This window comes from Flavobacterium chilense (genome assembly GCF_001602525.1).
GTDB classification, from domain to species: domain Bacteria; phylum Bacteroidota; class Bacteroidia; order Flavobacteriales; family Flavobacteriaceae; genus Flavobacterium; species Flavobacterium chilense.
Map to the genome: position 1 here is coordinate 1 of NZ_LSYT01000004.1, position 410,881 is coordinate 410,881.

Sequence of the window (410,881 nt, forward strand, 5' to 3'; positions counted from 1 at the left end):
AAAGTGATCACATTGCTAAAACTTAGTCCTTCTTCTCTGTGCATTCTCACTAATTCTTCATAGACTTTTATAGGAGAAGAACCTGTTGCTAAACCTAATACACAAGTTTTGTTTTTTTCTTGTTTAGATCTAATTAATTGCGCGATTTCCTGCGCTACAATTATAGAAGCATCTGCTGAATTTCTGAAGATTTCATTGTGGATTTTCTCAAATCTGGTTTCTTCAAACTTTCCCGCACTTTTATAGCTGATATCAGGTTTTATTTCTAAAGCACTTTTCATTTCTTTTCTTTTTTTGTATTTACAATTTTGGTTTTTGAAATGGTATAAGCAATTTGCATTGCCTATACCATTTACTAACCAAACTTAAATTCTTTTTATTCTTTTTGCATTTATTAGAATTTGTTCACTCCGGTATCCCACCAAAGTCTTGTTGCTCCGGTATCAACTCCTCCTAAAAGGCTAACACCTTGTGCATATCCGGTTGGATTAGAAGTTTTTTCATTTACATAGAAATTCAGTCTTCTAACGAATGTACCATTTGGAATTTTTCCTCCTGAGAAGTTATTTGCAGGCAAGAATAATTTTGGATATCCTGTTCTTCTGGTTTCAGCCCACGCTTCTTGTCCGTCAGGGAAACCTGCGATCCATTTTTGTGTGATGATTTTTTGCAGCTTAACTTCGTTAGATACGGCATCAGACCATTTTACTGTTACTAAATTTTGTGCAGCAATATTATTAGAAGCATTTAATGGATCTGTAAAATTTGCCGGCATTGAAGTATCGTCACTAATATAAGCAGAAGCACTACCTACTGATAATTGTGCAAAAGAAGTTGCAATTCCTGCTTCATAAAATGATTGTGCAGATCCACCAACGTTCCATCCTTTTAATGCACCTTCAGCTTTTAGGAAATATGACTCAGACGCATTGAACCAAGGAATCATGTTATTTTCTACAATAGGTCCAACTTTAGAGAATAAGTCTGCTTTAGCTGTTCTGTAATTAGCATCAACAATGCTTCCCATTCTGATACCCTGATAAACACCTCCGGTAGCAGTGTGAAAGAAAGCTGCTCTTCTTGGGTCATTGTAACCATTCATGATAGAGGCAATTGCACCACCAACATTGATATCTGCCCAAGGACCTGTGTACGTTTTAACAGGATGTTCTGCCAGATAAGCCATGTTATCAGCATTAGAAGTAATTACTCCTAATCCAGCCAATGCAGCTTCTCCTTCAGCTTTTGCTTTTACAGGATCGATATTAGAAATACGGATTGCTAAACGTAATCTTAAAGAGTTCGCAAATTTTACCCATTTTTGTATATTACCTGCTGCTGTAGTTCCGTCTGTTGCATCTCCTGAAGGGAAAAAGGTAGCAGAAGCATCTGCAGCTTTTGGAGTTAAGATATCAATAGCCGTTTTTAACTCTGCAAAAAACTGATCATAAACTGCTTTTTGAGAATCGTAAGGAGTTGTTCCGTCTGCATTTCCAAAACCTGAATATACGATTGGTCCATAATAATCCGTGGTTTTGTGCATAGCATATACTTTTAGGATCAGAGACCATGCATAAAACTGAGGGTATTTGTCTTTAGTTAATTTCTCCAGATTATAAGCACTAACCATTTCTTTTTGGTACTTCTGAACCCATTCAGCACCATTCCAGCCATCTAAAAGTGCGTAGGTTGAATTGTTTGCATTACCTTCAAAATCATGAGGAGTTCCCATATATCCTGAAAAGATATCTGCACTTAAATTAAACTGAATATCTCCTTGCCAGTCATCTGCAACCAGGATATACATCCCTCTTTGCATTGTTTTAATAGGTGCTTTTACCTGATTAAAGTCTTGTTCTAATTGAGTGTTACTAAAACCAGCCTCATTGGTATTTATATCCTCAAAGTTACTTGTACAGCTACCTAATGAAAGGGCTAAAACTGAACCTAATATTAATAATTTATTTTTCATTTGTGAATTTTTATGGTTAATTAAAATCATTTTTATTGATTTATAAGTCTACCCGTTTAGGGTTTAATTGTTTGTTGTTTTTCGTTATTCTACATTCATCAACAAACAAAATGTCTTACAACAACCAAAAGGTTTTGTCCTTTTATTATATTATTTAGAAAGTTAAATTTAAATTAACACCTATACTTCTTGTTGAAGGCATTCCAAAAATATCAACACCTTGCAATCCTTCTCCTGAACTTAATGTTACGTTTGGATCAAACGGAGCATCTTTGTAGAAAAAGAATAAGTTTTTACCAACAAGGGATACATTCACTGTTTTGAAGATTGTTTCTTTACTGAAATCAAAAGTATATCCTAATGATAGTTCTCCTAATTTAACATTTGTTGCTTTGTACATATATTCTCCTGTAGCACCTGCTCTGTCTCCTACCTGGCTGTAATAATCCTGAGCTTTCATTGACGTTACAGCATTTCCGTTAGTATCTACTGCATTGATTTTAACACCTCCGGCATCTCTTGCATCTCCACTTGCTTTAGACACACCATAAGAATCTAACATTGCTTCAGTCATACTCATTACATTACCACCAAATCTACCGTCAATAAGTACATTTAAGAATATTTTTTTGTATTTGAATGAGTTTGAGAAACCTAACATAAAATCAGGATTTGAACTACCTAAATCAACCCAATCCGTTTTTTGAATACGTCCGGCAGCATCTAATAAAATTTGTCCCTGAGCATTGCGTACAATGTTTTTACCCTGAATTTCACCAAATGGTTTTCCTACTTCTAATATATATCTGTAGCTGTTTGGATCTCCGTTAGTTAAGATCACTTTATTAACATCTCCATTTGCACCTGTACCTAAATCAAGTACTGTATTTTTGTTTGAAGCAAAATTCAACCCAAGATCCCAAGAGAAATTATCATTAGCAATTGCTTTTCCTGATACTGTGATCTCAAAACCTTTATTTTCGATACTACCTGCATTAAATGCATAATTAGTAAATCCTGTAGTATTTGGAATTGGAGCCGGAGCTGTAATTAATTGGTTTTTAGTTTCATTTCTATAGTAAGTAAAATCAAATCCAATTCTGTTATTTAAGAATCTCCATTCTGTTCCAAATTCATAAGAATTTTGCATTTCAGGTTTCAATGAAGTTCCCGGTTTTGGTCCAACAATTGGAGCTGTAACGATACCACCAACAAGTGTGTTTACCGGTGAAGTTAAAAAAGCATTAACATCATTACCTACTTGTGCATAAGAAGCTCTTACTTTTGCATAGCTAATAGCTTCCGGCATTGTTACCATTTGGCTTAAGATAGCTGATAAACCTACAGAAGGATAGAAGAAACTGATGTTGTCTGTGTTTACTAAAGTTGATGACCAGTCATTTCTTCCTGTTACATCAAGATAAACCATGTCTTTGTATCCAAAAGTTGCACTTGCAAAAACGGACTGAACTTCTTTTTTACCACCAATGGTGTGAGCATTTCTTTCTGCAGAAACAAAGTTTCCTGTGTTAAACCAGTTAGCATTAACTAACCCGTTTTTTTGACCTGAATCGCTTACATAAGCATCATTGATTGTAGATTTAGTAACACTTGTACCAATGTTAGCACTGAATGAAAAATCTTCAGTGAATTTTGTATTGATTGTAGCGATTAAATCACCATATAACTGAGAGCTTTCGCTATCAGAGTAGATGTATCTACCTGTAGCCGGAGCCAGTGTTTCATTTGTACCAGCATACATTTTTTTATCAAATGTATTGTACAATCTGTTATAACCTCCTCTTGCTTTAACACTTAACCAGTTATTAGCTTTGTAAGTAACAGCTGCAGAAGTAATTAATGATTGATTTTTGTCGATAGAAGCGTTTCTGTTTAAGATCCATCCCGGGTTTTGAATAATATCTGCTGTAGCTGATGGCCATCTTTGTGTCATCAGGTTTCTTGCAGCATCAAATTGTTCGAAATTAGTATAGTAATCATTAAAATCATTACCTCTTGGAAACAAATAAACTCCTGTTAATGGATTGAAATACAATCCATTTGTTGGTTTATTTGTAATTTTTTGTTCAGCATAAGACAACGAAGCGTCAATAGTTATCTTATCGTCAAATAGTTTAGCACTTTGGCGAAGTGCAATATTGTTTTTCTTAAACTCGTTTGTTGGTATTATTCCATCAACATTAGTATTTGCATACGTAAGACTTGTTGACATTTTCTCATTACCTCCATTTACAGCAATAGAGTTGATCATAGTTACACCTGTATTGTAAAAACCTTTAACGTGATCAGGAGATTGTTTTGCAGCTCCCCAGGATTTATCAGATGCAGGATCTGCTCCATAACTTGTTTGAAATTTAGGTAATGAAACAACATTGTCTACAAATACACTTGCATTATAAGTTGCTGTTACTTTTCCTTCTTTACCTTTTTTAGTTGTTATTAAGATAACACCATTTGCTCCCTGAGAACCGTACAAAGCAGCAGCAGATGCTCCTTTAAGAACTGTCATAGATTCGATATCGTCAGGGTTCATCATAGAAATTGCATCTCCACCATCTCTGTTACCTCCTGCTGTATCACCAAAAACCTGATTCGCCTGAGCTGAATTAGAGTTCAATAACGGGATACCGTCAACAACATATAATGGTTGGTTGTTTGTAGCAGATGAGTTACCACGAATAGTTACTTTTACAGCACCACCAGCTCCTGCGGAACTTTTACCAACAATAAGACCTGCAACTTTACCAGATAAACTGTTCATTAAGTTGGCGTCTTTAACTCTTGTTACCTCTTCTCCTTTTACTTCTTGTGCAGCATAAGTAAGAGTCTTTTTTGATCTTTTAAGTCCTAATGAAGTTACCACTACTTCGCTTAATGCATTTGATGCTGCTGTAACCATTTTTACATTAATTGTAGCAGCATCTCCTACAACTATTTTTTGTGTTTCAAGACCTACATAAGTAAAAACTAGAGTCTGTCCTTTTTGTGCTTCAATTGAGTACAAACCGTCAAAATCGGTAGTAGAACCTTTTTGACCTCCTTGTACTGCAACAGATGCCCCTGGCAATGGCATCCCATCAGAATCTGTAATCACACCCTTGATATTTTTTACCTGAGCAAGAGAAACCTGCGCCGTAAAAACAATCATAAAGATTAAGAAAATTTTTTTCATGTTAATTTATTTTGTTAGTTATGGTGTAAATTTATTCTTAAGGGATTGTTAAAAAAAATAATTTATACAAACGGCTTTAAATTTTAAACGAACGACATAAAACAATCAACAATACGCTACACGAAAACGTTTTCAAATTAACGTATTTACTGTATTTTACTTATTTAACTGTGTTTTACTTAGTTATTTTAATAATTTAATAAATTTTTCTCACAACCAACAATACACTAATTATCTGATACTTATGAAAATATTACGCATAAAACCACTAATAAGGTTAAAGAAACAACAACTAAATACTTGTTAATTTAACAATGTATTATGTTTTAAATCAAACACACATAGAGTCTTTTTATTCATTGCCACACAAGCTGGTAGTTTTCACTTTTAGGGCTGTATATTTTTTATGAATAACATCTAATAAAGAATATTCTCCAAATGAATCTTGTGCCAATTCCCATATCATAATTCCTCCTGTATTTTGAGAAGCATATGCTACTTTTTGAGCAATTGTTGGTCTTCCGTTATAAAAGATTTTCCCTAATTCATCCTGATCTGCAAATTGATTTCCTACTTCTGTAATTTGACTAAAGGTGGAACTTGTTACTGTCGGATAAGTAAAATTGTAACCGTAAAAAGGAACACCAAGAGTAAGCTTATCAGCTGGAACATTTTGAAGTTTATGCCAAAAATCAACACCTTGCCTGGCAAATTCAAAACTACTATGCTGCTCTGCTTTATTAGGACTCCATGGACCTGTGCTGTCATATGCCATGATATTTATAAAATCGAAAGCATTTAAGGCTGCCGAATTTATATTTTCAAATCGGGAATTATTGGGTAATGCCGCAGTTAATATTTTTTTTCTTTCGGTAAGACTTTTTTTTAATTCAATAACAAAACCGCTGTATCCGGTAGTTACGGCATCCCATTCGAGATCTACATCTACTCCGTCTAAATGATGCAATTCGACAAAATTTATTATGTTTTGAATTAAAGCGGGTCTGTTTTCAGGTTTATCAATTAGAAAAGACCAATTTGTGGCTTGTTCTGCAGATAATACCCCTCCTCCCAGGGAAATACTAATGACAATATTAGAATTAACAGATTTAGCATAATTAATAAGTCTGTCAATATCTCCGCTAAAGATTAGATTTCCATTTTTATCAGGATTTGCAAAAGCAATATTAAGATGTGTTAATTTGCAAAACTGAATTGAACTCATCTTATCGAAATTATCCGAAGACAAATAACCAACTACTCTTGCTGTTTTGATTTTTGAGTGTTCCGGATCAGTTTCTTTTTGAGTTGAACAGCTATAGGCTGAAAAAAGGGAACTTATAAAAAAAAGGATGCCTAATAAGGCTTTATTTTTTATCATAATTTTGAAATTAAACTTGTTGTTTTTTAATCTTTAATTAGAATGAAAATAACACCTTATCAGGCATAACTTTATTTGGGGCTATTTTTTAGTTTTTATCCCACCAAACTTTATTTAACCAGTCATTTTTGCCGCCCATTCTTGATAAAGCTTCTAAATAGTTGGCTTCGTTTTTCTGCATTTCATCATTTGGATAATATAAACGAGTTGGTGTAATTCCTCCGGTTTCAGAATCCGGATTTGTTATCGGAATTAATTTTGGAAATCCTGTTCTTCTCCAGTTCGAGTATGCTTCTATACTATTGAAGATATAGGTAATCCAAAGTTGTGTTCCAATTTGCTCTTTTTCCTGCCCTGCAACGAGTGGTTTAGCATTTAAATAAGCATCTATACTTGCCTGAGTTGCTGGTAAAGCACCATAAATCTCTAATTGTTTTATACCTGCTTCTACTCCTTTTTTGTAATAATCTGCAGCAGACCCCGAAACCCATCCTCTAAAAGCTGCTTCGGCGAGCAATAATTGAGTTTCAGAATAACTTACATGTAAATAAGGGGTTGTTTTTTTCTTAAAGTAAGATTGTATTCCTGAAGTCGAGCTTGCTCCCATTGGCACTTCCCATTGAAAAAGTCCAGGTTTTACACCTTCATACAAATTTTCACCTGGTTGAATTGGTCCGCCATATGCCAGACCGCTGGTTGTTTTTGGTGTTGCATACATGGTTAACCTTGGATCTCCGTTATCTCTTAAATAGTTTATCACTAATGTACTAAAGTGATCACCGTTTTCATTCCCTACAAAAGCATAAGCAAGACCGTTTCCTCTAAAATCTATAGAAGCCGGATCATCATTAAAAGTAGCATCCAGATGGTGCATGATACAGTTATCATCATTGCTTGCAAAAACACCAGCCTGCAAAGCTGCTTTTACCTGCTTTTCTGCTTCGGCAGGTTTTACTTCAGAAAGTCTCATTCCTAAACGCAAACGTAATGTATTTGCAAGTTTTTTCCATTTTAGAATATCTCCGTTATAAAACAGATCACCTTTTACAGTTCCTCCTCCAACATTTAATTGATTGTGCGCTTCTTCTAAATCCTTAAAAAATGAAGTATAAATATCTTCCTGTTTATCATATTTAGGCGTTACAATACCTTTTGAGAAACCTAATCCGGCTTCAGAATAAGGAATATCTCCGTAAATATCTGTTAGACGCTGTGCTACCATTACCTTCATAATTTTAGCTACAGCATTCATATTTACCGCTTTTGGGTCAGCGCTTGTTTTCTCCAGAATGTCTACTACATTTTTTAATTCGTTAGCATATACATTTCTCCACAAAGCAGTTGCATATCCATCATCTTTTTTGAATTTGCTTCCAAATTCAGTTACATTCCAGGCACCTGCATAATGCTGCACAAAACCTCCTGAATAAATTAAATTTGCTCTCCACTGATAAAATCCATCACCAGACATACACAATTGTGTAAACGTAAGTTGTCCTGCCGGATTTGCAGTCAATGCAACCGGATCTTTTTCCAGTTCGTCAAAATTTTCGGTACAGCCAACTGCTGTAAACAATGCGAGTATGGCTATTATTATTTGTTTAAATTTCATAATTTCTTTTTTTAGAATGCAACTTTAATATTAAAACCATACGATCTTCTAAACGGTAATGAACCATATTCAAATCCTTGTCCGTTTCCTGAAGTATACATTGATTCCGGATCAACATTAGGAAGATCTTTATTAAAGGTCAATAGGTTTCTGGCAAATGCCGAAATGTAAATTGAATTTATTTTTGCTCCTCCAAATACACTTTTGGGTATGGTGTAACCTAAACTAACTTCTCTTAATTTTACATAAGAAGCATCATAAATAAATGGTGCTGGTGTATTATTAAATACTGTATTCCAGTAATCCTGAGGATTAACAGGCGTGGTATTTTTTACATATACCGGGTTAGCTGCTGTTCCTGTATTTACCACTCCTTCTGCAATATATCCTGCTGTAGGAACCCAGGTAGCCTGACTAAAGTTAGGATCATTGGCAACTGCCTGTGCTCTTGCATGATTGTAAGCATCTCTGCCTTCTGTAGTAACATCTAAAAGTCCTTTTGTTGCAGCAACTGAATTGGTCATAGAATACACATCCATACCAAATTTCATATCAATTAAGAACTGAAGTGTAATTCCTTTATAGCTAAATCTATTGGTTAAACCCGCAGCCCAATCCGGAAGTCCTTTTCCTAATGCTACTTTTTCATCTGTAAATAATGGCAAACCATTTGCTCCCACTACTTTTTCTCCTGCTGCATTTCTTAGGAAATCTCTACCCATGATGGTTCCGTACTGACCGCCAACCTGTGCCACAATCGCGGCTCCTGCCCAACGTGCTTCAGAAATTGTATAGGTATTAATATCCGGATGCAATGTGATAATCGAGTTTTTGTTTTTTGAGAAGTTCAGATCAATTCCCCATTCGAAATTTTTATTTTTAATAGGTGAACCTGATAAAAACACCTCAATACCTTCGTTACGTAATTTTCCGGCATTTACAGAGATATATTCATAACCTGATGTTGCAGATGAAGGTAAATCAAGTGTCTGATCAGAAGTATCTTCACGATATACGGTAATATCAGCTTTTAAACGGTTTTTAAAGAAAGCGGTTTCAAGACCAAATTCAGTTCCTGTTTTAGACTGATAGGTTAAATCCGGATTTGGTGCAGCACTATTTTTGATATTTACCACACTCTGACCGTTGTATGAAGCAAAAGTGGTATAGTTTAAGGAATTTTTGTAAGCTCCCGGTGCATTTGAAACACGTGCTATAGAAGCTCTGAATTTTCCATAAGAAAAAGAATCGTTTTGTATACCAAATGCATCCGAGAATACAAAACCTAATGAAGCTCCCGGATAAAAAGCATCTTTGTTGATTACACTAAACCAGTCATTTCTTCCGGTAAACTCAGCATACAAATAGCCTTTGTAATCAAACTTTGCAGAGCCATATAGTGAATTCGTTCTTGTTTTGGTTTCAATTGGCGCATTTTCTGTCTGATTTACAAAGTTGCTGATATATTCTGTTCCTGGTTCAATAATTTTAGTACCAAATCTTGAATTTTGCTCTCTTCTAAAATCTCTTCTGCTCGCTCCCAGAATTCCTGAAAAAGTTAAATCAGTTGCTAATTTTATTTCACTAAAAGTGGCAATTAAATCTGTGTTCATTTCTGACACATTAATATTATTCAATCCCAGATACCCTTCGTCTCTTCCCGGCCATGTACTTCCGGCTGCCATAAAATCTTTAGCACTAAAAGCATACGTATCTATACCTGTTCTAAAGGTTAAGGCTACCCATTTTTCTAATCTGTAAGTTCCGGCAACATTTCCAATAAAACGATTTTTCTTAGAAGAGTTGTGATTATCATTAACTACAAAATAAGGGTTTAACTGATACACATTGTTATTCCATGGGTAAATAACACCTGTTTCGTCATTTTTGTAATTTTTCAGCCATGCCTGATCTATATTTGGCGCTAAATTGCTTAATGAATATCCTATATTATTAGGCGAATCTCCTAATCCTGGTCTGTTGTTAGTCGTTTCAGCAATATAATTAACATTGGCATCCAAAGTAAATTTATCTGATTTTAAAGTAGCATTTAAGCTGGCATCGTTTCTTTCAAGACCCGTATTTGGAATTACGTCATCGTTTTTCAGATTATTATATCCAAAACGAACAAAAGCATTTTCGGCTCCTCCTGATACTGCTACTCCATTTGTAGTGGTGAATCCTGTTCTGAAAAAATCCTGAATATTATTTTTAACTCTTTCATAAGGTTTTGTTGAACCATCAAATATCTTTATTTGTTGCCCTACAGTTTCAGAAAATTTAGGTCCCCATGCATTTGTAGTATTGCTGTAAATTTCTGTAGGCGATTTAGAAGGATCAGGCAATAAACCATTTGATCCGGTTCCATACTCTGTTTGAAAATCTTTATACTTAGCATTTACACGATCAAAACTCACACCGCTGGTTAATTCGACCTGAAGTTTTCCTTTGCTACCTTTTTTGGTTGTAATTAAAATTACTCCATTTAATGCTCTTGAACCATACAAAGCTGCTGCCGCCGCTCCTTTTAGTACTGTTAAGCTTTCGATGTTATTAGGATTGATTCCTGAAATCCCGTCTCCGTTATCGCGTCCGTCAAACCATTTGCTTGTTGCAGCATTATCGTTAGACAAACCTCCGTTATCAATAGGGATACCATCTACAATATATAGCGGCTGGTTACTCTCGCCAATACTGGATATACCTCTAATAATAACTCTTGTACTTCCTGCAACTCCTGTTGCTGGTATCGAAACATCGACTCCGGCAACTCTACCCGAAAGCGCAGTAGTTACATTTGTTGTGATCACTTTGTTTAACTGTTCTCCTTTAACATCCTGAACAGCATAACCCAGTTCTTTCTTCTGTCTCTTAATCCCTAATGCTGTAACAACAACTTCATTCAGGTTTTGAGCATCTTCTGTTAGCACAACATTTATTGTTGGCGAAGATCCTACTGTTACAGCTTTAGTTTTAATTCCGATATACGAAAAAACAAGTACATCCCCTGTCGATGCCTGTATCGTATAAATTCCGTCATAATCAGATTGCGTTGCTGTTTTTCCGCCTTGAATAATAACAGTTACTCCCGGCAACGGCAATCCGTTTTGATCACTCACTAAACCTTTGATTGTTTTTACCTGCGCAAGCGAGACCTGCACTGTAAAGACAGTCAAAAAGATTAACATAATTTGTTTCATTTTTATCATGGTTTTGCTGGTTAAGCAGTAAATCTATTGTTAAAATTAACATAAATAAAACATTTTATACAAACAACACAAAACCTTAAACGAACGACACAAAACATTCAATAATACGCTGTACGAAAACGATATACCATTTAAATAACACAATAATTCTCTTTTTTTACAAAATTTTATTTAAAAGAATTGCGTTTTATCAACTAATTGTCTAAAGTTGCATAATATTAAAATGAAGCCCAAATCACCGAAAAATCTTAAAAATTTAAGTTGAACGAAATTCGAAAATTAAAATTTGACATTAAACTTCAAAACCATATTTGGTTTTGGGCCAGTTATTTTACTCTTAATTTTTTAAGATGGGGAGCTTACTTTAATGATTATCCTTATTCGTTCAAATCAAACCTGATCGAATTCTCCTTGCACATTCCTTTAGTATATTTTAATCTTTTTGTTTTAGTACCGCGCTATGTACTGAAACAAAAATATATCACCTACACCTTTTTATTAATCGTAAGTTTGTTTTGCATTTACTTATTAAAAACAGCTCTTACCTATTATATCATATCAGAAAATATCTGGCCCGAAGCCAATAGAGAATATCACCCGTTTGATATCAATCATATTTTAGCAGTTTGTATTGGTGAATTGTATGTTCTTGCCATGGCTTCATCAGTTTATTTAACCTTAACCTGGCTAAGAGAACGCGAAAGAAACAGATCATTAAGAGAAAACCAGTTCAAGATTAAACTTAAATATCTCGAAAATCAGATTCAGCCTCATTTCTTTTTCAATACTTTAAATAATTTGTATGCTTTATCTTTAGAATCATCCGATAAGGTTCCGGATGTTATTATAAAACTGTCAAATTTGATGGAATATGTTTTGTATGATGTAAAAGGAACCAAATTCGTTCCCTTAATAAAAGAAATAGATTACATACAAAACTATATTGAAATCGAGAAGTTACGCTTTGAGAATGTAGAAGTTACCATTAATCTGGAGTCTAATATTGAAGATATTGTAGTACCACCGCTAATATTTATTTCCTTGGTTGAAAACGCCTTTAAACATGGCGGCTTAAACAACAATAACTTAAAAATTAAGATTAATTGTAAAGTTATTAATAATAAAATGTTAGACTTTGAAATCTTAAATAATTTTGTAATTTCACAAAATCTTAATTCAAAAGGCGGAATTGGTTTAGTCAATACTAAAAAGAGACTAAAATTAATTTACAAGAATAATTTCAGTCTAAAAGACAAAACTAAATTAAATTACTATATAATCCGTTTGCAAATACCTATTGATAATGAAGATTAAATGCGTGTTGATTGACGATGAGCCTTTAGCCATCAAAGTCCTGCAAAATTATTTCAACAATTTTACAGATTTTGAAGTAATTGGCACCTTCAATAATTCTTTAGAAGCACTTGATTTTATAAACAGTACAACTGTCGATGCCGTATTTTTAGACATCAATATGCCTATGATGACGGGCTTTGAGTTAATTAGCCTTATTGAAAACAAAACCAAAGTTATCATCACCACTGCTTTTAGAGAATTTGCAGCTGAAAGTTATGACCTCGATGTGCTGGATTATCTGGTAAAACCAATTCCGTTACCCCGATTTATAAAATGTATCAATAAAATAACAACCGAATACAATTTAAAGAACAATATTAAAATCGAAACCACTAAAGGCGATTCTCATATTTTTATTAAAGTAGATAAAAAGATGATGAAAATTAATATTGAAGAAATCTTATTTGTAGAAGGAATGAAGGAATACATCAAAGTTGTAACTCCCGACAAAACCTATATTACACACAAATCACTGACCTCATTATCTGAAGAATTACCCGCAGATCGCTTTTTACGAATCCATAAATCATATGTAATTGCACTAAATAAGGTTAAATCTATTGAAGGAAACCGCATTCAGATCCAATCTTACACCATTCCTATTGGAAGAAATTACAGCAAAGAGGTCAAAAACAAAATTTTAGAATAAAAACACCTCTATAAATCCATTTTCTAACTCGGTAAAAATTAACACTTTGTTGAAAAAATAGTGCCGTTGGTATAATTTTAACATTATTTGTGTCTTTTTATTTTTTTTTGAAACGCTTAACAAATATATTTACGGTCTTCAAAAAACAATAAAATTAAAAAATTAACCTTATTACAATTATGAGTTCAGAAAATGTTCAAACCAAGTGGGGACAGTTCATCCCTCTTGTCATCGTATTCTTCTTTTGGGGATTCGTCGCTGCCAGCAATGATATCTTAATTCCTGTTTTCAAGACAGCTTTCAATTTATCCCAAGGAGAAAGTCAGTTAGTATCATTGGCATTTTATATTGCCTATACAGTAGGATCACTAATTTACATGGGAATTTCTCTTTTAATAAAAGAAGATTTGGTGAACAAAATAGGCTACAAAAATGGTCTTTCACTAGGTTTACTTATTTCTGCACTAGGAACATTATTATTCTATCCTGCTGCAAATACAGGATCATTTCCTTTAATGTTATCAGGATTATTTATTGTTGCCTTAGGTTTCTCATTACAACAAACCGTAGCAAACCCTCTTGCAATTGCTTTAGGACCTATTACAACAGGATCTCAGCGTTTAACTTTAGCAGGTGGAATCAACAACTTAGGAACCACTATTGGACCGCTTATTGTAACTTTTGCTATTTTTGGATCAAGCACAGGAGCTTCAACTCTAAGTATTGAAAGCGTAAAAATCCCTTATTTAATATTAGGTCTAGCATTTTTATTGGTAGCTATTTTATTGAAATTCTCTTCTTTACCAGACAGACCTGCTTTGATCGAAGAAGAAATTGCAGCAGAAGGTAACACAGCAAAAAAATCAGCATTGCAATACCCACAATTGGTTATGGGTATGATCGCAATCTTCCTTTATGTTGGTGTTGAAGTGTCTACAGCAAGTAACTTACCTGCTTACATGGAATCTCTTATAAATACAAAAACAGGTGTTCTTTATACCTTACAGGAAATATCTCCATACATATCTCTTTATTGGGCAAGTTTAATGATTGGTCGTTGGACAGGAGCTATTGAAGCTTTTACAGATAAAGCGAGTTTACAGCAAATATTACGTTTTGTTGCACCTTATTTAGCATTTGGAGTATTCTTAGCTGTAAATGCAATTGCAAAACACGATTTAACACCATTTTACATCTACGGATTAATCATCTTAGTTTTAATTTTTGCAGATATTGCCAGTAAAGGAAATCCTGCCAGAATGTTGCTTATATTCTCAACATTAGGAATCGTTGCTTTAGCTATCGGAATGTCGACTAAAGGTATCGTAAGTATCTATGCTTTCACAAGTGTTGGTTTATTCTGTAGTACACTTTGGCCATGTATCTTTACATTAGCAGTAAGCGGATTAGGAAAAAATACAAGCCAGGGAAGCAGCTTCCTGATCATGATGATCATGGGTGGTGGAGTTATCAGCTGGTTACAAGGTTTTGTATCTGAGTTTATTGGTATCCACAGCAGTTATTTAGTTGGTGTTTTATGTTTTGCTTACCTTGCGTTTTATGCATGGACTGTAAGCGGAATTCTTAAAAAACAAGGAATCAACTTTGACAAAAAACTTTCTGGTGGTCACTAGAAATTAAAATACAACAAATAATAAAGTCCCGTTTTTAATATAAAAACGGGACTTTATATTTTTATAAAACACAATTATTTTGTTTTATTTAGCTGTTATGATGGCATTCAGATTCTTTTTAAAAACAGCCTTATTTGTCGCTGATAAATCATAAACCACATCTTTGTCCGCATGAACAATAACTTTATCAATATTAGCTTCTAATAGCGCTTTAGGGTCTTTAATTTTAATTGTACAGGCTCCATCAAAAAAACCATCATCTTCAATAATCTTTTTAGCCTGCAAAATGGTTCCGTCACTTAATACTGCCGAAATGGTCATCGTATTATTTAATGTTTTCGAATAAAACCCATCCATGACCAACATTAATCGGTATGAATTTTTCATTTCAGGCCCTTTAAACTCATGACGGGTAATATTATATCGCAATCCCTTGGCCAATGTTGGAAATTTAACCGAACAATCCAACTCAAAACTCGCCACATCTCCGGCATCATTAACTCCTTTTATAACATTGACCGTTTGCGCCTGTACCGCTATACCAATCATAAAAAACACTAAAATCAGGATACTTTTTTTCATATGTATTTCTTTTTGAGACACATAAAAGTAAAAAAAATCGCTGTCTTTCTGATGAAAAACAGCGATTTTTAATTTATAAGTAGCTAAGTATTACTTGTTTCCTTTTTCAAAATCAGCCACAAACTGAGCTAAACCAATGTCTGTTAACGGGTGTTTCAATAATCCGTAAATTGCAGAAAGAGGCCCTGTCATAACATCTGCACCAATTTTAGCACAATTTACAATATGCATGGTATGACGTACAGAAGCAGCCAGGATTTGAGTCTCGTAACCGTAGTTATCATAAACCAGTCTAATTTCTTCGATCAGGTTTAATCCGTCAGTAGAAACATCATCCAAACGACCAATAAATGGAGAAACATAGGTAGCTCCTGCTTTTGCAGCCAAAATAGCCTGTCCAACAGAAAACACAAGTGTAACGTTAGTTTTAATTCCTTTATCCGAAAAATATTTTGCAGCCATCACACCTTCTTTAGTCATTGGCAATTTCACCACGATTTGCTCATGTAATTCTGCCAACTCCTCACCTTCTTTAATCATCCCATCATAATCCAGCGCATTTACTTCGGCACTTACATCTCCATCAACAAGATTGCAAATGTCAACATAATGCTTTAAAATGTTATTTTTTCCGGTGATTCCTTCTTTTGCCATCAAAGACGGATTAGTTGTTACACCATCTAAAACACCTAAAGCCTGTGCTTCTTTAATCTGAGCTAAATTAGCTGTGTCTATAAAAAATTTCATAATCTATTTATATTTAATTGTGTTGATTATTCTTTTAGCGTGTTCACCGCGGCAAACGGGCTTTCGGCTTTATCTTTTGTTCCGTTTCTCTTCACAAAAGAATACTACCTTTATCCCTCACGCAAATCCTGTGCAAAATTACAACTTAAAATTACGTAGAAGAATTCTTTTTATTTAATTCTTTCTATTCAACTCTAATTTATTCAGTAACGCTCGTATTCACGTTACAAAACTGCATTCATCTTTCTTATTTATAGCTTATAATGATTCATTAACATCTTTTCATACACTTTATCCGGAAGAGCGCGTTTTAAAACAATAGAAAACTTTTGCATAAAAGCTCCTACTTTGTAATGTACATTTGGCCTTTTTTGCTGCATGATTTTATAAACAGCCTCTGCCATTTCGTTTGGATTACTTCCGGCATCTACATGTTCATTCATCGTTGCAAGTGTTTCTCCATATACTTTTTCATATGCTGAACCTTTTAAAACCGGAGCATGATAACGCCCCGAAGCAATATTGGTAGCAAAATCTCCAGGTGCTACATTTGTGATTTCGATTCCAAATGATTTTACCTCCATACGCAAAGCCTCTGTAATCAATTCTAAAGCTCCTTTTGAAGCTGAATAAACACTTCTGTAAGGCAATCCCATATATCCGGCAATAGAAGTAATATTGATAATCAAACCTGATTTTTGTTCACGCATTTGTGGCAAAACAGCTTTCATTACTTCAATAGGACCAAAAAAATTGGTTTCGAAATTATTTTTAATTTCTTCCATTGGAATTTCCTCCAAAGGTCCGGTAATTCCAACACCGGCATTATTAATCACCACATCTAATCGTCCTGAATTTGCAATAATTTTAGCCACAGCCGACTTTATTGATTCGGCATTGCGAACATCTAAAGCCACCAAAGGAAAAACTGAATTCAAGACTTTCTCAGGATTTCTACTCGTTCCGTAAACGACGAAACCTTTTTTTTGTAAAAATTCTCCAATTGATTTTCCAATCCCTGAGGATCCTCCGGTAATTAAAACGACTTTATTCATTTTTTTGGGGTTAGATGTTAAATGTTATAAGTTAATTGACATAAGCCGAAATTTAATGCAAAAATTAAAAGGCATCTAACTTTTCACATACAACTTCTCACTTCAGAAAGGTCCAAAAATAAAAAAATCCCCCCGAAGGAAGACTACTTTTATATAAATTCTAAAAAATAAAAAATGGCAAGCGACCTACATCGCACCGCTCAACCACGTACCCTTGCTATGTTCCCATCCTGGGGGAGTCTGCAGGAGCTGGTCGTGTAGGACTTGCCGGTGCAAATATACAATCTTTTTATATTTTTGCAAGAGCTTTGTTGCTATAAAAATATCGTCGTATATTGGCTTATTCAAATTTTAAACTATGAAAAAATATAACTTCCTAACTGTCATTTTATTAGGAATCACATTAATTGGATGTGGAGATACAAAAAAAGGTGAAAATTCTTTGTTTAACATCGATGATTCTGCTTTTCCTGCCCATTTTTTACCACAAGAGTCAGTTTCAATAGCGATTTTGAACCCAAATTCGAAAGAAATTGACAGCGTTGCTTACTTTATTAACGACAAAAGAGTAGGAACAACTAAAGGTGCTGAAAAATTTAAATTTGAACTAAAAGATCAAAAATTAGGGTATCAGTATTTAAAAGCTGTAGTACATTTTGGAAGCGATTCTTCTAATGCAACTAAAAGAATTGAATTGGTATCGAACATTGAACCAAAATTATTAAAATACAAAGTCGTGAATACTTACCCTCACGACAAGAAATCTTTTACTGAAGGTTTGGAGTTTCACAATGATACTTTATACGAAAGCACAGGACAGGAAGGTGCCTCTTACCTAAGAAAATACGATTATAAGACAGGAAAAATTTTCAAACAAATTGATCTTGACAAAAAATATTTTGGAGAAGGAATTACTTTTATCAACGGAAAATTATTTCAATTAACCTGGCAAAACAAAACCGGTTTTATCTATGATGCCAAAACTTTAAAACTGGAAAAAACCTTTACTTACGATAAAGATATCGAAGGATGGGGAATGACAAATGACGGCAAATACATTTATCAGACTGATAAAACAGAAAAAATCTGGAAAATGGACCCTGCAACGCAAAAGATGATAGATTACATCAACGTTTATTCCGGAACTTCAAAAATTAAAGCCATAAACGAATTGGAATGGATTAACGGAAAAATCTATACGAATGTATGGTTTAAAGATGCTATTGCTGTTGTAAACCCTACATCTGGAGCTGTTGAAGGAATTTTAAACATGTCTGATTTGCGTAAATCGATGAATGATATTACTTCTGACGATGTTTTAAACGGAATTGCTTACAATCCTAAAACCAAAACCATTTTTGTAACAGGTAAAAACTGGAGCAAAATGTTTGAAATAACGGTTTCAGAATAAATAAAACAGATTTAAACACGAATTACACAGATTTCACGGATTAGATTAGTTCGTGAAATTTGTATTTTTACAATACCCTAAAACAAATGATTACTTTAATTACAAACATACAAGAGCTGCTTCAGGTTCGCGAAACTTCTGTTTCTAAAGTTTCTGGTGCAGAAATGGCGATTCTTCCCACTATTAAAAATGCCTTTTTACTTCTAAAAGACGATCTTATTAGTGATTTTGGTTCTATGGAGAATCTTCCTGAAATTAATGCTGATCATATTATAGATGCAACCGGAAAAGTAGTTCTTCCGTCCTGGTGTGACAGCCACACTCATATTGTGTATGCCGGCAATCGGGAGCAGGAATTTGTTGACCGAATTAACGGATTTTCATATGAAGAGATTGCAAATCGTGGAGGCGGAATTTTAAATTCGGCTAAAAAACTCAATGAGACTTCTGAAGACGAAATTTACGAACAATCAAAACTCCGTCTGGAAGAAGTTATGCATTTAGGAACCGGAGCAGTCGAAATTAAATCCGGTTACGGACTTACTATAGAAGGCGAATTGAAAATGCTTCGTGTTATTAAAAAACTGGCTGCTCATTATCCAGTTACCATAAAAGCGACTTTTCTGGGAGCTCATGCATTTCCGCTTCATTACAAAGAAAACAAAAGCGGATACATCAATGAAATCATCACTAAAATGATTCCCGAAATTGCTCAGGATAAACTAGCGGATTATATTGATGTATTTTGTGAAACAGGTTATTTTTCTGTAGAAGAAACAGAGCAAATCATGCAGGCAGGTATTCAATTTGGTTTAATACCAAAAATTCATGTCAACCAGTTTAATTCTATTGGAGGTTTACAGGCTGCCGTTAAATTTAAAGCGCTTTCTGTCGATCACCTTGAAATTATGAATCCTGAAGACATTGAAGCTTTAAAAAACACCGAAACAATGCCTGTTGCACTACCATCATGTTCTTACTTTTTAAGTATTCCTTACACTCCGGCCCGCGAAATGATAAAAGCAGGTTTACCACTTGCACTGGCAACTGATTTCAATCCCGGCTCTACTCCATCCGGAAACATGAATTTTGTAGTCGCTACGGCTTGTATCAAGATGAAAATGACTCCGGAAGAAGCTATCAATGCCGCAACCATTAACGGTGCTTATGCAATGGGAATTTCTGAAACACACGGAAGCATTACCAAAGGCAAAAAAGCCAACTTAATTATCACAAAACCAATTTCATCTTATTATCAGATTCCGTATGCCTTTGGGAGCAATCTGATCGAAAATGTTTTGGTAAACGGTAAAATCCTATAAGATTACTTTCGAGATTTATTTAATTCCTTAAAAACGAAAGTAAATAAAACAAAAGTAATTTCAATCCATAAAAAAAGGTCTGTGAAAAAATCACAGACCTTTAATATTTTAGTGGTATTTGTCCTAATCGACTTAGATTATCTTAAGCTGAAGCTTGTTTTAGAAACCAATTCATCATTATCAAAAACATTGATAAAGTAAGTTCCTTTAGCGAAATCTTTTCCTGGTAAATCTTCTGTAACATTTACTGTTTTGTTTTCATACTTAACAGTAGTTTTGAAACTGTAAGTTAAAGAATTATCTCCAAAGCTTTCTGTTTTTTTCTCGCCTAAAACATTGTTTTTAGAATCGATAACTTGTACATAATATGTTTTATCACCAGATTTTGCAATTTGGTTTTCAGCGATAGTAAAACTAATTTTTAAGATATCTGCACGACTTGCTTTATCTGTTTCAATTTGTTTACCTGAACTTCTTAATTTGTAAGCAGAAGTTTTAGTATTTAAAATAGACAATTTAGCTCCTTTTTCTACAGTTTTAGCTAATTCTTCGTTTTGACCAACTAATACCTCATTGTATTTTTTAGATTCACCTAATACGACAATAGTACTGTCTCTTTGAGTAGTTAAAACACCATTTTGTTTTTTCAACTCATCATTCTCAGCAACCAAAGTTTTCATTTTACCTTGCATAGCCTGAACTTGTGCTCTGTATTTAGATACATCTCCTTTAGATTTATTTAAATCGTCCATCAAAGCTACTACTTTGTCTCTTTCCTGAATTAACTCATCAGACATTGAAGTATTTTCAGCAATTGCAGCATCATAAGTTGCTTTTAATTCCTGTAAATCTTTCATAACAGATTCTTTTTCTGTCATTGTCGTTGTAAGTTCAGTTTTAACTACATCTGTATCAGATGATAATTTAAAAATATACACTAAGCTACCAATTAGTAGGACTGCTAAAACTGCGATTACCGCCTTTAGACTTGAGTTGTTGTTCTTTGGGTTTTCCATATTTAAAATAATTTTCTTTAAAACAAATTTAAGAATTAATATAAAGGTAATAACGTAAGTTGTTACAATTATATTATTTTTGGAAAATATTTTTTTTCAATGGAGAAACTAATTCCTTTTACTGTTAACGATCTGGCAAAAGTCACTAATCATCGTAGTGGTGAAATAAAATTCGGAGAAAAAATGGTTGTTATCCCTAAAGGAGTTGACACAATCAGTTTTTTAAAAGAGTCTGAGGCTAAGTATGTACTTTTTGGTATTCCGGAAGATATTGGCGTTCGTGCCAATTATGGAAGACCAGGAGCAGCGTCAGCATGGGAAAGTGCCATAAAAAGTATTGCCAATATCCAGCACAATCGTTTTTCTAAAGGCAGCCAGATTATTGTTTTAGGACAATTAAACGTTGCAGAGGAAATGCGTGACGTAGAAAACCTTGACTTTAATGATATTGACGACCGTTCTAAACTAAGTCAGCTTGTTGAAAAAATTGACAAAGAGGTTTCGCATATTATTTTTACGATTATAAAAGCAGGAAAAACTCCTATTATTATTGGCGGTGGACACAATAATGCTTATGGAAATATTAAAGGTTCGGCTTTAGCCAAAGGGAAACCCATAAACGCTATTAACTTTGATGCCCATTCTGATTTTAGAATTCTGGAAGGGCGTCATAGCGGAAATAGTTTCTCGTATGCCTATGAAGAAGGTTTCCTGAAAAAATATTTTATTTTTGGCCTGCACGAAAACTATACTTCAAAAAGCGTTTTAGATATTATCAAAAAACTCGAAGACAGAGTCCGTTACAATACTTATGACAGCGTAAACATTCGTAAAGAAAAAGATTTTGAACGTGAAATGGCCTTGGCTTTAGAATTCATAAAAACTGATTCTTTTGGAATCGAAATCGATCTGGATGCTATTCCTAACATTGCCAGCAGCGCTATGACTATCAGTGGTTTTTCTGTAGAAGAGTTACGCCAGTTTATTTCTTTTTTCGGGCAACATAAAAATGCTACTTATTTACACATTTGCGAAGGAGCACCGGATCTCGCTGATTCTCCAAACAACAATTTAATTGGTAAACTAATTGGATATCTTATCACGGATTTTATAAAAGCCAATAACGAAAAAGAAAAAATCAACTGAAGGCCAACTGGCTTAAAACCACACATTTCCCAAATAATCCAAGAATCAAATCAACGATTAACCGAATAAACCTATCTTTGCACAGCATTTTAGTACTTAAAACTAAAATCCTAACACTTAAGATATGTTATTCGAAGATTTATCACTTTCAAAAAGTATACAAAAAGCCGTATTTGAAGAAGGCTATCTAAACCCTACCCCTATTCAGGAACAATCTATTCCGATTATTCTGGCTGGGAGGGATTTAATAGGTTGCGCACAAACCGGTACGGGAAAAACCGCTGCATTTGCAATTCCAATCATACATCAGTTACACCGAATTGTAGGTTCATCTAAAAAAGCCAAGCAAATTCGTGCTCTAATAGTTACTCCAACCCGTGAATTAGCGGTTCAGATTGGACAAAGTTTTGACACTTATGCCAAATATACCAACCTGACCCAGTTAACCATTTTTGGCGGAGTTTCGCAGAATCCACAGGTTGATACTCTAAAAAACGGAGTAGATATTTTGGTGGCTACACCGGGACGTTTGCTTGATCTGCACAAACAAGGTTTTCTTGATTTAGATCATTTACACACGCTGGTTTTGGATGAGGCTGATCAAATGCTGGATATGGGTTTTATAAACGATGTAAAAAAGATCGTAAAACTAACTCCAAAAAACAGACAAACTTTATTGTTTTCTGCCACAATGCCAATTGCTATTCGTGAGCTGGCTGAAATGTTTTTGAAGGATCCTGAAAAAGTAGAAGTTTCTCCTGTTTCATCAACCTCAGAAAATGTAGAACAACGCATTTATTTTGTTGAAAAAACAGAAAAAAGAAATTTATTATATCATTTAATCAAAAACGAAAATTTGTCGAATGTATTGGTTTTTTCAAGAACCAAACACGGGGCAGATAATGTTGTAAAAGCATTGCGCAAAAAAGATATTCCTGCTGAAGCAATTCACGGTGATAAATCGCAAAATGCCAGACAACGTGTTCTGGATGCTTTTAAAAACAAAGAAGTTGGTGTTCTTGTAGCAACAGATATTGCTGCACGAGGAATAGATATTGATCAGTTGCCTTATGTAATCAATTTTGATTTACCGAACATCCCTGAAACTTATGTTCACCGAATTGGACGTACGGGTCGTGCCGGAAACGGAGGAATCGCGATTTCATTTTGCGGTAAAGACGAACAGCCTTACTGGAAAGACATTCAGAAATTAATAAAAGTGGATGTAAAAACGATTACAGATCATCCGTACCAATGGCATTCCGGAAGTCCGGACGCAACGGCAGAAAAACCTAAAAACTCCAACCGAAGCGGTGGTGCTCACAAATCGAGAAAATCAAATGCTTCTAAACAAAATAAAAAACGCTGGTATTAATATCCAGCGTTTTTTGCTTCATTTATTAAATAGCTTATAATTTTAAAAAGTCGTACAGGTTCAAAAGGCTTAATGATAATATCATTGATTCCTGAAGAGATTGCCTCATCTGTTATTTCATCTTTATCAAATGCTGTCAGAGCCACTACAGGTGTTTTTATGTTCTTTAAACGAATTCTTTTAGTCGTTTCGAACCCATTCATCAAAGGCATATTGATATCCATTAAAATAAGATCAAAATCTTCTTTTTCTAAAATAGCCAAAGCAGCAAAACCATCATCAACAACTTTACAGATGTAATTATTCTTTTCGATGATTTTTTTGGTCACCAACTGATTGATCACATTATCTTCTACTATTAAAATCTTGTACGTATCATTTGAAGTTAAGTCTACTTCTATTTCGTCAATAATACGCTTGGTCTTTTTAGGATCATGTTCAAAAGGAATCATAAACGTAAATGAAGTACCAATACCAATATTACTCTCTAAAGTAATGGTGCTTCCAAAAAGCCCTAACAATCTTTTTACAATGCTCAATCCTAAGCCTGTTCCCTGATAATCTTCGTCCTTTCGTCCAACCTGAACAAACTTTTCAAAAATTTTACCCTGATCGACAGTAGCGATTCCAACGCCGTTATCCTTTATAAGAAAATCCAGGAAATATATTTTACCTTCGACTTTACTTAATTTAACCACAATTTCAACTACACCATTTTTAGTAAATTTCAAGGCATTACTCACCAGATTCATCAGGATCTGAGCCAGTCTTAACTTATCGCCAATTAAATATTCCGGAATACAGGGATCGATTGAAACGGAGATTTTGTTATTATTTTTTTGAGACAGAAAAGAAAGCGAATTTTTAATCATTGTAATCTCATCAGAAATATTGAAAGTGAGATTTTCTAAAACAACTTTATTTTCTTCAATTTTATTGATCTGAAGAATATCATTTACAAGAGACAGTAAATATCGTGCAGAGAATTTTAAGGCGCTTAAATGTTTGCTTTGAGCCAGTTCTTTATGCTCTTCGAGTAACATATTTGTTATTCCTACCACACCATATAACGGAGTACGCAATTCGTGGCTTATAGTCGAAATAAATTGTGTTTTGAGTAGAGAAGCTTCTTCGGCAACTTCTTTTGCCTTTAAAAGCTCTAAATTGTGCTTTTTCTTGAATCTGATATTTTTTATAAGGGTAATAATCAGAATAAAAAGAATTAAGGAAACAAGGACAAATAAGATAACAATAATCCTTGATTTTTTAAGACTCTGGTATTGTGAATCTTTTTCACTTTCAATTTTATCAATTTGTCTTTTATATTCATCGAGCTCAAGATTAAATCCGGCTATAGATGCTTTTTTGAGTTTCTCCTGATTGTATAACTCTTCTGTGATTTTATTGTATGCTGTAAGCTCCTGATAAGCTTCTTTGTATTTTTGGTTTTTAGTCAAAAACTTTGAGTATTCCAGATGCGCAAAAGACAGATCTGATTTCTCTTCAGCTTTTTTCCCTGCATTGACTGCTTTTATAAAATAATCATTTGCCGCTTCGTATTGATTCCGGTAACTTGAATACATACCATTAAGCATATTTACGATAGTCTCTGTAGACTGATTCCCGTATTTATTTTTATTGCTGTTGACAAATTTTAAAAAAGGATAACCTTCATCAAATTTTTTAATATCAAAATAAGCCCATGCGATATTTACGTTTGTAAAATATATCTGGCTCATATTGCTAATCTTTAAGCCATATGCAATTGACTTTTTATAATACTGAATCCCTTTATTAAATTGTTTCTTCTCAAAACAATATACATTTCCAAGATTATTATAGAGGTTGTATTTTATCGAATCGTTATCAGTTCTGTTGGCGTAATACAAACTTTTATTATAAAAAAACAAAGCTTTATCAATCTCTGCCAGCTCGTTGTAGTTTGCTGCAATAATATTATAAGAACGCGAAATTAAACGGTCGTTTTTGGCACTTGTAGCAGCGTTTAATGCAATTCTGGAGATAATGAGCGACTTCTCGAAGTTTGATTCTCTATAATTAGCCAGTGCTTCTTTTACAAGCTCATTTATCTTTGCTTCTGAGGAAGGTTCAGGTTGCGCAAACACTGAACTGGTAAGACAGTTCAACAATAAGAGCAATAAAAAAATCCGTTTTTGGGGCATAAATCGGCTAATTTCATCAAATATACATTTAAAAATAAAAAAAAGCCGTATTTCACAGGAAAATACGGCTTTCATTCTTATTTATTTTGTGTTAATTTTTCATCTTAACCCAGATAAAAATCAAACAATTATTAGTCTTCAGAAACAATATCAGATTCTTTATCATCTTCCCATTTTCCAACAACAGATGTTGCCAGAGCATTTCCAAGTACGTTTGTCGCACTTCTGAACATATCGCAAAAGTGGTCAATTGGCAGGATTAACGCAATTCCTTCTACCGGAATTTTAAACATTCCACAAGTAGCCGCCACGACAACTAAACTTGCTCTTGGCACACCTGCAATACCCTTACTGGTCAGCATTAAAACTAAAAGCATGACCATTTGCGTTCCTAAATCTAAATGTACTCCATAAAACTGAGCGATAAAGATACTTGCAAAAGTCATGTACATCATACTTCCGTCCAGATTAAACGAATATCCAAGCGGCAACATAAAAGATACAATCTTGTCTTTTACACCAAAATCCTCTAATTCTTCAGTTAATTTTGGAAAAACAGCCTCACTGCTCGTTGTTCCAAAAGCAATTGCCAATGGCCCAACAATACGTCTTAATAGCTCAGTCATTCTTCCTTTCAGGAAAATATAACCAACTAATATCAATACAAACCACAAAGTACTAATTCCCACTAAAAACGATCCGAAGAATTTAAAATACGTAATAATCAATTCCTCTGCATCTCTAATAGCAAATACTCCTGCAATAGCTCCAAAAACTCCTATTGGAGCAAAGTTCATTACATAGTTTACCATTTTTAAAACAATGTGTGATACTTTATCTAAGGCATTTATTACCGGTTTTACTGTACTTCCTAATGAAGCGGCCGCTAAACCAAAAAAGATCGAGAATATTACAATTTGTAAAATTTCATTGGTTGCCATGGCTTCAAAAATACTTTTAGGAACAATGTGTTCAATAAAGTTTTCAAAAGACAGAGTCGTTGTTTTTGCTGTTACTTCAGTTGCTGCGCTCATATCAACATGATCCAGCTTTAAACCTACACCCGGCTCTAAAACATTTACATAAAACAATCCAATTAGCAACGATATAAACGAAGCTGTAAAAAACCAACCCAACGCTTTTCCACCTACTCTTCCTACGGTTTTTATATCTCCTAACTTAGCAATTCCAACTACCAGAGTAGTAAATACCAAAGGAGAGATAATCATTTGCACCAATCGGATAAAAACAGTCGCCAGCATTTTAATTTTAGTACTGAACGATTGTGCTGCTTCAGGCGAAATCGAGTTGTGCAATATAATTCCTAAAGTTGCACCAAGAACCATTGCAATTATAATTTGCCCTGTTAATCCTGAAAGAAATGATTTTTTTTTAGTTTCTGTAACTTGCATTAATTTGTTTTTTTAGATTAAAATATTAAGACCCTCACTGCCTTAACTTTAATTAATATGTCTTGTTGATTAAATAAAAATCAGCCAAAACAATTGCAGCCATTGCCTCAACAATTGGCACTGCACGAGGTACTACACACGGATCATGACGGCCTTTACCGGTCATAGGTGTAATATTTCCTTTATTATCAAGAGAATCCTGTGTTTGCATGATTGTCGCAACAGGTTTAAAAGCAACTCTGAAATAAATATCCATTCCGTTACTTATTCCTCCCTGAATTCCTCCTGAAAGATTTGTTTTCGTTGTTCCGTCAGGATTGTATAAATCGTTATGTTCACTTCCTTTCATTTCAGAACCGGAGAAACCGCTTCCGTATTCAAAACCTTTTACCGCATTTATAGAAAGCATTGCTTTTCCTAATTCAGCATGTAATTTGTCAAAAACAGGTTCACCTAAACCAACCGGAACATTTTGAATAACACACGAAACAACGCCACCAACAGTATCTCCCTGTTTGCGGATATCACGAATATATTCTTCCATAATTACTGCCGATTTTTCATCAGGACAACGAACAGGGTTACTTTCTATTTTCGAAAAATCCAAATCCTGATAAGGTGTATCTAAATGAATTGGCCCAACCGAAGAAACATATGCATTAATTTTAATTTCAGGCAACATTTGCTTTGCAATTGCACCGGCTACTACCCTGCTTGCTGTTTCTCTGGCAGAACTTCTTCCGCCTCCGCGATAATCACGAAAACCATATTTCTGATCATACACATAATCTGCATGACTAGGTCTGTAATTGTCTTTTATATGTGAATAATCATCTGATTTCTGATTGGTATTCGGAATGATAAACCCGATAGGGGTTCCTGTAGTTTTACCTTCAAATATTCCGGATAAAAACTGAACTGCATCCGGTTCTTTACGTTGCGTTACAATTGCTGATTGTCCTGGTTTTCTTCGGGACATTTCCACTTCAATTGCTTCCAGATCAAGTTCGATTCCTGATGGACAACCATCTATAATTCCGCCTAAAGCCTCACCATGAGATTCTCCAAATGTTGTAACTTTATATAGGGTGCCGTAGCTATTTCCTGCCATTGTAATTTGTTTTGAGCAAATGTAAGTTTTATGAATTAAATTAAAAAATTTAAAATTAGTATTGTTAAGTAAAGGTTGCGGTCATTAAAAATCATAATTTATTAAAATTGTACCCAAATTGATAACCTTTTGATAAAACAAATCCCACGTAAGATTCTTTTATTTGTTAAACTTCAAAAAAAGAAAAATTGAAAAAGAGAAATGTCGAATTGGTCATTCTTTCAGATGTCCATTTAGGAACTTACGGCAGTCACGCAAAAGAACTAAATAACTACCTGTCAAGCATTAAACCCAAAACACTTGTTTTAAACGGTGATATTATTGACGCCTGGCAATTTAGAAAATCCTACTTTCCAAAATCGCATTTAAGAGTCATTCAAAGAATAATCGGAATGGCTTCTAAAGGCACAAAAGTGTATTATATCACTGGTAATCACGATGAGATTCTGAGAAAGTTTAGTGATATGAACATGGGTAATTTTTCTTTGGTAGACAAATTAGTTCTGGAACTGGACGATAAAAGAGCATGGATTTTTCATGGAGATGTTTTTGATGCCTCAGTTCAGCATTCTAAATGGATCGCAAAACTGGGCGGATTAGGTTATGATTATTTAATCCTGACGAATCGTTTTGCAAACTGGTGCCTGGCAAAATTAGGCCGAGAACCTTATTCCTTTTCAAAAAAAATAAAAGCCAGCGTTAAAAAAGCTGTTAAATTTATATCTGATTTTGAAACCACTGCTACAGATTTGGCTATCGAAAAAAAATACGATTATGTAATCTGCGGACATATTCACGAACCAAAAATCATTACTAAAGAGAACAAATACGGTTCTACCCTATATTTGAATTCCGGTGATTGGGTAGAGAATTTAACCGCATTGGAGTATCATAAAAAACGCTGGAAATTATACTCTTACGCTGAAAGCAATTTTACCGAAGAAGAAAATCTTTTTGAAATGGAAGATATTCTGAGCTCGCAATTAATCTCTTCCATCATTTTGAATAAATAAAATACAACCACCTTAAACCCCATTTTATAAGGCAAAACTCTACTTAAAATAAATTCCGGTTATTGATAAAATGTGAATTATATAACAATTTTCAAAAATAATATACGTTTGAAGATTGTACGCAACATTACATTTGAAAAAAATTAATAACCCCTTTTATGAAAAAAATCATTTTATCTGCCATCATGCTATTAGGATTAGCATTTACGGCACAATCTCAAGAAATTGCTAAAAATGCGCTTGGTATACGTTTAGGCGACAATAACGGTTTTGGTGGAGAAGTATCTTACCAAAGAGGATTAAATCAAAAAAACAGACTTGAATTTGATTTAGGATGGAGAAACAGCAGCAATATAGATGCCATAAAAGCAGTTGCACTTTATCAATGGGTTTGGAACATTGATGGTGGTTTTAACTGGTATGCCGGTGTTGGTGGTGGTATCGCCGCATGGGATCACGATTATTATGCAAACAACAATAGATATAAGGATAGCGGAACTTATGTATTCGCAGCCGGAGATATCGGAATAGAATATGCTTTTAAAGAAGTGCCTATTACACTTTCATTAGATGCAAGACCAGAAATTGGTTCTGGATACTATGACGATGACAATTTTGGATTTGACGTAGGTTTAGGAGTTAAATTCAGATTCTAAGATTAAAGTAAAAAATAATTGTAAAAGAAATCCTGTCGTTGAAAAGCGACAGGATTTTTTTATGATTAAAATTGACAACTATTGTCACCCTGAGCGGAGTCGAAGGGCGTTTGCATTGCGAGGGCTTCGACTCCGCTCAGCCTGACATCTGACTAATAACGAATGACTAATAACTTTTCACTAATCACTAATTACTTAATAATAATTTCTTTTTTAGAATGCACCTTTACTACGGTATAAGGGTACGTAATAGCTTGTGTTACCATAGCATCCGGAGCAGGATTATTTTCTTTAACCGTAATGATAATGTTTTTATCCGTTTCTTCTACTTTTTCGATTCCAATAGAATAACCTCCGGTATTTTTTTCTCCCATATTCAGGATCACATAATTCGAATTTCCAATATCATCATGTTTCATTTTATCCTTTAATAACGGATCGTTTTCTAACATTTTGATTTCGTTTGGTTCTGTGAGAATTTCAAAAAATTTAATATTTCCGCCACCATCAGATTGCTCTGTCAGCACTTCATACAAAACTTTCGATCCTGATTCTGTAGTTTTTTTTGCTCCACAGGAAATCAAAACCAAAACGATTAAAACCGAAATTACTTTTTTCATTTACGTTTATTTTAAAAATTAATCCCTTTATTCTTTATAATCATCGATTGCTTTTTGATACAAAGCTTCATATTTAGGCAGGATATTCTTTATATCAAATTTCTTCGCCACTTCAAGAGCATTCTTTTTAAACTCTTTCAGCGTTTCATCATCCTTCAAAATTTTAATTGCATTTGCAGCCATTTCATCCACATTTCCAACATTGCTCAAATAACCTGAAACGCCATCAAAATTAACTTCAGGCAAACCACCCGAATTACTAGAAATCACCGGAACCCCAAGAGCCATCGCTTCTAAAGCAGCTAAACCAAAGCTTTCCGTTTCTGAAGGAAGTAAAAACAAATCAGTCATGCATAAAATTTTATCAATCTCGTTACTGTTTCCAAAGAAAATTACTTTATCGTAAATTCCTAATTCCATGCACAGAACCTCGGCTTTTTCCTTTTCAGGACCATCACCTACCATCATCAATTTAGCTGGCATTTCTTTCTGAATATTATAGAAAATCTTAATAATATCCGGAATTCGTTTCACCTTTCTAAAGTTACTGATATGCGTCACAATACGCTCATTTTCTTTTGCCATCACATAACGATGACAAGGTGCATCTGGATCTTTTACCACTTTATCCAACTCGATAAAATTCGGAATCACCTTAATTTTATTCTTGATTTTGAATAATTTCAAGGTATCATCTTTCAAACTCTGGGAAACCGAAGTCACATAATCCGATTTGTTGATACTAAAAGTCACCGCAGGTTTATAAAAAGGATGATTTCCAACCAAAGTAATATCAGTACCGTGAAGCGTTGTAATCATTGGAAGATTGATTCCTTCATTCTTCAGCATTTGTTTTGCCATATAACCTGCATAAGCATGAGGAATAGCATAATGCACGTGTAAAACTTCAATCTTATATAATTTCACCATATCAACCAATTTGCTTGACAAAGCCAACTCATAAGGCTGATAATGAAATAATGGATACTCCGGAACATTTACTTCATGGTAATGAACATTCGGATTTAAAAGTGCCAACCTCACGGGCTGACTGTATGTTATAAAATGTATTTCGTGTCCTCTTCTGGCTAATTCGAGTCCTAACTCCGTGGCTACTACACCACTACCTCCAAAAGTAGGATAACAAACAATTGCTATTTTCATGGATTAAATTTAATTCTACGAAAATACTCAAAAATAGCGTTTAATTGAGGTTTTGAAGTGTTAGATTTTCGACAAAATTAGATTAATTCTAGTTGATAAATATTTCCGGAAGCATGACAATATCCGCAAAAAAGACCAGTTGTCCCGCTGTCCGCTATATCTTTTTCTGTCTAAAAAAGCCAGAAAAAGGATGCCGCTTCCATCGGGGCTAGATTAGACGTTTTTATTTTCATAAGCGATTCGTAGCGGTAATTTTGACAAAATTTAAAACTTTGACAAAGTTATATCCCGCTAAGTTTTTCATTCCGAGGTACGAGGAATCTCCGCAAGAAACTCCGTAGCGTATATTACCAATCTTTGTAGAACTACTTCTGGAGATTCCTCGTACCTCGGAATGAAAAACTTTGGCGAAACCTGAAACTTTAAACCTGAAACAATTAAAACAAAAAAAGGCACAAAATCTAAATTTCATGCCTTTTCTAATATTATAAATTTCTCTTAGAAAAATCTACTATGCCAGCTATCGGCAGCAGGAACTTCCCAGGATTCGTTAAATTCTTCGATATTGTTTACCAGATTATTGAAAACAATTGTATTCTCAGAAACTGATTTATCTTTCACCATTTTCTTGAAATCAATCAATGGTTTGTGTGCAATATGTTCGCCCAGTTTAAAAGTAACGTTCATTTTATCTAACAAATCAACATTGTACTTTTTCTCTAAACCCTGAATAAATTCTACAGAACTATCAATAGAACAGCCAGTCGCTGCCTGTACATCCTGATTTACAGCTAATATGATAAAACGATTGTATTTTAGTAAAAACGAAGCTTCAAGACTCGTTCCGTGTGCAGCCCATTGTTCTACAAAAGCTTTCAAATCTGTTTCTATTTCAGAAAACTCTTCCTCAGAAAATTTTCTGTTCGATTGGTAAATCCAGACTCTTGATTCACCAGGTAAATTTTCAAAAGGTATATACATTTTTTTTTATTTTTTGTTTGTCTTGTTTCAAGTTAAAAGTTAAAAAACTTACAACCTAAGCACCTTATTATCTCAGCACCTCTTTTTAAAGATCTTGTGCATTTGCTATCAACTCAGCGATATCCATTACTTTAACCTGTCCTTCTTTTTCCTGATGTTTGATACCATCTGTTAGCATCGTATTGCAGAACGGACAACCCGCTGCAATAATATCCGGTTTTACTTCCAGAGCATCTTCTGTACGCAATACGTTGACTTCTTTGTTTCCGGGTTCAGCATCTTTAAACATTTGTGCCCCACCGGCTCCACAACATAATCCGTTTGCTTTTGAACGTTTCATTTCGACCAATTCAACATCCAGCTTCTGAATTAAATCTCTTGGCGCTTCGTATACTTTATTTGCCCTTCCTAAATAGCAAGGATCATGAAAAGTAATTTTCTTTCCTTTAAATTGTCCACCTTCAACAGTTAATCTTCCATCATCAATTAATGACTTTAAAAACTCTGTATGATGAATTACCTCATAATTACCTCCTAACTCAGGATATTCATTTTTTAGCGTATTAAAACAATGCGGACAAGCGGTAACGATTTTTTTTGCTTCATAAGCATTCAGAACCTCGATATTCATCATAGCCTGCATTTGAAACAAAAACTCATTTCCGGCACGTTTTGCAGGATCTCCGGTACAACTTTCTTCAGTACCCAGAACTGCAAAAGACACATTAGTACGATTTAAGATTCGTACAAATGCTTTTGTTATTTTTTTTGCTCTATCATCAAAACTTCCTGCACAACCCACCCAAAATAAAACTTCTGGCTGAGTTCCCTGGGCTAGCATTTCAGCCATTGTTGGCACTACTAAACTTTCTGACATCTTATTCTTTTGTTAAATCGGTTAATCGTTTATTTGTTTAATCGCCCTTTAAGCGATGAACAAAAACTAAAACCGAAATTATTTTAAAATCGATTAAACGGTTAAACAATTAACCGATTAAACAATAAATCTTAATTTTCGTTCTTCCAATTCAGCCTGTCTTGCTGGCTGTATTGCCATGGCGCACCATTATTTTCGATATTGGTCATCATAGCATTTAGTGACATTGGAGCAGCACTTTGTTCCATCACTAAATAACGACGCATATCCATAATAATAGACAACGGACTAATATTTACCGGACATTCTTCTACACAAGCATTACAAGAGGTACATGCCCACAATTCTTCTGGTGTAATATAATCGTTTAATAAGGTTTTGTTATCCGGAACAAAAACACCTTTGTTAGCATCAATATTTTTTCCTACTTCCTGCAAACGATCTCTTGTATCCATCATAATTTTACGAGGAGACAATTTTTTTCCTGTTTGATTTGCAGGACATGATGATGTACAACGACCACACTCTGTACAAGTATAAGCATTTAATAACTGTACCCAGTTTAAATCCTGAACATCACTTGCTCCAAATTTAGCCGGAGCTGCATTTTCATCTACCGGAGCAGCTGCAAACGGATCTGCATTTGGATCCATCATTAACTTTACCTCTTTGGTTACTGATTCTAAATTGTCAAATTGTCCTTCCGGATTCAAATTAGCAAAATAAGTATTTGGGAAAGCCAAAAGGATATGTAAATGTTTTGAGAAGTACAAATAGTTCATAAAAACTAAAATACCCACAATATGCAACCACCAAAAAGCTTCAAACAATAACCCAACTAATTCGTTCGACATTCCGTTAAACATTGGTGCGATAAACTGGCTTACAGGAAAGCTTCCTGCTTTATGAAAATGAGAAAATCCTCCGGGAACATTTTGCAAATGCAAATCAGAAGCATTCATTAACAAGAACAAAATCATCAGAACGGTTTCGAAATACAAAATATAATTTGCATCGCTTCGTGGAAATCCATTTAAATCAGGATTTATAAAACGTTTTAATTTGATGACATTTCTTCTGATCCAAAAAACGGTTACAGCAAAAATGACAAGTATTGCTAATATTTCAAATGATGCAATTAAAACATCATAGACTACTCCTAAATAAGGTGCAAAAATTCTATGTGTTCCAAATAACCCATCAATGATAATTTCGAGTAATTCGATATTAATAATTATAAAACCTACATATACAAAAATATGCAATATTCCGGCTACAGGGCGTCTCACCATTTTTGACTGCCCAAGAGCAATCATTGCCATGTTTTTCCATCGAGCTTTAGAATTATCTTTTCGATTTACATCTACTCCTAAATTAATATTTCGGATGATTTTTTTTACGCTCGCTGCAAAAAAACCGAAACCAATTATAAGAAGTATAGCGAATAAAATATTATCTAAATAACCCATTCTAATTATTTTTTAGTCGTTGAATTAGTATCTTCTGTAGGCGCTACATAAGGTTTGTTTTTCTTTCCAAAAAGAGAAACATTTACATAACGTGTTGGGTAAAGACGAACATCCTGTAATAACAACTCTAACTCTTTTGAAGTTTTAGCCAGATTATTATACAAAGCATCATCATTTAACAGTTTACCTGCTGTACCTTTTCCTGAGTTCAAGTTACTCATTATACCATCAACTTTAGCCAAAGTCTGATTCAGGTTTCTAACTGTTTTTCCTAAATCGGCTTTGTTTAAAGAATCAGAAATTTTATTAAAGTTGCTTGACATTTTATTAAAGTTCGTCACAACTCCGTTAATCTGACCTTTGTTGGTATCTAAAATAGAGTTAAGGCTTCCTGAAGCTCTATGAAATTGCTCCATGGTCTGACTTAGTTCTGATAATGATTTTTTAAGATCTTCCTGCCCTTTTTTGTCTAAAACATTATTTAAACCGGTAACCAGCGTATTAATATTGACAAGCATTTGATCTAATTTTTGCTGGATAGGCTCGATTTTATTCCCTAAAGATTCTGTTAATCCCAGCTTTACATCAGACTGGAGTGTCTGACCATCCTCAGCAGGATCTTTATCTGCTAAATTAGCAATAATAGCAATTTGCTTTCCTCCAATTAAACTGGCTGAATATAAAGATGCCTTACTTGATTTAGAAATAGGAAAATCTGTTTTTAACTGAAGTTCAACTAATAATTTACCAGTTACTTCATTAATTGTAATCTTATTTACCTTACCAACTACAAGTCCGTTTATGGTAACAGGTGCTGATTGTGCCAGTTCTTCAACATTATCGTATTCTACATATAATGTTTTATAATTTGTAAAAAGGTCTTTGCCTTTTAAAAAACTATAACCCCAAATAAATAATAAGATTGACGCGATGACTAATATAGCCGTTTTAATTTCTCTTGTTAGTTTCAAAATTCTTAGTGTTTGTACAAAATTAATATAAATATTCGAACTAGAAGCTATTATTTAATGGCGTCTTGAATACTGATCTTTTCTCCGTCTTTAGTTGCAACTAAATAAGCAGCTCCATATCCTTTATCTTTAGCTTCTTCCAAATATTTTTTGGCAGTGTCGTAACTTGAAGTTTCCTGATAAAAATATTTATAAATATTATTTTCGTACAGCATTGTAACATTTTTTAGTCCTTTAAAGTTTTTTGGCTCTAATGGTGTTTTTTTAATGCTGGCAATTAATTGTACTTTGAAGAAAACTCCTTTTGGAGCATTTTTAGCCACTGCAGCCGTTTCGACTACTTTAGTTTTTTTGGGTGTTGAAGTATCTTTTGCCGGTTTTGCTTCTATTATTTCAGAAGCTCCTGAACCAAAATATTCGTTCTTGTAGCTTAAAATTGCTTCTGCTATGGCTTTTGCAATATCGTTTTGCCCTTCTTCAGAATTTAGAATATTTCCTTCTGTAGGATTCGAAACAAAGCCTGTTTCTACTAATACTCTTGGCATGTAAGCTTTATGAAGTACCATAAAAGGAGCTTGTTTTACCCCTCCATGACGAAGCTTTTTTCCAAGTTTATCAAAATTGTCTTCGATTTTGCTGGCCAATGAAATACTGTTATCTAAATATTCTTCCTGCATTAAGATCATCCCCGTCATTGATTCCGGCGAATTAGGATCGAAACCTTCATATTTACGTTTATAATCTTTTTCTAACGTAATTACAGAGTTCTCTTTTTTCGCAGCTTCAAGATTTGATGCTACTTTACTTAAACCCATTACATAAGTTTCTGTTCCGTCTGCAGCAGTGTTTTTGTTGGCATTACAGTGTATAGACACAAAAATATTAGAATTTGCTCTGTTGGCAATGTTAGCTCTTTCTACTAAATCAATAAAAACATCCGTTTTACGGGTATAAATTACATTAACATTTGGACTCGCTTCTAAAATTTTACCCACTTTTAGAACAATAGCCAAAGCAATATTTTTTTCAATTCGTCCACTATAAACGGCGCCAAAGTCATGATCTCCATGTCCTGCATCAAGTGTTACCTTAAAAACATTTGCCTGACTATAACCACAAAATGACAATATCGTTAGAAAAAAAGTAAATATTACTTTAATTTTGTTAAATCTATTCATAAATCTAAAAGTTAATTTTAATAAAACGCAACAGCTATAATTTTCACAATTGATTATTTTTGACAAAAAATTATATGTAAGTTTGACATGTCAAAAAACAAGCCATAATTTTACAAAAATAGCATTTAAACCTTTGCATACAAACTTATTTAATATCGTTTTATTATCATTTTTCCTAACTTTAGGATGTGGTAATTTATATTCGCAGGAGATAAAAAACAAAAAAAAGCCCTTACCAACTGTAAAACAAACAGATAAATCAAAATCTGCTACAGAGAAAGCCCCAGCTACAGTAACTGACACTATAAAATTAGACACAGTTAAGGCAAAAAAGAATTTTCTTGATGCTGTTACCAAATATAAAGCTAAAGATTACGCAAAATACGACAAGAAGGCCAAAACGCTTACTTTATATAATGAAGCGGAACTATATTATAAAGATGTTGAATTAAAATCCGGTATCATTGTTTTAAATCTTGAAAAAGATGAAGTTTACGCCGGAAGAATAAAAGATTCAGCAGGAGTTTTAATTCAGTACCCGAATTTTAAACAGGGAGCCAGTGAAGTTCAGCCGGATTCGATTCGTTTTAATTTCAAAACAAAAAAAGCCTTAATCTACAATTCCAGAACTGAACAAGGCGAATTTAAAATAAAAGCAGCCGTGACCAAAAAAGAAAACGATTCTGTTTACTTTTTAAAAGGCGCGCGTTTCACCACAGCAAAAGATATTGATGATCCGGAATACTATTTCCGAACGAACAAGGTAAAATTTGTTCCTAATAAAAAAGTTGTAGTTGGAATTACTCAAATGGTAATTGCAGATGTACCTACTCCTTTGGCATTGCCTTTTGCTTTTTTTCCTATGACTCAGGAAAAAAGTGTTTCAGGTATTATTATCCCTAGTTACAATGACTCTAATACGAGAGGATTCTCTTTACAAAACGGAGGTTATTATTTTGCTTTAAGCGACAATTATGACTTAACTGTTTTAGGGGATTATTACACAAATGGTAGTTATGCCATGCGTTTTGAATCGGCATATGCAACACGATATAAATATCGGGGAAATATTAATGTACGTTTCGAAAACCTGATTAGCAGCGAAAGAGGATATCCGGACTATTCTAAACAGAGTATCTATAATATTCAATGGTCACATTCTAAAGACACTAAATCAAACCCGAATTCGACTTTTTCTGCTTCGGTGAACATGGGTAGCAGTAAATACTTTAAGCGATCGATTAACCAGGCCAATATAGGATCGAACCTGAACAATACTTTGAGTTCATCGATTTCTTATAATAAAACGTTTAATACGATTCCGCAGGCACGTATTTCCTTAACAGCTACACACCAGCAAAACACCCAAACTGAGGACATCCAGATGACCTTACCATCTTTGCAGGGTAGTATTGATCGTGTTTACCCTTTTGTTGGAAAAGACGGTGTTAAAAAAGGTTTTATAAAAAACATCAACTTACAATATAACGTAAGCGGTAAAAACAGCTTTTCTACAAAAGACTCATTGTTTTTTAAACCGCAAATGTTCAAAGATGCTCAAATAGGTATGCAACATAGTATTCCTATTAGTACCAACTTTAAAATATTTAAATATTTTAGTGCCGGGGCCTCAACAAATTATCAGGAAACATGGGTAACTAAAACCATCGATAAAAATTACGATCCATCACAGGGCAAAATTGTAGACAAGACAGTAAATGGTTTTGACGCTTACAGAACATACAATTTCAGCACAAATTTAGGAACCACAATTTATGGTACTTTTAACTTTGGTGATGATAAAAGAATCCAGTCTATTCGCCACGTGATGCGTCCAACTATTACTTATTCGTATACACCAAGTTTTGATCAGTATTACAACAACTACACAGTTGATGCTTCTGGTAAAATCTCTACATATTCAAGATTTGAAGGAGGTATTTTTGGTGCACCCGGAAAAAGTAATTCTAATATTGTATCATTTGCTTTAAGCAATACTTTTGAAGCCAAAGTAAGAGACAGGGACAGCACAAAAACAGAGCCTAAAAAGATTATGCTGTTAAACAACTTAAACTTTAGTACGAGCTATAATTTTGATGCAGACGGAAAACAAACTTTAGCATGGCAACCAGTACTTGTAAGTGGCGGAACACAACTTTTTGACAATAAAATGAATGTGAATTTTGGTGCTACATTAGATCCTTATGCAATTGATAATGGCGGAACCAGAATTAACACTTATAACATTGATAACGGTGGAAGTTTATTTAGAATGACAAGTGCGAATGTTACTTTAAACTACTCGTTTTCGAATAAAGGCGGCAAGGAACAGGAAAACAAACAAAGTGAGCGGAACGGTGGTCGTAAAGATGATTTATTCGGAACAAATACCGACTTAAACGATAGTAGAAATAGTCAGTTTGCAAATGAAAAAGATGATGATAAAGACGTCATAACTGAATTCTTCAATTCTAAACTTCCGTGGGATATGACATTAGCTTATTCCCTAACCTATTCTAATGTAAACAGAGAAAATAAGATTAGTAACAACTCTATTATGATTTCTGCCAATATGGATATTACACCAAAATGGAAAGGCGGAGTTTCGACAGGATATGACTTTGTACAAAAAGGGGTTACTTTTACACAATTTCGTTTTGAAAGAGATCTGTTAAGCTGGAGAATGGCTTTTAACTGGACTCCGATTGGGGTAAACTCTAACTGGAATTTCTTTATTGGAATCAAATCAGGAATGCTTAGTGATATTAAATGGAACAAACGCAGCACATCAAACAGATAATCGACGTTCAAAAAATTTCACCATAATTACTGGCTCCTAAAACCAAATATTATTTTAGATATGAAAAAAATCATCTTTACAGAAAAAGCACCGGCACCAATTGGCCCTTATAATCAGGCCGTATTATCAGGCAATACACTTTATGCTTCTGGCCAGATTGCTATTAATCCGGCTTCGGGAGAATTAATTACTGACAACATCAATGACGAAACTACTCAGGTAATGCAGAATATTTCTGCCATTTTAGAAGCAGCAGGTATGACTTTTGAAAACGTTGTTAAAGCCACTATTTTTATTATGGATATGAATAATTTTGGTGCTATAAATACTATTTACGGTTCTTATTTTGACGAAAAAACTGCTCCTGCACGTGAAACTGTACAAGTAGCATGTTTACCTAAAAATGTAAATGTTGAGATTTCTGTAATTGCAGTGCAATAAAGGAATTGTTTCAAGTTTCAAAGTTTCAGGTTTATCTCTTTGAGTTAAACACATGAACTTGAACTAAAATCATAACACAAAAAAGCCGTTACAAATATATTGCAACGGCTTTTTTTATATCTAAAAATGGCTTTTCTATAACTGCAAAGCGATAGCATTTAATAATAATTGCGATGAAGCTTCATTTGTTGCCAATGGCAAATTATGAACATCACAAACACGAATTAGCATATTAATATCAACTTCGTGAGCGTGGCTGGCAAGCGGATCTTTAAAGAAAAAAACCATTTGCGTTTTTCCTTCTGCTACTCTTGCCGCAATTTGTGCATCACCTCCAAGAGGTCCTGAAAGCATTTTTTTTACCTTAAATCCAGCATTTTCGGCTTTCCCTCCTGTTGTTCCTGTTGCAATTAGTTTAATGTTTTCCTTAAGAAGAAGGCTTTTGTTTTTGTTTAAAAACTGAACCATATCTGCCTTTTTTCCATCGTGAGCTATTATAGCTATTTCCATCTCTTAATTTTATTTATTGATTGGCAACGTGATAAGCAATTAATCCGTCAATAGGTCTTCTTAAAACGTTTCCTAATTGAAGTTCATACTTATTAAATGTTTCCTGTAATTCATCTTTTAGATAAAAAGCAATAGAACCTACAAAATGTACCGGAACTTCTTTACAATTATCAAATTGCTTAATGTAGTTCTTTACAAAAGATTTCATTCCTTTAAAAATGATTTTTCTACAAAATTCTGTGTCTTTATGTTTGATCAGGAATTTTGCAAAAGTTGCCAAATAAGCATTTGGATTTGGCTCTTTGTATAATTTGTTTTTAATAAAATCAGGGTCAACGTCGTATTCTTTTTCAAATTCAACTGCTAATTCCTTCGGCATTTTATTGAAATAATATTTTCTGATTAATTCTTTTCCGAAAACATTTCCGCTACAATCATCCATTACGATATATCCTAATGACTGTACTTTTTGATGCAATGCTTTTCCATCAAAATAACTGCAGTTAGAACCTGTTCCTAAAATAGATACAATTGCCTCTTCGCCTTTTGGAGTTGTAGCATAAACCGCAGCATATGTATCTTCCTGAACATCTACAATTGCGTTTGTAAAATACTCCTGAAAAATTCGTTTTAACTCTTCTTTCATTCGGTCAGTTCCACAACCTGCTCCGTAAAAGAACAAATGAGTCGCATTTTTTTTATTTTGTAAAATATCAAAACGATCGTTTAATCGTACAACAATTTCCGGCTCGTCAAGAATTTCAGGATTTAATCCTAAAGTTTGTGTGGTGAATAATACCTTTCCATTATCATCAATTGCAATCCAATCGGCTTTAGTAGATCCACTATCAACTATTAATTTCATTTTATTTAGTTTTTGGATTAGTTTTTCTCTAACCAGTTAAAAGTGTTATTTTTACACTAATTAAAGACATAACAAAATAAGAAAATCCCGTTATTTTTAGATAACGGGATTTTGCAAAAATATATAATATTATTTTAAACCTGCAATATGCACAGACAAATCAATTAATTTGCTTGAATATCCGTACTCATTGTCATACCAGGAAACTAATTTAAAGAAAGTAGAATTTAAACCAATACCTGCACCAGCATCTACGATTGAAGTTCTTTTGTCAGAAATAAAATCCTGAGATACAACAGCATCTTCAGTATATCCTAGGATACCTTTCATTTCGTTTTCTGAAGCTTTTTTCAATACAGCCAAGATTTCTTCGTAAGTAGTTTCTTTAGCAACTTTTACAGTTAAATCTACTACAGAAACGTCAGCAGTAGGTACACGGAAAGACATTCCTGTTAATTTTCCATTCAAAGAAGGAATAACTTTTCCAACCGCTTTTGCAGCACCTGTTGAAGAAGGAATGATGTTTATTGCAGCTGCACGTCCACCTCTCCAGTCTTTTCTAGAAGGTCCGTCAGCAGTCATTTGAGTTGAAGTAGTTGCGTGAACAGTAGTCATTAAACCTTCAACAATTTCGAAATTATCGTGAATAACTTTAGCTAATGGAGCTAAACAGTTTGTAGTACAAGATGCATTAGAAACAACTAAATCAGAAGCTTTTGCAGTTTCGTGGTTCACACCCATTACAAACATTGGAGCATCAGCAGACGGAGCAGAAATAATTACTTTTTTAGCTCCTCCTTTTAAGTGCTCGCTTGCAGTTTCGATAGTGGTAAAAATACCAGTACATTCTGCTACAACATCAACATCAACTTCGTTCCATTTTAAGTCAGCTGGATTTCTTTCTGCAGTGATACGGATGTTTCTTCCGTTTACATAAAGCTTTCCTTCTTTTACTTCTACAGTTCCGTTGAAACGACCGTGAACTGAATCATATTTTAATAAGTAAGCTAAGTGATCTACGTCTAATAAATCGTTGATTGCTACAACTTCTACATTATCTCTATTGAAAGACTCTCTAAAAACGATTCTTCCGATACGTCCAAATCCGTTTATTCCTAATTTTACTTTTGACATTTTACTTAATTTTTGCTTTTGTTTTTATTACACTATTTTAAAGTCTAATTTCCTCACAATAAACTTCATTTCTTTTTAAACTTTTATCTTATGTCGACATGATGTCAGATACTCTCAACAATTCTCTATCTATTTCAGATTTTCCTTTGATTGCTTGTTCAAGAGGAGTCAGCGCTACTTTATCAGCTTGTAAACCTACCATGTAGTTTGACTTTCCTTCGATTAATGACTCTACTGCTTTAACACCTAAACGGCTTGCTAAAACACGGTCAAAACAAGATGGAGATCCACCACGCTGCATGTGTCCTAAAACAGATACTCTTACGTCGTATTCAGGCAGATTAGCCTCAACGTAATCTTTTAATTCAAATACGTTTTTACCAATTTTATCTCCCTCGGCAATAACCACTATACTTGATGATTTTCCTGACGCTTTACTTTTTTGAAGTGAGTCTAGCAATCTGTCTAAACCTAAATCTTCTTCAGGAATAAGGATTTCTTCGGCACCAGCCCCAATTCCGGCATTAAGAGCAATATGCCCTGCATCTCTACCCATAACCTCTACAAAAAACAAGCGGTTATGTGAACTTGCAGTATCTCTGATTTTATCGATACAATCTACTACTGTATTTAAAGCCGTATCATATCCTAAAGTATGACTGGTTCCATAAATATCATTATCAATTGTACCCGGGATTCCCATTACCGGGAAATTATATTCTGAATTAAAAATCAATCCACCGGTAAAACTTCCGTCTCCTCCAATAACAACAAGAGCATCAACTCCTGCTTTTAAAAGATTCTCGTGAGCCTTTTTTCTACCTTCCGGGGTTCTAAACTCAACTGAACGAGCTGATTTCAGGATCGTTCCACCTTTGTTTACAATATTATTTACGCTTCGGGGTCCCATTTCTTTGAAGTCGCCTTCAATCATTCCCTGATACCCTCTATAAATTCCGATGCATTCTATATTATGAAAAGCGCATGTTCGAACTACTGATCGTATTGCGGCATTCATTCCTGGTGAGTCTCCTCCCGATGTTAGAACACCAACTTTTTTTATTGTTTTTGGCATTATTTAAGTATTAAAGTGTAAAATTAGCAAACATTCACCACTTTACGGGTTATGTTTATAATAAATTAATAAAATGTGTTAAATTCAAACGTTTTCGTTAATAAGTTTTTTGATAGCAAAAAATTCATTTAAAATAATAAAAGGTGCTTTTTTTAATTAATTATTTAAAATTAACAATACATAACTGAAGTGTTACAAAATTTCAAAGTCTGGTTGTTCCTCAAAAAACAAAAAGGATCTTAAATTTAGCATAAAAAAAACCATTCGTCGCAACGAATGGTTTTTATAAGCATATTTTAACAGTTCCTCTAGAAATCATTGTCAGGAATTAATCCTTCATTATTGTTTTGAGGTGGTGGATTTTTCTTCTCTTCGTCTTTTTTATCTGTTTTCTTTTTATTCTTTTCGGCATCCTTTTTATTAGAGAAATTAATAAGTTCCGGATTTAGATAAGAATCCTGTAAATCATCAGACGATTTTATCGCTTTTTCGAGTTTGTGGTTTTTAAACAATTTATTGACTAACTCACTAAAAGTATCAAAATCTACTTCGTACGAAATACCCACACCTTGCGTATACCCAATTCCCTGTCCTATATAATTGATATCATTTTCTTTATTAAACAAACGAAGGTTCATTGATCCGTCTTCATTTACACGATACAGAATTTCAATATCTCCAACAATTGCTGATTCGTTTACTCCGCCAATTGGAACTCCTAATTTTCCGTTTATTGTAATTCTCTCGTTTACCTGAGAACTAATATTTGCTACAAACTGACCATCAGCCTCCTGCCCTAGTCTTTTATCAGCAGAAATATAATTTAAATCAATATTTACTTTTTCATTACCTGATTTGATGATTGAACCCAACAAACTCGAAGCTGTTTCTGCAAATGTTCCGGACAAGTCACCCTGGCTAAATCCGTCTGTACTCATAAACGAACCTGTAGACAAAAGATAAAGAGCCTGTGTCTGACGAATATCTTTATCATCCAGCTTATATTGTATCTCAGATTTTAAAACATTACTAACGGATGGAAACTGTATATCAAAATTAGGTTCCGGACTGGCTAAATCCCCTCTTAAACCTATGACAACTTCTACCGGTACCTTTTTATTAAATGAAGAGGTATTATCCAGCAACACAGCCGGATTTGCTGATGTTTTATAAACTGCTTCAAGATTTAACTGAGCTTTCATCGGGTTACCTTCCCAAATAATAGAACCTCCTTTTTTAACCGAGAATTTTTTATCGATCAAACCTCCATATTTAAAATTATAAGTTCCTTCATATGCCTGGAAATCTCCCCACATATTAAACTTACCTAATGTATTAATTTTAAACAATAAAGATCCATATCCTTTTCCTTTCATACCATGACCTGAATTTCGATCCAGAATTACTTCTACTTCTGCATCAGGGGTAATGTCAAAATCAAATTCGAGTTCCAGACCATTATAGTTTCTGGTTTTCTCTACAATACCGTTTGCCAGGTTGTATTTTTCTTTTGGTGTCACAAAATGAATCCAGCTGCTTTCTCCAACACTTTGTGTGTTATTGATAGGAATCTTGACTTCGGTACCTTTTTCTGATTTCGCATCTACTTTTATAAACAAGCTTTCTGTAGGACCTTTGATACTTGCAGTACCATTTATAAAGGCTGTACCAAAATAAGCCGCATCTTCACTGTCTTTGGTGTCAAGGGCGAGTAAACGCTTAGAAGTAATGGTTAAATCCAGTTTCCAGTCTCCAAAATTATGATGTTCTATACTTCCGTTTAGCAAACCTTTTGTTCCGTATTTCGTATCGGTAAGCTGATTGTTTCTAAACAAGAACTTTTCATCAGTTAAATCAATCACAGTACGATCTGCTAACTCATAATCCGTATTTAGGTATGGAATAGTCATTCCTGCTTTTTCTACATACAAACGTCCGTTAATTTCAGGTTTTTTAAGATTACCAATAACAGCTGCATTTCCGGAAACAGATCCCCGGACATTAGACAAAACATCTCCTCCGACTGTTCCTAAAGTTGCAAGATTAAATCCTTCCAGTTTTAGGTTTAGATCCAGAAAGGTCTCTTTGTTTTCAATAGCAAAAGTTCCATTAGCTTTAAATGATTCCGAAAATCCATTTTGAATAGACGAATTTATCGTGAATTTTTTAAAGTTTTCATCGCCGGCAATATCAAAGTTTAAGGTTCCCAGATCTGTCTTATTCAGATTAAGATGATCTATAACAATAGATGCCGTGGGCTGGTACACATTCTTATTCTGCTTATAATTGATATTTCCGTTTAAATTACCATTAAAAACAAACTTCGAATTTAATGGCGTAATTTTATTAATATCAACGTCCTCAAAATTCAGGACGAGATCTTTATAATCATTTCCTTTGATGACTCCGTTTAAATCAATTTTCTGATTTTCATGAGATAAAATGATATTATTAATCGTGAAATTTTTAAAATACTGATCAAAAACAATCTGATTGTCTTTTTCCTCATGTTCGTTTAAATACCATAAATAGTCTTTAAACTTCATTTCAGATTTCTTAATCCCTACAATATTATTTTTGTTTTTATCAATGGTATGAAATAAATCCAGGTTATAATAATCTTCGCCTTTTTCTCCTCCTTTAAACTCAGAACGCACAAACAAAGTATCTTTTGCTGTTACATTAATTAAATTAAAATCGCGTATTTTATAATAAGGTGTCTTAATACTATCTAATTCAACAAACGCATTATAAAGTGCATTTTTATTGTCAATATTAATTCTGATGTTATCAAAAGTATTTTTTGCTGCCGTAATTTTCTGTGAATTAAACCTGAATTTAAATTCCTGTAAATCAGAATCAATTTTTCCGCGAACTACAGTGGTAGAATCGATATTAATTTCAGGATAAAGCATTTCTACTACTTTATCATAAACATGGAAATTGAAACGTAAAAACTGCCCCTTCTTGACTTTATAGGGTTTATAATTGGTATAAAGACTTCCAACAGAATTCATAACCAGTTTATCTAATTGTCCAAACTGAAATTTACCTACGATTTCACCATTTACAACATCTTTAGAATTAATGGTTATAGTACGTAATTTATCTGCATCAAAATTCGAGTTTATCGTAATCTCATCAAAAGCATAAGTAGCTTTAGGATTTTGATAAACAGCATCTTTAATAAAAATATTTCCCTGAAGATTTTCTATAGAGTTCCCGCTCACCTGAACAACAGCATCTCCTGTAAACTGAGAAATAGAATCATCAATAAATTTAAGTTTCTGCAAATTGGCATTTTCGACATTAATATGAAAATCATATCTGCTTTCTCGTTTACTTAAATCCAGTAAACCATCAAAGGTTAAACTTAAATTAGGATCATTTACAGAAACCTGTCCTTTATAATAAGGCAGTTTAAAGTTTCCGTTTACTACAATATTATTATAGGTATATTTATTATAATCCAGTTTTGAGATATCTCCTTTTAAAATCGTATTAAGGTATTTTTCTGTAAAACCAACTCCGTCAACATCCAGATTTAAAGTAGTTTTCCCAATGTCTTTTCGCTTCAGTAAAGCTCCAATATTAAAATTATCCAAAATGATATTTCCAGAATAAGATGCCTTATCAATAAAATCCATATTATTGATATGCAAATCAGCCTGACCGTTCCCCAGATCGGTAATCATTTTAAAATTGGTTTCCAGATCTGTAGTCGAAACTTTAGCCTTACCAACAATATTAAACGTCCCAATTCTCTGAAGTTCTTTTGGAAGTTTTTTTCCTAAAATACCAGGCAATAAAACCACCAGATTATCATAACTTGAAGCCAGCTTATCAAACTTTCCGTCCATTGAAAACTTTTGTTCTTTGGTTCCCAGAAGGTTTTTGAAGTTAATCGTACCAAAAATTTTCGAACCGTTTGTATCAGTTAGTTTAAGGTGTCTTAAATTAAGATCGTTCAGCGTTCCTTTTATTTTGGTTTTAATTTTAAAATGCTGGTTTTTACCCAATCCGTCATAAAAATAACGAATATCATTAGACGCAATTGAAGCAGAATCTAATGCTACATCAAACTGCACTTTATCTGTAAAGTGAAGAAAATCTTCTACTTTATAATTTAAAATCGCTTTTCCGTAAATCGATGATCTTTTGGTTTTTATTGCCAGATTTTCGACTTTGATCTGTTTCTTGGTATAACTAAATTTCCCGGCAAAATTTGACACATACAATCCACGATGATCTAAAAAAGAAAACCTGTGAATGATCGTATTTACATCGGGACCATATAATTTGAAATCACTTATATAAGCGTTTAACTTTTTAAAATCGAGAAATTTTGGTGTATTTTTATTTTCATCAACTACCGAAAATGCACCTTGCGAAATGTAGGCGTTTCTGGCTGTCAGCAAAAAGTGCTTATTAGATTTGGGAGTCTTTTTACCTGTCTCAAACAATTTAATAAATTTATTAATATTGTTTTCGTCTTCGTTTTTATAGGTCTTCAAATTAAAAATCATCCCTGTAAGCCGGATATCCCCAAAAAGCAAATCACCATCTAACAATCTTTTGATACTTAAAATGTCAGTGGTAATGATATCGGAGTAAATCAGGGTTTTCTTGTGATGGTCTAAAATTAAAACCTTCTTGAGTTTTACGCCGCCAAATATATTTATAGCGACTTTGTCTACACTAATATTGGTTTTAAAATCAGTGTTTAAAGATTCTGTAATATATTTTGCGATTTTTGTCTGAACGACAGGCAGAGCCAGTATGATAACGAGTGCTAACAAAAGTAAAATTAACCCAATTAGGGTTCTGGATATTATTTTCTTTACTTTTTTGATAGCTGCTTTTATTTTAGTTTTCTTTTAAATTTACTTTGAACAGACAAAGAACGACTGTTTTTGATAAAAATTCTTTAATTTTGGCTTCTCCTTATCATAAAAGAAAATCAAAATATTTGACTTGTCAAATATAATTCAAAATTCGTGCCTTTATATGCAAAATTCAGAGGTTTTTATTCTTGCCATCGAAAGTTCATGCGATGATACTGCTGCCGCGGTTTTACATAACGATAAAGTACTCTCAAATGTTGTGGCCAATCAGTTAATTCACAATCAATATGGTGGTGTTGTTCCTGAATTAGCTTCAAGAGCACACCAGCAAAATATTGTTCCTGTAATTGATGCCGCTCTTAAAAAAGCAAATGTACAAAAAGATCAATTAACTGCCATTGCCTTTACACAAGGTCCCGGTTTAATGGGCTCTTTGCTCGTAGGAAGTTCTTTTAGTAAATCATTATCCTTAGCATTAAAAATTCCGCTTATTGCGGTTAATCATATGCATGCCCATATCCTGGCCCATTTTATAGACGAAGAAGGCTTTGATAAACCGGAATTTCCGTTTTTAGCCTTAACTATTAGTGGCGGACATACCCAAATTGTAAAAGTTAACGGCTTTTTTGATATGGAAATTATTGGAGAAACAACAGATGATGCTGTGGGAGAAGCTTTTGATAAGAGTGCCAAAATTCTGGGATTGCCTTATCCCGGCGGACCTTTGATTGATAAATATGCCAAAGAAGGAAATCCAAAAGCTTTTACCTTTACAAAACCGAAAGTTCCGGGATTAGATTTTAGTTTCTCCGGACTTAAAACAGCTATTCTTTATTTTATTCAGAAGAATAAACTGGAAAATCCAAATTTTATCGAAGAAAACTTAAATGATATCTGTGCTTCTATCCAATATACGATTATCGAAATTTTAATGGATAAATTAAAATTAGCGGTAAAAGAAACCGGAATCAAACAAGTGGCAATTGGCGGAGGTGTTTCTGCTAATTCAGGAATCAGAGCCCGATTGAAAGAAAGTGAAAGCAAATACGGCTGGAAAACTTTTATTCCAAAATTCGAATACACAACAGATAATGCCGCAATGATTGGAATTGTAGGGTATCAAAAATATTTATCAAACCGTTTCGAAACTTCAGCAGTAGTTTCTAAAGCCCGAATTCAGTTTTAACCATGCAATTATTTTACAATCCTGATATTGACGAAACCACTGAAAGTTTTTCTTTTGACAAAGAGGAAAGCCGACATATTATAAAAGTTTTACGCAAGAAAGATTCAGATATTCTACATGTTACCAATGGACATGGCTTATTGTTTGAAACCGAAATTACGCTGGCATCTGATAATAAATGTATTGTTGATGTCTTATCTATAAAAAAAGCACCGGAGCCTAAATTTCGTTTGCATTTAGCAGTTGCCCCTACCAAAATGAACGATCGTTTTGAATGGTTCCTTGAAAAAGCAACCGAAATTGGAATTCAGGAAATTACCCCTGTTTTTTGCGACCGGTCTGAACGAAAAGTAATTAATCCGGAACGTTTTGAAAAAATTATTCTTTCGGCAATGAAACAATCTAATGAGACTTATTTGCCAAAATTAAATGAAGCTATTTCATTTAAGGAATTCATTAAACAAAAAAATGAGGGTTTACAATTGATTGCTCATTGCGAAGAAACCGATAAAAAATCATTGAAAGAAGTTTTAAAACCAAATGAAAATGTAACTTTATTAATTGGTCCTGAAGGTGATTTTTCTGAAAAAGAAATTGCATTGGGAATCGAAAATAATTATCAGCCCGTAACTTTAGGAAATACCCGCTTACGTACAGAAACTGCTGCTGTTGTAGCCTGCCATAGTGTTGTATTTTTTAATGAAACTCCCAATTAACTGATACCGGAATAAGTATGAAAAAATTATTGCTTTTGTTTTTACTGGTTACTGTTTCTTCATTTTCGCAGGAAATTGCTTTATTAAAATACAGCGGTGGCGGCGATTGGTATGCAAATCCAACTTCTCTGCCTAATTTAATTAAGTTTTGTAATGCTAATATTAATACCCGAATAAAAGCAAAACCATCAACTGTAGAACCAAGCAATCCGGATTTACTTTCGTATCCTTTTGTTCATATGACGGGGCACGGAAATGTCGTTTTTAGCGATGCTGATGTAAGCAATCTTAGAAATTATTTAAATGGTGGCGGTTTTTTACATATTGATGATAATTACGGAATGGATCAATACATTCGAAAAGAAATAAAAAAAATATTTCCTAACAATAATCTAGTGGAAATTCCGGCAAATCATCCCATATTTCAAAAACCATTTCCTTTCCCGAACGGATTACCAAAAATTCACGAACATGACGGAACCCGTGCACAGGCTTTTGGAATATTTGTCGAAAATAAACTTGTTTTGTTATATACCTATGAATGTGATTTAGGTGATGGCTGGGAAGATGCCGAAGTTCACAATGATCCTTTGGCCGTAAGAGAAAAAGCCTTAAAAATGGGTGCCAATATCATCAATTATATTTTTACAAATTAGTAAATAGTAATTAGTAAATAGTAATTAGTGATTGGTAATTAGCTATTCATCAAATAAAAAACAACAATACCCCGATTTACCACTTTTCACATTTCATTTTTCACATTTCACATTTTACATTTTACATTTCACATTTTACAAAAAAAAAATGCAGCTTACCCACGAAGAAAATCAATTTGAAAGAAAAACATTTCCAATAACATTGGTTTGTGATCATATTTATTTTCAACAAAACATTGGCTCATTATTTAGAATCAGTGAAGCGTTTGGTGTTGAAAATATTATCTTTTTAGGTAAGGATATTCCGCTGACTCCAAGAAAAATTAACAAGACTTCAAGAAGCACTCATCTTCATGTACCTCACATTATCATTGAGGAGACAAACGATCTTGTTGATTATTTACTCCAAAATAACTTTGAAATTATTGCCTTAGAAATCGCAAGCAATAGTAAACCTCTAAGAGAAGTTATAATCCCTGAAAATCAAAAAATTGCCCTTCTGATTGGAAGTGAAATTAACGGAATCTCAAATGAACTTTTGAAAATTTCGAACCAAATTGTACACATAAATATGTTCGGAAAAAACTCAAGTATGAATGTTGTGCAAGCTGCAAGTATAGCATTGTACGAATTTACATCATAATAATTTAAGTCAAATTTTTGTAAGAACTAGACTATACAAGGGTTTTGTAATTTTCTGACAAAAAATATATTGTAAATGTTTTGCTACAATATTTTTTTGTTATAAAATTGCTGAATGAATAACAAATTTTAATTTTTTATAACAAAAACCCCAATTATTATGAAAAAAGTTTTTATTTCCGCATTCGCAGCGCTAGTGCTGTTCTCATGTCAAAATGACCAAACAGGATCTTCAGATTCAAATGTTAGCGCTGTTGCCCGTCGCGGATGTGCAACTCAGGAAGTTTTAGAAGCTCAATTAAAAGCTGATCCAACATTAGCGATCAGAATGAACGAAATTGAAGCCTTTACAAACAAAAGTATTTTAACTAATCGTCTGGTAAACGGTAAAATTGAAATTCCGGTTGTAGTTAATGTTCTGTACAGAACAACTGCAGAAAACATTTCTGATGCACAAATTCAAACGCAAATCGATGTTCTAAACAAAGATTTTAACGCGTTAAACTCAGATTACAACAGTGTACCAGCACTATTTTCTGGTGTAAAAGCAAATGTTGGTATTACGTTTGTTTTAGATCAGGTTATCAGAAAATCTACTACCAAAACTTCATGGGGTACCAGTGATGCCATGAAAAAAACGGCTCAGGGAGGTTTAGCACCAACTTCGCCAACAACCAAACTTAACTTATGGGCTTGCACAATTGGTGGCGGAATTTTAGGTTATGCACAATTTCCTGGAGGAGCTTCAGCTACTGACGGAGTTGTAATTGACTCTAAATATTTCGGTTTATCAGGTGCTGCAAATGCTCCTTACAACTTAGGAAGAACAGCAACTCACGAAGTGGGACACTGGATGAATTTACGCCACATTTGGGGAGATGCAACTTGCGGAAGCGATTTAGTAGCTGATACTCCTACGCACAACACTGCAAATTATGGTGTACCAGCTTATCCTCACTATAGTACTTGTTCAGGAACTCCTGTTGAAATGACAATGAACTATATGGATTATGTTGATGACAATGCAATGTATATGTTCTCTAACGGACAAAAAAGCAGAATGGCTGCAATATTTGTTAGTGGAGGTCCAAGAGCTGCTTTTGGAATCTAAAACATATCCAATTAATAAATTGAAAAGCGAGATGATATCATCTCGCTTTTTTTGCTTTAATCCAAAATTTTAAAAGCTTTTTCCTATATTTATCCTCTAAACTTTAATTATGATAACCTCAAAAATTATATCTAACGGAATCTTAAGAGCTTTAACCACAATCTTAGTTATTGCAGCCATTTTATATTTTCTGTATGCCATACAAACCGTAATTGTTTACTTGTGTATTTCCTTATTATTGTGCTTAATTGCCAATCCGTTAGTACAATTTTTAAAAAACAAATTAAAGTTCAGTAACTCACTCGCTGCTTCAACAGCACTAATTATTTTTATCCTTTCAATAGTGGGTTTCATACTGTTGTTTGTTCCTTTGATTATTTCGCAGGCCAATAACTTATCCTTATTAGACACCCAAAATCTTCAACAACAGTTTACAGAAACAGAGCATACTCTTGAGACATATTTTAATATTCAGCATCTGGATTTAAATAAAGTTTTAAAAGATTCTAAAATTACATCGATCATCGATTTTAGCTATTTTACCGGTTTTATCAACACGATTTTAAATTTTATGGCTGATATGGGAATGGGACTTGTTTCTGTATTCTTTATTACCTTTTTCTTTATAAAGGATCAGGACGCCTTTAAAGTAAGTGCCCGTAAAATTCTTCCTGATACAAATGAGGATAAAATCTTAAATTCGATTACTAAAATAAATCACTTTCTAACCCGCTATTTTATTGGATTGTTATTGCAATTAACGGTTGTTTTTATTTTGTATCTGATTGTTTTAATGATTTTTGGAAATCAAAATGCTTTTGTAATTGCTTTTTTATGTGCTATCCTGAATGTTATACCTTATATAGGACCAATAATTGGAACCATATTAGCTGCACTTTTAACAATGATTAGTATGATTGGAAGTGATTTTCAATCTGAAATTCTGCCAAGAACAATTTATGTAGTCATAGGTTTCTTATTGGTTCAGGCAATTGATAACAACGTTAGTCAGCCCATAATTTCATCAAAAAGTGTAAATTCGCATCCGCTGGAAATATTTCTGATTACTTTAATAAGCGGAATTACTTTTGGAATTGTCGGAATGATTATTGCCATTCCTGTTTTTACAATGGTAAAGGTAATTTTGAAAGAATTTTTTCCTGATAACAAAATTGTCTCTGTATTAACCGAAAGAATTTAAAATTGAACACTTCTATTTTGCACCAAAATATTCAGGAATTTATAACTCAAAATAGTGGTGTCCCGATTGCAAAACTTGCGCTTCAGAAAAATCCGTTTCCTGAAATCGACTGGATTTTAATTTTAAACCAAATTGAAGCGAAGTCTAAAGCAAAAGATAAGTTGCCTACCTGGTTTTCAACCAAGGATATTATTTATCCAGGTAAAATTTCGGTTGAGCAAACCTCTTCAGAAAAAACTGCTGCTTACAAGGCTTCTTTAATTTCCGGAGAAACTTTAATCGATCTTACAGGAGGTTTTGGCGTTGATGATTATTACTTTGCTAAAAACTTTAAAAGCATTGCACATTGCGAAATAAACGAAGAGTTATCTGCCATTGTAAAACATAATTACGAACAATTAGGCGTTACAAATTGTAGTTTTTATGCAGGTGATTCTACAAATGTTCTAAATAAAGTAAATCAAAAATGGGATTGGATTTACATTGATCCTTCACGCAGAAATGATGCAAAAGGCAAAGTTTTTATGCTTAAAGACTGTTTGCCAAATGTACCTGATTTATTGGATTTTTATTTTGAGAAAACTGATTCGGTTTTAATAAAAACGGCTCCTTTATTGGATCTTTCTGCAGGTTTATCTGAATTAAAATTCGTTAAAAATATACATATTATTGCACTCGAAAATGAAGTCAAAGAGTTGCTTTTTGAAATTCACAATCAATACACAGGTAAAATAACGATTAAGACCGCTAATATCGTTAAAGATAAAACGGAGACTTTTGAGTTTATTCTGGGTGATGAAACCGTGTTTGCCTCTTTTCATTTACCGCAAAAATATGTTTATGAGCCTAATGCAGCTATTATGAAATCCGGAGGGTTTGATGAAGTGAGTGCTGTTTTTAATCTCAACAAGCTCCATAAACACTCGCATTTATACACTTCTGAAGACTTAATCGATTTTCCCGGTAGACGTTTTGAAATCGAAAAAGTGATTCCGTACAGCAAAAACGAAATGAAAATGACACTTGCCAATCAGCAGGCAAATATCACAACGCGAAACTTTCCGGACACTGTAGAAAACATTCGAAAAAAATGGAAAATAAAAAATGGAGGAAATTTGTATTGTTTTTTTACAACTGATACAAATGATAACAAAATAGTTTTAATTTGCAGAAAAATAACTTAGAAATGAAACAACTAATTACACTAACTCTTTTTTTATTAACGTTTACTGCTTTTGCACAAAAACCATGTGAATACAGTGCAAATGTCAAAGATTCTATTGGTACTTACAAGGTAACGAATGAATATATGGTGAGCGAAAAATATTTTGGAGGAACCTTCAACTATATTTTCTTCTCGCTGGCACAAACTGATGGTTTACCAACCTTAAACCTGCAATTGATTCAAAAAAGTAAAGATTTTATAAAAGCGAACTGCTTTGATAAAAGCTCTAAAATATTTTTACAATTAGAAAACGGAAAAATCGTAACCTTAATGCATATCGATCGTGAAAGCTGCGGAACGCTTATTCATGATGATAAAGGTTTTGACAATCGTATCAATACCGGAATTTTTATGTTTGTGAAAGACAATTATGAGGAACTGAAAAAGTCCCCTATTTCGATCATGAGAATAAAATATTTAACCGATACTGAAGACTTTATTGTTAAAAGTGATTTAACATCAGAACTAAACGGTAAAGTGTATCATCCGAATACTTATTTCATGGACAACATTAGGTGTGTGGAGTAATTAATTGCATTTCCATTTTTGATTGGAAACATTATCCTTTAAACCAGCTTTTAAATTGTAATGCCACCATTCTGAATCAAACGAATTAAAGCCATTTTTGATCATTATTTTCTTAAGGTATTTTCTATTTGATTTTACCTGATTAGAAAGCATGGTATAATTGTGACTGGCTCTTATCCCAAAAAAATCAAAAGGAGTTCCCATATCAACTTCTTTTCCATTAATATCAACCAGCGAAATATCAACGGCTCCTCCTCTATTATGGATGGAGCCTTTTTTTGGATCTGCCACATATTCAGGATTTGACACAATCTCCCACATTTTTTTCTGAATTGATAACGGTCGGTAACAATCGTATAATTTGATTTTATATCCTTTTTTATTAAAATCATTATTGGCTGCAATTAGTGCTTTTACTGTTTTAAGGCGCAATAAACATTCGGCACAATCATATACTTTCGCTTTCAAAAAATTATCTTCGGTAGCATATTTCATATCGTAAATAAAATCATTGCTATAATCTCTTAAATTTACAAAAGTAGTATCGCTAACTTCCTGTGTTCCTTCACTTGAATAAGCTTCATGCTGCGCTGTAGAAGTCGCTATCCAAAAGAAAGAAATCAGAAAAAATAAAGGTTTGATAAATGGTGTCATGAGCTTTAAAATTTGAAAAATGAAATTAGTCAAAAAATGCTCAATCTCCTATTTAATCATTCGTATTTAAAACCAATCCTGTATTTCTAAGGCAAAAAACATGCTGTTACATACAAATATTAAAACTTCTCCTGCTTTTTTTAGAACAATCTTTCCTGTTTTTTCTTTAAATTAGCTAAATAGTGATTTATAAATCAATTAGTTAATTAAAAACAAAATGCTATGAGCAAAAAAACAAAGCAATTATTGGTATTTGTATTAAGCGGTTTTACATTAATTTCCTGTAAAAAAGAAACTATCAAAAATGTCCCTACAACAGATTCTACTTCTGTAAAAATCGATGCTTTAAAATCAGATTCAGCTATCATTAATCCAACAGATACTTTAAAAAATCTGGTAGATAAAAGTGTTATCGGATCAGGTATTTTAACAAAAAGCAGTATTACACCAAGATTAAAAAGTCTTTTAGGAAATGATTATGATGAAATGGTAAAACTCTGGAATACAGAAACTCCATTTACGTTAGAAGGCGATATTTTGCATGCCAGCGGATGCAAACAACACGATTGCAACAGCTATTCTTATGATCTTTATATTGATGTAAAAAACAATAAAATTAATGTCTATAAATTTAGCAAATCAAAACTGGATGTATTTGCCGAAGACCATTATCGCATTCAGCTGAAAGATTCATTATTACAGGAATTAAACACTAAAAAGCTTAATGCCAATATTGTAAAAGACAAATAAGCTTTTTCAATCTGTTTTTATCCTAAATCTCTCCGGTCATCAGAATGTTTTCTGTTATGCCTTTATTTTTTAACATCCTAAAATGAGACCGAACAGCGTGGTAAAATGGATATGATGTATACGGTAAATCATATTCCTGAGCATAACGCATGATAATTGGAGTGATATAAGGGTAATAAGTATGACCAACTCCAGGAAAAAGATGATGTGCCACATGATGTGTAAAACCTCCATATAGAAAATTTGCCAATTTACTATTGGTACTAAAATCCTTTGTTACAATCATTTGATGTACTGCCCAGGTTGCAGAGAGATTTCCGTCTTGATCTGTTCCCGGAAAATGGGCATCTTCATCGACATGTGTCGAAACGAGTGCTATAACTCCCAAAGCACTGCCGCATAAATGCATGGTAAACCAGGCTCCTAAAACCAAATACCAGGGCTGGTTTAAAAAAAACATGGGAATAAAAAGCAGGTAAATCAGGTTTACAATCTTAGCCGCAAATAATATAAAAATCTGTTTTGGCGGAATTTTGTCTACTACTTTTTTTACATAATTGTTTTTCTTTCCAAAAAAGTCTTTAAAATCCCGAATATAAATCCAGTTCAGACTGTAAAGCGGATAAATAAACCACATATAAATGTGCTGATATTTGTGATATTTAAACAAAGGACTATTTGGAAAAATGCGAATAATATCACTCTGTTTAATATCAATATCCCAATCGGGAACATTAGGATATGCATGGTGTAAATTGATATGTCTGCGCATCCAGAGCCAGTGATTGCCTCCAAAAAGCTCTAAAACATACAAAAACCACTCGTTGTGTTTTGCTTTTTTAAATAAAGCTCCATGAGCGGCGTCATGAAAAGCATTTATAAAAAGTACAATCATGGTAAAACCACATAAAATATAAAAAAGAAAAAGTAAAGGTGTAGTGTTACCAAAAAACAAAATACAGCCATAAAACAAAAAAAACAGAACCAAAAGACCTAAAGACTTTATAACGTTTAAGAGGTACAATGATGCGTTTTGCAAAATAGTTTCGTTTACTTCTACACGCATCTTCTTAAAAAAATCATCAGTACCAGCTTTGAGATAAACCGGGCGTTTTAATTTTTCCATAAAAATAGGTATTGCTAGAAATTGTCCTATCAAATTTAATAAAAAAAGTTAAAACACACGATAACAAACTCTTACAAGTATAAATAAAATTAACTTAAAAAATTTAGAGCCAGAGTTGAACAGAAAAAATCCTGACTGATATGATTACCTTATCGAAATTTAATAACTTTACTTCAGTCCAAAAAATACAATTTATTCGGTTTAATTAACCGCCTTAAACTTTCAAATTTTCTGAAAATGAAAAAAAGAGAAAAACTTCAAATCATCCAAAAATACTATCCTAATGCCTTAACTACGATAGATTTTATAAACAAAATTATTGATTATATCGAGGAGAAACTGGATCTGGAGCCGGCACAAATAATGTTTGCCGACAGTATTTGCAGTGATGATGTAAACAGTATTCAATATCCGGTAAGAGCAAATGAATTTTTAGGACCGTTTAAAATGGGAGGATTGGACGGGTTTCCTTTTACAGGATTAACAGGTATGCAGGCATTTGCAAGCCATGTTCCGGATGAAGGAGCTGTTTTTATCTATTATGGACCGCATATTGGGATTTCGAAAGAAGGAAAGATTGGAGAAATCAATCGCTTTGGACAAAATAAACCTTCCAGTTGTTGTGGTGCTGCTAATGGTGCTTTGAATAAATTAACCGATAATGCTATAGAATCCGGACATATAACGGAAATAGATTATCAGATGAATACGATTGAACAAATCCTTTTAAGCCAGAAAGAAAGTATCTTAAAAGCCGAAATACCACTTTATGAGGCTACAGAAATCATTTATGAATCGATCGACAAACGAATTCAGGAACTCATTGCCGCCACCAAATACAATTGCAAGTATATTATTATTGTTGGCGCTATTCTGATTAATAGTGACAGCGACGTAGGTTCATTTTCATCAACCAAAAGATTTGATGTTATAGACCTGAAAACAGGAGTTAGAGAGAATTTGTTGCCAACTATAAATTTGACTTTATAATCAGAACAAAAAACGTATTTAACTGGAAATTCTTTTGTGTGTTGATTCTTAGTTCTGATTGATAAAATACAGCGGTTGCTCATAATTGGCAATTGCCATCAAAGCATTATAAATATATTTTGTGACCAAACCTCCGCCATCACTGTTAATTAAATCAATATCATCTTCGGGAGTATGGTATTGTGGATGTCCTCCGGTATGAAATCCAATGCAGGAAATCGAAGCTTTGTAGAATGAAACATGATCAGATCCGCCTACTTCTCCGGCATGAATAACCGGGTTTAGTCCGCTGTTTTCTCCTAGTTTTTTCATCAGTTCTACACCATCCGGAAAGGTTCCGGCACCACCCATGTAAATTTGTTTTTCTGTATTTAATCTGCCCACCATATCCATGTTGAGCATTACTTTTACAGCTTCTTTTTTAACCGGTAAATGATTAACGAAGTATTTAAAAATTATTCAAATATTTTTGACAAAACATAAACATCTATCAATCAAAAAGATAAAATCTTTCTTATAAAAAAAATAAAATGTAAAAGACTTTATGTTAAAAAAAGACTAATATTGTTCTAAAATCCAAAGTTATTTAGAATGATTATAAACAATTTTCAATTAATTATCCGCCCTTATTTAAAAGCAATATTATTTATTTTGCTTTTCAGTTTTAACAATGTAAGTGCTCAAGCCCCAAAATCTCCTGAAGTAGCTAATTTATATAAAGTATTAACGGCAGAAATAGACCAAAGCACAGGTTTATCAAATACTTCAATTCCCTTGCATAATTTAAAAGTTGATGAAATTAATGTTCCAATAACCTTAAAATATGATTCAAAAGGGGTTAAATTAGAAAACGAATCAAGTAATATTGGAACTTCATGGTCTTTGAGTATGGGTGGTATTATTATACGAAACCAGGAAGGCCTACCTGACGAATACACCCAAACCTATCAAATGTATCCTACTTTTGATACGCAGGGTAACCCTTCATGTACACAATTTGTAATTCAAAATAATGTTTCATATGCTGAGCATGCTGACATAAGTAATAATGCCGCTGATTACTTTTCAACGAATGGCAATTTTAACAATTATTCAGGCCCAATTTATGCCAGTTCTTTAGATAAAAGCCCAGCACCGGACATCTTTCAATACATGCTGCCAGATGGTCGTAATGGTTCGTTTATTATTAAAAATTTTAGTTTAAATACTGTTATTTCCTCTACAAGTGACAAGATCTCAGTTTATCTTGACATTAAAGGAAATATTTCAAGTTTTACCGTTATCGACGATAAGGGAAATTCATATTTTTTTAATGATATTGAACAAAATAACGCTAATTTATGGGATAGTACATTATTTGGATCAATTTCAAGAGACACTCCGCTCCTACAAGCTTCTACGACAAGCATCAAATCAGACGTGTGGTCATTTAATTACTGTACAGAAGGTAAAAATGCCGGATACAGTGAACCCGGAGCTTTTGCATTAGCAAATAGACCAACTAATAGTTCTTGGTTTCTCTCTAAAATTGTTTCTGCAAACAAAAATGAAATTAATTTCACTTACGAAAATGAGAGACATTCAAAATTATCTAATACAGCACTCGCATACAATCAGGGACATGTAAAGATAGTTGTAAATATGGCCACATTCGGCAATTATTTCGAAAATGGTAATAATTACAATCAATTTGTCACTAAACGGTTAAAAGAAATAAAATCACCATCTGGATCCATTGTGTTTCAATACGACGCAAAAAAAAGAGAAGATGTTAAAGATTCTTATAATGAAACTAGTGGTTTGTTTAATTCTGCCAATAACTTTTCAGAAGTAAGAGCAATAAAACAAATTAACATTCTCAATAGTCAAAATCAAATAGTTAAAAAAATTGACTTTTATAATAGCTATAAAATTTCAAGTGGTATTGAAAATGTTGAAGAAAGTAATAAATATCTATACAAGCGATTATGGCTTGATAAAATTGTTGTTAACGACACTGAAGAATATAGATTTAATTATATATCAGGAAATCTGCCTTATAAATTTTCATACGAACAAGACTATTGGGGGGGATATAACGATAATAAAGCAGATTTGAATAAAAAAACTATGCTCCCTGATTTATGGTTTTACCCAAATGATCCAAGAAGTTTCACCAGGAGAACTAATTTCTCTATTTACAAGAGAAAAAACTTTATTGGACCAGAGTATAAATTATCTACTTCTCCGGATTTCAATTCTGCAATTGGAAACTATGTATCAAATCGCGATATCAACGAAACATCTCAACAAATTGGAATGCTTAAAAAAATAACTTTTCCTTCTGGAGGTTACTTAAAATTCACTTACGAGTCAAATGATTTTCTCTTAGATAATGAATTAAAAAAAGGATTTGGATTAAGAGTTAAAAAAGTTGAAACCTATGACAATGATGTATTAGCTTCTACCACAGATTATAAGTATGTAAATAAAGATGGGACTTCATCAGGAATAATTACATCTTTAAATCTGTATGGAAAAATTTCTGCTAAAGATCCAAGAACAGAAAAAATATTATTTTTAATCTCTTCTAATTCTTTATTAATGAATACAGACGTATATTATAAAAGAATAGAAAAGATCATTCCAAACAATGGAAAAATAGTCTCTGAATATTTAATTCCTTACGATATTAATACTGAGAATGCGCTTTATATGGCAAATTCAAATGTACCATTATATAAAAACAGCCTGAATCTTGCTAAATTTAGGATTTCTTGTGGAATATCTTTAACTTGTAGGGTAAACGGGGTAACTAAATTTATAAAGAATACTTTCGAATATCCTTCATTTGATTTAAATAAAAATTATCAAAATCTTTTTGGACGAAAGTTAAGGGATTCGATATACGACAAAAATGGACTTATTGTAAAAACAATAGAAAACTCATATACTTTAAGTGGCTTTTCAAAAAATCAAAAATGCTTTTTTGGTGAAACAAATAATCAGACTGCCGACCAAGAATTAGGTGTAGGAGATCAGTACATCAGAACGTATGCATTTTGTGACTATGTTTTAGAATCTTCAAAAACTACAGATTTTTTTGGTACAAAAAGCGTTTCAGATTTAGTTGAATACAAATATTTTTCGAACAATGTTTTTCATCATAATCCAATAAGTATCAAACAAACATCGAGTAAGGGAGAACAATTGACCACATACTATAAGTATCCTAATGATTATAATTTTAACGTAACATTTCCTCCTATTTTATCTGGATTTTCTGAAGTGTTGTTGGCAATGGTTAAGAGAAATATATTAGTTCCAATCGAAACAAAACAAACATTGAATGCAAATGGAATCGAAAAAGTACTCAATTCTTCTTTAACTGAATATAGATATGATAATACTAACCTTGTAAAATCAAGCATATATAATTTAAAACGATCTAATACAGCTTTTGTAGACTCTTATTTACAATCTAATTCTCCGTATTTAAATTTCACAAAATCAGAAAATTATTTTGAAGATACTGTTTTTCAAAATTATTATTTAAATGGAAATATAAAAGAGGTTACAAAAAAAGATGGTACTCACACTGTGTATATCTGGGGTTATAATCAAACGCAGGTTGTTGCTGAAATTAAAAACGCAACATCTAGCGAAGTGGAGCAGTACATAACAAATATACAGGATATTTCTAATGGAGATAATGAGCAATTATTAATTACTGAGCTTAATAAATTGAGAACTAATTTAGTAAAAGCCATGGTAACCACCTATACACACAAGCCATTAATAGGTGTAAGTACAATAACTGATCCTAAAGGCAATCTAACGAGTTATCATTATGATAATTCTGGAAGATTAGAATTTGTAAAAGACAAAGATGTCAATCTTCTTCAGGAATATGTTTACAACTATAAAACCCCGCAAGTTGAATACGAAAGTATTGCAAGAAACGGATCCTTTGTAAAGACTAACTGTGCTCAGGGTGGTGTTTCAGGCGCTAGCATACCTTTTAGTCAGTTAGAAGGAGCTTATGTGTCGAAAATCTCTCAGGCAGATGCTGATGCCAAAGGACTAGAGTTATTTAATAAAAACGGTGAGGCAAATGCAAATGTAAATGGAACTTGTACTTTTAGCAGTATTGCGCTGAGCGGCTCATTTGAAAGAGATGATTGTTGGTCATTTGGAGCTGTTGGTGAAAGCGTAGTATACAGTCAGGCAGCTGGTGTTGAAACATCAACAATTTCACAGGAAGATGCTGATTCAAAAGGGCTTGCCAGATTTAATAAAAATGGTCGTGCTTATGCAAGAATAAAAGCTAAATGCATATATAGTAGTATTGCCAGAAGCGGTTCGTTTTTTAAAAATAATTGTCTTGAAGGCGAAGAAGGTTCAAAAGTTGATTACAGTCAGGCAGCTGGAGCAGTAACCTCTACCGTTTCTCAAGCTGCGGCAGATGATGATGGGCTATTGTTATTTAATAAGTCAGGTCAGGCAAATGCAAATGCAAATGGAACTTGTACCAAATTTATTACTTATGTACCTAGATGGAATGCTGTTAATAAAACCTTAGCTCTTTTAGCTATTGCTTCTTCTTCAAATCATAATGGGGTAACGCTTAGATTTAATATCAATTACGAGAATAATGGTAGCAATTCACAGCCTGCAACAATTTTTATTCCTGCTGGTCAAACCTCAAAAGGGGTAAATATTATATTACCTTCTCAATACACACCAACTGTACAATTGATCGCAATAGAAAGAAATTAAAAAATTTTATGCCTGTTAAAATGAATATATTCATAATGAAAAAATATCTGTCCTTATTAATTTTATTATTAATTGCAAGTCCGCATATAATAGCCCAGACAGCAACGAATATTACTAAACCTGAAGCTCCAAATACAGAGTATAATGTAACAGGAAGTGAAACCCTTACAGCTACACAGAGTATTACATTAAAGCCAGATACCTGGATAAAAAACGGAAGTACATTTATTGCCAAAATAAGCTCTGATGCATATATTAATGCAACATTCAGCGATGAAAATTATGTATTTACCCGATTATATCAAAATCCCCTAAAAAAAAATTCTGAAATAGCTTCAAACAAAGATGTTTCAGAAAAAATTACTTATTATGACGGATTAGGAAGACCAATGCAAAGTATTGCTATAAAAGCTTCACCTACTTACAAAGACATTGTTATTCCTATCGAATATGATAACTTTGGCAGACAAGATAAAGATTATCTCCCTTATATGGATAGTAATGGTGCTAATGCATCCTTTAGAAATACTGCTGATGCTATTGCAAGAGATATTAACTATTATAAATCTTATTATCCACTTGAGATTAATAATGACAAGCCTAATCCTTTTTCGCAAAAAAAACTGGAAGACTCTCCTTTAAACAGAGTATTTCAACAAGCAAGTCCAGGTTCTGATTGGGCTTTAGGGAATGGCCACGAAATAAAACTTGATTATCAAACTAATACAAATGGAGAGGTGAAAATGTATGTTGTAAGTTTAGAACTCCAAAACAATATATACAAACCTACTCTTGCTTTAAGTATTACTAATAGTGGGAATTACCCAGAAGGGGTATTATTTAAGAATGTCGTTAAGGATGAAAATAATAATATTACCGAGCAGTTCAAAGACAAACAAGGTAATTTAATACTAAAAAAAGTATATGGTGTTTCTATCGTAAATGGTATATCCACAAATACAGCACATGAAACATATTATATTTATGATGATTATGGAAATTTAACTTATGTATTGCCCCCAAAAACAAATAATGAATTCACAGATTCAATATTAGAGAGTTTAAGTTATCAATACAGATATGATGCTAAAAATAGATTAGCAGAAAAAAAACTACCAGGGAAAGGCTGGGAATATATAATTTATGATAAATTAGACAGACCTGTTTTAACTCAGGATGCTAACTTGAGGGCTGAAAATAAATGGTTATTTACCAAATATGATAATTTTAACAGACCTGTTTATACTGGTGAGTACTTAAATACGGTAGAAACTACAAGAGTACTAGTGCAAAATCTGGCAGACAGTAGTGTTTTATTTGAAAACAGAACAACAACCGCTTTAACTATTAATGGATCAGACGTTAATTACACCAATGTTGCATTTCCTAAAGATGATATAAATTTATTAACCATTAATTATTACGATGATTATCTAAATTTTAATTCGGACGATTCTGATATGCCTAATCCAGCAAATGTTGTTTCTTATGGCATCACTCCAATTTCAAATGCAAAGGGATTAATCACATGTACTAAAGTTCGGGTTTTAGATAATCCTACCTGGATCAAAACGGTAAATTATTATGATGTTAATGGTAGAATTATCTATAATTATAGTAAAAATAATTTTTTAGAAATTGTCAGCACTACTAAAAGCCAGTTTGATTTTGTTGGAAAATTGCTAGAGTCTACAGCTACACACCAAAGATCGGGAACAACCATAACCATTGTAGATACTTTTACTTACGATCACACTGGAAGAATACTAACGCAAAAACAAAAAATCAATAATCAGGATCAAGAAGTAATTGCTTCAAATAGCTATGACAATCTTGGTAAATTGATGACTAAAGAGGTCGGAGGCAAAATAAATCAATCACGTTTACAGACAGTTAATTATCTTTACAATATAAGAGGATGGCTTAAAAATATTAACGATATAAATGCAATTGGAAGCGATTTGTTTGCTTTTCAGATTAATTATAATGATATCACTGATAATAGCAAAAAGTTATATAATGGGAATATCAGCCAAACTTTCTGGAAAACTGCTAATCTAGATAAGAATCTAAAAAGTTATACTTATACCTATGACGGATTAAATCGTTTAACCTTTGCGGCAGATAATCTTGACCGATTTAACGAGAACCTAACTTATGATAAAAATGGAAATATCCTACAGCTGTTTAGAAATGGAAACACCATTCCCGGAACAGCTAATTTTGGGCCTATTGATAGTTTGATTTATTCCTATAATGGCAATAAACTTACCAAAGTAAAAGACAACGTAGCAAGTAATACAGAAGGATTTATCGATGGTTCTGATATACTGGAAGAATATAGCTATGATGCCAATGGTAATATGAAAACAGATACTAACAAAGGTATTATAACTCCTGTTTCTTATAATTTTTTAAACTTACCGAACACAATAACTTTGCCAGGTGGAGTTATAAAATACATTTACGATGCAACTGGAGTAAAACAAAGAAAAGTAGTAAACGGGATTACTACTGATTATGCTAATGGTTTTCAGTATGAAAAGAATGAATTAAAGTTTTTTCCACATACTGAAGGATATGTTTCTAATAATGGAGGGATTTATAATTATATTTACAACTATAAAGATCATTTAGGAAACATACGTCTTAGTTTTGGAGATGAAAATAATAATGGTAGTATTGAAAACTCTGAAATTCTCCAGGAAGATAACTATTACCCTTTTGGCTTAAAGCATAGTGGTTATAATAATGCAATATCTTTAGGAAAAGGAAATGCAACGGCCCAAAAATATTTGTACAATGGAAAAGAATTCCAAAATGAAGATGTCGCAGGTCTAAAGTTAAATTTTTATGATTTTGGAGCGAGAAATTATGACCCTGCTATAGGAAGATGGATGAATGTTGATCCTTTGACTGAGCATTCTCCTAACAAAACACCTTATCATTATTGTTCAAATAACCCAATAAATAGAATAGATCCAACAGGAATGTGTGATTCTCCTAATTGTTCTCATGGAGCAATTAGAAGAGGATGGGATTCAATAGGTAGAGGTTTAGGTTTATGGGGATATAGCGACGCAAATAATAAACAAAATGGGGTTCAAGCAGGACCAATTCAAGAAATAGATCCTCAATCTCCTGAAGAACAAGCAAAATATCAACAAGATATACAAAATTTAAATTCTAATTTTGGAGGCCTCATTGAAGGAATGATACATTTTATTACTTTAACTTCTGGAGGAGCAATAGGAGAGGGAAAAATTGCTGCAGAGGAAAGTCTTATTTTAGCTGAAGAAAGTGCTGCTGCAGAATCTGTAAGCTTGATTTCTGCAAAAAGTTCTGCGCCACAGATTGGCGAATCTTTTGGAAGCTTAAGTTCAACTATTAATGAAGGTAAAATTTCAATTGGAGGAAGATCAATTACGAATGGTAAATTTGATTTTGTTGTAACAGCTAATGGAGAATTAAAAGTAGGCAGTGGACATTACAATATGTCTGGTGAGGCACAAGGTGTACAAGCAGTGGGGCAGATAAAACTCACTAACGGAGAATTAACCGAAATAAACAATGTTTCTGGGCATTATCAACCTTCAGCATTTGAAGCTCGAAAGTTTCCATCAATATTTGAGAATCTAGGAGTGAATGTTTCAAAAACAAAACTTAGAACATATGAATAAGACCAATAAAAAAATTATTGTAGAAGAAAAAACTAAAGATTTAATTAATAAACTATCATCTCATTCTTTAAAAAGTGTTGAACATTATTTTCCAATTGATAGATTTTTTATTGAAGAACATCATTATTTAGAAAAAATACAAAAAACTGACAAATTAGAATTTATATTTTATAATTTGGAAAATAATAGTACAACCTATACGATACAGTTATTTATATGCTTACCTGAATTATGGGAAAAAATTGAATATGAAGATTTATTGTTGTTGATGGAAAATTTCACAAACTCTTTTTCTTTTTATTCATTGATTGGTTTTACTTATAAATATCTTGAAATAGATCTATTAAATGAATTTTTATTAAATAAGAATATTGATACGAAGTTTAAAAAAGATTGTTTGAATTATTTTTCAAAAATTCTTGCAACTTTTTATATGGATGAAAATGATTTATTAGATTTCGATAACAATGTATTTGGAATTGAACGAAAAAAATGGGATTTAGTAAGGAAAAAAATTCATGATAACAATAAATTTACGAAAAGCTTATCTATATCAGAATTAAGTCTTAAACTAACAGAATTTGAGATAAGTTAGAATATAAGATGTGATAGTGATCAATAATTCTACCTAACATTTCCAAATAGTTAGAGATTTATAGTAATATCGTATAAAAATTAAAACAATCCTCGGTTTGTTCAAAATCAAAAAAGTCACTTCATTATGCAATGCCCCCAAAAAAGTTAGACACTATTTGGGGGCATTTTTATAGAAAGAAAAGTCAAATATGATTATGATTTTGAAGAAAATTTAGGATTTGGATTAGGAGACAAATATGCTTTAAACTACAGTTTCCTACACCCTTTAAAAATTAAAAAAAATGATTATAAAAATTGGTTTTTCATTATTCTTTCTATTGCTTAATTTTATTATTTATCTAAAAATTAATAACAAGGCAATCAGCAAAAATTATTTAAGTTTATTACTATTTGGATTGATACTCATTGTGTCAAATTATTATTTTCAAGTTTTATCTAATAGATTATTTTTCTTCTTACTGATTTTTTCTTTTGGAATTTTTATTATGAAGTACTTTTCAACATTTATAAATGCTTTAAAAAAAAGTGAATTAACTGATGATGAGAAAGTTGTTACTTTTAAAGAGATGATATTAAAAAAAGTATTTCCTGTATTAATAACGATTTTCCAAATAGTTACAATTTGGTTTGACAAAGATTTCAACTAATAAGAAGGATGTTGAATCGTATCCATAAATTAATAATCAAAATATTAAAGCAATAAAATTTGAATAATATAATATTCAATTTAAATATTTTTAGAAATTTTCACTTCTCTCTTTGCTTTCATAATTAACCAAGTGACTCTAATAATTTATTAAAAATTACTTATCTAATCCTGTTTAATAAAATATATAATCTGCTCATAATTGGCAATTGCCATCAAAGCATTATAAATATATTTTGTGACCAAAGCTCCGCCATCACTGTTAATTAAATCAATATCATCTTCGGGAGTATGGTATTGCGGATGTCCTCCGGTATGAAATCCAATGCAGGAAATCGAAGCTTTGTAGAACGAAACATGATCAGATCCGCCTACTTCTCCGGCATGAATAACCGGGTTTAGTCCGCTGTTTTCTCCTAGTTTTTTCATCAGTTCTACACCATCCGGAAAAGTTCCGGCACCGCCCATATAAATTTGTTTTTCTGCATTTAATCTGCCTACCATATCCATGTTGAGCATTACTTTTACAGCTTCTTTTTTAACCGGTAAATGATTAACAAAGTATTTCGATCCTAATAATCCTTCTTCTTCTCCACTAAAACCAATAAAAATAATACTTCGTTTGGGTTTTATTTTAGATTTTACTGTTTCCTGTAAAATACATAACAAAGCGGCAACACCAGAAGCATTATCATCGGCTCCGTTGTGAATTGCAAGGGTGTCTTTCTTTTTACTTCCTGAACCTTTTCCGCCCCAGCCCCAATGATCGTAATGTGCTCCTATCACGATAAATTCATTTTTAAGATCCGGATCTGAACCTTCAAGATACCCCAAAACATTTTGTGTTGATACACTGTCTGATTTCATTTTGTTGATTCCTTCTTTGACAAACAGTTTAAAAGGCTGATCATAATTGTTACCAAATGGTTTTAACCCATATTTTGTGAAATGTTTTTTAATATAAACTGCTGCATCGTTATTGCCTTTTGTTCCCGGAAAACGACCTTCGAGCTTATCCGAAGAAAGATATTTATCGTGTTTATAAAAGGTTTGAGCCATGGCATTTTTTTGTGCTTTTACAGCAATGCAAAAAAATAATAAGCAGATAAAAACGGTCTTAGTTTTTAAGTTTTGAAAAAAAATCATAATGAGTTTATAGCAGAATTTTATATTTTATTTCAGTTCGAAGATTTTCTCCATCAAAATCCATTTTTCTCCGGATTTTGCCTGTGGAAGTGCTTTTTGGAATTTCCACATCAAGGTTTCCCATTCCTGAACTTTTGGGTTTGAGACGTCGAGTTTTGCTTTTTCTTCGAATGAAAAATCAGAACCGGCTTCGATGATCATAAACAAACGATCTCCAATATGGTAAATTTCCAGATTTTGAATTCCGGAATCTTGGAGGCTTTTTTGTATTTCCGGCCAGACATTTTTATGAAAATCAACATATTCGGCAATCAAATCCCGATCATCAATTAAGTCTAAAGCGAGACAATATCTTTGCATAATTTCTATTTTTAATGGTTGCAATTCATTTTAACACTTACAAACACAGATTCTATATTCTGGAAAAAGGCATTTTACTTCATTGTAAAACACAAAGCTTTCTATCGGAAAGAAATCTGTTTCTTTTTATATTTTTTTACACATACAATCTATGTTTCTATGTGTTTGATATTATTTTCTGAAATTGCATATAATCATTACAATTATTTCAAATCGAATATGGTATGCCTGATAAACTTTCGATTATAGGTATACAAAATATGTACTTTTTGATCAGAAGTCTGAATGATAGCCGGATAACTGAATTCGCCTTCTGGCTGGTTTTCCAAATCTAATATTTTTTTCCAATGTACGCCATCTTTTGAAGATTCAACATCTAAAATATTTCTTCCGTTAAACCAATCTTTTCCCATCTTAAGCGGATTATTGACCAATAAAAATGATTGATTTGACAAGGTTACTGCGTCAACTCCTGAATTTGAATTTACGACATTAATACTGTCTGTTCGCTGCCAGGTTTTTCCGTTATCCTCAGACCAGCTCGAGATTAATTTATTGTGCCTGCTTCTGGATAAAATCTGAATTTCTTTATGAGAATGAACTAAAAATGTGGGCTGAATAATATCAAATTCTTTTTGATCATCAATAGCTATTTTTTCCCATGTATCGTTGTTTTCTGTATATCTTTCTAAATGAACCCGCCATTTATTATCATCGATACTTTCGGTACTGCTTCCGCATAAAATAATTCCGGGAGTTGTTTCGATTGGTTTATTACGAATAGGTCCTAATATTCCTTTTGGAAGGTATTTAGGATTACTCCAGCTGTTTCCGTTGTCTTTTGAAACAATCATGGCACCAAACCATTCTCTCGGATTTTTTCCCACTTTATAAAACAAATACAAATTCTGGCTTTTGCTTTTAAATAAAACGGGATTCCAGCAAGGCAATGTATCTCCATTTTTTACCAAAGGTTCAATAAGCTTTTTGGGTGCGGACCATTTTTTTTCTTTGTATGATGAAACATAAATACTCACATCTTTGGCTCCTTCATATTTTCCGCCAAACCAGGCTGCCAAAAGTGTATTAGGTTTCAGTTCTACCAATGTCGAGGCGTGACTTGCAGCTGTAACAGGATTATCTGTAATGTAATTTTGAATGATATTAACTGCTTTGGGTTCTTTTTTTAATGATGCACAAGAAAGAGAAAACAAAATCAATACTATAAACGGGCAATAGATTTTTAAATTCATAAGCTGATTTTTATATATAGCAAAAGAAGAGTTTCCTCTCCTTTTGCATTTTTAAGCAAAGACCATTAACATCCTTACTAACCAAATTAATTATTTTGTATCCCACCAAAGTTTTGTTCCTCCGGTATCAGGACCTCCTAGTTTTGAAATACCATCTGTAACTGCTGCTTTATTAGAAGAATATTCGTTTGTGGTATAAATAATTCTCTTCATTAAAGATTTTCCAACTCCTGCATCATTATTATCTGTATAAAGTGGTGGATAAATAACTTTTGCATCGCTTCTGCGTAAGTCTGCCCACGCTTCCCATGATTCCGGAAAAATCGCCAAATATTTCTGAACTGCAATTTGTGTACGTTGATTGGCAACAGTTGCTGACCATGCTACAGGCAGTTTTACTGGTATATCCTGTAGATCTAAAGTTGGGTAAACCGTCAAAACATTTGGTAATGTTGGCAATGTAGATCCTGCGATATAAGCATTCACTGCTGTAGCATCTGTGATTCCCCATTGTGCCAGAGACAATCTAATACCTGTTTCATACAAAGTTTTAGCATCTCCACCCATGTTCCATCCATTTAAAGCTCCTTCTGCTCTGCTTAAATAATTTTCAGAAGCCATAAATATTTCAATATTTTTAGATTCGCTAAGGTTTCCTGCAGCACCATTACCCATAACATCATTGTTAAAAGCAGAGAATTTAGTGGTTCCAAACTGATCCTGTAAACCTCCAATAGGCTGACCTCTGTAAACTCCGCTGTCAATTGGGGCAAACCATTTTGCTAAACGCGGATCTTTGTATCCAACCAAAATACTTTCCATAGAAGCGGTCATTACATAACCCCAGCTATTTACAATCATATTTAAGTTGTTTGGCGTAATATTACTGGCTTTAAAGAAAGCACTTTGATCGTTGGTCTGCATTACTCCTGCAGCTACAGCAGCTTCGGCTTCTGTTTTTGCTTTTGCAGCATCTTTGTCTGAAATTCTTAAGGCTAAACGAAGTCTTAAACTGTTTCCAAAAACTCTCCATTTGTCTACACTTCCTGCATAAACTCTGTCATTTGGCTGAAGAGAAGCCACCGTTGTAGCTGAGGAACCGGATAATGTTGCATTTGCCTCACTCAACAATTTAAAGAAATCTGTATAGATAAATTCTACACTGTCGTAAGCTACTTTTTCTTTACCATTTCCAGCTTCAGTGTACGGAATTGGCCCGTAAGCATCTACCATTTGGTTGTACATAAAAACTTTCCAGATTTTAAGAACTGCCAAAGCTTCGGCATTTCCCTGAGATGCTTTTACAGCATTGTTTAAAGCCGGAACAGCAACGGTGTAAAATCTTGTCCATCCACGTCCTTCATAACCATTTACAAAGGCATTTCTTTCAGTACCATATCTACAATCTAAATACTGAATGAAAGTAGAAGACAGAATTCCTGTAGCGATACCCCATGTTCCCTGGTCATCAACTCCCGGAGAGGAGTAAGACCCATTGTGGATACCTGCATAAAGTGCAGAGGCAAATGAAGGTCCTGCAAGGGTAGCATCTAACTGATCTTCTGTAAGAGAATTAGGGTCTGTGTTTATTTCATTAAAATCCCCGGTACAGCCTGATAAAATAGAAACTGCCATTAATGCAATTCCTAATTTTTTTATTTTAAAACTATATTTCATGATATCTCTTTTTTTAATTAAAATCCAAATTTGACATTTACCCCATAATCTCTCGTTGAAGGAATATTGAAAGATTCTATACCCTGTAAGTTTCCTGTACCTGCACCCGCTTCCGGATCAAAATATTTCGCTTTGTTTACAAAGAAGAATAAATTTCTTCCTACTAATGAGAAATCAATACTTGTAAATCCTGAAGTGCCTAACATACGTTTTGGTAATGAATAACCAAAAACAAGCTCTCTCAATCTGATGTTTGTCGCATCATAAATAAATGGTTCTGCAATAGGTGTTCTTTGTCCAATCGCTGTCCAGTATTGTTCTGCTGTAATACTTGTTGTATTTGGAGAATAAGTTCCATTTCCGTTAGAAACAACACCATCAACAACAATACCGCCTGCTCTTCCTGCCAAAGTAACATCACTAACTCCTAAACCAGCTTGTCTTGCCTGAGTGTATGAGATAACTTCACCACCAATTCTAAAATCAATAAGGAAGCTTAAAGAGAAATCTTTGTATTTAAAATTATTTTTGAAACCTGCTGTCCAGTCCGGGTTAAAGTTACCGGCACGAACATCAAAACTGTTTGTTGCTAACGGAATACCGGCGCTGCTTACAATAATGTTTCCGCTTGGATCTCTTTGAAAACCTTTAATGTATAAGTCTCCGTATTCTCCTCCTACCACTACTTTGCTTCTTACTAAACGTCCTTCACCTAAAACTAATTCTTCTCTTCCGTCTGCAATAGATTTTACTTTTGATTTGTAAGAGGCATAATTCGCTGTAATGTCCCAGCTAAAGTTTTCTGTTTGAACAGGAGTTGCCGTAAGTGTAAGCTCGATACCTTTGTTCTGAATATCTCCACCATTTACGATAGCTCTCGAATATCCTGAAGACTCCGGAGTATTGATATAGAAAATCTGGTTATTTGTTAAGGAATTGAAATAAGTAAAATCTAAACCTAAACGGTTATTAAAGAATCTCACATCTGCACCAAACTCTGTAGATGAAGATATCTCTGGTTTAAGATTTGGATTTGCCGCAGTTGTTTGTCCGTACAACATACCACCGTTTCCTCCAATATATGAGAATCTTTGTTGTGTTTGATAAGGATCAGTATCATTACCCACTTGTGCATAAGAAGCTCTAACTTTTGCAAAACTAATAACTTCCGGTAATTTTGCCATATCTGAAATAACAGCTGAAAGACCAACAGATGGATAAAAATAGTCATTAGGTATAGTAGACGACCAGTCATTTCTGGCTGTTAAATCTAAGAACAAGTAGTTTCTAAAACCAATTTGACCAAATCCGTAAACAGAGTTAATTCTTTTTTCTGAAGCTGTAGAAGTAGATTGAATGGTAGAAACATTACTTAGGGCAAAAAAGTTTCTTTTACTCAAAACACCTCCCGAAGTCAACGCTGAACTGTTTTGTTGCAGTGAACTTGCTCCGGCATTAAGTCCGATAGAGAAATCTCCAAATTTTTCATTATAAGAAAGTAAAGCATCTGTATTAAACTCACTTACTGTCTCGTAAGTTTCACTGTATGACCCCAGATTGTTGTTGAATGCAACTGTAGCATATCTGTTTCTAACATTCTTGTTTGTCATTTGATCTAAACCGGCTCTTACCTGTAAACTTAACGTTTTTGTAAATTCATATTTTAAAGACGCCAAACCAATAAATCTGTTTCTTTTATCAGAACGTGCATCATCTCTCAAAGCAGACCAAAATGGGTTTCCGCCTGGAGCTCCTGTTTCGTCAAGGAAATAATTTACTTGTCTTTGTCCTGCGGCATCAAAATACTCGAAGTTTTTGTAATCATTGTATGCAATACTACGAGGCAATAAATAAGCCGATGTTCCAATAGATTCTTCTCCTGTTCTCAATAAATTATCAATATCCTGAACGATATAATTTGTTTTAGCATCTAATGTTAATTTATCAGAAATTTTACTTGTCAGTCTTAAATTTAAATTGTGTCTGTCTAATTTATTACCGCCCACAATACCTTCAGCTTTTGTATTGGTATAAGAAAAATAACCCTGTGCTTTTTCGTTACCGGCAGTCACTGTTAAGGTATTCGCCAAATTGTAACCCATTTTGTAAAAATCAATAACGTTATTAGGCTGTGGAGAATAGCTTTGTGTAGCCGGGCCTGCATAACCCGGGTTACGGACCAACTGCCAGTTCGAAACTTGGCTTCCGTCTAATTTACCTCCCCAGCTTGAACTTGAAGTTGGATTGTAAACACCATTTGTTCCCTGTCCGTATTCATTTTGCAAATTCATCAGATTATACGCTGATGATGCCATAAAATTAGACGATAATGAAACCGATGTTTTTCCTGCTTTACCGGATTTCGTCGTAATTACGATAACACCATTCGAAGCTCTTGATCCGTAAAGTGCTGCCGCAGATGGCCCTTTAAGAACCGTCATCGAAGCAATATCTTCCGGATTAATGTTTGAAATACCGTCCGGCTGAGTTGTACCTCCTGTATCAATGTCCGGGTTTGTAGTGGTTGTACCATTACTAATTGGCACACCATCTACAACATACAATGGCTGATTGTTCCCGTTAAGAGACCTGTTTCCTCTTAATGTAATTCTTGAAGACGAACCTACACCATTTGAAGTTGTAGAGAAGTTAAGACCGGCAACTTTACCTGAAAGTGAGTTGGCAACGTTTAATGATCTTGCTTCAGAAAGTTCGTCTACTGAAACGTTTTGAGCAGAATAGGTAATCGCTTTTTTCTCTCTTTTTATACCAAGAGCTGTCACCACGACTTCACCCAACTGCTGGGTGGCTGCACCTAATGCTACATCTACTGTGCTTCGATTTCCTACCGCTACTTCTTTTGGAGCTGAGCCCACATAAGTAAAAATCAAAATAGCAGATTGATTTGGAACTGAAATACTGTACTTACCATCAAAATCTGATGATGCACTCGTTTTTGTTCCTTTAACCACAACATTTGCCCCAGGGATCGGAATTCCGCTTTGAGCATCTGTTATCGTTCCTTTTACTGTTGTTTGTGCCTGCAGACCCTGAAATCCGAATAAGCAAATTACAAACAGTAATTTTAGTACGTCCTTAATCATGTTTAGTTGTTTTTGAGTTAATAACATGTTAAACTTAGGAATACATTTTGTTAAGAAAATATAATTTCGACAAATGACAATTTTGAAAAGGTGTAGGTAATACATTTGTAATTTCAGGTTACGAAAACGTTATAATTTGTAATCAAAATCCTCTTTAATTCTAAATTGCATTTCGAATTAATCTAACCTATTTACCCTTTTTTCAATGGCATTCTTTTATTAACATCCTAATCGTTAAACATTTCACTCAATTTTCCGGATTTAGTCTAAAACTTTGAAATTTGTTTTTAATAGATCGACTGAATTTCCTCCTACGAGAACTTCAAAATCGCCGGGTTCCACAACTTTTTTCATTTCACGATTCCATATAGACAGTTCATCTCGTGTAAGAGTAAATTCAACTGTCGCAGTCTCGCCTTTTTTGATGTTTATTCTTTTAAATCCTTTTAGCGTTTTTTCAGGAGTAGTTACACTACTGTAGATATCATGAAGGTATAATTGTACAACCTCATCTCCGTCCAGATTTCCTGTGTTTTTAACCTCTACACTTACTTTCAATTCGCCATTGGCTTTAATAGTTGGAGAACTAATTTTAAGATTTGAGTATTCAAACTTCGTATAACTCAATCCGAAACCAAATCTGTATAATGGATGTTCGCTCTCTGCTACATACCTGTGAATCGCTGATGGTTTCTGATTATAATATATAGGTAACTGCCCAACTGATTTTGGAACTGTAATTGGTAATCTTCCGCCCGGATTGTAATCTCCAAATAAAACATCGACTACAGCCTTTCCTCCTAACTCACCCGGAAACCATGCTTCGACCACTGCCGGAATGTTTTCGCTAATCCAGTTTGTAGAAAGCGGACGTCCGTTTAGCAATACACAAACTACAGGAGTTCCCGTTTTTTGAATGGCTTCGATCAATTCCTGCTGCATTCCGAATAAATCCAGTGAAGCAACATCTCTGTTTTCTTCCACCAGTTCGTTTGATTCTCCTAAAACTACAATCGCAACATCGGCTTTTTTAGCCGCTTCAATTGCAGGCTGTAAGTTTACTTTTTCCAGATTCCAACGCAAGTGCGCTCTGGCTCCCCAGCCACCTTCCCACATTTCGATGCGGACTTTGTATTTTTTACCTGCTTCGATGTTTTTTGGAGTCGTCACCATGCTTGTCGCTCCTTTTGTCCAGTTGTCGATCACCAGTTGATCATCAATCCACATTCTGATTCCGTCATCAGAACTTAAACCTAACCAGCCATCAAATGACTTGTCTGATTTGATATAACCTGTCCAGCGAATAGAGAAATCATCATCTGTAACACCGTCACCGGGAGACCACGGCCAGTCAAATTCTAATTGATTGTCGATACGTGTTAATGCCGGAGTTCCTTCTACATTTCTGTTATTGAAATATTCTCCTTTTAATCCGTTTTGAGATTCATCCGGCGTAAATAAATATTTCGACGGAATAATTTGTCCTTTTACAATTAAAGGAACACCTTCTTCATACAGAACATTTGCTGTTTTTCCCACCACTTCCTGAACACCTTCTAAAACCGTTGTTCCAATTTTGTTCTTTACTGCATATCCTCCTAATCTTGAAGCATTTGCATTAGGGCCTATAACTGCAATGGTTTTAATATCTTTTTTTAAAGGCAGCATATTGTTTTCGTTCTTTAACAAAACGATCGATTTATGCGCCGCTTCTAAGGCAACATCCTGATTTTCTTTGGTATGAAAGCGTTCTTTGATCAGGTTTTTATCCGTATATGGATTTTCGAATAGTCCTAATAAGAACTTTAGTCTTAAAACTCCTCCGGCAGCACGATCTATTTGTTCCATTGTGAGTTTCTTTTCGTTGACCAATTCTATAATGCTGGTTTGCCAAAATTCATTGGTAAAATCATAAAACTGCATATCTACTCCTGCCGAAACTGCTTCTCTGATACTTTCTTTTGGAGAACTTGCCACATAATGGGTCACCTGCAAATATTTAATAGCGCCTAAATCTGAAACAACAATTCCTTTAAAACCCCATTCTTTTCTTAAAACATCTGTCAGTAACCAATGGTTTGCTGCACAAGGAATTCCGTCAAGTTCAGAATATGCACACATGGTTCCTAATGCACCGCCTTTTTTGAACGCTTTTTCAAATGAAGGTAAAAAGTCCTGACGTGCTGCACGTTCTCCAATTAAAACCGGAGAAGAATTTGCTCCGCCTTCCGGAACACCGTGAACAGCAAAATGCTTAGGTTCTGCAATGATAGAACGATCAGATCTTAAGTCATCGCCCTGCATTCCTTTAATCATTGCGGTTCCCATTTCGCCAACCAAATAGACATCTTCACCAAACGTTTCGGCAACTCTTCCCCAACGCGGTTCACGACCAACGTCAAGATTTGGTCCTAAGCCAAAATGAACTCCATGCGCTCTGGCTTCGGTACCAATTACACCTCCAACTCTACCCATTAAAGCAGTATCCCAGGTGGCTCCTAAACCAATGTTCATTGGAAAAGCCGTACTTCCGTCGTCTAAATAACCATGAAGCATCTCACACATAATCAATGCAGGAATTCCCCATTTGTTCTTTTTAATAATCTCACTTTGCAGATCATTAATCATTTTTGCCGAACGCGGATAAATGTCATGGATTGCTCCAATACCCAGATTTCCAATTTTAGCATCTGATTTTGATTTCGAGAAATCTTCTTTTTCTTTAAAGAATTCGCCTTTGTACATATCCATCTGGCGTACCTTTTCTTCCAGGCTCATTCGGTTTAACAAGTCTTTTACCCTGTCTTCAACAGGCAGTTTTGCATCCTGATAGGGATATTTTACCTGGGCACAGGCCGGGCTGAAAAAACCTGCAGCCATTACAAAAATAATGGCTGCCTTTTTGATTTTAAGTTGTAACATAATTGTATGTGTTTTAATTTTGAATCACTTTTAGCTTTGTTCCGTTCACAAAATCTTCATGCGAAATAAAAAAGCTATTAAGTGGTTTTCCGTTTATCTCAATCGAATTGATTTTTCCCTCATTATTCTCTTGCCTTTCAATTACAATGCTTTCTTTTTTATAATATGCCGGATCTAATTTGATCGTCACTCTATGAAACATTGGTGTTGTAATGGTATAAATTGGGTCTCCGGGCGATATTGGATAAATTCCCATCATGGAATAAACCAACCAGGCCGACATGGTTCCGGTATCATCATTACCCGGTAATCCTTTTGGTTTGTTCTGGAAATATTCTTTTACCAGTTTTTTTACCAGTTCCTGACTTTTCCATTCTTCGCCTTTTACATAATTGAATAAATAAGGATAGGCAATATCCGGCTCATTTGCCATATCAAATTGTTTGAGGTCGAAGACTTTTTGCAATTGATCGGAGAATGCTTTATCACCTCCCATTAATTTTATTAATCCTTTCATATCATGTGGTACCATAAAAGCATATTGCCACGCATTTCCTTCTATAAAACCTACATTTGCCTGAAAATTAGCCCCTGCTTCGGGATCAAAAGGTTCATACCATTTTCCGTTAGCAGTTCTTGGCCGAAGTAATTTTAAATCTTTATCATATAATTTTTGATAAGACAGTGAACGTTTCGTAAAACGTTTATAATCTTCTTTTTTACCTAAAGCTTTCGCTAAAAGTGAAATCGCATAATCTGATGTATTATATTCCAGTGTTGTAGAAACAGGACCGGCATAATTAGTCGATAAATATCCTTTTTCGATATATTCTTTAAGTCCGGGACGTAACGGATTATCTTCGATTTGATCTGCACCTTTTAACATGGCATAGTATGCTTTGTAAAAATCAAAATCCTGAATTCCCTTTAAACAGGCATCGACGATGACTATGCTAGCCGGATCTCCTACCATGGTAAATGTTTCTGTTGAATTTAATTCCCATTTTGGCAGCCAGCCGTTTTCATCATACATTTCCAGCATACTTTTGATCATATCAGATTGTTGCTTTGGATAAATTAAAGAGGTTAGCGGATGCATGTTTCGATAGGTATCCCATAAAGAAAATACGGTATATCGTGTACCTTCGGTTTTACCAATTTTGCTTCTTTTAATCTTCGGATATTCTCCGTTAATGTCATTTAAAGTATTGGGATGAATCAATGTATGATACAAAGCGGTGTAAAAAATGGTTTGATCGTCTTTTGAACCGCCTTCAACCAGAACTTTCGAAAGTTCTTCGTTCCATTCGTTGTACGTTTCTTCGTAAACGGCATCAAAAGATTTGTTTCCGGTTTCTCTTTCTAAGTTTTCACGGGCATTGTCGATACTCACGTACGAAATTCCAATTTTAACTTCAACGGTTTCTTCTTTGTCGAATTTATAAGTAAAATAACTCCCAATACTATCTCCAACAACGGTTTTAATGGTATTTTCCATTATTCTGGTTTTGCCATTGTATCCCATCCATTGTGCTTCGACTCCATTGTATTTGGCAGGTTTTTTCCAGACTCCAAAGTTATGGGCAGGTTTAGAAAATTTCGCTACAAAATAAACGGGATAAGCATCTTCAGGACTGTTGTAACAAAAGGAGCCAACAGTACGCATTCCTTCTATTTCTGTAGACGAAACGACTTTAATCATGGCGCCTTCTTCATTGGTCAATCCTAATCCGAGGTTTAATAAAATATTCGATTTTCCTTTCGGGAAAGTGAATCGGCTTACGCCTACTCTTTTTGAGGCTGTAAATTCTCCTTTAATTTTGTACTTATCAAGATTTACGCTGTAGTACGCTGCTTTTGCAACTTCATTAGAATAGGTCGATCCGTATTTTAAATGATCGGTTTCGACTTCGCCTGTTGTGGGCATTAGCAAAATAACTCCCAAATCAGGACAGCCAACTCCGCTTAAATTTACCTGACTGAATCCGGTTAAAAAAGTATTTTCGTTTACGTAGGGATTAGACAACCACTGACTGTCTTTCTCCATTGGCGTATTTTTTACTCCGGCAACATTAAACGGGCTTATACTTGCCATTCCTCTTGGAGCAATTGGTCCCGGAAAAGCGGCTCCAAAATTAGAAGTTCCTATAAACGGATTGACAAGATCAACCGGTTTTTGTGCAAAAATAGCAATGCTAAAAAACAGCATGTAAAAGCTACATGCTATTTGTGATATTATTTTGGGTATTGAAAACATATTCTTATCTGTTAATAGCTTCAACTTTTAAAGTCCAGGCTTCTTTTGCCGGTAAATTATTTCTAAGGCTTTCCGGAATTACTACTTTAAATCCATTTCCTTCTTTTGTCCATTTAAGAGACGTTTTAGAACCTAACATGGTAATTTTTGTTCCTTTTTTAGGGCTGATTGATTTTACGGTAACGGTTGCCGGAATTTTATCTTCTCCGTCTTTTGCTAAATAAAAGGCGAATACATTTCCGGCTTTATTTTGTGTAAAGCAAATGTTCTCTTCTTTAAAAGGCTCGATTGGTTTTGTATCGTAAATTGCTGTGCTGTTTACTTTCATCCAGTCTGCATAAGCTGCCAATAAATCGTATGCTCCTTTTTGCCATTCTCCTTCAGGACTTGGTGCAATATTCAATAATAAGTTTCCGCCTTTTGCGACTACATCAACCAACATATGAATTCCTTGTCTTCCTGTTAAATAGGTAGCATCCGGAGTATAGGACCATCCACCGCCAGAAGTAATACAAGATTCCCAAGGGTAAGGCAATGTTTTTTCAGGAACTCTGTTTTCAGGCGTTAAATAGTTTTGGTTTTTACCGTGAACCGCTCTGTCAACTACGATCAATCCCGGTTGTTTTTGACGTGCTTTTACAACCAGTTCGTCCATTTTAGGATCTTGTTCTACAATTCTGTGTTTGATGAAACCGTTTTTAGATTCGTTTTCGGCAAATTTCTCTTCGTAGTTTTCTTTGATGTTTTGCTGATCTCTTTTTCTAACCCATCCTCCATCTAACCATAAAATGTCAACTTTACCGTAATTGGTAAGAATTTCTAAAATCTGATTGTGTGTAAAATCAACATATTTCTGCCATTTTTCAGGGTATAATGTCGGGTCATAGTTTACATTTCTGTCGAAAGGAGGAAAATAAGGATCCCAATAGTTTTCGTTATGCCAGTCCGGTTTAGAAAAATATGCTCCGGTTGAGATATTTTCGGCTCTAAAAGCATTGAATACTTCTTTCAAAATATCTGCTTTCGGATTTGTACTAAACGGACAAGCTGCATCTGTTACTTTATAATCAGAATATTTGGTGTCGTACATATTAAATCCGTCATGGTGTTTGGTGGTAAAAACCATGTATTTCATTCCTGCTGCTTTGGCTGCTTTTGCCCACTTTGCAGGATCAAATTTGGTTGGGTTGAATGATTTTTTTAATCCTTCGTACTCTTTTACATATTCAGTATAATTGCCTGGATGGGTTCCTTTTTTACGTTCGCACCATCCATAATCTTCCGGGCAAATAGACCAGGATTCTACAATTCCCCATTGGCTGTAAGTTCCCCAGTGCATTAACAATCCAAACTTTTTGCCTTGCCATTGTTCTAAATTTTTCAACACTAACGGGTCCGTTTCCGGTACATAGCGCTCATCTTCATAAATGGCCTGCGAAAACAGCTGGACTGAAAATAATATTGCAATTATGAATATTCCTCTTTTCATCTTTATTCTATTTTATGGTTTTGTTTTTTTGTTCTTTGTTAGTTATTTTTTTAACACATAGAGACATCGTTTTCATAGCGTATAAGAGCGTTTCATATGTGTTTAAAATCAGCGTGATCTAAAGCGGTACTTTTAATTCACTAAAATTTCATCGACAAACAGCCATGAAGATTCTCCTTTTGGGCTTTTCTTCAGGTTTGATCCGATTACTTTAATAAATCTGGCATTTGTTTTTTCAAAACTGATTTTGAAGTCTTTTAATTCCGAAGTTACATTTGCTGCATACGGACGCGAAATTTTACCGACTTCTTTATACTGAATACCGTCGTTTGATACCAGAACTTTTAGTTGTGTTGGAAAGAAAACACCGGAACCCTGACTTTCTAAAGTTCCAATTGTTACCTGTTGTACACTTTCAGGTTTTTCAAGATCAATAACTACTTCCATATCATTGACTAACCAGGCTTGCCATTGTCCGTCATGGAAATTTTTAGATCCGCGAATGGTATTGACCAACGTAAAAGGTCCGTCGCCTTTGTAATTATCGTTATAGGGCGTTAAATATTTCACTTTGTGCGCTACGGCTTTATGAAATATAATCGTATCAGTAAAGGTTTTTCCAACGGGTTTATCGTTTTGAAACAAAGAGGCTTTTAAAACTGTTGTTTCGTTAACCTGAATTGGATTTGTATATTTTACAGCATTCTGATCGATGGTTTTATTGCCCAAAACATAACGAATATCCGGATTTGGAAATTCATTTTTTAAAGACAGATTGATTTGTTTTTTAGTTAAATCTGCGCTTGAGGAAACTGTAACCAAATAAGCACTTTTGGCATAATTGATTCCCAAATACTCGTAACGTTTTAACATTGGCATTAATCTCGCGGTGAAATCATTCCAGTTTTTATTTTCTTTTGAGCTCCATAAAACTTCCGATAAAGCAGCTAATCTTGGAAAAATCATGTATTCGGAGTCTTTTGGTCCCGGAAGATATTCTGCCCATAAATTCGCCTGTCCGCCCAAAACATGATTCGCTTCAATAGACGACATTGTTGGCACAACCGGATCAAACTCGTACACTTTACTCAATGGCGTATAACCATCAAAAGCTAAAGGTTCTTCGTTTTGAGGTCCCTGATAGAAATTAAAATAACAATGCGATTCAGGAGTCATAATTACATCATGTCCCTGGTCTGCCGCTTCAATGCCGCCTTTTGTTCCTCTCCAACTCATTACCGTTGCTTCCGGAGCTAATCCGCCTTCTAATATTTCATCCCAGCCAATTACTTTTTTACCTTTAGAATTGATGTATTTTTCAATTCGTTTTACAAAATAACTCTGTAATTCATCTGTATTTTTTAATCCTTGTTCCTTGATTCTTTTTTGACAGTGCGGACATTTTATCCAGTTGGTTTTCGTGGCTTCGTCTCCGCCAATATGAATGTATTTTGAAGGAAAAATAGCCATTACTTCGTCCAGTACATTTTCTAAAAACTCAAATGTATTTTCTTTTCCGGCACAATAAATATCGGTAAGTGGCCAGACTCCGCCTGACGGAACTCCAATACGCTGATCAAAACAAGACAGTTCCGGGTAAGCTGCAATAGCACTGCTTACGTGTGCTGGCATTTCGATTTCCGGAATTACTTCGATATTTTTTGTTGCAGCATATTTTACGATTTCTTTTAATTCTTCCTGAGTTAAAAATCCGCCGTAAGTTCCTTTTTCATCCGGATTTGTGGTGAGTCTTGCATTCCAGGCTACATTTTCCTGATCTACTCTCCAGGCACCCATTTCGGTTAGTTTGGGATATTTTTTTATTTCGATTCTCCAGCCCTGGTCGTCTACCAAATGCAAATGCAAAACGTTCATTTTATGCATTGCCAAACGATCGATGGTTGCCATAATATAATTTTTGTCAAAGAAATGACGTGATAAATCGAGCATTAAACCTCTCCATTGAAAACGAGGTTCATCTGTAATCGTTACATTTGGAATCTGCCATTTCTGACCGGCAATCATATGTTTGCTTTCTATCGCAACCGGCAGCAATTGTCTGATGGTTTCTAATGCGTAGATAAAACCCGCATTTCCTTTGGCTGTAATCGTAATGTTGTTGTTATTGACTTCTAATTTATAGGCTTCTTTATGAAGATTCTGATCCACTTTAAACTGGATAAAATTACTTTGCGGTGCTTTTGCTCCCAAAACCGGACGCCATCCTGCGGCAGCTCCAAATTTATTAATCAAAGTATTCGAAATATCTTTTTGAAAATCTGTACTGGCAACGAAAACAGTATTTTTTGAAAACTCAAAAGTACCCGGCTGTATTACCAACTGATTGGGTTTTGGAATGATCTGAATGTCTTTTTCCGTGATGATTTTTTGACTATAACCCGAACTTAAAACGGCTAAGAAGATTAAGATGTAAATTGTTTTTAATGTTCTCATAATTGTTATTTTAAAGATGGTATTATTTTAAACTGATACGCATAGGTTTTATCTCTAAGCAGATATTTTTCCATTGGCCAGGCTTGCCAGCTGTCTATACCGCCTACTCCCATTTGTTTGTAATCAATTTTTAAACTCGTTAAGTCTCTTTCTTTCAATTCGGCGGCGTGTCTTTGGTCCTTTTGCAATCCGTCGTCTAAATCTTCATTTAAAAAATGTAAAGCCGTTATGGCTAATAATTCGTCAGATGTTATGGTTAATTTCAGTTTATCTCCTGATAATTCCAGAAAACGAACATCGGTTTTGTTTCCTGTTTCCTGCGGACGGATATAAGGATAATATTGCTCAGAAACCGTTTGGGTATACAATCCCACTTTTGAACTGTAATTTCTGTCGATATAATTTTCATGCGGGCCTCTTCCGTAATAAGTCATATTGCTAAAATCTTTCGGAACAATTACTTCCATACCAAATCTTGGTAAAATAGGCTGCTCTTTGGTTTTATCTATATTTAAAACTTCTTTTACAACTAATTCGCCGTTACTGTTTAGCTCATAATTCAATTCTAAAGTCGAAGAAACCTGCGGTAAACTATACGTTGCTTTTACCAAAATTTTATTGTCTTTTGTTGCAGAGAATATCCAGTTTACCAAAGTTGGATTTTCTGTAGCGTCTTTCCAGGCTTTTAAGTTTATCTGAAAATTAGCGCCAAAATCATTGTCGTTTGGTGCTCTCCAAAAATTAGGACGCAATTGATATCCGTCTTTTATAATAGCAAGATTATTAAAGGAGTAACCGTTGATAAATCCTGTTTTTTTGTCGAAAGTAATCTCTGCTTTATCGCTTTTGAAAACGGTATTATTTACATTTTTCTCCACTGTAATTTTTCCTGATCCTTCAATTTTTATATCATTTTTCCAGTTTCCTTTATACGCCAGTTGTTCTGTTGCAATTTCGAAACCTTTTGGTAAAAACGGTTCGTCTTGTTTTAACTGATAACTTATGTTTATAAAAGCTTCCTGAAATTTTTTATCACCTAATTTAATTGGTAATGTATACGTTTTAGATTGTTTGGGATCAATGGCTAAATAATCGATAACGCCTGTTCCCTCTTTAACTCCATCTAAAATTAATGTCCAGTGTAAAGTTACATTACTCAAATCTTTAAATGAGAATTCATTATACACTTTAATTGTTGAAGTTTCTTTATTTTCCCATGATGTGAGAATGTTTTGATATACATTTCGCATTTCTAAAGCATGCGGATTTGGTTTTCTGTCAACCGTAAATACGCCGTTATTCACAAAATTATTATCGCTTTTTACATCTTTTGGTCCAAAATCTCCTCCGTAAGCCAGAATTGTAATTCCGTCAGCCAGTTTTTTATAAACGGACTGATCGATCATATCCCAGATAAATCCGCCCTGAAAGTTTGGATATTTACGAATCACATCCCAATAATCCTTGAAATTTCCCATTGAGTTTCCCATCGCATGCGCATATTCGCACTGAATGTAAGGTCTTGACGGATTTGGGTTTGCCAGAATATATTCTTCCATTTTATTGGGAGAACTGTACATTGGATCAATAATATCTGAATCCCATTCGAACTTTAAATCTTTTCCGTCCCAGGCTCCTGCAGTGGCTCTTTCGTACTGAATTGGTCTTGATTTATCACGGTTTTTAATCCACAAATATCCTCTGTAAAAGTTGTAACCGTTTCCGGCTTCGTTGCCCATACTCCAGATAATAATCGAGGTATGATTTTTATCTCTTTCGATCATACGCTGCATACGCTGCAAATGCGCCAGTTCCCAGTCAGGTTTATTCCCCAGAGTTTTGGTGATATCGTAGCCCATTCCGTGTGATTCTATATTGGCTTCATCCACTACATAAATTCCGTACTTATCGCACAGTTCATAGAAATATTCATCGTTTGGATAATGTGACATTCTTACCGCATTGATATTAAATTCTTTCATCAGTTTAATATCTTGTTCCATACGTTCTCTCGAAATGGTTTGTCCTGTAACCGGATCAACTTCATGACGGTTTACGCCTTTTATATAAATGGCTTTTCCGTTTACCAAAAGCTGTCCGCCTTTGATTTCTACTTTTCTAAAACCAACATTCTGGTGGATTACCTCTACAATAGTTCCTTTTTTATCTTTTAAAAGAAAACAGATTTGGTATAAATTCGGAATTTCGGCACTCCATTTTTTAGGATTGTTTACTGTAAAATCAAAGGTTTGTTTTTCGCTTAAAGCGGAAATTACTTTTGAAGCTATAATTTTATCTTCTTCTTTTAACTGAACCTCTAAAGTGTAACTGTCTTTTTTATCTAAATCAGAGAATTGTGTTGAAATTTTTAAGCTTCCGTTTACATAATTTGCATCCAGATCGGGAATAATTTCATAGTCTTTTAAATGGGCTTTATTTCTGGCAACTAAATAAGAATCACGCGTAATTCCGCTCATTCTCCACATGTCCTGACATTCTAAATACGAACCGTCATTCCATTTCATCACTTGCAAAACAAGGGTGTTTTTACCTGTTTTTACATATTTGTTCAGATTGAATTCTGATGGTAATTTTCCATCTTCTCCATATCCTACATAAACGCCGTTTACCCAAACAGTAAGGTTTGACTTTGCGGTTCCTATGTGAAGAAAAATGTCTTTTCCTTCCCACGATTTATCGATTGTAATTTCTTTTCTGTAAACTCCTGTCGGGTTGTATTTTGTGGGTACAAACGGCGGATTTGGCGCCATTAAATAATCAAAATCATAAGTGGTATTTACATAAACCGGATATCCATAACCATTTACATCCCAGCTTGCGGGAATTCTAAAGTTATCCCAGCTTTTATCATTAAAATTTGTTTTCTCAAAATCTTTAGGCAGATCATTTGGACTGTCTGCATATTTAAATTTCCAGGCTCCATTAATATCGAGGTAATTTTTAGATTGTCTCCATTCGTTTTTAACAGCTAATGCTTCATTCTCAAAAACATAATAAGCTGCATGCATGGGTTCACGATGTTCTTCGTTGATTTTTTCATTCTGCCAAAACGGAACTTTTTCCTGCGCATTAACCGTTACTATTGAAGTAATTAGTAATGATACTATGGATATTATTTTGTTCATTCTTTGTTTTTTTATTCTTGCCTGCTATTTTTATTCTGAACGCATAGAAACATAGATTTTAAAGTTAAAAAAAAGACATTTAAATTGTATCATTTCACAGAGCAATGTGAATAATTCTGTCGATAATTTTAATCTTGTGAGAAAAAAAATCTATGTTTCTATGTGTTTAAAAATAATCTGCTATTTTAGACCTGCTTTTGTTGCTGCGATGGTTTTCAGGTTACTTTCTGTCAATGCATTTCCGTCAAAGAAAGAAACTCCTGCTGCTCCGTTTTCTTTTGCGAGTAAAATCGCTTCTTTAAGTTCTTTATCGTTTTTTAATCCCGGAATATAAATTCCTGTGTTGATTTTTGTTTTCTTGTCTTCTAAATCAGCAACACCTTGTTTGGTGGCATAACCAACCCAGTCAATTTCTTCATTATAAAAACTATGGTAAATCATAGGATATACTTCGTCGATATTCCATTTGTCCCAACGCTGGCGCACCATATGATCTGCCATTTCAGGATACGGAAACACTGCTGCGGTTAGTTTTTTATTGTGTTTGTGTGCAATGGTATAAGCATCATTTACAACTGCTTGTATGGCATTTAACCTGAAGTTTTTCCACTCCATATCAATCGAAGTGTTATGACTTTCTTTTGGATTTTTATGATGGATTTTTTCGAATGCCCTGATACATTCATCGCAATAGCAAAAATCAAACTGAGGTAATTCTGTATCCTGAACCAAGTTGTATTTTGGCAATAAACTGATTGGTAAAAAAATGTCCGGAAAACGAATATAATCTAAGTGAACGCTTTCGATCCCGTCAACTTTTGCTAATTCTTCTACTAAATGTAAAACATGTTCTCTTGATTCTTTTCTGGTTGGACACAACCATTGGTAATAATCTACATAAGGGCGATTGTCAAAACAGGATTTTCCTTCTTTACTTACCATATACCAATCCGGATGTTGTAATGCCAGAGAATCTCCGGGCCTGTTCATCGCCATAATCCAGGCATGCACTTTTAAGCCTTCTTTGGTGGCAAGAGGCACTAATCTTTTTAAGAGTTTTGGATCTGTTGTGGTATTAATTAATACCTCATCGATTCCGCCCTCTTTGTATTTTTTAAATTCTTTCGAATAATCAGCATCTGATTTTTTGGCATCTGCGGTGGTCCAGACTCCAAATTTAAAAGTGGTTTGTTCTTCTTTCTTAGCACAGGAAAAAATCGTTAGTGCCAATATAAAAAGTAATAGTTTTGGTAGTTTCATAGTGGTTTATTTTTGTATTATTTTACCATCCTGCCTGATTATAAAGGTTTGATTAGAAAATGGACTTTTTACTGCAATATTAAATCCGGATGCATGATTTTCTACTACCGGTTTTAAAATTTTATGATCAATACTGATGGTTTCTTTTGTAAGGCTGGCAATCGATTTTGCCCATACTTTATTTTTCTGATAATACTCTTTTTGGGCTCTGTATAAATTATAAAGTTCCCATTTTACTTTTTCATCCTGCGGAATGGTAAAGTTATCTTTTCCTTCTTTGGAAGAAAAATAAACATAGCCCCATTTTTCTGGTTCATGCATATTGATGACACCCATTGGCGACCAAACCCAATTGTACTCCGGCAAAAATTTTCCGTCGGCATCTTTTTTTCGTTCGTATTTGCCATCAACAAGGGAATGCTGCCAGTTAACTCTTGAAAAATTGACTCTCCAGAATTTATCTACAGGTACGTTCTGATCAAAATAAGAGGTTTTGTAAGCTGCCCACGGAATTGCCATTTCTAAAGTCCATCCCTGATCAATATCATTGGGATTATTTAATGTTCCATGAATTTTAACTGCTGATTTAAGTCCGGGAATATTCCAGTCGTTTAAAACAACATTATCATTTTCACGATACGGTTTTGATAAAAATAGATCCCAAGCGGTATTTAAGGCGTTTATTTCTAATTCATAATAGTTAAAAGTGTCGCTATCGGGATCTATAAAGACTTCAAAATCATTGTTATAAAAAATAATGGTATCGCGTTGTTTTAAATTTGCCCAAACATGCGGTTCTTCCATTTTTGCTACAATATAGAAATTGGTTTCATCCCAGAGCATTTTTACTTTTGTAGCATACTTTGGTTTTATACCATTCTCAATATCTTCAAAAAGTTCTGTCCAGTCTGCTTTACTCCAGGCGGCATCAGTTTCATCACCATCGATCACAATTGGAGTTGTTGTTTTTACTGCTACATAGGTTTTAGGAATAATGGTATTTTTCTTTGACTGTGAAAAACCCACAACCGAAAGAAAACCTATAACCACTGTTAACCATTGAAATTTTAAACGCATGCTTTTTTTATAAACTGTTATCTTTTGTAAACTGAATTACTTCGCTTAATTTACCAAATGCAATAGCTACAACTGTATCTGCTGCTCCATAATATACGGCCAGTTTATCTTCTTCTGTATCGTGTAAAGCAGCACATGGGAAAACTACATTTGGTACATCGCCTACTTGTTCGTAAAGTTCTGCTGGTCCTAATAAATAAGGCTGTGTTCTATATTTTACCTGATCCGGTGCATCAACATCTAAAAGTGCTGAACCCATTGCATAACGAAAACCGTTGCAGGTATTGATAACTCCGTGATAGATCATAAGCCAGCCTTCGTTGGTTAAAATAGGAATTGGTCCTGCTCCAATTTTGGTACATTGCCACGCACTGTCTTCAAAAGGAGTTGGTTTCATGACCAAACGATGTTCTCCCCAATATTTCATATCCGGACTGTAACTGATCCAGATATCTCCAAAAGGTGTATGTCCGTTATCACTTGGACGGCTTAACATGGCATATTTTCCGTTTATTTTTTGCGGGAATAAAACACCGTTTCTGTTGAATGGCAAAAAGGCATTTTCGCATTGAAAAAACTCTTTAAAATCAAACGTATATCCAATACCAATTGTTGGTCCGTTGTAACCGTTACACCAGGTAATCCAGTAACGATCTTCGATGAAAACCACACGTGGATCGTACTTATAAGCCGATTCGATCATGTCTGTGTTACCAGACTGCATTACGATGGGTTCGTGGTTGATATCCCAATCGATTCCGTTTTTACTAAATCCGGCAAAAATATTCATTTGAACCGCTTTGTTATCACATCTGAAAACACCCGCAAAACCATCTCCAAAAGGTACAACAGCACTATTAAAAACACTGTTTGATGATGGAATTGCATACCTGTCGATAATTGGATTTTCAGAATATCTCCACATTACATCGTTACTGTTTTCGGGTCTGTCTTGCCAGGGAATACTGCTCATTTTTTTGTTTTTTATTTATTGTTTCTATTCTATCACTTTTGTCATTTATTTAAACACATAGGAACATAGTTTTTGAAAACCGCTTAAAGGCGTTTCACTTGCATTAACAAATCCCGAAGCCTCGGGACTATGTGTTAGAAACTAGTTTCTTTTGTATTCTTTTTATACACACTTAAACCTATGTTTCTATGTGTTTAAAAATATTTCCAAAGCTTTGTCAAAGTTTTAAACTTTGACAAAGCTCTTGCTTCTTGCTTCTTTTATCTTAATCTTCGATTTTTCTAACTTTATCCAGCCATGTAAATTTTAATATCGTGGTTGTTACTAAAAACACCAGTAATGCTGTAATGGCTTTTGGATAATCTCTGATAATAAAAAATATAGGAAGCAGGATCATACTCGACTGCCATACAATCCCGATGGCACAGTTTAGCATATCTTTCCAGAAATCATTATTTTTTTCGAAAGTCTGATCTTCTGCTCTTAATAATTTATAAACCGGTTTCCACCAACCCCAGGGTCTTACATTGGTATAAAAAGATTTTAGCACTTCGATATCTGTTGGTTTACTCAGGAATGTTCCTAAAAGACAACCCAGAATCGAGAAACCAAATATTAGCGGGAATAAATAAATCGCCTGTACTTGCGCTAAATCGTACAAAAATGATCCTTCGGTTAAACTTCCTTTGGCCTGACCTAAAGCAAATTGCAAAGAAGCTACCACTAATCCGGCGAACATTCCCCAGAAATAACCCCAGCCATTAAAACGCCACCAAATCCATTTTAAGAAATTGGCTGCGACATAACCTCCGTACAAAGCACTTGTAATCCAAAGTGTTAAGGAATTGATGGAGTCTGCAAAAAATCCCATAAAAACGCCCAGCCCTACTACCAGAAAAGAAGAAATCTGACTTACTTTGATATAATGCGCATTTGAGGCAACAGGCTTGAAATATTTTTTATAAATATCGTTGACTATGTAAGCAGGTCCTGCGTTTACAAATGCTGAAAATCCGGACATGAAAGCGGCTAATAAACCGGCTAGCAAAATTCCTTTGATTCCAACAGGAATGTATAAATTAACGACTTTTGGCATTAATAATTCTAAATCGGCTCCGGTTAAACCTGTATTGGCATTTAATTCCGGTGCTAAATTTACCAACGCAATTACTACAATTCCGGTGATTAATAAATATCTCGGAATGAATAAAATCAAATTGGTAAAACCGCTCATATACGCTGCTTCTTTTACGGATTTGGTAGAAAGTATTCTTTGCAAATCATAACTTGGCGTTGGTCCGGCTACACTGGCAAAGAAACCTTTGAACAAAGTCATTCCGATAAAAGCACCGAACATTTTATATCCTTCTGAATCTATTAAATTATTGAAGGTTTGAAATTTATCACTCCATTGGGTTTCAAATTGCCAACCAAAGAAAACATTTTTCCACTCTTCTGTAATGACCGAATTGATCTGAATATCAGTATAATTGATAAATGCATAACCGGCAATCAGGACACCAGCGGTAATCATGATTAAATATTGTACCACTTCGGTAGCAACTACAGAAAACATTCCGCCTTTTACGGTGTAAACTGTAGTAAGAAATATAATAATCAGCGCATAAGAACGCTCAGAAGTCAGTATAATTAAATCGCCATAATGAAGCGTTAAATCCCACGGAAGAATAATGGTTACAAATTTACCGATACCTTCAAAAAAATAAGCGATAAAACCAATGGTAGAAATTATAGCAAAAATGGCGACGATAATATGAGATGCTTTTCCGGCCCTGTCACTTCCAAAACGGGTTAGAATCCATTCAGAACCAGTCATTACTTTTGATTTTCTAATCCAGACGGCAAGGAACATCATCACAAAAATCTGGTTCCAGATTGGCCAGAGCCACATAAACATAAAACTTTTTACACCATATAAAAACAATACTCCAATCATCCAGGAAGTTCCTGAAACATCAAACATTCCTGATCCGTTGCTTAGGCCTAAAAAATACCATTTGATTGTTTTTCCGCCAAGGAAGTAATCGTCGAGTCCTTTTGATGCTTTTCTTGAAATCCAAATTCCTATTCCTACCGAGAGCAGAATATAGGCTACAATGATTGATACGTCAATTATATCCATTAATTTATGTTTATTTATTAGTTATGTGGTTGGTTATAGTTTTACTCCCCAGTTTTTATTGGGTTGGGATCCCATTACAAAATGCAAAGTCCCGCCCTGCAATATTTGCTGATGTGTAATAGCTGTTTTATTGAACGGAACACCATTGAGTGTTGCCGACTGGATATAAAAGTTTTTATCTGAAACGTTTTCTGCTTCGATTACAAAAGATTTTCCGTTTTCAAGATTGATTTTTGCTTTTTCGAAAATCGGGCTTCCTATTTCATATTCTCCCGAAGCCGGATTCATTGGATATAATCCCATGGAACTAAAAACATACCAAGCCGACATTTGTCCGCAGTCTTCGTTACCACTTAAACCGTTTGGGGTTGTATTGTATTGAGTATCTAAAATATGACGTACCCAATATTGTGTTCTCCAGGGCTGTCCGGCATGATTGAACATATAAGCAATGTGATGACTTGGCTCGTTTCCGTGTGCATACTGACCAATTAATCCTGAAATATCTGCTGAAACATTGCTTCCTGTAATTTCTGAACTTTCTGTAAATAATTGTTCTAAACGTTTTACGAAAATCTCATTACTTCCGTGCAGTGAAATAAAATCTTCTACATTTTGAGGAACAAACCAGCTGTGTTGCCAGGCATTTCCTTCGGTATAATCTGTATGTTCTCTGTGGTTGGAATGTTTTGGATCAAAAGGTTCGTTCCATGATTTTCCATCATCCGATTTTCCTCTCATGAATCCTGTTTTAGGATCAAATAAATGTTGGTAGGCTTTGGAACGGTTCAGGAAAAATTGATAATCTTCGTTTTTCCCTAAGGCTTTTGCCATTTGTGCCACACACCAATCATCATAAGCATATTCTAAAGTAATCGTAACTGATTCATCCAGTAAGTTAAACGGAATATAACCGTATTTTTTATAGTAATTCAATCCTCGCTCATCCTGCATCATAGTCGCTTTCATGGCTTGATAAGCTTTTTCTGCATCAAAACCTTTAATTCCTTTTAGATAAGCATCTGCAATTACAGGGATTGAATGATAGCCTGTCATGGTATTGGTTTCGTTGGCATATAACGTCCAGACCGGTAATATTTTTTTTGTATCGTAATAGGCTAACATTGAGTTTACAATGTCTGAAGTTTTGTTCGGAGCCAATAAAGTCAGTAATGGATTTTCGGCTCTAAAAGTATCCCATAGTGATAAGGTCGAGTAAGCGGTATAATCTTTTGCCGTAGCAATTTGATCATCCTCTTTTCTAAACTGACCGTTTTTATCACTATAGGTTACAGGGGCAACTTGGGCGTGGAACATCGCGGTATAGAAAATGGTCTTTAATGAATCTGTTGGGGTTTCAACTTCGATTTTGCTCAAAGCAGTATTCCATATAGTAGCTGCTTTAGATTTTGTGGTATCAAAAGTTGACTTTTCATCGTCCAGATTGTCTTTGGCATTAGCCACACTTACCGAAGATAAAGCTACTTTAACCCATAACTGATCTGATTTTTTCGGGTCAAAAAACAGTTGTGCCGATGTGTTTTCTGCGTCGGCTTTTTTGGAATTAATGATTTGCTTGTCAGCAATTAAAACTGATTCTGTAATAGGTTTCGAAAATTTGGCGACAAAAAATACTTTCTGATTTTTTGCCCAGCCTGTACTATAGCGATATCCGCTTATCGTGTATTGGTCTTCAATTGTGATTCCGGTTTTTACCGTTTTGTCCCAATTAATCGCAAATCCTAAATCGATAACTACAGATTGTGTATCGTTTTTTGCAAAGGTGTATTTATGAAATGCTGTGCGTTGTGAAGAGGTTAATTCTACATTGATCTTAGGATCCTCAAGAAAAACCTGGTAAGAACCCGGTGTTGCTTTTTCGTTAACATGACTGTATTTTGATTTATATGGTAATTGATCTCGTGAAGTTGTTTTTGTAGTTAAATCAAGTTTTTTATTGGTCGGCATGAAAAGAATATCTGCCAGATCGCCAATTCCGGTTCCGCTTAAATGCAAATGGCTAAAACCCGCTACAATAGAATCTGAGTAATGATATCCGGAACACCAGTCCCAACTTGAGATTCCGTTGTCAGGACTTACCTGAAGCATTCCAAAAGGAACCGTTGCTCCCGGATAAGTATGTCCGTGACCTCCTGTACCAATAAAAGGATCTACATGATTAACAAAAAGTATTTTTTGCTCGCTATTTTTATTTACATTTATTTTGCAACTTGCAGTCAAAATGACCAATAAGCCCAGCAGGGTAAAATTCTTCATATAAAACAATCTTAATTTAACTTTAAATTTAAATAAATTAGAATTTTATTAAAACTAATTTAGACGGACGACAGTTTAACTAAGATAAACACCAAAAAAAGTCACAAAAAATACCAGTATTATGAATTTCAGTTCCGGCAAACTTTATCGCATACCATTGCATTATCACATCTTTTTTTGGCTTACTTACTTTTTATTTAACACATTTCGATGGGGAAGCTATTTTAATGACTATCTCTATTCGTTCAAAACAAACTTATTGGGATTTCCTATTCACATGACTTTGTGTTATCTGAATATTTTGGTGTTTATGCCGTATCTGGTCTATCGAAAAAAGTACCTTTTGTATATACTGGCCATTTTATCTTCTCTATTTTTAATGGTTATCGTAAAATTTAACCTTACATATCTATTAATAAACCATAACGTTTGGCCTGAAGGCCCGGAATTTATAGATGAGTTAACCCTCAACTATACTATAGATATGATGATGGGTGAACTGTATGTGATCACTTTTGTTACGGCTATTAAGATTACATTAGATTTTTTGAAGGAACAAAAAAGGGTTACGGATCTGGAAAAATCTCAATTAGAAACGGAATTGCTTTTCCTGAAATCTCAAATTTCTCCGCACTTTTTCTTTAATACACTCAATAACATTTATTCTTTATCTGTCGAAAAATCAAACAAAACACCAAAAATTGTCCTGAAACTTTCTGAGCTAATGCGCTATATGCTGTACGATACAAGAAGCAAAAGACAGACTCTGGAAAATGAAATACTTTGCATTCAGAATTATCTTGATCTGGAGAGAATCCGAAATGATGACCGATTAGAGGTAAATATGTCTATATCCGGTGATATTCATGACAAAGAGATTTCTCCTATCATATTATTAACTTTTATTGAAAATGCTTTTAAACACGGTGTAAACAAAAATACCGGCAAAGTGGTGATCAATATAAATTTTAAGATAAAAGGCGATTACCTGCATTTTACTATTTCTAATCCAACGCCAGAAATTACACAACATGAGGACAATTTTAACAAGTCAAGTGGCATAGGTATTGAGAATGTAAAAAAAAGATTGGAGTTAGGTTATAATAAAAATGACTATAAGCTTTCATTTAAAAATAAAAAAGATATTTTTGTCGTAAAACTTGTGATTAAAGTAACCTAGACACAACTTTTCTTCGTATATAAATTTACCTGCTAAATTATTTCGCTCAAATAACTAAGATTATAGAAATGAAAATAAATTGTTTGATTATTGACGATGAGCCTTTGGCGATTAATGTTATTAAAAATTATTTAGAGCCGATTGAAAATTTTGAGGTAATAAATACTTTCAGCAATCCAATTGAAGGTTTAAATTTCCTGAAAAATAACACCGTTGATGTTATCTTTCTCGATATCAACATGCCTGTTCTTGATGGTATTAATTTTATAAAGAGCCTTGAAAATCCACCAATTCTTATTATCACGAGTGCCTATAGTCAGTTTGCAATTGAAACTTACGAACTGGATGTTTTAGATTATCTGGTAAAACCAATCGAGTTTCCGAGGTTAATGAAAACCTTAAATAAGATTAGTAAAAGACTCGAAAATAAAACTAATATTCCGCAGGAAAGCAGTGCCGACAGCCCTTTTATATTCGTAAAAATCGACAAGAAAAGAATGAAAAAGATTTTCTTTAATGAAATTCTGGTTATCGAAAGCTTAAAAGATTATTTAAAAATAAACACTCTAACAGGTAAATATATAATTCACAGCACACTGTCTGATTTTACAGATTTGCTTCCGGAGAGAAATTTTTTAAGAATACACAGATCCTATACAATTGCTATTGATAAAATTGATGCCGTTGAAGGAAACAGCATCGAAATTGAAGGTTTACGATATGTAATTGGCAGATCGTATATCGATCATGTAAAACAAAGAATTTTGAATTCTTCGATTTGATTTTGTGAGAAGTTAATAAGTAAAATGTTAGATGTTTAACGTATTGAAACCTTAATCAATGTTTAAAAACATTGATTAAAGTTTTTTTGTTTTAGCGCCCTTCGACTTCGCTCAGGGTGACAAAACTGAGAGAAAAAGTTTGCGGTAAAACCCCACAAAACAAAAAAATGCAGCCAACCACGGCTGCATTTTCAAAACTGGTAACTAACCAATAAACCACATGAAATAGCTTATTACGTTTTTAAAACAAAATTTCTCTAAAAGAAATATCGTTTAAATGCTTCGATGGCAGAATAGTCTGCTAATCCTAAAGCATGATATTTTTCTGCCGTTAATCTGTTTCGGTCTTCTACCCTTACCCAGAATTCGCGGCTGTCATCGCCCTGAAACATTACCCCGTCTTTTTGTGACTGATGGTAAAAAATAGCATGACGTTTTTTAAGTACCTGATCCGGACTCATTGGAACCGCCATTTCGATTTGGTACGATTCCCATTCATGCCAGGCTCCTCTATACAGCCAAACCCAGCAATCATCCATAAAGCTTTTGTGTTTTAATCGCTTTAAAGCTTCAAACAAACTATCAAGGCACACTTTGTGCGTTCCGTGTGGATCTGCCAAATCTCCTGCTGCATAAATCTGATGTGGTTTTATCCTTTCGATAATATCACACATAATTTGTATATCAGCCTCTCCAAGGTTATTTTTCTTAACTGTTCCAGTTTCATAAAATGGTAAATCTAAAAAGTTAACATTTGAATCCGGTACACCTAAATATCTGGTTGCTGCAACTGATTCACTTCTTCTAATCAATCCTTTTAATCTTCTCACTTCTAATGAGTCAATATCATTTGCTTTTTTATTCTTTAAAAAGTTGATGATATTTTCAGCTTCTTCAGAGTTTTTATTTAATGCCATCGAAATTTCGGCAAACTTTAAAGCCTCTTCATTCGAAACTGCTATATTTCCTGAGGTTTGATACGCAATATGAACATCATGTCCCTGCTCTACCAATCGGTCAAAAGTTCCTCCCATCGAAATAACATCATCATCCGGATGCGGACTAAATATGATGATTCTTTTTCTTTCGGGAGTTGCACGTTCCGGTCTGTTGGTATCATCAGCATTAGGTTTTCCACCCGGCCATCCTGTGATGGTTTGCTGCATTTTATTGAACATTTTAATATTCAAATGGTAAGCAGTTCCTTCTTCTGCCAAAACGCTCGACATTCCGTTATCGTTATAATCTTTGTCCGTTAGTTTCAGGAAAGGTTTTTTGGTCAATTCACTTAACCACGCAACGGCTTTTAGTTTTAACTCTTCTGTCCAGATTACCGATTTTACCAGCCAGGGGGTTTTTACTCTCGTTAGTTCTGATGATGCTTCTGTATCTAACACAAATGTTGTATTGTTGTGCTGTTGTAAATACGTAGCCGGAACTCTCGATGAAATTTCTCCTTCGATTGTTTTCTTTATTATTTCTGCTTTACTGATTCCCCATCCGAGAAGCACAATTCGCTTGGCATTTTTTACAGTACCAATTCCCATTGTGATGGCTTTTCTCGGCACATTATCCACTCCCAAAAAGGAAGATGCAGCATCCTGACGTGTTAAATGATCGAGTGTAATACTTCGTGTTGCTGAATTAACATGCGATCCCGGTTCATTAAATCCAATATGCCCCGTTCTCCCGATTCCTAACAACTGAAAATCTAATCCTCCGTAGGATTTAATCTTCATTTCGTAATCGATACAATATTGCTGCAGGTCTTCATTACTGATATTTCCGTCAGGAATATTGATGTTTTGAGGTAAAATATTAACATGATTAAAAAGATGTTCATGCATGAAATACCAGTAACTCTGAATATCGTTTTTATCCATTGGATAATATTCATCTAAATTGAAAGTCACGACGTTTGCAAAACTCAAACCTTCTTCTTTATGAAGTCTTACCAGCTCTTCGTATACTTTTACAGGTGAAGATCCTGTCGCAAGTCCTAAAATACATGGCTCGTTTAATTCTTCTTTTCTTTGAATGATATTGGCTATTTCCTGAGCGACTAAAATCGAAGCTTCCTGAGATGAATCGAAAATCACATTATGAATTTTCTCGAAGCGGGTTTCTTCGAACTTTCCTGCTTCTTTGAAATTTATACTTTCTTTAATCATTTGCCTGTTGTTCTAATTATTTAATATAAAATTAAATATTAGACCATGGAAATAATCAAAAATTCGACTAATAACGTGTAAACTTCGCTAGAAAACACAATTTAAAACTTTAAGAAAAAAGATCACAAACCGAAACCAGCTTACAAGGTTTCAATTACATTTATTTCTGCAATCGAAACTGTCGATCCCTTAGAAACTGCCGACTTTGCTACAAAACGAAGATATCTTGCTTTACTTTTTTTAAATGTTTTTACCTGTTCGATCGGATTGTTTTTTATATTCGAAAATTCCCCTTCAGACTGCAAAGTCCATTTTACATTATCCAGACTGGTGTAAAATTCATAGTTAGAGATTAGATTGAGATTATTTCCAACTTGTTGTGGCATATAAGTAAACCCGTTTATGTTTAAAATACTTCCCATATCGATTGTTATTTCCTGTGGAAGTTTATTAGTATCATTACCAAAACTCCAGTCTGTATCAGGATTTCCATCGATAATTCGGTTTGCCATTGTTAAATCTCCACTGGAAGCAGTAACTATTTTCCAGTTTTCTTTTGATGCACCATACTTTGCCGTTTTTATGGCGCTGCTGATATTTTCGTTTGTATTAATAGCAATCGCTTTTATCTGAACGGCTTTATTGTATTTGAATACTCCTTTATATAAAGTACTTTTTTTCGTTGGATTTTTTCCGTCAAGCGAATAATAAACCGGATTTCCATCTTCAGATTTTATTGTTATATCGCCGTTTTTATCTCGCTGAATTTCCGGCATACGCACAAAAACAGGCGCATTATATGCCTGAATATTTGAAATTACAATGCTCGCTTTTGAATCTGTAATGTTGATTCTTAATGCAGACGCTTTAACCCTGTCAATTCTTAGAATTCGTTTGTACCCAATAGTAGTTTCTGCGGCAACAGTTTTCCAGATTCTATCTGTTTTAACCTCAACATTAAAAGTTTTAACACGTTGTCCCAGTGGAATATATTCCTGAAGCAATACACGGTTTATATCAGTTGGTTTATCAAATTCAAAAGTTATCGAAGCTGTTTTAATATTATCATCGGTTGCCCAATACGAATTTTTATTTCCGTCAGTTACATTTTTTGCCCCAAACTCATTACTATTTCCTCTAACATTATTAGCAGAGATTTTTGTTCGGGATAATAATTCTGTTTTAAAATCGGCTTTTATAGTAGCGACTAATTCTTTTAGTCTTGTCTCATCATTTTCATGAACCAAACCTCTTTTATCCACCGGAAGATTTAGTAGCAAAGTTGCATTTCGCCCAACCGATTCATAATAAATGTCGACCATTTCATCCAGCGAACGTACTTTATCATCTTCAACAGCATGGTAAAACCATCCTGGTCTTATTGAAACATCGGCTTCGCCCGGAACCCATTTTTCGCCATCTTCATGTCCCGACATGAATTCAGTATAATGAACTTTCCCTGCCAGCTCATCCTTTTGACGTAAAAGAGACCAGTTTGTTTTTCCGGCACGACCTTCTTCATTTCCAATCCATCGGGCTTCTGAAGGTCCAACTCCCCAAACTAGTGTTTTTGGTGCTATTTTATAAATCAACTTATAAGTTTCATCCCAATTGTAATATTCAAGGGTATTAATTTTTCGGGTTTCGTTGGCACCGCCATAATAACCGTCTCCACCATTGGCTCCGTCAAACCACATTTCGAAAACATCTCCATAATTGGTCAATAATTCTTTTAACTGATTTCTGAAATAAGTAACATATTCGGGTTTACCATAATCTGCACGATTTCTGTCCCAGGGCGAAAGATATAATCCGAGTTTCAGTCCGTATTCCTTGCAGGCTACCGCTAATTCTTTTACCAAATCACCTTTACCATTTTTCCATGGGGAATTTTTTACAGAACGTTCTGTATATGCCGATGGCCACAAACAAAATCCATCATGATGTTTGGCTACCAAAATAATTCCTTTCATTCCGGCAGCTTTTACAATACGCGCCCATTGACGAACATCTAAATTCGTTGGATTAAAAAGTTGCGGAGATTCATCTCCATAACCCCATTCTTTATTGGTAAAAGTGTTTAATGAAAAATGTACAAAGCCATAAAATTCCATTTCCTGCCAGTCAATTTGTTTTTGTGTTGGCAACGGACCAAATGGCGCAGGAGTTTTTACCAATTCCTGAGAGCAAATTGATGTGATGAAGGAAAAAAAACTCAGTATTAAAAAAATATTTTTCATTTATACTCCGGATACTATTTTGACTGAAAGTGAATTAAAATCTAAATTTAAATCAAATCCATATTTTATTCACTACTATTTCGACCAACAACATTTTTAAAAGAGTATACGGAGACTACAAAGTCATAAAACCAAAAAAGCGACCCCATCGAATCGCTCTTTACTCTTTACTCTTTACTCTTTACTCTTTACTCTTTACTCTTTACTCTTTACTCTTTACTCTTTACTCTTTACTCTTTACTCTTTACTCTTTACTCTGCAAACTGATCCAGCATATCAAAAGTAGGAACAAAGAAAAGAGTTCCGGTTTTCGCTGTACTAAAATCTAAAATACGATCATAATTACCTATTGGAGAACCAACAAACATATTGGTCAGCATTTTTTGTATGGTACTGAATGTACTGGCATAAGCAATAAAATAAGTTCCCATTTCATTAGAAGATACATTACCAAATGGCATATTATCACGTACAATTTTTAAATCGTCTCCCACATTGGCAAGTGCCGAATGTGAATTGGAAGGTTTCTCTTCATCAGACATTTCGATATCATCGGCTTTTGATCTGCCAATTACTTTTTCCTGTTCCTGAACAGACAGAGATTTCCAGGCATTGAGATCGTGAATGTATTTTTGAACAAATAAATAACTCCCGCCTTTATACAAAGAATCCTCGTCGCCAATTATTCCAAAATATTCCCGATCACTACCGTGTGGATTTTCTGTACCATCTACAAATCCCAAAATACTTCGGCTATCCCAATATCTAAAACCATGAATTTCTTCGATACTTTCTCCAATTTCTGATAAAACATCTGAAATAGCTGATGCTGCATCGATACAAAAACTAAACTCTGTAGATCGTATATGAAAATGTAAATCTCCGCTGGTGGCAACTGCCGTGTGTTTAGATCCTACGATGGGTTCAAATGGCACTAATTCTTTTGGAAGCGGTTTAGGTAAGTTTAATAATAGCCACGCTTCATAACCAATTCCCATAACGATACTCGCCTTACAATCCGGAAAACGGGTATTCGCAGAATTATTAAGGTTGATAATTAAGGAACAGAGCTTTTTAAAAGTATCATCAGGAGAAGTATTTTTTTTCAAATTCCAAACCATAAAAATGGTGTTGTTATTCGCATAATCTAATACATTTTGAGAGTTAATGCTCATAAATAAAATTTTCAATAATTAGACGTAGAGATCATTTTAGAATCAAAACTTAAAAACATTTTAATTTTCAATTTTTAAAATCATTATCGTACTAAAGGTACAAAAAATGGGATGTAAATTTTAAGTAGCGTTTTTAAATGACTTTAAATTTTACCTCTAAAAGGTAAATTTAATTTCAGGATTTTCAATCTTCTTCATTACATTTTACACACTCTAATGAAACAGAAACCATTAGAAATTTAATTTGTATTTTCGTTTAACCTAAAATACTTTAAACTTCTATTACCACTAAAGATGAAGTAAAGTTTTATAACGCCAAAACAAAACCATATGAAACAACTGAAAATATTTACCGGATTGCTTACAATATCAATTCTTGTTTCGTCATGTTCAACTGTTTTAAAAAGCACAAAAATTGATTATCTGACCACCAATTTTTGTCAGCCCACCATATCATATGATTATTCTCAAATCGAAATTCCTAAAACCAACACACACAAACAAGACAGTATTTTAAATGCTAACTTATCGAAACATGACATCCTGATCAGTAAAGCAATTGGTATTGAAATTTATTTAGCAGAGTATCTTCAGACTAAAAAAGATACTTTGAAACGGTTAGTCCTAAAACAAAAAATTACTGATCGCTTACTACTTACCAATATAGAGATCAATGCATTGGCATCAGAATTAGATTGTAATGGTGAGCGCATCAATAAACTAGCCGACTTTGTAGACGATCTTAATAACAAAAAAACCAAAAATCTTACAGTCGCTTCTGTTACTTTAGGTGCGCTGACAACTGTTGCAACTGTTTTAATAAAAAACAACAATGCCAGTAATTTAGTTGGTGTAAGTGGCGGATTGCTTAGCGCCGGATTGGGAGCTTTGACTATTTCACCAAAAGGAAAAAAAATTGACCTTAAACTTGAAAGAAACCTGTTGCGAAATATTTGGTACAATGACAATTCTAATCAAACGTATCCAAATTCGATCTGGACTATTCTTAACGAGAAACAATTTAGTAATTCCGGAGAAAACGACTTGCAGGAAAGCATAAAAAACCGATGGCTGCAATATAATTTTGATGGAAAGATAGATCCTAAAACTCAAAAACTTTTCTTTGACGAAGGCGGAATTTATACAGCAGACAATTTACATTCCAGAGCTAACATGCTTAATGAGCTACAGTCTACGATTCGTTCTCTTGAACAGGATTTAAAAAGTTTAGCCATAAGACTTAATAGTTTTTAATACCTAAAATTCACACAGCTCCTATTTCAGTCAATTTAAAAAATCCCCATATTTTCGGGTTTGATCGTAAATCCTATACGCACCATGCTTTTGTGTTCCTGATAATCAATTAAACTTTCTGTGTAACCTACAAACCACTGCAATGTGAGATAATAATTTTCGCTTTTATAAGGTCTCCAGTTTACCTGTGTCTGTAAGGATCCATAATTGATAAGACCACTTCCTTTTCTAAAAAGAATGTCTGCGCTCCATCGTCCGGGTTGTATCTGATAAGTTGCACTCGCTTCGCCATATCCTACATATTTGGTAAGTCCGGGATTATCTTCTTTATCAACAAGCGGAATCCATCCTCTTAAGCCAACAATCCACCTTGGAGAAACTTGCGATTTTAATGAAAAAGCAAGCATGTTCCAGGTTCTGGAATAAATAGAATCCCTGCCATTGGATTCATGCTCAAAAGAGATTGATCCGTAGGTTAGCCTTCCGCCTTTTAAATAAAACGGACGAACAAGGGCAACACCTGGATTAAAATTAATTTCTGAAAACGGTTTTGAGCTTGCATAAATATCCCAAAAAGCTTTTTGAGTGTACATTAAATACGGAAAAAATCCACCCCATAAAGGCTTTGAGTTTAATCGCAACTTAAAACTAACCTGATATTTTACATCAGCAGTGTTTCGTGTAATAGCGGTATTAACAGGAACTCCGGTTAAGAAATAATTGTCTTTGTGAACAGAAAAGCTAGGTTCTTTTAACAGCGAATCTGCTGCACGGAAGTTTTTTTTAGTTTCTAAAATTTGTGAATTTGATGTGATTGTAAACAAAATCAAACACAGGAATAGGTATTTTAAGTACATTCTGATAGTTTAAATTGAGGCTTCTTTTTGAGCTTTTGGCTTTTTACTATAAATATACATCATTTACACCAATCGCATTAACGCAATAAAAACAAGAGTTAACGCAATAAAATAACTTCAGCTATTTCAAAATTGAAATTCTAATTTTAAAGGGCTATCATTAAAACTGGTAAGATACAAAAACAAAAAAGCCACTCGATTGAGTGGCTTTTTGTGAACGCAGAAGGATTCGAACCTTCGACCGCCTGCTTAGAAGGCAGGTGCTCTATCCAGCTGAGCTATGCGTCCATTAATTTTAAAACTTTATCGCTTAAAGTTTTAGTCGGGGTGGCAGGATTCGAACCTGCGGCCTCCTGCTCCCAAAGCAGGCGCGATAACCGGGCTACGCTACACCCCGAGGCAAAATTTAAGCGGAGAGACAGGGACTCGAACCCTGGCGACGGTTACCCGTCGACAGATTAGCAATCTGCTCCATTACCGCTCTGGCACCTCTCCAAGCTCAAGAAACGTGTTCTGTTTTGCGGTTGCAAAGGTATGACAACATTACATTTCTCACAACTATTTTGGAGCTTTTTTTTATTTTTTTTTGCATTTTTTTTTAAAACACTTAACAATCAAACAAATAGAATTAACGAAAATTTCATCTTAAATTTAAAATTCAATCGAATTGATCCAAAATTTGAATTTATTCAAATAAACAGTAAATTTGCTTGATTAACTAATATTAACAGAAAATGAACAAAAGAGTTGTTATCGTTTCTGCCGTTAGAACACCTATCGGAAGTTTCATGGGAGGTTTATCTACCGTACCCGCACCAAAATTAGGTGCTGCCGCTATAAAAGGAGCACTTCAAAAAATTAACCTTGACCCAAAATTAGTTGATGAAGTTTTCATGGGGAATGTTGTACAAGCCGGAGTTGGACAAGCGCCAGCACGTCAGGCAGCACTTTTTGCAGGTTTATCTGAAGAAGTTGCCGCAACAACAGTAAACAAAGTTTGTGCCTCCGGAATGAAAGCTGTTATGTTTGGCGCCCAGGCAATTGCTTGCGGAGATGCTGAAATTGTTGTCGCTGGTGGAATGGAAAACATGAGTTTGATTCCACATTATGTACAAATGCGCAACGGAAACAAATTTGGTCCGGCAACGATGCTTGACGGAATGCAAAAAGATGGTTTGACAGATGCTTACGATAACAACGCAATGGGAGTTTGCGCTGATTTATGTGCGTCTGAATACAACATCAGCCGTGAAGAACAGGATAATTTTGCTATTCAGTCTTATGAAAGAAGTGCAAAAGCCTGGGATGCCGGAAAATTTGACAACGAAATTGTTCCTGTAGAAGTTCCGCAAAGGCGTGGTGAACCTGTTATCGTTTCTAAAGACGAAGAATACACCAATGTAAAACTCGATAAAATTCCTTCGTTAAGTGCTGTTTTCACAAAAGACGGAACTGTTACAGCTGCAAATGCCTCTACAATAAACGATGGTGCTGCTGCTTTAGTTTTAATGTCTGAAGAAAAAGCAAACGAATTAGGTTTAAAACCTTTAGCCTACATAAAAGGATATGCAGATGCTGCACAAGAACCAAAATGGTTTACTACAAGTCCGGCAAAAGCATTACCAAAAGCATTAAACAAAGCCGGAATTGCAATAGATAATGTTGATTATTTTGAATTCAACGAAGCATTTGCAGTTGTTGGTTTGGCCAATGCAAAAATCCTAAATCTGGATAACAATAAAGTAAATGTAAACGGTGGAGCTGTTTCGTTAGGACACCCTCTTGGATGTTCAGGAGCCAGAATCATTGTAACTTTACTAAATGTTTTAGAACAAAATAATGCTAAAACCGGAGCCGCAGCAATCTGCAATGGCGGAGGTGGTGCATCGGCAATTGTTATCGAAAGAGCTTAAATAATATTAAATTAGGAGTTATTAATTTCTATAACTCCTAATTTTCAAACTAATACATTACCTAAATGTTCGGAATTTGCAATTTAGCCATAGTACCCGTTCGATCTGAGCCAAGCGACAGAAGTGAAATTGTTACACAACTTTTGTTTGGTGAACATATCGAAATTTTAGAACGTCAAAACCAATGGGCGCGAATAAAAATTCAATATGATGACTACGAAGGCTGGGTAGATTCTAAACAATATCAGGTAATTTCTGAAGAACACTACAATCAGTTAAGCAAAGAAGCCATTATTTTAAATGCTGATTTAATTGATTATATCACCGCTCCGGATAATTTATTACTACCTATTCCGCTTGGTGCTTCCCTGACATTTTTAAACAACAACGAAATCAATATATCAAATTTTGATTTTGAAGGAACCAAAACCAGTGGTATCAAACCCAAAAGTGCGCTTATAAGTACTGCTTTTATGTATCTGAACGCACCTTATTTGTGGGGAGGAAAAACACCTTTTGGTATTGATTGTTCCGGTTTTACACAAATGGTTTACAAACTAAACGGCTATAAAATTCACCGTGATGCCTCGCAACAGGCACTAGACGGAGAACCGTTGAGTTTTATCGAAGAAAGTGAAGCTGGCGATTTAGCCTTTTTTGATAACGATGAAGGAAACATCATTCACGTTGGCATCATTATGGAAAACAATTACATCATTCACGCCAGTGGAAAAGTACGTATTGACCGTTTAGATCATTTAGGAATTTACAATCCTGAAATCAACAAGCACACCCACAAACTTCGTGTGATCAAAAAAATCATTTAACTCCTCTATAATTCTTAAAGAATCAGACTTTGACAAAGCTTTCATTATCTAAAACAGACTTTACCATTAACGATGTTTCCATTCAGTTTCCAATTGATATAGATAATTTAAAAAAGGCTTTGGGAGAATGCCGATACACAAAGAAACAGTATAATCATATTTATACCTGGGATGAGCTTGGTATTCTGGCGTTTTCTAAAGAAGGAATACAAGCAGAGCATTTGATGCTTGAACTTGTAACAAACCAATACGATTATTGTTCTCAAAACCCTTTTAAAGGGCAATTTCTTTTTGATGGCAACGATATATTCGATTTCTGTAAATCGAACAAAAATCAGCTTGTAAAACTTTTTAAAGGAGACAAAACAGGAGCTTTAATCCTTAACGGAATGAGCATATGGTTTGACAAAGAAGATGGCGAAATTACTGTTTTGGATATTTCAGCTTACGAAGAAAAAGAAAAGCAAAAAACAGAAAAAACACCACTTGATCCGGAATTTGCACAATTCGAAACTTTATGGCAGGAATGGATTTCTGAAATCAATAAAATTGTCGAAACAGATCATGATTATTACAACTTAACAGACGGTATCACTTTAGAAACCATTACAAAACATGCTGTATTAGAAGACGAAATAACAATTCCGCCGGCACTTTTAAACTTTTACAAAGTTCAAAATGTAGAGTATGATGCTGTAACCTCTGCTTTTCAGTTTTTAACACACAATTGGAGTTACGATTTAATTCCGTTTGCAGACATTCCTGAAGAATGGAATTCGATACAAGATTTACAATTTGACGAAGACGATCTTCCAGAACAGGAAATAGATTTCGAAAAACTTCAAACCAACAATTACACCAACCCAAAATGGATTCCGTTCGCCACAGGAAGAAACGGAGATTATTTACTATACGATACAGATCCTGCCGAAAAAGGAAAATTTGGTCAGATTATAGAACTTCAAAACGAATCCTGGCAGCGAAATATAGTCGCAGAATCTCTCGAAGAACTCTTAAATAACGAAATCAATAATTTAAAAACCGGTAACCATCAGCACTTTGATTTTATTATTAGCAAAAAAGGTTTTGAATAAAAAGAAATAAGTCCTGGTTTTCAACTAAAATATTCTCAAGCTTTTTTAATGTATTTAATTTTGCCTTCCTTGTCTATAAAATCCAAAGAAGTAGCATTAACAGCTCCAAATTTTTCAAAATTTAATTTTGCTTCTTTCAAGGTCATATGATTCGGACCGTCTCCCCCATTTTCCCAAAAGCAAACAGAACAAATATCCCATAAACCATCTTCTCCATATCCAATTGAATAATATTCACAGCAAGGGCATAAACCAGCTTTTTCTACTTCGCCAGTTACTTTATCATCAAAATTTAAACCTGTATTATTCAATTTAAGTTCCAAATAAGAATTGCTTACAAACGACAATTCTCTTTTTAGATAATCTAATAATAATACTTCTGATTCTTCATTAAGAATTGGATTTGGAGTATTATTAATTAATTCTATAAAACTGTATGAAATTTTAGGATAACATCCGTTCTCTATAGCATTAACAATACCTTCTTTATCGCCAAAAAACCAATAATTATTTTCTAAAATCTCAAGCTTATCCTGATCAGATAAACTCTTCAATTCACATGCTGCAATAGCTTTTTTCGCTTCTTCTCTATCCATCTGTTTAAATTCGTCTCATCCGCGTGCCAACATCACGCACTAATACGAATCGTTTTTCTAAACTCCGAAGGACTATTCCCTCTTTGTTTCTTAAAGAATTTATTAAAGTGACTTTCATCCGTAAAGCCAAATTCATACGCAATTTCGTTAATACGTTTATCACTAAATTGCAAACGATGCTCAATTAGTTTCGTTTTATAATTACTGATATATTGCTGCATCGTTTCGCTGGCATGTTTTTTAAAATATCGTCCTAAATACGTATTCGAAATTCCAAAATAATCACTTATAGATTCCGCTTTAATCTTCTCCGGATAATAAATATTAGTCTGGATATATTGCAGAATATCCATTGCTTTAGCCTCACAACCAATATTTACCTGTTCCGGCAAATACTTCGCAATATTCCTTGCTACAATAATAATCAGCGTATTGACCAATTGCTGAATCAATTCCTGATTGTAAACATCTTTATCCTGATGTTCACGGCAAATAGCTTCAATCATTACTTTTACCAAACATTTATCCGCATCATTTTTTAAAATACAACCCGGCTGATGATTCGCATTTTGCAGAATATACTCTAAACGCTGAATATTCTCGTTTTGTAAACTGGAATTCTTTAAATAAATATCATTAAACCTCAAAAAGAAAAATTTTGTTTTTGTTTCGATCGTAAAATTATGACAATCCTCAGGCGTTAATAAAAACATATGTCCGGCATCATATTCAAAAATATTTTTGTTGATGCATTGGGTTCCGGTTCCGCTCAGAATATAAACCAATTCAAAGAAATTATGACGATCTCCAACATCCGGATATTCATCCAGTGTTTCAAAAGATACAGTAAACGGTTCATATAAATTTTCTTTTTTCATGAGTTGCAAATTATTTGAAGTTGCAAATTTACATAAAAAAGGCAAATATATACAAGTTAACACTCTTAAAAATGGTATAATTTTGCCAAGTAAAATTTAAGATTTAAAATACAACATCATGGAATATAGAAAATTAGGCAACTCAGAACTTGAATTATCAACTATAACTTACGGTGCATTTGCTATTGGCGGGAACATGTGGGGCGGAAACGAAAAGAAAGATTCTATCGATTCTATCCACGCCTCAATCGATCACGGTGTAACTACAATCGACACCGCTCCTTTTTACGGATTTGGTTTAAGTGAAGAAATGATTGGAGAAGCTTTAAAATCTCAAGACCGTTCAAAAGTACAATTGCTAACCAAATTTGGTTTGGTTTGGGACGGAAGCAACAACGGAAAAGGCGATTTCTTTTTTGATGCCGACGACAACGGAAAAAAAATACCAGTCTACAAATATTCGTCAAAAGAAAGCGTAATAAAAGAAGTCGAAGAAAGCCTGAAACGTCTTCAAACAGATTATATCGACTTATTACAAATTCACTGGCCAGACACAACAACACCAATTTCTGAAACGATGCAAGCCGTTGAAACATTACTTCAGCAAGGAAAAATCAGAGCATTTGGCGTAAGCAATTACAGCATTCCGCAAATTCAGGAAGCGCAAAAAACAGTTCAGATTGCATCAAATCAGGTTGCTTTCAGTATGCTGAACCGCAAAATTGAAACCGATTTAATTCCGTTCACCGTTTCAGAAAACATCGGAATCATTGCTTACAGTCCAATGGAAAGAGGTTTGTTAACCGGAAAATATTTCACCGACAGCAAGTTAAAAGAAAACGATCACAGAAATGGTTATTTCGGTCAGTTTGATCTTCAAAAAGTAAAAACTTTAGTTGAAGAATTGAGTTCATTGGCACATTCAAAACACATTTCAATTTCGCAATTAGTATTACGCTGGACGACTTTACAAAAAGGAATTGCAATTGTTTTAGCCGGAGCAAGAAACGCAGAACAAGCCATTTCTAATGCCAAAACAATGGATTTCGATTTATCTGTTTCAGAATTAGATTTCATTAATCAGGCTATTTCAAAATTAAAATAATATTTTAAACACATAGAAAAATAGTTTTACTTTCTCTATAAAGGCGTTTCACTTATTTAAAATGTACATAGTATTCGCAATCTGGTCATTCCGGGAAACGAGAAAGAACTAACTTTAAGAACTATGCTTTAAAAACTAGTTTCTTTCCATTCTCTTTTCCAGATAGAAAAACCTATGTTTCTATGTGTTTAAAAACAATCTCAAAAATTAAATAACTAGAATTTGGGCGTGTCCCAAGCGCCGGGCTATCCGTTGCAATCTTTTATGCCGAACCCCGGCACAAAAGGATTTCCACTACTATCCCTCACGCATCCATTTTCAAAAGAACATAAAGTAAAAATGAAAAAAATATTTATTATCAACGGAAGTCAAAATTTTGCCCATTCAGGTGGAAAATTCAACGAAACCGTTACCGATTGGACAATTGAGTTTTTAAAAAGCAAAAACTACGAAATAAAAACAACTGATATTAAACAAGATATCGATCTTGACGAAGAAGTAGAAAAATTCGTCTGGGCAGATATTGTAGTGTATCATACACCTGTTTGGTGGTTTCAGGTCCCTAATCTTTTCAAAAAATACATCGACGATGTTTTCACTGCCGGACACAACAAAGGAATTTATAAAAGTGACGGCAGAACAAGAACAAATCCGGACATTAATTACGGTACCGGCGGACAATTACACGGACGTAAATACATGCTTACCACAAGCTGGAATGCGCCTGCAACGGCCTTTACTCTTCCGGGAGAATTCTTCGAAGAAACATCTGTAGATGACGGAGTTATGTTTGGTTTCCATAAAATGAATAAATTTGTAGGAATGCAAAAACTGGACGGGTTTCATTTTCACGATGTTGAGAAAGGCGCAACAGCTGAAAACATTGAAATCTTTAAAGAAAACTATACCAAACATTTAGAACAAACCTTTAAAACTCTATAACTATGATTTCAATTACAGCAATTTTAAAAAGCAAACCGGAAACTACAGAACAAATACGAAGCATGTTAAATCATTTGGTTACCGAAACCAGAAAAGAAGCTGCCTGCGTACGTTACGACCTTCATGCTGTCGATCATGTTTTTATTATTTGGGAAGAATGGAAAGATCAGCCAGGTCTTGACATTCATAACAATCAGCCCTATTTAGTTGATTTTATTGCTCAAAGCGAAAGTTTGGTTGCCTCGCCTATTCAGGTTTACAAAACAACACAAATACTATAATCTAAAAACGATGAAAGCACTATTGACCAATACTTACGAATCTGAATTTGTAAGCACCGAAATTGATAAACCAACTCCTAAAAAAGGAGAAGTGTTAGTCAAAATACACGCAAGCGGCGTAAATCCAATCGATAACAAAATCAGAATTGGAGTTTCTCCTTATGCATCACCTGTATTACCTGCCGTTCTAGGAACTGATCTTGCCGGCGTTATTGAACAAATTGGCGAAGGCGTTACGCAATTTAAAGTGGGAGATGAAGTTTACGGACTTGCCGGAGGCGTTTTAGGTCTTCAGGGAACTTTAGCAGAATATACTGCTGTAGATGCTGATTTATTGGCCATAAAACCAAAAAATCTAACCATGAAAGAAGCAGCAGGAATTCCGCTTGTATTGCTTACTGCCTGGGAAGGTTTGATTGACAGAGCCCAGGTAAAAAAAGGGGATAAAGTTTTAGTTCATGCCGGAGCCGGTGGCGTTGGACATATGGTTGTTCAATTGGCTAAAATTTTTGGTGCAGAGGTTTATGCAACTGTTTCTTCTCAAAAAGCAGACACTGTAAAATCATTTGGAGCTACAGCAATTGATAAAAATACTCCTGTAGAAGATTATGTAAATCAATACACTGACGGAAAAGGTTTTGATATTGTTTATGACACCCTTGGTGGTCAGTCACTTGACAACTCTTTTAAGGCCATTCGTCATTATGGTCAAATTAGCAGTTGCGCTGCTTTTGGCACTCATACGCTGGCAACAAGTTCACTTCGTTCAGGTAGCATTCATGGTGTTTTTGTTTTGCACCCAATGATTAGCGGCGACGGAAGAAAACATCATGGTGATATCCTGACAGAAGTAACCAGACTAATCGAAGAAGGAAAATTAAAACCAATCATCGATCCAAGAAAATTCACCTTAGATAATGCTATAGAAGCGCACAAAGCGGTAAGTGACGGCTCTTCTTTTGGTAAAATTGTTATTGATGTAATTTAATTTTTAGAATAAAATTAATCATTTTAAGCCTGACTTTTATTGCAGAATCAAGCTATTACATACAAAAAGAGACTATCTCACGATAGTCTCTTTTTTTTATATTCTGTAACTTACTTCTTTATTATTTTTTGTGTATACGACTTCTTAGCAGACGAAGTCACATTAAGAAAATATATTCCCTTGGTTTTACCTGATAAATTAATAGCTTTATCAGTACTGCTACCACCAGAGAAAGTTTCTGTATAAATTAGTTTTCCTTCCGGGCTATGAACTGTAACAGTATAATTATCTGCTGTAGGCGGCGTAGCCAGATAAAACACATTACTTGACGGATTAGGATATACCTGAACTCCTTTTAAATTATTTATTTCTTTTGGATTAGTTACAGCCAGATTAGATGCGTTATCTATTTTTAAATTATCAAACCAAATTCTGGTTCCGTATCCTGAAGTATTTTTTATTTTAAGTAAAACATTTTTCTGTTGCTGTACGATACTTAAATCAACTTTTTCAGTTCTCCAGTCAGAATCTTTAGTCGGAATCCAATCGTTTGTTTCATTTGATCCTGTTGTTGCCGGATCATCCTGAATGGGCGGCGAAACAGTCTGCAACTGCAATTGGTTTTTAGAATATACTTTTGTCCAGGTCACACCACAATCTGACGATACTTCTATATCAATCTGATCAGGAGCCGGAGTTGGATCATAAGCATTTAAATATTGCGTATAAGCCAGATCAAAGTGCAAATATGGTGTTGTAACAGCAGAAAAATCTAACGATTTTAAAATCAACTCATCGATCTTACCCGTAGGATTATCAGCATTATTAATTACCAGACAAGACAAATCACCTTTGCCTGCATCAGAACGTTTTTCCCATGTTATCGCGTCCTGATCAGGATTAATGATTTCCCAGTCCTCAATAGGAAAACTTCCTTCAAAATTTTCTGAAAAAGGAATACTGTTTTTGCTTTTCACTACCACTACACCTGTTTTTGATTGTAGAGTTCCTGTTCCATAGGCATTAGAAGCAGTTAAAGTTACATTATATTTTCCCGGACTATTATAAATAACCGCCGGGGTTTTACTTGTAGAAGTAGCCGGTGTACCGCCCGGAAATGACCACGACCATGCGGTAGGTTCTCCTGTTGAATTGTCTTTGAACGTAATAGGAAGATCACTGCATAATCTTTGATTTTCGATTACAAATTCTGAAACCGGTGTTTCTTTACTGTCAAAAGTAAATTTTAGATTATCAATCCATATCCTTGAACCATATCCCGAAGTATTTTTAAATTTAAATAAAACATTCGATTGTCCTTTAAAATTTGACAATAACACCCTTTCTGTCCTCCAGTCAGAATCTGAGGCCGGAATCCAGTTGTTCGGATCATTACTCACTGCGGTTTCCAATTCAGTATGTGTTTTTAAATAAACACTTTCCCAGGTAAGACCACAATCTTTTGAAGCCAGAATTTCAAGAACATCCGGACTTGCAGTATCAAATTTAGCATAAGCAATATCAAATGAAAAATCCGTTACTCCAACCGATAAATCAGTCGGTTTGAGGATAATTTCATCTACCTCGCCTACTTTACTATTGTCTGCATTATTCATCATCATACACGACGCTGAATTATGTCCTACTCCTGTATGTTTTTCCCAGGTTAGTTTTGTATCCGGATTGATGATTTCCCATTCAGCAGGAGGAAAAGAACCTTCAAAACCTTCAGTAAAAGAAGTTCTATAAGGATCAACAACGTTTATAAAATTATTTTTAGTCATAGTTGTTCCTGTACCATTTGCATTTTTAGTTGTAAGTGTTACAGCATATGAACCAGGCGAATTATAATGAACTACCGGATTTTGATCTGTAGACGTTGCAGGTGTTCCTCCAGGGAAAGTCCAGTTCCAGGAAGTAGGATTTCCTGTTGAAGCATCTATAAAAGGAGCCGTAACACTATTGCATCGGGTACCTCTCACTGCAGAAGCAAAATCAGAGACAGGAGTAGCCGCCTGAGTTATCGCTACATTTACATTATCAATCCAGATTCTTGTTCCGTAACCCGACACATTTACAAACCGAATAGAAACATTGTTATTTCCTATATAAGCACTAAGATCTACAATTTCTTTTCTCCAGTTGGCATCTGAAACTGGTATCCAGTTATTAGCCAGAGCCGTAGGGACAGCCGTGGTTTCTAAATCAGTATGCATTTTCGAATATACATCGTTCCAGTTTAGACCACAATCTGTAGAAACCTGAACTTTTAAAATATCCGGACTTGAATCATCAAACTTTGTATAAGCGACATCAAAAAACAGCTGACTGTTTTGTCCAGAAGTAAAATCAAAATAAGGTAATCTGATATAATCTAAAGCACCTACCACAGCATTATCGGCATTGTTCATGATCATGCACGAACTATCATTATGCCCCACATCTTTACGTTTTTCCCAGCCTAATCCTTTATCGGGATTTGTAATTTCCCAACCCGCAGGAGGAAAACTTCCGGCAAAAGTCTCTGTTAAATTTACAGTTGATTTTTGATCTACTTCAATGTAATTTGCTATTTCTTTTGTATTTGTTCCCAAGGAATTGGTTACCTGCAAAGTCACTTTATACCTTCCGGATGCATTATAAGTCACTACCGGATTTTTAGCTGTAGAAGTAGCAGGAACACCACCTTCAAAAGTCCACACTCTCGAAGTAGGCAATCCAAAAGAAGCATCATTAAAAGCAATTGTTTTTCCGGAGCAAATAGCTGTTGTACTGCTGCTGAAATTGGCAACCGGAGCAGTTTCGATCACCCCAACAGAACCAAGATTGCTTTCCTGCCATAACAATCCTCTCGGATATTTGGCCACAGTCTTATCTTCTAACCAAAACGTCATTGCATTCGTCTGATCTCTGGTGTACATGTTCTGGCAATCTGTATTATAATCCATGTGGTTTTCTGCATTTGCATATACGCCACAGCTATTTAACACGTTTCTGGTACAGCCCTCAGCAACTTTAGTTGGCGGAGTATCAGCCATACCATCATTTACAGGATCACAATCATCCTGAAAAGTATGTTTTAATCCAAAATAATGACCAAACTCATGTGTCATTACTTTTGCGAAAGTAGCACTTGCATTTGAGCCACAAGTACTTCCTATATATCGGTGATTGTAAGCAACACGCGGAATGGCATCCTGAATAGGCAAAAATGCATGTCCGGAACCAACAGATCCCTGACCCGTATTGGGCTCATCAACCACGAGAACATCCAGATAATAACGGTTATTTTTACCATACCAGATATAATCATAAATTTTAGCATCGTATCCGTCTACAACATGTGCTTCCGGATGCCAGTCTAAACCGGGAATTTCCAAAGGATTTCCGTCAGGATCAACAGTTGCCAGAACAAACTGAATATTCATTTTACTTTTAACAGCATCAAAACGGGGATCCGTCATGTTATATTCCGGAAACAAACCGTTAAAATCCTTATTTACCGTAAGCAATGCATCATCAATTCTGCATTTCATATCAGCTTTGGTAAAGACATTGTTAATATTTGTTCCATCAGTCAAAATGTGAAATACCACCGGAATGATATAAGGAACATTTGCTGTTTTTTTCGTATTTCCCTTTTTCCAGGTTTTAATTTTAGATAAGGATTTCTGAAATACAGCCTCCTCTTTTTGAGATAATTGAGTTCCGCATCCAATTGGGTTTTGGTTTTGCCCAAAGGTAATGCAGCATTGAAGCAGAAAAACTGCAGCAATAAAGTAGTTTTTTTTCAAGGTAGTCGTTTTTTTGTTAGTTATACTCAAATACAGGATTATCAAAAGATCAGTTAAAAAGGTCAGTTTTAAATGTTCCTCTTTTTCAATTCCTGAATCTGAACTTGTTTTTTGATAAAAATATTTATTTCACTAACAAACAATCGATATTATCTTATCGTAAAACAATTGTATATTATCTGCTTTTCATCTCTTATTAAATTTTTAAAACCTGAAAATCTATAAAGCATTTATATCTGTAAAACAGAAATAATCCCTTATTTAATCCCTCCAAAAGCACCAAAGCACATATTCTTGTGCAAAATCTCTACGCTTTTAAAACCTGTTTTTTTCATTAAATCCAATTGATAATTCATTGATCTTGGCGTATCTTCTTTGGCAATATAATCAAACACGTTTTTACGATATTCAGCTCCGCCAATTCCTTCTAAATATTCGCCATATCGTTGCCAGGTATATTCATTCAATAAATCAGTATCCTGCGTAATCAAGTCCGAAATCATAAAACAGCCACCCGGCTTTAATAATCTGAAAATCTTAGCAAAAGTTGTTTCCCAGTCCTGATCATCACGTAAATGATGCAAAACTGCTCCTGCCAAAATAATATCAAAAGAGTTTTCTTCTAAATCTACTTCCCTGATATCTCCTTGCTTAATTTCGACATTCCCGTTTGTTTCTGCCGACACTCTTTCATAAGCTTTATCCAGCATTGGCAAACTCAAATCGACCAATGTGCAGTTTAAGTCCGGTACTTTCGACAACATCATTAAAGTATAATTTCCTGCTCCACAACCAATATCCAAAACCGTTTTGGCATTAGGCACAATTCTTTTAGAAGCTTCTGTAATAAGTTCTAAAGAAATTTTAGCATCAATTGTAGACAATTGTCCGGTTTCTAAATTTGAAAATCGTTCGACATCATTATCGAATCTTTCTTTGATTTCTGTAATAGTTGATTTTTCCATGGTTTTTTTTAGTTTTTTCATTAGATGTTAGACGTAAGATGTTATGAGTTATTTACCAACAATCCATTTTTCGCGTTTAGCTTCTAACACCTAACATTTAACAAACCAAAATTATTGTTTTAATATATACTCTAAAAATACTTATTTTAGCAATTATTAATACTTAATAGGTATTTATGGAATTACGTCATCTTAAATATTTTTTGGCTGTAGCCGAAGAACTCAGCTTTACCAAAGCATCTGAAAAACTTTTTATTTCACAACCACCGTTAAGTCGGCAGATTATGGAATTAGAAGAAGAACTTCAGGCAAAACTTTTTATCCGGAACAATAAAAAAGTGGAACTTACCGAAGCCGGAAAGTATTTTGAAAAAGAAGTAACAGCACTTTTTCAGCATTTGGAACGCATTTCATTAAAGACAAAGAAAATTGCAGAGAACGTTTCCGGAGAATTCAGAATCGCTTATATCAGTTCGATTTATTCCTCAGTTATTTCAGAATTAATCAAACATTTAAAAACACAATTTCCGTATGTCAATTTCAAGCTTTTTGAAGTTTCTACCACAAAACAAATCACAGCTTTAGAACAAGGAAAGATTGAAATGGGAATTATTCGTTCTCCTGTAAAATCACCCAAAATAAAAGCCCAATTGTGGTTTCAGGATGGTTTTTCACTGGTTTACAATAAACAGTTCATTCAAATTAATTCAGAAAAAGAAATTCCGAATCTAAAAGAAGAAACCTTTGTGTTTTTCAATAAAGACTATGCCCCGCATTATCATGAAGTATTGTTAGAACTCTGTGCTTTTTATGGCTTTACGCCAAAAGTGGTTCACGAATCAAACAATATCAATTCGATTGTACAATTGGTAAAAAACGGCTTGGGAATTTCGATCGTTCCATCAAATATTGCCCAAAACAATCCGGATCCTGACATTGGTTTTATCGAGTTAAAAAAAGTAAATCTGCGCACTGATGTTTCGATCATAACCTCAAAAGAAGACGATTCTGAAATTACGAGATCTGCTGTTGAATTTTTGTTAAAAAAAGAATAGCCACGAATTCACGAATTTCTTTTTTAGTTTGCGCATAGATTTTAAAAATGAAAATCCGTGACTCTAGCCGCAGCAAACAAGCAAAAAAATTATAGCTATAACAAAAATTCGTTACAATTTATTACAGTAATCCACATTATAAAAAGCGAACTTTTAAATACCTTAGCAAATTATAATTCTACTAAAAAAACTCAATAAAAATGGCTGAACAATCATCAATTCAGTGCCCAAATTGCGGAACAACTATCGATGTCAATGATATTTTAAAACATCAGCTGGAAGATAGCATCCGTAAAGAATTTCAACAAAAAGCAACTCTCCAAAACAAAGAGTTAGAGCTTAAAAACGAGCAATTCGAAAAAGCCAAAGCTGAATTTGAAGCCAAGAAAAAACAGGAAAATGAACTTTTTGCCGAGCGTTTGGAGCGTGAGAAAAAGACAGCCGAAAAAGAAATCTCTGAAAGATTAAAAGTCAAACTTGAAGAAGAAAATAAAGATCGTTTGCTTTTGATGGAAAAAGAACTCTCTGAAAAATCAGAAAAAATCAGGGAATTGAATAAAATGGAAGGTGAAATTGCGAAACTCCAACGCGAAAAACTGGAAATGAAAGAAGCCATTCAGGCTGAAGCCGAAAAGCAACTCAACGCCACTTTAGTACTTGAACGTGATAAAATCCGTAAACAGGAAGAAGAAAAAAACGAGCTAAAAATAAAAGAATACCAAAAGCAATCTGACGATCAAAAAAAGCTGATCGAAGAAATGAAACGCAAGCAGGAACAAGGTTCTATGCAATTGCAAGGTGAAGTAATGGAATTGGCTATCGAAGAATGGCTGGCAAACAATTTTCCGCTGGACACGATTGATGAAATTAAAAAGGGTGCAAATGGTGCAGATTGTCTTCAGATTGTAAATACCCGAGAACTGCAAAATTGTGGTTCTATTTATTACGAAAGTAAGCGCACCAAAGCTTTTCAACCGGCATGGATTGAGAAATTTAAAAATGATATTAGAACCAAAAGAGCCAATATTGGTGTTCTGGTTACCGAAGTAATGCCCGCCGGAATGGATAGAATGGGAATGCGTGACGGCATCTGGATTTGTACTTATGAAGAATTTAAAGGTTTAAGTGCTGTTTTACGTCAATCTCTAATTCAGATTAGTCATGCGGTGCAGGCACAGGAAAACAAAGGCGATAAAATGTCGATGTTGTATGATTTCTTAACCAGCAACGAATTCCGCTTGCAAATTGAAGGAATTGTCGAAGGCTTTACGCAAATGCAAAATGATCTTGATTCTGAAAAAAGAGCCATGCAAAGAATCTGGAAACAACGCGAAAAACAAATCGAAAAAGTAGTACATAACACTTTAGGAATGTACGGTTCTATTCGTGGTATTGCCGGAAATGCAGTACAAGCCGTAAGAGCTCTGGAACTGGATTTTATCGAAGGTGATGATGAAGATCCTAAAGAATTAGAATAAGCTTTTGGGCTTCGCTCAGAATGACAAACCAAATAATCAGACTGAGCGAAGCCGAAGCTTTTATAACAATCAATCTACTTTTCTGAAAATTAAAAGTTTTCCTGAAGGATTGGATAAAGTTAATCTGTTATCTCCTATAGAATAAGTTGTAGTACTTTGAAGTGCTTTAATAAAATCTCCTTCTTTATTTCCCGGAGGACAAGCCATCAAAGTCGAAATAACTTTTGAAAATCTCAGTAAATCTTTTTCATAAAATATAGAACCGCTCATCGAATTACATCCGCCATATCCCATAAATCTATTCTCTGCAGAATTGATTTCGATTCTTGGTAATTCTCTTTGAAAATCAGTCGGAAAAACTTTAAATCCGTTTAATTCTTCCAGAACCCAAATATCATGCAGGCGATAATCGGTTATGTATTTTCCGCAGCCATCCAGCTTTTTTGCCTGCAATTCTGAATTGTTTTTAATTTCAACCGAAACTTTGTACGGAGAAATTTCACCAGACATGGAGTTCTGACAATCTAATTGCTGAATGGTAATGGTTGCACCTGATGTTTCATTACTAATCCTGTACATTTTAACATTGGCATCCATCGCTTTTATGGCTTCAGCCGAAGGAAAAACAAGCTTTTCTTTTCCCGGAATTAAAGAGGTAAAAACAATATTATCGTTTCCCATTTTTAATCCCCAAAAAGGTTCATTTCCGGTTGCTTTAAAATAAAAGTTCATATCATCTTCCTGAACGTTTGCTGAAGTTGTTTCTTTTGTATCTGAATTTTTGCCTGCTGTAGTTTTACAACTTACTATCAAAGAAAGTATTAGCAATAAAGAGAATATTTTTTTCATAGGATTTTATATTAAAGAATGTTTTTCTAAATACATAAAATTCCTATGAATTTACGACAATTTTTTAAAACCTGATATTTCAATTTCAAAATAATTGCAACAGAAAAAATCTTCTTAAGCCTGATTAGAACAGAATTTCAATCTAAAAAAGCATAAATCACATATAATTTACCTTTCTGCATCTTCAAAAAAACATCTCAAAGACTTAATTTGTATATTTGAAATCTGTTATCCCATTAAAAAAATGAACACACCTTTTCAAAAAGCAAGCGAGTGGATTGATGCTGAAAATGCTCAGGATCCAAACATTGAAACCGATCAGAATACATCATATCCAAAAGAATTATTATATTCTGACAGAATGTATAAAAAGCTGATGCAGTTTGAGCCCGAAGCTTCAGAGGAGGTTCAGATCGCATCAAAAGCACAGCACATTTGCAGATGGAAAGTAGCACGCGAATCTTATCCAATGGATCGTGTAGGGTATTTGAAATGGAGAGAAGAACTTAAAAAATTTCATGCCAAAACCACTGCCGAAATTTTACACAGAGCAGAATACAACCAAACTTTTATTGATCGCGTTTCATTTTTAATTGAGAAAAAATTACTGAAAAAAGACAGTGAAACCCAATTATTAGAAGATGTTATCTGTCTGGTATTTTTAGAATATTACCTGGAACCATTTGTTCATAAGCATGACGAGGAAAAACTAAAAAACATCATCAAAAAAACCTGGGATAAAATGTCTGAAAAAGGACATCAGGAAGCCTTAAAAATCAATTATTCCGAAGAAAATTTGAATCTGATAAAAGCTTCTTTAGGATTATAATCTAAATAAAACTCCATTTTTTAACTCCTCTCTTTGTCAGTTCAAACAAAACTTAGACAAAGCAATAGGCTTATTTCCTATCCTAAAAAAACACAGCTACAAGTATTGGTAAGTTATTAAACCAAAATTGATGTTACATTGATATTGACATTGATATTGATATTGACATTGCCATTGATATTGTCATTGATATTCTTCCCTCTGTTTATAATTTTTTAATGAAATTTTAATGTTATGTTTAATATTAGGATTATGGTTCTTAAAGAATCACGTATATTAGCATCTTCTTTATAGATAAATATACGTAAAAAATCAGGATCAAAATTAAGTAGTTTATGAATACTATCATTCGTGTTGTACTGGCAGATGACCATGTTTTTGTTAGAGACGGAATTAAATCTTTACTCGAAAACGAAGGAAACATCGAGGTTTTAGGTGAAGCTATGGATGGTTTTGAAGCATTTGAAGTCGTTACAGCTACCAAACCTGATTTACTGATAACAGATATTCGTATGCCAAATTTAAACGGCATAGAACTGCTGGAAAAACTCAGAAGTGAAAATATTGATGTAAAAATCATTATGCTTACTATGCACGAATCTGAAGAATATGTATTAAAATCACTAAAAGCTGGTGCCGATGGTTATTTGCTAAAAGGTTCCGGCAAAGAAGAATTCCTAAAAGCATTATATACTGTAGCTTCCGGCGGGAAATTTTTCTGTGGAGACGTTTCTGCCATCTTAATAAATCAATTGACCAATTCATCAACATCAGAACCTAAACAAAATTTAGGCGAACAAATGATGATTACCAAAAGAGAAAAAGAAATCCTCACACTTTTATTATCAGGAAAAGGCAACAAAGAAGTTGCTGAATCACTTGCCATCAGTAAACGAACTGCCGAAGTACATCGTTTTAACTTAATGAAAAAATTAAAAGTAAAAAACCTGATGGAACTTTCGAATAAAGCATCTGAGTATGCTTTGATGTAATAATTACGTATAAATACGTAATTATTACAAATTAAAAAAACTCCTCATCGTTCTTAATTACGTTTTTTCTGGTTTTGAAAAAGGGCTATTTTTTGACTCGTCACCCCATATTATGTGCTTCTATTTGGGTATATTTGATTGATCAAAATTCAGGTTTGTATAGCATTACAAACCTTTATCATTCCTTAATTTAAATAACAAAAATGAACAACTGGACCCAAAGATGGGACGACCGTTACAGCAACGAAGAGTTTGCATACGGCACAGCCCCCAACAATTACTTAAAAGAGCAAATCGAAAAATTACAACCCGGATCGATTTTATTTCCTGCCGAAGGAGAAGGCCGAAATGCTGTTTTTGCAGCCACATTAGGATGGCAGGTTTCTGCTTTTGATATTAGTGCCGAAGGAAAAAATAAAGCATTGAAACTTGCTGAAGACAATACTGTCGAAATTGATTATCAGGTTGGAGAACTGGACACTTTAAATTATCAACCAGAACAATTTGACGCTATTGCCTTGATTTATGCCCATTTTCCGGCAGAAATAAAATCGGCAATTCATAAAGCACTGGATAAATATCTACGTAAAGGCGGTACTATTATTTTTGAGGCTTTTAGCAAAAAACATCTTGAATATCTGGCTGTAAACGATAAAGTTGGCGGACCAAAAGATATTGAATCTTTATTCTCTATAGAAGAAATACAAGCAGATTTTCCAAATTATGAGATTGTAACCTTAGAAGAAAAAGAAATAGAACTTAATGAAGGTCTTTTTCATAACGGAAAAGGTTCTGTAATTCGTTTTATTGGTACAAAAAAATAACAGCATCCGTCGCAGAGATGCACTGAGGTGTGTCTCTGCAAAATGAAATTCACTTCCCTTCTGTCCCATTTGACTATTGTTTGCCCATAACCTTTTGGCTTTCATGACAATGGTTTTTCCTTCACTTTGCGATATTTCCTGGTAAAATTGTTAAGAGATTTTATGTTTTCAATTTGACGAAAAACATAAAAATCTAACATTCAATATGTTAATTTTAAAATTTATTGAAAAACTTAACATTGGCGAGTTTGTTTTATGATTATATTTACTTAACTCAAAGTTAACAATTTGGTTACATTAGTAGTATTATCCTCATCTAAAAGCGCATTAAATATGGAAAACAAACCCGCAGAAACCAATCCGGAAAAAATTGATTCACCAACTCCTGAAAACAGTCAGCCAGTTGCAGAAAACATAAAAACTGAAAGTCCGGCACCTGTAAAAGCTCCGGTTCGCAGAACCACAACAGCTAAAGCAACAACTGCCACAATTAAACCAGCAGCAGCAAAACCAGCTGCTACGGCAACAAAACCGGCTGCATCTGCCACTGTAAAACCTGCAGCTACAAAAGCTCCGGTAAAAACTGTTACCAAAACACCAGCAGCTACAACTCCTAAACCAGCCGTGAGAAGAGCTCCTGCTAAAAAAGTTACTGCTACAGCAGTAAAACCTGCAGTAACTAAAACTCCTGCTGTAGAAACAAAAGAAGAAGAAAAACCAGCTGACATAGTTGCAAACGAAGAGAGTAAAAAAGATAATTCAACAGATAAAAAGAAGAAAAAGGTGAAAGACAAAGACAAAGACAAAGACAAGGAAAAAGAGAAAAAGAAATTAGCTAAGAAAAAAGAGAAAGCTAAAAAAGACAAAAAGAAAGAAAAAGCTAAAAAAGCAAAACTAAAAGCTGCAGCTAAGAAAAAAGAAAAAGCCAAAAAAGCCAAAGACAAAGCCAAAGCAAAAAAAATAGCCAAAAAGAAAGCTAAAGCTCAGAAAAAAGCAAAAGCTAAAAAGAAAAAATAATTTCAAAAAAAGGTTTAACTTCAAATAAGTTAAGCCTTTTTTTATGGTTCTGTTGATCCCAAATCATTATCATTAATAAACTAAACTACTACAACAATCCGTCATTAAAATGTTCCTGAAAATAAGTATTCAGCTGTGATGTATTTTTTACCACTTCACCAATAACAATAATTGCAGGCGAAGAAAGTTTATGCTCTGCTACCAGTTTTACAATTGTACGGATCGTTCCAACCACTTTTTGCTCTGTATCTTTAGTTCCGTTTTGGATGATAGCAATGGGCAAATCATCTGCTCTGTTTTGTTTGTAAATGGTAACAATTTCTTCCAGTTTATGCATTCCCATTAAAATAACAACTGTCGCATTCGATTTTGAAGCAAGATGAACATCTTTGGATAATTCATGATTGGATGTTGTTCCTGTAATGACCCAAAAACTATCTGCCACCAAACGCTCTGTCAGACTAATTCCAACTGAAGAAGGCACACCTAAAGCAGAGGATATTCCGGGAACAATTTCGGTCTTTAAACCAAACTTTTCTACATATTCGATTTCTTCACTTCCGCGTCCAAAAACAAACGGATCACCACCTTTTAAACGTACCACATGACCATAACGATTTGCCATTGAAACAATAAGGTCATTAATCTGATCCTGGGTATAAGCGTGACATCCGGATCGTTTTCCAACAAAAATAATTTCGGCTTTTGGCGCGTATTGCAATAATTCTTCGTTAACCAAAGCATCATACAAAACAACATCGGCAGTTTTTAAGGCTTTAATGGCTTTTAATGTAATTAACTCTGCATCTCCCGGACCAGCACCTACGATAGTTAATTTTGGTGTTTTTAAACTTTGCATAATCTTTAACTCAAATTGATATTCAGGTCGTCTAATTCGTCGGCTGAATTGATATTGTTCAGATGAAAACTCTCGCTTTCTTCTATTTTTATAATTTGATGCGGAATTGTTGCTAATAAATTCATCATCTTTAAATCGTCATTGTCAATTGCCTTCTTAATAACAGGTAATACATTTTTAGAATAAATTCCAATTAAAGGATGCATTCTCGTTTCTGAAGCAAAAACAGTAATTTCAGCTTCCTGATTGTGTTTTGAAATTAATTCCAATAATAATTCGGTTGAAATTAACGGAATATCACAACTCAAAATTAAATTAAATTCGGTTTCAGTATTGGTCAGCGCTGTATAAATACCGCCTAAAGGTCCTTTATCAGTAATAATATCCGGTATTTTTGGATACGGCAGATAATCATATTCTCTGGATGTTGTAATCAGTTTTATTTGATCAGTGATAGGTAAAATTGCCTGAATGATGTGCTCTATAAAAGGTTTGTGCTGAAACAAAACCAAGCCTTTCTCAGATTGCATTCGGGAACTTTCGCCTCCGCACAAAATAAATACTGTTAGTGTTTCCATGATCACATTGTTTACAAATTATTTTTTTCAGACCTAAAAGACTATTTCATTCCAATCCATCTATAACATTCTTAATCCCTATAAAATTACTCTAATTTATTCAAAATCAACTTTAAAAACAATGCTAGTTTTTTTCTTTAAGAATCTCTTTTCAACTTAAATAAATCATTTCCAGACGTTTTTTAGCTTTTTCAGGAATATGTTAAGGAATTAAAAATTAGAAAATTAAGTATAAAATACTACATTTTAGAAGTATCAGAAAAAATATTTTTAACACTTTAGCAAATTTAAAAACAACATATAAATTACTGATTAACAATGTTTTAAATAAAAATCAACACCCTTAAAACTTTCCTTTTTGAGACGATAATTAAAAAAGTTAAACATTTTTTTGGTTTTTATTAGATAAAAATTAACTTTGTCTATAGAATTAGTAGAGTTTAAAATAATATTTGAAACCAAAAAAACTATATTTTGAAAACAACCGAAAGCATATCGTATTACATTCTTCCTAAAAAATATACTTATAACACTTTTTGTTATATGTGCTTCTGTTGCTAAATCCTGGCAATTTTTCGTTTTACATACGATTCTTCTTTTATATCGAATCGATTTAAAAACGAGTTACAAAATAACCACACACTTTCTTATTGAAAATTCCAAAATTCTCTTTGATACATTGTTTTGTATGAAAAGGATTCTTGAAACTATACCTATACATTAAAAAGAAAAAATGACTAATAACTAAAAAAAACTGAAATGAAGAAGATGCAAAATTGTTGCTGTAAATAAAAAAAGCCATTTCTGCGGCAACAGAAATGGCGAGGCTTAAAGAACATTTATCACTAAATCAAGAATACCTGTAGAGAGTTGAAAAATCAACTTTCAAGGCGCCTTGTTAATTACTTAAAACCAGTACAAAGAAATGAAAAAAAAATTAAAAATATACTCATTCCTGTTTCTCTTGCTCCTGTCGGCAGGAATTCATGCCCAAAATACAACTCCTCTTATACAATCTAAACTAGACGGAACTGTTGTAGACGATATAACCAATCAACCCGTTATTGGCGCATCTGTTGTCATAAAAGGTACAACTCACGGAGTTCAGACTGATGCTGAGGGGAAATTCTATTTTCAAACCGGTCAAAAATTTCCTTATACTTTAATCGTAACCTATATTGGATATAAAAAAGCAGAAATTGTAGTAGATAAAAATCCGGTCACTATACACTTAAAAGAAGAACGTCAGGAATTAGACGAATTAGTGGTTGTAGGTTATGGTTCTCAAAAGAGAAAAGACATTACAGGATCTGTAGCTTCTGTACCAAAAGCAAATTTATCACAGGTAACCTCATCGGCAGACAACCTATTAAGAGGAGCAATTCCGGGTGTGGTAGTTACACAAAGTTCAGGACGTCCGGGAGCTTCATCAAGCGTTCGTATTAGAGGCGGAAACTCTATCACTGCCGGTAATGAGCCGCTATATGTTGTTGACGGAATATTAATTTACAACGATAACAACAATAGTACAGCCGGAGTTACCAACGCTGGTGCTACAGTCAACGTATTATCAACCATTAATCCGGCTGATATCGAGTCTATCGAAGTTTTAAAAGACGCTTCTGCAACGGCAATTTACGGATCACGTGGTGCCAATGGTGTTGTTATTATTACAACTAAAAAAGGAATTAAAGGACAGGATAATATTTCATACCAGGGTTATTTTGGGTTTCAGAATGTTTCAAAGAAATTAAACCTGATGGATGCCAGCCAATGGGCAAGTTTGCGTAATGATGTTCAGGCAAGTATTGGTCAGGCACCTTCTTTTTCTGCAGATCAGATTGAAGCGTTTAAAACATCCGGAAGTTACAACTGGCAGGATGCGCTTTTTAGAACTGCGGCTCCAATACAAAATCATCAATTATCATTTTCAGGCGGAGACGAACGTTCACGCTACGCCATATCTGCAGGATATTTTCAGCAGGACGGAATTATAATTGCATCTGACTTTAAAAGAATTTCACTTCGTGCGAATTACGAAAGAAATTATTCTCCCAATTTTAAATTTGGTGTAAATGCAAATTATAGCAATTCAGTATCAAACGGTATAGGAACAAATGGCGGTGCTACTGCCGGAAGATCACCAAATCCGATAGTTGTGGCTTTGTATCAGCCACCTGTAGTACCTATTAAAAATGCAGACGGCAGTTATAATTTAACCAACAATCCTTATGCAACAGCCACAAACGGTATCATTCCAAATCCAATTAATGATTTGGTAAGTACAACCAATGAAACTAAGATTAACCGAATCCTGACGAGTTTATTTGGTGAATACAAAATCACTAAAAAGCTTACGGCAAAAGTAGCTGTAAGCGGCGATGTAATTAACACCAAGCAAAACTATTATGCTCCGGCAACCACAACTACAGGTGCAGGAACAAAAGGACTGGCTTCGGTTGGAGATCGTCAGGTAAGTTCTGTTTTAAACGAAAATACCCTGAATTACAATACAACATTTGGCGAAAGCCACAAATTCTCTGCTTTAGCAGGATATACACTTCAATACACGCAAGGTGAAGTAGTCAATGCAGGAGCGCAAACATTTGTAAACGACGCCAATACTTACAACGCTTTACAGGATGGTGTTCCGGTAAAACCGTATAGCGATGCATTCGAAAGTGTATTAAAATCATGGTTAGCCAGAGTAAACTATTCGTATAAAGGAAAATATAATTTTACGCTTTCCGGACGTGCAGATGGTTCTTCAAGATTTGGTTCTAAATCGCTTTGGGGCTACTTTCCATCGGCAGGATTTTCATGGAATATTACCGATGAAGATTTCGCCAAAAACATTAAAGGTGTAACCGAAGCCAAACTAAGAATTACAGCAGGAACAACCGGAAACCAGGAAATTGGCAACTACCTTTCTCTGGCTCAAATGGGTTCTGTTAACTATTCTTTCGGAGGTACATTATACACAGGTTTGGCTCCTACTCGACTGGCAAATCCGGATTTGAAATGGGAAAAAACAAATCAATACAACGTAGGTTTAGATTTATCCTTATTAGACCGAAAAATCAATTTTGTGTTTGATGTGTATTACAAAAAAACAAACGATTTATTAATCAGTGTGCCTGTTCCATTGACTTCAGGTTATGCGAGTGTGCTTCAAAATATTGGTGGAGTTGAAAATAAAGGAATTGAAATTGGTTTAACTACCGAAAACGTAAAAACAGAAAATTTCTCCTGGAATTCAAATGTGGTTTTCTCTGCCAACAGAAACAAAGTAGTTTCGATAGGAAACGGTGTAGATCAGTTTTTTCCTGTAGTACCAAACGGTTCTTTATTACAACAACAGCCTGTAACCGTAAAAGTAGGTTTGCCTTTGGGAACTTTCTGGGGATACAGAACCAACGGAATTTTCCAGACTCAGGAAGAGGTGAATACACAACCTAAAATAAACAGTTTAGCCAACACTAAAGTTGGTGACAGAAAATATGTAGATACCAACGGAGATGGTGTGATTACAGCACTTGACAAAGGAAACCTTGGAAGCTCTCAGCCTAAATTTGTTGGAAGTTTCAGTAACACTGTTTCTTTTCATGATTTTGATCTTAACTTCTCTTTTCAGGGATCTTACGGAGGTAAAATCTTCAATGCTTTAAACCAGCAATTAGAGATTTCTACTTTGGGAACCAATGCCAATGTTACGCTTGTAGATCGTTGGACACCAACAAATCCAAGCAATGAAATTCCAAGAGCAACAAGTTCTCCACTTGGTATTGTTTCAGAACGTTATGTAGAAGATGCTTCATTCCTGAGATTAAAATTAATTACACTGGGATATACTTTACCTAAAAGCCTTTCTCAAAGACTCGGAGCCAAAAGCGTTAAATTCTATGTATCTGCAGAGAACTTAATCACATGGACTAAATACACCGGGTTTGATCCCGAAGTAAGTTCATACGAACAAAATAACTTATATCCGGGAATTGATTTTGGATCGTATCCAAACTCCAAAACATTCATTTCCGGTCTGAACGTAACTTTCTAAGTAAAAATATATACACCATGAAAAAAATTATAATTCTATTAATAGCAAGTGCCGGTTTGTTTGCATCGTGCACAGACCTGGAGGTAACACCAACCTCATTTGTTACCGAAGAAAATTACTTTAAAACCCAGGACGACGCTATTGCAAGTGTAACTGCTGTTTATGCTTCATTAAGTTTAGATCCGGGTGAACAAAGCTTATTTGGCAGAAACCTCTATTTCTTAACGGATATGGGTTCTGATTATACCGCCGCAGGAGTTTCTGCGACCAATCCTCAGGTAAGAGCCATGAGCAGCTTAACTCATGATGCTACCAATGACCGCGTTCAGGTTGCCTGGCGACAAATTTATAATGGGATTAACAGGGCCAATGTTTCTATAGACAATATTCCTAAAGTAGCCGGAACTGATGCTGTAAAGACAAGGCTGATTAATGAAGCAAAATTTATCAGGGCATTATTGTATTTTCAGGCAGTTCGTCTTTGGGGCGGAGTTCCAATTGTGTTGCACGAACCAACCTCAATTCAGTTAGAAAGCCTGAAATCAAAAAGAGCAACGGTTGACGAAGTATATACTCAGATTATTACCGATTTGAAAGATGCCGAAAACTTACCATCGACTTATCCTTCAACAGATGTTGGACGTGCCACTTCGGGTGCTGCAAAAGCCATTTTAGCCAAAGTTTACTTAACAAGAAAAGATTATCCAAACGCTATTTTAAAAGCCCGAGAAGTAATTAATGGCGGTTATGGATATGCTCTTTTTGAAAGTTTTGCCGATATTTTTAATAAAGCCAAAAAGAACGGAAAAGAACATATTTTCTCTGTACAGTTTGAACCAAATCAGGCAGGAAACGGATCCAGCGGAAGTACTTTTCAATCGACATCCTTTACCGGATTTACAGCAACAGAACCGGCAGATATTATTTCAGATGTAGCTTTGTTTTATGATATTTATGCAGCCGGAGATACCAGAAGAGATGTAAGTTATGCCAAAACATTACCTATTCCCGGTACTGCAAACATTTATACTTTCCCGAAACCTATCTTCAAAAAGTATCTGGATTTAACCAATCTGGCAACGCCTGGTAACGTAGCTATTAATTTTCCTATAATTCGTTATGCTGATATTTTATTATCTCTGGCAGAAGCCATAAACGAGCAGGGAGCACCAACTGCCGAAGCTTATGAACTGATCAATCAGGTAAGAAGAAGAGCTTTTGGAAAACCAATTACCACACCGGATGCCACAGTAGATTTATCAGGATTAAACCAAACCACTTTCAGGGCAGCCATTCAGGAAGAACGCAAAAAAGAATTCGTTCAGGAAGGACAACGCTGGTTTGACCTTGTTCGTTGGGGAACTCTGGTTACCGAAGTCAAAAAAGTAACGGCTAAAAATTCTGTTTCAGAACGAAATAACCTCTATCCTATTCCTCAAAGCGAAAGAAATATCGATCCGGTAGGTTTACCACAAAATCCAGGCTATTAATAAAAGACTTACATACGAGTAACTAAAATGATTAAAAAACTGCTCCTTCTTGCCCTATTGGTTGTTGCGCAATTTCAGCTTTTTGCACAGAAAAAGCAACCTAACATCATCGTCATTCTGGCGGATGATTTAGGTTTCTCAGATATTGGTGCTTTTGGCTCAGAAATTAACACCAAAAACTTGAATAAGCTCGCTAAAAACGGGCTTGTTTTAAAGCAGTTTTATAATGCTGGACGTTGCTGCCCCTCGCGGGCTTCACTACTCACAGGTTTATATCCGCATCAGGCAGGTGTTGGGGACATGGTTCAGGACAAAGGGGTTCCTGCGTATCAGGGATATTTAAATGAGCATTGTATCACGATTGGGCAAGCACTCAAACAGGCAGGGTACAACACTATTGTTTCCGGAAAATGGCACGTTGGTCTGGTACCATCAGCCTGGGCAGTTAATAGAGGGTTTGATGATTCTTTTACTTTACAAAACAATGGAAGCAGTTATTTTAACTCAGAACCTTTGTACAACGACGGAAGAAAAATAACTTTTTTGAAAGGAGATAAAGAAATTATTCGCACGGATGCTTCTACTTATCTGACTCAGGAGATTACCAATTTTGCTATTAATTCTTTAGAAAAACAGCGAAACCAGAAACATCCTTTTTTTCTTTATGTTGCTTATAATGCTCCACACTGGCCCATTCAGGCATTGCCGGAAGATATTGCAAAATACAAAGGCAAATACATCGAAGGCTGGGATAAATTAAGAGCAAGACGTTTTAAAAAATTAAAAGAACAAGGAATCATTGATAAAGATTGGGACTTATCCAATCGTTTTGAAAAAGTACCGGATTGGGAAAAACTAAGTACAGAAGAAAAAGACAAATGGGATACCCGAATGGCAATTTATGCCGCGATGATCGACAGGATGGACGCCGGAATTGGAGAAATCCTGCAGAAAGTCAAGTCTTTGGGAGAAGAAGACAATACCCTCGTTCTTTTTCTTTCGGATAATGGCGGAAGTGCCGATGATGTAAAAAACTGGAATTATGTTACACAAAAAAATGGAAAACCGGGTTCGGTTGCCTCGATTGACAGTTACGAAAGTCCGTGGGGAAATGTGAGCAACACTCCTTTTCAATTATTCAAAAAGAACACTCACGAAGGTGGTATTGCTTCTCCTTTTATCGCTTATTATCCAAAGCATATTAAATCAGGTACACAAAGTAACAGAGTAAGTCATTTGATTGATATTTTGCCAACTTGTCTGGAATATGCTGGCTCCCAATATCCTGCTTCTTTTCAGGGAAAAAATCTCCTGCCCCTGGAAGGAATTAGCTTAAAAAAAGAATTTGAAGGACAACAATCTGATGCACATGAGGCTTTGTTTTGGGAACATGAAGGCAGTAAAGCCATAAGAAAAGGGGAATGGAAAGCAGTAGCCGAAAACAATCAGCCATGGGAATTGTACAATCTTGCCAAAGACCGGACAGAGACAAAAAACCTGGCAAAATCACAACCAAAACTGCTTCAAAGCCTGATCGAATTACATCAACAATGGTCCCTAAAAGTAGGTGTCGAAGATTGGAACAAAATAAAATAGTATCGTAAGATACGACTAATGATAATAAATATAAAAAATACATAAAATGAAAAAAATTAAAAATAATGTAGTAAGCTTCAAAAGCCCTAAAAAAGGGCTTTTGATTACGGCATTGCTGGTTGCACAACTAGGTCTTGCCCAAACTAATCCAAATGCCGATTTTAAAGGTGTTATTGGTAAAACATTAGCCGATTCTAAAGAGTATTGGCCAGAACCCGTAAAAGCTCCCGCAGGTGCACCCAATGTGATCTGGATTTTACTTGATGATGTAGGATTTGGAGCTTCAAACGCTTTTGGAGGTTTAATACAAACCCCAACTTTTGATGCTCTGGCTAATAATGGTTTACGTTACACCAACTTTCATACAACAGCTATTTGTGCGCCAACACGTGCGGCATTATTGACCGGAAGAAATTCAGGAAGAGTGCACGTAAGCGGATTTTCACATACCATCCTTTCAGCAGGATTTCCGGGTTGGGATGGCAGAATTCCAGCCGACAAAGGAACTATTGCCGAAATTTTACGTGAAAACGGCTACAATACTTTTGCCGTTGGTAAATACGGTGTAACTCCGGATGAAGATGCAACAGATGCGGGACCATTTGACAGATGGCCAACCGGAAAAGGTTTCGATCATTTCTACGGATTCCTGGGGTCGCAAACCGATCAGTACAATCCTGATTTAGTAGAAGATCAGGTTCATATAAAACCAGACGGACGCCACTTAAGCGAATTGATTACAGACAAAGCTATCAGTTATATCCAGAAGCAGCAAAAAGCAGCACCGGGAAAACCATTCTTCCTGTATTATGCACCGGGAGCAGCACATGCACCGCATCAGGTGGCTACAAAATGGAGCGATCCGTACAAAGGAAAATTTGATGATGGCTGGGATGCTTACCGCGAAAAAGTAATTGCCAACCAAAAGAAATTAGGCGTAATTCCTGCCAATGCCGTTTTGCCGGAACGTAACCCGTTAATTACAGACTGGAAAAAACTAACTCCGGATCAAAAGAAAGTCTATGCCCGTTTTATGGAAGTTTACGCCGGATTCCTGACTTACACTGATTATGAAGTGGGAAGGGTTGTGAATTATCTAAAAGAAACGAATCAGCTAGACAATACCGTAATTTTTGTAGCGATTGGGGATAATGGAGCCAGTAAAGAAGGAACTACAGAAGGAACAATCAACCAGAGTTTATTTTCTCAGGGGACATCTGATGAGGAAAACCTGAAGAAAAACTTAGCGAATATTGACGAAATTGGTACGCCAAAAGGTTTAAATACTAATTATCCTTTAGGATGGGCACAAGCCACAAACGTTCCGTTTAAAAACTGGAAACAAGACGCACAATCAGAAGGAGGCACACACAATCCGTTAATTGTTTTTTATCCAAAGGGAATTAAAGACAAAGGCGGAATCAGAAATCAATACAGCCATGTAACTGACTTATTGCCGACAACATTGGATATTACCGGAATCAAAGCACCGGAATACATCAAAAATGTAAAACAGGATATTATTCAGGGATCGTCTTTATATGCTTCTTTAAATGATGCTAAAGCAGAATCATTACATAAAATTCAGTATTACTACATTTTTGGAAACAGAGCCATTTATAAAGATGGCTGGAAAGCCGGAGCAGCACATTTACCGGATTCTTTTGCTGTTAAAAAAGCGTTGGGCAAAAGCGAAAAACCTGCCGAAAGTAATTTTGATGCCGATGTTTGGGAATTATACAACCTAAACGAAGATTTTAACGAGCGTAACAACCTTGCTAAAAAATATCCTGAAAAACTGGCTGAGCTTCAAAAACTGTTTGACGAACAAGCCAAAGAAAATAATGTTTATCCGTTAATCGACTGGCAGGATGTATACAACAGAAGAATACATAACACCGGAGCTGATAAAGGTAAAACGCTTCAGGATTTGGTAAAACAAGTTACCAAACCCGGAAGTGCCGGAAGCAGTAATTAAGACGTGTTAACATAAAACCTGCAGGGTTTTCAAAACCTTGCAGGTTATCTATAATCAATAAAAATCAAGTACATTATGGCAGCAACAAAACCACTAGTCAAAAAAGGCATTTTTGCCTTGATTCTTGTAGTAATTGCAGTAAGCTTTTACTACCTCACCATTTGGGTAACTCCGTATTATGTGCAGCATAAATTTGCCGAAAAAAGTCTGGGCGTTATCAATACACCTCAATTTAGAAATCAGCCCAATGCCGAAAACAGCCGCGTAATTCCGTTACCAAATCCTGACTTTTTATATTCTACCATCAATTATGATTTGAAGGAAAATGTATTGAAAATTTCAGGAATTGTTCCGGATTCTACGTATTGGTCCATCTCTGCATATCAGGAAAATACCACCAATTATTTTGTAGAAAACGAAGAAAAAGTAAAAGCCAGATTCGAATATTATTTAGCTCCTGAAGGAAGTACAACCGAAGTATTGAAAAACATTCCGAAAGAGAAAATCATTTACAGCCCAACAACCAAAGGATTGATTCTGTTTCGTTACTTAGTTTCGAAAGCCTATCCGGTAAAAACATTAGCTGAATTGCAGCACGGTGTTACGGTAGAAAAATTAGGGAAGTAACTACAATCTTTGTCCTCCTGAGCGAAGCCGAAATACGCAATCGTTTATTGTTAAAGATTCTCGACATTGTTTACGGAGTTCGTATGTGAAAAGCATATAAGTAATTCGACAAAGAATGGCCTAGCCCCGATAGAAGTGGAAATCCTTTTGTTCCAGGGTTCGGAACAAAAGATTGAAACGGATAGCGGGATTAGCTCCTGAAAAAATAAAATGTTCAACTTAAAATCAACCAAAAATGGCTTTAAATCAAAAAATAAAAAAGATAGGTCTTGGAGTGGCGCTGATCATTCTGGCGATCATATTTGGAAGTGCCGTTGGTGTTTACAACATCAAATCAGGCAAAAGCGATTCGCAACGCATTATTGGCAACTGGCAAACTGTTGATAAAGAGAAAGACCTCAACTCAGCCGATTTACTAACAATTGCTCAAGTCGCAGTTTATGGCCCTTATGCCTTAACAAAAAAAGAAGTAATCTACTTAAGTACCCATACAGACAGCGAAGGAAACGAATTAGATCCTAAAGCAGATTATATAATCAGCGGGAAAAAATTAGATGCCAAATACTGGAGTATTACAGCCTATGACGAAAATGGATTTTTAATTAAAAACCCTATCAATACTTACAGCTATAATATTGAAACTGTAAAATATGATGCAGACAGTACTTCGTATAAAATCAATCTTTCAGGATCCGAGAAAAAAGAAAACTGGCTGCCAATAAATAATGTTCAAAAAGCAAGTCTGATCATTCGTTTGTATTTGCCATCAGATAAACTTAGGGATAATTTGTCGGTTGAAACACTTCCAACCATTCAAAAAATAAAATAACAACATCAATACGTATTATAACAAATTTTGAAAAATCTAATAAATAAAATTCTACTAAATCTATAGAATTATAATAGTATTTAATTTATTTTTACATTTCATAAAACACACTGATTTTCAATAGCGTTGTATACCTAAAAATTAAAAATCATGAAGAGAGTAGACTTTGAGATAATAGGAAAAAAAATCATCGTAGGACTGATCGTTTTTCTGGTTCCACTTTTTATACTGGCGGGAGGTTTAGCACTAATTAGTAACTTTTTAAAATAAAAAATCATGGCGATAATAAATCACAATTCAAGAAACAGACTCATCAGAGATTTAAGTATTAGTTTCGTAATATATTCACTGCCTGTAGTGGCAATTTTTCTTTATTTTAAACTAACAAATGGCTTTGTTGCTGAGTCGCATCTTACATTGCCATCGTTCTTAGAATTTTCGAAACCCGCTTTTGAACACATTCGTACCTGGGGATTAACTGCTTTTATGTTAGTTTTGGGAGTTATTGAATTTACAGCAGGTTTATACGATGACGACTGGACTGGTGAAGAACGCAAGGTAGACATTGTTTGTTTTCTGGCGCCAAAACTACTTTTACCACCTGTAATTGCTTTTTTCAGTTTAACTGCCTTACCTTATTTAATTCCAAATTTAGCCAACTCGCTTTCGTGGGTTCCGTTTTGGGGAGGTTTTTTCCTGATTGCAATTGCCGATGATTTAACACAATACTGGTACCATCGTTTACACCATCAGGTTCCGTTTTTATGGCGTTTTCACAGAACACATCATTCTGCACCTTACATGGGAATGGCAATGGCATCCAGACAAAACTTTATTTATACTATTTTATTTTCTCAAATCTATCTAACGGCTACTTTAACGTATTTAGGCTTAGGATTACCAGCATTATTTGTTTTGGTCATTAAAAGTTTTATCACACTTGGTGCCCATTCAAGTATTAAATGGGATAAGCCTTTTTACAAATACAAAGTATTGCATCCAATTGCATGGGTTTTAGAACGTGTTATTTCGACTCCTGCAACACATCATGCGCATCATGCAGATACGAGCGGTGATGGTGTTGGGCATTTTAAAGGCAATTTTGGAAACATGTTTTTTATCTGGGACATTATTTTTGGAACTGCATTAATTACGCGTAAATACCCAAAATCATACGGAATGAAATCATACAAACAAGAAGAATGGTACGCACAGTTTTTATGGCCAATATTCAAATCTAAAAAAGAAGGAAGCGCCCTGGCAGAAGGAGTCCTGGCAGTTCCGATAAGAGCAAAAGCAGAAAACGTTACAGCCGGCCCGGTTTTATATGAGCAAGCTCAGTCTTAAAAAAATTAAAGTTTTATAACACAGTGTATTCATCTCTAAATTTTGAATACACTGTTCATCTTATAAATGTAATTATCATGAAAAAGAAAACATTAAAAAACAGTTTCGTAATCGTATGCCTGTTTTTGACAACCCTTATTTTTTCACAAGCCAAAAGTTCAAATACGGTATCATTAGACGTTTTTTACAGTAAAATTCAAGCCGAAAAAAATCCGCAAATAATTGATGCGAGGGGTCCTGAAGAATTTGCTTTAAACCATATAAACGGTGCCGTAAATTTTAATCTGGAATCTAAAGATTACGAAAAACGCATTGCGGCTTTAGACAAATCAAAACCTGTTTTTACCTATTCTATCGGAGCAGGAAGAAGTGTTTGGTTAGCAGATGATTTACTAAAAAAAGGTTTTAAAGAAGCTTATAGTTTAGAAGGCGGAATTGCCAACTGGATTGGAAACGGAAAACCTTTTTACGCCAATTCTAAAAGCAAATTAACCCTGTCCGAATACAAAAAAATCATTGCAGAAAACAAAGATGTTTTAGTCGATATTGGTTCGGTTTATTGTGGTGCGTGCAAAAAAGTAAAACCTGTTTTAGAAACCATCAAAGCACAATACGGCAGCAATCTAAAAGTTGTAGAAATAGATTTAGAAGACAGTCCGCAAGTAATCGCAGATCTAAAAACAGTAAAAGTTTTCCCTACTTTGATTTTATACAAAAACGGAAAAATTGTGTTTAAAAAAGAAGGTTTAGGCGATTTAAAAAACGATGTTGACTTGGCCTTGGCTTCTAAATAAAAATAAAAACCATGGCATTATCCAAAGCAAAAAAAATTATTTTCTCAATAGTCATTGTACTTTTTATTCTGGCAGTATTTTTATTCTGGCCCATCAATACTGATGGTACATTAATACAACCGGATAAAAAACTACTAAACGGAAAAACAGCATTTCTGGCTGAAAAAATCTCTGCAGACCCTTCTTTCAAAAAACCAAACATCATTATAATTCTGGCCGATGATTTAGGCAAATATGATATTTCGCTGTATGGAGGAAAATCAACACCAACACCTCAAATTGATTCGCTTGCCGCTTCAGGAGTAACTTTTCAGGACGGTTATGTTTCGGCTTCAATTTGTTCGCCATCGCGTGCGGGACTTTTAACGGGACGTTATCAGGAACGTTTTGGACATGAATTTCAGCCCGGAGATCGTTATCCAAAAAACAATCTGGAATATTATGGTTTTAAATATCTGATCAATACCAATAACTGGAGATTAAACCCTAAAATCAATTATCCAAACGAAGCTTCGATTGCGACACAAGGTTTGCCACAATCTGAAATTACCTTTGCTGATTTAGCCAAAAGACAAGGCTACAGCACTGCAATTATAGGAAAATGGCATTTGGGACATAACAAAGGATTTTTTCCTTTAGACAGAGGTTTCGATTATCATTATGGTTTTTATCAGGCATTTTCGCTTTATACGCCCGAAGATGACAATCCGGATATTATCAACCATCATCATAAAGATTTTACCGATAAAATGATTTGGGGAAATGGCCGCGTTGGCATTGGACAAATTCGTCGTGATACTACCATTATTCACAACAAAGCTTATTTAACCGAAACATTCGCTGATGAAGCTGAAGCGTTTATTGATAAAAATAAAACAAAACCTTTCCTGCTTTACGTTCCGTTTAATGCACCGCACACGCCATTTCAGGTTCGCAAAAAATATTACGATCGTTTTCCGAATGTAAAAGATGAAAACAAACGGGTTTATTTTGCCATGATAAGCGCCTTAGACGATGCTGTGGGAAGAATCAGGGCAAAAGTCAAAAAAGAAGGTCTTGAGGAGAATACACTAATCTTTTTTGCCAGCGACAACGGTGGTGCCGATTATACTTTTGCTACCACAAACGCACCTTTAAAAGCCGGAAAGTTTTCTCATTTTGAAGGTGGCGTAAATGTTCCTTTTGCGCTTTCGTGGAAGGGAAAAATCAAACCGCATACAATCTATAAAACTCCGGTAAGTACATTGGATATTTTTAGTAAGATTGCTGCTGCAATACATTCTGATCTGCCAAAAGATCGTGTTTATGATGGTGTTGACCTTGTAAGTACAGTTAATGAAAACAAAGAAGCACATAAAACTTTATACTGGCGTTCCGGCGATGCAAAAGCGATCAGAAGCGGTGACTGGAAATTAATCATCAGCGGAAAAACGCACGAAGAATGGCTTTATAATCTGGCAAAAGACAAATCTGAAACAACAGATCTGGCTCAGAAAAATCCGGAAAAAGTAAAAGAATTACATGTTGCTTTACAAAACTGGGAAAAAGATCTGGTAAAACCTTTATGGCCGAATCTAACGCATTATGAATTTGATTTTGGCAAACAAAAATATTTTGTTGATTTATAGTCAGCGTCATACAAACCCGACAGGTTTTAAAAACCCATTGGGTTTAACTCAGCATATCCTTTTTTACATCGATTCTATGAATTACCTCCAGCTTTAGCTGGAGTTTAAAAATGAAGATATTCAAAGGCTTTAGCCAAATAAAAAGTTCGGCCAAAGCCAATTTTCATTGAAATAACAATAATCTCCGGCTAAAGCTGGAGTCTATTCAAAAAAATTAAAACCATTAAACAATACAATGTCAACCCCAACCCAATCATCTCACCTTCACGAAGACTGGACCGTCGTAATTCTCGGATTTATAATCATCGGGATTTCTCTCTTTGTTTTTCTCCCTGAAGTTCCCGTTTTTAAATGGACGACCGGAACCGATTTATTACATGACGTATTCGATTTCGAAAACCTGAAAATCCTCGGATTGCAATTTTTATACCTTCTTTCAATTGGAACTTTAGGTGCTTTTTTAATCGGAAAATCGGTAAAATACTTTTTACTCGGTTTTCCTGTAGTTTATATTTTAACGATTATTGCCTTGATTATTGCCGGAAATACTGGCGTAAAAGGATTGAATCTCGAAGCTGTAATTTTTAGTTTGATTATTGGTTTAGCGATTGGTAATTTCTTCCAGCTTCCGGACTGGTTTCGATCAGCACTTTCTACAGAAGTCTTTGTCAAAATTGGATTGGTTTTGTTAGGTACCAGTGTGATCTTTTCAGACATTCTAAAAGCAGGCTCTTTAGGATTAATTCAGGCTTTGGTTGTCGTTTTGTCCGTTTGGTATTTTGCTTTTTGGTTGTGCAAAAAACTAAAAGTTGATGACGAATTAACGATGATGATTTCGAGTGCTGTTTCTATCTGTGGTGTTTCTGCCGCCATTGCTACTTCGGGAGCCATCAAAGGAGATTCTAAAAAGTTATCTTATGTCATTTCGATTGTATTGGTCACCGCAATTCCAATGATGATTTTCATGCCCATAATTGCCAGATATTTTAACTTTCCTGAAGAAGTGACAGGAGCCTGGCTGGGCGGAAGCATTGATACCTCTGGTGCTGTTGTTGCTTCGGGTTCTTTGGTTGGCGAAACCGCATTGAAGATTAGCACAATTGTAAAATTCTCTCAAAATGTATTGTTAGGAATCGCCGCTTTTGCTATATCGGTTTATTGGACATATACCCACAATAAATCGGCAGAAGCCATAGAATCAAAACCAACTTTAGGTGTTATCTGGGAACGTTTTCCTAAATTCGTTATTGGTTTTATTGCCGCTTCGATATTGTTTTCTTTTCTGCTTACTTCTGAAACCAGAGATGGCGTAAAAGACAGTCTGAAAAATTTGCAGGGAATTTGGTTTGCACTGGCTTTTACAAGCATTGGTCTTGAAACCAACTTTAAAGATTTACTAAGCAATAATAGCCGAAAACCTCTATACGCCTTTTTAATTGCTCAATTGTTTAATGTGATTATTACGCTGATTATTGCGTTTTTGTTGTTTAGTAAGTAAGCTTTTTTTAACCCATAGAAACATATCTTTTAGAAATATTCAAAAAAAGTCGTTTCACTCAAAATAAAATGCATACCGAAAAGTAAAAAATAATCATAAGCCTTGTCATCCCTTGTTTCTCGGGGCGACAAACCAGACGAAAATATTATTATGAAAATAATTGGCCTAGCCCCGATAGAAGTGGAAATCCTTTTGTTCCGGGGTTCGGAACAAAAGATTGAAACGGATAGCGGGATTAGCTCCTAAAAAAATTTGGTTTTATCATAGAAATCGGAATGGCAGCAATGTAAAAAATGGACTAAAAACTATCTCTACAACATGAATAAATTAAAATATCAACTATAATGAAAAAAACAATTATTACGTTAAACCTTCTGTTATCAGTCGTTTTAGTTTCGGCACAAAATAAAACAACTGCTGAAAAACCCAATATCATTTTAATCATGGTTGATGATATGGGGTATTCTGATTTAGGAAATTATGGTTCCGAAATTAAAACACCAAACTTAGACAAACTAGCCAGTGAAGGTTTACGTTTACGAGAATTTTACAATAACTCGATTTGTGCGCCAACAAGAGCTTCTCTCCTAACTGGACAATATCAGCATAAAGCCGGAGTTGGTTTCTTTGATGTCAATTTAGGATTACCGGCATATCAGGGTTATTTAAACAAAGAATCTCTGACTTTGGGCGAAGTTTTTCGTTCCGGAGGTTACAGTACTTTACTTTCAGGAAAATGGCATGTAGGTTCTGAAGATCAGGCGCAATGGCCCAATCAGCGAGGTTTTGATAAGTTTTATGGCATCTTAAAAGGCGCTTCGAACTATTTCGACACGAAACCTTTGCCTTTTGGAAAAACACCTTATCCCGTAAAACTAATTCGTAATAATGAAGAACTGCACCCAAAGGACGATTCGTATTATTTTACAGATGAAATCGGGAATAATGCCGTGACATTCTTAGACGAACAAAATAAAGAAAACAAACCGTTTTTCTTGTATTTAGCATTTACAGCCCCGCATTGGCCGTTACAGGCAAAACCGGTTGATATTGCCAAATACAGAGGGAAATTTGATGAAGGCTGGGATGTTTTAAGAGAAAAAAGAATTGCAAAACTAAAAGCAAACGGAATTTTATCTGCCGATCAAACGGTTTCACCAAGAGATCCTGAAGTTCCGGAATGGAGTAAATTAACCTATGATGAAAAACAATTCTGGAAAGCCAAAATGGAAGTTTACGCTGCCATGGTCGATAATATGGATCAGAATGTGGGAAAAGTTCTCGGGAAACTAAAAGCTTTGAAGAAAGATAAAAACACGCTGATCATCTTTATCTCAGACAATGGTGCGCAGGGTGGTTTCAATACCTATAATCCGTTAGGGAGAGGTTTGGTTAGAAATGACGGACCTATTGGAACCTCAGGATCATTTGATTATCAGGAACAAAACTGGGCGTATTTATCAAACACTCCACTTCAGCAATATAAAAACAATATGCACGAAGGTGGGTTTAGTTCGCCATTTATAGCGTGGTTTCCGTCAAAAATAAAAGCAGGCAGAATCGATAAAGGAACTGGACATATTATTGACCTTGCCCCTACTTTTTATGAACTGGCAGGAATCGAATATCCAAAAGAATACAATGGTGTAAACTCTAATCCGTTGCCGGGAAAAAGTTTAATACCTGTTTTATTCGATAATGTTTCTGAAGTAAACAGAGGTGCCCCTTTATTTTGGGAAAGAGCCGGAAACAGAGCCGTAAGAGATGGCAAATGGAAACTGGTTTCCATCTACCCTTCATACGAATGGGAACTTTACAATATTGAAACCGATCGTGGAGAAACTACAAATGTTGCTCAACAAAACCCGGGAATCGTAAACAAACTTTCGGCTGCTTATTTTGATTGGGCAGATAAAACCGGAGTTGTAGAATACAGTAAATTCAAATTAAAAACAGAAGTTATGCCGGGTGGCGCAGCATTAAAAAAATAGATTACTTAGAAATAGTTTGTTTTTTATAACCTGTTTGTCCGGAGTATCATACCAAACTATAATTCAACAAATTGCATTTTATTTCACAGTAAATTAAACTGCTTTTATTTCGCTCTTTTTCATTTTTAATATAAATTTACTTATAAGCATTTTTAACCAAAAATAATTAATCCTAAAACCACTAAGCCATGGCTGAATCAAAACAACAACAGACAGCATTAGGAGATGTTGCAGCAAGACAATTAGCAATTGCAACACGTACGGTCCCTCAAATTGGAACAATTTCACCACGCTGGTTAACGCATCTTTTACATTGGGTACCAGTAGAGTCAGGTGTGTTTCGTTTGAATAAAGTAAAAGACGGAAGCCATATCGAAGTCGATTGTTCGGCACGTGACGAAAGAGTTTTACCCAATACTTTTGTCGATTATATCGATAATCCAAGAGAATACAATCTGGCAGCGGTTCAGACTATTGTAGATGTACATACGAGAGTTTCTGACTTATACAGCAAACCTTACAATCAGATTTCTGAACAGCTGCGTTTAGCAATTGAAACCATCAAAGAACGTCAGGAAAGCGAATTAATCAATAATAAGGATTATGGTTTGTTAAGCAATGTGGCAAAATCGCAGATTATTAAAACCAGAACCGGTGCACCAACGCCTGACGATTTAGACGAATTATTGACAAAAGTCTGGAAAGAACCGGGATTTTTCTTGCTGCATCCTTTAGCCATTGCCGCTTTTGGACGTGAATGTACACGTCGCGGAGTTCCGCCTCCTACTACTTCTTTATTTGGATCTCAGTTTTTAACCTGGAGAGGAATTCCGCTTATTCCATCAGATAAATTACCAATCGTAAACGGAAAATCAAAAATCATCTTATTACGTACAGGCGAAAGCCGTCAGGGAGTTATCGGATTAATTCAGCCGGGACTACAAGGCGAACAATCACCAGGATTATCAGTTCGTTTTATGGGAATCAATGAAAAAGCCATTGCCTCCTATTTAGTATCCCTTTATTGTTCACTGGCAATTTTAGTAGATGATGCAATTGCAGTTCTGGAAGATGTAGAAATAGGAAAGTACCATGAGTATAAATATTAACAACGACGGTTTACCTAACATTGATGATTTGCAGCTTTTGGCTAACGAATTGTTCAAGGCGTTACCAAATGAATTTCCAAAAGAAATTTCATTAAGTCCTGATCGCAATGAACATCCGCGTGCTGTAAAAATTGCAGAAACCTTGTTGAATACGGGAAATTCAGGCGGAGGCAACATCACCTCTGTTCCGTCACAAAACATAGCAAATGTACCTGCTGCCCCATCTGCTTTTAGCGGTTTTGGAGCATCTCCATCAGTTGCTAATTATGGTTCAGGAGCTTCAGCTTTATACCCTAATGCCGGAGCCGGATTTGATCCTCAAAACAGCATTTCTCCATCAGGAATTCCACACGGAAATAATGTCAATGTCAACAATCCGCAAACGGGTTTTCATGATGCTAATTTCAGGAATGGAGAAACAGCTCAGTTAAACGAAGAAACGTTTTTTTCGAAATTGCTTTTAAACAATGATTATCTGCCTTTTCAAACCGAAAGTTCTTCTTTTGAAACCGAACTAAAAGCAGCATTATCTTTTGTAGATACGCAATTTACAAAGCGTATAGATTTTCCGTTAAACGGAAATGAAAGTACCAATTCATATTATTTTTTAGACCAAAATCCGTTTGCTTTTGATCAGAGAAATACCAATTTGATTGTTGGAAATATTTTCGAAAAACAAGATTTTGGCAATATAAGCAGTTCTCATTTTGATGCCAGTCTGGTTAAGAAAGATTTTCCAATTTTAAGAGAAACCGTAAATGGTAAACCTCTGGTTTGGTTTGATAATGCGGCTACAACCCAAAAACCACAATCGGTTATTGATCGTATTGCCTATTTCTACGAACACGAAAATTCCAATATTCATCGTGCGGCGCATGAACTTGCAGCCCGTGCATCTGATGCTTACGAAGCGGCCCGTGAAAAAGTAAAAGTGTTTTTAAACGCTTCTTCGGTAAACGAAATTGTATTTGTTCGCGGCGCTACAGAAGGAATCAATTTAGTCGCTCAAAGTTGGGGTGATCAAAATCTGGCTGCCGGAGACGAAATCATTGTAAGCAATCTGGAACATCATGCGAACATCGTTCCATGGAAAAGGTTAGCCGATAAAAAAGGGCTGAAACTTCGTGTAATTCCTGTTGACGACGACGGACAAATTTTGCTGGATGAATATGCAAAACTGCTCAATTCAAAAACACGTTTGGTGGCGTTTACACAAGTTTCTAATGCACTTGGAACAGTAACTCCTGCTAAAAGAATTGTTGAAATGGCGCATGCTGCCGGAGCAAAAGTTTTAATCGACGGAGCACAATCAGTTTCTCATATGAAAGTGGATGTTCAGGATTTAAATCCTGATTGGCTGGTTTTTTCCGGACACAAACTTTTTGGTCCAACCGGAATTGGCGCTTTGTATGGAAAAGAAGATTTACTAAACGAAATGCAGCCTTATCAATCCGGAGGAAATATGATTCAGGATGTTACTTTTGAGGAAATAAAATACCACAAAGCACCCAATCGTTTTGAAGCCGGAACAGGAAATATTGCCGATGCCATTGGTCTTGGAGCTGCGATTGATTATGTTACCAAACTAGGAATCGAGGCTATCGGACATTATGAACACCAATTACTGGAATACGCAACAAGGCTGTTAAAAGAAATTCCAGGAGTCCGGTTAATAGGAACAGCAGCTGATAAAGCCAGTGTACTTTCTTTTAATTTACAGGGCTACACTAACGATCAGGTAGGTCAGGCTTTAAACAAAGAAGGTGTTGCCGTACGAACCGGACATCATTGTGCACAGCCTATTTTACGACGAATGGGAGTCGAAACTACTGTTCGCCCGTCTTTGGCTTTTTACAATACCACTCAGGACGTTGATACTTTTATTAAAACGTTATGGGAACTTAAAAAAGTTAGGTTTTAAAGCATAGTTACTTTTTTTGATATTTTAAGTAATTATACCCAAAAGCGATTGTTTTAGGACAATCGCTTTTTTATTGAAGTATTATTATCTCAAAACAAAAATAATAACAATAGATATATATTTTTCACTAAATCACTATATAAAAAGCAGTTAAACAAATAAAAGAATTACATAATAGACAATAAAAAATATTTATTTTTAGAAATAGCGGTATATTTCCATATAAAAGTTACACATAACACAAAAACAACATAAATTGTGATATTTTATGTTAATAAAGCAAGGATCATTAACATTTATTTAAGATATTTGGAATAACTAATCCAAAACTTTTTAAAAATGAAAATTAACTTAAAGCATTTTTTGTGGCTTTTATTGGTATTATCCGTACAAATAGCCACAGCACAAGGAGGATCTATTTCAGGAAAAGTTACTGACGCGAAGCGAGTACCTATTCCGGGAGTAAATATTGTACTTAAAGGCACTGATATCAGTACTCAGACTGATTTTGACGGGAATTTTAAAATAGCAGCAAAAAAAGGAGATATTTTAGTTGTAAGCTATGTAAGCTTTGCAACAGTTCATGTACCAGCCTCTAATTTAATGACAGTAGAATTGGTTGAAACCCAGAATGAACTTGAAGCTGTTATGGTGGTAGGTTACGGAACACAAACCAAGAGAAACTCAACAGACAATATTGCCCGTGTAACGGCCAAAGATATTCAGCAAATACCGGTTTCAAACCTGCAAAATGCTTTGGTTGGTAAATTAGCCGGAGTACAAATTACGCAGACAAACGGTAAAGTTGAAGGCGGAATAAACATCAGAGTGCGTGGAGCTGCCAGTATTAGTGCCGGAACTCAGCCATTGTATGTTTTAGACGGAATTCCTTTAATTAATGATGACGAATCCAGCAACGGAGCACCAACCAATCCGTTGTTGACTTTAAGCACCAACGAAATTGAATCTATAGATGTTTTAAAAGACGCTTCGTCTGCAGCTATTTATGGAGCACGTGGAGCAAACGGAGTTGTAATTATTACCACTAAGAAAGGAAAAGAAGGAAAAGGCAATTTTTCTATCAATTTCTCACAAGGTGTTAGCGAGGCTACTCATAAAAAGAAATGGCTGAACGCAAAACAATATGTAGAATTATTGCAGGAAGCCGGTAGAAATGTTGGTGATTTAGAATCTGTAGAAGACGAACTGGAATTTTTATCACAGGGAACAGACTGGAGAAATGGCGCAGTAGATACCAACTGGCAAAACATAGCCTTAAAAACAGGTTATACAACTGATGCTGATTTTTCGGTTTCAGGAGGTGATGACAAGACCAAATACTTTTTTGCCGGTTCTTACAACAAAACTATCGGAATTGTAGACAGCAATAGTTTAGAAAGATTGACTGCCAGAAGCAACTTGTCACACAAAGTAACAGATCGTTTTACTGCCGGAATGAATATTGGATTTTCAAGATCGTTAATCGACCGGGTGCAGGATGATAACTCCTTCTCTACTCCTTTGCAGTCTGTGGCACAAGCCCCGATTTCGCAAGCCAGATTAGCAGATGGAACTGCAAACCCTAACACTGAATATTCTAATTATCTTTTGGCTAAAGACAATACGTTCTGGAAAACAATCATGAGAAGAGTAACCGGAAAAATATTTGCCGAACTTAAAATATTGAACTCTTTAAAATTCAATTCTGATTTCTCTTATGATTTCTTAAGTCAGACCGAAGATTACTGGCAAGGAAAAAATGCGCCTTTTATGGCTACAGACGGAGCTGTATTTGCAACCTCAGTAAATACTGAAAATTATGTTTTTAGTAACTATTTTACTTACGACAAAACTTTTGCCGAAAAACACACTTTAAATCTGGTTGCCGGTATGGAATTTAATAAATACCACAGAAGGTATCAGGATGTAAATAGTATTTATTTCCCTAACGATAATTTCCAGACGGTTGATGGCGGAGCCGAAGTAAATGAAGGCCACGGCAGCGAAACCGATTATGCCTTTGTTTCTCAGTTTGGAAGGTTAAACTACAGCTACGACGGTAAATATCTTTTTAAAGCAAGTGTGCGTCGTGATGGTTCTTCCCGTTTTGGAAAAAACAATAAATTCGGGATTTTCCCTGCCTTTTCTGCTGGTTGGGTTATCTCTCAGGAAGAATTCTTAAAAGACAATCCCGTTTTAAGTTATTTAAAGATAAAAGGAAGCTGGGGTAAATTAGGAAATGCCGAGATTGGAAATTTTGCTTCACGCCAATTGTACAGACCAAATCCGTATAACCTGAAATCAGGTCTTACTTTTGATCAGGCAGGAAATAATGATCTGACCTGGGAAAAATCAACACAAACAGATGTTGGTTTCGAAATTGGATTCTTAAACAAAATTTCGCTTGAAGCAGATTACTATCAAAAAGATACAGACGGATTACTTTTTGAAGTACCATTACCTTTAAGTTCAGGGGAATCATCCATTAACAAGAACATCGGAAAAATCAGAAGCAACGGTTTTGAGTTTACTTTAAACACGAAAAATATTGAAACAGAAGAGTTCAAATGGAATACCAGTTTCAATCTAACCACCAACCAGTCTAAAGTAAAATCATTACCAAATAATAATACTGACATCATTACCAGTTACAACATCAATAGAGTTGGTGAATACATTTCAGCATTTTATCTGGTAGAATATGCAGGAGTTGATCCGGCAAACGGAGATGCTCTTTTTGTAAAAAACACTAAAAATGCTGACGGAAGTGTTGACAGAAGCACGACAAATGATTATAGTGAAGCAAAAAGAATTGTTGCAGGAAATCCGTTTCCAACTTTAATGTCCGGTTTAACCAATACAATCACTTACAAAGGTGTTGATTTTACCTTTACTTTTCAGGGAGAATGGGGCGCCAGTATTTATAATTCAGCCGGAAGATACCAATCGACTGCAGCAGATTATTTTGATAATCAAACAGCAGATCAGTTAAACCGCTGGCAAAAACCAGGCGATATTACCAATGTTCCTCAGGCCAGATTTGAAGGTTCAAACGGAACTCAGGAATCTACCCGTTATTTGGGCAAATCTGATTTTGTTCGTTTAAGAAATACAACATTGGGGTATTCTTTACCAAAAGCAACTGTAAAAGATATGGGAATGAGCAATCTGAGAGTATATATTACGGCTGTTAACCTTTTAACTTTTACCAGTTATAAAGGCAATGATCCAGAAGCAAGAAGAGATGATACCGGTATTGGAGAAGATTTCTACTCAGCTCCGCCAGCCAGAACAATCGCCATGGGAGTAAATATTAATTTTTAAAACGAACAAAATGAAAGCAAATAAAATAATATTATATCTATTTTTCGCAGCGCTTTTTGCAAGTTGCGAAAATGAACTAAACATTGATCCTAAACAACGAGAAGATGCATCGGTTACACTAAGCACAGAAGGCGGGATAACCAATGTACTTACCGGAACCTATACTCTGGCAGCAAACGGAAATGCTTATGGTGGACGTATTTTACTCTATGCTGATTTATTAGGCGTGAGCGGTGCTCTAAATACAACCGATTTCAGATGGCGCGGAAGTTATGGTGAATTGAGACAAATGTACATTAAAGCCATGTTGTCAGACAATGCGATTATCGAAGGAACGTATTCCAGATGTTACGAAATAATCAATGCGGCAAACACAGTAATCGAAAACATTGATAAAGTAAAAGATCCTGCAAAACAAACCAGAATGATTGGTGAAGCCAGTTTTTTAAGATCTCTTGCTTATTTTGATCTTGTTCGCTTTTTTGCCAAACCTTATGTGAGTGGCCAGGCGAATACACAATTGGGAGTTGTCATCAGACCTAACGCGATTTACAATTTCAATGTGGATCTTTCAAAAGAAAGAAGTACTGTTGACGAAGTGTACAAAGTAATCATAGACGGTTTAAATGTTGCCTACACTAATCTGCCTGCTGAAAACAGTTTTTATGCCGATAAATATGCTGCAAAAGCGTTATTAGCCAGAGTATATCTGCAACAAGGCAATTATACTCAGGCAAGAGATGCTGCTAATGATGTAATTCAAAATAGCGGACACGGATTATCTCTAACTTATGCAGCTGCATTTAATCATGATACCGATCAGACCGAAGATGTATTTGCGATACAAATTACCAAACAAACCGGATTAAATGATCTGAATACTTTTTATGAGTCTGAAGATAATGGCGGACGTGGCGGAGATTTTTCAATCAGAGATCATTACCTGGAAAAATTTAGCGATCCTGATGACAGAGCAACGTTTAATTATGAAAATGCAGCAAACGGCAGAATATTAACTTCTAAATTTACAGATCAGTTTGCTGATGTAGCCGTTATTCGCTTAGCCGAAATGTATTTAATAAGAGCCGAAGCGAATCTAAGACTGGGAACAACAGTTGGAAAAACACCACTGGACGATATTAATACGATTCGATCAAGAGCAAAAGCAGATCCTTTGTTAACCGTTACTGTTGATGATATTTTACTGGAACGCGAATTAGAATTAGGAATGGAAGGTTTCTTAATTCACGATATCAAAAGAACCAAGCGCTCAATCGATATTAGTGAAAACGGAGATGGTTCCAGTTTAATACTTTATGATGCCAATAATCTCGTATTCCCTATTCCGTTAAAAGAAACTGATGCCAACAAAAAAATCACTCAAAATCCGGGATATAACAATTAATAGAAATAGAAAAAAACATTTTAACCTTGATAATCTGTAACAAAAAATTTGGGCAATTCGAGTAATTCGTGCCTAAAATGCTGCACGCAGATTAAGCAGATTTAAAAGTCATTTCAGTCTTTTTAATCTGTATAAAAAACAAAAAACCATTCCGCTTTCGTGGAATGGTTTTTTAAATTTCAATAGAATTTATGATAATGCTGGAACAGCTGACGACACTACTTGTGAAGAAGTAATAGATAAAGTACGTGAATCTGAATAGCCTAAGAAAAAAGTATCAATGATTTCCTTAAAAACAGGATGAGCACCTTCAACCTGAGAAAACAGAGTCATAGACGAACATAATTTACGGGCACCCAAATCTCCTAAAATCGAATCAATTGATTTTCTTTTAAAAGTTAACAGAAGCTCTGAAATTCCTATCAGATGTTTGGATAAAATAGGATGATTTAAAAATGCTTCGGCTTCTTTAAGATCAGAAATGGCATAATATTTTGAAACATTACTCGTACCCAATCCTTTTATTTGCGGAAATATAAACCACATCCAGTGCGTTTCTTTTTTTCCTTTTCTAATTTCAGAAAAAGCAGTGAGATAAAGTTTATTCTGTGCATCTAAAAAACGCGTCAGGTCATTATTTGAGTAAGCCATTTGTAGATTTTATAAAAGTTAATAAATCAATTCCTGTTTTGGTTTCCTGTAGTTAAAAACAAAATCAGGATTACTGTATTTTATTTCCTTTTTCAGGACATTCAAAACTACTCATCCTCTCCTCCAAAATAATTATACAATTCATCCGGATCGTTATATAATTTTCGGATTGACTTAAAAACAAAAAAAAGTTGCAAAAACATCGTTCCTGCAACTTTTCTATTTTATAATTAAAAAGAAACTTTTAGTCTCTAAAATCGTTTAATGATTTCTCGATAATTTCAAGACATTCTTTAATTTGATCTTCTGTCATTACCAATGGTGGCGCCAATCTGATTTTATTTCCGTGAGTTGGTTTTGCCAATAATCCGTTATCTCTGAATTTCAGGCAAATTTCCCAGGCCAGATCAGAATCTTCACCGCAATTAATTACAATCGCATTCAGTAAACCTTTACCGCGAACCAGCGTGATCAGACTATTTCTTTCGGCAATTTCATTCAAACCTTTTCTTAAAATAATTCCAAGACGTTCCGCATTTTCAGCCAGATTTTCTTCTTTAATTACCTCAAGTGCCGCAATCGCGACAGCAGCAGCAACAGGGTTTCCTCCAAAAGTCGATCCGTGTTGTCCCGGTTTAATCACATTCATAATTTCATTATTTGCCAAAACTGCCGAAACCGGATACACTCCGCCTGAAATAGCTTTCCCTAAAATTAAAATATCAGGCTGAACATTTTCATGATGAACCGCTAATAATTTTCCGGTACGCGCAATTCCCGTCTGAACCTCATCAGCAATAAACAGAACATTATGTTTCTCACACAAAGCTTTTGCTTTTGCTAAATATCCTTCAGAAGGCACATAAACCCCTGCTTCACCCTGTATAGGTTCAACTAGAAATCCTGCTATATTTTTTGATGAATCTAAAGCTTTTTCAAGAGCTTCAAGATTATCGTATTCAATTTTTATAAATCCGTCTGTAAAAGGTCCAAAGTTTTTACGGGCAGTTTCATCATTAGAAAACGAAATGATGGTAGTTGTTCTTCCGTGAAAGTTATTTTCACAAACAATAACCTGTGCCTGATTTTCAGGAATTCCTTTTACTTCATAAGCCCATTTTCTACATACTTTAAGTGCCGTTTCAACAGCCTCAGCACCGGTATTCATTGGCAGCACTTTATCAAAACCAAAATACTGGGTAACAAATTCTTCATAATTTCCCAGTTTGTCATTATAAAAAGCACGGGAAGTCAAAGTCAGTTTTTGTGCCTGATCAACCATTGCTTTTACAATTTTCGGATGACAATGCCCCTGATTTACCGCAGAATAGGCAGATAAAAAGTCATAATATTTTTTTCCGTCTACATCCCAAACATATACACCTTCTCCTCTTTCCAGTACCACCGGAAGCGGATGATAATTATGAGCTCCGTATTTATTTTCTTTTTCAATCAAAACTTCTGATTTTGACGAAAGTGATTTTTCAGTATGTATCATGATCTATTTCTTTTAAAGTGCAAAAGTATTAAAATTTATTCATTAACAAGCTAAAAAATATCAATTTTGACTTTAAAAACGATTATTTTAAGTCAAAAATAACTTTTACTGCATTATAAAAAGTAAATACACTTATTTTCTAATTCAGTTTTATTAAGCGTTTATTAAAAAAAATAGTTACTTTTATGAATTAGAAAAACAAATTACAACCCAATTTAAAATAATGGATATATTAGACGAATTTGATATTAGCATACTTAAAGAATTAGAAAAAGATGGCAGAATGGCGTTTTCTGCAATTGCCACTAATTTGAAAATATCAAACACTATGGTGCATCAACGTATTAACCGAATGATCGAGCAAGGCATTATTGGCGGTATAAAACCTATTATTCAGGAAAAGAAAATGGGTTATGACTGGGCTTCCTTTACGGGAATTACCTTAAATAAAGATTCAGATTCTGACCGAATTATCGAAGAAATGAAAAAAATTCCTGAAATTACAGAATGCTATTATGTTACAGGGTCATTCACGCTTTACATCAAAATTATTGCAAAGAATCATGAACATATGCGTAAAATTCTCTATGAAAAAATCGACAGTATTCCCGGTATTGCCAAAACCGATTCGATTATTGAATTAGGCTGTGCTTTCAAACGAAATATTACTTTATAAGCTAAAAAAATGCGTTTACGAATTCTCCTTTTATTTACTCTGCTTTGTTGTAAATCATTGTTGTTTTCGCAGACTGCAGTTTCAAATCCGTCCAAAAGTGATTTTTCCGGAACACTCTCTTTTTTAGCTTCCAACTGGATGGAAGGCCGCGGAGCCACACAAAAAGGAGGTCTTATGGCATCTGAATATATTGCATCGATGATGGGATTGTACCAATTGGTTCCTTATAGTACTGAATCAGGATATTATCAGGATTTCAATATCATCGAACATACTGTAAAAAAAGCTTCTTTCGAAATCAGAAAAAAGGACAAAGAAGCTTTTGTACTTTCTTCTTCAACTGATTTTCAGGTTACACCAATAGCACAATCTTTACAAAAAAAAGCGCAACTGTTTTTTGCAGGTTACGGATTGGATTTGGCAAAGGAAAATTACGATGATTATAAAAATCAAAATGTAAAAGATAAAATTGTCGTTGTACTCAAAGGATTCCCCGGATATAAGGACAGTACTTCTGTAACCTATCGAAAATTCAAGAAAATATTTCCCGAAGAAAATAATCTCGAAGAAATCAAACTGCAAACTGCTATTCACAAAGGAGCAATTGCTTTGGTTATAATTGAAGAAAAAGAAAATTTTAAATCCCAAAATTCGGGTGAAAATGCCGTTTTTCATTCTTTGGTAAATCCGGTAATATCTTCAATTCCAATTTTCAGACTGAGTAAATCTGCTGCTCAGAAACTTTTTGCAGGAACTCCTGTTTCATTAGAAACAATAGAGAAAAAAGCGGCTCAAAAACCAATTCCAGTTGCTACTCTTTTAAAAGATACCGAAGTTAATTTCTCTATCGAATTGCAATCTCAAAGTTTTCCGGTTCGCAATGTTTTAGGCATGATTCCCGGAAAAGACACTACCAAAACTATTATTGTAGGCGCACATTATGACCATTTGGGTATTATAAAAGATTCTGTATATAATGGTGCCGACGATAATGCTTCGGGAGCTTCAGGAATGCTGGCACTGGCAAAAAAATGGTCTGAGTCTAAAACAAAACCTCCTTATAACATGCTTTTTGCTTCGTGGACAGCCGAAGAAATGGGACTTTTAGGAAGTGAATATTTTGTTCAGAATTTTGATTTCAGTAAACAGAAAATACTTTTGGCAATCAATATGGATATGATTTCCCGAAATGCACCAGAAGATAAAAACCGTAGAATTTTAAGCATTGGCACTGAAAAAAAAGATGAAACTCTACGAATAATGTCCACCGAAATCAATTCAAAACTTCAAACCCCTTTTGCACTTGATCTTTGGGAAACCAACGGACATACTGGAAGTGATTACGCATCGTTTACCGCAAAAGGAATTCCGATTATGACTTTTTTCAGCGGTTTTCACAACGATTATCACACGACTCGCGATACTGCCGAAAAAGTAGATTTAGACAAGATCAAAGATGTACTTTTTATTGTCAATACATCTCTTTTAAAGTTTATAGAAAATCAGCATTAACCCAACCAAAATAACGCCATGAAAAACCAGTTTCTATTCCAGTTTTCGTTTCTAAAACCTTTGTTGGTTTTATTTCTCTTTACAGGTTATGTTCTGCAAGCCCAGACACCAAAAGGAAAGCTTTTCATTATTGGCGGAGGCGACCGGTCTGATGTGTTGATGAAACAAGTTTTAAGCGTTGCTGATCTTTCCAAAAAAGATTATATCGTTGTTTTACCCATGTCCAGCGAAGAGCCGGACAGTTCGTTTATCTTCTTTAAGAATCAAATGGTTAAACTAACCTCAAATCCAATTGTGATGCTGAATTTTAATGCAGCAACTGCTCAAAATAAAACCTTAACCGATTCTCTTCAAAAAGCAAAACTAATTTTTATCAGCGGTGGCGATCAGGTTCGTTTTATGAATGTGGTTCAAAATACTCCCATAAAAACGGCAATACAAAAAGCCTACGAAAACGGAAGTACGATTTCAGGAACCAGTGCCGGAGCAGCCGTAATGTCTGAGAAAATGATCACAGGTAATCAAAAATTACAAAAAGAATACTCCGGAACTTTTGACAATATACGATATGACAATCTCGAAACAGCTGAAGGGTTGGGATTATTAAAAACGGCTGTAATCGATCAGCATTTTTTAAAACGAAACCGATACAACCGTCTACTTTCGGCTTTAGCTGAATTTCCTGCTTTAACCGGAATAGGAATTGATGAAAGTACGGCAATTATCGTTCGAAACAATCAAATTGAAGTAGCCGGAGAAAGCGAAGTTATTGTAGTCAGAAACCCGAAAGGAATTGCAAAAGCAAAACAAAATAACCTTATTTCTATCGAAAGTCTTCAAATGAGTATTTATACTGCCGGACAAAAATTTAATATCAAATAATCATGTTTCATTATACCAAAATAGTACGACTAACTTTTATCTTTTGTTTTATTAGCTTCCAGATTGCAGCACAAAAAATCAATCCAAAAGAAATTAGTCGGCTGGAAAAATTAGCACAACAGGTTTCTGTTATCAGAGATCAATGGGGAATTCCGCATGTTTACGGAAAAACAGATGCCGATGCTGTTTTTGGTTTGCTTTATGCGCAATGCGAAGACGATTTTAAACGAATTGAAATGAATTATATTGAAAAACTGGGACGCCTTGCTGAACTAAAAGGACAATCGGTTTTATACAATGATTTAGAAATTCGCCTTTTAATTGATGCTCAAGAAGCCAAATCTGATTATAAAAAAGCACCTGTCTGGCTTAAAAAATTACTGAACAATTATGCTGATGCGATTAATTTTTATTTATACAAGCATCCCGAAGTTAAGCCGGCACTTTTAACGCATTTCGAACCCTGGTTTCCTTTGCTTTGGACAGACGGAAGTATTGGCGCCATAAGTACTGCTGATCTTACAACAGGAGAATTAAAAGCTTTTTATTCCGGTAATAATGATAAAGTCGCTTATGTAGAAAGAGAGAAAAACGTACAAACGGGCTCTAATGGATTTGCTTTCTCGCCTTCTAAAACTGACGACGGAAATGCTATTTTATACATCAATCCGCACACCACTTTTTACTTTAGACCCGAAGTTCAAATCGCAAGTGAAGAAGGTTTAAATGTTTACGGAGCCGTAACCTGGGGACAATTTTTTATTTATCAGGGTTTTAATGAGAATTGCGGCTGGATGCATACTTCATCAAATGTTGATGTTGCCGATATGTATGCTGAAAAAATCATCAACAAAAACAACAAACTATTCTATGAATTCGACAAAAAGCTTTTGCCTGTTATAGAAAAAGAGATTACAATCAATTATACCGAAAACGGAAAGCTAATTCCTAAAAAGTTCAAAACCTATTTTACCAACAATGGTCCAATAATGGCGAAACGCGACGGAAAATGGATTAGTTTAAAATCGAATAATCGTTCGATGACCAGTCTGATTCAGAGTTGGGTCAGAACCAAATCCAAAAGTTTCGAAGAGTATAAAAAAGCGATGGATCTAAAAGCCAATACATCCAACAATACAGTTTACGCAGACAGTAAAGGAAATATCGCTTACTGGCATGGAAACTTTATCCCAATACGAGATAAAAACCTTAATTGGTCCAAAGTGGTTGACGGATCAACCTCGGCAACACAATGGAAAGGTTTGCATGAAGTCAATGAAACTGTTCACATCTATAATCCGGTAAATGGCTGGTTACAAAATTGTAATTCGACACCTTATACTGTTGCCGGAGAAAATAGTCCGAAAAGAGAAAACTACCTGCCTTATATGGCGCCGGATGGTGAAAACTTTAGAGGAATAAATGCAGTTCGAATTTTCAGCAAAGGAGATCATTATACTTTAGACAAAGTTATTGCAGACGGATACGATACAAAGTTATCAATTTTTGAAATTCTGATTCCGAGTTTAATTACCGTTTTCGAGAAAAATATCAAACCTTCAGATCCTGAATACTCAGAATTGATTGAACCGGTTACAATGTTGAAAAACTGGGATTATTATGCCAAAGAAAATTCGGTAGCTACTACATTGGCAGTTGAATGGGCTTATAAATTAGATCCTATTATCTTAAAAGCCTATATTGACGAAGGCGAATTGGATCAGGTTCAGAATACCAAAAAATTTGCAGCAACAGCAACTGTTAAACAATTAATTCCTCAGTTGCAGGAAGTCGTAAAAGATCTCCAATCAAAATGGGGAACCTGGCAAGTCGCCTGGGGAGAAATCAACCGTTTCCAGCGTTCCAGCGGAGATATTGATCTAAAATATGATGATACCAAACCTAGTTTACCTATTGCTTTTGGTCCTGGTTCGTGGGGAAGCTTACCTTCTTTTAAAAGCAGTTATCAAAATGGTACTAAAAAACGATACGGTTACAACGGAAACAGTTTTGTTTGTGCAGTAGAATTTGGCAAAAAAATTAAAGCAAAATCATTATTAGCAGGTGGAAACAGCAGCGATCCAGACTCTAAACATTTTAGCGATCAGTCTGAAATGTATCAAAAAGGACAATTTAAAGAAGTCTTATTTTATAAAGAAGATGTACTCAAAAATGCTGAGAAAACATACCATCCCGGCGAATGATTTTAATCTTATAAATTAACGCAGAAACCTCGGAAGAAATACCTTTCGAGGTTTTTTTGTAACATAATATTTCTGATATTTGTTAAAAATTGTAAAACTATGAAAAATTCAGCCCTACTATTATTTGCCACTATATTGTTTTCTAACACTATAAATGCACAATTAAAAGCTGTAAAATATACAGATGGTAATCAGGCATTAAACGGATTGTTTGCAAAATCTGCTAAAAAAAGCGCTCAAAATCCGGGTATTTTACTTTTACCGGCATGGCTGGGAATTGATAAAGCTTCAAAAGATATTGCTGAAAATTTAGCAAAATTAGGTTATAATGTTTTCATCGCTGATATTTATGGAGAAGGAAATTATCCTGCCAATACAGCTGAAGCCGGAAAACAAGCGGGTTATTACAAAAAAAATTATGAAGTGTATCAAAAACGTATCAATGCCGCTTTGCAGGAATTAATTAAATCCGGAGCAAATGCGGATAACATTGTAGCTATTGGATATTGTTTTGGAGGAACAGGAGTTCTTGAAGCCGCCCGCGGACATTTAAATCTAAAAGGTGTTGCTTCGTTTCACGGAGGTTTAGGTAAAGATGCTACGCGACCTGCTACGGCTATCACTACAAAAGTTCTGGTTTGTCATGGTGCTGATGATCCGTTTGAATCTGCAGCAGAAATTACCGCTTTTCAACAGGAAATGCGTGATGCTAAAGCCGACTGGCAAATGATTTACTATGCAAATGCAGTTCACTCTTTCACGAATCCTGAAGCCGGAAACGACAACTCAAAAGGTGCAGCATACAATGCCGTTGCCGCAAAAAGATCATTTGAGCATTTACAACTTTTTTTAAACGAAGTACTAAAAAAATAATCTGCTAAAAAAGCAAAAAAACTTTACCAATAAATCAAATAACCCAAAACCAAATCAACAGAATAACCAATGTCACATAGTCCGATTAGAAAAGATAAAACCTGCTTAAACTGCAGGCACGTTGTGGAACAGAATTTTTGCCCAAATTGCGGACAGGAAAATACCGATAGCCGAAAAACCTTTCACCATTTATTCATTCACTTCTTTGAGGATCTGACGCATTATGAAAATGCTTTCTGGAAAACCATTCGTAATTTACTTTTTAAACCATCTACATTAACCAAAGAATATCTTTCCGGAAAAAGATTATCCTACCTTGCTCCTGTTCGTCTTTATATTTTTATAAGTTTTATTACGTTTTTAATGATCGCATTATTTCCGGGTCATGACACTGAAATTGTAACTTCAGACAAGAATAATAAAACAGAAAAAGAAGTTCCTAAAAATATTTTGACCGGAACTTTAAATGATCTTGAACCCGGAGACGATTTTGATGATTTTACCAAAAAAGTAGATTCGATACAAAAATTTGGACCTGAAGAAAAAAAGGCAGATGAGTTTACCTACTGGGCAATCAAAAAGATTCAGTATGTAAAAGAACACAATACCAAAAAAGATATTATTAATAAATTTACGGAATCCTTTATTCACAACATTCCCAAAGTACTCTTTATTATAATGCCATTTTTTGCTTTCTTTTTATGGCTTTTTCACAACAAAAAGAAATGGTATTATTTTGATCATGGAATATTTACACTGCATTATTTTTCATTTCTACTTTTAATATTTCTGATTTTATTTATCATTAGAAGAGTGATTGGATTATTTGGAGAAGACAATCCACTAACTTTCATATCATATATAACTGATTTTCTAGGCTTTACATGGATGTGTTATTATTTTTATCCGGCGCACCATCGTTTTTATGGAGAAAGCAGATTTGTTTCATTTGTTAAAAGTGTCTTATTGTTCTGTATTAACTTCTTTTTTATCCTATTTTTACTAATATTTTATGTTTTCTACACCTTTGTAAACTTACATTAAAACCAATATGAAAAAATTTATAATTCTATTATTAATTGCTACTACCTTCTCCTGCAAGAATGCACAGTCTGTGGTATCAAAAGACAATTCGGATCCGAGTAAATATATAAAAGCCATTTCTGAAAAAGATCTAAAAACCATGTTATACACTGTAGCTTCTGACGAAATGGAAGGACGTGAAACAGGATCTAAAGGACAGAAAAAAGCTGGTCTTTATATGATTGAACAATACAAAAAAAGCGGTATTTCGTTTCCTAAAGGAGCAACGGACTATTACCAGCATATTCCGGCAGCTTTTTTGAATGCAAAACGCAATGAAAACTTACCGGATTCAGAAAACATCTGGGCATATATTGAAGGCTCTGAAAAACCGGATGAAGTTTTGGTCATTTCTGCACACTATGACCACGTAGGAATAAAAAATGGCGAGGTTTACAATGGAGCTGATGATGATGGTTCCGGAACGGTAGCGGTAATAGAAATGGCAAAAGCTTTTGCAAAAGCCAAAAAAGAAGGACACGGACCTAAACGTTCTATTTTATTTCTTCACGTAACCGGTGAAGAACATGGTTTACACGGATCACGTTATTATTCTGAAAATCCGTTATTCCCAATCGCAAACACTATCACTGATATTAATATTGATATGATTGGTCGTCGTGATGTAGAACATGCTAAAACCAATAATTATGTTTATATAATTGGCGCTGACCGACTTTCAACAGATTTACACAATATTGTAGTCGCTCAAAACGAGAAATACACCAAATTAGACTTAGATTTTAAATTTAATGATCCCAAAGATCCAAATCATTTTTATGAGCGTTCTGATCATTACAACTTTGCAAAACATGGTATTCCGTCAGTATTTTTCTTTAATGGAGTTCACGAAGATTACCACCAAAAAGGAGATGAACCTCAAAAAATCGAATACGATGCTTTGACTAAAAGAACACAATTAGCATTCTCGATTGCCTGGGATTTAGCAAATAGAGAAAACAGACCGGTAGTTGATAAACCTATTAAATAGGTTCAAAGACTCAAAGAGGCAAAGGTTCAGAGTTTTTTTGAGACTTTAAAATAATAAAAAAAGGATAAGCTTAGCTTATCCTTTTTTATTTATATCTATTTTATTAATTCAAGATTCTCAAGCAAAACCTTTGCCACTTTGAACCTCAGAACCTTTGTACCTTTTTTTAGTCATTCATAGAAATCAAAAATTCCTCATTATTTTTTGTTTTCTTGAAACGATCGTTTACAAAATCCATAGATTCTACCGGGTTCATATCAGATAGATATTTACGCATAATCCACATTCTTTGTAATGTTTTCTCGTCTAATAATAAATCATCACGACGTGTACTTGACGAAGTAAGATCAATTGCAGGGAAAATACGTTTGTTGGCAATTTTACGATCCAACTGAAGCTCCATATTACCAGTTCCTTTAAATTCTTCAAAGATTACCTCATCCATTTTAGAACCTGTTTCTGTCAGTGCAGTTGCAATGATACTCAACGAACCTCCGTTTTCTACATTTCTTGCAGCTCCAAAGAAACGTTTTGGTTTTTGTAATGCATTAGCATCAACACCACCACTTAATACTTTTCCGGATGCAGGCTGAACGGTATTATAAGCTCTTGCCAAACGTGTAATCGAATCTAATAAGATTACTACATCATGACCACATTCTACCAAACGTTTTGCTTTTTCAAGAACAATATTGGCAATTTTCACGTGCTCTTGCGGCTCTCTGTCAAATGTCGAAGCAATTACTTCTCCTCGCACACTACGCTGCATATCTGTAACCTCTTCAGGACGCTCGTCAATTAAAAGAACAATAAGATAAACTTCCGGATGGTTTGCTGCAATTGCGTTTGCAATGTCTTTTAACAACATTGTTTTACCCGTTTTTGGCTGGGCAACGATCATACCACGTTGTCCTTTTCCTATAGGAGAAAATAAATCAATAATACGGGTTGAAATAGAACTGCCTTTTTCGGCCAATTTAAATTTTTCTGAAGGAAAAACGGGTGTCAGGTGTTCAAAAGAAACTCTGTCGCGAACTACCTGCGGATCGTGACCATTGATTTTAAGTACACGAACTAAAGGGAAAAACTTCTCGCCTTCTTTAGGAGGACGAACCACTCCTTTTACTGTATCTCCGGTTTTAAGACCGAATAATCTGATTTGTGAAGTTGATAAATAAATATCATCCGGAGAGGCTAAATAATTATAATCCGATGAACGTAAAAATCCGTATCCGTCCGGCATCATTTCAAGAACACCTTCACTTTCTATGATTCCGTCAAATTCAAAATCTGAATCTCTGAAATTGTTCTTTTTATTTTTATGGTTTTGATTTTGATTTCCGTTATTCCCATTTCCGTTACCGTTACCATTTTGATTTGGATTTGGATTTTGGTTTTGAACCTGATTCGGATTCTGGTTTTGGTTTGGATTTTGATTTTTATTCTGGTTCGGATTGATCTTTTTTACAGGAGCATTTCCTTCTGTTTTTTCAGCTGCCGGAGCTATAACTTCTGCAACTTCTTCTGTACTTACCTCTTTTACAGTTTCTTTCTCTTTTTGAAGAGCTACCTTTTTCTCGTAAGCGGCTTTATTAAATTTTACAATTTTCGGGCCTTTCTTTTCTTCAGCTACCGGCTGCTCATCAACAGTTTCCTGATTTTCTGCCGGTTGTTTTTTAACAGGCTGAATTTTTGGTGCTGCCTGATTTTTTGGTGTCGGCTGATTTTTTGCATTTGGTTTTGAAACAATTGGAGTTTCTTTTTTCTCCGGAGTTTCCTCAACCTGATCAAATTCAAGAACTGGTGCATTTTTAGAAACAGCAGGCTTTTTAGCAGGTGCAATTCTCGCTCTTTTCGGTTTGTCATCTCCTGCTTCCTTTTCTGCAACAGCAGAAACGGGCGGCAATGCTGCAGTCGCTTCCTGATGCGCTAAAATCTGACTGATTAAAGTGTCTTTTTTAACGCCATTAAACTTTATATTTTTAGCTAACTTAGCTATTTCTTGAAGCTCAGCAAGCTTCATTTCTTTTAATGCAGAAATATCAAACATGAATATTCTATGAATTTAATTATTTTAAAGGAAATACTGTAAAAAGAATAGGTAGATAATTGTTTTCAATTGACCGCAGTATGAAGTGCTTACGGTATTTTGATGCAATAATACGAATAAAATTTAATCATACAATAGTATTTTAAAAAAAGAAAATATATTTTTGTAAAACAATTTCAGATCATGATACAACGAATTCAGACCGTATATTTAATTCTTACCTTCCTAATTACAGGAGTTCTTATGTTTTTTGTTCCGCTTTGGACATTAAATAATGGTAAGGCATTTTATTTTATGCAAGATCAGTTTTACACTATTTTATTAGGTCTGAGTACCATGCTTTCTATCATCAGCATTATTTCATACAAAAAAAGACAAAATCAGTTTGTAATGGGCAGACTGAACATAATATTGAATTTAATTTTATTAGGATTGTTTGTATATCGTTCTCTAAATTTATCTGGAGATACTACTACTATTGTATCAGAGAAAGGTATTGGGATGTTTCTACCTATTGTTGCTATCGTGTTATTAGTTTTAGCTAATAAGGCCATCAAAAAGGATGAGGATCTTGTAAAATCTGTAGACCGTTTGAGGTAAACCTATAAACTTAAGTTTTTTGTGCGAAGAGAACCCGAATTTTATAATTCGGGTTTTTTTGTGCCTATTTTTTTTGTAATTAAAACAAGAGCGTTAAAACAAATTTAAAAAACAACCTTGTAAGATATTTTTTTCATAGTTTTGTTTCATAGTTTCCAAAAATATTATGAAATATAAAATAAGGATACATCTTGCCGATGATCATCAGGTACTTATTGACGGGCTAACCAATTTATTGCAGACGGTAAGTAATTTTGAAGTTGTGGGTAATTCAAAAGATGGTACTACTATTTATGACGATGTTGCTCAAAACAATGCTGACATTTTAGTTTTGGATATCAGTATGCCTAAAAAAGACGGAATTGAGGTTCTAAAAGAATTTAGTCAAAAAGGCTTTCCCTGCAAAGTTATTATCCTATCCAGCTATGATGATCTAAAAATCATTAAAGAGGTAATGAAATTAGGTGCTAAAGGCTACCTTACAAAAAAATGCGCAGGAGAAAATATCATCGAAGCTATTGAAGCCGTTTACCAGGGACAGGAATATTTTTGTGACGCCGTGAGAGAGAAAATCTTTAACAGCTTTACCCATAATAATCCAAAACTCAATAAAAACCTGAATGTAGACAATCCTATTTTAAGTGCCCGTGAAATCGAAATCATCACTCTGATTTCATTAGAATATAGCGGTAAAGAGATTAGTGAACAGCTTTTCATCAGTGTCAATACCGTTGAGACACACCGAAAAAACATCATGAAAAAATTAAAAACAAAAAGCACTATTGGCCTTGTAAAATATGCTTTAAAAAACAACCTGATCAATCCTTAACAGCTTATAAAGTTTTAATCTTTATATAATTTGTATTCTTTATGTCAATTTTTAGAACTTTTATATCATTTCTCTTATTTCTTTTCCTGAACGGAAACATGGCCTTTAGTCAGGAAAAAGAAGTTTTAAAAGACACCACAGTTGTTTCTGCCCAGAGTTCAAAAGAAAAAAACACCATATTTAAACTTCAGAATACTGAGAAAGCAAAGAGCAAAAGAATAGTCAGCCTTACTATTGTTCTTGTTGTCATACTATTCTTTTTGTTTTATTTCTTTTATCAAAACAATAAACTGAAACAAAAGATTAAAAGAAAAGATACCAAACAAAAAATATTACTCAATGTTATTAATGCGGGAATCGACACTCAGGAAATTGAGCGTAAACGTGTTGCCTCATTTTTGCACGACAATATAAACTCTTTACTTTCATCCGTAGGTTTACATTTGAACGCTTTTACCTCTCAAAACAACATCAAATCTGAAGAAATCCAAAAAGCAAAAGCTATACTGGAAGAAGCCCATGACTTACTGCGGGACATGTCGCACGACTTAGTTCCTACATTATTGGTTCGCTTTGGACTGATTTATGCTTTGGAAGATTTATGCGAAAAAAACTCCAACTCTACAATTACTTTTGATTTTTCAAGCACCGTTTCAACAGAAAAAAGATATAATGAAAAATTTGAAATGAAAATTTATTTTATTGTTTCTGAATTATTCAACAATGTGATCAAACACAGTAATGCAAAAAATGCACAGCTTTCACTGGCAGAAGATCGTGATAATTTTGTAGTCATTATTCAGGATAACGGAAAAGGCTTTAAGGCAAAAAAGCTACATGAAGTTGAAGGCTTTGGCTTAAATCGTATCAGAGCCCGAATAAAAAAATACAAAGGAAATATTTCGATTATTTCTAAACCAAACGAAGGAACACTGATTCAGATTCAGGTTCCACTACCTTAATCAAAATTACTTTTTCCCTATCTCAACAATTTCGAGATCTTTGATTTTATCATCGTCTATTACAAACCTTAACATTGTTCGAACCTGATGAAATCCGCTTTTTCCGGCTGCACCGGGATTCATATGCAATAAGTTATTGTTTTTATCGAACATTACTTTTAAGATGTGCGAATGTCCGCAAATAAATAATTTAGGAGGATTTGATGCCATTTCTTCTCTTATAGCCGGATTATATTTGCCCGGATATCCCCCAATATGCGTAATCCAAACCGAAACATTTTCACATAAAAATCTATTGTTCAAAGGAAATTCTAATCTTGCCTGAGCATCATCAATATTCCCGTAAACACAACGTAAAGGTTTCAGCTTTTTTATAGTATCGGTAACACTCAAATCTCCAATATCTCCCGCATGCCAAACCTCATCTGCCTGATTAACATATTTTAAAATCGTATCATCAATATGACTGTGAGTATCGGAAAGGAGAAGGATTTTTTTCATTCTTTTTTAAGAGGCAAAGGTTAAGAGGCGCAAAGGTACAAAGGTTTTTTTTAAAGATGCTAAGATTCTGAGGTGCTAAGGTTCTGAGGTACTAAGTTGCTAAGCTTTTTAATAAAAAATCCGATTTGCTTACGCAAATCGGATTTCAAACTTTGTGTTAGATGCACTGCTGTTTGTGTCTACATTATACGATGTATTTTACATTCCACATCTAACATTTTACAAAAATTACTGTTTCTTAGGATTTTTTAGATCTTTAGTATCTTTAGCCTCTTTAGTATCCATCATTTCCATTAGTTTTAATCCTAATAAACCACTTATAGATCCATCAGAACCAGCATTTCCTGAAATTAACACGTCAGGAATTACTTTGATGTTTCCTTTACCAATTTCCTCTGTGACTTTATATCTGGTAAAATTATCACCGCCCATTGCACTAACCTGAAGTTGGTAGGATTCAGCAGTCGATTTACCAATTGCCATGATTTTTTCGGCTTCGGCCAAACCTGTTTTTGAGATTCTCTCTGCTTCGGCACTTGCATTCAGTTTTGTTGCTTCTGCCTGTGCTCCTGCTCTTGCTTTTGTCGCTTCGGCTTCTGCATTGGCACGCATTTTTGTTGCTTCCGCTTCAGCATTAACATTCAGTTTTAAACTGGTTGCATCTCCTTCTGCTTTTTTTACAGTTGCATCGGCAGTACGTTGTGCAATTTCAACACTTTGTGACGCACGAACGATCTCTTTTTGCATATCGGCAATTGCCGTTTCTTTTTCCATTCCCTGACGTTGTTCCTGCGCCATTCTTTGGGTTTGATATGTTTTTTGTTCTTCTTCGGCTAGTTTTCTGTCTGTTAAAGTTTTCATCAGTGAATCCGGCGGAACGATATCTCCAATCAAAGTATCAACTGCATTTACATTGTATTCGTCTAATACTAGTTTGATATGATTTTTAGCTGATTCCTGACGCTCTTTTCTCGTTGACAAGAACGAAATTACATCGCTATCCTGAGCCGAGTTTCTGAAATAGTTACCAATTGTAGGTTCTAAAACCTGAGAAACCAGATTATTCATACTTCCAAAACGTGCAATAACTTTTGGTGCTTCAGCAGCCGGAACGTGAATAATTTGTGCAACATCCAGATTAAACGGGAAACCATCTTTTGAACGAACGGTAATTGTAGATAGGTTTTTATCTAAATCATGCGATTCACTTCGTGCATTTGCCCAGTTCAGCACCAGATTGGTTGTTGGAACAGCTTCAAGCTTGGTTGTATACTTATTTAAGGCATATTTTCCTGGTCCAAAAGGCTCCATCCATACACCACGTTGTCCTTTTGAAACAATATTTCCGTGTTTAAAAGTATCTCCGGTAACATCCTGTCCGTCTTCTCCAATATATGAAATCACAACACCAACATATCCAATAGGCACATCGGTCATTGGGTTTTGTTCGATTAAAATTCCCCAGGTATTAATATAATAAGATCCTGCCAGCATAACCTGAGGTTGTAAACCACGGTTTCCGCCATGTTCCAGAAATTTATCAAAATCCTGAAAGTTATTATGGTCTTCGACAAATTTACCTGCAATTTGTCCCTGCGGAATTGGTTCTCCGTCAAGTGCCGTTACGATACCAATCATATTTTCATAAATCTTGATCTGATCTGCAATAACAATTTCAAATAAGAATGTATTAATACGATATGAACCTGTGGTAATAAAAGCAGTCTGACGTCCTTTTTGTCCGCCATTATTTAAGAAAGCTGTAGCATCCTGAAAGTTGTCACTTTCTACTCTTCTGGCTAAGATTCTACCGGTTGGAATTTCTTTTCCATCCTTACTTAAAACCAGTCCAATTTTTCCTTCCGGAATTAGCGTAAAACTGGTCATATCTATCGAATATTGCCAGATCCACATTCCCCAGTATAAACCTGGAGCAAGTGTTTGTGCCTGATAACCTGCCTCTCCTTTTGTCGCTATAATACGACCATCAGGAAGTGATTTGTCAGCCCCAAACAAAACGAATTTCTTGGTTACTAAACCAATTTTATCCTCCGGAACCATTACCATTCCGAAGAAAACGCGCAAAATAAATTTGTGAAAAAGAATGGAGAATAATATTAAAATTATCCACCAGTAAGAAGTAATTTCATTCATGATTTTTTGATATTTAGACTACAAACATAAGAGAAATATTTCCTGTTAAAATGAATTATTTGTAAAATTAACATTTGCTAATTTTCTTTCACAGATGTTAAAAAAAAGTTTTATTTAAATCGTTGGAATTGTCAATTTCTGACCTGATTTTTTCATGAACAAACTGTGATTGGTATTTTGGGTTTTAACAGTTTCTAGAAAGATTCAGAGGTGCAGAGTGGCAAAGGTTCAAAGGTTTTGTTATTTAATTTTTAAAAGTATTGTAGTAAATAAAAACATATATTTTTCTACAACGATTTTAAGGTTTTCCGTAAAGATGATTACATATGATATGAACAAAGAGATAACATCATTAAAAAAACCTATGAACCTTTGTTGCTTTGAACCTTTGAACCTATTAAGAAAAAAAACTTTGTACCTTTGCACCTTAGAACCTCTGCACCTTAAAATGAGATATTTTATTCAATTTGCATATAACGGCACACATTATCATGGCTGGCAATTTCAACCCAACGCATCCTCTGTTCAGGAAACCTTAAACAAGGCGCTTTCGGTTTTATTAAATACACCTATAAATGTAATGGGAGCCGGACGAACTGATACCGGTGTTCATGCTGAGGAAATGTATGGCCACTTTGACTTAGAAACCCCTATTGACACTCTAAACCTAATACACAAACTCAATTCGTATTTGCCAAAAGACATTGCGATTTTTGATATTATTTTGGTGCATGACGATGCACATTGTCGTTTTGATGCTACCAAAAGAACGTATGAATACCATATCAATACAGTTAAAAATCCGTTTTTACAGGAATTGAGCTGGTATTTTAATCAAAAATTAGATGTAGCTTTGATGAATGAAGCAGCAAAGATTTTACTAAAGCATACCGATTTTCAGTGTTTCTCGAAGGTAAATACAGATGTAAACACTTTTGATTGCACGATTTTTGAGGCGTACTGGAAACAGGAAAACAGTAAATTGGTTTTTACTATTTCGGCAAACCGATTTTTAAGAAATATGGTTCGTTCTATTGTGGGAACTTTAGTAAATATAGGACTGCACAAAATTACGTTAGCTGATTTTGAAAACATTATTGCGAGTAAAAGCAGAGAAAAAGCTGGATTTTCGGTTCCGGCGCATGGTTTATATTTAACCGAAATAAAATACGATTACATCACCAAATAGCCCTGATTGCAGTGAAAAGCTTTTTTGAAAAAAATATTGTTTTTGTAATTTTTATGGAGCGACCAACGGAAGCTTTATAAAAATTATACAAAAACATATTTTTGAGAAAAACTTGTAACGAAAAGCAGGAATAGCTCCTTAAAATACATGAAAGCAAAAGCATTCGATACCGGTTTATTCAAACGAATCCTAAAATATACCAAGCCTTATAAATGGCGCTATTACGGCGTTATTCTTTTTGCAGTTTCGTTATCGATTTTTGCAGCACTTCGTCCCTATTTATTAAAAGAAACGGTCGACGGCTATATCAAGACACACGACAAGCATGGTTTGTTGTTATACATTATTTTAATGGGTGTTGTTTTGCTAATGGAAGTTTTCTCCCAATTCTATTTTGTGTACTGGGCAAACTGGCTGGGTCAGGATATTGTAAAAGATATTCGAACAAAACTTTTCAAACATATTCTGAGTTTTAGAATGAAATATTTTGATTTGGTTCCGGTTGGGCAATTGGTGACCAGATCAGTTTCAGACATTGAATCGATTGCACGTATTTTCAGCCAGGGTCTTTTTATGATTATAAGTGACCTGATGAAAATGCTGGTGGTCTTGATTTTTATGTTTTATATGAACTGGAAACTAACCTGGATTGTGGTCGTTGCTATGCCAATTCTGGTTTTTATTACCCGAATTTTTCAACGCAAAATGCAGGTTGCTTTTGAGGAAGTCCGAACCCAGATTGCCAACATGAACTCATTTGTTCAGGAACGTGTGACGGGAATGAAGATTGTTCAGCTTTTTAACCGTGAGAAAATCGAAGCCGAAAACTTTAAAGAAATCAACAACAAACACAGAGTTGCCTGGATTAAAACGATTTTATACAACTCGATATTTTTTCCAATTGCTGATATTATTTCGTCTATTACTTTAGGACTGGTTGTGGTTTATGGCGGGTTTAAAATTCTGAATGGAGATCATTTTACCACTTTTGGAGATTTATTCTCCTATACGATGTTTATTGGTATGTTGTTTAATCCGCTGCGTCAGATTGCAGATAAGTTTAATGAGATGCAATTAGGTATGATTGCTGCCAATCGTGTTTTTGATATTATCGATACTCAGGATCATATTCAGGATACCGGAACCATCGAAGCACCTATTTTTAACGGAAGTATTGAATTTAAAAATGTCCGTTTTAGTTATATTCCTGAAGAGGAAGTTATAAAAGGAATTGATTTATCTGTCGCTTCCGGGCAAACAGTTGCTATTGTAGGATCTACCGGAGCCGGAAAATCTACTATTATAAATTTACTCAATCGTTTTTACGAAATAAACAGCGGAACCATTTTTATTGACGGTCATAATATCGAGAACTATACTTTGGCTTCACTACGAAAACAAATTGCGGTTGTATTACAGGATGTATTTTTGTTTGCCGATACAATTTACAATAATATCACTTTGCATAATCCGGAGATTACCCGTGAAAAAGTTTTGGACGCTGCCAAAAAAATTGGTGTTCATGATTTTATCATGAGCCTGCCTGATAATTATGATTTTGATGTAAAAGAACGCGGTGTGATGCTTTCGTCAGGACAACGTCAGTTAATTGCCTTTTTACGATCGTATGTGAGTAATCCTAGTATTTTGATTTTGGATGAAGCAACATCATCAATTGACACGTATTCTGAAGAATTGATTCAGCGTGCGACCGAAACAATTACCAAAGGAAGAACTTCTATTATTATCGCACACCGATTGGCTACAATTGTAAATGCAGATAAAATTGTGGTAATGGACAAAGGATTGATTGTTGAACAGGGAACGCACCATGAATTGCTCAATAAAACCGACGGATTCTACAAAAATCTCTACGACTCACAATTTTCGGTTGCGAATTAGAGATTCAAATGCTAAAAAAGTTCTTAAAAAAGTTAAATTAGCGTTATAAGAATCATAAAACTGATGCTTCACTGCCAGTGGGATAGCAGTACTTTTTTTTGAATTATTTATCTTTGAGAGACAAAATTCAAATGCAAAAGAAAATGCCACAAAACAGATTTTATCCAAACGAAGAATTCAAAGAAATAGAAATAAACGCCTCATTACAACTTAGATATGCAATTTCAAATAAAGGCCGATTAATAAGCTTTACAGATGAAATTCAAAACGGACGTCTCTTAAAAGGCGGTTTAAGTGACGGATATCCTACTTTTAGATTTAAGGTCAGAAATGACGACAAAATTGTCAATAAATATCTCTTTTTATACAAATTAGTCGCTCAGTATTTTATTCCAAAACAATCAGAAGAACAAACGTATGTACTTCATTTAGATTACAACCGTAGCAACGATGATGTAAATAATTTGCGTTGGGCAACCAAAGCCGAAATGATGGCACACAGTCGTAAAAGTCCGCGTGTGATTCAGGCTAAAAAGAACCTGATCGAGCACAACTTAAAAGCTGACGGAAGAAAATTAACCACTACCAAAGTGATGTTAATTAAAAAAATCCTCGCCCGACCAGAACAAAAAACACGTTTAAAAATGATTGCTAAACAATTTGGCGTAAGCGAAATGCAGATTCGCAGAATCGCAAGCGGTGAAAACTGGGGACACGTTAAGGTTTAATTGTTGTTGAAAAAGGTAAAGGGTAAAATGTGAAATGTTAGAATATTTAAACTAACATTTCACATTTTACCTTTTTAATTTTAAATCTCAACCAATTAACATCTCACTTTTTCACATTTTCACATTTTACCTTTTTACAACTTACTATTTTTTAAAATAAATCCTTAAATTCGCAATCACAAATAACAAAGAAAAAAATCGATAAATGAGTTTCGGAATTAAACTTCATTATTCGGTAATAAATACTAAAAACCAAAAAAATGAAATACGACGTTATTGTTTTAGGAAGTGGTCCTGGCGGATATGTAACAGCGATTAGAGCTTCACAATTAGGCTTTAAAGTAGCTGTAGTTGAAAAAGAAAACCTTGGTGGTGTATGTTTAAACTGGGGATGTATCCCAACAAAAGCATTACTAAAATCAGCTCAGGTTTTTGATTATTTAAAACATGCCTCTGACTACGGATTGAAAGTTTCTGAATTCGATAAAGATTTCCCTGCTGTAGTACAACGTAGCCGTGGTGTTGCTGAAGGAATGAGCAAAGGAGTTCAATTCTTAATGAAAAAAAACAAAATTGACGTTATAGAAGGTTTTGGAAAATTAAAACCAGGAAAAAAACTTGACGTTACTGATAAAGACAATAAAGTAACTGAATATAGCGCTGATCATATTATTATTGCTACCGGAGCTCGCTCTCGTGAGTTACCAAATTTACCACAAGATGGTGTAAAAGTAATTGGATACCGTCAGGCAATGACATTACCAACACAGCCAAAATCTATGATTATTGTAGGTTCCGGAGCAATTGGAGTTGAGTTTGCTCACTTCTATAACTCAATGGGGACTGAAGTTACTATTGTAGAATTTATGCCTAACATTGTTCCTGTTGAAGACGAGGATATCTCTAAACAAATGGAGCGTTCTATGAAAAAAGCAGGTGTAAAAATTATGACCAACTCTTCTGTTGAGAAAATTGACACTACAGGAAATGGCGTTAAAGCAACTGTAAAAACGGCTAAAGGAGAAGAAATTCTTGAAGCTGACATCGTACTTTCGGCAGTTGGAATCAAAACTAACATTGAAAACATTGGTTTAGAAGAAGTTGGAATCGCTGTTGACAGAGATAAAATCTTAGTAAACGCTTACAACGCAACTAACATCCCTGGATATTATGCTATTGGAGACGTTACTCCAGGACAAGCTTTAGCACACGTTGCTTCTGCAGAAGGAATCAACTGTGTAGAGAAAATTGCTGGTTTACATGTAGATCCAATCGATTACGGAAACGTTCCTGGTTGTACTTACGCAACTCCTGAAATCGCTTCTGTAGGTTTAACAGAAAAACAAGCAAAAGAAAAAGGTTACGAATTAAAAATTGGTAAATTCCCATTCTCAGCTTCTGGAAAAGCAAAAGCTGCAGGTGCTGCTGACGGATTCGTAAAAGTAATCTTTGATGCTAAATACGGAGAATGGTTAGGATGCCACATGATTGGTGCTGGTGTTACAGATATGATTGCTGAAGCAGTTGTAGCCCGTAAACTTGAAACTACAGGTCATGAAATCCTTAAATCTATCCACCCTCACCCAACAATGAGCGAGGCGGTTATGGAAGCTGTAGCTGATGCTTACGGCGAAGTAATTCACTTGTAATAATATACCGTTTACGGTTATATATAATTTTTCAATTTATAAAATCCGATTTGTGATAACAGATCGGATTTTTTGTTTTGTCATTTCGAGGAAGGAAAAATGACAATACTTACATAAATATCATGAACTTTAAATTTTATAAAGAAAAGTTGTTAAAAACTTCACATTAAAAAATTTTCTCATCGTCTTATAATTCCTATTTTTATTTTTTATAAATAAGATTTTATGAAACTACCTTTTATAGAAATAATCGAAGCCACAACCAGTAATCCTAATTTACTAATGTGGAAGTTTTATGATGAAGATAAAGAAATAAAAAACGGGGCAAAACTAACTGTTCGTGAAAGTCAACATGTTATGTTATTAAATGAAGGTCAGCTTGCCGATGTTTTCTCTCCGGGACTTTACACTTTATCTACAGAAAACATTCCGGTTTTAAGCAAACTAAAAGGCTGGAAATACGGTTTTGAAAGTCCGTTTAAAGTCGATGTTTATTTTTTCAACACCCATCAGTTTATCAATAACAAATGGGGAACTCCTGCTCCTATTCTATTAAACGATCCACAATTTGGACAAATCAGGGTTCGTGCTTTTGGAAGTTTCGACATTAAAATCATTGATGTTGCCAAATTCTTTCGTCAATATGCCGGAACGTATCAGCAGCTTACCATTTTTGAATTACAAAACCAGTTAAGAGATTTTGTAGCACCTAAATTTGGAGAAGTTCTCGCAAATGAAAACATCACTGTTACTGATATTGCCGGAAACATTACACAATTAGGCCATAAAATTGAACCTTATCTTAAACCTTATTTTCTTCAGTTTGGAATCGAATTAACGCAATTTGTCATCACCAGCGTAACATTACCTGAAGAAGTTACAGCACATTACGATAAAATAACCAATATGAATATGGTAACCGATATGGATAAATTTACCAAATTCAATACCGCAACTGCTATTGGCGATAAAGGAACAGCACTTCATGATGCAACTCAAAATGCGTTAAGTATGGGAATTCTTTTTAATCAGCTTCAGCAAAATAAAGAAACTCCCAAGCAGGAAACCACAGACGATTTAACTTCGAAACTTCAAAAACTAAAGTCTTTATTTGACGCTGGTTTAATTGATGAAGACGAGTTTAAAACCAAAAAAACGGAATTATTAAATCAATTGTGATGGAAGAAAAAAAAGTAAACTCATTCCTGGATAAACTTAAAGAGAAAGCCAAAAACCAAACCAATTATGGCGGCGAAGCGGAGATGAATGATGCTCAGATGAATCTTCGGGACTGTCCTAACTGTGGTGCGGGAAGAGCCAAACAAGATGGTGTGACACATTGTGCTTACTGTGGTTTTGAGTTTATAAACGTAAAACTTACTGATGGTGTTTACATAAAAAAAGAAGACAATTCAATTTAAAAATAAAAGATAGTGTTCGGATTATTCAATAAACAAAAAGACGAGGCTCTGCCAGAATGGTATTCAGAACTTCAGCAGTCGCAGGAAAGATGGTTTTCTTTTCTGGAAAAACTCGAAGCCAAAACAGAAGAATTTGCAACAGCAGCAATTCCGGAATTAAAAGACATTCTGCAAAGCGATGATGATTTATACAAAAGAACTTTTCACAGAGTATATTCTGGTGTAAATGGTCAGTTGCAAAACATCAGAAGCAAAGCCAGAGATACTTATGAGGAAAAAATAATTGATGTTTACCAAAATTACAACATGCAGATTTCTGTGTTAAGCAAGCATCATAATTTAGTATCAGATTTTAGAACAGCTTGTTCAGATCGTTACAGCGATTTTGAAGATAAATGCGAATATTGGAGAAATCAGATTGAAAAAACCCAGGAACGCGATCTTCAAATCGAATATCAAAAAATACTCGACGAATACGAAACCATTAAAAACAAATTCAACTGCACACAATGTGGCGGAAATATTGAAATCGAAAAAATCTTTTTAATCGAAACATACATTTCGTGTCCGTATTGCAAAACCCAAAATACATTTGCACCCAGCACACAGGCAAGAAATCTGCAAAATATTGCGCGAGGACTAGCAGAGCAAAGAACAGCACATTTGTATGAAGCTTTCGAAACCGAAAATAGTAAAGAACGTGAATTGTACCATCAGCGTCATGAATTAAGTCTGAGTAAAATTCACGAATCTGATAAAAAAGTGCTGAGCCAAATCCAGGCAAAAATGGATGAACTCGAAGAACAAAGGCAATTTGTGATTAAGAACACCCAAAAATTACATCAGGTTTATTTGCGTGCTATGTATGACGAATGGAACAAAATCACGCCCGATTTAAAAGAACACAACGAAAAAATGTATCAAAATCAATTGCAATATTTATAATTTATTAACCTTAAAACTTGAAAAATGTTTAAAAAACTTTTTGGAGCCTTAACCGGAGACAACAAACAGGAAAATCAAAATTATGAAGCTCAAACTTCAAATAATTATGAGAATGATTATGAAGATAACTATCAGGAAGTAGAATACGATCCTGAAACTTTACACGGAACACATTATACTGCAGAAGATTTTGATGATGAAGTGGCATCAAGAGCTGAAGCCTGGATCGCAGACGAACGAGATAATGGCGAAAATCTTGAAGAAAAAGACATTCAAAACATCTATTTCAATTACAGAAGAGAAGTTTATACAGAATGGAACAACTGCGATTCAGATCAAATGATTCGATTTGAGCACGCTAATTCATTAAAATATACCGGAATTCAGACCTCAGGCTTTATAAAAGTTGATGATGACAATCCGTTTCTTCAGCCTGTTCATGGTGTAGATTTAAGAACTTACACAGCAATGTGCCTTAAAATTAGTGCCGGAATTGATTATCTTGAAGTTTGCAAAGCAATGGGCTTCGAACCTGTAATCTGGGAAGAACTAAACACAATCTGGCCGCAACGTATGGGCGAAGACACATCGTTTACAGTAACTACTTTGTTTGGACAATATTATGCTGAAAACGTAACTGTACCACAATTAGAAAATCTTAAAGCTGAAATTTCTGAAGAAGGAGCTGCAAATCTTGAAAGAATAAAAAACGATCGTTATTTCTATGAAGAACTTACAGGTGCAAGACAAGCTGCATACGAATACGGAATTGACGGTGCACAATGGATTTTAGATAACTTTGGAATAAACCTTGCCGATTTTCAATCTGTAGCCATGCAATGGATGACAGAACAAAATCAAAACTGGAACTCTGAAGACATTCTCGAATTCTCGAATTACCAACAGGAAAAACAAAAAGAATATGCTACTAAGTTTGCTCAGGAACAAGGCGGAAATATTGCTGACGATGTAAATTTTTAAAATTAACATTTACTTAAATAAACAGAAATCCGATTTAGTTTTAAATCGGATTTTTATTTTCATAACTTTATGACCAAACAAAAAAGGTCATGAAAGAAATCTGTATTGTTGAATTTCCCTCAAATCTGGGCTTAAAAGAACCGGAAACCGGAAAAGAACCCGGCGTAAAAAATTTACCGGATTGGTTCTGGAAACATAATTTGCATAAAGCCATTCATCCCAAGAACATCATCAGACTTGATCCTCCAAAATACAGCAACAGCAGAGATCCCGAAACCAATATCCTAAACGCAAATTCGTTAGTCGATTATGCAAGAGAACAAGCATATCTGATCAACAATTTACTCACACAAAATAAATTTCCGTTTATATTGGGCGGCGATTGCAGTATTCTTTTAGGTCCGGCGATTGCCTTAAAACAAAAAGGAAATTACTGCTTGTTTTATCTTGACGGTCACACTGATTTTATGAATATCTCGTTATCAGAAACCGGAGGTGTTGGCGGAATGGCTGCTTCGATCGTTACAGGAAACGGACACGAAAAACTAACCAACATTCTCAACTTATCGCCTTATATCAACGAAGAAAACCTTTGGTGTGTAGGCAATCGTGAATATGATGACGAATACGAAAATGAAATACGAAACTCATCTGCCACTTACATCAGTCTTCAGGAATTACGCAAACAGGGCGTTTCAAACTGTGTAAAATCATTTCTTTCGCAAATAGAAAACAAAAATCTTGACGGTTTCTGGCTTCATATCGATGTCGATGTATTAAACGATACTTTAATGCCATGTGTAGACAGCCGTACACCAGACGGTTTGACTTATGAGGAATTCAATGAGCTTACGTCGTATTTATTCGAAAGTTCAAAATTAAGCGGTCTTGAAATCACCATTTTAGATCCAGATCTGGATGATACAGGACAATACACAAAAAGTTTTGTAGAAAACATATCAACGACTTTCAAAAAACATTTTAATACGTTGACTTAAAATAAAAATGTTTTAGATTAGTCTTATCATGATCCTTCCAAAAGGATTTTTTAAAGCGTCTCATTTCTTAAACAATAAAAAACATGACATTAGAAGAATACAAAAAAGAATTTTCTGAAGATGATGCTGTGGGCTGGCTGGAGATCGATAAACAATTCGATGAGCTTTATCCCAATCAGGAACCCAAACATTTTGCCCCTGCGATAAGCTATATGCTGGGTGGAGAAGATCCGCTTGACGGAATAAGTATTTACGAAAGTAAAAACCAAACAGATCATTTTCATTTTGTAACGTACGGATTTTCAGAATTATATTATAACGAAGAAAAACTGGACAGTGAATTTAGCAAATGGGGATTTGAACTTACTTTTAGATTAAAACCTTTTAGCGGCGACGGCGAAACTCCAGGCTGGCCAATTGCTCTTTTGCAAAACATAGCCAAATATGTTTTTAGCAGCGGAAACTGGTTTGAAGAGTTTCATTATATGCCGGCAAATGGTCCAATCAGACTTGATACAGATACGGATATCACAGCTTTATTGTTTGTAAACGATCCGGAAATAGAAAAGATTCAGACACCACATGGAGAAGTTTCGTTTTTGCAAATCGTTGGAATAACTTCTGCCGAATATGAGCACATCAAAGAAAATCCTGATACAGTCGAAGAATTAGTCAATAAATTAAAGAAAGACAATCCTTTGTTGGTAACTGATTTAAACAGAAAATAAAAATGGCAAATACTTTCTATTCTTATTCTGCTTATATATTACCATCTTCAAATGCAGAAATCACTGTCTTAAAAGGATACTTAGATAGTTTCTATCATAAACCTGACAATATTGATGAGCCAAAAATTGTATTAAACGACAATCAAATCACAATAACTTTTAATGACGAGTACAATTTCTATATTTATTTATCTCAGGAAAAACATATAAATGACGAAGCTGTAGAAATTGCTGATGATCTTGAAACTGACTGGAATGAAAACTTTTATGACAAAGAAAAACTGAAGACTTCAATAAAAAGATTTGAAGTTTGGGGAGATCCTGATTTTGACATGGATTACTTCAACGACAGTCTTTTTATAATAGATCAAATCGAAAAATTTAGCGACATCCTCATTTTTCAAAACCAATAGATTACTTTAAATATCAAAATCCGATTTATGAAAATAGATCGGATTTTTTATCCTAAAAAAAGAGTATTTTAGCTTAACTAAAAACTCAACTCACCAAATTATCTACTATTTTTCAGTAAATATTAAGAGGACTATAATCAAAAATGAATAACGAAAAATTAATACAATTACTAATTTATTCTCATGCTGTATTTGGTGGCGTCGCTCTTATCTCGGGTTTGATTTCATTAATTGTAACCAAAGGAAAAGTTATTCATAAAAAATCCGGAAAACTCTTTTATTACTGCATGCTTTTATCAGCATTGACAGCTTTAATTATTTCCAGTTTACCGCAACACAAAAGTCCGTTTTTATTCGCAATCGGAATCTTTAGCTCTTATTTTATCATAACAGGCTACAGAGCTTTACAATTCAAAAATAAAAACATCAATTTAAAGAAAGATAAGATTATTTCAGGAATTATGATTGCAACAGGAATATTGATGATTTTATACAATCCGTTAATAAATCAAAAAATCAATATTGTCTTAACTGCTTTTGGTTGTATTGGACTCCTTTTTTCTGTACGGGATTTAATACTCTATAAAAATCGGGAAAAACTACACCAGGACTGGCTAAAACTGCATCTTGGAAAAATGATTGGTGGTTACATTTCTGCTACAACCGCTTTTGTTGTTGTAAACGAATTTTTTCCCAGCTTTTATGGCTGGTTTATCCCGGGAACTTTTGGCGCAGTCTGTATTATTTTCTGGATAAAAAAATTAAATAAAAAGCAACAACAAAACCCAATAAGAATAGAATAAGATTATCATCAAAGAAGGAAAATAAATTATTTATAAAATATTGTAAGCTTCTTTCTAAATTAAATTTAGCTCCTAAAATTATAATGAAAAAACGAATAACATATCAGATAGATTCTTTTACAAAAGAAAGATTTAAAGGAAACCCCGCAGGAGTTGTGGTAAACGCAGAAGGATTGAATGATTACCAAATGCAGCAAATTGCAAGAGAATTAAACAATTCTGAAACTGCATTTCTTTTTCCTCCCGATACTGACGATTGCGATGGTATTATACGCTATTTTACTCCCAATACCGAAGTTCCGATTTGCGGTCACGCTACAATTGCAGCAATGTATGCAAAAGCTGTTGAAGAGAAATTAGATTCTTGTGTATTAAGATATAAAACCAAAGTAGGCATACTGCCGTTTGAAATAATCAAAAACAACGAAGATTATCAAATTTTAATGACACAGGGAACTTTCGAACTTAGTCCGCCATTTAATGATATTATTACACAAAAAATGTTAGGTGCTTTAGGATTAGAAAAGTCTGATATTGAAGACAAATGTCCTATTCAAATTGCTTCTACAGGACATTCTAAAGTAATGATTGGAATTAAAAGCAGAACAAAACTGAACAATTTAACACCTGACTATCCTGAATTAGCAAGCTTAAGCAAAGAGATTAACTGCAACGGTTATTTTGTTTTTACATTTGATTCTGATGATAAAGATATCCTGACTTATGGCAGAATGTTTGCCCCGGGAATTGGTATCAACGAAGATCCTGTAACCGGAAACGCAAACGGACCATTGGGCGGTTATCTGATACAAAATGAAATTGTTGCTTTTGATGGTAATGAGTTTGAGTTTAACGGACGACAAGGTGAAAAAATAGACCGTTTAGGTGTCATAAAAGTTAAGGTCTCAATTGAAGATAACAAACCAAAATTAATTCAGATAAAAGGTGATGCTGTTGTTGTTTTTAAAACTGAAATAGAAATTTAAAAATACAATTCATCTCTGCCAGATTCGAAAACAGTAATGGAAATAACCTTAATCAAAAAAACCGATCATGATCTTTTAAGAACGTTATTCTTAAAAGAAAGGCAAGCTACCTTTTACTGGCTAGATCCGGCAACATTTCAATTAAATGATTTTGACAGAAATACAAAGGATGAAGTTATTCTCGTAGCACGAATTGGCGGAATTCCTGTTGGATTTATTTCTATCTGGATGAGAGATCGGTTTATTCATCATTTGTATGTCGATCAGCAATATCATGGTAAAGGCATTGGAACAGCTTTATTGAAGGCTGCCATTGACAAAACCAGCTTGCCTATTACCCTTAAATGTTTAGAGAACAATACCAAAGCTGCTATTTTTTATGAGAAAAAAGGTTTTACTATAAAAGAAAGAGGCCGATCTGAACACGGTGCTTATATTGTATTTGAATTGACAGAAAACATGAATTAAATCAAAAAATTAACGTAACACAAAATACTAACGCAACCATTTAACAAATTCTACATCTATTAATTAAACCAATGACAGATTTTAACCAATGAAAAAAAATTTACTCTTACTTGTTTTAATTATAATGAGTTCCTGCTCTAATAATGATGCAATAAATTCGACCAAAAAATCTTTACAGGGCAAATGGAACTGGATTGGTTCTAGCGGTGGATTTGCAGGAACAACAGAAACTCCAAAATCTACTAACAAAGTGATTCAAATTGAGTTTTCCGGTTCTTCTTACAAAAAATATATTGATGGACAACTGGTCTTTGATTATCCGTTTGAAATAAAAACCCAAAAATCTATTTTTGGTGGTGAAAGACCTATGATTGTAAGTACTGACCCTGCAATATATTTTCCTGCCATGTCTTTTGAATTTGAAGATAATAAACTGCACTTAAGCGAGGAATGTTATGACTGTTTTGGATCTGGATATGTTCGTATAAAATAAAACTTAACGTTAAATCAAAAATCATGAAAAACATAATTACGTTACTCTTAATCGTTTTTACATTTGCAGGTTGCTCTAATGATGGTGATGATAAAACTCAAAATCCTGTGGTTGGAAACTGGAAGTTAATAAAAACCCGAAATATTATACAAGGCAATAATAATCCCATTGTTTTTACCGATTATTCAAGCCAAAATAAGATTTATAAATTCGATACAAAATCAAATCTAACCATCACAACGGGGTCGAATATAGAACATTACAAATACGAGTACAAAATTGATTATTTAACGGGAGATGCTACTTCCGGAGGTACAAAATCACCCGTTGTGATTATTGAAGGTGTAAAATATGGTTATTTGTTTCTTGACGGACAAATGATATTAGAACAATCTTATGTAGATGGTGAAGACTTATATCTTGTAAAACAATAAGTCTTTGACCTTTTATAAATAATACCTTTCTCGTTTAGCCCCGATGGAAACGACATCCTTTTTCCGGTTTCTTTAACCGGGAAAAGATATAGTGTAAAGCGGGACAAAAGGTCTGAAAGAACAAAAACAATACTGCTTCCAAAAAAAAAAATCCGCTCCTCGAAAAGATCTGAAGAGCGGAAATCAATTGTTTTGTTTTTTAGCGTACTAAGAAAAGTGCATTACTGAATAATAGTACTCCGTTTTCCCAGAAACCTCTAAAAAGCGGATTGTCCATCATGTAAATTACGGTTCCGTCGCCTCTTTTGTCTACAGCAAAACTCACGGTTTCGTTAAGTTTTTTCCTGATATCGTTTCCAACAAAGCCATAACTTAAATAGTCTTTTGGAATATACGCGACATTAACAGCGTTTTTAAGTAATGAGAACGATCTTTCGTTGCTTTTAAGGCTAAAATAAGTATTTCCTAACCCAAATGCCATTGGATAGGTTTTGTCTAATTTATTTTCGATTATGGCACCCGGAATAGAACCTGAAATGTTTCTTCGCTCTGAGCCTTCAAAATCCAGAAAGCGTTTTTTAAGTTCGGTTTCTTTTTGTTCTTTCTCTGATTTTTCTTTGTCTTCTTTACTTGCAAACAAACTCAAAGCATAACCGTCGCGATCCTGAAATAAAGAAATAGCATTGCTTATTGCGATTACCTTTCCGCCATTTTTAACCCATTCGTCGATTTGTTTTTTCTGGTCTTCAGATAAGTCATAACTACCGTCTGACAGAATCAAAGTATTGTAATTATACAATTTAACTCTATTAAAATTACTCGTTTCAACAATACTAACCGGATAACTTATGGTTTCATCCAGATAATACCAGGTTGAACCAAACTCTGTAGAAACGATTCCTTTTCCGGAAAGCATTAAGATTTTTGGCGCTTTGAGCAATGCAAAATTCTCACCGCCAATATCTTTAGAATTGGTCGAAAATCCTGTGGTTATAAAACTATAATCGGTTTTGATTTTGATAATATCGCTTACAGTTTTTTCGAAATCGGTTATTTTTGGATTATCGGCACGGCTTACAATTAATCCACCCGGTTCTATAGAAACAGTTCCAAAAACTGCCTTTTTCATGGCTGATCGTACTTTTATTCCCGCCTGATGTAATAATGAAATCACCTGAGCCGAAGTTCTGTTATTCCACGGTACGTAAAAAGCATAGACACTTGCCGGAACTGTTTTTTCGGCATTCTCGATCTTAGATTTTGTTTTAATCTGAAGATTATTTTTTACCGCATAACCTTCAACTCCATATGCCAAAGGCAATGCCCAGGCTGTAATATCATACGATAAACTATCGTTTAATTTCTGATTTGGTTCAAATAAAACCTGAGCCAGAACAGATCTTGGCTGATCTGCTTTAATAATTAAATCATTTGGCTCAACCTTAAAGTTTTCATTTTTCTTGTTTTGATAATGAAATCCTGAAGCGCTTGCAGAGGCATCTGCATAAGTAAACTCAATATCATTTTTCTTTAGCATTTCGGTTAATTGTTCCAGTTTCGGATTGCTTTTCAGAACATACATATTGTAGACTCCTTTTGCCTTTTTTCTGGCATTGGTATGAAAATCCCTGAAACCTTTTAGAAGCACATCTTTTTGCGAAGCAGCACTTTCTACAACCGTTAAAACAGCTGTGGCATGATGTGTTAATCGGTCTTTTATGGTAACATTGGTACCGTTTTCCATTGTAACCTCACGTCCTGCTCCTATTCCGCCCTGTTCCAGCGTTAATCCTACTGCACCGTTGTATGTTGGGTAAGTATCGCCATAACTTGGGTAAAACAAATCAAATCGTTCGCGGGTGTTGTACATCCAGTTTTGCTTGTCGAATTTTTGTGAAATATTTTTACCCAAAACATTATAAAAATCCTTTTGGTATTGTTCAATAAATTCGTGCAAAGGTTCTGCTGCAGGAGGAAAAAAGTAAGGCGAATTATAACTCATTTCATGCACATCAGTATGAACCTGAGGCATCCATTGATTATACAACTTAATACGTTGTTGCGATTCGATTTGAGTTTGCCACGCCCAGTCTCTGTTGAGATCAAAAAGGTAATGGTTGTATCTTCCGCCCGGCCAGACTTCCATGTGTTCTCTGTCGTATAACCCAGGATGTGTTTTTTTTCCGGAAATTTCTCTTAACCAGTTTCCGTATCTTGAATATCCATCAGGATTAATACACGGATCGAGAATTACAATCGTGTTTTTCAACCATTGTTTTGCAGCTTCGTTTGACGGATTCAAAAGTTCGTAAGCTACGGTCATGGCACTTTCGGTTCCAGCAAATTCATTTCCGTGAACGTTGAAACTCAGCCAGACTATAATTTTATCTTCAACAGCTGTATTTTTTTTATCTGATAAGCCAATTGCCGCCAAGTTATTATTTCGGATTTGTTCCAGGTTGGCTAAATTTTCAGGTGTCGAAATATAATACACATTTAAATCACGCTGCTCGTTTGTTGAGCCGTATTGCTGTTTTTTGATCGACTGCGATTGCTCCGTCAGATATTTAAAATAATCTCCGACCTGATGGTAGTAACTAATTTGTTTTCCGTAATTCGGAATAAATTCTGAGGGTGTTTTTAGTTGTGCAAAAACAGAAAAAGAAACGGTAAACAGCACTATAGCCGTGAGTAATGTTTTCTTCATAAGTAAATTGAATTTGATAGGGGATTAAAAATAGCAATTAACTTTATACCAATTTAAAAATTGTACTAAATATTATTTTATATTTAAAACCTTAAATAAAAACCAAATTGGAAACCAAAACCCATCTCATAAGCAATACCAGAATTGCTGAAATAAATTCCAACAAAATAATCATTGAATCGACACAGGACGGTGCAGATTTAATTGCCAATACTTATTATCAGGATTTTGATAAAGTAATTCTTTATGAAAAAGATATTACGCCTCTTTTCTTTGACCTGAAAACCGGAATCGCCGGCGAGATCCTGCAAAAAGTCTCTAATTTTAGAATGCGTCTGGCAATAATAGGCGATTTCGAAAAATATGAGAGTAAAAGCATGAAGGATTTTATTTTTGAAAGTAATAAAAACAGACAGGTTAATTTTGTGCCTACTTTACAAGAAGCTTTAGACAGACTTTCTAACTAATAAACTATTATTTTAATTTGTATTTTTGTCAGAAAATAAATACAAGCCAATTTAAAACACACCAGTAAATACATTATGGAAGAAACAATTGAAAAATCAGTTTTTGAAGAAATCCCAACAGGAAAAATTTATACCGAAAAAGCAATCCAGTCCGGAACATTTCTGGGCGGACCATTAGTTGCCGGCTATTTTATGGCAGAAAACTTTAAAACTTTTGGCGATTTTAAGAATGCAAAGAAAACCTGGATTATTGCCATACTATCTACTATCGTAATTTTTGGTCTGATTTTCTTTATTCCTGAAAACATCAAGATCCCTAATGTTATTTTTCCGCTTATTTATATGATGATTGCAGGTTACCTCACCAAAAAATATCAGGAACAAAAAATAAATGAACACCTGAAAAACGGCGGTGAAAAATTTAATGGCTGGCGTACTGCCGGTGTTTCTCTTATTGGCTGTGCCGTTACTGTTGGCGCAATATTAAGTATCTCCCTTTTGAATGAAGCTGGCAGCGGAACACTCACAGAATCAACCAAAACATACGGTTCAGTAAACAACGAAATCGTATATCAAAACAACATCAACGAAAACGAAGCCGACCAAATTGCCAATTCTTTTGAAAAAACAGGCTTTTTTGACAACTCATTAACGAAATACATTTATCTGGAAAAAATAGACAATAACTACGAAGTCTCTATTTCCTGTAATGAATCAATTGAGACTGATTTAACCGCTTACCAATCATTTGTTCAGTTAAGAAAAGATATGCAAAATGATTTCCCTAAAAATAAAATCATTTTAAAACTAGTTGTTAATGATCTTGATAATGTTGTAAAGCGAATTGAATAAAACAAAAACCAAATGACGATAGAAGAAATCATTGATGCCCAAATGTTGGCATTCAATAACAAAGACATCAAAAGTATGATGCCTTTATATACCGAAGATACCAAAATCTATAATTTTCAGGATCATACAGCTATAATCGATGGCAAAAAAGACTGCGAAAACATGTTTATCACACTTTTTGAACAATCGCCTGAGCTAAATGCTGAAGTCATTAAAACGATATTTTTTGATAACAAAGCAATCGTTCATGAATATGTTTACGGGAGAAATGGAAGTAACGAGAAGAAAGAACAAGTGGTTATTTTTGAAATAAAAAATCAAAAAATAAGCCGAATGGATTTAATAAAATGAGTGTAAAAAAAAGTGTCTTAGAACAAAAATCAGACAAACAATTAGAAGAATATATTAAGCCTGAAAGCAGATTTGTACCTCAGGCAATAAAATTTGCTTATGAAATACTTAAAGCAAGAGGCAGAGATTTCTCAGAGGAAGAAACCGGAATAATCACTTCATTAATCACTAAAAAAGAAGAAAAAGAAAAGGAAAAGAAACCGCTTGTGATTCATGAAAATCATATACAATCCTCTAATTTAATGTATTTATCAGCTGCTTTAGGATTGATAAACTTTTTTTTGTCAGGTGAAGCAGCGATTAAAACCAATTTTAAAAGTGCTCTTTTTGGTATTCTTTTCGTTGTTTTTTAGGTGCTTTAATTAGAAGAGGTTATAATGGCGTAAAATATGTATTGCTGGTTTCCCTATTATTAGGCTCAATAGTTTCTCTTCCCTATTTAATTTATGACCTAAAAAATTTCCCTCTAAACGGAATTATAGATCTTTGTAATTACATCGCACAAATTGCCGCTACAATTCTTTTATTCCTGATTCCGAAAGAAAACGAAAACACGATGAAAGAAATACAGGACTCGGTTTCGGATATTTAAAAAAACATAAAATACAGGCTTCGGTTTCGTTCAGTCTGAAAATTGATTGACGAAACCCACTTTCATTTTTTATAAATAATAAATGTCCGGTTTAGCCCCGATGGAAGCGGTATCCTTTTATGGCAGAGTTTGCCATAAAAGATATAGCGTACAGCGGGACGAAAGGTTCTTTTAAAAATAATTTTTCTGCTCCTTTAAAATAAATCAAAAAACTACTTCTGTCTGATTTACCCCTCAAATTTGTCTTCAATCAACCCTAACTATCTGAATTTTAAAAGATAAATTTGTTGTATAACTTTCTAAAATCAAATAAGATGAGTGCAACAAATTTTACGACTACAATAAAAGTAAGCCAGTCTCCGCAAGAAGTTTTTAATGCTGTTACGAATGTTCGGGGCTGGTGGTCTGAAGAAATTGTAGGCAATACAGCCCAATTAAATGACATTTTTGATTATCATTATGAAGATGTCCATCGCTGCAAAGTGAAACTGATTGAAGTAATAGAGAACCAAAAAGTCGTTTGGCTGATCGAGAAAAATTATTTTAAGTTTACCGAAGACGAAACGGAATGGACAGGTACAAAACCTACGTTTGAAATCTCGGAAAAAGACGGAAAAACCGAGCTTCGTTTTACTCATTTTGGGTTGGTTCCGGAATACGAATGTTTTGAAATTTGCCGTGATGCCTGGACCAATTACATTCAGAATAGTTTATTCAAGCTTATTACTACAGGAAAAGGCGAGCCAAACGCCACGGGAAAACCTCAAACCGAAAATGAAAAAAAATTATCTGAAAAATAATTTCAGCATTTAAGGCATCCACGTTTAGACTACGATAATAATAGTTTTGGCTAAATCTCTTTTTTTGATGTTGCGCAACTTTGTACTATTAAAAAAAGAGATCAAATGAAAATTACAATTACAGGTTCTTTAGGGAACATCAGCAAGCCACTAACTCAGGAGTTAGTGCAAAAAGGGCATCAGGTTACGGTGATTAGCAGCAGTGTTGAAAAGCAACCGGAGATTGAAGCTTTAGGAGCTTTGGCAGCAATTGGTTCTGTCGAAGATGTGGCATTTTTGACCAAAATTTTTACAGCTGCAGATGCGGTTTATTGTATGATTCCGCGAGCGAATTATTTTGACCCGAATCTTGATCTCGATGCTTTTACCAGAAAAATCGGGAACAGTTATGCCGAAGCCATTAAAAAATCTGGAGTAAAACGTGTCGTATTTTTAAGCAGTATTGGCGCACATTTAGAGCAAAATTCGGGAATTATTCAGCGTTACAATGAAATCGAAAATGTTCTGAATAAACTTCAGGATGTTTCGATCACTTTTATGCGTCCGACTTCGTTCTTTTACAATTTGCTGGCTTATATTCCGATGATTAAATCTCAGGGCGTAATTGCTGCAAATTATGGTGCAGACAGTATGATTCCGTGGGTTTCGCCAAATGATATTTCGGCTGCCATTGCAGAAGAACTCACTACTTTGACTGACGGAAAAAAGATTCGTTATGTAGCAAGCGAGGAACTTACAGGTCATGAAACTGCCCGTATTTTGGGCAAAGCGATAGGAAAGCCAGATTTAAAATGGGTTTTAATAAGCAACGAAGAAAACTTAAACAGTCTGATAAATGTGGGGATGCAGCCTAAAGTCGCTCACGGTTTGATTGAAATGTATACCGCACTTTACGATGGTACTTTGGGAGCGGATTATATACGTAACAAACCAGCCCTAATGGGGAAAGTAAAACTGGCGGATTATGCCAAAGAATTTGCTGCTATATTTAATCAGAATTAAGTACCTTGTATTATGGCAAATCATCAACCACATAAAATTAAAACCATAAGCGAATTTCATCAATTTCGGGATTTGCCTAAGCCGGAACATCCTTTAGTTTCGGTTTACAATTTTGAAGATTTGAAATACCTCAACGCAGAAGAGCCCAAAAGCTTAATGCTGGATTTCTATACGATTGCCTTAAAACGCAGTCCAAATGCCAAGATGCGATACGGTCAGCAGGAATATGATTTTAATGAAGGGGTTTTATTGTTTATTTCGCCGGGACAGGTTTTTTCTATAGAAAGCAATGCCGAATTACAGCATACAGGATGGTCATTATTGGTCCATCCTGATTTTTTATGGAATACACCGCTTGCCAAAAAAATCAAACAATACGAGTATTTTGGATATTCAGTTTACGAAGCTTTACACCTTTCTGACAAAGAAGAAAAAATGATCATTGGGATCATGAAAAATATCCAGCAGGAATATCAGTCAAACATTGATAAATTCAGTCAGGATGTTATTATTGCCCAAATCGAATTGCTGCTTACCTATGCCGAGCGTTTTTACAACCGTCAGTTTATTACCCGAAAAATTAGCAATCACCAGATTCTGGCTCGTTTAGAAAACCTGCTTGACGATTATTTTAGCAGTGATTCTCTGGCTCAAAATGGTTTGCCTACAGTGCATTTTATCGCCGAAAGTTTAAATGTTACTCCCAATTATTTAAGTGGTTTGCTAAAATCATTAACAGGACAAAGTACACAACAGCATATTCATGATAAACTTATCGAAAAGGCCAAAGAAAAACTCTCGACAACTAATTTATCAATAAGCGAAATCGCTTTTGAACTGGGTTTTGAGCATCAGCAGTCTTTTAGTAAATTATTTAAAACAAAAACCAATGTTTCGCCTTTAGAATTCAGACAGTCTTTTAATTAATAAGGCTTATAATTTTCTTAAATTCGTAGTAACGCTAATTAAATCCTTTTTAAAATGAATGATATATCTACCCATGTAAAACCGGCAAAAATGTGCTATGAACATATTGGTGGTAAACTCGGTCAATTGCTTGCCATAACTTTTGCAGAAAAGGGCTGGATTGCCAAACAGAAACCAACAGACAAGCACTTTTATATAACAGCTTTAGGTCAGGAAGAATTCGGGAAATTAGGCATTGATCTGAGTCAGATAAAATCAGAAAATTTATAAATTTATTTTAAAATTCAGTCTTTGTTTCCTTAAAATCATACTTTTAAATTTCATAACTTAGTTAGCTTTTAAATTTTAAAATCATGACTAATAAAGAAATTGCCCAGGATTTTTTAAAACTTGCCGCCAAAGGGCACTCGCACGAAGCATTTCGACTTTATGTAGGCAAAAATTTCAAACATCATAATGCTTATTTTAAAGGTGATGCCGACACTTTGATGCTGGCAATGGAAGAATCGACAAGAACAAATCCCAATAAAATTTTTAAAATTCATCATATCTTAGAAGATGGCAATCTGGTTGCCGTGCATTCTCATTTAAAACAAACTCCTGTAGATTTAGGTTTTGCTGTTGTTCATATTTTAAAATTTAAAGAAAACAAAATTATTGAACTTTGGGATTTAGGACAACCAATTCCAAAAGAGCCTATTAACGAAAACGGAATGTTTTGATTTTTACGATAAAGAACGCTAAGATTTTTTCTAATTTTAACCTGAAATCTGAAACTAAAAAAAATGACACCCATTCTTAGAATTTGCTCTTTATTAACTATTCTTTTTTTACTATCAAACGGCAATTCTTATGCTCAGAAAGGAGATCATTATTCGTTACAAATTGACAGTTTGATTAAAGTTTCAGATCCTAAATTTAATGGGGTAATTTTAATTTCTAAAAACGGAAAAACACTATATTCCAGAGCTGAGGGGTTTGCCAATTTCGATTCTAAAAAACCTTTAACCCTGAACAGTCAATTTGAACTTATGTCTAACAGCAAACAAATTGCTGCAGTTTTGATTTTATTGGAAGTCGAAAAGGGAAAAATCAATTTACAGGATCCAATTAAAAAATACATCCCGGAACTTACGCAAACCTGGGCAGATTCTGTAACCGTTCATCAGCTTTTAAACCATACACATGGTATTGTTGATCTGCAAAAACCATTGACTTTTAAACCCGGAACAAACTTTAAATACGGCAATTTAAGTTTTAATTTACTTGGAAAAATTGTCGAATTCACAACTCAAAAAAGCTATTCAGAAGTTGCCAATACACTTTTCAGAAAGTTAAAAATGAAAAACACATGGGCTTATGCTCCGGATAAGACTTCAAATTTAGTTTCAGGGCATTTTAATGTTAATGGTATTTTTAAAGTAAAAAAAGAATCACAGATTACTCCTGAAAGTTTAGGTGCTGACGGGATTATTTCTACCGCAAATGATTTGGCAATTTGGAACAATAACCTCCATAAAGGAAAAATTCTAAAACCTGAAACTTATCAATTAATGATAAAATCAACTGTTTTGTCACAGCACAATTTCTTTGGAAAAGAAAAAGACGGTTATGGTTACGGAATTCGTACTATTGAAAAAGAATCTGTCAAATATCTTGGTCACACCGGTTTAGGTGATGGATTTTCTTCTGTAAATTTGTATTTCCCTAAAAGTGACGTAAGCCTGATTATTTTAGAAAATCAGATGCCTGAAAATGCAGACCTGTTTTATGCTTCTGAATTTAAAATTAAAAATATTTTACTGAAGAGTTATGTACTAAACCAAAAATAAAAGACCATGGCAAAGAATAAAACTACGGAAACCGAAAGCAGTGTAACTGACTTTATCAATAAAATCGAAGATGATGCAAAAAAAAGTGATGCTTTTGAACTTGTAAATATTATGCAAAAAGCAACCGGTTTTGACTCTAAAATGTGGGGACCAAGTATTATTGGTTTCGGAAGTTATCATTACAAATATGATAGTGGTCACGAAGGCGATGCACCATTAGCCGCATTTTCACCAAGAAAAGCAGCCATATCGCTTTATTTATCTTTATCTCCTGAAAACAGAGAAGAACTGCTTTCACAATTAGGAAAACACAAATCATCAAAAGGTTGTATTTATGTCAAAAAAATAGCAGATATTGATGTTGAAATTCTAAAAAAACTTATTGTACTTTCGGTTGAAAACCTAAACAAATTATATCCTTCAAATTAATCCCAATCATGATCCTTACCATACTGATTCTTTTACTGGCATTACTTTATCTTTTTTTACAACACCCGCAATTTGGTAAGAAACCTTCAGGCGAAAGATTAGCATTAATTCAGAAATCACCACACTTTAAAAACGGTAAATTCGAGAACCTAAGTCCTACACCGGAACTTGCAGAAGGCTATGGCTATTCTCAGGTTTTATATGATTTTTTCTTCAAAAAAGTAGACCGAAAAATTCCAACAGATTTAATTCCGTCTGTCAAAACTAATTTAATAGAACTCGCTCGTGATAAAGATATCCTCGTTTGGTTTGGACATTCGTCGTATTACATTCAGCTTGAGGGAAAGCGTTTTTTAATTGATCCCGTTTTTAGCGGAAACGCCTCTCCTATTCCCGGAACTACAAAAGCCTTTAAAGGAACTGATATTTATACGGTTGATGATATTCCTGAAATTGATTATTTATTGATTACACACGATCACTATGACCATTTAGATTATAAAACGATTTTGAAATTAAAGTCTAAAACCAAGAAAATCGTTTGTGCTCTCGGAGTTGGTTCACATTTTGAATTTTGGGGTTTTCCAAGCGAAAATATCATCGAAAAAGACTGGTACGAAAAAATAGAACTCGATCAAAACCTGACACTTTACACTACTCCGTCCCGACATTTTTCCGGCAGAAGTTTTAAACGTTGTAACACGCTCTGGACATCCTTTGTACTAGAGGCAAATAACTTTAAAATGTATTTGGGCGGCGACAGTGGTTACGATTCTCACTTTAAGGAAATTGGCGATAAATTTGGTCCTTTTGATCTTGCTCTTATCGATAACGGACAATATAATCCGGCATGGAAATACATTCATAACTTACCCGAAGATGTCATAAAAGCAATGAAAGATCTGAATACCAAAAGAGTATTTCCGGTTCATTCATCAAAATTTGCACTGGCATTACATTCCTGGGATGAACCCTTAAGTAAAGTAACAGCCTTAAACGCAGCTTCAGAAAATCCAATTCCGTTAATCACGCCAAAAATTGGAGAATTGGTTGAATTAAAAAATGAAAAACAAGAATTTCAACAATGGTGGAATGGCGTTAAATAAATTTTAGCCGAACACAAAATGAGCCTGCGAAATCTTTTTTTCGCTTAAAAAATATCATGGAAACAACAAACTATATTATCCGAAATGCGGATGTTTTGGAATTTGAAGCAATCGGAAAACTTTTGATTCGTGTTTATTCGCAGCTGGAAGGTTTTCCGAAAGAAAATGAACAACCCAATTATTATAAAATGCTGGCCAATATTGGCGATTTTACAAAATATCCTGAAACGGAACTTTTGGTGGCAACTGATCAAAAAAACACGATTTTAGGAGCTGTAGTTTATTTTAATGACATGCAATATTATGGTTCAGGCGGAATCGCAACTCAGGAACAAGATTCGGCAGGTTTTAGATTATTAGGTGTTGATACTACAGCACGCGGAAAAGGAATTGGAAAGCTTTTGACGCAGGAATGCATCAATAAAGCTACAAAAAGCAAGCAAAAGCAACTTATTATTCATTCGACCCTTGCTATGAAAACAGCCTGGAAAATGTATGAGAATCTTGGTTTTCAAAGATCAGAAGATTTAGATTTCATGCAGGGAGAGCTAGCAGTATTTGGTTTTAGATTGCCTATTATTTCGTGAAACTAACAACTAAAAAAACAACACCTTGAAACTTAAAATACATTTCTTTACGATTGCTTTTCTGGTCACTTTCAATTTATTTTCTCAAAATACTTATGTGTTTTTAGGATCATACAATCTTGATAAATTGGCAGAAGCCATTCGGGTTTATCAATTGAATCCTTTAAACGGAGAACTGACCAAAGTAGCTTCTGTGAAAAATGTTGTAAATCCGTCTTATTTAACCGTTTCTCCAAACGGAAAATATGTTTATGCCTGTACAGATACCAAAACACCAAATGCAGGAAGTATCAGCAGTTTTGAATTTAATGCTAAAAATAAAACTCTTACTTTTTTAAACAGCCAGAGAAGCGGCGGCGAAAATCCGGTTTATGTTACAGTTCATAAAAACGGAAAATGGATTGCTAATGCCAATTATACTGAAGGAAGTGTTTCTGTTTTTCCCATTTTAGAAAATGGAAAAATCGATTCAATCGCACAAAATTTTCAATACCTGGACGGAAGTATTAATAAGGAACGACAAACCAGATCGCATGTTCATTCGGCAGTATTTTCTCCCCGATTTGACTATTTGTTTTTACCGGATTTAGGTGCTGATAAAATCCGTTGTTATGCATTTGATGAAAATCAGAAAAAACCACTTATCGAGACCCAAAACCCATTTACAAAAACAGATTTAGAAGCCGGACCAAGACATTTTACATTTCATCCTAACGGAAAATTTGGTTATGGTATCGAAGAGATGGCTGGCGCTGTAACAGTGTATAAATATAAAAACGGGACTTTAAATAAAATTCAGAGAATCGATACACACCCTGATCAAATAAAAGATGGATTTAACAGTTCTGATATACACATTTCGCCTGACGCAAAATTTCTTTACGCTTCAAACCGTGGAAACGAAAACAACATTGCTATTTTTTCTATTGCCAAAAATGGTCTTTTGAAAAACATTGGATATCAATCGACTTTAGGAGATCATCCGCGTATTTTTGCAATAGATGAAAGTGGTAAATTTCTGGTTGCAACCAATGTTAATTCCGGAAACGTAATTGTATTTAAAAGAAATCAAAAAACAGGCTTGCTTACAAAAACAGGGCATGAAATAAAAATGGAAAATGTTTCCTGCGTTCAGATTAAAAAGATTTAAAATAGCACACACAGATGACAGATATAAACGTATTTTGTTTAATCTGTGATAAAAAAACTTATGAAAATGACAAAACCAGCATTCAACTTACAGCCAGAGTTTTTAGAAGATGAAATCACAAAACTAGTTCCGCTGCAGGAAAGTGATTTCGAGGCACTTTATCAAATCGCTTCAGATCCTTTAATCTGGGAACAACACCCCATGAAAGACCGCTATAAAATAGAAGTTTTCAAACCTTTCTTTGAAGCAGCCCTCAATTCGAAAAGCGCCTTTTTAATTGTAGATAGAAAAACCAACGAAATTATAGGCAATACCCGATATTATGATTACAATCCGGAAAAATCAAGTATTGCGATTGGCTATACTTTTATTGCAAGAAAATTTTGGGGTGGTTTATACAATAAATCCAATAAAAAATTACTGATTGATTACGCTTTTGAACATGTAGATTCTGTACTGTTTCATATTGGTGCAGATAACATCCGTTCACAAAAAGCTGTTTCGAAACTGGGAGCCGTAAAAATCGGTGAAATGCATGTAACCAGCAACGGAGTTGATATACCTCATTTTGAATATGAGTTAAAAGCTGAAAATTATAAATTATAGAATAGTAGCAAGATGTGGTTTGTAAAATGTGAGAAGTGAAATGTGAGAAGTGAAATGTGAGAAGTGAAAAGTGAAAAGTAAAATGTCAGAGGTTTAAAATTATTCTTTTATTATTTTTTCGTAAGAAAAAAACAATTAATTAAAACATTTCATTTCTCACTTCTCACATTTCACTTCTCACATTTCACTTCTCACTTTTCACATTTTACTTTTTACATTTCACATTTCATTAAAAAAAACAACAATGAAAAGAATTACAGTCTTCTGCGGATCCAGCTTTGGAACCGAAGAAATATATAAAGAGCAGGCAACTTTGCTGGGAGAGACCCTGGCACAACAAAATATAGAATTGGTTTATGGTGGCGCCAATGTAGGTTTAATGGGTGCTGTAGCTGATGGTGTTTTAAATGCAGGCGGAAAAGCAATTGGTGTTTTACCCAACTTTTTAAGATCTAAAGAAATTGCGCATTTAGGTTTAACCGAATTGATTCTGGTGGAAAGCATGCACGAAAGAAAAACCAAAATGAACGATTTATGCGATGGCGTAATTGCACTTCCGGGTGGTTTTGGAACACTTGAAGAACTTTTCGAAATGCTAACCTGGGCACAATTGGGACTTCACAAAAAGCCAATTGCTGTTTTGAACATCAACGGTTTTTATGATGCGCTTATTGAATTAACCCAAACAATGGTTGAAAAAGGTTTATTGAAAGATGTCAATCAACAAATGCTTCTAGTAAGTGATAATATTGACGGGTTATTAGAAAAAATGAGAAACTACACTCCTCCAACCGTTGGAAAATGGATTAATAAGGATAAAATGTAATCCCTCTAAAATCTAATTTTTAAACTGCTTTTTATAGTCACTTGGATTCAATCCTGTATACTTCTTGAACAATCGATTCAGGTGACTTGCATCGCTAAAACCAAATTCATATACAATTTCATTAATTTGCATATTGGTAAATTTGAGTCGGGTTTCGATGAGTTTCACTTTATAAGCAATGGTATATTGCTGAATACTTTGACCTGTTTTGTTTTTAAAGTATTCGCTGATATACGTTGGAGAAACATTAAATTCTAAAGCTATTTTTGCTGCTTTTAGTGCTTCCGGCTGATAGATATTCTGATGTACATAATTGAGCAAATCCAAACTTGGTTCAGCATTAGACAGAGTAATTGCAAGTGGTGCAATAAGCGAAATATTTCTTGCTGCAATTGTAATAACAGTATTCAGAATCTGTTTAATGACTTCCTGCTGCTGCGGAAAATTGTTCTTTTCTTCCTGAATCAGGGCTTCGATCATGGCTCTTAATAACGGCTTATCGCTTACTGTTTTTAAAATACAGCCCGGTAAATGATTATGGTTATGAAAAATAAATTCCAGTTTCTGGATCCAGTCACTACTTTGCGTTTTAAGATAACTGTCATGAAACCGGATAAAGAAAAACTTAGTCTTTTCAATCACTTCAAAGCTGTGTGTATCTTGCGGAAAAATCAAAAACAACTTGTCGCAGGCATAAGGCAAACGGTGATCATTAATAATCTGAATGCCTTTTCCTTCCAGAACAAAAACCATTTCAAAAAAAGTATTTTTGCGTTCTTTGGCTTCATATTCTGAAACTTCCAAAAACTGAAGCTCAAAAGGATGGTATAAATTTCTAATTTCCATCTTTCAAAAATACAAATTATTCCAATGATTGTACAAATTTTACAAGGCTGTTCTTTGCAACTTTGTCTTATAAAATCACACAAAATATGGAAACAACCTCTTTTTTATTATTACGTCTTGCCGTCGCTATAAGCATGTTTGGCCACGGACTGGTACGTCTCCCAAAATTAACCATCTTTAGCAACTGGATGATTGGCAGTTTCGAAAATTCTATGCTGCCTAAATTCATTGTAACGCCTTTTAGTTACATTTTACCAATAACCGAATTTGTAATTGGATTGCTTTTAATATTGGGTTTATTTACCAAACCTTCCCTGATTGCCGGTGGTTTTGTCATGCTTGCTTTATTATTTGGAACCTCAATGATTGAGAACTGGGAAGCCATTCCGTCGCAATTAATTCACGTTGCCTTTTTTGCTTTGTTATTGCATTTTATCGATTATAACAGTTGGGCAATTGATACTTTAATTAAAAAATAATAGTTATGAGTTCAAGAAGAAATTTTATAAAACAAACCGGAATTATAGGAATGGTAGGAATGATGAATCCTATAGAAGCTTTTTCAGAAGTATCACAACCGGTATCATTTTTAGCTCCACAGAAAACAAAATGGGCTGATGGTTCAAGATTAGTTGTTTCGATTTCGATGCAATTTGAAGCTGGCGGACAACCTGATAATGCCGAAAGTCCGTTTCCTCAAAATATACAAAAAGGATATATTGATCTTCCCGCTGCAACCTGGTACAATTACGGTTATAAAGAAGGAATTCCGCGTATGCTCGACAATTGGGATAAACTGGGTGTAAAAGTCACTTCGCATATGGTGGGAACAGCAGTTTTGAAAAATCCGGAACTCGCCAAAGAAATTGTACAACGCGGACACGAAGCCGCTGCACATGGAATGAACTGGAGCACACAATATACCATGCCTTATGATGAAGAAAAAAAGTTTATAAAAGATGGTGTTGATGCGATCAAGAATGTAACCGGTTTTACGCCTGTTGGTTATAATGCAAACTGGCTTCGACGTGGCACCAATACGCTAAACATCTTGCAGGAACTGGGTTTTAAATATCATATTGATGATATCAGCAGAGATGAACCTTTTATCATTCAGGTAAAAAACAAGGATTTTGCTGTAGTTCCGTATACACTTCGTTGCAATGATATTGTTTTAATAGAAGGGAAAAACTTTTCGGCAGATCAGTTTTTACAACAGGTTAAAATGGAGTTTGATCAACTATATGCCGAAAGTGAAACACAACGCCGACAAATGTCAATTAGTTTTCATGACCGTATTGGCGGAACTCCACAAATGGTAAAAGCCGCAAATGATCTTATTCGATATATGCAACAACATAAAGGGGTGAGTTTTAAACGTAAAGATGAAATTGCCCAAATGGCATTACAGGACAAAACAACAATTAGAGAATGATATATTTCGAATTCCATTTAAAATCCATACAGGTTAAAACTTGTGTGGATTTTTTATTTCAGGTAATTCGAATTTCTTTCTTAAATTAGAGCTTCGAAAAATTGTTTCGATTTTCAAATTTATTATTTGAAAGTTTTTACTCCATTTTACAACACACATTTTACAAATCAAAAATGAAAACAGAAAATAACCACTTCGCAAAAGCCGAAATGTTGATTAGAAAACCTGTTTCAGAAGTTTTTCAGGCTTTCACAGATCCGGAAATTACCTGTAAATTTTGGTTTACCAAAGGTTCCGGAAAATTAGAACAAGATACCACAACTGAGTGGACCTGGGAAATGTATGGCTTTTCGTTAACCGTAACCACATATGTTTTACAGGAAAACAAAAAGATTGTCATCGAATGGGGAAATCCCAATGAAACGACTTTAGTCGAATGGATTTTTAGTCCGCTCAACGAAAACGAAACATTTGTAAGCATTACCAATTCGGGTTTAAAAGGCGATTCAGATAAAATAATCGATCAGGTCAGAAATTCTACTGAAGGTTTTACATTGGTTTTAGCCGGGGCAAAAGCCTATTTAGAACATAATATTTTGTTGAATTTGGTTCTGGATCGATTTCCAAAAGGACTGGCATAAAGAAGTTTCAGGTTCTTTGCGAAAACCTGAAACTTGAAACCTGAAACTAAAAAAACAATAAATGGATATAAAGAAACCCGAAAATATTGATGATTACATTGGTACATTCCCAAATGACGTTCAGGAAATTTTAGAAAAAATCAGAGTAACAATTCAGAAAGCCGCTCCGGATGCCAAAGAAAAAATCAGTTATTCAATGCCTGCTTTTGAACAAAACGGAATTGTGGTTTATTTTGCTGCTTTCAAAAATCATATTGGTTTGTATGCTTTACCAAGCGGACATGAAGCGTTTAAAGATGAACTATCGAAATATAAGTCCGGAAAAGGTTCCGTACAATTTCCTCTTGACCAACCTATGCCGTTTGATTTAATTACCAAAATTGTGAAATTTAGAGTTCAGGAAAATCTTGAAAAAGCAAAAAAGAAATAACCTTCAATGAATCTAACTGAACATTATAATCAGCTTTATAAAACATCTTCCGACGCGATTTTAGCTGGTAATTATAAAATAGATCAGCATATTAATGATGTATCAGATTCCCGATTCGGAATCACATTACTTATTCGCCCAAGTGAAGCGATAAAAGCTAATATTCAGTTGTTTTTAGAGGAATTAAAGGCAATTGATCCCACTCAGTATTATTATCCTGATTCTGATCTTCATATTACCGTGATGTCTATTATTTCCTGTTATGAAGATTTTACTTTAGATAAGATTAAAGCTGAAGATTATGTCGAGATTATCAAAGAAAGTTTAATTGATTTAAGCGAAATTAAAATTGAATTTCGAGGTGTTACAGCTTCACCTTCTGCTCTCATGATTCAGGGGTTTCCAACTGATGAATCTTTACATATTTTACGGGATAAACTTCGTGAGAATTTTAAAAAGTCGGCTTTGCAGCAAAGTATTGATAGCCGATATGCAATTGCAACGGCACATGCTACTGTGGTACGTTTTCAGAAGAAACTTCAAAATCCAAAGAAAATAATGGAGATTACAGAACAATATTGCGATTACAATTTTGGAACGTTTGCAGTTGCAAATTTAGAATTGGTTTATAATGATTGGTACCAGCGAAAAGAAAACACAATTCATTTAGCCGATTTTCATATCAAATAAAAAATAGCCGCAAATTTAATTTGTCAGTTATAAATATCTTTTATGCTGATTTTTGCCAATACAAATCCAAAAAAGGCTTTGAATCTGTCTTCGTAGCAAAACTTTTTTATTTATTAAACTTCCCAAAATGCCATAAAACACCAGACGGATCGTGCAAAAAACACTCGCTTCCCCAATCAAAATGTTTCGTTGGAGTTAATTTCACTCCATATTTCTCCGTTAGATTGAGTTTCAAAAGTTCATTGTAATAATAATCTACATCTTCGACTTCCAGAAAAATCATTGTATTTTCGTTCCAGCTTTTATCGTAATAATCCTGAAGATAAAAGGCCAAATCTCCTGTTTTAAAAACAGAAAACTTAGGATCTAAAACGCCTTCTTCAAAACCTAAATCCTGATAGAAACTTCTGGAGATTTCAAAATCTTTGGCTCCAATAAACGGTCTGATTGATATTGCTTTATGTTTCATAATTCATGTCATAAAAATTAAAAATAGTATTATCAATAACTTTAACTTTAGAATACATCATAACTTTCTAAAACCTCAAAACCAAGTCCGCCTTTTTTTATATTAATTTTGACACTGTCTGCTGAACTAACTTTTTCTGTATCTCTAAATTTAAAGACAAGTTCTTTCTCAAAATCAAAATATTTAAATCTAACTAAAGGTTCTCTTTCACTTCGACTTCCTTTTGGTCCTGGCATTGAACTTTTTGCGATAATTTTTGCCTGATAATTTTTAACAACTGGATTTGCCAAATAATAATTTGCAGCCATAAATAAATAGCAACAAATAAAACCCCAGGATCCTAAATTCTGTAGTAGTGTGATAAAATTACCAGAAGTTGAATATATTTTTTTATAATGTTCATTACTAAAATAGAAACCAATAAAGCCAGTTCCTATTATAATAGAAATTGGTATGTATACTACAATTAGAGTTTTCCTAAAAATTTCAATTTCAAAAACAGCCAAAATAAGACCAATCATAAAAACAGAGAAATAGAAAAATTTCCATTTCCATTCTTTTTTTAATTCAGCGTTTTTTTGCACAGCTTTAACTTTCTTCATAAAAACGATTCTGCTCCTACAAATATTTTCTAAATCTTTACTAGTTTATAAAATCTGTAAACAAAGTTTTATTGCTCAAAACCAAGTTGTTTTCGTAAATCTAAATTTAAGCTGTATTGTTCCTGAACCGGAATTATTTTTCGCGAATTTTTATTAATGTCACTGCCTTCAGCCGTCCAAAGAAACGGATAAAAATTAAAAACCTGATCAGCTTTTAATTTTGAAACTTCTTCTCTCCATCCGTTCCATCTGTTCCCTTCATAAAATTTATCCAGATCATTATCAAAGCAAAATCCTAAAAACTCAGAATAGGTAATATCAAGCTGTTCATACTCTAAATTGTCCGGTGAAAAATAATAGATTTTCCCAACATCATTTCCTAATCCGCCTCCATTTAAAAGGTAAAAACCACCAATAGCATCATCTGCAATTAATAAAAAAGGAGGAGTTTCGCCAAACTCTTCAAACGATTTTCCTTTGTTCCAATCTGGCAGTGAACGATCAAATTTTGGACTTCCTGAGCCCAGAATTCTGATCCAGCCATCATCAATTAAAAGTCCGCCGGTCATAAAAACTACTGCCCCCATTGTTGAGCGCGTTGTAACCTGAATTTTATACAATGCGTCTTTGGCCTTTACGGCATCGACTGGTAGAATTTCAACCTTATTTTTTGCTGTATTAATCCAATCTTCTACAATTGCCCAACCTGGATCTTTTTTATCAATTAGTTCTTCAACCTTTTTCATTTTATTCTGTCCAATTGTTACAAATTTTATAAATATCAATTACAATTACTAGAAAATTTCTTTTCATTTATAATGCTATAAATGTATTTATTCTAACCTTTCTTCAAAATATTCCCTAACCCTCTTCCAATCTGCTCAATGGCTTCAAGACCTTTTGTTAATGGAGTTGCGGTAAAATCTTCGTAAGCATCCATCGAAGTTCCTTTACGGTCGTCTTGTGCATATACCAAAATGAGGTTATTGTCATTAAATGATTTTTCGAATTTTTGAGGTAATTTATCAAAGATTGACTGATACGAAACAGCACCTTTTCTGGCAAGATTAAAAACAATTAAGTCTGTTGTTTTAATTTCATCCGAAATAGATTCAAAATTGTCCCAATCCAAAATGCTTTTAAATCCAAGCTTGGCATTCAGTTTTAGATTATTTGCAATTTGCTGAATAGCCTGATGTGTTTTATATTCGGCATAAATGACAATCGGAATACTTAATTCTTGTGATAATCGACAGATTTTTTGCAATAATAAATGAAATCCAACTCCTCTTTCAGAAAAAGGCGGACAAATAAAAACCAGTCTCTTTTCTTCTATAAATGTTTTTTGAAACCTACAGATAAACAAACTTTTACCAACATTGTTGATAATTGAATCTACATTTTCACCAAAAATTTTATCCAGAAAACCTGTTTTTCTCGGCCAGCCTACAATCACAATATCCGACATGATTTCTTTAGAAGTTCTGGCAATTCCGCTCGCAGGATTATGATCAATTCTGGCGATCGTATTTATCTTCACCTCAGATGCTGATCCCTGAATAACAAATTTATCGACTGCTTTTCTATATTTTAAAATATTTTTTTCGGCCTGATCGTTATTGGGTACAATCGTTAACAACGTTACAGGATTTGCAGATTTTTTATCTTTTATTAAAAGTGCAAAGTCTAATAAACTGGCTGTTGCCGAAGTTTTAGCCAACGGAATCAAAATGTGCTCGTCCAGAATCTGATCACTGTTTGCTTCTTCATGCGAAACTTCTTCCTCGCAAATCGCGATTTTTTTAGCCGCTTTTTCAGTCGCAAACGAGGCTACAATACACGTAATCAAAATTAAGATAATGGTTCCGTTTAAGATATTTTCATCCAGAATCTGAGCTTTAAATCCAACCAGAATAACGGCAAGAGTTGCTGCAGCATGTGCACTGCTTAATCCGAAAATCAATTGTCGTTCGGTTTTAGTATATTTAAAAACAATCTGAGTAAAAAAGGCTGCGATCCATTTTCCAAAAATAGCTACAACACTCAATGTTCCTGCTACAATTAATGCTGTTGGCCCACTTAAAATGACACTAATGTCAACCAGCATTCCCACAGAAATCAGGAAAAACGGAATGAACAATGAATTTCCAATAAACTCAATTCGGTTCATCAATGCTGACGAATGCGGAATTAAAGGATTAAGTGCCAAACCGGCAACAAACGCTCCAATAATAGGCTCTACTCCTGCTACTTCGGCTAGAAACGCTGCAAAGAAAACCACAGAGAGTACAAAAATATAATGGGCGTGTTTTTCGCTTTCCAGTTTTTTAAAGAACCATTTTGCAATTCTTGGAATCACGAGGAACATAATAGCAGAAAAAATCGCCAGTGAAACACTTAATTTTATCCAAAAAGCCTGATTTAGGTTTCCCTGACTGCTTCCCATGATAACTGCCAGAATAATCAAAACGGCTGTATCGGTCAATATTGTACCTCCAACTGTTATAGCAACCGCCTGATTTTTGGCAATGCCAAGCTTACTTACAATAGGATATGCCACCAAAGTGTGTGTAGCAAACATACTCGCGGTTAAAAAACTCGCATTAAAATCATATTTCAGTAAATAAAAACAAACAGGAAATCCTATAGAAAGTGGGAGAATAAAAGTAAAAAAACCAAATAATAAACTTTTATTGCGGTTGGCTTTAAACTCGTTCATGTCTAGTTCCAAGCCTGCAATAAACATAATATACAAAAGCCCTATTGTAGAGAATAAATCAACGGCTGAATTTTTTGCCAGAATATTAAGTCCGTGAGGTCCAATGATCACACCAGAAATAATAAGCCCAATAATTCCAGGAATATTAATTTTTTTAAGTAAAATAGGCGACAAGAGAATAATGAAAAGTATTAACGAAAAAATCAATACTGGATTGCTAAGCGGTAATTCGAATTCTTGTAAAAAATGCTTGAAAAATTCTATCATAATGTAATTTTATCTTCTTAGTGGTATTTCAATTTTTCGTAAAAAGGCATCCAAATTAAAATGAAATGTAAGAAGTTATTAATTTTCGGATTTATGCTAAAAACAATAAAACCGGATTCTTTAGTGATTGCTTCATTACAAAAATACCTAAAAAAAATGCGAACTCTGAACGAAAACTGCATATTAAGCAATTAAATTTGTTTCGTTATCAAATTACTAAAATTTAATATTTATTTTAACAAAACTGCAACATTTACAAACGAAAATAAATGTTCATTGCATTATTCAATTATCTTTGTCTTAATAAATATTGCACAATGGAAGAATGTATCTCTGTTTTTGATATGCTTAAAATTGGCGTTGGTCCCTCAAGTTCGCATACTTTAGGGCCCTGGAGAGCCGCAGAACGTTTTTTAGAAGAGTTAAAAAACGAATCAATTTTAGACCAAATTAAACGTGTAAAAGTCGATTTATACGGATCACTTTCCTTAACTGGTAAAGGTCATGCTACCGATCTATCTGTAATGTTAGGTTTAAGCGGACAGGATCCTGAATATATTCCGGTCGAAAATATTGCCGGAATTATCAAAAATATCGAAGATAAAAACGAAATCAATTTGGCAAACCAATACCATATTCCTTTTTATTTTCTTCAGGATATTGTATTCAATAAAGAGTTTCTTCCTTTTCATGCCAACGGATTAAAATTCACGGCATACAAAAATGACGATTCTGAATATGAATCTACTTTTTACTCCATTGGAGGAGGCTTCGTGGTTAAAGAAGAACGGGAAAATGCCAAAATCAAAGAGGTGATAAAATGTGCGTTTCCGTTTCCGATTCAAAATGCGGTTGAACTTTTAAACTATACCGTTTCAGAAAACAAATCGATCTCTGAGATTGTTTATGAAAACGAAAAATCAATGCGTTCAGAAGCTGAAATTCACTCTGAATTGATGCGTATCTGGAATACGATGTTAGAATGTATGTACATTGGCTGTCATTCTGAAGGCATTCTTCCGGGCGGATTAAACGTACGCAGAAGGGCTTTTGATATGCACCAAAACTTAATAGGTTTATCGAATTATACAGATCCGCAAAGCTGGCTGGAAGAAATCAGAAAAACCGAAGTTAAATTTCGTCAGATCCTTAAATGGGTAAGTTGTTTTGCACTTGCCGTAAACGAAGTAAATGCGTCTCTGGGACGTGTTGTTACAGCGCCAACAAACGGAAGTGCAGGAGTTATCCCGGCAGTTTTAATGTATTATCTGGTGATTGAAAACCATAATGCAGGCGAAAAAGAAATCAAGCAATTCCTGATGGTTGCCGGAGAAATTGGAAGTATCTTTAAAAAAGGTTCTACGATTTCTGCTGCAATGGGCGGATGTCAGGCCGAAATTGGCGTTTCGTCATCAATGGCTGCTGCAGCGCTTTGCGAACTAATGGGCGGAACTCCTGCTCAGGTTTTAATGGCTGCCGAAATCGCTATGGAACATCACTTAGGTTTAACCTGTGACCCGATTGGAGGTTTGGTACAGATTCCGTGTATTGAAAGAAATACAATGGGTGCTATAAAAGCCATAAATGCTGCCGAATTAGCGCTTGAAACTGATTCCAAAAATGCCAAAGTTCCTTTAGACAAGGTTATCAATACGATGTGGCAAACTGCAAAAGACATGAATTCTAAATACAAGGAAACTTCTGAAGGAGGATTGGCAATTGCAGTAAACATGGCGGATTGCTAAAAAAAGTTTGCCACGAATTTTCACGAATTAAAATTTAACCTTTGCTTTACGCATATAAAAATTAGCGGAAATTCGTGGCAAACAAAAAAAATCAACTGAATGAAAAAATACCAATTTATAGCAGCATTCTTTTTATGCTCTGTTTTACTACATGCTCAGGAACGTTATTTCATTAATTCAGATACTCGCTTATATACTTCGGCAAATGCTTTTGATTTTTTAGGTTATTTTAAATATGGTGCCGAAATTCAGTTATTATCTGAAAGTAAAAACGGATGGTATAAAGTAAAAGCCGATAATTTATCTGAAGGTTATATCCCTGAAAAATATGTTGCCACCCGCCTGAATGCTAAAGATGTAAAAACCAAAGACCCCGAAAATCCAATATTAGACGGGGGAGATAATTACTACGGCGGAAACCATCTTTTTGTTTTAGTAGCCGGTTTAAAAGCCAGGGCATTACCCGATAAAAATTCAAAAATCAGAGAAATTTTATTTGCAGGAGATCCTGTAGCCATTAATTATTTACCTAAAAACCAGGAAGACTGGGTAAATATAAGCGGTCAGTTTAGTGATGAATATGCCCGATTTACACTCAGAAAATTTGTTGGCAAAAGACCTGATTTTAATTCTTTACTAAAAGACTTTGACAAGCTCGATGTTAGCAATATTACAGAACGCAAAACCATTGGCGAAAGACTTGTAGAACTAGCCTGGAATAGCGAGAAAGAAACTTTGGCTCCGGCTTATAAAAGATATTACGAAGTTGTAAAACAAATAAATGATCCTAAACTTCTTTCTGATACAGAACTAAATATGGCTGTAGCCAAAGGATTAGCCAAACATAAAAGCCCTGAAGAAGTTCTTGCCTTTGTTAAAAAATCTGAATTTGTTTTGAAAGGAGTAAGAACAAAATCCTGGTATTTTTCTCAAAAAGAGCTGATAAAAACATTTGGAAAGCCTCCAAAAAAGGCAAATGTAAGCGATGAATGCGGGATTTATTTAAGTGAGCTTTTTTATTATTATCCGGATTTAGAAGCATCTGTAGATGAACAAAAAAATCAGGCAGAAATAACGAAAGTTTTCATTAACGAAAACAATAAACTGATCTTAAACCCAAACGCAATATTAGATCATACCGTATCTGAAAAAGCATTTATCGAAAAATACGGGACTTATATCGATGCTTCGATAAAGGCGCCGCATATATATTCTATTCTTTTGGAAGACAGTCAATTCAGAGTCGAATTCAAAGACGGAAAACTTTTTTCTATCGAAATATTCTTCTATTGCTGATTCCAATCTATAATTATTCAATACTTTTACACCTTCAAAAAAAAACAAAATGTCAGTAGCAAAAAAAGATTATAAAAGAATCACAACAAAGTCATTAATCGAAATGAAAAGCAACGGAGAAAAAATCTCTATGTTAACTGCTTACGATTTTACAATGGCTAAAATTGTCGATACCGCAGGAGTCGATGTGATTTTAGTGGGCGATTCAGCATCAAATGTTATGGCAGGTCACGAAACGACATTGCCAATTACTTTAGATCAAATGATTTATCACGCTTCATCTGTAGTTCGTGCTGTCGAAAGAGCTTTGGTTGTGGTAGATTTGCCTTTTGGAAGTTACCAGTCTGACCCAAAAGAAGCTTTGCGTTCTGCAATCAGAATCATGAAAGAAAGCGGCGGACACGCTGTAAAACTTGAAGGAGGAAAAGAAATTAAAGAATCAATCAAAAAAATATTAAATGCAGGAATCCCGGTTATGGGACACTTGGGTTTAACACCGCAATCTATCTATAAATTTGGAACTTACAGCGTTCGTGCCAAAGAAGATCAGGAAGCCGAAAAACTAATCGAAGATGCAAAACTACTTGAAAAAGTAGGCTGTTTTGCCGTTGTTTTAGAAAAAATCCCTGCTGATCTTGCCAAAAAAGTAGCTGACAGTATCTCAATCCCGGTTATCGGAATTGGTGCCGGAGGCGGCGTAGACGGACAGGTTTTAGTGATTCATGATATGTTAGGAATGAATAATGAATTCAGCCCGCGTTTCTTACGTCGTTACTTAAATCTGTACGAAGAAATGACAAAAGCAATTGGTCAATATGCTGCTGATGTTAAATCTAGTGATTTTCCAAATGCTGGTGAACAATACTAGATAGATTTTTCGATTGTTGGATTTTTCGATTGCCGGAAGCAACTAGCTAAATAAATTAAAAATTATAATGCACAGATTTAAAGATTTGGAAATTTGGAAATCAAGTAGAAAATTCTGCTCTGAAATTTATAACATTACATCCAATTTCCCCGAATCAGAAAAATTCGGTTTAACCAATCAACTTCGTCGTGCTTCTGTGTCTGTACCTTCAAATATAGCAGAAGGATGTTCACGAAGCAGTAACAAAGATTTTTCAAGGTTTCTTGAAATTGCAATTGGTTCTATTTTTGAAATTGAAACTCAACTATTAATCTCTTTTGATTTAGGTTATATAAATCAGATCAAACTAGATGAATTGTGCTTTAATCTCGATAGAATTGTAAAAATGACATCAAAATTTAGATCTACTTTAACTTAAGTTTAGTCCAACAATCTAAAAATCCAATAATCTAAAAATCGATTTTGAAAATACTTTCTAACAAAAACAATCTCCAGATATTACACGAAGACAATCACATCATTGTGGTTAATAAACGTGTTGGTGATATTGTACAAGGTGATAAAACAGGTGACAAACCATTATCAGATATTGTAAAGGAATATATTAAAGACAAATACAATAAACCTGGTGACGTATTTCTGGGGGTGATTCATCGTTTAGACAGACCTACAACCGGAATTGTAGTTTTTGCAAGAACCAGTAAAGCGTTAACCAGAATGAACGAAATGTTCAGTAATCGTGAAACGCAGAAAACCTATTGGGCAGTGGTAAAAAATAAACCTTCCGAAACATCTGCCAAATTAGTTCATTACTTAAAAAGAAACGAAAAGAACAATACTTCGAAAGCGCATTTAAAAGAAGTTCCTGATAGCAAACTGGCAAGTCTGGATTATAAGATCATTAAAGAACTTCAAAATTACACCGCACTCGAAATCAATTTACATACGGGTCGCCATCATCAAATTCGTGCACAGTTGGCAGCAATTGGCTCTCCAATAAAAGGCGATCTAAAATATGGTTTTGACCGAAGTAATCCTGATGGCGGAATTCATCTTCATGCCCGAAAATTAGTTTTCATTCATCCTGTTTCCAAAGAGAACATTACAATCATAGCACCAACTCCGGACGAAACCATCTGGAACGCCATTTGATTTTATGATTAAATTGTTAATTTTTTAATTTTTATCGATTAACTTGCATACACTAAAAAAACAAGTTGATCATAAAATGGACTTTAAAAACGACATCGGATACAGAAAAGAAACGCTCAAAAAATTGTTGTACAACATTCAAAAAAGCGAAGACTTAATTGTAAAAGCTTTGTACGATGATTTTAAAAAGCCGGAATTTGAAGCTGTTTTAACCGAGACAAATTATGTCATTTCGGAACTTAAAGACACGATCAAAAACATCAACAAATGGGCAAAACGAAAACGTGTTTTTCCGTCAATCCTTAACTTTCCTTCTACAGATTATATTTTTAAAGAACCTTACGGAAACGTATTGGTAATTGCTCCCTGGAATTATCCGTTTCAATTGGCATTATGCCCTTTAATTTCTGCCGTAGCAGCAGGAAACAGAGTCGTTTTGAAACCGTCAGAACTTACACCGCATACCTCCGCCATTATAACCAAAATCATCGAAAAAACATTTCATGTTAATCATGTTGAAGTTTTTGAAGGCGGAGTCGAAGTCTCGAATAAACTTCTGGCGCAACGTTGGGATTATATATTCTTTACCGGAAGTGTCGCTGTTGGAAAAATAGTCGCCAGAGCCGCAGCAGAAAATTTAACCCCTGTTACTCTTGAACTGGGCGGAAAAAACCCTTGTATAATTGATGAAACTTCTAATTTAAAACTAGCGGCCAAACGTATCGTATGGGGAAAATTTATTAATGCAGGTCAGACTTGTATTGCACCGGATTATATCGTGATCCAAAAGAATATGAAAGTCAATTTTATTTCTTTTTTAATAGAAGAAATCATAAAAGCATATGGCAAAAAAATGGAAAAATCTCCGGATTTTGCCCGTATCATCAACACCAAAAACTGGGTTAGACTGGACAGTATGATTGAACGCGAAAAAGTAATTTTTGGCGGAGAAACTGATGCCGAAAAGTTATATATCTCTCCCACTCTGATTGAGGACCCGGCTTTAGACAGTCCTGTCATGAAAGAAGAAATATTTGGACCTATTTTACCAATTCTTACTTACGAAACAGAATCTGAAATTCATAACATCGTCAGTCAATATGAGAAACCTCTTGCATTTTATGTTTTTAGTGAAAATAAATCATTTGCAAAAAAACTTATTACAACCTACTCTTTTGGAGGCGGATGTATTAATGATACTGTCGTTCATTTTTCCAATAAAAGACTGCCTTTTGGCGGTGTAGGACATAGTGGTATCGGGGCTTATCATGGTCAGTTGAGCTTTGATATTTTTTCACATCATAAAGCAGTTGTAAAAAAAGCAAACTGGCTGGATCTTCCTATGCGTTATGCACCTTACAAAGACAAACTGGCATCATTAAAGCGATTATTAGACTGGATGTAGAAAATGAGTAATGTTTTTTAGATTTTTAAGCGAATTTGATTAAAAATATTATATTTACGTTTGCTTAACCATTACAAATCACAAAAAACATAAAATAATTCTACTCAGTCAAAATGAAATCTATACCAGATCAAATCGAAGACATTAAAAATCATGGTTATGCCTTAGATTTTTCAAATGTCTTTAACTATGCTTTTGAAAACTATAAAAAAATAGCGCTTTACGCAGGATTAATATTATTGGTTTTTTCAGTATTTTTTGGCTTCATAGCTTATAGTATTTTAGTGACAATTTTTGGTGTTGACAAAATAAGCAATCCTGAATTTTTCAACATACAGCCTCAGCATTTATCACAGCTTCAACTGGCATATTATATTATTGGCTCATCACTGATATCGGCATTGTTTAGCCCTTTTAGTGCCGGATTTCTAAAAATGGCAGACTGTGCACAAAAAGACGAGGAGTTTAAAGTAGCAACCATTTTTACCTACTACAAAACACATCATTTTTTTCAAATTTTCCTTTCCACTTTACTGATTTCATTAATTGGTGGCGGAATATCGACATTGTTAGAACTTTTCAAGCTAAATTTCTTAGGCTTTATCATTTCTCTGTCTATTTCTTTTTTCACCTTTTTAACGATTCCGCTTATTGTATTCGGAAACTTAAAAGCCCTGAACGCTATAAAATCAAGTTTCATCCTTATATCTAAACAACCATTAATATTATTAGCCTTAATCATTACCATTATTGGGGCTATACTTGTTGGTTTTTGCGGATTTTGTATTGGAGTACTCTTTACAATCCCGTTTAGCTATTCGATGACTTATGCAATATATTGTGCCATTTTTAAAGTTGACAAAGAAGATCCAATTGACGCTATCGGAAAATCGGATTTTTAAAAAATAGAAAGTTCTGAACAACACGAGCCTTACCTACTCGGTCTGAATTTTCAAAAAGCCATTTTTACTAAACCAAACATACCCCAAATTCTATGGTAGCAAACTGTAGTCTTTTTAAGTCGTTGATTTCAGGAATTACCGCAATTGGTAATACCTTAAAATCAATTATAACAAATTGGTATGTTTTTAACTCTGAAATAATCTTTTACAACAATCCTAAACTAATCATTTTAGGTCTCGCTTTATTAGGTTTTTTAGGAATTCTGGTTTATCAGTTCTTTAAAATTAAATCCCGGATAGGTTATTTTATCGAAAAGAAACTCGAAACAGAAACTGTAAACAGAGAATATCAGCTCTATATCCTGTTTTTTGGTATTGCAGTAATTGTAATCGAAATTATCAACGAAATTTTTAAAATCCGGCCAAAAAGCCTCTTGATCACAAACGTATCTATTGGCTTTGCTGTTCTGCTTATTTATGTTATAACAGAAAAAGTAAAATTTTTGCGTGACAAAGTTCAGCCACTATTCATATTCTTTTTCTTCATCTATATCTTTTACGTTGCCCACAATATTATTTTTCTGCGAAATGATATTGTTCCCATTATCGTTTTTTTAATCTCTTTTTACTTTTCCTACAGTGTTTTAAAACCCATAAAAATATACTGGCTTTTTGTAGGCTTAGTGTTTACCTTCCTTATTACTACTGTCATTTTTCATTTGATTTCTGTAAAATCATCTATACTGCTTATCAATTTTTGCATCCTGATATTTATAATCAATCAGGTAAAATATGCCGTTTTGCTTAATAATCGTGATAATTTCAGGTTTACAAACGAAATTGTACATAAAGGAAATTCGCTTACAATAGCTACAAACCATAAAAATGAAGTCTTATTTTGCAGTGAAACGATAACCGCAATATTAGGTTATTTACCGGATGAAGTTATGGGATCCCGATTCTGGAAACTGACAAAAGAAATTGATTCTAATTCGATACAAACCTTCAATTATCCGGAAAACACGCTTTATATCCGGAAATTAAAAAGCAAAAACGGAGAATACAAATACATCCAATGGAAAGATAAAAAATTCTCTGACGATCTTATAATCAGTATTGGCCAGGATGTTACCGAACAAATTATCGTTCGGGACCAATACAAAAATCTGATTCAGACGGCTACAGATATTATTTTCGAAATTGATTCTGACGGATATTTTACGTTTATAAACGATTTTGGGTTCTCGATTTTAGGTTATGCCGAAAGCGAAATTATTTCGCAGCACTACTCCAATTTCATCCATGAAAATTACCAGCGAAATGCCGTTGATTTTTACGAAAACCTGGAACTCAACGAAAACAATTTTCCAACCATAGAAATTCCGATCTTAAAGAAAAACGGAAAAAAACTATGGATTTCACAAAAGATCATTGTACGCAAAAATGATTTAGGACAAACAATTGGATTTGCCGGAATAGCCCGTGATATTACCGACATCAGAAACATCGAAAACGAGAAAAAAAAGCGCCTTAAAAAAATTGAAGCTTATAATAATTCGACCAATAAATTATCAACCACAGATTTTAGCAGATATGACAATCTAGACATTGTTATTGATTATATTATTAAAGAAGCTGCATCTGTAACAAAAACAAACCGGGTTAGTTTCTGGAAATATTACAAAGATGTAATTAGCTGCAAAAACTTATTCAGTATTGATAATCAAAATCTGAACGATAAAAACATTCTTGACAAAGAATCATATCCAATCTATTTTGAAACATTAAAAAGCAAAGCTATTATCAATGCTCCCGATGTTTTCAACAAACTAGAAACATCAGAATTTCAAAGACTGTATTTTACCAAAAATCACATTAAATCAATGCTGGATGTTCCGATTTTTTTAAACGGGCAATTGGCAGGTGTAATTTGTTTTGAAAGTACCGAAGAAAAAAGGGATTGGGATAACGAAGACATTAATTACGCCCGAACCATTGCCGATGTGATTTCGCTTGCGATTTCATCCCAAATGCGGTTAGAAGCTGAACGCAGGTTAGAATTTAAAAGTCAGTTACTCTCTGCACTGTCACTTTGTACCGAAAAGTTTTTGATGAGTAAAACAACTCAGGAAATGTTTCAGGAAACCTATGATATAATAGGAAAAGCAGCAAAAGTAGATCATATGTATTACTACGAAAAAGAGTTTACAAATGATACTGTAAGTCAAAAATACAAATGGTCCAGACAAGGAGTAGCACATCAGATTACAAAAACGCAACCGCTTACAAAAGATCATCTAAAAGAAATTTACGAAGCTGCTGCTAACAAAAAAATTGTCAATACACATACCCGAAAACTTCAGGATACTTTTTTCAGGCAGTTACTAATGGACAACGAAATCAAATCGATCCTGATTTTGCCGCTTTATATCAACGATATTTTTACAGGATTTATAGGCTTTGATGACTGTACCAAAGAAAGAAAATGGTCTGAAGAAGAAATTTATATTTTTCAGGTTCTGGCCAATAACATCTCATCAGCTCTGGAACGAAACCAGAAAGAAACAAAAATTATCGAAAGTGAAGAGAAGTTCAAATTAATCGCTAACAATATTCCGGGTACCGTTTATTTATCAAAATTTGATGCCTTTTCGACTAAAATATTCCTTAACGATGAAGTTTTAAATCTGACAGGTTACTCCAAATCAGAATTTATCGAAAATAATTTATCGTTTTTATCATTGATTCATCCTGATGATAAAGATGAAGTCATCAACAGTCAGATTGACAATCTACAAAGCGGAATGCCTTTGCATAACGTTTATCGTATTCGAAAAAAAACCGGCGAATTTATTTGGGTAGAAGAATTTGGAGACGTGATTAAAAAAGGAGACGAGATCGAATTTGTGGGTGGAATTTACTTTGATATTACCAACAAAAAAGAAACCGAAGACGCGATAAAAGCCAAACAACTGGCGGAAGCCGCCAATAAATCGAAATCAGACTTTCTCGCCAATATGTCGCATGAAATCAGAACACCGCTAAACGGTATTATTGGGTTTACACATTTACTGATGAAAACTGAACTTGAAGAAATTCAGGAAAAGTACATGACAACCATCAATCAGTCAGCACATTCGTTGTTGGAGATTATAAACGATATTCTTGATTTTTCTAAAATCGAAGCCGGAAAACTGGAACTTTTCATTGATTTGTATGATATTAAAAAAGTATTGGGTCAGGTTTTCGATCTAATTGTTTACGAATCCAATCAAAAAAATCTTGAATTAGAACTCAATGTAGATCCTGATGTTCCTAAATACATCTGGACAGATATTGTAAGGATCAAACAAATTTTAATCAATTTACTTTCAAACGCAGTAAAATTTACCAATGAAGGTTCAATTAAATTAAATGTTTCTGTTTTATCCAAAAGCAAAAACAACAATTACACCATTCGATTCTCTGTCATTGATACCGGAATTGGAATCCTGGAAAAAAATCAGAAAAAAATCTTTAAAGCTTTCTCTCAGGAAGATAGCTCCACAACGAGAAAATTTGGAGGAACCGGTTTAGGGTTAACCATTTCTAATCAGTTATTAGCCTTAATGGACAGTAAACTACAACTGGAAAGCAAAATTGATATTGGTAGTAATTTTTACTTTGATCTGAATTTAAAAACAAGCAATCAAAGCATTAACGAAAAGTACAATGCCGAGCTTAAAAAAATAAATCTCGAATTAAGCACCAATAATATCAACCACAATCAAAAAAACATTACGTTTTTAATTGTAGAAGACAACAAAGTAAACATGCTGCTTTTAAAAACTATTATTAAAAATCTGTATAACAGTGCTTATATTTATGAATGTGAAAACGGTTATGATGCTGTAAGCCAATTTGAAAAGATCAATCCGGACCTGGTTTTCATGGATATTCAAATGCCTATTATGAATGGTTATGAAACTACAAAAGCCATCCGAAATACCAAAACTGGAAAAGATATTCCGATAATTGCCGTAACCGCAGGTGCAGAAAAAGAAGAACGAAACAAATGTTTATCTGCCGGAATGGACGATTATATTTCAAAACCAATCATGAAAGGCATCGTTGAAGAAGCTTTGGTAAAATGGTTAAAATAGTTAAAACTTAATAGCATCTCTTATCCTATTATTCCCAAAAAAAATATAAATTCGTATAACATTAAGAACACAATAAGCTAAAATACAACATTATATGAAATGGCAAGGCAGAAGACAAAGTGATAACGTAGAAGACAGAAGAGGTATCTCTGGCGGAAAAGTAGCCGTTGGAGGTGGAATTATTGGTATTATAATTTTATTACTAAATGTTTTTGGTGGTGAAACCGGCCAGACTATAGGAAATGTATTAGAACAAGTACAAGGCGGACAACAACAAACTGAAGCTGCTGCTCCGTTAAGCAAAGAAGACGAGGAAATGGGGAATTTTGTTCGTGTTATCCTTGCCGATAATGAAGACATTTGGGGTAAAATATTTGCGGAGAACGGAATGACTTATAAAAATCCAAAATTAGTCCTTTTTAGAGGTTCGGTAAATACAGCTTGTGGCGGTGCATCATCCGCATCAGGGCCTTTTTATTGTCCGGGAGATCAAAAAGTATATATGGATTTAGGCTTCTTTGAGGAACTAAAAAATAAATTTGGAGCTAAGGGTGGTGATTTTGCCATTGCGTACGTTATAGCGCATGAAATTGGCCATCACGTGCAAACCTTACTGGGAACCTCAGCAAAAATGCATCAGGCACAACAAGGAAAAAGCGAAGCCGAAGCTAATAAACTATCTGTAGCCTTAGAATTACAAGCTGATTTCTATGCCGGAGTCTGGACACATTATAATCAGGAAAATTTAGATACCGGAGATATCGAAGAAGCTCTAAGTGCTGCCAATGCTGTTGGTGACGATGCGATTCAAAGTAAGATGCAGGGACATGTGGTTCCCGATTCTTTCACGCACGGAACTTCAGAGCAAAGAATGTACTGGTTTAAAAAAGGTTTTAAAACCGGAGACATCAAACAAGGGAATACCTTTGATGAAATAAGATAATTCACAAACCAAACTATAATAACCAAAAAAGCACAACTTAACCGTTGTGCTTTTTTATTGTTCAATTTTGTTTACTGTTGAAAACAAAAAAAGCCTTGAATTTCTTCAAGGCTTTAAATTTCTGGGTGGCTGACCGGGTTCGAACCGGCGACCCGCGGCACCACAAACCGCTACTCTAACCAGCTGAGCTACAACCACCATTTTTGCTTAGCGAGTGCAAATATAGAACAAAGGTTGAGTTCTACAAAGAAAAAAATGAAAAATTTACAATAAATTTTCTAAACTATTGACTGCCAAACATCTTTCAACAGTAAAACCTTCGGCAAAATCTTTACCAACCAATCTTCCTAAGTCCTGCGCACGATAGTTTAAACTCTCAAAGAAGTTTTTACTTGTAATTGGCGTTACAGGTTCTTTTGAATCCGGATCATAAAACTGTGTTTTGTATGCCATAATCGCTTCAACCTTTTTCTTTTCGAAACCGGTAATATCAACTACAAAGTCAGGCTGAATGTTTTTCCACTGAATATAGTGATACACCACCTTTGGTCTCCATGCTTCCTGATTCACTCCGTCGATCGAAGTTTCGATTTTCATTAATCCTGATAAAAAGCAGGCATCCGAAACTAATTTACTTCCTTTTCCGTGGTCAATATGGCGATCATCAATCGCATTACACAATACAATTTCCGGTTTATATTTTCGGATCATTTTAATCACTTCCAGCTGATGTTTTTCGTCATTGGTAAAAAAACCATCACGCATTGCCAGATTTTCGCGCACTAAAACGCCTAAAATCTTTGCTGCAGCTTTTGCCTCTTCATCTCTGATTTCTGCCGTACCACGCGTTCCTAATTCGCCACGCGTTAAATCAACGATTCCAACTTTCTTTCCAAGAGAAACTTCTTTTAAAATCGTTCCCGCACAACCCAATTCTACATCATCAGGATGTGCCCCAAAAGCTAATATGTCTAATTTCATAATTTTTAATATCAATGTCAAAAATCAATTTCAATTACAATTTTCTAAAATTAAAATTGATTTTTTATCTATACTCTTTATTCTATTTTCTGTGTTCTATGTTCTATTTTCTATTTTCAAAACCCTTTTCATCGTCATGGATTTATTGACGCTTTCCTCCCATTCTTTTTCAGGAATACTTTCTTTTGTAATACCGCATCCCATATACAAAATCGCTTTATTATCCTGAATTTGCATACTTCGTAAATTTACAAATAAATCAGAACTAATGTCACTATGGGCAAAGCTGCTGTTTAATTCGCCCAGAAAACCGGTATAAAACGTTCTGTCGTAATTTTCATTTTCTACAATGAATACTTTTGCTTTTTTCTTGGGCAAACCACAAACCGCAGGCGTTGGATGCAATGTGTCGATTACTTCTTCTAATGTCGAATTATCATTCAGTACGCCTGAGATATCTGTTTTAATATGCCAGATCGATCCTGCTTTTACACTATACGGTTCTGTTACATTTACTGATGAAGCTACTTCGCGGAGTCTTTTTACAATAAAGTCCGTAACATATTGCTGCTCGTCTTTTTCTTTTTGCTGCCAGGAAATATCACTTTCCAGCGTTGCTTTTTGCGTTCCTGCCAAAGCCATCGTTTCAAAAACATTTCCGTTAGCTTTTAATAATTGTTCAGGTGTTGCGCCCATCCAGAATCCAACTTCAGGATGAAAAAAACAATACGAAAAAGTCGTTGGGTACAATTCGATCAAATGCTGAAAAGTGGCTACAAAATCAAATCCTGCCAAATTAACCTCTTCTCTTCTGGACAAAACCACTTTCTTGAATTCGTCATTCTTAATCGCTTCAACTCCTTTTGCAACTAAACTTTCATACTGCATTTTAGCTGCTGTATCAAAATTCAGATCATCTATTTCGACAGGTTCAAAAGTAAGATCCAATTGCTCTGTTGTAATAATTTCAGATTCATTCTCCGGAATCAAAATCAGTTGTTTCTCATCAAAAGAAGCAAAAACAAAACCTTTCTCTTTATAGTCAGAGATTTTATGCAAAGTATTGTTTTGCTGTAAAAGTCCAAAAATGCTAGTCGAATTAGGCTTAGAATACATCACAAAAGGTAAATGCTTTTTGTAATGTTGTTTTATTTTAGAAAAAAAGTCATTCATGTTCTATTCTGTTTTCTTTTTTTCTAAAACCATATTGGTCAGTTTACAAAGCGAAATCAGATTTCCGGCTTCATCTGTAATTTTAATTTCCCAAAGATGAATACTTCTTCCTTTGTGAATAATTCTTGCTGTTCCAAAAACCCAGCCTTCGCGAATACTTTTTAAGTGATTTGCCGAAATTTCGATTCCGCGTACTTCCTGCTCTTTTGGATTAATAAAGAAAAATGATGCTGCGCTGCCTACACTTTCTGCCAAGGCTACAGAAGCACCTCCGTGTAAAAGTCCCATAGGTTGGTGAACTGAAGGATTTACTGGCATTTTTGCAGTCAAAAAATCATCTCCGGCATCTATATATTCTATTTTTAGCGTTTCCATTAGCGTGTTTTTAGAAAATTCATTACAACGCGCTAAAACCTGCTCTTTTGTATAATTCATTTAAATTAGGCTTTAAAATCGTAAAATTAAAGAAAAGAAGAGATACAAATTAGAAAATCCAATTCTAAATTAAAAATCATCGGTAAACGTGTAAGTTTTTTGTTATTTTTACAAAAAGATTCAATTACAGATCTGATGCCGAAATAGCTTTTTTTGCTACAGGTTTTACAGATTTAAAAAATTTATACAGCCAAAATCTCTAGCAAAAAACTAAACCTATTCAAATGCGTCAACACTTTGTCTTCTTAATTTTCGGAATAATTATAGCTTTCAGTTCTTGTCGTACTGATTTTGATACCGTTGCCAGTTCCGGAGATTTAAAGTTTTCAAAAGATACTGTTTATCTTGATACCGTATTTAAAAATATTGGTTCCAGTACCTATCAGCTCAAAGTTTACAACCAAAGTAAAAATGATATTTCGATTCCGGTGATTCAGCTTAAAAACGGTTTAAATTCTAAATACAGAATGACAGTTGACGGAATGAGCGGAAACAATGGCAAAATTTTTAAAGACGTCACACTTTTAGCCAAAGACAGTTTGTATATTTTTATAGAAACAACAGCAGATATTACAGACGCCAATCCAACAGACTTTTTATATACTGATAAAATTCAGTTTGACAGTGGTGCTAATCTTCAGGAAGTTGCTTTGGTCACGCTGATTCAGGATGCTGTTTTCCTATATCCAAAACAAAATGCCGACGGAACTAAAGAAAAAATTCAAATTGACGGAAAAGCAGTTGATGGTTTTTATCTGAACGAAAGCGATCCTGTAAACGGAAATGAATTACTCTTTACCAACAAAAAACCATACGTGATTTATGGCTTTGCAGGCGTTCCCGAAAGCAAAACCGTAACTTTTGAAGCCGGAGCAAGAGTTTTTTTTCATGCTAATTCCGGACTTTATATAGATAACAAAGCAACACTTCAGATTAATGGAGCTGTATCTGCAACAGATAAATTAGAAAATGAAGTAATTTTTGAAGGCGATCGTTTAGAATCTCTTTACGATGATATTCCCGGACAGTGGAACTCTGTGATCTTATCAAAAGGAAGCAAAAATCATTTGATAAACCACCTTACTTTAAAAAATGCAATTACAGGTTTAAACCTAAATAATCCGGACAACACAACGACAATTCAAATTAAAAACACGCAGATTTACAATTGCGCCGAATATGGAATTTTAGCTCAAAATGCCCGTATTAACGGAGAAAACATTGTGATTAATTATGCCGGTTTAACAAGCTTATCATGTGTTTATGGTGGAAATTATATTTTTACCCATTGCACGTTCAACAACAACTGGCAAAGCAGTGCACAGTTTGCCGTTAACTTAAGTAACAGTCAGGCTGGCGCAACTCCGGAAACAAATCCGTTGACACAAGCTACTTTCAACAATTGTATTATTTATGGTTCCGGTACTAACGAATTTAATTTGAATAAAAATGCCACTACTCCATTTGTCTATCAACTGAATAATTGCTTATTGAAATTTAGCAGCTCAAGCACAAATCCTGATTATCAGTTTAAAACAGATGCAGTGCATTACAACCAAATCATTTTAAATGAAAATCCGAAATATTATAATGTTTCTAAAAATCAACTGAACATTGATAAAACTTCTGCTGCTTTCGCGAAAGGGAATCCGGCTTATATAATTTCGCAAGATATTTTAGGAATTACAAGAACTTCCCCGCCAGATTTAGGCGCTTATCAAAGTAAAAATTTCCCTTCTAAATAAAATCAGAAGTTTAAATAAGTTTCTTTGAAATTGTGAACGCAGACTTTTGTTGTCAGAGTCTTCATATTATGTTTAAAACCAAAACATAATCATCACTTAACACGTTTTTTGCTTTAAAGCTGTAATCTTGCCCTAAGAACTAAACGTATTAATTTTAAGACTTTAAGTCGCAATTTTAACCTATTTATTTATGAAAAAAAACTACTTTTTTCTCTTTTCCCTGATTTTCACATCTGCCTTTGCACAAATTCCAACAGGATATTATGATACGGCAACAGGAACCGGGTATGCATTAAAAACGCAATTGTACAATATTATTAAAGGCCATACGGACAATGGATATGGTGGACTTTATGTAACGTACGCCACATCAGACCTTGATCATTTTTATGAAAATGATGGTTCGGTTTTAGATATGTATTCAGAAAATCCATCAGGAACAGATCCTTACACATACAGTATTGCTACTACTCAAAGATGTGGTAATTACGTTAAAGAAGGCGATTGTTATAACAGAGAGCACATTATTCCACAATCTGTATTTAGTGAAAAATCACCAATGGTTGCCGATGCTCATTTTATCACACCAACAGATGGAAAAGTTAACGGAATGCGCTCGAATTATCCTCATGGTGTTGTAAACAACCCAACTTACACTTCTTTAAACGGAAGTAAACTAGGTTCAAATTCCACTGCCGGATATTCAGGAACTGTTTTCGAACCAATTGATGAATTTAAGGGTGACATTGCCCGAATGTATTTTTATTTTGCAACACGATATGAAAACACAATTGCGGGATATTCATACCCAATGTTTGACGGAACTTCGAATAAAGTTTTTACAGCAGCTTTCTTAAATATTCTTCTAACCTGGCATAAACAAGATCCGGTAAGTCCGAGAGAAATAGAACGAAACAATGCTATTTATGTTCGCCAGAACAACCGAAATCCATTTATCGATCATCCCGAATATGTAAATCAAATCTGGGCAACTGAAGCAGATGATACTACACCACCAACTACACCTCTAAACTTAACGGTTACACAAAGCACTTCAAACTCAATAAGTTTAAGCTGGTCGGCTTCGACAGATAATGCAGGAATTTCAGGTTATGCGGTTTACGTAAACAATGTTTTTAAACAAAATGCAACGAGCACAACTGCTACAATATCTGGGTTAACACCTTCAACAACATATTCTTTTTATGTAATTGCAAAAGACACGTCAAATAATTTATCACCTCAAAGTACTTCTGTAAATGGAATTACAACTGAAGCATCTTCTGGAGGCGGCGGTACAATTACTAATGAAATTTTCTTTACAGAATATGTTGAAGGTTCTGGTAACAATAAATATCTGGAAGTTTCAAATTTCACAGGAAATACAGTCGATTTAACTAAATACACCATTAAAAAGCAAGTTAACGGGGCCGGGCCGTGGACATCTGCATCTGGACTTTCATTAACAGGAACATTAGCTCATGGTGCATCATACGTAATTGCATACAATCAGAGTGCTTCAACTTGTTTTAGTCCGGCAAATGCTAATCTATCAAGTGGCGCAACTGAACTTCAATTTAACGGAAACGATCCTGTTGGATTATTTAAAAATGATGTTTTAATTGATATAATTGGTACTTTAGGTAATACTGCTAACTTTTCTATTGATGAAACTTTAAGAAGAAAACCAACGATTTCTTCACCAAATACAACTTTTAATAAAGCTGCAGAATGGGATGTGTATCCTAAAGACACTTGCAGCGGATTAGGAAGCCATAGTTTAGCCAATTTAGGAACGGGAGATTTTGAATCTAATGTGTTTTCAATTTATCCAAACCCTTCAAATGGTCATTTTACTATTCAGCTGAAAGATTCAAATGAAGCTTCAAATATTGAAATAATATCAATTTTAGGACAAAGCGTTTTCTCACAAAAAAATAGTCTTAATTCATCAATAAACGTGAATAATCTTCAAAAAGGAATTTATATTGTACGTATTACTCAGGGTTCAAAAACAAGCAGTAAAAAAATAATTATCAACTAGCTAAGTTATTCTGGCTTAATATATCTCCCGCAAAGACTCTGATTTTCAAAAATCGTGTCTCTGCGGGATTATATTTGTAAAAATACCCGTAAGAAAATATTTCCAAAATTAAACATTGCTTAACGCTGCGTATTTATAAAAGTAGTAGATTTGTTACAATCCATTTTTAAATTTCTAAAAATCAGAGCATTAAAAACGAATTTAACCCCAAAATCTTAAACTACTATTTATGAAAAAAAACTACTTTTTACTGTTATTACTGTCTTTCAGCATTGGCTTTGCCCAAATTCCATCTGGTTATTACAATACTGCAACCGGAACGAGTTATACTTTAAAAACGCAATTGTACAACATTATTAAAGGCCATACAGATAATGGTTACGCCGGTCTGTACACAACCTATCAAACCTCTGACGTAGATAATTTTTACGAGAATGACGGAACTGTTTTAGATATGTATTCTGAAAATCCTTCCGGAACAGATCCTTATAATTACAGCACAGGGAGTACACAACGTTGTGGCAATTATTCTGTTGAAGGCGATTGCTACAATAGAGAACATATTATTCCACAATCGGTTTTTAACGAGCAGTCACCAATGGTTGCCGATGCTCATTTCATAACTCCAACCGACGGAAAAGTAAACGGAATGCGTTCTAATTATCCACACGGAACTGTCGCTTCAGCAACTTATACTTCTCAAAACGGAAGTAAATTAGGATCAAGCTCAGTATCCGGGTATTCAGGAACCGTTTTCGAACCAATCAACGCTTTTAAGGGCGATATTGCCCGAATGTATTTTTATTTTGCAACTCGATATGAAAATACTGTTGCTGGTTATTCTTACGCTATGTTTAACGGAACAAGCAACCAGGTTTTCACAACAGCTTTTCTGAATATGCTTTTAGCCTGGCATACGCAAGATCCTGTAAGTGCAAGAGAAATTGCAAGAAACAATGCTGTTTATGCACGTCAGGGCAATAGAAATCCGTATATCGACCACCCAGAATATGTAAATCAAATTTGGGGAGGAACGCCTTCTGGAGATACTCAGGCTCCAACTGCTCCAACAAGTTTGGCTTCAACATCAAAAACAGCAACTTCAATTACACTTTCATGGACAGCTTCTACAGATAATGTAGCCGTTACAGGTTATGATATTTATGCAAATAGTGTTTTAAAAACAACTGTTTCCGGCACAACCGCAACGATTACCGGTTTAACTGCTTCTACTGCTTATTCCATTTATGCAAAAGCAAAAGATGCGGCTGGAAACACTTCTGCGTCAAGCAATACGATTTCAGTTACAACCAACAACAGCGGAACCGGAACTGCAACAGATTTACTTTTCTCTGAATACATTGAAGGTTCTGGAAATAACAAAGCGTTGGAAATTGCTAATAACACTGGAAGTTCTGTAAGCTTATCTGCTTACACTATTAAAAAACAAACAAACGGGGCAGGTTCTTGGAGCACAGGTTTAGCTTTGACTGGCACTTTGACAACAGGAAGTAAATTTGTAATTGTAAACAGTTCTATGTCTTCTGCTTGTTTTTCTACAAGTGCAGCCAATATTTCTACAACTGCAACTGAATTGACTTTTAACGGAAATGATGCTGTAGGTTTATTCAAAAATGGAGTTCTAATTGACATCATTGGAACTTTTAATGGAGGAACAGCCAATTTTGCTGTTGATGTAACTTTAAGAAGAAAATCGACAGTAACTTCTCCAAGCACCACTTTTAATTTGAGTGCTCAATGGGATTCCTTTTCACAAGATACTTGTAATAATTTAGGAAGCAAAAAAGTACCACAGGCAGAAGAAGAAATTGTGGAACTTTCAAATGAAATTGTTGTTTTTCCTAATCCTTCAAACGGATTGTTTAATGTTATTTTAGATAATTCAAACTCTTCTTATTCGGTAGAAATTCTTTCTTTTTCCGGACAGAAAGTTTACGAAAAACAAAATACTACAGATCCTGTTATTTCGGCAAATCATCTTTCGAGTGGTATTTATGTTCTTAAAATCGAAAAAGACTCAAAAACGATTATTAAAAAGATAGTCATCAACTAAATATTTTTTTTTCACGCAGATTCAGCAGCTTAAACAGATAAAGATTTTAATAAACATTGACACAGATTTATTAATAACTCTAAACAAAAAATCTGCTGAATCTGCGTGAAACTAAAAAAATACTCTTTTGCGACAATCCCTTAAAACAAGCAGATTCTTAATTTTTAACTTAATTTCAAATCAACATCATTTTTTTAAAAAGAGTTTGTTATCAAATTTGCGCTTACTATTTATTTAAACTAAATTTGCAGCTCAATACAACAAACTACACATCACAATGATCCATTTCTTTGAAAACCAAAGCAAAACTGTTTTTGCCGTACAAACGCAAAACGAAATTTCAGCTCAAGACATTTCAAAATTAAACTGGCTTTTTGCCAACTCTAATAAGATCGAAAAATCCGCACTGACGGATTTTTTTGTTGGTCCACGCGCCACTATGATCACACCCTGGAGTACAAATGCTGTAGAAATTACTCAAAATATGGGTATTCCGGGCATCATCAGAATCGAAGAATTTTTTCCGGCTACGGAAGATTTCACAGATTTTGATCCAATGCTTTTTCAAAAATTCAACCAATTAGATCAGGAGATTTTCACGATAAACATTCAGCCGGAACCAATTCTGGAAATTGATGATATCGCAACATACAATAAAGTAGAAGGTTTAGCTTTAAGCGAGGAAGAAGTAGATTACTTAAACAATCTTTCAACAAAACTTGGAAGAAAATTAACTGATTCTGAAATTTTCGCTTTCTCTCAGGCAAACTCAGAACACTGTCGTCACAAAATTTTCAACGGAACTTTTGTAATTGATGGTGAAGAAAAAGAGACTTCTCTTTTTAAATTAATCAAAAAAACATCTCAGGAAAATCCTAACGATATAGTATCTGCTTACAAAGACAACGTTGCTTTTGTAAAAGGACCAAAAGTGCAGCAATTTGCACCAAAATCGGCAGACAAACCTGATTTTTACGAAATAAAAGAATTCGATTCTGTTTTATCTTTAAAAGCAGAAACACACAATTTCCCAACAACTGTTGAGCCTTTCAATGGAGCCGCAACAGGTTCAGGAGGAGAAATTCGTGACCGTTTAGCCGGAGGCCAAGGTTCTTTGCCATTAGCCGGAACTGCTGTTTATATGACTTCGTATTCTCGTTTGAAATCCTTCGACTCCTCTCAGGATTACAGGTCTTGGGAAAATGCAATGGAAGAAAGAAAATGGTTATACCAGACTCCAATGGATATTTTGATCAAAGCTTCAAACGGAGCTTCTGATTTTGGAAATAAATTTGGTCAGCCGCTAATTACAGGTTCGGTTTTAACTTTCGAACATTCAGAAAACGACCGTAAAATTGGTTACGATAAAGTAATCATGCAAGCGGGTGGAATTGGCTACGGAAAATTAGATCAGGCTATTAAAAAGAAACCACAAGTAGGCGATAAAATCGTAATTCTTGGAGGAGAAAATTATAGAATCGGGATGGGTGGTGCTGCGGTTTCATCTGCAGATACAGGAGCTTTTGGTTCAGGAATTGAATTAAATGCTATTCAGCGTTCAAACCCTGAAATGCAAAAACGTGCTGCAAACGCGATTCGTGGTTTGGTAGAAAGCGACAATAACCCAATTGTTTCGATTCACGATCACGGAGCTGGAGGACACTTAAACTGTCTTTCGGAATTGGTAGAAGAAACGGGTGGTTTAATCGATTTAGATAAATTACCTGTTGGAGACCCTACTCTTTCTGCAAAAGAAATTATCGGTAACGAATCTCAGGAAAGAATGGGATTAGTTATTGGTCAAAAAGATATTGATACCTTACAAAGAATCGCCGACAGAGAGCGTTCGCCAATGTATCAGGTTGGAGATGTAACGGGAGATCACCGTTTTACTTTCGAATCAAAATCAAATGGTTCAAAACCGATGGATTATGCTTTAGAAGATTTCTTCGGAAGTTCGCCAAAAACGGTTATGACAGACAAAACTATTGACAGAAAATATGCTGATGTTGCATACAACACAGGAGATTTCGAAAGTTATTTAAAAGACGTTTTACGTTTAGAAGCAGTTGCCTCAAAAGACTGGTTAACTAATAAGGTGGACCGTTGTGTGGGTGGAAAAGTAGCTAAACAACAAAACGCCGGACCATTGCAATTGCCTTTAAATAATGTTGGGGTTATGGCGCTGGATTATTTAGGAAAAGAAGGTATTGCAACTTCTATTGGCCACGCTCCTATTGCCGCTTTGATTGATCCGGTTGCAGGAAGCAGAAATGCTATTGCCGAATCGTTATCAAACTTAGTTTGGGCACCAATTATTAATGGTTTAAAAGGAGTTTCATTATCCGCAAACTGGATGTGGGCTTGTAAAAATGAAGGTGAAGACGCTCGTTTATATGCTGCTGTTGAAGGTTGTTCTGAATTTGCAATCGAATTGGGAATCAATATTCCAACAGGAAAAGATTCACTTTCGATGAAACAGAAATATCCAAATGACGAAGTAATTGCGCCAGGAACAGTTATTATTTCGGCTGCCGGAAACTGTACAGATATTAGAAAAGTAGTGGAACCTGTTTTACAGAAAAACGGAGATTCAATTTACTATATCAATTTGTCTCAGGATGATTTCAAATTAGGAGGTTCTTCTTTTGCACAAATCAGAAACACAATTGGAAACGAAACTTCTACTATAAAAGATGCTTCTTTCTTTAAAAATGCTTTTAATACGATTCAGGAATTAATCGGTGAAAACCAAATCTTAGCAGGTCACGATATCGGAAGCGGTGGTTTAATCACTACTTTATTAGAATTGTGTTTTGCTGATGTAAACCTTGGAGCTAAAATTGATTTCAGCGCTTTCGCGGAAAAAGATTTATTGAAAATCCTTTTCGCTGAAAACATCGGAATCGTATTCCAGGCTAAATCTGATGCAACTGTTGAAGCTAAATTGAATGCAAACAACATCGAATTTTTCAAATTAGGAAAAGCGACAACTACTGAGACTTTAGACCTTGGACTTTGGACTTTAGACATAAAAGCTTATAGAGACATTTGGTTTGAAACTTCTTATTTATTAGATCAAAAGCAATCTAAAAACGGAAGAGCTCAGGCACGTTTTGAAAACTATAAAAATCAGGTTTTAAACTATACATTCCCTGCACATTTTACAGGAAAAAAACCAGTAATCGATGCTTCACAACCAAGACCAAAAGCAGCTATTATTCGTGAAAAAGGAAGTAATTCTGAGCGTGAAATGGCAAATGCTATGTACTTAGCAGGTTTTGATGTAAAAGATGTTCACATGACGGATTTAATTTCTGGTCGTGAAACGCTTGAAGATATTCAGTTTATTGGTGCTGTTGGAGGATTCTCTAATTCAGATGTTTTAGGTTCTGCTAAAGGTTGGGCTGGAGCTTTCTTATACAACGAAAAAGCAAAAACAGCTTTGGATAATTTCTTTAAAAGAGAAGACACTTTATCTGTTGGAATCTGTAACGGATGTCAGTTATTTATGGAATTGGAAGTTATTAATCCAGAACATGAAGTTCACGGAAAAATGCACCATAACGAAAGCCAAAAACACGAAAGTATCTTTACTTCTGTAAAAGTTCAGGAAAACAACTCGGTTATGTTATCAACATTGGCCGGAAGTACTTTGGGAGTTTGGGTTTCTCACGGAGAAGGTAAATTTAAATTGCCTTATGCAGAAGACCAGTACAACATCGTTTCTAAATATGCTTACGAAGGTTATCCTGCAAACCCTAACGGATCTGACTACAACACAGCAATGATGTGTGACAAAACAGGAAGACATTTAGTAATGATGCCTCACATTGAGCGTTCGACTTTTCAATGGAACTGGGCACATTATCCAAAAGACAGAAATGACGAGGTTTCGCCTTGGCACGAAGCTTTTGTTAATGCCAGAAAATGGATTGAGAAAAACTAAAAAATATATTTTTACTAAAGCGCCCGAATTTTATCGGGCGTTTTTTTTTGCCATAAATTACACAGATTAGCACAGATTTTTTCTACATGAAAAAAATCTGTGCTAATCTGTGGCTATAAAAAAATAATTCGTGAATTCGTGGCTATAAATCATTTATTTTAAAACATACTCTTCATTTAAAAAATGCCCCAATGCTATCCCCAAATAGCCGGAGCATTTTTTTAATTTCTAAAAGCTGTGGTAATACCTGTTACAATATTCGAAGCACCATAAGCAAATAAACCTGAAGCAACTGCATTTTGACCTGCAAAAAATTGATTTTCTGCAATAGCATTACTAAAGAATAATCCGCCTGCAGCACCTGCAATTAGTCCAATACCAATTAATGTAACAGTCCACCATGGTTCCGGATCCGGTGGCGGCGGAGGATTTTTCCAAAAACGTTTCCACCAGCCCGGGTATCTGGTTCCACACCATCCCATTGCTAAAAACAAAGCAGTTTCCATAATTTTATCATTTAATCTACGCCTACTCTTTTGCTTTTCGGCTTCCGCATTTAACTGAGGTAAAATTAGATCAGCTGTAATGTAAATTAACAAGGCATATTACGGTTTTTTGAAGGGGAAAAACCCGCTTTTTTATGCTTTAACCCATTCGCTAATTTTACTTTTGGACAAAAAAATGCTGACATAAAAGAAATTATTTCTGACGAAAAAGCTATTGAAAAATCAGTTTTTAGCAACATAGTATTTTTATAAAAATAAAATAACTCATTCTTATAATCTGATTTCATTTTCTATGGAAATTTAAAGTATATTCGCCAAAAAATCATGCCACCGATTTTTTTTTGCGTTTCCAAAAACACTTAAACCTACATAGAATGAAATCAATACACTTATTGCTTACTGCCTTATTTTTTGTTGCCACCTCATCGTATTCGCAAGTTCAGGTAGATCAGATTAGTTACAATGGCCGCGATCATTTTATTACCACTACAATTGGTTATCCGGTTCCGGGAACTTATATCCCTACAGGCCAAAAACAACCCATGACTTTACTTAATCCGGATGGTACCGGCGTTATTCAGGCTGATGATTTAAGTAAAAAAAAGATCAACTGGGGAATCGAATGTACTGATGAAGGTATTCCGGTTTTTAAAGAAGGATTCAATAGTGCCTCTTATACATTCTGGTACAGAACAAACGATAGTGATACCTGGGCATATTCTCAATTCTCTATACATTTTACCAAGAAAAAAATGTTTTTAATGGGAGAAAGAGTAAAAGAATATGTTGATTATAATGTGCAATAAAATAACACAAAATTAAATTTTTCTTGATTTTTCTAAAATTTACTACAAAAAAGAAAACGTTTTCGTTGATTTTTAAGAGTACCTATAATTTTTCCCATAAAATTGCATAAAATTAAAAATTATACCTATTTTTTATTTAATTTGCGGTAAAATTCAATATATTAAACATGGTTTCAATCACACGCCTTTTTGATTTTCCCTATTATCAACAAGAAACTTATAACCTTCCGGTTGCCCTAGCAACTAAAAAAAACGGAGTCTGGGAAAAAACATCTAGCCAGGAATATATTGCAAAAGCAAATGCTGTTTCGAGAGCATTATTGCGCATGGGCGTTCAAAAGGATGATAAAATTGCCCTGATTACCTCTAACAATCGCACTGAATGGAATATCATGGATATTGGTATTCTGCAAACGGGAGCACAAAACGTTCCTATTTACCCCACAATTGCCGAAGAAGATTACGAATATATATTAAACCATAGCGGTAGTATTTACTGTTTTGTATCTGATACAGAAGTATTGGATAAAGTAAATGCTATTAAAGCAAATGTTCCAACATTAAAAGAAGTTTATTCTTTTAATGAGATCGAAGGCTGCAAACACTGGACAGAGTTATTGACTCTGGGAGAAGATGCAAGCAATCAAAATGAAGTTGATGCCAGAAAAGACAGTATTCATACAGATGATCTGGCTACTATTATCTATACTTCAGGAACTACAGGAAGACCTAAAGGTGTAATGCTGTCTCATAAAAACATTGTTTCGAATGTTCTGGACAGTGCACCAAGAATTCCTTTTGATCCGGGAAAAAGTTCTGCATTGAGCTTCTTACCTATTTGTCATATTTTTGAAAGAATGATTTTATACATCTATCAATTCTATGGTGTTTCTGTTTACTTTGGAGAATCAATTGATAAAATCAGTGACAACTTAAAAGAAGTACGTCCAACAGTTATTACGGCTGTTCCGAGACTTTTAGAAAAAGTTTACGATAAAATTTATGCAAAAGGAACTGAATTAACTGGTATTAAGAAAAAACTATTTTTCTGGGCTATTGATTTAGGTTTAAAATATGAGCCATACGGAGCTAATGGTTTCTGGTATGAATTTCAGTTAAAAATTGCCCGAAAACTTATTTTCAGTAAATGGAAAGAAGGTTTGGGTGGAAATTTAGAATTAATGGTTTCCGGAAGTGCTGCTTTACAGCCACGTTTAACAAGAGTTTTTGCCGCTGCCGAAATTCCGGTTATGGAAGGTTATGGTTTATCTGAAACTTCTCCGGTAATTGCTGTTAACGATCAAAGAAACAAAGGTTTTAAAATTGGAACTGTTGGAAAAGTAATTCGCAATGTTGAAGTTAAAATTGCTCAGGATGGCGAAATTCTTTGCAAAGGACCAAATGTAATGTTAGGATACTTTAAAGATCCTGAAAAAACAGCCGAAGCTTTACAGGACGGATATTTTCACACAGGAGATATTGGAGAAATTGACAGCGAAGGCTTCCTTAAAATTACAGACCGTAAAAAAGAAATGTTCAAAACTTCAGGAGGAAAGTATATTGCTCCACAATTGATTGAAAACGCGATGAAACAATCCCGTTTTATTGAACAAATTATGGTAATTGGTGAAGGCGAAAAAATGCCGGCAGCTTTTATTCAGCCAAACTTTGAATTTGTAAAAGAATGGGCAAAAATCCATAAAATTACTTTAGGAAGTACTGATGCTGAAATTAGTACAAATCCTGAAGTTGTTAAACGTATTGACAATGAAGTTGAAGAAGTCAACAAAAAATTCGGACACTGGGAACAAATTAAACGTTTTGAGCTTACTCCGGATGTTTGGTCTATCGATGGCGGACAACTTACTCCTACTCTTAAACTGAAACGTAAAATCATAAAAGAGATTTACAAAGATCTTTATGCTAAAATTTATGGTCAGAATTAAATCAAAATAATATAACCAAGTGAGAACGGCTGTCAATAGACAGCCGTTTTTATTTTCTCCCTTTTAGTTTATACTTCATAACATCTTTTAGCATCGATTTGTTCTTTTCATTAAAGGCAACCAATTCTGATGCAATGTCTGGTTTAGCAGTAATCTTATCGGCTACAATTTCGTAAGCAATATTTTTAGTAATTTCTTCTAAATCCTCATGTTTTCTAAACTCATGCTTCATCGCCTGCAAAAACAACTCAGAATTCTCCTCCGAAACCTCAGACTCATAAATTGAGGCTATCGCAGCGGATAATTTCTCTGTCGATTCGATATTTACAAAATAGTTATTCAGGCAATTAAATGCATCTTTATTACTTTTCCAGCCTGTTAGCAATACTTCTTGCGCTCCGCTTGTATCTTCGATTTTATCTTTATAAATAAACGATGCTTTTACATATTGGTTATTTGTTTTATACTCCTCTATCACTTTACCATAATACTTATCAGCTTCCGGTTTGTCTTTCAGAATTGTATACAAATCGCCCACTTTTTCGTTTTGATTGAGCTCTCTGTATAATTCAATTGCTTGTTTGTACACATGACCTTTTTCATAACACTCCGCCGCTTTGTTTTTATTATTACAATACTTAAGATGAACCGCTGCGGCTTCACTGTACAACTTCCCTTCTTCAAGAACATCTGCTGCTTTGTAATGATTTTTAAGCAGTTTCATGTACACATGTGCTGCCTTAGCAAAATCTTTTCTTTCTTTAAATTCTTCAGCCATTTTTTCATATCGGTTTTGTATTGTGGCAAAACGCTCAGAATCTATCAGGGCTGAACCTCCTGAACCTGATGGCTGGCGTGGTGGTGAATAACTTCTGGAAGAACTGGAAGAATTATTACTAAGAAGTGCCAATGCTATTATTAAACCAATTGCAAACACAATAATGATTAAAGCAAGAGACGAATTGGCTCCAATATTAGTATTATTGAAATTACAACTTTTCAGATTAAACAGAATGACCAGCACAAAAATTATCTTAAAGACAATTATAAAAGGTTTACCATCAAATTCAGGTCCATCCATTTTATTTCTGCTTCCTCCTGAAAAAGAACTACCTGCAGCTGAACCCGAACCAATTCCTTCAAAAGAAAGTCTTCCATCAAATCCTCCTCGTGCAGTTCCTAAAGTATCCAGCGGAATAGCCAGTTTTAAAGCCATTTCTGGATTTTTATCCAGAAACGCCAAAAACTTATCCATTTCCTTTTGATTTCCTTTCATTAATTCCTCCATATCAAATGGCAAATCATCTGGCATATCTTCCTGTGAAAATGGCTTTTCCAGCGCTTCCAGAATATCTTCCGTATTTGCTTCGTAGCGCAATGAGGATATATGCTGCGGAATATGAATTGTTTTTGAAGGTTCGAGTATATCTATTTCCTTTAAAACTGGTGTTTCAATTAAATTGATCCACGAAACTTCTTCTTTTAATTCCACTAATCCAATATCCGGATGCATAAAATGATAATGCTCTGAAAACAAATTGTGCCACTCAGCCTTTGTTAACTGAGGGGTCACAATCGTATTTTCAGGAATAAACAATTTGTTTTCTATCAATTGACAGAAATAATTCTTTCCTACACTATCTGTTTTAATCAGACTCTGATCCAAAATCAACAAACACCCGAATAACTCATTGGCATTTGCACCGGGAACAGGGAAGGCTTTGACTAAATGGAACGCCAATCCAATATTCTGAATTTCCTGAAGCCATACTTTTGGCAATCCGCTTTTTATAAAAACACCTCCTTTAGGATATGTGTTTCTGGAATTTATGCTAAGTTTGAGTTCCATGCTGTCTTACATTTTGTATAAATGGATCTAAATATTTTTCCAGAAAGTCTTTTTCTTTTATACTTTCCAGAAAAGAATCTGTTATAAAATAATCATTACCGGAATATTCACTTTCTGAGGCCATAATAGTTCTTCCGTTTGCGATAAAAGGAATATAAAATTTAGGAATTTCTTCCTTACTGCTTTCAAATATTAAAATTCCGTCCTTGTTGGTTACTCTGCTTCCGTCCTGCGACTCAAAAAACAAGGTTTCGATGTAACAAACTGCGCTGCCTCTTTCAATTATTTTCTTTAAATTATCAGCTTCTTGTCTTGTTACATTATTTAAAATAATACCAAGTTCCTCATCTACAACAGCTTTACTTTCTGCTAAAGATTTATCTGTATTTTGTTTTATTATCTGGACAAGATCAATAACTGATGTTCCTTTGTTTTTCAAAATAAGCTTTACTTTTTCCTCAAATCGTATTGTCTCTTGTCTAGATTCACTCGGGTGATAGTAATTTCTTTTAGAAAATTCTAAGTGAGTGAAGTTAAACCCATTAATTTCGAAATGATTATTTACAATTGACATTCCTTTTAGTTTTTTTATAACACTGTATTTGAATTTACTGTTCATAAAATCTCTGACAAAAGAATTTTGTTTTATGCTATAGTTCACAAAAGCATCATTAATCAAATTACTGAACTCAGACTTCATTTTTTTTAAACCATCATCGACACGCCAATAGCTTGTACCATCAGTCAAATAAAATTCACTTTTATGTCCAAAAACATTAACTTTTAAATCATTAAAATCTTCATTAGAAACCAAATTACTTTTTAGCTCCTGTTTATCAATATTATAAATACTAATTTTTGGAGTGGAATCGCTTACATAACACAGTAGAAATCTTTCTCCTTTGCCATTTGTTTTTATAGCAAAATCTCCTTTGTCAAAAGGAAGATTTGAAGCCACTTTTTTAAATCCTTTGTTGAATTCATTACTGACAAACCGAAATAAATTTCCGTTCAGATAGGTATAAAAATCCGTCCCATAATAAAAGATATTCTGATAGCTTCTTTCTACCGGAAATAAAAGCGGAATATTATCAAAGTCTGTTTCTGAATACTTATGACTTGGTAAATCTCCCTTTTCTTTTTTCCACAGTTCTTCCAGCGGCATTATAATATGCTGCAGCATCTTTCTTCCTTTGTTCTGATTTTTATAGACCTTAATACCCTCCATCTCCATTTCAAAAACATACTTAATCTCGGTATAATAAGTGCTTATCACGTTTTTCATCGCCGTCAGTTTCAAACTGTCTTCTGAAGAAAAAAGAAATACTTCCTGATTTTTACTGCTGATTTTATTTTGCTGAAAAAACGATTCAAGTCCTTGCGAGCAATCCAGTTTACCACTAAGTTCACTCAACGCCTGAATTACATCATGAATGTTCTCTAACGGAACTTCTTTAAAATCCTGACCTGCTACAAAAACTCTGCATTTAATATCGGTTTTGGGATGTCTTGCAATCGCAATTGCCGAAGCAAAAGAAAGAATCTTAGGATTTCCCCAGTTTTTTAACGAACTGTCGATAATCAAAATACGTTCGAACTTATCTGCTTCCGGTGGCACTTCTCTTTGAATATATAATGCTTCGTTGTTTGCAATTCTGGACATAAAAACGTCATCATCATACGCAAATTCAGAGATTACCAATTTGTCAAAATCACCTTTGTTTGTCAAATCCGAGATTCCTCCCAAAGGCTGTTCACTTGGATGATTATGGTGCAACGGAATATGAAGTCCCGACCAAAGTCGATTGATAAGACTTCCTACATGAAATGTACGATCATCATTTATAAGTTGCTCTACAAAAGTGGCTGTATCGCTAAGATTTTCCTCTTCTAAAATTTCTTCTTTCAGCTTATCCTTTAAATCCTCATGCGGATTATCCTCCATGGCGTACAAAATCGACTGCACTGTTGGGAACCTCTTTTTGAGTAAAGCCAGTGTTCTGAAATCTTTTATAAAATTGGCATCATTGAAAGGCTCTTTTACTCCTGCTCGCACCAAATGATGTCTTTTGTCTTTATATTCGTCGAGAATCTTCTTTGCTTTTTCAGTAGAAATTCTGTTATGACATCCGTCAAAAATAGTCTGAAACATTTTCAGTCTTCTCTCACCGGTTTTATATTCGTCAGGCAAAGCCGAAAGCTGTCTCATAAAACCAATACTGGCACCTAATCGAAACGAATGTTCTATAGGAAAAGATTTGGTTATTTCTATACCTTTTGCCCATTCCTGAATTCTGTCAATTGTTTCCTTGCTATCGTGATTGGTCGCGGTAATAGCCAATAAAAGAGTTCCGAATGGCGGAAAATTACTATCAGAAAGTGCTTCTAAAATTTCAAAGACAAATTTCTCATAACCGATAGTTTGTCCATTCGGAATTGTGATCGTTTCAAATACACTATCCGGAGAAAATATCTGATTTTCCCATTCCCAAAAATAGTCTGTGAACGATTGAAAGTATCTTTGAAATTCCATTTTTATTTTATGAAAAAGTTAAGCGAAATGAACTAATTGATAATGGTTTTATATTTTGTTTGGAAATAGAAGAATAACTGTTATCCTTATTCCATAGTATTATATTTTTATCGAAAGGATTTAATTTATCCTTAAGTGCCTGGGTCAAAACAGTCCATTCAAAATCATATCCTGAAGGCAGTAAAAAATCATTCTTAAACCAATATGTATCACCTTTTAAGGGCAATAAAGGTTTGCCGATAATCAATGCTTTATTATGGATTACAATCCATTGCAAAGGTTCAAGTCGAAATTTTGGAGCTAATTCGATATAAGATTTCAATTCCTGATATTCTACTAGTAAAGCATGCGCTTCTTTTACATTTTCTGATCGTTTTAATGTAATCTGAAGTGTCTGATCTATACCAAAAAAGTTATGATTGAAATTTGGCAAGGAAACAGGTAAACCCCTCAAAACGGGCGACCATAACAAACCCGAAGGCAGTTTTTTGGTTGGCAGCTGTTTTCCTATCTCAAACAACAAATTATCTTTTAGCTCGTATGTTTTGGTATACGGAATCTGGAGAACCTCAGCCGAGTTTATTTGTTCGGCTGAGAACTCTTTTATCCAGATTGTATTGGTCTCAAAAGCTATTTTGAGATTCTCCCAATGTCGCACTGCACCAAGAAAATCTTTATGCTCTTTATTAATTTCTAAAAAGTACATGTTAAATAGTTTGAAGAATTTTTTGCCACAAAGATTCTATATGTTCCTGAATATACTTTTTCTTTTCTGCATCTTTGATCCAGTCGCAACGGGTTTGAATATATCTTAATTTATCTTTGATCACATTTTGTTCTTCAAAAGAAAGACTCTCATCCTGCCATTTTTCGATCAGATAATTTACTTCTTTCATCACACTTTCGGCATCCGGTGTTTTATTGTACATCGCCTGTGGGTGCGCTTCTGTAGAAGTATCTTTTTCGATGATTTTATTGATGATTCCTTCCAGAATTTCAATTTGCTCTTCGTTATCCCAGATATATTTTAAAACCCAGAAATCAGACACAATCGATTCTTTTCTTCCGCACATTAACGCACTTGCTGCGATAAGATTCTGAAGTTTTACTGCACGTCGGTCAGAGACTTTGATTCCCGTATTTCGAAGACTATGAATAATATCTACATATTCGTTTCGTGTAGCGCTCAAATCTACCTGACGGCAAAGTTTTTGCAATTCGCGAACCTCATCTGCCGAAATGGTTGGCGCTTCTTCAGTCACAGAACTTTCCAGTTTCCATCCGGCAAGTAACACCTGATGCAATAAATCCGGTTCTACATAATCACATTTAATACGAATCAGAAAACGGTCAAGCAAAGCATTTAGCGATTCATCTTCAGGCATAAGGTTACTTGCACCTACAAACATCAATGCCGGCAATTTTTTAGTTTCTTTACCACGACGAAATATTTTTTCGTTAAGCGCCATCAGCAAACTGTTCAGAATAGCCGAATTGGCGTTAAAAATCTCATCCAGGAAAACCATCGATGCTTCGGGCATCATACCATCAGTATTGGTAATCAGTTCCCCTTCTTTCAGTTTTCGAATATCAAAAGGTCCAAAGATCTCATTGGGTTCTGTAAAACGGGTCAATAGGTATTCGAAATTTTTGTCGCCTTCGATTCCTTTAGAAAGCGATCTTACGATGGCACTTTTTGCAGTTCCCGGAGGCCCGAGCAAAAAGGCATTTTCTCGTGCCAGTAATCCAATTCCTAACAGATCTATGATTTCATTTTTTCCAACAAAAGTTTCTTTGATATGTTTTAGAACGGCATTTAATTTAGCTGTAGCATTCATTATTTTACTTCTATTTTATTAATTCGTTTTTTTAAAGTTGTGCCCAGAAAAGTTTTTGGTAGTCTCCAAATCCTATTTCTAATTGTTTTTTTATAAAATCAGATTGTGCCCATCTTATGGATTTTCTTTGTACGATTCGATCAATGTAAAGCTGCAGCAGGCAATCATTTGTTACAAGTGTTTCAAAATTTACATTTTCAGTATCCAGATCAGATCCAATGGCCGAATAGTGAAATTGGATTAAATGTTTCTCCAAAATCTCAATCACCAAATCTTCCGGATCTATTTCCCTAATTTTAGTTATAATCTGAGGTAAAAAACGAAGACAAAGATCTGCCGAAATAATTGCAGAAGCATCCAGTACACCTATATAAAAAGGCAAAAGTTCCTTTACATCGTTCATTTTATGCTCTCTGTGCAATAATAGTTGTGTAGCTAAATATAGTGTTCTGGCTCCCCATAATGCAGCTCCTGCATTAAAATCAGGAGCTATGCCCGGGTATTCTAAAATTTCGTTTTCATATTCTGTTTCCAGAAATAAAACGACTTCGGTTTCCTCTGTCTGGGCAATTGTAATTAGCTTATCATACAAAATAATCTGTTCGATGGTTCTGAGATGATAAATGGTATCTAAAAAAGGCGTTTTTATTTTCTCCATATTGTTAATTATACCTTTTTGAGTCGGATTATTTTTTAAAGAAAGTGAATTTCCCGTCTCATACGAAAAATTGTACACTAACAAATATATTATTAAATCCGAACCTTTGTTCAAATATTACTTTTAGCTTTTGCAATTATTTTTAACAAAAAGCGAAACTACAGCTTTTAACAACTGTAGTTTCCTTTTACAGCTATCAACTATCCATTTTGATAACTGTGATCAACAAATTAAATTCTAATTTTTAAGACACCAGTGCAAAATTTTAGCGATATTCTTAGCGTCGTCAATGCCTCTGTGGTGCGTTCCTTCTAACGGAATATTCAGAATATGCAAAGCACCATTCATTCCGGTTGATCGTTGTAAACCAAACTTTTCGGCAAAATGTTCTTTTACATTTATATGATCTTCTCCCATAGGATATGCAACACCAAACGATTTACATTGCTTTTTCAGTATATTCAGATCGTACTGACCATAACTTGCCCACGTAAACAAATCAGGATTGTATTCGTCGATTAACACATTGATTGCTTCCTCAAAACTTACACCGTTTTGATCCAGTAAATCCTGGGTAATTGTTGTTAACTCGGTACAAAACGGACTCACGCTTGAGCGTTGCGGCTTGACTAGTATTCCTTTATTTTTAGTGATTTCACCAGTCTCAGAATCTAAGACAGCCAATCCAATTTCAATAATTTCGTTTTGCTCGCCTTGTGGGACTGCACTTTGCCAACATGTGGCTTCTAAATCAATAATGATAATTTTATCTATAGTTTTCATTTTTTTTAATTTTTAAATAATTTTTTTTTTACCGCAAAGAGCGCAAAGATTTACACCAAGAAACGCTAAGGTTTGTTTCACGCAGATTGAGCAGATTTGGGCAGATTTTTTATAATCCTTTTAATCCTCTAATCTGTAGCTAAAAAAACTTCGTGCCTTAGCGCCTTTGTTGCAAAAAGCTTAGAAAAACATACTCTTGAAATCCAGAAAGAAACTTCTTTTTTTAGTTTTTTCCTTTTTTTCAGCATTCTTCTTTTCAAAAACTGCCTTAGCTTTCTCGATCCGTTTAACTGGTTTTTCTTCCGTTTTAGAATTTTCGTAAAACTTTTTGAAAGGACGCGGATGAAAATCAACCAAAATTGCAGCCATATTTATAGCATCAATATTTGAAGGATCTGTTTCTCCTTTAAAGAACGTTTCAATAGGTCTGAATTTATCTTTCTTTTCCTTAAACTTATTCTTTTTGGTGTGATCAAAATCTAAAGACAATAGATTTCTAAAAACATTTAAGTCATCCTGAGTTGGGTTATTCTCGAAAATGAGCCAGCACAAATCACGCAGTTTTCCACGAGAAGGCTTGTACAAATAATCAAAATATTTCCTCTCTTTTTCTATGTCATATTTAGCTCTGATAGCTTTTTTATATTGTTTTAATGTATTAGTGTTCATGGTATTTTTTTTGTAATTCTTGGGAACCTCAGGAAAACGTAAGACGCCTGGAAACCCAATATCTACAAAGCTTAAAACACCAATACTTTGCCGGAGAAAAATCTCCTAAACGATATAAATTTCCTTTAATCTTACCTTTTCATTCCATTTTTTATTGAGCTCTAAATGCGTTCCTTTACACGAGGCAAATGGGAACTCACCAAACTCAACTAGAGCTGTATGACCAAAATGACGGTCAGACGCAAATACTATTTCTTGATTCATCCTTAAATTTTTATTATTAAACTAAAACGATCAACATTTACTGTTAATGGTTTCTATTTTACTTTACGAAGATTTCTTTTAATTGACCAATTACGTTTCCACTACCAGAAATGGTGATTTCACCAATTTTATCTGCGATTTTTTCAACGTACTCCATCTCTTTTAACTTCCACAACATTTCATTTTCTTCCATCAGCTTAGCTGTGTTAAGTAAACTTCTTGTTGCAGCAGTTTCTTCTCTTCTCATGATGCTGTTCGCCTGTGCTTTTTTTTCGGCAACCAAAACCTGATTCATGATTTCTTTCATATCTCCCGGAAGAATTACATCTCTAATTCCGGCGTCTGAAATTTTCAAACCTAAGTTTTCGATTTTTGAACCCACTTCTGCTAAAATTTCTTCAGCAATAGCATCTTTTTTGTTTAACAATTCATCCAAGGTCAAACCTCCGATAAAAGCTCTCAAAGCCAATTGCATTGCTACATACAACTGCTTTTCAAAGTCCTTGTTTTCTATTAAAGCTTTCATGATATCAACAACCTGGTATCTCACAAAGAAATTGATTCTCAATCCTGCTTTATCTTTAGTCAACAATTCCTGACCTGAAATCTCTACTTGCTGTTGTCTCATATCGATTGTTTTTACTTCGATTGTAATGGCGTTGTTCCAGAAGTAATGCGTTCCGGATTTCAACTCTTTTACAAAAGCTCCGTTCACAAACAACAACGCTTTGTCGTTGCTCGCTACAATAAACTTTCTTATGAAGTATCTCATTTTCACATTTTCCAATAAGGTAACCTTAATGTTTTCTGTGATTTCGATCTTTGACAAATCAGCTTTTGTGAATTCATTTTTCACAATTCCTTTCCAAAAAGCATATCTTCCCGGAGTTAAAACTTCTTTAAAGTTTCCGTTCACGAACTGCAATACAATTTCGTTATCGGCAACCTCAACAATTTCAAGCATTGAAACCAAAACTTCATTTTCCAATAAAATATTCAATTCAAATGGAGCCTGAAAAACGGCATTCATATCGTAGATCAACACATTTTTGTTTCCAAAAATCCAGTGTAAGCCTGCTTCTAATACTTTTATTAATTTTCTATTTTCGAAAAGCAAACCCACCTGGTATGCTTCGATTTTAATTTTCTTTATCATTTTTATTTTGTTTTAAGGTTTCAGATTTAAAGTTTCATGTTTTGAAATCTATAAAACCTCTATTTTCTTTATTCTATTCTCTTTATTCTAAATTTAAAAAACCTCCTTGTCTTCGTCCTCCGGGAAAAACGGGTGAAAAGTTGTCAATGGTTTACCTAAAATTGTTTGCGATTGTATTTTATTTAAATGATTTCAAAATCATTTGAACAATCAAATCGAAAAGAAATCAGGTATTTCAAAAAACATTACTTTTCGCACTGGCTTTATCGTGAGTGTGAAATTTTAGAATCTAAAATTCCTAGTTTCACTGACAAAGACAAATCAGTTTTTTTTAATGGTACATCTTTTTAAGAGTGATGCGCTCTACTGCTTACAGATTTTCAGTCTGTTGACTTACCAATTTGTCTAACCGAGTTATAGTCGGTGTAGGATTCGAACCTACATAAACACTCTAATGTTCTATCCTGATTGAACTATCGTATTACTACGAGTGGGATTCGAACCCACAACCCTTAGATCCCTTGTGTGAGATAGTTTTTTGGAAAACCATCAAAACCTCCAAATCAAGTTGTATAGAGAAACATGATTCGCCTCTGCGAAAAGTCCCCTACAATGGTGCTATACAGAAACACTCAACCGGACTTGTTTGATATTTTTACTCAAAGCCTAAACTTTGATGTATTTCAATTTATAAAAGAACTTTTTTTATTTCTTATTCAAATATTCAAATCACACTGCGCAATTATTTTGCGCAGTCTAGAAAAATTAGTTAATCCATTCTATAACAGTTGACAAATAAATTTGCCTAACTTCTTCGAATCGGGTTATGTTGGGTATATGATTTACTTCTAATAAATATTTAGTACCATCATTTGCAACGATATAATCGTTTCCAATCATATCCATTTGCAAAACATTCTTGATATAAAGCGTATCCTCTAACAAATCCTGATCAACGGGCATAAAATTGGCATTATCAGGATGGATCGATTTTAACCAATCATCACCTTCTAGTTTTATCTGCCAATAGGTATCACCTATCATCATGATACGAACAGCTTCACCTTCGAAATAAGGTTCTATGGTTGCGGTAAATTCGCTTTCCCATTCTCCAGTAAAACGATGTTTGTTCTCTCCGCAATGCCAGTTTCCCCATTTTGCAATGGTATCCTGAGCTGTATTTACAGAAGCGCCTGCACTTATAAATCCGCGTGGAGCACTAAACCTTGAAAGAGATAAAGCTTTTACCAGACAAGGAATTTTAAAACGGCAGTCGAGCATTGCTGAAGCCTTTGGATAACAATCTCCATTCCAGATCGCAAGACCTGTAATAAAATCGAAATCATTGTCATAAATTCCGTAATACACCACTTTATCCACAGGTAACATTCCAATTCCATTTGATTTTTCCATATACAAAACCTCATCTTTAACTACAATTTTCGGTATAGACTGATGCCAGATAATATGTCCTGAATACTGCACTTTTATAATGTCATATTCTTCTTGTTCAATTCCAACAAGGGCTATTCGGTTGTATTTTTGTTTCATCGTTTTTAATTTTAAATGTTATTTTTTTCTGCCACGAAGGCTCTAAGGCATAAAGTTTATTTTTCTTAGCGTCTTGGCGATTTTGCGTGAAAATTACTCACCAACTTTTTTTGTTACTTTGTCAATCTCTCGCAAAGGCGCAGATTCGCAAAATTTTATTTCCTTAGTGTCTTAGAGCCTTTGTGGCAAAGTCCTTTAAACTACTTCCATTTTTAATCGTTTAATTCCAAAATCAGATTTTCTTAATTTGCACATTCTTTCGTCTGAAATATGATGGAAAACAATTCCTTCAATATCATTTTCTGATAAGATTCTTTCTAAATCATCAAAATCAAGACTTACAAAATCAAGTACTTCACTACCGTGTTTTACTAAAGTATGTTTCTCAAAATTTTCAGGGTTTCCTTGTACTTTTGGTCCGCATAATTCGTATGTCCCATCAGTTTTATCCTCTAAGCGATCGAATGCTTCGAAGAAATGTTTGTCTTCAGGTTTTGAACGATCACATTTTAACCAGTGAGGGTGATGTCCTGTAATTACATCAGCTTCCTGACATGGGATTGCATTTGCCGGAATTGTACGTCCCTTTTTGGCATCGAATCTTTTGAATAATTCTCCGTTGATAATAGCTGCCGCCGTACCATCAAATTTTCTGGTTGCGATTGCTTCTCCGTTTATTACCCATTTATTTTCTGCATTAATTTTATTTACTACTCTCGCTAAATCGTTTGGATCTTTAGCGAATAATGTGCTTATCTTTTTCATGTTTATTTTTTTTTAGTTTGCCACTAAGGCACTAAGGCTCAAAGTTTTTTTTCTTTGCGTCTTGGCGGCTTTGCGAGAATATTGCTAGCTACTGCATCTTTAAAATCTCTCGCAAAGTCGCAGAGTCGCAAAGTTTTCTTTTTATATCTTCTTTTTAAACCTTTACGACTTTGTGTCTTCGTGGCATTTTCAATATTTTGTCTGGAAAGCAAGACTCGAACCTGCAACCTCCTGCATCCAAAGCAGGTAAACAACCAATCGTTATCTTCCCAGTTTTTTTTCTGCCGCGAAGACACTAAGACACAAAGTTTTTTTCCTTAACATCTTGGCGACTTTGCGAGAATATTACTAGCTACTGCATCTTTAAAGTTTCACGCAAAGTCGCAGAGTCGCTAAGTTTTCTTTTTATATCTTCTTTTTAAACCTTTACGACTTTGTGTCTTCGTGGCATTTTCAATATTTGTCTGGGAAGCAGGACTCGAACCTGCAACCTCCTGCATCCAAAGCAGGTAAACAGCCAATCGTTATCTTCCCAGTTTTTTCTGCCGCGAAGACACTAAGACACAAAGTTTTTTTCCTTAACATCTTGGCGACTTTGCGAGAAAATTGCTCGCCAGCTCTTTTTACAATACTTTCTTAATCTCTCGCAAAATCGCAAAGTTTTCACTTTAAAGAATTTGCAAAATCTGCTCTATCTGCGGGAAACAAAAAACTTTGTGGCTTAGCGCCTTTGTGGCAAAAATCGCGGCTCATACGGGAGTCGAACCCGTTTCTCCCGAGAGACAGTCGGGAAGGTTAGCCAGTAACCCCAATGAGCCAGTTCTTTCTAGAGAACAAGTGATTTTGGAAGGATTCGAACCTTCGACCATCTGCTTAGAAGGCAGACGCTCTATCCAACTGAGCTACAAAATCAGTTATTTTTCTTTTTGCCACAAAGGCGCTAAGACTCAAAGTTTTCTATTTTTAAAGCTTATTAAACCTTTGCGACTTTGTGCCTTCGTGCAAAAAACAATAGGCATAAAAAAAGCACCTGATCAAAGGTGCCTTACAAAATTCAACGTGATATAACTATCCTATTGCCTATAGTGATGCACCTGCATTGCGAAACGTCCAAGATCGAATCTTGCGTTTAGTGGTAATCCGTATGATATTTTATTTTGTAAAGCCATTTTATATGCTGTATTATATTTTAAAATTCTTATCATTATTTGAAACGCTGTGTTTCAATTTTGTTCGGCAAAGATAATGTTGAAAAAATCATATTTCCAAATATTTTTTAAGATTATTTTTCTGAATATCAATTAGTTACAACCTAATATAAAGCAAAGAAATTCCTGTCCGCAAACTAGTGCAGATTTATCTTTTTATCCAAATGACTGTTACTCATTAGATTACTTTCCAAGATTATATTTCCCTATTTTGATTAATCATTAAACATTTGGTCAATTATTTTTTTAGTTATTTTTAGTTAAATTTTCTTTTTAATCATTTTTTTAATCTCCTTTTTGTACTATCCGATGAATTCAAATTGTTTAAAAACAAAAAAAAGCGTCCTGAAATGAGAACGCTTTTTGGTTTTATGATGAGTTTGACTCTAAATTTTACATTTTAATTTCATAAAAACACATATAGCATCCTGAGCTTTCAGCTGGATAATCTCCCGCTAATTGTTCAAAAATTCTGCTTGATGATAGTGTCATGTGTATTTTTATATTTTTAATTACGGGAACAAATGTAGTCTTTTTTTGTCTTAATTTAACAATTTATTCTGAAATTGTTATTTTTTCAACATAATCAAAAATCCTCATAAGTGAACTTAATTTCGTAAGGAAAATTTTCATTCGTGTCTTTTTCAAGTACTTTTCTTCCTAGCTTATCATAAGAATACGTATGAGTTATAACTTTTCTCCCTTCTTCTCTTTCTCCTTGAGGCGATACAATATAACTTCCCTTTGAGTTTTGACTATCTTTTTGCTCATGATTATAATTCCTGCCAACCATTTCATTTTTTTTATTATAGCTGAAATTATCAGTTCTAACCACTTTCGGTGGATTATTACCATCTAAAACCATCCACACACTTTTTGTAAGGTTTTTATTTTGATAATCATATTGAGTACGATTAAGAATTACCTTTCCCTTTTGCCAATTCATTTCTTTAAGTTGATATAAATTATCATAATAAAAATTGTACATATATAAATCATCAAATTCAGTACTTACAGTTGCACCTTCTCCTTTACTAGGTAGTAACAATACTCGAAGTGTGAACGAATCAGGAGTTTTAACCAATATTGTTTCATACGATTTTGAATTAATATCAGTACGTTCATTAAAGTGATCCATTTTTTTTATCAATCCATCCTCAAAATATTTTACTTTATATGTATCAATATTAGTATTGTCATACAATTTTCTCTGATAAGCCACAATACGATGCTGTTTGTCATATTCAAAAGTATAATTTCTACCCTTCCAACTGCCTGTTGTATATTCGATATAAACCTTTTTGGTATTCTTCAAAGTTTTATAATCTGGAATAATATTATCTTCTACAAACAAGGCTTTGAAAATATTATTATTAGCCATATCTACTGCATCTGCAGGAAAAGCAATATGTTTCCCTTCAGTTTCATTAATATCATTTACTTTACTTTTGAAATCTTTTTTAAATTGTTTATTGTTTTTTCTGTCTTCTTTTTCCTTAAATGTCTTTAACATTTTCTGAAAAGCTTCTGAATTTGCAACCTCAAAGTAGGTTTTAAATTCAGGCAGATACGAATCTTTCAAACCTCTAATGATAACAGGAGCATTATAACCATTGCTAAGAATAAGACCATATTTCGGCAAATAAACACTGTCTATTACAAATTCTCCATCTTCATTTTCAAAACTTATAGCAGTAGTTGACGTATTTGTGATATCGAACGAATCGGGAATAGCACCTTCAAAACTAGAGAACAAATAAATCTCTTTCATCAGCTCTTTAAATTTATAGTACTGTTCTGTATTTTTATTTCTGTAATTACTAATAAAAATAGCAGAAGGTGCACCAACAATGCGCATTCCGTTCGCTTTTTGTTCTTGTATTTGTTTAAGAGCTTTTGGAGACAGCGTTTCTATATTCGGCAGTTTTTCTAAAGTGGTTTGCGCCTGCAATAAACATATTGGAAATAGGAGAAAAAAAATAACACTATAAAAAGCTTTTTTTAAATTACATAAAGGATTATACATAGAATTGTTTTATAAATAAATTGAAAAATATTAAATATTTAAGAAATCGTCATTTTCACTGCCAAAATATGTTTGCAAATTCCTCTTTTTCCCTGATAAGCAGTAAACCAGTCACAAGTGCATCTTTGCGAAGTATCATCTATAATCACTTTATGTACCACTCCGGAACCTTTTACTTTAGCCTCAATATAATTGGCTTTTCGTTCTACTATTTCTATTTCTTCGTTATCGATTAGTTTTTTAGCGTTTTTAAGTCTTGGGTTTAAAGATAGTATTCTTTCTGTCTTAAAAGGAAGACGACGATAAAAATGAGCCTTTTCGCTTAAATCATATCCTAATAATCCCATTGAAGATAAATTAGATGTGAGATTATCCATAGTTCCAAAATCAATATCATTTTCGATAGAAAGCATCGTTGGGTCAAACATTTCATTTGATTTTAAAAGACTGTTTAAGCCGTATACCCATTCTATTGGTAAATTTTCGGTCATGGTTTCCAGTACATTTCCTTCACCGGAAAAGCCACGATATGAGTCAGGAGAAAATGCCATTAGTAATTGCATTTTGCCAAACTCGCATACAATAGAACAGGTTTGTTTATCTGACGATTCGTAAATGAAAATTTTATCTACAATTGCCAGAATACCTTCTAACAATCGTAATCTTTGTACACCTCCAATTCTAACGCTGTCTGCAGTTGCCAAAGTCGAAAACATAAATTTTCCGGCTCTTTTGGTAATGAAAAATTCGCCTTTTACGTTTCCTTTTGGCAGACTTTGAAATAACTGAATTGTCTGGATTTTATTGAGTTCAAATTTTAAATCCATATCGGCCAGATAAAGCTGAACGCTTGTTAATCCTTTTATCCAGCGCATGGGCAGTGTTACTTTTTTCTCGACTACTTTTGCTTTACTTGTAATTACCTGAACATCCTGCTGACCAACAGCCAGTGTTACTTTTTCATTTTTCTGAATGGCATTAAGTGCATTGAGCATCGGATCATTAAAATCGACATTGGTTGTCCCGCTTGCAATAAATTCTCCGTCTACTGCGTCTGGTTTCATATCGAGTCTTACATATACGCCATTACAGGAAGAAAAACCTTCGAAACGAAGTCTTTCAGATCCTGCCGAAACAATAGGATCGCGAAGACTTGGCGGAATTGGCCCAAAACGGGAACGAACCACTTTGGCAATTGTACTCCAGCATTTGGCGGTAACATAAGGATCTGTCAAGCTTCCCCAGAAAAAACACGGAATATTATTGATTTCTTCAATTTCAGTCTGGTGTGCTAAAACCAGGTTGTTGATTCCTTTTGTTTTACTGTAGGTCGAAATTCCTTTATAATTATATTCTAAATCGGTCATGTTCTTTATTTTAAAATCTGCTTAACTAATGATTTAAGCGCTAAATTATCTTTCCATTGCTCGAAAAACCCAATTGCTTTTGCCGAAGGTTTCTGATTTGTTTTCATCAGAATGTCTACATAATTTTCCACCATTTTTTTGAAATTCGTTGGCAGTTTGTCTTTTACCTCAAGGTTTTCAAAAAATACTTTAAACAATTTTACCAAAGCACTGTTATGAAGCGGAGAAATATCTTTCAGGGCTGCTAATCCGTCTGAAAACCTTAAGAAAACTCCATATTTTTCAGATGCCAGACTTGCTGCTTTTTGAGCAAATATTGCTACATCAACAGCTTGTTTTTCGATTAAATTAATTAAAACTTCTCCTGCCAGTAATCGTAAATCTTTCTTTTCCTGAAAGAAACAGGCCGCGAATAAAAGTAACGTAGTTTCTGAAAATCTAAATTCAGATCGGTTCATTACATCCAGGAATCCTTTTAATTCCGGTTTAGAACCGTCTCCCGTTGCACAATTCTGTAGTAAGGTCAAGGCCAAAGCATCTGAATTCTGCGGTGTTAAACTATGCCAGTAATACGTATTCCCTGCGTAGTTTAATAAATAATCCCAGCCGTTTCCACGATTATAAATATCCTGACTGTATAATAAGTAATTTGGAATTTTGGTATAATTCGGTAAATCAAATTTTAACTCGTACCAGGATGGTGTTCGTTCTTTTTCTTTGGTTTGATAATTTGTCCATTCATTCCATTTTTCCTTAAATTTTATTTCTGCTACAAATGGTGCAACCACATATGGGACTTCTTTTAAATAGGTATTTTCAAATTCTGTAAAAGTACCGTTTGGATAAAATGTACGTGCTGCCGTAGCCCAAAGAGATAAGTTCCCGGTTTCTTTCGTAGTTTTTCCTAAAACCGCCAGTGCTTTTGAAAATAAAGAATTTGAATCTAAACTCAGTTTTTCATCAACACCAAGACAAAATGATAAAAGTGGTTGGAGTTCTCCTTCGATCTGATTTAATAACGGAATTGCTTCTTCGACATTTTCCCTTGGCATACGTGCCATCGCAATTGCTAAATCGACCGAATCAATTTCTTCTTTGTTTTTTTGGTATTCGATAACTCTTTCCAGCAAAACTTTTGGTGCTACCCAATACGGCTTATGGCTTGGGAAAGAAAGCAGCGGTAAGGCCGAATTTGAATCCATTTTTTCCTGTACTTTTTCCAGTAAAGGTTTGATTAAAATAAGGGTATTTATTTTTGAATAATGTTTGTATCGGCTGTCAAATTTGCCATCTACATTTTCTATTTTCTGCTGTAGAAATGACTTCATGAAATTTTTATGAACGGCTTCAAAATAGTGTTTTTGCAGCTGTTTTTCATAAGGCTGTAATTGTGCTTTATAGTCTGCCGGAAACAAATCTCTTTGCTGGATGTAGGTATTCATTAGAATTTCTGTATCCAGAACCTCATTAGAACCAATGAAATTTCCAAACTGAAATACGATATCATTCCAGTCCTTTGGCAGCTCAACTTCCTCGATAAGTAATACTTCTTTTTGAGGTGCAAAATGATATTCTTCTAAGGTATCCTGATCCATAGTCAGGGTTTCTTCATCTAAAAATGAACTCAATCCTGATTTTATATTGCCCTGCATTAAAGTAACATACGAACTCAGTTTTTCCTTTAATACTTTGTCTTTTGGAGATGCGATTTTCAGGATAATTTTAGATACTTTTTCCTGTAAGGTCAAATCAGAAATTACATAAACATCAGCCAGAATTGAAGCTATGGCGTTGTTTAATTTCGGGTTTGCTTTGCTTATTTTTTCTAAAACCGGCAACACACTTTTTATAGCCGCTTTACAGTCGCCACGCATCATTAAAGGTTCAAGCCATTCCAGAAATGATTTGGTTTTAAATTTAGGGTGATTGTAAATTTTCTTCACCAATTCAATTCCGTAGCTTGTAATGGGCGGATAGGCATTATGCAAAAACGAGAATATATTTTCCTGATATACGATCAGTTCGTCTTCTGAAGCTTTAAATTCTTCTATTCTTTTTCTAAAAAATGATTTCAGGTTATTGTTCCATTCTTTGGTTTGAATCTGGATGGCATTTTCAATAAAGAAACTGCGTTCCATTTTTTTCTCATCAAGTAAGGTTTTGTAAATAACACTCCAGGTCTGGAATTCATCATGTTTTTGAGCATGATCATCTCTGAAAAAATTATTATGAAGTACGGTTTCGTAGTTAAACAACTCAGGAATATCTCTCTGGTAAGCTGTTTTATCATTTACGACTTTATCGATAAATTTTCTGGCTTTCATTTTGGTTCGCCATTCATTTACATCGGCAAGACATAAAGCATACAATTCAGGATTAAACTGTATTAAACCCAATTCTTCAAACTGATGCAGGATATAATAATTAAAACTTTGCCAATCCTGTCTTTTTACTTTTTCGAGAATAAAAGTTTCGAGCCAATTGGGTTTCGCCCATAATAGAGTATCTGTAACATACGCTTTTTCATTTGCTTCGTTAAGAAGATGTAGCGCTTCATCCCATGAATTAATTTCGGTTTTGTCAAATAATGCTATAGCACTCAGGGTGATGATTTCCTTTTGTTTCTGATCTCCTCTGGTTCCCCATGAAGACCCCCAATTATTATTGGTTTTATTTTTTTTGAGATATTCAGGTTCTTTGGATAAATCTATGTATTGATTCCAAAATCTGTTATTTTTTTTAATATGTTTCTTTAATGCTTCGATATTGCCTTTTGAATTTTCTTTTAAAAAAGGCAATAAATGTGCAATATCCTTAGATTTTATGATTTCATCGTATTCTTGCAGAACAGCTGCAGAACTTATGCCTTTGGCTGTTTTAGGTTTAGAAATTATAGTAACTTCTCCGCTTTCAGAATATCCTTTTTTTATTTTTTCATTTAATAATTTTTCAGCAACTCTTAAGCATTCTTCATCTGTAGCAAAACTTTTGGTTTGAGAAGTTCCTGTGGTTCCGTTTTTACCATAAGTCACAGTATATTCAAATCCTGTCACATTTATTTCCCAGAATTTATCTGAATTGCCATCAATATATTTAAGACTTTTTTTCATTATATCGTAAAGAAAGGTTTTAGGGTTATGTTTGTTTTTAAAAAATCAGGTTTTAAAAAGGCTGTTCTGATCCTGAACAGCCTTTTCTCAACATTTTATTTTAAGCATAGGTTTTATCAATCTGACTTAAAATGGTTGGATCCTGTATTTCATTGTCTTTGGCAAACAGTAAAACTTTAGACATCACCTCAGCCGATTTTGGATCATCATCTGCAAACGGCAGAAATAAACGTCCTCTATGCTGCGAATGAATTGGCAGTACAGATAAATATTTACCCGGAAGCTGATGTACAATCGCACTTCCTAAATGAACGCTGTATTCTGCCATCTGTCCTTTTATGATAGCGTGGTTTCCGGTAATTTCTACATTGTTAATTTTGAATAAACGCAGTGTTTCTCTTAACAGAACAGCTCTCATTTCGATAGAAGAATGACTCGCTTCAGGGTCAACTCCGCCTACATGGGCAACGCTTACCACGAGATCAATATCACGCATTACTTCTGAAAAAATCCTTGGATTAATATCTTCAAAAGCAATGTTTTTATAATCTTTTAATGAATGGAATTCAATCGTTTCTAAAGTCGGACTTTCGACATCTGCCGGAGAGAACCAGTCTGCTAAGGCGTACATTTTTACCTGATAGCCTTCTTTATGGAAAACTTTCTGCAATCCTTCTTCGTAATCTACTTTCCAGCCTCTTCCTTTTAATAATGCTAAAGTCTGATTTGGCTGAACCTGATGTCCGGCGTAACGTCTTGAAATTGATTTTTCTTTTAATTCATCCGGTGTTGGAACATATAATTCTCTGAATACTTGTTTAAAAGGCTGTTGCAATTTATTGTCGAAACAATACTTTTGATAATCTGTCCAAACGTTGTTTTTATGCAAATCATAACAATGTGCTATTCTAAAAGTTTGTTTTTCATTTAATGCAATCACTTCGCCTAAAGCGGTTACGAGATTTCCATCTACATAAAAACCAATTTGATCTTCGTTGGAGATAAAAACCAGTTTCTCTAAATGTTTAGAAATAATTGGATGTTCGAAAAGATTCTGCATTTCGGCAAATAAAAACTCATCGCCGCGAATCATACTTTCTTCAAGTCCTTTTCTCGAACGTGTCCATTGCTCACGCATGGTTTTACGATAATTTGTAAGTTCCAGAATTCCTTTGTCTTTTTTGTATTTTGGCGGAATTGCTTTGATCTCCTTATCTCCTTTAAAGGTTACAAGATCTGCTTTTCCTTCTTTATTAATTACCAGACTTATCGTTACATCATCCAATTTAACCTCGGTTTCTTTTGATAAAATATTCTGGATTTGTTTGGTTTCCATTGCCCAGGTCAAACGAACCGGATCCGGATAACCTGCATTTCTTGCTAAGTTTTCTAAAGCCACACGAATCGCCAAAGCTTCGCTCGCCTGTTTCATCGAACCAAACTCTTTACTTTCTTTTTTAAACTGCTGTAAATATTCGTAACGTGCCAGAATATCCTTTTCGGGACTCGTTTTGCTTAAAGGCACCAAACCGTAAACACGCAAATAATCCTGATCGCGTTTGTCTTTTACCTTGGCTGTCACTTCCCTGATTTTCAAATCGCCTGTAATGGTGTCTGCATATAAGCGGGCGCGACGATGTCCGTTTCCGTCTGTTACGTATTTGGCTGCTTCATATAGCAATTCCCATTTGGCTTTTCCTAATTGTTTGTAGGCTGATACGAACCAGTCTTTGTCTACTGCCCCATCTTTAAAATCCTGTAAATCGATAGAAGAGAATTTTGCCATTTCACTTTCCAGTTCCGAATTTACAGCGCTGTAAGTGGCCGTTTTAGTATGTGCATGAAACCACCAGATTCCTTCGTCTAATCCTTTCCAGTTTAAATAACTGCTCACAAATTTCTGCCATTGTGGTGCATAAATTGCTGCCTGAACCAATCTTTCTTCTGAGATTTTGGCTTTTTTAACGGCTTCATTAAACATTTCCTGTGTATCTGAAGCTAACGGATAACATCTTTTTAGCAAATAACTAAACAGTTTTTGTTTGGTTAGTTCGGTATAACTCCAGGAATAAATATATCCTTTGTATAAACTTGCTTTTCCAAGCGCCGTAAGCATTTCTATTAAACGGTTAATCCCGAAAACTTTCTGGAAACTCTGAACCAAAGGTGTAACTGAGGTATTCGAATCACCTCTTTTGACTTCGACATCCAAAAATGTTTCGCGGATTTTATCAATCATCGGAACTAAAAACGGAAATCTTTTGGTCAATTCATCACTTTTAAAATGTCTGTAATGCTTGCTTTCTCCCGTTAAAACCGAAATTCTTTCCGGTTCCAGAATACCTTCGTACAATTCGCCTTCGGTAATTAATTGCTGTTCAAAAGCAATGCAATAAGAATAAATTGGTGGTCGGTTATACGAAATGTTTCTTTCCAGTCCGTTTAACTGTCTCCATCTGTAAAGATTCCATATTTTAATATCCTGTTCAACAGTTAAGTCTTCCCTGATTTTATTTAGATAAATATCAAAAAAGCCCTGGTTTTGCCAGCCATTTCCGTTATCTGAGTTATAATAATATTCATCTTTTGATGGTTTGTATTCAAATTCTAAAACAGATTTTGGAAGATCAGCATACAAAGTACTGCAGGCATCAATCAGGAAATCTGTTTTTTCTGTAAAGACATATTTTAGCTGTAAAGCATTCAAAATATTCAGGATTGCATTATCCCAGTCGTAACCTCTTTTGTTTTGGTGAGGCAATAATTCTTTATAATAAAAAACATGTTTTTCAAGGAAATCACGCCAGATTTTTCGATCGCAATTGCTAATCAGTGTCATTAAAAACAAATCTCTTTCAGCCAGTCCTGAATCTTTAAACCAGCCTGACCAAACCTCGTATAACGGATAATTGGTAGCCGTTACTTCAGGATCTTTTTCGTCTTTCAGGTTTTTTAATGTTCTAAAAGTATTTCCAAGTAATACAGTCGATTTACTGTTGTCGTAATTTTCGATTTCGTATTCGTAATTTCGATTGTCTTCATACAATTTATACAGTTTCGAAATTTCGGTTTTAATGTGAGACATCGGTTTTGAGAAACCATATTGCTGCGCTTTAACCGATTTAGCATGCAAGGAATCAGAATCTGGTTTTGGGAGTGCATAAGCCGAAATTTCATTTGGCGTAAAGAATCCGTAACCGTTTTCGGCACTTAGAATGTTTTTCTTTTGCGACGGTTCTAACTGCTCTATAAATTTGGTTTCTTTTTCGGTAATTTTTGGTCTTGCCGAATAGACTTTTACCCAATCGTTTACTTTATCAGCTAATTTACTGTTTTTCTGAAGCTGCAGCATAATATCCAAAGCCGACATACGCTGTTCCAGATCTCCTTTTTCCAGAATTGTGTCTACAAAAGTGGTTATTTTTTGGTCTTCCTGTTTCAGTAAAATTGCCGTTAGGTTTTTCTTTAAATTCGAATTTTTACGTTTGTACAATTCCTGAAAAATGGTCAATTCATCTTCAGTTAGATTTAAATTATTTAAAGTAGAAATTGCCGAAGCCACAAGAGATTCTCCTCTGTCTTTTAAGATTCTTAAAGCAAAACTTCTTTGAAAATCTGTTGGTGCTTTTTTATCTTTTCCGCTATTGCTTTTAAAACTGTAAAATGAATAACAGTAATAATCACCCAGAATCTGACGGGTTAGTTTTTCTCTTAAATTGATAGAAAAGCTTTCGAACTGATTTAATATAAGTGCCAGCCTTTCATTGTTTTTACCAACTAAATTAATCGCTGCAGAATACAATGTATCTTTTTCGAACTTTACATTTAACCATGAAAATACTTTACCTTCAAATGTTTTCTCTTTTACTGTTAAGGTTTGAGCGAGGTTGTAGACTTTATCAAAGAAGTTAGGATAATCTGTATTTTCGATATAAAATTCAGATTTGGCATTAGAATCCAGAAGCATGTTCATTCTTGGAACGGCAAATGCCAAAACCTGCAGGTTTTCATCGTCTAAAGCTTTAAAATAAAGCGGCATTTCGATATACGGATCGTTGGTTTCTCCTGCAAATTTCAATGCCAGACATTTCTTTTCGACAGAACCTTTTTCTATTAATTCATGCAGATACGGAACGGTTTTTTCGACATCAAAAACGCCCTGAACCCAAAGTGCCATATAGGCTTCGTTATTATTTTTACTGCGAATTCCGGCAGGAATAGTTTCGGGATTAGAAAAATAACCCGACGTCAGATTGATGATATTTCGAACGGTGGTTTCTTTTTCAGAATCCCAGCCCAAACCGGTCCAGGTATCGATTCCGCGAACCACAGATGAAAAACGGGTTAGTTTATTATCTATGATTACTTTGATCATGTATTGCAAAGCGCCAATACTGGTTTCATCCAAAGCCTCTAAAACTGTCTGGCGAAGTCCTTCCTGACGTTGTGCTGCCAAAAGTAATTTTTCGACCAGTTCCCAGCTTTCTTTTTTCTCGCTGTTTAAAAGCGCTTTGATAATATTACGGGAAACTTTTCCTCTTGGATCTTTATTGAAAATAATATCTTCAAACAGCTGAAACAGATTTTCTTTGTTTAAATCAAGAGCGGCAGACCAGATCATAAACTGGTTTTTAGAATTTGAAACTTCGGTATCAAAACGTATCTGATCTTCGATACTCAAATCGTAATAAGCCGTATTTGCATCCTGATAACTGTAAATTTGCGGGGCATGAAGCACCGATCTTAAAAAGTTGACCTGATTTACGAGTAAATATTTTTTATTGTTTGGTGCCCTGAACGAACGTCTGGTATAGCCATCCTGATACATTTTCAGCGGGAGACGGTTCCAGGATTCTTTTACATAAACGGCATTTTGTTCTCCAAAAAAGTAAACCAGAAGATCGTGGTAATTTTTATCTTCCCACATATCATCTTTTACCCATTTTTCGAACTCCTTAACTTCTTTCGAACCCAAAGAAACATAAGTACCGTAATAATTGTCTTTTAGTTTTAAAAGTTCTAAACCAAACTCGGCTACTTCTTTTTTAAGTTTTGTTTTCGATAGTAATTTCGTAACCAGATTGCTGTTTACAATTTCTTCCAGTTCTTTTTTGAATCTCTTTATTGGATTCTCGATTACTTTACTTTTTAGTAAATCTTCTATTGTCATAATTTTTATTTTTTTGTGAAATGTGAAATGTGAAATGTAAATTGTGAAATGTTTTTTGTAAAAGCCTAAATCTAACTTTTTACATTTAACATCTCATAACTAAAATTTTAATTCCCACATTTCACGTTTCACGTTTTACATCTTGCAAACAACAATTACCAATAGCTTCCCGCCAGAAACGTAAGCCTGATAAAAGTGATGGATTTGTTTTTGGATAAATCGATTTCCTGGGTTAGGGTTTCGAGTTGGTCGTCGCCATAGAAAACGGCATACAATCCGTCTTCAAAAGCTACAATAGCATTTTCCTGTGCTACAGCGAGATCTACCCGGTTTTGATTGTAGATCGCGCCAAAACCCACTTTTCCTGTGTCGGTTAAAATAGGAAGGTAATTTTCTTTTGGAAGATGAATTGTGTCCTGATCTTCCCACTCAAATGAAGCGGAATGAAACAACTCAACCTGATGTTTTACGATTAATTCTAAGAAAGTACGAACAGTAACAACTGAAGTGGTATTGTCTAAACTGATTATTTTTTCCTGAAGTATAGGATATTTTCTTCCTAATTGTTTGACTGATATGCTTATATTCATTTTTTTACCGGCTTTTATTTGAACGTGTAAAATAATAAATTATAAAATATCCCGACACAAAAATGACATATTTTAAGTGTTAAAAAAAATTATTTAACATACTCTTAGATAAAGATCATTCCAGATTTAAAAAAAATACCCTGCGAATATCAATTCGCAGGGCTTAAGTTTTATCAGGCGGTTCTAACCCGCATTATTTTTGAAGAAAAGAAGCATACAAATTTAGTTAGCCTGAGATATACTAATTTTTTCTACGGTAACTTTAGCATCTCCGCCTCCTGTTTTTTTGATGATAATTTCGAAGTTATTATCTGTATTTACCAAATTATCTGAAATGTAATATGCATAATTCAGTTTTACTCCGGTTTCTGCCATTGTATGATTCCCTCCCATTCCGTGATCATGTGCCACACCAAAAAAGGTCATGGTTCCCACGTATTGATCTTTTTTGCCGGGATAACGAAGGTAAACCGTATAAAAGTCTTTTGGTTCTTTGTAAACTACTACTTCTAAATTCAGTATTATTCTCGAATTGGCTTCGCTTTTAAAAACTTTATTGGTGCTTTTCGCAAAATTGCTGGTTACTTTGTGTATAAATCCGGTATTTTCAATTGTTTTTCCAATTTTTTGTTCCCAGATAACTTTTTCTTTGGAGTCCTGAAATGATACTTTCTTTTTTACTGATTCATTGCCTGCCAAAACAGGTGTTTTAGATCCGTAAAGTAAATTATCATATTTATAATCTAAATCAAAAACGATTTTATATACTTCTTCCATCGTATAAGTAACGCGCTTTCCGTCTGGAGCTATAAATTCATAAGGCCACGGATTGGCTTTTAATTGCTCTAAAGTAGGACGCTGCCCATAAATAGAAACATCCCAGGATTCCCAAATACGGTCAATCATACTATGGTGCAGCCAGAAAACGGGATCAAATCCTGCCGAAGGTACATTTGCCATTAAACCAGACATTTTTTCCTGATAAATTTCATTATAATAAGTTTCACTCGGATCAGCATATTCTCCACCTATAAGATCGTGCATGAAACCATGAGGGGCATTTTCCAGGTTTTTACTAAACCCTGCCAATCCTGTAAAAGACGGGTTGGTTTTTAGTTCGTTCAAGGAAAGCTGAATTTGGGTAAGATCGTTTGCCGGAATAGGTTTTCCGTTGTTTAATACAGTGTATCTTGCAGCTGTATACAAAGAACCGGATTTGTCTCTGATTTCTTTCGCCATAATATTATCGATTGTTGATGTGCTTCCGTAATTCCAATAAGGCAAAGCAAAATCTTTTTTACCGGACAATTCGCGAACAATTTTCTCCAGATACCAAATGTACATTCTGTGCCATAAAAGAAAGTTTAAGTTTGCAGCTTCTGAGTTTTTTTTATGTGTACAATCGCCCCATGCCCATAATTTATCCTTACTGAATTGGTATTGGGCACAAAGTTGGTTTTTGCCATTAATTGTATCCGGAATATTATGAATGGCTCCCTGATAATACCAGCCCAGGCCATTTTCGCATCCCATAGCTCTCATTTTTTTAAAAGCAATATTCATTGCCTGCAGGTCTGCCTGCCCTTCGACTGTGTTCACATTATGCCGAACAAATTTTACATTACCTTCATTCTGACCATAACCATAGCCTGAAAGTGTAATTAAAATAATAAAAGATAAAATTGTAATTTTTTTCATTTTGTTTGTTTTTGGGTTAATAATAGGTTGTTTATTGATATTAGAGGACTTCTACTTCGAAGGTTAAAATTTTTGCATATTCCGGATTCGCCTTGTCGTAGATTTTAAACTTGACAACGCCGTTTCCTGTTTTGTTTTCGGGAATGACATGAATAGCTATAAATCCCTGCTGATCTGCATTGAGTTTGCTAAAAGCAGAACCTTTTGGAATCCCGATCTGGCACGCACCATGCTGGCACATCGAACAATCCCATTCTTTGGGAAAAGTATTCGAAACGGTTTCCCAAACCAGATAAATGGGTTTATTGGATATATTTGCTACTTTTATTTTAGAAATATCCAGTCGCTTGTTTTTTAGCAGACTTTCTTTATTTATGCCGTTACCAACTACCGAAAAAGTGGGTTTACTTTGCGCAGAAGCGAAGGAAAAATAAAGCAGTGTAATGAGGTAAAAGAATTGTTTTTTCATGGGGCTTTTGTTTACATTTTAATAAAAAACCGGAATATCGGCCTGATGGAATACTTTGTTTGAAACAGGATCTATAAACTGATAACTGATCTTTCCTTTTTGGGGAGTGTCGCCCAAAAAAACATGCAATTCGAGACATTCTCCCAAATCGAGCTGTATGTTGTATCCTGTTGATGATGTTGTTATATGAGTTTGATTTCCTGAAATAAATCCGATTTTTGTACTCAACGGAAACTGTATTTCATGCCGATATAATCCTGCATTTACCAAACGAAGCAATACGGCTTCATTTTTATGTTCTAAAGATTGCAAACCTTTGTTTTTTAAGGCTGTTTCGCCATTGATCAGGAAATAATTGGGTTTATACTCCGGAAGAACAACAGCTTTATTAGATACATCGTATTCTGTGCCCATGATGGCATCTGTATGCCATTTGGGATCTATTTCGTTACTGCACCAAAGTATTTCTTTTGAAGGTTTTACAACTGCAGCATCTTTTTCTTCTGAACGAATTATGATCACACCAAACATTCCTGCCTGAAGATTGAAAGGATAATTTTCAGGGCTATAATACAAATAGGTTCCTGCTTTTTTTGCCTGAAACGAATAAAACCCATGTTCCATATGATGAACAGGTTCTTTGACTTTCATGATTTCGTTGTCTTTACTGCGCTGTACAAATTCTATTTCTTTGCAGTATAAAGACACCGGATTGCCTTGCGAAATATTCCAGAAATCGATATTCACCTCATCTCCTTCCTGAGCCTCAATGGCATATCCCGGCAAAGTAATTTGTCCCGAAAGTGAACTGGCAAAACCAAAAGTCCTGATCGTTGTTTTATTCGAAAGCGCTAGTTTTCCTGTTGTTCTGCCAATGATTAAACGTTCATTTTGAGAAAACAAAAAAGAGGTAACGAATAAGAAAGAAACTACAAACAGGATTTTATAAAACGCTTTCATTGCTACACTTAAATTATTCAACATCAGTTTGATAATTCAAATGTATACCTATTGAAAATTTTAGAACAGCGTAGAAATACGTGTTTTTGTAGTAAAAAACTGAAAAGTGATTATTTGTTTAAAAGTAAAATTTATAAACACAGATTGTTTGGATAGAATTTCCATGCCTAACCTGGCTCTTTCCTGAAATGATATTTTGCAGTTCATTTTTCATGAAGTTTATAATGCCAATATAGAGATTTAAAGTTATTATTTAACTAAAGTAAGAAAAAGCATATATTTACATCGCGAAAAAAAACAACCACAATTGTATTTTATCAAATCGATCGTGTTTTTTACGGATCGTTATTATTTTGAAAATTTTTAAATACCTTTGAATTATGAGTACAACAGAAAAACCCAAACATATTGGCCGAAATATAAGCCGAATAAGAGAACTTCGAGGTATGAAACAAGGAGCACTTGCTGATGCTATTGGTACAAGCCAGCAGACTATTTCGAGCATTGAAACCAGCGAAACTGTTGATTTTGATAAATTAGTGCAAATTGCCAAAGCGCTTGGCGTAACTGTAGAAGCTATTGAAAATTTTACAGAAGAATCTGTTTTTAATTTCTTTAATAACTTTTACGATAATAGTTCTAATACTGGTGCTCAAGGAAATACTCATAACAATCATTGCACTTTCAATCCTCTTGATAAAGTTGTCGAACTTTATGAACGTTTGGTTCAGGCTGAAAAAGATAAAGTTGAATATTTAGAAAAATTGATGAAATTGAAATAAGGATTTTTCTTTTTATATAGAATTGAAAAAGCGCAAAACTTTGAGGTTTGCGCTTTTTTATAGGCTATATTTTTTTAAATTTCTAACTTACGATGCTTTCATTAAAAACATAATTAATTTTTCTTTACTAATTTCTGTATCCCAAATTCTCTCTTCATTCAAATAAAAACAAAATAACTCTTCTTCATAATTCTCAAAAAAAATCTTTCTAAAAGAAAAAACCGGATCGTCAGATTCGTAACTAAAATCGAAAGATCTTGTGCTTATTTTTAATCTTGCATTAAACTCTTTATATCTATTTTCTTCAAATTGCAGATTATACAGAACATCACATGATATAATTTCATCCGCCAATTTTACATTGTAAAATGAAATATTATAATCATAATATAATAGTTCAGGTAATTTTAAATCAACTTCAGATCTATCTTTTAAAAAGCTCCATTTTTTATAACCGTCAAACGCGAATTTCAATTTATTATCAACAGTATAAAGGCATCTTATTTCTTCCGGCTCAAAAGAATTTTCCTGTTTTTTAAATTTCAATTTAAAAGTAAAAGGCTCATAAATTCTTCCTTCCATTTCAGGAACAAATGGAAAAATGGATTTAAAAAAAGAATTATTAGTTTTATTTAGACTGCTAAACTGTTCTTTTTCAAACTCATCTACTGTATACGTTTTTTCACTAGAATAATAGTTTAAAACTTTATTCGAATCTTCAAAATTTACAATTACAGTACTATGATCATAGCCTAATTCACTTTTAAAATTATCGTAAGAAATCTTTCTCGCATACTTCAAATCCATTTCATCATTCTTAAAAATAACTCGTGTAATTTCTCTACCAAAAAAATCCTGAACTAAAATTCCTTTGTAATATCCAATTTCTAATGTCTCAACTACACTTTCAAAAATATCATACACAAAATATCCATTTTGATGCTTTTTATTATGATAAACAATATAATTTCTTGTAGAATAAAATTCGAAATCTTCTGGTTTTTCCTGATCGGAACAATAGTATTCTACAAAAGAACAGGAATTATCTTTATAAGTTTTGATTTCTTTTGTGAGCTGGTTTATTTTTACTTCTTTCTGATATTCATACACTTTATCAATTTCCGTTTCATCGATAACTTTACCAAGATGATTTTTATAAATAATTTCTATTTCATCTTTTGAGCTTTCCGGAACCTCTGAAAAAAAAGATTTAAAAAAAGGTTCTTCTATCCTTTTAATATAAGTTTCAAATTTTAGATTTGGCATTTCCCAAACTGTATCTTCCCACATAGAATCAGAATCAAAACCACAATCATCTATATAAGATAATGAACCACAATTATCATACTTAAAAATACTCAGTATCTGAGATTCATAATTATTTTTGTAACAATACTTGATTAAAGAATGGGTTATAAATTCATTGCCTAGAAGATAATTAACACTAATCAGTTGATCTTGATAATTGTATACTTCATTTCTTTTTTCAATTAAAACACCTTTTTCATCATACTTTATAATTTCCCAATAGATACAATTATTTTTAATTACTGGTTTATGATAAAAGCAATATTCAATTCCATTTTGCATCACTTCTAAAAAGTCCTCTATGTTTTCTTCTTTACTTAGATAATTCGTTTTCGATATAATTTTTCCATACGCAAATCTTTCAACTAATCGTTTCTTTTTATCTAAATACAATGTTTTATGAAAGAATCTTTCCGTAAAAATTTCTTTAAATGCTATTTTATTTTTGTAATCATCTGAATATTCTATCAAAATTTCAGGAATCTTAAAATCTGAATTAGGAATTACAGGAAAAAATGATTTAAAAAAATCTTTATCAATATTTAGCTCATATCTTTCTGAAAAATCATTTGTAAATAAAAATTCCTGAAGATTCATTTCTAAATTTTCATTAGAAAAATATGCTGACTTAAAATCTCCGTTTTCAAAATAGTTAACTCTAACAGTCGAATCTTCTTCAACCTTTCTACTCAAAATTGAATATTTAGCATCACTTTTTATTGTTTTGGAAAAATTAAAAAAACTAGAATCCTCATAAGTTTTCAAGCTATTACCAGTTTTTACAACTAAATTTTCCTCTTTATCTTTTATGATAATCGATTGTTGTTCAAGATTTCTAAAATCATAACTTTGAAACAAATAGACTGTAAAACCTAATTTATCGAATAATTTATAATGAAAACTTCTATCTAAAAATTGATTGTTTTCAAGCAATATTTCTTCTATTGACTGATTGTTATTCAAATAGTAAATCGTAAAATTACTATTACTGTTAGATGAGATATATTCTGTTCTAATAAGTTCTTCATCAATATAAAAATTCTTAAAAAAGTTTTTTACAGTATGAAGTTCTTCCTTTGAAATAATTTTTTCATTTCTACCTGATTTATATATAATTTTTTCTTCCATTTTAAAAGCATTATTTGATTTCATTGTTTATTCACAAGAAATTACAATTTCTTTCATATTCATTTTCAACAGTATATACTCCATCAAATTAAAATTAGCGCCACAATGATCTAAAATCCATGCATCAGAAGTTACAGCAATCCAATTACTTTCTGCTATAACTTTATCTGGATTGTAAACTAGACAAATCACGAATAAAACCATCTTGCCCTTTAAAAACATAAGCGTTAGACAAAATGCTTTCTAACAAAATCAAAACATTAAAACCATCTATAGCAATTTCTTTACCTTCTAAATCCTGACTTTGAATTTCTTTAGATTTTCGATCTTCAATTTGACTTTGAGAAGCGCTCATTCCGCGAACTGCCTGTTGCTGTCGGGAATTTAAACGATATCGGTTTCCAACTAAAGCTAATGTTGCTTTTTCGCCATAACCTCTAGTTAGAAAATAAGTCAAATCTGTTACGGCTCCTTTTAGTTTCAATTGTATTTTTTCTGTTCCAAACAAAGTATCGTCACTTGCTTCTTTTCCTCTGTTTTTGAGATTTGTCATTGATAAAACTTTCTATTTCAACTGAGTCCTAAATATTTTAATTTATTGGATTATTTTTTAACCACCATTTAGCCTTTTCTATAACTTTTTGTTCAATATTGCTAATATTAATTCCCCTATACCAATAGTCAGGATCATATTTCATATCAAGCCAAATTTCACTAAGAACACCAAAATTAAGTTCCGTTTCTGGGTGTGATTTTCGATCATTTCCATCAGAGAATATAGCCGCACGGAATAAATTTGATTTAACATCTTCACCTTTTATAACCCTATTAAAATGATATCGTGCATAACATATTTCAGCGTCATCTCCTTCCTTTTCTTTTAAATTCAATTCTAAAAAAGTACGCTTTAAATAAGGCATAATTTCATCAGGATTAATAGGCTTATAAAAAGTAGCTAAGTTATAAAGAGCTTCATTCTCACATCCTAAATTGATTAATTGTATTGCCCAATCTTCAATTAAATCAAAATCCGTTAAATCTAAATCAGAATTAAAATCGCCCCATAGATTAATTGACAATATATAATCTGTGAGTATCTTGAAATCTTCATTTTCTTTTTCCATAGCTATTTTTTCTGTAAATCTATACAACCTTTTAGAATTCTAAATCCCAAAAAAGCTTTTAGAATTCCTAGTCGTTTCTTCCGCCACTACAATCCTCGAAACTCCTTTAAATTGTGCCAGATAACCTTTTGAAACTTAAAATAAAGGTGCGCAGGGATTCGAACCCGCAACCTCTTGCCTGCCAAGCAAGCGCTCTTCCGGTTGAGCTAACACCTTTTTTTATTTTGCCACGAAGGCGCTAAGACACAAAGTTTTTTTAACCTTTTGAACCTTTGCGACTCTAAGCCTTTGAATCTTCTAAATAAAAATCTAAACCTAAAAAAGTAAAGGTGTGCAAGGACTCGAACCTGCAACCCTCTGATTTGCTGTCAGACGCTCTTCCAATTGAGCTAACACCTTAGTAGGATAGTTGGGATTCGAACCCAAAATTACTACAGTGGCAGTAATTGTTTTTCCAGTTAAACTACTATCCTGTTTTTACCATGGAGAAATTCTATAATTTTTTAACAGAACTCCAAATATACTTTTTCCTTTGATTCCCTGCACTATCGGATCGAAAATTCTGCTGGCTCCATCTACAGCATCCAATGGCGGAATATAACCTTCTTCGAATTGTTTTTTTCGTAAACTTTCTTTCGCACCCGTCGAAATCCAGCCAACATCTACACTGGTCATAAAAATCGAATCGGCAGCAAATTCTCTGGCAGAAGTGAGTGTCATCATATTCAGTGCAGCCTTTGTCATATTGGTATGCGGATGAAAAATGGTTTTGTTGGTATAACTAAAAATTCCTTCTGATGATGTGACATTTACGATAAAACATTCTTCAAATTCTGAATTTAAAAACAATGGTTTTAGTTCTTTTATCAAAAAATAAGGTGCCATTTGATTGATCAGGTTTACTTCGACCAATTCATACATACTGATTTCTTCTAAGGTCGAATTCCAGCTTGTTTTTTCGCGATTGTCGACCGGCTGTCCAAAACGGGTTAATTTTAGTTCTGTTTTTTCTTCGTTACCATATTCCAGTGCTTTTACTTCTTTGGTTACACTTGTTTCGTTGGCAATCAGCCTGGTATTTGATTTGAATTCTAACAGTAACTTTTCTTCCTTTTGTATCAAAGGGATATAATACTCATCCGGATATTTTATTGTTTGCGCTGCATTGTTAATTAGAATATCCAGCGTTTCAAATTTTGATTTGTAAAACGCAATGAACTCATTAATGGCATTGAGGTTTCGTAAATCTAAACCGTAGATTATGAGGTTTTGTTCCCATTCTTTAAAATCGTTTTCCTGACGAAACTGTTCCAGTGCCAGCGCCGGAAAACGCGTCGTAAGCACTACACTGGCATTGTTTCGCAATAATCGTAATGCGGTTGCAAATCCCACTTTTACACGTCCGCCGGTCAAGATTACCTTTCGGCCTTTTAATTCTGTATTCTGAAAACGTTTTTCATAATTTTCTTCGGCACATTCCGGACAAAGTCGGGTGTAAAAACTATGTGCGAGTTTATAAGGTTTATTACAGGCATAACAGTTTTTAGGCAGGTTTAATTCTGTAAACTGCTGATCGTCCGGATTTTCTTTTTCTGCAAAAAGAGTTTCTCCGTTCAGGGCTTTTGCAACTAATTCTGCATTAAGTGTGATCTCACGGTCTTCTTTCTTTTTTGAAGTATAACTCGTGCTTCGGATATTCTTTTTGGCATTTTTATGAATTTTCGTAATTAGTCCCGCAAACAAATCATTGTTTGGATTTTCAAACGGAGTTTCCTTTAAAGCTGTTAAAACTTTAATGCAATTTGTCCATTCTTCCTCGCTAAAAGCGTAATGTTTATTTTCTTCCATTTTACTCGTCTAAAAAATCTTCTAAAAATCCTATGAATTGTTTTCCATCCGCTGACCATCTAAGTCCTTGTCCGTTTTCTAGTCTTATCTCATATACCAGACCGTGTTTGTAATGATAAAAGATATTCCACCATGTTTTGTGTCCTATCATATGATTTACCAGTTTTTCTGCCATTATACGCTTCTGGTCACGGTTTCCCTTTATTTGCCCCAAAACTGTATTGCTGTCTTTTGTTCTGCCAACATGTTTTTCCCAGGCTCTTACAGCAATCGTAATTTCGTCATTATAAGGTTCAAAACAACTTTCGATAAGATTTTGCTTTGATGGCGGAATCCCGTTTTCGTCACGTTTACTTGCCGAAGTTAACCGCTGCCCTAAAATAAGCAGTATAATTTCAAAAGGTGTTTCCTGCAAAGCTTTAATAAGACTGGATTGCAATTGATCCGGATTATGCTCAAAAGCTTCCAGAACATCCTTAAAATAGAACATATTGTCTTGCATCGAAACAATAATTTCGTCTTTAAAATAAGGTTTTCTTACTACATCTGTTTTTTGGCTGTGAAATAAAATCAGGTTCGCTGAAAAAAGATACAGATTAGTATCAGTTAAAAACAAAGCATATTTTTCTTTCCAGTCTTTGTCTAAATGTGGAATTACAGCTTTTAATTCATTAAAAAACGGAATTGGATGCATTATTATTTGCTTTGAATTATGGTTTCATTTGTATCTAAATCTGCCAAAACATATTGCATTAAATTGAAATTAGCACCACAATGATCTAAAATCCATGCATCAGAAGTTATGGCAATCAAATCACTTTTGGCGATTATTTTATCAGGATTATAAACCAGTTCTACTTCCCAATTATATTGTTTTTCTAATGCCATTTCTTCAATTAGTTTTTTTAATCGGCCGCTGTTTGAAACTGGTTTATCAAACAACCAATAGGCTTTTTTGATCTTTTCTTTTATAAAAAAATCAGCTACAATTTCGATGGCTTGCGAGGTCTGTTTTACTTTTTTATAGGTTCCGTAAACGCTTGACAAGTCTCTCACAAATCCGTCTAATCCTTTAAAAACGTAAGCATTAGACAATATACTTTCTAATAAAATCAATACATTAAAACCATCAATCACAATTTCTTTTCCTGCCAGATTCTGAGGTTCGACTTCTTTTGACAGTCGGGTATCAATCTGGCTTTGAGAAGCACTCATTCCGCGAACGGCTTGTTGCTGACGGGAATTTAGCCTATAGCGGTTTCCAACTAAAGCCAGTGTTGCTTTTTCGCCATAACCTCTGTTAAGAAAATAATGCATATCAACAACTGCTTCTTTGAGTTTCAACTGTATTTTTTCTGTTCCGAATAAAGTATCGTCACTTGCTTCTTTTCCTCTGTTTTTAAGATTTGTCATTCTTATTGGAATTTTACTTTTACAAGCTCCGATGGAGCGATATTTATTTTAATTTGCTATATAACACCCCGATGGGCTCTTTTCTGAATTAAAACCTAACAATTCTATAAGTACCGCATCCCTCCGGGACTTGAATATTTAATTGGATAAAGAGGTTAAAACATTTTAAAGATACATTCTAAATATTAAAAAAACTTTTAGAATTCTTCGTCGTTTCTTCCGCCACTACAATCCCCGAAACTCCTTTAAATTGTGCCACAGTTGCTGCTACAAAAGGCAGAAAAGCAGGTTCGCAACGACGTTCGTGGTATTTCTTTAAAAGGCTGTTCGGGACATTTTTAGGAAGCATAAACGGCGCATCGGTTTCGATCATCATTCGGTCGAGCGGTACGTACTGGATTACTTCTTTTAAATGTGCGAAACGTTTAACGTCTGAAATCGCTCCGGTAAAACCCAGATAAAATCCGTTATCGAGATAGGTTTTCGCTTCTTGTAAAGTTCCTGTAAAACAGTGTACAACGGCTTTTGGCAATTGCGGCAAATAATCTTTTGTAACGCCCATAAACCTTGTAAAAGCGGCTCTTTCGTGCAAAAACAAAGATTTCTGGACTTCGATTGCCAGTTCTAACTGGGCTTTATAACATTCTTCCTGTTTGTTTCGGGGCGAAAAGTCACGATCAAAATCGAGTCCGCACTCGCCAACGGAAACGACTTGTTTCTGCTTTATTAAATTTCGCAGTCGTGAAATACTTTTGTCGTCAAAGCTTTTCGCATCATGCGGATGAATTCCGGCTGTCGAATACAATATTCCGGGATATTCTTTCGCGATTTCAAGTGAAGCTTCGCTGTTTCGTACGCTTGTTCCCGTTAGGATCATTTGCGATACATCGGCATCTAAAGCATTTTGTACGACATCGTCTATGTCGTTTTCGAATTGTTTGTTGGTTAGGTTTATTCCTATGTCTATATATGTTTTCATTTTTTTTAAGTTACAAAGGCTCAAAGAGGCAAAGGTTCAGAGGTTTTTCTCTTTGGGTCTTTATGTTTTTTAATTTTAGATTTTTTAGAAAAAAGAAGCAAGAAACAAAACAATTATTATCTTTCTTCTTGGCTCTTATTTCTTTTCACTTCTCACTTTTCACTTCTCACTTTTCACTTCTCACTTTTCACTTCTCACTTTTCACTTCTCACTTTTTCACTTCTCACTTTTTCACTTCTCGCAAAGATCACCTCATTTTTAAATTCTGCCTGAACTACTTTTCCGTAAATGATTTTTGTCCAGCCATTTTCGAATCCGTGATTATTGGCGATTAGGAAGCCTTTATTGGCGTCGGTTTTTATGATTTTATGGGCATCGATATATCTGCCTTTTACTTTGCAGAATACAATATCTCCTATTTGATAATTTTCACTTTTTTGAAAAGTTAAGAGACTTCCGTTTTTTAAAATGGGCCGCATTGAGTCTCCAAATGCTTTCATCTTTCCATTGCCGACTGTTTCTAATTCTGTTTTCAGTCGTTCATATTTGTTCATTTTCTTTTAAGTTGCAAAGGCTCAGAGAGGCAAAGGTTCAGAGGTTTTTCTCTTTGGGTCTTTTTATTTTTAATTGTTTTTATTTTTTGCCACTAAGGCGTTTGTGTTCAACGTTTTTTGTTTCACGCAGATTTAAAAAGATTTAAGCAGATGTTCGCAAATCATTTTAAAAAAATCTCATTAAATCTGCCGGAATCTGCAAAATCTGCGTGGAAAATCTTTAACCACAAAGTTTGTCATTTTCCTAAGGGAGACTCGAGCGACAGCGAACTGACATGCAGCATGGATAAACCTCTGTCACTTTGCTGCTTTGTCACTTTGAACCTTTTTTTAAAAATCCCCATAATACACCTGGAAGCAAGGTAATTTTAAGTCATTTCTCCAGGTATCAACTACTTGGTTTCTATCGTCCAGAACAAATTCTACGAAATATTTATCTTTTATAAATTCGTTATAGATTTCGGTTTTGATGATCGAATCTTTTCGGCTGTCTTGGGTTTTACGCATGATCAGTTCGTCGTATTCGATTTGGTGTTTTTCAAGAAAACGCAATGTTGGGTCTTTGTATCGGTCTTCTCTTCCGGAAACCAACAATATCTCATATCCCAGTTTTTTGTAATTTCTCAACACATTTGCCACCGGATCGTTGATCTCATCCTCATCACATTTGCTGGCATCAAAAGGATTTCTTCCGTTCATTAGCGCCAGTGTTCCGTCAAGATCACAGATTATGGCTTTTGGCAGTTCAGGATTTTGATCGCAATATTCCGGTGAATCTTTAAAAAACTGACGGTGCATTTTTTTAATTACTTTTTCTCCAACCGGTTTTTCTCTTAGCGCATCTCTTTCAATACAAACCGCAAGATCTGTATTAACTTCTATAACTTCTACCTCAACCTTTTCGTTGAATTTTGTATTGTATTCGTTCACCAATTGAGAAACACGTTTTAAATTCGTATCAGATAAATTTGTATCATCTATAATTATACTTTTCCCTTCTTCAAGAGATTTTACGATTAATAGATCACGAACTTTTTTAACAAATTTTTCATTACTCTGAGAGGTAATTCCATTATCAAACATGGCACGCAGATCATCTCTGTTGATTCGTTTGTATGTTTCCGGATTTTCTGCTATTATCTTTTTTGCCAAAGTAGATTTTCCACTTCCCGGCAATCCTTTCATTAAAATTACTTTTCTCATTTTATTCTTCTTCTTTATTAAACGGTTTTTCAAATGTTGGACGAATCGTTTTCCAGATAATTTCTGAGTAATCTTTGCCATTTAACATTGCAAATAAGACTCCCGAATATTTAAATGTAAGGAAATACAAAGCGGTTTCTTTACATGATTCCATAATTTTAAAATCCTTTTTGCATTGTGCTTCGATTGCCAGATATTGATTTTCTAAATCACTTTTGGTTTGTTTAACCCAATCGAAAAATTCATCCGGAACCCGTTCCAAAATTTCTTCCATGGATTGATTCGTTTTTAAATATTCCCAGATATTCAGATTCGAAACCTGAGTAATGATTCGGTGTAAACGAAGGTATTCATCAAATTTAATTTTTATACGAAAATTGTTCGCATATTTAATAATGAAACCTTCTTTGTTGACCAATTCCATTTCTCTTAGAGTCTGAATATCTTTGATTCCGTTGTATTTTTCAACTATAGGAAAACCTATATCTTCCAGCGGAAATTCGTCTCCTGTTTCGGTATCAATAACTGCCAGCAAAACCAGCTCTTCTGATGCTCCGTAATCTAAAACAATTCTATTTTCAGGATAAATAATTTCGAACATATAGGTTTTCGTTTTATCCAAAAGTGACCAGGAATTGCTGTATTTTGTATGCAGCATTTCATTTGCTTTATCAGACTGGTCACTTGCAAAGGAACCTCTGCTTGCTATAAACGGAACCTCATCGATCCAATATAAAATTCCTAATGAACCATCCATTTTATCGTACACTTCAAAAGTGGTATCAGGCAGAATTTGATTTTCCATTTCGCCTAAATTGAAAAACTTAGCAAAAGGTCTTGCCACAATATTCAAATCTTTATCTAAAATTAAACCTCTGCATGCCAGTGTAACCTCATTCCAGATTCTCTCAAACTGAGCACTTTGAGTGTAATTATAAATATATAAATCATGTTTAGGGTGTTTGTTTACCTTTACATAATTTTTTGAAATCATCTCTTTTAAAAGTGTTGTATTCATTAGTTCTTATCTTTAAACAAAGATTCAAAACTTAGTACGCAATCATTCCGCGTAGTTAAAATCATTTTCGCCTTCATATTTATATTCAGACGTATTTTTCATTTTTAAACTTCTTTTTTTCAACAGTTTAACGAAATACAAAAGTTCTTTTTGTAAATCGTTTAAGTTGACATTTTTTTCCCTGAAAATATATTTTTGCAATTCAGGAAAACAATCTGCAATTTGATTTTTAGTATACAGTTCTTTTCCTTCCTGAAGTGCTATGCATTGCCCTAACTGAAAAGCGATTGATTTTATGATATCACTGTTATTTTTTCCTTTTCCGAAAGAAACAATTTTTGTTAAATCCAGTTTTTGCAGAACATTCATTTTTTCAGAGAGACTTCCTTTTAAAGCATTTTTTACCAAAACCCGATATTCGGTTTTACTTGCAAAAGACAAAATCATACGCATGCTTCTTAAAAATTTCAAATCGACATCACGCACCAAAAGTTTTGTAATTTGATTTTCCTGATTTTGTTTATGAAAATCATAGGTATAAAACAAAGCATTATTTAGTTCATCCGTTGTTCCTTTGTACACTTCTGTTAAATGTCCGTTTTTACAAACGGCAAGATTGGTATTCAGTTCTTTTTCCGGAAAAAATGAAGTGATTGATTCGCTTAACTTTTTTGATAATGAAAGCTTCTCTAAAATCGTTTCGGGCATTTTTTGAATAAAGAAAACCAAATCGACATCAAATGAATTTTCAGATCCGAATATTTGATAGATTGGTGTGGTCATAATTGTAATCTCATAAGTTCATATTTTAAATATTCCCTCAAATTATATCCAAACATAATAATATCGGCACCCCAGACAGAAATAACCGGCGATAGATATTTATCTTCAAAAACCACCAGAACACGATGATGATGCATTGGTATGTACCCTACTATTTTTGAAACATCAAAACCAGCCTCGGTTAAAACACTTTCTGCTTCAATTTTATTATCATTAAGCTCCTCAATGATCCATCTCGATTTTTCGTAATCTTCAGGATATTGATAAAAGAAATGATCCTCAGAATATTCTATATCTGATTCATCCTCCGGATTAATTGAAATGGTTGGTCTATCTAAATTAGAAAAAAGCAAAAGCATTTCTCTATATTCCCAGGGAAAATCAAATCCAAACAATATTTGCAATTGATCAATTTCTTTTCTGCTGATACCGTTTACAAGTTTACTACCAGGTTGAATTTGAAATCCGTAAATATCATTGTAAAGTTTTATTTTTTGAAGCCTCTTTTCTATTTTATATTTAAGGTCTTTGATTGTCATCATCTTTCTATTTTTTAAATAAAAACCACGAACTCAATTAAGAATCCGCGGTTTCTGTTTTTAATCTATTAATAATTGTGTCACCACTGCCGGATTCATCGCCCATTGTGCTGTGTAAACCTCATCGGCAATTTCATTTTCGGTGATTGTTAAACCTTGAGCTTCTGCTTTAAGCTGTAACAAACTACCAATATTCAATTTGCTGTTTAGTTTTGATAACAATGCCTGAACACCTTTGAAATCTAAACCACCTACAACCTGACCTCCGAAAGTCATTTCTAACCAAACGATTTCTCTTTTGGCTACATCCAACACTCCAAAAACCAAACCTTTGGCAACATTCTGCGTCACACGAACCTGATGATCTACACAAGACGGATCGTAGGCAACACCCGTTTTCTCCGAAATTTTCATCGGATGTTTGCTGTTCATCCAACCTACGACTAAATTTGGTGTAATACTTCCGTTGCTGTAGGCATTACAAGTAAAAGTCACAAACTTAGCTTTCGCTTTCGCCAATTCGTCAATATTGATGTTGATATATTCGGCAGTTCCAATTTTATTCGGAATACTTCTGATATCTCCACTATGCTGGCAACCTGTTGTAGTCAATCGGCTGAAAGAACAAATATCTGAACGATCTTCGTATGCGATATGACAGCTTAAATCCATATCCAGATGCTGTGCTGGCAAATCTTTACCCCATTGCATAAACAGTCGCACTTCGTTTCCTTCAACCAGAAAACGTGTTCCCATTAAAGCAACCGGTAAATCCTGAACAGTTTCGCTTCGGTCTCCTATAGAAACCGGAATGTTAAACAATTGCGGATCGATATAGATTGTTTTGTTGGTATTCGCAATTTTTGCAAATCGTTTTTTCATAGCTAAAAGACATAATGATTCGATTTGATTTTTCATTGCTTCTAACTGCACATCATCATACAACTTCAACAAACCATTTGGTTCGATTCGTTTGTTTGTTCCTCCTAATGGTTTCACACTTCTTTGTATGTTTTTATCAAAATAATTTTGAGCATACATATTTAATGTAAACACCAATCGAGCCGGAACTTTATCGATGATTTCTTCAAAATGAGCAATAGTTTCCTCTGCTCCAAACCATAGCATATTCGAAAATAACGAACGGGCAAATAATCCCGGACGCTGTTTCAATAAGGCAAAAGTCTTATCGGCATCAAATTTCAATCTTGACGAATCTACTTTGCTTTGCCAAACATCATAGACCTGGTTATAAAATACATCCATTAAAAAATTCAATTTCTCAAACCCTTTTCTTTTGCTGTATTCTGCCAAACGCAACGCTCGGATAAAACGAACCCACATTCTTCTTTTTGGATGCATCGTTTCGCACATTGCTTCAACATCCATATTCATGTTGTTTAACCAATTTGCCACCATTAAACATTCTTTTCGGGAATATTTCAATTTTAAGTCTTTTTGAGCTGCAATTTTTGCTTTCGCACTTGCATCCATAAATTCATAAAAATGTGTTTCGCTTTTTGCTGTTCTCTTTACAATAGTTTTAGGCTCGATAATTTGTAACAATCCAGTGTTTTTATACCATAAATATCGTAAGATATCGGTTGGCGTTTTTAAAAACTGAGACGCTTCGGCTTCTTTACCATTTTCGATCAAAAGATCGATTACCAGCATTAAAGTTTCCTTCATTGCTACGTCTGTTTTTGGTAAAGGCAAATATTGCATCGCCATTTTTAAACTGTCTACCTGAGTAGCGTCTAAAGCGGTTTTAGATTGCAATAACGATATATAAAAATCATTTAAATCTTTTTCTGACCACAATTCAAGCATTTTTAATTTGCTTCCTTGTCCGATCTTTTCCAGTTTTCCAAATTCAAACGGAGTTCCACAGAATGGGCAACCGTTGTATCTTTCTAATGGAAAAGTATTATCCGGAATAATATGTCCGCATTGTAAAGTTGTTCCGTTTTTAGTTTTAAAAACGTTTCCGAAATACGTGATAATATGATCTACAACAGATTCACCTGTTGGAATATTCCATTCTTTTACCAATGGCGTCCAGTTTTTATCTGTTCCTAAAACTTCTCTTAGAACTTCTAAAACCTCAACTTTATAATTTGGGTTAACACTGTTTAAAGCATGTAATAACGGTTCAGAAAATGTAAATCCAAGTTTTGAAACATTCGCTAACAAAACGGATGTTGTTCCTGATAAATTTTTAACATCATTCGCAATCATTTCTGACGGAATGAAAATAGCATTTTGACGTAAACTGATTTTTAATAATTCTTTTGTTTTCATTTTTTTTAATTTTTAAAATTTAGATAATGGTGTTTCTGAGTTCTACCTAAAAGAGTTTTGAAGTAAGAAACACTTGACCTGAAATTGGAGTGTAAATGGATTAACTAACAAATTATCGGATTGGAAGAAGTAAGTTAATCTTGACCCTCATTTTTTATTAATGATGATTCTAAAACTTGCCGGACTCGAACCGGAGTAACCAATTGTCTGAAGTAAGTTTTAATTGACCATTAATTGTGGAACAGGTGGGATTCGAACCCACGACCCGGACATTAAAAGTGTAAGAAGTAAATTTTGATTGACCTTTGATGGATAATTTCAAAACTACCTGCTCTAACCGCTGAGCTACTGCCCCAATTATGATTATAAAATAAAAAGGTAATGGTGTAAGTGTGTACATTGGAAAGTGTTTTCGAAGTAACTCAAACTTGACCTGTTTTATTCTTGTTTTTATTTCTATGAACGTTTGTTTTTTATTTCTGAACAAAGATTTCTAAACTAGTGCGCAATTATTCTGCGTAGTGAAAAATATTTGTTTTTTTGTAACCCTGATGAGATTCGAACTCATATTCCCTCTCGGGCATTGCGGCTCTAAATACGCTTCCCTACTTTCCCTAACGATTTCGGTGCTTCTGTAAATTCTACCCATTAGTCCGCTCGGGTCTAACCGGAATATCCGCAAACTCTATAGTCAGTAATTTTTCTATAGGCTTTTCCTTTTAAGCTACAAGGTCTTTCGTTTTGACATTACAAAGATTTCAGAACTACTACGCAATTATTTTGCGTAGTAAAAAAAGAACTCTATATTTGAGTATATGTTTATTTGATAAAACCGTGTAAGTCCCAGAAGAGCGGCATATTTATAGCCCTTTTTCAAGAATGTATTTTTAAGAGCCCCAGCGGGGTGACATATTTATTAAGCATAAGAACCGAAATGTAGCTTCGCCGGAGCTTTCATCAGATTTAAATAAAAACAACATGAATTTACACCAAACTTATTCCGAATTACTCTCAAATATAGGCTTACCAACAGATAAAGTTCAGAAAAACTGGACAGATCTAGAAAAGGCATACTCCAAAAAATCAAGGCATTATCATAACCTGACACATATTGCAGCTATGATAGAGAGTTTTGAAATTTATTGTGATAAACTTCAAAACCCGAATGAAATATTATTTTCTATTTTTTATCATGATTTTGTGTATTCGGCTTCCAAAAAGGATAACGAACTCAAAAGTGCTGAATATGCTTTGTCTATTTTACCTGAAAATTGCAACTTAAATAAACACCTCGTTTTTGATGCCATTTGTGCAACACAGCAACATCAGCAAAATACAATTGAAGATATAAACTGGTTAATCGATTTTGATTTAAAGGTTCTCGCCTGGGATTGGGAAGATTATAAAACCTATTTTGAACAAATTAGGAAAGAATATCGCATTTATCCTGATTTTCTATATAAACCGGGACGTGCAAAAGCTTTGAAACATTTTCTGGAGAATGAGTTTATTTTTCAAACTGATGAATTCAGGGATTTGTATGAAGAGAAAGCGAGAATTAATATTGAAAAAGAGATTTTATTGTTAACGTAAATTGCGTGAGGGATTGAGGCGGTATCCTTTTGTGAAGAGAAACGGAACAAAAGATATAGCCGAAAGCCCGACCCGGAGGGGCACGCCCAAAATATATAACGCGGAATTAATCTCGCAAAGTCGCTAAGGCGCAAAGTTTTGTTTCACGCAGATTAGGCAGATTTAAGCAGACTTTTAAAATCCTTTTAATCTGTGGCATAAAAAATAAAGTTTTAGTGTCCTCGTGCCTTTGTGGCAAAACAACACAAAAATGTCACAAAACAAAAACGCCTTGATTCGGTACAAAACGATCGATAAATGCCTGCAGAACAGATACCGGCAATGGACTCTCGAAGATTTAATCGAATGCTGTTCTGAAGCTTTATTTGAATATGAAGGCCGGGAAAATCCAATTAGCAAGCGAACGATCCAGATGGATATTCAACTGATGCGAAGTGAAAAATTGGGTTACAATGCGCCAATCGTTGTTTATGATAAAAAGTATTACAAATATGACGACGACGAATTTACGATAACCGATATTCCGCTGACGGAAACAGATATGAATGTTTTAACTGAAACGGTTTCGATGCTGAAACAGTTTAAGGATTTCTCTTTATTTAATGATGTATCGGATATTTTACAGCGACTGGAAGATAAAATCTATTCTGAAAAGTCGAATACAAATCCTGTAATTTATCTTGATAAAAATGAGAACCTTAAAGGCTTGCATTATTTAGACGAAGTTTATCAGGCAATTATCAAAAAAGTAGTTCTGGTTGTTACTTACAAATCGTTTAAATCTATTGAAGAAAGTAAATTTCATTTTCATCCGTTTATTTTAAAGGAATTTAATAACCGCTGGTTTTTGATTGGAAAAACAAAAGGTTCACAACCTATCACGAATTTGGCACTTGACAGGATTATTGCAATTGATTATGATTTTAATGTTCCCTATTTAGAAGAACATTTTGATGCTGATACCTATTATAAGGATATTATTGGTGTAACCGTTAATTCTGGTTTACAGCCAAGACGCATAGAACTTTGGATTGATGCTGTAAACGCACCTTATGTTACTACAAAACCGCTGCATCCGTCACAACGACTGATCAGGGAAAATGAAGACAAGAGTATTGTGATTCATTTGTTTATTATACCTAATTATGAAATGGAACGTCTTTTATTAGGTTTTGGGGATTCTATTGAGATTTTAAGACCGGAAGGCTTACGAAACCGGATGAAAAAAACACTTGAAAGAGCAATTTCAAGATATAATCCTGAAAATACAACTGAATTAAATTCATAATTTTTTAAATAATACAGAATTAAAAGCGATTTAAAAACCAAAAAATGATTTTTACACTATTAAAAATGTTAAAATCTAAAAAAAGAATAGTATATTTCACTTTAAATAAACCACCAAACCACTCTAAATCAGTGATATTTTTTAACTAACCAAAAAATTATTAAAAAATTATATGCATGCATAGTATTTTTTGATTATATTTGAAATCGATATAGTTACCTATGAAAGACAAAACAATAGATTATATTTTGAGAGCTACATGGCAGGCTGTTTCAAGAATGTATAATGAAGAGGCTGCGAAGTACGATGCTACCATGGCAACAGGATTTGCTCTTTTAAGTATGGATAAGGAAGAAGGAACTCCGTCAACCGCTTTAGGCCCAAGAATGGGTATGGAAGCAACCAGCTTAACAAGAACATTAAAATCTATGGAAGAAAAAGGTTTAATTGTTCGCAAAAAGAACCCAAGCGACGGCCGAGGTGTTTTAATTTACCTGACCGATTTTGGAAAAGAAAAAAGAGATTTATCTAAAAATACAGTTCTGAAGTTTAATGAAACCGTTAGAAAACATGTCTCAGACGAAAAACTGAAACATTTTATCGAAGTTTCTGAAATCATAAACGAATTAATTCAGGACAAAAACATATTCAGTCAAACAGAAAACACAGAAAATGAATAATCTTTTTTAAGAGAAACTCATTTTCTACCCAAAAAACAAATTTTACAAATATGAAACGCACAATTAAAAAAGTTGCTGTAATTGGATCCGGAATTATGGGTTCAGGTATAGCTTGTCATTTTGCCAACATTGGTGTCGAAGTTTTACTTCTTGACATTGTACCTCGCGAACTGACAGAAGCTGAAGCTAAAAAAGGATTAACACTTGAAAGTAAAGCCGTTCGCAACCGTGTGGTAAACGAACATTTGGCGAATTCATTAAAATCAAAACCTTCTCCTATTTACAGTCAAAAATTCGCCAGCCGAATTACAACTGGAAATACAACAGATGATATGGCAAAAATTGCCAATGTTGACTGGATTATCGAGGTTGTAGTAGAACGTTTAGACATCAAAAAATTGGTTTTTGAACAAATCGAAAAATTCCGCAAACCGGGGACTTTGGTTACTTCAAACACTTCCGGTATTCCAATTCACTTTATGAGTGAAGGAAGAAGTGAAGATTTTCAACAACACTTCTGCGGAACACACTTTTTTAACCCTGCGCGTTACTTAAAATTATTTGAAATTATTCCTGGTCCAAAAACTTCTACTGAAGTATTGGATTTCTTAAACGAATACGGATCTAAATTCTTAGGAAAAACTTCGGTTGTTGCTAAAGATACTCCGGCGTTTATTGGAAACAGAATTGGTATTTACGGAATCCAGAGTTTATTCCATTTAGTAAAAGAAATGGGATTAACGATTGAAGAAGTTGATAAATTGACTGGTCCTGTAATTGGTCGTCCAAAATCGGCTACTTTCCGTACTGTTGACGTTGTTGGTTTAGATACTTTGGTACACGTTGCCAATGGTATTTACGAAAACTGCCCGAACGACGAACAACACGAATTGTTTAAACTTCCTGATTTCATCAACAAAATGATGGAAAATAATTGGTTAGGAAGCAAAACCGGACAAGGTTTCTACAAAAAAGTAGGTAAAGATATTCTTTCTTTAGACTTGAATACACTAGAATACCGCGCTGCGAAAAAAGCAAATTTTGCTACTCTTGAGCTAACAAAAACTATCGATAAACCAATCAATCGTTTTAAAGTTTTAGTAAAAGGAACTGATAAAGCAGGTGAATTCTACCGTAAGAGTTTCGCCGGAATGTTTGCTTACGTGTCAAACAGAGTTCCTGAAATCTCAGACGAATTATACAAAATTGATGATGCCATGAAAGCTGGTTTTGGATGGGAAAATGGTCCATTCGAAATCTGGGATGCTATTGGTGTTGCCAAAGGAATTGAAATCATGAAAGCGGAAGGTTTAGCGCCTGCTGCATGGGTTACTGAAATGTTGGCTTCTGGAAGTGACAGTTTCTACACTGTAAAAGAAGGAGCGACTTATTTCTATAACATTCCAACAAAATCACAAGTTAAAGTTCCTGGACAAGATTCATTTATTATTCTGAACAACATTCGCGAAAGCAAAAAAGTTTGGAGCAACAGTGGTGCAATCATTCAGGATTTAGGAGACGGAATCTTGAACTTAGAATTCCAATCTAAAATGAATACAATTGGTGGTGATGTACTTCAAGCTATCAATAAAGCAATCGACTTATCTGAAAAAGAATATCAAGGTTTAGTTATTGGTAATCAAGCAGCGAATTTCTCTGTTGGTGCTAATATCGGAATGATTTTCATGATGGCAGTTGAGCAGGAATACGACGAATTGAACATGGCAATTAAATTGTTCCAAGATACAATGATGCGTGTTCGTTACTCTTCTATTCCAGTTGTAGTGGCTCCTCACGGAATGACTTTTGGTGGTGGATGCGAGATGAGCTTACACGCTGATAAAGTAGTTGCTGCTGCAGAAACGTATATGGGATTAGTTGAATTTGGTGTTGGTGTACTTCCTGGTGGTGGTGGATCTAAAGAAATGGCTTTAAGAGCTTCAGATTTATTCCGCAAAAACGATGTGGAGTTGAACGTTCTTCAAGAGTATTTCTTGACTATCGCAATGGCAAAAGTATCAACTTCTGGTTATGAAGCTTTTGATACTGGACTTTTACAGCACGGAAAAGACGTTATTGTCGTAAACAAAGATCGTCAGATTGCTGAAGCTAAAAAACATGCTTTGTTAATGGCTGAAGCTGGTTATACACAACCTATCAGAAGAACTGATGTTAAAGTATTAGGAAAACAAGCTCTTGGAATGTTCTTAGTTGGAACTGATCAAATGGAAGCTGGAAAATACATTTCTGAGCACGACAAGAAAATCGCTAACAAACTTGCTTACGTAATGGCTGGTGGTGATTTATCTGAAGCAACTTTAGTATCTGAACAATATTTATTAGATATCGAACGTGAAGCTTTCCTGAGTTTATGTACAGAACGTAAGACTTTAGAGAGAATTCAATATATGTTAACTAAAGGAAAACCGCTTCGTAACTAGATAAAAGATGCAAGAAACAAGAAGCAAGACTTTAGAAATATCTTGCCTCTTGCCTCTTTCTTCTAATAAATCTTAAAAAACAAAAACAAATGAAAACAGCATATATAGTAAAAGCATATAGAACAGCAGTTGGAAAAGCTCCAAAAGGTGTTTTTAGATTTAAAAGACCTGACGAATTAGCAGCAGAAACGATCCAGTTTATGATGGACGAACTGCCTAATTTTGATAAAAAACGTATCGATGATGTTATGGTAGGAAATGCCATGCCGGAAGCAGAACAAGGTTTAAACGTTGGACGTTTGATCTCTTTAATGGGATTGAAAGTTGAAGATGTTCCTGGTGTTACAGTAAACCGTTACTGTGCATCTGGATTAGAAACTATCGGAATGGCGACTGCTAAAATTCAATCAGGAATGGCAGATTGTATCATCGCTGGTGGTGCAGAAAGTATGAGTTATATTCCGATGGGAGGTTACAAACCAACTCCGGATTATAAAGTTGCTGCTGCAGGTCACGAAGATTACTATTGGGGAATGGGTTTAACTGCTGAAGCGGTTGCTAACCAATACAAAATCTCAAGAGAAGATCAGGATGAGTTTGCTTATAACTCTCATATGAAAGCCTTAAAAGCACAAGCAGAAGGAAAATTTGACAAACAAATCGTTCCGATTACTGTTGAGCAGACTTTCATCAATGAAAATGGTAAAAAAGAAACAAAATCATACGTAGTAAACAAAGATGAAGGTCCAAGAGCGGGAACTTCTAAAGAAGCTTTAGCAGGTTTAAGACCAGTTTTTGCTGCTGACGGAAGTGTAACTGCAGGTAACTCTTCTCAAATGAGCGACGGTGCTGCATTCGTTTTAATCATGAGTGAAGAAATGGTAAAAGAATTAAATCTTGAGCCAATTGCTCGTTTGGTAAACTTTGCATCTTCTGGTGTTGAGCCAAGAATTATGGGTATTGGTCCTGTAAAAGCAATTCCGAAAGCCTTAAAACAAGCGGGATTAACATTAAACGATATCGAGTTAATTGAGTTAAACGAAGCTTTTGCTTCACAAGCTTTAGCAGTTACTCGCGAATTAAACATTAACCCAGAAATCGTAAACGTAAACGGTGGAGCTATCGCTTTAGGTCATCCGCTGGGATGTACAGGAGCTAAACTTTCTGTTCAGTTATTCGACGAAATGAAACGCAGAGGAAACAAATACGGAATTGTTTCTATGTGTGTGGGAACTGGACAAGGTTCTGCAGGGGTTTACGAGGTGTTGTAGCTTTTTTGAAAGGAAAGAAGCAAGAAGCAAGACTTAATTTTGGAATGAATGTATTCTGAAACAACGCTTTAAAAAGTAGCAAAAAACCTACTTTTATTTTTTCTTCTTATCTTGCCTCAAAAAAACATGAGACACAATTTTAAGAATTTGAAAATTTGGATTATAGCTATGGAAATCACTAATGATGTCTATAAACTAACATCCACCTTTCCAAAATCAGAGACGTATAGTTTGTCAAATCAAATGAATCGATGTTCTGTTTCAATGCCTTCTAATATTGCTGAAGGCTCTAACAGAGGAAATAAACACTTTCAGCATTATTTGAATATTAGTTTAGGTTCATCATTTGAATTACAAACACAATTACTGATAGCTTTTCAAAATGAATATCTATCTAAGACAAAAACAGAAGAAATAGAAAACAAAATAATTGAATTTCAAAAGATGACAACAGGTTTCATAAACAAGTTAGATCAAAATCTTTCTTCTTGACTCTTACATCTTTTAATCTAAACAAAAACAAAATGGCAGATACAATCGAAAAAAACGTAACCCGTGGTGGTCAGTTTTTAGTTAAAGAAACAAAGAGCGAAGATATCTTTACACCAGAAGATTTCTCTGAAGAGCAGTTAATGATGCGTGACTCTGTAAAAGAGTTCGTTGACAAAGAATTATGGGCACACAAAGATCGTTTTGAGAAAAAAGATTATGCTTATACTGAATCATCTATGCGTAAAGCTGGTGAACTAGGACTTCTTGGAGTTGCAGTTCCTGAAGAATACGGCGGATTAGGAATGGGATTCGTATCTACAATGTTAGTTTGTGACTACATTTCCGGAGCAACAGGATCTTTCTCAACTGCTTTTGGTGCGCATACCGGAATTGGAACTATGCCAATTACCCTTTACGGTACTGAAGAACAAAAGAAAAAATACGTTCCTAAATTAGCTACCGGAGAATGGTTTGGAGCTTATTGCTTAACTGAACCAGGTGCTGGATCTGATGCTAACTCAGGAAAAACAAAAGCTGTTTTATCTGAAGATGGAAAATACTATTCTATTACAGGACAAAAAATGTGGATTTCGAATGCAGGTTTCTGCAGCGTTTTCATCGTTTTTGCCCGTATTGGAGATGATAAAAACATTACAGGTTTCATCGTAGAAAACGATCCTTCAAACGGAATTTCTATGAATGAAGAAGAGCATAAATTAGGAATCCGTGCTTCTTCTACTCGTCAGGTTTTCTTCAACGAAACAAAAGTTCCTGTTGAAAACATGTTATCTGAAAGAGGAAACGGTTTCAAAATTGCCATGAATGCTTTAAATGTTGGTCGTATTAAATTAGCTGCTGCTTGTCTTGATGCTCAAAGAAGAGTAACAACCGGAGCTGTAAAATATGCTAACGAAAGAATTCAGTTCAATACTTCTATTTCATCATTTGGAGCTATCCGTTCTAAATTAGCTGAAATGGCAACTAACGCTTACGCTGGAGAAAGTGCTTCTTACCGTGCTGCAAAAGATATCGAAGACAGAATTGCTGCTCGTGAAGCAGAAGGAACTTCTCACCAAGAAGCAGAATTAAAAGGTGTTGAAGAATATGCTATCGAGTGTTCTATCTTGAAAGTAGCAGTTTCTGAGGACGTTCAAAACTGTTCTGATGAAGGAATCCAGATTTTTGGCGGAATGGGATTCTCTGAAGATACTCCAATGGAAAGTGCCTGGAGAGATGCTCGTATTGCTAGAATCTACGAAGGAACGAATGAAATCAACAGAATGCTTTCTGTAGGTATGCTGATCAAAAAAGCAATGAAAGGTCACGTTGATTTACTTGGACCAGCAATGAAAGTTCAGGAAGAATTAATGGGAATTCCATCTTTTGATACTCCAGATTTCTCTGAATTATTTGCAGAAGAAAAAGTAATCGTGGCAAACCTGAAAAAAGTATTCTTAATGGTTGCCGGAAGCGCTGTTCAAAAATATGGTCCTGAATTAGATTCTCACCAGCAATTATTAATGGCTGCTGCTGATATCTTAATCGAAATTTACATGGCTGAAAGTACAATTCTTAGAACTGAGAAATTAGCTAAAAGAGAAGGTGAAGATAAAGTACAAGAGCAAATTGCTATGGCAAAATTATACTTGTACAAAGCAGTTGATATTGTAAACTTAAGAGGAAAAGAAGGAATTGCTTCTTTCTCTGAAGGAGACGAACAACGTATGATGTTAATGGGGTTAAAACGTTTTACAAAATACACCAACCTGCCAAATGTTGTGGCATTAAGAGAAACAATTGCCTCTAAATTAGTTGCAGAGAATTCATACTGCTTCTAATATAAAAATAGTTTTTAGCTTTTAATTTGTTTAAACCCACACAACTCCGAAACTGTGCGGGTTTATTTTTTGTTTTTCAAAACCATAATAAGCAATATAAACCCAGTCTAAAATGAACTTATATTACGTATATGGTTTAACCATTTCACAAATCTTTATTAAAATTAGGTTTATGTTACAGGATCAATAGCAAATTTTAGAACCTAATGTTTTATATTTAGCATTCTAAAAACGCTAAAAAACATAAAATGAAACAAATTAACCTGATTGCCTTGCTTTTATTGTGCTGTTTTACAACTACTATTTTCGCACAAAAAAGCAAAAAATTCGACATCATCGCTTATTATACAGGTGATGATAAGCTAATTAACGAATATGAAGTTAATAAGCTGGATCAAATTATTTTTAGTTTCTGTCATTTAAAAGATGGTAAATTAAGTGTTGATTCACCTAAAGATTCAACTACTATTAAATATTTGGTTTCTTTAAAAGCAAAAAATCCACAGCTTAAAATTATTCTTTCGCTTGGTGGCTGGGGAGGCTGCGAGCCATGTTCTGCTGCTTTTTCAACGACTGAAGGAAGATTAACTTTTGCAAAATCAGTAAAAGAAGTAAGTAACTATTTTAAAGTAGATGGTTTAGATTTAGATTGGGAATATCCGGCAATTGAGGGACTGCCTGGACATTTATTTCAAGCCGCCGATAAGCCTAACTTTACAGAGTTAATCAAAATTCTTCGCTCTACATTGGGTAAAAAATATGAATTAAGTTTTGCTGCAGGAGGCTTCCAAAAATATTTAGATGAATCTATCGATTGGAAAGCTGTAACTCCGTTAGTAAATCGTATCAACATTATGAGCTATGACTTGGTGAACGGATATTCTAAAGTTACAGGTCACCACACACCATTATATAGTACAAATCCAAAAGAAGAATCAACAGACAGAGCTGTAACTTATTTATTAAAACAAGGTGTTCCGGCTGAAAAATTAATAATTGGCGGTGCATTTTATACCAGAACCTGGAAAAATGTTGAAAATATAAATAATGGTCTTTATCAGGCAGGCGAACATGTTCAGGGAGTTGATTTTAAAAACTTCGCAACAACATACACTGAAGCAAATGGCTGGAAATATTTCTGGGATGATAAAGCAAAAGCGCCATATTGGTACAACGAGAAGGAAAAAACATTTGCAACCGGAGACGATTTAAAATCTATAAAGGCAAAAACGGAATACGCAAAATCTAAAAACCTGGGCGGAATCATGTTTTGGGAACTTCCTTTAGATGCTACAAGAAACGGAATGGTGAATGCTATCTATGAGGTTAAAACTTCAAAATAAGAATTCTTTAAAACTATAAAAAAACGGCAGTTATAAACTCATAACTGCCGTTTTTTTATTCTGCTAATTAGAAAACTATTGAACTTTTGTCTTATCAAGTTCTCCTATAAAAGGAATAGATTCCAGAATTTCAGCTCTGATTATAGTCTGCAAATACACTTCTAACTGGATAAACTTAGCAGCATTTATAGCTCCAATTGCTTTCTTTGCTTTTCCATAAGTTTTGGAGTATAATTTTTCATAAGCAATATGATTTTTTAAAGTCCCTTTTGCCAGCTCATCTGCTTTGGCATCTGTAAGTGTAGCATAATTTGCTGCATAATCATTAATTAACTGAAACTTTGTTTGCCCAAGCGCTTTACGTTCTGTTTCATAATCATCATAAACTTTGGTAAAAGCTACTGATTGCGTGTCAGATAAATTCATGTATTGTTTTACAAGATCACTTTTTGATTTTCCGTAAACACTTTGCAAAACCTCAACATCTTCTTTAAAGGAAGACTGAGCATAAGAAGAAAATGTGGCAAGTGCCATAAAAAGAATAAGACTTAATTTTTTCATAGTTTTAATTTTAAATTTGTTTTTAAAAATTCACACACAGTATAAAATATATTCTTGTTCAAGCCATTTTACTATTTTATTTTTTAGTCTCATCTGTTTTTGGCGCTCTAATTTCTCCATCGTAAGAAATTGATGCTCTGTTATTACTAATAATCGAAAGTGTTGTGCCACCATCAAAAAAAATCGAGAACATTAGATTATAAACATCATCTTTCCCCCTTACAGACGTTTTTAAAGTATAACTATTTTTCTTTTTCTCTACTTTGATATCCTGAGGAATTCCTTCAAATTTAATTCCGCCATCACCCCCATAAGGTACATTAAATGCACGTCCAAAGAAGGGTAAATCACAAGTCGTTTTTTCCGGATTGAATTTTAAGAAATAAGTGTTATAATCTAAAATAATAAACCTTCCTCCTTGCGGAGTGACCTTTTGTGCTTCAAAATCAAATTTCTTAGCATCTATCAGCGCTTCAATTTCTTTTTGTTTCTGAAGTTCTCTTTCTGCTTTCAATTCTTTTTTTGTTTTTTCCTGAGCAAAAACGGGAAAGTTTAAAAAACAACATAACACTAATAAAATGGATAGTTTAGTTTTCATAAAATATGTATTTAATAGAGTTAAAGGTATTTTTCTATTTTTTAGTGAATCGCATCATTGCTATATCACCGGAAATAAAATTTAAGGTTTTGCCATTATCTGTAATATCGTATGAAGTTATTTTGGGCAAAGTGCTCATAAAAACCTGTTCTCCCTGCCCATTCATACACATCATTTTGGTCACCGCCATAGGCTGATTGAAATCAATTTTGTTTCCGGTTACGCTTAGTTTACCATTAAAGGAGTTACAACTGTTATTTCCTGAAACACGATTCTCTTTTAGATCAAAATTTATAGTTGGTTTTTTATTGGGATATAAACCGTCAAAAGCAATTCTTGGGCCGGTTATATAATTGAGTTCCCATGTTCCTTCGAGTGTGGAAACTGAATTGTTTTTTGGAGCTTTAGAAGCATTACATGAAATAAAGATTACTCCCAGAAAAACTAAAATCAAAACTTTCTTTATCATAATTTTAAAGATTAAATTAAAAATAAATGAACGCAGGTTTCCAAAATTTTCATTCAGGACTATACGAATTTACGCAATAATTTCGTGTTCTTTGCTTAAAATATCAATAAATTACAATCAATAGTTTTAGATTTATTTAACTTTTGGCACCAATCAATGTCGGAATTTTATGTTAAATTTACTTAATCTTTAATTTAAAAGCCACATATATGAAAAAAATAATCGTCTCGTTTGCTATAATTACAGCCTTAATTATTGGCTGTAAGACTAATACAAAATCAAGTGATGCCAAAACATTAACTGTTGCCTTAGAGCCAAAAAGCAATAGTACAGTTACAGGAACAGCTACTTTTACAGAAAAAAATGGTAAAGTAACTTTTGTTGCAAAAGTGAGCGGCTTACAACCTGGCGTTCATGCTATCCATATTCACGAAAAGGCAGATTGTAGTGCAGCTGATGGAAGTTCTGCTGGCGGACACTGGAATCCTACTTTTAAAAAGCATGGAAAATGGGGTGTTGCTGAATACCATAAAGGTGACATTGGAAACTTTACTGCTGATGCAAAAGGAAACGGAACTATAACATTAACTACTGACGAATGGTGCATTGGCTGCGGTGATGCAACCAAAGATGTTTTAGGTAAAGGTTTAATTGTTCATCAGGGAGCAGATGATTTTACTACCCAGCCAACAGGAAATGCCGGAGGCCGAGTTGCCTGTGCAGGGATCATCAAATAAGAAAAAACAATAACCACTATTTTTCACAAAAATCTAGTGGTTATTTTATTTTTAATTCCTTCTAAAACAAGAAAAAGATATAGCTTTGCAGCTATAAATTTAATTCAATGATCAACCCATCAGCACACGGCTGGATAGATAAATTTTTTAGTGAACAAAAGTTTTCAGAAGCAATTCCTTTTGACACTACTGACTCGTTTTATTATAAAGTGAGAGAAACCGGATTCATCTACGGACACATCATTGCTATTGATTCTCAAATTCCCGTTCCGATAAAAGGCTGGTTTAAAACTGAAATTTCCAAAGTTGCCTTATTAAATACCTTATATCACGTTTTTTGTTTAGAAAGAAGAACCTTTGAACCAAACATTTTCATCAAAGAAGTTCTGAAGTTTTATAATGAAATGAACCCTGAAGGTTTTAATTTATTTAAAATATTACTTCCAAAAGATACTCCTTCCCTTTCGTTAGAAAATATTATAGATCAGCGCGTTCAGACGAATGATAGCATTATTAGTAAAAACTTTTCACATTTGGTTACTAATGCTCTTTTGTTTATTGATGTTCTGGCTTTTAGACAGTATTTAGAAAAAGGAACGATTCCTGAAAAGTATTTAAAACGAATTGAAGAAACTGTTCTAGGTATCGTCGCTTTGGCTTTAAAAACAAAAACTGTAAAATCGCAGCATGACGATTTGTTAATCAAACTTTTTGAAGCTTCTATTCGATATTCAAAATTCTCGAAAGTAACTGTTGATACTTTAGAAACTTTACAATTGGATTATTTTAGCAATAAACTGGAACAATACTATTTAATCGATATGGCCGGAATGGCTTTATGGAGTGATGGTGTTGTAGAAAACGAAGAAGCTTACTTTTTATATTCATTAGGTTCTATGATGGGCGTTTCTGATGATTTTGTAACCAATAGCATCAATACTACCAATACATTTATTACAACCCATAAAAAGAAAATTCCATATTTTAACTACTCGAATCCTGTAAAACATTTTTATGATCAAATGACTCACAGCGTTGTAAAATTGATCGTAAGAAATAAAAACAGACTGGTTAAGGAAATCATTCAGAGTAAAGAGTTAATGGTTTTACTGGCTTATTCTACAACCAGAGATCTGGATGCCAAAGAAAAGAAAAAAGTCAAAAAACAACTTTTGGATATCTGTAAAACAATTCCGTCACTTACTATATTTTTACTTCCGGGCGGAAGTTTGTTATTGCCTATTTTAATAAAGTTTATTCCAACTTTATTACCATCTGCATTTAACGAAAATCTTGATGAAAACGAATAAAAAAATCGCCCTTTTGAGGCGATTTTTTTATATAAAGTATAACTTCTATAAATCTAATTGGTAAACCTGATCTAATTCTTCATTAGAACTGATTGTTACATTTAAATCAGTTACAAAACCTGAATTTAAGCCGTAAACCCATCCGTGAAGCATTAAATCCTGACCGTTTTTCCAGGCTCCCTGTACAATCGAAGTTTTAGCTAAGTTGTAAACCTGCTCTTTAGCATTGATTTCGACAAAAGCATTAAAACGCTCTGTTTCATCCTGGATTGAATTTAGGTATTTATCATGTAAACGGTATTCATCTTTAATATGACGAAGCCAGTTGTCGATAATTCCAACAGACTGATTTCCCATAGCCGCTTTTACACCACCACAACCATAATGTCCGCAAACAATAACGTGCTTAACTTTTAAAACGTTTACTGCATAATCCAGTACGCTCAACATATTCATATCAGAGTGAACGACCATGTTGGCAATATTTCTATGTACAAATACTTCTCCCGGTTTTGCTCCAATGATTTCATTTGCAGGTACACGGCTGTCAGAACATCCAATCCATAATAATGGCGGAGATTGTCCTTTTGCTAAATCAGCAAAATAATTTGGATCTTTCGCCAAAGAATCTTCTACCCACTTTTTATTGTTCTCAAGTATTTGTTTATAAAACTCTCTCATTTTTTTTTTGTTTTTTGATTTGCATTTCTACAGTTTAAGTGTACCAAAGTACTATAGTGTAAAGTTATCTATTTTAATACTCTTAAGCCTAAGAAATACATTAATTTATTAATTTGTAAAATTTTCTTTTGTTACCTCTTTCTCAACTAATGCTCTTTTTGCAACATCGTAGTAATGTTCGATTGAAACATGATTATTAATTTCAGGCGAATTTTCAAGCTCATAGGCTTCTTTAAATCCTTTAAGTTTTACTTTAATGTTTTCATCGATTGCACGTGTTTCCTTAAACTCACGGATTAAATCTAAAACATCATGAGCAATATACTCTGTATCATGAGCATTGATGATTACTTTAGAATTTTCAGGAATATCATTCAGAGTTTGTTTGATAGCCGCTTTGTTGAGGAACGAAACTTCCTGTGCCAAATCGATATGAATAACATCTCCATCTTCGTATTCTTCTTTCTTGAAAACGTAAGCTCTTTTTAAGTTTCCTCTTAAGACAAAAATAATACTAATGATGATTCCCAAAGCAACACCTTTTAGTAAATCTGTAGCAACTACAAATACTAAAGTGGCAATAAAAGGCACAAACTGGTATTTTCCTTTCTCCCAAAAATGCTTGAAAGTTGCAGGTTTCGCCAATTTATATCCAACTAAAATTAAAACGGTAGCCAATGTTGCCAACGGAATTTTATTTAAAATTGTTGGAATTGCCAAAACACTTATCAGCAAAAGTATACCGTGAATAATAGCCGACATTTTTGATTTTGCTCCTGCATTATTATTAGCAGATGACCTCACTACAACAGATGTCATAGGCAATCCGCCCAGAAGCGAACTTACGATATTACCAATACCCTGTGCTTTAAGTTCGACATTGGTATTAGTATAACGTTTTTGAACATCCATACGGTCAGAGGCTTCAATACAAAGTAATGTTTCAATAGAAGCCACAATGGCAATTGTAATAGCAACTACCCAAACTTGCGGATTTGTAATAGCGGCAAAATTTGGTGTAATTAGAATTGATTTAAATTCATCAAAAGATTTTGGAACTGGCAAAGAAACCAAATGTTCTTTTGCAATTGCCAATGAGCTTCCTGTAGAAACAAATACTTCATTTAAAACCACTCCGGCAATTACGGCAACAAGTGCTCCGGGAACTAATTTTAATCTCTTTAAGAAAGAAACTTTTTCCCAGGAAATTAAGATCACGAATGAGATAAGTGAAATAACAACCGCACCTAATTGTATATGATTTAAAACATTGAATAAAAATGAAAATGAATTGCTTCCGTCGTTTTGAACAAAAGCCTGATCACCTTCAAAATCTGCATCATAACCAAAAGCATGAGGCAATTGTTTTAAAATAATTATAATACCGATACCTGCCAACATACCTTCGATTACATTGGTTGGAAAATAGTTTGATATACTTCCGGCTTTTAAAAATCCTAATGCTAATTGAATTAATCCAGCAATAAAAACAGACATTAAAAAAACATCGAAAGCACCAAGATCAGTAATTGCGGTTAAAATAATAGCCGTTAACCCAGCTGCAGGTCCGGAGACACTAATATGAGACTGACTTAAATAACCTACTACGATACCACCAACAACACCCGCGATAATTCCGGAAAATAAAGGTGCTCCAGAAGCCATTGCAATACCTAAACACAATGGAAGAGCCACCAAAAAAACCACTAAACCTGAAGCAAAATCAGATTTAAGGTTGGCAAAAAGATTGATTTTTTTTGTCATAATAATATAATACTAAAGAAATTATTCATTAAAGATTAACCATACTTATGTAAGCACAGTTTAATTCAAAATAATCGGAAGTATTATACCAGGTTGGGAGGTGGAGCAAAAATGCTCGGAGAAATATTGTCTAGTTTTACAATATTTTCAGACACTATAGTCTTTTTTTCAATATAAACAGGCATTACAACTTCATGTTGAAATATTGCCGGATAAACAGCTGCCTTAAGTTCTTTATGAGAGTGCTCCTCTTCAGAAAAACTGAAGAACATAGACGTATCATTACTTTTCTTTAACACCGTAACAATAGTAGGTGTTGCCAGAAAAGCAATAAATATGAATAATAATATGCGAGCGACTAATTTCATTGTGGCAAAAATAGCGTTAAACAAATAAAATCAAAGCGGGAATACAAAATTTTTATAGAAATTTAACATTAATAAAAAAGCAGAACAATCAATTTAGATCATTCTGCTTTTTAGTTCTTTAATTAACAATGAATTACAACTCTTCTTCAAGCCATGCATTCATCATCCAGATTGTTTTTTCCTGTTCAGCAATGAAGTCACTCATCATAGAATTGGTACCTTCATCACCTATTTCATCTGATTGTTTCAATATTTCTCTTTCAATTTTTAATAAATCTGATAAAGAATTTACAATTAAATGTACTGCTTTTTCATCGTTAGAAATATTTTTACCAACGGTTAATTTATTGTTTTTGATGTAATCATCAAAAGTATGTAACGGAGTTCCGCCAATAGTCAAAACTCTTTCGGCAATCATATCAATTTTCAATTGGGCATCTGTATATAATTCTTCAAATTTTACGTGTAAATCAAAGAAACGTTTTCCACGGATATTCCAATGAATACCTCTTAAATTTTGATAATAAACCTGAAAATTTGAAAGCAAAACATTTAATTCTTTTACTAATAATTCTGACTCTTTAACGGGTAATCCTAAAATATTTGTTTTCATAGTTATCATTTTTACACTAATTTACTACAAATTTAAAAGAAGTTCCACTAAATTTAGATAAAAAAAAATTATATTTTCTTATTTTTGCATCAAAAATTACTATCAAAATGACTATAACTCAATTACAATATGTATTAGCCGTTGCAGAACATAAAAATTTTACGCTTGCCGCTGAAAAATGTTTCGTCACACAGCCTACTTTAAGTATGCAGATTCAAAAAATTGAAGAAGAACTTAATATTTTAATTTTTGACAGAAGCAAAAAACCGATCCAACTTACTGATATTGGTCAGAAGATTGTAAATCAGGCTAAGAATATCGTAAACGAAGCCGACAGGATTAAAGATATAGTAGAACAGCAAAAAGGTTTTATTGGAGGTGAATTTCGCCTGGGAATTATCCCTACCATTATGCCAACGCTTTTACCCATGTTTTTAAACAACTTTATTAAAAAATACCCTAAGGTTAAACTTTTAATTGAAGAGCTAAATACAGATGAAATTATTCTAAAATTAAAAAATGGTCATCTTGACGCTGCAATTGCTGCAACTCCTCTTGAAGACGAAAAGATAAAAGAGATCGTTTTGTATTTTGAGCCTTTCGTGGCCTACATTCCGGAGCATCATGCCAGTTTTCAAAAAGAAGAAATTGAAGTATCTGACTTAAACTTAAACGAAATTTTACTTTTACAGGATGGACATTGTTTTAGAGACGGGATTTTAAACTTATGCAAAAACGGTACTGACATCGATCAGAATAATTTTCAGATTCAAAGCGGAAGTTTTGAAACCCTGATAAAATTAGCCGATGAAGGTTTGGGTACAACATTACTTCCGTACTTGCACACCTTAGACTTAAAAGAATCCGATAAACTGAAACTTCGAAATTTTAAGGAACCAAAACCTGCCCGTGAGGTAAGTTTAATTTACCCAAAGAGCGAATTAAAAATGCAAATCATTGATGCCATCAGATCTACCATTGCCGGAGTTGTAAAAGGAGCAATCGTTTTTCAGAATGTTCAAATCATTAGTCCGCTACAAAAGAAACAATAATAAAAAAGGAGCCAAATTGGCTCCTTTTTTTATACTTTAATTAGTAGTAGACTTTGTTTTAATTCAGGTTTCTCAATAATAAAATTCAGTAACCATTCTTGCAATTGTTCCATTTCGTATGGTAACAGTGTTTTGATAGCTTTCTCTAATTCTTTACAGAAAAGTATCGGATCGAAACTTACTCTTTCAAGTATTGATTTCGTGTAATCAAACATCATTTTTGACATAATAAAATAAGATTTTTGGGGGTTATCTATATTTTTAAACTCGCAACAAATTTAAACAAATAACATTCATGAGCACTCATTTTAACTTATTTTTTTAAAAACTTTAGCAGCGAATACGTTTTCTTAATAAACATAAATCAATATAGAATCATTCTAAACAATTCATTTAAACCTTTTTAGAGGCTCGAAACATCTCTCTTTTTCCGGGAGGTCCGGCTAATTTTTCAACCGTAAATCCAACCTCAATCATGCTTCTTTTAACAACTCCGCGAGCAGCATATGTAACCAAAACTCCATTTGGCTTTAAACTATTGTACATTTTTCGAAAAATTTCAGTACTCCACAACTCTGGTTGCACCCGATATCCGAAGGCATCAAAGTAAATCAAATCAAAAATTTCAAAATCGTCAATTTCATCAAAAAATTGTTTTCTTTTAGTTAAGGAGAATTTGCTGCTAATTTCTATTTTCTTGTCCCATTCTGTTTTATGCATTTTTTGAAAAATCTTATCAAATTCCAATGCGTCCAGTTCTGCAACATAATTCATTGCCAAAACTTCATCAGCATTTACCGGGTATGCTTCTACTCCAACATAATCTATCTGCTGTTGCTTTTGTTCCGATTCTAAAAAAGTAATAAAAGCATTTAAACCCGTTCCAAAACCAATTTCAAGAATAGAAACCGGATTATTATCAAATAAAGACAAACCATTTTTTATAAATACATGTTTTGCTTCCTGAATTGCACCGTGTTTAGAATGGTAACTTTCATTCCATTCTTCTAAATGAATTGTGGTTGAACCATCTAGCGTTTTAATTATTTCTCTTTTCACAATTTTCGAATTTTACAATAGATTTTTACCAATTCTGAGTCAAATTTATCAGTCAAATTTAGTCAAAACAAATGCGTAAAGCCTTAAAAAACGACAGTTTTTTCATAAATTCTTTATAAAACTTCGCTAAAATTTTAGGTTTATTATAAGATAAATAAATCTCAGTCAAATGCAGGAATTAATGCAGTTTTACCAAGTAAATTATATATTTTTCCGTAATTTTGCATTCAACAAAACCTATTCTTCATCAGATCATTACATTAGATTTTCATCTGCTAAAGAATACAAATTAGATAAAAACTTTACATAATTATGAGTACAACTCAAACAAGCAAAATTGAAATCAGAAAAGCTGAATCGTCTAAGATAAGCTCTGTAGACTTTGAAAACTTAAGCTTTGGTGCTGTATTTACAGACCATTTATTTGAATGTGATTACAAAAACGGACAATGGCAGACTCCGGTCATTAAGCCTTATGCTCCTATTTTAATGGATCCATCTTCTAAAGTCTTTCATTACGGACAAGCGATTTTTGAAGGAATGAAAGCTTATAAAGATGAAAATAATGATGTTTGGTTGTTTAGACCTGATGAAAACTACAAACGTTTCAACAATTCTGCTGTTCGTATGGCAATGCCGGAAGTTCCGGAAGCTATTTTTATGGATGGTTTAAATGAATTATTAAAAGTCGATCAGGAATGGATTCAGAGAGGAAACGGAGCGAGTATGTACATCCGTCCTTTTATGATTGCTACAGGACCTGGTGTTATTGCAAATCCATCTGATGAATATAAATTCATGATTTTACTTTCTCCAGCCAAATCATATTATGGAGGCGAAGTAAAAGTAATTATTGCTGAACATTACAGTAGAGCTGCAAATGGCGGAATTGGTGCTGCAAAAGCAGCAGGAAACTACGCTGCACAGTTTTACCCAACAAATTTAGCTAACAAAGATGGTTTCCAACAAGTTATCTGGACAGATGATGCAACGCATACAAAACTGGAAGAAGCGGGAACAATGAACGTATTTTTCAGAATCAACGATACTTTATTAACTGCTCCAACAAGCGAAAGAATTTTAGATGGTATTACCAGAAAAAGTTTAATTGCAATGGCAGAAAAAGAAGGATTAAATGTTGAAGTTCGCCCGGTTATTGTTTCTGAATTAGTTGAAGCTGCTAAAAACGGATCTTTAAAAGAAATTTTTGGAGCCGGAACTGCTGCTGTTATCAGCGTAATTAAAGGCTTCTCATATAAAGGTGAATATTATGAAATGACACCAATTGAGAACTCATACGCTTCGTTCTTAAAAGAAAAATTAACAAGTCTTCAAAACAAACTTTCTGAAGATACTTACGGATGGACAGTTAAAGTTCAATAATCCTTAAATTGACATAAAACAAACCCGATAGATTTTAAAAATCTATCGGGTTTCCTATTTCGTATAATTCCTAAAATGCAAACTAATTTTAGCGCAAAGCGCACTAAAATTAAACACAATCTTTTACAACAACTTCGAAAAATCAGGTTTAAAATAATTTGGACCTTTCATTACTTTTCCGTCTTCTCTGTAAATTGGTTTTCCATCTTCGCCCAGTTTACTCATATTACTGCGCTGAATTTCATCAAAAACAGCTTCGATTTTATCCTGCAAACCGTGTTCGATAATTGTTCCGCACAAAATATACATCATATCTCCAAGAGCATCTGCAATCTCTACTAAATCATTATTCTGAACTGCTTCAAGATATTCTTCATTTTCTTCTTTCATTAAATTATAACGAAGTAGTTTTTTCGTTTCTCCCAAATCAGCAATTGGCGTCTGACTGTGACCTATTTTAAAAGCAGTATGAAATTCAGTAACCGCATCAAGTTGTTTCTTCATGATATTATTTGATTAAATGAAACGGCAAATTAGCAACAATTCGTGGACAATTCTCTAAATTTGTCAAAAATAATTTCAACTATGTTTAGTCAAGGACAATTAATATTCGCTCTCTGTTTTTTTATTGCATTTGTAATCGTAATGATCTTCGCTTATCGAAAAGATCTTGCTTTACACAAAATTTTCTACAAAGGAAATTATAAAGTATTAATTGTGTTTCTGCTTTTCATAGCTATTTTATTTGTGATCAAATTTTTCTTTAAAAGATAATTCGAAAATTTATTTTATATTTAGGATTTAATAATTCCGGAAGCTTATGATTTAACTTTTTAAAAACGTTTTATTTCAGGCTTTTTTTGACCGAAATACTTTTTTAAAGTGTACTTTTATTGCTGTACCGCTAGTGCGGCTAGTAATAAAATTTATAACTTTACGACATCAAATAACCTACTCCATGAAGATTCTAAAATATTTATTCCTTCTATTATTATTAAGCTTAGTTGCTCTTACTGTTTTTGTTGCTACTCAAAAGGGAATTTTCTCTGTTGAAAGAAGTAAAGTAATCAATTCGCCAAAAGCGACTGTATATGCTTATATAAATGATTTTAGAAATTATGAAGATTTTGAATCCTGGTCAATTGAAGATCCTTCGATAAAAATGACTTTTCCAAATAAAACAGTAGGCAATGGAGCTTCTTTTTATTGGGTTGGAGCCAAAGGAAACGGAAATGCCATTACATTAAAAACAAAAGAAGGCGAAAGTATTCAGCAAAAAATGAAATATGACGGAACAGAAGCTGATGTAAACTGGACGTTTAAAGACACACTTGCAGGAAAAACAAAAGTAACCTGGAAAGCTTCAGGAACGATGAGTTTTCTGTTCAAAATATACACTGCCTTAAATGGAGGGTCAAATAAAGTTATTGGAACTATTTACGAAAAAAGTCTTGCCAATATTGACAAAAACCTGGATTACGAAACTAAAACATATGCGATTAAAGTAAATGGATTGGTTAAGAAAATCGAAACTCCTTATATCAAACAAACCTTTACCAGTGAAATTTCGAAAATTGCTAAAAATGCAAAAATCGTAATTCCAAAACTTATTGAGTTTAGCAAAAACAATGGCTTAGACACTAACGGAAAACCTTTTATCATTTACCATACATACGATACTGCAACAGGATTAGCCAAGATTTCGATTTGTTTACCTACAAACAAAGAAATCATGACAACTTCAGGAAGCGATATTTCAGGTGGAACCCTAAACGGATTTGAAGCGGTTAAAACAACTTTAAGAGGTGATTACTCTCACATTAACGAAGCAATTACCAAAACAACTGCTTTTATAAACAAAGAAAAAATCACACCCGATTTAACCTGGTCACACCTGGAGATTCTAACAATTAGTAAATTAGACGTTAAAAGTTCGTCTAAACTAATGACAGAAATTTATTTCCCGACAAAACCAAAAGTTGTTCCGCCTCCTGCTCCCGTTTCTACTTACGTTCCTAAACCAGCGACAGAAACCTCACCCCAAAAACCAGCAGAAACCCCAAAGCCAACTCCTAAAACAGAGGAAGAACAATCTGAATTCTAAAGAATTATGATTGATTAAACCTTTTATCCGGAATTCATTCTAAATAGATAAATCGGGAAATTTGACAGAAGAAAAGGAATTTATACAACAACTATTAAATCCCCAAACGCAAAATACCGCGTTTCAAAAACTCTTGTCTGATTACCAGAGACCATTATATTCTCATATTCGAAACATCGTTTTAAGTCATGATGATGCTGATGATGTATTACAAAACACCTTTGTCAAGGTTTTTCAGTATTTAAAAAATTTTAAGGGAGAAAGTAAACTCTTTTCCTGGATGTACAGAATTGCTACTAACGAAGCTTTAACTTTTCTAAACCAAAAGGCAAAATTAAACGGAATTTCATCTGAAGCTTTACAAAATAAAACAATAGACAATTTAAAAGCAGATGATTATTTTGATGGTGATGAAATTCAGGTCAAATTACAAAAAGCAATTGTAACATTACCGGAGAAACAACAACTAGTCTTTAAAATGAAATATTTTGAAGAATTAAAATATGAAGAAATTGCTGAAATTCTCGGGACTTCAGTGGGAGCCTTAAAAGCATCTTATCATCACGCAGTAAAAAAAATCGAAATATATGTTACATCAAATTAAACCTTTTGTTATAAAATATATCTTATAGACATTATGAAAGCATTTAAATTAGAAAACGAACCAAAAATAACAACCGGATTTAAAACTCCGGAGCGTTACTTTGATGACTTTTCAGTAAAAGTTCTTCAACAAATTAATGAAGAAAAGACAGTAAAAATAATTCCGATTTACAAACGCAAAAAAGTATTATCACTTGCTGCCGCCGCTGCTGTTGTTATAACATTTATGATTCCTATTGTAAATAATTACAACGCTACATCTAAAGATCTGGATGAAGACACTTTAGAAACATATTTATCTTACCAGTCTAATTTGAATCAATATGATTTAATTCAAAAATTAGACACCAAAGACATTCAAAAACTAGGTGAAAACGATGCCATTGAAGAAGAAACTCTTGAAGACATTTTAGTAACTAATCCAAATATTGAACATTTAATCTCAGAATAAATAAAAGATGAAAATCAAAAATGTACTTCCGATAATCTTGTTTCTGGTTAGTTTTTCATTTTATGCACAAGGTGGAAAAACCGACGAAAAACGTGAAAAAATAAAAGCCTATAAAGTTTCTTTTTTAACAACTGAACTTGAATTAACCTCAACAGAGGCTGAGAAATTCTGGCCTGTTTACAATACTTATGATGATAAACAGTTCGAGTTAAGACATCAGAAAATGAAAATGTACATGCGTAAACTAGATGATGAGTATATCACTTCAATGTCTGAAAAAGATGCAGCAGCGCTTCTTGCTCAAATCGAAAGCACTGATAAAGAATTATATCTTTTACGCGATAAATATATGAGTAACTTAAAAAAGATTCTTTCAGCAAAAAAGATATTAAAGCTTAAAAAATCAGAGGACGATTTTAATCGTAAATTATTACAGCAATATCGAGATAAAGCAGCTAATAATAAAGAATAGCATATACAAAACAACAGCAGCAAGAACCCTATATAATAATACTTACTTTATTATTTAGGGTTCTTGTTTTTTTATTTAAAGCGAATTCGGATTACTTTATTGTGACCTGCAGCAATAGCAGTATTTCTATTCACAAATCTAATCGTAAAAAGCTTTGTATCAGTTGATAATTGTGTCCAGTTTTCACCTCCGTTTTGAGAATACTGTATTCCTTCAGAACCTACACAAATAATTTCTTTGCCATTTCCTCCCGGAACATACTGTACGCATGAAGCATATCCAAAGCCCATCTCCTGACCAATTAATCTCCAGGTATTTCCACCATCAGTAGTAAAAGCTTTATTATCTGTTTTTTTGGTTGGAAAATCATAATCACCACCAGCAATAAATCCGTGTTTAGCATCGTAAAAATCAGCCGTAAAAATACCAGTCATGGTTTTTCCCTGAACTATAGGTGTCTCGACTACTTTCCATGTTTTTGCTTTATCCGGAGAATAAAAAACACGTGATTTTTTTCCTCCTGAAACCAGCCATGTATCTTCTCCTTTTATAACAATATTGGTGTTACTAGCCGCAAAAGCAGCTTCTCCGGATGCATTTGTTGGCAATTTATCAGATAATAGCTTTGTCCAGGTTTCTCCTCCATCACGGGTAACGATGATCGAAAAAGTATCTTCAGTAGGATCGCCAATTGCTATACCTTCTTTATCATTCCAAAATTGCATACTATCATAAAACACTTTAGGATTTACTTCTTTGTAAACTAATTTAACTTTTTGTGTTTTTTTTGAAACAGAATAAAGAAGAGCGGGATTTCCTACACTTAATAAAAAAACATCTTTAGAAGTCTGCGCAATACTTCTAAATTCTAATTTTAAAGTATCACGATAAATATGATCTTCAAACTTTTCTTTTTTATCCAAATCATAAAAGCCAAAACGTGAATTATCAGCTCCGTACCAAATTTTATTTTTATCGATTGAGATAGCTCTAATACTAATTTTATCCTGAAATAAAGTATCTATTTGTATAGATGTAAAACCGTTATTAAATACTTTTTTATCATTATGATTCAAGGTTTTAAAAGACATAAATACAATAAAAACACTCAAAAACAAAACTACTTTTCTCATATAAATTAAAATTTGCTTGGTGCTAAAATACAATTATTTACAACATCTCAAATATCTTTTGTTTTTTTTCGGGTCTAATAATTTTTAGGCCTCTTTTTTGCACAACCTAAAACCGGAATGCTCAAACAAATTTTAAAAACCTATAAGACAAGGAGTTCACTTACCACAAAACATCAAATATAATTTGTGGCACAGTAATTGGATATCTCACAATATTAATCTTTAATAATGATTTTATCATGAAAACTAAATTACTTTTAATAGCGTTTGCAGCCTTAGTTTTTGGTTCTTGTTCAGCACAAGGTCAAACTACAGTTTACGCAAAAAATTCGGATATAAGTGATAACTTAGATCTTAGAGCAGTTGCTTCTATGTTTGGAGAATCTGCCAACCTTCAGGATTTCGAAAGACGCTTAAATGATCCTAAATACCAAATATCAAATCTTGACTTAAATGGCGATAACGAGGTAGATTATCTACGTGTAATTGAATCTGTAGAAAACAGAACACACGTTATAATCATTCAGGCTGTTCTTGATCGTGACGTTTATCAGGATGTAGCTACAATCGATGTTGAGAGAGACAATTATAACAAAGTAAGTGTACAGGTTGTAGGTAATTCTTATTTATATGGTTCGAATTATATTTATGAGCCTGTTTATAATGTAGTACCGGTTATATATTCTTCATTTTGGGTTACTAACTACAGACCTTACTGTTCAACATGGCGTTGGAATTATTACCCAACTTATTACACAGCATGGAATCCATATCCTGTTTACAGATATAGAAACAATATCAATATCTGTATCAACGTAAACAACCGTTACAACTATGTAAACACAAGAAGAAGCTACACAGCTCCTGTTATATACGAATCAAGACGTACTTATGGTTACGAAACCAGACGTCCTGACTACAGCTTTGCTCAAAGAAACTACAATGTAAACAACAGATATGATTTAGATCAAAGACGTATCGCAAGCAGAGATGCAGTAAGAAATCAGAATACTTACTATACAAACAGACAAAACACAACAGGAAGAGTTTCTACAATGGACAATAGAACCCCGGACAGAAATTATGCTGATAACAGAGTATCCGGAAACAGAACATACAACACAAACCGTACAGAGACAATAAGCAGAGACAATTCAGCCACTGTAAACAATCCTGTACGAGTAGAAAACAATTCAAGAACAGAAAACAGAAGAGATTACGATCAAAACAATTCTAATATTTCAAGAGGAAATTCACAAGGGAATATGAACACTAACAGATCATATTCAAACCAAAGAATAGAAGCTCCAAGAAATTATTCAGAAAACAGATCAGGTGGTATGTCCAGATCTGAAAACACACAACGTTCTGAATCTCCAAGAGCAAGTCAGGAATCCAGAAGCAGTCAGCCTCAAAGAGAAAGTGGCTCTGGTTCAAGAGGCAATGGAGGAAGAAGAGGTTAATACCAATTTCACATTTCTGCACAATAATCAAAAGCACAATTTAACGATTGTGCTTTTTTTTATCTTTTTAATTATAATTGATGCTAATTTGTTTTAAAACAGTAAATTTGCAACCGTCTTTTATAAAAATATACATGAGCGCATCGCATAAAAACTTACATAGTAAGTTGTCTATTGGGGGTTTATTAATCACATTAGGAATTATTTATGGAGATATTGGTACTTCTCCGTTATATGTAATGAAAGCCATACTTGGTGACTACTCTATCAATTCTGATATTGTTTTAGGAGGTATTTCATGCGTTTTTTGGACTTTAACTTTACAGACTACTATAAAGTATGTTCTTATAACCTTAAGTGCTGACAATCATGGCGAAGGTGGAATTTTTGCCTTGTATGCCTTAGTCAAAAAAACAAAAATTCAATGGCTCATTGTACCCGCCATTATTGGAGGAAGTGCACTTCTTGCTGACGGAATTATAACACCGCCAATTTCTATCTCATCAGCAGTTGAAGGAATCAGGGCATTTTATCCTACAATGGAAACACAAACCATTGTTTATATCGTTATCACGATTCTCTTTATACTATTTACCATACAACAATTTGGAACTAAGCTCGTTGGGAAATTTTTCGCTCCAATGATGCTAATTTGGTTCGCCATGTTGGGAACTTTAGGTGCTATTCAGATCTTACATCATCCTGAAGTTATAAAAGCGGTAAACCCTTATTATGCTTATCATTTATTATCGATCCATCCTGATGGTTTCTTTGTACTTGGATTTGTATTTTTATGTACAACCGGTGCTGAAGCTTTATATTCGGACATGGGACACTGTGGTAGAAAAAATATCAGAATCAGCTGGGTTTTTGTTAAAACCACTTTGGTATTAAATTACTTTGGACAGGCTGCTTATTTAATCCACCATGAAGGAAGTACGCTACAGCAATTAGGAGGAGAAAACGGAAATCCGTTTTACCTGATTATGCCACACTGGTTTTTACCATTTGGAATTGTAGTTGCAACTCTAGCGGCTGTAATTGCTTCTCAGGCTCTTATAAGCGGATCATTTACTTTGATTAACGAAGCCATGAGACTTAATTTCTGGCCAAAAGTAAAAATTAAATATCCTACAGAAGTAAAAGGACAATTGTACATTCCATCGATTAACTGGTTGTTATTTTTTGGTTGTGTGGGCATCGTTTTACACTTTGAAAAATCAGGAAATATGGAGCATGCCTATGGTCTTGCGATTATTTTATGCATGATTATGACTACTATTTTACTTAATTATTATTTAATAATGAAACGAGTAAAATTGTATTTAATGGTGCCACTTATTACAACTTATCTGTTAATCGAATTTAGTTTCTTAATCGCAAACATCACCAAATTTGCTGAGGGTGGTTATGTAACGTTAATCATAGCAAGTTTACTTATCTTAATTATGACTATTTGGTATCTGGCTAAGAAAATTAATAAAAGCTATACCAAAATCATCAAGATTGACGATTATAAAAAGGTATTAATGGAATTGAGCGAAGATTTATCAATCCCTAAATATGCGACACATTTAGTTTATATGACTAATGCGAATCGTGTTGACGAATTGGAGGAAAAAGTAATCTACTCTATTTTACAAAAACGTCCAAAAAGAGCTGATATCTATTGGTTTGTACACGTAAATATTTTGACTGAACCTTATAAAACACAATACAAGGTAACTGAAATTGCCAAAGATGATATCTACAGAATCGATTTTAACTTAGGATTCAGAGAGCCTACCAAAATCAATTTAATGTTCAGAGAGGTAATTCGTGATATGGTAAAACGTGGCGAAGTTGATATTACCAGCCGTTACGAGTCATTGAATAAAAACAATATTATTGGAGACTTTAAATTTGTATTGTCAGAAAAATTCCTTTCGAATGACAATGACTTAAGATGGCATGAAAACATTATCATGAACTCTTATTTCTTCATCAAAAAACTGAGTTTATCTGAAGAAAGAGCCTTTGGTTTAGACAGCAGTTCGGTAAAAATAGAGAAATTCCCAATGGTGCTTCACGCTCCAGAAAACATCGGATTGACCCGAATTACAAAATAAATCATTTACAACATATTCAAAAAAAACACTCTTTTAAACTTTATCAGAGTGTTTTTTTCTTTTAAAAGAAGGTTAAAGCAACAATCCTAATTAAAAATTTAACTTTCAATCAATTAATAGTACCTTTGCAACTCAAATAATTAAAATGAGATTACACAGAAATTTAGTTTATACTACCATCGATTCTTTAAATGCAATTTTCAATGAAGGAGAATATGCAGACAAAGTGGTAGCCAGAGCATTAAAAAAAGACAAACGTTGGGGAAGTTCTGACAGGAAGTTTGTTGCTGAAACGATATACGAAATTGTTCGTTGGAAAAGATTATACGCAGAAATTGCCGAAGTAAAAGAACCTTTCGACAGAGATAACTTATGGAGAATGTTCGCCGTTTGGGCAGTTTTAAGAGGATATCCAATTCCGGATTGGAGACAATTGGAAGGAACTCCTGAAAGAAAAATTAAAGGACGTTTTGACGAACTTTCAAAAGTTAGAGCTTTAAAAGAATCTATTCCGGATTGGATGGATGAATTGGGCGTAAAAGAATTAGGCGAAAAAGTTTGGGCAAAAGAAATTGCAGCTCAAAATCAGCCTGCTAAAGTTATTTTAAGAACCAATACACTCAAAGGAACCAAAGAAAGCTTAAGAAACACACTGATGGATTTAAATATTGAAACAGAATATTTGAAAGATCAGCCAGAAGCTTTAGTACTTAAAGAAAGAGCCAATGTATTTTTAACAGATGCTTTTAAACAAGGGCTTTTTGAAGTTCAGGATGCCAACTCACAATTGGTTGCCGGTTTCCTTGATGTAAAACCCGGAATGCGTGTAGTTGATACTTGTGCAGGAGCCGGAGGAAAAACATTGCACATTGCTTCTTTGATGGAAAACAAAGGACAATTGATTGCAATGGATTTGTATGAAAGCAAATTGAAACAATTAAAATTAAGAGCAAAAAGAAATGGCGCTTTTAATATTGAATACCGTATCATTGACACTACAAAAGTGATCAAAAAATTGCACGAAAAAGCAGATCGTGTTTTAATTGACGCACCTTGTAGCGGATTAGGAGTTCTTAAAAGAAATCCTGACTCTAAATGGAAATTACAACCTGAATTTATTGATAATATTCGTAAAGTTCAGTCTGAAGTTTTAGAAAGTTATTCTAAAATTGTAAAACCAGGTGGAAAATTAGTTTACGCTACTTGTTCTGTTTTACCATCAGAAAATCAGGAGCAGGTACAAAAATTCTTAAAAACCGAAATCGGACAGCAATTTACTTTTGTAGAAGATCGTAAATTACTGGCTTCAGAATCTGGCTTTGATGGATTTTATATGGCATTATTAGAACGTAAGAAATAAATATTTCAAGAATTTAAATATTTAAAAAATCCCAAACTCCAATTAGATAACTGGAATTTGGGATTTTTATTTTTATCTGAAATTTTTAAGATTGTAAACTGGGTTTACGCAATAACTTTCCGTTTTCGTTTTCCTTGAATTTTGGAACAAAAACAATTTCTTTTGGCTTTTCGAATTTTCCTAAAACATCAAAAAAGTCAGGAGCAAATTCTTGTTTTTCTCCTTCGATAACCAAAATTAATTTCTCTCCTAAAGCAGAATCAGGAACACCGGTTACAAAAAAACGGTTCGTTATCTTCCCTATTAATTTTGCTTCTATCTGCTCCGGAATGAGTTTTACACCTCCACTGTTTATTACATTATCAATTCTTCCCAGAAAAACAAACTGATTATCATTAATGAGTTCAACGAGATCATTTGTAACAATTGGTTCATCAGAAATAGAAGAAACATGAATGACAAGACACCCACGATCGTCTGTAGCTATTTTTACATTTGGTAAAATCGAAAATGCCTTTTCTCCTATTCTTTTGGCAGCGATATGAGTAATCGTTTCCGTCATACCATAAGTCTCATAAATTTCAGTTTTCAGGGGCAATAGTTTTTCTTCAAGTGCACTGTCTATTTTTGCTCCTCCAATAATCAGCTTCTTTATGTTTACTAGCTTTTCGATAGAATTCTGAACCTGTAAAGGAACCATGGCTACAAAATCATATTGCTTTTTATTGTACAACAGAGGTTCAGTACTTGGAGAAACAACATCAATATCCAAACCTAAAATCAGGCTTCGAACCAACATCATTTTACCAGCTATAAACTGAGTTGGCAAACACAGCAAAGCCCTGTCTCCCGGTTCTAAACCAAAAAAATCTCCCGTGGCTAAAGCTGACTGAATCATAGCTTGTTTTTCTAATCGTACCAACTTTGGAAGTCCAGTCGTCCCCGAAGTCGTCATTTCGATATAGTCTTTATCATCAAACCAATCCAGAAAAAATTCACCTATCGCCCTTTCATAAACATCTCCTTCCTTGATAAAACTGTACCCTACCCTACACAGATCTTTTCCGTTTAGATGATACCCGTTTAACTTAAAATAATTATGTACATTTTTGTGTGTTAATTTTGACATGACATTTTTAATTTGAAATTTCTACAACATTTATTTTCCCTGTTAGCTTTTCTTTCCAATTACTCCAATTGTATTTTTTACTAAAGATAAAAAGTAAAATAGGGTAAATCACTACAATAGGCAATATAACATCAAAGCCAGCAGAAGGCTCTGACATATCTTTAAAAATAGAATGAGTTTGAAAAACAGACCAGTCTGAAGTAACCAGTAAAGCACCAATTAAATTATTGGCAGCATGAAAACCTAAAGAAAGCTCCATCCCTTCATCCATAAGAGTTATAATTCCTAAAAACAATCCGGTTCCAATGTAATATATCATTATAATATATCCCATTTTTGTCACTTCAGGATTAAAAATATGCATAGATCCAAATATAAGCGACGTCATCATTAAAGGGAACCATTTATTTTGAGCCAGATTAGCAAATCCCTGCATTAAATAACCTCTAAAAACATATTCTTCTGTACTCGTTTGTATAGGTATTAAAACAGATCCCACAAGAACCAAAATCAAAAACGGAACTAATTTAAAATTCCAGACAAAATTTTCCGGAGATTTTAGGTAAACCACTAAAAAGCTTATTACCGAAAAGAAAGTCCATAAAAAGAAGGAAAACAAAATACGGCTCCAGTCTACTTTTTTTCTGGACGTTGTTACAGATAACATCGTTTGATGATGCAAATATTTTACCACAAAGTAAATTCCGGCAAACGCAAATGCGAAAGAAATCATAACCAAAAACAAAGTAAGATTAGGTTCGAAAATTTTCATTATAGCAGCATTATCAGTTGGAAAAGCTTCATTAGAAACATAACTTTTGTAAAGCACTGCAACCGAAAAAGGAATCTGACCAATAAACGACGCGATGATAATCAGAACTGATCCTAAAAGATATAACCAAAATTTGTTCTGAGGTTTGATTCCTTGTTCTAAAAACATATATAATAATTTAAAAATGAGAATTTGTTTTAATAAGTAAAGCTTATTTTTGGTCTTGCTAAAATACCTAATTTTTAGCTCAATTATCTTACAACTTTTTAAATATAATTAGAATGATACAAATTTATCATAATCCACGTTGCGGAAAATCAAGAACCTGTCTGGCATTTATAGAACAATCAAAACAAGAATATGAGATTATTCAATACCTCACAGAAACTCCAACCTTTGAAGAACTAAAAACCTTACTTGAAAAATTAGAGCTGCAACCTATTCAGCTGGTCCGAATTAAGGAAAAAATCTGGATTGAAAATTATAAAGGAAAAAGTTTAACCAATCAGGAAATCATTCAGGCTATAGTCGACAATCCTATTTTAATTGAACGTCCAATTGTTGTAAAAAACGGGAAAGCAATCATAGGACGAGACATGGATTTAGTATCTGCCTTTTTAGATTGATTATAAAATAGTAAATTAACATTATTTTGTGATTTTCATCTTTAAACCAAAAGCTACATTTGCCGTCTAATGAGCAATTGAAACCAAAATAAACAATGAAAAAAATCAAATTTGCTGTATTACTTGTACTTTTATTTACAGGTTTTTACAACTATGCACAACAAGGGCCACCGGCTCAAAACAAAGTAAAAGTTACAGGGAAAGTTTTCGAAAAAATAAGCAAGCAACCTCTAGAATACGCAACAATATCTATAACTGCTCCAAATGACACCAAAGTTATTGCGGGCGGAATCACTAACCCAAAAGGTGAATTTGATGTAGCTGTAGCTCCGGGAACTTACGACATCAAAGTTGAATTTATTTCGTTTAAGCCAACTGAAATCAAAGGAAAAAAAATTCAGGGCGATACTAATTTAGGAATTGTAAACCTGTCTGAAGACGCTGCACAATTGAATGAAGTTGTAGTACGTGCTGAAAAATCGACAGTAGAAATAAAACTGGATAAAAAAGTTTATAATGTAGGTCAGGACATGATGGTAAAAGGCGGAACTGTAAGTGACGTTTTAGACAATGTACCGTCTGTTTCTGTTGATACCGAAGGAAATGTAAGCTTAAGAGGAAGTGACAATATCCGAATTTTAATTGACGGACGTCCTTCAAATGCTATCAATGTAGCCGAGGCATTACGTCAGCTTCCGGCTGACGCAATTGACAAAGTTGAAGTAATCACTAATCCATCAGCACGTTATGATGCCGAAGGAGGTTCAGGATTAATCAATATCATTCTTAAAAAAGGAAAAAACCAAGGTTTAAACGGAACTTTTATTGCCTCAACAGGTATACCTGAAACGTATGGTTTAAGTGCCAATTTGAATTATAAAACTGAAAAGTTAAACTACTTTACTACTTTAGGCTACAATCACAGAACCAGTGAAGGTGCCGGTTTAACAAATACACAGTATTTTAATGCAGACGGATCTCCAAAAAGCTATCTGGATGAAGATCGTGATACCAAAAGAACTTCTGACGGATTCAACGGAAGAGCGGGTATAGAATGGACAGTGGCTCCAAATACTTACTGGACAAACGCCATTAATTACCAAAAAAGCACAGGTGATACCAGAGATTTAATCAATTATAACAATTTTGACGCTAATCATGCTTTTACAGGAACTTCATTCCGATTAAACAATGGAGACACTGGAAGTGAGAACATTGAGTATACCTCAAATTTGATTAAAAATTTCAACAATAAAGGACATAAACTTACTGCAGATTTATCGGTTTCAAGAAACACAGATGACAGCAACAGTATCATTACAGCTTCACCAAATTTCAATACAACGCTAAATAATCAGGTTCAAAAACAAATACAGTTACAAGCTGATTATGTTTTACCTTTAGGAGAAGGAAGTCAGTTTGAAGCCGGATATAAAGGAAGTTTTGGAGATCTGAACAATGAATATTTCGTTACTGATGATCAGGGTGCAAGAGATCCTAACTTATCAAACACTTTAGAATACAAAGAAAACATAAACGCGATTTATACACAGTATGGTTTCAAGGTAAATAAATTCTCTTATTTATTTGGTTTACGTTGGGAAGACACCAATATTCAGGTTAACTTGTTAGACAACAACGACTTTAACACTAAGAAATACAATAACTTATTCCCTAGTGCTTTTATTAGTTATGCTATTTCAGATCAAAGTAACTTTACCGCTAGTTACAGTAAACGTTTAACAAGACCAAGAGGTCGTTTCATGAACCCTGCTGTAAACTACTCAAGTAATATTAATATTTTTCAGGGAAATCCTGATTTAGATCCTTCATTAACGGATAAATATGATATTGGATATATCAAACGCTGGGATAAAGTAACTTTTAATACCTCAGCTTATTTTGAAGATACTAAAGATGTTTTTAGCTTCGTAAGAACTCCAAACGGTCAGGAAGTAAACGGAATCCCGGTTATCTTAAGCAGACCAATTAACCTAGGAAAAGAACAAAAATTTGGTTTCGAATTTACTTTAAATTACACGCCGTTTAAAATATGGAGAGTAAACAGTAACTTCAACTTTTATAATGTTAAAACAACCGGAGAAAACACTTACACCGATACAAACGGAAATCTGGTAGTTCAGAATCTTGACAACCAAGCCAATACCTGGTTTGCGAGAATCAACTCAAAACTTACTTTACCATACAAAATCGACTGGCAATTAAGCGGTGTTTACAATGGAGAACAAAAAACTGCACAAGGTAAAAACCTTGGACAATTTGGAATGAACACAGCATTTAGTAAAGATGTTTTAAAAGACAAAGCTACAATTGCTTTCAATATCAGCGACGTTTTCAACTCAAGAATCATGAGATCATATACATATCTTCAAAATGATACAACAAATGAAAGTCAAACATCATATGGCGAAATGCAGTTCCGTAAACGTCAGTTCAACTTATCATTTACCTATCGCTTTAACAAACCAAAAAGCGAAAGAGACAGAAACGCAATACCTAAAAATGACGGTGGTGGCGACGGAGGAGAATATCCGGGATAATATAAGCTAAAATTTAAAAATCCAAATTTCAATTCATGAGACTTTATTAAGTTTTGAAAATTGGAATTTGGATTTTTTTTGTCATAAAAAAAAGGACTCGTAAAACGGGTCCTTTTTTATTGAAATCAATTTAAAATTAAATTGACTGTTCTTGTTTCTTCTTTGCTCTTTTCTCTTTGAACATTTCCCAGCTAGCTCCCGTAACCCAGTAAGATACGAAACCAACTAAGAAAAACATCAACCAAAACCCTATAGTTAGTATGGTCAAGAAAAGTAAAAAACCTAAGTACTGTGAAAATTCAAACATGTTTTCCGGAATTTTTGAATGTAAGGACAAATGTAAGTTTTATATTTTTCGTTAGCAATAAAATCCAAATCAATTTTCATGAAATAACATTTATCCGTATATTTATACTCATTTTAAATAAGGATTTTTTTCGGATATATTTTAACTGTCTAAACAAGAAGATCATGAGTGTTTTCAGGAGCTGCTTCCTGCTGTTCGCTATATCTTTTATGGCAAACCCTGCCATAAAAGGATGCCGCTTCCATCAGGGCTAAGACAGCTATTTTCATAAAAAATCCGGTTTCACTTCAAAAACAACAAACATATATAACAAAATGAAATACCGTATAGAAAAAGACACCATGGGCGAAGTACAAGTTCCTGCCGATAAATATTGGGGTGCACAAACAGAACGTTCCAGAAATAATTTCAAAATCGGAGCATCGGCTTCTATGCCACAAGAAATCATTGAAGGTTTTGCTTATCTAAAAAAAGCTGCGGCTTATGCCAACTATGATCTAGGTGTTTTACCAATAGAAAAAAGAGACGCTATCGCTGCAGTTTGCGACGAAATCCTGGAAGGAAAACTAGACGATCAATTTCCTCTGGTAATCTGGCAGACCGGTTCAGGTACACAAAGCAACATGAATGTCAATGAAGTAATCGCAAACCGTGCTCAGGTACTTAAAGGTTTTGAAATTGGCGAAGGCGAACAATTTATAAAAGCAAATGATGATGTCAACAAATCACAATCATCAAATGATACTTTCCCAACCGGAATGCATATTGCTGCTTACAAAATGATTGTCGAAACTACTATTCCCGGAGTAGAAAAACTAAATGCAACTTTGGTAAAAAAAGCAACTGAATTTGCAACAGTTGTAAAAATCGGACGTACACACCTTATGGATGCAACACCATTAACACTTGGACAGGAAATTTCAGGATATGCCGCTCAATTGGCTTTTGGATTAAAAGCACTTAAAAACACTTTAGCTCATTTATCTGAAATTGCTTTGGGTGGAACTGCTGTTGGAACGGGATTAAATACTCCAAAAGGTTATGATGTAAAAGTAGCCGAATATATTGCAAAATTCACCAATCACCCCTTTGTTACTGCCGAAAACAAATTTGAAGCACTAGCTGCACATGATGCCATTGTAGAATCACATGGCGCCTTAAAACAATTAGCTGTTTCTCTCAATAAAATAGCAAACGATGTTCGAATGTTAGCTTCCGGGCCACGCTCCGGAATTGGAGAAATCCATATTCCTGAAAACGAGCCAGGATCTTCTATCATGCCCGGAAAAGTAAATCCTACACAATGTGAAGCTTTAACCATGGTTTGTGCTCAGGTAATAGGAAACGATATGGCAATTGCTGTTGGCGGCATGCAGGGACATTATGAACTAAATGTCTTTAAACCGGTTATGGCTGCCAACTTCCTGCAATCAGCACGATTACTGGGAGATGCCTGTATCTCATTTGACGAGCATTGCGCTCAGGGCATTGAACCTAACTACAAACGCATTAAAGAATTAGTTGATAATTCACTAATGCTAGTTACTGCTCTAAACACCAAAATAGGATACTACAAAGCCGCAGAAATCGCTCAGACTGCACATAAAAACGGAACAACATTAAAAGAAGAAGCTGTTCGTCTGGGTTATGTAACCCCTGAAGATTTTGATGCCTGGGTAAAACCTGAGGAAATGGTTTAATTTCAAGTTATGAGTTATAAGTTAGGAATTATGAGTTAGCTTATTGAATCTGTTTAACAAAATAAAAAAGGTAAAACATATGTGTTTTACCTTTTTTACATTTATCAAGAATGATAACTTATAACTCATAATTTATTTCCCATCCACATAATCCTGTAAGTAACTAAACCTTGGGGTTAGTTTTCCTTTTTCAGTTATTTTGGCACGTTGCAGAATTCCATCTTTATCTCCATTGAAGAAAGCAGGAATCACATATTCCATAAACTGTTCTCCAAAACCTTCGCTGGAATCTTTTGGAATCTCACATGGTAAATTATCAACCGCCATTACCGCAACTGCAGCCGGATGAAAGAAATCAACTTCTTTATCTTCTAAAGGAAAATATCCATACAAAGGCTCTGCAATGGTTGATGACCGAAGCGTACAGGCAATTGGTCCGTTTACATCACAAGAAATATCAGCTACTACTTTCAACTTGCAATCACTCGCATTTAGCATTTCTCTTGTCAAAATCATTGGCGCATTGCTGGCATGAAAATGACCCGCAAAATAAATATCCGAAACCTTAGTAAATTTTTCAAAATCCGAAGTATATGCTTCAGGATGATTTACAAAATCATCAAAATCTAAAACCTGTCCGTCAATCCTTTTATTATATTCTAAAACATCCAGCTGCACATAAACAGCCTGAGTGTATTTTTTAGTCAAATAATTGTCGACCGTAATTTCCTTTATCTTTATAGCATCCAAAATTTCTTTGGCACCACTACCTACTTTACCCGTTCCGGTAACAACAAATTTTAATGCAGGCATTGTGATACGTTTTAAATGCATAATCAAAGCTTCTTTTCCCGCAAGTGTTTCTGCTTTAGGCAGTTTAAACAATTCGAATTTTAAACCAAAAGCACGAATACCGTTATAAACCCCAACCATTCCGGCATATTTTCCAAAGCCAATTAAACGGCGATTCTGATCATCCACAATGGTTTCATGATCATAGAGATCAATATTTTTTTCTAAAATAGCCTTTAATAATTTCTGGTTGTAAGGCTGCTTTTTTATCGTATGCGAAAAAAAGAAATAAGACTTATTCGGAATAAGGCTTTCTACAGGAACTTCTTTCACACCAAACAAAACATCACAATTAGAAACATCCTCTGTAATAGTGATTCCCATGTTCTTATACTCCGCATCTGAAAAAATTCGGATATCCGAACTTTCTACCTCAACTGAGGCCTCATGGTACGTTTGTTTTAATTTTGCTAGTTCATCTGGAGAAAATACAACGCGTCTGTCCGGCGGATTTTTTCTTTCTTTTATAATTCCGAATTTCATTTATATCAGGTTAAAATAATTATTAATATAACTTTTTCAATTCAATTTGTTTCAAATATAACAAATTTAGTTAAAGTTTTGTTGTCGAATTGCAATTTAAAATGTTTTAAAACCGTTAAAAGCTGAATAACAAAGAACTAATAAAACAAAATCTTAATTTTTTGTTAAATTATTCTTTTTAACCTTCTAAAAAGGGCAAAACATCAATATTGAATTCTATATATTTGTTTTTAAAGAATGATGAAAATGAGTTTCCTTAAAAAGACAAATATACCACAAATACTTTTCCTGATTTTAGTTTTAGGTTCATGTGGTAAAGATAAAAGCACTACAAATAAAGAAGAGGTAACAGTTGAAGATACCTTACCTAAGATGAAGCCATTAGGCTCTGAAAAAAAACTTTCACAAGCTTACATAAATTCAGTAACAGGAAGAATAAACCACTTTTACAATAAAAACTGGCCTAACAATACCATGAACGGAAGCTTTTTAGTAGCCCGAAATGGTCAAATAATTTTTGAACGTTATAATGGTTTTGCAAATAAAAATGAAGGAACAAAAATAACTGCAGAAACTCCTGTTCAAATTGCTTCAGTGAGTAAAGTATTAACCGCTACAGCAGTTTTAAAACTGGTGAATGCTGGTAAAATAGATTTAGATCAAAAAGTAAATACAATCTTAAAAACATTTCCTTACGAAGATTGTACTATCAGAATGCTTTTAAGCCACCGAAGTGGTATGCGTAATTATGCCTATTTTACTGACAGGGATAAATCTGTTTGGGACAGACATAATCAACTTACTAATAAAGACATTCTAAACATTCTGGCAACAAAAGACATTGGTTTAGAATCTAAAACCGGAACACGTTTTAGTTATTGCAATACCAATTATGCTATGCTGGCACTTATCATTGAAAAAATTACCGGTCTGACTTATAAAGAGGCAATGTCGCAAATGATTTTTAAACCTTTAGGAATGTCACATACTTATGTTTTTGATGATGACAAAGACAGAAAAAAAATTGTCCCTTCATATAAAGGTAATGGTGTCGAAATAGGTTTTGATTATCTGGACAATGTTTATGGTGACAAAAATGTTTTTTCTACTGCAAGAGATCTTTTAAAATTTGATCGTGCGAGACAATCACCAGATTTTTTAAAGCCTGAATTGCTAAAACAGGTTTATACAGGTTACAGTAATGAACGCAAAGGCACTAAGAATTATGGTTTAGGCATCAGAATGATCAATTGGGAAACCGGACAAAATTATTATTTCCATAACGGATGGTGGCATGGTAATACCTCATCATACATCCCGCTTATGAAAGAAAATGTTACCATAATTGCCTTGTCTAATAAAATGACAAGAAACACTTATGCGGTTCGTAAACTGGCACCAATCTTTGGAGATTATCCTTTTAATTTCAAAGACGAAGAATAAGAAAATTTTTCTCAAAATTTTAATATAAACTAAATGCAAATAACCTAAATTTGCAAACTCATTTTTGGGGTCGACTGGTTTTGACAGCAAGTCGAATTGAAAAGTAAGCACGCCGAGCATTGAGACCTTGCTCGTAAATATAAGATCTCGAACTTTTACACGGCGAAAATAATTACGCTTTAGCTGCTTAATCCGAATCATAGTAAGATTGCGCCACGTCTCTACAAGGTAGAGAAGCTGGATTCTCCTGGAAAGCCTTGGTTTGTGGCGTTCCGTTAAGGAGAACCGTAAAAATAAACCTAGATATCCATGAGCTTCGGGTGGATTTCGAAAATTAAGAAGATAAGTGTTCGGTGGCTGTTTCTGGCCTAGCTTAACATCGAAAATCTAATCAGGAAATAAGCGTGTAGAAAGCTCTTTAGTTGCTTGTTTGGACCCGGGTTCGATTCCCGGCGACTCCACAAAAAAGCCTGTAAACTCAATGTTTACAGGCTTTTTACTTTTCAGTTGACAATTTAGTTGATATTTTTGATTGTTAATAATTCAATTGATTACAAAATTATAAAACAAGTATAAAAACCAAATCACATATCTATTTTTACCTTTAATCAGATTTAAATACCTAATTCGCGCTTAAAAAAAATGGAAGATAACTTTATATATTTTGTAAATTTAGATGATTTTTTAGTTTGTGCTAATTTCGCAAATACAAATAGAATATCAACATCAACTGTCTCTCATTATATTGATCACAAGGAATTACACCCAGTATACACTTTATCAATTGAAGATTTGAAAAATAGTTATGTGATGAACACTTACACTAGCCCTAGACTTCAATTCTTAACAAAGTCTAATGGTAGCAAGAAAGGTCTTAAATTAGCAATTGGACTTGACAATCCAATTTTCCTAAATGAAAATGAATTAAAAAGAATTCACGAAATTGCAGATATCGAATTTGAGTTTGAACGAATTCGCAGATTAACAAATCAATATTTACCTAGTAGGCTCGTTTCTATTTATTTAGCAGAAGACAATTTTGAAGGCAGAACAATGCTTAAAAATATGTTCATACATAAGAAAGATTTCATAATTGTTCCTATTAATATTACTACAAAAGCAATGTTTCACAAAGCAGATTCCCAATGGTTTGATGATTATATCCAAACAAAAAATCCAGATTCAATTAAAAACTATTGGAATGGAATTGACTTTAACAACATACCTCTATATGAATATTTAGTTGATGGAGCAATTGAATTACGAAATGAAGATGATAGAAATGTAATCCTAAAAGAATATGAAAAGAGATTTTAAATTACAAATGATATTTCATTAAAAAACCTGTTTCGTTCGAAACAGGTTTTAGTTAAATAATAATCGTTTTAAAAGTTATATAATTTAGTAATCTAATTCTACTTTCAACTTTCTGACTTTTGAATCTACATTTAAATAATCTTGTAAGTCTGAACTAGATTGCAAATATATTTTATCAAACTCAATTTCATTTAAACCAAACATCTCACACAATTCATTTTTTGAATATTGCAAGTCTTGAAAATGAAGTTTTAGCATTTTATACAATAACTTAGGTTCTGATATTTCAAATTCTAAAGGTTCTTGTTTTCTCCACCCATAGTAACTAATCTTGGTAACCCATCTACGATATTGATCTTGTGTTAGCGCTCCAGTATCTTTAGCTTTAAAAAGAAGAGCCTGAATCGAAACTTTCCAATATCTTTTCAAATCTCCCAATTTCTCATCAGTTAAATAATAAAGACTAGATTTAATTTCAGAACTAGGCATTAAAAAACTAGATGCAAATCTGTCTGCCTCATTTTCTACATTTCTATCTTCACTAATAATTCCACCTTTAAAATGCATTAGAATATGCCCTAATTCATGTGCAATAGTAAAAACCTTTCTCGAATTAGGCATATTCTTATTAAGAATCATAACAGGAACCCCAACAGGAGTAATATAACTAACACCTGAAATCTTCAAATCTGAAGTAAAATCAAAAAAATGAATAATAACACCTTGCTGTTCTACAACTTTAATCAAATCTTTTATTGGTCCTTTGGGAAGATTAAAATAATCTCTAACTCGATCTGCCATTTGTTCAGGAGACAAACCTGTTTTATATAAATCAGTAAACGGTAAATCAATTTCAATTTCTACTGCATCTAATAAATCACAAATATTACCTGACAGTATATTGATTTGTGATTCTAAAAGCCTAGCTTTTGTCATACTCATTCCTAAATTTTTTCTAAAATAAAAATGTTTTAAAGGATAGACATCGTGTTTCTTGTAAAAGAAATCTTTAGGGTAGTCCAAAATTAAACTTAGTTCAGTAAATACATCGTCAGTTACGTTAGATAATCCTTTTTCAATTTTAGATAATAAAACTTGTGATGCTGATTTCATTTCTTTTGCCAAAGTAGATTGAGAATATCCTCGACTTTCTCTAGCTAATTTAATTCTTTCGATGTTGATTGTACTCATATCATTTTTAATTGTTTTTTTAGTTGATTGGCTACTAAATGATGAATAAATCTGGTTTAGGATTTAATAAGTCAAAAATCCAAATGGCGAACGGGACTTTATTTATTATTTATTATTAGCTTGTTTCTGACTTGGTCTCTCCAAATCTTTCTTCACTTTTACAATTTCTTTTTCAGTTTCAACAACTTTTACGTTATTTAATTGCTTAACTTCACTTTCACTAAATAAGTCATTACTTATTAAACTCCAATTTATCTCATTTCTGCTAATTAATGAAGTGACAAAAGCATCTGTTTCACTTAAATTACTCAGATTTGGCCCGATAAACAAAACAGGAATATGTTCTTTTAATCCAGGAAATAATGTTCCATCGAAAAGCCTATTGCTATTTGGTGTTGGATAACTATTAGGCTTGTTTTGATTCCCATAAAGTCTCTTAACATACAAAATATATTTATCTTTAATTATGAAATAAACTGAGCCGGAATTCTTTCTGATTCTAACCTTATTCCTAAAGACAGAATCAGAATCTATTCTTCTAATTATCTGTTCTTTAATAGTTGCATTTAAATCTTGAGAATAAAAAGCTCTTTGGTTGTATTTGACATCATTCTGAAATTTTCTGTCATCTACCTCCTTCTTAGCAGTTTTTATTATCTGGTTAAATACCTTTATAACATCTCCAATTTCGGACTTTACAGCCTCCGGATTAGCTATATCTTTATAAATCGGCACAAAAGCTTGCTTTTCCGATTCTGTTGCATTACCTTTGCGGTAACGATTTGCTACAACACTTTCCCCAGTGTTACTCATTGTTCTACTCATATTACGTCTAGTATTAAATTGCCCGTTCGCCAAAATGGGCTTTTTTATTATCTACTCTTGCGCAAAGATAGGTTATTTTATAACAAAAACCAAATTTTTTATTAAATATTTTGTAGTTTTATTTATTTTTTGTATGAAGTACTTCTAACCACTAATTGATTACTCCCGCAAATCATAAATATCAAATCAACTTTTGAAAATTTTATCTACAAATCAATAATAAACAGCAAGTCACAAATTAGGAGAAATAAAAAATGCGAGACATAAAGCTCGCATTTATAATAATAATTAACAACGTTTCTAATTCAATAGCATTGTGTTGCTCTGAGACGTTTCGATATTTCTTCTTTTTTTTTATTATCAATTTCATCACATAGTTGTACATATTGATCAATAACATCTGTGTTATCCAAACACATTTTTATTAGTCTACCACTAGTTAATGAAGTGATTCCTTCATTTTCAATATTTGAAATAGTGTTTTTACTAAATCCTAAAATGACACTTAAAGTAGAAGCTGAAATATCATATTTATGTCTAAAAAAAATTATTTCACTAGGTGAAGCAGATCCTTTTGCAACATGATATGCATTTTTTAATGCTTTCAAATTTCGGTCCATTTGATTTTTTGTATAATGTTTTTCTTTAACATTCTCATCAATCATTCCCGTGTCCTCGTCCACAATATAATCTAAATAATACACTTCATTATATTGCAGTTTAACGCCCTTATAAACTTTTTCTACAATTTCTTGTAATTCATCAGTCGGGTCGTTTTTTCTTGTCAATACTTTTTTAGTTTCCATAATTAATTTCTCTATCGATCTTTTGATCTTACTATTTTACAATCTGCCAATTTTACAATTTCATTCTACAATTATCATTATCTCAACTGTAGTTTCATATAATTTCAGTTTTAGTTTTACTTTTTTATCTTTTACGGAAAACCGTACTTTTTATTTAAACTTTTTACTTACAATTTTGTATTTTGTAATTTTAAATCCTTAACATCTTTTTTAATTTTTAAACGGCTGACTCATCGGAAAGTCTGGTACATGACAAGAAATTAGTAATATCTCCAAACCGTTTACTTGCAATCCATATTTCAAATAAATCTCGATGTTCTCTTTACCCACTGTTGTACAAAAAACACAAAGATCAAAATCGCCTCTAAAAGACGGATCAATTCCTCTATAATAGTTTTCTGTTGTAAGATTTTCTATTGCATCTAAAATATCATCAGTTTCAATATCGTAAGTTAAAGCTAAGTCACCAAGTTCCCTACTTGCTTTTAAAGAGTATGTAACCTCAATTCCCTGGGAAATTCTCTTTTTTGTTTCGTCTAAAAACTCTTGTACTAAAGTTACATTGTCGCTCGTATATGGTAGTTGTAGCATAATTGAAATATGTTTTAAATATTATAATGCAAATGTACTAAAAAATATTATAAATTCCCAATGATTGGGAATTATATTTTATAAGACATTAATTTTCAATACTTAAATATTTTTTAACTTTAGGACTAAAGAAAACGTTACAATCGATAAATTAAGCTCGATATTTTAGATTTGAATTATTTATAATATTATTTTCGAGAGAAAATACGGTTAAAAAAGTTTTATAACTGTAATGAGAATGCAAAGAAATATTTTATTATCCTCTTTTAGTGAAGTTTTATTAAAGATTATATAAAATCATAAGTAACCTTTTCTAATTCTTTATTTAGAAAATTCTCATACAAATCATTATATCTGTAATCAGTCAGATGTTCATCTTCTAAATCCTCATCAAATTCATTAGTAAATTTTTCTAATACAAAATCCAAAAATATAAATTGGTATTCTGTCTTAAAACGTTCGTAATCTTCAGCTAAACTTAGATATAATATTGTTAAAGATTCACTATTAAATTCATTGTCTCTTTTCTCTAAGGTACATTGACTTAAGAAATCTATACAATGTAATATAAATTCCGTCGCAGAAGTACCTAGTCCCTTATTCGTTTTCCATTCCGGAAAAGAAATATCCATGAAATGAATTATTTCTTTAAATAATTCTGTTTCTGAATGCTCATACATTAAATTATAGTATTCAATCATAATAAATCGTTCGGTATTAAATAGTTTATGTTCCCGTTACTATAGTAAAACAGTGCTATAGTAATTTTTTATTATAGAAGACATCTAATTAAATTGGCAATTAATTATTTCTCTTCGTGTTTCTTTTGTTTAAACCACCATTCGTTTTTGTACTTCTCATTGAATTCCTTTAATTCTTTTTTATATTCTTTAATATCAAAATCATAAGGTAAAGTAAGAATATTCAACAATGGTTCAATTTTATTATAAGTGATTAACAATTTGACCAAATTTTCAACTGAAAAATTATTTCCGTTTTCAATAGAACTAACTGTTTTTCTACTTATTCCAACTTCATCCGTGATATCAGTTTGAGTCATATCCATATTTAGACGAAGCTTTTCAAGCTTATCACCGATTAGAATCATGTATTCTTCTAAAGTTTTAATTTCCTCCATAATGTAACGCTTATGTTACAAATATACAAAAAACAGATATAATGAGTAGTATACTACTCATTATATCTGTTTTTTGTATCCCCAAAAATCTTTTGTTTATTAGAAACGAAGAAGTTAGCGGCAAGAAAGAAATAATTGTAATTTTGGCTTTATAAATTTAATAAATTCCGCAAAAAATAAAAGGTTATGGATAATAATGACAATTTTATTTACAATCAAAAGGTGAAAGTAATTCACCCTGGCATAATTCTTAGAATGGAATTAATAGATGGTAGAAATTTATCTATAGAAGAAATTGCAAAATCTTTGAATATTTCTCCTACGACTGTTGGAAATTTGTTTGAAGGGCTTCTTCCTATATCTTCAGAAATTGCAATCAATATTTCTTCTACTTATGGAGGAACTCCAGAGCATTTTATTCGCTTACAAAATACTTATGATTTAAATATTGGTAAATCATAAACGAAAAAAAAATACCTCAGATTTTTTTGCTTAACTAATAGATTTAGAAATAGATAAATACAGAGATAAATAAATATAGTACTACCATACTATAGTAATATATTATGGTAGTACTATAGTAATTACTTACTTTCTTAATTTAGTAATTAATTACTTAATATAGTAAATGATTTTTCGGCTCAATATTCAAATTTCAGTTTCTCATTTTGAGCTATCGCTTCTTATGCACTCTTCTATTTTTGAATAAATCTGTTTTATATCATTAATGTTTTTAATCAAATAGGATATTTCCGTTTTAGTAAAATAATCTAACTTCTTTTGATGGAAACTTTTGATTAACTGATTGAAGTTGTTTCCAATTCTTCGAACTTCTTCAATTAATATTCCTTTTTTAATCCGAGCGTCGTTATCAAAGGTTATTATTCTATACTGCTTGTTAAGAAGAATATCTCTGATCATACTGTTCATATTTGTATAATCACTCTTTTCGAATAATTCATTTAGTTTTTTATACTCGTCATCAGACAACATTACCTTTTTATTATTTGATCGTTTAAGCTCTTTTTCAGGTCTACCTCCTTTATTCATTTTCTATGATATTTAGTTTAAAAAATACGACTCCGGAGTATTTAATTTCTCGAAACGAAGTGCGGAGCAAGAAGTTTAGTGCATCAAAAACAAATTCGAAGAATTTAGGTTTTTGGGGCATCTAAACACACCTTGCTACTCAACTGTGATGTGAAAAAATTTATTTCCCTTCGGTTTATTGTACTCCGCAGAATTGAACCAAAGGGAAATAAAAATCATATCAGTTTTAAGCTTATTTTATGTTTTGGGCAAAGCATACAAAAATGTCTTAAAAACTGATGAATTGATGACAAAACTTTCTAAGTCCTTTTATTTACTGGGTTTCCTGTTTCATCAAATTGTCATCAATTCATCATTTTAAATTAGATCGCATCCTTTTTTATCATCACTCTTCTTTTTTGATGACAAAATGATGACAAGTTAAATTAAAGAATATCAAGAGTTAAGATAACACTGTCATCTATTCATCAAAAATATTAGATAAAAATTCTCTTGAAACTGTATAGTATCGTCCTTTGCTTAAATTTTGATAGAAGTCCAAATCATTTGTAATTGTAATCTTTTGGTATTGATTTGAATTAGATTGTTGCAGTAACTTCCAATCATTTCGAATAATTTTTTTAATCTCATTAGCATCATGTTTAATTCTAAACTTATTTAGAAAGTTCAATAAATCGGAAAAGCAAAACTGAATTATTTCTACATCTAAACTATCTAATATATTGATTAAAACATTGCCTACTTCAACCTCCATTTTATTCGAATTAAATTTCACGAGCTTATCCAATGCCTTAGTTCTTACTTGCTGTGGTGTAAACCACATTCTTGAGCTATTTTCCGTAGATAATTTTCGATTAGAAAGGAAATCCAAAAAAGCTGGAATTTCTGCAATTAATTTGTCTAAAAAATGAACATCTTTTTTTTCTAAAACTTTTAATTTTCTTACCCAAAACCTAGTTTCGTCAGCATTTATTTTTATAAATGAAGTTTCATTGTTTGAACATAAAATAAATTTTCCGAAAAAATGAGCTTCTTTTTTATCTTTCCCTTTAGCTTCAGTTTTATGAGAATTAGTTGTAGATAAATATTTAATTCTCTCCGTCATTTCATCTGTTCTAAATAAGACTTCATCAATTGCGATAATTAATCGGTTCGTCCAATCACTATTGAATTGTGAGTTGAAATCATTATTAGTTAAGAAAGTCATGTTGAACTCAAAAATTGCTTTTAACCACTTTAAGAATGTAGATTTACCTGTATTATTCTCCTTGCTTACAAGGCAGAGAATAGGAAGAATCTGGGCTGGCTTCAAATACAAAAGTTGAAGATAATCTAACCCCATCTGGAACTGATCTTCAAAAATATGCTCAATAAATTTTAATGTAGTAGAAATATCTCCTTTAAGTGGCGTTTTACTAATTTGATGATATGTGTTGTAATAATCCTTTATCTTTTTTTGAAAATATTCGGGACGATTTTCCGGAATGCATATAAAACCATCGTATCTCTCAACTTTAGAGAGAGCATCTTTACCATGATCTTGCCTAATTAATTCGGGTGACCAAACAACCAAAATCTCAATAGAATCACCAGATAAAGAAGGGTACAGGGATTTTTTATAGTAGGTCGTCCCTACTCTAATATATTCTTTCATTTATACAATAGAGATTTAATTGTATATTTGCCATATACAATAGATTAACAAAAAAAAGACAAGCACAGAAATTGCACTTTCTATGCTTGTCTTTTATATTTTAGGGATTTCACTTCATTAAGAGAATCAAATAATTCCTCATGATTTATTAAAATTCTTCTCCCAATGAAAGAGGCTTTAATATTACCTCTTTCAATGTGATTTCTAATAGTCTGACTATCCACATGCAAAAGTTCTGCAGCTTCCTTGATAGTATAAATATTATTAGATAAGTCTTTTTCAGGTTTAGTTAAAAGTTGAGTAACTAAACCTTTTAGCTCTTTCAATTCAGATTGAATTGTTTCAAATGGATTTTGCATCATAACGTTGTCGATTTAAATTTCGAGCAATGTTATAGCTCCTTACCTCTTGATTTACTTGATAAAGTGTAATAAAGTTAGATAAAGCAAATACTTATTAATTATGAAATATTTTCAACTATAAGAATCTTTGAAAATTCATTATACAATTCAAAATATTCAGATTGATTGTTCAATCCAATAATCTTACTAATGTTCATTTTATCAAATTCGAATAAAGTTTTTTTAATATTTGAAGAAAAATATGCATCGGAAAAATCTATTTCGTCTTTAAATTGTTGATCATCTAAGCAATAATGCTTTTTAAAATGTTCTTTAAAGCTTTTTAAAAAGACCTTTTGATTTACATTCGAAAACTTTTTACTGTGTGAATCAAACATTATCAAGTTTAGCAAAACTGCTAATTGTGTTTTACTTTTAAATCTATAACCTGGCAAACCAAATTGTCCATTAGTTTTACCATACACTTTATGTTTTTCAATGATAGCGAAAAGTTTTTCAAGAAATTCGATATCAAAAATATTTGACTCTTCATTAGCATTGATACTCTTTTCAGTTGCTTGCAAAACTTTTCCACTACGTAATTCTGGAAATTTATCAGAATATGCAGTTACCATAAATATGAGTGCGAAGAAAAACAGTAAGATGCCAACAATAAAAAAGAATATTTGAATTGAATTTGATCTATTAATAAAACCTTGATATATAAAAAAGAATGAAACAAAAAACAATGCAAAACTCAATATAAAGAAGCTAAATTGCTTGTTTCCTGTTACTGATCGAATAAATAAAAACGTTTCGTCAAATTGTTCTTTAAATCCTCGTAGATATAAGATTGGGTGTTTTTTCATAATATAGCAAACTAGTTCTCTCCAACTATTTTTAGTGGTATTTCAACATCAAAAACTTGATCCATGGCTTCCTTTTTCTCAGGCTCACTTATTTGATAATACTGGTTCAATGTTTTCATATCATTATGCCCGGTTATGGAAGCAATCAATTTATCGCTTTTACCCTGTCTTTTCATCATGGTAATAAAAGTTCTTCTCGCAGTATGTGTACTTATCCTATCGTAAAAGAACATTTCTTCCTTGATGTTTTCTTTCCCTTTGGTTGTTACTTTCTGAACCTTGTTGTTGTATTCCATTACTTCAAAAACTTCTTTTATATACTTATTTTGTTTTTGATTTGCTATTAATGGAAGCTTGTAATCGTATTTCGTCAAAATATATCTTGAGATACTTGTTAAAGGTATTTCTCTGGTTTCTTTTGTTTCGTCTTTATCCTCTTTAAGTAGTATAAAATCGTTAGTTACAGTACTTCTTTTTACTAAAGAAAGTTCTCCAAAACGCATTCCTGTAACGCATGCAAATACAAAGACATCACGAACTTTTTCATGTTTTACACTCTTAAATTCATGTTGCATCAATTTATTTAAATCCTCGATAGTTAATGCAATTTGATTCGTAATTACTCTCTCAACCTTTTTAAACTCTATAAAATTATCATTGTAAGTAAATTTATTTTTCTTCGCCCAAAACATAAAAGTTTTAAAAAGACCCAAATTTCTAGCATAAGTATTATTTATATGCTTCAGATCATCCATACAGTAAGAAGTAAATTCTCTATGGAAAACTTCATCAATCTTACTGAATGTTAATTTAAATTTTCTAGCTTTTTCGAAGTTTTCAAGAATGTTCTTGATGTTTTTATATCGCTTAATTGTTGCTTCCGACCATTCTTTCCCTTTTTCTTTTTCTTCCCGAAATTGATCATAAGCATCAAAGAATATATTTTTCCCTGCAGGAGCTTTTTTGAACTCTTCTTCAAATACCTTTTTTAAATTCTTTGAGGTAAAGGATTCATTTATTCTTTTGTATAGACTTTCTGTTTCTAGAAACAAATCTGAATAACGGTTCAATTGAAGTTTTATACTTTGAACAAACTTTGATTTCTTTTTACCACTTACATAAGGGAATCTGTTTTCAAAATCCCAATTTTCAGGAAGGATTTTTTCTCCAGTCGAAAAAACAAATTTTCTGTTTTCATTTTTGAAATAGCATGAAAATAGAATCAATGTTTCCTTATCGCTTTTAGGTTCTTTAAGATTGAAAGTGTATTTCATTCAGTTGACAATTTAGTTGACAATAATGTTATAATTAGTTATAAAAACTCAATATTAACAAATATAACAATTCCCGTAAAACAGGGCGTTTTTACTGAAAATCACTTATCAACAACCAAATGAAATATAACTAGCTCAATACCCGGCGACTCCACAAAAAAAGCCTGTAAACTCAATGTTTACAGGCTTTTTTAAATTTATAACCCCAAAAAAGTTAAACCTGCTCAAAAATACTTTTAAACTGATATAGAATTCTTTCTATTAATCTTAAGTCTTCTGTCAGGATTTCAGCCTTTCCTTTCATTTCCTGCTGAAATGGGATTCTTTTCCTGTAAGATGTCTGCAAACCATCTGGAAGTGAAACATCTAATAATAAGTTTCCATCTTTGTCCGGAACCAGCGAAATATTATGAATTTTACCTCTTAATACTCCAAATTCCCTATCAGGAAAATTAGCCAGTCTTATGTTTACGTTTTGACCAACTTTTATTTTTCCTGAATTTAAAGGTGTTGCTTTTACTTTTCCAACAAAACCATTTTCTTTATCCGGAATAATCGAAAAAACATTATCTCCTTCATTAATCGTTTGGTTTTCTGTCCAAACCTGCAAAAAAGTAACTACGCCGCTAACCGAAGATCTTAAGGTATTAGTAAGCTCCCATTCCTTTATCACTTTTTTTAACTGATAAAAAGACTGTGCCATATTCCTGTTTAGATTCACTTCTTCTTTAGTACCACTTATTTGTGAGTTATCACTCATTTTTGTATTATCTATCAAAGAAGATCTTAATTGAGAAATCGATGATAACAGACTTCTGTAATTTTTCTGGGCTTGTAAATAGCTCAGTTTTTTGGTTTCTATTTCCTGAGCCGAAATAATTCCTTTATTAAAAAGCGTTTCAAATCGGGTAATTTCATTTTTCTGAAGCTGTAATTCGCTTTCATTAATTACTTTTTGCTGTTGTAGAATTTCTAACCTTTCTTTAATTTGAACTTTTTCAGAAATCTGTGCTTTATTTTCAACTTGAAAAGGCTGCAAATTTTCATTTAGTTTTTCAACTTCATAGTCTTTTTGAAAAATAGCAAAAGCACTTTCAATTTCACCTAATTGTTTGTTTTTCATTACGGCAAAAGGAAATTCTTTTTTTGTATCGTTAATATCATAATCAGCAATAATATTTTTGAGTAAAAAGACATCTTTATAGTTTGCTGAATTTTCAATAACTGCCAGTGTCGTATTCTTTTTAACAGTTGCTTTATCGCTTATTAGTATGGCTTCTATTCGGCCGGATGATTTAGAGACTAATTTCTCCGGCGGAATATTAGTTGTAATGACAATTTCTGTACTTACAACATCCGGATATCTTATAATGTATGACACATAAAACAGTATAACGATTATTGAAAATATTACAATCGTTCCCCATCGAATCATCCAAATGGGTGTTTTTGAAAGCACATCCTGAATTTCTTCACTTCTTAACTCTAGTGTAATATCTTGCTCCATAATTTAATTTCCAAGCTGTAATTGATTTTTAACTAACTCAAAATAATTTCCTCTCTGCTCTACAAGAGTGGTATGATTTCCTATTTCGATGATTTTTCCTTTGTCTAAAACTACAATCTGATCAGCATTCATTACCGTGCTTAATCGGTGTGCAATAACCACAACGGTTTTATCTTTAAAAAAAAGATTCAGTTTATGCATAATTTCTTTCTCATTATTCGCATCAAGTGCCGAAGTAGCTTCATCAAAAAACAACATTTCGGGATTTTTGTAAACCGCTCTTGCAATAAGAAGTCTTTGTTTTTGTCCTGTACTCATTCCTATTCCTTCAGAACCAATCATAGTATTAAAGCCCAAAGGCTGTTCATTAATGTAACTCATTATATTAGCCACATCTGCCGCATACAGCAGTCTTTTTTTATCAATTCTATCTTCACCAATTGCAATATTGTTTGCGATTGTATCATTAAAAATAAACCCTTCCTGCATAACAGCGCCAATAGTGCCGCGCCATGCTTTTTGCGCTATCATTGAAAGAGATGTCGAAGAAAAGGCATTTTCACTTTGAGTTGCAAGAATTATGTCTCCTTTATCCGGCTCGTAAAACTTGAGCAACAGTTTCATTAAAGTTGTTTTGCCGCTGCCGCTTGTTCCTACTATAGCCGTAATTTTATTGGCTGGTATGGTAAGATTTAAATCTTTAAGAACAGGAGTATCTGATCCTGTGTAACGAAAAGACAAATTATTAATAATCATATCAAAATCTTTTGGAACATCATGAGTCTGATGCTGTTCCTGCTCAACCTCGTCCTCTCTTTGGTGTATTTCAGATAAACGTCCCATCGATATTTTAGCATCCTGAAATTCTCTCACAAAATCAACCAGCTGCGTTATCGGGCCATTTAAGCTTCCCACAATTGAACTAATGGCCAGCATCATACCTAGTGTAATGGAACCGTCAATAACCAGTTTTGCCGAGAAGAAAATTATAATTATGTTTTTTAATTCATTAATAAAGTTTGAACCTACAGTTTGTGTCTGTTCTAATATTAATGCTTTCATAGAAACTCTAAAAAGTCTTGCCTGTATATATTCCCATCCCCAACGTTTTTGTTTTTCGGCATTATGGAGCTTTATTTCCTGCATGCCGTTTACAAGCTCAATAACTTTACTCTGTTCGTTACTTATTTCTGCAAAACGTTTATAATCGAGAACTTCTCTTTTTTTAAGAAAAAGTGCCATCCAAAGAAAATAAAAGAAACTTCCAAGAAAAAACACTACAAAAATCTGGATATTATAATACGCCAAAACGCCTCCCATGATTACCATATTAATAGTAGAAAACAAAACATTAAGTGACGAAGTCGTCAGGATACGTTCTATTCTGTGATGATCATTGATGCGCTGCAGAATATCTCCGGTCATTCTTACATCAAAAAATGAAATGGGAAGATTCATTAATTTAATAAAGAAATCTGAAATAAGTGAAATGTTTATTCGGGTAGAAAGATGCAACAGTATCCAACTGCGGATAAGATCTAAAGCTGATTTTCCAAAAAACAGAAATAACTGCGCAAAAAGAATCAAATAAATAAAATGAATACTTCTGTTTTGTACACCAATATCAATAATGCTTTGTGTAAGAAAAGGAAAAATAAGCTGCAAAAAACTCCCCGCTATTAAACCAATAACCAGCTGTACAACAAAAGACTTATAAGGCAGTATGTATTTGGCTAATAATGAAAATCCAACTGTATTTTTTTCTTCCGCATCAAATTCACTTTGATAAAATTTTGGAGTAGGTTCTAAAAACAAAGCAATTCCTTCTGATGTAGTTTCATTGGCTTTTCTCCCAATCCAATTTTTCACAAAATCTTCTTTAGAATATTTCACCAAACCAATCGCCGGGTCAGAAACGTAGTAAAAATTATTTTTAATATTGTACAGTACAACATAGTGGCAGTTATCCCAAAACAAGATACAAGGCAGAGGCATTTCATCAAGTCTTTTTAAATTTAACTTAATACCTATAGACCTAAACCCTATTTTTTCGACAGCATCACTTAATGATAATAAATTACTCCCGCCGCGATTTGTCTCACTATAATCACGAAGTTCCTGAATATTAACAGTTTTTCCATAATATTTTGCTATCATTTTAATGCAGGTTGGCCCGCAGTCTTTAGACTCTTCCTGTTTAAAATTCGGAAACTTTTTAAAATTTTTCATTTATTTTACACTTATCTTGAATGATAAATTTTGGTTTTACTTAAATAATATTTGTTTGGAATTTTTCTCTGTGTTTTCTCAGGTATATAATCCTTTTTAAACCAAAACAAATGATACATTATTCCTTCAAATTGATTTTTATAGTAAATCCGTCCATTATCAAAAGTTATTCTGCCGGTTAATCCTTCCAGAAGAATAAAATCGAAATGAGCCTCAATCTCTTTTTCCTGCTCTGCTTTTTTAATAAGATGCGTAAAACTTTCAACCTCTGTTTGTAAATCAAATATTGACATTCCGGCTGTCAACGCATCCCAGGCAAAACTGCATTCGTCAAAACAAAAGTGTTTTGATTCAGAAAACACCTTCTTGTAATCTTTACTTCTCATAAAAAAAGTATTCATTACTTCATTATTTCTGTATAAAGCAAAACATCCTGTTGTATAATCATGTCTCACGCTAATAAAATCAAACTTATTGAGCATTTCATTTGTTATAAAATCCCTCACATTTCCATAAATAATATCCAAATCACTCTGGCCCCAAAAATCATAATCTTTTATAATTTCCGGAAAAAAGAAACCATACGCAGGTTTAAAATCACAAAGCTTGTAAGGGTCGTCAATATTTACAGTAAATCCCAATTTTGCAGAAGCATTGGCAATTATCTCGGCTTTTGTTTTATATATAATGATGACATTATCCGGTTTTCCGGGTATAAAGTCAGTATTGTCTGTTATAATATAAAAATCCACAGTTGGATTAAATGTGCAGGAGTGTATAAAATAGGGAAAATACCACGGATATTTTCCATACCAGCATGTTAGTACAGCTATTGATTTCATTTTGTCAATATTTAAAATTCGTCTTCGATGAAATCCTTTATAAAAAATGGCAAAGTCTTTCTATCATACATTTTTGGATATTCATATCCGTTTATAAGAATAGCCGGCGTGAAATTAAAATCGTTTTCTTCGCACCATTTGTATTGAAAATCAAATATTGAATCAAATTCTGATGTTATATTTCTAGGAAATCTTTCAAGCCATGCTGTCAGGTTCGTATTTTCAAACCATGCCTGCAGTGCTGTTAAAAAGCTTTTTTCGCCTTCATTCATATAAATATTGATCAGACTTCTAAACAATTTTACTGAATGTTCGTTTTCGCGTTCCAGATCTGCTTTTAAAACAAGTTCTATTTGTACATCATCTGAATAGTTTTCCAGAATAGTTTCTATTACAGTATGTGCATCTTTGCAATAACCACAGAAAGGATTTGATATAAGGACAATTTTTGTTGAACTTTCTCTGTTGCCAAATAGCAGCGGACTTTGCAGCATTTCGGTTTTTTCTTTTGCGAGCAGAGAATTTCTAAAAACATCATAATTTTTTTCAAATCGAATGGCTTTTAGCTGATATTCTTTTAATTCTTTTTGTTTGATAAGTATTTCTTTAAGCGAAATCCAAATGGTAACAACAGTCAGAACAACTAATGAAAAAACAATAATAGAAACAGGAGAAAAAGCAAAAACAGTATTCTCAAATACAAACAAATAAGTTAACTCCAACAGTACAACACTCATTATAGTAAGACAAATTGGGCACCATTTTTTTTCTACCATTTTTTGAAAATACAAAGACAACAATAAAATAGGCAGCGCTCCTAAAAGCAGAACTTTTTGTATTGAAAAATAGGTTGCTGTGTCACCCAGAAGCAGTAAAGAAAAAAAACCTGTTAATTGAGAAACAAAGAAAACTACACTTAAATCACTAAAATTTATGATTTCAAAAATTTTCCATTTATCAGAGTTCACAACTGTCGAACAGCTTGTTGACGAAGCCATATTGCAAAAACTATTCAGCAGTTTTATTTTTGTTCCAAATAAATCCTTAAGTGCCGCGATAGAAAACAAAATTCCAATAGCAGGAAAAACAAAAAATAATTTAGTTATCAGATTACTTGGCGTATAAAACAAATAAGAAGAAAACAAAACAAAACATAAGACTGGTAACAGCCAGCTAAAACTTTTTTTAGAAGCTATTGGCAATACTTCATTTTCAGGTTTTTCTAATAACAAAATAAATCCGCTCCATACTTCGGGTATAACGACATACTCTTCAGTTGTATTACTGCCTTTTTTATAAGTATAGTTTTCACCTTTTTTTTCTATAAAACAAAGCTGCTGCTCGCCCAGATTTAAAAGTGCAACGAAATGATCCGGTAAAGCATCAATTTCTGCATGATCAACCTGAAGAACACCATTTTTAATATTAAAAAAACTTAAAGTATCAACCACAGATAATAAAGTTGGGTAATCCGGATGTGACTGTATCTGAAAATCAAATTCAGATTTATCAATAACTATATTTTCTTTTTCCAAATATTGAAAAAGGTAATTAAAATCTTCATTCATAAAATTTTATATTTCTGTGTAGCAAGGAGTGTTTAACAGTATTTTGCCCAGTGATTACTTGGCATCTTTATATTAAATAAGCTATAAGCAAAATTGTGAAATAGTGCTTATAGCTTAAAAAATTATCAATTAGTAAGCATTTAAAAATTTTTGACTTGTGAAGTATAATTTGAAAGCACTTTACTAAATATTAACTTTAGAAGTTAAGTGTCACTTATTATCTAGGACAAGCATCCCAGCATTCTTGAACACTGCTTTTACATCCATTATAATTACCATTACAGTAGCAAGGAAAAGTTCCAGAAGGACATCCGCTTCCTGCCATAATTGTTTTCATTTCGTTTCTTGATAATTTTCCCTGTGCGTTAGCAAGACTCATTTTTTGAATTTTCATAATCTGATTTTTTTGTTATTGTTAATAATAATATTTAAAAAATGTAGTATTGAAAATTAGAAAACGACTCTGCGCACAAATCATTAAAAAATTAACAGTTGTTACATTTTTTTCAAAATTGAAATTTAAATATTTCTCCTACAATGCTTTTTCAAGCATAAAATATGCTGATTCTGACATATTTATTGTCAATATTAAATTTCTAAGGGTGTTTGATGTGTTTTTGTAGTGCTTTTTATCTTACATATCCTACGATTTTTTTTCTTCGATAAAATAAATTTCTCTAAGTTGCTACCCTCTTAAAGTGAGAAAAAACACAAAAAAAGACGCTGATTTTTCGAGAAACCCAAAAACAAAATATCAAACAATAACCATTATGATTAAACAAAAACTAATTACTAAACGGATTGAGAAAAATAAAACGCAGGAAGAAATTGCGCATCTTTTAGGAATGACACAATCGCAGTACAGCCGAAGAGAATCCGGCATAACTAAAATTACCAAAAGTGAATGGGACAGTCTTGCTAAAATTTTAGAAACAAATATGGAAGCAATTTATGAACCTGAAGACGGCATATATATTTTAAATAGTGAAAAAAGCAACATTAATCCAGATAAACACAGCAATGACTACAATAATTTTACACTTGATGTAATGAAAAAATATATTGAAAAATTAGAGTATGAAAACAGATATCTAAAATCACAGCTTGAAAAATTCTCATTATAATGTTAAAATAAATCAAGATTTCTAAATTTAAAACATAATTAGTCCTTTAGTAAGCATAAGCAACTCTCGAAAAAGTCCTGTAAACAAATAAGTCTACAGGCTTTTTTTATGAATCATCAAATAAAACACTTTTAAATAGGTATGATTATCAAAGTATAAATCAATTATTGTGTTTTTTAGATTCAATAGTCTGTTTTTCAAATTAAGTGTATTTTTTATACTTAAAAACTATCACAACCAACCCCCAAAAGCGGACTATTTTACCCTTAGTTTTTCATCATTTTTCTCTAACTTAGCGGAGTAAATCTTAAAATATAAGATTCGAACAAACTTTGTTTTTCTGCAAAGAACTGAATGAAAAAGCATTACTGTTTTTTCTCTTACATTTTTTTCAAAAAAACATTCTTCTAATAATTTTAGTTAATTGAAAACTATGAACAAATTTGATTTTGGAATTGTAGGACTCGGTGTAATGGGCCGTAACTTACTTTTAAATATTGCGAGCCATAACTTTGCGGCTGCAGGTTTAGATTTGGATACCGAAAAAGTCAACTCGCTTCAACAAGAAGCAGATCCTGATCATACCATTGAAGCCACAACAGATGTTAAACATTTTGTAGAGCTTATTCAAAAACCAAGAGCTATTATGCTGCTCGTTCCTGCCGGAAAACCTGTTGACAGTGCTATCGCCAGTTTATTGCCTCATTTAGACCAGGGCGATATTATAATAGATGGTGGAAACACTTATTTTACTGATACCGACAGAAGATTTTTAGAATTGTCTGCTAAAGGAATTCATTTCTTCGGAATGGGAATTTCAGGCGGAGAAAAAGGTGCCAGATTTGGTCCTGCTATGATGCCGGGCGGTGATCAGAAAGCATACGAAAGACTTCGTCCTATTTTTGAAGCTATTGCTGCAAAAGTAGACGGTGAACCTTGTGTCGAATATTTAGGAAACGGTTCTGCCGGAAACTATGTAAAAATGGTTCATAACGGAATCGAATACGGAATTATGCAGTTGATTTCTGAGATTTATGACCTTATGAAAAGAGGTTATAACTTAGACGATGAAACGATTCAGAAAACTTTTGAAGAATGGAACCAAACGGATGACCTAAGATCGTATCTGATTGAAATTACCGGAAAAATTTTAAAACAAAAAGACGAAGACGGAAGCCTTCTTATCAATAAAATTTCAGATTGGGCAAAATCTAAAGGAACAGGAAAATGGACTTCTCAAAATGCAATGGATTTGCAGGTTCCGGTTCCAACTATCGACGCTGCTGTTATAATGCGCGATATGTCTAAAACAAAACCTGAAAGAATTGAAGCTGCAAAAAACTTAGTTTGGAATACTCCTGAAAGCAATGTAAATACAAGCGAAGCAATTGCTGCTTTAAAATCGGCATTATACCTTTCTATTGTTGTAACGTATGCTCAGGGATTAGCTCAGCTTCATACTGCTTCTAAAGAATATAATTATGGATTAAACCTGGAAACTGTTGCTAAAATCTGGCGCGGGGGCTGTATCATTCGTGCGACTATTCTGGAAGATTTCAGAAAAGCGTATGTCGCAAAATCTGATTTACCAAACTTACTTTTAGATTCTGGAATAGCTTCAAAATTAACTGAAAACCAAGCAGGAATGAGAGCTGTAATTCAGTTTGCAGTTCAAAAAGGATTACCTGTAGCGGGACTTATGAATTCATTAGCCTATTTTGATGCCTACCGATCTGAAAATCTTCCAACAAATTTAATTCAGGCACAGCGTGATTATTTTGGAGCTCACACCTACGAACGTATCGATAAAACAGGTGTTTTTCACACACAATGGTCTGAATAAAGAACTATAAGCAACACAACACACAAAATGAGTAAGTTCAAAAATATAAATCCAACAATCATAGTTATTTTTGGAGGAACCGGAGATCTGGCAAAAAGAAAACTCTTTCCCGCATTTCAAAATCTGTATCTTGACGGCCGTATGTCGAAGAAATTTCAGATTATTGCTTTAGGAAGAGCCGAAAAAAGTGATGAAGAGTTCCGCAGTTATGTCTTAGAAAATCTGGAGACTTTTTCAAGAAAAAAAGGACTTTCTGATCCGGAGACTCAAAAATTTCTTTCTCATATCACCTATCAAAGCCTTGATATTGACAAAGAAGAATCTTATCAAAGATTAAACGAGAAAATAAATGGTATTGATCAGGCTTTTGGAGAACGTGCCAATCGTCTTTTTTACCTTTCGATTACTCCTTCTTTCATCACTACAATCTCTAATAATATCAAAAAAATAGGTCTTGCTGCAAATGCCGGACAGGATCGTATCATTATTGAAAAGCCTTTTGGTTATGATAAAACCTCAGCGATTGCGCTTAATGCAATGCTTTCGGAGACTTTTAAAGAAGAACAGATTTACAGAATCGACCATTATTTAGGCAAAGAAACGGTTCAGAACATTCTTGCTTTCCGTTTTGGAAATTCGATGTTCGAGCCTTTATGGAGCCGTAATTTTATTGATTTTGTTCAGATTACAGTAGCAGAAGAAGTTGGCGTAGAAGAACGAGGCGGATTTTACGAAGGCGTTGGAGCATTAAAAGACATGATTCAGAATCATTTGCTTCAAATTTTATGTATGACGGCTATGGAAGCTCCGGCTTCTTTGGAGGCAGATGACATTCGTAACCGTAAAGCAGATGTCCTGAAATCTATTCGCCGAATTAAACCTGATGAAGTAGATCATTATATAGTAAGAGGTCAGTATGATGCCGGTATTGTAAAAGGAAAACCCGTTCCAGGATATCGTCAGGATAAAGGAATTGCTCCGGATTCTAATACCGAAACTTATGTTGCTATGAAGATTTATCTGGACAACTGGAGATGGCAGGGAATTCCGTTTTATTTGCGCACCGGAAAAAGAATGGAAGAAAAACAATCTTCGATCATTATACAATTTAAACCGGTTCCGCATTCTGCATTTTCATATGGAAAAGAAGGCATGACTCCAAACAGACTAATTATCAACATTCAGCCTGCTATGGATATTAAACTGCAGTTTATGACCAAAAAACCAGGTCTTTCATTGTCATTAAGACCGGCAGAAATGATATTTGATTATTTTTCATGCTCAACCATGTCACCAGAAGCTTATGAAACACTGATTGCAGATGCTTTGGCAGGAGATCCTACTCTATTTATGCGTTGGGATCAGGTAGAACAAGCCTGGGATGCTATTGATACAATACAGCAAGTATGGAAAACTACGGCACCTACCAATTTCCCTAATTACAAAGCAGGAAGCTGGGGACCTGAAGAAGCCGACGAATTACTGGCACGTCAGGGGCACGCCTGGATTCCAAATACACAAACAAAAGAAGAAGTTTTAAATGATACAGATATACAATAATACAGCAGAAATTAATACTACAGCTGCAGATCTTTTTACAGCAGCCGCACAAAAAGCAATAGCCGAAAAAGGAAAATTTACAGCCGTTCTTACAGGAGGTTCTTCTCCTGCAGGAATTTACAAATTATTAGCTTCGGATGACTATAAAAGCAAAATAGACTGGAGTAAAGTTTTTATATTCTGGGGAGATGAGCGTTGGGTTCCGCTTAGTGATGACTTGAGTAATGCAAAAATGTCTTATACTACATTATTAAGCCACGTTCCTATTCCGTCTGAAAATATTTTTGAGATGTACAAAGATGATGTTACTGCTGAAGAATTTGCTTATGCATATGAACAATCTATTCGAAAAGTGCTGGGAGATGAAGGAAAATTTGACCTCATCTTATTAGGAATGGGAGATGATGGACACACAGCTTCTCTTTTTCCTGGTCAGGCAGTATTAGAGGAACAGAATAAATGGGTTGCTGCTTACTACCTTGAACCTCAAAATATGTTTCGCATTACATTGACAGCGCCATTAATTAATAAAGCCGAAAAAATTATTGTTGTTGCCTTTGGAGAGAAAAAAGCTCCAGCCTTAAAAGAGGTAACAACCGGAGCATACAATCCTGCAACTTACCCAATGCAATTGATTAAACCTGTTTCGGGAGAATTATTATTTCTGGTAGATAAAAGTGCTGCCGGCGAGAATTAAGAAATTGTTTTTTATGACTAAATATAAAAAACGTTTATACTTTTCAGTATAAACGTTTTTTTAATTATATACTACAAGAAGTTATTTAGAAATAGCTTTAACTTCCTGTTTGGCAAGTCTTTCACGCCATTTATCACTTAAATATTTCCTTATCGGAATATCGTAAATTACCATAACCAAGTATGCAGCACCAACTAAAAGAATTATTCCGGCTGTAACAATAAGAGTTAACTCTGCTGTATCTGGTTTATGGGAAGTATAATAATTACCAAACATCCATAAAACGGCATAATGCGTCATGTATAATGGATAAGAGATTTGTCCTGAAAAAATACAAACCTTTTTCAAACGAGGTTTTAAAACTGATCCCGCACCCAAAGCTACTAACAGCGGAAAATAAAGTAACACGACCAATGGTTCAGAAAGCCAGTTCCATTTTGAAAATGGCATTACAAAAGCTAATAACAATAATACAGATAAACCTGCAAATCCAAGTTTGTTTTTAATAATCCAGTTAGAACGGTAAATAAGTAATCCTGCTAAAAATGAATAGGATATTCGGGCACATCCATCCCAAAACGTTGGACCACTCCAGCCTCCTAATAAATTGCCGGAACTGTACCCAACATAACAAATCGCAACAGCCGACAAGATGGTTAATACTAACAAATAACTACGTCTGATTCGATACAATACAAACGCATAAACAATATTTGCCATATATTCCCAAAACAGTGACCATGCCGGTGCATTAAAACTAAACAGATTAAAACCACGATCAGCAATTACAGGTAAAGGAATAAGAAACAGGGAACACAAAAAGGTCAGCATAATTTTACCTGCACTGTACAATTCAAGGTGGCCGCCAAACGGATCGAACATAAATGCCAGTAAACCCAAAACTGATCCTGCGATAACTAACGGATGAAGCCTAATAATTCTTGACATAAAAAATTTACGAAGTCCCATTTTTGCAATACGATCATCATAAGCATATCCAATTACGAATCCGGAAAGACAAAAGAAGAAATCAACGGCCAGAAAACCGTGTCCGATAAAATTTTTACCAGGATCAGTATAAACCCATTCCATAAAATGAAATAGTACAACTGCCAGAGCTGCTACTCCCCTTAATCCGTCTAAAATTTCGAAATGCTGTTTGGTTTGAAGAATTGAAGCCGAAGAATTGTTTGTATTCATTTTGATATAATTCCTGTCAGATTAAGAATAATATGACGATGATAGTTGATTTACTGCTATCGCAAATTATACAAATTAAAGTTTAAATCAAAACCCGAAATATAGTTATAGGTTAAAAGGCCTTATCTTAAATTATTTACTCTTTAAAAGAATAGTTATCAGTTGATGCTAATTAAGATCTTGTTGTTTCTTTTTTGAATAAGTTCGTTTCTCAATTTCTTCAAGAAACTCTGAATCAAATTCAGAATAGGCACGTAAAGTATACTTTTCATCTCTCTTTTGCATTACGAGACGAATTTTTTGTACCATTAACCAGATTGGATGATAACGTTTATGTCCTAATAAGTATTGCAACTGTAATATGGAGAATTTTCGTTTAGAAAGTGTCATCAATTCTATGCAAATCATCCAGTATCGTATAGGCAAATTTGAATTTTCCATTACTGTACCGGAGCGAAGACCAATTCTGTTTCCGCATTTTTTGCATTGAAATTTCAAATCAACTCGTCTAAAAGAATGCAAATTAGATGAGCATATCCTGCAAATCAGGCCATTATCCAGCCGTTTGTTTTTAAATTCTTCTATGCAGGTTTCTTCATTGTGGTATTTTTCGAAGTACTCCCGTAATTCCATACTGCAAAATTTGTTTATGGTTTAAATATAAATCAATCTCTGCAGACAAAAAACTATATAAAATAAAAAAGGGAATTATTCAAACTGAACATCTTCCCTCTTCAACAATTAATAACATCATTATAGCTTTCCGCTTATTTCTTTTTTATATTTATTCAGAATCGATTTTGTCATACCCAGATTTGCCCTGGTAGCATCGACAGCTAAATAAATAAAATATTCTCCATTATCAGAGACATCAATAATATGAATTTGTGAAGTAAGAGTAATCATGATGTTATCAATCACCTGTCCATTTAATTTTAAAGCTTTTATAGCGTTCATCTTTGCTTTAACTACTTCAAGATTATATGCGGAAGCAAGCTCCGGATCAAAATCACTCAAAGCTGATTGTGAATAATATGACATTCCGCTTCGGATTTCAGCCACAGATACGGCGATAAAACCCGGTACATTCTTTTTTAGATCTTCTCCAAATTGTTTTAAAAAATCAGACATAAGTATTAGTTTAATTTAAGGTTTTAGAAATTATTTTCCCGAGGATTATATACAAAATTATAGATCTGATTTTATTTAATTATCCGCAATTCGTACCTAAGTTTGTTTTTTTTGTATTTATTTACCTAAAAAAAAGACAAGCCTATATTTGTAGAAAAACAGCATTTTAAGCAGCATAATTGAAAAGTTTTTTATCAAATAATGCATTCGTTATATACAATCTCTCCATTTACTGATTCGAAAACTATCCATGCATTTTAATGAATACAAAAATCCATCATCTTATAAATGTTATAAAGATGATGGATTAAAAAAGTATATTATTCTACTCCCCCGCCCAAAGCACGGTATAGATTGATCGCAGCATTTAGCTTTTCTAATTTTATAGCAACGACATCCAGATCATTTTGCAAAGCACTGTTTTGTGCTGTTATTACTTCAAGATAATTTGCCATACCGCTTTTGTATAAAAGCGAAGCATCTGATGTGGCTTTTTCCAAAGAAGATGCTTTTTCTTCTGATAGTTTTATACGTTCATCAGCATATTTTAACTGCGACATGGCATCAGAAACTTCACCAACAGCCGTGATAAATGATTGTTTAAACTGTACAACTGCTTTTTCCTGTTCTAAAACAGCTACCTCATAAGCCGTTCTTAATGCTTTCTTCTGAAAAATAGGCTGTGCCAGATTCGCTGCTATATTTTTTGTAACCGATCCCGGAAAATTAAACCAGGTATCAAACTCAAATGAATTTATTCCAATTGACGGACTTAAACTCAATGTTGGATACATCGTAGCTTTTGCTAATCCTGTTTTGGCTGTAGCCGACATTACTGCATATTCGCTTGCTTTTACATCGGGTCTTCGGCTTAAAAGTGAAGCTGGAATTCCTGCTGGCATTTCAAAAGCAAATTCATCTACATTAAGATTTCCGGAACGTGTTATGGTATTTGGATATTCTCCGCATAAAATTTGTAACGCGTTTTCCTGAACTGCAATATTAGCTTTTGCTAAAGGAACCAGTAATTCAGCCGTTTTTTTCTGGGCTTCAGTCTGATTTACTGCCAAAGAACTGATTGAACCTGAATTGTACTGTAGCTTCATCATTTGCAAAGTACTGTCGCTCAATTCAATATTTTTCTGAGCAATTTTAAGCTGTTCGTCTAAACCTAAAAGATTGTAGTACGACTGCGCCACCTGAACAATAATTCGGGTTTTTAAAGCCGAAAGGTTTTCTTTTTGAGCAAAATAAGCCGCTTTAGCATCTCTTTTCTGCATGGCCGCTTTTCCCCAAATATCTACTTCCCAGGACATACGAAGATTGGCGCTGTAATCATCCATATAATCTTTACTTGTAAATTGAGCGCTCAAAGATCCGTTTAACGAATTCTTAGACAAATACGAGCGTGTAGCTGCTGCATCAAAATCTAATGTTGGCAATAAAGATAATTTCGCTTGTTTATAGCTTAAATCCAGTTGTTCCATGCTTTTAACCGTGATAAGCACCTCGTTGTTTTTAACGAGGGCTTTTTCGATCAAATCAACTAAAAGCGGATCTTTATAATAGGTCTTCCAGGAATGCAAAATAGTATCTCCTGTTACGGTTAACTCTTCACGGTATTTTTCGGGAGCATTTAACTCAGTGCGGGAATATTTTTTTCCCACTACGCATGATGTTAAGATCATACCCGAAAATACCACCATTCCAATTTTATATAATATTTTCATTATTATTCTTTTATGGTTTGAACTACATTCTTCTTACCAGATACTTTTTCCTGCAGGTATTGAAATACGATGAAAAGCAACGGAATTACAAAAACTCCTAAAACAACACCACTCAACATCCCAATCGAAGCACTCACACTAATAGATCGGTTTCCCACTGCAGTTCCTCCGGCAGCAAACATTAACGGAATCATACCCACAATAAATGCCAATGAAGTCATGATAATTGGTCGTAATCTTGACCTTGCTCCTTCTATAGCAGATTCTATTATAGACAAACCTGCGTGACGTCTTTGGAGAGCAAACTCTACAATCAAAATCGCGTTTTTGGCCAAAAGCCCAACCAGCATGATTAATCCAACCTGAACATAAATATTGTTATCCAGGCCTACTGCTTTGATTCCTGCAAATGCTCCTAAAATTCCGGTTGGAATGGAAAGCAATACTGCCAAAGGCAATAAATAACTCTCGTATTGTGCTGCCAGTAAGAAGAATACAAAAAGCAGACATAATCCGAAAATCGCAATGGTTTGATTTCCTCCTGATTTTTCTTCCAAACTTAATCCTGTCCATTCATAACTGTAATCAGACGGAAGTTTATCTAAAACCTTTTCAAGATTCCCCATAATTTGTCCGTTACTAAATCCCGGAAGTGCTACTGCTGTAATATTGACAGAGTTGTAAAGATTGTATCGGTTTACAGATTCTGGTCCGTACACTTTATGCAATTTTACAAACGATTTTACAGGTACCATTTCCATATTGGCATTTCGGACAAATATTTCATTAAAGGCATCCTCATCTACTCTAAAAACACCATCGGCTTTTACATTTACTCTGTAGAATTTACCAAATCTTGTAAAATCAGATGACTGATCTCCTGCAAAATAGGTTTGAATATTCCCTAAAAGTTCACGCATATTGATGCCCATTTGTCTGGCTTTTTCTTCATCTACTTCCAGTTCTAGCTGCGGATAATCGGCTCTGAAAGTTGTATAAGCATACTGAACTCCCGGTTGCTGCATAATCTGCCCGATTACTTTATCTGCCATTGCTTTTAAAGTTGCAGGATCACGCGCTGTTCTGTCCTGAAGTACGATTTCGGCACCACTTGTTACTCCAAATCCTTCCACCGGAGGCATTCTCAATACCATTATCGAACCTTCTTTGATCTTCGCTAATTTGCCATTTACAGTATTTAGGATCTCGTCAATATCTTTTACTGCTCCTCTTTCGTTTTTAGGTTTTAATTTTATAAATCCTAATCCGTAAGCAGTACTGGCACTATTACTCAAAATGTTGTATCCGGTAATACTGGTATTATTGGCAACGGCATCAACTGTTGCAATTTCTTTTTCCATTCTGGTCATCACTTCTGTAGTACGATCCAGAGCGGTTCCCGGAGGCATTGATAAACTGTAGAGCATGAATCCGTCATCTTCAAGCGGTACAAAACTTTTTGGAGTTGACATCATCATCCATATTGCAATTGCACTTATTCCTGTTACTAATCCTGCTGCAAGCCATTTTCTTCCAATAAGAAAACGAACCGCTTTAATGTATCTTCCGGTTAAGTTGTTGAAACCGGTATTAAACCCAACAAAAAAACGTTCTTTAAAACTTGTTTTATGTTCATGTTCTCCGTGCTCTCCACTGTGAACATTCTTTAAAAGAAGCGCACACAATGCCGGAGTTAACGTAAGTGCATTTACAGCCGAAATAATAATCGCAATAGCCAGTGTATAAGCAAACTGCTTATAAAAAATCCCCGACGAACCTGTCATGAAACCAATTGGAATAAATACAGCGGACATTACTAAAGTGATCGAAATAACGGCTCCTGTAATCTCTGCCATTGCGCCATGGGTAGCTTCTTTGGCTGTTAAATTGCCATCTTCTTCCATTTTACTGTGCACGGCTTCAACGACTACAATGGCATCATCGACCACAATACCAATGGCTAATACCAAGGCAAAAAGTGTTAAAATATTAATGGTAAAACCAAACACCAACAGGAAGAAAAACGTTCCCACAATCGCTACCGGAACGGCAATCGCCGGAATAATCGTCGAGCGAATATCCTGCAGGAATATAAATACTACAATAAAAACCAGAATAAACGCTTCGATCAAGGTTGATTTAACCTGTCCTGTAGCTTCGTCAAGTCTTTCTTTGGTACTCATTACATTGACGTATTTAATTCCGGGAGGGAAAGATTTAGATAATCTCTCTACTTCTCGGTTTACACCAATTTCAATATCATTTGCATTAGAGCCCGAAGTCTGTAAAATAGCCATGGTTACAGCATTTAACGAGTTCGATTTATTATCTCCGCTATATGAAATAGAACCAAACTCAACTCTCGCCACATCTTTAAGTCTTAAAAGACTTCCGCCGTTATTTTTAACTACAATATTCTCATATTGTTCAGGTTTATTTTTCTTTCCTTTATAACGAATTACATATTCTAAAGCTGCTCTGGATTCTTCACCAAGTTTTCCCGGTGCCGACTCTAAACTTTGATCTGCAATGGCTTGCGTAACATCTGAAGGCACTAAACCTGCATTTGCCATTTTTCTGGGATCAAGCCATACACGCATCGAGTAATCTTTCTGTCCAAAAATCTGAACCTGTCCCACTCCCGGAACACGTTTCATTTGTGGTACCAGATTGATGTTGGCATAGTTCTGCAAAAACAACTCATCGTATTTACTGTTATCATCTGTATAAAGATTGAAAATAACAATCATACTGTTTTGTTGTTTTGAGGTAGTAAGCCCCATTCGAACTACTTCCTGAGGCAGTTTTGGAGTCGCTTGCTGCACTCTGTTTTGTACATTTACAGCAGCCTGATCAGGGTCGATTCCCTGTTTAAAAATTACGCTGATCGAAAATGATCCGTCGTTACTCGCAGTCGATTTAATGTACTGCATATTTTCAACACCATTTATTTGTTCTTCAAGCGGTGTTACTACTGAACGAATTACAGTTTCACTGTTACCTCCTGGATAAGAACCACTAACCATTACAGTTGGAGGCGAAATATCAGGAAATCTTGTAACCGATAATCTGGTAAGACCTATGATACCTAATATCACCAAAACTATGGAGATAACGGTGGCCAATACGGGCCTGTCTATTATTTTCTTTAACATGGAAAATGTTATTTATATTAAAATCAAAAGTTATTTACTGCTCAACGTTTTTGCAGTGGTTTTTGGAACTACTTCTACATTGTCATACAAAGCATCGATTGAGTTTAAAGCGATTTTATCACCTGATTTTAAACCTGATTTCACAAAGTAATTTGTTCCTGAGTTTCCGGCAATTTCGATGGGTACCATGGCTACTTTATTTCCCGGTTTTAAAACAAAAACGAAAAATTTGTCTTGTATATCCTTCACGCTCGCCATAGGGATCGTGATGACAGATGATAAACTGTTATTTAAAATCACTCTTGCAGAACCTCCTGAACGAAGCATTTTTTTAGGGTTTGGAAAAATAGCTTTTAGCGAAATAGTTCCTGTATTACGATCGATATTTCCACTTGCTACTTCCAGCTTTCCTTTTTGGTCGTATTCGCTGTCATCGGCCATAATTAAACTTACGGTCTGGTTTGATTTAGGATCTTTTGAAAAGGCAAGATAGTCTGCTTCTGTAAGAGAAAAATAAACAAAAACAGTATTAATTTCTGAAAGTACTGTTAATGGCACGGCATCATTTGGTGTAACTAAATTTCCAATACGATTTGGAATTCGGCTGATATAACCGCTTACCGGCGCTTTTATCAAAGAGAAATCAGCATTTAACTGTGAAGATCCTAAAGCTGCTTTTGCCTGAGCAACTTGCGCCACCGCAGCTTCATAATTAGCCTGAGCTGTTTTTAACTGCATGTCTGAAAAAACTTTTCCATCAACAAGAGGTTTGATTTTTTCTACTTCCAGTTTAGCATTCGCCAGATTCGCCTGCCCACTCTTATAAGCAGCACGACTATTATTTACCTGCTCTGCATATACATCTCCTTTAATTTTAAAAAGAGATTGCCCTTTGTTGACATAATCTCCTTCTTTAACATAAATAGCTTCAAGATAGCCCGAAACCTGTGCTTTTATGTCAACGTTAACTGTACCTTCAACAGTTCCGGGATATTTTTTTTCTACTTGACCTGTAATCGATTTTGTTTTGAGAAAATCAACTTCAGGTTTTGGCGGTGCAAAAGCTCCTGCATCTGAACCACTTTTACCGCAGGATGAAAAACCGATTATAATCAATAAAACTAATGCCTTACTGAGTGTTTTATAATTTTGAAAAATTTGTTTTGCCATTTTATTTCACATTTAATGAATTCGTCTAATTTGACGGCAAAATAACATCTCAAAACGCCTTTAAAACGGGATAATTTTACCCAAACGTAATTTTTCGATACCGAAACGAATACGTCGGTCAACCCAAATAATCGCGCATAAAAAAAGCCTTACACTATAGATTTGCATACTATAGAAAGGCTTATTTTTATTTTTTGAAAGAAGGATTCTCAACGATCCATCCAGTGTTTAAAATGTGGTGCTTTTTCCCGACTTATAATTACTTCACGTTCGGGATCTGCTTTTAACTGAATTTTCAGTTTGGCATTAAAATAATTGGCAATCGCTTTTATGCTTTCGGCACGAATGAAAAACTGCCTGTTGGCACGAAAGAAAACATCCGGATCAAGCTCCTGCTCCAGTTCTTCCATCGTCTGCGGAATTGGAATCACCATACCTGATTTAAGAACCAGGTTTGAGGTTTTAAACTCAGAATAAATAAAATCAATATCAGTAACATTCACACTTTTGTAACCGTCCCGGTATGAAACCAGAAAGCGAAGGCGGAAACTCGGTTTATTAATAAAGCCTTTTAAAATTCCGGCAATATCATGATAAGTATCTATTTTTGATAACGCCTTGAATTTTTGCAAAGCAAATTCTAATTCGGTTTTATCAATGGGTTTCATCAAATAATCAATGCTGTTAACTTTAAAGGCCCTTACAGCATATTCGTCATAAGCAGTTGTAAAAATAACAGGACTGGTAATTTTTATTTCTTCAAAAATAGAAAAGCTAATACCATCAGCCAGACGAATGTCCATTGTAATTAAATCCGGTTTTTCATTCGACTTTAGCCATTTTACGGCACCTTCGACTGTATCAATAATATCCAGAATCTCACAGTTGGGTTCGAGTTCTTCTAAAAGCCTTTTCAGTCGGCTGGCATTAATACTCTCATCTTCAATAATCAAAATTCTCATACTCTCTATATTAATGGTAAACGCACGGTAAAACTTTCAAGCGATTGTGAAAAAACAGGTTTTTCGTTGAATAAAATTTTATAACGAAATTCTATATTTTTGCGTCCAACACCTGTCGAAACTAACGTTTTACCAGTAGTGGGCTGTAAATTATTTTTCACGACCATGTTTTTTCCATCAGAATAAATAGAAATAATAAGCGGACTTGACAATGTTGCCATATTATGTTTTACGGCATTTTCCACCAATAATTGTAAAGTTAAAGGCGGTAAATGAAGATCAAGACAAGCGCTGTCGACTTCTAACTGTAAATCGATTTTTTCGCCCAATCGTTTCTTTAAAAGATAAAAATAGGCATTCAGGAACTCAATTTCTTCTCTTACTGTTATGGTATCTTTATCCAGATTAGAAATCATATAACGGTAAACCCTAGTAATGTTTTCTAAAAAAGAAGCCGCTGCTTTTTGATCTTCATGAATGAGCTCTGTCAAAGTGCTGAAATTATTAAAGATAAAATGCGGATCTAACTGCAATTTCAAAGATTCCAGCTCAGAACGTGTTACTGCTTCCTGAAGTTCTGATGCTTTGATTTTTAGCTCAGCTGCTTCATTTGAAGTTACACGCCATCTGTTAAGCAAGAATATTCCGGTATGAATTGAGCTTATAAAAAGAGACAAAATGACTGCCATTAGATTAGACTGCCAGATGATTACGAGTTCGTTTTCTTCTAAAGAAGTATTTGGATATAGAAAATCCCATAACCATGAAAAAACATAATTTAAAAGAATGTTTCCTGCAATAAGGCAGATAAATTGTGCTATTGCCCTAAAAATAGGATTGTGTTCCCAACGTATGAGACGATTCAAACTTCGGCCTACAAAAAGACTTAGTTCTGTAAGCACTGCACAGTATACTAAAATTATAAAAATATCAAAAGTCCAGTCTAAAACCAGTAAAGAGTCTTCGTCAAAATTACGGTATGGATTTAGAAAATAATAGGAAGAAAGGTAAACCAAGAAAACCACCGGAATCACTATAACTCTATAATATTTATAGAAGAAATTTTTTCCGGTGGTTTTATTTTGAATACTTGAACCCATTTACTAAAAACAAAGATTGGTGAATTAATAAAATTATATTTTAATTTAAACAATGATAAAATTTTGAAAAAGCCTGTTGTAATTAGAAATGCTATTACTTTTTATAGTTGAGGCATTAGGATATTCTCTTTTTTATTATTGGTTTTTATAGATTTTTGCGTTTTTTTTTCTCTCATAACTCCCCATTTTAAACAGGTCGCTCCCCATGAAAATCCTGCTCCAAAAGTAGTAATTAGCAGGTTTTGACCTTCTTTAAAGTCTGCTGCAAAATCCCATAAACATAACGGAATCGTTGCTGATGTTGTATTGCCATATCTGTCAATATTTACTTTAACTTTCTCGGCACCAATATTCAGATTTTCACTAACTGCGTTTATGATTCTCAGGTTAGCCTGATGTGGGATAACCCAGTCAATTTCATCTGCCTCGATACCATTACTTGCTAAAACATCTTTTGAAACTCCTGACATAGATTCAACTGCTTTTTTAAATACAAGTGATCCTTCTTGTCTTATAAAATGCTTTCTGTGCAAAATACTCTGCATGCTTGCCGGAAATTTTGATCCACCAGCCGGAACCAATAAAGCAGATGTTCCGCTTCCGTCTGTACGCAAGATGCTTTTCATCATTCCGTATTCTGACTCTGTTTTTTCCAGGAGAACTGCTCCTGCCCCGTCACCAAAAAGAATACAGGTGTTACGGTCTTCATAATCTACAATTGAGCTCATTTTGTCTGCACCAACTATAATAATCTTCTGGTATCGTCCACTTTCAATTAAAGTAGCTCCCATTTCCAGTGCATATAAAAAGCCACTACATGCTCCGTTCATGTCAAAACCAAATGCATTTACAAGTCCACTTTGCTCGCATACTTTACTGGCTGTTGGTGCCAAAATGTGATCTGGTGTCGCTGTTGCAAGTATTAATGCATCAATTTCTGACGCATCAACATCATAATTACTCATCAAGTTTTCAATCGCAGCGCAGGCGAGATCTGATGTGCCTTTGCCTACTGCTATTCGTCTTTCTTTTATTCCGGTTCTTTTTTCAATCCATTCTTCTGTCGTTTCGACAGTTTCCGAAATTGTTTTATTGTCAAGGATCGAAGTGGGTACAAAACCGCCAATAGCTGTAATTACTGCCTTCATTTTTTTGTTTTTTTAATTTATTAATCAATATTTTGGAATAGATAATAGTGGAATATCTAAACCTGCTGCCATAATTCTGGTCTTGCTTTTGTGAACTAATGAGTCCCAAAAACCATACCTTTGTGGTACCATTACTAAAATGTCAGCATTAAATTTTTTGATTTCTTTCCTAATCTCATTAATTACGGCATTTGAACGGACATTTTTGTAAATATATTTTACTTCTTCCAATTCTTTATCTATTGCTGAATTCAGTAAAATTTTACCTTGTTCTTCTTTGATTTCATCTAATTTATCGTTTACACTAAAAAACTCAATTTCAGAGCCTAAGTTTCCTATCACTTGTCTAATCCAGCTAAATCTTTTTATAGATGATAAACTCAAAGTATCGCAGGCATACAGGATTTTTTTGGCATTATGAAAACGGGCATTTTCCGGAACTGCCAAAACCGGAATATTTAAATTTTTAATGACAGAAGTAGTCGAATTTCCTAATAAATCCTGCTCAAGCGAACGTTCTGCCATTCCCATTACGACCAGATTGGCATTTGTATTATCGATGATGGAAGGAAGCTCTTCTTCTAAAAATGAATAACTGCAAAAACTGTCTACCGAAATCTTAAATAAATCTGCAATCTCCAAACCTAAAGTCTGAAGTTTTAATGTCGCTTTTTCGATCTGCTTTTGCATCGTTTCTGCAGTGATTAAAGAATTAGCACTGTGAACACTTAAAGAAAATGAATTAAACAAAATAAGTTTAGCACCTGTTGCTTTTGCAAGTTCTGCTGCATACGTTACAGCATTATTAGCTATTGAAGAAAAATTAGTGGCAGCGATTATAGTAAGTGGAGAAGTCATAATAGAATCAATTAAACATTTTTCTGCCAAAATTGCTTAATTAATCTTTCCTATTTACTCTAAACTTACCGAATGATCATTTTTTAGACCTCAACCGTATTTTTGGCTGTCTAAAAATAAAGTAATCAAAATATACATCTATCAAATAATGATTTTATTTACTTTACAAAATAAAAGATATTTACATCATAGTATTGATGCGAATACTTGCTTTTATAAGTGCTAAAGCTGAAATTTTAGAAATATGAATATCTTTGGGTTGATGATGTGAATTCTGACTTACCAATCTTACAAAATCTTGTCCTTGCTCTGATTTTTGAACATATTTTACCGTTATATATTCTTCCCAGTCATTTAATCTTACACTTAAGAGATACATCTCACCAAAAAAGATATTTTCAAATTCTGTTTCTTTATACAAAATTATATCTCCTGATTTAAGCAGCGGATACATACTGTCTCCAGTTACCGAAATGGCTCCATCGCATTTTGGCAGATTTGGAATTTTAATAGTATCCAAAATTCTTTGTGGCTTTCCACTGTTAAACAATTCTCTTAAACCAGCAACTGCTTCAAGATCATACAATGGTATTTCCTGACTTAAATGCAACGAATCAACGGTTTTTCTATCACTATTCATTATTACAATATCGGTATTTGTTTCTTTTAACATTGAGCCATTTCCAGTCAACAGCCATTCTGAATTCATTTCAGGATAATAATGTAATATTTTACACGCCTTATCTGTTCCCATGTTACTGCTATTGTCTAAAAACTTGTTTGAAAACCCCAAATCATTGCAGAACTTATACTTTGTAATCCCTTTAAAATCAAGAAATTCTTTAATCCTTTCAGTTGACCCCATAAAAAATGTATTATTTTACGTTAATTATTTGTTTTAATGTATTATTTTACATTATATTTGCAAAGTAAAGAAATTAAAATTTCATAATAAAATATTTTGCTACAAAATTAATAGGCAATATCCAATACATAAAAAAGAAAAATCATTATTAACAACAAACTCAGATATAATTTAATAAAATCTAAAATAATTAAAAACATAATAGAACCATTAACCCTTTTAATTACATAAAATGAAAACAGATCAAATTGAAGAAAAAATCAACGAGTTGGAAAACTGGCTGATTAAAAATCCAAATAGCGCTGAAAGAAATCTTATAGAATCTGACATAAAAAAATTAAAAACAATTTTAAAGAAAAATCATGAGTAGAAAACAAATCGAAGAACGCATTGCTTTATTATACCTTGCTTTGCAGTTTTGTTCTGAAAGAACAAAAACATTTACCACAGGAGAGAGAATCTGCATTAATCAGGAACGTTTTCAATGGATGCATATTCTCGAGAACCCAACAGCTGTATCCAGGCCTGTTTCTATAATTATAGAAAACAAAATAAAAAGTATTTCAAAACTTTCTCTTGCACAAAATTTTAAACCTTATTATGAAGATCCATTTAAAGAAGAAATTGAAATTTTATAATCAAAATTTAACCTCAGGAAAAATCATGAACACTATAACTACTAATACACAAGCAAAAACTATTGATTTATCTCATTTTTCTGTACAACAATTAAAAGAAGCTTTGTCAAGTATAGAAAAGAAAAAAAATGAAGAAAGAGAGACATATAAAAAACTGGTAGCGGAAACAATACCTAAAGCAATTTTAAAACTACATAAAGCATCTAAAATAATCAGTAATGTAAAAACTGAAACATTTCAGCTTTTTGAAACTATTCTCGATTTAAAAAATCAGGTTTATGGTTTTAAAGAAAAGCAAATGTCCCATACCTTTTCGAATGACAAAGAAGAAATTACAATTGGCTATCGAATTAATGAAGGCTGGGATGACACTGTAACTATTGGAATTGAAAAAGTGCAAAATTACATTTCATCACTTTCTACCAATAAAGAAACAGCTTCTCTGGTTAAAATTGTTTTCAATCTTCTTAAAAAAGATGCAAAAGGGAACTTAAAAGGCTCAAGAGTTCTTGAACTACAGAAACTTACCAAAGAGTTCAATAATGAAGAATTTACCGATGGAGTTGATATTATTGCCTCCTCTTTTAAACCTGTACGCTCAAGTTGGTTTATTGAGGCTAGTTTAATTAATGAAAATGGCACAAGAACAAATATCCCTTTATCTATGTCATCAGTCAGTTTTTTAAATGGATATATTTTTAATTTTTTTAACCAACAAAACGAACAGACAAATGCAGCCTAATAATGACATTTACGCATCGTTGCTTCTAACCATATTACTTATAGCAACGAATTTAAAACCAATTATACTATTCCATGAATGGCTTTTTTTCAAAATAAATACAACTTTTAAACAATATAAAAATGAGCGTAAAAATAAAACCAATAGTAGACCATGAAAGCTACAAAGTAAATGACAATACAATTTTTAAAGATGGAATTGGAAACTGGAATTGCAAAAATGAGCTTTCAAATAAGGAGCGCTTTGCTTTTAATCAATATGAGAATATCGTAATTAAAAATCCGAGATTTAAAAAGCATAGTATATCAATATACAAAGGATAATCCCTACAAGACTTAAAATAAAAAAACAACTATAGTTAGAAGTCAAAAAAAAGCTTTAGTCTTAGTGTTAACCTTCAGAGATTAAAGCAAATAAAAAAAATCATTTTTCAAAACAATATTACTAATCCAATAATCTCTATTATAACTTTACTTCATAAATCTCATTTTCTCTAAAAATCTTTCTTCATCTTCTCTATTATTCATTTAATACCACATCTTATGCCTATATCTGCAAATAGAAGTCTCGGAATTCAAAAAAACAAACTCCTTCGCTATAAACTTGTAAAAGAACTGTATCAGAAACACAAAACAGATGATATCCCTACAACGGTAGTCTGGCGTAAATATATTTACCCTATTTATCCCATTTCACGAACTACTTTGTACGAAATCCTCTGCACATCCATAACTTCAGAATTAAAAAAAATCGAAGAACTTATGATTAATCAGAAAAAACACTATTAATATGTTATATGCGAATATATTAGCTATCCAAATAAAATTATCAACTTAAAAGCCTGCAACTCTTCGTTGAGGCAATATTATTAAATACTTTAAGTCATAAAAGAGATAGTACAGACAAAGATCCTACATCAATTTCTGCACTATCTCTTTTAATTTATATTTCTTAAAATAATTAGGAACGATTAACTTTTAATTTCATTTTTATAATACTTTATATGAAGTTGTCATAAACTCTTTTCAAAGATTATTATATAAGTTATAAAAAAGTAAATTTTTAAATAGTTTTTCATCCATTCATCTCTTATTCAATCTCTTATTTTAAAAAAATAAATCAAGTCATTCAATATATGTAAGTTTTTATTTATCTTTATTGAATCTTCTTTTGAAAAAGAAGCATATTTGATCAAAAATTACAGCATAAATTATTTACATTATTATTTTATTGATATAAATATCTGTCCCAAATCTCACTTTACAAGCCCTTACACTAAAAAGCCATTTCATGACAGGAAAAAGCCGTTCTATGACATCTTTTTTCCAGTTAAGACTTTTGCTCTTTAATTTTAAATCCAGAATTAAACGAATAGTATTTATAATAGAGAAGAACTAAAAAATCTGTGTTTAAAAACAGGTGTTTATACGTGCTTTTTAAACTACTTACATACAGTAACTTAGCCTTACAACAATAAAAAATGTTGCGCTAATTTACAGTACTTAATCATTCATTTAGTAGGACTGTTATTTACAAGTTTAAGTTAACTATTTAAATCAATATAATTATGGATGGAACAATTGGAGAAATACGTCAATTTGCAGCAAATTTTGCACCCAGAAACTGGGCATTTTGTAATGGGCAAACCGTTGCTATAAGATCTAATACAGCGTTGTTTTCTATTATTGGCACTTACTATGGCGGAGACGGCCAAACTACTTTTAAACTCCCTGACTTTGGGGGACGTGTAGCTATAGGAGCGGGTCAGGGAAACGGTTTATCACAATATGTTATAGGAGAATCATCCGGAACTAATGGTATAGCATTAACGACTTTAAACCTCCCTTCTCATACACATGCTACTACTGCTGCTGTTTCAATTCCTGCTTATTCGGATGAAGGTGATGCCAGTACTCCATCTGGAAATATTCTTGCAGCAAAAGCATCTATGTATAGTACTGATGAAGGAGATACAAGCATGAAAGCTGCTACATATAATGTGACCGTTACTCCTGTTGGGTCAGGACAACCACTTTCTATAACGCAGCCATCTATTGGAATGAACTATATTATTTGTTTGTTTGGAAATTTTCCGCCACGCTCATAAATACAATAATTACAAGCAACTTAAAAATTATAATTTAAATTTAAAATATAACTAACTATGGAAGGAACTATAGGAGAAATAAGATTATTTGCTGGGAATTTTCCACCATTAAACTGGGCTTTTTGTAATGGATCTTCTCAAAGTATTGCTAATTATGAAGCTCTATTTGTAATAATTGGTACAACATATGGCGGAGATGGTCAGGTTACATTTAATCTTCCTGATTTACGAAGCCGTGTTCCTGTTGGTACAGGTCAGGGTCCGGGACTTCCTAATATTGTACTTGGACAAGTTGGTGGTACAGAAACAGCCACAATGACTATAAATCAAATGCCTTCACATACTCACGTTGCGACAGGCTCTATTGCTCTTCCTGCTTATAATGCCACTGGAGAATCAGGATCACCAACAAATACTATTTTAGCAGGTTTGGCTGACGCTTATTCTACAGCTCAGGCAGATACCAATCTAAAAGCACAAACTTCAGCTGTTACACTTAACAATACAGGCAGTAACAACCCTTTCAGTATTATACAACCATACCTTTCTACAAATTATATTATTTGCATGCAAGGTATTTTCCCAACTAGAAACTAATAAAAAACAAAATTATGGAAGGAACAATATCTGAAATTCGCCTCTTCGCTGGTAATTTTACTCCAAAATATTGGGCAACATGTTCAGGGCAACTTATGAATATCAGTACCAATCAGGCATTATTTAGCCTCTTGGGTACAACATATGGCGGCAATGGCATTACTACTTTTGCATTACCTGATTATAGAGGCAGAATTCCTGTTGGAACCGGAATTGCGCAAGGTGTTACCCAATTTCCTCTCGGAAGTATTACTGGAACAAATACTGTAACGGCAACCAGCTTAAATTTACCATTGCATACACATGTTGCACCGCAAGCTTCTTTTGCATTAAAATCATTTGCAGACACGGGTGGTACAGGCTCTCCAACCAATGCTAATTTAGCTTCATTAACTGGACTTTATTCAGCTAAAACAGCTGATAGCGCCCTTAAACCTGTTACACCTGTTATAACCGTTGCTCAAACCGGAAATAATCAGCCAATAACAATACAACAACCATACTTGGGTATGAACTATGTAATATGTCTTCAGGGAATTTTTCCTTCAAGAAACTAACATTAATAACCCATTAGAAATTCTACTGGGTTATTTTGTTTTAAATTATCTATTAAAATTGTTTATGAAAATAGCTTTACTCTTGCCCCGATCTGTCATTTACCCTTCAATGTCTTTTGACATAATGGATGGTTTTAAATCTGCTTTAAAGAAAACAGGGAGTCTTGAAAAACATGAAATTGTAACTGCCAATATAGGAGTTGGTGGTAACAACAGAGAAATTTATACTTGCTGCGAAGAATTACTCTTAAATAGTACAGATATCATTGTAGCTTATATAAACCCTGTTACCGCTGAATTTATACAGCCTCTTTTTGAAAGTACTGATAAATTGCTAATTGTATTAGACAGTGGATATCATTTTCAAAGCTTTGAAAAAAAATTGTCTAATATGTATTTTATTTCATTAGAAGGCAATTTATGTTCCCGTGCTATTGTTCGCAAAGCAATTGAAGAAGGACAAAATAATTTTGCATTTACCTGTTCATTTTATGATGCAGGCTATCGTCCTCCTTATACTTATTCTACAGCTTTAGAAGACAAAGGGATTAGTATTAGCTATAATCATATTACACCTTTACAACGTGCCGAATTCAATTTAGGCCCATTAGATGAATATATTCAACAAAATAAAAATGTTTCAATATTTACATCCTTTTGTGGCGATATGGCAGAAGACTTTTTTAGAGAATCATCAAAATTAACAAATATTGCTTCATGCAAAACGTATGGAAGCGGTTTTACTGCCGAAGAATTATGGCTAAATAAAATACCATATCCCGGATATGACTGGAGTTGTGCCATTCCTTGGGCCTCAAATACAGACAATAAAGAAAATGAAGATTTCTTATTAACAATGAAAGGGATTAAAGAAAATAAAGCCAATATCTTTTCTCTTTTAGGATGGGAAGCCGCTTTGTTTATTCAAAATTCAGATGGTCAATCATTAGACAATCTTGTTATAAACTCTCCGCGTGGAAAAGTTTATATGAACCCTTATACAGGTTACTCTGAAGCTCCTTTATATTATGCAACAGTAACAAAAAATGAAGAAACAGGTAATTGTCTTTTAGAAAATATATCTGAGGTAACCAATTTAGAACAAGAACGTAAACGCTTACAGTATCATATTCTCGCAGCTCAGGATATAGCCTCAAATTCATGGTTTAACTCTTATGCCTGTTTAGAATCATGAGTACTATAAATGACATAGTTGTTTTGTGTAATAATAGAATGGCGTTTCCTGCTATACAAGCTTTATATGCTCTTGGCAGATTACATACTATTGGAGTGCCAATCGAGAATGAAGATGTAAAAGCCTTTTGTATACATTTTGCTTCACAGACAGGTATTAATTTAATATGGATCGAAAAATCTAAACTAAAAAATCAGCTAGAAGAAATCATCAAAATCAGTAATCCTAAATACATTTTTACCATGACTTTTCCTTGGAAAATATCAGAAGAAATTATAAAACAGCATTCTAATTTGTTTTATAACTTCCACTATGGTCTTTTACCAGAAATGCGTGGGGCTGATCCTGTTTTTGAATCTATTAAAAAACAAAAAAAAGAAACCGGAATTTCTGTTCACAGTATCGATAAAGAGATTGATAAAGGAAAAATAATCTTAAAAAAAACATTTCCATTGCATGCAGATCTAACTCATGGTATGGTTTGTACCAATTTATCTTATCTCGCTTCTCATATCCTGCCTGAACTATTGACTGTATTACATCTTAATGATGAAGGAATTACCCAGGATGAAACAAAAGCTCAATATTATAAAAAACCAACAATTACTGATGTCAGTATTCAATGGGAGAATCAGGATTCAAAATCTATTCAGGCTCTTGTTAACGCCTGTAATCCATGGAATAAAGGTGCATATACTCAATGGAATGGTTTAAATGTACGTATTGTAGAAGTTTCACAAATCGATTCTTCGGGTATAAACTCAAAAACCCCGGGAACCATTTTAGAAATAAATGAAAATAACGGTTTAATCATACAATGTTATGATAACACCCAATTGCGTATAAACACAGTTTATACGGATGAAGGATTTATGAGTGGGCATAAATTGCTCGCTTTTGGTATAAAAAACGGTGAACAATTTGCCTCTTTATAATTTAACTATCTTAATTATGAAACATTTTTACTCTCAAATCAAGAATTTTATAAATATCGCCTTGTTCTTAGGGATATTTTTACAGAGTTACTTAGGTAATTCTCAAACGACTTTAGCGGCAGGAGATATTGTCTTCAGTGGGTTTGATGCAACTGCTAATGCAACATCAGCTGCTGACTCTTATTCTTTTGTATTGCTTACTAATATTTCTGCTAACACTGTAATTAGTTTTTCTGACAGAGGGTATGCAGGTGGCGGTAGTTGGGCATCGGCTACAGCAACTACAGAAGGAGCTGTAACATGGACTTCAGGAACTGCAATTGCTGCAGGAACTGAAATAGTCATAAAAGGCTTAACTGCTTCTGTTTACAATCCTACTACCAGTACTTTAACTCCTAATGGAACTGTTGTAGCCACAGAATCGACTCTTTTGTACGGATTATCCTTATCAAGTGTTGGTGACCAGATCATTGTTTTTCAAGGCGGAGGAGGTGTAATTAGTGGAGGAGGTGTAACTGTAATAACGGGACTTACATATTATACGAGTGCGGGATGTGCACCAACAGTGGCAACTTGGGATGTACCATCAGGAACATGTACTATTGGCCCTAACTCTTCTGTTATACCTCCAGGGCTTACAGGTGGTGTAAATGCTTTTTTTACAGGTGGTAGTAATCCTACTTCAGGTGTATTTAATGGTACAGGCGCACCATTTGCCAATGTTGCCGCTATTAGAGCTGCTTTAACGAATCAGTCTAACTGGACACTTTCTTCGGCTGCAACAGGCATTACAATGCCTTCCGGATATAACTTTTTAGGTGTTTTACCAACAATAACAGGTAATCCGGCTAACAGAACGATTTGTCCTGCCGGAAACACTACTTTTAATGTTACTGCAACCAATGCAACTAGCTATAAATGGCAGGTTAATACCGGAAGCGGCTTTACCGATCTTGCAAACGGTGCTCCTTACTCCGGAGTAACTACTGCAATTTTAGCGATCAGCGGAGCAACCACTGGTATGAATGGTTATCTTTACCGATGTGTAGTTAGTGGAGCCGGATCTGTAAATTCAAATTCAGCAACATTATCAATTCCTAATACAACTGTTACCACAACTGCTCAAACCAATGTAAGCTGTAATGGTGGAAACACCGGATCTGCTACAGTATCAGCTTCAGGAGGTTTTGTTCCATATACTTATTCATGGTCATTGTCTTCAACAATAGTAGGAACAACGGCAACTGTAACAAATCTAACTGCTGGAACATATACTGTTACAGTTACAGATAACATTGGATGTCAAACTCCACATACTGTAATCATAACAGAACCTACATTGGCAGCTTCATCGCCATCAGTAACTACTCAGCCTGCTTCTTATGCAGCCTGTACAGGATCAACTGCTTCATTTTCTGTGGTGGCAACCAATACTGCAACATATCAATGGGAAGTAAATACAGGTTCTGGATATACCCCTATTACCAATGGAGGAGGTAGTCCTAATTATTCAGGATCTAATACTGCAAATCTTAATATTAGTTCTATCACATCAGCTATGAATGGATATACGTATAGAGTTGCACTTACAAGTTCCTGCTCAAACACAATAACATCAAATGGTTTGGCATTATTAAACGTTACTGCTTTACCTGTAGCAACAGCAACTCCTGCTTCTGCAACAATTTGTAGCGGAACTTCACCAAATATAGCTTTAACATCAGCACCAACAGGGGCTACCTTTTCATGGACAGTTGTTACAACAAGTGGTACTGTTAGTGGTGCTTCTGCCGGTTCAGGAACTTCAATCAACCAAACCCTTACAGGCAATGGTGTAGTTACTTATACAGTAACCCCTACTCTTAATAGTTGTCCCGGTACCCCTATTACGATACCCGTAACAGTGAACCCTCTTCCGGTTATAACAGCTCAACCTTCAGATTCTCCAATATGTGCAGGAGCAAATACGACTTTTTCTGCTAGTGCTGCTAATGCCACCGCCTATAAATGGCAAGTAAATCAAGGTGCAGGTTTCTCTGATATTTCAGATAATGCTCTTTACTCAGGGGCTACCACAACAACACTTACTATAACTGCAGCACCTGCAATATTGAATGGTTACTTTTACAGAATGGTAGCTATAGGGACATGTACACCGAATGCAGTTTCAAATGCTGTAGTACTAACTGTTAATTCTGCACCTAGTATTACGGCACAACCTTCTGCAAGTACAATTTGTGCAGGAGCGAATACTACTTTTACTGCTACAGCGTCTGGCGCTACCGGATATCAATGGCAGGTAGATCAGGGAGCTGGTTTTTCTAATATTGCAAATGGAGCGCCTTACTCCGGAGCGACTACAGCAACACTTACTATAACAGGAGCGACTACAGCACTAAACGGATATATATATCGAGTTGTTGCTACGGGGTTATGTACGCCTAATGCAACTTCAAACAATGCAGCGCTTACGATTAATTCTGCGCCATTTATTACAGCACAGCCTAGTAACAGTATCACTTGTTTAGGTTCAGATGCGACTTTTACAGTTGTTGCTGCCAATGTTACCGGATATCAATGGCAGGTAAATCAGGGAGCTGGTTTCTTTAATATTCCAAATATTGCTCCTTATTCCGGAGCAACTACAGCAACGCTTACCATAACAGGTGTTACTGCGGGTATGAATGGATATGTATATCGAGTGGTAGCCACCGGTTTATGTACACCAGCAGCAACATCTTCAGCCAGAACATTAACAATACCTGTTATTATTGCAGGAGCATCACAAACTAATATTGCTTGTAATGGAGGTGCAACTGGTATTGCAACAGTTACACCAACCGGAGGAACTGCGCCCTATACTTATCTTTGGTCTAACAACGAAACTTCGGCTACAATAAGCGGTCTTACAGCAGGTAGTTATAGTGTAAAAATCAAAGACGCTAACCAATGCGAAAAAATTCAAGCTTTCACAATAACTGAACCACCAGCATTAATTGCTACTCAGGGAACCGTAAATAATGTAAGCTGTTATAATAGTGCAAACGGAACTGCTACAGTAAACGTAACAGGAGGAACTGGTGCAGGTACTTATACTTATTCATGGGTTCCATCTGTAGGCTCTACTGCTACTGTTACAGGATTAGCTGCAGGAACATATGAAGTTACTGTTACAGATGCAAATTCTTGTACAACTACGCAGGCTTTTCTTATTACACAACCACCTGCATTTTCTATAACACCTTCTCAAACGAATATTTTATGTAATGGCGCAGCAACCGGATCTGCAAGTGTTGCTGTAACGGGAGGAACAGGTAATTACAGCTATTCATGGAGTCCTGCCGTAGGTTCAGGTGCAACAGCATCAGCATTAACTGCCGGTACTTATACTGTAACTATTAAAGACGATAATTTATGTCAGGCTACTCAAACATTTACCATAACAGAGCCAACTGCCCTGACAGCAACGCAAGGTCCAATTACCAACATAAGCTGTCATGGAGACGCAACCGGTTCTGCTACTGTAAATGTAACTGGTGGAACCAGTGCAACTGGTGAATACCACTATTCCTGGGCACCTTCTGGAGGAACTGGAGCTACGGCTACTGGATTAATAGCAGGAGCCTATATTGTAACTATTACAGATGATAACTCTTGTACTACTACACAAAATTTCAATATAACTGAGCCTGCAGCAGCTTTATCTGCAACAACTGCAAGCATTCCTGTAAGTTGTTTTGGAGGAAGTAATGGTTCTGCAAGTGTAACAGTATCAGGAGGCACTCCTCTTTATACTTATCAATGGGCACCTCTTGGTGGTACAACTGCTGTAATAACAGGCAGACCAGCCGGAGATTATACCTGTACCATTACAGATGCCAATGGATGTAAACTCATAAAAAATATTACTATTGACACACCTGCAGTATTATCGGCTACTTCTACTAAAACAGATGTTTCCTGTAATGGCGGAGGTAACGGATCTGCAACAGTAACCGTAACCGGAGGAACTGGTGATTATCATTATTCCTGGTCTCCAACAGGTGGAGCTGCAGCAACAGCAACCGGACTTACTGCTGGTACTTATACTGTAACGATTACAGATGATAATACCTGTTCTATAACACAGAACATTATAATAGACCAACCTGCAGCTCTTGCAGCTACACAATCACAAACAGATGTGCTTTGTAATGGCAGTGCTACCGGTACCGCAACTGTTACAGTAACAGGTGGAACACCAAATTATTCTTACACATGGTCCCCTTCTGTAGGAAATCAGGCTACAGTTACTGGATTGACTGCAGGAACATACACTTGTAGAATAACGGATGGTAAAGGATGTATAATTGACAAAACTTTTGTTATTGGAGAGCCTGCAGTTTTAAGTGCAACTCAAAGTCAGATCAATGCAACTTGTTCAACAGGCGGACAGGCAGCAGTAAATGTTACTGGTGGGGCTACACCATATACTTATTCATGGGCACCTTCCGGAGCTACTACAGCACTTGCAACAGGATTAGCTGCAGGAATACATACTGTTTTAATTAGAGATGATAATGGTTGTACAATAACAAAAACCTTTACTATTGGTACCACAAATACTTTAGTAGCAGTTCAATCTCAAACTGATGTTTTGTGCAATGGATCCAATACAGGTTCTGCAACAGTAATTCCGACAGGAGCTCCAGGCCCTTTTACCTACGAATGGTCACCTTCAGTAGGAAATTCTGCAACAGTAAATAATCTTACTGCAGGTAATTATGCTGTAACAATAACATCTGCAAATGGTTGTTCTATTATAAAAAACTTTACCATTACAGAACCTAATGCCTTAACGGTTACGACATCGCAAACAAATATAGCATGCAATGGAGGAGTTACAGGCTCAGCTACTGTAAATGTAACAGGAGGAACAGGCCTTTATACTTATAATTGGACACCAATGGGTGGTACAGCTGCTACAGCTTCTGGTTTAGCTGCCGGAACTTATGTTGTAACGATTAAAGATGCTAACTTATGTCAAACAACTCAAAGTTTTACTATTACGCAACCTGCTGCGATTGTAGCTACTACATCTCAAACTAATGTTTCTTGTAATGGCGGTTCAAACGGGTCTGCGACTGTAAATGTAACCGGAGGAACTGGTGATTATCATTATAGCTGGTCTCCAACAGGCGGAGGTGCAGCAACAGCAACAGGACTTTCAGCAGGAACCTATACGGTAACTATTACAGATGATAACTCTTGTACTACTACACAAAATGTTACCATAACAGAACCTGCAGCACTTTCTGCTACTACATCAAAAACTGATGTTTCCTGTAATGGTGCCAATGACGGAACAGCTTCTGTAACTGTAACGGGTGGAACTGGTGCTTACACCTATTCCTGGTTACCTTCTGGCCAAACTGCAGCTACAGCTTCAGGTCTTGCTCCGGGAACTTATACAGTAACTGCCACAGATGCAAACGGATGTTTTATAACTCAAACTGTTACTATCATCACAACTCCGGATGTAACTGCACCTGTACCTAATGTTGCATCTCTTCCTGACATTACTAACTATTGTGCAGTTTTGGCTTCACAGATTACAATTCCAACAGCTACAGATAATTGTGTAGGAACTGTAAACGGAACTACAACTGATCCATTAACTTATAATGCTGTAGGTACTTATACCATTACATGGAAATATGTTGATGCAAGTGGAAATAGTACTACACAACCGCAAACGGTAAAAGTGGTTGCTTCTCCATTAAATGCTGTAACATTTACTAATGCTCAGTTTACTTATGATGGAAATGCGCACCCTCTTCAGGTTGCTAATCTTCCAACTGGTGCTACTGTTACATATTCAGCAAATAATACATCGGTAAATGCAGGAGCTTATGTAGTTACGGCTACAGTAACACCTTCTGCAAGTTCTCCTAATTGTTCCCCAGTAGTGCTTACAGCTAATTTGGTTATCAATAAGGCAGCACAACAAATTACATTTGGTGCAATTCCGGTTAAAACACTTGGAGCAAATAACAGTTTCAACTTAACAGCAACTTCAAGTTCTAACTTGCCTGTAACCTATACTTTTACCTATACTTCAGCATTACCACCGGCAACAGTTACAGCATCTGGCGCAGTTACTATGTTAAGATCAGGTCAGGGAACAATCACGGCGCAACAGGCTGGAAATGCTAATTATCTTCCTGCAACAGATGTTTCGCAATTACTGGTAATCTTAAACAACAATATTGATGTTAAGAGAATTACATTAGGAACTAAAGTTTTTGATAATCCTGGAAAAACAATTTACCATTTATTATCATGTGGAGAAACCAATCCTAACGTTTCAATTTTAAACGAATCAGGAGCGACTATTACACCATCTGCTAATTTTACGATCCAAACGCCTAAACCTGGAATTTATACTCAGAATGCGACTATCACATCACAAGATGGAAGTTTGTCTGCAGTGTATTCTATTACAGTCGAAAAACCATTTGGATTCTTTGATATTGTACATCAAAAATTCAACAATGTATTGCTTGTGAATAATAATCCACAAACAAATGGCGGTTATGAATTTGTTGCCTATCAATGGTTTAAAAACGGACAGTTAATAGGAACTGGTCAATATTACTCTGCAGGAGAAAGTATTAATACTAATTTAGATCCTACTGCAGATTACAGTGTAAAAATGACCACTAAAGATGGAAAGGTATTACAAACTTGTACTTCTAAAATTACGTTCACTAAAAAACTTGAGGCAAAACTTTATCCTAATCCAATTCAAACAGGAAAAGTTATCACTGTTGAGGCTGACTTCCCGGAAGAAGAATTGCAAAACATGCAAATAAGCCTTTACTCTGCCACAGGTCAATTAGTTAAAGTAGTACAATCATCTTCAGTGAAAACTGAAATACAATTACCACCAACAACAGAAAGTAGTATGTATCTGGTAGTTCTTGAAACTCCTAATGTCAAAAAATCTTTCAAAGTAATTGTAAAATAAATTAAATCCTGCCAGTACCAGATCAAAATGGTACTGGCATAATATAACTTAAGATGAAAAAATATACAACATCACTCGCTATAATTACTGCACTTTTGGCTGCATGTTTTAACAGTTTTGGTCAGGATAAAAAACACGAATTTTCTATTTCTGTAGGCGGTCCGTTTTCATTTGTAAAATCTGTTTCTGCCGGAGAAACAGTTCCCGGAAATGGTATTAATGCAGGCATTCGCTATGCCTATTATTTAAATGAAGGACTTAGTTTAGGTATTGGTGTAGAGTATCAAACTTACAACACTGACTTGAAATATGGTTTTATTGGAGGACAATACAATAGTGTTGATGCCGAAAATGAAGCATTTCAGTTTAGATATAAAGCCACAAATTTAAGAGAAGAGCAAAAATTGGGATATATTAATGTTCCAATAGGCATTCAGTTCGAAACTCCCGGTACAACAAAATTGTATCTGGCTGCCGGAGCAAAAATAGGCTTCGCTTCAAGCGGAACTTATGAATCATCAATAGGAAACCTTACTACAAGTGGTTATTATCCTCAATACAATGTAGAATTGTTTAGTCCTGCATTTGCCGGTTTTGGAAGTGCCAATGATGTAAGAACCTCTAAACAGGATCTTAATACTAAAACTTCTTATTCAGCTACTTTCGAAACAGGTTTGAAACAGCAAATCGGAAGTAAAAATTCAATTTACATTGGTGTTTATTTAGATTATGGTCTGAATAATGTTTATGATAAAAATGAAAACAAGAATCTGGTACAATACAATCCTGCACTTCCTGTACAATTTACATACAATAGTGTATTTGATTCAGGTTTGGCAAGAGATATGAGATTAGTTTCTTATGGTTTAAAGTTAAGAATTGCAATGCGTTAGCATCAAAAAAATCAAAATATTTAATTGTAATCTTGACAATTGTAAAAGCCTGAGAATAATCATTCTCAGGCTTTTTTTATGCAAACCCCGGAAACAGATAAAAGCATTTTGCTGATCGAAATTTTAATTACCTCACCCTCTTTTTTAGATAATGTATTACTTTTACAATATTACAATCTGGTAGTTCATGTCTAAAAATTTCACAAACAATCCCGTTAAATTACCGTTTTCTTATTATCTAAATCAGGATGTACTTTTTCTGGCTAAAGATCTTTTAGGAAAAGTACTTTTTACTCAAATAGAAGGAAAAATAACAGCAGGTATAATTGTAGAAACCGAAGCTTATTTTGGTGTACAGGATAAAGCTTCTCATGCTTATGGCGGTCGACGAACTAACCGAACCGAAACATTATACAGCGAAGGCGGTATTTCGTATGTTTACTTATGTTACGGCATTCATAATCTTTTCAATGTAGTGAGTTCTGCTGATGGTGAACCACATGCTATTTTGATCAGAGCAGTTGAACCTTTAATAGGTAAAGACATCATGGAAATAAGACGAAATATGTCTGCTACAAAAGGAGCTATTTCTGCCGGTCCGGGTTCTGCGGCAAAAGCCTTGGGAATTGACCGTACCTTTAACCAAAAAGATTTAACCGGAGAAGAAATCTGGATTGAAGATCATGGCATTAAATATCCTCCGGATGAGGTTGCTGCAACACCAAGAGTGGGTGTTGCATATGCACAGGAAGATGCACTTTTGCCCTGGCGTTTTTTCATTAAAAACAACAAATATGTAAGCAAGCCAAATAAAGTTTAAAATCTCAATTCTTAAAATAAAAAAATGCCAGCACAATTAACCGATATTATAGACCATAACTTAAAAGTTCTTTTCTGCGGAATTAATCCTGGCTTAAAATCAGCATTAGATGGTCATCATTTTTCAGGAAGAAGCAATCGTTTCTGGAAAGTTTTACATCAGTCAGGATTTACACCTGAGCAAATCGAACCAGAAAATGACACAACAATTCTTCAGTCAGGATTGGGACTAACAACGGCTGTGGCAAGAGCTACGGCGCGTGCAGACGAACTTTCTAAAGAGGAGTTTAAAGAATCAATAGAAATTTTCAAAACCAAAGTAGAACAATTCCAGCCTCAATATATCGCATTTTTAGGCAAACCTGCTTACATCGCTTTTTCAGGAAAAAAACAAATTTCATGGGGATTACAAGCTGACGATTTTTGTGGTGCTAAGGTTTGGGTTTTACCAAATCCGAGTGGTTTAAATCGTGGCTTTAGTCTGGATGATTTAGTGCGTCATTATGCTGAATTGTATCAGGTGATTTCCAGAATAAATTAAAATTTTGAAGATTTAATTTTCTCTTTGCTACGATGTTTTTCTATAGTTCAAAATTGCTGCGGTATTCAATACAATCGCAAATCCTATTATAATCAAAATGTGTTTACGAATATCTTTAAAGCCGCTTCCTTTAATGATGACCATTCTCATCACATCGATAAAGTAACTTATAGGATTAAATTTTGAAACCGTTTTGGCCCAATCCGGCATACTGTCTATTGGTGTAAATAAACCGCCCATTAAAACAAATATCATCACAAAAAAGAACATGATCAGCATGGCTTGCTGTTGTGTTTCGCAAATGGTAGAAATAAGCAATCCAAATCCTAAAATAGCCAACAAATAAACCCAGATAAAAGTATATAAAACCAATAAATTTCCTAGCGGAAGAATACCATAAAAAATCCATCCTACCAGCAATCCTAACGTAAAAACCACATTCCCCAAAATCCAGAACGGAATCAGTTTTCCCAGAATAAAATGATATTTTTTAACCGGCGAAACATTAATTTGTTCAATAGTTCCGGCTTCTTTTTCTTTTACAATATTCAATGATGAAAGAAAACCACCAACAAGTGTAACCAAAATAGCCAGTATTCCCGGAACCATAAAAAGTCTGTAATTCAAATGCGGATTGTACCAGTTTGATGATGTAATTTCTATTACCGGAAGAGTATTAAAACTTCCTGATACATTTAATTTTTTTCGTAAACTATTATTATATGCTCTGATAATATCGCTAATATAGCCCGCTCCTAACCCGGCTTTTGTTCCGTTTATTGCATTTACACCAATAAAAAGCTGTTGTTTGTTTTCTTTAATTAAATCTTGCTCAAATCCGCGGGGAATTTCCAGGATCAAGTCGGCATTATCATCTTCTATTTGTGTAAAAGCCTGTTGATAAGAATCATTGTAACTTTTTAGTTTAAAATAACCCGATGCCACAACCTGACTGATCAAATCTCTTGAATAATCAGAACGGTCATTGTCGACCACCGCCAAATTAATGTTTTTAATTTCATAATTGGCGGCAAGCGGTAAAATAATAAGCTGCATAACCGGCATTACCATAATAACGGCTAATATCGCTTTATTACGAAATATTTGTTTGAACTCTTTGATGAGCAAAAATTTGATGATTCTCATGACAAACGTATTTTAAAACTTTTAAGACTTATGATCAATAAGAAAACGGTTATACCAAAAAGAATCAGCGTTTCTTTCCATATATAAGAAAATCCTAATCCTTTTATCATAATGCCTTTTACAATGATGTAATACCATTTTGAAGGCACAATATTCGAAAACCATTGTAACGGAAGCGGCATATTTTCGATAGGAAACATAAAACCGCTAAAAAGCAATGTTGGCAATAACATTCCGAGTAATGAAATCAGCATTGCCGTTTGTTGAGAATCGGTTTTAACCGAAATAAAAATACCTAAAGTCAAACAGGTTATGATAAACAAAGTACTTTCGGCAAAAAGCAACACTATATTTCCGGCAATTGGCAAATCGAGTACAAAAACACTCAATAACAAAATAGAAATCACATTTACCATTGAAAGGATGAGGTAAGGAACCGCTTTAGACAAGATAACCATTAAAGGTTTAAAGGGCGAAACCAAAAGAATCTCCATTGTTCCGGTTTCTTTTTCTTTTACAATAGAAATTGCTGTCATCATCACACAAACCAGCATTAAAACCAAAGCCATAACACCGGGAACAAAATTTGGAGCCCCTTTTAATTGCGGATTATACAACATTTTTACTTCGGGTTTAATCTGTAACGGCAGAGGATTAGTCTGATTTAATTCTGCCTGATAATCGTTTATAATGGAGGAAACATAATTGGTCAGAGTTGTAGCATTATTAGGGTCTGAAGCATCAGCAATAACCTGGATCTGGGCTTTGTTCTGATGCAATAATTGATTATTAAAACCTTCCGGAAATACAATCGCCATTTTTATTTCTCCGGTTTTAAATGCTGCCTCAAGAGCTGCACTTCCTGAAAGGCTTTTTGTGATTTCAAAGTAACGGCTGGCTTCGATTTTGCTGATTATTTTTTGTGAAGCAATATCTTTGGCATAATCAACCACCACAATTTTGGAGTTTTTAACTTCATTGGTCAGGGCAAAACCAAAAATCAGAATTTGCACTACCGGCATTCCAAACAAAATGAATAATGTTTTCCTGTCACGCAGTACGTGCAAAAACTCTTTTTTAACGAATGTTAGAAACTGTTTCATATTTAGAATTTATTCTCCGCGTTTTGCTTCTCTGGCAAGATGATAAAATACCTCGTCCATTGTCATTACGCTAAATTGTTTTTTTAAATTGGCTGGCGTATCAAGTGCTTCTACCCTTCCGTCTACCATTATTGAAACCCGGTTGCAATATTCGGCTTCATCCATATAATGCGTAGTTACAAAAATGGTTATCCCATTTCCTGATGCTTCATAAATTAAATCCCAGAACTGTCTGCGTGTTACGGGATCAACGCCGCCTGTTGGTTCGTCCAGAAACACAATTTCAGGTTTATGAATAATGGCGGTCGAAAAAGCCAGTTTCTGCTTCCATCCCAACGGAAGCGAGCCAACCATTTTATTTGCCTGATCTTCCATACCCAATTGTTTCAAAAGTGCAGCACTGTTTTCTTTAATTGCTTTATCGCTCAAACCGTAAATTCCGGCAAAAAAAGTAATGTTTTCCAGCACCGTCAAATCATCATACAACGAGAATTTCTGACTCATATAACCAATACTTTTCTTTATTTTCTCTGTTTGTTTATAAACATCAAAACCTGCAATTTTTGCTTCTCCGGAACTTGGGGTCGATAAACCGCATAACATTCGCATTGCGGTTGTTTTACCTGCTCCGTTTGCACCCAAAAAACCAAAAATTTCTCCTTTTTCTACCTCAAAAGTGATAGCGTCTACGGCAATAAAATCTCCAAATCGTTTGGTTAAGGCTTTGCATGAAATTACTTTTTCGCTCATAAAAATGGTTTTAAACGATCTTCTTTAGTCATTATTTTTTTTATTAAACACATAGAAACATAGATTCTGTACTCTTAAAAAAGGCATTTCATTTATTTAAAAAATACATAGTCAGAGCTATGTGATTTATTTTGAGTGAAACATCTTTTATCCGCTCTTTATACTATGTTTTTATGTGTTAAAATTAATGTACAACTATTTTAACTTAAGAGTTTAATAAAACTGTCTTCAATAGTTACGGCTGCTTCTTTGATCTCTATATTCTGAATCCCTTTTGTTTCCAAATATTGTAACAAATCTTTCTTGTTAGGGTTTCCTTTAAAAGAAAAATGAGCAAATTCTCCAAAAGCATAACTTGTTAGCCGATCGGGATATTTTTCCAAAGCCTGTAAAAGCGGATACATTTTATCAGCTTTTATGGCAAAAAGTGCATCCGGATAATTCTCTATTATATTTTTTGGAGTATCTATCGAAAGTATTTTTCCTTCCTGAATAAGGGCAATACGATCACAAAGATTGGCTTCATCCATATAAGGCGTCGAAACAATAATGGTAATATCCTGTTGTTTTAACTTTTTGAGCATTTCCCAAAATTCCTTTCTTGATACAGGATCAACTCCGGTTGTAGGTTCGTCCAGAAAAAGCACGTTGGGTTTATGAATTAAGGCACAGCACAACGCCAGTTTTTGTTTCATCCCGCCCGATAATTTTCCGGCTCTTCGGGTTTTAAATGGTTCAATCTGAATGTAAATATCTTTGATCAGATCATAATTTTCCTGAATTGTAGTTCCAAATAATGTGGCGAAAAAATTCAGATTTTCTTCGACTGTTAAATCCTGATAAAGCGAAAACTTCCCCGGCATATAACCAATGGTATTTCGAATGGATTTAAAATCTTTTACCACATCCAGCCCATCAATTGAAGCCGAACCACTATCAGCCAGTAAAAGCGTGGTCAGGATTCTGAAAATACTCGTTTTTCCTGCACCATCAGGACCAATTAATCCAAAAAGTTCACCTTTGCTCACTGAAAACGAAACATCATCAACGGCGATCTTTTTCTCTTTTCCGTAAGTTTTAATGATGTTTTTTACAACAACAGATTCCATTATTTCGAAAGTTTTATTTCGCCATACATACCTATTTTCAGATAACCATCATTTTTAACTCTCACTTTAACCGCATAAACCAAATTAGCGCGTTCATCTTTTGTCTGGATAGTTTTGGGTGTAAACTCTGCTTTGTCGCTTATCCATTCTACAACACCGCTGTATTCTTTGTAGGTTTTGTTTGTGGCGTCTACAAAAACTTTTACAGGATCATTTAGCTTTACAGCCGGTAATTGATCTCCTGTAATGTAAACCCTTAAAATTATTGTCGACAAATCGGCTATTTTATACAACGGTTTTCCTATCGTTGCCATCTCTCCTGTTTCGGCATATTTGGTCAATACAGTCCCGTTGACTTTATTTGAAATTTTAGATTTCGATAATTGATCGTTAAGCTGACTGATCTGTACTTTTAAGGTTTGCGTTTCATCATCGATTCCGGTTGTACTGATGTTTAATTGTTTTTGCAGTGCCGTAATTTGTTTCTGGATAAGCGCAACTTTTGTCGTTGCATCATCGAGTTGTTTTCTGGTTGCAGCATCGGCTTTTACCAGATTCTGCATGCGTTGCTGGTCAATTTTGGCTTGTCTCAATTCTTCTCTGTAAACATCCAGTTGCGAATTAATATCCGGTTTTTTACTTTGGGTTGCCTTAATTTGCGCCAAAAGCTGATCACGCTTAAGCGAAAGTGGTATCGTATCTATGTAACCTACAACCTGACCTTCTTCTAAGGTGTTTCCTTCCTCTACTTTTAAATCTTTAATTATACCGCTTGCCTCAGCAGGAATAATAGTTTCTACAGCTTCAAAAGTTCCTGTTGCATCAAATTCATTTTTGTTATCAGAACAGGATATTGTAAATGCTGCTATTGTTATAAATACTATTTTTTTCATCTTATGATTAGTTACCGGTTATTAATTTTTGTCTGTATTTGGCCAAAAGCAAATCTGTTTCATGAATAATTTTATTTTGCGTGGCGGCATTCTCTTCATTTACTTCGCGCAAATAATCACTCGAATCGATTACGCCATTGTCTAACTGTGCCAAAGCCGCTTTTTTTACATTATTTCTAAGTGTAATAATTTCGTTATCCGAAACCAGATATTCTTCCAGTTTGGTAATCTCAGCACTTTGTTGTTTTATAGATTGATGGGTATTAAATAAGAAAACTTCTTTATCGACTTCGAGTTGCTGCTTATTAATGTCGATAATTTGTTTCTGTTTTTTATCTGTGTACAAACCTGTTAAAGACCAGTTTAATCGTATTCCGCCAATATAGTAGGATTCCCACCCAACTTGTAGCATATTAAGTCCCGGATTTCCATAACCACCCTGCAGGAAAAAATTGAACTTAGGCAGATTGGCAATTTCAACTGTTTTTTTGCCTAATTCTAAACTTTCATTTCTGTAATCAAAAAGTGCGAGTTCCGGACGGTTTATTTCGAGTGAATTTACAATATCATCAGGCGTTTCTAATTTGGTATTCGAACTCAATTCTAAATTAATAAAAAGTCCAAGCATATCTAAATAAGCTTTTTTATAATTACGAATTCCAATCGCTGTCTGATCTGCTTTTAAATATTCTGCTTTAAGCAAATCAAGACTGCTTCTGTAAGCCGTTCCGTTAGCCAATTGAACCTGAACAGTTTTAATACCGATATTGATATCATTTTTCAGTAAATCATTTTGATGCAGTTGTTCATCAAAAACCAATATCCCAAAATAAAGTTCCGTAATACGTTGTTTTACAGCATACAAATCAACTTTAAGCTGCTGTTCTGAAACTTTGGTTTGCTTTTCTGTGATTTCTTTTTGCTGTTTGAGATTTCCTCCGTCATAAATAAGCTGATTCACTTCGGCGTAAGCACGATACTGATCTTTATTCAGAATGGGAACATCAACTCCGGGAAGACTTATGGGCAATTTAGTCACATCAGACTGATAGGTTGCCTGACCAAAAACATCAAATCTGGGATAATATCCTTTGGCAATATTATCAATTGTGAATTCGCTGCTTTTGGCAATCAAATCACGCTTTTTAGATAAGGGATAATTTTCTTCTGCCAATGCATAACAATCCTGAAGCCGTAATAACTTGTCGTTTTGTTGTGCATAAAAATGAAATACAGGAAGAAAAATCAGTATAACTACAAATAACCTTTTCATATTCAAACTTTTACTATTTAATATTTCGTTTTAATCATTTGATTAAATTAAATCCAAAAAAATAGCTATGAGTTGATCATAGCTTTAAACCATTGCACAATCAATGTTTTTCTTTCTTCTGTAAAATCGCTCAATTGAGTTGAAGTCATTACTCCTGCCGATTCCAGAACGGGTTTGGCAATAAAAGGAAAAATCGACATTGATAATATATTTAATACAAAATGAAACGGATGTATATCCGGTTTCTTTTCCATAAGCTGTTTTACAAAATAAGATTCTGTTAGTAATTTTCCGGCCTGTATCCGGTTACCAAAATGTTCGGGATTGTTTCGTATTTCACTTAAAACAAACAATGGTAAACCCGGATTTTGGGTAAGCATTACAATATAAGCATCTACAATTAAGGTTACTTTTTCATCCAAAGATGTTTTTTCGTTGTTTACTATTGGTGCGATTACGCCAAATAACTTAGCCACTTTTTCGGCCATTACTAATTCAAAAAGTTTCTCTTTACTCCTGAAATAATAATTCAAAAGTGCCAGGTTAATTCCGGCTTCTTCGGCAATGTCACGAGTACGCGTAGCAGAATATCCTTTTTGTGTAAACACGGTTCGGGCTGCTTCTTTAATTTTTTCCTCGGTACTTGCGTCTTTGCTTTTTGGTGCCATAATAATTTTAAATCTTCAGCAAAGATAGAAAAGTTAATTCTATTTTAAACAAAAGATTTAATCAAATGATTAAAAATATACATTATGCGATTGTTATTATTCTGCAAAAAAGATCAAAAAACCCAAAACAAGTATTTATACTCATTTGTATTTCAATGATTTAACTTAATTTTCATATAATAAATTTTAAACCCAGTTCAATTAAAAAACAGCCTAAAACAGTGTAAGATTGGCAGAATCATGTTTTTATTTTTCTCTCAATTTTAAAGATACTGCCTCTTTTTATCCTTCTTCACCCTTCTTTTTCCATCAATTAATAATCTAAATATTCAAACCATGTCAAATTTTACAACATTTTACGAAGAACATTTTATTAGAGAATTAGAGAATCAAAAGAAACTAACCAAGAATCAGGAAACTGATATCAAATTAGCCACTTTTGCTAATCGGGTTGGCCGCATGGCTGACAGTGGTGCCGGAATTACGGTTTTAGATCTTGAACGTTATATGGGTCGTAATGATCTTTTGCGTTTTAATTATTTGTCACGCGGAATGCAGGCTGGTAAAGCAGTGTGCCGAATTTATGTTGCAGACAAATTTGGCGGTGGTTCCTGGGGCACAGGATTCTTAATTACACCTAATCTCATCATCACCAATAATCATGTTATACCGGATTCTGAAAGTGCTACACGTTCTTTTGCCGAATTTGGCTATGAAGCTGACAATAATGGTCTTGTACAACAAGGTAAGCGTTTTAAAATACAACCCGAAAAAACTTTTGTGACCAGTATCGCAAACGAACTTGATATTACAATTCTGGGTGTATCTGATATTGCCGATGATGGCATTACCAATATTGCCGATTATGGTTTTCTGCGAATGAACCCTGCATTGCATAAAGTCGAAGAATTAGAATTTGTGTCTATCATCCAGCATCCAAGCGGCGACGAAAAATACATTTCGATCAGAGAAAATAAAGTCATTAAAATTGGTGACACAAATCCTGATAAAGATATTAAAATATGGTATGAATGTGATACTGCAAAAGGATCATCAGGAGCTGCGGTGTTTAACGATCAATGGCAGGTTGTGGCGCTACATCACAGCAGTGTGGCAGACAGCAGAAATAACAATGGCACCATTGAAGTAAAACTGGCTTCGGGAGAATGGATTCCAAAAAATGAAGAAGACAGTTACGAAGAGAATCTTTGTTATATTGCCAATGAAGGAATTCGTACGAGCAGAATTGTCGCTTACATTAAAAACTATATTGGATTGCCCGAAAACCAGGCTACTAACTTGTCTTTTTTACAAGAGTTTCTTGATGATGTTTTAGGAGTTAAATCGATCACAACTTCTAACACCAAGGAAAGCATTGCAAGTACTGTTGCACCTGCACCAACTGCTTCGTTTCCTGAAGCATATAAAGATAAATCAAAAAACATCTGGCCTATTGAGCATTACATTGGGCGCAAAGGATATCAGGATGACTTTTTAGGAATAACTATTCCGCTTCCTGAAGTAACTCCAAATGCATTAAAATATGGTCCTGTAACACCGGTACAAGGAACCCTTGATAATGTTTTAAGGTATCAGCATTTTTCTGTAATACACAATTCAAAACGAAAAATAGCTTTTGTAACTGCCGTAAACATCGACGGAAGCAGCTGGAAAAACATAACACGTGGCGTTGATAAATGGTATTACGATTCCCGAATTCCTCTGGATGTACAATTGGGCGAAGAAATGTATTCGAACGAACCTTCTCCTGACGGAAGTAAAAAAGGCTGGTTTGATCGCGGTCATTTGGTCAGAAGACAAGATCCGGACTGGGGCACAAACGATGAGGCATTACTGGCAGATGAAGATACTTTTCATTGGGCCAACTGCTCGCCGCAATACTGGTTTTTTAATCAAAAACAGGAACTTTGGCAGGGATTAGAGAATTATATTTTGTACAATACTGATAAAGATGATTTAAAAGCATCTGTTTTTTCAGGACCTGTTTTTGATGAGAACGATGAACCACACAGAGGCGTGCAAATTCCGCAATATTTCTTTAAAATAGTTGCCGTTATTGATAGTACCGGAAAACTCTTTAGCAGTGCTTATGTCGTATCTCAGAAAAAATGGGCAATAGATATTCCGTTTGAAGTACTGCCTGTAGGAGATCATAATAATTTTCAAACGACAATTGCAAAAGTAGAACAAATGACCGGCTTGCGATTTCCTGATGCTTTGAGAGAAGCAGATGTTAGAAAAGACAAAGGCGATGTTGGTTTAAGATCTCTGGCAGATGTTGCAATACCTAGAAGAAAATAACCTATTTATAATCTGTTAAAGCCATAAAAAGGCAGGTTCGTAATTAACCTGCCTTTTTTCATTTAGACTTTTACAGCGCTATTCAGTCATCAGTTCTACTACATTTTCATAATTTAGTAAATCTCTGTTACTTTCATCATAAAGAAGCTGCCATTTAAAATCCGGAATTAAAATCTTAGTGGTAGCCTGTTCATTCCATTTCACTTCAAAACCATTTTTCTTTAGAATTTCGGCTACTTTTTTACCTACCGCAATGGTAACATCAACATTCGAATTGTTTATTTTCTGAAAAGCAATATACAAACTCGGATCTTCTGTTATCACTGCTCTCGAAAGATCCTGTTCGTGATAAAAACAATATCCTGTCGATGCTTTTCTTCTGTCATTCAGTTCTTGTTCAACCTGTACAACTTCATATTCTCCGTCACTTGTGGTATATCCGGCATTGTGCAGGGCAATAATGTTTTCTTTGCACAATTCATCAAATGCTGTTATCAATCTGTCTGTATCAGTAGGTTTACTCCATTTTTCGCTTTCAGTTAAAACCTTTTGATATTCATTATCAATCAGGTCATTTGCCCATTGTTCTGAAATTTCATCTTCAAATTCGTTATCTTCAATTTCTTCCAGTATGTTTTCCTTAATTTCATCAAGTGATAAAAATCCCATCCTTACCTGATTAAATATAGACTCGTATATAAATTCTTCGTTTTCTGTCATTTTATTTCCTTTATCCATTTATTTTATTTTTCTAGTACCGGAATAATATGTTCCCAATTCAGCTCTTTGGCAAAATCTAAAGGCGTTTTACCATTTTTGGTTTTCGCTTCTTTATCAATTCCTAAATCCAGTAAAACTTCGACTAAGGTTACATTACCAGCAATAGTTTCTCTGTGCAGAAAATTATATCCCAAATCATCACTTAATAATTCTTTTGGATTCTGTTTTAAAAAGTCAACTAAACTGTCCTTCATGTTAATACTCATTGGATGTTCGATTAAACTCTCCGGATTTTCGTCCTGTTTATAAACAAGTCTGATATTATTATAATCATCAAAATCCAATCCCCAGGCTTCATCATGTTCTGCTCTTTCCTGATCGCTCATTTCAGAGCGCATAGCCTGAATAGTAAAACCTCCGTATGTTTTTCCTTCAGAGGCAAATAACCAGTCACTAATCTGATTTAGCGGAATTTCTACATGATCTCCGTTATCAATATTGGTAAGCTCATTTGGCGTATTAATCAGGATTCCTTTTATTGTTTCTCCGTCAAACTCAATATCATTGATCCACATGTGTTCTACTGCGGTTTCATCTTCAAATTCCTGCGAGAATGCCACTTTTACACAAGCCACATCCAAACCTGGAACTATACGTCTGTATTCCCAGGATAATTCTCTCCAAAAATATTTAAATGTATTTTGTGCTCTTTCAAAAGCTTCAATCATTTTCGGACTGTCTCCTTTTGCAAAATAGATTTTATTATCTGCCATGTACTTTATTTTTAATTCAACGTTTATTCTAATTTTTATTTTTTACGAATCCTTGATTTTGCTTCAAATTACGATCAGCAATGATAAGAATTATTTAGACTCTGGCGAAGTTTAAACTGGTATTTGTAAGTTTTTATTTGATAATCAGATCTGCCTGTTTTTATATCTGAAACAAAAGCAGTTACAGGACTTATCAATGCTAACGCATAATTTATACTAATCTTGTAATGTAAATCTTCTTTTTTTTGTAAATCTTTTTAATTTAAAAGTAACTTATAGTAAAACAATCAGTTAAAAGCTCCTGTTTTCTAAAATCCTAAAAAGAGAATTAAAAAGAATTGAGAACTTTTCATACTTTTATTCAAACATTTAAAATCCAATGACAACAGATATTATAGAATTAAATGACTTTATTGTTTTGATCGAACAATCGAATACATCTAAAACTATAGTGCAAAGGTGTGAAATTGACGGAGATGCCGTTGGGTTTGCTTTTTATGGTTCCGGTAATGTCGAATTAGAAATCAAGCACAACAATCAGACGAAATACCTGACCAATACCACAGGTTTGGCAATTTGCTTTTTCGGAAATCAAAAAGTGGAATTCTCGCATAAAATAGAACCGGATAAACCATTGCAATCGATCAGTATTTTTACCAAATTAAAAAATCTGAATGCATTGCCTCAGGCCGAAAAAGAGATTTTCGAAAATCATCTTCCGGAATTATTAAACCCGAATGAGCATTTTGTAAAAGGCCCATCATTTTATATGACTCTGGATATGCAACTGGCTGTTCAGAAAATCTTTAACACTACTTATACCGGCAACACCCGATTGCTGTTTTTAAAAAGTCAGGTCAATGAACTTTTGGCACATTTTTTTGCACTTTTAACCACAGGTTCTAAAATTGATTTTTCAGAAATAGACAAAAACAAACTTTATAAGGCTAAAGAAATTGTCACGAACAGTTATTCTAAACCACCTTCGATTACACAACTTTCTCAAATGGTAGGTTTGAACAGCAGTAAACTAAAAAAGAATTTTAAAGAGCTTTTTGGCATTCCGGTTTTTAAATATGTTCAGGAAGAACGATTGCACAAAGCCTATGAATTGCTTCGTGACAGCGAAAAAACAGTACAGGAATCTGCCTGGGAAGTAGGTTATGAAAGCCTGAGTTCGTTCTCAAATGCTTTTCACAAAAAATTCGGAATGCGTCCTATCGAAGTCAGACAACAATTCCTTTCAGACAAATCTTAATTCTTTTCAGACAAATGATTCTTTTTTAATCTAAGCAACTTTGTATCAGTAATCATTTAAAAAGATATTGATATGAAAAAGAAAATTTTAGTTCTGGGTTCCAACGGAAAAACAGGACGCAGAGTAGTCGAAAGATTAGAACAGGCTGAAAACATCGAAATCCGTTTGGGATCACGAAACGAAAAAATACCTTTTGACTGGGAAAAACCAGAATCCTGGCAAGCGGTTTTGCAGGATATCGATACGGTTTATATCACTTTTCAGCCTGATCTTGCCATTCCATCAGCAGTTCATACGATCGAACAATTTACAAATCTTGCTACAGCATCAGGAGTTCAGAAAATGGTTTTATTATCCGGAAGAGGTGAAAAAGAAGCCCAGCTTTGTGAAGAAATAGTAAAGCAAAATGCCAAAAACTGGACCATTGTACGCGCCAGCTGGTTCAATCAAAACTTTAGCGAAAGCATCTTTTTAGAACCTATATTAGCCGGAGTAGTTGCCTTGCCAAGAGCCGAAGCTCTCGAACCCTTTACAGATGCCGATGATATTGCTGAGGTTGTCACCGAAGTACTTTTGAACGATAACCACAACGGAAAAACTTACGAATTAACTGGTCCAAGATTATTAACTTTTGAAGATGCTGTAAATGAAATTGCCAATGCCAGTGGCCAGAAAATTGCTTTTCAGGGAATGCCTTTAGAAGATTATATTCAGATGCTTAGAGAATATCAGGTTCCTGAAGATCATATCTGGCTAATTAATTATCTCTTTGAACAGGTTTTAGACGGAAGAAATGCTACCGTAACATCAGATATAGAAAAGGTTTTGGGCAGAAAGGCAAAAGATTTTTCTGCTTACGCGAAAGAAACGGCAAAAACCGGAATCTGGAATACTCAAAACTAATGCGATGCATTATTTCAGGGGAATTTTTTCAGGAATTATAGTCTGGTTATGTATCAGTATTTCTTTTTTTGTTCTGGAACATATTCCTCCGGTTCTCAAAAAATCTTTTCTGACACAAGCCGCGATTGTAATGGTTCTTACGGTATTTTATGCCTTTACAGCAGCCGGATTTTATTATAAAAAACGATACAAAACAAATGGTTTAAGACTTGGAATAGCAATCTCAGGAACTGCTTTGCTTCTAGATGTTTTAATAACCGTTCCTTTTATTGAAATTCCAAACGGACGAAGTTATGGAAGTTTTTTCAGCAGTCCGGTATTGTGGTTTTTGGCCTTAATAAGTACATTTTCGGTTTATTTCTACTGGAGAAAAAAAGTACGTTGAAACGAAACAATTCATTTTTAAATATCTAAATTTATTGTGTTCTTTTCAATAGATCTTAATAATCTCATGATAAAAAAATACAGCTCCTTAATTGCTTTCATTATTATCGAAATTGGTATCGCATTGGTCAGTTTAAGTAATTTTATTTACAATGATTCGATTTTAATTTCTGTTTTAACTGCCCTGTTTTTAATCGTTACACCCACTTTTTATTACATACTCACTAATAAAAAACAAACTGAATTTACGTTTTGGTTTGTTTTTTATTCTGTTTTTAAAATCACTCCTTATATTTTCAAAATGGAGGGTAATTTTTTTGAATCAATTTTTCAGTGGAAAATCTATTTAAACATTATATTTTTAGTTTTCTTAGTATGGAAAGTATTTCTATTTATTCAGAACTTTAGAAAAGAAGTAAAACAAAAAGACACTATTGAACACGACGAATATGCTATTATTTCAAATTCTTTAAAAAAATCAGTTCCATTTAAAAAATTAGGAAAAATAATTTCTTTTGAAGTTTGTTCGTTTTATTATTGCTTTATAAAATGGAAAGGAAATAAGAAAACGAACGACAGTTTCTCAGGATATCGCGAAAGTGGCGTAACCGCAGTTTACATCGGTTTAATGCTGGTTTCTGTTGTTGAAGCAGTTGGTGTGCATATGCTCTTAATTTCGTGGAATACAACTGTAGCTATTCTTTTTCTTTTGTTTCATACTTATTTGCTAATCAATTTAACAGGACATTTAAAAGCTATTTTCTTTAGAACTCATCTGGTTTTATCGCAAAAAGTTATAATCCGTTATGGGCTTTTTGATACTTTAGAAATCCCTCTTGATTCTATCAGTCTCCTAAAAAAATTTGAAGGTGATTATGAAAAAAGCCATGACCTTGTAAAATTTGCATTACTGGGCAGATTAGAACCTCATAACATTTCAATCGAGCTAAAAGAAAGCAGGAGCATTTCTTTACCATTTGGTATCACAAAAAAACCAAAAAGAATATTGCTTTATATTGACAACATAAATGATTTTATAAAAGCTGTAAAAGACCAGACAGAAGAACCTAAAACAGCTGATTCAGTATTTTTAAAACTAGAAAAAAGCATGTGATATATAGGAATCACATGCTTTTTTCTAGTTTTAAAAGAGATAATATTTTACATTTTCAGTGCTTTTTCTTTCGACTTCACCAACTGATTAACTCTCCAGATTAAAAACACTGTTAAGAGTGTAATCACGGCAATTACATATCCTAAAACATCATAGTTTTCCAGCGGAGCCGATTTTGTTTTTTGATGTACAATATAGCCGGCGAAAACAGCACCTATTCCGCCTGCAATTTGCTGTAATGAAGACGAAATCGACATATAAGCGCCACGGTCTTTCATTTCAGGAATGGCAGTATTTAAGGTTGTTGCCGGAATCATACGACTCATAATTCCCATAAACAAAATCATATTGATTACTACGATTTCCCATAGCGGAATTGGATTTAAGTTCGTATAAAATATAATCATGACAATCGAAATAAGTGATCCTCCTGCAAATAATTTAAACTTGCTTACTTTATCACTCAGTTTTCCAATTAACGGCATGATAAATAAAACCGAAAGTCCGGTAAAGAAAAATACCATTGGCAATTCAAGCTGACTGATATGAATATTATTAACCAAAAAGGCACTTCCAAAAGGCTGTAACATAAAACCTCCAACAGAAAGAAATGCAATAGACGCAAAACCTATCTGATATTGTTTATTGCTCAAAGTATGCCAAAGATGCAAAAACGGACTTTTGTCTAATTGCAATGCCAGGTGTTTATTAATCGCCTCCATTTGTGTTATGATTGCAATAAGAATCAAAACTCCCAAAGCGGCAATCATTAAAAATGAAGAATGCCATCCCCAGTTATTCGCGCAATATAATCCAATTGGGATTCCTAAAATCTGGCTTGTTGCATATGCCATTTGTATAAAACCCATGACACGTCCTCTTTGGTGAATAACAAATAAATCTGTTACAATCGCCAAAGAAACAGAACCAATAACGCCACCAAAAAGTCCGGTAACAATTCTCGCCAAAAGCAACATCGTGTAACTTGTAGAAAGAGCACAGAAAACAGTACCAATAATAAATCCTGTATAAAAGAAAATCAGCAATTTTTTTCGGTCAAATTTATCTGCAAAACCTGCGGCCAGTAATCCTGAAATTCCGGCACTAAAAGCATAAGCTGAAACTGCAAAACCAAAGTTTGCGGTTGTCATATTAAGTGTTTTCATTAAAATATCTCCAAGCGGAGAAATAACCATAAAATCAAGTATTACCGTAAACTGTAAAAGTGCCAGAATAGCAATAATGATAATTTGGTGTGAAGTAAAAGCGGGACTTTCCCCAGTAGTTTTTTCCATATAAATGGGCTATTTTTTTAAATTAAGATAATTCCTGACACTCATGACCTAATGTTGTGATCATAGTAATAATAATTTCAGGCTTCAGTACGTCAGATACAATTCGCAGTACACAATCAACATCTTCGTGATCGATAGTCCACTCTGCAATATCTGAATGACTATTTAAAGTCTTGTGCAGTTCGCAAGACGGATCTGCATTTTTAATATTCGTTTTAAAAACATGTATTGTATTTAAATCTGTTTCCATAATTTTTCATGGTTTTAAAGCTTTAATCGTTGCCTTAAAAGCTTCTTGCATCATTTCTCTGGTAAGTTTAAATGGCTTTCCTCCCATACTCTTACCCTCAGTATGGAGGTTTAACAAAGTATATAACGGCCCATATGCCACAGCCCAGAATACTTCAAATGTCATGGGGATGAGTTCTTTATTACGCAGACCGTTTTCGATAAACTCCTTCATAATCATTCTAAAATCTGCAAACTCTTTAATAGAATCCAGAATGACTTCTCCGTGAGGTGAATGTTTGATGATTTCAAAAAAAGCAACTTCTTTAGGATATTTCATTGTAAAGGCTGCCCGATTCTCCCATTGTTTCCACAGCCCTTCTTCAAATGACATTTTCGGCGAAAAATCTTTTACTGTACCTGTAAAAAATTTGAGTGCTATCACCGCTCCTATTTTTTGTATTAAATCATCTTTGTCTTTGTAATAAATGTATAGAGTACCAACAGAAATAGAACAGGCTTTTGCTAATTTATTCATGCTAAAACCCTGAAATCCGTCCTGCACAATTTGATCAATTGCAGTCGCAATTACCAGTTTCTCTTTGTCTGTATCTCTAACTCTCATGCCATTTTTTTGACAAAGATAAAATAATAAATGAATGAACATTCTTTTATTTAATTATTTTTCATAAGCGAAACTATTATTTAACATTGGAGCTAAAATCAACTCATCTCTGTATAGTCTTTTATATCATGATGTAGAGATTTTTTATTTCTATTATTATAAAATTTTAAAAACTGTTCTGTAATAACTAAAAATTTTAATATTGAACTTCAAATACGAATATTAATTTAAAAATTATACTAAGTTTGTATATCTTAATTTCTGTAATTTATAAAACCATGAGTTTAAAAGACTTATTAGACGTTAGCAAAGACAAAAGCCTCTCTGGGCAAAAATGGCACATGCTTAGACAATCTATTACAAAACGATTGCTATCCGGCGGCAATGCTACTATTGCAGAATTAAGTACAGAATTACAATCGAGTGTTCCTACTGTAACTAAAGCCGTTAACGAATTATTGACCGAAGGTTATGTAATCGACATGGGAAAAATTACCAATAGTGGCGGACGCAGACCTTCATTATACAGTATCAATCCTACCTGTGCTTACTTTTTGGGTGTTGAGGTAGGAATTAGCAGTATGTCGATTGGATTACAAAATATCAAAAATGAATTGGTTAGTGTCGAACTTGGCACTTCGTTTATATTAGAAAACACCCAGAAATCATTATTAAAATTCTGCGAACTCATCAATTCTTTTATCGAAGACAGCTCAGTTGAGAAAAAAATGATTGTGGGAGTTTGTATCAACTTCTCAGGCCGAATCAATTCGATGGAAGGTTTTAGTTATAATTATTTCTTTAGCGAAAACAGGCCTTTAAATGAGATTATCTCAGAACAATTAAATCTTCCTGTACATTTAGAAAATGACACACGGGCAATGGCTTTTGGCGAATATTGCGAAGGCGTTGTAGACGATGAACAAAATATCATTTTTGTAAATTACAGTTGGGGTGTTGCTATTGGAATGATTACTGATGGAAAATTATATTATGGAAAATCAGGATATTCGGGCGAATTTGGTCATAGTACCATTTTCAATAATGACATCATGTGCCAGTGTGGTAAACTAGGCTGTCTGGAAACCGAAATTTCGGGCTGGTCTTTAATCAATCAGTTTAAAGATGCTGTAAAAGAAGGCAAACAATCTAAAGTAATCCTTGATGAAAACTCCACGATACTACAACATAATGCCATTATAAACGGAGCTGTAAATCTGGAAGACACACTTTGTGTTGATTTAGTGACCAAGCAAAGTGAAAAAATGGGACGTTATTTATCTATACTATTAAACATTTTCAACCCTGATCTGTTGGTAATTGGCGGAGATTTCGCACAATTAGGTGATTATGCTTTACTACCTATTCAATCTGCTTTAAAAAAATATTCTCTTGGTTTAGTGAACCGCGATATGAAGCTTAAAAAGTCTGCTTTAGGCCGTCGTGCGGGCGTTATTGGTGCTTGTTGTGTTATTAAGGAAAAGATGTTATTTCCGTTAATTAATAACTAAATTCATTAACCACTTCTTAATTATTAAAATATTTTAATAACTAAATTTGATATATTAAAATATTTTATATCTTTACCTCATAATAATAAATTAATTTATTGTTAAAGTTCTCGTAACCTTTACTGTCGTATTGAAAAAAACTTCAATACGAAAACAACCAAGATATTAGAAATACTATAATCGTTGATTCGCTTATAATATTCTTTTTTGTGCAAATTAAAGTTTTTGAAGTTTAGCAAAAATTAATTTTTAGAAAATTACCCATTTATCGGGTAAAACAAAAATCCGTTTTTACAATATCAACAGAATACAAGTTTTATATATGAAGTAAGAAATTAAAGATCAACTATAAATATCAATTCAAACCATTGCATACCTATTTATTTCCTGATCATAAAAAAGCCAGCTAATGCTCGCAACATCGCTGGCCAGATTCCTTAAAGGAATAATGATTAGAGATAGATAATAGACCTTTAACAAAGTTATTATTAACCAAACCATTACAAAAGTATGAAATTATTGCCTAAAAGTAAACCTAAAAATTTCAGGTTTACTCCTAAACACGTAAAAGTTATCAAATTAACATCGACGTTGCTTTTAGTTTTAAGTCTGCAGTTAGTTACTGCAAGAACAGAAAAAAGTATTGCGCTTACAGATAAAAATGTAAAAAAAATTGATCCCATCCAGAAAAAAGTAACCGGTGTTGTTACCAATGAAAAAGGCGAAGCTTTACCTGGTGTAAATATTGTGGCAAAAGGAACAAACTTTAGCACTCAGACTGATTTTGACGGAAAATTTTCTTTTGAAGTTCCTGATAACGCCACTACCTTAATTGTTTCTTATATTGGTCTTCAGGAACAGGAAGTCACTATTACTAATGCTCCTCTTACCATTGTACTAAAAGAAATAGGACAACAAATGAATGAGGTAATTGTGGTAGGGTACGGTTCTCAAAACAGACGAACTTTAAGTACAGCAGTTTCTAAACTGGATAAAAAAGTTTTAGAAAACGTACCTTACTCAAACGTAACACAATCGCTTCAGGGAAATGTTACCGGATTGGTGGTTAAAACCTCATCTGGTCAGCCGGGAAAAGCATCAAACATTTTGGTTCGTGGTGGTACTTCTATAGATAATCCCGCAGGAGCTACTCCATTATATATAGTAGATGGTGTAATTCGTACTCAAATCGACGATATAAACTCGTTTGATATTGCTTCACTTCAGGTTTTAAAAGATGCTGCTGCAACTTCTATCTACGGAGCCCGTGCTTCAAATGGTGTTATTATCATTACAACAAATACAGGAAAAGCCGGAAAAATGAAAGTTACTTATAATGTTTCTACTCAAAGCAGCAGAATAGGTAAAAAATATGACTTCATGGACGGAGGAGATTATATCAAATTTCAACGTCAGGGTCTTTATAATGCTGCCGAAATTGCCGGACTTGGCACAACAACCGGTATAGCAAGATTAGGACAGTTAACAGGTGCTACTCCTGCAGGAACAGGAAACAACCTTCAAAACAATACTCCTTTTGCTACTTTATTAAAATCTAATTTATCTGCAGAAACTATTAGTACACTACAGGCAAAAGGCTGGCAGGAACTACAGGATCCGTTAAATCCTACCAGTACTATCATGTACAAAAGTACGGACTGGAATGATGTTTTGTTTCAAAATGCCATGACCCAAAGTCATACATTGGGCTTTAGCGGTGGTACTGAAAATGGTGTTTTTGATTTAAGTCTGGGATATCTGAAAGGCGATGGAATTACCATTTTTACAGGATATCAAAGATTTACCGGTAAATTAAATGCTTCCTTAAAAGTAGCCGATAATTTTACTGTTAATGGTCGTGTTTTATTTTCTAAGTCCAGCAACAATCAGGTTGTAGCAAACAGTGTGGTTTTTAACAGATATCTGGGAAATTCTCCAACTACAAAATTATATCTGGAAGACGGGACATTGGCTCCGGGTCAAAATAATATTAATGGAAATCCATTATACCAAATGGGTAAAATTAAAGGAATCAACGAAAATAATAAATTACAGATGGGCGTAGATGGTGAATTAAAACTTGCCAAAGATTTTACCTTCACTCCTGCCTTATCACTTTACAGTGAAAACGAAAATGACAATACTTTTCAACAGGCATTTTTAAGCGGAAGCAGCGGATTAGTAGACAATACACGTACTGCAACACGATTGAGCAACCAGATTTATCAGGTACAATACGAAGGTGTTTTTGCCTATAAAAAAGGATGGGATAATATTGGTGATTTTGATGCTAAACTGGGTGTTTCACAATACGACCGAAGCATAAAAGCTTTTAACGCTTCAGGAAAAGGAAGTCCGTCAGATTTAGCACAAACTTTAGATTCATCTCCAATTCCCGTTTCTGTTTACAGCAACAATACAAGACTGGTTTTAAACAGTGTTTTTGGAAGAGTAAACTATGATTATAAAAACAGGTATTTTGCAACTGCATCCTTTCGTTATGATGGTGCATCAAGTTTGGGACCTGATAATAGATACGGTTTCTTTCCCGGAATTTCTGCAGGATGGAATGTACAGGAAGAAAAATTCTGGACTGCTGCCATGCCAAAATTCTTTTCATCACTTAAACTTCGCGGAAGTTATGGTGTAAACGGTAACCTGGGTACACTAGGCGATTTTCAGGCAGGCGGATTATATTCAGGCTCAACAAATGGTGTAGCAAACAGTTACAACGGACAATCGGCTATTATAAACTCACAAATTGCAAATCCGGGCTTAAAATGGGAGCAATCTCAAACCATAAACGGAGGTTTTGATTTAGGATTCAACGAAGATAAAATCAGGGTTATTGGAGATTTCTACAACAAACTAACATCAGATTTGTTAACGAATCTTACTTTACCATCAAACAGTGGTTTCTCAACAGTTCTAACCAATCTGGGCGGATTAAGAAGTAAAGGTTTTGAGCTGGAAGTACAAGCCAATGTTTACAATCAAAACGACTGGAGAATTAATGTTGGGGCAAACGTTTCGCACAATACCAACACGATCGAAAAACTTCCGTCTAACGGAAACTTAAACAATAGAATTGGCGGAACCGAAATTTGGGATACCAAAAGTGGTACTTATCAATATGTGGGAGGTTTACAGGAAGGACAAAGAATTGGAAACTTCTATGCACACAAACAATTATATATTCTTTCTACTCAGGCAGAAGCTGATGCTTACAACTTAAAAGTTCACGATACCTATGTAACTAAAACTGCCGTTGGAGGCGGAAATCCGGAAGGTAAAAAATTCGCCGGAGATGCCGTTTTTGAAGACACAGACGGAAATGGTATCATCGACAGCAGAGACAGACAATATATGGGTAATATGTTCCCAACGTTTGTAGGAGGTTTTAATTTTGATGCTACTTACAAAGGATTCTCCTTAACCGTAAGAACAGATTATTCGTTAGGAGCTACAATTTATAACGAAGCAAGAGCCCGTTTCCTGGGTCAGTTTCAGGGTAACTACGGATTACTGGCAGAAAGTGCACAATCATGGCAAAAAGAAGGTGACATTACAGATGTTCCAAGATACCGTTGGGCAGATCAAACCAATCAAAACAACTTATTCAGATCTGAAGCAAGCGGAGCAGCATACAACACAAATATGTTTCAGGGAAATAGCCGTTACTACGAAAGTGGAGATTACTTATGCATTAGAGAAATCACTTTTAGCTACAACTTTCCAAAAACATTTGTCGAAAAAGCAAGGTTAGCTTCACTTCGTATGTACGTGACAGGAAGCAACTTATACTACTTCACAAAATACAGCGGATTAAGTCCTGAAGTTCAGGGTATTGATGGAGGATCCAGTTTAGGATTAAGTGCTGCCGGATCTACCGGTACTTATCCTGTTCCCAGAAATATTATCCTTGGTTTAAACATCAGTTTGTAAATTTTAATACTAAAATCATGAAAAAGAAATTCCTTTTATACACTATACTTTTTGCCAGTCTTTCGCTATTCAATTCCTGTCAGGACGATTTAGAGCTAACCTCTGATAGTGTAATTACATCTGATAGTTTTTGGAAAACAGAAGATGATGCCAAAGCCGGTGTAAACGGTATGTATGTTAATTTTAGAATCCAGACACAGCAAAATTACTACTTACTGGGCGGCGCCAGAAGTGCCGAAATCACAGCCGGAGTTCAGTCTCCGTTAACCTTAGCCAATTATTACAACAACAATCTTACACCTCAGAATATAGATGTAGACTGGGCAGGTTTATATACCGTAATTCATCAGGCCAACTTAGTTCTAAAATATGTACCTAAAATTACATTTAGTCCAACTACAGTAAACGAGCAAAAAAGATATATCGCTCAGGCTTATTCCATGCGTGCATTGTGTTACTTTATCATGGCACGTTCCTGGGGAGGAGTTCCAATTGTTACAGATCCTACAGAAAACACCAATCAGTCGCAATACATCATTCCGCGTAATACAATCGAAGAAACATTTGCTTTCATTAAAACCGATATTGATGCTGCAATCACCAATTTTCCGGATGCCGGCAATAACACCACGCAATTATCTCTTGCCTCTGTTTACGCTTTAAAAGCCGATGTAAATTTATGGACAGCAAAACAATTAAACGGAGGAACAACTGATTTGAATACCGCTCTTACAGCAATAAATACAATTCCGGGAACTCCAACTTTATTGCTTAACTTTAAAGATGTTTTTGCTTATGATAAAAAAGGAAATGCTGAGGTAGTTTTTGCCGTTCGTTATTCTCTTGCTGATTTACCATCAAATTTATCAGACAACTGGAACTCTTTCATGTTTGTTGGACCAGCTGATTTTGCTCCATTAACATCTGCAACAGCAATTGCAACTTTCGGGACTTTGGGTTCTGGTGCAGGAAATGCCGGAATATCAAGAGTTCAGCCTGATATTACCCGATTTAATTTTGCCAGCACAGATACACGAAAAGCAGCTACTTACCTAACTTTATACAACGGAACCACTCCTGTAGTTACTGGTTTAGTAAAGTATAACGGAACAGTAGACGGAACAGTTAGACGATTTGTAAGCGATATTATCATTTACCGTTGGGCTGACATTTTACTGATGAAAGCCGAAATTAAAAATGCTTTAGGTCAGGATCCAAGTACAGAAATGAACCTGGTTATGAAAAGAGCAGATGCTTCGGCTTCTTTCACAAATGATACTCCGGCAAATAATGACAATGTGATTTTAAATGAAAGATTAAAAGAATTAGCTTTCGAAGGAAAAGCATGGTGGGATTTAGTTCGCTTCAAAAAAACAAGCTTAGTACCATCTATGGCAGGAAAACAAATCTTGTTTCCGATTTCTCAGAATACCATCAATTTCAATCCAAAAATTACTCAGAATCCATTGTAAACCGGATTTAAAAACAAAATAAAATCAGACTGGAAACGTAAAAATTTCCAGTCTTTAAAATACAACAAACAACAAAAAAACAAAGTCATGAAAATTGAACATTTACAAGGTCTGATTTCTGCTCCGTTTAGTCCTTTTGACAGTAACGGAAAATTAGATGTAAGCCTTATTCCGCCTTACTATGCATTTCTGAAAAGAAACGGAGTTACAGGAGCTTTTATCAACGGATCAACAGGTGAAGGGGTTTCTATTTCTTTAGAAGAAAAAAAAGCCGTGGCTCAAGCCTGGGCAGATTGTTCGAATCACGATACCGATTTTAAAGTAATGGTTTTCCTTGGAGGAACCTGCTTAACAGATTGTATCGATTTGGCCAAACACGCTTACGAAATTGGATTATATGCTGTTTCTTTAACTGCACCATTTTACTTTAAACCCGGAAATGTTGATACACTTGCAGAAATCTGTATCAAAGTAGGAGAAAGTGTTCCCAATATGCCCTTATATTATTATCACATTCCGGTATTAACAGGCGTAAACATCCCGATGTATGATTTAGTACGCGCTTTAGATGGAAAACTTCCAAACTTTGCCGGAGTAAAATACACACACGAAGATTTTATGGATTTCCAGAGTTGCATGAGCTACGAAAACGGAAAATTTGATATGCTTTGGGGACGTGATGAAAACATGTTATCTGCCTTAGTTCTGGGAGCAAAAGGAGCTGTTGGAAGTACTTTTAATTATGCCGCTCCATTGTATTATGATTTAATTGATGCATTTAATAATAATGATTTGGTTAAGGCAAGAGCGCTTCAGCAAAAATCAATTGATATGATTCGTTTCTTAGGCAAATATGGCGGAATCTCTGTTGGAAAAGCTTATATGAAGTTAGTAGGTCATGATTTAGGAGAATTTAGATTACCGGTTAAAAACATGAACGCTGAGCAATTTGAATTATTTAAAAAAGATGTCGCAGGTTTAAACTTCGATGCTTTTAAATCTAAATAAATCAGTTCGTTTTTTCTAAAGCAAAACTATATGAATTCGTTTTTTTCTTCCTTAATCCTTACTATTTTAATTATGTCTACAACCTTAGGTTTTTCGCAAAAAACAAAGATTACAAATGTCGAATGGAAAAAAGCAGCACAATTGCAAAATGCTGACGGAAGTATTTCTTTAGGTTTTGCAGGTCCGATAAACGGGGTTACGCATAACGTTTTGATTGTTGCCGGAGGAGCTAACTTTCCCGATAAAATGCCTTGGGAAGGAGGAAAAAAACATTACTCGAACGAAATTCATGTTTTAGAAAAAACAGGCAATACTTTTCATTGGAATAAAAAAGTTACCAATACATTACCCGAACCCATCGCATATCCGGGAAATACAACAACAAATTCAGGAATTGTTTATGTAGGCGGAGAAAACGAAAACGGGCTTTCGAACAAAGCGTATCTTTTAAATTGGAATGCCGGTGAAAATAAAGCAGAGATAAAATCACTTCCGGATTTTCCGTTAGCGATTATCAATATTGCGCTTACACATTCAGGAAATATAGTTTATGCAATTGGCGGAGACGAAGCAAAACAATCTTCCGATTTAGTTTTTAGTCTTGATTTGGATGCTGAAAAACCAACATGGAAATCGTTAGCCAAATTACCTTTTGCTTTAGCGAATTCAGTTTCGGTAATTCTGAATGATGTACTTTATGTTATTGGCGGAAGAACTAAAACGCCATCAGGAATAAGTGATTTGCACAACACCACTTTGGCTTTTGATCTCAAAAAACAAGTTTGGGAAACCAAAGCCAATATTACTGACGGAAAGCAAACGACAAATTTTTCTGCCGGTGCAGGAGTTGCCATTGGCAATGAATTTATTTTAATTCTGGGCGGAGATAACGGAACTACTTTTCATAAAATCGAAACCTATTTATCTCAAATTGTAAAAGCTGCGTCTGAAGAAGAAAAATCAAATCTTATCGCCGAAAAAAACATTTTAAACACAACACACAAAGGCTTTTACAACGACATTTTAGTATACAACACACACACGAATAGATGGTCAAAAATTGGCGAATTGCCTTTTCTGGCCCAGGTAACTACAACAGCAACGATCTGGAATAATAAAGTTGTTTTATCGAATGGAGAAATTAAACCCGGAATTCGTACACCGGATGTCATGCTGGGAACTATTAAATAAAAGATTAAACACGAATTGCACAAATTACCACAAATTAAAATCATTATAATCTTTTTAATCAGTGTCATCAAAAATTAAACACATAGAAACATAAGTTCAAAATCAAAGTAAAGGTGATTAAAAAAAAGCTTTTTTTTTACATAGCACTATGAGTTTTATTTCAAGTGAAACACCTTTTCAAGCTATAAAAACTATGTCTCTATGTGTTAAAAATAACCGATTAAACCAAAAAATAAGCATATCAAAATATGAAGAACTCTAAATATTATCCCTGGCTCGTAGTTGCGTTACTCTGGATTGTAGCGTTGCTCAACTATATGGACAGACAAATGCTGGCAACCATGCGACCTTCTATGGAAGCTGACATTCCTGAACTGGTTTCAGGTGAAAATTTTGGACGCTTAATGGCCATTTTTCTTTGGATTTATGCTTTGATGAGCCCTGTTTCCGGTATTATTGCCGACAAATTAAACCGAAAATGGTTAATTATAGGAAGTTTATTTGTTTGGTCAGCCGTTACATTTGCAATGGGATATGCCACAACCTACAATCAAATTTATTGGCTAAGAGCCGTTATGGGCGTGAGTGAAGCCTTGTATATTCCGGCAGGTTTGGCTCTAATTGCCGATTATCATCAGCAAAAAACAAGGTCGCTTGCCATTGGTATTCACATGACCGGATTGTATGTAGGATCAGCATTGGGTGGTTTTGGTGCTACGATCGCTGCCCGATTCTCATGGCATGCTACTTTTCATAATTTTGGTATTGTGGGTATTATTTATTCGATTGTTTTAATTTTCTTTTTATACGAGAAAAAAGAAAAAACAGTAATCTTTGATCCTGAATTTAATAAAACACACGAAAAAGATTCCCTTTTTAAAGGCCTGGCATTATTGTTTACCAATATTTCCTTCTGGGTCATTTTATTCTATTTTGCCATTATCAGTTTACCGGGCTGGGCAACAAAAAACTGGCTTCCTACCCTATTCTCAGACAATTTGGGCATTTCAATGGATCAGGCCGGACCAATCGCTACAATTACTATTTCTTTTTCTTCATTGCTAGGCGTAATCTTTGGTGGAATTTTATCAGACAAATGGGTTCAAAAAAATATCAAGGGAAGAGTTTATACCAGTGCCATTGGGCTAAGTTTAACCATTCCCGCATTGTTGTTGATCGGTTTTGGGCATTCCTTATTTCACGTCGTTGGTGCCGTTTTATGTTTTGGTATAGGATATGGAATGTTTGATGCGAATAATATGCCCATCATCTGTCAATTTGTTTCATCCAAACATCGGGCAACGGCCTATGGTGTTCTTAATATGACCGGAGTTGGTTGTGGTGCTTTGGTCACTTCCTTACTGGGTAAATCTGCAGATACCGGAACTTTAGGTTTTGGTTTTGCGCTAATGGCGGGTGTCGTGTTGGTTGCACTACTCGTTCAGCTTGGTTTTCTGCGTCCAAAAGTAAATGATTTTGCAGATGCGTAGCAGGTAAAGTTCACCCCTTTTTACAATTTAAGAGTTAGTTGATTTTTGGTTTTTGAATAAGCCAGGGCGAAGCTATGCGTTTTGCCCGGCTTATAGTTACCACATTTTTAATAATAGTTCTAAGAAAAATGAGAACAAACAATCGAAATATTCATATCGTAATGCTGCTTCTTTTCCTGATTTTAAATCTTGAAATGAGCGCACAAACTCCACTAAAAATTGCCTGTATAGGCGATTCGGTTACGGCTGGTTATCTTTTAGCTAATCCACAGACAGAATCATATCCTTCGCAGCTTCAAATTTTAATGGGCAATCAATATGAAGTCAAAAATTTTGGACACAGCGGCGCCACCCTTTTAAAGAAAGGAAGTACACCTTATTTTAAAACCGAAAAATGTGCAGAAGCTATTGCCTATCGACCGGATATTGCGATTATTCATTTAGGATTAAACGATACTGATCCGAGAAACTGGCCAAATTACAAAGAAGATTTTGATGCTGATTATTCATGGTTGATCGATACTTTAAAAACACAAAATCCAAAAGTCAAAATTTACATCTGCAAAATGACCCCAATATTCAACGAACATCCTCGTTTTAAATCGGGAACAAGAGATTGGTTTTGGCAAATTCAGGAGCATATTCTGGCAATTGCAAAAGCCAATAATGTAAAATTAATTGACCTTCACGAAAGATTATACAATCGCCCTGATCTTTTCCCGGATGCTTTACATCCAGTAAAAGAAGGCGCAACCATTCTGGCGCAAACCGTTTACAGTACTATTACACAAGATTTTGGCGGACTAAAACTACCACCCATTTTCACTGATAATATGGTACTTCAAAGAAATCAGCCAATTGTAATTTATGGAACCGCAAATGGCGGTGAGAAAATAGAAATCACTTTCAACAATCGAAAAGAAATTGCCACTACAAATGAATACGGAAAATGGAAAGCAATTTTCCCTGCCATGAAATCGGGCAAAAATTATCAAATTACGATTGCATCAAAAGAAAAAGAAATCATTTTAAAAAACATATTGATTGGTGATGTTTGGTTTTGTTCCGGACAATCGAATATGGCATTCCCACTTCAAAAATCAGAAAACGGAATCGCTGACGTTAAAAACGCCATCAAAAATACCAATCTTCGCTTATTTCATTTTGAAGCCATTGCCGAAACCGATGAAAAAGCATGGGATTCGATTACTTTGGAAAAGACAAATCAACTAAAATTCTTCTCCGGAAAATGGAAAATCAGTGATTCTATAAGTGCTAAGGATTTTTCGGCCATAGCCTATTACTTCGGGCAAAATATAACACACGAAGAAAATGTCCCAATTGGTTTAATAGAAGTTGCCGTTGGCGGATCTCCCATAGAATCCTGGATCGACCGCTATACTTTAGAACACGATGACAAAGTAGTCGATGTATTGACCAACTGGCGAAAATCTGATTTTCTGATGCTGTGGGTCAGATCACGTGCTGATGAAAATTTAAAAAATGCCAAAAATCCAAAACAACGACATCCGTATGGACCGTGTTATAATTTTGAAGCCGGAGTATCCTATTTTACCGATTTTCCTATAAAAGGAATTATTTGGTATCAGGGCGAAAGTAACGCACATAATATCGAATTGTACGAACATTTAATGCCTGTATTGGCAGAAAGCTGGCGTAAAGCCTGGGGAACTTCCCTGCCCTTTTATTATGTTCAATTGTCAGGAACAGATCGTCCAGCCTGGCCGTCCTTTAGAGATGCACAAACCAGAATTCAGAAAAAAATCCCTAATAGCGGCATGGCGATTAGTATGGATTATGGTGATGCTACAAATGTACATCCTATTCAAAAAAAGCAGGTTGGAGATCGTCTGGCGCTTTTGGCACTGAAGTATACTTATGGAAAAAAGATAACCGCAAACGGACCATTTCCGGTAAAAGCCATTCAAAAAGGAAATCAGATTGTAGTTTCTTTTTCGAATGCCAAATCATTATCTACAGCCAGCCAAAAAGAATTAACAGGTTTTGAATTGGTAACCGAAAAAGGAATCCGAATAGAAAGTGCCGCCACAATTCTAAAAAATCAGGTTTTAATTCCTATTTCAAAAAATGAAAAAATAAAAACTGTTTTATACGCCTGGAAACCGTACACAACAGCAAATCTGGTCAATGAAGCTAATTTACCGTGTTCGACTTTTCAATTGGATTTAGACAATAATAATAATTAAAACACAAATGGCACGAATTGACACCAATTAAAATCATACTCTTTTTTTAAGCTATGTCGCTATGTGTTAAAAATAGGCAAACAAAAAAATCAACACTTAGTAAACATAAATACTAAGTCAAAAAATATATAAAATGAGTTATTCAAATACTGATCTTCTACACCTGAAAGATTTTTATCAGCATCAATTATTAAAAGATACGGTACCGTTTTGGTTTCCAAAGTCGATAGACACCATACATGGAGGTTATTTATTAATGCGTGACCAAAATGGCGATTTAATCGATGATGATAAATCAGTTTGGTTTCAAGGCAGAACAGCCTGGTTATTATCAACACTTTACAATACTGTTGAACCAAAACAAGAATGGCTGGACGGTGCCAAATCCGGAATCGACTTCATCAATCAACATTGTTTTGATACAGATGGAAGAATGTTTTTTCATGTAACCCGCAACGGAAATCCGATTCGTAAACGTCGTTATTATTTTTCTGAAACCTTTGCCGTAATTGCCCTGAGTGCTTACGCAAAAGCCAGCGGAGACAGAAAAATTGCAGAACAGGCACGTTATTTATTTGGAGAATGCATCAAATATTCGAGTACACCGGGATTATTAGAGCCAAAATACACTAATGAACGTCCGTCTAAAGGAATTGGTTCTCCGATGATTATGATCAATACAGCGCAACAAATAAGAGAAACCATTGGAGATCCGCGTTGTGATGAATGGATCACCAAATGGATTGCCGAAATCGAAAATGATTTTGTAAAACACGACATTAAATGTGTGATGGAACAAGTGGCTCCAAATGGTGATATCATTGATCATATCGATGGTCGTACACTGAATCCGGGTCACGCGATCGAAGGCGCCTGGTTCATTTTGCACGAAGCAAAATATAGAAATAACGATCCGCGTTTGATTGCATTAGGCTGCAAAATGCTGGATTATATGTGGGAACGCGGTTGGGACAAAGAGCATGGCGGAATTTTATATTTCTGTGATGTTTATGGAAAACCGGTTCAGGAATATTGGCAGGACATGAAATTCTGGTGGCCTCATAACGAAGTCATTATTGCAACATTATTGGCTTACACCATGACTGGAAACGAAAAATATGCAAAATGGCATAAAATGATTCATGATTATGCGTACAGTAAATTTCATGATAAAGAAAACGGAGAATGGTTTGGGTATTTACATCGTGACGGAACCGTAGCGCAAACTGCAAAAGGAAATCTATACAAAGGTCCTTTTCATTTACCACGTCAGGAATGGTATTGCACACAAATATTAAACGAATATCTTGAAAAAACAGTCAAACATGAAAATCAAAGTTTGTAAAGCGTTGTGCCGTTAGGCACATTCAATCCTGATGTATATTTCTATGTGTTAGAAAAATGACACAAATACGATTCAGCATCTTGACATAAAAACCTGTTTTCCATCAGGTTATTTGTTATCAACCTTATGCTTATTAACCAATTTTAACCAAATATAAAAACTATGAAAAATTTATTACGTTTATTTTGTTCGTGTTTTATGTGCTTATACTGTACCAGCAGTTTACAGGCACAAAGTGGTAAGGTTTTGAACCTCGATGGAATTTCTACTTTTATGACAGTTGCAGATCATCCTGATTTAGACTTCGGCGCAGGCCAAAACAAAACAATTACCTGCTGGATAAAAACAACCACAGCCACAGGAACACCCAGAATTTTTGCCAAACGAAACGGAGCTTCAGGAAACGGCTACGAATTTTGGACAGGAAATGGTAGCAATGCCGGAAAATTTGCGATGAACCTGAGCGGAACCGCAACTCCAAACAATATCAGTACAGCAGGATATTCTGCTAATTCTATTGCTGACGGAACCTGGCATCATATTGCATTGGTTTTGGACGCTTCAAGCAATCGTACAATGTATGGTTATATCGATGGCGTTTTGGCGAATACCGGAAAAACATTCACTTCTGTTACGTCAGATTTCTCGAACGCTTTAAGCTTTGTTGTTGGAGCCACTTCTGATGCCGGAAACAGCTACAAATGGGCTGGTCAGATTGATAATGTACGTGTTTGGAACAAAGCCATGACTGCAACTGAACTACAGGCAGATATGACCGCTGTTGTAAATGCTCCCGCAACAGATCTTCTTGCAGCATGGAATTTTGAAAACATAAGCGGCACTTCGGTTCCTGATGTTTCGGGCAATAATCACCCCGGAACTCTTACAGGATCGCCAACAACATCAAATGCTTTTCCGATGGTTTTATCTTTAGATGGCGTTAATGATTATATGTCTGTAGTCAATCATACTGATTTTAATATAGCTGCTGGTCAGAGTTTAACGGTAACCTGCAAAATCAAAACATCTGATTTTGGAAAACGAATCATAAGCAAACGTCCAGGAGGCGCAGGAATTGGATATGAATTTATCAATAATACATCAGCCGGAGGTGGACAATTTGGAGTGAATTTAACCACAAGTGCCGGAGCGGCGGGGCCTCCATACGGAACATCCAATATAGCTGACAATGTTTGGCATCATCTGGCCATGGTTGTCGATGTTGCTTCAACAAGCTGTAAAATTTATGTCGATGGTGTTTTACAGCAAACCAAAACGTCTGCCAATATTGGCGGAACCAACACGGTTTCGAATACCGGAGATCTATTATTTGGTACACTCAGCACTTTTGCTTCATATATGAATGCACAATTAGACGATATTCGTTTTTGGAATAAAGCAATGACAGCCGCAGAAATCATAACCGATAAAACAGCAATTGTCACCGGAACCGAAGCCAATCTAATTGCAGCCTGGGATTTCGAAAATGTTAGCGGTACAACTGTTCCGGATATTTCGGGAAACAATCATCCGGGAACTTTAAATAACGGAGCAGCGGTTATTGCACAAACCAACGAAATGCAGATTAATTCTGTCTCTTTAGTTCAAACTGAATTACCAACCGGAATTGGAGATACCAATCAGCGTATTATTGCGATAAAAGCTTCTGTGAATGGCACTATAAATCCGCTTACGGTGAGTGCTTTAAAATTTACCATGAACGGAACTACAAATATTTCTGATGTTACCAATATTAAAATTTACTCCAGCGGATCTGCTGCCATTTTTAATTTGGCTACGGCAACTTTATTTGGAAATGTTGCTCCGTCAGGCGGAAATTTGGTTGTAAACGGTTCGAAAGCATTAGTAAACGGCGATAATTATTTTTGGATTACGTATGATGTTTCAGCTTCAGCTACCGAGGGTAATCTTTTAGATGCGACTTGCGAATCGATCGTAGCCAATAGCATTACTTACAATACAACTGCAAATACTGTGACAGGAAATCGCGTTATTTTACTAGCCAACACTTTACTTTTTACACCCGGAGATGCAGGTTCTGCCAGTTATCGAATTCCGGCCATTATTACTGCTGCCGATGGTTCATTGGTAACTGTAACGGATAAAAGATGGAATGGTTCGGGAGATTTAGCGGCTAAAATAGATCCTGTCGTTCGCCGAAGTACAGATAACGGAAAAACATGGTCTGCACCTTTAACGATAGCCAATTTTGGTGCTTCAACGGGAGCGGGCGATGCTGCTCTGGTTTTGGATAAAACAACTGGTGAATTATTATGTCTGGTTTCTGCCGAAAAAGGTTTTTTTGCTTCTACAAATGCAGCTCCAGCCAAAGTTCTCGTAATTCACAGTACTGATAATGGTGTAACCTGGGGAACTCCGGTAGATATTACCAGTCAGATTTATGGACCAAATCCGGGTTGGAAAGGTTTATTTGTCGCTTCAGGAAGAGCACATCAATTGCGTGACGGAAAAATTGTGGCAGCGATTGCTGTTCGCGAAAATGTCTCGGGAGTCGAACATATCAATAATTATATGATAACCAGTGCTGATCACGGAATTACCTGGACAGCATCAACCGGAAGAGCCGAATTAGACGGTGACGAAGCCAAGGTTGTCGAATTAAATAATGGTAATATTATGATGAGTATTCGCAACTCGGGAACACGTCGTTTTAATGTTTCTACAGATAAAGGCGCAACCTGGGGAACGGCTTACAATCAAACCAGTATTACTGACCCAAATTGCGACGGCGATTTTATTCGCTACACTTCTACCCTTGACGGATATGACAAGAACAGATTATTACATTCTATTCCGTTTTCAGGAAGCCGAAAAAATGTAAGCGTATTGTTGAGTACAGATGAAGGAACAAGCTGGGGAACACCAAAAACTATTTTTACAGGAGCTTCGGCCTATTCAAGTTTAACGATATTGCCGGACGGGACAATTGGTATTTATTATGAAAATGGAGAAAACTCTACTTATCAAATGTATTTTGTTCGTTTTAGTTTAAATTGGTTAACGAACGGTTCCGATACATTTGTACCAGCCAATACGAATTCTTTAAGCAAAAAAACAGAAGAAATTAATTCCGGTACTTTAGATTTTGATGTTATGGTTGAACCAAATCCAACCCGTGATATTTTTAATGTGAATATTCAGAATGCAAAAGGAAATGTTGTGCTTAAAATAGTAGATGTTTCAGGAAAAGTAATTCAAAAAATAACCTTAAATAATTTCGAAACAAGCAAAACGTTTTCTTTGGGCAATAAACCTAATGGAATCTATATTATACAAATTAGTGATTCAAATACAACCTTAACCCGCAAAGTGATTAAAAAATAAAGAAAAAACCAGTGGTTCGGCAAATTGTAAAAGGCCGGATTTTAATCCGGTCTAAATAATTTAAAAAATAGAGCAAAGAGTCAATGGCTCGACTAATTTTGTAGAGCAGGATTAAAATCCGGCGCTGTAAAACAATCAAAAGAAAGCAAAAAATGAAACAAGCGATTATCAATACAACCGTGCACACAGGTGATGAGATCATTACCAACGGAGTCATTATTATCGAAAACGGAAGTATTCTTCCTGTTCAAAAAGAAATTCCAAAGGATATTGAAACGATAGATTTAAAAGGAAATCATATTGCAGCAGGCTTTATCGATATTCAGATTAATGGCGGAGAAAGACTTTATTTTAGTCAAACCCCAACCGAAGAAACGATTCAGGATATTTATGATGCCAGTTTAAAATACGGAACGACTCATGTATTGCCGTGTTTGATCTCTTCTTCGCATGAAACGATTCTTCAGGGAATTGAAGCCGTTCGTAATTACATGAAAAAGCATGATAATGGCGTGATCGGAATGCATTTGGAAGGTCCTTTTTTGAATCCGTTAAAACGTGGCGCACATAGTATTGATCAGGTTCGCAAACCAACAAATGCCGAACTCGAAGAAATTATCCGACTTGGAAAAGATGTTATTAAAGTAATTACCATTGCACCGGAATATTTTACAGAAGAACAACTAAACATGCTGATCGAGAGCGGTATCGTAATCTCGATTGGACATTCGACTGTTACGCACAAAGAAGCGCAGGTTTATTTTTCGAAAGGCATCAAACTTGTAACTCATTTATTTAATGCAATGACACAATTCGGACATCGCGAACCGGGTTTGGTAGGTGCTGTTTTTGAAAACGAAAATGTCTATGCCCCTGTTATTTTAGATGGTGCACATTGTGATTATGCTGCTGCAAAAGTGGCTTATAAACTCAAACAGGACAAATTCTTTTTGATTAGTGATGCTACCTTTTTAGGACGAAAAGTAGCAACTTTTAAATGGGACAATTTTGATGCACATCTTGACAATGGTTTTTACCGAAATGACGATGGTAATCTGGCCGGAGCAACAATTTCAATGTTAGAAGCCGTTCAGAATGCTTACAACCATTTAGAAGTTTCAGTAGATGAAGCGATCAAAATGGCAACTTCACGAGTTGCAAGTGCGATTGGTTTAGAAGACCAATTCGGGAAAATAAAAGCTGGTTTTCCGGCAAGTTTTGTTCAGTTTAATCATGATTTATCTGAGATAGAAACCTTGAATTTCTCTAAAACTTCAACTCTTGCTTCAGAATAATGATAAAAGAAAAAATGCTTCCGATTACTGCTAAAATCAAAGAATTCAAAATCATTTTTGCCGGAATATTATTTTCCTTTTTATGGGCATCTGCATCCACAGCCACCAAAATTGGATTACATGCTGCTCAGCCTTTTGTGATTTCCATTTTCAGATTTATAATAGCCGGAAGCATTATGCTTTTAATTTCACATATCGTAATGGCAAAACGATTTCCACAAAAAAAAGAATGGATCCAAATCAGTATTTATGGTTTGTTCAATATTACTTTTTATCTGGGATTGTATGTCATTGCCATGCAAAAAGTATCCGCCGGTTTGGGAAGTTTAGCTGTAGCAACTAATCCTGTTTTTATTGTTTTGATCTCAGCTGTTTGGTTATCGCATAAAATCAAGTTCAAAAACATTCTTAGTTTAATCCTTTGTTTTATAGGTGTATTTTTAGCGGCTTATCCTTTATTACAAAGCAGTTTTGCAACTCCCGGCGGCATACTTATTTTAGTTACCAGCATGATTGCGTATTCATTAGGAACTATTTATTATTCCAGACAAAACTGGAACGGATTACACATTTTAACCATCAATGGGTGGCAAACTATTATTGGTGCTGTATTTCTGCTTCCGGTTTTATTTGTAACCTATCAATCTGAAAAGAATGTTTTTAATCGTGATTTTTGGTTTTCGACCTCATGGTTGGCAATTGCGGTTTCTATTGGCGCTGTTCAGTTTTGGCTGTATTTACTCAAAATCAATCCTATAAAAGCTTCGTATTGGCTTTTTCTGTGTCCGATTTTCGGATTTCTAATTGCCTATTTTATGGTAGATGAACCGCTTACTTTATATACGCTTTTTGGAGTTGTATTCGTCATCATCGGATTGTACACTACTCTTTCTTCTGAGAAAAAAATAAAAACATGAACTGAGCATATATTTTCTCTCGCAGATTTTTTTTTTAAAATCTGTGGTTCTGAAAATAAAACACTTAGAAAAGTAAATCACATAGCTATGTGAATTAATACAAGTGAAACGCCTGTGCAGGCAAAGAAAAGCTATGTCTCTATGTGTTAAAATAATATGGATTAACAAATAAAAATAACCAAATAAAATTTATAAAAATGGAAACTGATTTAGAAACCAAACCTGATATCAGCTATAAAAGTGCGGGAAAGTTTGAAGAAACCAGATTTGAGAAAATCCACAATGAAATCTTCAGAAATTCAGCAGAAGCTTCTATAATTGTAGCGCAGGAAATCGCGCAATTAATTAGATCTAAACAAGAAAAAAACAAAACTTGTGTATTAGGTTTAGCAACAGGTTCTTCTCCTATAAAAGTCTATGAAGAATTAGTGAGAATGCACAGAGAAGAAGGACTAAGTTTTAGCAATGTGATCACTTTCAATCTGGATGAATATTATCCAATGAGCAAAGAGAACAATCAGAGCTATCATTATTTCATGCATCAGCATCTTTTTAATCATATTGATATCAAACCCGAAAATGTTAATATTCCCGACGGAACTGTACATATTGATGAACTGAATCAATATTGCATCGACTACGAAATGAATATTAAAAATGCCGGAGGACTCGATTTTCAATTATTAGGAATTGGACGTACAGGTCACGTAGGTTTCAACGAACCGGGATCACACATCAATTCAGGAACCCGAATCATTACACTGGATCATATTACAAGAGTAGATGCTTCATCAGATTTTAACGGAATAGACAATGTTCCTAAAAGAGCGATCACGATGGGTGTTTCAACCATCATGAGATCTAAGCGTATTGTACTGATGGCCTGGGGACAAAACAAAGCCGATATCATCAAGAGAACCATTCAGGGCGATATCAGTTCAGAAGTTCCGGCAACCTTTTTACAAAATCATCCAAATGCGACCTTCGTATTGGATCAGTCTGCAGCATCAGAACTAACCCGTTTTAAAACCCCTTGGTTAGTAGGAGAATGCATCTGGACGCAAGAATTAAAAAGCAAAGCGATTGTTTGGTTGTGCCAAAAAACAAAACAATCCATATTAAAATTAACAGACAGAGATTACAACAACAACGGAATGTCTGATCTTTTGGCACAGGAAGGTTCTGCTTATGATCTGAACATTAATATGTTCAACGTTTTGCAGCATACCATTACAGGATGGCCGGGTGGAAAACCCAATACCGATGATTCGCATCGTCCGGAAAGAGCCAATCCGTCAAAAAAACGAGTGATCCTTTTTAGTCCGCATCCTGATGATGATGTGATTTCTATGGGAGGAACTTTTTCAAAATTGATAAAACAAGGCCATGATGTACATGTTGTATATCAAACCTCCGGAAATATAGCTGTTACAGACGACGAAGCCTTAAAATTTGCTGAGGTATCGAGTGATTTTATAACAGATGAAAAAACAAAAATCAACTTCAAATCAGTCATTGAGTTTTTAAACAACAAATCCGAGAATCAGATTGATTCTCTGGAAGTTCGAAAATTAAAAGGATTGATCCGAAGAAGAGAGTCTTATGCCGCAACGAGATACATCGGACTCAAAGATGAGAATACACACTTTTTAGACCTTCCGTTTTACGAAACAGGACAGGTTAAAAAGAATCCTCTGGGAGCAGAAGACATTGCGATTGTAAAAGAAATTATCGACAGAATAAAACCACATCAGGTTTTTGCAGCAGGAGATCTTGCCGATCCGCACGGAACCCATGAAGTATGTCTGAACGCGATTTTTGCAGCCATGAAAGAACTCAAACATCAAAAATACATGGATGATTGCTGGTTATGGTTGTACAGAGG

335 protein-coding genes, 12 tRNA genes, 2 other RNA genes and 1 pseudogene are annotated in these 410,881 nt (G+C 34.3%); 181 read left to right on the forward strand and 169 right to left on the reverse strand.

Features of this window, described 5'->3' with window-relative positions; translation table 11 throughout:
* The 6 genes and pseudogenes from A4F88_RS10990 to A4F88_RS11015 all read right to left on the reverse strand — a co-directional run.
* Positions 1 to 281: pseudogene (locus A4F88_RS10990) on the reverse strand (glucosamine-6-phosphate deaminase); the annotation flags it as partial.
* A gap of 113 nt (positions 282 to 394) precedes the next feature.
* Positions 395 to 1,972, reverse strand: coding sequence for a RagB/SusD family nutrient uptake outer membrane protein (locus tag A4F88_RS10995; RefSeq protein ID WP_068842671.1), 1,578 nt, complete (start codon positions 1,970 to 1,972; stop codon positions 395 to 397).
* Between the two features lie 154 nt (positions 1,973 to 2,126).
* Positions 2,127 to 5,165 carry a SusC/RagA family TonB-linked outer membrane protein gene (locus A4F88_RS11000; protein WP_068842672.1) on the reverse strand — a complete coding sequence of 1,013 codons (3,039 nt, stop codon included), beginning with the start codon at positions 5,163 to 5,165 and terminating at the stop codon, positions 2,127 to 2,129.
* Positions 5,166 to 5,517: 352 nt separating this feature from the next.
* The gene (locus tag A4F88_RS11005; protein ID WP_068842673.1) at positions 5,518 to 6,546 is read right to left on the reverse strand and encodes a glycosyl hydrolase family 18 protein; all 1,029 of its coding nucleotides are present in this window, start codon (positions 6,544 to 6,546) and stop codon (positions 5,518 to 5,520) included.
* A gap of 88 nt (positions 6,547 to 6,634) precedes the next feature.
* A complete protein-coding gene (locus A4F88_RS11010; protein ID WP_068842674.1) occupies positions 6,635 to 8,158 on the reverse strand; it encodes a SusD/RagB family nutrient-binding outer membrane lipoprotein in 1,524 nt (507 codons plus the stop codon).
* Between the two features lie 11 nt (positions 8,159 to 8,169).
* Positions 8,170 to 11,358 (reverse strand): SusC/RagA family TonB-linked outer membrane protein, encoded by a 3,189-nt coding sequence (locus tag A4F88_RS11015; RefSeq protein ID WP_162268793.1) that lies wholly within the window; start codon positions 11,356 to 11,358, stop codon positions 8,170 to 8,172.
* Positions 11,359 to 11,628: 270 nt separating this feature from the next.
* On the opposite strand from A4F88_RS11015, the gene A4F88_RS11020 reads away from it, so the two are divergent.
* The 3 genes from A4F88_RS11020 (at position 11,629) to A4F88_RS11030 (ending at position 15,006) form a co-directional block, all read left to right on the forward strand.
* Positions 11,629 to 12,681 carry a sensor histidine kinase gene (locus tag A4F88_RS11020; protein ID WP_068842676.1) on the forward strand — a complete coding sequence of 351 codons (1,053 nt, stop codon included), beginning with the start codon at positions 11,629 to 11,631 and terminating at the stop codon, positions 12,679 to 12,681.
* Positions 12,671 to 13,372 carry a LytR/AlgR family response regulator transcription factor gene (locus A4F88_RS11025; RefSeq protein ID WP_068842677.1) on the forward strand — a complete coding sequence of 234 codons (702 nt, stop codon included), beginning with the start codon at positions 12,671 to 12,673 and terminating at the stop codon, positions 13,370 to 13,372. Before A4F88_RS11020 ends, A4F88_RS11025 begins: the two co-directional genes overlap by 11 nt.
* Positions 13,373 to 13,551: 179 nt before the next feature.
* Positions 13,552 to 15,006, forward strand: coding sequence for an MFS transporter (locus tag A4F88_RS11030; RefSeq protein WP_068842678.1), 1,455 nt, complete (start codon positions 13,552 to 13,554; stop codon positions 15,004 to 15,006).
* Between the two features lie 84 nt (positions 15,007 to 15,090).
* Here A4F88_RS11030 and A4F88_RS11035 read toward each other — a convergent pair whose 3' ends face one another.
* The 4 genes from A4F88_RS11035 to ffs all read right to left on the reverse strand — a co-directional run bounded on the left by A4F88_RS11035 (position 15,091) and on the right by ffs (position 17,660).
* The gene (locus A4F88_RS11035) at positions 15,091 to 15,588 is read right to left on the reverse strand and encodes a hypothetical protein (RefSeq protein ID WP_068842679.1); all 498 of its coding nucleotides are present in this window, start codon (positions 15,586 to 15,588) and stop codon (positions 15,091 to 15,093) included.
* Positions 15,589 to 15,678: 90 nt separating this feature from the next.
* Positions 15,679 to 16,335 (reverse strand): fructose-6-phosphate aldolase, encoded by a 657-nt coding sequence (fsa, locus tag A4F88_RS11040; RefSeq protein WP_068842680.1) that lies wholly within the window; start codon positions 16,333 to 16,335, stop codon positions 15,679 to 15,681.
* A 251-nt stretch (positions 16,336 to 16,586) separates the two neighbouring features.
* Positions 16,587 to 17,390 carry an SDR family oxidoreductase gene (locus A4F88_RS11045; protein ID WP_068842681.1) on the reverse strand — a complete coding sequence of 268 codons (804 nt, stop codon included), beginning with the start codon at positions 17,388 to 17,390 and terminating at the stop codon, positions 16,587 to 16,589.
* A gap of 172 nt (positions 17,391 to 17,562) precedes the next feature.
* An RNA gene (gene ffs, locus A4F88_RS11050) (signal recognition particle sRNA small type) lies at positions 17,563 to 17,660 on the reverse strand.
* Between the two features lie 88 nt (positions 17,661 to 17,748).
* On the opposite strand from ffs, the gene A4F88_RS11055 reads away from it, so the two are divergent.
* Both A4F88_RS11055 and hutI read left to right on the forward strand, forming a co-directional pair.
* Positions 17,749 to 18,801 carry a glutaminyl-peptide cyclotransferase gene (locus tag A4F88_RS11055; RefSeq protein WP_068842682.1) on the forward strand — a complete coding sequence of 351 codons (1,053 nt, stop codon included), beginning with the start codon at positions 17,749 to 17,751 and terminating at the stop codon, positions 18,799 to 18,801.
* Positions 18,802 to 18,887: 86 nt separating this feature from the next.
* Positions 18,888 to 20,123 (forward strand): imidazolonepropionase, encoded by a 1,236-nt coding sequence (gene hutI, locus A4F88_RS11060; protein WP_068842683.1) that lies wholly within the window; start codon positions 18,888 to 18,890, stop codon positions 20,121 to 20,123.
* A 137-nt stretch (positions 20,124 to 20,260) separates the two neighbouring features.
* On the opposite strand, the gene A4F88_RS11065 is transcribed toward hutI, so the two are convergent.
* Positions 20,261 to 21,139, reverse strand: coding sequence for a hypothetical protein (locus A4F88_RS11065; RefSeq protein ID WP_068842684.1), 879 nt, complete (start codon positions 21,137 to 21,139; stop codon positions 20,261 to 20,263).
* Positions 21,140 to 21,238: 99 nt separating this feature from the next.
* Between A4F88_RS11065 and A4F88_RS11070 the strand changes: the two genes are divergently transcribed.
* Together A4F88_RS11070 and A4F88_RS11075 are read left to right on the forward strand one after the other, a co-directional pair.
* The gene (locus A4F88_RS11070) at positions 21,239 to 22,285 is read left to right on the forward strand and encodes a formimidoylglutamase (protein ID WP_068842685.1); all 1,047 of its coding nucleotides are present in this window, start codon (positions 21,239 to 21,241) and stop codon (positions 22,283 to 22,285) included.
* A gap of 124 nt (positions 22,286 to 22,409) precedes the next feature.
* A complete protein-coding gene (locus A4F88_RS11075; RefSeq protein ID WP_068842686.1) occupies positions 22,410 to 23,660 on the forward strand; it encodes a DEAD/DEAH box helicase in 1,251 nt (416 codons plus the stop codon).
* Here the strand turns inward: A4F88_RS11075 and A4F88_RS11080 are convergent.
* The 3 genes from A4F88_RS11080 to aroC form a co-directional block, all read right to left on the reverse strand.
* Positions 23,657 to 25,843: a response regulator gene (locus A4F88_RS11080; protein ID WP_068842687.1), complete on the reverse strand. Its 2,187-nt coding sequence runs from the start codon at positions 25,841 to 25,843 to the stop codon at positions 23,657 to 23,659. The two genes, A4F88_RS11075 and A4F88_RS11080, sit on opposite strands and share 4 nt — an antisense overlap.
* A 131-nt stretch (positions 25,844 to 25,974) precedes the next feature.
* Positions 25,975 to 27,255 carry a dicarboxylate/amino acid:cation symporter gene (locus A4F88_RS11085; protein ID WP_068842688.1) on the reverse strand — a complete coding sequence of 427 codons (1,281 nt, stop codon included), beginning with the start codon at positions 27,253 to 27,255 and terminating at the stop codon, positions 25,975 to 25,977.
* Positions 27,256 to 27,307: 52 nt separating this feature from the next.
* The gene (gene aroC, locus A4F88_RS11090; RefSeq protein ID WP_068842689.1) at positions 27,308 to 28,366 is read right to left on the reverse strand and encodes a chorismate synthase; all 1,059 of its coding nucleotides are present in this window, start codon (positions 28,364 to 28,366) and stop codon (positions 27,308 to 27,310) included.
* A gap of 188 nt (positions 28,367 to 28,554) precedes the next feature.
* On the opposite strand from aroC, the gene A4F88_RS11095 reads away from it, so the two are divergent.
* Both A4F88_RS11095 and A4F88_RS11100 read left to right on the forward strand, forming a co-directional pair.
* Positions 28,555 to 29,379 carry a UDP-2,3-diacylglucosamine diphosphatase gene (locus A4F88_RS11095; protein ID WP_068842690.1) on the forward strand — a complete coding sequence of 275 codons (825 nt, stop codon included), beginning with the start codon at positions 28,555 to 28,557 and terminating at the stop codon, positions 29,377 to 29,379.
* Positions 29,380 to 29,537: 158 nt separating this feature from the next.
* Positions 29,538 to 30,035, forward strand: a complete 498-nt coding sequence (locus tag A4F88_RS11100) for a hypothetical protein (RefSeq protein WP_068842691.1) — start codon at positions 29,538 to 29,540, stop codon at positions 30,033 to 30,035.
* A gap of 191 nt (positions 30,036 to 30,226) precedes the next feature.
* Here the strand turns inward: A4F88_RS11100 and A4F88_RS11105 are convergent, their stop codons facing one another.
* The 7 genes from A4F88_RS11105 to A4F88_RS11135 all read right to left on the reverse strand — a co-directional run bounded on the left by A4F88_RS11105 (position 30,227) and on the right by A4F88_RS11135 (position 37,295).
* Complete coding sequence (locus A4F88_RS11105; RefSeq protein WP_068842692.1) at positions 30,227 to 30,655, reverse strand: protease complex subunit PrcB family protein; 429 nt, start codon at positions 30,653 to 30,655, stop codon at positions 30,227 to 30,229.
* A gap of 27 nt (positions 30,656 to 30,682) precedes the next feature.
* Complete coding sequence (bshA, locus tag A4F88_RS11110; protein WP_068842693.1) at positions 30,683 to 31,819, reverse strand: N-acetyl-alpha-D-glucosaminyl L-malate synthase BshA; 1,137 nt, start codon at positions 31,817 to 31,819, stop codon at positions 30,683 to 30,685.
* A gap of 498 nt (positions 31,820 to 32,317) precedes the next feature.
* Entirely contained in the window at positions 32,318 to 32,800 is a 483-nt protein-coding gene (locus A4F88_RS11115) for a hypothetical protein (RefSeq protein WP_035646965.1), read from the reverse strand.
* 85 nt (positions 32,801 to 32,885) lie between these two features.
* A complete protein-coding gene (locus tag A4F88_RS11120; protein WP_068842694.1) occupies positions 32,886 to 33,677 on the reverse strand; it encodes a (Fe-S)-binding protein in 792 nt (263 codons plus the stop codon).
* 131 nt (positions 33,678 to 33,808) lie between these two features.
* Positions 33,809 to 35,146, reverse strand: a complete 1,338-nt coding sequence (locus A4F88_RS11125; RefSeq protein ID WP_068842695.1) for a 4Fe-4S dicluster domain-containing protein — start codon at positions 35,144 to 35,146, stop codon at positions 33,809 to 33,811.
* A 5-nt stretch (positions 35,147 to 35,151) separates the two neighbouring features.
* Positions 35,152 to 36,117, reverse strand: coding sequence for an MlaD family protein (locus A4F88_RS11130; RefSeq protein WP_068842696.1), 966 nt, complete (start codon positions 36,115 to 36,117; stop codon positions 35,152 to 35,154).
* A 50-nt stretch (positions 36,118 to 36,167) separates the two neighbouring features.
* On the reverse strand, positions 36,168 to 37,295 hold the full coding sequence (locus tag A4F88_RS11135) for an N-acetylmuramoyl-L-alanine amidase family protein (protein ID WP_068842979.1): 1,128 nt from the start codon (positions 37,293 to 37,295) through the stop codon (positions 36,168 to 36,170).
* A gap of 82 nt (positions 37,296 to 37,377) precedes the next feature.
* Between A4F88_RS11135 and A4F88_RS11140 the strand changes: the two genes are divergently transcribed.
* Both A4F88_RS11140 and A4F88_RS11145 read left to right on the forward strand, forming a co-directional pair.
* Positions 37,378 to 40,095, forward strand: a complete 2,718-nt coding sequence (locus A4F88_RS11140; RefSeq protein ID WP_068842980.1) for a putative LPS assembly protein LptD — start codon at positions 37,378 to 37,380, stop codon at positions 40,093 to 40,095.
* 60 nt (positions 40,096 to 40,155) lie between these two features.
* Entirely contained in the window at positions 40,156 to 40,536 is a 381-nt protein-coding gene (locus A4F88_RS11145) for a RidA family protein (protein WP_068842697.1), read from the forward strand.
* A 135-nt stretch (positions 40,537 to 40,671) separates the two neighbouring features.
* Here A4F88_RS11145 and A4F88_RS11150 read toward each other — a convergent pair whose 3' ends face one another.
* The 5 genes from A4F88_RS11150 to A4F88_RS11170 form a co-directional block, all read right to left on the reverse strand.
* Positions 40,672 to 41,046 carry a methylglyoxal synthase gene (locus tag A4F88_RS11150; protein ID WP_068842698.1) on the reverse strand — a complete coding sequence of 125 codons (375 nt, stop codon included), beginning with the start codon at positions 41,044 to 41,046 and terminating at the stop codon, positions 40,672 to 40,674.
* A 13-nt stretch (positions 41,047 to 41,059) separates the two neighbouring features.
* Positions 41,060 to 41,911 carry an N-acetylglucosamine kinase gene (locus A4F88_RS11155; RefSeq protein WP_068842699.1) on the reverse strand — a complete coding sequence of 284 codons (852 nt, stop codon included), beginning with the start codon at positions 41,909 to 41,911 and terminating at the stop codon, positions 41,060 to 41,062.
* Between the two features lie 129 nt (positions 41,912 to 42,040).
* Entirely contained in the window at positions 42,041 to 43,045 is a 1,005-nt protein-coding gene (gene gap, locus A4F88_RS11160) for a type I glyceraldehyde-3-phosphate dehydrogenase (RefSeq protein ID WP_012026555.1), read from the reverse strand.
* An 88-nt stretch (positions 43,046 to 43,133) separates the two neighbouring features.
* Positions 43,134 to 44,120, reverse strand: coding sequence for a 6-phosphofructokinase (gene pfkA, locus A4F88_RS11165; protein WP_068842700.1), 987 nt, complete (start codon positions 44,118 to 44,120; stop codon positions 43,134 to 43,136).
* Positions 44,121 to 44,428: 308 nt separating this feature from the next.
* Entirely contained in the window at positions 44,429 to 48,919 is a 4,491-nt protein-coding gene (locus tag A4F88_RS11170; RefSeq protein ID WP_068842701.1) for a translocation/assembly module TamB domain-containing protein, read from the reverse strand.
* A 208-nt stretch (positions 48,920 to 49,127) separates the two neighbouring features.
* On the opposite strand from A4F88_RS11170, the gene tsaD reads away from it, so the two are divergent.
* The 8 genes from tsaD to A4F88_RS11210 all read left to right on the forward strand — a co-directional run bounded on the left by tsaD (position 49,128) and on the right by A4F88_RS11210 (position 56,229).
* Positions 49,128 to 50,150 carry a tRNA (adenosine(37)-N6)-threonylcarbamoyltransferase complex transferase subunit TsaD gene (tsaD, locus tag A4F88_RS11175; RefSeq protein WP_068842702.1) on the forward strand — a complete coding sequence of 341 codons (1,023 nt, stop codon included), beginning with the start codon at positions 49,128 to 49,130 and terminating at the stop codon, positions 50,148 to 50,150.
* A gap of 2 nt (positions 50,151 to 50,152) precedes the next feature.
* The gene (locus A4F88_RS11180; protein WP_068842703.1) at positions 50,153 to 50,866 is read left to right on the forward strand and encodes a 16S rRNA (uracil(1498)-N(3))-methyltransferase; all 714 of its coding nucleotides are present in this window, start codon (positions 50,153 to 50,155) and stop codon (positions 50,864 to 50,866) included.
* Positions 50,867 to 50,883: 17 nt separating this feature from the next.
* A complete protein-coding gene (locus A4F88_RS11185) occupies positions 50,884 to 51,522 on the forward strand; it encodes a DUF4159 domain-containing protein (RefSeq protein ID WP_068842704.1) in 639 nt (212 codons plus the stop codon).
* Between the two features lie 148 nt (positions 51,523 to 51,670).
* Complete coding sequence (locus A4F88_RS11190) at positions 51,671 to 52,165, forward strand: TrmH family RNA methyltransferase (RefSeq protein ID WP_068842705.1); 495 nt, start codon at positions 51,671 to 51,673, stop codon at positions 52,163 to 52,165.
* A 159-nt stretch (positions 52,166 to 52,324) separates the two neighbouring features.
* Positions 52,325 to 53,275: a zinc metalloprotease gene (locus tag A4F88_RS11195; protein ID WP_068842706.1), complete on the forward strand. Its 951-nt coding sequence runs from the start codon at positions 52,325 to 52,327 to the stop codon at positions 53,273 to 53,275.
* A 109-nt stretch (positions 53,276 to 53,384) separates the two neighbouring features.
* A complete protein-coding gene (locus A4F88_RS11200; RefSeq protein WP_068842707.1) occupies positions 53,385 to 54,476 on the forward strand; it encodes an AI-2E family transporter in 1,092 nt (363 codons plus the stop codon).
* Between the two features lie 2 nt (positions 54,477 to 54,478).
* Positions 54,479 to 55,660: a THUMP-like domain-containing protein gene (locus A4F88_RS11205; protein ID WP_068842708.1), complete on the forward strand. Its 1,182-nt coding sequence runs from the start codon at positions 54,479 to 54,481 to the stop codon at positions 55,658 to 55,660.
* A gap of 2 nt (positions 55,661 to 55,662) precedes the next feature.
* Positions 55,663 to 56,229, forward strand: a complete 567-nt coding sequence (locus A4F88_RS11210; protein WP_068842709.1) for a hypothetical protein — start codon at positions 55,663 to 55,665, stop codon at positions 56,227 to 56,229.
* Here A4F88_RS11210 and A4F88_RS11215 read toward each other — a convergent pair whose 3' ends face one another.
* On the reverse strand, positions 56,230 to 56,883 hold the full coding sequence (locus tag A4F88_RS11215) for a M15 family metallopeptidase (RefSeq protein WP_068842710.1): 654 nt from the start codon (positions 56,881 to 56,883) through the stop codon (positions 56,230 to 56,232).
* A gap of 222 nt (positions 56,884 to 57,105) precedes the next feature.
* On the opposite strand from A4F88_RS11215, the gene A4F88_RS11220 reads away from it, so the two are divergent.
* Positions 57,106 to 57,633, forward strand: coding sequence for a hypothetical protein (locus A4F88_RS11220; RefSeq protein WP_068842711.1), 528 nt, complete (start codon positions 57,106 to 57,108; stop codon positions 57,631 to 57,633).
* A 22-nt stretch (positions 57,634 to 57,655) separates the two neighbouring features.
* Here A4F88_RS11220 and A4F88_RS11225 read toward each other — a convergent pair whose 3' ends face one another.
* Entirely contained in the window at positions 57,656 to 58,759 is a 1,104-nt protein-coding gene (locus tag A4F88_RS11225; protein ID WP_068842712.1) for a fatty acid desaturase family protein, read from the reverse strand.
* Positions 58,760 to 58,996: 237 nt separating this feature from the next.
* On the opposite strand from A4F88_RS11225, the gene A4F88_RS11230 reads away from it, so the two are divergent.
* On the forward strand, positions 58,997 to 59,749 hold the full coding sequence (locus A4F88_RS11230) for a hypothetical protein (RefSeq protein ID WP_068842713.1): 753 nt from the start codon (positions 58,997 to 58,999) through the stop codon (positions 59,747 to 59,749).
* Between the two features lie 48 nt (positions 59,750 to 59,797).
* Here A4F88_RS11230 and A4F88_RS11235 read toward each other — a convergent pair whose 3' ends face one another.
* Positions 59,798 to 60,208: a M28 family metallopeptidase gene (locus A4F88_RS11235; RefSeq protein ID WP_342446798.1), complete on the reverse strand. Its 411-nt coding sequence runs from the start codon at positions 60,206 to 60,208 to the stop codon at positions 59,798 to 59,800.
* 132 nt (positions 60,209 to 60,340) lie between these two features.
* Here A4F88_RS11235 and A4F88_RS11240 point away from each other — a divergent pair, with 132 nt between their 5' ends.
* The 4 genes from A4F88_RS11240 to A4F88_RS11255 all read left to right on the forward strand — a co-directional run bounded on the left by A4F88_RS11240 (position 60,341) and on the right by A4F88_RS11255 (position 69,431).
* A complete protein-coding gene (locus A4F88_RS11240; RefSeq protein ID WP_068842714.1) occupies positions 60,341 to 64,507 on the forward strand; it encodes a DUF5977 domain-containing protein in 4,167 nt (1,388 codons plus the stop codon).
* 35 nt (positions 64,508 to 64,542) lie between these two features.
* Positions 64,543 to 68,187, forward strand: a complete 3,645-nt coding sequence (locus A4F88_RS11245) for a DUF6443 domain-containing protein (RefSeq protein ID WP_068842715.1) — start codon at positions 64,543 to 64,545, stop codon at positions 68,185 to 68,187.
* Positions 68,180 to 68,782 carry a hypothetical protein gene (locus tag A4F88_RS11250; RefSeq protein WP_143155051.1) on the forward strand — a complete coding sequence of 201 codons (603 nt, stop codon included), beginning with the start codon at positions 68,180 to 68,182 and terminating at the stop codon, positions 68,780 to 68,782. The genes A4F88_RS11245 and A4F88_RS11250 overlap by 8 nt, the downstream gene beginning before the upstream one ends.
* 283 nt (positions 68,783 to 69,065) lie before the next feature.
* A complete protein-coding gene (locus A4F88_RS11255) occupies positions 69,066 to 69,431 on the forward strand; it encodes a hypothetical protein (RefSeq protein WP_068842717.1) in 366 nt (121 codons plus the stop codon).
* Positions 69,432 to 69,595: 164 nt separating this feature from the next.
* Here A4F88_RS11255 and A4F88_RS11260 read toward each other — a convergent pair whose 3' ends face one another.
* From A4F88_RS11260 to A4F88_RS11330, 15 genes are all read right to left on the reverse strand, one after another.
* Positions 69,596 to 70,489 (reverse strand): M20/M25/M40 family metallo-hydrolase, encoded by an 894-nt coding sequence (locus A4F88_RS11260; RefSeq protein ID WP_068842981.1) that lies wholly within the window; start codon positions 70,487 to 70,489, stop codon positions 69,596 to 69,598.
* Between the two features lie 114 nt (positions 70,490 to 70,603).
* Positions 70,604 to 70,936: an L-rhamnose mutarotase gene (locus A4F88_RS11265; protein ID WP_068842718.1), complete on the reverse strand. Its 333-nt coding sequence runs from the start codon at positions 70,934 to 70,936 to the stop codon at positions 70,604 to 70,606.
* 203 nt (positions 70,937 to 71,139) lie between these two features.
* Positions 71,140 to 72,189: a sialidase family protein gene (locus A4F88_RS11270; RefSeq protein WP_068842719.1), complete on the reverse strand. Its 1,050-nt coding sequence runs from the start codon at positions 72,187 to 72,189 to the stop codon at positions 71,140 to 71,142.
* Between the two features lie 90 nt (positions 72,190 to 72,279).
* Positions 72,280 to 73,866 (reverse strand): SusD/RagB family nutrient-binding outer membrane lipoprotein, encoded by a 1,587-nt coding sequence (locus tag A4F88_RS11275; protein WP_068842720.1) that lies wholly within the window; start codon positions 73,864 to 73,866, stop codon positions 72,280 to 72,282.
* A gap of 17 nt (positions 73,867 to 73,883) precedes the next feature.
* Positions 73,884 to 76,970: a SusC/RagA family TonB-linked outer membrane protein gene (locus A4F88_RS11280; RefSeq protein WP_068842982.1), complete on the reverse strand. Its 3,087-nt coding sequence runs from the start codon at positions 76,968 to 76,970 to the stop codon at positions 73,884 to 73,886.
* 261 nt (positions 76,971 to 77,231) lie between these two features.
* Positions 77,232 to 79,892 carry a glycoside hydrolase family 3 N-terminal domain-containing protein gene (locus A4F88_RS11285; RefSeq protein ID WP_068842721.1) on the reverse strand — a complete coding sequence of 887 codons (2,661 nt, stop codon included), beginning with the start codon at positions 79,890 to 79,892 and terminating at the stop codon, positions 77,232 to 77,234.
* A 13-nt stretch (positions 79,893 to 79,905) separates the two neighbouring features.
* The gene (locus tag A4F88_RS11290; RefSeq protein ID WP_068842722.1) at positions 79,906 to 82,149 is read right to left on the reverse strand and encodes a GH92 family glycosyl hydrolase; all 2,244 of its coding nucleotides are present in this window, start codon (positions 82,147 to 82,149) and stop codon (positions 79,906 to 79,908) included.
* A 4-nt stretch (positions 82,150 to 82,153) separates the two neighbouring features.
* Complete coding sequence (locus tag A4F88_RS11295) at positions 82,154 to 83,638, reverse strand: alpha-L-fucosidase (RefSeq protein ID WP_068842723.1); 1,485 nt, start codon at positions 83,636 to 83,638, stop codon at positions 82,154 to 82,156.
* 132 nt (positions 83,639 to 83,770) lie between these two features.
* On the reverse strand, positions 83,771 to 86,092 hold the full coding sequence (locus A4F88_RS11300; protein ID WP_068842724.1) for a glycoside hydrolase family 20 protein: 2,322 nt from the start codon (positions 86,090 to 86,092) through the stop codon (positions 83,771 to 83,773).
* Positions 86,093 to 86,097: 5 nt separating this feature from the next.
* Positions 86,098 to 89,238 (reverse strand): beta-galactosidase, LacZ type, encoded by a 3,141-nt coding sequence (lacZ, locus tag A4F88_RS11305; RefSeq protein WP_068842725.1) that lies wholly within the window; start codon positions 89,236 to 89,238, stop codon positions 86,098 to 86,100.
* Between the two features lie 180 nt (positions 89,239 to 89,418).
* A complete protein-coding gene (locus A4F88_RS11310; RefSeq protein ID WP_068842726.1) occupies positions 89,419 to 90,498 on the reverse strand; it encodes a putative glycoside hydrolase in 1,080 nt (359 codons plus the stop codon).
* A 6-nt stretch (positions 90,499 to 90,504) separates the two neighbouring features.
* The gene (locus A4F88_RS11315; RefSeq protein WP_068842727.1) at positions 90,505 to 91,575 is read right to left on the reverse strand and encodes a carbohydrate-binding family 9-like protein; all 1,071 of its coding nucleotides are present in this window, start codon (positions 91,573 to 91,575) and stop codon (positions 90,505 to 90,507) included.
* 7 nt (positions 91,576 to 91,582) lie between these two features.
* A complete protein-coding gene (locus A4F88_RS11320; protein WP_068842728.1) occupies positions 91,583 to 92,548 on the reverse strand; it encodes a glycoside hydrolase family 130 protein in 966 nt (321 codons plus the stop codon).
* Positions 92,549 to 92,813: 265 nt separating this feature from the next.
* Positions 92,814 to 94,691: a sodium:solute symporter family protein gene (locus A4F88_RS11325; RefSeq protein ID WP_068842729.1), complete on the reverse strand. Its 1,878-nt coding sequence runs from the start codon at positions 94,689 to 94,691 to the stop codon at positions 92,814 to 92,816.
* Between the two features lie 33 nt (positions 94,692 to 94,724).
* Positions 94,725 to 96,968: a GH92 family glycosyl hydrolase gene (locus A4F88_RS11330; protein ID WP_068842730.1), complete on the reverse strand. Its 2,244-nt coding sequence runs from the start codon at positions 96,966 to 96,968 to the stop codon at positions 94,725 to 94,727.
* Positions 96,969 to 97,089: 121 nt separating this feature from the next.
* Between A4F88_RS11330 and A4F88_RS11335 the strand changes: the two genes are divergently transcribed.
* Both A4F88_RS11335 and A4F88_RS11340 read left to right on the forward strand, forming a co-directional pair.
* Positions 97,090 to 98,148 carry a sensor histidine kinase gene (locus tag A4F88_RS11335; RefSeq protein ID WP_068842731.1) on the forward strand — a complete coding sequence of 353 codons (1,059 nt, stop codon included), beginning with the start codon at positions 97,090 to 97,092 and terminating at the stop codon, positions 98,146 to 98,148.
* A 68-nt stretch (positions 98,149 to 98,216) separates the two neighbouring features.
* Positions 98,217 to 98,930: a LytR/AlgR family response regulator transcription factor gene (locus A4F88_RS11340; protein ID WP_068842732.1), complete on the forward strand. Its 714-nt coding sequence runs from the start codon at positions 98,217 to 98,219 to the stop codon at positions 98,928 to 98,930.
* A 257-nt stretch (positions 98,931 to 99,187) separates the two neighbouring features.
* Here the strand turns inward: A4F88_RS11340 and nagB (A4F88_RS11345) are convergent, their stop codons facing one another.
* From nagB (A4F88_RS11345) to A4F88_RS11355, 3 genes are all read right to left on the reverse strand, one after another.
* Positions 99,188 to 101,101, reverse strand: coding sequence for a glucosamine-6-phosphate deaminase (nagB, locus tag A4F88_RS11345; protein ID WP_068842733.1), 1,914 nt, complete (start codon positions 101,099 to 101,101; stop codon positions 99,188 to 99,190).
* A gap of 140 nt (positions 101,102 to 101,241) precedes the next feature.
* A complete protein-coding gene (locus A4F88_RS11350) occupies positions 101,242 to 103,341 on the reverse strand; it encodes an alpha-L-fucosidase (protein ID WP_068842734.1) in 2,100 nt (699 codons plus the stop codon).
* 251 nt (positions 103,342 to 103,592) lie between these two features.
* Positions 103,593 to 104,510 carry a Dyp-type peroxidase gene (locus A4F88_RS11355; RefSeq protein WP_068842983.1) on the reverse strand — a complete coding sequence of 306 codons (918 nt, stop codon included), beginning with the start codon at positions 104,508 to 104,510 and terminating at the stop codon, positions 103,593 to 103,595.
* Between the two features lie 336 nt (positions 104,511 to 104,846).
* Between A4F88_RS11355 and A4F88_RS11360 the strand changes: the two genes are divergently transcribed.
* Positions 104,847 to 105,770: a hypothetical protein gene (locus A4F88_RS11360; RefSeq protein ID WP_068842735.1), complete on the forward strand. Its 924-nt coding sequence runs from the start codon at positions 104,847 to 104,849 to the stop codon at positions 105,768 to 105,770.
* Between the two features lie 35 nt (positions 105,771 to 105,805).
* On the opposite strand, the gene A4F88_RS11365 is transcribed toward A4F88_RS11360, so the two are convergent.
* From A4F88_RS11365 to A4F88_RS11380, 4 genes are all read right to left on the reverse strand, one after another.
* Positions 105,806 to 106,627 carry a phospholipase A gene (locus A4F88_RS11365; RefSeq protein WP_068842736.1) on the reverse strand — a complete coding sequence of 274 codons (822 nt, stop codon included), beginning with the start codon at positions 106,625 to 106,627 and terminating at the stop codon, positions 105,806 to 105,808.
* Between the two features lie 214 nt (positions 106,628 to 106,841).
* Positions 106,842 to 106,915, reverse strand: a tRNA-Arg gene (locus tag A4F88_RS11370).
* Positions 106,916 to 106,949: 34 nt separating this feature from the next.
* Positions 106,950 to 107,024, reverse strand: a tRNA-Pro gene (locus A4F88_RS11375).
* Positions 107,025 to 107,038: 14 nt separating this feature from the next.
* A tRNA-Ser gene (locus A4F88_RS11380) sits at positions 107,039 to 107,122 on the reverse strand.
* A 239-nt stretch (positions 107,123 to 107,361) separates the two neighbouring features.
* Between A4F88_RS11380 and A4F88_RS11390 the strand changes: the two genes are divergently transcribed.
* The 3 genes from A4F88_RS11390 to A4F88_RS11400 all read left to right on the forward strand — a co-directional run bounded on the left by A4F88_RS11390 (position 107,362) and on the right by A4F88_RS11400 (position 110,461).
* A complete protein-coding gene (locus tag A4F88_RS11390; protein ID WP_068842738.1) occupies positions 107,362 to 108,540 on the forward strand; it encodes an acetyl-CoA C-acyltransferase in 1,179 nt (392 codons plus the stop codon).
* Between the two features lie 65 nt (positions 108,541 to 108,605).
* Positions 108,606 to 109,367, forward strand: a complete 762-nt coding sequence (locus tag A4F88_RS11395; RefSeq protein WP_068842739.1) for a C40 family peptidase — start codon at positions 108,606 to 108,608, stop codon at positions 109,365 to 109,367.
* Positions 109,368 to 109,396: 29 nt separating this feature from the next.
* Positions 109,397 to 110,461 carry an SMI1/KNR4 family protein gene (locus A4F88_RS11400; RefSeq protein WP_068842740.1) on the forward strand — a complete coding sequence of 355 codons (1,065 nt, stop codon included), beginning with the start codon at positions 109,397 to 109,399 and terminating at the stop codon, positions 110,459 to 110,461.
* Between the two features lie 35 nt (positions 110,462 to 110,496).
* On the opposite strand, the gene A4F88_RS25175 is transcribed toward A4F88_RS11400, so the two are convergent.
* Together A4F88_RS25175 and A4F88_RS11410 are read right to left on the reverse strand one after the other, a co-directional pair.
* Positions 110,497 to 111,057: a CPCC family cysteine-rich protein gene (locus A4F88_RS25175; protein WP_082815755.1), complete on the reverse strand. Its 561-nt coding sequence runs from the start codon at positions 111,055 to 111,057 to the stop codon at positions 110,497 to 110,499.
* Between the two features lie 32 nt (positions 111,058 to 111,089).
* Positions 111,090 to 111,935 (reverse strand): AraC family transcriptional regulator, encoded by an 846-nt coding sequence (locus tag A4F88_RS11410; RefSeq protein WP_068842741.1) that lies wholly within the window; start codon positions 111,933 to 111,935, stop codon positions 111,090 to 111,092.
* A gap of 118 nt (positions 111,936 to 112,053) precedes the next feature.
* Here A4F88_RS11410 and A4F88_RS11415 point away from each other — a divergent pair, with 118 nt between their 5' ends.
* The 4 genes from A4F88_RS11415 to A4F88_RS11430 all read left to right on the forward strand — a co-directional run bounded on the left by A4F88_RS11415 (position 112,054) and on the right by A4F88_RS11430 (position 115,251).
* Positions 112,054 to 113,040: an aldo/keto reductase gene (locus tag A4F88_RS11415; protein ID WP_068842742.1), complete on the forward strand. Its 987-nt coding sequence runs from the start codon at positions 112,054 to 112,056 to the stop codon at positions 113,038 to 113,040.
* Between the two features lie 339 nt (positions 113,041 to 113,379).
* Entirely contained in the window at positions 113,380 to 113,982 is a 603-nt protein-coding gene (locus A4F88_RS11420) for an NAD(P)H-dependent oxidoreductase (protein ID WP_068842743.1), read from the forward strand.
* A 2-nt stretch (positions 113,983 to 113,984) separates the two neighbouring features.
* Positions 113,985 to 114,263, forward strand: a complete 279-nt coding sequence (locus A4F88_RS11425) for a putative quinol monooxygenase (RefSeq protein WP_068842744.1) — start codon at positions 113,985 to 113,987, stop codon at positions 114,261 to 114,263.
* 10 nt (positions 114,264 to 114,273) lie between these two features.
* Entirely contained in the window at positions 114,274 to 115,251 is a 978-nt protein-coding gene (locus A4F88_RS11430; protein WP_068842745.1) for a zinc-dependent alcohol dehydrogenase family protein, read from the forward strand.
* Between the two features lie 110 nt (positions 115,252 to 115,361).
* On the opposite strand, the gene A4F88_RS11435 is transcribed toward A4F88_RS11430, so the two are convergent.
* Positions 115,362 to 119,045 carry a PKD domain-containing protein gene (locus A4F88_RS11435; RefSeq protein ID WP_068842746.1) on the reverse strand — a complete coding sequence of 1,228 codons (3,684 nt, stop codon included), beginning with the start codon at positions 119,043 to 119,045 and terminating at the stop codon, positions 115,362 to 115,364.
* 257 nt (positions 119,046 to 119,302) lie between these two features.
* On the reverse strand, positions 119,303 to 120,010 hold the full coding sequence (locus A4F88_RS11440) for a class I SAM-dependent methyltransferase (protein WP_068842984.1): 708 nt from the start codon (positions 120,008 to 120,010) through the stop codon (positions 119,303 to 119,305).
* A gap of 176 nt (positions 120,011 to 120,186) precedes the next feature.
* Between A4F88_RS11440 and A4F88_RS11445 the strand changes: the two genes are divergently transcribed.
* Positions 120,187 to 121,065, forward strand: a complete 879-nt coding sequence (locus A4F88_RS11445; protein WP_068842747.1) for a LysR family transcriptional regulator — start codon at positions 120,187 to 120,189, stop codon at positions 121,063 to 121,065.
* A 200-nt stretch (positions 121,066 to 121,265) separates the two neighbouring features.
* On the forward strand, positions 121,266 to 122,543 hold the full coding sequence (locus tag A4F88_RS11450; protein ID WP_068842748.1) for a DUF2130 domain-containing protein: 1,278 nt from the start codon (positions 121,266 to 121,268) through the stop codon (positions 122,541 to 122,543).
* Positions 122,544 to 122,612: 69 nt separating this feature from the next.
* Here A4F88_RS11450 and A4F88_RS11455 read toward each other — a convergent pair whose 3' ends face one another.
* Entirely contained in the window at positions 122,613 to 123,392 is a 780-nt protein-coding gene (locus A4F88_RS11455; protein ID WP_068842749.1) for an META domain-containing protein, read from the reverse strand.
* A gap of 244 nt (positions 123,393 to 123,636) precedes the next feature.
* Between A4F88_RS11455 and A4F88_RS11460 the strand changes: the two genes are divergently transcribed.
* The 4 genes from A4F88_RS11460 (at position 123,637) to A4F88_RS11475 (ending at position 127,054) form a co-directional block, all read left to right on the forward strand.
* Positions 123,637 to 124,221: a DUF4202 domain-containing protein gene (locus A4F88_RS11460; protein WP_068842750.1), complete on the forward strand. Its 585-nt coding sequence runs from the start codon at positions 123,637 to 123,639 to the stop codon at positions 124,219 to 124,221.
* 335 nt (positions 124,222 to 124,556) lie between these two features.
* Positions 124,557 to 125,213, forward strand: a complete 657-nt coding sequence (locus A4F88_RS11465; RefSeq protein ID WP_068842751.1) for a response regulator transcription factor — start codon at positions 124,557 to 124,559, stop codon at positions 125,211 to 125,213.
* A gap of 203 nt (positions 125,214 to 125,416) precedes the next feature.
* The gene (locus A4F88_RS11470; RefSeq protein WP_068842752.1) at positions 125,417 to 126,037 is read left to right on the forward strand and encodes a class I SAM-dependent methyltransferase; all 621 of its coding nucleotides are present in this window, start codon (positions 125,417 to 125,419) and stop codon (positions 126,035 to 126,037) included.
* A gap of 333 nt (positions 126,038 to 126,370) precedes the next feature.
* Positions 126,371 to 127,054 carry a hypothetical protein gene (locus tag A4F88_RS11475; protein WP_068842753.1) on the forward strand — a complete coding sequence of 228 codons (684 nt, stop codon included), beginning with the start codon at positions 126,371 to 126,373 and terminating at the stop codon, positions 127,052 to 127,054.
* 88 nt (positions 127,055 to 127,142) lie between these two features.
* Here the strand turns inward: A4F88_RS11475 and cobA are convergent, their stop codons facing one another.
* On the reverse strand, positions 127,143 to 127,913 hold the full coding sequence (gene cobA / locus A4F88_RS11480) for a uroporphyrinogen-III C-methyltransferase (protein ID WP_068842754.1): 771 nt from the start codon (positions 127,911 to 127,913) through the stop codon (positions 127,143 to 127,145).
* Positions 127,914 to 127,918: 5 nt separating this feature from the next.
* Positions 127,919 to 128,491, reverse strand: coding sequence for a molybdenum cofactor guanylyltransferase (locus tag A4F88_RS11485; protein ID WP_068842755.1), 573 nt, complete (start codon positions 128,489 to 128,491; stop codon positions 127,919 to 127,921).
* Positions 128,492 to 129,416: 925 nt separating this feature from the next.
* On the opposite strand from A4F88_RS11485, the gene A4F88_RS11490 reads away from it, so the two are divergent.
* The 15 genes from A4F88_RS11490 to A4F88_RS11560 all read left to right on the forward strand — a co-directional run bounded on the left by A4F88_RS11490 (position 129,417) and on the right by A4F88_RS11560 (position 154,085).
* Positions 129,417 to 132,548 carry a SusC/RagA family TonB-linked outer membrane protein gene (locus tag A4F88_RS11490; protein ID WP_068842756.1) on the forward strand — a complete coding sequence of 1,044 codons (3,132 nt, stop codon included), beginning with the start codon at positions 129,417 to 129,419 and terminating at the stop codon, positions 132,546 to 132,548.
* Positions 132,549 to 132,565: 17 nt separating this feature from the next.
* Positions 132,566 to 134,038: a RagB/SusD family nutrient uptake outer membrane protein gene (locus tag A4F88_RS11495; RefSeq protein WP_068842757.1), complete on the forward strand. Its 1,473-nt coding sequence runs from the start codon at positions 132,566 to 132,568 to the stop codon at positions 134,036 to 134,038.
* A gap of 27 nt (positions 134,039 to 134,065) precedes the next feature.
* The gene (locus A4F88_RS11500; RefSeq protein WP_068842758.1) at positions 134,066 to 135,634 is read left to right on the forward strand and encodes an arylsulfatase; all 1,569 of its coding nucleotides are present in this window, start codon (positions 134,066 to 134,068) and stop codon (positions 135,632 to 135,634) included.
* Positions 135,635 to 135,680: 46 nt separating this feature from the next.
* Positions 135,681 to 137,612, forward strand: a complete 1,932-nt coding sequence (locus A4F88_RS11505) for an arylsulfatase (RefSeq protein ID WP_068842759.1) — start codon at positions 135,681 to 135,683, stop codon at positions 137,610 to 137,612.
* Positions 137,613 to 137,687: 75 nt separating this feature from the next.
* Positions 137,688 to 138,239, forward strand: a complete 552-nt coding sequence (locus A4F88_RS11510) for a DUF1254 domain-containing protein (protein ID WP_068842760.1) — start codon at positions 137,688 to 137,690, stop codon at positions 138,237 to 138,239.
* 235 nt (positions 138,240 to 138,474) lie between these two features.
* The gene (locus A4F88_RS11515) at positions 138,475 to 139,068 is read left to right on the forward strand and encodes a DUF1214 domain-containing protein (protein WP_068842761.1); all 594 of its coding nucleotides are present in this window, start codon (positions 138,475 to 138,477) and stop codon (positions 139,066 to 139,068) included.
* A 276-nt stretch (positions 139,069 to 139,344) separates the two neighbouring features.
* Positions 139,345 to 140,415 carry a sterol desaturase family protein gene (locus A4F88_RS11520; RefSeq protein WP_068842762.1) on the forward strand — a complete coding sequence of 357 codons (1,071 nt, stop codon included), beginning with the start codon at positions 139,345 to 139,347 and terminating at the stop codon, positions 140,413 to 140,415.
* A 77-nt stretch (positions 140,416 to 140,492) separates the two neighbouring features.
* Complete coding sequence (locus A4F88_RS11525) at positions 140,493 to 141,209, forward strand: thioredoxin domain-containing protein (RefSeq protein ID WP_068842763.1); 717 nt, start codon at positions 140,493 to 140,495, stop codon at positions 141,207 to 141,209.
* A gap of 11 nt (positions 141,210 to 141,220) precedes the next feature.
* Complete coding sequence (locus tag A4F88_RS11530) at positions 141,221 to 142,837, forward strand: sulfatase-like hydrolase/transferase (protein WP_068842764.1); 1,617 nt, start codon at positions 141,221 to 141,223, stop codon at positions 142,835 to 142,837.
* Positions 142,838 to 143,072: 235 nt separating this feature from the next.
* Positions 143,073 to 144,335, forward strand: a complete 1,263-nt coding sequence (locus A4F88_RS11535) for a YeiH family protein (protein WP_068842765.1) — start codon at positions 143,073 to 143,075, stop codon at positions 144,333 to 144,335.
* Between the two features lie 344 nt (positions 144,336 to 144,679).
* Positions 144,680 to 146,326 carry an arylsulfatase gene (locus tag A4F88_RS11540; protein ID WP_068842766.1) on the forward strand — a complete coding sequence of 549 codons (1,647 nt, stop codon included), beginning with the start codon at positions 144,680 to 144,682 and terminating at the stop codon, positions 146,324 to 146,326.
* 188 nt (positions 146,327 to 146,514) lie between these two features.
* On the forward strand, positions 146,515 to 147,435 hold the full coding sequence (locus tag A4F88_RS11545; protein ID WP_068842767.1) for a family 2A encapsulin nanocompartment shell protein: 921 nt from the start codon (positions 146,515 to 146,517) through the stop codon (positions 147,433 to 147,435).
* Positions 147,419 to 149,356, forward strand: a complete 1,938-nt coding sequence (locus A4F88_RS11550) for a family 2A encapsulin nanocompartment cargo protein cysteine desulfurase (protein ID WP_068842768.1) — start codon at positions 147,419 to 147,421, stop codon at positions 149,354 to 149,356. Before A4F88_RS11545 ends, A4F88_RS11550 begins: the two co-directional genes overlap by 17 nt.
* Before the next feature lie 339 nt (positions 149,357 to 149,695).
* Positions 149,696 to 152,680: a SusC/RagA family TonB-linked outer membrane protein gene (locus A4F88_RS11555; protein WP_068842769.1), complete on the forward strand. Its 2,985-nt coding sequence runs from the start codon at positions 149,696 to 149,698 to the stop codon at positions 152,678 to 152,680.
* Positions 152,681 to 152,690: 10 nt separating this feature from the next.
* Positions 152,691 to 154,085 (forward strand): RagB/SusD family nutrient uptake outer membrane protein, encoded by a 1,395-nt coding sequence (locus A4F88_RS11560; RefSeq protein ID WP_068842770.1) that lies wholly within the window; start codon positions 152,691 to 152,693, stop codon positions 154,083 to 154,085.
* 189 nt (positions 154,086 to 154,274) lie between these two features.
* On the opposite strand, the gene A4F88_RS11565 is transcribed toward A4F88_RS11560, so the two are convergent.
* The gene (locus tag A4F88_RS11565; protein WP_068842771.1) at positions 154,275 to 154,736 is read right to left on the reverse strand and encodes a DUF1810 domain-containing protein; all 462 of its coding nucleotides are present in this window, start codon (positions 154,734 to 154,736) and stop codon (positions 154,275 to 154,277) included.
* 244 nt (positions 154,737 to 154,980) lie between these two features.
* Positions 154,981 to 156,234 carry an ornithine--oxo-acid transaminase gene (rocD, locus tag A4F88_RS11570; protein ID WP_068842772.1) on the reverse strand — a complete coding sequence of 418 codons (1,254 nt, stop codon included), beginning with the start codon at positions 156,232 to 156,234 and terminating at the stop codon, positions 154,981 to 154,983.
* Positions 156,235 to 156,457: 223 nt separating this feature from the next.
* Here rocD and A4F88_RS11575 point away from each other — a divergent pair, with 223 nt between their 5' ends.
* The 7 genes from A4F88_RS11575 (at position 156,458) to A4F88_RS11605 (ending at position 164,455) form a co-directional block, all read left to right on the forward strand.
* Positions 156,458 to 156,910, forward strand: coding sequence for an Lrp/AsnC family transcriptional regulator (locus tag A4F88_RS11575; RefSeq protein ID WP_068842773.1), 453 nt, complete (start codon positions 156,458 to 156,460; stop codon positions 156,908 to 156,910).
* A 9-nt stretch (positions 156,911 to 156,919) separates the two neighbouring features.
* Positions 156,920 to 158,422 (forward strand): M20/M25/M40 family metallo-hydrolase, encoded by a 1,503-nt coding sequence (locus tag A4F88_RS11580; RefSeq protein WP_082815756.1) that lies wholly within the window; start codon positions 156,920 to 156,922, stop codon positions 158,420 to 158,422.
* An 18-nt stretch (positions 158,423 to 158,440) separates the two neighbouring features.
* Positions 158,441 to 159,304, forward strand: a complete 864-nt coding sequence (locus A4F88_RS11585) for a cyanophycinase (RefSeq protein ID WP_068842775.1) — start codon at positions 158,441 to 158,443, stop codon at positions 159,302 to 159,304.
* A 2-nt stretch (positions 159,305 to 159,306) separates the two neighbouring features.
* Positions 159,307 to 161,508, forward strand: coding sequence for a penicillin acylase family protein (locus A4F88_RS11590; protein ID WP_068842776.1), 2,202 nt, complete (start codon positions 159,307 to 159,309; stop codon positions 161,506 to 161,508).
* Positions 161,509 to 161,607: 99 nt separating this feature from the next.
* A complete protein-coding gene (locus tag A4F88_RS11595; RefSeq protein ID WP_068842777.1) occupies positions 161,608 to 162,381 on the forward strand; it encodes a dienelactone hydrolase family protein in 774 nt (257 codons plus the stop codon).
* Between the two features lie 69 nt (positions 162,382 to 162,450).
* On the forward strand, positions 162,451 to 163,425 hold the full coding sequence (locus A4F88_RS11600; RefSeq protein WP_068842778.1) for a DUF3667 domain-containing protein: 975 nt from the start codon (positions 162,451 to 162,453) through the stop codon (positions 163,423 to 163,425).
* A 7-nt stretch (positions 163,426 to 163,432) separates the two neighbouring features.
* On the forward strand, positions 163,433 to 164,455 hold the full coding sequence (locus tag A4F88_RS11605; RefSeq protein WP_068842779.1) for a M28 family peptidase: 1,023 nt from the start codon (positions 163,433 to 163,435) through the stop codon (positions 164,453 to 164,455).
* Positions 164,456 to 164,621: 166 nt separating this feature from the next.
* On the opposite strand, the gene rho is transcribed toward A4F88_RS11605, so the two are convergent.
* On the reverse strand, positions 164,622 to 166,505 hold the full coding sequence (rho, locus tag A4F88_RS11610; protein WP_068842780.1) for a transcription termination factor Rho: 1,884 nt from the start codon (positions 166,503 to 166,505) through the stop codon (positions 164,622 to 164,624).
* A 183-nt stretch (positions 166,506 to 166,688) separates the two neighbouring features.
* Here rho and A4F88_RS11615 point away from each other — a divergent pair, with 183 nt between their 5' ends.
* From A4F88_RS11615 to A4F88_RS11625, 3 genes are all read left to right on the forward strand, one after another.
* On the forward strand, positions 166,689 to 167,105 hold the full coding sequence (locus tag A4F88_RS11615) for a DUF4293 domain-containing protein (protein ID WP_068842781.1): 417 nt from the start codon (positions 166,689 to 166,691) through the stop codon (positions 167,103 to 167,105).
* A 166-nt stretch (positions 167,106 to 167,271) separates the two neighbouring features.
* The gene (locus A4F88_RS11620; RefSeq protein WP_068842782.1) at positions 167,272 to 167,934 is read left to right on the forward strand and encodes a response regulator; all 663 of its coding nucleotides are present in this window, start codon (positions 167,272 to 167,274) and stop codon (positions 167,932 to 167,934) included.
* Positions 167,935 to 167,975: 41 nt separating this feature from the next.
* Complete coding sequence (locus A4F88_RS11625; protein ID WP_068842783.1) at positions 167,976 to 168,896, forward strand: sensor histidine kinase; 921 nt, start codon at positions 167,976 to 167,978, stop codon at positions 168,894 to 168,896.
* Between the two features lie 6 nt (positions 168,897 to 168,902).
* Here A4F88_RS11625 and A4F88_RS11630 read toward each other — a convergent pair whose 3' ends face one another.
* Positions 168,903 to 169,397, reverse strand: a complete 495-nt coding sequence (locus A4F88_RS11630; protein WP_068842784.1) for a metallophosphoesterase family protein — start codon at positions 169,395 to 169,397, stop codon at positions 168,903 to 168,905.
* Between the two features lie 228 nt (positions 169,398 to 169,625).
* Positions 169,626 to 171,551, reverse strand: coding sequence for an SPFH domain-containing protein (locus A4F88_RS11635; RefSeq protein ID WP_068842785.1), 1,926 nt, complete (start codon positions 171,549 to 171,551; stop codon positions 169,626 to 169,628).
* A 448-nt stretch (positions 171,552 to 171,999) separates the two neighbouring features.
* Between A4F88_RS11635 and truA the strand changes: the two genes are divergently transcribed.
* From truA to A4F88_RS11715, 16 genes are all read left to right on the forward strand, one after another.
* Positions 172,000 to 172,740: a tRNA pseudouridine(38-40) synthase TruA gene (gene truA, locus A4F88_RS11640; protein WP_068842786.1), complete on the forward strand. Its 741-nt coding sequence runs from the start codon at positions 172,000 to 172,002 to the stop codon at positions 172,738 to 172,740.
* A 147-nt stretch (positions 172,741 to 172,887) separates the two neighbouring features.
* The gene (locus A4F88_RS11645; RefSeq protein WP_068842787.1) at positions 172,888 to 174,642 is read left to right on the forward strand and encodes an ABC transporter ATP-binding protein; all 1,755 of its coding nucleotides are present in this window, start codon (positions 172,888 to 172,890) and stop codon (positions 174,640 to 174,642) included.
* Positions 174,643 to 174,785: 143 nt separating this feature from the next.
* The gene (locus A4F88_RS11650) at positions 174,786 to 175,370 is read left to right on the forward strand and encodes an NUMOD4 domain-containing protein (protein WP_068842985.1); all 585 of its coding nucleotides are present in this window, start codon (positions 174,786 to 174,788) and stop codon (positions 175,368 to 175,370) included.
* 260 nt (positions 175,371 to 175,630) lie between these two features.
* Positions 175,631 to 177,019, forward strand: coding sequence for a dihydrolipoyl dehydrogenase (gene lpdA / locus A4F88_RS11655; RefSeq protein ID WP_068842788.1), 1,389 nt, complete (start codon positions 175,631 to 175,633; stop codon positions 177,017 to 177,019).
* Positions 177,020 to 177,244: 225 nt separating this feature from the next.
* Positions 177,245 to 178,198: an SPFH domain-containing protein gene (locus tag A4F88_RS11660; protein WP_068842789.1), complete on the forward strand. Its 954-nt coding sequence runs from the start codon at positions 177,245 to 177,247 to the stop codon at positions 178,196 to 178,198.
* Entirely contained in the window at positions 178,198 to 178,440 is a 243-nt protein-coding gene (locus A4F88_RS11665) for a hypothetical protein (protein WP_068842790.1), read from the forward strand. The genes A4F88_RS11660 and A4F88_RS11665 overlap by 1 nt, the downstream gene beginning before the upstream one ends.
* A 12-nt stretch (positions 178,441 to 178,452) precedes the next feature.
* The gene (locus A4F88_RS11670; protein ID WP_082815757.1) at positions 178,453 to 179,385 is read left to right on the forward strand and encodes a hypothetical protein; all 933 of its coding nucleotides are present in this window, start codon (positions 178,453 to 178,455) and stop codon (positions 179,383 to 179,385) included.
* Positions 179,386 to 179,409: 24 nt separating this feature from the next.
* Positions 179,410 to 180,366 carry a DUF6620 family protein gene (locus A4F88_RS11675; protein WP_068842791.1) on the forward strand — a complete coding sequence of 319 codons (957 nt, stop codon included), beginning with the start codon at positions 179,410 to 179,412 and terminating at the stop codon, positions 180,364 to 180,366.
* Positions 180,367 to 180,455: 89 nt separating this feature from the next.
* Complete coding sequence (locus tag A4F88_RS11680) at positions 180,456 to 181,364, forward strand: arginase family protein (protein ID WP_068842792.1); 909 nt, start codon at positions 180,456 to 180,458, stop codon at positions 181,362 to 181,364.
* Between the two features lie 83 nt (positions 181,365 to 181,447).
* Complete coding sequence (locus A4F88_RS11685) at positions 181,448 to 182,092, forward strand: suppressor of fused domain protein (RefSeq protein ID WP_068842793.1); 645 nt, start codon at positions 181,448 to 181,450, stop codon at positions 182,090 to 182,092.
* A 2-nt stretch (positions 182,093 to 182,094) separates the two neighbouring features.
* The gene (locus A4F88_RS11690) at positions 182,095 to 182,505 is read left to right on the forward strand and encodes a hypothetical protein (RefSeq protein WP_068842794.1); all 411 of its coding nucleotides are present in this window, start codon (positions 182,095 to 182,097) and stop codon (positions 182,503 to 182,505) included.
* 143 nt (positions 182,506 to 182,648) lie between these two features.
* Positions 182,649 to 183,308, forward strand: a complete 660-nt coding sequence (locus tag A4F88_RS11695) for a DUF2306 domain-containing protein (RefSeq protein WP_068842795.1) — start codon at positions 182,649 to 182,651, stop codon at positions 183,306 to 183,308.
* 83 nt (positions 183,309 to 183,391) lie between these two features.
* Positions 183,392 to 184,294, forward strand: a complete 903-nt coding sequence (locus A4F88_RS11700) for a PhzF family isomerase (protein ID WP_068842796.1) — start codon at positions 183,392 to 183,394, stop codon at positions 184,292 to 184,294.
* A 36-nt stretch (positions 184,295 to 184,330) separates the two neighbouring features.
* Positions 184,331 to 184,762, forward strand: coding sequence for a GNAT family N-acetyltransferase (locus A4F88_RS11705; protein WP_068842797.1), 432 nt, complete (start codon positions 184,331 to 184,333; stop codon positions 184,760 to 184,762).
* Positions 184,763 to 184,850: 88 nt separating this feature from the next.
* Positions 184,851 to 185,255, forward strand: a complete 405-nt coding sequence (locus A4F88_RS11710) for a hypothetical protein (RefSeq protein WP_068842798.1) — start codon at positions 184,851 to 184,853, stop codon at positions 185,253 to 185,255.
* 23 nt (positions 185,256 to 185,278) lie between these two features.
* Positions 185,279 to 185,689, forward strand: a complete 411-nt coding sequence (locus A4F88_RS11715) for a hypothetical protein (protein WP_068842799.1) — start codon at positions 185,279 to 185,281, stop codon at positions 185,687 to 185,689.
* 199 nt (positions 185,690 to 185,888) lie between these two features.
* Here A4F88_RS11715 and A4F88_RS11720 read toward each other — a convergent pair whose 3' ends face one another.
* Entirely contained in the window at positions 185,889 to 188,396 is a 2,508-nt protein-coding gene (locus A4F88_RS11720; RefSeq protein ID WP_068842800.1) for a M14 family zinc carboxypeptidase, read from the reverse strand.
* Between the two features lie 107 nt (positions 188,397 to 188,503).
* Between A4F88_RS11720 and A4F88_RS11725 the strand changes: the two genes are divergently transcribed.
* The 17 genes from A4F88_RS11725 to A4F88_RS11800 all read left to right on the forward strand — a co-directional run bounded on the left by A4F88_RS11725 (position 188,504) and on the right by A4F88_RS11800 (position 199,923).
* Complete coding sequence (locus A4F88_RS11725; RefSeq protein ID WP_068842801.1) at positions 188,504 to 188,863, forward strand: DUF4180 domain-containing protein; 360 nt, start codon at positions 188,504 to 188,506, stop codon at positions 188,861 to 188,863.
* A 75-nt stretch (positions 188,864 to 188,938) separates the two neighbouring features.
* Positions 188,939 to 189,715 carry a hypothetical protein gene (locus A4F88_RS11730; protein WP_068842802.1) on the forward strand — a complete coding sequence of 259 codons (777 nt, stop codon included), beginning with the start codon at positions 188,939 to 188,941 and terminating at the stop codon, positions 189,713 to 189,715.
* Between the two features lie 12 nt (positions 189,716 to 189,727).
* Positions 189,728 to 190,066, forward strand: coding sequence for a nuclear transport factor 2 family protein (locus A4F88_RS11735; protein ID WP_068842803.1), 339 nt, complete (start codon positions 189,728 to 189,730; stop codon positions 190,064 to 190,066).
* Positions 190,063 to 190,419, forward strand: coding sequence for a hypothetical protein (locus A4F88_RS11740; protein ID WP_068842804.1), 357 nt, complete (start codon positions 190,063 to 190,065; stop codon positions 190,417 to 190,419). The genes A4F88_RS11735 and A4F88_RS11740 overlap by 4 nt, the downstream gene beginning before the upstream one ends.
* A 41-nt stretch (positions 190,420 to 190,460) precedes the next feature.
* Complete coding sequence (locus tag A4F88_RS25670) at positions 190,461 to 190,658, forward strand: hypothetical protein (RefSeq protein ID WP_178368490.1); 198 nt, start codon at positions 190,461 to 190,463, stop codon at positions 190,656 to 190,658.
* Positions 190,659 to 190,972: 314 nt separating this feature from the next.
* On the forward strand, positions 190,973 to 191,458 hold the full coding sequence (locus A4F88_RS11745) for an SRPBCC family protein (protein WP_068842805.1): 486 nt from the start codon (positions 190,973 to 190,975) through the stop codon (positions 191,456 to 191,458).
* A gap of 105 nt (positions 191,459 to 191,563) precedes the next feature.
* Positions 191,564 to 192,460 (forward strand): NmrA family NAD(P)-binding protein, encoded by an 897-nt coding sequence (locus A4F88_RS11750; RefSeq protein ID WP_068842806.1) that lies wholly within the window; start codon positions 191,564 to 191,566, stop codon positions 192,458 to 192,460.
* 12 nt (positions 192,461 to 192,472) lie between these two features.
* Positions 192,473 to 193,387, forward strand: a complete 915-nt coding sequence (locus A4F88_RS11755) for a helix-turn-helix domain-containing protein (protein ID WP_068842807.1) — start codon at positions 192,473 to 192,475, stop codon at positions 193,385 to 193,387.
* Positions 193,388 to 193,441: 54 nt separating this feature from the next.
* Positions 193,442 to 193,657: an ArsR family transcriptional regulator gene (locus tag A4F88_RS11760; RefSeq protein WP_068842808.1), complete on the forward strand. Its 216-nt coding sequence runs from the start codon at positions 193,442 to 193,444 to the stop codon at positions 193,655 to 193,657.
* A gap of 83 nt (positions 193,658 to 193,740) precedes the next feature.
* Positions 193,741 to 194,109, forward strand: coding sequence for a nuclear transport factor 2 family protein (locus A4F88_RS11765; RefSeq protein WP_068842809.1), 369 nt, complete (start codon positions 193,741 to 193,743; stop codon positions 194,107 to 194,109).
* Between the two features lie 63 nt (positions 194,110 to 194,172).
* Entirely contained in the window at positions 194,173 to 195,219 is a 1,047-nt protein-coding gene (locus A4F88_RS11770; RefSeq protein ID WP_068842810.1) for a serine hydrolase domain-containing protein, read from the forward strand.
* Positions 195,220 to 195,225: 6 nt separating this feature from the next.
* Positions 195,226 to 195,648 carry a DUF1801 domain-containing protein gene (locus A4F88_RS11775; protein ID WP_068842811.1) on the forward strand — a complete coding sequence of 141 codons (423 nt, stop codon included), beginning with the start codon at positions 195,226 to 195,228 and terminating at the stop codon, positions 195,646 to 195,648.
* Positions 195,649 to 195,656: 8 nt separating this feature from the next.
* Complete coding sequence (locus A4F88_RS11780; protein ID WP_068842812.1) at positions 195,657 to 196,754, forward strand: MBL fold metallo-hydrolase; 1,098 nt, start codon at positions 195,657 to 195,659, stop codon at positions 196,752 to 196,754.
* A gap of 56 nt (positions 196,755 to 196,810) precedes the next feature.
* Positions 196,811 to 197,341 carry a GNAT family N-acetyltransferase gene (locus A4F88_RS11785; RefSeq protein WP_068842813.1) on the forward strand — a complete coding sequence of 177 codons (531 nt, stop codon included), beginning with the start codon at positions 196,811 to 196,813 and terminating at the stop codon, positions 197,339 to 197,341.
* A 25-nt stretch (positions 197,342 to 197,366) separates the two neighbouring features.
* Positions 197,367 to 198,491: a lactonase family protein gene (locus A4F88_RS11790; RefSeq protein ID WP_068842814.1), complete on the forward strand. Its 1,125-nt coding sequence runs from the start codon at positions 197,367 to 197,369 to the stop codon at positions 198,489 to 198,491.
* Between the two features lie 66 nt (positions 198,492 to 198,557).
* A complete protein-coding gene (locus A4F88_RS11795) occupies positions 198,558 to 199,097 on the forward strand; it encodes a GNAT family N-acetyltransferase (protein WP_068842815.1) in 540 nt (179 codons plus the stop codon).
* A 244-nt stretch (positions 199,098 to 199,341) separates the two neighbouring features.
* Positions 199,342 to 199,923 (forward strand): LOG family protein, encoded by a 582-nt coding sequence (locus tag A4F88_RS11800; RefSeq protein WP_068842816.1) that lies wholly within the window; start codon positions 199,342 to 199,344, stop codon positions 199,921 to 199,923.
* Between the two features lie 12 nt (positions 199,924 to 199,935).
* Here the strand turns inward: A4F88_RS11800 and A4F88_RS11805 are convergent, their stop codons facing one another.
* Positions 199,936 to 200,769, reverse strand: a complete 834-nt coding sequence (locus A4F88_RS11805; RefSeq protein WP_068842817.1) for a helix-turn-helix domain-containing protein — start codon at positions 200,767 to 200,769, stop codon at positions 199,936 to 199,938.
* An 86-nt stretch (positions 200,770 to 200,855) separates the two neighbouring features.
* Between A4F88_RS11805 and A4F88_RS11810 the strand changes: the two genes are divergently transcribed.
* The 5 genes from A4F88_RS11810 (at position 200,856) to A4F88_RS11830 (ending at position 203,965) form a co-directional block, all read left to right on the forward strand.
* Positions 200,856 to 201,248 carry a DoxX family membrane protein gene (locus tag A4F88_RS11810; RefSeq protein ID WP_068842818.1) on the forward strand — a complete coding sequence of 131 codons (393 nt, stop codon included), beginning with the start codon at positions 200,856 to 200,858 and terminating at the stop codon, positions 201,246 to 201,248.
* A gap of 5 nt (positions 201,249 to 201,253) precedes the next feature.
* Positions 201,254 to 202,204, forward strand: coding sequence for a polysaccharide deacetylase family protein (locus A4F88_RS11815; RefSeq protein ID WP_082815758.1), 951 nt, complete (start codon positions 201,254 to 201,256; stop codon positions 202,202 to 202,204).
* Between the two features lie 173 nt (positions 202,205 to 202,377).
* Positions 202,378 to 202,845, forward strand: coding sequence for an SRPBCC family protein (locus A4F88_RS11820; protein ID WP_068842819.1), 468 nt, complete (start codon positions 202,378 to 202,380; stop codon positions 202,843 to 202,845).
* Positions 202,846 to 202,906: 61 nt separating this feature from the next.
* Entirely contained in the window at positions 202,907 to 203,275 is a 369-nt protein-coding gene (locus A4F88_RS11825) for an iron chaperone (protein WP_068842820.1), read from the forward strand.
* Positions 203,276 to 203,281: 6 nt separating this feature from the next.
* The gene (locus A4F88_RS11830; protein WP_068842821.1) at positions 203,282 to 203,965 is read left to right on the forward strand and encodes a mutarotase; all 684 of its coding nucleotides are present in this window, start codon (positions 203,282 to 203,284) and stop codon (positions 203,963 to 203,965) included.
* Between the two features lie 106 nt (positions 203,966 to 204,071).
* Here the strand turns inward: A4F88_RS11830 and A4F88_RS11835 are convergent, their stop codons facing one another.
* From A4F88_RS11835 to A4F88_RS11850, 4 genes are all read right to left on the reverse strand, one after another.
* Positions 204,072 to 204,434, reverse strand: a complete 363-nt coding sequence (locus tag A4F88_RS11835; protein ID WP_068842822.1) for a VOC family protein — start codon at positions 204,432 to 204,434, stop codon at positions 204,072 to 204,074.
* A 47-nt stretch (positions 204,435 to 204,481) separates the two neighbouring features.
* Positions 204,482 to 205,036: a hypothetical protein gene (locus A4F88_RS11840; RefSeq protein ID WP_068842823.1), complete on the reverse strand. Its 555-nt coding sequence runs from the start codon at positions 205,034 to 205,036 to the stop codon at positions 204,482 to 204,484.
* A gap of 68 nt (positions 205,037 to 205,104) precedes the next feature.
* Positions 205,105 to 205,782, reverse strand: a complete 678-nt coding sequence (locus A4F88_RS11845) for a DUF2625 domain-containing protein (RefSeq protein ID WP_068842824.1) — start codon at positions 205,780 to 205,782, stop codon at positions 205,105 to 205,107.
* Positions 205,783 to 205,874: 92 nt separating this feature from the next.
* Entirely contained in the window at positions 205,875 to 208,022 is a 2,148-nt protein-coding gene (locus A4F88_RS11850) for a cation:proton antiporter (RefSeq protein WP_068842825.1), read from the reverse strand.
* A gap of 317 nt (positions 208,023 to 208,339) precedes the next feature.
* On the opposite strand from A4F88_RS11850, the gene A4F88_RS11855 reads away from it, so the two are divergent.
* From A4F88_RS11855 to ypfJ, 9 genes are all read left to right on the forward strand, one after another.
* Positions 208,340 to 209,767: an L-serine ammonia-lyase gene (locus tag A4F88_RS11855; RefSeq protein WP_068842826.1), complete on the forward strand. Its 1,428-nt coding sequence runs from the start codon at positions 208,340 to 208,342 to the stop codon at positions 209,765 to 209,767.
* A gap of 99 nt (positions 209,768 to 209,866) precedes the next feature.
* A complete protein-coding gene (locus A4F88_RS11860) occupies positions 209,867 to 211,063 on the forward strand; it encodes an SH3 domain-containing protein (RefSeq protein ID WP_068842827.1) in 1,197 nt (398 codons plus the stop codon).
* A 49-nt stretch (positions 211,064 to 211,112) separates the two neighbouring features.
* A complete protein-coding gene (gene panB / locus A4F88_RS11865; RefSeq protein ID WP_068842828.1) occupies positions 211,113 to 211,931 on the forward strand; it encodes a 3-methyl-2-oxobutanoate hydroxymethyltransferase in 819 nt (272 codons plus the stop codon).
* A 67-nt stretch (positions 211,932 to 211,998) separates the two neighbouring features.
* On the forward strand, positions 211,999 to 212,349 hold the full coding sequence (locus A4F88_RS11870) for a four helix bundle protein (RefSeq protein WP_068842829.1): 351 nt from the start codon (positions 211,999 to 212,001) through the stop codon (positions 212,347 to 212,349).
* 44 nt (positions 212,350 to 212,393) lie between these two features.
* Positions 212,394 to 213,083 carry an RluA family pseudouridine synthase gene (locus A4F88_RS11875; RefSeq protein ID WP_068842830.1) on the forward strand — a complete coding sequence of 230 codons (690 nt, stop codon included), beginning with the start codon at positions 212,394 to 212,396 and terminating at the stop codon, positions 213,081 to 213,083.
* Positions 213,084 to 213,159: 76 nt separating this feature from the next.
* The gene (locus tag A4F88_RS11880; protein WP_068842831.1) at positions 213,160 to 214,488 is read left to right on the forward strand and encodes an aldehyde dehydrogenase; all 1,329 of its coding nucleotides are present in this window, start codon (positions 213,160 to 213,162) and stop codon (positions 214,486 to 214,488) included.
* 113 nt (positions 214,489 to 214,601) lie between these two features.
* Complete coding sequence (locus A4F88_RS11885; RefSeq protein WP_068842832.1) at positions 214,602 to 215,390, forward strand: hypothetical protein; 789 nt, start codon at positions 214,602 to 214,604, stop codon at positions 215,388 to 215,390.
* 92 nt (positions 215,391 to 215,482) lie between these two features.
* Complete coding sequence (locus A4F88_RS11890; protein ID WP_068842833.1) at positions 215,483 to 219,532, forward strand: PAS domain S-box protein; 4,050 nt, start codon at positions 215,483 to 215,485, stop codon at positions 219,530 to 219,532.
* 94 nt (positions 219,533 to 219,626) lie between these two features.
* Positions 219,627 to 220,475, forward strand: a complete 849-nt coding sequence (gene ypfJ, locus A4F88_RS11895) for a KPN_02809 family neutral zinc metallopeptidase (protein WP_068842834.1) — start codon at positions 219,627 to 219,629, stop codon at positions 220,473 to 220,475.
* A gap of 124 nt (positions 220,476 to 220,599) precedes the next feature.
* Here the strand turns inward: ypfJ and A4F88_RS11900 are convergent.
* The 4 genes from A4F88_RS11900 to A4F88_RS11915 all read right to left on the reverse strand — a co-directional run bounded on the left by A4F88_RS11900 (position 220,600) and on the right by A4F88_RS11915 (position 223,064).
* Positions 220,600 to 220,673 (reverse strand) — tRNA-His (locus A4F88_RS11900).
* 66 nt (positions 220,674 to 220,739) lie between these two features.
* Positions 220,740 to 221,456, reverse strand: coding sequence for a bacillithiol biosynthesis deacetylase BshB1 (gene bshB1 / locus A4F88_RS11905; RefSeq protein ID WP_068842835.1), 717 nt, complete (start codon positions 221,454 to 221,456; stop codon positions 220,740 to 220,742).
* 96 nt (positions 221,457 to 221,552) lie between these two features.
* The gene (locus A4F88_RS11910) at positions 221,553 to 222,629 is read right to left on the reverse strand and encodes a chorismate-binding protein (protein WP_068842836.1); all 1,077 of its coding nucleotides are present in this window, start codon (positions 222,627 to 222,629) and stop codon (positions 221,553 to 221,555) included.
* Between the two features lie 3 nt (positions 222,630 to 222,632).
* Positions 222,633 to 223,064, reverse strand: a complete 432-nt coding sequence (locus tag A4F88_RS11915; RefSeq protein WP_068842837.1) for a PaaI family thioesterase — start codon at positions 223,062 to 223,064, stop codon at positions 222,633 to 222,635.
* Positions 223,065 to 223,288: 224 nt separating this feature from the next.
* On the opposite strand from A4F88_RS11915, the gene A4F88_RS11920 reads away from it, so the two are divergent.
* From A4F88_RS11920 to purL, 4 genes are all read left to right on the forward strand, one after another.
* Positions 223,289 to 224,809, forward strand: a complete 1,521-nt coding sequence (locus A4F88_RS11920) for a hypothetical protein (protein WP_068842838.1) — start codon at positions 223,289 to 223,291, stop codon at positions 224,807 to 224,809.
* 190 nt (positions 224,810 to 224,999) lie between these two features.
* Positions 225,000 to 226,853, forward strand: a complete 1,854-nt coding sequence (locus A4F88_RS11925) for an endonuclease (RefSeq protein WP_068842839.1) — start codon at positions 225,000 to 225,002, stop codon at positions 226,851 to 226,853.
* Positions 226,854 to 227,082: 229 nt separating this feature from the next.
* Positions 227,083 to 228,927, forward strand: coding sequence for an endonuclease (locus A4F88_RS11930; RefSeq protein WP_068842840.1), 1,845 nt, complete (start codon positions 227,083 to 227,085; stop codon positions 228,925 to 228,927).
* A 277-nt stretch (positions 228,928 to 229,204) separates the two neighbouring features.
* Complete coding sequence (gene purL / locus A4F88_RS11935) at positions 229,205 to 232,876, forward strand: phosphoribosylformylglycinamidine synthase (protein WP_068842841.1); 3,672 nt, start codon at positions 229,205 to 229,207, stop codon at positions 232,874 to 232,876.
* 221 nt (positions 232,877 to 233,097) lie between these two features.
* Here purL and A4F88_RS11940 read toward each other — a convergent pair whose 3' ends face one another.
* Together A4F88_RS11940 and A4F88_RS11945 are read right to left on the reverse strand one after the other, a co-directional pair.
* Positions 233,098 to 233,382: a hypothetical protein gene (locus A4F88_RS11940; RefSeq protein WP_143155050.1), complete on the reverse strand. Its 285-nt coding sequence runs from the start codon at positions 233,380 to 233,382 to the stop codon at positions 233,098 to 233,100.
* Between the two features lie 86 nt (positions 233,383 to 233,468).
* Positions 233,469 to 233,669, reverse strand: coding sequence for a hypothetical protein (locus tag A4F88_RS11945; RefSeq protein WP_068842843.1), 201 nt, complete (start codon positions 233,667 to 233,669; stop codon positions 233,469 to 233,471).
* Positions 233,670 to 233,756: 87 nt separating this feature from the next.
* Here A4F88_RS11945 and A4F88_RS11950 point away from each other — a divergent pair, with 87 nt between their 5' ends.
* Positions 233,757 to 234,188 carry a hypothetical protein gene (locus A4F88_RS11950; RefSeq protein WP_068842844.1) on the forward strand — a complete coding sequence of 144 codons (432 nt, stop codon included), beginning with the start codon at positions 233,757 to 233,759 and terminating at the stop codon, positions 234,186 to 234,188.
* A 167-nt stretch (positions 234,189 to 234,355) separates the two neighbouring features.
* Positions 234,356 to 236,134, forward strand: coding sequence for an AMP-dependent synthetase/ligase (locus tag A4F88_RS11955; RefSeq protein WP_068842845.1), 1,779 nt, complete (start codon positions 234,356 to 234,358; stop codon positions 236,132 to 236,134).
* Positions 236,135 to 236,183: 49 nt separating this feature from the next.
* On the opposite strand, the gene A4F88_RS25180 is transcribed toward A4F88_RS11955, so the two are convergent.
* From A4F88_RS25180 to A4F88_RS12060, 23 genes are all read right to left on the reverse strand, one after another.
* Positions 236,184 to 237,983, reverse strand: a complete 1,800-nt coding sequence (locus tag A4F88_RS25180; RefSeq protein WP_082815759.1) for a hypothetical protein — start codon at positions 237,981 to 237,983, stop codon at positions 236,184 to 236,186.
* Positions 237,967 to 240,516, reverse strand: coding sequence for a hypothetical protein (locus A4F88_RS11965; protein ID WP_068842846.1), 2,550 nt, complete (start codon positions 240,514 to 240,516; stop codon positions 237,967 to 237,969). The genes A4F88_RS25180 and A4F88_RS11965 overlap by 17 nt, the downstream gene beginning before the upstream one ends.
* Positions 240,517 to 240,523: 7 nt before the next feature.
* Positions 240,524 to 241,222: a hypothetical protein gene (locus tag A4F88_RS11970; protein WP_068842847.1), complete on the reverse strand. Its 699-nt coding sequence runs from the start codon at positions 241,220 to 241,222 to the stop codon at positions 240,524 to 240,526.
* Between the two features lies 1 nt (position 241,223).
* Positions 241,224 to 242,354, reverse strand: a complete 1,131-nt coding sequence (locus tag A4F88_RS11975) for an AAA family ATPase (protein WP_068842848.1) — start codon at positions 242,352 to 242,354, stop codon at positions 241,224 to 241,226.
* A gap of 31 nt (positions 242,355 to 242,385) precedes the next feature.
* Positions 242,386 to 243,012: a hypothetical protein gene (locus A4F88_RS11980; RefSeq protein ID WP_068842989.1), complete on the reverse strand. Its 627-nt coding sequence runs from the start codon at positions 243,010 to 243,012 to the stop codon at positions 242,386 to 242,388.
* A gap of 237 nt (positions 243,013 to 243,249) precedes the next feature.
* Positions 243,250 to 243,795, reverse strand: a complete 546-nt coding sequence (locus A4F88_RS11985; RefSeq protein ID WP_068842849.1) for a 3'-5' exonuclease — start codon at positions 243,793 to 243,795, stop codon at positions 243,250 to 243,252.
* A 180-nt stretch (positions 243,796 to 243,975) separates the two neighbouring features.
* Positions 243,976 to 244,464, reverse strand: coding sequence for a hypothetical protein (locus A4F88_RS11990; RefSeq protein ID WP_068842850.1), 489 nt, complete (start codon positions 244,462 to 244,464; stop codon positions 243,976 to 243,978).
* Positions 244,465 to 244,569: 105 nt separating this feature from the next.
* A complete protein-coding gene (locus tag A4F88_RS25425; RefSeq protein WP_156062662.1) occupies positions 244,570 to 244,728 on the reverse strand; it encodes a hypothetical protein in 159 nt (52 codons plus the stop codon).
* Positions 244,729 to 244,786: 58 nt separating this feature from the next.
* A complete protein-coding gene (locus A4F88_RS11995; RefSeq protein ID WP_068842851.1) occupies positions 244,787 to 245,884 on the reverse strand; it encodes a slipin family protein in 1,098 nt (365 codons plus the stop codon).
* A gap of 765 nt (positions 245,885 to 246,649) precedes the next feature.
* The gene (locus tag A4F88_RS12000) at positions 246,650 to 247,435 is read right to left on the reverse strand and encodes an ATP-grasp domain-containing protein (protein WP_068842852.1); all 786 of its coding nucleotides are present in this window, start codon (positions 247,433 to 247,435) and stop codon (positions 246,650 to 246,652) included.
* Positions 247,436 to 247,630: 195 nt separating this feature from the next.
* Complete coding sequence (locus tag A4F88_RS12005) at positions 247,631 to 248,200, reverse strand: hypothetical protein (protein WP_068842853.1); 570 nt, start codon at positions 248,198 to 248,200, stop codon at positions 247,631 to 247,633.
* A 200-nt stretch (positions 248,201 to 248,400) separates the two neighbouring features.
* A tRNA-Pro gene (locus A4F88_RS25430) sits at positions 248,401 to 248,473 on the reverse strand.
* 190 nt (positions 248,474 to 248,663) lie between these two features.
* Positions 248,664 to 248,736 (reverse strand) — tRNA-Pro (locus A4F88_RS12015).
* A 209-nt stretch (positions 248,737 to 248,945) separates the two neighbouring features.
* Positions 248,946 to 249,018 (reverse strand) — tRNA-Asp (locus A4F88_RS25435).
* Between the two features lie 20 nt (positions 249,019 to 249,038).
* Positions 249,039 to 249,112, reverse strand: a tRNA-Arg gene (locus tag A4F88_RS12020).
* A gap of 882 nt (positions 249,113 to 249,994) precedes the next feature.
* On the reverse strand, positions 249,995 to 251,434 hold the full coding sequence (locus A4F88_RS12025) for a hypothetical protein (protein WP_068842855.1): 1,440 nt from the start codon (positions 251,432 to 251,434) through the stop codon (positions 249,995 to 249,997).
* A 38-nt stretch (positions 251,435 to 251,472) separates the two neighbouring features.
* Positions 251,473 to 252,801 carry an SWIM zinc finger family protein gene (locus tag A4F88_RS12030; protein WP_068842856.1) on the reverse strand — a complete coding sequence of 443 codons (1,329 nt, stop codon included), beginning with the start codon at positions 252,799 to 252,801 and terminating at the stop codon, positions 251,473 to 251,475.
* 5 nt (positions 252,802 to 252,806) lie between these two features.
* Positions 252,807 to 255,911 (reverse strand): DUF6493 family protein, encoded by a 3,105-nt coding sequence (locus tag A4F88_RS12035; protein ID WP_068842857.1) that lies wholly within the window; start codon positions 255,909 to 255,911, stop codon positions 252,807 to 252,809.
* A gap of 100 nt (positions 255,912 to 256,011) precedes the next feature.
* The gene (locus tag A4F88_RS12040; protein WP_068842858.1) at positions 256,012 to 261,081 is read right to left on the reverse strand and encodes a DUF4132 domain-containing protein; all 5,070 of its coding nucleotides are present in this window, start codon (positions 261,079 to 261,081) and stop codon (positions 256,012 to 256,014) included.
* A gap of 155 nt (positions 261,082 to 261,236) precedes the next feature.
* Positions 261,237 to 261,671, reverse strand: coding sequence for a hypothetical protein (locus A4F88_RS12045; protein ID WP_068842859.1), 435 nt, complete (start codon positions 261,669 to 261,671; stop codon positions 261,237 to 261,239).
* Positions 261,672 to 261,893: 222 nt separating this feature from the next.
* Positions 261,894 to 263,369 (reverse strand): tyrosinase family protein, encoded by a 1,476-nt coding sequence (locus A4F88_RS12050; RefSeq protein WP_068842860.1) that lies wholly within the window; start codon positions 263,367 to 263,369, stop codon positions 261,894 to 261,896.
* Positions 263,370 to 263,409: 40 nt separating this feature from the next.
* Complete coding sequence (locus A4F88_RS12055; protein WP_068842861.1) at positions 263,410 to 263,838, reverse strand: hypothetical protein; 429 nt, start codon at positions 263,836 to 263,838, stop codon at positions 263,410 to 263,412.
* 18 nt (positions 263,839 to 263,856) lie between these two features.
* Entirely contained in the window at positions 263,857 to 264,822 is a 966-nt protein-coding gene (locus A4F88_RS12060; RefSeq protein WP_245179097.1) for a multicopper oxidase domain-containing protein, read from the reverse strand.
* A gap of 356 nt (positions 264,823 to 265,178) precedes the next feature.
* Here A4F88_RS12060 and A4F88_RS12065 point away from each other — a divergent pair, with 356 nt between their 5' ends.
* Positions 265,179 to 265,580 (forward strand): helix-turn-helix domain-containing protein, encoded by a 402-nt coding sequence (locus A4F88_RS12065; protein ID WP_068842862.1) that lies wholly within the window; start codon positions 265,179 to 265,181, stop codon positions 265,578 to 265,580.
* Between the two features lie 87 nt (positions 265,581 to 265,667).
* Here the strand turns inward: A4F88_RS12065 and A4F88_RS12070 are convergent, their stop codons facing one another.
* From A4F88_RS12070 to A4F88_RS25440, 18 genes are all read right to left on the reverse strand, one after another.
* The gene (locus A4F88_RS12070) at positions 265,668 to 268,040 is read right to left on the reverse strand and encodes a hypothetical protein (protein WP_068842863.1); all 2,373 of its coding nucleotides are present in this window, start codon (positions 268,038 to 268,040) and stop codon (positions 265,668 to 265,670) included.
* A gap of 3 nt (positions 268,041 to 268,043) precedes the next feature.
* Positions 268,044 to 268,238, reverse strand: a complete 195-nt coding sequence (locus A4F88_RS25920; RefSeq protein ID WP_425337412.1) for a DUF5616 domain-containing protein — start codon at positions 268,236 to 268,238, stop codon at positions 268,044 to 268,046.
* Positions 268,180 to 268,569: a DUF434 domain-containing protein gene (locus A4F88_RS12075; protein ID WP_245179099.1), complete on the reverse strand. Its 390-nt coding sequence runs from the start codon at positions 268,567 to 268,569 to the stop codon at positions 268,180 to 268,182. The genes A4F88_RS25920 and A4F88_RS12075 overlap by 59 nt, the downstream gene beginning before the upstream one ends.
* A gap of 37 nt (positions 268,570 to 268,606) precedes the next feature.
* Positions 268,607 to 269,140 (reverse strand): hypothetical protein, encoded by a 534-nt coding sequence (locus tag A4F88_RS12080; RefSeq protein ID WP_068842864.1) that lies wholly within the window; start codon positions 269,138 to 269,140, stop codon positions 268,607 to 268,609.
* Positions 269,141 to 269,281: 141 nt separating this feature from the next.
* Positions 269,282 to 269,357 (reverse strand) — tRNA-Ala (locus A4F88_RS12085).
* Positions 269,358 to 269,465: 108 nt separating this feature from the next.
* Positions 269,466 to 269,539, reverse strand: a tRNA-Cys gene (locus A4F88_RS12090).
* A 2-nt stretch (positions 269,540 to 269,541) separates the two neighbouring features.
* Positions 269,542 to 269,613 (reverse strand) — tRNA-Gly (locus A4F88_RS12095).
* Between the two features lie 4 nt (positions 269,614 to 269,617).
* Complete coding sequence (locus tag A4F88_RS12100; protein ID WP_068842865.1) at positions 269,618 to 270,988, reverse strand: SDR family oxidoreductase; 1,371 nt, start codon at positions 270,986 to 270,988, stop codon at positions 269,618 to 269,620.
* A gap of 1 nt (position 270,989) precedes the next feature.
* Entirely contained in the window at positions 270,990 to 271,682 is a 693-nt protein-coding gene (locus A4F88_RS12105) for a hypothetical protein (RefSeq protein WP_068842866.1), read from the reverse strand.
* 2 nt (positions 271,683 to 271,684) lie between these two features.
* Complete coding sequence (locus tag A4F88_RS12110; protein WP_068842867.1) at positions 271,685 to 272,401, reverse strand: DUF434 domain-containing protein; 717 nt, start codon at positions 272,399 to 272,401, stop codon at positions 271,685 to 271,687.
* 178 nt (positions 272,402 to 272,579) lie between these two features.
* Positions 272,580 to 273,380, reverse strand: a complete 801-nt coding sequence (locus A4F88_RS12115; RefSeq protein WP_068842868.1) for a TatD family hydrolase — start codon at positions 273,378 to 273,380, stop codon at positions 272,580 to 272,582.
* Between the two features lie 194 nt (positions 273,381 to 273,574).
* A complete protein-coding gene (locus A4F88_RS12120) occupies positions 273,575 to 273,934 on the reverse strand; it encodes a S24 family peptidase (RefSeq protein ID WP_068842869.1) in 360 nt (119 codons plus the stop codon).
* A 330-nt stretch (positions 273,935 to 274,264) separates the two neighbouring features.
* Complete coding sequence (locus A4F88_RS12125) at positions 274,265 to 275,137, reverse strand: phosphatase domain-containing protein (RefSeq protein ID WP_068842870.1); 873 nt, start codon at positions 275,135 to 275,137, stop codon at positions 274,265 to 274,267.
* 1 nt (position 275,138) lies between these two features.
* On the reverse strand, positions 275,139 to 276,155 hold the full coding sequence (locus tag A4F88_RS12130) for an RNA ligase (RefSeq protein ID WP_068842871.1): 1,017 nt from the start codon (positions 276,153 to 276,155) through the stop codon (positions 275,139 to 275,141).
* Between the two features lie 42 nt (positions 276,156 to 276,197).
* Complete coding sequence (locus A4F88_RS12135; RefSeq protein ID WP_068842872.1) at positions 276,198 to 276,938, reverse strand: hypothetical protein; 741 nt, start codon at positions 276,936 to 276,938, stop codon at positions 276,198 to 276,200.
* Positions 276,935 to 277,480, reverse strand: coding sequence for a hypothetical protein (locus A4F88_RS12140; protein WP_143155049.1), 546 nt, complete (start codon positions 277,478 to 277,480; stop codon positions 276,935 to 276,937). The genes A4F88_RS12135 and A4F88_RS12140 overlap by 4 nt, the downstream gene beginning before the upstream one ends.
* 57 nt (positions 277,481 to 277,537) lie before the next feature.
* Positions 277,538 to 279,778 (reverse strand): hypothetical protein, encoded by a 2,241-nt coding sequence (locus A4F88_RS12145; RefSeq protein WP_068842874.1) that lies wholly within the window; start codon positions 279,776 to 279,778, stop codon positions 277,538 to 277,540.
* Between the two features lie 237 nt (positions 279,779 to 280,015).
* A tRNA-OTHER gene (locus A4F88_RS25440) sits at positions 280,016 to 280,133 on the reverse strand.
* Between the two features lie 623 nt (positions 280,134 to 280,756).
* Here A4F88_RS25440 and A4F88_RS12150 point away from each other — a divergent pair.
* The 8 genes from A4F88_RS12150 to A4F88_RS12185 all read left to right on the forward strand — a co-directional run bounded on the left by A4F88_RS12150 (position 280,757) and on the right by A4F88_RS12185 (position 290,724).
* On the forward strand, positions 280,757 to 281,371 hold the full coding sequence (locus A4F88_RS12150) for an HD domain-containing protein (protein ID WP_068842875.1): 615 nt from the start codon (positions 280,757 to 280,759) through the stop codon (positions 281,369 to 281,371).
* A gap of 250 nt (positions 281,372 to 281,621) precedes the next feature.
* Positions 281,622 to 282,659: a helix-turn-helix transcriptional regulator gene (locus tag A4F88_RS12155; RefSeq protein WP_068842876.1), complete on the forward strand. Its 1,038-nt coding sequence runs from the start codon at positions 281,622 to 281,624 to the stop codon at positions 282,657 to 282,659.
* Between the two features lie 221 nt (positions 282,660 to 282,880).
* Entirely contained in the window at positions 282,881 to 283,339 is a 459-nt protein-coding gene (locus A4F88_RS12160; RefSeq protein WP_068842877.1) for a MarR family winged helix-turn-helix transcriptional regulator, read from the forward strand.
* Between the two features lie 50 nt (positions 283,340 to 283,389).
* Positions 283,390 to 285,780 (forward strand): 3-hydroxyacyl-CoA dehydrogenase/enoyl-CoA hydratase family protein, encoded by a 2,391-nt coding sequence (locus tag A4F88_RS12165; RefSeq protein ID WP_068842878.1) that lies wholly within the window; start codon positions 283,390 to 283,392, stop codon positions 285,778 to 285,780.
* A gap of 89 nt (positions 285,781 to 285,869) precedes the next feature.
* Positions 285,870 to 287,051, forward strand: coding sequence for a thiolase family protein (locus A4F88_RS12170; protein WP_068842879.1), 1,182 nt, complete (start codon positions 285,870 to 285,872; stop codon positions 287,049 to 287,051).
* Between the two features lie 126 nt (positions 287,052 to 287,177).
* A complete protein-coding gene (locus A4F88_RS12175; protein ID WP_068842880.1) occupies positions 287,178 to 287,543 on the forward strand; it encodes a four helix bundle protein in 366 nt (121 codons plus the stop codon).
* Between the two features lie 32 nt (positions 287,544 to 287,575).
* Positions 287,576 to 289,381: an acyl-CoA dehydrogenase family protein gene (locus A4F88_RS12180; RefSeq protein WP_068842881.1), complete on the forward strand. Its 1,806-nt coding sequence runs from the start codon at positions 287,576 to 287,578 to the stop codon at positions 289,379 to 289,381.
* 248 nt (positions 289,382 to 289,629) lie between these two features.
* Positions 289,630 to 290,724, forward strand: coding sequence for a glycoside hydrolase family 18 protein (locus A4F88_RS12185; protein ID WP_068842882.1), 1,095 nt, complete (start codon positions 289,630 to 289,632; stop codon positions 290,722 to 290,724).
* A 75-nt stretch (positions 290,725 to 290,799) separates the two neighbouring features.
* Here A4F88_RS12185 and A4F88_RS12190 read toward each other — a convergent pair whose 3' ends face one another.
* The 3 genes from A4F88_RS12190 to A4F88_RS12200 all read right to left on the reverse strand — a co-directional run bounded on the left by A4F88_RS12190 (position 290,800) and on the right by A4F88_RS12200 (position 292,352).
* Entirely contained in the window at positions 290,800 to 291,285 is a 486-nt protein-coding gene (locus A4F88_RS12190; protein ID WP_068842883.1) for a hypothetical protein, read from the reverse strand.
* A 76-nt stretch (positions 291,286 to 291,361) separates the two neighbouring features.
* Positions 291,362 to 291,883, reverse strand: a complete 522-nt coding sequence (locus tag A4F88_RS12195; protein ID WP_068842884.1) for a DUF4251 domain-containing protein — start codon at positions 291,881 to 291,883, stop codon at positions 291,362 to 291,364.
* A gap of 34 nt (positions 291,884 to 291,917) precedes the next feature.
* Entirely contained in the window at positions 291,918 to 292,352 is a 435-nt protein-coding gene (locus A4F88_RS12200) for an META domain-containing protein (protein ID WP_068842885.1), read from the reverse strand.
* 209 nt (positions 292,353 to 292,561) lie between these two features.
* On the opposite strand from A4F88_RS12200, the gene A4F88_RS12205 reads away from it, so the two are divergent.
* Positions 292,562 to 293,089 (forward strand): superoxide dismutase family protein, encoded by a 528-nt coding sequence (locus A4F88_RS12205; RefSeq protein ID WP_068842886.1) that lies wholly within the window; start codon positions 292,562 to 292,564, stop codon positions 293,087 to 293,089.
* A gap of 107 nt (positions 293,090 to 293,196) precedes the next feature.
* Positions 293,197 to 294,399: an LETM1-related biofilm-associated protein gene (locus A4F88_RS12210; protein WP_068842887.1), complete on the forward strand. Its 1,203-nt coding sequence runs from the start codon at positions 293,197 to 293,199 to the stop codon at positions 294,397 to 294,399.
* 45 nt (positions 294,400 to 294,444) lie between these two features.
* Here A4F88_RS12210 and can read toward each other — a convergent pair whose 3' ends face one another.
* The 4 genes from can to A4F88_RS12230 all read right to left on the reverse strand — a co-directional run bounded on the left by can (position 294,445) and on the right by A4F88_RS12230 (position 297,825).
* Complete coding sequence (gene can, locus A4F88_RS12215) at positions 294,445 to 295,080, reverse strand: carbonate dehydratase (RefSeq protein ID WP_068842888.1); 636 nt, start codon at positions 295,078 to 295,080, stop codon at positions 294,445 to 294,447.
* A gap of 108 nt (positions 295,081 to 295,188) precedes the next feature.
* Complete coding sequence (locus A4F88_RS12220) at positions 295,189 to 296,844, reverse strand: SulP family inorganic anion transporter (protein WP_068842889.1); 1,656 nt, start codon at positions 296,842 to 296,844, stop codon at positions 295,189 to 295,191.
* An 83-nt stretch (positions 296,845 to 296,927) separates the two neighbouring features.
* Positions 296,928 to 297,212: a hypothetical protein gene (locus tag A4F88_RS12225; RefSeq protein WP_068842890.1), complete on the reverse strand. Its 285-nt coding sequence runs from the start codon at positions 297,210 to 297,212 to the stop codon at positions 296,928 to 296,930.
* A gap of 133 nt (positions 297,213 to 297,345) precedes the next feature.
* A complete protein-coding gene (locus A4F88_RS12230; RefSeq protein WP_068842891.1) occupies positions 297,346 to 297,825 on the reverse strand; it encodes a Dps family protein in 480 nt (159 codons plus the stop codon).
* Between the two features lie 107 nt (positions 297,826 to 297,932).
* On the opposite strand from A4F88_RS12230, the gene A4F88_RS12235 reads away from it, so the two are divergent.
* A complete protein-coding gene (locus A4F88_RS12235) occupies positions 297,933 to 298,877 on the forward strand; it encodes a LysR substrate-binding domain-containing protein (RefSeq protein WP_068842892.1) in 945 nt (314 codons plus the stop codon).
* A 29-nt stretch (positions 298,878 to 298,906) separates the two neighbouring features.
* Here A4F88_RS12235 and A4F88_RS12240 read toward each other — a convergent pair whose 3' ends face one another.
* On the reverse strand, positions 298,907 to 299,104 hold the full coding sequence (locus tag A4F88_RS12240) for a hypothetical protein (protein WP_017496117.1): 198 nt from the start codon (positions 299,102 to 299,104) through the stop codon (positions 298,907 to 298,909).
* A gap of 166 nt (positions 299,105 to 299,270) precedes the next feature.
* Entirely contained in the window at positions 299,271 to 299,936 is a 666-nt protein-coding gene (mnmC2, locus tag A4F88_RS12245; protein WP_068842893.1) for a tRNA (5-methylaminomethyl-2-thiouridine)(34)-methyltransferase MnmC2, read from the reverse strand.
* 312 nt (positions 299,937 to 300,248) lie between these two features.
* On the opposite strand from mnmC2, the gene A4F88_RS12250 reads away from it, so the two are divergent.
* Positions 300,249 to 301,319, forward strand: a complete 1,071-nt coding sequence (locus tag A4F88_RS12250) for a branched-chain amino acid aminotransferase (RefSeq protein ID WP_068842894.1) — start codon at positions 300,249 to 300,251, stop codon at positions 301,317 to 301,319.
* A gap of 123 nt (positions 301,320 to 301,442) precedes the next feature.
* Here A4F88_RS12250 and A4F88_RS12255 read toward each other — a convergent pair whose 3' ends face one another.
* Positions 301,443 to 301,823 (reverse strand): pyrophosphohydrolase domain-containing protein, encoded by a 381-nt coding sequence (locus A4F88_RS12255; protein ID WP_053471798.1) that lies wholly within the window; start codon positions 301,821 to 301,823, stop codon positions 301,443 to 301,445.
* A gap of 454 nt (positions 301,824 to 302,277) precedes the next feature.
* On the opposite strand from A4F88_RS12255, the gene A4F88_RS12265 reads away from it, so the two are divergent.
* The 4 genes from A4F88_RS12265 to A4F88_RS12280 all read left to right on the forward strand — a co-directional run bounded on the left by A4F88_RS12265 (position 302,278) and on the right by A4F88_RS12280 (position 304,949).
* Positions 302,278 to 303,423: an SRPBCC family protein gene (locus A4F88_RS12265; RefSeq protein ID WP_068842896.1), complete on the forward strand. Its 1,146-nt coding sequence runs from the start codon at positions 302,278 to 302,280 to the stop codon at positions 303,421 to 303,423.
* 61 nt (positions 303,424 to 303,484) lie between these two features.
* Positions 303,485 to 304,027 carry an RNA polymerase sigma factor gene (locus tag A4F88_RS12270; protein WP_068842897.1) on the forward strand — a complete coding sequence of 181 codons (543 nt, stop codon included), beginning with the start codon at positions 303,485 to 303,487 and terminating at the stop codon, positions 304,025 to 304,027.
* A gap of 33 nt (positions 304,028 to 304,060) precedes the next feature.
* Positions 304,061 to 304,477, forward strand: coding sequence for a hypothetical protein (locus A4F88_RS12275; RefSeq protein ID WP_068842898.1), 417 nt, complete (start codon positions 304,061 to 304,063; stop codon positions 304,475 to 304,477).
* A gap of 7 nt (positions 304,478 to 304,484) precedes the next feature.
* On the forward strand, positions 304,485 to 304,949 hold the full coding sequence (locus tag A4F88_RS12280; protein WP_068842899.1) for a sensor of ECF-type sigma factor: 465 nt from the start codon (positions 304,485 to 304,487) through the stop codon (positions 304,947 to 304,949).
* A 71-nt stretch (positions 304,950 to 305,020) separates the two neighbouring features.
* On the opposite strand, the gene A4F88_RS12285 is transcribed toward A4F88_RS12280, so the two are convergent.
* Positions 305,021 to 306,082: a beta propeller repeat protein gene (locus tag A4F88_RS12285; RefSeq protein ID WP_068842900.1), complete on the reverse strand. Its 1,062-nt coding sequence runs from the start codon at positions 306,080 to 306,082 to the stop codon at positions 305,021 to 305,023.
* A 239-nt stretch (positions 306,083 to 306,321) separates the two neighbouring features.
* Between A4F88_RS12285 and A4F88_RS12290 the strand changes: the two genes are divergently transcribed.
* From A4F88_RS12290 to A4F88_RS12300, 3 genes are all read left to right on the forward strand, one after another.
* Positions 306,322 to 307,545 (forward strand): hypothetical protein, encoded by a 1,224-nt coding sequence (locus tag A4F88_RS12290; RefSeq protein ID WP_068842901.1) that lies wholly within the window; start codon positions 306,322 to 306,324, stop codon positions 307,543 to 307,545.
* A gap of 134 nt (positions 307,546 to 307,679) precedes the next feature.
* A complete protein-coding gene (locus A4F88_RS12295; RefSeq protein WP_068842902.1) occupies positions 307,680 to 309,653 on the forward strand; it encodes a KUP/HAK/KT family potassium transporter in 1,974 nt (657 codons plus the stop codon).
* Positions 309,654 to 309,798: 145 nt separating this feature from the next.
* Complete coding sequence (locus A4F88_RS12300) at positions 309,799 to 311,013, forward strand: RsmB/NOP family class I SAM-dependent RNA methyltransferase (RefSeq protein ID WP_068842903.1); 1,215 nt, start codon at positions 309,799 to 309,801, stop codon at positions 311,011 to 311,013.
* Positions 311,014 to 311,098: 85 nt separating this feature from the next.
* On the opposite strand, the gene A4F88_RS12305 is transcribed toward A4F88_RS12300, so the two are convergent.
* Together A4F88_RS12305 and A4F88_RS12310 are read right to left on the reverse strand one after the other, a co-directional pair.
* Complete coding sequence (locus A4F88_RS12305; protein ID WP_068842904.1) at positions 311,099 to 312,142, reverse strand: AMP-binding protein; 1,044 nt, start codon at positions 312,140 to 312,142, stop codon at positions 311,099 to 311,101.
* Positions 312,143 to 312,149: 7 nt separating this feature from the next.
* Entirely contained in the window at positions 312,150 to 313,082 is a 933-nt protein-coding gene (locus tag A4F88_RS12310) for a CPBP family intramembrane glutamic endopeptidase (RefSeq protein ID WP_068842905.1), read from the reverse strand.
* Between the two features lie 113 nt (positions 313,083 to 313,195).
* Here A4F88_RS12310 and arsC point away from each other — a divergent pair, with 113 nt between their 5' ends.
* From arsC to fumC, 3 genes are all read left to right on the forward strand, one after another.
* The gene (arsC, locus tag A4F88_RS12315) at positions 313,196 to 313,540 is read left to right on the forward strand and encodes an arsenate reductase (glutaredoxin) (RefSeq protein ID WP_068842906.1); all 345 of its coding nucleotides are present in this window, start codon (positions 313,196 to 313,198) and stop codon (positions 313,538 to 313,540) included.
* Positions 313,541 to 313,635: 95 nt separating this feature from the next.
* Positions 313,636 to 316,101 carry a TonB-dependent receptor gene (locus tag A4F88_RS12320; protein ID WP_068842907.1) on the forward strand — a complete coding sequence of 822 codons (2,466 nt, stop codon included), beginning with the start codon at positions 313,636 to 313,638 and terminating at the stop codon, positions 316,099 to 316,101.
* A 621-nt stretch (positions 316,102 to 316,722) separates the two neighbouring features.
* Positions 316,723 to 318,108, forward strand: a complete 1,386-nt coding sequence (fumC, locus tag A4F88_RS12325) for a class II fumarate hydratase (RefSeq protein WP_068842908.1) — start codon at positions 316,723 to 316,725, stop codon at positions 318,106 to 318,108.
* A gap of 132 nt (positions 318,109 to 318,240) precedes the next feature.
* Here fumC and A4F88_RS12330 read toward each other — a convergent pair whose 3' ends face one another.
* Entirely contained in the window at positions 318,241 to 319,443 is a 1,203-nt protein-coding gene (locus A4F88_RS12330; protein ID WP_068842909.1) for an NAD(P)-dependent oxidoreductase, read from the reverse strand.
* Positions 319,444 to 319,683: 240 nt separating this feature from the next.
* Between A4F88_RS12330 and A4F88_RS12335 the strand changes: the two genes are divergently transcribed.
* From A4F88_RS12335 to A4F88_RS12345, 3 genes are all read left to right on the forward strand, one after another.
* On the forward strand, positions 319,684 to 320,886 hold the full coding sequence (locus A4F88_RS12335) for a serine hydrolase domain-containing protein (RefSeq protein ID WP_068842910.1): 1,203 nt from the start codon (positions 319,684 to 319,686) through the stop codon (positions 320,884 to 320,886).
* A gap of 66 nt (positions 320,887 to 320,952) precedes the next feature.
* Positions 320,953 to 321,350, forward strand: a transfer-messenger RNA (tmRNA) gene (gene ssrA, locus A4F88_RS12340).
* A 178-nt stretch (positions 321,351 to 321,528) separates the two neighbouring features.
* Positions 321,529 to 322,203 carry a hypothetical protein gene (locus A4F88_RS12345; protein ID WP_068842911.1) on the forward strand — a complete coding sequence of 225 codons (675 nt, stop codon included), beginning with the start codon at positions 321,529 to 321,531 and terminating at the stop codon, positions 322,201 to 322,203.
* A gap of 84 nt (positions 322,204 to 322,287) precedes the next feature.
* On the opposite strand, the gene A4F88_RS12350 is transcribed toward A4F88_RS12345, so the two are convergent.
* The 6 genes from A4F88_RS12350 to A4F88_RS12375 all read right to left on the reverse strand — a co-directional run bounded on the left by A4F88_RS12350 (position 322,288) and on the right by A4F88_RS12375 (position 326,754).
* The gene (locus A4F88_RS12350; RefSeq protein ID WP_068842912.1) at positions 322,288 to 323,394 is read right to left on the reverse strand and encodes an XRE family transcriptional regulator; all 1,107 of its coding nucleotides are present in this window, start codon (positions 323,392 to 323,394) and stop codon (positions 322,288 to 322,290) included.
* A gap of 105 nt (positions 323,395 to 323,499) precedes the next feature.
* A complete protein-coding gene (locus A4F88_RS12355; protein ID WP_143155048.1) occupies positions 323,500 to 324,219 on the reverse strand; it encodes a hypothetical protein in 720 nt (239 codons plus the stop codon).
* Positions 324,220 to 324,524: 305 nt separating this feature from the next.
* Positions 324,525 to 325,025 carry a helix-turn-helix domain-containing protein gene (locus A4F88_RS12360; RefSeq protein WP_068842914.1) on the reverse strand — a complete coding sequence of 167 codons (501 nt, stop codon included), beginning with the start codon at positions 325,023 to 325,025 and terminating at the stop codon, positions 324,525 to 324,527.
* A 210-nt stretch (positions 325,026 to 325,235) separates the two neighbouring features.
* Positions 325,236 to 325,616, reverse strand: coding sequence for a hypothetical protein (locus A4F88_RS12365; RefSeq protein WP_068842915.1), 381 nt, complete (start codon positions 325,614 to 325,616; stop codon positions 325,236 to 325,238).
* A 287-nt stretch (positions 325,617 to 325,903) separates the two neighbouring features.
* Positions 325,904 to 326,317, reverse strand: a complete 414-nt coding sequence (locus A4F88_RS12370; protein ID WP_143155047.1) for a hypothetical protein — start codon at positions 326,315 to 326,317, stop codon at positions 325,904 to 325,906.
* Positions 326,318 to 326,421: 104 nt separating this feature from the next.
* On the reverse strand, positions 326,422 to 326,754 hold the full coding sequence (locus A4F88_RS12375; RefSeq protein WP_068842917.1) for a helix-turn-helix domain-containing protein: 333 nt from the start codon (positions 326,752 to 326,754) through the stop codon (positions 326,422 to 326,424).
* 186 nt (positions 326,755 to 326,940) lie between these two features.
* On the opposite strand from A4F88_RS12375, the gene A4F88_RS12380 reads away from it, so the two are divergent.
* Complete coding sequence (locus A4F88_RS12380) at positions 326,941 to 327,216, forward strand: HigA family addiction module antitoxin (protein WP_068842918.1); 276 nt, start codon at positions 326,941 to 326,943, stop codon at positions 327,214 to 327,216.
* 201 nt (positions 327,217 to 327,417) lie between these two features.
* On the opposite strand, the gene A4F88_RS12385 is transcribed toward A4F88_RS12380, so the two are convergent.
* The 10 genes from A4F88_RS12385 to A4F88_RS25445 all read right to left on the reverse strand — a co-directional run bounded on the left by A4F88_RS12385 (position 327,418) and on the right by A4F88_RS25445 (position 338,467).
* Positions 327,418 to 327,804 carry a plasmid mobilization protein gene (locus tag A4F88_RS12385; RefSeq protein ID WP_068842919.1) on the reverse strand — a complete coding sequence of 129 codons (387 nt, stop codon included), beginning with the start codon at positions 327,802 to 327,804 and terminating at the stop codon, positions 327,418 to 327,420.
* 460 nt (positions 327,805 to 328,264) lie between these two features.
* A complete protein-coding gene (locus A4F88_RS12390; RefSeq protein WP_068842920.1) occupies positions 328,265 to 329,458 on the reverse strand; it encodes a primase-helicase family protein in 1,194 nt (397 codons plus the stop codon).
* An 80-nt stretch (positions 329,459 to 329,538) separates the two neighbouring features.
* Positions 329,539 to 329,820 carry a helix-turn-helix domain-containing protein gene (locus A4F88_RS12395; protein WP_068842921.1) on the reverse strand — a complete coding sequence of 94 codons (282 nt, stop codon included), beginning with the start codon at positions 329,818 to 329,820 and terminating at the stop codon, positions 329,539 to 329,541.
* Positions 329,821 to 329,918: 98 nt separating this feature from the next.
* On the reverse strand, positions 329,919 to 330,668 hold the full coding sequence (locus tag A4F88_RS12400) for a hypothetical protein (protein ID WP_068842922.1): 750 nt from the start codon (positions 330,666 to 330,668) through the stop codon (positions 329,919 to 329,921).
* Between the two features lie 11 nt (positions 330,669 to 330,679).
* Positions 330,680 to 331,942, reverse strand: coding sequence for a tyrosine-type recombinase/integrase (locus A4F88_RS12405; protein ID WP_068842923.1), 1,263 nt, complete (start codon positions 331,940 to 331,942; stop codon positions 330,680 to 330,682).
* A gap of 214 nt (positions 331,943 to 332,156) precedes the next feature.
* On the reverse strand, positions 332,157 to 333,449 hold the full coding sequence (locus A4F88_RS12410) for an HlyD family secretion protein (protein WP_068842924.1): 1,293 nt from the start codon (positions 333,447 to 333,449) through the stop codon (positions 332,157 to 332,159).
* Between the two features lie 3 nt (positions 333,450 to 333,452).
* Positions 333,453 to 335,678 (reverse strand): peptidase domain-containing ABC transporter, encoded by a 2,226-nt coding sequence (locus tag A4F88_RS12415; RefSeq protein WP_068842925.1) that lies wholly within the window; start codon positions 335,676 to 335,678, stop codon positions 333,453 to 333,455.
* A gap of 11 nt (positions 335,679 to 335,689) precedes the next feature.
* Positions 335,690 to 336,520: a DUF6625 family protein gene (locus A4F88_RS12420; RefSeq protein ID WP_068842926.1), complete on the reverse strand. Its 831-nt coding sequence runs from the start codon at positions 336,518 to 336,520 to the stop codon at positions 335,690 to 335,692.
* Between the two features lie 11 nt (positions 336,521 to 336,531).
* A complete protein-coding gene (locus tag A4F88_RS12425) occupies positions 336,532 to 338,088 on the reverse strand; it encodes a vitamin K epoxide reductase family protein (protein ID WP_068842927.1) in 1,557 nt (518 codons plus the stop codon).
* Positions 338,089 to 338,305: 217 nt separating this feature from the next.
* The gene (locus tag A4F88_RS25445; RefSeq protein ID WP_156062663.1) at positions 338,306 to 338,467 is read right to left on the reverse strand and encodes a hypothetical protein; all 162 of its coding nucleotides are present in this window, start codon (positions 338,465 to 338,467) and stop codon (positions 338,306 to 338,308) included.
* Positions 338,468 to 338,858: 391 nt separating this feature from the next.
* On the opposite strand from A4F88_RS25445, the gene A4F88_RS12430 reads away from it, so the two are divergent.
* From A4F88_RS12430 to pgl, 4 genes are all read left to right on the forward strand, one after another.
* Positions 338,859 to 339,212, forward strand: a complete 354-nt coding sequence (locus tag A4F88_RS12430; protein WP_068842991.1) for a helix-turn-helix transcriptional regulator — start codon at positions 338,859 to 338,861, stop codon at positions 339,210 to 339,212.
* Positions 339,213 to 339,645: 433 nt separating this feature from the next.
* Positions 339,646 to 341,055 carry an NADP-dependent phosphogluconate dehydrogenase gene (gndA, locus tag A4F88_RS12435; RefSeq protein WP_068842928.1) on the forward strand — a complete coding sequence of 470 codons (1,410 nt, stop codon included), beginning with the start codon at positions 339,646 to 339,648 and terminating at the stop codon, positions 341,053 to 341,055.
* A 27-nt stretch (positions 341,056 to 341,082) separates the two neighbouring features.
* Positions 341,083 to 342,615 (forward strand): glucose-6-phosphate dehydrogenase, encoded by a 1,533-nt coding sequence (zwf, locus tag A4F88_RS12440; protein ID WP_068842929.1) that lies wholly within the window; start codon positions 341,083 to 341,085, stop codon positions 342,613 to 342,615.
* Entirely contained in the window at positions 342,596 to 343,312 is a 717-nt protein-coding gene (pgl, locus tag A4F88_RS12445) for a 6-phosphogluconolactonase (protein WP_068842930.1), read from the forward strand. Before zwf ends, pgl begins: the two co-directional genes overlap by 20 nt.
* 81 nt (positions 343,313 to 343,393) lie before the next feature.
* Here the strand turns inward: pgl and A4F88_RS12450 are convergent, their stop codons facing one another.
* The 11 genes from A4F88_RS12450 to A4F88_RS12500 form a co-directional block, all read right to left on the reverse strand.
* Positions 343,394 to 344,512 (reverse strand): acyltransferase family protein, encoded by a 1,119-nt coding sequence (locus A4F88_RS12450; protein ID WP_068842931.1) that lies wholly within the window; start codon positions 344,510 to 344,512, stop codon positions 343,394 to 343,396.
* A gap of 168 nt (positions 344,513 to 344,680) precedes the next feature.
* The gene (locus A4F88_RS12455; protein WP_068842932.1) at positions 344,681 to 345,145 is read right to left on the reverse strand and encodes a hypothetical protein; all 465 of its coding nucleotides are present in this window, start codon (positions 345,143 to 345,145) and stop codon (positions 344,681 to 344,683) included.
* A 120-nt stretch (positions 345,146 to 345,265) separates the two neighbouring features.
* A complete protein-coding gene (locus tag A4F88_RS12460) occupies positions 345,266 to 345,643 on the reverse strand; it encodes a hypothetical protein (protein WP_068842933.1) in 378 nt (125 codons plus the stop codon).
* Between the two features lie 320 nt (positions 345,644 to 345,963).
* Complete coding sequence (locus A4F88_RS12465) at positions 345,964 to 347,373, reverse strand: efflux transporter outer membrane subunit (protein ID WP_068842934.1); 1,410 nt, start codon at positions 347,371 to 347,373, stop codon at positions 345,964 to 345,966.
* A gap of 2 nt (positions 347,374 to 347,375) precedes the next feature.
* On the reverse strand, positions 347,376 to 350,528 hold the full coding sequence (locus A4F88_RS12470) for an efflux RND transporter permease subunit (protein WP_068842935.1): 3,153 nt from the start codon (positions 350,526 to 350,528) through the stop codon (positions 347,376 to 347,378).
* Positions 350,529 to 350,558: 30 nt separating this feature from the next.
* Positions 350,559 to 351,698, reverse strand: a complete 1,140-nt coding sequence (locus A4F88_RS12475; RefSeq protein WP_068842936.1) for an efflux RND transporter periplasmic adaptor subunit — start codon at positions 351,696 to 351,698, stop codon at positions 350,559 to 350,561.
* Positions 351,699 to 351,907: 209 nt separating this feature from the next.
* A complete protein-coding gene (locus A4F88_RS12480; RefSeq protein WP_068842937.1) occupies positions 351,908 to 352,660 on the reverse strand; it encodes a LytR/AlgR family response regulator transcription factor in 753 nt (250 codons plus the stop codon).
* Between the two features lie 5 nt (positions 352,661 to 352,665).
* Positions 352,666 to 353,760 carry a sensor histidine kinase gene (locus A4F88_RS12485; protein WP_068842938.1) on the reverse strand — a complete coding sequence of 365 codons (1,095 nt, stop codon included), beginning with the start codon at positions 353,758 to 353,760 and terminating at the stop codon, positions 352,666 to 352,668.
* A 101-nt stretch (positions 353,761 to 353,861) separates the two neighbouring features.
* Positions 353,862 to 354,908, reverse strand: a complete 1,047-nt coding sequence (locus tag A4F88_RS12490; protein ID WP_068842939.1) for a beta-ketoacyl-ACP synthase III — start codon at positions 354,906 to 354,908, stop codon at positions 353,862 to 353,864.
* A 24-nt stretch (positions 354,909 to 354,932) separates the two neighbouring features.
* Positions 354,933 to 355,766, reverse strand: a complete 834-nt coding sequence (locus tag A4F88_RS12495; RefSeq protein ID WP_068842940.1) for a universal stress protein — start codon at positions 355,764 to 355,766, stop codon at positions 354,933 to 354,935.
* A gap of 181 nt (positions 355,767 to 355,947) precedes the next feature.
* Positions 355,948 to 356,631 carry a S24 family peptidase gene (locus A4F88_RS12500; RefSeq protein WP_068842941.1) on the reverse strand — a complete coding sequence of 228 codons (684 nt, stop codon included), beginning with the start codon at positions 356,629 to 356,631 and terminating at the stop codon, positions 355,948 to 355,950.
* A 232-nt stretch (positions 356,632 to 356,863) separates the two neighbouring features.
* On the opposite strand from A4F88_RS12500, the gene A4F88_RS25450 reads away from it, so the two are divergent.
* The 14 genes from A4F88_RS25450 (at position 356,864) to mug (ending at position 372,664) form a co-directional block, all read left to right on the forward strand.
* Positions 356,864 to 357,001: a hypothetical protein gene (locus A4F88_RS25450; RefSeq protein WP_156062664.1), complete on the forward strand. Its 138-nt coding sequence runs from the start codon at positions 356,864 to 356,866 to the stop codon at positions 356,999 to 357,001.
* On the forward strand, positions 356,994 to 357,269 hold the full coding sequence (locus tag A4F88_RS12505; RefSeq protein ID WP_068842942.1) for a hypothetical protein: 276 nt from the start codon (positions 356,994 to 356,996) through the stop codon (positions 357,267 to 357,269). The genes A4F88_RS25450 and A4F88_RS12505 overlap by 8 nt, the downstream gene beginning before the upstream one ends.
* A gap of 25 nt (positions 357,270 to 357,294) precedes the next feature.
* Positions 357,295 to 358,011, forward strand: a complete 717-nt coding sequence (locus A4F88_RS12510) for a DUF3164 family protein (protein WP_162268794.1) — start codon at positions 357,295 to 357,297, stop codon at positions 358,009 to 358,011.
* Between the two features lie 122 nt (positions 358,012 to 358,133).
* Positions 358,134 to 358,334: a hypothetical protein gene (locus tag A4F88_RS12515; RefSeq protein WP_068842943.1), complete on the forward strand. Its 201-nt coding sequence runs from the start codon at positions 358,134 to 358,136 to the stop codon at positions 358,332 to 358,334.
* 219 nt (positions 358,335 to 358,553) lie between these two features.
* Entirely contained in the window at positions 358,554 to 358,799 is a 246-nt protein-coding gene (locus A4F88_RS12520) for a hypothetical protein (protein WP_068842944.1), read from the forward strand.
* A 779-nt stretch (positions 358,800 to 359,578) separates the two neighbouring features.
* The gene (locus tag A4F88_RS12525) at positions 359,579 to 360,118 is read left to right on the forward strand and encodes a phage tail protein (RefSeq protein WP_073075448.1); all 540 of its coding nucleotides are present in this window, start codon (positions 359,579 to 359,581) and stop codon (positions 360,116 to 360,118) included.
* 57 nt (positions 360,119 to 360,175) lie between these two features.
* Positions 360,176 to 360,715 (forward strand): phage tail protein, encoded by a 540-nt coding sequence (locus A4F88_RS12530; RefSeq protein WP_068842946.1) that lies wholly within the window; start codon positions 360,176 to 360,178, stop codon positions 360,713 to 360,715.
* 14 nt (positions 360,716 to 360,729) lie between these two features.
* Positions 360,730 to 361,272: a phage tail protein gene (locus A4F88_RS12535; RefSeq protein WP_068842947.1), complete on the forward strand. Its 543-nt coding sequence runs from the start codon at positions 360,730 to 360,732 to the stop codon at positions 361,270 to 361,272.
* A gap of 64 nt (positions 361,273 to 361,336) precedes the next feature.
* Entirely contained in the window at positions 361,337 to 362,467 is a 1,131-nt protein-coding gene (locus A4F88_RS12540; RefSeq protein ID WP_143155046.1) for a type 1 periplasmic-binding domain-containing protein, read from the forward strand.
* Positions 362,464 to 363,402, forward strand: coding sequence for a formyltransferase family protein (locus A4F88_RS12545; RefSeq protein ID WP_082815763.1), 939 nt, complete (start codon positions 362,464 to 362,466; stop codon positions 363,400 to 363,402). Before A4F88_RS12540 ends, A4F88_RS12545 begins: the two co-directional genes overlap by 4 nt.
* A gap of 16 nt (positions 363,403 to 363,418) precedes the next feature.
* Complete coding sequence (locus tag A4F88_RS12550; protein WP_068842950.1) at positions 363,419 to 370,411, forward strand: T9SS type A sorting domain-containing protein; 6,993 nt, start codon at positions 363,419 to 363,421, stop codon at positions 370,409 to 370,411.
* Between the two features lie 53 nt (positions 370,412 to 370,464).
* Positions 370,465 to 371,304: a porin family protein gene (locus tag A4F88_RS12555; protein ID WP_068842951.1), complete on the forward strand. Its 840-nt coding sequence runs from the start codon at positions 370,465 to 370,467 to the stop codon at positions 371,302 to 371,304.
* A gap of 187 nt (positions 371,305 to 371,491) precedes the next feature.
* The gene (locus A4F88_RS12560; protein WP_068842952.1) at positions 371,492 to 372,124 is read left to right on the forward strand and encodes a DNA-3-methyladenine glycosylase; all 633 of its coding nucleotides are present in this window, start codon (positions 371,492 to 371,494) and stop codon (positions 372,122 to 372,124) included.
* A gap of 24 nt (positions 372,125 to 372,148) precedes the next feature.
* On the forward strand, positions 372,149 to 372,664 hold the full coding sequence (gene mug, locus A4F88_RS12565) for a G/U mismatch-specific DNA glycosylase (RefSeq protein ID WP_068842953.1): 516 nt from the start codon (positions 372,149 to 372,151) through the stop codon (positions 372,662 to 372,664).
* Positions 372,665 to 372,691: 27 nt separating this feature from the next.
* Here mug and A4F88_RS12570 read toward each other — a convergent pair whose 3' ends face one another.
* The 7 genes from A4F88_RS12570 to A4F88_RS12600 form a co-directional block, all read right to left on the reverse strand.
* Complete coding sequence (locus A4F88_RS12570; protein ID WP_068842954.1) at positions 372,692 to 373,810, reverse strand: ABC transporter permease; 1,119 nt, start codon at positions 373,808 to 373,810, stop codon at positions 372,692 to 372,694.
* Positions 373,807 to 374,913: an ABC transporter permease gene (locus A4F88_RS12575; RefSeq protein WP_068842955.1), complete on the reverse strand. Its 1,107-nt coding sequence runs from the start codon at positions 374,911 to 374,913 to the stop codon at positions 373,807 to 373,809. The genes A4F88_RS12570 and A4F88_RS12575 overlap by 4 nt, the downstream gene beginning before the upstream one ends.
* A 9-nt stretch (positions 374,914 to 374,922) precedes the next feature.
* Positions 374,923 to 375,663, reverse strand: a complete 741-nt coding sequence (locus A4F88_RS12580; RefSeq protein ID WP_073075445.1) for an ABC transporter ATP-binding protein — start codon at positions 375,661 to 375,663, stop codon at positions 374,923 to 374,925.
* 200 nt (positions 375,664 to 375,863) lie between these two features.
* On the reverse strand, positions 375,864 to 376,772 hold the full coding sequence (locus A4F88_RS12585) for an ABC transporter ATP-binding protein (protein ID WP_068842956.1): 909 nt from the start codon (positions 376,770 to 376,772) through the stop codon (positions 375,864 to 375,866).
* Positions 376,772 to 377,665 (reverse strand): HlyD family secretion protein, encoded by an 894-nt coding sequence (locus A4F88_RS12590; protein WP_068842957.1) that lies wholly within the window; start codon positions 377,663 to 377,665, stop codon positions 376,772 to 376,774. The genes A4F88_RS12585 and A4F88_RS12590 overlap by 1 nt, the downstream gene beginning before the upstream one ends.
* 7 nt (positions 377,666 to 377,672) lie before the next feature.
* Positions 377,673 to 378,938, reverse strand: coding sequence for a TolC family protein (locus A4F88_RS12595; protein WP_068842958.1), 1,266 nt, complete (start codon positions 378,936 to 378,938; stop codon positions 377,673 to 377,675).
* A gap of 65 nt (positions 378,939 to 379,003) precedes the next feature.
* Positions 379,004 to 379,606, reverse strand: coding sequence for a TetR/AcrR family transcriptional regulator (locus A4F88_RS12600; protein WP_068842959.1), 603 nt, complete (start codon positions 379,604 to 379,606; stop codon positions 379,004 to 379,006).
* A 336-nt stretch (positions 379,607 to 379,942) separates the two neighbouring features.
* Between A4F88_RS12600 and A4F88_RS12605 the strand changes: the two genes are divergently transcribed.
* Positions 379,943 to 381,928: a DNA/RNA non-specific endonuclease gene (locus A4F88_RS12605; protein ID WP_068842960.1), complete on the forward strand. Its 1,986-nt coding sequence runs from the start codon at positions 379,943 to 379,945 to the stop codon at positions 381,926 to 381,928.
* Between the two features lie 78 nt (positions 381,929 to 382,006).
* On the opposite strand, the gene A4F88_RS12610 is transcribed toward A4F88_RS12605, so the two are convergent.
* Together A4F88_RS12610 and A4F88_RS12615 are read right to left on the reverse strand one after the other, a co-directional pair.
* Positions 382,007 to 382,666 (reverse strand): DUF6891 domain-containing protein, encoded by a 660-nt coding sequence (locus A4F88_RS12610; protein WP_245179102.1) that lies wholly within the window; start codon positions 382,664 to 382,666, stop codon positions 382,007 to 382,009.
* Between the two features lie 5 nt (positions 382,667 to 382,671).
* Positions 382,672 to 383,421 (reverse strand): DUF2314 domain-containing protein, encoded by a 750-nt coding sequence (locus A4F88_RS12615; protein WP_068842961.1) that lies wholly within the window; start codon positions 383,419 to 383,421, stop codon positions 382,672 to 382,674.
* 379 nt (positions 383,422 to 383,800) lie between these two features.
* Here A4F88_RS12615 and A4F88_RS12620 point away from each other — a divergent pair, with 379 nt between their 5' ends.
* The 4 genes from A4F88_RS12620 (at position 383,801) to A4F88_RS12635 (ending at position 387,080) form a co-directional block, all read left to right on the forward strand.
* A complete protein-coding gene (locus A4F88_RS12620; protein ID WP_068842962.1) occupies positions 383,801 to 384,679 on the forward strand; it encodes a helix-turn-helix domain-containing protein in 879 nt (292 codons plus the stop codon).
* A 72-nt stretch (positions 384,680 to 384,751) separates the two neighbouring features.
* Positions 384,752 to 385,582, forward strand: coding sequence for an NmrA family NAD(P)-binding protein (locus tag A4F88_RS12625; RefSeq protein ID WP_068842963.1), 831 nt, complete (start codon positions 384,752 to 384,754; stop codon positions 385,580 to 385,582).
* 4 nt (positions 385,583 to 385,586) lie between these two features.
* On the forward strand, positions 385,587 to 385,967 hold the full coding sequence (locus A4F88_RS12630; protein WP_068842964.1) for a DUF5367 family protein: 381 nt from the start codon (positions 385,587 to 385,589) through the stop codon (positions 385,965 to 385,967).
* 66 nt (positions 385,968 to 386,033) lie between these two features.
* A complete protein-coding gene (locus tag A4F88_RS12635) occupies positions 386,034 to 387,080 on the forward strand; it encodes a hypothetical protein (RefSeq protein WP_068842965.1) in 1,047 nt (348 codons plus the stop codon).
* 47 nt (positions 387,081 to 387,127) lie between these two features.
* Here the strand turns inward: A4F88_RS12635 and A4F88_RS12640 are convergent, their stop codons facing one another.
* The 3 genes from A4F88_RS12640 to A4F88_RS12650 are packed head-to-tail and all read right to left on the reverse strand — an operon-like array spanning position 387,128 to position 389,228.
* Positions 387,128 to 388,375 carry an MFS transporter gene (locus A4F88_RS12640; RefSeq protein WP_068842966.1) on the reverse strand — a complete coding sequence of 416 codons (1,248 nt, stop codon included), beginning with the start codon at positions 388,373 to 388,375 and terminating at the stop codon, positions 387,128 to 387,130.
* A gap of 22 nt (positions 388,376 to 388,397) precedes the next feature.
* Positions 388,398 to 388,625, reverse strand: coding sequence for a hypothetical protein (locus tag A4F88_RS12645; RefSeq protein ID WP_068842967.1), 228 nt, complete (start codon positions 388,623 to 388,625; stop codon positions 388,398 to 388,400).
* Between the two features lie 6 nt (positions 388,626 to 388,631).
* A complete protein-coding gene (locus A4F88_RS12650; protein ID WP_068842968.1) occupies positions 388,632 to 389,228 on the reverse strand; it encodes a TetR/AcrR family transcriptional regulator in 597 nt (198 codons plus the stop codon).
* A gap of 278 nt (positions 389,229 to 389,506) precedes the next feature.
* On the opposite strand from A4F88_RS12650, the gene A4F88_RS12655 reads away from it, so the two are divergent.
* The 12 genes from A4F88_RS12655 to nagB (A4F88_RS12710) form a co-directional block, all read left to right on the forward strand.
* Positions 389,507 to 390,739 carry an ROK family transcriptional regulator gene (locus tag A4F88_RS12655; protein WP_068842969.1) on the forward strand — a complete coding sequence of 411 codons (1,233 nt, stop codon included), beginning with the start codon at positions 389,507 to 389,509 and terminating at the stop codon, positions 390,737 to 390,739.
* 510 nt (positions 390,740 to 391,249) lie between these two features.
* Entirely contained in the window at positions 391,250 to 394,684 is a 3,435-nt protein-coding gene (locus tag A4F88_RS12660; RefSeq protein ID WP_082815764.1) for a SusC/RagA family TonB-linked outer membrane protein, read from the forward strand.
* A 17-nt stretch (positions 394,685 to 394,701) separates the two neighbouring features.
* Positions 394,702 to 396,156: a RagB/SusD family nutrient uptake outer membrane protein gene (locus tag A4F88_RS12665; RefSeq protein WP_068842970.1), complete on the forward strand. Its 1,455-nt coding sequence runs from the start codon at positions 394,702 to 394,704 to the stop codon at positions 396,154 to 396,156.
* Between the two features lie 87 nt (positions 396,157 to 396,243).
* Positions 396,244 to 397,164: a dihydrodipicolinate synthase family protein gene (locus A4F88_RS12670; RefSeq protein ID WP_068842971.1), complete on the forward strand. Its 921-nt coding sequence runs from the start codon at positions 396,244 to 396,246 to the stop codon at positions 397,162 to 397,164.
* Positions 397,165 to 397,236: 72 nt separating this feature from the next.
* Entirely contained in the window at positions 397,237 to 398,355 is a 1,119-nt protein-coding gene (locus tag A4F88_RS12675) for a galactose oxidase (protein ID WP_245179104.1), read from the forward strand.
* 248 nt (positions 398,356 to 398,603) lie between these two features.
* Positions 398,604 to 399,845: an MFS transporter gene (locus A4F88_RS12680; RefSeq protein WP_068842973.1), complete on the forward strand. Its 1,242-nt coding sequence runs from the start codon at positions 398,604 to 398,606 to the stop codon at positions 399,843 to 399,845.
* Between the two features lie 128 nt (positions 399,846 to 399,973).
* Positions 399,974 to 402,073, forward strand: coding sequence for a GDSL-type esterase/lipase family protein (locus A4F88_RS12685; RefSeq protein WP_068842974.1), 2,100 nt, complete (start codon positions 399,974 to 399,976; stop codon positions 402,071 to 402,073).
* A 133-nt stretch (positions 402,074 to 402,206) separates the two neighbouring features.
* Complete coding sequence (locus tag A4F88_RS12690; protein ID WP_068842975.1) at positions 402,207 to 403,418, forward strand: AGE family epimerase/isomerase; 1,212 nt, start codon at positions 402,207 to 402,209, stop codon at positions 403,416 to 403,418.
* A 162-nt stretch (positions 403,419 to 403,580) separates the two neighbouring features.
* The gene (locus tag A4F88_RS12695) at positions 403,581 to 406,784 is read left to right on the forward strand and encodes a LamG-like jellyroll fold domain-containing protein (protein WP_082815765.1); all 3,204 of its coding nucleotides are present in this window, start codon (positions 403,581 to 403,583) and stop codon (positions 406,782 to 406,784) included.
* A gap of 152 nt (positions 406,785 to 406,936) precedes the next feature.
* Positions 406,937 to 408,079, forward strand: coding sequence for an N-acetylglucosamine-6-phosphate deacetylase (nagA, locus tag A4F88_RS12700; RefSeq protein ID WP_068842977.1), 1,143 nt, complete (start codon positions 406,937 to 406,939; stop codon positions 408,077 to 408,079).
* Positions 408,079 to 408,996, forward strand: coding sequence for a DMT family transporter (locus tag A4F88_RS12705; RefSeq protein ID WP_209442827.1), 918 nt, complete (start codon positions 408,079 to 408,081; stop codon positions 408,994 to 408,996). Before nagA ends, A4F88_RS12705 begins: the two co-directional genes overlap by 1 nt.
* A 197-nt stretch (positions 408,997 to 409,193) precedes the next feature.
* Positions 409,194 to 410,881 (forward strand): glucosamine-6-phosphate deaminase (nagB, locus tag A4F88_RS12710; protein ID WP_068842978.1); only part of this gene is annotated, 1,688 nt, incomplete at its 3' end.

Coding starts and splice junctions, on each gene's coding strand:
- A4F88_RS10995 (WP_068842671.1), bottom strand. CDS start 1,972: ATGAAAAATAAATTATTAATATTAGGTTCAGTTTTAGCCCTTTCATTA.
- A4F88_RS11000 (WP_068842672.1), bottom strand. CDS start 5,165: ATGAAAAAAATTTTCTTAATCTTTATGATTGTTTTTACGGCGCAGGTT.
- A4F88_RS11005 (WP_068842673.1), bottom strand. CDS start 6,546: ATGATAAAAAATAAAGCCTTATTAGGCATCCTTTTTTTTATAAGTTCC.
- A4F88_RS11010 (WP_068842674.1), bottom strand. CDS start 8,158: ATGAAATTTAAACAAATAATAATAGCCATACTCGCATTGTTTACAGCA.
- A4F88_RS11015 (WP_162268793.1), bottom strand. CDS start 11,358: ATGAAACAAATTATGTTAATCTTTTTGACTGTCTTTACAGTGCAGGTC.
- A4F88_RS11025 (WP_068842677.1), top strand. CDS start 12,671: ATGAAGATTAAATGCGTGTTGATTGACGATGAGCCTTTAGCCATCAAA.
- A4F88_RS11030 (WP_068842678.1), top strand. CDS start 13,552: ATGAGTTCAGAAAATGTTCAAACCAAGTGGGGACAGTTCATCCCTCTT.
- A4F88_RS11035 (WP_068842679.1), bottom strand. CDS start 15,588: ATGAAAAAAAGTATCCTGATTTTAGTGTTTTTTATGATTGGTATAGCG.
- fsa (WP_068842680.1), bottom strand. CDS start 16,335: ATGAAATTTTTTATAGACACAGCTAATTTAGCTCAGATTAAAGAAGCA.
- A4F88_RS11045 (WP_068842681.1), bottom strand. CDS start 17,390: ATGAATAAAGTCGTTTTAATTACCGGAGGATCCTCAGGGATTGGAAAA.
- A4F88_RS11055 (WP_068842682.1), top strand. CDS start 17,749: ATGAAAAAATATAACTTCCTAACTGTCATTTTATTAGGAATCACATTA.
- hutI (WP_068842683.1), top strand. CDS start 18,888: ATGATTACTTTAATTACAAACATACAAGAGCTGCTTCAGGTTCGCGAA.
- A4F88_RS11065 (WP_068842684.1), bottom strand. CDS start 21,139: ATGGAAAACCCAAAGAACAACAACTCAAGTCTAAAGGCGGTAATCGCA.
- A4F88_RS11070 (WP_068842685.1), top strand. CDS start 21,239: ATGGAGAAACTAATTCCTTTTACTGTTAACGATCTGGCAAAAGTCACT.
- A4F88_RS11075 (WP_068842686.1), top strand. CDS start 22,410: ATGTTATTCGAAGATTTATCACTTTCAAAAAGTATACAAAAAGCCGTA.
- A4F88_RS11080 (WP_068842687.1), bottom strand. CDS start 25,843: ATGCCCCAAAAACGGATTTTTTTATTGCTCTTATTGTTGAACTGTCTT.
- A4F88_RS11085 (WP_068842688.1), bottom strand. CDS start 27,255: ATGCAAGTTACAGAAACTAAAAAAAAATCATTTCTTTCAGGATTAACA.
- aroC (WP_068842689.1), bottom strand. CDS start 28,366: ATGGCAGGAAATAGCTACGGCACCCTATATAAAGTTACAACATTTGGA.
- A4F88_RS11100 (WP_068842691.1), top strand. CDS start 29,538: ATGAAAAAAATCATTTTATCTGCCATCATGCTATTAGGATTAGCATTT.
- A4F88_RS11105 (WP_068842692.1), bottom strand. CDS start 30,655: ATGAAAAAAGTAATTTCGGTTTTAATCGTTTTGGTTTTGATTTCCTGT.
- bshA (WP_068842693.1), bottom strand. CDS start 31,819: ATGAAAATAGCAATTGTTTGTTATCCTACTTTTGGAGGTAGTGGTGTA.
- A4F88_RS11115 (WP_035646965.1), bottom strand. CDS start 32,800: ATGTATATACCTTTTGAAAATTTACCTGGTGAATCAAGAGTCTGGATT.
- A4F88_RS11120 (WP_068842694.1), bottom strand. CDS start 33,677: ATGTCAGAAAGTTTAGTAGTGCCAACAATGGCTGAAATGCTAGCCCAG.
- A4F88_RS11125 (WP_068842695.1), bottom strand. CDS start 35,146: ATGGGTTATTTAGATAATATTTTATTCGCTATACTTCTTATAATTGGT.
- A4F88_RS11135 (WP_068842979.1), bottom strand. CDS start 37,295: ATGAATAGATTTAACAAAATTAAAGTAATATTTACTTTTTTTCTAACG.
- A4F88_RS11145 (WP_068842697.1), top strand. CDS start 40,156: ATGAAAAAAATCATCTTTACAGAAAAAGCACCGGCACCAATTGGCCCT.
- A4F88_RS11150 (WP_068842698.1), bottom strand. CDS start 41,046: ATGGAAATAGCTATAATAGCTCACGATGGAAAAAAGGCAGATATGGTT.
- A4F88_RS11155 (WP_068842699.1), bottom strand. CDS start 41,911: ATGAAATTAATAGTTGATAGTGGATCTACTAAAGCCGATTGGATTGCA.
- gap (WP_012026555.1), bottom strand. CDS start 43,045: ATGTCAAAAGTAAAATTAGGAATAAACGGATTTGGACGTATCGGAAGA.
- pfkA (WP_068842700.1), bottom strand. CDS start 44,120: ATGCCAAAAACAATAAAAAAAGTTGGTGTTCTAACATCGGGAGGAGAC.
- tsaD (WP_068842702.1), top strand. CDS start 49,128: ATGCAAAATTCAGAGGTTTTTATTCTTGCCATCGAAAGTTCATGCGAT.
- A4F88_RS11180 (WP_068842703.1), top strand. CDS start 50,153: ATGCAATTATTTTACAATCCTGATATTGACGAAACCACTGAAAGTTTT.
- A4F88_RS11185 (WP_068842704.1), top strand. CDS start 50,884: ATGAAAAAATTATTGCTTTTGTTTTTACTGGTTACTGTTTCTTCATTT.
- A4F88_RS11190 (WP_068842705.1), top strand. CDS start 51,671: ATGCAGCTTACCCACGAAGAAAATCAATTTGAAAGAAAAACATTTCCA.
- A4F88_RS11195 (WP_068842706.1), top strand. CDS start 52,325: ATGAAAAAAGTTTTTATTTCCGCATTCGCAGCGCTAGTGCTGTTCTCA.
- A4F88_RS11200 (WP_068842707.1), top strand. CDS start 53,385: ATGATAACCTCAAAAATTATATCTAACGGAATCTTAAGAGCTTTAACC.
- A4F88_RS11210 (WP_068842709.1), top strand. CDS start 55,663: ATGAAACAACTAATTACACTAACTCTTTTTTTATTAACGTTTACTGCT.
- A4F88_RS11215 (WP_068842710.1), bottom strand. CDS start 56,883: ATGACACCATTTATCAAACCTTTATTTTTTCTGATTTCTTTCTTTTGG.
- A4F88_RS11220 (WP_068842711.1), top strand. CDS start 57,106: ATGAGCAAAAAAACAAAGCAATTATTGGTATTTGTATTAAGCGGTTTT.
- A4F88_RS11225 (WP_068842712.1), bottom strand. CDS start 58,759: ATGGAAAAATTAAAACGCCCGGTTTATCTCAAAGCTGGTACTGATGAT.
- A4F88_RS11230 (WP_068842713.1), top strand. CDS start 58,997: ATGAAAAAAAGAGAAAAACTTCAAATCATCCAAAAATACTATCCTAAT.
- A4F88_RS11240 (WP_068842714.1), top strand. CDS start 60,341: ATGATTATAAACAATTTTCAATTAATTATCCGCCCTTATTTAAAAGCA.
- A4F88_RS11245 (WP_068842715.1), top strand. CDS start 64,543: ATGAAAAAATATCTGTCCTTATTAATTTTATTATTAATTGCAAGTCCG.
- A4F88_RS11250 (WP_143155051.1), top strand. CDS start 68,180: ATGAATAAGACCAATAAAAAAATTATTGTAGAAGAAAAAACTAAAGAT.
- A4F88_RS11255 (WP_068842717.1), top strand. CDS start 69,066: ATGATTATAAAAATTGGTTTTTCATTATTCTTTCTATTGCTTAATTTT.
- A4F88_RS11260 (WP_068842981.1), bottom strand. CDS start 70,489: ATGGCTCAAACCTTTTATAAACACGATAAATATCTTTCTTCGGATAAG.
- A4F88_RS11265 (WP_068842718.1), bottom strand. CDS start 70,936: ATGCAAAGATATTGTCTCGCTTTAGACTTAATTGATGATCGGGATTTG.
- A4F88_RS11270 (WP_068842719.1), bottom strand. CDS start 72,189: ATGAATTTAAAAATCTATTGCCCGTTTATAGTATTGATTTTGTTTTCT.
- A4F88_RS11275 (WP_068842720.1), bottom strand. CDS start 73,866: ATGAAATATAGTTTTAAAATAAAAAAATTAGGAATTGCATTAATGGCA.
- A4F88_RS11280 (WP_068842982.1), bottom strand. CDS start 76,970: ATGATTAAGGACGTACTAAAATTACTGTTTGTAATTTGCTTATTCGGA.
- A4F88_RS11285 (WP_068842721.1), bottom strand. CDS start 79,892: ATGTTACAACTTAAAATCAAAAAGGCAGCCATTATTTTTGTAATGGCT.
- A4F88_RS11290 (WP_068842722.1), bottom strand. CDS start 82,149: ATGTTTTCAATACCCAAAATAATATCACAAATAGCATGTAGCTTTTAC.
- A4F88_RS11295 (WP_068842723.1), bottom strand. CDS start 83,638: ATGAAAAGAGGAATATTCATAATTGCAATATTATTTTCAGTCCAGCTG.
- A4F88_RS11300 (WP_068842724.1), bottom strand. CDS start 86,092: ATGAGAACATTAAAAACAATTTACATCTTAATCTTCTTAGCCGTTTTA.
- lacZ (WP_068842725.1), bottom strand. CDS start 89,238: ATGAACAAAATAATATCCATAGTATCATTACTAATTACTTCAATAGTA.
- A4F88_RS11310 (WP_068842726.1), bottom strand. CDS start 90,498: ATGAAACTACCAAAACTATTACTTTTTATATTGGCACTAACGATTTTT.
- A4F88_RS11315 (WP_068842727.1), bottom strand. CDS start 91,575: ATGCGTTTAAAATTTCAATGGTTAACAGTGGTTATAGGTTTTCTTTCG.
- A4F88_RS11320 (WP_068842728.1), bottom strand. CDS start 92,548: ATGAGCAGTATTCCCTGGCAAGACAGACCCGAAAACAGTAACGATGTA.
- A4F88_RS11325 (WP_068842729.1), bottom strand. CDS start 94,691: ATGGATATAATTGACGTATCAATCATTGTAGCCTATATTCTGCTCTCG.
- A4F88_RS11330 (WP_068842730.1), bottom strand. CDS start 96,968: ATGAAGAATTTTACCCTGCTGGGCTTATTGGTCATTTTGACTGCAAGT.
- A4F88_RS11335 (WP_068842731.1), top strand. CDS start 97,090: ATGAATTTCAGTTCCGGCAAACTTTATCGCATACCATTGCATTATCAC.
- A4F88_RS11340 (WP_068842732.1), top strand. CDS start 98,217: ATGAAAATAAATTGTTTGATTATTGACGATGAGCCTTTGGCGATTAAT.
- nagB (WP_068842733.1), bottom strand. CDS start 101,101: ATGATTAAAGAAAGTATAAATTTCAAAGAAGCAGGAAAGTTCGAAGAA.
- A4F88_RS11350 (WP_068842734.1), bottom strand. CDS start 103,341: ATGAAAAATATTTTTTTAATACTGAGTTTTTTTTCCTTCATCACATCA.
- A4F88_RS11360 (WP_068842735.1), top strand. CDS start 104,847: ATGAAACAACTGAAAATATTTACCGGATTGCTTACAATATCAATTCTT.
- A4F88_RS11365 (WP_068842736.1), bottom strand. CDS start 106,627: ATGTACTTAAAATACCTATTCCTGTGTTTGATTTTGTTTACAATCACA.
- A4F88_RS11390 (WP_068842738.1), top strand. CDS start 107,362: ATGAACAAAAGAGTTGTTATCGTTTCTGCCGTTAGAACACCTATCGGA.
- A4F88_RS11395 (WP_068842739.1), top strand. CDS start 108,606: ATGTTCGGAATTTGCAATTTAGCCATAGTACCCGTTCGATCTGAGCCA.
- A4F88_RS25175 (WP_082815755.1), bottom strand. CDS start 111,057: ATGGATAGAGAAGAAGCGAAAAAAGCTATTGCAGCATGTGAATTGAAG.
- A4F88_RS11410 (WP_068842741.1), bottom strand. CDS start 111,935: ATGAAAAAAGAAAATTTATATGAACCGTTTACTGTATCTTTTGAAACA.
- A4F88_RS11415 (WP_068842742.1), top strand. CDS start 112,054: ATGGAATATAGAAAATTAGGCAACTCAGAACTTGAATTATCAACTATA.
- A4F88_RS11420 (WP_068842743.1), top strand. CDS start 113,380: ATGAAAAAAATATTTATTATCAACGGAAGTCAAAATTTTGCCCATTCA.
- A4F88_RS11425 (WP_068842744.1), top strand. CDS start 113,985: ATGATTTCAATTACAGCAATTTTAAAAAGCAAACCGGAAACTACAGAA.
- A4F88_RS11430 (WP_068842745.1), top strand. CDS start 114,274: ATGAAAGCACTATTGACCAATACTTACGAATCTGAATTTGTAAGCACC.
- A4F88_RS11440 (WP_068842984.1), bottom strand. CDS start 120,010: ATGGAAAAATCAACTATTACAGAAATCAAAGAAAGATTCGATAATGAT.
- A4F88_RS11445 (WP_068842747.1), top strand. CDS start 120,187: ATGGAATTACGTCATCTTAAATATTTTTTGGCTGTAGCCGAAGAACTC.
- A4F88_RS11450 (WP_068842748.1), top strand. CDS start 121,266: ATGGCTGAACAATCATCAATTCAGTGCCCAAATTGCGGAACAACTATC.
- A4F88_RS11455 (WP_068842749.1), bottom strand. CDS start 123,392: ATGAAAAAAATATTCTCTTTATTGCTAATACTTTCTTTGATAGTAAGT.
- A4F88_RS11460 (WP_068842750.1), top strand. CDS start 123,637: ATGAACACACCTTTTCAAAAAGCAAGCGAGTGGATTGATGCTGAAAAT.
- A4F88_RS11465 (WP_068842751.1), top strand. CDS start 124,557: ATGAATACTATCATTCGTGTTGTACTGGCAGATGACCATGTTTTTGTT.
- A4F88_RS11470 (WP_068842752.1), top strand. CDS start 125,417: ATGAACAACTGGACCCAAAGATGGGACGACCGTTACAGCAACGAAGAG.
- A4F88_RS11475 (WP_068842753.1), top strand. CDS start 126,371: ATGGAAAACAAACCCGCAGAAACCAATCCGGAAAAAATTGATTCACCA.
- cobA (WP_068842754.1), bottom strand. CDS start 127,913: ATGCAAAGTTTAAAAACACCAAAATTAACTATCGTAGGTGCTGGTCCG.
- A4F88_RS11485 (WP_068842755.1), bottom strand. CDS start 128,491: ATGGAAACACTAACAGTATTTATTTTGTGCGGAGGCGAAAGTTCCCGA.
- A4F88_RS11490 (WP_068842756.1), top strand. CDS start 129,417: ATGAAAAAAAAATTAAAAATATACTCATTCCTGTTTCTCTTGCTCCTG.
- A4F88_RS11495 (WP_068842757.1), top strand. CDS start 132,566: ATGAAAAAAATTATAATTCTATTAATAGCAAGTGCCGGTTTGTTTGCA.
- A4F88_RS11500 (WP_068842758.1), top strand. CDS start 134,066: ATGATTAAAAAACTGCTCCTTCTTGCCCTATTGGTTGTTGCGCAATTT.
- A4F88_RS11505 (WP_068842759.1), top strand. CDS start 135,681: ATGAAAAAAATTAAAAATAATGTAGTAAGCTTCAAAAGCCCTAAAAAA.
- A4F88_RS11510 (WP_068842760.1), top strand. CDS start 137,688: ATGGCAGCAACAAAACCACTAGTCAAAAAAGGCATTTTTGCCTTGATT.
- A4F88_RS11515 (WP_068842761.1), top strand. CDS start 138,475: ATGGCTTTAAATCAAAAAATAAAAAAGATAGGTCTTGGAGTGGCGCTG.
- A4F88_RS11520 (WP_068842762.1), top strand. CDS start 139,345: ATGGCGATAATAAATCACAATTCAAGAAACAGACTCATCAGAGATTTA.
- A4F88_RS11525 (WP_068842763.1), top strand. CDS start 140,493: ATGAAAAAGAAAACATTAAAAAACAGTTTCGTAATCGTATGCCTGTTT.
- A4F88_RS11530 (WP_068842764.1), top strand. CDS start 141,221: ATGGCATTATCCAAAGCAAAAAAAATTATTTTCTCAATAGTCATTGTA.
- A4F88_RS11535 (WP_068842765.1), top strand. CDS start 143,073: ATGTCAACCCCAACCCAATCATCTCACCTTCACGAAGACTGGACCGTC.
- A4F88_RS11540 (WP_068842766.1), top strand. CDS start 144,680: ATGAAAAAAACAATTATTACGTTAAACCTTCTGTTATCAGTCGTTTTA.
- A4F88_RS11545 (WP_068842767.1), top strand. CDS start 146,515: ATGGCTGAATCAAAACAACAACAGACAGCATTAGGAGATGTTGCAGCA.
- A4F88_RS11550 (WP_068842768.1), top strand. CDS start 147,419: ATGAGTATAAATATTAACAACGACGGTTTACCTAACATTGATGATTTG.
- A4F88_RS11555 (WP_068842769.1), top strand. CDS start 149,696: ATGAAAATTAACTTAAAGCATTTTTTGTGGCTTTTATTGGTATTATCC.
- A4F88_RS11560 (WP_068842770.1), top strand. CDS start 152,691: ATGAAAGCAAATAAAATAATATTATATCTATTTTTCGCAGCGCTTTTT.
- A4F88_RS11565 (WP_068842771.1), bottom strand. CDS start 154,736: ATGGCTTACTCAAATAATGACCTGACGCGTTTTTTAGATGCACAGAAT.
- rocD (WP_068842772.1), bottom strand. CDS start 156,234: ATGATACATACTGAAAAATCACTTTCGTCAAAATCAGAAGTTTTGATT.
- A4F88_RS11575 (WP_068842773.1), top strand. CDS start 156,458: ATGGATATATTAGACGAATTTGATATTAGCATACTTAAAGAATTAGAA.
- A4F88_RS11580 (WP_082815756.1), top strand. CDS start 156,920: ATGCGTTTACGAATTCTCCTTTTATTTACTCTGCTTTGTTGTAAATCA.
- A4F88_RS11585 (WP_068842775.1), top strand. CDS start 158,441: ATGAAAAACCAGTTTCTATTCCAGTTTTCGTTTCTAAAACCTTTGTTG.
- A4F88_RS11590 (WP_068842776.1), top strand. CDS start 159,307: ATGTTTCATTATACCAAAATAGTACGACTAACTTTTATCTTTTGTTTT.
- A4F88_RS11595 (WP_068842777.1), top strand. CDS start 161,608: ATGAAAAATTCAGCCCTACTATTATTTGCCACTATATTGTTTTCTAAC.
- A4F88_RS11600 (WP_068842778.1), top strand. CDS start 162,451: ATGTCACATAGTCCGATTAGAAAAGATAAAACCTGCTTAAACTGCAGG.
- A4F88_RS11605 (WP_068842779.1), top strand. CDS start 163,433: ATGAAAAAATTTATAATTCTATTATTAATTGCTACTACCTTCTCCTGC.
- rho (WP_068842780.1), bottom strand. CDS start 166,505: ATGTTTGATATTTCTGCATTAAAAGAAATGAAGCTTGCTGAGCTTCAA.
- A4F88_RS11615 (WP_068842781.1), top strand. CDS start 166,689: ATGATACAACGAATTCAGACCGTATATTTAATTCTTACCTTCCTAATT.
- A4F88_RS11620 (WP_068842782.1), top strand. CDS start 167,272: ATGAAATATAAAATAAGGATACATCTTGCCGATGATCATCAGGTACTT.
- A4F88_RS11625 (WP_068842783.1), top strand. CDS start 167,976: ATGTCAATTTTTAGAACTTTTATATCATTTCTCTTATTTCTTTTCCTG.
- A4F88_RS11630 (WP_068842784.1), bottom strand. CDS start 169,397: ATGAAAAAAATCCTTCTCCTTTCCGATACTCACAGTCATATTGATGAT.
- A4F88_RS11635 (WP_068842785.1), bottom strand. CDS start 171,551: ATGAATGAAATTACTTCTTACTGGTGGATAATTTTAATATTATTCTCC.
- truA (WP_068842786.1), top strand. CDS start 172,000: ATGAGATATTTTATTCAATTTGCATATAACGGCACACATTATCATGGC.
- A4F88_RS11645 (WP_068842787.1), top strand. CDS start 172,888: ATGAAAGCAAAAGCATTCGATACCGGTTTATTCAAACGAATCCTAAAA.
- A4F88_RS11650 (WP_068842985.1), top strand. CDS start 174,786: ATGCCACAAAACAGATTTTATCCAAACGAAGAATTCAAAGAAATAGAA.
- lpdA (WP_068842788.1), top strand. CDS start 175,631: ATGAAATACGACGTTATTGTTTTAGGAAGTGGTCCTGGCGGATATGTA.
- A4F88_RS11660 (WP_068842789.1), top strand. CDS start 177,245: ATGAAACTACCTTTTATAGAAATAATCGAAGCCACAACCAGTAATCCT.
- A4F88_RS11665 (WP_068842790.1), top strand. CDS start 178,198: ATGGAAGAAAAAAAAGTAAACTCATTCCTGGATAAACTTAAAGAGAAA.
- A4F88_RS11675 (WP_068842791.1), top strand. CDS start 179,410: ATGTTTAAAAAACTTTTTGGAGCCTTAACCGGAGACAACAAACAGGAA.
- A4F88_RS11680 (WP_068842792.1), top strand. CDS start 180,456: ATGAAAGAAATCTGTATTGTTGAATTTCCCTCAAATCTGGGCTTAAAA.
- A4F88_RS11685 (WP_068842793.1), top strand. CDS start 181,448: ATGACATTAGAAGAATACAAAAAAGAATTTTCTGAAGATGATGCTGTG.
- A4F88_RS11690 (WP_068842794.1), top strand. CDS start 182,095: ATGGCAAATACTTTCTATTCTTATTCTGCTTATATATTACCATCTTCA.
- A4F88_RS11695 (WP_068842795.1), top strand. CDS start 182,649: ATGAATAACGAAAAATTAATACAATTACTAATTTATTCTCATGCTGTA.
- A4F88_RS11700 (WP_068842796.1), top strand. CDS start 183,392: ATGAAAAAACGAATAACATATCAGATAGATTCTTTTACAAAAGAAAGA.
- A4F88_RS11705 (WP_068842797.1), top strand. CDS start 184,331: ATGGAAATAACCTTAATCAAAAAAACCGATCATGATCTTTTAAGAACG.
- A4F88_RS11710 (WP_068842798.1), top strand. CDS start 184,851: ATGAAAAAAAATTTACTCTTACTTGTTTTAATTATAATGAGTTCCTGC.
- A4F88_RS11715 (WP_068842799.1), top strand. CDS start 185,279: ATGAAAAACATAATTACGTTACTCTTAATCGTTTTTACATTTGCAGGT.
- A4F88_RS11720 (WP_068842800.1), bottom strand. CDS start 188,396: ATGAAGAAAACATTACTCACGGCTATAGTGCTGTTTACCGTTTCTTTT.
- A4F88_RS11730 (WP_068842802.1), top strand. CDS start 188,939: ATGGAAGAAACAATTGAAAAATCAGTTTTTGAAGAAATCCCAACAGGA.
- A4F88_RS11735 (WP_068842803.1), top strand. CDS start 189,728: ATGACGATAGAAGAAATCATTGATGCCCAAATGTTGGCATTCAATAAC.
- A4F88_RS11740 (WP_068842804.1), top strand. CDS start 190,063: ATGAGTGTAAAAAAAAGTGTCTTAGAACAAAAATCAGACAAACAATTA.
- A4F88_RS11745 (WP_068842805.1), top strand. CDS start 190,973: ATGAGTGCAACAAATTTTACGACTACAATAAAAGTAAGCCAGTCTCCG.
- A4F88_RS11750 (WP_068842806.1), top strand. CDS start 191,564: ATGAAAATTACAATTACAGGTTCTTTAGGGAACATCAGCAAGCCACTA.
- A4F88_RS11755 (WP_068842807.1), top strand. CDS start 192,473: ATGGCAAATCATCAACCACATAAAATTAAAACCATAAGCGAATTTCAT.
- A4F88_RS11760 (WP_068842808.1), top strand. CDS start 193,442: ATGAATGATATATCTACCCATGTAAAACCGGCAAAAATGTGCTATGAA.
- A4F88_RS11765 (WP_068842809.1), top strand. CDS start 193,741: ATGACTAATAAAGAAATTGCCCAGGATTTTTTAAAACTTGCCGCCAAA.
- A4F88_RS11770 (WP_068842810.1), top strand. CDS start 194,173: ATGACACCCATTCTTAGAATTTGCTCTTTATTAACTATTCTTTTTTTA.
- A4F88_RS11775 (WP_068842811.1), top strand. CDS start 195,226: ATGGCAAAGAATAAAACTACGGAAACCGAAAGCAGTGTAACTGACTTT.
- A4F88_RS11780 (WP_068842812.1), top strand. CDS start 195,657: ATGATCCTTACCATACTGATTCTTTTACTGGCATTACTTTATCTTTTT.
- A4F88_RS11785 (WP_068842813.1), top strand. CDS start 196,811: ATGGAAACAACAAACTATATTATCCGAAATGCGGATGTTTTGGAATTT.
- A4F88_RS11795 (WP_068842815.1), top strand. CDS start 198,558: ATGACAAAACCAGCATTCAACTTACAGCCAGAGTTTTTAGAAGATGAA.
- A4F88_RS11800 (WP_068842816.1), top strand. CDS start 199,342: ATGAAAAGAATTACAGTCTTCTGCGGATCCAGCTTTGGAACCGAAGAA.
- A4F88_RS11805 (WP_068842817.1), bottom strand. CDS start 200,769: ATGGAAATTAGAAATTTATACCATCCTTTTGAGCTTCAGTTTTTGGAA.
- A4F88_RS11810 (WP_068842818.1), top strand. CDS start 200,856: ATGGAAACAACCTCTTTTTTATTATTACGTCTTGCCGTCGCTATAAGC.
- A4F88_RS11815 (WP_082815758.1), top strand. CDS start 201,254: ATGAGTTCAAGAAGAAATTTTATAAAACAAACCGGAATTATAGGAATG.
- A4F88_RS11820 (WP_068842819.1), top strand. CDS start 202,378: ATGAAAACAGAAAATAACCACTTCGCAAAAGCCGAAATGTTGATTAGA.
- A4F88_RS11825 (WP_068842820.1), top strand. CDS start 202,907: ATGGATATAAAGAAACCCGAAAATATTGATGATTACATTGGTACATTC.
- A4F88_RS11830 (WP_068842821.1), top strand. CDS start 203,282: ATGAATCTAACTGAACATTATAATCAGCTTTATAAAACATCTTCCGAC.
- A4F88_RS11835 (WP_068842822.1), bottom strand. CDS start 204,434: ATGAAACATAAAGCAATATCAATCAGACCGTTTATTGGAGCCAAAGAT.
- A4F88_RS11840 (WP_068842823.1), bottom strand. CDS start 205,036: ATGAAGAAAGTTAAAGCTGTGCAAAAAAACGCTGAATTAAAAAAAGAA.
- A4F88_RS11845 (WP_068842824.1), bottom strand. CDS start 205,782: ATGAAAAAGGTTGAAGAACTAATTGATAAAAAAGATCCAGGTTGGGCA.
- A4F88_RS11850 (WP_068842825.1), bottom strand. CDS start 208,022: ATGATAGAATTTTTCAAGCATTTTTTACAAGAATTCGAATTACCGCTT.
- A4F88_RS11855 (WP_068842826.1), top strand. CDS start 208,340: ATGGAAGAATGTATCTCTGTTTTTGATATGCTTAAAATTGGCGTTGGT.
- A4F88_RS11860 (WP_068842827.1), top strand. CDS start 209,867: ATGAAAAAATACCAATTTATAGCAGCATTCTTTTTATGCTCTGTTTTA.
- panB (WP_068842828.1), top strand. CDS start 211,113: ATGTCAGTAGCAAAAAAAGATTATAAAAGAATCACAACAAAGTCATTA.
- A4F88_RS11870 (WP_068842829.1), top strand. CDS start 211,999: ATGCACAGATTTAAAGATTTGGAAATTTGGAAATCAAGTAGAAAATTC.
- A4F88_RS11880 (WP_068842831.1), top strand. CDS start 213,160: ATGGACTTTAAAAACGACATCGGATACAGAAAAGAAACGCTCAAAAAA.
- A4F88_RS11885 (WP_068842832.1), top strand. CDS start 214,602: ATGAAATCTATACCAGATCAAATCGAAGACATTAAAAATCATGGTTAT.
- A4F88_RS11890 (WP_068842833.1), top strand. CDS start 215,483: ATGGTAGCAAACTGTAGTCTTTTTAAGTCGTTGATTTCAGGAATTACC.
- ypfJ (WP_068842834.1), top strand. CDS start 219,627: ATGAAATGGCAAGGCAGAAGACAAAGTGATAACGTAGAAGACAGAAGA.
- bshB1 (WP_068842835.1), bottom strand. CDS start 221,456: ATGAAATTAGACATATTAGCTTTTGGGGCACATCCTGATGATGTAGAA.
- A4F88_RS11910 (WP_068842836.1), bottom strand. CDS start 222,629: ATGAATGACTTTTTTTCTAAAATAAAACAACATTACAAAAAGCATTTA.
- A4F88_RS11915 (WP_068842837.1), bottom strand. CDS start 223,064: ATGAATTATACAAAAGAGCAGGTTTTAGCGCGTTGTAATGAATTTTCT.
- A4F88_RS11920 (WP_068842838.1), top strand. CDS start 223,289: ATGCGTCAACACTTTGTCTTCTTAATTTTCGGAATAATTATAGCTTTC.
- A4F88_RS11925 (WP_068842839.1), top strand. CDS start 225,000: ATGAAAAAAAACTACTTTTTTCTCTTTTCCCTGATTTTCACATCTGCC.
- A4F88_RS11930 (WP_068842840.1), top strand. CDS start 227,083: ATGAAAAAAAACTACTTTTTACTGTTATTACTGTCTTTCAGCATTGGC.
- purL (WP_068842841.1), top strand. CDS start 229,205: ATGATCCATTTCTTTGAAAACCAAAGCAAAACTGTTTTTGCCGTACAA.
- A4F88_RS11940 (WP_143155050.1), bottom strand. CDS start 233,382: ATGGAAACTGCTTTGTTTTTAGCAATGGGATGGTGTGGAACCAGATAC.
- A4F88_RS11945 (WP_068842843.1), bottom strand. CDS start 233,669: ATGAAATCAGATTATAAGAATGAGTTATTTTATTTTTATAAAAATACT.
- A4F88_RS11950 (WP_068842844.1), top strand. CDS start 233,757: ATGAAATCAATACACTTATTGCTTACTGCCTTATTTTTTGTTGCCACC.
- A4F88_RS11955 (WP_068842845.1), top strand. CDS start 234,356: ATGGTTTCAATCACACGCCTTTTTGATTTTCCCTATTATCAACAAGAA.
- A4F88_RS25180 (WP_082815759.1), bottom strand. CDS start 237,983: ATGGAACTCAAACTTAGCATAAATTCCAGAAACACATATCCTAAAGGA.
- A4F88_RS11965 (WP_068842846.1), bottom strand. CDS start 240,516: ATGGAATTTCAAAGATACTTTCAATCGTTCACAGACTATTTTTGGGAA.
- A4F88_RS11970 (WP_068842847.1), bottom strand. CDS start 241,222: ATGTACTTTTTAGAAATTAATAAAGAGCATAAAGATTTTCTTGGTGCA.
- A4F88_RS11975 (WP_068842848.1), bottom strand. CDS start 242,354: ATGAATGCTACAGCTAAATTAAATGCCGTTCTAAAACATATCAAAGAA.
- A4F88_RS11980 (WP_068842989.1), bottom strand. CDS start 243,012: ATGGAGAAAATAAAAACGCCTTTTTTAGATACCATTTATCATCTCAGA.
- A4F88_RS11985 (WP_068842849.1), bottom strand. CDS start 243,795: ATGAAAACTATAGATAAAATTATCATTATTGATTTAGAAGCCACATGT.
- A4F88_RS11990 (WP_068842850.1), bottom strand. CDS start 244,464: ATGAACACTAATACATTAAAACAATATAAAAAAGCTATCAGAGCTAAA.
- A4F88_RS25425 (WP_156062662.1), bottom strand. CDS start 244,728: ATGAATCAAGAAATAGTATTTGCGTCTGACCGTCATTTTGGTCATACA.
- A4F88_RS11995 (WP_068842851.1), bottom strand. CDS start 245,884: ATGATAAAGAAAATTAAAATCGAAGCATACCAGGTGGGTTTGCTTTTC.
- A4F88_RS12000 (WP_068842852.1), bottom strand. CDS start 247,435: ATGAAACAAAAATACAACCGAATAGCCCTTGTTGGAATTGAACAAGAA.
- A4F88_RS12005 (WP_068842853.1), bottom strand. CDS start 248,200: ATGAAAAAGATAAGCACATTATTCGCTAAAGATCCAAACGATTTAGCG.
- A4F88_RS12025 (WP_068842855.1), bottom strand. CDS start 251,434: ATGTATAATCCTTTATGTAATTTAAAAAAAGCTTTTTATAGTGTTATT.
- A4F88_RS12030 (WP_068842856.1), bottom strand. CDS start 252,801: ATGACCGATTTAGAATATAATTATAAAGGAATTTCGACCTACAGTAAA.
- A4F88_RS12035 (WP_068842857.1), bottom strand. CDS start 255,911: ATGAAAAAAAGTCTTAAATATATTGATGGCAATTCAGATAAATTCTGG.
- A4F88_RS12040 (WP_068842858.1), bottom strand. CDS start 261,081: ATGACAATAGAAGATTTACTAAAAAGTAAAGTAATCGAGAATCCAATA.
- A4F88_RS12045 (WP_068842859.1), bottom strand. CDS start 261,671: ATGAATATAAGCATATCAGTCAAACAATTAGGAAGAAAATATCCTATA.
- A4F88_RS12050 (WP_068842860.1), bottom strand. CDS start 263,369: ATGAAAAAAATTACAATTTTATCTTTTATTATTTTAATTACACTTTCA.
- A4F88_RS12055 (WP_068842861.1), bottom strand. CDS start 263,838: ATGAAAAAACAATTCTTTTACCTCATTACACTGCTTTATTTTTCCTTC.
- A4F88_RS12060 (WP_245179097.1), bottom strand. CDS start 264,822: ATGTTGAATAATTTAAGTGTAGCAATGAAAGCGTTTTATAAAATCCTG.
- A4F88_RS12065 (WP_068842862.1), top strand. CDS start 265,179: ATGAGTACAACAGAAAAACCCAAACATATTGGCCGAAATATAAGCCGA.
- A4F88_RS12070 (WP_068842863.1), bottom strand. CDS start 268,040: ATGAAATCAAATAATGCTTTTAAAATGGAAGAAAAAATTATATATAAA.
- A4F88_RS25920 (WP_425337412.1), bottom strand. CDS start 268,238: ATGTTTTTAAAGGGCAAGATGGTTTTATTCGTGATTTGTCTAGTTTAC.
- A4F88_RS12075 (WP_245179099.1), bottom strand. CDS start 268,569: ATGACAAATCTCAAAAACAGAGGAAAAGAAGCAAGTGACGATACTTTG.
- A4F88_RS12080 (WP_068842864.1), bottom strand. CDS start 269,140: ATGGAAAAAGAAAATGAAGATTTCAAGATACTCACAGATTATATATTG.
- A4F88_RS12100 (WP_068842865.1), bottom strand. CDS start 270,988: ATGGAAGAAAATAAACATTACGCTTTTAGCGAGGAAGAATGGACAAAT.
- A4F88_RS12105 (WP_068842866.1), bottom strand. CDS start 271,682: ATGCATCCAATTCCGTTTTTTAATGAATTAAAAGCTGTAATTCCACAT.
- A4F88_RS12110 (WP_068842867.1), bottom strand. CDS start 272,401: ATGACAAATCTTAAAAACAGAGGAAAAGAAGCAAGTGACGATACTTTA.
- A4F88_RS12115 (WP_068842868.1), bottom strand. CDS start 273,380: ATGAAAACATATATAGACATAGGAATAAACCTAACCAACAAACAATTC.
- A4F88_RS12120 (WP_068842869.1), bottom strand. CDS start 273,934: ATGAACAAATATGAACGACTGAAAACAGAATTAGAAACAGTCGGCAAT.
- A4F88_RS12125 (WP_068842870.1), bottom strand. CDS start 275,137: ATGAGAAAAGTAATTTTAATGAAAGGATTGCCGGGAAGTGGAAAATCT.
- A4F88_RS12130 (WP_068842871.1), bottom strand. CDS start 276,155: ATGAATACAACACTTTTAAAAGAGATGATTTCAAAAAATTATGTAAAG.
- A4F88_RS12135 (WP_068842872.1), bottom strand. CDS start 276,938: ATGACCACACCAATCTATCAAATATTCGGATCTGAAAATTCATTTGAT.
- A4F88_RS12140 (WP_143155049.1), bottom strand. CDS start 277,480: ATGATGACAATCAAAGACCTTAAATATAAAATAGAAAAGAGGCTTCAA.
- A4F88_RS12145 (WP_068842874.1), bottom strand. CDS start 279,778: ATGAAAACAAAAGAATTATTAAAAATCAGTTTACGTCAAAATGCTATT.
- A4F88_RS12150 (WP_068842875.1), top strand. CDS start 280,757: ATGAATTTACACCAAACTTATTCCGAATTACTCTCAAATATAGGCTTA.
- A4F88_RS12155 (WP_068842876.1), top strand. CDS start 281,622: ATGTCACAAAACAAAAACGCCTTGATTCGGTACAAAACGATCGATAAA.
- A4F88_RS12160 (WP_068842877.1), top strand. CDS start 282,881: ATGAAAGACAAAACAATAGATTATATTTTGAGAGCTACATGGCAGGCT.
- A4F88_RS12165 (WP_068842878.1), top strand. CDS start 283,390: ATGAAACGCACAATTAAAAAAGTTGCTGTAATTGGATCCGGAATTATG.
- A4F88_RS12170 (WP_068842879.1), top strand. CDS start 285,870: ATGAAAACAGCATATATAGTAAAAGCATATAGAACAGCAGTTGGAAAA.
- A4F88_RS12175 (WP_068842880.1), top strand. CDS start 287,178: ATGAGACACAATTTTAAGAATTTGAAAATTTGGATTATAGCTATGGAA.
- A4F88_RS12180 (WP_068842881.1), top strand. CDS start 287,576: ATGGCAGATACAATCGAAAAAAACGTAACCCGTGGTGGTCAGTTTTTA.
- A4F88_RS12185 (WP_068842882.1), top strand. CDS start 289,630: ATGAAACAAATTAACCTGATTGCCTTGCTTTTATTGTGCTGTTTTACA.
- A4F88_RS12190 (WP_068842883.1), bottom strand. CDS start 291,285: ATGAAAAAATTAAGTCTTATTCTTTTTATGGCACTTGCCACATTTTCT.
- A4F88_RS12195 (WP_068842884.1), bottom strand. CDS start 291,883: ATGAAAACTAAACTATCCATTTTATTAGTGTTATGTTGTTTTTTAAAC.
- A4F88_RS12200 (WP_068842885.1), bottom strand. CDS start 292,352: ATGATAAAGAAAGTTTTGATTTTAGTTTTTCTGGGAGTAATCTTTATT.
- A4F88_RS12205 (WP_068842886.1), top strand. CDS start 292,562: ATGAAAAAAATAATCGTCTCGTTTGCTATAATTACAGCCTTAATTATT.
- A4F88_RS12210 (WP_068842887.1), top strand. CDS start 293,197: ATGATCAACCCATCAGCACACGGCTGGATAGATAAATTTTTTAGTGAA.
- can (WP_068842888.1), bottom strand. CDS start 295,080: ATGAGAGAGTTTTATAAACAAATACTTGAGAACAATAAAAAGTGGGTA.
- A4F88_RS12220 (WP_068842889.1), bottom strand. CDS start 296,844: ATGACAAAAAAAATCAATCTTTTTGCCAACCTTAAATCTGATTTTGCT.
- A4F88_RS12225 (WP_068842890.1), bottom strand. CDS start 297,212: ATGAAATTAGTCGCTCGCATATTATTATTCATATTTATTGCTTTTCTG.
- A4F88_RS12230 (WP_068842891.1), bottom strand. CDS start 297,825: ATGAAAACAAATATTTTAGGATTACCCGTTAAAGAGTCAGAATTATTA.
- A4F88_RS12235 (WP_068842892.1), top strand. CDS start 297,933: ATGACTATAACTCAATTACAATATGTATTAGCCGTTGCAGAACATAAA.
- A4F88_RS12240 (WP_017496117.1), bottom strand. CDS start 299,104: ATGTCAAAAATGATGTTTGATTACACGAAATCAATACTTGAAAGAGTA.
- A4F88_RS12250 (WP_068842894.1), top strand. CDS start 300,249: ATGAGTACAACTCAAACAAGCAAAATTGAAATCAGAAAAGCTGAATCG.
- A4F88_RS12255 (WP_053471798.1), bottom strand. CDS start 301,823: ATGAAGAAACAACTTGATGCGGTTACTGAATTTCATACTGCTTTTAAA.
- A4F88_RS12265 (WP_068842896.1), top strand. CDS start 302,278: ATGAAGATTCTAAAATATTTATTCCTTCTATTATTATTAAGCTTAGTT.
- A4F88_RS12275 (WP_068842898.1), top strand. CDS start 304,061: ATGAAAGCATTTAAATTAGAAAACGAACCAAAAATAACAACCGGATTT.
- A4F88_RS12280 (WP_068842899.1), top strand. CDS start 304,485: ATGAAAATCAAAAATGTACTTCCGATAATCTTGTTTCTGGTTAGTTTT.
- A4F88_RS12285 (WP_068842900.1), bottom strand. CDS start 306,082: ATGAGAAAAGTAGTTTTGTTTTTGAGTGTTTTTATTGTATTTATGTCT.
- A4F88_RS12290 (WP_068842901.1), top strand. CDS start 306,322: ATGAAAACTAAATTACTTTTAATAGCGTTTGCAGCCTTAGTTTTTGGT.
- A4F88_RS12295 (WP_068842902.1), top strand. CDS start 307,680: ATGAGCGCATCGCATAAAAACTTACATAGTAAGTTGTCTATTGGGGGT.
- A4F88_RS12300 (WP_068842903.1), top strand. CDS start 309,799: ATGAGATTACACAGAAATTTAGTTTATACTACCATCGATTCTTTAAAT.
- A4F88_RS12305 (WP_068842904.1), bottom strand. CDS start 312,142: ATGTCAAAATTAACACACAAAAATGTACATAATTATTTTAAGTTAAAC.
- A4F88_RS12310 (WP_068842905.1), bottom strand. CDS start 313,082: ATGTTTTTAGAACAAGGAATCAAACCTCAGAACAAATTTTGGTTATAT.
- arsC (WP_068842906.1), top strand. CDS start 313,196: ATGATACAAATTTATCATAATCCACGTTGCGGAAAATCAAGAACCTGT.
- A4F88_RS12320 (WP_068842907.1), top strand. CDS start 313,636: ATGAAAAAAATCAAATTTGCTGTATTACTTGTACTTTTATTTACAGGT.
- fumC (WP_068842908.1), top strand. CDS start 316,723: ATGAAATACCGTATAGAAAAAGACACCATGGGCGAAGTACAAGTTCCT.
- A4F88_RS12330 (WP_068842909.1), bottom strand. CDS start 319,443: ATGAAATTCGGAATTATAAAAGAAAGAAAAAATCCGCCGGACAGACGC.
- A4F88_RS12335 (WP_068842910.1), top strand. CDS start 319,684: ATGAAAATGAGTTTCCTTAAAAAGACAAATATACCACAAATACTTTTC.
- A4F88_RS12345 (WP_068842911.1), top strand. CDS start 321,529: ATGGAAGATAACTTTATATATTTTGTAAATTTAGATGATTTTTTAGTT.
- A4F88_RS12350 (WP_068842912.1), bottom strand. CDS start 323,394: ATGAGTACAATCAACATCGAAAGAATTAAATTAGCTAGAGAAAGTCGA.
- A4F88_RS12355 (WP_143155048.1), bottom strand. CDS start 324,219: ATGAGTAGAACAATGAGTAACACTGGGGAAAGTGTTGTAGCAAATCGT.
- A4F88_RS12360 (WP_068842914.1), bottom strand. CDS start 325,025: ATGGAAACTAAAAAAGTATTGACAAGAAAAAACGACCCGACTGATGAA.
- A4F88_RS12365 (WP_068842915.1), bottom strand. CDS start 325,616: ATGCTACAACTACCATATACGAGCGACAATGTAACTTTAGTACAAGAG.
- A4F88_RS12370 (WP_143155047.1), bottom strand. CDS start 326,317: ATGATTGAATACTATAATTTAATGTATGAGCATTCAGAAACAGAATTA.
- A4F88_RS12375 (WP_068842917.1), bottom strand. CDS start 326,754: ATGGAGGAAATTAAAACTTTAGAAGAATACATGATTCTAATCGGTGAT.
- A4F88_RS12380 (WP_068842918.1), top strand. CDS start 326,941: ATGGATAATAATGACAATTTTATTTACAATCAAAAGGTGAAAGTAATT.
- A4F88_RS12385 (WP_068842919.1), bottom strand. CDS start 327,804: ATGAATAAAGGAGGTAGACCTGAAAAAGAGCTTAAACGATCAAATAAT.
- A4F88_RS12390 (WP_068842920.1), bottom strand. CDS start 329,458: ATGAAAGAATATATTAGAGTAGGGACGACCTACTATAAAAAATCCCTG.
- A4F88_RS12395 (WP_068842921.1), bottom strand. CDS start 329,820: ATGATGCAAAATCCATTTGAAACAATTCAATCTGAATTGAAAGAGCTA.
- A4F88_RS12400 (WP_068842922.1), bottom strand. CDS start 330,668: ATGAAAAAACACCCAATCTTATATCTACGAGGATTTAAAGAACAATTT.
- A4F88_RS12405 (WP_068842923.1), bottom strand. CDS start 331,942: ATGAAATACACTTTCAATCTTAAAGAACCTAAAAGCGATAAGGAAACA.
- A4F88_RS12410 (WP_068842924.1), bottom strand. CDS start 333,449: ATGGAGCAAGATATTACACTAGAGTTAAGAAGTGAAGAAATTCAGGAT.
- A4F88_RS12415 (WP_068842925.1), bottom strand. CDS start 335,678: ATGAAAAATTTTAAAAAGTTTCCGAATTTTAAACAGGAAGAGTCTAAA.
- A4F88_RS12420 (WP_068842926.1), bottom strand. CDS start 336,520: ATGAAATCAATAGCTGTACTAACATGCTGGTATGGAAAATATCCGTGG.
- A4F88_RS12425 (WP_068842927.1), bottom strand. CDS start 338,088: ATGAATGAAGATTTTAATTACCTTTTTCAATATTTGGAAAAAGAAAAT.
- A4F88_RS25445 (WP_156062663.1), bottom strand. CDS start 338,467: ATGAGTCTTGCTAACGCACAGGGAAAATTATCAAGAAACGAAATGAAA.
- A4F88_RS12430 (WP_068842991.1), top strand. CDS start 338,859: ATGATTAAACAAAAACTAATTACTAAACGGATTGAGAAAAATAAAACG.
- gndA (WP_068842928.1), top strand. CDS start 339,646: ATGAACAAATTTGATTTTGGAATTGTAGGACTCGGTGTAATGGGCCGT.
- zwf (WP_068842929.1), top strand. CDS start 341,083: ATGAGTAAGTTCAAAAATATAAATCCAACAATCATAGTTATTTTTGGA.
- pgl (WP_068842930.1), top strand. CDS start 342,596: ATGATACAGATATACAATAATACAGCAGAAATTAATACTACAGCTGCA.
- A4F88_RS12450 (WP_068842931.1), bottom strand. CDS start 344,512: ATGAATACAAACAATTCTTCGGCTTCAATTCTTCAAACCAAACAGCAT.
- A4F88_RS12455 (WP_068842932.1), bottom strand. CDS start 345,145: ATGGAATTACGGGAGTACTTCGAAAAATACCACAATGAAGAAACCTGC.
- A4F88_RS12460 (WP_068842933.1), bottom strand. CDS start 345,643: ATGTCTGATTTTTTAAAACAATTTGGAGAAGATCTAAAAAAGAATGTA.
- A4F88_RS12465 (WP_068842934.1), bottom strand. CDS start 347,373: ATGAAAATATTATATAAAATTGGAATGGTGGTATTTTCGGGTATGATC.
- A4F88_RS12470 (WP_068842935.1), bottom strand. CDS start 350,528: ATGTTAAAGAAAATAATAGACAGGCCCGTATTGGCCACCGTTATCTCC.
- A4F88_RS12475 (WP_068842936.1), bottom strand. CDS start 351,698: ATGGCAAAACAAATTTTTCAAAATTATAAAACACTCAGTAAGGCATTA.
- A4F88_RS12480 (WP_068842937.1), bottom strand. CDS start 352,660: ATGAGAATTTTGATTATTGAAGATGAGAGTATTAATGCCAGCCGACTG.
- A4F88_RS12485 (WP_068842938.1), bottom strand. CDS start 353,760: ATGGGTTCAAGTATTCAAAATAAAACCACCGGAAAAAATTTCTTCTAT.
- A4F88_RS12490 (WP_068842939.1), bottom strand. CDS start 354,908: ATGAAGGCAGTAATTACAGCTATTGGCGGTTTTGTACCCACTTCGATC.
- A4F88_RS12495 (WP_068842940.1), bottom strand. CDS start 355,766: ATGACTTCTCCACTTACTATAATCGCTGCCACTAATTTTTCTTCAATA.
- A4F88_RS12500 (WP_068842941.1), bottom strand. CDS start 356,631: ATGGGGTCAACTGAAAGGATTAAAGAATTTCTTGATTTTAAAGGGATT.
- A4F88_RS25450 (WP_156062664.1), top strand. CDS start 356,864: ATGAAAACAGATCAAATTGAAGAAAAAATCAACGAGTTGGAAAACTGG.
- A4F88_RS12505 (WP_068842942.1), top strand. CDS start 356,994: ATGAGTAGAAAACAAATCGAAGAACGCATTGCTTTATTATACCTTGCT.
- A4F88_RS12510 (WP_162268794.1), top strand. CDS start 357,295: ATGAACACTATAACTACTAATACACAAGCAAAAACTATTGATTTATCT.
- A4F88_RS12515 (WP_068842943.1), top strand. CDS start 358,134: ATGAGCGTAAAAATAAAACCAATAGTAGACCATGAAAGCTACAAAGTA.
- A4F88_RS12520 (WP_068842944.1), top strand. CDS start 358,554: ATGCCTATATCTGCAAATAGAAGTCTCGGAATTCAAAAAAACAAACTC.
- A4F88_RS12525 (WP_073075448.1), top strand. CDS start 359,579: ATGGATGGAACAATTGGAGAAATACGTCAATTTGCAGCAAATTTTGCA.
- A4F88_RS12530 (WP_068842946.1), top strand. CDS start 360,176: ATGGAAGGAACTATAGGAGAAATAAGATTATTTGCTGGGAATTTTCCA.
- A4F88_RS12535 (WP_068842947.1), top strand. CDS start 360,730: ATGGAAGGAACAATATCTGAAATTCGCCTCTTCGCTGGTAATTTTACT.
- A4F88_RS12540 (WP_143155046.1), top strand. CDS start 361,337: ATGAAAATAGCTTTACTCTTGCCCCGATCTGTCATTTACCCTTCAATG.
- A4F88_RS12545 (WP_082815763.1), top strand. CDS start 362,464: ATGAGTACTATAAATGACATAGTTGTTTTGTGTAATAATAGAATGGCG.
- A4F88_RS12550 (WP_068842950.1), top strand. CDS start 363,419: ATGAAACATTTTTACTCTCAAATCAAGAATTTTATAAATATCGCCTTG.
- A4F88_RS12555 (WP_068842951.1), top strand. CDS start 370,465: ATGAAAAAATATACAACATCACTCGCTATAATTACTGCACTTTTGGCT.
- A4F88_RS12560 (WP_068842952.1), top strand. CDS start 371,492: ATGTCTAAAAATTTCACAAACAATCCCGTTAAATTACCGTTTTCTTAT.
- mug (WP_068842953.1), top strand. CDS start 372,149: ATGCCAGCACAATTAACCGATATTATAGACCATAACTTAAAAGTTCTT.
- A4F88_RS12570 (WP_068842954.1), bottom strand. CDS start 373,810: ATGAGAATCATCAAATTTTTGCTCATCAAAGAGTTCAAACAAATATTT.
- A4F88_RS12575 (WP_068842955.1), bottom strand. CDS start 374,913: ATGAAACAGTTTCTAACATTCGTTAAAAAAGAGTTTTTGCACGTACTG.
- A4F88_RS12580 (WP_073075445.1), bottom strand. CDS start 375,663: ATGAGCGAAAAAGTAATTTCATGCAAAGCCTTAACCAAACGATTTGGA.
- A4F88_RS12585 (WP_068842956.1), bottom strand. CDS start 376,772: ATGGAATCTGTTGTTGTAAAAAACATCATTAAAACTTACGGAAAAGAG.
- A4F88_RS12590 (WP_068842957.1), bottom strand. CDS start 377,665: ATGAAAAAAATAGTATTTATAACAATAGCAGCATTTACAATATCCTGT.
- A4F88_RS12595 (WP_068842958.1), bottom strand. CDS start 378,938: ATGAAAAGGTTATTTGTAGTTATACTGATTTTTCTTCCTGTATTTCAT.
- A4F88_RS12600 (WP_068842959.1), bottom strand. CDS start 379,606: ATGGCACCAAAAAGCAAAGACGCAAGTACCGAGGAAAAAATTAAAGAA.
- A4F88_RS12605 (WP_068842960.1), top strand. CDS start 379,943: ATGTCAAATTTTACAACATTTTACGAAGAACATTTTATTAGAGAATTA.
- A4F88_RS12610 (WP_245179102.1), bottom strand. CDS start 382,666: ATGGATAAAGGAAATAAAATGACAGAAAACGAAGAATTTATATACGAG.
- A4F88_RS12615 (WP_068842961.1), bottom strand. CDS start 383,421: ATGGCAGATAATAAAATCTATTTTGCAAAAGGAGACAGTCCGAAAATG.
- A4F88_RS12620 (WP_068842962.1), top strand. CDS start 383,801: ATGACAACAGATATTATAGAATTAAATGACTTTATTGTTTTGATCGAA.
- A4F88_RS12625 (WP_068842963.1), top strand. CDS start 384,752: ATGAAAAAGAAAATTTTAGTTCTGGGTTCCAACGGAAAAACAGGACGC.
- A4F88_RS12630 (WP_068842964.1), top strand. CDS start 385,587: ATGCATTATTTCAGGGGAATTTTTTCAGGAATTATAGTCTGGTTATGT.
- A4F88_RS12635 (WP_068842965.1), top strand. CDS start 386,034: ATGATAAAAAAATACAGCTCCTTAATTGCTTTCATTATTATCGAAATT.
- A4F88_RS12640 (WP_068842966.1), bottom strand. CDS start 388,375: ATGGAAAAAACTACTGGGGAAAGTCCCGCTTTTACTTCACACCAAATT.
- A4F88_RS12645 (WP_068842967.1), bottom strand. CDS start 388,625: ATGGAAACAGATTTAAATACAATACATGTTTTTAAAACGAATATTAAA.
- A4F88_RS12650 (WP_068842968.1), bottom strand. CDS start 389,228: ATGAGAGTTAGAGATACAGACAAAGAGAAACTGGTAATTGCGACTGCA.
- A4F88_RS12655 (WP_068842969.1), top strand. CDS start 389,507: ATGAGTTTAAAAGACTTATTAGACGTTAGCAAAGACAAAAGCCTCTCT.
- A4F88_RS12660 (WP_082815764.1), top strand. CDS start 391,250: ATGAAATTATTGCCTAAAAGTAAACCTAAAAATTTCAGGTTTACTCCT.
- A4F88_RS12665 (WP_068842970.1), top strand. CDS start 394,702: ATGAAAAAGAAATTCCTTTTATACACTATACTTTTTGCCAGTCTTTCG.
- A4F88_RS12670 (WP_068842971.1), top strand. CDS start 396,244: ATGAAAATTGAACATTTACAAGGTCTGATTTCTGCTCCGTTTAGTCCT.
- A4F88_RS12675 (WP_245179104.1), top strand. CDS start 397,237: ATGTCTACAACCTTAGGTTTTTCGCAAAAAACAAAGATTACAAATGTC.
- A4F88_RS12680 (WP_068842973.1), top strand. CDS start 398,604: ATGAAGAACTCTAAATATTATCCCTGGCTCGTAGTTGCGTTACTCTGG.
- A4F88_RS12685 (WP_068842974.1), top strand. CDS start 399,974: ATGAGAACAAACAATCGAAATATTCATATCGTAATGCTGCTTCTTTTC.
- A4F88_RS12690 (WP_068842975.1), top strand. CDS start 402,207: ATGAGTTATTCAAATACTGATCTTCTACACCTGAAAGATTTTTATCAG.
- A4F88_RS12695 (WP_082815765.1), top strand. CDS start 403,581: ATGAAAAATTTATTACGTTTATTTTGTTCGTGTTTTATGTGCTTATAC.
- nagA (WP_068842977.1), top strand. CDS start 406,937: ATGAAACAAGCGATTATCAATACAACCGTGCACACAGGTGATGAGATC.
- A4F88_RS12705 (WP_209442827.1), top strand. CDS start 408,079: ATGATAAAAGAAAAAATGCTTCCGATTACTGCTAAAATCAAAGAATTC.